At 61.5% G+C, this 458,134-nt stretch carries 436 protein-coding genes, 9 tRNA genes and 4 pseudogenes (2 of these 449 running past the window's edge); 197 read left to right on the forward strand and 252 right to left on the reverse strand.

Annotation, left to right across the window (positions count from 1 at the left end):
* The 5 genes from dapA to FR699_RS01185 all read left to right on the forward strand — a co-directional run.
* On the forward strand, positions 1-64 hold the end of the coding sequence (gene dapA, locus FR699_RS01165; RefSeq protein ID WP_158853490.1) for a 4-hydroxy-tetrahydrodipicolinate synthase. 860 nt of this gene lie to the left of the window's left edge; only the last 64 of its 924 coding nucleotides appear in the window; the start codon falls outside the window, past its left edge; it ends in the stop codon at positions 62-64.
* Positions 65-95: 31 nt separating this feature from the next.
* The gene (gene dapB / locus FR699_RS01170; protein ID WP_158853492.1) at positions 96-854 is read left to right on the forward strand and encodes a 4-hydroxy-tetrahydrodipicolinate reductase; all 759 of its coding nucleotides are present in this window, start codon (positions 96-98) and stop codon (positions 852-854) included.
* A gap of 1 nt (position 855) precedes the next feature.
* Positions 856-1,683: a 2,3,4,5-tetrahydropyridine-2,6-dicarboxylate N-succinyltransferase gene (locus FR699_RS01175; RefSeq protein ID WP_158853494.1), complete on the forward strand. Its 828-nt coding sequence runs from the start codon at positions 856-858 to the stop codon at positions 1,681-1,683.
* 62 nt (positions 1,684-1,745) lie between these two features.
* Entirely contained in the window at positions 1,746-3,005 is a 1,260-nt protein-coding gene (gene lysA / locus FR699_RS01180; protein WP_158853496.1) for a diaminopimelate decarboxylase, read from the forward strand.
* Positions 3,005-4,078 (forward strand): M20 family metallopeptidase, encoded by a 1,074-nt coding sequence (locus tag FR699_RS01185; RefSeq protein WP_158853498.1) that lies wholly within the window; start codon positions 3,005-3,007, stop codon positions 4,076-4,078. Before lysA ends, FR699_RS01185 begins: the two co-directional genes overlap by 1 nt.
* A gap of 155 nt (positions 4,079-4,233) precedes the next feature.
* Here FR699_RS01185 and proS read toward each other — a convergent pair whose 3' ends face one another.
* A complete protein-coding gene (proS, locus tag FR699_RS01190) occupies positions 4,234-5,685 on the reverse strand; it encodes a proline--tRNA ligase (RefSeq protein WP_158853500.1) in 1,452 nt (483 codons plus the stop codon).
* 210 nt (positions 5,686-5,895) lie between these two features.
* Positions 5,896-6,714, reverse strand: coding sequence for a succinylglutamate desuccinylase/aspartoacylase family protein (locus tag FR699_RS01195; protein ID WP_154552171.1), 819 nt, complete (start codon positions 6,712-6,714; stop codon positions 5,896-5,898).
* 354 nt (positions 6,715-7,068) lie between these two features.
* Between FR699_RS01195 and FR699_RS01200 the strand changes: the two genes are divergently transcribed.
* The 3 genes from FR699_RS01200 to FR699_RS01210 all read left to right on the forward strand — a co-directional run bounded on the left by FR699_RS01200 (position 7,069) and on the right by FR699_RS01210 (position 10,593).
* A complete protein-coding gene (locus tag FR699_RS01200; protein WP_154552170.1) occupies positions 7,069-8,988 on the forward strand; it encodes a beta-CASP ribonuclease aCPSF1 in 1,920 nt (639 codons plus the stop codon).
* A 61-nt stretch (positions 8,989-9,049) separates the two neighbouring features.
* Positions 9,050-9,508 (forward strand): disulfide bond formation protein B, encoded by a 459-nt coding sequence (locus tag FR699_RS01205; RefSeq protein ID WP_154552169.1) that lies wholly within the window; start codon positions 9,050-9,052, stop codon positions 9,506-9,508.
* 110 nt (positions 9,509-9,618) lie between these two features.
* Positions 9,619-10,593: an aldo/keto reductase gene (locus tag FR699_RS01210; RefSeq protein ID WP_154552168.1), complete on the forward strand. Its 975-nt coding sequence runs from the start codon at positions 9,619-9,621 to the stop codon at positions 10,591-10,593.
* A gap of 12 nt (positions 10,594-10,605) precedes the next feature.
* Here the strand turns inward: FR699_RS01210 and FR699_RS01215 are convergent, their stop codons facing one another.
* The 6 genes from FR699_RS01215 to FR699_RS01240 all read right to left on the reverse strand — a co-directional run bounded on the left by FR699_RS01215 (position 10,606) and on the right by FR699_RS01240 (position 17,047).
* Positions 10,606-11,310, reverse strand: a complete 705-nt coding sequence (locus tag FR699_RS01215; RefSeq protein WP_158853502.1) for a DUF6602 domain-containing protein — start codon at positions 11,308-11,310, stop codon at positions 10,606-10,608.
* A gap of 55 nt (positions 11,311-11,365) precedes the next feature.
* On the reverse strand, positions 11,366-12,235 hold the full coding sequence (gene nth, locus FR699_RS01220; protein WP_158853504.1) for an endonuclease III: 870 nt from the start codon (positions 12,233-12,235) through the stop codon (positions 11,366-11,368).
* A 106-nt stretch (positions 12,236-12,341) separates the two neighbouring features.
* Positions 12,342-12,755 (reverse strand): DUF371 domain-containing protein, encoded by a 414-nt coding sequence (locus FR699_RS01225; RefSeq protein WP_158853506.1) that lies wholly within the window; start codon positions 12,753-12,755, stop codon positions 12,342-12,344.
* A 38-nt stretch (positions 12,756-12,793) separates the two neighbouring features.
* Entirely contained in the window at positions 12,794-13,936 is a 1,143-nt protein-coding gene (locus FR699_RS01230; protein WP_158853508.1) for a DUF373 family protein, read from the reverse strand.
* Positions 13,937-14,023: 87 nt separating this feature from the next.
* Positions 14,024-14,914: a coiled-coil protein gene (locus FR699_RS01235; RefSeq protein ID WP_154552163.1), complete on the reverse strand. Its 891-nt coding sequence runs from the start codon at positions 14,912-14,914 to the stop codon at positions 14,024-14,026.
* Between the two features lie 246 nt (positions 14,915-15,160).
* Positions 15,161-17,047, reverse strand: a complete 1,887-nt coding sequence (locus tag FR699_RS01240) for a hydrolase (protein WP_158853510.1) — start codon at positions 17,045-17,047, stop codon at positions 15,161-15,163.
* A 315-nt stretch (positions 17,048-17,362) separates the two neighbouring features.
* On the opposite strand from FR699_RS01240, the gene FR699_RS01245 reads away from it, so the two are divergent.
* Complete coding sequence (locus tag FR699_RS01245; protein ID WP_158853512.1) at positions 17,363-18,082, forward strand: diphthine--ammonia ligase; 720 nt, start codon at positions 17,363-17,365, stop codon at positions 18,080-18,082.
* Between the two features lie 48 nt (positions 18,083-18,130).
* Here the strand turns inward: FR699_RS01245 and FR699_RS01250 are convergent, their stop codons facing one another.
* Complete coding sequence (locus FR699_RS01250; protein ID WP_154552160.1) at positions 18,131-19,099, reverse strand: sugar phosphate nucleotidyltransferase; 969 nt, start codon at positions 19,097-19,099, stop codon at positions 18,131-18,133.
* 188 nt (positions 19,100-19,287) lie between these two features.
* Here FR699_RS01250 and FR699_RS01255 point away from each other — a divergent pair, with 188 nt between their 5' ends.
* From FR699_RS01255 to FR699_RS01265, 3 genes are all read left to right on the forward strand, one after another.
* Positions 19,288-19,926 (forward strand): helix-turn-helix domain-containing protein, encoded by a 639-nt coding sequence (locus tag FR699_RS01255; protein WP_154552159.1) that lies wholly within the window; start codon positions 19,288-19,290, stop codon positions 19,924-19,926.
* 122 nt (positions 19,927-20,048) lie between these two features.
* Positions 20,049-20,963 (forward strand): cysteine synthase A, encoded by a 915-nt coding sequence (cysK, locus tag FR699_RS01260; RefSeq protein ID WP_158853514.1) that lies wholly within the window; start codon positions 20,049-20,051, stop codon positions 20,961-20,963.
* Between the two features lie 194 nt (positions 20,964-21,157).
* Positions 21,158-22,729 (forward strand): DUF1508 domain-containing protein, encoded by a 1,572-nt coding sequence (locus tag FR699_RS01265; RefSeq protein WP_158853515.1) that lies wholly within the window; start codon positions 21,158-21,160, stop codon positions 22,727-22,729.
* A gap of 65 nt (positions 22,730-22,794) precedes the next feature.
* Here FR699_RS01265 and FR699_RS01270 read toward each other — a convergent pair whose 3' ends face one another.
* From FR699_RS01270 to FR699_RS01280, 3 genes are read right to left on the reverse strand one after another with little or no spacing between them, the layout of a single operon-like run.
* A complete protein-coding gene (locus FR699_RS01270) occupies positions 22,795-23,247 on the reverse strand; it encodes a CopD family protein (RefSeq protein WP_154552156.1) in 453 nt (150 codons plus the stop codon).
* A gap of 26 nt (positions 23,248-23,273) precedes the next feature.
* Entirely contained in the window at positions 23,274-23,930 is a 657-nt protein-coding gene (locus tag FR699_RS01275; RefSeq protein WP_233263353.1) for a chemotaxis protein CheC, read from the reverse strand.
* Positions 23,931-23,986: 56 nt separating this feature from the next.
* Complete coding sequence (locus FR699_RS01280) at positions 23,987-24,184, reverse strand: DUF5800 family protein (RefSeq protein ID WP_158853517.1); 198 nt, start codon at positions 24,182-24,184, stop codon at positions 23,987-23,989.
* A gap of 99 nt (positions 24,185-24,283) precedes the next feature.
* Here FR699_RS01280 and FR699_RS01285 point away from each other — a divergent pair, with 99 nt between their 5' ends.
* Positions 24,284-25,300: a polymer-forming cytoskeletal protein gene (locus tag FR699_RS01285; RefSeq protein WP_154552153.1), complete on the forward strand. Its 1,017-nt coding sequence runs from the start codon at positions 24,284-24,286 to the stop codon at positions 25,298-25,300.
* Between the two features lie 131 nt (positions 25,301-25,431).
* On the opposite strand, the gene FR699_RS01290 is transcribed toward FR699_RS01285, so the two are convergent.
* The 5 genes from FR699_RS01290 to FR699_RS01310 form a co-directional block, all read right to left on the reverse strand.
* Complete coding sequence (locus FR699_RS01290) at positions 25,432-26,901, reverse strand: methyl-accepting chemotaxis protein (protein WP_154552152.1); 1,470 nt, start codon at positions 26,899-26,901, stop codon at positions 25,432-25,434.
* Between the two features lie 177 nt (positions 26,902-27,078).
* Positions 27,079-28,035, reverse strand: coding sequence for a thiamine pyrophosphate-dependent enzyme (locus FR699_RS01295; protein WP_154552151.1), 957 nt, complete (start codon positions 28,033-28,035; stop codon positions 27,079-27,081).
* Positions 28,035-29,261, reverse strand: coding sequence for a pyruvate ferredoxin oxidoreductase (locus FR699_RS01300; RefSeq protein ID WP_154552150.1), 1,227 nt, complete (start codon positions 29,259-29,261; stop codon positions 28,035-28,037). The genes FR699_RS01295 and FR699_RS01300 overlap by 1 nt, the downstream gene beginning before the upstream one ends.
* Position 29,262: 1 nt before the next feature.
* Positions 29,263-29,556, reverse strand: coding sequence for a 4Fe-4S binding protein (locus FR699_RS01305; RefSeq protein ID WP_154552149.1), 294 nt, complete (start codon positions 29,554-29,556; stop codon positions 29,263-29,265).
* On the reverse strand, positions 29,553-30,092 hold the full coding sequence (locus tag FR699_RS01310; protein ID WP_154552148.1) for a pyruvate ferredoxin oxidoreductase subunit gamma: 540 nt from the start codon (positions 30,090-30,092) through the stop codon (positions 29,553-29,555). Before FR699_RS01310 ends, FR699_RS01305 begins: the two co-directional genes overlap by 4 nt.
* Positions 30,093-30,664: 572 nt before the next feature.
* Between FR699_RS01310 and ppc the strand changes: the two genes are divergently transcribed.
* Together ppc and FR699_RS01320 are read left to right on the forward strand one after the other, a co-directional pair.
* Positions 30,665-33,361: a phosphoenolpyruvate carboxylase gene (ppc, locus tag FR699_RS01315; protein WP_154552147.1), complete on the forward strand. Its 2,697-nt coding sequence runs from the start codon at positions 30,665-30,667 to the stop codon at positions 33,359-33,361.
* A gap of 77 nt (positions 33,362-33,438) precedes the next feature.
* The gene (locus tag FR699_RS01320; protein WP_154552146.1) at positions 33,439-33,888 is read left to right on the forward strand and encodes a universal stress protein; all 450 of its coding nucleotides are present in this window, start codon (positions 33,439-33,441) and stop codon (positions 33,886-33,888) included.
* 68 nt (positions 33,889-33,956) lie between these two features.
* Here the strand turns inward: FR699_RS01320 and FR699_RS01325 are convergent, their stop codons facing one another.
* From FR699_RS01325 to glpA, 3 genes are read right to left on the reverse strand one after another with little or no spacing between them, the layout of a single operon-like run.
* Positions 33,957-35,273 (reverse strand): anaerobic glycerol-3-phosphate dehydrogenase subunit C, encoded by a 1,317-nt coding sequence (locus FR699_RS01325; RefSeq protein WP_158853519.1) that lies wholly within the window; start codon positions 35,271-35,273, stop codon positions 33,957-33,959.
* Between the two features lie 3 nt (positions 35,274-35,276).
* On the reverse strand, positions 35,277-36,554 hold the full coding sequence (gene glpB / locus FR699_RS01330) for a glycerol-3-phosphate dehydrogenase subunit GlpB (protein ID WP_154552144.1): 1,278 nt from the start codon (positions 36,552-36,554) through the stop codon (positions 35,277-35,279).
* Positions 36,544-38,289, reverse strand: coding sequence for an anaerobic glycerol-3-phosphate dehydrogenase subunit GlpA (gene glpA / locus FR699_RS01335; RefSeq protein WP_158853521.1), 1,746 nt, complete (start codon positions 38,287-38,289; stop codon positions 36,544-36,546). The genes glpB and glpA overlap by 11 nt, the downstream gene beginning before the upstream one ends.
* A gap of 214 nt (positions 38,290-38,503) precedes the next feature.
* Here glpA and glpK point away from each other — a divergent pair, with 214 nt between their 5' ends.
* Together glpK and FR699_RS01345 are read left to right on the forward strand one after the other, a co-directional pair.
* Entirely contained in the window at positions 38,504-40,042 is a 1,539-nt protein-coding gene (gene glpK / locus FR699_RS01340) for a glycerol kinase GlpK (RefSeq protein WP_154552142.1), read from the forward strand.
* A gap of 2 nt (positions 40,043-40,044) precedes the next feature.
* Positions 40,045-41,127: a hypothetical protein gene (locus FR699_RS01345; protein ID WP_158853523.1), complete on the forward strand. Its 1,083-nt coding sequence runs from the start codon at positions 40,045-40,047 to the stop codon at positions 41,125-41,127.
* Between the two features lie 143 nt (positions 41,128-41,270).
* On the opposite strand, the gene FR699_RS01350 is transcribed toward FR699_RS01345, so the two are convergent.
* Both FR699_RS01350 and pyk read right to left on the reverse strand, forming a co-directional pair.
* Positions 41,271-42,245, reverse strand: coding sequence for an ROK family protein (locus tag FR699_RS01350; protein ID WP_154552140.1), 975 nt, complete (start codon positions 42,243-42,245; stop codon positions 41,271-41,273).
* Positions 42,246-42,370: 125 nt separating this feature from the next.
* Positions 42,371-44,125: a pyruvate kinase gene (gene pyk, locus FR699_RS01355; RefSeq protein WP_158853525.1), complete on the reverse strand. Its 1,755-nt coding sequence runs from the start codon at positions 44,123-44,125 to the stop codon at positions 42,371-42,373.
* A 641-nt stretch (positions 44,126-44,766) separates the two neighbouring features.
* On the opposite strand from pyk, the gene FR699_RS01360 reads away from it, so the two are divergent.
* Positions 44,767-45,819 (forward strand): NAD(P)/FAD-dependent oxidoreductase, encoded by a 1,053-nt coding sequence (locus FR699_RS01360; protein WP_154552138.1) that lies wholly within the window; start codon positions 44,767-44,769, stop codon positions 45,817-45,819.
* Between the two features lie 83 nt (positions 45,820-45,902).
* On the forward strand, positions 45,903-46,430 hold the full coding sequence (gene msrA, locus FR699_RS01365) for a peptide-methionine (S)-S-oxide reductase MsrA (RefSeq protein WP_154552137.1): 528 nt from the start codon (positions 45,903-45,905) through the stop codon (positions 46,428-46,430).
* Between the two features lie 181 nt (positions 46,431-46,611).
* Here the strand turns inward: msrA and FR699_RS01370 are convergent, their stop codons facing one another.
* From FR699_RS01370 to FR699_RS01400, 7 genes are all read right to left on the reverse strand, one after another.
* Positions 46,612-48,360, reverse strand: a complete 1,749-nt coding sequence (locus FR699_RS01370; RefSeq protein WP_158853527.1) for a glutamate--tRNA ligase — start codon at positions 48,358-48,360, stop codon at positions 46,612-46,614.
* 65 nt (positions 48,361-48,425) lie between these two features.
* Complete coding sequence (gene idsA3, locus FR699_RS01375) at positions 48,426-49,466, reverse strand: geranylfarnesyl diphosphate synthase (RefSeq protein ID WP_154553217.1); 1,041 nt, start codon at positions 49,464-49,466, stop codon at positions 48,426-48,428.
* 10 nt (positions 49,467-49,476) lie between these two features.
* Positions 49,477-50,820, reverse strand: coding sequence for a ribonuclease J (locus FR699_RS01380; protein WP_154552133.1), 1,344 nt, complete (start codon positions 50,818-50,820; stop codon positions 49,477-49,479).
* 304 nt (positions 50,821-51,124) lie between these two features.
* Complete coding sequence (locus tag FR699_RS01385) at positions 51,125-52,198, reverse strand: hypothetical protein (protein ID WP_158853529.1); 1,074 nt, start codon at positions 52,196-52,198, stop codon at positions 51,125-51,127.
* Between the two features lie 49 nt (positions 52,199-52,247).
* Complete coding sequence (locus FR699_RS01390; RefSeq protein WP_158853531.1) at positions 52,248-52,991, reverse strand: isopentenyl phosphate kinase; 744 nt, start codon at positions 52,989-52,991, stop codon at positions 52,248-52,250.
* 25 nt (positions 52,992-53,016) lie between these two features.
* Positions 53,017-54,009: a mevalonate kinase gene (gene mvk, locus FR699_RS01395; RefSeq protein ID WP_154552130.1), complete on the reverse strand. Its 993-nt coding sequence runs from the start codon at positions 54,007-54,009 to the stop codon at positions 53,017-53,019.
* Positions 54,010-54,056: 47 nt separating this feature from the next.
* A complete protein-coding gene (locus FR699_RS01400) occupies positions 54,057-54,431 on the reverse strand; it encodes a DUF5518 domain-containing protein (RefSeq protein ID WP_154552129.1) in 375 nt (124 codons plus the stop codon).
* A gap of 313 nt (positions 54,432-54,744) precedes the next feature.
* On the opposite strand from FR699_RS01400, the gene FR699_RS01405 reads away from it, so the two are divergent.
* Entirely contained in the window at positions 54,745-55,974 is a 1,230-nt protein-coding gene (locus FR699_RS01405; protein ID WP_154552128.1) for an aldo/keto reductase, read from the forward strand.
* Between the two features lie 8 nt (positions 55,975-55,982).
* Here the strand turns inward: FR699_RS01405 and FR699_RS01410 are convergent, their stop codons facing one another.
* A complete protein-coding gene (locus FR699_RS01410) occupies positions 55,983-57,572 on the reverse strand; it encodes a molybdopterin-dependent oxidoreductase (protein ID WP_158853533.1) in 1,590 nt (529 codons plus the stop codon).
* Positions 57,573-58,548: 976 nt separating this feature from the next.
* Here FR699_RS01410 and FR699_RS01415 point away from each other — a divergent pair.
* The 3 genes and pseudogenes from FR699_RS01415 (at position 58,549) to FR699_RS01425 (ending at position 60,678) form a co-directional block, all read left to right on the forward strand.
* Positions 58,549-59,423 (forward strand): annotated as a pseudogene (locus FR699_RS01415) (IS5 family transposase).
* Positions 59,424-59,476: 53 nt separating this feature from the next.
* Positions 59,477-59,842, forward strand: coding sequence for a hypothetical protein (locus FR699_RS01420; RefSeq protein WP_158853535.1), 366 nt, complete (start codon positions 59,477-59,479; stop codon positions 59,840-59,842).
* Complete coding sequence (locus FR699_RS01425) at positions 59,842-60,678, forward strand: hypothetical protein (RefSeq protein WP_154552125.1); 837 nt, start codon at positions 59,842-59,844, stop codon at positions 60,676-60,678. Before FR699_RS01420 ends, FR699_RS01425 begins: the two co-directional genes overlap by 1 nt.
* Before the next feature lie 413 nt (positions 60,679-61,091).
* Here FR699_RS01425 and rpsB read toward each other — a convergent pair whose 3' ends face one another.
* The 13 genes from rpsB to FR699_RS01490 form a co-directional block, all read right to left on the reverse strand.
* Positions 61,092-61,898, reverse strand: coding sequence for a 30S ribosomal protein S2 (rpsB, locus tag FR699_RS01430; protein ID WP_154552124.1), 807 nt, complete (start codon positions 61,896-61,898; stop codon positions 61,092-61,094).
* Entirely contained in the window at positions 61,895-63,100 is a 1,206-nt protein-coding gene (gene eno, locus FR699_RS01435) for a phosphopyruvate hydratase (protein ID WP_154552123.1), read from the reverse strand. The genes rpsB and eno overlap by 4 nt, the downstream gene beginning before the upstream one ends.
* 2 nt (positions 63,101-63,102) lie before the next feature.
* On the reverse strand, positions 63,103-63,282 hold the full coding sequence (locus FR699_RS01440) for a DNA-directed RNA polymerase subunit K (RefSeq protein WP_154552122.1): 180 nt from the start codon (positions 63,280-63,282) through the stop codon (positions 63,103-63,105).
* On the reverse strand, positions 63,279-63,473 hold the full coding sequence (locus tag FR699_RS01445) for a DNA-directed RNA polymerase subunit N (protein ID WP_154552121.1): 195 nt from the start codon (positions 63,471-63,473) through the stop codon (positions 63,279-63,281). Before FR699_RS01445 ends, FR699_RS01440 begins: the two co-directional genes overlap by 4 nt.
* A gap of 14 nt (positions 63,474-63,487) precedes the next feature.
* Positions 63,488-63,886, reverse strand: coding sequence for a 30S ribosomal protein S9 (locus FR699_RS01450; protein WP_154552120.1), 399 nt, complete (start codon positions 63,884-63,886; stop codon positions 63,488-63,490).
* Complete coding sequence (locus tag FR699_RS01455) at positions 63,880-64,317, reverse strand: 50S ribosomal protein L13 (RefSeq protein WP_154552119.1); 438 nt, start codon at positions 64,315-64,317, stop codon at positions 63,880-63,882. The genes FR699_RS01450 and FR699_RS01455 overlap by 7 nt, the downstream gene beginning before the upstream one ends.
* Positions 64,314-64,664: a 50S ribosomal protein L18e gene (locus FR699_RS01460; RefSeq protein ID WP_154552118.1), complete on the reverse strand. Its 351-nt coding sequence runs from the start codon at positions 64,662-64,664 to the stop codon at positions 64,314-64,316. Before FR699_RS01460 ends, FR699_RS01455 begins: the two co-directional genes overlap by 4 nt.
* Positions 64,665-64,682: 18 nt before the next feature.
* Positions 64,683-64,767: transfer RNA gene (locus FR699_RS01465), tRNA-Leu, on the reverse strand.
* A 117-nt stretch (positions 64,768-64,884) separates the two neighbouring features.
* Positions 64,885-65,628, reverse strand: a complete 744-nt coding sequence (locus FR699_RS01470; RefSeq protein WP_154552117.1) for a DNA-directed RNA polymerase subunit D — start codon at positions 65,626-65,628, stop codon at positions 64,885-64,887.
* Between the two features lies 1 nt (position 65,629).
* A complete protein-coding gene (locus tag FR699_RS01475) occupies positions 65,630-66,016 on the reverse strand; it encodes a 30S ribosomal protein S11 (protein ID WP_154552116.1) in 387 nt (128 codons plus the stop codon).
* 1 nt (position 66,017) lies between these two features.
* Positions 66,018-66,527, reverse strand: a complete 510-nt coding sequence (locus FR699_RS01480; protein WP_154552115.1) for a 30S ribosomal protein S4 — start codon at positions 66,525-66,527, stop codon at positions 66,018-66,020.
* The gene (locus FR699_RS01485) at positions 66,527-67,048 is read right to left on the reverse strand and encodes a 30S ribosomal protein S13 (protein ID WP_154552114.1); all 522 of its coding nucleotides are present in this window, start codon (positions 67,046-67,048) and stop codon (positions 66,527-66,529) included. Before FR699_RS01485 ends, FR699_RS01480 begins: the two co-directional genes overlap by 1 nt.
* Positions 67,049-67,065: 17 nt before the next feature.
* A tRNA-Ser gene (locus FR699_RS01490) sits at positions 67,066-67,148 on the reverse strand.
* Positions 67,149-67,378: 230 nt separating this feature from the next.
* On the opposite strand from FR699_RS01490, the gene FR699_RS01495 reads away from it, so the two are divergent.
* The 7 genes from FR699_RS01495 to FR699_RS01525 all read left to right on the forward strand — a co-directional run bounded on the left by FR699_RS01495 (position 67,379) and on the right by FR699_RS01525 (position 72,982).
* The gene (locus FR699_RS01495; RefSeq protein WP_158853537.1) at positions 67,379-68,221 is read left to right on the forward strand and encodes an SDR family NAD(P)-dependent oxidoreductase; all 843 of its coding nucleotides are present in this window, start codon (positions 67,379-67,381) and stop codon (positions 68,219-68,221) included.
* Entirely contained in the window at positions 68,218-68,940 is a 723-nt protein-coding gene (locus tag FR699_RS01500; RefSeq protein WP_158853539.1) for an acetoacetate decarboxylase family protein, read from the forward strand. The genes FR699_RS01495 and FR699_RS01500 overlap by 4 nt, the downstream gene beginning before the upstream one ends.
* A 66-nt stretch (positions 68,941-69,006) precedes the next feature.
* Positions 69,007-70,050 carry an Mrp/NBP35 family ATP-binding protein gene (locus FR699_RS01505; protein WP_154552111.1) on the forward strand — a complete coding sequence of 348 codons (1,044 nt, stop codon included), beginning with the start codon at positions 69,007-69,009 and terminating at the stop codon, positions 70,048-70,050.
* Positions 70,051-70,119: 69 nt separating this feature from the next.
* Positions 70,120-71,157: a tyrosine--tRNA ligase gene (locus tag FR699_RS01510; protein WP_158853541.1), complete on the forward strand. Its 1,038-nt coding sequence runs from the start codon at positions 70,120-70,122 to the stop codon at positions 71,155-71,157.
* 12 nt (positions 71,158-71,169) lie between these two features.
* The gene (locus FR699_RS01515) at positions 71,170-71,814 is read left to right on the forward strand and encodes a class I SAM-dependent methyltransferase (RefSeq protein WP_154552109.1); all 645 of its coding nucleotides are present in this window, start codon (positions 71,170-71,172) and stop codon (positions 71,812-71,814) included.
* Between the two features lie 140 nt (positions 71,815-71,954).
* Positions 71,955-72,025 (forward strand) — tRNA-Gly (locus FR699_RS01520).
* A 549-nt stretch (positions 72,026-72,574) separates the two neighbouring features.
* Positions 72,575-72,982 carry an SHOCT domain-containing protein gene (locus FR699_RS01525; RefSeq protein ID WP_158853543.1) on the forward strand — a complete coding sequence of 136 codons (408 nt, stop codon included), beginning with the start codon at positions 72,575-72,577 and terminating at the stop codon, positions 72,980-72,982.
* Between the two features lie 21 nt (positions 72,983-73,003).
* On the opposite strand, the gene purD is transcribed toward FR699_RS01525, so the two are convergent.
* Entirely contained in the window at positions 73,004-74,299 is a 1,296-nt protein-coding gene (gene purD / locus FR699_RS01530; protein WP_158853545.1) for a phosphoribosylamine--glycine ligase, read from the reverse strand.
* 100 nt (positions 74,300-74,399) lie between these two features.
* On the opposite strand from purD, the gene FR699_RS01535 reads away from it, so the two are divergent.
* Complete coding sequence (locus tag FR699_RS01535) at positions 74,400-76,604, forward strand: thioredoxin domain-containing protein (RefSeq protein ID WP_158853547.1); 2,205 nt, start codon at positions 74,400-74,402, stop codon at positions 76,602-76,604.
* Between the two features lie 7 nt (positions 76,605-76,611).
* On the opposite strand, the gene FR699_RS01540 is transcribed toward FR699_RS01535, so the two are convergent.
* A complete protein-coding gene (locus tag FR699_RS01540) occupies positions 76,612-76,986 on the reverse strand; it encodes a thioredoxin family protein (RefSeq protein ID WP_154552106.1) in 375 nt (124 codons plus the stop codon).
* Positions 76,987-77,359: 373 nt separating this feature from the next.
* On the opposite strand from FR699_RS01540, the gene FR699_RS01545 reads away from it, so the two are divergent.
* The 3 genes from FR699_RS01545 to FR699_RS01555 all read left to right on the forward strand — a co-directional run bounded on the left by FR699_RS01545 (position 77,360) and on the right by FR699_RS01555 (position 80,963).
* Positions 77,360-78,130 carry a response regulator gene (locus FR699_RS01545; RefSeq protein WP_158853549.1) on the forward strand — a complete coding sequence of 257 codons (771 nt, stop codon included), beginning with the start codon at positions 77,360-77,362 and terminating at the stop codon, positions 78,128-78,130.
* Between the two features lie 158 nt (positions 78,131-78,288).
* Positions 78,289-79,197 (forward strand): PLP-dependent cysteine synthase family protein, encoded by a 909-nt coding sequence (locus tag FR699_RS01550; RefSeq protein ID WP_158853551.1) that lies wholly within the window; start codon positions 78,289-78,291, stop codon positions 79,195-79,197.
* A 116-nt stretch (positions 79,198-79,313) separates the two neighbouring features.
* Complete coding sequence (locus FR699_RS01555; RefSeq protein ID WP_233263354.1) at positions 79,314-80,963, forward strand: response regulator; 1,650 nt, start codon at positions 79,314-79,316, stop codon at positions 80,961-80,963.
* Positions 80,964-81,021: 58 nt separating this feature from the next.
* Here FR699_RS01555 and FR699_RS01560 read toward each other — a convergent pair whose 3' ends face one another.
* From FR699_RS01560 to cyaB, 4 genes are all read right to left on the reverse strand, one after another.
* Positions 81,022-81,522 carry a DUF5804 family protein gene (locus FR699_RS01560; protein ID WP_158853555.1) on the reverse strand — a complete coding sequence of 167 codons (501 nt, stop codon included), beginning with the start codon at positions 81,520-81,522 and terminating at the stop codon, positions 81,022-81,024.
* 100 nt (positions 81,523-81,622) lie between these two features.
* Positions 81,623-82,825: a tRNA sulfurtransferase gene (locus FR699_RS01565; protein ID WP_158853557.1), complete on the reverse strand. Its 1,203-nt coding sequence runs from the start codon at positions 82,823-82,825 to the stop codon at positions 81,623-81,625.
* A gap of 108 nt (positions 82,826-82,933) precedes the next feature.
* Entirely contained in the window at positions 82,934-84,139 is a 1,206-nt protein-coding gene (locus FR699_RS01570) for a methionine adenosyltransferase (RefSeq protein ID WP_154552100.1), read from the reverse strand.
* A gap of 60 nt (positions 84,140-84,199) precedes the next feature.
* Positions 84,200-84,745, reverse strand: coding sequence for a class IV adenylate cyclase (cyaB, locus tag FR699_RS01575; RefSeq protein ID WP_158853559.1), 546 nt, complete (start codon positions 84,743-84,745; stop codon positions 84,200-84,202).
* A 104-nt stretch (positions 84,746-84,849) separates the two neighbouring features.
* Here cyaB and FR699_RS01580 point away from each other — a divergent pair, with 104 nt between their 5' ends.
* A complete protein-coding gene (locus tag FR699_RS01580) occupies positions 84,850-85,797 on the forward strand; it encodes a peptidylprolyl isomerase (protein WP_158853561.1) in 948 nt (315 codons plus the stop codon).
* A gap of 19 nt (positions 85,798-85,816) precedes the next feature.
* On the opposite strand, the gene FR699_RS01585 is transcribed toward FR699_RS01580, so the two are convergent.
* Positions 85,817-86,122 (reverse strand): hypothetical protein, encoded by a 306-nt coding sequence (locus tag FR699_RS01585; RefSeq protein ID WP_158853563.1) that lies wholly within the window; start codon positions 86,120-86,122, stop codon positions 85,817-85,819.
* A 238-nt stretch (positions 86,123-86,360) separates the two neighbouring features.
* On the opposite strand from FR699_RS01585, the gene FR699_RS01590 reads away from it, so the two are divergent.
* The gene (locus FR699_RS01590; protein ID WP_158853565.1) at positions 86,361-86,759 is read left to right on the forward strand and encodes a hypothetical protein; all 399 of its coding nucleotides are present in this window, start codon (positions 86,361-86,363) and stop codon (positions 86,757-86,759) included.
* Positions 86,760-86,917: 158 nt separating this feature from the next.
* Positions 86,918-87,079: a hypothetical protein gene (locus FR699_RS01595; RefSeq protein WP_195837558.1), complete on the forward strand. Its 162-nt coding sequence runs from the start codon at positions 86,918-86,920 to the stop codon at positions 87,077-87,079.
* Positions 87,080-87,315: 236 nt separating this feature from the next.
* On the opposite strand, the gene FR699_RS01600 is transcribed toward FR699_RS01595, so the two are convergent.
* The gene (locus FR699_RS01600; protein WP_154552094.1) at positions 87,316-87,945 is read right to left on the reverse strand and encodes a transcriptional regulator; all 630 of its coding nucleotides are present in this window, start codon (positions 87,943-87,945) and stop codon (positions 87,316-87,318) included.
* 137 nt (positions 87,946-88,082) lie between these two features.
* Between FR699_RS01600 and pyrB the strand changes: the two genes are divergently transcribed.
* Positions 88,083-89,000 carry an aspartate carbamoyltransferase gene (pyrB, locus tag FR699_RS01605; protein ID WP_158853567.1) on the forward strand — a complete coding sequence of 306 codons (918 nt, stop codon included), beginning with the start codon at positions 88,083-88,085 and terminating at the stop codon, positions 88,998-89,000.
* A complete protein-coding gene (gene pyrI / locus FR699_RS01610) occupies positions 88,997-89,455 on the forward strand; it encodes an aspartate carbamoyltransferase regulatory subunit (RefSeq protein WP_154552093.1) in 459 nt (152 codons plus the stop codon). Before pyrB ends, pyrI begins: the two co-directional genes overlap by 4 nt.
* A 328-nt stretch (positions 89,456-89,783) precedes the next feature.
* Here pyrI and FR699_RS01615 read toward each other — a convergent pair whose 3' ends face one another.
* Entirely contained in the window at positions 89,784-90,347 is a 564-nt protein-coding gene (locus FR699_RS01615) for an NUDIX hydrolase (protein WP_154552092.1), read from the reverse strand.
* 175 nt (positions 90,348-90,522) lie between these two features.
* Between FR699_RS01615 and FR699_RS01620 the strand changes: the two genes are divergently transcribed.
* The 3 genes from FR699_RS01620 to FR699_RS01630 are packed head-to-tail and all read left to right on the forward strand — an operon-like array spanning position 90,523 to position 91,899.
* A complete protein-coding gene (locus FR699_RS01620; protein WP_154552091.1) occupies positions 90,523-90,759 on the forward strand; it encodes a DUF1918 domain-containing protein in 237 nt (78 codons plus the stop codon).
* Positions 90,760-90,766: 7 nt separating this feature from the next.
* The gene (locus FR699_RS01625; RefSeq protein WP_154552090.1) at positions 90,767-91,198 is read left to right on the forward strand and encodes an RNA-binding protein; all 432 of its coding nucleotides are present in this window, start codon (positions 90,767-90,769) and stop codon (positions 91,196-91,198) included.
* The gene (locus FR699_RS01630; protein ID WP_154552089.1) at positions 91,198-91,899 is read left to right on the forward strand and encodes an RNase P subunit p30 family protein; all 702 of its coding nucleotides are present in this window, start codon (positions 91,198-91,200) and stop codon (positions 91,897-91,899) included. The genes FR699_RS01625 and FR699_RS01630 overlap by 1 nt, the downstream gene beginning before the upstream one ends.
* 13 nt (positions 91,900-91,912) lie before the next feature.
* Here the strand turns inward: FR699_RS01630 and FR699_RS01635 are convergent, their stop codons facing one another.
* A complete protein-coding gene (locus FR699_RS01635) occupies positions 91,913-92,806 on the reverse strand; it encodes a hypothetical protein (protein ID WP_158853569.1) in 894 nt (297 codons plus the stop codon).
* 130 nt (positions 92,807-92,936) lie between these two features.
* Here FR699_RS01635 and FR699_RS01640 point away from each other — a divergent pair, with 130 nt between their 5' ends.
* The 7 genes from FR699_RS01640 to FR699_RS01670 all read left to right on the forward strand — a co-directional run bounded on the left by FR699_RS01640 (position 92,937) and on the right by FR699_RS01670 (position 98,671).
* Positions 92,937-93,560: a class I SAM-dependent methyltransferase gene (locus tag FR699_RS01640; RefSeq protein ID WP_158853571.1), complete on the forward strand. Its 624-nt coding sequence runs from the start codon at positions 92,937-92,939 to the stop codon at positions 93,558-93,560.
* Positions 93,557-94,036, forward strand: a complete 480-nt coding sequence (locus tag FR699_RS01645) for an Rpp14/Pop5 family protein (protein WP_158853573.1) — start codon at positions 93,557-93,559, stop codon at positions 94,034-94,036. The genes FR699_RS01640 and FR699_RS01645 overlap by 4 nt, the downstream gene beginning before the upstream one ends.
* Positions 94,037-94,038: 2 nt before the next feature.
* The gene (psmA, locus tag FR699_RS01650) at positions 94,039-94,857 is read left to right on the forward strand and encodes an archaeal proteasome endopeptidase complex subunit alpha (RefSeq protein ID WP_154552085.1); all 819 of its coding nucleotides are present in this window, start codon (positions 94,039-94,041) and stop codon (positions 94,855-94,857) included.
* Positions 94,858-94,958: 101 nt separating this feature from the next.
* Positions 94,959-95,684: a ribosome assembly factor SBDS gene (locus tag FR699_RS01655; protein WP_154552084.1), complete on the forward strand. Its 726-nt coding sequence runs from the start codon at positions 94,959-94,961 to the stop codon at positions 95,682-95,684.
* Between the two features lie 80 nt (positions 95,685-95,764).
* The gene (locus FR699_RS01660; protein ID WP_158853575.1) at positions 95,765-96,622 is read left to right on the forward strand and encodes a hypothetical protein; all 858 of its coding nucleotides are present in this window, start codon (positions 95,765-95,767) and stop codon (positions 96,620-96,622) included.
* 92 nt (positions 96,623-96,714) lie between these two features.
* Positions 96,715-97,614, forward strand: a complete 900-nt coding sequence (locus FR699_RS01665) for a S49 family peptidase (protein WP_158853577.1) — start codon at positions 96,715-96,717, stop codon at positions 97,612-97,614.
* Positions 97,607-98,671 carry a DUF4350 domain-containing protein gene (locus FR699_RS01670; protein ID WP_158853579.1) on the forward strand — a complete coding sequence of 355 codons (1,065 nt, stop codon included), beginning with the start codon at positions 97,607-97,609 and terminating at the stop codon, positions 98,669-98,671. Before FR699_RS01665 ends, FR699_RS01670 begins: the two co-directional genes overlap by 8 nt.
* 39 nt (positions 98,672-98,710) lie before the next feature.
* On the opposite strand, the gene FR699_RS01675 is transcribed toward FR699_RS01670, so the two are convergent.
* The 6 genes from FR699_RS01675 to FR699_RS01700 form a co-directional block, all read right to left on the reverse strand.
* Entirely contained in the window at positions 98,711-99,031 is a 321-nt protein-coding gene (locus FR699_RS01675) for an FUN14 domain-containing protein (protein ID WP_154552082.1), read from the reverse strand.
* 129 nt (positions 99,032-99,160) lie between these two features.
* Positions 99,161-100,156, reverse strand: coding sequence for a transcription initiation factor IIB family protein (locus FR699_RS01680; RefSeq protein WP_154552081.1), 996 nt, complete (start codon positions 100,154-100,156; stop codon positions 99,161-99,163).
* Positions 100,157-100,318: 162 nt separating this feature from the next.
* Positions 100,319-100,603 (reverse strand): DUF357 domain-containing protein, encoded by a 285-nt coding sequence (locus tag FR699_RS01685; RefSeq protein WP_154552080.1) that lies wholly within the window; start codon positions 100,601-100,603, stop codon positions 100,319-100,321.
* Positions 100,604-100,629: 26 nt separating this feature from the next.
* The gene (gene amrA, locus FR699_RS01690; protein WP_158853581.1) at positions 100,630-101,274 is read right to left on the reverse strand and encodes an AmmeMemoRadiSam system protein A; all 645 of its coding nucleotides are present in this window, start codon (positions 101,272-101,274) and stop codon (positions 100,630-100,632) included.
* Positions 101,275-101,333: 59 nt separating this feature from the next.
* Complete coding sequence (locus tag FR699_RS01695) at positions 101,334-103,088, reverse strand: DNA mismatch repair protein (protein WP_158853583.1); 1,755 nt, start codon at positions 103,086-103,088, stop codon at positions 101,334-101,336.
* An 82-nt stretch (positions 103,089-103,170) separates the two neighbouring features.
* Positions 103,171-104,301, reverse strand: a complete 1,131-nt coding sequence (locus FR699_RS01700; RefSeq protein ID WP_158853585.1) for a Gfo/Idh/MocA family protein — start codon at positions 104,299-104,301, stop codon at positions 103,171-103,173.
* Between the two features lie 221 nt (positions 104,302-104,522).
* Here FR699_RS01700 and FR699_RS01705 point away from each other — a divergent pair, with 221 nt between their 5' ends.
* Positions 104,523-105,137 (forward strand): hypothetical protein, encoded by a 615-nt coding sequence (locus FR699_RS01705; RefSeq protein WP_154552076.1) that lies wholly within the window; start codon positions 104,523-104,525, stop codon positions 105,135-105,137.
* Positions 105,138-105,179: 42 nt separating this feature from the next.
* Here FR699_RS01705 and FR699_RS01710 read toward each other — a convergent pair whose 3' ends face one another.
* On the reverse strand, positions 105,180-107,999 hold the full coding sequence (locus FR699_RS01710) for a DEAD/DEAH box helicase (protein WP_158853587.1): 2,820 nt from the start codon (positions 107,997-107,999) through the stop codon (positions 105,180-105,182).
* Positions 108,000-108,162: 163 nt separating this feature from the next.
* The gene (locus FR699_RS01715; protein WP_158853589.1) at positions 108,163-109,383 is read right to left on the reverse strand and encodes an FAD-dependent oxidoreductase; all 1,221 of its coding nucleotides are present in this window, start codon (positions 109,381-109,383) and stop codon (positions 108,163-108,165) included.
* A 250-nt stretch (positions 109,384-109,633) separates the two neighbouring features.
* Here FR699_RS01715 and FR699_RS01720 point away from each other — a divergent pair, with 250 nt between their 5' ends.
* A complete protein-coding gene (locus FR699_RS01720) occupies positions 109,634-110,404 on the forward strand; it encodes a creatininase family protein (RefSeq protein ID WP_154552073.1) in 771 nt (256 codons plus the stop codon).
* Between the two features lie 15 nt (positions 110,405-110,419).
* Here the strand turns inward: FR699_RS01720 and FR699_RS01725 are convergent, their stop codons facing one another.
* Entirely contained in the window at positions 110,420-110,836 is a 417-nt protein-coding gene (locus FR699_RS01725; protein WP_154552072.1) for a universal stress protein, read from the reverse strand.
* A gap of 178 nt (positions 110,837-111,014) precedes the next feature.
* Between FR699_RS01725 and FR699_RS01730 the strand changes: the two genes are divergently transcribed.
* A complete protein-coding gene (locus FR699_RS01730) occupies positions 111,015-111,152 on the forward strand; it encodes a hypothetical protein (RefSeq protein ID WP_158853591.1) in 138 nt (45 codons plus the stop codon).
* 193 nt (positions 111,153-111,345) lie between these two features.
* The gene (locus tag FR699_RS01735) at positions 111,346-111,894 is read left to right on the forward strand and encodes a hypothetical protein (protein ID WP_158853593.1); all 549 of its coding nucleotides are present in this window, start codon (positions 111,346-111,348) and stop codon (positions 111,892-111,894) included.
* 35 nt (positions 111,895-111,929) lie between these two features.
* Here FR699_RS01735 and FR699_RS01740 read toward each other — a convergent pair whose 3' ends face one another.
* From FR699_RS01740 to FR699_RS01750, 3 genes are read right to left on the reverse strand one after another with little or no spacing between them, the layout of a single operon-like run.
* The gene (locus tag FR699_RS01740) at positions 111,930-112,685 is read right to left on the reverse strand and encodes a metallophosphoesterase (protein WP_154552070.1); all 756 of its coding nucleotides are present in this window, start codon (positions 112,683-112,685) and stop codon (positions 111,930-111,932) included.
* Positions 112,685-114,343 (reverse strand): hypothetical protein, encoded by a 1,659-nt coding sequence (locus FR699_RS01745; RefSeq protein ID WP_158853595.1) that lies wholly within the window; start codon positions 114,341-114,343, stop codon positions 112,685-112,687. Before FR699_RS01745 ends, FR699_RS01740 begins: the two co-directional genes overlap by 1 nt.
* A complete protein-coding gene (locus tag FR699_RS01750) occupies positions 114,340-115,614 on the reverse strand; it encodes a Single-stranded DNA binding protein (protein ID WP_158853597.1) in 1,275 nt (424 codons plus the stop codon). Before FR699_RS01750 ends, FR699_RS01745 begins: the two co-directional genes overlap by 4 nt.
* A gap of 108 nt (positions 115,615-115,722) precedes the next feature.
* On the opposite strand from FR699_RS01750, the gene FR699_RS01755 reads away from it, so the two are divergent.
* The gene (locus FR699_RS01755; protein ID WP_158853599.1) at positions 115,723-116,385 is read left to right on the forward strand and encodes a 2,5-diamino-6-(ribosylamino)-4(3H)-pyrimidinone 5'-phosphate reductase; all 663 of its coding nucleotides are present in this window, start codon (positions 115,723-115,725) and stop codon (positions 116,383-116,385) included.
* Positions 116,386-116,456: 71 nt separating this feature from the next.
* Positions 116,457-117,962: an Hvo_1808 family surface protein gene (locus tag FR699_RS01760; protein ID WP_158853601.1), complete on the forward strand. Its 1,506-nt coding sequence runs from the start codon at positions 116,457-116,459 to the stop codon at positions 117,960-117,962.
* On the opposite strand, the gene FR699_RS01765 is transcribed toward FR699_RS01760, so the two are convergent.
* Positions 117,956-118,261, reverse strand: coding sequence for a hypothetical protein (locus tag FR699_RS01765; protein ID WP_158853603.1), 306 nt, complete (start codon positions 118,259-118,261; stop codon positions 117,956-117,958). The genes FR699_RS01760 and FR699_RS01765 overlap by 7 nt on opposite strands.
* A 134-nt stretch (positions 118,262-118,395) precedes the next feature.
* Here FR699_RS01765 and FR699_RS01770 point away from each other — a divergent pair, with 134 nt between their 5' ends.
* Together FR699_RS01770 and FR699_RS01775 are read left to right on the forward strand one after the other, a co-directional pair.
* Positions 118,396-118,722, forward strand: coding sequence for a ferredoxin family protein (locus FR699_RS01770; protein ID WP_158853605.1), 327 nt, complete (start codon positions 118,396-118,398; stop codon positions 118,720-118,722).
* 253 nt (positions 118,723-118,975) lie between these two features.
* Positions 118,976-119,407 carry a hypothetical protein gene (locus FR699_RS01775; protein ID WP_158853607.1) on the forward strand — a complete coding sequence of 144 codons (432 nt, stop codon included), beginning with the start codon at positions 118,976-118,978 and terminating at the stop codon, positions 119,405-119,407.
* A 26-nt stretch (positions 119,408-119,433) separates the two neighbouring features.
* On the opposite strand, the gene FR699_RS01780 is transcribed toward FR699_RS01775, so the two are convergent.
* The 3 genes from FR699_RS01780 to FR699_RS01790 form a co-directional block, all read right to left on the reverse strand.
* The gene (locus FR699_RS01780) at positions 119,434-119,931 is read right to left on the reverse strand and encodes a GNAT family N-acetyltransferase (RefSeq protein WP_158853609.1); all 498 of its coding nucleotides are present in this window, start codon (positions 119,929-119,931) and stop codon (positions 119,434-119,436) included.
* Positions 119,928-120,296, reverse strand: a complete 369-nt coding sequence (locus FR699_RS01785) for a universal stress protein (protein ID WP_154552062.1) — start codon at positions 120,294-120,296, stop codon at positions 119,928-119,930. Before FR699_RS01785 ends, FR699_RS01780 begins: the two co-directional genes overlap by 4 nt.
* Before the next feature lie 110 nt (positions 120,297-120,406).
* On the reverse strand, positions 120,407-120,760 hold the full coding sequence (locus tag FR699_RS01790) for a helix-turn-helix domain-containing protein (protein ID WP_154552061.1): 354 nt from the start codon (positions 120,758-120,760) through the stop codon (positions 120,407-120,409).
* A gap of 151 nt (positions 120,761-120,911) precedes the next feature.
* On the opposite strand from FR699_RS01790, the gene FR699_RS01795 reads away from it, so the two are divergent.
* Positions 120,912-121,328: a DoxX family protein gene (locus tag FR699_RS01795; protein ID WP_154552060.1), complete on the forward strand. Its 417-nt coding sequence runs from the start codon at positions 120,912-120,914 to the stop codon at positions 121,326-121,328.
* An 18-nt stretch (positions 121,329-121,346) separates the two neighbouring features.
* Here FR699_RS01795 and FR699_RS01800 read toward each other — a convergent pair whose 3' ends face one another.
* The 3 genes from FR699_RS01800 to FR699_RS01810 all read right to left on the reverse strand — a co-directional run bounded on the left by FR699_RS01800 (position 121,347) and on the right by FR699_RS01810 (position 123,562).
* Positions 121,347-122,282 (reverse strand): ring-cleaving dioxygenase, encoded by a 936-nt coding sequence (locus FR699_RS01800; RefSeq protein ID WP_158853611.1) that lies wholly within the window; start codon positions 122,280-122,282, stop codon positions 121,347-121,349.
* A 137-nt stretch (positions 122,283-122,419) separates the two neighbouring features.
* On the reverse strand, positions 122,420-122,575 hold the full coding sequence (locus FR699_RS01805; RefSeq protein WP_158853613.1) for a rubrerythrin-like domain-containing protein: 156 nt from the start codon (positions 122,573-122,575) through the stop codon (positions 122,420-122,422).
* A 216-nt stretch (positions 122,576-122,791) separates the two neighbouring features.
* A complete protein-coding gene (locus FR699_RS01810) occupies positions 122,792-123,562 on the reverse strand; it encodes a fumarylacetoacetate hydrolase family protein (RefSeq protein WP_158853615.1) in 771 nt (256 codons plus the stop codon).
* Positions 123,563-123,681: 119 nt separating this feature from the next.
* On the opposite strand from FR699_RS01810, the gene FR699_RS01815 reads away from it, so the two are divergent.
* From FR699_RS01815 to surE, 3 genes are read left to right on the forward strand one after another with little or no spacing between them, the layout of a single operon-like run.
* Positions 123,682-124,440, forward strand: a complete 759-nt coding sequence (locus FR699_RS01815; RefSeq protein ID WP_158853617.1) for a prephenate dehydrogenase — start codon at positions 123,682-123,684, stop codon at positions 124,438-124,440.
* The gene (locus FR699_RS01820; protein ID WP_158853619.1) at positions 124,433-125,845 is read left to right on the forward strand and encodes a class I SAM-dependent methyltransferase; all 1,413 of its coding nucleotides are present in this window, start codon (positions 124,433-124,435) and stop codon (positions 125,843-125,845) included. Before FR699_RS01815 ends, FR699_RS01820 begins: the two co-directional genes overlap by 8 nt.
* 59 nt (positions 125,846-125,904) lie before the next feature.
* Positions 125,905-126,723 (forward strand): 5'/3'-nucleotidase SurE, encoded by an 819-nt coding sequence (gene surE, locus FR699_RS01825; RefSeq protein ID WP_158853621.1) that lies wholly within the window; start codon positions 125,905-125,907, stop codon positions 126,721-126,723.
* Positions 126,724-126,739: 16 nt separating this feature from the next.
* Here surE and FR699_RS01830 read toward each other — a convergent pair whose 3' ends face one another.
* The 3 genes from FR699_RS01830 to FR699_RS01840 all read right to left on the reverse strand — a co-directional run bounded on the left by FR699_RS01830 (position 126,740) and on the right by FR699_RS01840 (position 128,377).
* Positions 126,740-126,913 carry a DUF5786 family protein gene (locus FR699_RS01830; protein ID WP_154552053.1) on the reverse strand — a complete coding sequence of 58 codons (174 nt, stop codon included), beginning with the start codon at positions 126,911-126,913 and terminating at the stop codon, positions 126,740-126,742.
* 65 nt (positions 126,914-126,978) lie between these two features.
* Entirely contained in the window at positions 126,979-127,812 is an 834-nt protein-coding gene (locus tag FR699_RS01835; protein WP_158853623.1) for an HD domain-containing protein, read from the reverse strand.
* A gap of 88 nt (positions 127,813-127,900) precedes the next feature.
* On the reverse strand, positions 127,901-128,377 hold the full coding sequence (locus tag FR699_RS01840; RefSeq protein WP_154552051.1) for a redoxin domain-containing protein: 477 nt from the start codon (positions 128,375-128,377) through the stop codon (positions 127,901-127,903).
* A gap of 130 nt (positions 128,378-128,507) precedes the next feature.
* On the opposite strand from FR699_RS01840, the gene FR699_RS01845 reads away from it, so the two are divergent.
* Together FR699_RS01845 and FR699_RS01850 are read left to right on the forward strand one after the other, a co-directional pair.
* Complete coding sequence (locus FR699_RS01845; protein WP_154552050.1) at positions 128,508-128,789, forward strand: twin-arginine translocase TatA/TatE family subunit; 282 nt, start codon at positions 128,508-128,510, stop codon at positions 128,787-128,789.
* 61 nt (positions 128,790-128,850) lie between these two features.
* Positions 128,851-128,923: transfer RNA gene (locus tag FR699_RS01850), tRNA-Arg, on the forward strand.
* A gap of 309 nt (positions 128,924-129,232) precedes the next feature.
* On the opposite strand, the gene FR699_RS01855 is transcribed toward FR699_RS01850, so the two are convergent.
* Positions 129,233-130,786, reverse strand: coding sequence for a hypothetical protein (locus tag FR699_RS01855; RefSeq protein ID WP_158853625.1), 1,554 nt, complete (start codon positions 130,784-130,786; stop codon positions 129,233-129,235).
* A 625-nt stretch (positions 130,787-131,411) separates the two neighbouring features.
* Here FR699_RS01855 and FR699_RS01860 point away from each other — a divergent pair.
* Positions 131,412-132,941, forward strand: coding sequence for a cryptochrome/photolyase family protein (locus tag FR699_RS01860; protein WP_154552048.1), 1,530 nt, complete (start codon positions 131,412-131,414; stop codon positions 132,939-132,941).
* Positions 132,942-132,952: 11 nt separating this feature from the next.
* On the opposite strand, the gene FR699_RS01865 is transcribed toward FR699_RS01860, so the two are convergent.
* Complete coding sequence (locus FR699_RS01865) at positions 132,953-133,990, reverse strand: sulfite exporter TauE/SafE family protein (RefSeq protein WP_158853627.1); 1,038 nt, start codon at positions 133,988-133,990, stop codon at positions 132,953-132,955.
* 3 nt (positions 133,991-133,993) lie between these two features.
* A complete protein-coding gene (locus FR699_RS13065; RefSeq protein WP_195837556.1) occupies positions 133,994-134,143 on the reverse strand; it encodes a hypothetical protein in 150 nt (49 codons plus the stop codon).
* 382 nt (positions 134,144-134,525) lie between these two features.
* On the opposite strand from FR699_RS13065, the gene FR699_RS01870 reads away from it, so the two are divergent.
* Positions 134,526-135,365, forward strand: coding sequence for a universal stress protein (locus tag FR699_RS01870; protein ID WP_158853629.1), 840 nt, complete (start codon positions 134,526-134,528; stop codon positions 135,363-135,365).
* Between the two features lie 74 nt (positions 135,366-135,439).
* Positions 135,440-137,440: a PAS domain S-box protein gene (locus tag FR699_RS01875; protein ID WP_154552045.1), complete on the forward strand. Its 2,001-nt coding sequence runs from the start codon at positions 135,440-135,442 to the stop codon at positions 137,438-137,440.
* Between the two features lie 8 nt (positions 137,441-137,448).
* Here FR699_RS01875 and FR699_RS01880 read toward each other — a convergent pair whose 3' ends face one another.
* The 8 genes from FR699_RS01880 to FR699_RS01915 all read right to left on the reverse strand — a co-directional run bounded on the left by FR699_RS01880 (position 137,449) and on the right by FR699_RS01915 (position 145,248).
* Positions 137,449-138,621, reverse strand: a complete 1,173-nt coding sequence (locus FR699_RS01880; protein WP_158853631.1) for an inorganic phosphate transporter — start codon at positions 138,619-138,621, stop codon at positions 137,449-137,451.
* Positions 138,622-138,646: 25 nt separating this feature from the next.
* Complete coding sequence (locus FR699_RS01885) at positions 138,647-139,096, reverse strand: YeeE/YedE family protein (RefSeq protein WP_154552043.1); 450 nt, start codon at positions 139,094-139,096, stop codon at positions 138,647-138,649.
* Entirely contained in the window at positions 139,096-139,587 is a 492-nt protein-coding gene (locus FR699_RS01890; RefSeq protein WP_154552042.1) for a YeeE/YedE family protein, read from the reverse strand. Before FR699_RS01890 ends, FR699_RS01885 begins: the two co-directional genes overlap by 1 nt.
* A 9-nt stretch (positions 139,588-139,596) precedes the next feature.
* Positions 139,597-140,790 carry an MBL fold metallo-hydrolase gene (locus FR699_RS01895; RefSeq protein ID WP_158853633.1) on the reverse strand — a complete coding sequence of 398 codons (1,194 nt, stop codon included), beginning with the start codon at positions 140,788-140,790 and terminating at the stop codon, positions 139,597-139,599.
* Between the two features lie 254 nt (positions 140,791-141,044).
* Entirely contained in the window at positions 141,045-143,630 is a 2,586-nt protein-coding gene (locus tag FR699_RS01900; RefSeq protein ID WP_370454768.1) for a heavy metal translocating P-type ATPase, read from the reverse strand.
* A gap of 106 nt (positions 143,631-143,736) precedes the next feature.
* Positions 143,737-144,315, reverse strand: coding sequence for a VIT1/CCC1 transporter family protein (locus FR699_RS01905; RefSeq protein ID WP_154552040.1), 579 nt, complete (start codon positions 144,313-144,315; stop codon positions 143,737-143,739).
* A gap of 2 nt (positions 144,316-144,317) precedes the next feature.
* Complete coding sequence (locus tag FR699_RS01910) at positions 144,318-144,605, reverse strand: DUF211 domain-containing protein (RefSeq protein WP_154552039.1); 288 nt, start codon at positions 144,603-144,605, stop codon at positions 144,318-144,320.
* A 52-nt stretch (positions 144,606-144,657) separates the two neighbouring features.
* Entirely contained in the window at positions 144,658-145,248 is a 591-nt protein-coding gene (locus tag FR699_RS01915) for an AsnC family transcriptional regulator (protein WP_158853635.1), read from the reverse strand.
* Between the two features lie 112 nt (positions 145,249-145,360).
* Here FR699_RS01915 and FR699_RS01920 point away from each other — a divergent pair, with 112 nt between their 5' ends.
* Positions 145,361-146,743: a sorbosone dehydrogenase family protein gene (locus FR699_RS01920; protein ID WP_158853637.1), complete on the forward strand. Its 1,383-nt coding sequence runs from the start codon at positions 145,361-145,363 to the stop codon at positions 146,741-146,743.
* Between the two features lie 11 nt (positions 146,744-146,754).
* Here the strand turns inward: FR699_RS01920 and FR699_RS01925 are convergent, their stop codons facing one another.
* The 7 genes from FR699_RS01925 to FR699_RS01955 all read right to left on the reverse strand — a co-directional run bounded on the left by FR699_RS01925 (position 146,755) and on the right by FR699_RS01955 (position 154,232).
* A complete protein-coding gene (locus FR699_RS01925; protein ID WP_154552036.1) occupies positions 146,755-147,348 on the reverse strand; it encodes a DJ-1/PfpI family protein in 594 nt (197 codons plus the stop codon).
* 96 nt (positions 147,349-147,444) lie between these two features.
* A complete protein-coding gene (locus FR699_RS01930; protein ID WP_158853639.1) occupies positions 147,445-148,230 on the reverse strand; it encodes an HAD-IIA family hydrolase in 786 nt (261 codons plus the stop codon).
* Positions 148,231-148,278: 48 nt separating this feature from the next.
* Complete coding sequence (locus FR699_RS01935) at positions 148,279-149,667, reverse strand: response regulator (RefSeq protein ID WP_158853641.1); 1,389 nt, start codon at positions 149,665-149,667, stop codon at positions 148,279-148,281.
* A gap of 116 nt (positions 149,668-149,783) precedes the next feature.
* Positions 149,784-151,163 (reverse strand): hypothetical protein, encoded by a 1,380-nt coding sequence (locus FR699_RS01940; protein WP_233263355.1) that lies wholly within the window; start codon positions 151,161-151,163, stop codon positions 149,784-149,786.
* Positions 151,160-151,945, reverse strand: a complete 786-nt coding sequence (locus FR699_RS01945; RefSeq protein ID WP_158855691.1) for an ABC transporter ATP-binding protein — start codon at positions 151,943-151,945, stop codon at positions 151,160-151,162. The genes FR699_RS01940 and FR699_RS01945 overlap by 4 nt, the downstream gene beginning before the upstream one ends.
* Positions 151,946-152,112: 167 nt before the next feature.
* A complete protein-coding gene (locus FR699_RS01950; protein WP_158853643.1) occupies positions 152,113-153,612 on the reverse strand; it encodes a PH domain-containing protein in 1,500 nt (499 codons plus the stop codon).
* 2 nt (positions 153,613-153,614) lie between these two features.
* Positions 153,615-154,232, reverse strand: a complete 618-nt coding sequence (locus FR699_RS01955; protein ID WP_154552032.1) for a PH domain-containing protein — start codon at positions 154,230-154,232, stop codon at positions 153,615-153,617.
* Positions 154,233-154,484: 252 nt separating this feature from the next.
* On the opposite strand from FR699_RS01955, the gene FR699_RS01960 reads away from it, so the two are divergent.
* The gene (locus FR699_RS01960; RefSeq protein ID WP_158853645.1) at positions 154,485-155,042 is read left to right on the forward strand and encodes an NAD(P)/FAD-dependent oxidoreductase; all 558 of its coding nucleotides are present in this window, start codon (positions 154,485-154,487) and stop codon (positions 155,040-155,042) included.
* A 48-nt stretch (positions 155,043-155,090) separates the two neighbouring features.
* Here FR699_RS01960 and FR699_RS01965 read toward each other — a convergent pair whose 3' ends face one another.
* The 4 genes from FR699_RS01965 to FR699_RS01975 form a co-directional block, all read right to left on the reverse strand.
* Positions 155,091-156,839, reverse strand: coding sequence for a hypothetical protein (locus FR699_RS01965; RefSeq protein ID WP_158853647.1), 1,749 nt, complete (start codon positions 156,837-156,839; stop codon positions 155,091-155,093).
* A gap of 65 nt (positions 156,840-156,904) precedes the next feature.
* Positions 156,905-157,057, reverse strand: coding sequence for a hypothetical protein (locus FR699_RS13070; protein ID WP_199268268.1), 153 nt, complete (start codon positions 157,055-157,057; stop codon positions 156,905-156,907).
* A 59-nt stretch (positions 157,058-157,116) separates the two neighbouring features.
* Positions 157,117-158,094: an aldo/keto reductase gene (locus FR699_RS01970; RefSeq protein WP_158853649.1), complete on the reverse strand. Its 978-nt coding sequence runs from the start codon at positions 158,092-158,094 to the stop codon at positions 157,117-157,119.
* A gap of 117 nt (positions 158,095-158,211) precedes the next feature.
* On the reverse strand, positions 158,212-160,647 hold the full coding sequence (locus tag FR699_RS01975; protein ID WP_158853651.1) for a glycoside hydrolase family 2 protein: 2,436 nt from the start codon (positions 160,645-160,647) through the stop codon (positions 158,212-158,214).
* 877 nt (positions 160,648-161,524) lie between these two features.
* Between FR699_RS01975 and nagZ the strand changes: the two genes are divergently transcribed.
* Entirely contained in the window at positions 161,525-163,096 is a 1,572-nt protein-coding gene (nagZ, locus tag FR699_RS01980; RefSeq protein ID WP_158853653.1) for a beta-N-acetylhexosaminidase, read from the forward strand.
* A 96-nt stretch (positions 163,097-163,192) separates the two neighbouring features.
* Here nagZ and FR699_RS01985 read toward each other — a convergent pair whose 3' ends face one another.
* Positions 163,193-164,320, reverse strand: a complete 1,128-nt coding sequence (locus FR699_RS01985; RefSeq protein ID WP_154552026.1) for an ABC transporter ATP-binding protein — start codon at positions 164,318-164,320, stop codon at positions 163,193-163,195.
* 240 nt (positions 164,321-164,560) lie between these two features.
* On the opposite strand from FR699_RS01985, the gene FR699_RS01990 reads away from it, so the two are divergent.
* Both FR699_RS01990 and FR699_RS01995 read left to right on the forward strand, forming a co-directional pair.
* Positions 164,561-165,571 carry an SIS domain-containing protein gene (locus FR699_RS01990; protein ID WP_158853655.1) on the forward strand — a complete coding sequence of 337 codons (1,011 nt, stop codon included), beginning with the start codon at positions 164,561-164,563 and terminating at the stop codon, positions 165,569-165,571.
* Between the two features lie 219 nt (positions 165,572-165,790).
* Positions 165,791-166,795, forward strand: coding sequence for a BadF/BadG/BcrA/BcrD ATPase family protein (locus tag FR699_RS01995; RefSeq protein ID WP_158853657.1), 1,005 nt, complete (start codon positions 165,791-165,793; stop codon positions 166,793-166,795).
* A gap of 193 nt (positions 166,796-166,988) precedes the next feature.
* Here the strand turns inward: FR699_RS01995 and FR699_RS02000 are convergent, their stop codons facing one another.
* From FR699_RS02000 to FR699_RS02015, 4 genes are all read right to left on the reverse strand, one after another.
* Positions 166,989-167,897 carry a carbohydrate ABC transporter permease gene (locus FR699_RS02000; protein ID WP_158853659.1) on the reverse strand — a complete coding sequence of 303 codons (909 nt, stop codon included), beginning with the start codon at positions 167,895-167,897 and terminating at the stop codon, positions 166,989-166,991.
* Positions 167,898-167,900: 3 nt separating this feature from the next.
* Complete coding sequence (locus tag FR699_RS02005) at positions 167,901-168,878, reverse strand: carbohydrate ABC transporter permease (protein ID WP_199268269.1); 978 nt, start codon at positions 168,876-168,878, stop codon at positions 167,901-167,903.
* A gap of 182 nt (positions 168,879-169,060) precedes the next feature.
* On the reverse strand, positions 169,061-170,380 hold the full coding sequence (locus tag FR699_RS02010; protein WP_233263356.1) for an extracellular solute-binding protein: 1,320 nt from the start codon (positions 170,378-170,380) through the stop codon (positions 169,061-169,063).
* A 778-nt stretch (positions 170,381-171,158) separates the two neighbouring features.
* On the reverse strand, positions 171,159-171,299 hold the full coding sequence (locus FR699_RS02015) for a hypothetical protein (RefSeq protein ID WP_158853663.1): 141 nt from the start codon (positions 171,297-171,299) through the stop codon (positions 171,159-171,161).
* 806 nt (positions 171,300-172,105) lie between these two features.
* Here FR699_RS02015 and FR699_RS02020 point away from each other — a divergent pair.
* Positions 172,106-173,164: a TrmB family transcriptional regulator sugar-binding domain-containing protein gene (locus FR699_RS02020; protein ID WP_154552021.1), complete on the forward strand. Its 1,059-nt coding sequence runs from the start codon at positions 172,106-172,108 to the stop codon at positions 173,162-173,164.
* A gap of 685 nt (positions 173,165-173,849) precedes the next feature.
* Here FR699_RS02020 and FR699_RS02025 read toward each other — a convergent pair.
* Positions 173,850-174,806: an L-lactate dehydrogenase gene (locus FR699_RS02025; RefSeq protein ID WP_154552020.1), complete on the reverse strand. Its 957-nt coding sequence runs from the start codon at positions 174,804-174,806 to the stop codon at positions 173,850-173,852.
* A 320-nt stretch (positions 174,807-175,126) separates the two neighbouring features.
* Here FR699_RS02025 and FR699_RS02030 point away from each other — a divergent pair, with 320 nt between their 5' ends.
* A complete protein-coding gene (locus FR699_RS02030; protein WP_154552019.1) occupies positions 175,127-176,017 on the forward strand; it encodes an NAD(P)H-binding protein in 891 nt (296 codons plus the stop codon).
* Positions 176,014-176,739 (forward strand): hypothetical protein, encoded by a 726-nt coding sequence (locus tag FR699_RS02035; RefSeq protein WP_154552018.1) that lies wholly within the window; start codon positions 176,014-176,016, stop codon positions 176,737-176,739. The genes FR699_RS02030 and FR699_RS02035 overlap by 4 nt, the downstream gene beginning before the upstream one ends.
* Before the next feature lie 229 nt (positions 176,740-176,968).
* On the opposite strand, the gene FR699_RS02040 is transcribed toward FR699_RS02035, so the two are convergent.
* Positions 176,969-177,325, reverse strand: a complete 357-nt coding sequence (locus FR699_RS02040; protein WP_158853665.1) for a co-chaperone YbbN — start codon at positions 177,323-177,325, stop codon at positions 176,969-176,971.
* Between the two features lie 129 nt (positions 177,326-177,454).
* On the opposite strand from FR699_RS02040, the gene mutS reads away from it, so the two are divergent.
* From mutS to FR699_RS02055, 3 genes are all read left to right on the forward strand, one after another.
* Complete coding sequence (gene mutS, locus FR699_RS02045; RefSeq protein ID WP_158853667.1) at positions 177,455-180,052, forward strand: DNA mismatch repair protein MutS; 2,598 nt, start codon at positions 177,455-177,457, stop codon at positions 180,050-180,052.
* Positions 180,053-180,076: 24 nt separating this feature from the next.
* Positions 180,077-180,850: a DICT sensory domain-containing protein gene (locus FR699_RS02050; RefSeq protein ID WP_154552015.1), complete on the forward strand. Its 774-nt coding sequence runs from the start codon at positions 180,077-180,079 to the stop codon at positions 180,848-180,850.
* Positions 180,851-180,938: 88 nt separating this feature from the next.
* A complete protein-coding gene (locus tag FR699_RS02055) occupies positions 180,939-181,373 on the forward strand; it encodes a DUF5788 family protein (RefSeq protein ID WP_158853669.1) in 435 nt (144 codons plus the stop codon).
* A 21-nt stretch (positions 181,374-181,394) separates the two neighbouring features.
* Here the strand turns inward: FR699_RS02055 and FR699_RS02060 are convergent, their stop codons facing one another.
* Entirely contained in the window at positions 181,395-183,833 is a 2,439-nt protein-coding gene (locus FR699_RS02060) for an RND family transporter (RefSeq protein ID WP_154552013.1), read from the reverse strand.
* A gap of 34 nt (positions 183,834-183,867) precedes the next feature.
* On the reverse strand, positions 183,868-187,047 hold the full coding sequence (locus tag FR699_RS02065; protein ID WP_158853671.1) for a COG1361 S-layer family protein: 3,180 nt from the start codon (positions 187,045-187,047) through the stop codon (positions 183,868-183,870).
* A 187-nt stretch (positions 187,048-187,234) separates the two neighbouring features.
* On the opposite strand from FR699_RS02065, the gene FR699_RS02070 reads away from it, so the two are divergent.
* The gene (locus FR699_RS02070; RefSeq protein ID WP_158853672.1) at positions 187,235-187,888 is read left to right on the forward strand and encodes a TrmB family transcriptional regulator; all 654 of its coding nucleotides are present in this window, start codon (positions 187,235-187,237) and stop codon (positions 187,886-187,888) included.
* A gap of 23 nt (positions 187,889-187,911) precedes the next feature.
* Here FR699_RS02070 and FR699_RS02075 read toward each other — a convergent pair whose 3' ends face one another.
* Both FR699_RS02075 and FR699_RS02080 read right to left on the reverse strand, forming a co-directional pair.
* A complete protein-coding gene (locus FR699_RS02075) occupies positions 187,912-188,568 on the reverse strand; it encodes a hypothetical protein (protein ID WP_158855693.1) in 657 nt (218 codons plus the stop codon).
* 13 nt (positions 188,569-188,581) lie between these two features.
* A complete protein-coding gene (locus FR699_RS02080) occupies positions 188,582-189,166 on the reverse strand; it encodes a response regulator transcription factor (protein ID WP_154552010.1) in 585 nt (194 codons plus the stop codon).
* 171 nt (positions 189,167-189,337) lie between these two features.
* On the opposite strand from FR699_RS02080, the gene FR699_RS02085 reads away from it, so the two are divergent.
* Positions 189,338-189,913, forward strand: a complete 576-nt coding sequence (locus FR699_RS02085; protein WP_158853673.1) for an MBL fold metallo-hydrolase — start codon at positions 189,338-189,340, stop codon at positions 189,911-189,913.
* Positions 189,914-189,932: 19 nt separating this feature from the next.
* Here FR699_RS02085 and FR699_RS02090 read toward each other — a convergent pair whose 3' ends face one another.
* From FR699_RS02090 to FR699_RS02120, 7 genes are all read right to left on the reverse strand, one after another.
* On the reverse strand, positions 189,933-190,736 hold the full coding sequence (locus FR699_RS02090; protein ID WP_158853675.1) for an ATPase: 804 nt from the start codon (positions 190,734-190,736) through the stop codon (positions 189,933-189,935).
* On the reverse strand, positions 190,733-191,005 hold the full coding sequence (locus FR699_RS02095) for a DUF5827 family protein (RefSeq protein ID WP_154552007.1): 273 nt from the start codon (positions 191,003-191,005) through the stop codon (positions 190,733-190,735). Before FR699_RS02095 ends, FR699_RS02090 begins: the two co-directional genes overlap by 4 nt.
* 168 nt (positions 191,006-191,173) lie before the next feature.
* Positions 191,174-191,785, reverse strand: a complete 612-nt coding sequence (gene sod, locus FR699_RS02100) for a superoxide dismutase (RefSeq protein ID WP_154552006.1) — start codon at positions 191,783-191,785, stop codon at positions 191,174-191,176.
* A 103-nt stretch (positions 191,786-191,888) separates the two neighbouring features.
* Complete coding sequence (locus FR699_RS02105; RefSeq protein WP_154552005.1) at positions 191,889-192,704, reverse strand: polymer-forming cytoskeletal protein; 816 nt, start codon at positions 192,702-192,704, stop codon at positions 191,889-191,891.
* On the reverse strand, positions 192,701-193,645 hold the full coding sequence (locus FR699_RS02110; protein ID WP_158853677.1) for a hypothetical protein: 945 nt from the start codon (positions 193,643-193,645) through the stop codon (positions 192,701-192,703). Before FR699_RS02110 ends, FR699_RS02105 begins: the two co-directional genes overlap by 4 nt.
* A 2-nt stretch (positions 193,646-193,647) precedes the next feature.
* Complete coding sequence (locus FR699_RS02115) at positions 193,648-195,282, reverse strand: hypothetical protein (protein WP_154552003.1); 1,635 nt, start codon at positions 195,280-195,282, stop codon at positions 193,648-193,650.
* Between the two features lie 167 nt (positions 195,283-195,449).
* A complete protein-coding gene (locus FR699_RS02120; RefSeq protein WP_154552002.1) occupies positions 195,450-196,859 on the reverse strand; it encodes a deoxyribodipyrimidine photo-lyase in 1,410 nt (469 codons plus the stop codon).
* A gap of 123 nt (positions 196,860-196,982) precedes the next feature.
* Here FR699_RS02120 and FR699_RS02125 point away from each other — a divergent pair, with 123 nt between their 5' ends.
* Positions 196,983-197,741, forward strand: a complete 759-nt coding sequence (locus tag FR699_RS02125) for an enoyl-CoA hydratase/isomerase family protein (protein WP_158853679.1) — start codon at positions 196,983-196,985, stop codon at positions 197,739-197,741.
* Positions 197,742-197,762: 21 nt separating this feature from the next.
* Here the strand turns inward: FR699_RS02125 and FR699_RS02130 are convergent, their stop codons facing one another.
* Positions 197,763-198,041, reverse strand: coding sequence for a UPF0058 family protein (locus FR699_RS02130; RefSeq protein WP_158853681.1), 279 nt, complete (start codon positions 198,039-198,041; stop codon positions 197,763-197,765).
* Positions 198,042-198,105: 64 nt separating this feature from the next.
* Positions 198,106-198,321, reverse strand: coding sequence for a ribbon-helix-helix domain-containing protein (locus FR699_RS02135; protein ID WP_154551999.1), 216 nt, complete (start codon positions 198,319-198,321; stop codon positions 198,106-198,108).
* Between the two features lie 274 nt (positions 198,322-198,595).
* On the opposite strand from FR699_RS02135, the gene FR699_RS02140 reads away from it, so the two are divergent.
* Both FR699_RS02140 and menD read left to right on the forward strand, forming a co-directional pair.
* Positions 198,596-199,954 carry an isochorismate synthase MenF gene (locus FR699_RS02140; protein WP_154551998.1) on the forward strand — a complete coding sequence of 453 codons (1,359 nt, stop codon included), beginning with the start codon at positions 198,596-198,598 and terminating at the stop codon, positions 199,952-199,954.
* On the forward strand, positions 199,951-201,741 hold the full coding sequence (gene menD / locus FR699_RS02145) for a 2-succinyl-5-enolpyruvyl-6-hydroxy-3-cyclohexene-1-carboxylic-acid synthase (protein WP_158853683.1): 1,791 nt from the start codon (positions 199,951-199,953) through the stop codon (positions 201,739-201,741). Before FR699_RS02140 ends, menD begins: the two co-directional genes overlap by 4 nt.
* Here the strand turns inward: menD and FR699_RS02150 are convergent.
* A complete protein-coding gene (locus tag FR699_RS02150; RefSeq protein ID WP_158853685.1) occupies positions 201,709-202,548 on the reverse strand; it encodes a J domain-containing protein in 840 nt (279 codons plus the stop codon). The two genes, menD and FR699_RS02150, sit on opposite strands and share 33 nt — an antisense overlap.
* Positions 202,549-202,642: 94 nt before the next feature.
* Positions 202,643-203,014 (reverse strand): helix-turn-helix domain-containing protein, encoded by a 372-nt coding sequence (locus FR699_RS02155; protein WP_154551996.1) that lies wholly within the window; start codon positions 203,012-203,014, stop codon positions 202,643-202,645.
* A 230-nt stretch (positions 203,015-203,244) separates the two neighbouring features.
* Here FR699_RS02155 and trxA point away from each other — a divergent pair, with 230 nt between their 5' ends.
* Complete coding sequence (gene trxA, locus FR699_RS02160) at positions 203,245-203,655, forward strand: thioredoxin (RefSeq protein ID WP_158853687.1); 411 nt, start codon at positions 203,245-203,247, stop codon at positions 203,653-203,655.
* Between the two features lie 197 nt (positions 203,656-203,852).
* Positions 203,853-204,032: a hypothetical protein gene (locus tag FR699_RS02165; RefSeq protein ID WP_154551994.1), complete on the forward strand. Its 180-nt coding sequence runs from the start codon at positions 203,853-203,855 to the stop codon at positions 204,030-204,032.
* A gap of 4 nt (positions 204,033-204,036) precedes the next feature.
* Here FR699_RS02165 and FR699_RS02170 read toward each other — a convergent pair whose 3' ends face one another.
* Entirely contained in the window at positions 204,037-204,441 is a 405-nt protein-coding gene (locus FR699_RS02170) for a translation initiation factor IF-2 subunit beta (RefSeq protein ID WP_154551993.1), read from the reverse strand.
* A gap of 217 nt (positions 204,442-204,658) precedes the next feature.
* Between FR699_RS02170 and FR699_RS02175 the strand changes: the two genes are divergently transcribed.
* Entirely contained in the window at positions 204,659-204,895 is a 237-nt protein-coding gene (locus FR699_RS02175) for a UPF0058 family protein (RefSeq protein WP_154551992.1), read from the forward strand.
* A gap of 281 nt (positions 204,896-205,176) precedes the next feature.
* On the opposite strand, the gene FR699_RS02180 is transcribed toward FR699_RS02175, so the two are convergent.
* Positions 205,177-205,671 carry a DUF555 domain-containing protein gene (locus FR699_RS02180; RefSeq protein ID WP_158853689.1) on the reverse strand — a complete coding sequence of 165 codons (495 nt, stop codon included), beginning with the start codon at positions 205,669-205,671 and terminating at the stop codon, positions 205,177-205,179.
* An 88-nt stretch (positions 205,672-205,759) separates the two neighbouring features.
* On the opposite strand from FR699_RS02180, the gene FR699_RS02185 reads away from it, so the two are divergent.
* Positions 205,760-206,689, forward strand: a complete 930-nt coding sequence (locus FR699_RS02185; protein WP_154551990.1) for a DNA-3-methyladenine glycosylase — start codon at positions 205,760-205,762, stop codon at positions 206,687-206,689.
* 62 nt (positions 206,690-206,751) lie between these two features.
* Entirely contained in the window at positions 206,752-207,030 is a 279-nt protein-coding gene (locus FR699_RS02190) for an acylphosphatase (RefSeq protein WP_154551989.1), read from the forward strand.
* Positions 207,031-207,041: 11 nt separating this feature from the next.
* Here FR699_RS02190 and FR699_RS13075 read toward each other — a convergent pair whose 3' ends face one another.
* Positions 207,042-207,203 (reverse strand): hypothetical protein, encoded by a 162-nt coding sequence (locus FR699_RS13075; RefSeq protein ID WP_199268270.1) that lies wholly within the window; start codon positions 207,201-207,203, stop codon positions 207,042-207,044.
* A 98-nt stretch (positions 207,204-207,301) separates the two neighbouring features.
* On the opposite strand from FR699_RS13075, the gene FR699_RS02195 reads away from it, so the two are divergent.
* On the forward strand, positions 207,302-208,756 hold the full coding sequence (locus FR699_RS02195; protein WP_154551988.1) for an NAD(P)H-hydrate dehydratase: 1,455 nt from the start codon (positions 207,302-207,304) through the stop codon (positions 208,754-208,756).
* Between the two features lie 70 nt (positions 208,757-208,826).
* Positions 208,827-209,273 carry an acyl-CoA thioesterase gene (locus tag FR699_RS02200; protein WP_154551987.1) on the forward strand — a complete coding sequence of 149 codons (447 nt, stop codon included), beginning with the start codon at positions 208,827-208,829 and terminating at the stop codon, positions 209,271-209,273.
* Positions 209,274-209,308: 35 nt separating this feature from the next.
* On the opposite strand, the gene hflX is transcribed toward FR699_RS02200, so the two are convergent.
* The 3 genes from hflX to FR699_RS02215 all read right to left on the reverse strand — a co-directional run bounded on the left by hflX (position 209,309) and on the right by FR699_RS02215 (position 214,056).
* The gene (hflX, locus tag FR699_RS02205) at positions 209,309-210,622 is read right to left on the reverse strand and encodes a GTPase HflX (protein ID WP_154551986.1); all 1,314 of its coding nucleotides are present in this window, start codon (positions 210,620-210,622) and stop codon (positions 209,309-209,311) included.
* Between the two features lie 200 nt (positions 210,623-210,822).
* Positions 210,823-211,899, reverse strand: coding sequence for a phosphotransacetylase family protein (locus FR699_RS02210; RefSeq protein WP_154551985.1), 1,077 nt, complete (start codon positions 211,897-211,899; stop codon positions 210,823-210,825).
* A gap of 63 nt (positions 211,900-211,962) precedes the next feature.
* Positions 211,963-214,056 (reverse strand): acetate--CoA ligase family protein, encoded by a 2,094-nt coding sequence (locus tag FR699_RS02215; protein WP_158853691.1) that lies wholly within the window; start codon positions 214,054-214,056, stop codon positions 211,963-211,965.
* A 255-nt stretch (positions 214,057-214,311) separates the two neighbouring features.
* Here FR699_RS02215 and FR699_RS02220 point away from each other — a divergent pair, with 255 nt between their 5' ends.
* From FR699_RS02220 to FR699_RS02235, 4 genes are all read left to right on the forward strand, one after another.
* Complete coding sequence (locus FR699_RS02220; RefSeq protein WP_154551983.1) at positions 214,312-214,845, forward strand: hypothetical protein; 534 nt, start codon at positions 214,312-214,314, stop codon at positions 214,843-214,845.
* A 65-nt stretch (positions 214,846-214,910) separates the two neighbouring features.
* The gene (gene gfcR / locus FR699_RS02225; RefSeq protein WP_158853693.1) at positions 214,911-215,534 is read left to right on the forward strand and encodes a transcriptional regulator GfcR; all 624 of its coding nucleotides are present in this window, start codon (positions 214,911-214,913) and stop codon (positions 215,532-215,534) included.
* A gap of 123 nt (positions 215,535-215,657) precedes the next feature.
* Positions 215,658-216,839 (forward strand): redox-regulated ATPase YchF, encoded by a 1,182-nt coding sequence (locus tag FR699_RS02230; protein WP_154551981.1) that lies wholly within the window; start codon positions 215,658-215,660, stop codon positions 216,837-216,839.
* A 12-nt stretch (positions 216,840-216,851) separates the two neighbouring features.
* Positions 216,852-217,238, forward strand: coding sequence for a histone acetyltransferase (locus FR699_RS02235; RefSeq protein ID WP_158853695.1), 387 nt, complete (start codon positions 216,852-216,854; stop codon positions 217,236-217,238).
* A gap of 33 nt (positions 217,239-217,271) precedes the next feature.
* Here FR699_RS02235 and FR699_RS02240 read toward each other — a convergent pair whose 3' ends face one another.
* The 3 genes from FR699_RS02240 to FR699_RS02250 form a co-directional block, all read right to left on the reverse strand.
* Complete coding sequence (locus tag FR699_RS02240) at positions 217,272-218,393, reverse strand: pyridoxal phosphate-dependent aminotransferase (RefSeq protein ID WP_154551979.1); 1,122 nt, start codon at positions 218,391-218,393, stop codon at positions 217,272-217,274.
* 89 nt (positions 218,394-218,482) lie between these two features.
* Positions 218,483-219,487, reverse strand: coding sequence for a hypothetical protein (locus tag FR699_RS02245; RefSeq protein WP_158853697.1), 1,005 nt, complete (start codon positions 219,485-219,487; stop codon positions 218,483-218,485).
* A 122-nt stretch (positions 219,488-219,609) separates the two neighbouring features.
* Positions 219,610-220,248 (reverse strand): helix-turn-helix domain-containing protein, encoded by a 639-nt coding sequence (locus FR699_RS02250; RefSeq protein WP_158853699.1) that lies wholly within the window; start codon positions 220,246-220,248, stop codon positions 219,610-219,612.
* Positions 220,249-220,411: 163 nt separating this feature from the next.
* Here FR699_RS02250 and FR699_RS02255 point away from each other — a divergent pair, with 163 nt between their 5' ends.
* From FR699_RS02255 to FR699_RS02270, 4 genes are all read left to right on the forward strand, one after another.
* Positions 220,412-221,536, forward strand: coding sequence for a citrate/2-methylcitrate synthase (locus FR699_RS02255; RefSeq protein WP_154551976.1), 1,125 nt, complete (start codon positions 220,412-220,414; stop codon positions 221,534-221,536).
* Between the two features lie 89 nt (positions 221,537-221,625).
* Complete coding sequence (locus FR699_RS02260) at positions 221,626-222,021, forward strand: YlbF family regulator (protein ID WP_154551975.1); 396 nt, start codon at positions 221,626-221,628, stop codon at positions 222,019-222,021.
* A 300-nt stretch (positions 222,022-222,321) separates the two neighbouring features.
* The gene (locus tag FR699_RS02265) at positions 222,322-223,425 is read left to right on the forward strand and encodes a hypothetical protein (protein ID WP_158853701.1); all 1,104 of its coding nucleotides are present in this window, start codon (positions 222,322-222,324) and stop codon (positions 223,423-223,425) included.
* A 67-nt stretch (positions 223,426-223,492) separates the two neighbouring features.
* Positions 223,493-224,392, forward strand: coding sequence for a hypothetical protein (locus tag FR699_RS02270; RefSeq protein WP_158853703.1), 900 nt, complete (start codon positions 223,493-223,495; stop codon positions 224,390-224,392).
* A 1-nt stretch (position 224,393) separates the two neighbouring features.
* Here FR699_RS02270 and FR699_RS02275 read toward each other — a convergent pair whose 3' ends face one another.
* On the reverse strand, positions 224,394-224,741 hold the full coding sequence (locus FR699_RS02275) for a helix-turn-helix domain-containing protein (RefSeq protein WP_154551972.1): 348 nt from the start codon (positions 224,739-224,741) through the stop codon (positions 224,394-224,396).
* Between the two features lie 110 nt (positions 224,742-224,851).
* Here FR699_RS02275 and FR699_RS02280 point away from each other — a divergent pair, with 110 nt between their 5' ends.
* The gene (locus FR699_RS02280; protein WP_158853705.1) at positions 224,852-225,490 is read left to right on the forward strand and encodes a helix-turn-helix domain-containing protein; all 639 of its coding nucleotides are present in this window, start codon (positions 224,852-224,854) and stop codon (positions 225,488-225,490) included.
* A gap of 25 nt (positions 225,491-225,515) precedes the next feature.
* Here FR699_RS02280 and FR699_RS02285 read toward each other — a convergent pair whose 3' ends face one another.
* Genes FR699_RS02285 through FR699_RS02300 form a run of 4 tightly spaced genes read right to left on the reverse strand, consistent with a single transcriptional unit; the run spans position 225,516 to position 229,147 of the window.
* A complete protein-coding gene (locus FR699_RS02285) occupies positions 225,516-226,031 on the reverse strand; it encodes a hypothetical protein (RefSeq protein ID WP_158853707.1) in 516 nt (171 codons plus the stop codon).
* Between the two features lie 41 nt (positions 226,032-226,072).
* A complete protein-coding gene (locus FR699_RS02290; RefSeq protein WP_154551969.1) occupies positions 226,073-227,758 on the reverse strand; it encodes a b(o/a)3-type cytochrome-c oxidase subunit 1 in 1,686 nt (561 codons plus the stop codon).
* Complete coding sequence (locus FR699_RS02295) at positions 227,759-228,280, reverse strand: cytochrome c oxidase subunit II (RefSeq protein ID WP_154551968.1); 522 nt, start codon at positions 228,278-228,280, stop codon at positions 227,759-227,761.
* A 12-nt stretch (positions 228,281-228,292) separates the two neighbouring features.
* Positions 228,293-229,147 (reverse strand): halocyanin domain-containing protein, encoded by an 855-nt coding sequence (locus FR699_RS02300; RefSeq protein ID WP_154551967.1) that lies wholly within the window; start codon positions 229,145-229,147, stop codon positions 228,293-228,295.
* A 219-nt stretch (positions 229,148-229,366) separates the two neighbouring features.
* On the opposite strand from FR699_RS02300, the gene FR699_RS02305 reads away from it, so the two are divergent.
* The 3 genes from FR699_RS02305 (at position 229,367) to FR699_RS02315 (ending at position 232,711) form a co-directional block, all read left to right on the forward strand.
* Positions 229,367-229,549, forward strand: a complete 183-nt coding sequence (locus FR699_RS02305; protein ID WP_158853709.1) for a hypothetical protein — start codon at positions 229,367-229,369, stop codon at positions 229,547-229,549.
* Between the two features lie 70 nt (positions 229,550-229,619).
* Complete coding sequence (locus tag FR699_RS02310; protein WP_154551965.1) at positions 229,620-230,381, forward strand: sulfite exporter TauE/SafE family protein; 762 nt, start codon at positions 229,620-229,622, stop codon at positions 230,379-230,381.
* A 2-nt stretch (positions 230,382-230,383) separates the two neighbouring features.
* Positions 230,384-232,711: a cation-translocating P-type ATPase gene (locus FR699_RS02315; protein WP_158853711.1), complete on the forward strand. Its 2,328-nt coding sequence runs from the start codon at positions 230,384-230,386 to the stop codon at positions 232,709-232,711.
* Here FR699_RS02315 and FR699_RS02320 read toward each other — a convergent pair whose 3' ends face one another.
* The gene (locus FR699_RS02320; RefSeq protein ID WP_158853714.1) at positions 232,712-233,146 is read right to left on the reverse strand and encodes a universal stress protein; all 435 of its coding nucleotides are present in this window, start codon (positions 233,144-233,146) and stop codon (positions 232,712-232,714) included.
* Between the two features lie 98 nt (positions 233,147-233,244).
* Between FR699_RS02320 and FR699_RS02325 the strand changes: the two genes are divergently transcribed.
* Complete coding sequence (locus tag FR699_RS02325) at positions 233,245-234,378, forward strand: TrmB family transcriptional regulator (protein WP_154551962.1); 1,134 nt, start codon at positions 233,245-233,247, stop codon at positions 234,376-234,378.
* Positions 234,379-234,453: 75 nt separating this feature from the next.
* On the opposite strand, the gene FR699_RS02330 is transcribed toward FR699_RS02325, so the two are convergent.
* Complete coding sequence (locus FR699_RS02330) at positions 234,454-234,873, reverse strand: universal stress protein (protein ID WP_154551961.1); 420 nt, start codon at positions 234,871-234,873, stop codon at positions 234,454-234,456.
* A 108-nt stretch (positions 234,874-234,981) separates the two neighbouring features.
* On the opposite strand from FR699_RS02330, the gene FR699_RS02335 reads away from it, so the two are divergent.
* Together FR699_RS02335 and FR699_RS02340 are read left to right on the forward strand one after the other, a co-directional pair.
* The gene (locus FR699_RS02335) at positions 234,982-236,133 is read left to right on the forward strand and encodes an inorganic phosphate transporter (RefSeq protein ID WP_154551960.1); all 1,152 of its coding nucleotides are present in this window, start codon (positions 234,982-234,984) and stop codon (positions 236,131-236,133) included.
* A 98-nt stretch (positions 236,134-236,231) separates the two neighbouring features.
* Entirely contained in the window at positions 236,232-237,047 is an 816-nt protein-coding gene (locus tag FR699_RS02340) for an inositol monophosphatase (protein WP_199268271.1), read from the forward strand.
* 45 nt (positions 237,048-237,092) lie between these two features.
* On the opposite strand, the gene FR699_RS02345 is transcribed toward FR699_RS02340, so the two are convergent.
* The gene (locus FR699_RS02345) at positions 237,093-237,749 is read right to left on the reverse strand and encodes a helix-turn-helix domain-containing protein (RefSeq protein WP_154553210.1); all 657 of its coding nucleotides are present in this window, start codon (positions 237,747-237,749) and stop codon (positions 237,093-237,095) included.
* 121 nt (positions 237,750-237,870) lie between these two features.
* Between FR699_RS02345 and FR699_RS02350 the strand changes: the two genes are divergently transcribed.
* On the forward strand, positions 237,871-238,284 hold the full coding sequence (locus FR699_RS02350) for an SRPBCC family protein (RefSeq protein ID WP_154551959.1): 414 nt from the start codon (positions 237,871-237,873) through the stop codon (positions 238,282-238,284).
* Between the two features lie 13 nt (positions 238,285-238,297).
* Here the strand turns inward: FR699_RS02350 and FR699_RS02355 are convergent, their stop codons facing one another.
* Positions 238,298-238,879 (reverse strand): DUF2391 domain-containing protein, encoded by a 582-nt coding sequence (locus FR699_RS02355; protein ID WP_154551958.1) that lies wholly within the window; start codon positions 238,877-238,879, stop codon positions 238,298-238,300.
* 49 nt (positions 238,880-238,928) lie between these two features.
* Entirely contained in the window at positions 238,929-240,215 is a 1,287-nt protein-coding gene (aroA, locus tag FR699_RS02360) for a 3-phosphoshikimate 1-carboxyvinyltransferase (protein WP_158853716.1), read from the reverse strand.
* 152 nt (positions 240,216-240,367) lie between these two features.
* Between aroA and FR699_RS02365 the strand changes: the two genes are divergently transcribed.
* On the forward strand, positions 240,368-243,094 hold the full coding sequence (locus tag FR699_RS02365; RefSeq protein ID WP_158853718.1) for a response regulator: 2,727 nt from the start codon (positions 240,368-240,370) through the stop codon (positions 243,092-243,094).
* Positions 243,095-243,106: 12 nt separating this feature from the next.
* Here FR699_RS02365 and FR699_RS02370 read toward each other — a convergent pair whose 3' ends face one another.
* Together FR699_RS02370 and FR699_RS02375 are read right to left on the reverse strand one after the other, a co-directional pair.
* Positions 243,107-243,967: an ABC transporter permease gene (locus FR699_RS02370; protein WP_154551955.1), complete on the reverse strand. Its 861-nt coding sequence runs from the start codon at positions 243,965-243,967 to the stop codon at positions 243,107-243,109.
* Positions 243,964-245,028, reverse strand: a complete 1,065-nt coding sequence (locus FR699_RS02375; protein ID WP_158853720.1) for an ATP-binding cassette domain-containing protein — start codon at positions 245,026-245,028, stop codon at positions 243,964-243,966. Before FR699_RS02375 ends, FR699_RS02370 begins: the two co-directional genes overlap by 4 nt.
* 328 nt (positions 245,029-245,356) lie before the next feature.
* Between FR699_RS02375 and FR699_RS02380 the strand changes: the two genes are divergently transcribed.
* From FR699_RS02380 to FR699_RS02395, 4 genes are all read left to right on the forward strand, one after another.
* A complete protein-coding gene (locus tag FR699_RS02380; RefSeq protein ID WP_154551953.1) occupies positions 245,357-245,962 on the forward strand; it encodes a TetR/AcrR family transcriptional regulator in 606 nt (201 codons plus the stop codon).
* Between the two features lie 75 nt (positions 245,963-246,037).
* On the forward strand, positions 246,038-247,213 hold the full coding sequence (locus FR699_RS02385; RefSeq protein ID WP_154551952.1) for a Xaa-Pro peptidase family protein: 1,176 nt from the start codon (positions 246,038-246,040) through the stop codon (positions 247,211-247,213).
* A gap of 140 nt (positions 247,214-247,353) precedes the next feature.
* Positions 247,354-247,560: a hypothetical protein gene (locus tag FR699_RS02390; protein WP_154551951.1), complete on the forward strand. Its 207-nt coding sequence runs from the start codon at positions 247,354-247,356 to the stop codon at positions 247,558-247,560.
* Between the two features lie 66 nt (positions 247,561-247,626).
* Positions 247,627-247,836, forward strand: a complete 210-nt coding sequence (locus FR699_RS02395; RefSeq protein WP_154551950.1) for a ribbon-helix-helix domain-containing protein — start codon at positions 247,627-247,629, stop codon at positions 247,834-247,836.
* Between the two features lie 50 nt (positions 247,837-247,886).
* On the opposite strand, the gene FR699_RS02400 is transcribed toward FR699_RS02395, so the two are convergent.
* The 5 genes from FR699_RS02400 to FR699_RS02420 all read right to left on the reverse strand — a co-directional run bounded on the left by FR699_RS02400 (position 247,887) and on the right by FR699_RS02420 (position 252,943).
* Positions 247,887-248,312, reverse strand: coding sequence for a hypothetical protein (locus FR699_RS02400; protein WP_158853723.1), 426 nt, complete (start codon positions 248,310-248,312; stop codon positions 247,887-247,889).
* A gap of 3 nt (positions 248,313-248,315) precedes the next feature.
* Positions 248,316-248,990, reverse strand: coding sequence for a hypothetical protein (locus tag FR699_RS02405; protein WP_195837644.1), 675 nt, complete (start codon positions 248,988-248,990; stop codon positions 248,316-248,318).
* 97 nt (positions 248,991-249,087) lie between these two features.
* A complete protein-coding gene (locus FR699_RS02410; protein ID WP_154551948.1) occupies positions 249,088-249,378 on the reverse strand; it encodes a DUF5779 family protein in 291 nt (96 codons plus the stop codon).
* Between the two features lie 124 nt (positions 249,379-249,502).
* Entirely contained in the window at positions 249,503-251,827 is a 2,325-nt protein-coding gene (locus FR699_RS02415) for a methyl-accepting chemotaxis protein (protein WP_158853725.1), read from the reverse strand.
* Between the two features lie 6 nt (positions 251,828-251,833).
* The gene (locus tag FR699_RS02420; protein ID WP_158853727.1) at positions 251,834-252,943 is read right to left on the reverse strand and encodes a BMP family protein; all 1,110 of its coding nucleotides are present in this window, start codon (positions 252,941-252,943) and stop codon (positions 251,834-251,836) included.
* Positions 252,944-253,254: 311 nt separating this feature from the next.
* Here FR699_RS02420 and FR699_RS02425 point away from each other — a divergent pair, with 311 nt between their 5' ends.
* The 6 genes from FR699_RS02425 (at position 253,255) to leuD (ending at position 260,420) form a co-directional block, all read left to right on the forward strand.
* Positions 253,255-254,457 (forward strand): LeuA family protein, encoded by a 1,203-nt coding sequence (locus FR699_RS02425; protein ID WP_199268273.1) that lies wholly within the window; start codon positions 253,255-253,257, stop codon positions 254,455-254,457.
* A 354-nt stretch (positions 254,458-254,811) separates the two neighbouring features.
* Complete coding sequence (gene ilvB / locus FR699_RS02430; protein ID WP_158853729.1) at positions 254,812-256,587, forward strand: biosynthetic-type acetolactate synthase large subunit; 1,776 nt, start codon at positions 254,812-254,814, stop codon at positions 256,585-256,587.
* 2 nt (positions 256,588-256,589) lie between these two features.
* On the forward strand, positions 256,590-257,207 hold the full coding sequence (gene ilvN, locus FR699_RS02435; RefSeq protein ID WP_158853732.1) for an acetolactate synthase small subunit: 618 nt from the start codon (positions 256,590-256,592) through the stop codon (positions 257,205-257,207).
* Positions 257,208-257,277: 70 nt separating this feature from the next.
* Positions 257,278-258,288, forward strand: coding sequence for a ketol-acid reductoisomerase (ilvC, locus tag FR699_RS02440; protein ID WP_154551942.1), 1,011 nt, complete (start codon positions 257,278-257,280; stop codon positions 258,286-258,288).
* A gap of 54 nt (positions 258,289-258,342) precedes the next feature.
* A complete protein-coding gene (gene leuC / locus FR699_RS02445; RefSeq protein WP_158853735.1) occupies positions 258,343-259,764 on the forward strand; it encodes a 3-isopropylmalate dehydratase large subunit in 1,422 nt (473 codons plus the stop codon).
* Positions 259,761-260,420, forward strand: a complete 660-nt coding sequence (gene leuD, locus FR699_RS02450) for a 3-isopropylmalate dehydratase small subunit (RefSeq protein ID WP_158853738.1) — start codon at positions 259,761-259,763, stop codon at positions 260,418-260,420. Before leuC ends, leuD begins: the two co-directional genes overlap by 4 nt.
* A gap of 52 nt (positions 260,421-260,472) precedes the next feature.
* Here the strand turns inward: leuD and FR699_RS02455 are convergent, their stop codons facing one another.
* Entirely contained in the window at positions 260,473-261,003 is a 531-nt protein-coding gene (locus FR699_RS02455) for a hypothetical protein (RefSeq protein WP_158853740.1), read from the reverse strand.
* Positions 261,004-261,092: 89 nt separating this feature from the next.
* Positions 261,093-261,683 (reverse strand): hypothetical protein, encoded by a 591-nt coding sequence (locus tag FR699_RS02460; protein ID WP_158853743.1) that lies wholly within the window; start codon positions 261,681-261,683, stop codon positions 261,093-261,095.
* Positions 261,684-261,936: 253 nt separating this feature from the next.
* Between FR699_RS02460 and FR699_RS13080 the strand changes: the two genes are divergently transcribed.
* Entirely contained in the window at positions 261,937-262,077 is a 141-nt protein-coding gene (locus tag FR699_RS13080) for a hypothetical protein (RefSeq protein ID WP_195837643.1), read from the forward strand.
* Here the strand turns inward: FR699_RS13080 and FR699_RS02465 are convergent.
* Positions 262,074-264,203: a hypothetical protein gene (locus tag FR699_RS02465; RefSeq protein WP_158853746.1), complete on the reverse strand. Its 2,130-nt coding sequence runs from the start codon at positions 264,201-264,203 to the stop codon at positions 262,074-262,076. The two genes, FR699_RS13080 and FR699_RS02465, sit on opposite strands and share 4 nt — an antisense overlap.
* Positions 264,204-264,550: 347 nt before the next feature.
* On the opposite strand from FR699_RS02465, the gene FR699_RS02470 reads away from it, so the two are divergent.
* The 5 genes from FR699_RS02470 (at position 264,551) to FR699_RS02490 (ending at position 273,605) form a co-directional block, all read left to right on the forward strand.
* Positions 264,551-265,015 carry a GNAT family N-acetyltransferase gene (locus FR699_RS02470; protein ID WP_158853749.1) on the forward strand — a complete coding sequence of 155 codons (465 nt, stop codon included), beginning with the start codon at positions 264,551-264,553 and terminating at the stop codon, positions 265,013-265,015.
* A 213-nt stretch (positions 265,016-265,228) separates the two neighbouring features.
* On the forward strand, positions 265,229-269,761 hold the full coding sequence (gltB, locus tag FR699_RS02475; protein WP_158853751.1) for a glutamate synthase large subunit: 4,533 nt from the start codon (positions 265,229-265,231) through the stop codon (positions 269,759-269,761).
* Positions 269,761-271,242, forward strand: a complete 1,482-nt coding sequence (locus tag FR699_RS02480) for a glutamate synthase subunit beta (protein ID WP_158853753.1) — start codon at positions 269,761-269,763, stop codon at positions 271,240-271,242. Before gltB ends, FR699_RS02480 begins: the two co-directional genes overlap by 1 nt.
* A 75-nt stretch (positions 271,243-271,317) precedes the next feature.
* Positions 271,318-272,298, forward strand: a complete 981-nt coding sequence (locus FR699_RS02485; protein ID WP_158853755.1) for an NAD-dependent epimerase/dehydratase family protein — start codon at positions 271,318-271,320, stop codon at positions 272,296-272,298.
* 248 nt (positions 272,299-272,546) lie between these two features.
* Entirely contained in the window at positions 272,547-273,605 is a 1,059-nt protein-coding gene (locus tag FR699_RS02490; RefSeq protein ID WP_154551933.1) for an NAD(P)-dependent glycerol-1-phosphate dehydrogenase, read from the forward strand.
* Positions 273,606-273,647: 42 nt separating this feature from the next.
* On the opposite strand, the gene FR699_RS02495 is transcribed toward FR699_RS02490, so the two are convergent.
* Both FR699_RS02495 and FR699_RS02500 read right to left on the reverse strand, forming a co-directional pair.
* Positions 273,648-274,490, reverse strand: a complete 843-nt coding sequence (locus tag FR699_RS02495; RefSeq protein ID WP_154551932.1) for an ABC transporter permease subunit — start codon at positions 274,488-274,490, stop codon at positions 273,648-273,650.
* A complete protein-coding gene (locus tag FR699_RS02500) occupies positions 274,487-275,461 on the reverse strand; it encodes an ABC transporter ATP-binding protein (protein ID WP_154551931.1) in 975 nt (324 codons plus the stop codon). Before FR699_RS02500 ends, FR699_RS02495 begins: the two co-directional genes overlap by 4 nt.
* 147 nt (positions 275,462-275,608) lie before the next feature.
* Here FR699_RS02500 and FR699_RS02505 point away from each other — a divergent pair, with 147 nt between their 5' ends.
* Positions 275,609-276,667, forward strand: coding sequence for a glycosyltransferase family 4 protein (locus FR699_RS02505; protein ID WP_158853758.1), 1,059 nt, complete (start codon positions 275,609-275,611; stop codon positions 276,665-276,667).
* A 22-nt stretch (positions 276,668-276,689) separates the two neighbouring features.
* Here the strand turns inward: FR699_RS02505 and folP are convergent, their stop codons facing one another.
* The 5 genes from folP to purH form a co-directional block, all read right to left on the reverse strand.
* Entirely contained in the window at positions 276,690-279,128 is a 2,439-nt protein-coding gene (folP, locus tag FR699_RS02510) for a dihydropteroate synthase (RefSeq protein WP_158853761.1), read from the reverse strand.
* 80 nt (positions 279,129-279,208) lie between these two features.
* Positions 279,209-280,450 (reverse strand): hypothetical protein, encoded by a 1,242-nt coding sequence (locus FR699_RS02515; RefSeq protein ID WP_158853763.1) that lies wholly within the window; start codon positions 280,448-280,450, stop codon positions 279,209-279,211.
* 127 nt (positions 280,451-280,577) lie between these two features.
* Entirely contained in the window at positions 280,578-281,408 is an 831-nt protein-coding gene (locus FR699_RS02520) for a hypothetical protein (RefSeq protein ID WP_158853766.1), read from the reverse strand.
* Between the two features lie 126 nt (positions 281,409-281,534).
* Positions 281,535-282,356, reverse strand: a complete 822-nt coding sequence (locus FR699_RS02525) for a DUF6612 family protein (RefSeq protein ID WP_158853769.1) — start codon at positions 282,354-282,356, stop codon at positions 281,535-281,537.
* 116 nt (positions 282,357-282,472) lie between these two features.
* Positions 282,473-284,053, reverse strand: a complete 1,581-nt coding sequence (gene purH / locus FR699_RS02530) for a bifunctional phosphoribosylaminoimidazolecarboxamide formyltransferase/IMP cyclohydrolase (protein WP_158853771.1) — start codon at positions 284,051-284,053, stop codon at positions 282,473-282,475.
* 91 nt (positions 284,054-284,144) lie between these two features.
* On the opposite strand from purH, the gene FR699_RS02535 reads away from it, so the two are divergent.
* Positions 284,145-285,473 (forward strand): metallophosphoesterase, encoded by a 1,329-nt coding sequence (locus FR699_RS02535; RefSeq protein WP_154551924.1) that lies wholly within the window; start codon positions 284,145-284,147, stop codon positions 285,471-285,473.
* On the opposite strand, the gene FR699_RS02540 is transcribed toward FR699_RS02535, so the two are convergent.
* The 5 genes from FR699_RS02540 to FR699_RS02555 all read right to left on the reverse strand — a co-directional run bounded on the left by FR699_RS02540 (position 285,474) and on the right by FR699_RS02555 (position 288,247).
* Positions 285,474-286,685, reverse strand: a complete 1,212-nt coding sequence (locus FR699_RS02540; protein WP_233263357.1) for an MFS transporter — start codon at positions 286,683-286,685, stop codon at positions 285,474-285,476. It abuts the gene before it with no gap.
* Positions 286,682-287,125, reverse strand: coding sequence for a MarR family winged helix-turn-helix transcriptional regulator (locus FR699_RS02545; RefSeq protein WP_154551923.1), 444 nt, complete (start codon positions 287,123-287,125; stop codon positions 286,682-286,684). Before FR699_RS02545 ends, FR699_RS02540 begins: the two co-directional genes overlap by 4 nt.
* 157 nt (positions 287,126-287,282) lie before the next feature.
* Positions 287,283-287,477: a cold-shock protein gene (locus tag FR699_RS02550; protein ID WP_154551922.1), complete on the reverse strand. Its 195-nt coding sequence runs from the start codon at positions 287,475-287,477 to the stop codon at positions 287,283-287,285.
* Positions 287,478-287,559: 82 nt separating this feature from the next.
* Positions 287,560-287,712, reverse strand: coding sequence for a hypothetical protein (locus tag FR699_RS13085; protein ID WP_195837642.1), 153 nt, complete (start codon positions 287,710-287,712; stop codon positions 287,560-287,562).
* A 451-nt stretch (positions 287,713-288,163) separates the two neighbouring features.
* A tRNA-Ser gene (locus FR699_RS02555) sits at positions 288,164-288,247 on the reverse strand.
* 93 nt (positions 288,248-288,340) lie between these two features.
* Here FR699_RS02555 and purB point away from each other — a divergent pair.
* The 4 genes from purB to fba all read left to right on the forward strand — a co-directional run bounded on the left by purB (position 288,341) and on the right by fba (position 292,983).
* Positions 288,341-289,720, forward strand: coding sequence for an adenylosuccinate lyase (purB, locus tag FR699_RS02560; protein ID WP_154551921.1), 1,380 nt, complete (start codon positions 288,341-288,343; stop codon positions 289,718-289,720).
* Positions 289,721-289,857: 137 nt separating this feature from the next.
* On the forward strand, positions 289,858-290,838 hold the full coding sequence (locus tag FR699_RS02565; RefSeq protein ID WP_154551920.1) for an isocitrate/isopropylmalate dehydrogenase family protein: 981 nt from the start codon (positions 289,858-289,860) through the stop codon (positions 290,836-290,838).
* A 144-nt stretch (positions 290,839-290,982) separates the two neighbouring features.
* Complete coding sequence (gene pfkB, locus FR699_RS02570; RefSeq protein ID WP_154551919.1) at positions 290,983-291,894, forward strand: 1-phosphofructokinase; 912 nt, start codon at positions 290,983-290,985, stop codon at positions 291,892-291,894.
* A 96-nt stretch (positions 291,895-291,990) separates the two neighbouring features.
* Positions 291,991-292,983 (forward strand): class II fructose-bisphosphate aldolase, encoded by a 993-nt coding sequence (gene fba, locus FR699_RS02575; protein ID WP_158853774.1) that lies wholly within the window; start codon positions 291,991-291,993, stop codon positions 292,981-292,983.
* Between the two features lie 25 nt (positions 292,984-293,008).
* Here fba and FR699_RS02580 read toward each other — a convergent pair whose 3' ends face one another.
* Positions 293,009-293,665, reverse strand: coding sequence for an alpha/beta hydrolase (locus tag FR699_RS02580; protein WP_158853777.1), 657 nt, complete (start codon positions 293,663-293,665; stop codon positions 293,009-293,011).
* Positions 293,666-293,782: 117 nt separating this feature from the next.
* On the opposite strand from FR699_RS02580, the gene FR699_RS13090 reads away from it, so the two are divergent.
* Entirely contained in the window at positions 293,783-293,932 is a 150-nt protein-coding gene (locus FR699_RS13090; RefSeq protein WP_199268275.1) for a hypothetical protein, read from the forward strand.
* Here FR699_RS13090 and FR699_RS02585 read toward each other — a convergent pair.
* Positions 293,929-294,378 carry a DUF5799 family protein gene (locus FR699_RS02585; RefSeq protein WP_154551916.1) on the reverse strand — a complete coding sequence of 150 codons (450 nt, stop codon included), beginning with the start codon at positions 294,376-294,378 and terminating at the stop codon, positions 293,929-293,931. The two genes, FR699_RS13090 and FR699_RS02585, sit on opposite strands and share 4 nt — an antisense overlap.
* Positions 294,379-294,469: 91 nt before the next feature.
* On the opposite strand from FR699_RS02585, the gene FR699_RS02590 reads away from it, so the two are divergent.
* On the forward strand, positions 294,470-295,369 hold the full coding sequence (locus FR699_RS02590; RefSeq protein ID WP_158853788.1) for an NAD(P)-dependent oxidoreductase: 900 nt from the start codon (positions 294,470-294,472) through the stop codon (positions 295,367-295,369).
* 34 nt (positions 295,370-295,403) lie between these two features.
* On the opposite strand, the gene FR699_RS02595 is transcribed toward FR699_RS02590, so the two are convergent.
* Positions 295,404-295,679, reverse strand: a complete 276-nt coding sequence (locus FR699_RS02595) for a C2H2-type zinc finger protein (protein ID WP_199268276.1) — start codon at positions 295,677-295,679, stop codon at positions 295,404-295,406.
* Between the two features lie 2 nt (positions 295,680-295,681).
* Entirely contained in the window at positions 295,682-297,106 is a 1,425-nt protein-coding gene (locus FR699_RS02600; RefSeq protein WP_233263358.1) for a hypothetical protein, read from the reverse strand.
* Positions 297,107-297,238: 132 nt separating this feature from the next.
* Here FR699_RS02600 and FR699_RS02605 point away from each other — a divergent pair, with 132 nt between their 5' ends.
* Together FR699_RS02605 and FR699_RS02610 are read left to right on the forward strand one after the other, a co-directional pair.
* Positions 297,239-298,090 (forward strand): heme-copper oxidase subunit III, encoded by an 852-nt coding sequence (locus FR699_RS02605; protein WP_154551913.1) that lies wholly within the window; start codon positions 297,239-297,241, stop codon positions 298,088-298,090.
* Positions 298,091-298,130: 40 nt separating this feature from the next.
* Positions 298,131-298,373, forward strand: coding sequence for a flagella cluster protein (locus FR699_RS02610; protein WP_154551912.1), 243 nt, complete (start codon positions 298,131-298,133; stop codon positions 298,371-298,373).
* Between the two features lie 59 nt (positions 298,374-298,432).
* Here the strand turns inward: FR699_RS02610 and FR699_RS02615 are convergent, their stop codons facing one another.
* Positions 298,433-298,738: a helix-turn-helix domain-containing protein gene (locus FR699_RS02615; protein ID WP_154551911.1), complete on the reverse strand. Its 306-nt coding sequence runs from the start codon at positions 298,736-298,738 to the stop codon at positions 298,433-298,435.
* Positions 298,739-299,149: 411 nt separating this feature from the next.
* On the opposite strand from FR699_RS02615, the gene hmgA reads away from it, so the two are divergent.
* Entirely contained in the window at positions 299,150-300,361 is a 1,212-nt protein-coding gene (gene hmgA / locus FR699_RS02620) for a hydroxymethylglutaryl-CoA reductase (NADPH) (RefSeq protein WP_154551910.1), read from the forward strand.
* Here hmgA and FR699_RS02625 read toward each other — a convergent pair whose 3' ends face one another.
* The 5 genes and pseudogenes from FR699_RS02625 to FR699_RS02645 form a co-directional block, all read right to left on the reverse strand.
* The gene (locus FR699_RS02625; RefSeq protein ID WP_158853791.1) at positions 300,362-300,793 is read right to left on the reverse strand and encodes a hypothetical protein; all 432 of its coding nucleotides are present in this window, start codon (positions 300,791-300,793) and stop codon (positions 300,362-300,364) included.
* A gap of 159 nt (positions 300,794-300,952) precedes the next feature.
* Positions 300,953-301,477: a DUF5817 domain-containing protein gene (locus tag FR699_RS02630; protein ID WP_154551909.1), complete on the reverse strand. Its 525-nt coding sequence runs from the start codon at positions 301,475-301,477 to the stop codon at positions 300,953-300,955.
* Between the two features lie 37 nt (positions 301,478-301,514).
* The gene (locus FR699_RS02635; RefSeq protein ID WP_154551908.1) at positions 301,515-301,952 is read right to left on the reverse strand and encodes a GNAT family N-acetyltransferase; all 438 of its coding nucleotides are present in this window, start codon (positions 301,950-301,952) and stop codon (positions 301,515-301,517) included.
* Between the two features lie 84 nt (positions 301,953-302,036).
* Positions 302,037-303,314, reverse strand: a complete 1,278-nt coding sequence (icd, locus tag FR699_RS02640) for an NADP-dependent isocitrate dehydrogenase (protein WP_154551907.1) — start codon at positions 303,312-303,314, stop codon at positions 302,037-302,039.
* Positions 303,315-303,611: 297 nt separating this feature from the next.
* Positions 303,612-303,944, reverse strand: a pseudogene (locus tag FR699_RS02645) (DUF309 domain-containing protein); the annotation flags it as partial.
* A gap of 73 nt (positions 303,945-304,017) precedes the next feature.
* Between FR699_RS02645 and FR699_RS02650 the strand changes: the two are divergent.
* Positions 304,018-305,301, forward strand: a complete 1,284-nt coding sequence (locus tag FR699_RS02650; protein ID WP_233263360.1) for a site-specific integrase — start codon at positions 304,018-304,020, stop codon at positions 305,299-305,301.
* A gap of 49 nt (positions 305,302-305,350) precedes the next feature.
* On the opposite strand, the gene FR699_RS02655 is transcribed toward FR699_RS02650, so the two are convergent.
* From FR699_RS02655 to FR699_RS02680, 6 genes are all read right to left on the reverse strand, one after another.
* Positions 305,351-305,515 (reverse strand): hypothetical protein, encoded by a 165-nt coding sequence (locus tag FR699_RS02655; protein WP_158853796.1) that lies wholly within the window; start codon positions 305,513-305,515, stop codon positions 305,351-305,353.
* A 56-nt stretch (positions 305,516-305,571) separates the two neighbouring features.
* Positions 305,572-305,742, reverse strand: coding sequence for a hypothetical protein (locus FR699_RS02660; RefSeq protein WP_158853799.1), 171 nt, complete (start codon positions 305,740-305,742; stop codon positions 305,572-305,574).
* Positions 305,739-306,005: a hypothetical protein gene (locus FR699_RS02665; RefSeq protein ID WP_158853802.1), complete on the reverse strand. Its 267-nt coding sequence runs from the start codon at positions 306,003-306,005 to the stop codon at positions 305,739-305,741. The genes FR699_RS02660 and FR699_RS02665 overlap by 4 nt, the downstream gene beginning before the upstream one ends.
* Before the next feature lie 225 nt (positions 306,006-306,230).
* Positions 306,231-306,401, reverse strand: a complete 171-nt coding sequence (locus tag FR699_RS02670; RefSeq protein ID WP_158853805.1) for a hypothetical protein — start codon at positions 306,399-306,401, stop codon at positions 306,231-306,233.
* Positions 306,398-306,907 carry a hypothetical protein gene (locus tag FR699_RS02675; RefSeq protein WP_158853808.1) on the reverse strand — a complete coding sequence of 170 codons (510 nt, stop codon included), beginning with the start codon at positions 306,905-306,907 and terminating at the stop codon, positions 306,398-306,400. The genes FR699_RS02670 and FR699_RS02675 overlap by 4 nt, the downstream gene beginning before the upstream one ends.
* A gap of 293 nt (positions 306,908-307,200) precedes the next feature.
* Complete coding sequence (locus FR699_RS02680; RefSeq protein WP_158853811.1) at positions 307,201-309,567, reverse strand: phage/plasmid primase, P4 family; 2,367 nt, start codon at positions 309,565-309,567, stop codon at positions 307,201-307,203.
* Between the two features lie 960 nt (positions 309,568-310,527).
* Between FR699_RS02680 and FR699_RS02685 the strand changes: the two genes are divergently transcribed.
* Positions 310,528-311,382 carry a hypothetical protein gene (locus FR699_RS02685; protein ID WP_158853814.1) on the forward strand — a complete coding sequence of 285 codons (855 nt, stop codon included), beginning with the start codon at positions 310,528-310,530 and terminating at the stop codon, positions 311,380-311,382.
* An 89-nt stretch (positions 311,383-311,471) separates the two neighbouring features.
* On the opposite strand, the gene FR699_RS02690 is transcribed toward FR699_RS02685, so the two are convergent.
* Together FR699_RS02690 and FR699_RS02695 are read right to left on the reverse strand one after the other, a co-directional pair.
* Positions 311,472-311,966 (reverse strand): DUF309 domain-containing protein, encoded by a 495-nt coding sequence (locus FR699_RS02690; protein ID WP_158853817.1) that lies wholly within the window; start codon positions 311,964-311,966, stop codon positions 311,472-311,474.
* A 294-nt stretch (positions 311,967-312,260) separates the two neighbouring features.
* Complete coding sequence (locus tag FR699_RS02695; RefSeq protein ID WP_158853819.1) at positions 312,261-312,473, reverse strand: hypothetical protein; 213 nt, start codon at positions 312,471-312,473, stop codon at positions 312,261-312,263.
* A gap of 163 nt (positions 312,474-312,636) precedes the next feature.
* On the opposite strand from FR699_RS02695, the gene FR699_RS02700 reads away from it, so the two are divergent.
* Positions 312,637-312,720: transfer RNA gene (locus FR699_RS02700), tRNA-Leu, on the forward strand.
* A gap of 449 nt (positions 312,721-313,169) precedes the next feature.
* Here the strand turns inward: FR699_RS02700 and FR699_RS02705 are convergent.
* Positions 313,170-314,150: a HAMP domain-containing sensor histidine kinase gene (locus tag FR699_RS02705; RefSeq protein ID WP_158853822.1), complete on the reverse strand. Its 981-nt coding sequence runs from the start codon at positions 314,148-314,150 to the stop codon at positions 313,170-313,172.
* A 551-nt stretch (positions 314,151-314,701) separates the two neighbouring features.
* Here FR699_RS02705 and FR699_RS02710 point away from each other — a divergent pair.
* Entirely contained in the window at positions 314,702-315,034 is a 333-nt protein-coding gene (locus tag FR699_RS02710) for a hypothetical protein (protein WP_158853825.1), read from the forward strand.
* Between the two features lie 317 nt (positions 315,035-315,351).
* Here the strand turns inward: FR699_RS02710 and FR699_RS02715 are convergent, their stop codons facing one another.
* Both FR699_RS02715 and FR699_RS02720 read right to left on the reverse strand, forming a co-directional pair.
* The gene (locus FR699_RS02715; protein ID WP_158853828.1) at positions 315,352-315,579 is read right to left on the reverse strand and encodes a hypothetical protein; all 228 of its coding nucleotides are present in this window, start codon (positions 315,577-315,579) and stop codon (positions 315,352-315,354) included.
* A gap of 196 nt (positions 315,580-315,775) precedes the next feature.
* Entirely contained in the window at positions 315,776-316,318 is a 543-nt protein-coding gene (locus FR699_RS02720) for an HD domain-containing protein (protein WP_158853831.1), read from the reverse strand.
* Positions 316,319-316,602: 284 nt separating this feature from the next.
* Between FR699_RS02720 and FR699_RS02725 the strand changes: the two genes are divergently transcribed.
* The 5 genes from FR699_RS02725 (at position 316,603) to FR699_RS02745 (ending at position 322,525) form a co-directional block, all read left to right on the forward strand.
* Positions 316,603-318,828: a beta-glucosidase gene (locus tag FR699_RS02725; RefSeq protein WP_158853834.1), complete on the forward strand. Its 2,226-nt coding sequence runs from the start codon at positions 316,603-316,605 to the stop codon at positions 318,826-318,828.
* 144 nt (positions 318,829-318,972) lie between these two features.
* Complete coding sequence (gene sdhC / locus FR699_RS02730; RefSeq protein WP_154551901.1) at positions 318,973-319,380, forward strand: succinate dehydrogenase, cytochrome b556 subunit; 408 nt, start codon at positions 318,973-318,975, stop codon at positions 319,378-319,380.
* Positions 319,381-319,383: 3 nt separating this feature from the next.
* Positions 319,384-319,752, forward strand: coding sequence for a succinate dehydrogenase hydrophobic membrane anchor subunit (locus tag FR699_RS02735; protein ID WP_154551900.1), 369 nt, complete (start codon positions 319,384-319,386; stop codon positions 319,750-319,752).
* Entirely contained in the window at positions 319,749-320,678 is a 930-nt protein-coding gene (locus tag FR699_RS02740) for a succinate dehydrogenase/fumarate reductase iron-sulfur subunit (protein WP_158853837.1), read from the forward strand. Before FR699_RS02735 ends, FR699_RS02740 begins: the two co-directional genes overlap by 4 nt.
* 5 nt (positions 320,679-320,683) lie before the next feature.
* Positions 320,684-322,525 (forward strand): FAD-binding protein, encoded by a 1,842-nt coding sequence (locus FR699_RS02745; RefSeq protein ID WP_158853840.1) that lies wholly within the window; start codon positions 320,684-320,686, stop codon positions 322,523-322,525.
* A gap of 339 nt (positions 322,526-322,864) precedes the next feature.
* On the opposite strand, the gene FR699_RS02750 is transcribed toward FR699_RS02745, so the two are convergent.
* Complete coding sequence (locus FR699_RS02750) at positions 322,865-323,695, reverse strand: universal stress protein (RefSeq protein WP_158853843.1); 831 nt, start codon at positions 323,693-323,695, stop codon at positions 322,865-322,867.
* Between the two features lie 36 nt (positions 323,696-323,731).
* Positions 323,732-324,829, reverse strand: a complete 1,098-nt coding sequence (locus FR699_RS02755) for an NADH:flavin oxidoreductase/NADH oxidase (protein ID WP_158853846.1) — start codon at positions 324,827-324,829, stop codon at positions 323,732-323,734.
* A gap of 115 nt (positions 324,830-324,944) precedes the next feature.
* Here FR699_RS02755 and FR699_RS02760 point away from each other — a divergent pair, with 115 nt between their 5' ends.
* Positions 324,945-325,568: a ribonuclease H gene (locus tag FR699_RS02760; protein WP_154551894.1), complete on the forward strand. Its 624-nt coding sequence runs from the start codon at positions 324,945-324,947 to the stop codon at positions 325,566-325,568.
* An 18-nt stretch (positions 325,569-325,586) separates the two neighbouring features.
* On the opposite strand, the gene FR699_RS02765 is transcribed toward FR699_RS02760, so the two are convergent.
* Positions 325,587-327,854, reverse strand: a complete 2,268-nt coding sequence (locus tag FR699_RS02765) for an NADP-dependent malic enzyme (protein ID WP_158853849.1) — start codon at positions 327,852-327,854, stop codon at positions 325,587-325,589.
* A gap of 110 nt (positions 327,855-327,964) precedes the next feature.
* Between FR699_RS02765 and FR699_RS02770 the strand changes: the two genes are divergently transcribed.
* Complete coding sequence (locus tag FR699_RS02770) at positions 327,965-328,768, forward strand: COX15/CtaA family protein (RefSeq protein WP_158853851.1); 804 nt, start codon at positions 327,965-327,967, stop codon at positions 328,766-328,768.
* Between the two features lie 105 nt (positions 328,769-328,873).
* Here the strand turns inward: FR699_RS02770 and FR699_RS02775 are convergent, their stop codons facing one another.
* Positions 328,874-330,367, reverse strand: coding sequence for a replication factor C large subunit (locus tag FR699_RS02775; RefSeq protein ID WP_158853853.1), 1,494 nt, complete (start codon positions 330,365-330,367; stop codon positions 328,874-328,876).
* A gap of 136 nt (positions 330,368-330,503) precedes the next feature.
* Between FR699_RS02775 and FR699_RS02780 the strand changes: the two genes are divergently transcribed.
* On the forward strand, positions 330,504-331,475 hold the full coding sequence (locus FR699_RS02780) for an ABC transporter ATP-binding protein (RefSeq protein WP_158853856.1): 972 nt from the start codon (positions 330,504-330,506) through the stop codon (positions 331,473-331,475).
* Positions 331,472-332,704, forward strand: a complete 1,233-nt coding sequence (locus tag FR699_RS02785; protein WP_158853859.1) for an ABC transporter permease — start codon at positions 331,472-331,474, stop codon at positions 332,702-332,704. The genes FR699_RS02780 and FR699_RS02785 overlap by 4 nt, the downstream gene beginning before the upstream one ends.
* A gap of 27 nt (positions 332,705-332,731) precedes the next feature.
* Here the strand turns inward: FR699_RS02785 and FR699_RS02790 are convergent, their stop codons facing one another.
* Positions 332,732-333,409 carry a metal-dependent hydrolase gene (locus tag FR699_RS02790; RefSeq protein WP_154551888.1) on the reverse strand — a complete coding sequence of 226 codons (678 nt, stop codon included), beginning with the start codon at positions 333,407-333,409 and terminating at the stop codon, positions 332,732-332,734.
* Positions 333,410-333,561: 152 nt separating this feature from the next.
* Between FR699_RS02790 and FR699_RS02795 the strand changes: the two genes are divergently transcribed.
* Entirely contained in the window at positions 333,562-334,269 is a 708-nt protein-coding gene (locus FR699_RS02795; RefSeq protein WP_154551887.1) for a helix-turn-helix domain-containing protein, read from the forward strand.
* Positions 334,270-334,385: 116 nt separating this feature from the next.
* Here the strand turns inward: FR699_RS02795 and hmgB are convergent, their stop codons facing one another.
* From hmgB to FR699_RS02815, 4 genes are all read right to left on the reverse strand, one after another.
* Positions 334,386-335,720, reverse strand: a complete 1,335-nt coding sequence (gene hmgB / locus FR699_RS02800) for a hydroxymethylglutaryl-CoA synthase (RefSeq protein ID WP_158853861.1) — start codon at positions 335,718-335,720, stop codon at positions 334,386-334,388.
* Between the two features lie 80 nt (positions 335,721-335,800).
* Positions 335,801-337,339 (reverse strand): LamG-like jellyroll fold domain-containing protein, encoded by a 1,539-nt coding sequence (locus FR699_RS02805; RefSeq protein ID WP_158853864.1) that lies wholly within the window; start codon positions 337,337-337,339, stop codon positions 335,801-335,803.
* 2 nt (positions 337,340-337,341) lie between these two features.
* Positions 337,342-339,429, reverse strand: coding sequence for a hypothetical protein (locus FR699_RS02810; protein WP_158853867.1), 2,088 nt, complete (start codon positions 339,427-339,429; stop codon positions 337,342-337,344).
* A gap of 63 nt (positions 339,430-339,492) precedes the next feature.
* Positions 339,493-340,074 carry a DUF2150 family protein gene (locus FR699_RS02815; RefSeq protein ID WP_154551883.1) on the reverse strand — a complete coding sequence of 194 codons (582 nt, stop codon included), beginning with the start codon at positions 340,072-340,074 and terminating at the stop codon, positions 339,493-339,495.
* A gap of 174 nt (positions 340,075-340,248) precedes the next feature.
* Between FR699_RS02815 and FR699_RS02820 the strand changes: the two genes are divergently transcribed.
* Positions 340,249-340,653, forward strand: coding sequence for a universal stress protein (locus FR699_RS02820; RefSeq protein ID WP_154551882.1), 405 nt, complete (start codon positions 340,249-340,251; stop codon positions 340,651-340,653).
* Here FR699_RS02820 and FR699_RS02825 read toward each other — a convergent pair.
* Entirely contained in the window at positions 340,650-341,675 is a 1,026-nt protein-coding gene (locus tag FR699_RS02825) for a mechanosensitive ion channel family protein (RefSeq protein ID WP_158853870.1), read from the reverse strand. The genes FR699_RS02820 and FR699_RS02825 overlap by 4 nt on opposite strands.
* Positions 341,676-341,822: 147 nt before the next feature.
* Here FR699_RS02825 and FR699_RS02830 point away from each other — a divergent pair, with 147 nt between their 5' ends.
* Positions 341,823-342,266, forward strand: coding sequence for a type IV pilin (locus tag FR699_RS02830; RefSeq protein WP_158853873.1), 444 nt, complete (start codon positions 341,823-341,825; stop codon positions 342,264-342,266).
* Positions 342,267-342,273: 7 nt separating this feature from the next.
* Here the strand turns inward: FR699_RS02830 and FR699_RS02835 are convergent, their stop codons facing one another.
* The 4 genes from FR699_RS02835 to FR699_RS02850 form a co-directional block, all read right to left on the reverse strand.
* Positions 342,274-343,770, reverse strand: a complete 1,497-nt coding sequence (locus tag FR699_RS02835) for an RtcB family protein (RefSeq protein ID WP_158853876.1) — start codon at positions 343,768-343,770, stop codon at positions 342,274-342,276.
* Positions 343,771-343,841: 71 nt separating this feature from the next.
* Positions 343,842-345,986 (reverse strand): catalase/peroxidase HPI, encoded by a 2,145-nt coding sequence (katG, locus tag FR699_RS02840; protein ID WP_154551878.1) that lies wholly within the window; start codon positions 345,984-345,986, stop codon positions 343,842-343,844.
* A gap of 178 nt (positions 345,987-346,164) precedes the next feature.
* On the reverse strand, positions 346,165-346,575 hold the full coding sequence (locus FR699_RS02845; protein WP_154551877.1) for an archease: 411 nt from the start codon (positions 346,573-346,575) through the stop codon (positions 346,165-346,167).
* Positions 346,572-347,342 (reverse strand): DUF502 domain-containing protein, encoded by a 771-nt coding sequence (locus FR699_RS02850; RefSeq protein ID WP_233263361.1) that lies wholly within the window; start codon positions 347,340-347,342, stop codon positions 346,572-346,574. The genes FR699_RS02845 and FR699_RS02850 overlap by 4 nt, the downstream gene beginning before the upstream one ends.
* Before the next feature lie 108 nt (positions 347,343-347,450).
* Here FR699_RS02850 and FR699_RS02855 point away from each other — a divergent pair, with 108 nt between their 5' ends.
* Complete coding sequence (locus tag FR699_RS02855; protein ID WP_154551876.1) at positions 347,451-347,936, forward strand: N-acetyltransferase; 486 nt, start codon at positions 347,451-347,453, stop codon at positions 347,934-347,936.
* A 21-nt stretch (positions 347,937-347,957) separates the two neighbouring features.
* On the opposite strand, the gene FR699_RS02860 is transcribed toward FR699_RS02855, so the two are convergent.
* The 6 genes from FR699_RS02860 to FR699_RS02885 form a co-directional block, all read right to left on the reverse strand.
* Positions 347,958-348,389, reverse strand: coding sequence for a metal-dependent transcriptional regulator (locus tag FR699_RS02860; RefSeq protein ID WP_154551875.1), 432 nt, complete (start codon positions 348,387-348,389; stop codon positions 347,958-347,960).
* Positions 348,390-348,435: 46 nt separating this feature from the next.
* On the reverse strand, positions 348,436-348,915 hold the full coding sequence (locus FR699_RS02865) for a ferritin-like domain-containing protein (RefSeq protein ID WP_154551874.1): 480 nt from the start codon (positions 348,913-348,915) through the stop codon (positions 348,436-348,438).
* Positions 348,916-349,010: 95 nt separating this feature from the next.
* Positions 349,011-350,222: a Fe-S cluster assembly protein SufD gene (gene sufD / locus FR699_RS02870; RefSeq protein WP_158853879.1), complete on the reverse strand. Its 1,212-nt coding sequence runs from the start codon at positions 350,220-350,222 to the stop codon at positions 349,011-349,013.
* Positions 350,219-351,646 carry a Fe-S cluster assembly protein SufB gene (sufB, locus tag FR699_RS02875; protein ID WP_158853882.1) on the reverse strand — a complete coding sequence of 476 codons (1,428 nt, stop codon included), beginning with the start codon at positions 351,644-351,646 and terminating at the stop codon, positions 350,219-350,221. The genes sufD and sufB overlap by 4 nt, the downstream gene beginning before the upstream one ends.
* 12 nt (positions 351,647-351,658) lie before the next feature.
* Positions 351,659-352,570, reverse strand: a complete 912-nt coding sequence (locus FR699_RS02880) for an ABC transporter ATP-binding protein (RefSeq protein WP_154551871.1) — start codon at positions 352,568-352,570, stop codon at positions 351,659-351,661.
* Between the two features lie 119 nt (positions 352,571-352,689).
* Positions 352,690-357,966 (reverse strand): DNA polymerase domain-containing protein, encoded by a 5,277-nt coding sequence (locus FR699_RS02885; protein WP_158853885.1) that lies wholly within the window; start codon positions 357,964-357,966, stop codon positions 352,690-352,692.
* 94 nt (positions 357,967-358,060) lie between these two features.
* Here FR699_RS02885 and FR699_RS02890 point away from each other — a divergent pair, with 94 nt between their 5' ends.
* From FR699_RS02890 to FR699_RS02900, 3 genes are read left to right on the forward strand one after another with little or no spacing between them, the layout of a single operon-like run.
* A complete protein-coding gene (locus FR699_RS02890; protein ID WP_154551869.1) occupies positions 358,061-358,252 on the forward strand; it encodes a hypothetical protein in 192 nt (63 codons plus the stop codon).
* Between the two features lie 60 nt (positions 358,253-358,312).
* Positions 358,313-358,624 carry a hypothetical protein gene (locus FR699_RS02895; RefSeq protein ID WP_154551868.1) on the forward strand — a complete coding sequence of 104 codons (312 nt, stop codon included), beginning with the start codon at positions 358,313-358,315 and terminating at the stop codon, positions 358,622-358,624.
* 53 nt (positions 358,625-358,677) lie between these two features.
* Positions 358,678-359,103: a hypothetical protein gene (locus FR699_RS02900; RefSeq protein ID WP_154551867.1), complete on the forward strand. Its 426-nt coding sequence runs from the start codon at positions 358,678-358,680 to the stop codon at positions 359,101-359,103.
* Between the two features lie 40 nt (positions 359,104-359,143).
* Here FR699_RS02900 and rad50 read toward each other — a convergent pair whose 3' ends face one another.
* From rad50 to FR699_RS02915, 3 genes are all read right to left on the reverse strand, one after another.
* Positions 359,144-361,816 (reverse strand): DNA double-strand break repair ATPase Rad50, encoded by a 2,673-nt coding sequence (rad50, locus tag FR699_RS02905; RefSeq protein ID WP_158853887.1) that lies wholly within the window; start codon positions 361,814-361,816, stop codon positions 359,144-359,146.
* A complete protein-coding gene (mre11, locus tag FR699_RS02910; protein ID WP_158853890.1) occupies positions 361,813-363,198 on the reverse strand; it encodes a DNA double-strand break repair protein Mre11 in 1,386 nt (461 codons plus the stop codon). Before mre11 ends, rad50 begins: the two co-directional genes overlap by 4 nt.
* A 71-nt stretch (positions 363,199-363,269) precedes the next feature.
* Positions 363,270-363,536, reverse strand: a complete 267-nt coding sequence (locus FR699_RS02915; protein WP_154551864.1) for a helix-turn-helix domain-containing protein — start codon at positions 363,534-363,536, stop codon at positions 363,270-363,272.
* Between the two features lie 193 nt (positions 363,537-363,729).
* Here FR699_RS02915 and FR699_RS02920 point away from each other — a divergent pair, with 193 nt between their 5' ends.
* The 4 genes from FR699_RS02920 (at position 363,730) to FR699_RS02935 (ending at position 367,203) form a co-directional block, all read left to right on the forward strand.
* On the forward strand, positions 363,730-364,941 hold the full coding sequence (locus FR699_RS02920) for a proteasome-activating nucleotidase (RefSeq protein ID WP_158853892.1): 1,212 nt from the start codon (positions 363,730-363,732) through the stop codon (positions 364,939-364,941).
* 80 nt (positions 364,942-365,021) lie between these two features.
* Positions 365,022-366,095, forward strand: a complete 1,074-nt coding sequence (gene hisC, locus FR699_RS02925; RefSeq protein ID WP_154551862.1) for a histidinol-phosphate transaminase — start codon at positions 365,022-365,024, stop codon at positions 366,093-366,095.
* Positions 366,092-366,598 (forward strand): adenylate kinase family protein, encoded by a 507-nt coding sequence (locus tag FR699_RS02930; protein ID WP_154551861.1) that lies wholly within the window; start codon positions 366,092-366,094, stop codon positions 366,596-366,598. Before hisC ends, FR699_RS02930 begins: the two co-directional genes overlap by 4 nt.
* Positions 366,595-367,203, forward strand: a complete 609-nt coding sequence (locus tag FR699_RS02935) for a CDP-alcohol phosphatidyltransferase family protein (protein ID WP_154551860.1) — start codon at positions 366,595-366,597, stop codon at positions 367,201-367,203. Before FR699_RS02930 ends, FR699_RS02935 begins: the two co-directional genes overlap by 4 nt.
* A 59-nt stretch (positions 367,204-367,262) precedes the next feature.
* Here FR699_RS02935 and FR699_RS02940 read toward each other — a convergent pair whose 3' ends face one another.
* On the reverse strand, positions 367,263-369,455 hold the full coding sequence (locus FR699_RS02940) for an LUD domain-containing protein (protein ID WP_158853895.1): 2,193 nt from the start codon (positions 369,453-369,455) through the stop codon (positions 367,263-367,265).
* Entirely contained in the window at positions 369,452-369,955 is a 504-nt protein-coding gene (locus FR699_RS02945; RefSeq protein ID WP_154553205.1) for an LUD domain-containing protein, read from the reverse strand. The genes FR699_RS02940 and FR699_RS02945 overlap by 4 nt, the downstream gene beginning before the upstream one ends.
* A 162-nt stretch (positions 369,956-370,117) precedes the next feature.
* Between FR699_RS02945 and FR699_RS02950 the strand changes: the two genes are divergently transcribed.
* A complete protein-coding gene (locus FR699_RS02950) occupies positions 370,118-370,657 on the forward strand; it encodes a multiprotein bridging factor aMBF1 (RefSeq protein ID WP_158853898.1) in 540 nt (179 codons plus the stop codon).
* 13 nt (positions 370,658-370,670) lie between these two features.
* On the opposite strand, the gene FR699_RS02955 is transcribed toward FR699_RS02950, so the two are convergent.
* Positions 370,671-371,228 carry a response regulator transcription factor gene (locus FR699_RS02955; RefSeq protein WP_158853901.1) on the reverse strand — a complete coding sequence of 186 codons (558 nt, stop codon included), beginning with the start codon at positions 371,226-371,228 and terminating at the stop codon, positions 370,671-370,673.
* A 116-nt stretch (positions 371,229-371,344) separates the two neighbouring features.
* On the opposite strand from FR699_RS02955, the gene tpiA reads away from it, so the two are divergent.
* Together tpiA and dinB are read left to right on the forward strand one after the other, a co-directional pair.
* Positions 371,345-371,992: a triose-phosphate isomerase gene (gene tpiA / locus FR699_RS02960; RefSeq protein WP_154551856.1), complete on the forward strand. Its 648-nt coding sequence runs from the start codon at positions 371,345-371,347 to the stop codon at positions 371,990-371,992.
* A 346-nt stretch (positions 371,993-372,338) separates the two neighbouring features.
* Complete coding sequence (gene dinB / locus FR699_RS02965; RefSeq protein ID WP_158853904.1) at positions 372,339-373,655, forward strand: DNA polymerase IV; 1,317 nt, start codon at positions 372,339-372,341, stop codon at positions 373,653-373,655.
* A gap of 38 nt (positions 373,656-373,693) precedes the next feature.
* On the opposite strand, the gene FR699_RS02970 is transcribed toward dinB, so the two are convergent.
* Complete coding sequence (locus tag FR699_RS02970; RefSeq protein ID WP_158853907.1) at positions 373,694-374,047, reverse strand: hypothetical protein; 354 nt, start codon at positions 374,045-374,047, stop codon at positions 373,694-373,696.
* Positions 374,048-374,174: 127 nt separating this feature from the next.
* On the opposite strand from FR699_RS02970, the gene FR699_RS02975 reads away from it, so the two are divergent.
* The 3 genes from FR699_RS02975 (at position 374,175) to FR699_RS02985 (ending at position 377,013) form a co-directional block, all read left to right on the forward strand.
* Entirely contained in the window at positions 374,175-375,845 is a 1,671-nt protein-coding gene (locus tag FR699_RS02975; protein WP_154551853.1) for an ATP-binding protein, read from the forward strand.
* Positions 375,846-376,152: 307 nt separating this feature from the next.
* Complete coding sequence (locus tag FR699_RS02980) at positions 376,153-376,632, forward strand: type IV pilin (RefSeq protein ID WP_158853909.1); 480 nt, start codon at positions 376,153-376,155, stop codon at positions 376,630-376,632.
* Positions 376,633-376,824: 192 nt separating this feature from the next.
* Positions 376,825-377,013, forward strand: coding sequence for a hypothetical protein (locus FR699_RS02985; RefSeq protein ID WP_158853912.1), 189 nt, complete (start codon positions 376,825-376,827; stop codon positions 377,011-377,013).
* Positions 377,014-377,185: 172 nt separating this feature from the next.
* Here FR699_RS02985 and FR699_RS02990 read toward each other — a convergent pair.
* From FR699_RS02990 to FR699_RS03000, 3 genes are all read right to left on the reverse strand, one after another.
* Positions 377,186-377,362 (reverse strand) — tRNA-Trp (locus tag FR699_RS02990).
* A 41-nt stretch (positions 377,363-377,403) separates the two neighbouring features.
* On the reverse strand, positions 377,404-377,631 hold the full coding sequence (locus FR699_RS02995; RefSeq protein ID WP_154551850.1) for a DUF5795 family protein: 228 nt from the start codon (positions 377,629-377,631) through the stop codon (positions 377,404-377,406).
* Between the two features lie 75 nt (positions 377,632-377,706).
* On the reverse strand, positions 377,707-378,600 hold the full coding sequence (locus tag FR699_RS03000; protein WP_154551849.1) for a DUF5794 domain-containing protein: 894 nt from the start codon (positions 378,598-378,600) through the stop codon (positions 377,707-377,709).
* A gap of 460 nt (positions 378,601-379,060) precedes the next feature.
* Between FR699_RS03000 and guaB the strand changes: the two genes are divergently transcribed.
* Entirely contained in the window at positions 379,061-380,551 is a 1,491-nt protein-coding gene (gene guaB, locus FR699_RS03005; protein ID WP_158853915.1) for an IMP dehydrogenase, read from the forward strand.
* A 209-nt stretch (positions 380,552-380,760) separates the two neighbouring features.
* On the opposite strand, the gene FR699_RS03010 is transcribed toward guaB, so the two are convergent.
* On the reverse strand, positions 380,761-381,768 hold the full coding sequence (locus tag FR699_RS03010; protein WP_158853918.1) for an NAD(P)/FAD-dependent oxidoreductase: 1,008 nt from the start codon (positions 381,766-381,768) through the stop codon (positions 380,761-380,763).
* Positions 381,769-382,030: 262 nt separating this feature from the next.
* Between FR699_RS03010 and FR699_RS03015 the strand changes: the two genes are divergently transcribed.
* Positions 382,031-382,243, forward strand: a complete 213-nt coding sequence (locus FR699_RS03015) for a hypothetical protein (protein ID WP_154551845.1) — start codon at positions 382,031-382,033, stop codon at positions 382,241-382,243.
* A 199-nt stretch (positions 382,244-382,442) separates the two neighbouring features.
* Positions 382,443-382,832 carry a response regulator gene (locus tag FR699_RS03020; protein WP_154551844.1) on the forward strand — a complete coding sequence of 130 codons (390 nt, stop codon included), beginning with the start codon at positions 382,443-382,445 and terminating at the stop codon, positions 382,830-382,832.
* 113 nt (positions 382,833-382,945) lie between these two features.
* On the opposite strand, the pseudogene FR699_RS13280 reads toward FR699_RS03020, so the two are convergent.
* Positions 382,946-384,891 (reverse strand): annotated as a pseudogene (locus FR699_RS13280) (3-hydroxyacyl-CoA dehydrogenase NAD-binding domain-containing protein).
* A 203-nt stretch (positions 384,892-385,094) separates the two neighbouring features.
* Between FR699_RS13280 and epsC the strand changes: the two are divergent.
* From epsC to FR699_RS03040, 3 genes and pseudogenes are all read left to right on the forward strand, one after another.
* Positions 385,095-385,649 (forward strand): annotated as a pseudogene (gene epsC / locus FR699_RS03030) (serine O-acetyltransferase EpsC).
* Positions 385,650-385,675: 26 nt separating this feature from the next.
* On the forward strand, positions 385,676-386,248 hold the full coding sequence (locus tag FR699_RS03035) for a DNA-3-methyladenine glycosylase (protein ID WP_154551843.1): 573 nt from the start codon (positions 385,676-385,678) through the stop codon (positions 386,246-386,248).
* 232 nt (positions 386,249-386,480) lie between these two features.
* A complete protein-coding gene (locus FR699_RS03040; RefSeq protein WP_233263362.1) occupies positions 386,481-388,739 on the forward strand; it encodes a beta-glucosidase in 2,259 nt (752 codons plus the stop codon).
* A 60-nt stretch (positions 388,740-388,799) separates the two neighbouring features.
* Here the strand turns inward: FR699_RS03040 and dnaJ are convergent, their stop codons facing one another.
* From dnaJ to FR699_RS03075, 7 genes are all read right to left on the reverse strand, one after another.
* Entirely contained in the window at positions 388,800-389,969 is a 1,170-nt protein-coding gene (gene dnaJ, locus FR699_RS03045) for a molecular chaperone DnaJ (RefSeq protein WP_154551842.1), read from the reverse strand.
* 281 nt (positions 389,970-390,250) lie between these two features.
* Complete coding sequence (locus FR699_RS03050) at positions 390,251-390,949, reverse strand: molybdopterin-binding protein (protein WP_154551841.1); 699 nt, start codon at positions 390,947-390,949, stop codon at positions 390,251-390,253.
* Positions 390,950-391,009: 60 nt separating this feature from the next.
* Complete coding sequence (locus FR699_RS03055) at positions 391,010-391,768, reverse strand: DUF5803 family protein (protein ID WP_158853920.1); 759 nt, start codon at positions 391,766-391,768, stop codon at positions 391,010-391,012.
* Positions 391,765-392,451 (reverse strand): DUF2110 family protein, encoded by a 687-nt coding sequence (locus FR699_RS03060; protein WP_154551839.1) that lies wholly within the window; start codon positions 392,449-392,451, stop codon positions 391,765-391,767. The genes FR699_RS03055 and FR699_RS03060 overlap by 4 nt, the downstream gene beginning before the upstream one ends.
* Positions 392,451-392,975, reverse strand: coding sequence for a transcription factor (locus FR699_RS03065; protein WP_154551838.1), 525 nt, complete (start codon positions 392,973-392,975; stop codon positions 392,451-392,453). The genes FR699_RS03060 and FR699_RS03065 overlap by 1 nt, the downstream gene beginning before the upstream one ends.
* Positions 392,976-393,056: 81 nt before the next feature.
* Positions 393,057-393,614 carry a tRNA (cytidine(56)-2'-O)-methyltransferase gene (locus FR699_RS03070; protein WP_154551837.1) on the reverse strand — a complete coding sequence of 186 codons (558 nt, stop codon included), beginning with the start codon at positions 393,612-393,614 and terminating at the stop codon, positions 393,057-393,059.
* Between the two features lie 14 nt (positions 393,615-393,628).
* Positions 393,629-394,357 (reverse strand): DsbA family protein, encoded by a 729-nt coding sequence (locus FR699_RS03075; protein WP_158853923.1) that lies wholly within the window; start codon positions 394,355-394,357, stop codon positions 393,629-393,631.
* Positions 394,358-394,433: 76 nt separating this feature from the next.
* Here FR699_RS03075 and FR699_RS03080 point away from each other — a divergent pair, with 76 nt between their 5' ends.
* The 5 genes from FR699_RS03080 (at position 394,434) to FR699_RS03100 (ending at position 398,336) form a co-directional block, all read left to right on the forward strand.
* The gene (locus FR699_RS03080; protein WP_199268278.1) at positions 394,434-395,231 is read left to right on the forward strand and encodes a DUF2797 domain-containing protein; all 798 of its coding nucleotides are present in this window, start codon (positions 394,434-394,436) and stop codon (positions 395,229-395,231) included.
* A gap of 85 nt (positions 395,232-395,316) precedes the next feature.
* Positions 395,317-396,303 (forward strand): hypothetical protein, encoded by a 987-nt coding sequence (locus FR699_RS03085; protein WP_158853926.1) that lies wholly within the window; start codon positions 395,317-395,319, stop codon positions 396,301-396,303.
* Positions 396,300-396,629, forward strand: coding sequence for a hypothetical protein (locus FR699_RS03090; RefSeq protein ID WP_158853929.1), 330 nt, complete (start codon positions 396,300-396,302; stop codon positions 396,627-396,629). The genes FR699_RS03085 and FR699_RS03090 overlap by 4 nt, the downstream gene beginning before the upstream one ends.
* 43 nt (positions 396,630-396,672) lie before the next feature.
* Positions 396,673-397,077: a hypothetical protein gene (locus FR699_RS03095; RefSeq protein WP_154551833.1), complete on the forward strand. Its 405-nt coding sequence runs from the start codon at positions 396,673-396,675 to the stop codon at positions 397,075-397,077.
* A gap of 104 nt (positions 397,078-397,181) precedes the next feature.
* The gene (locus FR699_RS03100; RefSeq protein WP_233263363.1) at positions 397,182-398,336 is read left to right on the forward strand and encodes an outer membrane lipoprotein carrier protein LolA; all 1,155 of its coding nucleotides are present in this window, start codon (positions 397,182-397,184) and stop codon (positions 398,334-398,336) included.
* Between the two features lie 68 nt (positions 398,337-398,404).
* Here the strand turns inward: FR699_RS03100 and FR699_RS03105 are convergent, their stop codons facing one another.
* From FR699_RS03105 to FR699_RS03125, 5 genes are all read right to left on the reverse strand, one after another.
* Positions 398,405-398,752, reverse strand: coding sequence for a MarR family transcriptional regulator (locus FR699_RS03105; RefSeq protein WP_154551831.1), 348 nt, complete (start codon positions 398,750-398,752; stop codon positions 398,405-398,407).
* A gap of 25 nt (positions 398,753-398,777) precedes the next feature.
* Complete coding sequence (locus tag FR699_RS03110) at positions 398,778-399,518, reverse strand: NRDE family protein (RefSeq protein WP_154551830.1); 741 nt, start codon at positions 399,516-399,518, stop codon at positions 398,778-398,780.
* Between the two features lie 41 nt (positions 399,519-399,559).
* On the reverse strand, positions 399,560-401,056 hold the full coding sequence (menE, locus tag FR699_RS03115) for an o-succinylbenzoate--CoA ligase (protein ID WP_158853935.1): 1,497 nt from the start codon (positions 401,054-401,056) through the stop codon (positions 399,560-399,562).
* A gap of 67 nt (positions 401,057-401,123) precedes the next feature.
* On the reverse strand, positions 401,124-402,143 hold the full coding sequence (locus FR699_RS03120; protein ID WP_154551828.1) for a mandelate racemase/muconate lactonizing enzyme family protein: 1,020 nt from the start codon (positions 402,141-402,143) through the stop codon (positions 401,124-401,126).
* Positions 402,143-403,099: a 1,4-dihydroxy-2-naphthoate polyprenyltransferase gene (locus FR699_RS03125; RefSeq protein ID WP_154551827.1), complete on the reverse strand. Its 957-nt coding sequence runs from the start codon at positions 403,097-403,099 to the stop codon at positions 402,143-402,145. Before FR699_RS03125 ends, FR699_RS03120 begins: the two co-directional genes overlap by 1 nt.
* Positions 403,100-403,421: 322 nt before the next feature.
* Here FR699_RS03125 and FR699_RS03130 point away from each other — a divergent pair, with 322 nt between their 5' ends.
* The gene (locus FR699_RS03130; protein ID WP_158853938.1) at positions 403,422-405,599 is read left to right on the forward strand and encodes a PAS domain-containing protein; all 2,178 of its coding nucleotides are present in this window, start codon (positions 403,422-403,424) and stop codon (positions 405,597-405,599) included.
* A 39-nt stretch (positions 405,600-405,638) separates the two neighbouring features.
* On the opposite strand, the gene FR699_RS03135 is transcribed toward FR699_RS03130, so the two are convergent.
* Positions 405,639-406,529: a 1,4-dihydroxy-2-naphthoyl-CoA synthase gene (locus tag FR699_RS03135; RefSeq protein WP_154551825.1), complete on the reverse strand. Its 891-nt coding sequence runs from the start codon at positions 406,527-406,529 to the stop codon at positions 405,639-405,641.
* A gap of 107 nt (positions 406,530-406,636) precedes the next feature.
* Between FR699_RS03135 and FR699_RS03140 the strand changes: the two genes are divergently transcribed.
* Positions 406,637-406,948, forward strand: coding sequence for a PRC-barrel domain-containing protein (locus tag FR699_RS03140; RefSeq protein ID WP_154551824.1), 312 nt, complete (start codon positions 406,637-406,639; stop codon positions 406,946-406,948).
* Here the strand turns inward: FR699_RS03140 and FR699_RS03145 are convergent.
* Entirely contained in the window at positions 406,945-408,402 is a 1,458-nt protein-coding gene (locus FR699_RS03145) for a DHH family phosphoesterase (protein ID WP_154551823.1), read from the reverse strand. The two genes, FR699_RS03140 and FR699_RS03145, sit on opposite strands and share 4 nt — an antisense overlap.
* A gap of 121 nt (positions 408,403-408,523) precedes the next feature.
* On the opposite strand from FR699_RS03145, the gene FR699_RS03150 reads away from it, so the two are divergent.
* Together FR699_RS03150 and FR699_RS03155 are read left to right on the forward strand one after the other, a co-directional pair.
* A tRNA-Lys gene (locus FR699_RS03150) sits at positions 408,524-408,597 on the forward strand.
* 231 nt (positions 408,598-408,828) lie between these two features.
* Positions 408,829-410,178 carry a DEAD/DEAH box helicase gene (locus tag FR699_RS03155; protein ID WP_158853941.1) on the forward strand — a complete coding sequence of 450 codons (1,350 nt, stop codon included), beginning with the start codon at positions 408,829-408,831 and terminating at the stop codon, positions 410,176-410,178.
* 24 nt (positions 410,179-410,202) lie between these two features.
* Here the strand turns inward: FR699_RS03155 and FR699_RS03160 are convergent, their stop codons facing one another.
* Positions 410,203-410,604 carry a hypothetical protein gene (locus tag FR699_RS03160; RefSeq protein WP_158853944.1) on the reverse strand — a complete coding sequence of 134 codons (402 nt, stop codon included), beginning with the start codon at positions 410,602-410,604 and terminating at the stop codon, positions 410,203-410,205.
* Positions 410,605-410,708: 104 nt separating this feature from the next.
* On the opposite strand from FR699_RS03160, the gene FR699_RS03165 reads away from it, so the two are divergent.
* A complete protein-coding gene (locus tag FR699_RS03165) occupies positions 410,709-412,211 on the forward strand; it encodes a DUF790 family protein (protein WP_158853946.1) in 1,503 nt (500 codons plus the stop codon).
* A gap of 138 nt (positions 412,212-412,349) precedes the next feature.
* Positions 412,350-412,604 carry a hypothetical protein gene (locus tag FR699_RS03170; RefSeq protein WP_158853949.1) on the forward strand — a complete coding sequence of 85 codons (255 nt, stop codon included), beginning with the start codon at positions 412,350-412,352 and terminating at the stop codon, positions 412,602-412,604.
* Between the two features lie 744 nt (positions 412,605-413,348).
* Here FR699_RS03170 and FR699_RS03175 read toward each other — a convergent pair.
* The 3 genes from FR699_RS03175 to FR699_RS03185 form a co-directional block, all read right to left on the reverse strand.
* The gene (locus tag FR699_RS03175; RefSeq protein WP_199268279.1) at positions 413,349-414,362 is read right to left on the reverse strand and encodes a CPBP family intramembrane glutamic endopeptidase; all 1,014 of its coding nucleotides are present in this window, start codon (positions 414,360-414,362) and stop codon (positions 413,349-413,351) included.
* 281 nt (positions 414,363-414,643) lie between these two features.
* Positions 414,644-414,961, reverse strand: coding sequence for a hypothetical protein (locus FR699_RS03180; protein WP_158853952.1), 318 nt, complete (start codon positions 414,959-414,961; stop codon positions 414,644-414,646).
* A gap of 1 nt (position 414,962) precedes the next feature.
* Positions 414,963-415,304: a winged helix-turn-helix domain-containing protein gene (locus FR699_RS03185; RefSeq protein ID WP_229770550.1), complete on the reverse strand. Its 342-nt coding sequence runs from the start codon at positions 415,302-415,304 to the stop codon at positions 414,963-414,965.
* A 123-nt stretch (positions 415,305-415,427) separates the two neighbouring features.
* Here FR699_RS03185 and FR699_RS03190 point away from each other — a divergent pair, with 123 nt between their 5' ends.
* The gene (locus FR699_RS03190; protein ID WP_158853955.1) at positions 415,428-416,351 is read left to right on the forward strand and encodes a glycosyltransferase family 2 protein; all 924 of its coding nucleotides are present in this window, start codon (positions 415,428-415,430) and stop codon (positions 416,349-416,351) included.
* Positions 416,352-417,227: 876 nt separating this feature from the next.
* Here FR699_RS03190 and FR699_RS03195 read toward each other — a convergent pair.
* A complete protein-coding gene (locus FR699_RS03195; protein WP_158853957.1) occupies positions 417,228-417,836 on the reverse strand; it encodes a PQQ-binding-like beta-propeller repeat protein in 609 nt (202 codons plus the stop codon).
* Between the two features lie 1,223 nt (positions 417,837-419,059).
* Positions 419,060-419,377, reverse strand: a complete 318-nt coding sequence (locus FR699_RS03200) for an RPA12/RPB9/RPC11 RNA polymerase family protein (RefSeq protein WP_158853960.1) — start codon at positions 419,375-419,377, stop codon at positions 419,060-419,062.
* Positions 419,378-419,558: 181 nt separating this feature from the next.
* Here FR699_RS03200 and FR699_RS03205 point away from each other — a divergent pair, with 181 nt between their 5' ends.
* The gene (locus FR699_RS03205; RefSeq protein ID WP_154551814.1) at positions 419,559-419,780 is read left to right on the forward strand and encodes a hypothetical protein; all 222 of its coding nucleotides are present in this window, start codon (positions 419,559-419,561) and stop codon (positions 419,778-419,780) included.
* Between the two features lie 185 nt (positions 419,781-419,965).
* Here the strand turns inward: FR699_RS03205 and FR699_RS03210 are convergent, their stop codons facing one another.
* Positions 419,966-420,508 (reverse strand): hypothetical protein, encoded by a 543-nt coding sequence (locus tag FR699_RS03210; RefSeq protein WP_154551813.1) that lies wholly within the window; start codon positions 420,506-420,508, stop codon positions 419,966-419,968.
* Complete coding sequence (locus FR699_RS03215) at positions 420,505-421,413, reverse strand: RsmB/NOP family class I SAM-dependent RNA methyltransferase (RefSeq protein ID WP_158853963.1); 909 nt, start codon at positions 421,411-421,413, stop codon at positions 420,505-420,507. The genes FR699_RS03210 and FR699_RS03215 overlap by 4 nt, the downstream gene beginning before the upstream one ends.
* Positions 421,414-421,508: 95 nt before the next feature.
* Here FR699_RS03215 and FR699_RS03220 point away from each other — a divergent pair, with 95 nt between their 5' ends.
* Both FR699_RS03220 and FR699_RS03225 read left to right on the forward strand, forming a co-directional pair.
* Entirely contained in the window at positions 421,509-422,246 is a 738-nt protein-coding gene (locus FR699_RS03220; protein ID WP_158853966.1) for a proteasome assembly chaperone family protein, read from the forward strand.
* An 88-nt stretch (positions 422,247-422,334) separates the two neighbouring features.
* Entirely contained in the window at positions 422,335-422,991 is a 657-nt protein-coding gene (locus FR699_RS03225; RefSeq protein WP_154553201.1) for a LysE family translocator, read from the forward strand.
* A gap of 28 nt (positions 422,992-423,019) precedes the next feature.
* On the opposite strand, the gene FR699_RS03230 is transcribed toward FR699_RS03225, so the two are convergent.
* Complete coding sequence (locus FR699_RS03230; protein ID WP_158853968.1) at positions 423,020-423,706, reverse strand: HD domain-containing protein; 687 nt, start codon at positions 423,704-423,706, stop codon at positions 423,020-423,022.
* A gap of 221 nt (positions 423,707-423,927) precedes the next feature.
* Between FR699_RS03230 and FR699_RS03235 the strand changes: the two genes are divergently transcribed.
* From FR699_RS03235 to FR699_RS03250, 5 genes are all read left to right on the forward strand, one after another.
* Positions 423,928-424,683 (forward strand): GNAT family N-acetyltransferase, encoded by a 756-nt coding sequence (locus FR699_RS03235; protein ID WP_158853970.1) that lies wholly within the window; start codon positions 423,928-423,930, stop codon positions 424,681-424,683.
* 211 nt (positions 424,684-424,894) lie between these two features.
* Positions 424,895-425,212 (forward strand): site-specific integrase, encoded by a 318-nt coding sequence (locus tag FR699_RS13285; RefSeq protein WP_233263364.1) that lies wholly within the window; start codon positions 424,895-424,897, stop codon positions 425,210-425,212.
* 10 nt (positions 425,213-425,222) lie between these two features.
* Positions 425,223-425,894, forward strand: coding sequence for a site-specific integrase (locus tag FR699_RS03240; protein WP_233263365.1), 672 nt, complete (start codon positions 425,223-425,225; stop codon positions 425,892-425,894).
* Positions 425,895-425,896: 2 nt separating this feature from the next.
* Positions 425,897-426,508, forward strand: coding sequence for a hypothetical protein (locus FR699_RS03245; protein ID WP_158853973.1), 612 nt, complete (start codon positions 425,897-425,899; stop codon positions 426,506-426,508).
* Positions 426,509-426,737: 229 nt separating this feature from the next.
* Positions 426,738-427,448, forward strand: a complete 711-nt coding sequence (locus FR699_RS03250; RefSeq protein WP_158853975.1) for a rhomboid family intramembrane serine protease — start codon at positions 426,738-426,740, stop codon at positions 427,446-427,448.
* A 114-nt stretch (positions 427,449-427,562) separates the two neighbouring features.
* Here FR699_RS03250 and FR699_RS03255 read toward each other — a convergent pair whose 3' ends face one another.
* Positions 427,563-428,648: a site-specific integrase gene (locus FR699_RS03255; RefSeq protein ID WP_158853978.1), complete on the reverse strand. Its 1,086-nt coding sequence runs from the start codon at positions 428,646-428,648 to the stop codon at positions 427,563-427,565.
* A 390-nt stretch (positions 428,649-429,038) separates the two neighbouring features.
* Here FR699_RS03255 and FR699_RS03260 point away from each other — a divergent pair, with 390 nt between their 5' ends.
* Positions 429,039-430,061, forward strand: coding sequence for a hypothetical protein (locus FR699_RS03260; protein WP_158853980.1), 1,023 nt, complete (start codon positions 429,039-429,041; stop codon positions 430,059-430,061).
* A 472-nt stretch (positions 430,062-430,533) separates the two neighbouring features.
* Complete coding sequence (locus FR699_RS03265; protein WP_158853983.1) at positions 430,534-430,830, forward strand: hypothetical protein; 297 nt, start codon at positions 430,534-430,536, stop codon at positions 430,828-430,830.
* Positions 430,831-430,891: 61 nt separating this feature from the next.
* Here the strand turns inward: FR699_RS03265 and FR699_RS03270 are convergent, their stop codons facing one another.
* Positions 430,892-431,893, reverse strand: a complete 1,002-nt coding sequence (locus tag FR699_RS03270) for a hypothetical protein (protein WP_158853985.1) — start codon at positions 431,891-431,893, stop codon at positions 430,892-430,894.
* Between the two features lie 148 nt (positions 431,894-432,041).
* Between FR699_RS03270 and FR699_RS03275 the strand changes: the two genes are divergently transcribed.
* Positions 432,042-432,746: a hypothetical protein gene (locus FR699_RS03275; RefSeq protein WP_158853988.1), complete on the forward strand. Its 705-nt coding sequence runs from the start codon at positions 432,042-432,044 to the stop codon at positions 432,744-432,746.
* On the opposite strand, the gene FR699_RS03280 is transcribed toward FR699_RS03275, so the two are convergent.
* The 8 genes from FR699_RS03280 to FR699_RS03315 form a co-directional block, all read right to left on the reverse strand.
* Complete coding sequence (locus FR699_RS03280) at positions 432,743-433,909, reverse strand: hypothetical protein (protein ID WP_158853991.1); 1,167 nt, start codon at positions 433,907-433,909, stop codon at positions 432,743-432,745. The two genes, FR699_RS03275 and FR699_RS03280, sit on opposite strands and share 4 nt — an antisense overlap.
* Complete coding sequence (locus FR699_RS03285) at positions 433,902-435,656, reverse strand: DEAD/DEAH box helicase (RefSeq protein WP_158853994.1); 1,755 nt, start codon at positions 435,654-435,656, stop codon at positions 433,902-433,904. The genes FR699_RS03280 and FR699_RS03285 overlap by 8 nt, the downstream gene beginning before the upstream one ends.
* 101 nt (positions 435,657-435,757) lie before the next feature.
* The gene (locus FR699_RS03290) at positions 435,758-437,458 is read right to left on the reverse strand and encodes a potassium channel family protein (RefSeq protein WP_158853997.1); all 1,701 of its coding nucleotides are present in this window, start codon (positions 437,456-437,458) and stop codon (positions 435,758-435,760) included.
* Positions 437,458-440,112 carry a DUF1156 domain-containing protein gene (locus FR699_RS03295; RefSeq protein ID WP_158853999.1) on the reverse strand — a complete coding sequence of 885 codons (2,655 nt, stop codon included), beginning with the start codon at positions 440,110-440,112 and terminating at the stop codon, positions 437,458-437,460. Before FR699_RS03295 ends, FR699_RS03290 begins: the two co-directional genes overlap by 1 nt.
* Before the next feature lie 59 nt (positions 440,113-440,171).
* Complete coding sequence (locus FR699_RS03300; protein ID WP_158854002.1) at positions 440,172-441,500, reverse strand: hypothetical protein; 1,329 nt, start codon at positions 441,498-441,500, stop codon at positions 440,172-440,174.
* Between the two features lie 108 nt (positions 441,501-441,608).
* Positions 441,609-442,271 carry a hypothetical protein gene (locus FR699_RS03305; RefSeq protein ID WP_158854005.1) on the reverse strand — a complete coding sequence of 221 codons (663 nt, stop codon included), beginning with the start codon at positions 442,269-442,271 and terminating at the stop codon, positions 441,609-441,611.
* Positions 442,272-443,201, reverse strand: a complete 930-nt coding sequence (locus tag FR699_RS03310; RefSeq protein WP_158854008.1) for a hypothetical protein — start codon at positions 443,199-443,201, stop codon at positions 442,272-442,274.
* Positions 443,202-443,401: 200 nt separating this feature from the next.
* Entirely contained in the window at positions 443,402-444,286 is an 885-nt protein-coding gene (locus FR699_RS03315) for an IS1595 family transposase (RefSeq protein ID WP_158854010.1), read from the reverse strand.
* Between the two features lie 187 nt (positions 444,287-444,473).
* Between FR699_RS03315 and FR699_RS03320 the strand changes: the two genes are divergently transcribed.
* On the forward strand, positions 444,474-447,734 hold the full coding sequence (locus tag FR699_RS03320) for a DUF499 domain-containing protein (RefSeq protein ID WP_158854013.1): 3,261 nt from the start codon (positions 444,474-444,476) through the stop codon (positions 447,732-447,734).
* Between the two features lie 5 nt (positions 447,735-447,739).
* Here FR699_RS03320 and FR699_RS03325 read toward each other — a convergent pair whose 3' ends face one another.
* Positions 447,740-449,185, reverse strand: coding sequence for a hypothetical protein (locus FR699_RS03325; protein WP_158854015.1), 1,446 nt, complete (start codon positions 449,183-449,185; stop codon positions 447,740-447,742).
* Between the two features lie 106 nt (positions 449,186-449,291).
* On the opposite strand from FR699_RS03325, the gene FR699_RS03330 reads away from it, so the two are divergent.
* The gene (locus FR699_RS03330; RefSeq protein ID WP_158854018.1) at positions 449,292-452,021 is read left to right on the forward strand and encodes a DUF1156 domain-containing protein; all 2,730 of its coding nucleotides are present in this window, start codon (positions 449,292-449,294) and stop codon (positions 452,019-452,021) included.
* Between the two features lie 2 nt (positions 452,022-452,023).
* On the forward strand, positions 452,024-452,410 hold the full coding sequence (locus FR699_RS03335) for a hypothetical protein (RefSeq protein WP_199268281.1): 387 nt from the start codon (positions 452,024-452,026) through the stop codon (positions 452,408-452,410).
* 12 nt (positions 452,411-452,422) lie between these two features.
* On the opposite strand, the gene FR699_RS03340 is transcribed toward FR699_RS03335, so the two are convergent.
* From FR699_RS03340 to FR699_RS03360, 5 genes are all read right to left on the reverse strand, one after another.
* Positions 452,423-454,198, reverse strand: coding sequence for an McrC family protein (locus FR699_RS03340; RefSeq protein ID WP_158854021.1), 1,776 nt, complete (start codon positions 454,196-454,198; stop codon positions 452,423-452,425).
* Positions 454,195-455,442 carry an AAA family ATPase gene (locus FR699_RS03345; RefSeq protein WP_158854024.1) on the reverse strand — a complete coding sequence of 416 codons (1,248 nt, stop codon included), beginning with the start codon at positions 455,440-455,442 and terminating at the stop codon, positions 454,195-454,197. The genes FR699_RS03340 and FR699_RS03345 overlap by 4 nt, the downstream gene beginning before the upstream one ends.
* Positions 455,443-455,851: 409 nt before the next feature.
* Positions 455,852-455,926, reverse strand: a tRNA-Val gene (locus FR699_RS03350).
* 47 nt (positions 455,927-455,973) lie between these two features.
* A complete protein-coding gene (locus FR699_RS03355) occupies positions 455,974-456,237 on the reverse strand; it encodes a hypothetical protein (protein WP_154551808.1) in 264 nt (87 codons plus the stop codon).
* A gap of 47 nt (positions 456,238-456,284) precedes the next feature.
* The gene (locus tag FR699_RS03360; RefSeq protein WP_154551807.1) at positions 456,285-456,821 is read right to left on the reverse strand and encodes a cob(I)yrinic acid a,c-diamide adenosyltransferase; all 537 of its coding nucleotides are present in this window, start codon (positions 456,819-456,821) and stop codon (positions 456,285-456,287) included.
* 394 nt (positions 456,822-457,215) lie between these two features.
* On the opposite strand from FR699_RS03360, the gene grpE reads away from it, so the two are divergent.
* Both grpE and dnaK read left to right on the forward strand, forming a co-directional pair.
* Complete coding sequence (grpE, locus tag FR699_RS03365; protein WP_158854027.1) at positions 457,216-457,914, forward strand: nucleotide exchange factor GrpE; 699 nt, start codon at positions 457,216-457,218, stop codon at positions 457,912-457,914.
* Positions 457,915-458,054: 140 nt separating this feature from the next.
* On the forward strand, positions 458,055-458,134 hold the beginning of the coding sequence (gene dnaK, locus FR699_RS03370; RefSeq protein ID WP_158854029.1) for a molecular chaperone DnaK. The gene runs 1,849 nt beyond the window's last position; the window shows 80 of its 1,929 coding nt (coding positions 1-80); its start codon is at positions 458,055-458,057; its stop codon lies beyond the right edge, outside the window.

The following is a 458,134-nucleotide window of genomic DNA, read 5'->3' on the forward strand; positions in this document are numbered from 1 at the left end:
AGAGACGCTTGGCGCTCTCGAGCCCATCGATGTCGAGACACCAGTCGAGACGACGGACCGATAGTCATTCCGGGACCGAGCACGGAGCGACGGATATGATCCGCATTGGCGTCTCCGGCGCGGCCGGACGCATGGGACGGACGGTTATCGAGACAGCGGCCGATCGGGAGGACGTGGCAGTCGTCGTCGCGATCGACGACGCGGACGCCGAGATGGTTGCCGAGAAACCTGTCCACGACCCCGCGGACGTTCCAGCATTACTGGCGACCCACGAACCCGACGCGATGGTCGACTTTTCGGTCCCGGCCGCGACAGCTTCCCTGGCAGACGCCTGTGGTGAGGCTGGCGTCCCGTTGGTCACTGGCACGACGGGGCTGACCGACGACCAACGTGCCGCCCTCGAAGCGATCAGCGAAGACGTCCCGGTACTGAAAGCAGCGAACTTCGCGCGCGGCATTCAGGCGCTGCTGGAGACGGTACGGGCGGCCGCCAGCGCGCTCCCGGGCTATGACACCGAACTGACCGAGACCCACCATAACGGGAAACAGGACGCGCCAAGCGGCACCGCTGAGACTATCCTCGACGCCCTCGCCGAGGAGCGTGACTTCGAGGAGACCTATGGCCGTGAGGGGATACAACCGCGTGAAGATGGGGAGGTCGGTGTCCACGTCCGACGGGCCGGTGACGTCCGCGGCGAGCACGAGATCATGTTCGCCGGCAACGACGAGGTGCTAACGCTGACCCACCGCGCCGAGGATCGCGGCGTCTTCGCCGCTGGCGCACTCGATGCTGCCGTCTGGATCGATGGCCGCGATCAGGGATTCTATACCTTCGGGGACGTAATCGAGGGCTAACATGAGTCTGCAAGCCGACGTCGAGACGCTCTGGGAGCGATCGGACGACCTCGCCCCAGCGGACCTCACCGAAGACCAGCAGGCCACCCTCGACCGGTTTCTTGAAGCGTTGGAAGCCGGCCAGATTCGAGCCGCCGAGAAACGCGACGGGACCTGGGAAGCAAACGCCTGGGTGAAGCAGGGTATCCTGCTCAACTTCGCTTTGCGCGAGACACAGCCCCGCGAGTACGGCGACGTGACGTATCACGATGTCCTTCCCCTCCGTGAGACGGCCGATCTCGGCGACCGTGGAACGCGAAACACGCCCGACGGGACGGTCATCCGACGCGGTGCCTACGTGGGTAGGGACGCGATCTTGATGAGCCCCGCCTTCGTCAATATCGGCGCCAACGTCGGCGACGGGACCTTGGTCGACTCCAACGACGTGGTCGGCTCGTGTGCCCAGATCGGTTCGGACGTAAAACTCGGTGCCAACACCGTCATCGGCGGCGTCCTCGAACCGGTCGAGGACGCGCCGGTAATCGTCGAGGACGGCGTCGCACTCGGGGCGGGGAGTCGCGTCACCTCGGGGTTCGTCGTCGGTGAGAATTCGGTGGTCGGCGAGAACACGCTGTTGTCGCCCCGCATTCCCGTGTACGATCTCGTCGATGAAGTGATCATCTACGGCGAGCTGCCACCGGAACGGCGAGCGTTCCAGCGCTTCGTCGAGTCTTCGATCGGCGAGCACGATCTGTTCGACGGTGGGGCGTTCAAGCCGGCAGTCGTCGCGACGCACGTCGAGGAAGAGACCCTAGAGGGTGCCGAGCGCGAGGACGCGCTCCGGGAGTAACGATCGTGGGCTAGGTACCCTGAAGCGCAATCCTTGTTATTGCCCTTCCCGTGTCTTCCCCAATGAGTCACTCACCGCCAGTCCGTCGCCTTTCCGAGTGGGATCACGACCGACTCGAAGGGTTGGCTGCCGAGTACGGAACGCCCCTGTACGTCCTCGATCCCGACCGCGTCCAGGCAAACTACCGTCGTTTCGATGCGGCATTCCCCGATGCCGAGGTGATGTACGCCGCCAAGGCCCACACCGGGCGGGCCGTTCTCTCGGCGCTGCTTGACGTCGGTGCCGACGTCGAGTGTGCCGCTCGCGGCGAACTACAGCGGGCGATCGAAGCGGGCGCCGACCCCAACACCCTCCAGTACACGGCGGTCAATCCGCCCGCCGAAGACCTCGATTACGCCGTCGACCTGGCCGAAGACTATCCAGGGCTCACGATCACCGGCGGTGCCGAAGATACGTTCGACCGCCTCGAAGCGCGGGGATACGACGGACGCGTCGCCATCCGGATCAACCCGGGTATCGGGACCGGCCACCACGAGAAGGTCGCGACGGGCAAGGACGCCAAGTTCGGGATCCCCTACGACCGCGTGCCCCAACTCGCCGCTGATCTTCGGGACCGATTCGACCTCGTCGGAATTCATGCCCACGTAGGCAGTGGTGTGCTGACGGACGAGGTTGACGACCACGCACGCGCCCTGGGCACGGTTGCCGATCTGGCCCGCGACGTCGGCGATAGCGATCTGGAGTTCGTCGACTTTGGCGGTGGCTTCGGTGTGCCCTACCGGGAGGACGAACCACCGTTGGCTATCGAAGCGGTCGCCGAGACCGTTCGTGAAGCGATCGGCGATCTGGCGGCGAAAGTGAAGTTCGAGCCTGGTCGGTACGTTGTCGCCGACGCGGCGCTGATCCTCACCACGGTCAATACGATCAAGGAGACTGCGGAGGCGACCGTCGTCGGCGTCGATGCCTCGCTGTCGACGCTCATCCGGCCGGCGATGTTCGATGCCTACCATCCGATCCGGAACATCTCCGGCCCTGATCGTGAGCCAGCGCCCGCTTCGATCGGTGGCCCGTGCTGTACCAGTGCGGATGTCTTCGCGACTGATCGGCCGGTCGCACGGCCCGAACGTGGTGACGTGCTTGCGATCGGCAACGCCGGGGCCTACGGCTACGAACTCGCGAACAATTTCCACTCCCAGCCCCGCCCCGCTGAGGTCGCAATCGACGGTGAGAGCGCACGGGTTGTTCGTCGTCGCGAGACGATGGCCGACGTCACTCGCGTCGAAGACCAGGCCTCGGGCGCGCCAGAGTCGGAGCGTGAGTGATGTCGTTTGATGGTCTCGATTTCCACGAACGGGCGGTCCAGACACCGTCCCACGAGTCGGTGGCTGACATGCAGTCTTTCCTCGTCGAGACGCTCGAATCCGCCGGTGTCAGTGCCCACATCGACGAAGCCGGGAACGTCCTCGCCCACCGGGGCAGTGCTGACGGAACACACCTGCTGTTGAATACCCATCTCGACACGGTACCGCCACACGTGCCGTTCGAACGCGACGGCGAGTTCGTCAGGGGACGCGGTTCGTGTGACGCGAAGGGGCCGTTGGCCGCGATGGTCGGTGCTTTCCTCGACGCCGATCCTGGCGACGGGCGCGTCACGTTGGCAGTGACACCCGACGAAGAGACGACTCAAACTGGCGCAGCCCACCTGGCCGAGACACTCGCCGTCGATGGAGCGATCGTCGGTGAGCCGACTGCTCTGGACGTCTGCTATGCCGCTCGCGGGCAGTTCGAGGGGACGATCACGCTCCGCGGTGAGAGTGCTCATGCGAGCAATCCGGCAGACGGGACCAACGCCCTCCGTGCCGTCGGCCCGACGATCGAGGCGATGGACCGCTTCGACGACGAACACGAGACCGAACCACACGACACGCTTGGGGAACCCACGCTGACGCCGACGATGGTCGAGGGGGGCGAGGCACCGAATCAGGTGCCGGCCGAGTGCACGATTACGTTCGATCGTCGGAGTGTTCCGCCCGAACGGAGCGAGGCGTTTCCGGCGGCCCTGGAGGGACACCTCGTCGAATCCCTCCCTGTCGAGATCGGCGTTGACGTCGAACTGGTTCGTCCCGAGACGCCATTCCCGGAGGCCTTCGAGACGGACACGGGGGCACGGATCGTCGAGGTACTACAGGAAGCCAGCGAGGGCAAGGTTCGCCCGTTCGGTGCAGCGACCGAAGCCGCGCAGTTCGCCGACCTTGCACCGACTGTCGTCTTCGGTCCGGGTGAACTGAGCGACGACGAGGGGCCGGTCGCTCACTCGCCCCGAGAGTACGTCGACCGTCGGGACATCAGCCAGGCCAGGGATATTCTGACCAAGACCGTCAGACGGCTGCTCTAGCGCTCCAAATCGGCACCGGGTGACGGTACTCGTAGCTATCGCTTCGACGCATATCCGCTGTCGAAGCCGTCGCGTGAACGGCTGCTTCAAAGAGGCGGTAGTTTCGGACAAGAATTCGCGCGAGCGAAGACAACCGATGAGCAAAAAGATGGTCTTTAGTACGTCTTCGCGAAGTAGGCAGTCTCTTTGGCCTCCTCGCCACAGATCGCACAGTCGTCGTGGATCGGTTCTTCGTCTCGATCCTTCGGAACCATTACGATCTCGGCAGCAATGGCGTCTTTGATGGGTTCTTCACAGTCTTCGTCACCACACCAGCCACACTTGACGTACCCGCCGTGTTGGCCAATCGTGCCCAGGATCTCCTCGCGGGATTCGGCCTCACGGATCTCACCCTCCAGAGTTTCTTCGGCGCTGGCGTACAGCTTCGCGAAGACCGTCTCCAGGTTGTCCTCGACGGTCTCGGCGACGCCATCGCGGTCGGCCGTGAGCTCCTCGCCGTCGGGACGGTGGACGAGCGTGACTTCCTCGTCTTCGACCTCGTAGGAGCCGATTTCCAGACGGAGCGGGACGCCGTACAGCTCCCACTCGTTGTACTTGAAGCCGGGGTTGCGGTGCTCGCGGTCGTCGAGTTCGACCCGGACGCCAGCGTCATCGAGGTCTTCAGCGACGTCCTCGGCGTATTCGAGTACCTCGTCTTTGGTTTCGTCGTCCCAGATGGGCACGATCGCGACCTGGGGATCCGCGAGCGCGGGTGGGAGGACGAGTCCCTGATCGTCGCTGTGAGTCATGAACAGCGCGCCAAGTGCCCGCCAGGATAGCCCCCAGGAGGTCGTGTGGGCTGTTCGTTCGTCTTCGTCTTCGTCGATGTACGTGACGTCGTAGGCCTCGGCGAAGGAGGTGCCCAGATAGTGGGAGGTCCCGCCCTGAACGGACTTGCCGTCGGGCATCAGCGCCTCGACGGACATCGTGGTGTGTGCCCCCGGGAACTTGTCGTGTTCGGGCTTGCGGCCGGTCAGGACGGGCATCGCCAGCACGTCCTCGTAGAGGCGCTCGTACTGGTCGAGGCGTGTTTCCATCTCCTCCCACGCACCGTCCTGGTCGTGGTGGGCGGTGTGGCCTTCCTGCCAGAGGAATTCCTTGGTGCGAAAGAACGGTTTGGTCTCGGTGGCTTCCCACCGGACGACGCTACACCACTGGTTGATGCGGATCGGGAGATCGCGGTGAGAGCGCGTCCACTGGGAGAGAAATGGGGTAATGATACTCTCGCTGGTCGGTCGGACGGCCAGTTGCTCTTCGAGTTCGTCGTAGCCGCCCTCGGTGACCCACGCCACTTCGGGGTCGAATCCTTCGACGATGTCTTTCTCCTTTTCGAGGTATGACTCCGGGATGAACATCGGGAAGTAGGCGTTCTGTACGCCAGTCTCTTTGAACCAGCCGTCGAGGTGGTTCTGGAGGCGCTCCCAGATGGCGTACCCGCGCGGGCGGGTAACGATGAACCCGCCCATCGGGGCGTAATCGGCCAGTTTGGCCTTCTGGACCAGTTCTGCGTACCACTCGCCTGTTTCGTGTTCTTTGCTCGTCGTGATACCGAGTTCTTGTTCGGACATTTGTCGTAACTTGGTTCGAATCGGCCTGATTGTTTCGAGCGAGCGTTTATCCGTGATACGGCATCATTCCCCGATGCCGGTCGGTGCCCCAGTTACAGATGGACACCTCTGTGATCGAAGCCTGCTCGCCGCTCATACCTGTGTGTCCGCGAGCGACGGCATAAACCCGCCGTGTTCGGGACGCAAGGTGTACCGACCGGAAACCGCCCTTCAGTCGGCCGTCAGCGTCGCGGTCCCGTCCTCGGTGGTTCGGAGCGTCCCCGCGAATGCGCCGCGATATCCGAAGATGTGTTCGTACCCGTACGCCGAAAACAAGATCGGATCGAACCCGTCTTCGGCTGCGATCCCTTCGCCGTCGACCGCTGCGTAGGTCTCCCCGGCGTCGACGTGGACGAAGTTCTCGGCGAAGACCTCGTACTCGTCGGCTGGGGGCTTCTCGACTGGCTTCCCCTGCTCGTAGACTTCCAGATCGTGGGCGATCGTGTCGCCTGCCAGTGCGCCTGTCGTCGTGAGGAACTCCCGGGCGAGCCGATAGGCGTTCTCTGCGGCTTCTTCCGAGCCCTGGTAGCCGGCTTCGACTTCGATGATATCGGCCTCGGCGGCGAACAGCCGCCCTTCGGCGTTGACGCCGGTCTCGACCAGCGCCCGGACCGAGAGATGAGGGACGATTCGGCGGGCGATCTCGTCGAGCCCTGACGTGATCGCGAACGGCTTTGCGGCCGATCGCGTCGAGTGGATCGAGAGGACTGTACAGCCACGGACAGCGTCAGCCAGCTCGCTGGCCAGTTCACGTTCGTGGGCGTCACCCGGTGTTTCCTCGTCGAACGCTCGGTTGAGGTCGGTATCGACGTAGCGAACGTTTTCTTCGAGGGCGCTCTCGTTGGCGACGATTACTCGGACCGGGCGTTCGACGGTCGACTCGTCGGCCACGAGGCGGTCGACTGCGCGGACGCCACAGGGCTCGTCCCCGTGGACCGCTGCGACGATCGCCAGTTCCGGCTCCCCGTCCCCGAGTTGCTCGACACGCATAGGGGCCGGTAGGCCAGCCAGTGCCAAGAGCCATTGGAATCGCGGTCAGTTGTCGGCTGAGACGGCGCACAGACTCGCTGTGATTTGCCATTCCCAGCCAGGTCGTCGGCTCTGTCCTGTCTTTTCCGAAGGTTTTTATAATCCGAGGGGAATATTTTGAGGCGAGATCGGTTTTCCGGGCTCTCTTGGTTACTCAGATGGGTCCGGACTAGCACGATCGCGAGCGCAGCACTATCGCATCATGACACTATTAATCAGTCGCCGTCCCGCATACCGACGGCAGTTGCCTTCCGGGCCGTGGGCATCGTCCTGTCGGCGTATCGGCGGGCAAGGCAGTGCGGACTTTTTGCAGCTATGAGCAACGTAGATCAGCAACTCGAAGACGCCAAGGAGACGATCGAAAGCGAAGTACCGAACAACATCTCGATCACGGACGTCACCTACGAAGGGCCGAAACTGATCGTATACACGCGGGATCCGAAGACGTTCGCGGACAACGGTGATTTGATCCGCCGACTGGCTTCGAAACTCCGCAAACGGATTACTGTTCGGCCCGACCCTGACGTCTTGACCCCGCCACCGGAGGCCAGAGAGGAGATCATGTCGGTGATCCCCGAGGAGGCAACGGTCACCGACCTGGATTTCCACGAGGACACTGGCGAGGTCATCGTCGAAGCCGAGAAGCCAGGCATGGTGATCGGCCGCCACGGCGCGACTCTCCGGGAGATAACCAGAGAGGTCGGCTGGACGCCCGATGTCGTCCGCACGCCGCCCATCGAGTCGTCGACAGTTTCGAACGTCCGGAGCTTCCTCACCCAGGAGCGGGACGAACGACGGGATATCCTCGAACGCGTCGGCCGGCAGATCCACCGCGAAGAGATGTCCGACGACGAGTGGGTTCGGATCACCACGCTTGGCTGTTGTCGAGAGGTCGGTCGTGCTTCGTTTATCCTGTCGACCCCCGAAACGCGCGTGCTGATCGACTGTGGCGACAAACCCGGGGCCGAGGGTGAAGTGCCGTACCTTCAGGTGCCTGAGGCGCTCGGTTCGGGTGCCAGTTCGCTGGATGCGGTCGTCCTCACCCACGCCCACCTCGATCACTCTGCGCTCATCCCGCTCCTGTTCAAATACGGCTACGACGGGCCGATCTATACGACTGAACCGACTCGCGATCTGATGGGCTTGTTGACACTCGACTATCTCGATGTCGCGGCCAAAGAGGGACGCGCGCCGCCCTACGATTCGGAGATGGTTCGGGAGGCGATCAAACACACCATCCCGATCGAGTACGGCGACGTCACTGACATCTCGCCGGACATCAAACTCACCCTGCACAACGCCGGACACATTCTCGGTTCGTCGGTCGCACACTTCCACATCGGTGAGGGACTGTACAACGTCGCCTTCTCGGGGGACATCCACTACGAGGACACCCGGCTGTTCAACGGGGCTGTAAACGAGTTCCCGCGCGTCGAGACGCTGGTGCTGGAGTCGACCTACGGCGGTCGCAACGACTACCAGACTGACCAGGCTGATTCCGAGAAGAAACTCCAACAGGTCATCCAGAACACCTACGACCGAGGTGGGAAAATCCTGATTCCGGCATTCGCCGTCGGTCGCTCCCAGGAACTCATGCTCGTCTTAGAAGAGGCGATGCGTGAAGGCGACATTCCGGAGATGCCAGTCCACCTCGATGGCATGATCTGGGAGGCGACGGCCATTCACAGCACCTATCCGGAGTATCTCCGTGATGACCTTCGGGACCGGATCTTCCACGAGGACGAGAACCCCTTCCTGGCCGACCAGTTCAACCACATCGACGGCGGGGAAGACGAGCGCCAGGACGTCGTCGACGAAGGCCCGTCGATCATTCTCTCGACGTCGGGGATGATGGAAGGCGGTCCGATCATGTCCTGGATCGAGCACCTCGGTCCCGATCCGGACTCGACGCTTGCGTTCGTCGGGTACCAGGCCCAGGGTACCCTGGGGCAGCGTATCCAGAACGGTTGGGACGAGATTCCACTCGGCAACGGAAACGGCCGTGCCAACACTCTGAAACTGAAGATGAACGTCGAAACAGTCGATGGCTTCTCCGGGCACGCAGACCGGCAGGGCTTGGAGAACTTCGTGAAGACGATGAACCCCCGCCCGGAGAAGATTCTCTGTGTCCACGGTGACGAATCGTCCGTCCAGGACCTCTCTTCGGCACTCTACCACGAGTACAACATGCGGACGTTCGCGCCCAAGAATCTCGAAACCTTCCGGTTTGTCTGATTTGGTCCGCCCATGGCTTCGAAGCGGTTGATTTAGGTACGCACCGAAAATTTCGGCTACCATGCACGATGAGACGCCCCGTCTGGCGTCGGCGAGTCGAGCGTGGGTCAGTGAGCGTCCTCGGCCGCTGTTGCTGTTTGCCACGCTGGTTGCCCTCGTCGCAACGACTGGCAGTCTGTATCTCAGTCTCGGGCTCGGATTGGTCCCGTGTCGACTCTGCTGGTATCAACGGATCCTGATGTACCCGCTGGTGGTCGTCCTCGGGATGGCTGTCGTCGACGGGCGCCGTGCAGTCTACCGGACCGTCCTCCCACTGTCGGTGGCCGGTGGCGCGATCGCCGCCTACCACTCTCTGTTGCAACTGTCGGCCGCCACTGGTAGTCAGTGTACGCTGGGCGGCGGTGGCTGCGGGACCGTTCTGTACGAAATATACGGATTCTCGATCCCGAATCTCTCGCTGATCGCGTTCGTGCTCATCACGGTCGCGATGCTCGTTTTGGCCGTTCGACCGGCCCAGTAACGTCCCCTGGCGTTTCGGCATCGCGTTCGGAGCCGCGGTGCCCCGACCGATCGCAGTTGATACGAATTATCACATCAGGGTTAAAAGGGGCGGCGCACTAGCCAATAGATATGGAGTACGTCAGACTCGGCACAACTGGACTCGAGGTATCACCGATCGCCCTGGGGACGTGGCGGTTCGGGATGGAACACGAGGAGACGGGCGTCGTCGAGACGGGCCGGGAGGAAGCCCACGAACTGCTCGACGCTTACGCGGAGTTGGGTGGGAACTTCATCGACACCGCAAACGGCTACGGCGGGGGCGACAGCGAGCGCTGGATCGGCGAGTGGCTCGCAGAGCGCGACCGGGAGGACTTCGTGATCGCCTCGAAGTGCTACTGGTCGGACGTCTCTCGATTCCAGGAGAACCTCTCGGCGAAGAACGTCCGGGCCGAGGTCGAAGGCTCTCTCGAGAAACTCGATACGGACTACCTGGATATCCTGTATCTCCACCGCTTCGACGACGAGACACCAATCGAGAAGACGCTACGAACGATCGACGATCTGATCGGCGAGGGCAAAGTCAACTACGTCGGCCTCTCGACGGCCGACGCCTGGAAACTCACCAAGGGTCTCTGGAAAGCCGACGTCAACAACTACGAAGCCGTCACCGTCACGCAGCCACAGTACTCGGCGGTCCACCGCGAGCCAGTCGCGGAGTACCTGGACGTCTGTGCCGACCAGAACCTGGCAGTCTGCCCGTACTCGCCGCTGCACGGCGGCTTCCTGACTGGCAAGTACGAGCGTGTCGGCGATGGCGAGGTTCGTGCGCCGGACGGTTCGCGCGGGGACATCGACGATCACTTCGCAGACTGGTACCTCCGAGAGGAGGCTTGGGACGTCCTCGAAGAGATCCGGGCCGTCGCCGACGAGACCGATGCCTCGCCGGCACAGATCTCACTGGCCTGGCTGTTGGCTCACGAGGATCTGACGATCGTCCCGATCATCGGTGCTCGTACGCCCGACCAGCTTGAGGAGAATCTTGGCGCTGTCGAGGTCGCACTCACCGACGAGCAGTTCGAACGCATCGACACGGCGATGAACTAACGCCCGGGCCAGTTAGAACTGTTCGGCTTCTGTGCGGTTCATGTACGCCGCGATGAGCGGCCGGCGTCGCCAGTAGTTTGTGGAGACGGCCCCAGCCAGGTTGACGAACCCCACCATCAGACTGTCTTGCTCGGTCTGGAGGAAGGTCAGTCCCGGATCTTGGCCGCGGTAGGTGGTGAGCATCACGTACTCGCCGAGGACACAAATCAGGTCCGCGCAACTGCTGAGGCCAGTTCGGTTGGCGTAGTGTTTGAGGACGGCCGCTTTGAAGACGTCCGGGTCTGGACCGTCGTAGGCAACGACGGCGGTGAAGTGGTGGTCTCGCTGTTCGAGGTCTCTATCGATGGGCATCCGATCGGTGTCGAGTCGCTTGATCGAGTCGACCTTGCTCAGTGCGTGATCGATTTCGCCAAAGAGGTCTGCCTTGACGTCGATATGTGCGTGGACGCCGGCACTCAAATACCGATCGTGGCCGCTGACGGACAGAACCGGGAGGTGTTGATCGTAGAGGACAATCCCGGCCCGGTTGCTCTGCTTACCGCTCGCGTCGACGATTTCGCCGCCTTCGTTGATGTACGCTGTTGGATAGACCGCTTCGAGGAACGTCTCGAGGAACGCAGCTCTGGCATCCCGTTGGTGTTCGAAACCGTCGGCCGCCCCGTAGGCATCGACCAATTCTGTCGAGACGGCACGAAAATACTCGTCGAACGGCGCCATGCCGTAGTCTACGATTAATACTAATAAAAAATTAGGGTCGTTGGCTGGCCGGCAGTTACTGGTTGGCCTCGGCTGGGTCGACGACCTCGCTCGCAGCTGGATCGACTCCGACCCTATCACACAGGTCGTACAGCGGGCAGGCTTCGGGCCCGTCGAGACAGGCAGGCTTGCGCGCCGAGCAGTACTCGCGACCGAACTGGATGCTCGCCGTATGGCCGAACCCACAGTGCTGGTCGGGCACGTCACGTTCGAGGATTTCACGGACCCGTTCGTGGTCGGCCCCAGCTGGGGCGATCCCCAGGCGGCGATAGATCCGGTGGACGTGTGTATCGACGGGAAAGACCCCATCCCGGCCGCCCGCAAACAGCAACACGCAATCAGCGGTTTTCGGCCCGACGCCGGTCATATCGAGTAGCGTCTCTCTGACTGATTCGGCCGGCTCGCCTCTGAGGAACGCGTCGAACGCGGCCTCCCCACCATATTCCGATCGGATCCGCTGGGCGATATCGATGATCCGAGCCGATTTCTGATTGTGGAGTCCGGCCCCGGAGATCGTCTCTGCGAGAGACGCCTGGTCGGCGTCGGCGAGTGCCGCTACCAGATCGGTCCCGTCGTCTCGGGACCCACTCCGTTGGGCGTTCGATGCTTCTGTGAGGCGTGGCGCTTCGCTGTCACCGTATCGTTCCAGCAGGGCGTCGTGGGCGGGCTGGCTCGCCGCGTCACTGGTGTTCTGACTCAGGATCGTCCGAACGAGACACTCGAAGGCATCCCGCCCGCCGTAGGTCTTCTCCCAGTAGCGGTCCCCGAGCCGATCGACGACCGCTGCCCCACGGGTATCCGTACGTTCGCCGCTACACGATACTTCCGCGCCGCCGCCAGCGGCGCCCCCGCTGATGTTTCGATCCGGTTCCGGGTCCTTACTCATATGCCGGTTTTCGGATCGCACTTCCAAAAACGGCCGGAACGCTTCTCACTGCTATCGCCTTCAGGGCACGTCGTCCAACGGGCTCTACACCAGTCGAGTAATCAATTTATTCGACACTGAGTGTTAGCGTTACTGACGCGCCTTCCGACAGTGCGTCGATCAGGTCACGATCGACGTCGGTAGCAGCGCCGTCGGCCCCGACCATGACTGTCCGGTCGTCGACGTAGTCGCTGGTGCGGATCACCATGCTTCGCTCGTTCTCGAAGTGGAGGTCCGGGTGTCCGCTCCCCTCGATGACGTGCCGGTACTCGTCCGTTTCGATCGTTGCCGTGATCGTCGCTTCAGGGTCCCGGCAGGCGGCGACGAATTCCGGGTCGAAATCGGTTGGGACACGATCGGCCTCGATACCGAGAATACAGTCTCCTGCAGGCGTCAAGTAGTCGTCGCTGGTGAACTCTAGGGTACTCTGATGGGTCGCCGTGACGTGTTCGTGCCCGTGTGCGTGAACGATTTCGTCCATGCACGTCCGTTCGGGTCCGCTCACTTGAGAACCGTGTTTCAGGGCTGGCCCTCGTTGGCGAGTTCCTCTTCAACGCCTGCACCGCTGACGTAGGCTGCAAACCGGACGCCGACGAGGCTAACGAAGATCCCGGCCAGCAGGAACATCGCGAGGCGAGCGCTCGGTGAGAGGGTGAATCCCTCGACGACTATCGGCCCGAGGTCGAACGACGAGATCGTCACTGAGGCAAAGACGGCTGCTCGCTCGAGGAAGTACCCGGTCACGCCCCTGACGACGAGGCCGACAGCGACGACGCCAAAGGGGAGGTTCAGGTACGCACTCCGGACGCCTTCGTGGCGGATCAGTTCGTCGAGCAACCGACCAGTACTGGCTGCCAGCGCTGCGGCTGTCAGCCACGGGACACTGTCGAATCCGAACCGCATCGCCAAGATCACTTCGGCGTCGGAAGCGGTGGCCGACACGCCAAGCGCACCGACGAATATCCCGATCAGCCCCAGCCCCGCCGCGACGACGTAGGTCACTAACGATACCTGTCCCGAATACAGGGCGTTGTGTACCTGACGCGGGACGTTGGCGACGTACTCGTCGATGCCAAGCCCCTTATACAGCAACAGCAGGCCGACCGCCGCCGCGATCGCTCCGACAGTCATCGTGACGCTGTTGAGAACGACTAGCAAGATTGGCAACGCCAACAGTGCAGCACCGACCGGCACGAGAACCGTCTCGCGGAGCTCTTCGTCGGCCAGAAACTGCTTGAGCAGGTAATACGTCGATTCGATGTCCCGTGCCTGTCGGACGACAACCCGATCGACGGCATCGACGGTCACTCGGCTTTCGATGATCGGGACCAGTCGCTGATCTTCGGCACTGTCGGTCACGACGATCGCCGAGTCTGGATCGTACGTCTCCAGCAGTTCGTCCGTCTGTCGAGCGACCGTCCGATCCAGGCCCACGGCGTCGGGGCCGGCGGAGACGACCGCGACGGTCGCCTCCTCGCCGTCGTCTTCTAGTCGTTGGACAACCCGGAGCCCTTCGAGCAGACAGTTCACTCGACTGTCTTCCGGGTCCTCGACACCGAACTCAGTGACTAACGATTCGACAGCTTCGTACCCGACGACGGGCGGTTCGGTGGCTGTCGCGAGGTCCCCACCGCGGTCCAGACACACCACCAGGGTGCTCACAATCGAGTGGTGGCTGCGATTCCATAAAAATCCTCGTCACTCGCTCCCTCACAGACGCCGGCCGCAGAACTATCGTCTCTGACGCGATTACAGCAGGCCGGTCTTCTGGAGTTTCATCAGGTCTTCGGTCTCCAGGGTTTCGCCGTCCTTGAACTGCTGGTAGATCTCCTCGGCTTCTTCGCGGGCAGCTTCTTTCTCTTCTTCGCGGCGCGACCGTTCCTCTTCTTCCTCCTTCTCGTCGAGTTCGCGCAGGCGCTTTTGGACACGAACGAAGTCCTCGTGGTGCTGGTCGGCAGCTTCCTGGGCCTCGACGAACTTCTCGTGCATCTCGTCGGCCTCGTCGCGGACCTCGTCGGCCTCGCGATAGGCCTCGATCATCTGATTGTGGTGTTCCTGGGCCTCATCAGCCAGTTCGGTCACCTTCTGGTGGTGCTGGCTGGCCTCAGAGCGGATCTCCTGGGCCTCGGCTTTGATCTCATCGACGTCACCAGTCTGGTCGAGTTTTTCCTTCCGGTCGGCGAGCTGCTCCCGCTTTTCCTCGATCTTCTCGATCAGCTCGCGCTCGTCTTCGGTACTGAGTACTTCCGTCTGCTGTTTGAATTCGAGATCCTCGATTTCCTCTTCGAGTTGGTCGACGCTTTTGCCCTCGTCGAGCTCGAGGTCCTCTTTTTTCTGCTCGACTTCGTCGAACAGCTCGTTTGCCTTGGCGTTGAGCTCGTTGCGGCTTTCCTTGTGCTCTTGGACCTGCTCGTTGAGCTCGTCGCGCTTCTCGCGATGTTCCTGGGCCTCGTCGACTTTCTCGCGGGTCTTTGCGTTGAGGTCGTCACGCTCGGAGGCCCGCTCGGAGGCCATCTGGTTGAGATCGTTCCGCCGATCCCGTAGCTGTCCAGCGAGCTTGATGAGCTCGCCTTTCGACTTGTTCTGGAGTTCCTCGTCTGTTACTGATACGTTCTTGGATTGGTCTATCGAATCTGTCATAGTTAACTCTCTGTGCCGTTCCCGCTTCGGCGTTCGACAGTCTCGCGACTCCAGGCGTGCTGACTCCTGATAAGTAGGTTCCCTGTCATTCTGGGCGTCGCACGGTACTGCCGAACGCTTGAAGCGTTCAGGTAACTGCTACTACAAGAGGCCAGGGTTTAAAGATTCCGGTCACTTTGGGGCATGCCGGGGCATATCATAGCCTTGGCCCTCGTACTCACGGATGTGAAACAGTACCATAGTTTTTTATAAGTGGTACGTGTTCGACACGGATCGCTCAGGGGTAGCCAGAGAGGTTTCGATACGGGCTGCGTCCGCCGGAACCGTGATCGATTCGACGACCGTCATCTCGTTTCCTTCGACGGCAAATTCTTCCTCACCGCTAACGTCGCCTGTCTCCCAGGCTACCCGGCCCGAGACATCTTCGGGGAGGTCGTTACGAACGACTAGCTCTGTCTCGGTGCCTGCCGTCGGCGCGTCCACGATCGCTTGCACCGGCTCGAATGCCGTTTCGAGGGTATCGTATCCAGCTTTTGGTTCTCCCTCGTCAGTGATGACGCCCATCCCGGCACCAGCGAGATCCCGCAACCCGCTAGCGATCAACAAGTCTGCATCGTGGAGGCGGAGCGATTCGGTGACGGTCTTGAGCACGTCCCGTTGGTATGTGTGGGAAGCGTCTCGATCACCGTCCACCCGCTGATCGTGGCGCTCGTGGTCGAATCCAGGGACGTCTTTGGCAGACTCCGCGCTACCGAGCGAGCCGGCCCCGTAATCGGCAACGACGTCACCGATCGCCGGATACCGATCCAGCAACCGGTCGATGTCCGCCGCTGTGCCGTATTCCCAACCGGGGAACAGAGCCGTCGCGTCTGCGTCGATCCCCGGCTGGCCGATCACGGGTATCGTCACCAGCCAGTCAGGGACTGCGCTGGCGACGGCATCTGCCGCCTCGCGGTCGTATTCGGCACGCCACAGCCGCCAGCGAAGCCGCAGTCGATCGACGATCCCCGACCCGAGGCCATCCTCGGCCAGCGAGACGGGGTCGTCGTGGACGCCGAGGGCGGCCAGACTCGGATGGTGGTCGTTTGCAGCAACGAGTCCTCTCGCCAGATCTCGGCCTCGTTCGACGTCGAACGGCCCCGGCCCGGTCAAGGGCAGGTCCTGCCAGACCAACACGCCGGCGTCGTCGGCTGCTTCGTAGACTGCTGGGCTGGGGACGTGTGCCTGGGCGCGAACGACTGTGGCATTGAGGTCGACCGCTCGCTGTACGTCTGCGGGATCGGCAGCCAGCAGGTTGATTCCGCGGGCACTCACCGGCACGCCGTTGACTTTCAGGCCGGCCTCCTCGTCGTACTCCACCGAACAGAGTCCCGTCGTGACTGTGCGCTCGTCGTCGTCGAGTTTCGCCCGGAGAACGTACCGAGACTGGTCGCCCAATTCGTGGGGCCACCACAGGGCCGGATCGCGAATCTCGATCGTGTGTTCGACGGTCGTTCGCTCGCCGGGTGCAGCCGTGACTCCAGTCCGTTGCATCATCCCGCGCCCCCGGCGACTGCCTTCCGGCTTGACCGAGAACGTCACGCTGTCTTCGAGTGCCGTTTCGGCCAGGACCGTCGTCCGGACTTCGAAGCGAGCGCCCTCTTCGTCGACCCGCGGGCGTGCCGAGAGGTCCAGAATTCGGCTGTCGCCGTAGGTCTCGATGTCTGCGTTCCACCAGATGCCAGGGACGGACTCGGCATCCGGAACACGGTCGCTCTCGTAGCTCCCGCCAAACCGGTCGTCCGGTCGCCGACACTCGACGATCAGTTCGTTTTCAGCCTGGAGGTCCGCATCGAGCCGGAGCCGACAGGGTTCGAAGTAGGCGTCGTGTTCGCCCAGAAACGCGTCGTTGAGCCATACTCGGGCGTGTGCGTAGACGCCTTCGAGCACCAACAGTGCGTGCTCGCCCTCGTCTCCACGGGGATCTGGAAACGTCGTCTGGTAGGCTACTGCGTCAGCGCCGGCGAATTCGCTAGGCTTCCCCGGAACATCGACGGCGGGCCAGTCGTCCGCCTCGGGCTTCTCGCCGCCCGGCTCGACCGTCCCAGCACGCCACTCTCGCAACATATTATTGACCGCGAACGCCGCGGGCATAGCCTTTACGTCCCCGGCGTCTGCGAGAACTGCCCATCTCTCGGCGATCCACTGCAGGCCCGCACGTTCACTTTCGGTGCGAGGTTAGCTCGCCTTACTGGTGGCTGCCAATCGAGCAGTTGGGACGATCGAATCACGTGTACCGACCTGTGAGGCAAGCGGGTGCGCACAGTCTCTCGACGCTGCCCACCGGCGGCCGGTGTACGAATCGCTTGGCGGCACTCGGCACGTTTCGGCGTGTGGCGCGGTGACGATCACGGTCTACCGCTCGTCCCGACCGGCAAGTCTAAACCCGGTCGCGCGCGACGCTGGTGTATGACTGACGGCGCGTGGCTTAGCCTCTTTTCCGGCGGCAAAGACTCTTCGTGGGCACTCTATCAGGCCCTACAGCAGGATCTACCCGTCGAGCGACTCGTAACGGTCCACCCGCAGGGCGACTCTTACATGTATCACGTTCCAGCGACGGAGCTGGCTACGCTGGCTGCGGACAGCGTCGGCATTCCGCTCGTCGATGTCCACCCGGACGCTTTCGAAGCCGAGGATGCCACCGACGCCACAGCGCAAGGCGATGCCGAACTCGAACCACTGGAAGCGGCCGTCCGTGAACTCGACGCCGAACTCCCGGGTGGCGTGGGCGGAGTCGTCGCCGGGGCGGTCGAAAGCGAGTTCCAGACCTCCCGTATCGAAGGCCTGTGTGAGCGACTCGATGCCGATCTCTTTGCTCCTCTCTGGAAGCGCGAGCCCGAGACGCTCGCCAGGGAGATGCTCGACGCTGGCTTCGAAATCCGCATCATTCAGGTCGCCGCCGCCGGCCTGGACGACTCGTGGCTCGGTCGACAACTCGATGCGGCTGCACTCGATGAGTTGCTCGCACGCAACGACGAGTACGGCGTCCACGTCCTGGGCGAAGGCGGCGAGTTCGAAACGCTGGTGACCGATGGGCCACACATGGATCGGCCGATCGAACTCGACGCCGAGACTGTCTGGGACGGGACCCGGGGACACCTTCGGATCGACGACGCCTGGTTAGCCTAGCCAGTCGCCATCGACTCCTAAACCGCATCGATCCCACGCGGGAGACTCTCAGGCGCCGTTGGTGATCTGGGTGTGAGCACCGATGAGCGCGCCAGCCAGATCGAGGTGCTCGACGTGGGTCCCCCGATCGATGATCGTGTCGTGGATCTCACAGTCTTTGACAGTGGCATCAGAGAAGATGATCGACTCCGAGACCGTCGAATCTTCGACGGTCGCGCCGGGAAGGACGTGGACGTTGTCACCGATCGTCGAGTCGACGACTGTCGCGCTGTCGGCGATGACGCTGTCACCTTCCAGCGTCCAGCGGATCGCTTCGAGATAGCTTTCGGGCGTGCCGATGTCGAACCAGGCCCCATCGAACGCAAACGAGTAGACCTCACCACGGTCGACCAGCCACTCGATGAACCAGCCGGGCTCGTCCGGATTGTTGCCTCCTTCGAGGTACTCCTCGAACCTGACGTCTTCTGCGGGGAAGGCATAACACGCGATCGAGACGAGCGTACTGTCGGGGTCGTCCGGCTTTTCCTGGAAGTCGACGACGCGGTCGTCTTCGACGTTGATCAGTCCGTAGGATTTGGCTCGCTCCCGGGAGCCAACGTCGTAGGCTGCAAGCGTCGGCTGTTCGCGCTGCTCGAACGTATCGAGGAAGTCACTCAGATCGAAGCTGATCAGGTTGTCTCCGGCGACAACCAGGAGATCTTCGCCCTCTAGGCCTTCCCGCTCGACCAACTGGGCGAGCGCGCCGATCACACCGAATTTTTCGTCCTCTTCGACTGTTTGTTCGACCGACAACGTCGGTTTCTGGAGGTCTGTGTCCGCGATGTGGTCGAGGAAATCGTCCGCAAAGCGCTCGTTGGTACTGACGAACACGTCGTCGATCCGGTCGTCGGACTCCAGTTCGTCGAGAATCCGGTCGATGACGGTCGTCTCCCCGATCGGGAGCAACATTTTTGGTCGATTTCGGGTCACCGGCCACAATCGCGTCGCATACCCGCCGGCGAGTACGACGGCTTTCATACCCTGGGCATCGCAGTCCCCGTGCCAAGTTCTTTTCCATTTGGCTACCTGTCTCGACCGCCCGACACCGAGGGGCCGAAACAGAACAATCGGTCGATATTGCCCCTTTAGGGGTCCATGATACCGTTTTCAGTCGATGGGAATGGCCCGTTCGGTTATGCCCTGTCCGGCCAGAGTTGTACGTACTGATGCCGGGAATGCGCGCCGAAGTCGAAGTTCTCTCACCGGAGACCTGTCCGGTCGCCGAGTTTTCCGAGCGAGCGGAGGGTCCACTTACATCGGTCTCACGGGCGGGCCAGGACGGGGACGCGATTACCGAAGAATTCACTGCGAGCGGTGAGACGGCACTGGCTGACGATCGGCTCTCGCAACTGTTCGAGTATCGGTCGGCCAGTGTCTATCGGTTCCGCCACGAACCGCTCGATTGTGTCTGTGAATTCGTCGAAGAGAGCAGCCATCCGATTTCCGAGATCCGCGCCCAGGATGGCTCGCTCGTGCTCTCGTTGCATCTTACGGCGATCCAAGACCTGCGAGACCTCGTTACAGACCTTCGTGAGCGGTACGGCTCAGTACGAATCCGCTACCTCCTGCAAGTCGAGAGCGACGAGGAGGGGAGTGCTGATGTCGTTCCGATCAACCGCAACCGGCTGACCGACCGCCAGCAAGAGGTCCTCGAAACGGCCTATCGGATGGGCTATTTCTCGTACCCACGCGAGGCAAACGCGACGGACGTTGCCGACGAACTGGGCATCGACTCTTCGACGTTCACCGAACACCTCGCAGCTGCCCAGTCGAAGTTGATGGACGAATTAGTCGCCGAACTGTGACTGTCGGCGGTGAGTAGATCGGTCACGGCAGGTCTCTCGATACGCACATTCCCGACTAGTATTCCCGTTTGCTGGGAGTTTCGGACGGCCTTAAATATTGATCTGCAAAACTAACGACTACGATGGACGTCGTAGACGATATCACTGCACTGATCGGCGAGACGCCGTTACTGAGACTCGACGACGGGACGGGAACGACGGTCCTCGCAAAGGTCGAATCGTTCAATCCGTATTCGATCAAAGATCGGATCGGTCGAGCGATGATTGAAGCCGCCGAGGAAGCCGGTGAGGTTACCGACGATACCGTTATCATCGAGCCCACCAGCGGCAATACCGGGATCGGGCTTGCCAGCGTCTGTGCGGCCAAGGGGTACGATCTCGTCCTCGCCATGCCTGAATCGATGAGCGAGGAGCGTCGGCAACTGCTGGCTGGTCTCGGAGCGGATCTCGAACTGACCGACGCCGACGGTGGCATGAACGGTGCTATCGAACGGGCCGAGGAACTCGCTGCGGAATACGACGACACCTTCATTCCCCAGCAGTTCCAGAACCCGGCCAATCCGGGCGCTCACCGCGAGACGACGGGACCGGAACTGTGGGCGGATACCGATGGCGAACTCGACGCCTTCGTGGCCGGAATCGGCACTGGTGGGACGATTACGGGCGTCGCCGAGTACCTCACCGAAGATGTCGAGGCCGACGTAGACATCGTCGGGGTCGAGCCCGCTGATTCGGCCGTCCTCTCCGGTGGCGAGCCGGGGAGTCACGGGATCCAGGGCATCGGGGCCGGATTCGTCCCCGAAATTCTCCGGACCGACCTTCTCGATGAAGTCGTGACTGTCGAACGCGAGGATTCGCTCGCCGAGGCACGCCGCCTCGCCAGTGCGGAAGGGCTTGCCGTCGGTATCTCCGCCGGGGCCGCTGCCTACGCAGCGAAACACGTCGCCGAGGACTATCCCGACGACGCAGTCGTCGCGACGGTCCTCCCGGACACCGGCGAGCGGTATCTCTCGACTGACCTCTTCGAAGCCACCTGACGCCGTTCGTGGACCCTCAACTCGCTCAGTGCCCCACCTGCGTTGCGATCTGACTCGGCGCACCTCGTCCGTGCACTGGGCGTGTCTATCGAGAAGTTCCTCTTCGGCTGTGATCGTCGCCCCGAATCGGTATTAATAATGGTTCTGCACCAATCTATAAGTATTGTCTGTCTGTATGAGTGAACGAACATACTATGGCAACTGATTCATCGAGCAACGAGCTGCTCGTCACGTGGTATCGCGAGCGGATCGGTGACCCAGCCACCGAAGACGAAGTGATGGGCTATTGGATATTCGTTCTCGGGGCATTGCTCGGCGTTCTCGGCATCCTGCTGTTGATCCCGAGCGAACCAGCCAGCTCGATCCGGGGTTGGGCAATCGTCATCGCCGCACTGGGGCTGTCACTGTTGCTCGCCGGATCGATCGTCCGGCTGCCGCTGCGAGAGTACAGCTCCCTGCTGGTGCTTGCCGGTGTTTTGGTGACTGTTGGGGGAATTATTTGGTTTCTCGTCGCGTATCCGGACAACTGGCGACCACAGTCGAGTCCGATCATCGTCGTCTATGCACTGGGCTTGCTCTTGATGACGGTCGGTGGCGTCTTCGCGCCGTTGCTCACCACTCGCGCGGAGGAAGATGTCTCGAAACTCCAGGATCAACTCGACGACACGATTGCCGACGAGTCCGATCTGGCATCAGTCATCGACGACTTGCGTGGTCACATTGCGGATGCCGAAGCTGACGAGGAAGACCTCGCTCGCGAACTGGAGACACTCCGGGCCGAGCTTTCGGCCACCTCAGCCGACGAGGCGGACCTGGCTGCACAACTCCGAACGCTTCGTGAGAGTCAGGCCCGGTTCGAACTCTACGAGGACGCCGGCGGTGAGTGGCGCTGGCGGCTTCGCCACTGTAACGGCAACATTACCGCAACCTCGGGCGAGGGGTACACACAAAAGCATAACGCCCAGAATGGTCTCGCCAGTATCCGTCGGGACGCACTCGGAGCGACTGTCACGCTCATCGAAGAGGAAGCACAACTCCCGGCCGAAGACGACCCCTTCGAGCCGCCCGAAGACCGCGAAAGTCAGGCCACTTTCGAGGCATACGAGGACAACGCCTCCGAATATCGCTGGCGGCTTCGACACGACAACGGACACATCCTGGCCGACGGCGGTGAGGGGTATGACTCACGGGCAAACCTTGCCCGGGCAATCGACAGCGTTAGGGAGTACGTCGGGCCGGCCCAGTATCTCCGGTTCGATCCGACTGCCTTCGAGATCTACCAGGACAACGCCGGCGAATATCGCTGGCGACTGGTTCATCGCAACGGCAACATCCTCGCCGACGGTGGCGAGGGCTACTCGCGATACCACGACGCCCGCCGTGCGGTCGATCGCATCCAGGAAGATCTCGACAGCCTCGACTTCGAGATTTACGAGGACAACGCCGCCGAGTATCGCTGGCGACTCTCATCGACAAACGACCGGATCGTCGCCGACAGCGGCGAGGGCTACACCGAGCGCAGTGAGGCCGCGGATGCCGTCGAGCGCGTCGAGAACTACGCGCCGGATGCGGATGTCCTTGACGTGACGCCCGCCGCGTTCGAAGTCTACGAGGATGCGGGCGGTGAGTGGCGCTGGCGGCTTCGCCACCGTAACGGGAACATCATCGCCGACAGTGGCGAAGGATATGCCGACCGCTCGGGAGCCTGGAACGCTATCGACGGGGTCAAACGCAACGCACCGGCGGCCCCGACAGAAGACATCTGAGAGCGAGGGCCGCTCTTCGTGTGGCCCCGTCTGCTGTGATCGGTCGTCTCTTGTCTCCGTCTCGGTCACCACGGCGCGCCCAGTGCGCCGGCATCGAGCAAGAGGAGGATAGCGACGAGCGAGGCGGCGAGGAAGAACGGGCGTGCCTGTGTGGCCGGCGTCCGGACTTTCCGTTGTTGGGTTCCGTTGGTCAACTTTGCTGCACCGACCTCAGAGAGGCCAGCGAGTACCAGCCAGAGCACGACCATTGTCACGACCAGGTGCCCGCGAGGCGAGGACAGCAGACTGTCGACAGTGTAGCCCGTTGTGGCCTGGTGGGCACCAGTCAGCAACGTCACGAGCACGCTCGCTCGCGTAATCAGTTTGAACCGATCGGTGATCGCCGAGAGTGGTTGGCTATCGATTCGACCGTCCAGTGCGGTTGGCACGACGGCGAACGTGACGAACAGCACGCTCCCCGTCCACAGTCCAGCGAACGTGACGTGTAATCCGGCGACCAGCGCGTCTGTCAGTGCCATAGGCACGAATCGGGGGTGGCGACCTTTCAAAACACTGGATCGGCTTCCGTATCGTCGTCGTCGATCTCACCGACCGAGAGGTGATCGAGTAGATTGACGAATGCGCCGGGGTCGGGAATCAAGAAGAGGCGGATCTTGAACTCCTCGGCCTGGTCAGTGACGTCGACGATACTGTCGAGGACGATCGAGACCGAATCGACGCGAACGTGAGAGAGCATCTCATCGGCGAGTTCGTCACCACAGGCCTGCTTCAGTGTCGGCGTACTCATGTCGATGGTCGTCCCGAGGGTGTTTGCGATCCCGTCGACGAACCCGGAGGTGAGGATGTTACAGACTTCTTGGAGAGCACTCTGTTGTAACTGGTTGAACTCGCCGTCGACGGTTGTCCCAGTCAGCAACGTGGCCATTTCGGCAGCCGTCTCCTCGTAGAAGGTCATCAGGAAGATGCCGTAAGGTGGCTCTTTGAGCCGAATACTGGCGCTGTAGACGGTTTCAGTGCCGATTTGGGCGCCGATGTCCGGTGGCTCGACGAACGAGAGGCTCTTGATCTCGACGGTGGCGTCGACACCTGCCAGCGAACCGAGGGATGTCGCCGCATTTTCTGCCCCCGCTTTGATCAGTTGGTTGATCACTCGCAGCTTCCTGATATCGATGAGCAACGGCATCTCTTCGTCGTAAATCACTCGCAACTGCTACTTAGTGGTTTGGTCCGTGATGGGCGCAGATTCTCTCATCTCCGTTAGTCGATAATCTCGGCGATACGCTGTGGCTCACCCGAAAGTGCCGGTTCCGGATCGACGAGTTGCAACACTTCGTGGTCGGTCACGTCAGGGTAGGCTTTGCCGACGGCGTCTTCGATCAGGGCTTTCTCTAGACGAAAGTCGGTCCCCTCGTAGACGACGTCGACGCCGTGCTCGTCGAAAGACAGGGCGGTCATGGTCGACTCTACGTGTTCGTGGATAAAAGCATCGCGGAGTACCCCTCGACTCTCGTTGTCTCCGTCAGACGACCGTCAGACGCGGGCTTGGGGTTTAAGATGCCTGATTTCTCTTCTAGATGTGTGCTTCGATCGACGCCGCTCGAAGAACTCGCGATCCCCGACGGGACGACCGTCGAGGAGCACGATCTCGTCACCGACGGCGACGTGATCGTCGGCGGCCAGAGTACGGTCGAGTTCGGCGTTCGCGGCGAGACGGTCGTCGCTGGCGAGCGTGTCCGGTTTGGCGGCCACATCGAGGCCGCAAGTGACTGCCGACTCGACGTGTGGTCTGACGTCGAGGCAGATGTCCTGGTCGGTGGGGACGCCTATCTCGGCGAGCGGGTGCATATCGGTGGCGAGTTGAAAGTTGCCGGTGATCTGGATATCGGCGACGACGTCGAGATCGAAGACGGCTTCGAGGCAAACGGCTGGATCGTCATCCGGAACCCGATGCCGACGATCGTCTTCCTGTTTGTCTACCTCTCGCATTTGCTCCGGATGGGTGAACAGGAGGCTGCCCAAGAGACCCTCGAATCAGTCGTCGGTTCCGACTCCGAACACGACCCGCTGATCGTTCCGCGAAACGCCCACGTCAGCGACGACGCCTGGCGGGTTTCGGCACCCGCCTTGATCGGTGACGACTGTCGATTGCACGGCAATCTCCGCGCTGAGTCGCTCACGGTCGGCCGGGACACGACCGTCTTTGGCAGCCTCCGGGCGCGCGAGGACGTGACCGTTGGTCGGGCAACCGAAATCAAAGGTGACGTCACGACCCGCAGCGGGACGGTCCGGATCGGCCCTGGTGTCCACATCTGGGGAGACATTGCAGCCGAGAACGTCGAACTTCACGAGAATGCCACCGTCGAAGGGACGATCCGTGCTCGTGGCGAAATGGAACTGCACGCCACAGACGTGCTCGATGACGTCGACCAGACTGCCCAGGCGATGGCCAGCGCAGCCGAACGCTTAGCGGCCGAGGAGACTCTCCCGGCGGACGCACAGTCTCCCGATACCGCTGGCCCTACGCCGAGCGACGTCGAAGACACTGCCCCTGAATCGTCGCCGACCGAGTGACGATGGCGATAGGTATCCACGCCCCTGGCGTGTGAACACTCCGCACATATTACTGCAACTCTATTAGCAGCTAGCCGGTGATGAGTGATTCCGACCAAGACAAAGAAGCGATCCTCCCGGGAAGCCCGTCGTTACTCGGTGGTGTAGCGCTCGAACAGCGCCGAGAGCTGCTGGGCTCGCATGGTCAGCATCTTTGCGTTGACGTACATCTCGCCGAGGGCGAGGGTCTGCTCTTGGGCGATGGCAGCGACGTTCTCGGCTTCCTGCATGTTCTCGCGACTGACTTCGGCCGCACTGTCGGCGATACTGGCGACTTCTTCGGAGGAGGCTGCCTGATCGTCAGTGGCACTCGAAATCTCTTTGACCCCGCTGGAGGTGTCTTGGACGTAGTCGAGAATCGATTCTAGCGCTTGGAGGCCCTCGTCCATCGTCTCTTGGCCCTCCCCGACCGTCTCACGCATCGTCTGGATTTCCTCGACTGCCTGGGTGGTCTGGGCCTGGATGTCGTTGATGAGATCTTCGATCTCGTTGGTCGCGTCTTTGGTCTCTTCGGCGAGGCTCTTGACCTCGTCGGCAACGACCGTGAATCCGTTGTTATCGCCGCTCGATGCGTGGGCGGCCTCGATCGAGGCGTTCAGCGCAAGGATGTTCGTCTGTTCGGCGATATCGTCGATCAAGTCGACGATCTGTCCGACTTCACCCATCTGATCGTCGAGCGTCTCGACGGTCCCGACGACGGATTCGGTCTGCTCGTCGACCTCGTCCATCGCATCGCTGACGTCGCGGGCGGCCTCGATTCCTTCGACGGTTCGCTGTTCGGTCTGGTCTGCCTTCTCGGCGACTTCGTCTGATGAGGCCGCAATCTCTTCGATCGTCGCGGACATCTCGCTCATCTCGTCGGAGATCTGGTTGATCTGTCCGTGCTGCTCGTGGAAAGCGTCGGCGAGTTGCTGGACGCTGTCGGCCATGCTTTCGCTGGCCTCCCGGACGGCCTCTGTCGCCGTCGTCACCTGTTCGCTCGATCCCGAGACATCACCACTGAAGTCCCCCGCTGTTTCGATCGTTTGCTCGAAGGCGGCCGCCATCGCGTTGAACTCGGTTGCGAGTTCGTTGAGTGCCTCCGAAGGCGTCTCGGCGTCGAGCCGAACCGTGAGATCTCCATCGCTGGCCGCTTTGGCCGTTGTTGCACTCTGGGATAGGTACTCGTCGATATCCTCGATGGAGTCGACGCTCGTGGCGGCGACGCCACCATCCGGGGTCAGCGCCGTGACTCCAGACTGGGGTCCCCGCTCGCCTCTCGAACGAAGCGCTTCGAGTTCCGTCCGGGCATCGGCGAGTTGCTCTTCGAGGCTCGTCCGCTCGTCTTCGAGTTCTGTTACTCGCGAGCGTAACGTCTCGCGTGTCTTCGAGAGCGATTCGATCCGTCGCCGCTGGTCGAGAAACGCATAGCCGAGTACCATACTCGCGAGGACGAACCCACCACCGGCCAGGATTGGGTACAGTGACGGCGGGGCAACCACGGGAAGTACAGCCTGCCAAATCACGTGCAGGAGCTGGAATGAAACCACAGCACGAAGCTTCCGCGTGTGAGCATCAACCATACACGTATCTTAAAAGATGATGCATATATATTCTTCTACCACCGTTTCACATACTGATAGTGGCAGGCGCCCGTCCGTGCCGGTGGAGCCGTGGTGGCCAGCGCGATACACGAGTGGGTCGGGACGCTCTCCGGAGACGACAAAAAGGAAAATAGACGCGACTGATTGGGGGTCAGCTCAGGCGTCGAGACCGAGGTCTTCGGCCCGACCGTCGATCCACTCTTGCAGTGCTTCGATCGTTTCCTCTCCCTCTTCGCCTTCGAAGAGGTGCTTGAAGCGACCCTGGGTTTCGAGCCACTCCCGGACGGGCTTGCGGTCGCTGATCTTGTTGACGTTAGTGATCTCGCCGTTCTCCATCTCGAAGACCGGGAACAGCCCCGTTTCGACGGCTAGCTCGGCGAGTTCGACCGTCTTCGAGGACTCGTAGCTCCACCCGACCGGACACGGCGAGTAGACGTGCAGGAACTTCGGCCCGTCGATCTCGAGGGCCTTCTCGACTTTCTGCTTGAAGTCGTGGGGGTTCGAAATCGAGGCCGTCGCGACGTACTCGACGCCGTGGTCGGCCGCGATCGAAGCCATGTCCTTCTTGTTGGTGTCGTTCCCGATGCTCTCTGTCCCCGCCGGCGAGGTCGTCGTCGACGCGCCCAGTGGCGTCTGACTGGAGCGCTGGACGCCCGTGTTCATGTACGCCTCGTTGTCGTACATGATGTAGGTGACGTCGTGCCCACGTTCCATCATGCCAGACAGGGCACGGAAGCCAATGTCGGCCGTGGCACCGTCGCCACCGATCGCGATGATGTTGAGGTCGTCCTCGTCGCTGACATCGAGGTGATCGGGATCCCGGCGGTCGAACGACTGGTAGGCGGCCTCGACGCCGGCGGCCACCGAGGCAGCGTTTTCGAAGATGTTGTGGATGTAGCTCGTCCCCCAGGAACTCTCGGGGAACGGCGTCGAGACGACCTCCATACACCCCGTGGCGTTCGTGACGATCGTATTCGGTCCGGCCGCCTCGGTGATGTATTTCATCGCCAGGGCGGGACCACACCCGGCACAGGCGCGATGGCCCGGGTTCCACAGTTCTTCGCCGTGTTCCACCTCGTCGGTGAAGTCCTGATCTTGCAGGTCTGAACTCATTACTGATCGCCTCCGTTGAGGATTTCCTCACGCAGCTGGGGCCACGATTCCTGCTCTTCGAAGGTCATCGGGGCCGATGCTTCCATGGTCTCCTCGATCATCGTCCCGATCTCCGGGGCGTTGACGTCTCGGCCAGCCATGCCGATGACGAAGCTCTTGATCGGGGGCTGGTTCTCGGCGTGATACAGCGTGCCCTTGATCTCGCCGGCCAGCGCACTCTCGTAGCCGGGCGACATCTCCTTGGTCAGGACGCCGACGGCCTCGGCGTCGCCCAAGGCTTCTCGAAGCTCTTCGGTTGGGAACGGCCGGTGGACGCGTGGTCGGACGAGGCCGACGTCGACACCCTCGGCGCGGTACTCGTCGATGACACCGCGGATCGTCCCGCAGATCGAGCCCAGCGCCACGAGCAGGTAATCAGCATCGCCGTGGTAGGTGTCGAGCATCCCGTTGTACTCGGTGTAGTCCCGGCCAAAGACTTCCTTGAACTCCTGGACGGTCTGGGCCCAGACGTCTTTCGACTCCATCATCGCTTCCTGGATCGCGTACCGTGTTTCCGTCCAGTGTTCGGGCCGGGCGAAAGCACCCATCGTCTTCGGATCCGACGGGTCGAGGGTGAACTCGGGGTCACGCGGGGGCAGGAACTCGCTGACCTCCTCTTCGCTGGGGATGTCCGCGGGTTCCTGAACGTGGGTCAGGATGAACCCGTCGAAGTTCGAGAGGACGGGCAGGTTGACCTGCTCGGCGACCCGAAAGCCCATCAGCACGTGGTCGATGGCTTCCTGGACGTCCTCGGCGTGGAACTGCAGCATGCCGCCGTCCCGCTCGGCGAAGGCGTCGGTGTGGTCGGCCCAGATCGACAGCGGGGCCGACAGCGACCGGTTGGCGACCGCCATCACGATCGGCAGGCGCATGCCAGCCGCCGTAAACAGCGGTTCGCTCATCAGCTTCAGGCCCTGGCTGGACGTCGCCGAGAAGGCTCGTGCGCCAGCGGCCGACGCGCCAATACACGTCGAAGCGGCGTTGAATTCGCTGTCGACCTTGATGAACTCGCTGTCGAGTTGGCCGTCGGCAACCAGTTCCGAGAGCTTCTCGACGACCCCTGTCTGGGGCGTGATCGGGTACGCCGAGACGACGTCGGGGTCTGCGGCCATGACACCTTTCGCCACGGCCGAGGTACCCTTCATGACCTCCTGCTCGTCAGAGGGGTTCTGTTCTGCTTTGGCCATCTCACTTCACCTCCCGAACCATCTCGATGGCGTCAGTCGGGCAGACTTCCTCACAGATCCCACAGCCCTTGCAGTAATCGAGGTCGAATCCGTAGTAGTCCTCGCCTTCGACCGGCTTTGCCGCCTGGTCGGGACAGTACGTATCACACTGTCCGCAGGCGATACAGGCGTCGACATCGATGACGGGCTTGAACTGCCGCCACGAGCCCGTCTTGTTCACTCGGGAGGTGTTCGGTTCGACGACGGCACCGGTCGTGATCGTGAGGTTCTCGTATGGGTCGTCTGATTGGCTCATGCTGATACCTCCGTGAAGGCGTCGTTGGTCGCGGCGACGTTCTGCTCGCCGATCTCGCCGCCGAATTTCCGCGTAATGACTGCTTCGAGACTATCCTGGGACAGCAGGCCGGTCGCTCCGGCGAACGCGCCAAGCAGCGCGGTGTTCATGATCGGCTTGCCGAGGTGCTCTAAGGCGATCTCCGTCGCGTCGACCGTCACGACCTCGGCGTCAGTCTCGATGTCGACGTCCTCGGGGTCGTCGCTGGTGTTGATCAACACCAGACCGCCATCCGCGAGCCCCTCGGTGACGTCGACGTACTCCAGCAGACTCGTGTCCTGGACGATCACGTAGTCCGGCTCGTCGACCTGACTCCGGTCCGTGATCTTTTCTTCGTCGAAGCGAGTGAACGCCTCGACGGGTGCCCCTCGGCGTTCGACACCGAACGCCGGGAACGCCTGTGCCCACGTCCCCTCTTCGTGAGCTGCCTGTGCCAACAGTTGCGCCAGCGTTACCGAACCCTGGCCGCCACGTCCGTGAATCCGTATTTCATCCATCGTAATCACCTAAGTGCGCATTCAGTTCGCGGTGGGCTCCTGGCTGACCCCCTTTGTCGCGTCCAATTGCGTCATCGGTCATCAGAGAGTCCACCTACTTCTGTAGTATGTAACAAACAATAACTAAACCCTACCCCCATAATTCGGGGTGTTTAAGGGGGCGAGAATTGGTTTTTCACGATTTTATCGCAACGAATGTAACGAAGTCGGGGGTTTTCAAACGAACAATCATTACAGTAAATATCTGCATTCCTGCCGCCCTCTGTGGGTTTTGCGATATTTTCACGACAATCGCCGTACTGGCCTTTGCCAATCGTCGATCCCGCGATATAGGGGGTATGCCGTGTGGCTACGGCGTCGGTACCTCCCTGTCTCAGATCACTCCTTACCACCAGCGTGGCGGCATGAATATTCGGACGACAAATATATTTTTCTATATATGAACCTCATAGATCGTGGTAAATCTGGTAGTCAAATCGCAAGAAAGGGGCTTCACGAATCATTAATCAGGCCCTATCTTACATTCTTCCAATTCCGCTAGTGTTATACCGCTCGGACTATCACGGGGTGGTATGACTTTGCACGCCAGAGACCTCAACCAGGACGTCCGTGAACTGGGGGAACTTCTGGGAACTGTCATCGAAAGTCAAAGCTCGAGTGACGCATTCGATGTCGTCGAGACGATCCGGAACAACGCCATCGGGTACCGGCGTGGGGAGGCTGAGTCCCGTGAGCCAATCCACGACGAACTCGATCGGTTGTCTCCGGAGATGCAAGATGTCGTCGCCCGAGCGTTCACGACTTACTTCGAACTGGTCAACTTGGCCGAGGAGCGCGAACGCGTCCGCGAGGTCAGAGAGGGCGTCCAGAACGGCGAGCTCTCGGATACGGTCGGGAAAGCTGTCGAACAGTTGGCGGCCGAGGACGTCGATCCCGACACTGTCGAGGAAATTCTCGACGACGTCATCATCGAGCCGACGTTCACCGCCCATCCGACCGAAGCGCGTCGTAAGACGATCAAAGCCAAGCTCTGGTCGGTCGGGAAGATCATCCAGGACTTGGACGAGATCAGTTTCACGGAGCGGGAACAGCGACGGATCAAACGGGAACTCAGCGCCGAAGTGACGAGTCTCTGGCAGACGCCCCAGGTTCGTGATCGACGTCCCGACGTCACTGACGAGACGCTGAACATTCAGTGGTATCTCGAAAACAGCCTCTTCGACGTCATCAGTGAGGTCTACGACGAACTCGAACATGCTTTGGCAGAAACCTACGACGGCGAGGTCGACGTGCCAAAACTGTACGAGTTCCGGTCGTGGGCCGGCAGTGACCGTGACGGGAACCCATTCGTCACGCCCGAGGTCACGAAGGAGACGCTCGACCGCCAGCGCAGCGTCGTACTCGATCTGTATCGGGACGACCTCAAAAGCCTCTCCGGTGTGTTGAGCCAGGACGTCGAGAACCTGGAGATGAGCGAAGCCTTCGAGGAGAGTCTGGAGACCCACAAAGAACACCTCCCGGGCGTCGCCGACGAGATCGACGAGCGCTACCCGGACGAGCCCTACCGCCAGAAACTGAAGCTCATGCGCGAGAGTGTGCTTCGGGTCGATGACGTTCGGTCCGGCGAGTACGACGCCGATGGCCAACTCATCCGCGATCTAGAACTCATCGCCGAGAGCCTTCGGGCAAACAACGCCGAGGATATCGTCGAGGCGCACGTCGAGCCGCTGATCCGGAAGGTCGAGACCTTCGGGTTCACGCTTGCGAGTCTCGACCTGCGTGATCACCGCGGGAAACACACGAACGCGCTGAGTGAGACCCTCGATCGGGAGGGAATCGACTACGAGTCGATGGACGAAGACGAGCGTGTCGAGTTCCTAACTGAGGCAATTTTGCAGGACGATCAGGTTATCGACATCGAAGACACCGACGGCCTCTCCGAGGAGTCTGAAAAAGTCCTGACGCTGTTCTCCGAGGCGGCCGACTGGCAGCGGGAATACGGCGTCGACGCGATCGATACCTACGCGATCAGCTGGTTCGAAGAAGCCTCTCACGCCCTCGAAGTCCTCTTCCTGGGCGATCAGGCCGGCATCGTCGACCTGCCAGGGTACTGTGGGTTCGATATCGTGCCGCTGTTCGAAAGCGAGTACGCGCTGACGCGAGTCCGGGAGATGCTGAGCACGCTCTTCGAGAACGAGGCCTACAGCCAGGCCCTCGACGCTCGGGACAACATTCAGGAGATTCTGCTGGGGTACTCAGATTCCTCGAAGGAGAACGGCTACCTGGCTGCCAACTGGGAGCTGTACCGTAACCAAAAGCGGATGGCAGACATCTGTGACGATTTCGACGTCGACCTGCGGTTGTTCCACGGTCGTGGCGGTTCGATCTCTCGTGGCGGCGTGCCGATGCACGAAGCGATGCTCGCGTTGCCCAACGAGACAGTCAACGGCCAGATCAAGTTCACCGAGCAGGGCGAGGCCATCGCCGAGAAGTACGGGAATCCGGAGGTCGCCGAACGCAACCTCGAACAGATGCTCAACGCCCAGATCCTGGCCCGACACAACGCCATGGAGAACCCTGTCGAGGACATTCCGGACGAATGGATCGACGCCTTCCAGACGGCAGCTGACTACGCTAGCACGGAGTATCGCGATCTCTTAGAGACCGACGGCTTCGTCGAGTACTTCGAGCAGGCGACCCCGATCACGGTCATCGAAAACCTCAACATGGGATCGCGGCCGGCCTCCCGGAGCGAAGATCGTTCAGTCGAAGACCTCCGGGCCATCCCGTGGGTGTTCTCCTGGACGCAGGCTCGCTGTATCGTTCCCGGCTGGTACTCCGTTGCCACGGGCATCCAGGGATACCTCGACGACGGCGGCGACATGGAGACGCTCCAGCAAATGTACGAGGAGTGGCCGTACTTCGGGACGATCATCGACCACGCCGGGATGGCCTTGGCCAAGTCCGACATGGAGATTGCGACCGAGTACGCCAACCTGGCTGACGACGATATCCGTGAGCGCATCTTCCCCCGTATCCGCCAGGAATACGAGGAGTCAGTCTCACTCATTCAGGAGATCTCCGGCCAGCAAACGCTGCTCAACCGAAGTTGGCTCCAAGAGAACCTCGAGCGCCGTAATCCCTATGTCGACCCGCTGAATCTCCTTCAGATCCGTTTGCTCGCCCAGTCGCACTTAACTGAGACCGAGCGCCGTACGCTACGTTTGACCGTCCACGGTATCGCTGCCGGCATGAAGAACACCGGGTAGTCCTGTCTCGGTACTCGTTCTGGGTGGGTTGTCACGAGAACACGTAGTTTCTTATCATCCGGCTCGTATCTATAGCCATGACGCTCGAAACCGTTCTACTGGCCGTCGGGCCGAAAGATAGCGATCGTGCCGATGAACTCGCCGAAGCCGTCGTCGAAGTCGCCGGGCCGAGTGATGCGACCGTCGACCTCGTTCACGTGTTCACGCCGAGTGAGTTCGACGACGTGGTCGATCGGCTCGACTTCGATGAGCAAGCGACGGCCGACCCCTCCGAGGTCGCCCGTCGCCACGGAACGATAAAAGAACTGACAAACGTCCTCGACTCGGCGGGCATCGAGTACGATATCCGCGGCCGAAAGGGCGATCACGCGACCGAGATTGTCGACCACGCGGCCGAGATCGGGGCCGATCGGATCGTCGTCGGCGGAAGCAAACGCTCGCCCAGTGGGAAAGCAGTGTTTGGCAGCGTCGCTCAGGACATCATGCTCGATGCGTCCTGTCCGGTCACGTTCGTCAAAGGCGAGTAAGCGGCGGGTTTCCCGTCGATTCTACTGCGGTGTGGCCCGCTCGGCCAGACCGTCAGTGTTCGATTTGCTCACTGGAGGGCCGCATCGAGCACTTCGATCGGGTGTTTGATGTCGTAGCCGGTCCCGTGTTCCATCTGCATCGCACAGGTCGGACACTCGGTCATGCCGTGTTCGGCGTCGGCGTCCTCCATGTGTTCGAACATTTCCTCGCCGATCTCCATCGACGTCTCGTACTTTTCGCTCTTCCAGCCATAGGTGCCCGAGATCCCCGAACAGGAGTCGCCGACGTCGGTCACCTCGATGCCATCGACCGACTCGAACAACTCCAGTGCTTGTCGAGCCAGGCCCTGGTTACGTGAGTGACAGGGGGCGTGGTAGGCGACGTCCGGGAAGCCCTCGACGCTCGCGTCTTCGAGTTTCGAATCGAGATCTTCGTGGATGCGGAGGTACTCCAGGGCGTCGTAGGTGTGGGCAGCCACTTCGTGAATGCCGTCCAGATCGAACAGTTCTGGGTACTCCTGCCGGAGCGCTAGCGAACACGACGAACACGTACAGACGATGTCGTAGCCCTCCTCGATCGCGTTCCCGAGGTGCTCGACGTTGACTTTCGCGTGGCGTCGGGCGTCGTCCAGTCGGCCATTGGCGAACATCGGCGTCCCCGAACACTTCTGTTTCGGGACGGTGATCTCGTAGCCCAGAGACTCGTAGGTCCGGACCATTGCCTTTGCGACCTGGGTGGTGTTGTAATTCGAGTAACAGCCGTGGAAGTACGCCACCCGCTTGTCTTCGTTGTGAACCGTTGGGCCGCCTCGCTTGTCCCACCACTCTCTGAAGGTCTCGGTCGCAAAGGCGGGAAACTCCCGCTCGCTCGGAATCTTCAGGGCTTTCTCCATCACCCAGCGGACGGGGCCGAAGTTCATCATGAAGTTCGACGTTCTGGGTAGTTTCGAGGCCAGCCAGGCCGAGGTTCGGTAGTTGGCGAGGATGCGGTTGCGGATCTTCTTGATCGAGAGGGACTGGTCTTCCTGGACGTACTTGCCGCGGGCGGTGTTGTGCATCTGTCCCAGCGGGACGCCCGACGGACAGCCAGTGTCACACCGGAGGCAGTTGGAACACTTCGTCAGCGAGTCGTCGAGTTCGGTGTCGCCTTTCGTAGCGAGACGCCACTGTTCGGGCCCCTGGAACTGTGGTCCAGCGAAGTCGTCGTCGACTTCTGCGACGGGGCACTCGGCGTCGCAGGCGCCGACTTTCGTGCAGTTGTCTGCCCCGGAGCGTAGATCCATCTCCTCGCTACGCGGGAAGACCTCGGTCGGTTCGTACTCGCCGCGGTCGTCTGTCGATTCGATCGGCGCTGTCCCGTCGTCGGGTTGTTCTGCATCACTCATGGATTAGACCTCCGTTGCCGCACGTCGACCGGCCTCGTAGCCCGTTGCGATCGAGACGCCGCTGCCGGACTTCTCGGCCGCGTAATCGTACCCCTCGATCACCGCGCCAGCGGCCCGCAGATTCGGAAACTCCGCTGTCCCGTCGGCGTCGGTTGGGCGAAGCTGCTCGTCGACGGCGACGCCAAACCGGGCGAAGGGGTGATCGCCGAACGCTGCTTCGTCGAACCACTCGTAGCGATCTGTCGGGTGCGGGACGTGACAGCCAAACAGCGGCTCGGCGACCGCTTCACGGTCGGCTTCGATCCCCTGGCCGGCGACCCCTCCGGTCGCGAGGACGAACTGCTCGGCCGCGTAGGGGATCTTCTGTCCGGAGCGGTCCAGGAAGACCGAAGAGACTACGCCGTCGTCGGTCTCGGCGTCTACCACCGGACTGCCGATCTCGAAGTGGCCACCGGCTTCGTCCAGGGCGCCATACAGTCGCGATTCGAGGCGCTTTCCCAGGAGGCTCGGCGGCCCCATCGGGAGTTCGAACACGCGAGTATCCAGACGCTCGGTCAATTCTCGTCGTACTGCGTTAGGGTGGTCCTCACCCAGCACGGCCGGGAAGCCGACCCGCTCGACGCTCTCACAGTGTGGTTTGACCGCCTCGGCCACTGCCTCGCGAACTGTTACAGTTCGTCCTTCGTGGGTGAGTTCGGGGTTCTCGTCGAGAAGATGGGCGTAACGCGTCACTTTCGCGTCATCTCTGACGATTACGGGGAACTCGACCGTCGCCGCGCTCGTTTCGGCCGGAAGGCCCGTGTTATCGAGGTGGGCCGCGGCCGTGGCTGCGTCGAAGGCGGTCACCCGCTCGAACCCGACCAGCAGCATCGCCCGATCGTCGCTGGCCAGCCCCGGCGCGACGCTGTCCGGATACCGGGCCGTCGGTTTGATCGTGCCGCCGTAGGTCGGGACGAGGGCGTTGTCGTCAGTATGCTCGCCCCGGTACGTCTCACCCAGGATGTCGTCGACCATCGCCAGCCCGTCACGGACCGCTGACTCGCCGACGGTCGCGTACGGATGCCGGGCCGGCAATTCCCCTATCGCGTCGAACGGATCGACGAGCGGTCCGTCGCCGTCCGGTGTGTATCCCATGACGTCGAGGAGTCCGCTGGCGTGTCTGAGGGTGGTTTCGGACTCGCTGAGCAGGCGGACGTCGGCCCCCTCACGGGCCGCCCCGAGGGCCGTCGAGAGGCCGGCAATGCCGCCGCCGATGACGAGGACGTCTTGCTCAATCGCCACAGTGATCACCTCCGCCGTCGGTGGCGACCTCACCTGGCCCGGCGTCGTCGGCGTCACCCGGCACGCCGGGGCCAGTGTCGAACGCTCCGAAATCCAGGGCCTGGTCTTCACTCGCCGGGTCGTGGTCGCGGTTCATGGTGGTCGCGTGCATGGCGTAGGTGATCATCGCCTGGCCGAGTTGCTCACCCCAGAGGGCGTGGCGTTGACCCTTCCAGCGTTCCTGGTAGAGCTCGTCCAGGGCCGTCCGGGCCTGTCGTTCGTCGTATTCATCGTAGAGTTCGTTCGCCAGTCGGTGGGCACAGAACCCGCCCTGGCAGTTCCCCATCGAGGCCCGGGTTCGGATTCGGACCGCGTTGAGGTTACTTCCGGACTCGTCGATTGCGTCCCGTACCTCGGCGCGCGTCACGGCCTCACAGCCACAGACGATCGGGTTCGGGTCGTCGGTGTCCAGCACCTCCTCAGTCCGGGAGCCGAGGCGTTCGGCGCTGCGCTTGCCGACCGGCGACCGCAGGCCGAACTCGTTCATCGCGGCCTCGATGGCACCCGCGTCTTCGCTTCCGGGAAGTGGCTCTTGGGCTGTCCGGCAGGCCGTGTCCACCCCACATTTCTCGGCGAGGTGGTCGACCAGTTGCTCGGCCATGAGGCGGTAGGTCGTCAGCTTTCCACCGACGATGGTCGTCAGCCCCGGTCGACCGTCGCGCTCGTCGTGATCGAGCAGGAAGAACTGGCGAGTGATGTCCGTCGGGTCGTCGGTACCGGTGTCGGGCGGTTCGTACAACGGTCGCACCCCCCAGAACGACCGGATGGTTCGTGCCTCTTCGAGGATCGGGACGAGTTTCCCGAGTTCTTCGATCATCAGGTCGACTTCCCACTGCTCTTCGGGGTACTGGGCGGGATCGCTGACTTCCTCGTCGGTCGTCCCGAGGATCGCCGTCGTCTCGTGGGGGACGACAATATCGGCATCGCCCTTGGGCTTACACCGGTTGATCACGGTGTCGACCTGCCGGACGTTCATGATCGTCATGACGCCTTTCGAGGGCCGGACTTCCACGTCCAGATCCGCCATGGCCGCGAGATCGCCCGTCCAGGCCCCAGCCGCGTTGACGACGTGATCGGCTCGGATTTCCTCGACGGTCCCTTCGACCCCGTGGACGTGCTTGCCTGTGCCACTCTCGTGGGTGACTTCGACGCCGACGACTTCGCCGTCCTCGACTAGCAGGTCGGTTACTTCCGAGAATGTCTCGATGCGGGCGCCGTGGTTCTGAGCACTCTTGGCGTTGGCCACACAGAGTCGGAACGGATCGATCGCGGCGTCGGGTACCTCGATCGCCTTCTCGATGTCTTTCGCGAGATACGGTTCCTGTGCCCGTGCTTCGGCCGCCGTCAGTTCCGTCGCCGGGATCGAACACTCCCGTAAGCCCTCGAGTTTCTCTCGATAGTACTCCTCGGTGTCTTCGGGGCGTTTGACGAACAGGCCGCCGGTATCTTCGACGCAGTGGGTCGCGATGTCCCGGAGGATCATGTTCTCCTCGATACACTCGCGTGCGCTCTCCTGATCGGAGACAGCGTATCGGCCACCGCTGTGCAACAACCCGTGCATCCGGCCGGTCGTGCCGTGGGTGAGGTTGCCCTTCTCGAGGAGAGTTACGTCGAACCCACGCATCGCCGCGTCGCGGGCGATCCCGACACCTGTCGAACCGCCACCGACGACGACCACGTGTGGCGTAGATGTCATACGATATCCCAACCCACGGACCGAGATCACTTTACTGTTCTCACGTGACTGGGTGTCTGGTCGACAGTAGATATATTCGATAAACATTGGAAAGACTCCGTAAATACTGGATATCCGGCAACCTGCCACGTCACCCCAATGATTTATAATCATATAATGAGAACGCTACTGGTACGGTATCGTGTTGAAATAACCTCACATAAGTTGGCAACTCATGACAGAAACGTACATCGGCGCGATCGATCAGGGAACGACCGGGACCCGGTTCATGGTCTTCGACCACAGTGGTGCGGTTGTTTCCAACGCGTACCAGACGCACGAACAGCTATATCCCGAACCTGGCTGGGTCGAACACGATCCACTCGAGATTTGGGAGAATACCAAGGATGTCGTCTTGGACGGGCTTGCGGACGCAGACATCTCGCCCGAGCAACTCGAGGGCATCGGGATTACCAACCAGCGTGAAACGACTATCGTCTGGGACGAGGCATCGGGCCGGCCAATCCACAACGCGATCGTTTGGCAGGACCGACGGACAACCGATCGCATAGAGGAACTACAGGAGGCCGAGAAAGTCGAGTGGATCCGTTCGAAGACAGGTCTCGAAGCCGACGCGTACTTCTCGGCGACGAAGACCGAATGGCTTCTCGACAACGCCGAGCCGCTCAAACTACAGAGTACGCGCGCAGAGGACGTTCGAGACCGGGCAGCAGCCGGTGAACTACTGATGGGCACGCCCGATTCGTGGCTCATCTACAATCTCACTGGCAATCACATTACCGACGTGACCAACGCGTCCCGGACGATGCTTTTCAACATCCACGACCTCGAGTGGGATACGGAACTCCTCGAGGAGTTTGGCGTCCCCGAGCCGATGTTGCCCGAGGTACGCCCCTCTTCGGACGAGAACTACTACGGGCACACGGATCCGGACGGCTTCCTCGGTGAGGCAATCCCCGTGGCGGGCGCGCTGGGCGACCAGCAGGCGGCCCTGTTCGGCCAGACTTGCTTCGACGAAGGCGACGCCAAGAACACCTACGGAACGGGCTCGTTCTACCTGATGAACACGGGTTCCGAAGCCGTCGAGTCCGAACATGGGCTCCTCACCACGATCGGTTTCCAGATGTCCGGCGAACCCGTCCAGTACGCACTGGAGGGGTCGATCTTCGTCACCGGCGCGGCCATCGAGTGGCTGGAGGATGTCGATCTGATCAATAACGCCGCCCAGACCGCCGAGCTTGCCAGCTCGGTCGACTCGACCGATGGCGTGTACATGGTCCCGGCCTTCACCGGCCTGGGAGCCCCCCACTGGGACGGGCGGGCTCGCGGGACGATCGTGGGGATGACCCGCGGGACGCGCAAGGAACACATTGTCCGGGCGACGCTGGAATCTATCGGCTACCTCACGCGGGACGTCGCCGAGGCGATGGAGGCGGACTCCGGCGTCGAGACCACGACGCTCCGGGTCGATGGCGGCGCGGTCAAGAACAACTTCCTTTGTCAACTCCAGAGCGACATCATCCAGACGGAGATCGCACGCCCCGAGGTCGACGAGACGACTGCGCTGGGCTCAGCCTACGCCGCCGGACTCGCCGTCGGCTACTGGGAGACACAAGAGGAACTCCGTGACAACTGGCAGGTCGACCGTGAGTTCTCCCCAGAGGTCGATACCGACGAGTCCGACCAGATGTACGATCGATGGGATGACGCCATCGAGCGCTCGCTCGGATGGGCACGAGACGAGGAGGAATAGCCGTGTTTGACATTGCCCTCGCGGTCCCGGTGATCGGCGGCTCCTGGGAGGATTTCGCTCTCCTGTTTATCACGGCGCTTGCCGGCGGTGCGTTCGGTGCCGCACTCGGCGCACTTCCCGCGTTCATCTTTACCGGCTTCGTGGTCTTCCTCGGTGAAGGGATCCGCATCGTCACTCGCGTCTTTGGCCTCGACGCCGTCCCGGGAACCGCCTTCACGGGTGACGTGACTGGCGTGATCGGGTTCGGTGCGATCACCGGACCACACATCGCCTTCGCGGGTGGCGTCGCAGCGACCGCCTACGCAGCCAAGCAGTATCCCGAGATGGAACCGGACGGCTGGGACTATCACTTCGGGAAAAACATCCTGTACGCCTTCGGGACGAAACCCGACATCCTCGCGGTGGGCGCTATCTTCGGCGCGATCGGGATGCTGATCACTGAAGTCGGGTACGCGGTCGTCGTCGTCGATGGGACCGCAGTTACCGACTTCATCGCGGTTTCGGTCTTTGCGACGGCGTTTCTCGCCCGCCCGGTCTTTGGCTATCCGATAATCGGCACGTCGAGTGGGTCCGACCATCTCGACATGTCGCCGTTCGAGCGAGAAGACCCACATCCGAAGGCTGACGACGGCGCCGTCGAACACGATGGGCGAGTAGCGACCGAACCGTGGCTTCCCCACCAGTACAAGTGGACTGGGGTCACGGCAATCGGAATCGTTGGTGGGTTGCTCGGCGGCTTCATCTACATCAAGACCGGCAGTGTGTTCATGGGATACGCCATCTCGGCGATGAGTCTCCTCTTTTTGAACCTGGGTGTCGAGAAAATCCCGGTCACTCACCACATCACGCTCCTTGGCTCGGTCGGTGCAGCCGTAATCGTCCCCGAGTTTAGCCCTGTCGTTGCACTGCTCGCGGCCGGCGTCTTCGGTGCCGTTACTGGGCTGTTCGGTGAACTGACCCAACGGCTGTTTTACGCCCACTCAGGCACGCACGTCGATCCGCCAGCAATGGCCATTGCGATTGTCATGGCTATCGTCGCTGTCCTCTCGATCGCCGGGATCCTGCCCAACGCCGCATATCTCTAACTGAGACGTCATCGATTTTTGGGCGGTCGGATAATCGGCGTCCCACTCGACGTATCTGGGCTGATCGATGAACGGTGTAGACTCGACTGTTTTGTGCCAGAAGAACGTTCGCTGTCTCTTATCGCCGAGACAACCCTAGCGATTTACTCGGGGAGTTGATTTCGGTCGCCGGTGCCCTCGGTGAGTGCGCTGGCGAGTGCCCCCTCCAGGACGACGTCGTCGCCTAGGGTCGTGAGCTTGATCTCGGGGATGTTTCCGAATACCATCTCGGGTAACTGCTGGCGAATCTTGTCGACGACCAGCTCGGGGTTGTTCTCGGCGACGCCACCGCCGATGTAGATGACAAGCGGGGCGTAGGCCTGGACGATATTGGCGACACCCATCGCGTTGAACCGGGCCAGGCGATCGATAAATGCATCGGCGAACTCGTCTTCGCCCGCGTACGCAAAGAGATCCGGGGCGGTGAAATCAGCGTCCATGACAGGCATGTCCGTTTCCCAGTCGCCGGACTCGTAGTACTCTCGGGCGTACCGGGGGATGTTCTGTCCGGAGGCGTAGGCTTCCCAGTGGCCGTCCTGGCCACAGCCACAGCCCATCCGACCCTCGGTGTCCAGGGTCATGTGGCCGACTTCGCCAGCGTTGCCATCCCAGCCGCTGAGGATGTGTCCGTCACAGGCGATCCCGGCGCCGATCCCCGTCGAGATCGTCAGGTAGACCATGTCGTCGGGATTGCGCTCGCTGTGGAAGCGCTCGCCGATCACGCCGGCGATCGCGTCGTTGTGTAGGTAGACGGCCTCGGTTTCGGCGAGGTTACTGATCGGTCCGGTCAGCGGGATCCGATCGATCGTATCCGGCAGGTTCGCCGGATTCTCGATTTCCCCTTCTGCGAGATTCAGTGGACCGATCGTCCCCATGCCGACCGCTTCGAGGGCCGAAGGCTCGACGCCGGCGTCCCCGCAGGCGTCTTTGAGAGTCTCCAGGACCGCTTCCGTGACAGCGATGCCTGTCGGCCCCTGCGGTGTTTCCCGTTTGTGTTTTCCGAGTTCGTCGCCAGTTTCGTCGCCGACGACGGCACGGACGTAACTTGCACCGAGGTCGATCCCTGCATACGCGGCCATATGCGCACATAGATGGTACTCCGACACTTAATTGCACATATTTCCGGCCGACAGTACTCGCCGAACTTCCGATGACTGAGTAGCGCTAAAAACGCGGTATAGTCGTCGGTTCGTTCGGTGTCGCCTCAGTTTTCGTCTTTGAGCGTCCCCAGCGGACCCTTATACAGGACGCCGCGCTCGGCGTCGAGCGTGACCGTCGATCCGTCTTCCAGATCGTCCGGGACAGTCATGTGGCTGACCGTCGGGAGGTCGAGTTCGCGCCCGACGACAGCCGCGTGGCCGCGCCGGTCGTCGCTGCCGTCGATAATGCCGCTGAGTTTGCCAGGATCGCCTGCGAATTCGCCATCGAAGGACTCAGACAGTGCCAGAATCGCTCCCTCGGGGACCTCACTGAGATCGCCGTCGGTGGATTTGACCACTTCACCGGTGACGAGTCCGTCGACGATCGACTCACCGGAAGAGACGGTCTCGGCTGCGACGTGGACCTTCAGCATGTTCGACGTGTCGACACCGTCCAGTTCGGTCATCATCCCCGAGATGACGACGACAGTATCGCCGTTCTCTGCGATGCCAGTTTCGAGTGCTGACTGGACCGCGTTCTGGATGATCGCGTCGGCTCCTTCGGTGGTGTACGGTGCGGTTGTCGGGTACACGCCACGCGAGAGCGCGAGCTGTCTCCGGACCCGCTCGCTGGGCGTCGAGGCGATAATCGGGATCGGTGGCCTGAACTTCGCGACCCGAAGGGCCGTGTAGCCGGATTCGCTGGCTGCCACGATCGCCTCGGCGTCGATGTCCTCAGAGAGCGTTCGGGCGGCGTGTGCCAGCGCATCGGTCCGCGTCTCGTCGGATGTCGGGACGCGCTGTTGGCGGAGTTGGGCGAACTCCCCACTCTGCTCGACTTCTTCGACAATATTGCTCATCGTCCTGACGACGCGGGGCGGGTGGTCGCCGATCGCTGTCTCGCCCGAGAGCATGACTGCGTCGGTCCCGTCGAAAATCGCGTTGGCAACGTCGGAGGCTTCTGCTCGCGTCGGACGTCGGGAATCTTTCATCGAATCGAGCATCTCCGTCGCCGTGATGACCGGGACGCCCGCTTCGTTGCACTTTCGGATGATTCGCTTCTGGTACAGCGGGACTTCTTCGAGGGGGAGCTCGACACCCAGGTCCCCGCGGGCGACCATCACGCCGTAGGACGCCTCGATAATGCTATCCAGGTTTTCGACGGCGCCTTTCCGTTCGATCTTCGAGATGACTGGCACTTCCGTGCCCTGCTGTTCGAGGTACTCGCTGATCTTCCTGACGTCGTCGCCATCTCGGACGAAACTCGCTGCCACCAGATCGACTTCTTCCTCGGCGGCAACCTGCAGTTCGGTCCGGTCTTTCTCGGTCGGGAACGGCAAGCTGAGTTCGACACCGGGGACGTTGACGCCTTTGCGTGCACCGAGCTCGCCGCCGTTCTCGACGTGGGCGTAGACGTCGCCGTCCTCGACTTTCTCGACGGTCGTCTCGATGCGGCCGTCGTCCAGCAGCACGTTGTCTCCCGGTTCGACGACCGAAATATCGACCGACAGCCCGACTTCTTCGGGTGTGGCTTCCTCGCCTTTGTAGAATCGAACTGTCGTTCCGCCCTCCAGTTCGATCGGTTCCCGGATCGGGGCGGTCCTGACCTCCGGCCCTGGGATGTCGTGCATGACGGCGACGGACTTATCGAGCTCCGCGTCGACCTCGCGGATCCGTTCGACCATCGTCCGTCGGTGTTCGGGTGAGCCGTGGCTGGCATTGAGCCGGGCGACGGACATGCCGGCCTCGGCCAGGTCCTTGATGTCTTCTTTCGACTCCGATGCTGGTCCGAGCGTACAGACGATTTTGGCGTTTCGCATTTGTTAGTACCCCCTGGTGGAGGGTGACGGCCGCCGTCCGCTGACGGTGCTCGCCATACCTAGGGACCTCTGTCCCCTGGGGATATGAAACTTATCAGAGCGATCTGATACGGCAAAATATACCACGAACGGCCGTGGTATGTGTACTCGAACCGCAATCATCGACGGCTGAATGTCAGGATCGTTATCTGATTTAATTCCTTCGTGAATATGTGTGCTGTTCTCCCTTTTCGTGCGTATTTTTGATTTCTCCAACCGGCACAGATCGGCCCACTCTTCTCGGGGCATTGCATCGGGCTCTTCGGAGAGCCGGTTGTCGGAGACAAGGTGTTCGGGGAGCGATCGTCCGTGAGTTCAGTCACTGCGAAGCGTCGACACCGGCTCCGATCATCGTCGAGCGAAACGTCGCCAGACGTCTCGCCTCGTTTGTGTCGGATCTACTAGCTTAGTCATGCATCTGTCTGTCGCCACTATCCTCGATACGATGGACTCTCTGCCGCCGCAATTCAGTCAACACACTCTCGATATGGCTGTCGAGGGGCGCACGAAAAACGGGCACTTGCGGGATCTACGCGCCTTGACGCGCCGAGCGGGAGGCCGCGTGCGCAAGCTACAAACGCCGGCCTCCTGTACAAATTGGTATGTCTGAGAAAGCTGCACACCGCCGGTTGATCATCGCCGGCTCGGGTATCGCCGGTATGACGGCGGCCGTCTATGCCAGCCGCGCGAACAACGATCCATTGGTCTTGGAGGGTGACGAACCGGGTGGCCAGTTGACGCTGACGACCGACGTCGCCAACTACCCCGGCTTCCCCGACGGGATCAACGGTACCGAGCTAGTCAACCGCATGAAAGAACAGGCGACGAACTTCGGGGCCGACGTCGAGAACGGCATCGTCGAGTCGATCGACGACGATGCCCGCCCGTTCCGCGTCGAACTGACGGACGGCACTGTCTACACCTGTGACGCCTTTATCGCCGCCAGCGGTGCGAGCGCGCGCACGCTTGGCATCCCCGGCGAGGACGAACTCATGGGCTATGGCGTTTCGACGTGTGCGACCTGCGACGGCGCGTTCTTCCGCGACGAGGACATGCTCGTCGTCGGCGGCGGGGACGCCGCCATGGAAGAGGCTTCCTTCCTCACGAAGTTCGCCGACACGGTGTACTTGGCTCACCGTCGCGAGGAGTTCCGCGCCGAGGATTACTGGGTCGACCGCATCATGGAACACGTCGATGCTGGTGACGTCGAGATCATGCGCAACACGGAAGCCGTCGAGATCCACGGGTCCCGTGAGGACGGCATCGACGGCGTCTCGCTGGTCCGCCACCCCGACGGGCATCCAAAAGACAAACTCGATTCCGACCGCGCCGACGAGGTCGAACACTTCGAGCAAGATGTCGGTGCTGTCTTCCTTGCCATCGGGCACACGCCAAACACCGACTACCTAGCAGACACCGACGTCGAACTCGACGAGACGGGCTACATCCACACACAAGGTGGCCGCGACGGTGGCCAGACCGAGACGGCCGTCCCGGGCATCTTCGGCGCAGGCGATGTCGTCGATCATCACTATCAGCAGGCGATCACCGCCGGCGGGATGGGCTCGAAGGCTGCCCTCGATGCCGACGACTATCTCGATGACGAAGCCGAAGCCGCCGCTGCTGAGGCCAGCGTGGCCGAAACTGACGACTGATTCTCGGTTGCGGGCTGCAAACAGCTGACTCCAAATTCGCCGCCCTCGTCACCCTGATACGCCTCGCGGTCCTACAGCTGGCCATGGCAACAGCGACGTTCGGTGGCGGGTGTTTCTGGTGTACTGAAGCCGCGATGAAAGAACTGGACGGCATCGAGTCGGTCACGTCGGGCTATGCCGGCGGCCACGTCGAGAACCCGACCTACCGGGAAGTCTGTTCCGGTGACACCGGCCACGCCGAAGTTGTCCAGGTCGAATACGATTCTGCCGTGATCAGCTACGACGAGTTGCTGGAGGTGTTTTTCGCTACCCACGACCCCACGCAACTGAACCGGCAAGGGCCCGACGTGGGGACACAGTACCGCTCGATCGTCCTCTATCACGACGACGACCAACGGGAGCTGGCCGCCGCCTACATCGAGGCCTTAGACGCGGAATACGACGAGGAGGTCGTGACGGAACTTACCGAGTTGGACGAGTTCTATCGTGCAGAGGAGAAACACCAGGACTACTTCGAGAAGAACCCGACCGACGCCTACTGTCAGATGCACGCTGCACCGAAAGTCGAGAAGGTACGCGAACGATTCCAAGCGCTGGTCGCAGACGCCTGAGTGCGGTCGATCGAGGGGAGACGCCGATGCTGGAACGCAGACTGAAACTCACGGTCTGTCGCCGTCGACACGGCGTATAAAATAGCCGCACTATTCGCCCGATCATTTGTCACAATCACCGTCGAGAGCATCACTCGACGCCCCGCGTTTGCTTCGACCGAGACGGTGCCTTCCCTGTGAGTTACGGGTGCGCGAAGTACGCGACCAGTTCGTCGTCCTCGCTCACGTCCGTTGGTTCGGTCGCTTCGGGCACGGTATCGAGACGGGCGAAGCCGACCCGGACGAACTGGACCATCTCGTCTTCGCCGTAGCCGAGCAGTCCCGGCTCGACGTGACCGGTCACGTCCCCGTCAGGTGTCCGGAGTCGCGCGGGAACGCTCGTCGTCGCCGGTACCCAGTGGATTACGTCCACATCGCCCTCGCGAACGACGTCAATATCGTCGTCGGTGTACTCAAAGGCCCCCTCGTCGGTTCGGCGGACACAGCCATATCCTTTCAGCCAGACGCGTTCGCCTTCGCGTGGCAGGTCCTCATCTTCGATCAGGACCGCCGAACCGACCGGGATCGTCCGCTTGCCTCGCTCCTCGTGGTTTGGATGCATCGGCGGCTGACCGCGTTCCGGGCCGCCGGAAAGAGCCACTTCGACGCCGTCACGGACGAAAAAGGCCCGGTCGCTGTCGTCGTCGATCATCTCGCGATTGTTGGCGTAGACCGAGGACAGCGCCAGATCGACGTTGCTGGTCGAAGTCCCGAGTTCGGTCATCGCGTCGACGATGGCCTCGCCTCGGATGCCGCGTCGACGGAGACTGGCGATCGTCGGCGCACGCGGGTCGTCCCAGCCGTCTAACTCGCCGTCTGCGATCAGTTCCTTGATCGTCGAGGTGCTCATCGGCACGTCGAAGTCATCGACCTGCACGTGGCCCCAGTGGATCACCTCGGGGTACTCCCAGTTGAAGTACTCGTAGACGAACTGCTGGCGCTTTGCCGAATCCTGGAGGTCGATCCCCCGGATGATGTGTGTCACGCCCGTGAGGTGATCGTCGATCCCGCTCTGGAAATCGAGCATCGGCCAGCAGCGATACTCGGCGGCTTCCTCGCGAGGGTGGGGCGTATCGATAAGCCGGAAGGCAACCCAGTCTCGCAGGGCTGGATTCTTGTGCTCGATGTCGGTCTTGATCCGTAGCACCATCTCGCCAGGCTCGTAGAGCCCATCGATCATGCCCTGGAACTCGTCGCGCACTGTCGCCGGGTCTTTCTCGCGGTGGGGACAGGACTCACCGTTGTTTTTCAGCGCGGAGAAGTCCTCAGCCGGACACGAGCAAGTGTAGGCTCCGCCCAGATCGATGAGGTCGCGCGCATAAGCGTAGTACGTCTCCAGACGGTCGCTGGCCTTCAGCACGCGATTGGGGCTGAATCCCAGGTACTCGATGGCGTCGCGGATCTCGTCGTAGGCATCCAAGTCCGGGCGCTTGGTCTCTGGATCGGTATCGTCGAACCGACAGAGGAAGTACCCATCGTAGCGGTCCTTGTAGGTGCCCACGACCGCAGCCATCCGTGCGTGGCCGATGTGCCACGGGCCGTTCGGGTTGGGTGCGACGCGCATCCGGACTTCCTCGTACTCCTCGGTGTTGGGCAGGTCCGGAAGGGCGTGTTCTTGGCCTTCGTCTTCCGCATCGAGTTCTTCGAGGCGCTCGGGTGCCAGTTCCGCAAGGCGCTCGCGTTTTTCCTCTGTCGAAAGCCCGTTGACGCGTTCGACGACCGGTGCGAGGACGCCCGGGATCTGGTCGCCGTACTCTCGGAACTCCGGATTCTCGCCCATCAGCGGCCCCATGATGGCCCCGACCTGGGCGTCGCTATCGTGTTTCAACGCGTTGAACAGCGCGTCGGCCTCGGCGGCCGCCTCGACGCGCTCGCGAATATCGTCGTCCATGCCCGCTCCTAACCGGCCTGGGGGATAAAACTCGGCCGATTGCGGCTCAATTCCGCTTTGCCATCTCAGTATTCGCGTTCGATCAGGAAGTCCGCGATCCCTTCGAGTAAGTTCCGTGCCTCGTTGTCTGGCAGCACGTCGAGGTTGTCTTTGCCGTCTTGAATGAGCCCCTCGGCCGTCTCACGCGCGAAGTCGATGCTGCCGGCGGCCTCCAGTTCCGCGACGGCGGCTTCGATAGTCTCCTCCTCGACCGCTTCCACGTCGTCTTCGGGGACGAGCCCGTCCACGTCGACGCCCTGCTGGCGGGCGTGGACAGTGATGATCGTCCGTTTTCCCTCCACGAGGTCGCTGCCCCGCTGTTTGCCCAGTTTTTCGGATGGCGTCGTCAGATCGAGCAGGTCGTCCTGGATCTGAAAGCCCCGTCCGATGTTCAGCCCATACTGGTAGAGCGCGTCGATTTTGTCCTCTTGGCCCATCAGGATTGCGGGGATCGAGGCCGCGGCGGCATAGAGGACCGCCGTCTTGAGTTCGACCATCTCCAGGTACTCGTCGGTCGTCACCGCGTCGTAAGATTCGAACTCGATGTCCAGTGACTGGCCTTCGCAGATCTGCGTGCAGGTGGTGGCCAGTTCAGACAACGCGCGGACCGACCGATCCCCGGTCGCCCCGGTTTCGAGCATGTTCTCGAAGGCCTTCGCGTAGAGCGTATCGCCCGCGAGAATCGCCGTCGAGAGATCGTACGCTTCGTGGACGGCTGGGACGCCACGGCGCATGGCGTCGTCGTCCATGATGTCGTCGTGGATGAGCGTAAACGACTGGATGATCTCGATGCTCACTGCCGCGGACATCATGTCGAGGTTGTCGCCGGCCGTCGGAAAGTTGCGATAGGGCTGACTCCGTGGGGACACGTCGGCGAGTGATTCCGCTGCGAGCAGCAGGATCGTCGGCCGGAGGCGTTTGCCGCCGGCGTCGAGCAGATACCGTGAAGCCTCGTAGAGTTTCGTTGGCTCGACGACCGGGAGATTCTCCGGAATGGCCTCGTTGACCTGCCCGCGACGCCACTCGATGGCCTCCATCACCGCGGCCGAGTCGTCGGTATCCGTCATCGCCATCTGATTATTCGACCAGCGTGATCACGTTACCGTTTCGGGTCACGTGCAGGTCCTCGCCCATCTCGTAGCCCTCGCCCTCGGCGAGGTCGACGTACGGCGCGAACCCTTCCATGTCTTGGTGGGCCGGGATGAGATTCTCGGGCTGGAGGGCATCGAGCATCTCGTAGTGGCCTTCGCGGTTGAGGTGGCCCGAGACGTGGACCTCGTCGTAGATGCGGGCCCCCTGCATCCGGAGGAGCGTCTCGCTTTGGTAGCGCTGGCCCTCGTTGGTCGGCTCGGGGATGACGCGGGCCGAGAAGATGACCTTGTCGCCTTCTTCGAGCTCGTAGGGCGTGTCGCCACGACCCATCCGGGTCAGCATCGCGCGCGGTTCGCCCTGGTGGCCGGTGACGATCGGCAGGAAGTTCTCTTTGCCTTCGCTCATAATTCGCTTGAACGTCCGGTCGACGGATTTCCGGTGGCCGTACATCCCCAGATCGTCCGGGAATTCCACGAAGTCGAGCCGTTCGGCCGTTCCGGAGTATTTCTCCATCGATCGGCCCAGCAGAACTGGTTTGCGGCCGATGTCTTCGGCGAACTCGACGAGACTCTTTACGCGTGCGATGTGGCTGGAGAACGTCGTCGCGACGATCCCACCGTCGTAGTCCTCCATGCTGTAGATGACGTCTTTGAGGTGTCGGCGCGCGACGGATTCACTCGGCGTCCGCCCTTTCTTCTGGGCGTTGGTACAGTCCTCGATATAACAGAGGACGCCTTCCTCGCCGATCTCCCGGAACCGATCCATGTCGATCGGGTCGCCGACGACCGGATCGTGGTCCATGCGCTTGTCCAGCCCGTAGACGACTGCGCCCTCGGGCGTGTGGAGGACCGGGTTGATCGCGTCGATGATCGAGTGGGTGACGTTGACGAATTCGAGTTCGACACCGTCGTCGCCGATCGACGTGGTCGCGCCGGCGTCCATCTTCACGAGGTCGTTCTCGACACCGAACTTCTCTTCGCCCTGGATCTGCTGTTTGACGAGCTCGATCGTAAAGGGCGTCGCCATGATCGGGGCGTCGTAGCGGTGGGCCAGCTTGCTGATCGCGCCGATGTGGTCGAGGTGACCGTGGGTCGGCACGATGGCCTTGACGTCGCCTTCGATCTCGCTCATGACGCGATCGTCGGGGATCGCGCCCATATCGATCAGATCCAAGCTGTGCATCCGCTCGGTCTCGACGTTGTCGTGGATCAGGACCTTCGAGAGGTTCAGGCCCATGTCGAAAATCACGACGTCCTCGCCCGCTCGCACCGCAGTCATCTGTCGTCCCACTGCTTCGTAGCCGCCGATGGTGGCAATCTCGATTTCCATAGTTGCTCCTCCGAGTGGGGCCACCCGACGGAAGCCGCAACAGCCGACAGCACCGCACTGTCGATCGCGTCTGTAAGCGGTGTCGATCGCCGTCCGGTCGATCGGACCGATCGGACCGCGAGCCACCGTTCTTCGATGGCCCGCAGTCGAGGCGATGACGTGGGCAAGGAGTGCCCGACGCCGCCGCGACGATCGCGCTGACGTCCATCCGTCGGCCGCCGGTTCCGATCGGGCGGCCGAACGCTCGGTTGTATCGGTCTATGTGTCGGGGCGATAAAAACCGTGCGGGTTCGACCGGCGACCGCTATCGTGGTTCTTGGGTGTCTTCGTCGTCCTCGTTCTCCGTTTTATCCGTCTCGGGGAACGAGTCTGACGGCGTTGTTTGTTGGGGGTCGATCTCGTCTGGGGCGAGGGGGTCGTCTGACGATTCGTCGCCTGTGTCGGCTGCCTCCTCGTCGCTCGAAAAGAGGTCGCTCGCGTCTCTGGGCTTTTCTGGCGCGTCAGTCGCCGGCGTCTCTGTAGAGTGCCCATCGTCCGTTGCCTCCGCAACCGAGTCAGCCGATTGCTCGCTGTCTTCGGTGGATGGGTGCTCTCCCCGGACTGTCTCGGCACTGACCCACTCGTCGGTATCCTCCTCTCCAGCATCCGTACTATCGGCTGGTATGTCCGTCTCCGGGTCGTCTTCGGCGGACCGATCGCCACCTTCCGTTTCCGCCGGTAATTCGTCGGCCTCGTAGTCTGGTTCTGTCGGGGCGGTTCGGGTGACTGATTCGCCTGCATCCGCCCGTTCCTGCATGTCGGGCTGGCTCGTTGCTCGCGAGCTACTGTCGTCAGCTGTCGTCTGTTCCGGACGCGGGGCGCTTCGTTCGGCCGTCACTCCCTCGCTTTCGGTCTGGAGCTTGCGCTCGACTTCTCGCTTCCAGGCTTCGTCGTCTTCCGGACTGGATCGTGGCTGGGACGAGGGTGCTCGCGCTCGACCGTCGCGGGCGCGGGGGGCCGACGTGGACTCTCCCGGAGCAAACTCCACCGTTTTGGCGTCGTCTGTCGCTGGCTCGTTCCCTGTCTCGGCGTCGCTTGCAGCCGTCTCAGCTGGGTTACCTGCCGCTTCGACACCGGCCCGGACGCCGTCGGCGACGACGTTGAGCACAATCGTCAAGAAACCAGCCAGCACCAGGAGGGTGCCGAGGGTCGTGAGGACACCACCGGCTGCCAGTTCTGTGCCGATGTCGACGGCTGGACCGCCGGGGAATGCTTCAGCCTCGTCGAGCAGATAGATACCGCCGCCCGTGAGGCCGCCACCGGTCACCGCGAGGACTAGGAAGTACCCGAACAGCCGTGCCCAGTAGCGGGCACTCGCCTTCGGATCGATCGCTGTCATACCCTGGCAAACGGAAACCGCAGGGAAGTAAATTACGGGCGTCGCCCCGTCACTCGCCGCCGCCGATCAGCGTCCCCGGGCGTTCGCCACCCAGAAACGCCGACAGCGCATCGGGACCAAAGATCGAAGCCGGGGTGGATACGTCCAGCAACGCCTGGACTTTCCCGGCCATGCCGCCGGTGACGTCGGTCGCCTCGCTGTTGCCGACGGCCGCGGCGACGGCCCCAAATTCGTCGATACGGTCGATCACCGTCCCTGAGTCGTCGAGCACACCCGGCACGCTCGAACAAAGGCCGATCCGGTCGGCCGAAAGCGAGCGGGCGAGCATGACGGCGATCTCGTCGCCGCTCAGGATCGTTGCCCCCACGCCGGTTTGGACGACTACGTCACCGAACAACACCGGGACGAACCCCTCGCCACGAATGCGTTCGATGCCGTCCGTGGGGAGCGTCGTCTTCCCGTCCTCGTCCCGGGAGGCGACCGAGAACGGGTCGACCGGGACCGCCGGGACGCCGGCCGACTGCAGCGCCGCGACGACCGCGTCGTCGAGTCGTCGCATGGCGTCGTGGATCGCGTAGACGCCCGCCGCGTCGCTGGTCCCGCTTGTGGCACTTACACCGTAGCGGTTGGCGTGATGGTGACCGAAGCTCCCGCCGCCGTGGACGATCACGAGGTCTTCGACGCCGCTGTCGGCGATGGCATCGGTCGCCCCTGTCAGGGCCGCTTCGTCGACGGTCTCGGGGGTGTCCTTCTCCGTGATGACGCTCCCGCCGAGCTTGAGAATGGTCGTCACGCGTGGCTCCCCCGCACTCTTCGACTCATTGGTCTTCCACCCGGACACCGTCGGTGTCCAGTTCCGCCCGGAATGCCTCCTCACACCCAGGCGTGTAATCGAGTGCCCGTTTCGTCGCCTCCGTCTCGTCCAGTGCGACGATACAGCCACCGCCGCCAGCCCCGGTGAGTTTCGCCCCCAGCGCGCCCGCCTCGCGGGCTGCCCAGACCATCGAATCCAGCGAGCGGGCCGAGACACCGAGTGCCGAGAGGAGCCCGTGGTTGACGTCCATGAGGCGGCCGAGTTCCGCCAGATCCCCTGTGGCGATTGCAGCCTCTCCCTGACGAACGAGGTCCCCGATCGCGCCCACTGTGTCTGTGGCGAAGTCGTACTTTTGGCGCAGCGCGCGGACATCCGAAACGAGCGCGCCGGTGTCACCCGATCCACCGTCGTAGCCGATTACAAACGGTAGATTCGGGACGTCTGTGAGCTGTCGGCAGTCGTCACCTTCGACCCGGACGGCTCCGCCCATCGCCGAACAGAAGGTGTCCGCACGCGACGCCTCGCCGTCTTGGACCGCGAGCTCGACCTGATAGGCACGATCGGCGATGTCTTCGGCTGCAAGTTGGGTGCCAAGTTCCCGAGTAGCGGCGTCGATCGCCGCGACGACGACTGCCGCTGACGAACCCAACCCGGCACCGAGTGGGATTGCACTATCGATCGTGACGTCGAAGCCGGCTTCGGGGTGCCCGGCGGCGTCCCGTGCTTGCTCGATCGCTTCGTTGATGTAGCCCATTGCGGCGTCCAGCAAGGGTTGTTCGACGTCGATGTCTGGCCGCCCGGCCGCGTCGCCGCTGTACTCGACGGTGAATCCGTCCAGGGTTAGATCCCCTGCGTAGACCCGTAACGCGTCGTCGTCTCGTTCGGTCGCCGTCACCGAGGCTCGGCGCTCGATCGCACAGGGGACGGCAGGTTCGCCGTAGACGACGGCGTGCTCGCCGAATAGATACACCTTCCCCGGCGCGCTCGCTGTAACCATGTTCGAGGTTTTCCGGGGGACGGTAATGGGCGTTGTGAACCGGTGGCTTAGATCTCGACGTCAGTTTCGGTGGCGACGTATCGGCCGAGGAGACCACCGAGTGCGCTCATCCCCACCGAATAGGCGAGCAAGGCGAAGACAGCCAGAAGCGCGAAGATACCGAGCAGGGCTGATATCGACCCGGGAACGCCGAACGACGGGAGAAACGGGATGATCGAGCCCAGCACCACGAAGACGAACACGAGCGGAATCGCCGCGAACAACCCAGCTAGAGCTCCGACTGTTATCGCGCTGGACTGGTCGCCGCCTTGCAGATAGCCCGCGACGGCACCACCCAGCAACGGCGAGAACGGAACGAACGCCAAGATCGTCGTCGCGACTGCCCCGAGCAACGCATTGAGGAAGGTGTTTCCTTCGGCCATAGTGAGTTAACGCCGGCTCCCTGGAAGAAGATTGCCCTGGTCAGTTTTCGCGATATTCTCACCGAGCCGGCGGCCAAACTGGTAGCCCCATATCGTCACGTACAGCACCACGCTCGCGAGGCCGCGAGGACGGTAGCCCCGGATAGCGGGAGCTTCGCGATCGAAGCCTTCGCAGCGAAGCCCAGCAGGACCGACCCACCGCGAGCATCACTTTCTAGGCTTGTATCCTCGCCCGCTTGCCTACTCGTCGCCTATCGCTTGTCGCCTTCCTGTCGGGACGTGGCTCTTTACTGCTGGCACACGTAGCTCCCCTATGCAACCGACGCTCGTCTACGACGACGATTGTGGGTTCTGTACCCGCTCGGCCCGCTTTGTCGCTCGACACGGCACTGTCACGATCGTCGGCTTCTCCGCGCTATCGCCCGCACAGCGCGAGCGCCTCCCTGCGGACTACCGGGAGTGTGCACACCTGCTGACCGACGACGCCGTCTACTCTTGTGGGAAAGCTGTCGAACGCGCGTTCGCCGAGACCGACCTCGCCCCTGCTGCACTGTTCGACGCGCTGGGACGGGTGCCCGGCTACCCGGCGACGCGGGAACGCGTCTATCGATGGGTCGCTACGAACCGCGGGACCGTTGGCCGTCTGTTGCCCTGCGGCCGTAGTCGGACAGTCACGCTACCACGTCGGCCGGACGTTCATAACGATCGCCGCCCTACCGAATCTATGGAGTACGTCACTGTCTCAGACACGGAGGTCCCCGCGATCGGCGTCGGCACCTGGCAGATGGAGACCGGTACCGCCTACAACGCGGTCAGCAACGCCCTCGACAGCGGGTATCGACACGTCGATACCGCCCAGATCTACGAGAACGAGTCCGGCGTCGGTCGCGCCATCGCGGAGGCCGATGTCGATCGCGAAGACGTCTTCCTCACTACCAAGGTCAACCCGACCCATCGTTCCGTCGAGTCGATTGTCACCTCAGTCGAAGACAGTCTCGAAGAACTGGGGACCGACTACGTCGACTTGCTGTTGATTCACTGGCCACACCCGCTCGCCGACCTCGAAGACGTCATGACCGGACTGAACGAGGCTGTCGACCGTAGCATGACCCGGAACATCGGCGTCAGCAATTTCGGGAAAGACCGCTTGGACCGCGCCAGGGAACTTTCGGACGCGCCCATTCTGACCGACCAGGTGCTCTTTCACCCGTGGTGGCCCCAGCGGGAACTCCTCTCCTACTGCCAAGACAACGATGTCATGCTGACGGCCTACAGCCCGCTGGCGAACGGTGCGCTGATCGGTGACGAGCTGCTGGCGAACCTCGGTGATCGCTACGGGAAGACCGGGCCACAGGTCGCGATCCGCTGGGCGACCCAACACGAGAACGTTGCGACGATTCCGATGTCGACGTCCCGGAATCACCTCGCGGAGAACATCGACGTCTTCGACTTCAAGCTCACCCGCGAGGAACACGACCGCGTCACTCGCCCCTCCTACGCCCGGACCGGAATCGCGCTCGCTCGCGGTATGATCGGTGTCTGAACCGACAACTACAGCGAGAGCGTCACAGAATGCCAGCCGGTCGACCCGCCGGGGTGTGGGTTAGATCGTCCGCGGCGCTGTCGGTTTCCGTCGCCGTCCGTTGCTCTGACGCGGACATCCAGTGCTTCCGGATTTGGCTGTGTGAATTCGTAGCGCCACCGGTTCCAGGCAGAGGCCGATGGCGCCGACTCCAGGGTAGCCTCGGCCCACGTCTCACCGCCGTCGAGACTCACGTCGACGCCTTCGACTCCCCGAATCCCGGCGTAGGCGATCCCACCGACGGCGATCTGTGCACCTCGGCGCTGGATCGCGCGCACGTACGACAGCGTGTTGATCACCGCACGCTCGTCCCACCCGCGTTTTTCCCAGTAGGCCTCGTGATCGCTTGCCGAGACCTCAAGGCCCGTCACCCACTTGGTCGACTTCATCCCATATCGACCGGGGATGAGCAACCGGGCCGGGAACCCGTGGCGTTTGGGTAACGTTTTCCCGTCCATGCCAAACGCCAGGAGGATGTCCTCGCGTTCGGACACGACCGACCAGGGCAGAGCTTCCGAGTAGCCGTCGGCCGCGTGCGTGACAATGTCGATGGCGTCTTCGTCGACACCCGTCTCTTCGAGGAGTGTCTGCATTGGGATGCCGGTCCAGTCGGTCGTGCTGATCAGGTCACCACCGACCGTATTCGAGATACAGACCATCGTCAGCGTCAGTTCGCGGGCGGCCGGATGCTCGGTCAACTCCTCGTAACTGAGTGCCCGGGGTTCCTCGACGGCCCCGTCGATCGTCAACTCCCACTGGTCGGTGGTGACCGTCGGGGCCGAGATGTTCTTGTCCACGACGTAGTGGTCTTCGATCGTCCCGACGCGATCCGGCATCCCCTCGAAGTCGAACCCGAATGTGGCGTCGCTCGCTGCCTCGGACACGACGACGCCGTTGGTCTTACTCCGTGATTCGAGTGCCTCCCCACCAGGTGTGCCCGTCGGTGCTGGCGTCGTCCTTCCAGTCCCCGTCTTCTCGTCTACTGGATCGAGATCAGCGCCGGGCTGGACGCCACCCACGGATGGCGACTCGCCGAGGACGCGGGCGAGGGCACCGCCCGCGAGCACTGTCCCGGCGGCCCCACTCATCCGTCGCATGGCGCGCCGCCGTCCGACCGCCGCTCGCGGCCCGACCTGGGCCCACCAGACCGCGCCCGGCGGGACGATCGCGAGGATTGTCGCGAGTAGCCAGCGACTCGAAATCCCGCCATCAGCCACGTAGAAGCCGCTGGCCGTGACGGCGAACACGCCCAGCGCAATTGCATAGGATAGCTGCAGTCGCCGTCGGAAGCCGAGGCCACCCCGATCGAGCGCGACGCCGATCGTTGCCCCAGCGCCGACGATTCCGAACGATACCCCCACGACCAGCAGCCACTGGGCGTATTTGCCGAACGTTTCGATCGCCCACGTCGCGATCGACCCAGGTGCGGCCTCGATCAGCGTCTGGGCGACGACCAGCGTCGGATCGCCACCTACCAACGGCCGCGCGGCGACCATCCCGAGGACCCACGCCAGGGCTCCACCTCCCCAAAAGAGGGCCGTCGTCCGAGTGCGTGCCATACTGTCACACAGTCCGGTTCGGTGTAATGTCTTTGGTAACCGGAGAGATCGGCACTGAGGCAGTTGTTTGTGGGTTCGAACGTATCGAAGCGTCGGTCGTCAAGACTGAGTTCGAAATCTGGACGTGCCCCTGCGATACGGGGGAGTTATCGAAAATCCTCGCACTGAGGTCATGGCTCTCCTGGGATCGTTTCATGTTCGTCATTTTTGATGGCAGTGACGAGAGGGGGCCGGCATCAGACCGAAGAACGATAGCGGGGTCGTTCTTTATTACAATTGCTTCCAGTCAATCAAATCATAACAGCCTCATTTATTCTGGATGGACCCTCACTTTTGGTGCTGGTATAGACTCTTTGTAGGGTTAATTGGTAACCATGTTCCTCCGTGAAGCACGATTAGTTTGTACCTATAGAACCTCTTGCAATGTCTTAACAGTCAGAGGTGACTGATCGGAGATACCCCTACTATCCATAGTCAAGAATAGCACACTCCTCTACTATTCTTAGCACCCATTTCAAGGGTACTTTCTGGTTTTCAACCAAGGTATGAACTGTATGATGTATACATAGTAACAGAGTAAATGATTGACTAAAATCCGGTATATTTATTATTATTGGATAGTCAACTTGATTGTGATATCTGACAATCAAATTGGTGGCCGACTTCCGTTCAGTAGGCGTTCCGTTTTAAAACAGATGAGTGGTTCGGTGGGTGCTGGACTTGTTGGATTATCGGGTATTGGCACTGTAGCCGCTGATTCGAAGAGAAAGTTTGTCGGGGTAACGTATGACACACGCACCCATCAAGTACAGCGACCAGCACATGCCCAGATCCAACACCATGGAGAGGGCGAGATCTCTGGAAAGTTGCAGCTTGGAGGATTCAATATCAAATTGGGGGCTCTGGTGAATCGATGGACAGCGTCGGCTTCGACCGTTAGAACTAGGGAGTTGAAGCGGGAAATCGACGATGATCCATGTCGAAGATCTCCCGCTTCACGAAGAAAGCGGTCCAGTTAGCTAAAAATGCTGTCGGTGGCCGAGGCGAAGTCGCCGCCCCCGAAGGGGGTGGCGGCTTCGCCGACTACGCTGTTGTGTCGCTGCATTGTCTGCGGGTTTACCTGGAGAAATCCTACCGAGAAGCACTAGATTTGCTGAGCGAGATGCCACAAATTCTCGGGGAGATCGGCCTCGAAGCGGCCGATCTCCCTGATCATTCGACGTTAGTGAAGTGGTTTGACAGAATCAAGACGGCACTTTGGCGAGTGCTGCTGCGCCTATCGGCGCAGCTGCACGATCCGAGCGGTCACGCCGCCATCGACGCGACGTTCTTCGACCGCGAAAACGCGAGCAAACACTACTGCCGGCGGACGAATTACCGCGTTCAGACGCTCAAAGCGACTGCTCTCGTCGATACAGAAAGCCAAGCGATTCTGGACGTTCACTGTACGACCGAGAAACGTCACGATACACAGCTCGGCTGGCAGGTCGCCCGCCGCAACGCGGGCGACCTCACCAGCCTCGCTGCGGACAAAGGCTACGACTGGATGGAGTTACGTGAAAAGCTCCGGGAAGAGGGCGTCAGACCGCTGATCAAACATCGTGAGTTCCGGCCCATCGATCACGCGCATAACGCGCGGATCGATGGGCCTCGTTACCGTCAACGAGCGATGTCTGAAACCGTCTTCTCGACGATTAAGCGCACGCTCGGCGACAGAGAGGGAGCGAAGCTCCCTCAGGCAGTCGGACGTAGTCCGACGACGCCGTGCGTGCGCGATCCTGGTACGGCGAATTTCGAGAACTCGTTCTGATGTGTGCGGTTCACAACATCAACCAAGCAGTGAAACAGTGAAATCAAGCTACGTCTGGCGATTCACCACGGCCAAATTGGGTGATTCGGGAACATTGAGTCCCTACAAAAAAGCCGGACCGCTCTGGCAGTATTATATTGAACTTACCGAACCGCAATACACTCGCGATGGAGAGAAATTGATTTGCAAATTGGAGTTTGACGGTCACCATATTGTGGGAATCGTAACCCGTCCAAGTGACCGATTTGCAGACCTTAGCTACACAATGAACGCGAAAGAAAACGGCGCGTCTGTCGGCAAAATAAGAAAAATGCTCTCACCAGAAGAAGAGGCCAAAAAGTTCGATGAAGTCCCGGACATTTCTGAGAAAGGGGTTCCAACCAGCACGTCATTGAAAAATCTGAAACCAAAGGGTAAGAAGAAACGAAAAAAGAAGGGCAAAAAGGGGGGTGAGAAGTAATGTCTGAAGAATATGATGTGACATATGTCGATGAGGACAAAGCGACCCCAAGCTATTCCTTCGATACTAGAGACTATGATACAGATAACTGGGACGTATGCCTAAACGATACACAGGACAGCACCAGCGTTGACTTCAGATCGTCAATGACGTTGCGGGGGGACCATACTTCGCCGCCTGTGATTTCGGAAGGTTCGTTCGAGAAGATAACTCTTGAATGCTATTTTGAAGAACTTCCTGGTACTTTACTTGGAGAATGTGAGTCGGACTTCCAAGATATGTATGGGAAATATGTGGACCCAGTGGTGAAAAAATTTGAATTCATGGCTCATACAAATAACGAGTCGAAGACACCACTTGCTGATCCACGACCCAGAGCTGACGGGAGTACAAAATCTGAGTCGTTTGTGGATGAAGCGATCGCAATAGGCCTCACTATCGTGGGTGCATTCACTTCCCCTCCAAGTGGTCTTGCGCTTGGATTTGCTTCGTTTCTGATTGACCAATGGGATAACGGTAATCCAGAAGATCTCATAGAAGTCGATCACCAAACACCCAGCAGCGAGGATGGTGAAGAACGGTATATCTGGACGTATAATGTTGATCCTAATCTTGGAAAAGATAGTTTCCCCACTGCTTCGGACGATAGACTTGGTATCACGGTAAATGTCCTAAATGATAATCTGACTGGGAATGAGATGGACGTGGTAACAGGGACAGTCAGCACTACGTATCGTATCCCTGATCTGGGCGGATATTGTCCTTGTGAAGATTACGGGTACGTCAATCACATTGCGGAGACGGAAAATTATCTAGTCTATGCAGAAAGTAAATAAGGTTCACTGGCATTAAGTAGTATCAATCTACATTTTAGATATGGTTGATCCATCACACATATTTTTTGGATTTATCTTCCTTCTTTTTGGCTTCTTATGCACTGCTAAGCCCCGAAGCCTTGCACGATACCGGAACCGACATGCAGCCGACCCAGAGCCAGACCGATTTCAAGTTATCACCACACGATATGTACTGGCCCAATGTTCATCGGTTTGGGACTGATCGTAATCTGGTTTGGCTAGTTTTCACGATGACCTTATAGCGTCGCTCAGACTGTACTCACGGTAGTCCGGAGGCCAATCTTCATCCGTCGTTGCTGACTGCGATGACGAGACAAAGATACAGCTACGAGGTGGTACTGCTCTTGTAAAACGGAAATACCGCCGAATCCGAGACTGCGAAACGATCGACCTTACAGTTCGCTCTCGAAGTCGTCGAGGCTGTAGGCCGGTTTGGCACCGCGACGGTCCAGCGTCTCGTTGGCCAGCAGCCAGTAGACGACCGACAGCGCGCGCCGCCCCTTGTTGTTGGTCGGGACGACCAGATCGACGTTGCTGGTCGTGTTGTTGGAGTCACACATCGCGATCACGGGGATGCCGACCGTGATCGCCTCCTTGACGGCCTGGGCGTCACCGATCGGGTCCGTGACGACCACGACGTCGGGCTCGATGTAGCCCTCGTAGTCGGGGTTGGTCAGCGTCCCAGGGATGAACCGGCCGGTCCGGGCGCGAGCGCCGACGGCGTCGGCGAACTTCTCGGCCGGGAAGCGACCGTACTGCCGGGAGGAGGCCACCAGAATCTGCTCTGGCTCGTAGTTGGCCAGGAAGTCCGCGGCTTTGCGGATGCGCGTATCGGTCATGCTGACGTCCAGCACGTACAGACCGTCGGTCCGGACGCGGTGGATGAACCGGTCCATGTCCGTGGTCTTCTGCTGGGTCCCGATGTGAACCCCGGCAGAGAGGTAGTCATCGACCGGGATCAGCAGATCTGCCTCGGCCTGCTCGTCGGGCATGACGTTCTCGTCCTGGCTGGGTACCTCTTGGGCTTTGTCGTCTGCCGGCTGTTCGTCTGCCTGTTCCCCGACCTCGTCGTCGCCCGACGGCTCGCTCGCTTCCGCCTCGGGCGTGGTTTCCTCGGCGACCGCACCGGCCTCTCCGGCGGGTTCCGAGGCGGCCTCGGGTTCGTCTGCTTCGGTGTCTGTCTCGTCGTCGTCGCTCATGCGTTCTCTTCGATCCTGATGAGTTCGTTCAGCTTGGCCGTCCGCTCGCCGGCCACCGTCCCCGTCTTGATGTAGGGAGCGGCCGCGCCGACGGCCAGATGGGCAATCGTCGTGTCCTCGGTCTCGCCCGAGCGGTGGGAGACGACCGACTCGATGCCGTTCTTCGAACCGAGTTCGATCGCGTCAACGGCGTCGGTCAGCGTCCCGATCTGGTTGGGCTTGATGAGGATTGAGTTCGACGAGCCCAGGTCGATACCTTCCTGGAGGCGCTCGACGTTCGTCACGTACAGGTCGTCGCCACAGATGAGCGTCTGGTCACCCACACGCTCGGTCAACTCGGCGAAGGCCTCGAAGTCGTTCTCGTCGAGCGGGTCCTCGACGTAGGCCAGGTCGTACTCCTCGACCATCTCGACGACGTAGTCGATCTGCTCTTGCGTCGAGCGGTTGGGTTCGCCCTCGTAGACGTACTCTTCTGCCTCGGCGTCGTACATCTCTGCGGCGGCCATGTCCAGCCCGAAGCTGATCTCGAAGCCGCGCTCCTCGCTGACACGGTCGGTCGCTTCCGCGACAACCTCGAAGGCTTCGTCGTCGCCGATCGGCGGCGCCCACGCGCCCTCGTCGCCCTTGTTGACGGGCACGCCACGCGATTCGAGGATGTTGCTGATCTCGGCGTGGACCTCTGCGTTGGCGAAGACGGCCTCCGTCACGGAAGGCGCGCCGACAGGAGCCGAGAGGTACTCCTGAATGTTCGTCGCTTCCTCGGCGTGTTCGCCACCGCCGACGACGTTACCGAGCGGAGTCGGGAACTGATCGCCACGGAAGGTCCCACCGAGATGCTGGTACAGCGGTGCGCCCAGCACGTCGGCGCCGGCCTTCGCAGCGGCCATCGAGATGGAGACCGCGGAGTTGGCCCCAATCTCCGAGAAGTCGTCGGTCCCGTCGGCAGCGTGGAGTGCGGCGTCGACTTCCCGCTGGTTGCCGGCGTAGACTTCGCCTTCCAGTCGCGGAACGGCCAGATCGCGTGCGTTCGCGATTGCTTCACTCGGCGGGAGTTCGATCGCTTCGTGTTCGCCCGTGCTTGCGCCACTCGGTGCGGCCGCACGACCGAAGCCACCACTCTCGGTAGTGACGTCGGCTTCGACAGTCGGGTTGCCTCGCGAGTCCAGTACGCGTCGGAGTGTTACGTTGGTGATAAGCGTCATTGTTAGTTACCTCGATTGATTGTAAACGGCAATACCCCAGCGTCGTACTCCTCGGCCGCGATGAGGATCGGCTGGGTCTGTTCGGTGTCGATCAGTACCGGCGCCCCGTATGCTACCTGCAGCGCCCGTGCGCCCAGGACGCGAGCTTTCTCGTAGCGGTTGTAGTCTTGGTCGCCAGTCATTGGTAGGGTGCCACGACGTCAACCAGATCCTCGTGGGAGACGAGCATCCGGCGACAGCAGTGCCGTTCGACGCCGAGTTCGTCTAGCACGGCCTCGGGATCCTCGTCGCCCTCCCTGGCGCGCTCTTTGAATTCTTCCCAGTGTCCGGCGATTACGGTGCCACAGGTGAAACATCGGACCGGTATCATCATGACGTGCGCTCACCTCAGCGGTAAGATTTTTGGTATCGGGCGCGGGCACCCGGGCCGCCCCACTTTTTGGGTTCGCTCTGGCGAACGTCGTTGACCAGTAGCGACCGGTCAAATGCCATATAGGCATCCCGAAGTTCCGCATCGTTGGTGTGTTCAACCAGCCCGCGAGCGATCGCCGTCCGTGCGGCGTCGGCCTGTCCCATGACGCCGCCACCTTCGACGGTCACGTCGACATCGACAGCCGCTCGGAGCCCGTCTTCGGCGATTCGGAACGGCTCCAGCATCTTCAGTTGCGCCAGCTCCGGGTCGAATAGTTCGACGGGCTGGGAGTTGATTCGAACCTTGCCCTCGCCTTCCGAGACGGTTGCGCGGGCAACGGCAGTCTTCTTCTTGCCTGACGTGTTCGTTACCATGTTACCTTGGCTCCCAGTCGTGCCGAGAGATCGCCCAGTTGGACGAATCTGATGTTCGACAGTCGATTCAGTGACGTCCCTTCGAGGACCTGCGGGTCCTCGTCGTACGGGTTGCCCATGTAGACGCGGACGTTCTCGAAGGCCTCGCGACCACGCTGTTTCTTGTGGGGCACCATCCCGCGAATCGCCCGCTTGAGGATGCCATCCGGGCGCTTGGGGTACGCTCGGCCCTGCTCGTTGCCGACATCCGTCCGCTTCTTGTACGTCTCGAAGACGTCCTGGTCGTCGCCGGTGATCACGGCGTGTTCGGCGTTGACCACGGCGATGGTCTCGCCATCCATGGCACGCTCGGCGACCTGGCTGGCGACCCGACCCATGATACAGTCGCGGGCATCGACGACGATATCCGCGTCGATCGTTGCAATACTCATCGAATCACCCGGACGTTCGAGCCGTTGGGAAATTGTTCGAGTGCCTGTTCTAGCTGTAGCGTTTCGCCAACCTGGTCGATCTTCCGCTCGGCCGTCGACGAGAAGTCGACGGCGGCGACGGTAACGTCTTTCTGCAAGACGCCGCTGCCAAGCACTTTCCCGGGCACGATCACGGTTTCGTCTTCCTGGGCGTACCGCTCGATGCGGCCCAGGTTGACTTCCGCGTGGGTGCGCCGCGGTTTTTCTAAGCGCTCGGCGACGTCGCTCCAGACGTCTCCGTCGCCCTTGCGGGCGGCCGACTTCAGGTCGGCGATGAGACTACGCAGTCTCGGATTACTTTTACTCATAACGTTCCTCCTGAAAAGTGCAGGGAGCAGGATTTGAACCTGCGGACCCCTACGGGACAGCGCCCTGAACGCTGCGCCGTTGGCCAGACTTGGCTATCCCTGCACGCATAATTCGATTTTTCCTGCCCCTTCAAACCGCTTTCGATACGGACGGTCGCGCCGCTCGCACCACGAGGGGCAGCGGGCGCCGTCGATTTCGGTTTTTGGGGGCGAATCATCGTTACAGTGCAACCGCGTCGGTCAGTGCCTCAGCCCGTGACCGGAGCGTGTCTGTCGCCTCGGTCACGAGTGTGTCGACGTCGAACGAACCGTCCGTTTCGACGTGGAAGACGAACGCTTCCGGGACATCTTCGACCGCAACTTCGGTGTTGGGGTAGCGGTTCGTCAGATCGTTGTCGAAGTCCTCGGTGGGAATCAAGTCGCCGTCGTCTTCGATGACACCGCGAACGATGTGGGACTCGTCGTCGGCGAACTCGTCGCGTTCGCCGCCCTCTTCGATGCGCTGGAGGTGTCGATAGGAGACTGCCACGCCGCCCTGATGTTTGGCGTGGTCACGACCCGTTTCGAGAACGGCATCGGCTTCGAGTTCGAGTCGCTGATCCTCCTTGAGCTCGATGATCGGGATGTCTGTATCGGCGGCTTCGACCATCTCGTCGTTTGCCACCAGATCGCCGGAGTATGCCGTTCCGGGACCTTCGACGTCCAGTGCGAGGGTCACTTCGTCACCGATTTCGAAGTCACCGAGTGGCGTCGTCAACGGAACGAGCCCGAGTCGAAGGCCGATCTGCTCGTCGAACATCACGCTCGAGTTCTCGATAACGCGGACAGTGTCGACACTGAACGTCGGCACGTCTGCGATCATCGCCCGCCGGATGCCGTTGGCGAACGCGGGGGTGACACCCCGGATTAGGAACCGGGCTTCGCGTTCCTCGCGTTCGATGAACGTGACGTCGTACTCGGCCATGTTAGAATCCACTCGACTTTGGACTGCGGGTACCGTCGTGCGGGATCGGAGTCACGTCCTCGATCCGGCCGATTTCGAGACCCGCGCGAGCCAGCGCCCGGATGGTCGCCTGCGCGCCCGGTCCGGGGTTTTGCTGCTGGTTCCCACCGGGGCCGCGAACACGAACGTGCACGCCGTCGATGCCCCGTTGTTGTACTTGTTCGGCGACCGTTTCGGCCATCTGCATCGCGGCATACGGCGAGGCCTCGTCGCGGTTTTGTTTGACGACCGTCCCGCCCGAGCTCTTCGCCAGCGTCTCGGCGCCGGTCTGGTCGGTGATCGTGATGATCGTGTTGTTGAACGATGCGTGCACGTGGGCAATGCCCCACTTGCCGTCGTCTTCTGCCATATTATCGTTCCTCCGCGCGTTCTGGGTGGAGATCGTCGGCGAGCGGACTCGTCTCGTCGAACTCGATGCTCGGCTCCTCGGCGACGGCCACCATCTTCGAGGGGATCGAGACGCGCCGACCCTCGACCAGAATGTGGCCGTGCGTGATGAACTGCCGGGCCTGATCGACCGTGTTGGCCAACCCTTTCCGGTAAACGACCGTCTGGAGCCGCCGTTCGAGGACGTCCGTCACTTCCAGGGACAGCACGTCGTCGAGGCGGTCCTCGTCACCGAGAATGCCGAGTCGTTTGAGGCGACCGAGGAACTCTTCGGCCTCGCGTTCGTCGGCGTCCCGACCGAGCAACCGCCGAGCCTCCCGGCGGTACCCTCGCAGTTCCGATTGGGCACGCCAGAGCTCTTCTTTGTTTTTGAGGCCGTACTGCCCGATGAGGCCCATTTCGTCGGCGATACGTTCGCCCTGGAAGGGATGGTTCGGCGTCTCGTAGAACTTGGTGTTGGATCCGAGCGCCATTATTCGTCATCCTCCGTGGCTTCTTCTTCACGCTCTTCTTTGATCGCCTCGACGTTGACGCCGATGGTGCCTTCGGTTCGACCAGTCGACTTCGTTCGCTGGCCGCGGACCTTCTGGCCACGCTTGTGGCGAACGCCTTTGTAGGCGTTGATCATCTTCATCCGGTTGATATCCTGTCGACGGGTGAGGTTGAGATCGTTTCCGATCTCGTGGGTCGTCTCGCCGTCGAAGAAGTCGTTGCGGTGGTTCGCCAGCCACTCGGGCACTTCTTCGGCGAACCCTTCGACGCGCTCGACGATCGCCTCGATCTGCTCGTCTTCGAGCCGGCCGAACGTCTCTCGGCGGTCGATGTCGACGTCGCTGGCGATGATGCGGGCCGCGCGCTGGCCGATACCGTTCAAGTCTGTCAGGGCTCGTTCGACGGACTTCGTGCCGTCGAGGTCTGCCTGGCCGATGCGGACGAAGTACCGAAGGTCTTCGTCGTCCTCCGGTGCGTCCGCGTCTGGGTCTTCTGCGCTCATATGTTGGGATCGTGAAACGTCGTGGCGGGGATTCGAACCCCGGAGGCTTTACGCCACATGGTTAGCAACCATGCGCCTTGGGCCGCTTGGCTACCACGACTCGCTGTCACGTACTTGCGCCCTTGCGGACTCGGGGCCAAAGCCCCTACACGATGCGTACCCTTCGATATCCGTCGTCGGTATATAAACGCAACGAAAGGGCTGTCTCCGGGCGCGAAAGTCACGGTACCGTGGCACATGGAAATCACCACTGGCAATCGTCATCGCTATCGCCGTGAGCCGCTCCCGTCAGCGCAACCCTTTCAGTACCAGCAGTCGACGATACGTTCCATGAAAACAGTGCTCGTGACGGGCGCTGCCTCCGGGATTGGCCGGGCGACAGCCCACCAGTTCGCGACTCGTGGTTGGAACGTTTACGCGAGTGACGTCGATCCCGACGGACTGGCGACGCTCACAGGCTGTCACACGGCGACGGTTGACGTGACCGACCAGGACGATCTGGACCGTATTTTCGAGCGGATTCACCAGGATGCTGGCGGACTCGATGCGGTGGTCGCCAACGCCGGCTACTGTCAGCCCGGCCCGCTCGAAGACCTCCCGCCCGATTGGATCGATCGGCAGTTTGCGGTCAACGTCCACGGGACCTTGCGGACGATTAGGACCGCGCTGCCGCTGTTGGGCCAGCAGGGTGGGACGGCCATCGCAGTCTCCAGTACGCACGGGCGCGCAACGACTCCCGGGATGGGCGCGTATGCAGCCTCCAAGCACGCAGTCGAGGGGCTGCTCGATACGCTTCGCGTGGAGCTTTCGAATCAGGACGTGGCCGTGGTCCTGGTCGAACCCGCCTGGGTCGACACTGACCTCGCCGCCACGTCAGACCGCCACCTCGACGGATTCGATCGCTCGGACAGATACGCGACGATCTACGAGGCCCTCGATGGTGATGCGCTGCTGGGTGGCGGGCCACTCGCCGTCTCACCCGAGCGGGTCGCGGCGACGATCTACGACGCCGCGACGACTGAGACGCCGGCCGCCCGCTATCCCGTTGGCTTGCCAGCGAAGCTGATCCTGGCGACCCGATGGTTGCCACAGCCGATCCAGGATTTCGGGCACCGGGTGACCATCGCCGCGCTTGCGGCTCTGAGCCGATTCCGGAGGTCGATTGTCGAATGAGCGAGACCGTCACTGTCTCGACGGGCCACACGTTCGAACTCCCGGTCAGTCTCTCTGCGACGATCGTGGGCGCCGTCTTTCCCGCAGATCGAGGCGACGTGCGGAACCTCCTCCCGGACGGACTGCAACCCGTGGGAACGCGTGCTGACCGCGCCACGCTAACCGTACTCGTCGTCCGGTACGACCGTGTCGGCGAGGGGACGATCCCGCCATACGACGAGGTAGGTGTGCTGATTCCCGCGGTCGAAGCGGGGGCACGAACGGTGCCGTATCTCTCGCTGCTGCGGCGCCCTGTCAGTGGCTACGTCTACACGCTCCCCGTGACGACGGAACCCGCCCGCGCGTTCGGTGTCGATATCTGGGGTTATCCCAAACTCGTCGCCGACATCGACGTGACCGACGAGGGCCGGACGCGGACGGCGACAGTCACTGCCGACGGGGCGGAATTGCTCACCGCGTCGATCCAGCGACCGCCGACCGTGCCACTCCGGCTGTCGGGGTACAATTTCACGGAGACGGACGGCGAGTTGCTTCGGGAGCCGACCGCGTTGCGGGGGCGGGCCGGCGTCTGGCCGGCGAGCCCCCGGGCGTCGATCTCGTTTGGAGACCATCCGATCGCGCGGCAACTCCGCGACGTCGATCTCGGTGATCGGGCCGTGCTCAGACTGGCAGCGGACTGTGCGTTCACGATCGGTCCGGGCGAGCCCGTGACTCGCTGACCGTCGAGGACGGCCCACGGTGCGGGGTCACAAGCCTTTTCGCTCGCTCGGGGCCTATCGGACCCCATGGACGAAGCCGAGCTGCTGGAACTGCTGGAATCGGTCGAGGATCCGGATCTGAGTGACGACATCGTTTCGCTTGGGCTGGTCAACGACGTCGAGATCGACAACGGGACTGCGCGGATCGACCTCGCGCTGGGTGCACCGTTCTCGCCGAACGAGACGGTTATCGCCGACCGCGTGCGCGAGGTAGTCGGTGATGCCGCGCCCGATCTGGCCGTGGAGCTTTCGGCGACGGTCGAACGCGAGGCCGACGGCGAGGTCCTGCCTGGGGTAAAGAACGTCATCGCCGTCGCCTCGGGGAAAGGCGGCGTCGGAAAGAGTACAGTCTCCGTCAATCTCGCTGCGGGACTCGCCGACCGAGGCGCCCGCGTCGGGCTGTTCGACGCCGACATCTATGGGCCGAACGTCCCGCGGATGCTCGACGCCCACGAACGTCCCGAGGCCACCGAGGACGAGCGCATCATCCCGCCGGAGAAACACGGGATGAAACTCATGAGTATGGACTTCCTGCTGGGTGAAGACGATCCCGTCATCTGGCGTGGCCCGATGGTCCACCAGACACTGACCCAACTGTTCGAAGACGTCGAGTGGGGCAACCTCGATTACCTCGTCGTCGACCTCCCGCCGGGGACTGGCGACACACAACTCACGATGCTCCAGACAGTCCCCGTCACCGGCGCGGTCATCGTCACGACACCCCAAGGTGTCGCCTTAGACGACGCCCGCAAGGGCCTGGAGATGTTCGGCCGTCACGAGACGCCTGTCCTGGGTATCGTCGAGAACATGAGTTCCTTCAAGTGCCCGGACTGTGGTAGCGATCATGCCATCTTCGGGGAAGGCGGCGGCGAGGAGTTCGCCGCCGACGTCGACATGCCGTTCCTCGGATCGATCCCGCTGGACCCGGAGATCCGCGAACGTGGCGACGAGGGTCGACCCGCCGTGCTAGCTGATCTGGATGTCGGCGATGCGTTCCGGAACTTCGTCGCTAACGCGGCGAACAACCAGGGGATCGTTCACCGGCGGCGGGTTGCCGATCGCGAGGAGTAACGACCGGATTGCCGGATCGTCCGGACCGGGAAACGAATTGTTTTAGGCACCGACTCCGGACCAACGGATATGGACACGGCCGAGCGAGTCGAACTGGCGACCCGCAACACGGCGGAGGTCGTCACCGAGGACGAACTCCGGGAGCTGTTCGAACAGCGCGAGGACCCGTCGGTGTACATCGGGTACGCGCCGACCGGCGAGATGCACATCGGACACTTCACGACGATCCGCAAGCTGGCGGACTTCCTGCAGGCCGGGATGGACGTGACGGTTCTGATCGCGGACTTGCACGCTCATCTCGACGACGCAAAGAGCCCCTTCGACCTGCTCGAAGCGCGCTCTGAGTATTACGAAGAGACGATCCGGGCGATGGTCGAGGCCGCCGGTGCCGATCCGGGACAAATCACGTTCGTGCGCGGGCGCGAGTTCGAACTCGACCGCGAGTACACCCTCGAACTGCTGCGGATGACTGCCGAGACGACGATCGCCCGCACCCAGCGTGCTGCAAGCGAGGTCGTCCGGGAATCGGATTCGCCCAATCTGGGCGGGCTCGTCTATCCCCTGATGCAGACGTTGGACGTCGACGCACTGGACGCTGACGTCGCATACGGCGGGATCGACCAGCGCGGGATCTACATGCTCTCTCGGGAAGTCCTGCCCGAACACGGCGGCCAAGCCCCGACGTGCGTCTTCGCACCGTTGCTCTCCGGGTTGACGGGCGGAAAGATGAGTGCCTCCGAGGAGTCCTCGAAGGTCGAACTGACAGACGACCCCGAGACGGTCGCCGAGAAGATCGGCGACGCCTACTGTCCGATGGGCGAGGTCGAGGGCAATGGCGTCCTGGAGTATGTCCGGTACCTCGTGTTCCCGATCCTCGAGGAGCGCGAGGCGGCCTTTGTAGTCGAACGGCCCGAGCAGTACGGCGGGAACCTCACCTACGACACCTACGAGGAGCTAGAGGCGGACTTCGTGAGCGAGGAACTCCACCCACAGGATCTCAAAAACGCCGCCGGAGAGTACATCGGCGAAATCGTCGATCCGATCCGGGAACGTCTCGAATCGCAGCCCGATCTGCTGGCCGAGGCCTACCCGGAAAAGTACGACTGATCGAGGCACCCAATGGACCGCTCCCGCGTGGACGTGCGTGACACGTACGATCGTATCGCCGAGCACTTCTCGAAGACGCGGGAATACGCCTGGCCGGAAGTCGAGACCTTCGTCGAGAACGCCGAGAGCGTCGAACGCGCGCTCGATATCGGCTGTGGCAACGGCCGCCACGTCGAAACCCTCCACCAGCGAGCCGACCGAGTACTCGGAGTGGATGTGAGCCGCTCGCTCTTGGACGCTGCCGGCGAGCGGGTTCCGGACGCGGGAGTGTTGCTCGGGGACGCCTCGCGGTTGCCAATCGTGAGCGAGCGCGTCGATCTGGCTGTCTACGTCGCGACGCTGCATCACCTTCCGTCCCGAGAGGCACGGATCGCTAGCCTGGACGAACTCGCGCGGGTGCTGCACTCCGACGGCAAGGCGCTGGTCAGCGCCTGGAGTACCGCCCACGACCGCTTCGACGTACCCGCCGACGCAGAGGAGGGATTCGATACGACCGTCGAGTGGACATTGCCCGGCGGCGAGGCCGTGGCGCGCTTCTATCATATCTATGCGCCCGCGGAGTTTCGAGCGGACGTTGAAGCGAGTGAGCTCGCGCTGGTCGAGTGCGAGATTTCCAGCGGGAACTGCTATGGGACAGTCCGGCCGGCGTCGCACTGAAAGGAAACACCCTTAACGTGGGCTGAGTTACGTTCGGATGCGAACGCGGGGCTGGTCATCCACAGTGGGCAGTTCCGTTGAACGAGCGCGCCGGTGTTGAGACGGACGGAGTCCGTCGATGCTCGGCGCGAACGAAGTGAGCGCCGGTGGTCTAGTGGTATGACAAGAGCCTTCCAAGCTCTCGACCCGGGTTCAATTCCCGGCCGGCGCATCTCTCGGCCCGAACAATTCGTGAGAGCCGTGTATGCGAAATCCAGGAATTGAACCCTGGGAGTCGCAGCCCCGGAATGGTCGAGCGGAGCGAGACCACATGCCCGGAACGTCTCCCTCCGGTTCAATTCCCGGCCGGCGCACTTCCTCTTTTTAGGCGTTCGGGTGTCCTCGCTCACTGCGTTCGCTGTGGGTACCACTCACGCCCAAAAACGCGGAGAAAAACACCCTCGGCGCTCACGTGGTTCGCGCCGAGTGAACCGCGCTCGCATTGCTCGCGCGGATAAAGAAACGCCGGTGCCGAGTCGCGTGAAGCGCGACGAGGGCTCGAAAGGCGAGCGAAGCGAGTCTTTCGGTGCACTCCCTGTGGTCGTGTGTCGCCCGTAGCTCGCAAACGCTGTGCGTTTGCTCACTCCCGGCCGATACTCTCGACTGTCCGACACTGGCGGAGTGGACAACTCTGGGTGGTAACTATCGAGGCGGACGGACAACTGGCAGTTCGAGACAGTGCGTCGACACTGTAAAGACAGTTTCTACAGAACAACCGGACATGGACGATGCTGGACCGATCGAGCGACTGTGCGAAAACGCGACGGGCGTCGTTTCGATCCTCGTGACGGGCATTTTCCTCGGCGCGTTGTTTACCGGCCAAGACTGGTGGCTGCCGTTCATGCTCGTTGGATACGTTATGATCGTCCCGATCGTCGCGTTACTGTTCGGTGACGAGGAAGATATCGAAGAGTGGTGGGACGACGAGACGATCACTGAACCCGAGCACACACAGAACCAGGAAACAGACGAACAAGCACTCGAAACACTCAGAGACCGGTATGCGCGCGGCGAACTCACCGACGACCAGTTCGAACGCAAAGTCCAACGCTTGCTTGAGACCGAGTCCCTCGAGGATCTGGAAGACCGACAGGACAGCGAACGAGAGCCAATTTTCGATCCCGAATGAGGCCGTTCGCCGAGGCTCGCTTTACTCGCTGCTGTGTAGTTCGTCCATGTGGTCGATCCGGGACTGAACCAGTTCAGCTTGGCCGATGTCCCAGCGGACGCGCAGGCCTTCGGTTCCAGCGCTGTTGAGTGCCCCCGTTGTAATTTCTTCGGCGTCCGTGATCCCATCGGCCACACCAACGACCGCAAAAGAGCGGGACGTCGTCGTATAGATCCCATCCTCACGTTCGTCGACGCTGGCGTAGTACAACAGCGCGTCGCCGGCATTTTCGGGCGAGATCTGGACCTTCGCGCCGGCGTCCGGGTCAGTCGGATAGCCGTCGGGCACTGCGTACTTACAGACCGTCGCCTGGGGCTGGAACTGGAGTTTGGGGAGCGATTCGCCCTCGCGGGCGGCAACGAGGACATCGAGCAGGTCTGTCTCCATGACGGGCAAAGTGTTCATCGCCTCGGGGTCGCCAAAGCGGGCGTTGAACTCGACGACTTTTGGCCCCTCGGCGGTGAGCATGAACTGGCCGTAGAGAACGCCCTTGTACCCCTCAAGGGCGTCGACGGTCGCTTCGAGAATGTCCACCGCTTCCAGGTAGTCGTCTCGATCCATGAACGGCAGTTCGAGGCCCGCGTCGCTGTAAGACCCCATTCCGCCGGTGTTGGGGCCGTCATCGCCCTCGTAGGCGCGTTTGTGGTCCTGGACGGCGGGCGTAACCCGGAGTTCGCCGTTTGCGACCAGCGCCTGGATAGTGAACTCTTCGCCGACTAGTCGCTCTTCGAGGACGATCCGGTCGTGGCTAGATTCGCGAATGTACGTCTTTGCTTGTTCGGCGGTCACCTGATCGCCGATGACACGAACGCCTTTCCCGCCGGTGAGACCGGCCGGTTTGACGACCAGATCGCCGTCGTATTCCTCGATGTGTTCACAGGCAGCTTCGTTGTCGGTGAACTCCTCGTAGTCGGGACAGCCGGGAATGTCGTGACGATCCATGAACCGACGCTGAAAGCCCTTGTTCGTCTCGATACGGGCCTGCTCGGCCTGGGGGCCAAAGGCGTAGATGCCGGCCTCGTCTAAGGCGTCGGCGACGCCTGCCTCCAGGGGCGCTTCCGGGCCGACGACCGCCAGCGAGGCGTCAACCTTGTTTGCGTAGGTCGTCACGGCCTGGGGGTTAGTCGTCTCCAGCGTCTCGAAGCCATCGGCCAGGCTGGCGATCCCCGGATTACGGTTGCCGCCGGCGGCATACAGCGTACAGTCCGACTCGGCGAGCGCGCGGGCGATCGCGTGCTCCCGGCCGCCGCCCCCGATCAACAGCACCGTTTCTGTCATGGCAGAAGGGCCACACCAGGGGAGTGTAAAGGTTGCTCTTGGCGGTGCGAGCCTCGCCGGCGACGCCACGGGTTTACCCGTTGGACTCTGACAGATAGCTATGCCCACGCCCACCGAGCGCAACCGCCTCGATGAAGAGGCGAGTCCGTATTTGACCCAACACGCCGACAACCCGGTCAACTGGCAGCCCTGGGACGACCAGGCGCTCTCGACCGCCACGGAGACGAACACGCCGATCTTCCTCTCGATTGGCTACTCGTCGTGTCACTGGTGTCACGTCATGGAAGAAGAGAGCTTCTCGGATCCTGTCGTTGCCGAGACGCTGAACGAACACTTCGTCCCCATCAAGGTCGATCGCGAAGAACGGCCGGACGTCGACCGTATTTACCAGACCCTCGCACAGCTTCTCGGTCAGCAGGGCGGGTGGCCCCTCTCGGTGTGGCTGACGCCCGATCGGCGGCCCTTCTACGTGGGAACGTACTTCCCACGCGAGCCCCAGGGCGGCCGGCCGGGATTCGAGCAACTCCTCGGTGATCTGGCCGAGACCTGGGAGAACGACCGGGAGAACGTCCAACAACGGGCCGACCAGTGGGCCGACGCGATCGCCGGACAACTGGAGGGCACGCCCGAGACGCCGACCGAAATGGACGCCGGCACAGGCGGAGTCCTCCTCGAAGACGCCGCCCAGTCAGCGCTCCGCCAGGCCGACCGTGAACACGGAGGGTTCGGACGTGGCGGACCGAAGTTCCCACAGCCGGCGCGACTCCAGCTCTTGTTGCGGGCCGACGCTCGACTCGACGGCGACAGTGGCTCCACCGCCGACGTTGATCTGGAGGGAATCGGCGGCAGTGACGTCGGAGACACCGAACGGACGGAGGCCAGTGGCGAGGACTATCGCGCCGTTCTGACGGAGACGCTCGACGCGATGGCGACGGGCGGCCTCTACGATCACGTCGGCGGTGGCTTCCACCGCTATGCGACCGATCGGTCCTGGACCGTTCCGCACTTCGAGAAGATGCTCTACGACAACGCGGAGATCCCGCGGGCGTTCATCGAGGGCTACCGTGCGACCGGAAAGCGGCGCTATGCCCGCGTGGCTCGGGAGACCTTCGCCTTCCTCGATCGGGAACTGTCTCACCCTGCTGGTGGCTTTTACAGCACGCTCGATGCCCGTAGCGAGGGCGAGGAGGGCCGGTTCTACGTCTGGACGCCCGAGCAGGTTCGGGCGGCGGTCGACGACGAGACGGACGCCTCGCTGGCGTTGGAGCGGTTCGGGATCACCGAAGACGGTAACTTCGAGGAGAGACAGACGGTGCTGACGATCAGTGCCGAGCACGAGGAACTGGCAGCGCAGTCAGGACTCGACGTTGCGGACGTTCGAGATCGCCTCGCACGGGCTCGTGAGCAGTTGTTCGACGCCCGGTCGGAGCGGACCCGCCCGGCCAGAGACGAAAAGATCCTGGCCGGCTGGAACGGGCTGGCGATCTCGGCCCTTTCGGAGGGTGCCCTCACACTCGATGCCGACCTGGCCGATCGGGCCAGCGAAGCACTCGCGTTCGTTCGTGAGCATCTCTGGGACGATGCAGAGGGGCTGTTGAAACGCCGCTATGCGGACGGCGACGTCCAGATCGACGGGTATCTGGCGGACTACGCCTTTCTCGCTCGCGGGGCGTTCGACTGCTATCAGGCGACCGGCGACCCCGACCACCTCGGGTTCGCGCTCGCACTCGCTCGCGGGATCGAGTCGCGCTTCTGGGACGACGAGGACGGAACGCTGTACTTCACCGAGGCCGGCGGAACGGCGTTACTCGCGCGTCCCCAGGAGGTCACAGACCGCTCGACGCCCTCGAGCGCCGGTGTCGCGGTCGACGTGCTCTGTTCGCTGTCGGCGTTCGTGCCACACGACCGCTTCGACGACGTGGCTCGATCGGTCTTGTCGACCCACCACGACGCGATCGCAGCCGACCCGCTCCAGCATGCCTCGCTGGTGCTTGCGGCCGACCACGCGACCAGTGGGGCCAGCGAACTGACGGTGGCCGCCGATTCCATTCCCGAGTCATGGCGTGAACGGATCGGGGAAACCCCCTTGCCGAACCGAATTCTCGCCCGGCGACCGCCGACCGAGAACGGGCTGGTGCGGTGGCTCGACCAGTTCGGTCTAGAGAAGGCCCCGCCGATATTTGCCGAGCGAGCGGCCCGCAACGACGAGTCGACCATCTACGCCTGCCGTGATTTCACCTGCTCGCGGCCACTCGATGACGTCGAGGCGGCGCTTGCGTGGTTCGACGGTGACCGAGCGCAATAATTTCGATTCAGGCCGACGTCTCGGCCGATTCGAGTTGGGTCGCCAGATGGGAGGCGATCGGTTGGCCCTCGTCCTCGACGAAGCGAGCGAGTTCTTCGCCGTCGCGTTCGACGACGACTGTCGGAATGTACTCGATGCCGTACTCTTCGACCCCCTCGCCGTCTTTCTGTTGGTCGACGGGATGGTGTACGACGTGCTCGTCGGGGATGTCGGCGGCCGCGAGTGCGGCACCGAACTCCGGAAGCAAGGATCGGCAGTCGCCACACCAGTCTCCACCCCAGATGTGGTAGGTCACGTCGTCGAGGGCTGCCAGCGTTTCGACAGTCTCTTCGTGGGCGTCAGCGTTCCAGACCGGGTTCGGTTCTAGCGTATCCAGTGGCATAGACCACGATACGATAGCGAGCCCTATAACCGTCGCGTCGTTGGCGACACTATCCGGTCTCGGCGTGTTCGATCGACCGATCGAACCTGCCACAGATCGAACTAGCCCCACAGCGATGGCATACCTTCCCGATCTCCCTGCGGGTAGCCCCACTCTGGGAAGGGGTTCGCTGTCGCTCTGTTGGGTATATGCCAAACTTGTCAGCTCGGCATACAGCGAGCCATTCCCAGTCCGAGATGGTAGCCTTCGAAGGAAATCCATCGCCGGCGGTGGGGCCGAGCTGTCGATGGTGACCTCCAGCGCCTACACAGTGCCCGGTTACGGACTGTGCGTTCACCCTACACTTATGCGAACGCCCACCCACACTAGTGACATGTCGGGGGACAACGCTGTCACTGTACTCTGTGTCGACGACGATCCGGACTTTCTCACGTTGAGTGAAACTGTCCTCCAGCGTAGCGCAGAGCGCTTCGAGATCATCACAGAAACGGACCCCACTGCGGTCCTCGGTCGACTGTCGAGCAACGCCGTCGACTGTGTGGTCAGCGATTACGACATGCCCGGCATGGACGGCCTCGAATTACTCGAAGCGATCCGAGCCGACCATCCCAAACTCCCGTTCATTCTCTTTACCGGCAAGGGGAGCGAGGAAGTCGCCAGTGAAGCGATCGCACGCGGCGTCACTGACTATCTACAGAAGGGGGGCGGCCGGGAGCGATACGCGTTGCTGGCCAATCGGATCGAACACGCTGTCGCCCAGCGACGGCGCGATCGGGAGCTAAAGCGCTACGAAACGCTGTTCGACGTCGCCCCGATCGGGATCTTTCGCACAGCCTCGGACGGCACGGTCTACGAGGTCAACGAAGCGATGGCTGCCCTCGTCGGCTACGACACACCGTCGGCTGCCATCGATGCGTACAACGATCTCGCCCAGGAACTGTACCGGTCTCCGGGGCGACGCGAGACGTTTATCGACCGACTGGCCACCGAGGGGACCGTCACGAACTTCCAGTACGAGGCTCGCACGAAGTCGGGCGAAACACGAACGTTTCGTATGAACGCAACGGTACTGGACGAGTCCGATACTCGGCCCTTCGAAATCGTCGGCTACACCTGGCGTGTCCCGGAGTCCGAACGGGAGTGACACTTCAGGTGGGCGTGTCGGCTCGTCGTCGCTGGTCAGTCGCCCCAATCGCCGAACCCCGTACAAAAACAGCCCATCCAGTGGATCGCGTCCTCGGCCACGGTAGATCCTGCCGGTGTCCGGGAGAGATTTACGTCCCACAGCGCTAGCCAGTCCAAATGGATACGTCGATTCTGGAGACGATCGGCTCGCCGCTGGTCGAGCTATCCTCGCCGCCAGGGGCGACCATTGCCGCGAAGGTAGAGTCGTTCAATCCGGGCGGGTCGGCGAAGGACCGCCCAGCCTTGCGTATGATCGAGGCCGCAGAGCAGGCGGGTAAACTCGAAGCCGGCGACAGTATCGTCGAGCCGACGAGCGGGAACACGGGCATCGGACTCGCGCTTGTGGGAGCGGCAAAGGGCTACGATGTGACTCTCGTCATGCCCGAAGACATGTCCGTCGAGCGCCGTCGTCTCATGCAGGCATACGGGGCCGACCTCGAACTCGTCGAGGGTGACATGACTACTGCCCGCAAGCGGGCGGACGAACTCGAAGCCGAGGCAGGCACGTTCCAGCCCCGCCAGTTCGAGAACCCGGCCAATCCGCAGGCCCATTACGAGACGACGGCCCGCGAAATCCTCGATCAGATCGGCGATCGGACGATCGACGCGTTCGTCGCCGGCGTCGGGACGGGCGGCACGATCAGTGGAAACGCACGACGACTCACGGAGGCGTTCCCCGGGGTCGACGTCATCGCCGTCGAGCCCGAGTCCAACGCCGTCCTCTCGACTGGCGAGTCCGGATCTGACAATTTCCAGGGGATGGGGCCGGGGTTCGTCAGTGACAACCTGGATCGCGAGTTGCTCGACGAGGTACGAACCGTCGCTCTGGACGATGCCAAAGCGGAGTGTCGTCGTCTGGCCCAGGAGGAAGGCATCCTCGTCGGCCAGTCGAGCGGCGCGATGGGGGTTATCGCTCGGGAAGTTGCCGAAGAGCGCGCCGACCCGGAGGCTTCGGACACACCGCTGGTGGTGACGGTGTTCTGGGACAGCGGCGAGCGGTATCTCTCGACAGGGCTGTTCGATTGAGGAACGCGTTCGAGCAGACTATTCGACTGACGGACACTTCTTGGCCCTGCCTCTGCGGGCGGGTTTCAGAACAATTTTCCACCATCATTATAATGGCAGAGTGTGTCGCCCCGCTCATGTCAGGGCAGGCCGTCACGGTGCTTTGTGTCGACGACGAGGAAGATCTGGTCGCGCTGACGGCCTCGTACCTCGAGCGGGCTGACGAGGCCATCGAGACGATCACTGTGACGGATCCTTCTCAGGTGCTGGATCGCCTCGATACATCAGCCGCCGACTGTGTAGTCAGCGACTACGACATGCCGGGGATGGACGGTATCGAATTGCTCGATACCGTCCGGGCATCGTATCCCGATCTCCCCTTTATTCTGTTTACTGGTAAGGGGAGCGAGGAGGTCGCAAGCGAGGCCATCGCAAGTGGTGTCACCGATTATCTCCAGAAAGACACCGGCAGCGAGCAGTACGAACTCCTCGCCAACCGGGCACGCAATGCTGTCGAGCAGTATCGGGCCAGCCAGCGGGCCAGCAGCCTCGATCGCATCCGGACTATCCTCGGGGACGTCAATCAGGCGCTGGTGCGGTCACACGATCGGGCGACGATCGAGCACCACGTCTGTGAGATCGTCGCCGGCGCCGAGCCGTATCGGATCGCCTGTATCGCCGAGCCCCAATCCGCTGGTGACTCACTGACCATCAGGGCGAATGCTGTTTGTGACGATGCCGATCTCGACGGCGAGAAACTGCTTGCAGACTCGGCTGAGGGGGCGGCCTGCCCCGTCTGGGACGCCCTGGAGGCGGGCACCATTACAACGGCACGGGTCGACGAGACAAACCAGTGGCCGGCGACGGCCACAGAGCGTGGCTACCGCGCGGCGGCAGCCCTCCCGATCGTCTACGAGGGGGACCGCTACGGCGTCCTCTGTCTGTACGCCGAGGCGGCCGATGCCTTCGACTGGCGCGAACGGGAACTTCTGGCCGAGATCGGCGACGACCTGGCCCACGCGATCTACCGGATCGAACTGCACGAACGCCAGCAGCGATACGAGCGTATTATCTCGAACATTCCCGAAGGCGTCTATCGGAACTCGCCGCTGCCCGACGGGACGCTGATCGAGGTCAATCCCGCGCTGGTCGACCTGTTTGGAGCCGCCGATGCATCGGATCTCGTCGGGCGCCCCTTCGAGGAACTGTACGCCGATCCCGCCGACCGCGAGCAGTTCATCAGGGCCCTCGAACGGGAAGGCATCGTCCGGGATATGGAGCTTCGACTGCAGCGACTTTCCGGAGCGGAATTCTGGGCGTCAGTGACCGGTATTATGACCGAAGAGAGCGGCGAGCGGTACTTCGACGGTGTCGTCCGAGACGTGACCGAACAGCGAACCCGCGACCGCGAGTTGAAACAATACGAGACGCTGTTCGACCTCGCACCGTTCGGTATGTTCCGGACTGACACCGACGGTGAGGTACACAAGGTCAACGAGTGGCTGGCGTCACTGCTGGGGTATGAATCACCGGCGGCTGCCATCGAGAGTGGCGACGATCTGGCGACGGACGTATACGCCAACCCGGAGCGACGGGAAACACTTCTCGATCGACTCGTGACGGCCGGATCGATCTCCGAGTTCGACATCGATGCGTACGACAGCGACGGGGAGCTGATCGAGCTCTCGGTCCACGCAACGGTTCTGGAGGATGGCCACCCCGCTGCTTTCGATATTATCGGGTTCGTCGAACCGATTCCGCCTTCACCCGAGCGATCACCTGCTTAGTCGTCGGCTGAGAGACACTGTTGTTGTCGGTAAGCGATTGTTCGCCATCGAGGGCCATTCAGCTACTGAATTCCGATTCGGTCACGCGAACGACGACAGTGTCGGTCACGTCGCGTAGGTCGTAGGTCGGGATCGAGCCGTCCGTTCGGGTCACGTACATCGGTTCGACGAGCCGCCGAGCCGTATTCGCCTCGTCGCTCGTCTCCTCGCTATCGCTGTCGTCCGGGTCGATGACGCCGTAGACTTTGAGATAGCGATCCGATTCGTCCGGATCGATGCGGCCGTCGCGGATGTCCGTCGCCAGCTCGCGGGATAGCCACTCGGTCTCGCTGACGCTCGGTTCTCTGAGGAGCGTGTCCGCGACGTAGCGGACGAGATACCAGTTGAGATCATTCAGCAGGGAGATCGCGGCCCCGAGACTCACGGTTTCTACCTCGACGGCGTTCCGGTATGGATCCGTCAGGTCGTAGGTCCACAATGCGTCGCGAGCGGTCTCGTGGGAGCGCAGCGTCTGCCGGAGGGCGACGTCGTCGGTCCCGAGCAGGCAGACGCGAGTCATCGGTTGGCCTTGTGTCCCCGCGTTCCAAAGGCGTTCCGTCTTGCTTTGTGTCGGCGGTGAGTGCGCTCGTTTCGACCGCTCGTTGTCGCTGGTCGCATCGTCACTCGACCTGGGCCGGCGGGTCAACGACCGCGGGATTCGAGCCCGCGCTGTCCGCCAGTTCCAGCAGGTCATCAGGCTCGGCACCTTCGACCGCTGCTGGATCGGCGTGTGTCTCGGGCTTGTCGGGTGCGACCCGGTTGCAGCCAGCGGGGACGGTCGCGTCGTCGTACGTGCCCAGGTCCCGGGCCTGGGCGATGATATCGGTCTTGTCGGCCGACACCAGCGGGCGATGAATCGGCAGGTCCGTCACGGCGTCTGTGACCGCGATGTTGGCCGTCGTCTGACTCGACTTCTGGCCGATGGACTCGCCCGTGACGATTCCGACCGCGCCGACGTCGCGGGCGATGCGTTCGGCGGCCCGATACATGAACCGTCGGAGCGAGAGCATCCGCGTGTCTTCGACGTCGGTCATCAACCGCTCGACGGCCTCGCCACCGTCGACGACGGACAGCTGCAGATCGAAGTTCGGCGCACGCCTTGCCAGCGCACCCGCGGCTGCCTCCGCTCGGGCGCGATGGTCGACGCCGCCGTAGGCTCCCAGGTCGACGTACACCGGAACGACCGGCGCGCCGCGAGTCATCGCTTGCCAGGCCGCGACGGGCGAGTCGATGCCACCGCTGAGGAGGGCAACGAGGGGTTTCTGGGTCCCCAGGGGGAGCCCACCCGGCCCCGATCGTTTTTCCAGGAAGACGAACGCTTCGTCGGGGCGTGCTTCGACGAAGACGGTAAATCCGGGATCGTCGAGGTCGACCTCGGGTGTCTTCCCCATCGATTCGATCGCGTCCCAGATGGCTTGGCCACCTTCGTTCTCGATGTCCCGACTCGAAAAGTCGTGGACGTCGTCACCGCCGGCACGCCGCGCTACCACAGCGAAGGGGCCACCGTCGTAGCAGGCGGTCGTCGTGTCGGCGAGGGCGTCCGTTATCGCGTCCATCGTCGGCGCGACGGTCAGTGCGGGACTGGCCGAGACAACGCCCGGCGCCTCGGTGGCTGCCGCAGTCGCGGCCTCGACAGCGTCCTCTGTGGTCCGGACGTAGAGGCGATTGCGTTCACAGCCCGTATCGCCCGGCAGGCCCCGATCGGAAAGCAGTGCGTTGAGGTTCTCCTGGAGCTGGAACTCCATTTTCATCCGCACCTGATCGCTCTTGACGCCGACCTCGCCGTGACGAACGACGACGGTGTCGGCCCCCGGTGGATGCATAGCCGAGCGTATTCGATGCGGGAGTAAACAGGCTTCGACAGCGATCGGCAAAGAAACCGTTTGGCGATCGCCCCCGATCGCTTGCCGGTCGGGTCCGGATTCGGTTACTCAGAACGTCGAGAGATCGCCTTCGATGACCCGTTCGGTGATGTCGGTGATGTCGGCGAGTTCTTCGTCGATGATGGCCGAGACGTCGTCCTTGACGTCGGCGACCGCAACACCGTCCTCGGTGATGATCGAAGCATCGGCGACGTGTGGATCGTCGATCGGCGAGCCGATCTGGCTGAGTAGCCGGACTTGCAACTGTCTGATCCCGTCGACTTCCGCGACGACCGACTGGGCGATCTCGGTGCTCAGCAGGTTGTAGATCTTCCCGATGTGGTTGACGGGATTTTTCCCGCTCGTGGCTTCCATACTCATCGGCCGGTTGGGCGTGATGAGCCCGTTGGCGCGGTTACCCCGGCCGACCGAGCCATCGTCGCCCTGCTCGGCGCTGGTGCCGGTCGTCGTCAGGTAGATCGCGCCTTCTTCGTAGTCGTCGGCCGTGTTCACGTCGACGTTGATCGACCGGTCGGTGTACTCGCCGGCGAGGTCGGTCACGTACTCCCGGACGCCCTCGACGGCGTCGCGGTACTCGTGGATGTTCTCGACGTGGGCATCGACCGTCGCGGCGGCGACGGTCACGTCGATGTGGTCACCTTCACGCTTGCCCATCACCTTGATGTCCTGGCCGATCGCCGGGTTCTCGACGGCGTACTCCCCGTTGAGGCGGCGCTCGGTGTTCAGGACGATCTGTTCGGTCTCGGTCAGCGGGGCGTGGCCGACACCGTAGGAGGTGTCGTTGGCCATCGGCACGGCCGCGCCGTCTTCGCCGAACACTTCCTGGAGGTCACCGCTTCCCTCGCCCAGCCGGACGTCGACGATCACGTCCGAGCCAACGTCGAGGTGCGGGAAGGCCTCGTCGAGATACTCGCGGGCAGCCTCCAGGGCGATCGTATCCGTCGGGATGCGCTGGCCCTGAAACTCCTTGGTCGCTCGGCCGACGAGCAACAGGTAGATCGGCTCGATCACTTCGCCGCCACCAAAGGCCGGGGCGGACGTGCCGGCGACGAGTTGTGTCTCGTCGGTGTTGTAGTGCAGCACCTTGCCGACACGATCCAAGTACGCTTGGGCCAGCGCCTGTGAGACGCGCTCGGCGACGCCGTCACAGATCGAGTCTGGATGACCCAGGCCCTTGCGCTCGACGACTTCGACCCGCTGGTCCTCGACGGCCAACCCGCTGGCTGGCGTGACGCGAATGTTTCGGTCAGTCATTACTACCAGCTTACCTGCCGCACTGTCTATAACTTACGGAAACTTTCGGACCGCGATCAATTACTTGGAGTTATCCAAGAGCAAGCCGAGGTAGGACCGCCGGATGCTTTCGGCGGGATCCAGTCCGAGGTCCGCCAGCTTCCCCTGGAGGGATTCTCGCGCCCCTTCGACTGCACTCTCGTCGTCGACTTCGGTTTCGATTTCGACGAACTCCCCGAGATCGCTTACGTCGTCGAGCGTGACGATGTACCCGCTGAGTGCGTATCGATGTCGTTCTTTCTCGACGGTTGCGGCGGGTTCGAATCCGAGTCCGCGGACGATAGCGTTGGCCGTCTCGCCGTCTCCGACCGTCGTCTCGGCTTCCTTGCGGCTCTTCGATTCGCTGTCGATCTTTGGCCCCTTGTAGGTGAGCTTCGCCGTCGTCTCGCCGTGACGGTGTTCCCGGCGGACCCGCAACGCTTCGTCAGTCGCCGCGAAGTCCCGGTGGGGGGCGTCGTAGTACGTATCGACCTGCCGGATCGTCCCGAGCGGGTCGGCCCCAGCGTCCAGCAGTGCCTGCCGGACCGTCTCGTGGTCTGCCCGCACTTTCATCTCTACCTCGTACATGAGCGAGCACAGCGGTCTACAGGCCAAAAACCGCACGCATCTCCGATCACGGTCGATAGCCCCGAAACGTTGTCCTTAAGAGTGCAACGGGACTCCTTTTCGGTATGACCGACGATTCCGCGGACGAGACGGCCGAGGAACAAACGCAAAGCGACGAGGCGACCGGTCTGGCGGAGGGTGACTTCGTTACGGTAGAATACACCGCACGGACCGTCGAGGATGGTAACCTCGTGGATACGACCAGTCAGGAAATCGCCGACGAGGAAGGCGTCGGTGAGGACGAAGAGTTCGAACCCCGGACGATCGTTCTGGGCGAAGGCCACCTCTTCGAACCCGTCGAGGAGGCCGTCATCGGCGAGGAAGTCGGCGAGGAAGGATCGGTCGTCGTCGCGGCCGACGACGCCTTTGGCGCCTACGACGAGGAAGAAGTCCGGACCGTCAGCGCCAACAAGATCCCCGAGGACGACCGCTATCCCGGCGCTCACGTCGACGTCGACGGCGAGCACGGCCACGTCGAGACGATCATCGGCGGGCGCGCTCGCGTCGACTTCAACCACCCACTCGCCGGTGAGGACATCGAGTACGAGTACGAGATCGTCGACACTGTCGAGGACCGCGAGGCCAAGGCCGAGAGTCTGCTCGAAACCATGCTCAGCATGGAACTCGACGTCTGGTTCGAGACCGACGTCGTGGAAGAAGAGGAAGTCGTCGACGACCCCGAAGAGCTCGAAGATGCCGACGACGACGAGGACGGCCCGGTCACCGAGACCGTCGAAGTCGAGAAGGACACGCTGTACATCGAGGCTACGCCTCAGCTGTCGATGAACCAGCAGTGGATGTTCCAGAAACAGCAGATCGCCCAGCAGTTCGTCGAACTGCTCGGTGTCGATCGCGTCATCGTCCAGGAGACGCTGGGCGATGGTGGCGGCATGATGGGCGGCATGATGCCCGGCATGGGCGGGGCCGGCGGTGGCGACCTCGAAGAAGCGCTCGAAGACGCAGACGTCGACGCCGACGAACTCGCCGAGGAACTGGACGTCGACGAGGAGTAAGGCTCCAACCCTGGGCGAGCTATCGCCAGGGAATCAGCCGATCGATCAACGGTGCAGTTCGATTTTCCCGTCCCAATCGGCGCGGTATCGATTGTCCGCGAGCTTTTAGTAGCGGCGTGTCGGTGCCCGATCGCTCGTACTCGTCGACGGCGGCCACCAGATTACCCACGGCTTCGATCCGGACGTCACCGATCGCCAGACAGCCGCTTTGTTGATCTTCGGCCACCCAGACTGGGTGGTCGACCCGTGTCGTCTCGGGCTCTCTGTACTCGATCCACGCCCGCTGACGGATGGTCTCTGCGTCGACGGACGTCTGCTGGTCCATACCGGAGCTATGGGCGCCGTTGACTAAACGATACCTCGGACACCCTGTCTGGTCCGGCGAGCGAAGCGAGAATGCTGCACTATCTCTGGAAAGCGAGCCGGTTCGTCCTGCGCCCGGCAAACCAGCTTTCGATGGTTTCGCCAGCACGTTATCGACGATACTGACCGACGATAGCCACGACTTCGCTGCCACTGGTGTTGTGGCAGAAACTATTTATTTCGCACTCAAAACTGTAGCCGTGCAATTCAAGCCCCTCCTCATCTGTTGCTGTCTCGTCCTCGCTGGATGTAGCGGGGCTCCTGACACGGCAACGGACTCGCCGGAACAGCGCTTCGATGGCGACGCCAACGCCGAGGTCACGGTGTACAATCCGACGAATGGGACGTGGAACGTGTCCTATCGAGTTGAACGCGGTGGCGTGGCCGTGTTGAACGCGACGCGATCCGTTCAACCCGGAACCGAGTGGGACGTGACCACAATCGACCGACCCGGAAACTATACGTTCACCATTTCGACTGTCGAGTGGATGGATTCCGCTTCAGTCCGACTGCCGCGTGCGGTTGGCGACCGCGAGAGCTATATCGAAGTCGCTGAAACAAACGGTGAATTCGGGCTCCGACTCCGCTGGGAGCAGTGACAGATCTGTTCGTGTGCTGGCCACATTTCCAGACAGGTCTGGCTCCTGCTATGGTCGGTTAGTGGCCGCAGTCGGCACCGGGATTGTGGAAAGAGTATTAGTGAGATGCAGCCGAACGATCGGGAGTGTCAGAACAGCCCTCCTCACAGTCGAATGGTTTGGTTCGCACAGAAACCAAGATTACCGCATTTTTCGTCGTCGTCGCTCTCGTATCGGTGTATGGGACAACAGCCGTCACCGACCGCCAATGGGTTCACTTCGCCGTGCTGCTCGGCGTTGGCGTTATCGTCCCGACACTCATCAACGAATGGCGCAACTGATCGGCTACTGCACCCGATACACTGTTTGACCACCGAGCGAAGCGGTCTGTGAACCCCTCCGTTCCATGGTGGCTTCGCTTCATCAATGGGGGCTGTAGATCTCTCGAAGTGTCCGCGTCGAACGAAGTGAGACGCGGTTCTCTCCGAACGCGCCGGCCGGCGCGTTCGGAGGAGTTTTTGGTCCAGCTTTTTGCGAGGGGGGTTCACTCTGCGAACCCACCGCAGTAAAAAGGTGGTCAGGCGATATCGCGGCTGGTGTCGATGCTGACCTCTTCGACCAGATCGAGTTTGATGACGCTGGTCGGGGCACGGCCGCCGCGGAACTTGGGGATCGCCAGCCGGTTCTCGACCTCGTCGTTGGCGATCGTGGTGTGGAGGTCGAAGACGACGTCGGCGAAGTGTTCGGTCGTGTCCCGCAGCGGTGGGACACCTCGGCCGTCCAGGCAGTGCAGGACGGCGAGACTCCCCGTGTTGAAGATGTGATTCTGGAGGTCGTTCATGAAACTCCGGAACCGGGAGGGTGGCTCCTGTGCTTCGAGGACGTCTAAGGGGTCGATGATGAGGTTGGACGTCTCCGGGAGCGCACTGACGAGTTTGCCGGCGTTGTCGAGTGGGGCCTCACCGGAGACGTGTCTGACCGTCGGCTGGCCGGTAGCCGTCGGGGACTGTTCGAGACTGTCCTTGATCGCCTGTTCGGACCGATCCAGTGAGAGATACAGCGTGCCGCGTGTCGCCGTCAGCTCGTAGAGAAACAACTCTGCCTGGCTGGCTGGCGTCGCGTTCAGCACGACGATAGAACCGGCCGGGAGCCCACCATCGAGTTTCCGGTCGAGGACGTCGATCCCGGTCCGGAGCCGATCGGCCATGTGTCATCTATAACAATAGATAGCCACGCGATTAAAGATTCCGGATTGAGGGGTCGTGGTGACTGCTTGGGCCGTTTTCTCGCGCACTTCGGGGCGTGTCGGGGGATTCAAGAACCAGGCGAGCGGGGATGTGATCGATGCGTCACGACCACATCATCAGCGCCAAACAACTCTCGCGGGCCGATATCGAGGAGGTGTTGGATCGGGCGGCCGAGATGGACGACGATCCGGCGGCGTTCACCCAGCGCCACCCCGGCGCGCTGCTTGGCCTGCTCTTTTTCGAGCCGAGCACGCGCACGAAAATGAGTTTCACGGCGGCGATCAAGCGCCTGGGCGGAGACATCGTGGACATGGGGCCAGTGGAGTACTCCAGCGTCGAGAAGGGAGAGAGCCTCGCAGATACGGTCCGTGTCGTCGAAGGGTACGCCGACGCCCTCGTTATGCGCCATCCCAGCGAGGGTTCAGCCAAGATGGCCAGCGAGTTCGTCGACGTCCCGCTCATCAACGCGGGCGATGGAGCCGGCCAGCATCCGACCCAGACGCTGCTTGATCTCTATACGATCCGAGAAAACGCCGGTCTGGATGACCTCACGATCGGCATTATGGGCGACCTGAAGTACGGTCGCACCGTCCATTCGCTGGCCCACGCGCTGACGAACTTCGATGCGACCCAACACTTCATCAGCCCGGAGAGTCTCAAACTCCCGCGGTCGGTTCGCTACGACCTCCACGAGGAGGGGGCGACGATCAGAGAACACACCCAACTCGAACCCATTCTCGACAGTCTGGACGTCCTGTACGTGACCCGCATTCAGAAAGAGCGCTTCCCGGACGAGAGTGAGTATCGGGCTGTCGCCGGCGAGTACCAGATCGACGCTGAGACCGTAGCGGGGGCTGGCGACGAGCTGACCGTCCTGCATCCGCTCCCGCGAGTCGACGAAATTGACCACGACGTCGATCGTACAGACCACGCACAGTTCTTCGAGCAGGCCCACAACGGGGTGCCCGTTCGGATGGCACTCCTCGATCTGCTGTTGGAGGGTGAGTCGGCATGAGTACCGACGAGCAACTCCGCGTCAGCAAGATCCCGCGTGGGACGGTCATCGATCATATCACTGGTGGGGAAGCGATGCACGTCCTCTCGATTCTCGGTATCGAGGGCGGGGACGGCGACACCGTAAGTATCGTCATGAACGCCCCGAGCGACCGCCTCGGAGCCAAAGATATCGTCAAAGTCGAGGACCGGGAGCTAAGCCAGGCCGAACTCGACGTCCTCTCGCTGATTGCACCCGCGGCGACGATCAACATTATCCGGGACTTCGAGGTTATCGAGAAACACCGCGTCTCCCGGCCCGCAGAAGTCGTTGGGGTCCTCTCGTGCCCGAACCACAATTGCATCACGACCGGGAACGAGCCGGTCGACTCACGCTTCGATGTCCTCGATGAGGGCGTGCGCTGTGCGTACTGTGAGACGATCGTTCGTGACGATATCGCCGACCTGATCGACTGACAGGCGGCCTGTCCGTCGTCGATTGGGTCGTCTGTCGATCCAGTGTCGGGGCGTTTCACTGGAGATGGCAGGATTGGCTGGCCTTCCAGAAACGTTTTTAGGCCACTGGGTGGACAGTTTAGGTGATGTCGAAAAAGAAACTACTGGTCGCCCTGGTCGTTGTCGCCTTCGTAGTCGCTATGGTGAAGAAATCGAAGGGAGACTGAGGTATCGTCGGGGGTGATCCGCCATCGGTGTGGGAGTGACGTTCCGTGTCGGATCATCCTCCTCCGGATCGTTACGACTGGTAGTGGCAACTATCGCTGGGCGTGATACTGTTGGATTCGTCTTACCCGTCTCTCTTCCGTGTTTCGAGCCAGCGCGTGAGGACATCTCTATCACGCGCGTCCCTCGGTAGCGTCTCGAACCACTCGGCGTCAGTGATCTCGGCGTCGGGGTCTTCGACCGTTAGCGTCGTCGTTTCGGCTCGGGCTTCGTAGATCGGGAGGACCCCCCACGTTTCGTACTCGTCACAGTAGAATTCGACACGACCCAGTAGCTCGAGCCCGCAATAGGAGCCGTCGATACCTGCTTCTTCGCGCAGCTCGCGCCTGGCGGCCGCCCGAAACGATTCGTCGCCACTGATCTCACCGCCTGGCAGGACCCACTTGCCAACGGCCTCGTGTCGGACGAGCAATAGCGCGTCGTCGTTGGTCGCGACGGTGTGGGCCCCGTACGGGAGGCCATTGTCCTGGATCCGGGCCGTGATCGTCTCAAAGCGGGGCCGAGAGACGTGTCGCGTCCGGGTAAACTCCATGACGTCGGTAGCTCCCTCACGGAGCCCATGATACGTCTGTTCGGCCTGCTGGGCGGCTTCCTCGGCACGGTACCACAGGTTGTCGACGACCGTCATCCGCCCGAACGTCCGCGCTCGTCTGTCCTCAGCCCGCGATCCGATCGCTTGCTACCGAACGTCCGAACAGTCATAGCTCGAACTTGGACGGTCACTGGCTTAAGTGTTCGACACCGCGAACCGGCGTGTGAGCCGAATCAGTCCCTTTTTAGTCGCCACTCCAATACCGATGGGTATGGCATTCGAAGAAGACGATCACGTCACCTTGCATGACGAACACAGTGAGTTCGACGGCGAAACCGGGACCGTCACCCAGATCATGGAGACGATGTTCGGCGACGCGACCTACACGGTCGAGTTCGCGGAAGGCCGCGAGCAGGGTGTCCCGGAAGACGCCCTCGAAGCAGCCCCCGAGGCCGAAGACGAACCCGAGGACGAGGACGCGGAACCAACCGACGAGTCGGACGCCTGATCGCTCGATGTCGACGGTCCCGTTCCACTACGTCGATCTGCGGACGTTCTGCTATGCGACCGAAGACGACGCGCGCATCGAGGACGCGTTGGGGACGTTCCTGCCCGAGGACGCGCCCATCGAGCGCGCCGAGACCGAGGGCCACCACGGCGATCGCATCCTCATTCTCTCGACGCGGCTGGAACGGGCCGACGAGATCAGACACGTCCTCTCACAGGTCGACTCGTTGTCCGAGACTGAACGGGGGCAGTTTCTCGACCAACTCGAGGATCGGATCGACGAGAACTGTTCGTTTTTCCTGACGCTGGACAAGCAGGCGGCTTACAACGGGACCGTCAAGCGTGGGGATGGTATCACGCTCCGGGGTAAAGTCGAGGCCTATCCGGCCGAGAAAGACCGGGCCGTCGCGAACGTCCGTGAGGCCTTCGAGGGGTCGTGATGTACGAGGCGGTCCACGCCAGGCCGGACGGCGAAGCCACCGTTGCCCGGTTTGTCTCGACCGCTGCCGAATACGGGTTCGACGGGATCGTCGTTCGCAATCACGGCGACGCATTGCCCGCGTACGATCGGGCGTCGATCGCAGACACCTATGGTATCGATGTCGTCTCGGGCGTGGAGATCCACGCCGAGGATCGCTCCCGTGCAAGCGGATTCATCGGCAACCATCGCGAGTCACGGACGATCGTAGCAGTCCACGGTGGTGACCTCGACATGAATCGCTTCGCCGTCGAACAGCCGGCGGTCGACGTCCTCGCTCATCCGATGGCAGGGGACGGCGACGTCGATCACGTCGTCGTCAAAACGGCCGCCGAAAACGGTGTCCATCTGGAGTACTCTCTCAGGCACGTACTACGGGCCGAGGGCGGTCAACGCGTTGCTGCCCTCCGTGATCTGCAGAAATTGCAAGACCTCATCGAGGAGTACGATGCCCCCTACGTCGTCAGTGCCGACCCCCGGACTCATCTCCAGTTGCGCGCGCCACGAGACCTGGCGGCGGTCGGCGAGGCACTCGATTGTTCGGCTGCCTGGATCGAGGCAGGCCTGGCGGCTTGGGGTGCACTCGCGACGCGTAACCGCGAGCGCGCGAGCGACAATTTCGTCGAACCGGGTATCCGTCTGGCGGACACAGACGATCGCTGATCGGCAGCGTCGATCAGCGATTGTCGGGACGGCCCTGGCCAGGGCCACTGTAAAGACGGGTGAGCACCATGCTTGCGTGGGACGCCAGTAGTTCAAGCAGTTGCTCGTCTTCCGTCGATATCGGCTCGGCCGTGTCCCTGATCGCGACGAGCACCCCCGTCGTCGCGGCCGTGTTTTCCAGTCGGACTGTCAGTACCGAGGCGACATCTGCGGGCACGCTCTCGCCTTCGTGAACGGCCACGACGGCCTCGTCTTCGGCCGCGTGACGGGCGATCGACCGGAGCTGGGATTCGAAGCTGTTCGAGACCGTACTGGAGGTGATCGGCGTGTCTTCGGGGCCGACTTCGACGAAGGCGGTCTCTGAGAGGCTTAGCAGCGAGGAGAGTCCCTCGATACAGTAGGCGCTGACTTCTTCGACGGTCGTCGCCTGGGCGAGTGCGCGCCCGTAGTTGTTGAGGTCGGCCGCTTTGCGGGCGAACGCTTCGGTTCGGTCACGTTCTGCCTCCAGTTTCTGCCGGTGTTGCTGGCTCTGTGCGTCGTAGAGCCCGACGACGGTGCCCGCGACGGCACCGACTGTGATGCTATCTGCGGTAATGTATGTGGCTCGCTGGAGGGTTCCCGTCGCGACGCGCTGGCTGAACAACGTTAGCGCAGCCACCGACGCCAACAGGAGGGTTCCGCCGACGGCCCAGGCGGCGATCCGCGGCAGATATTCCTCGAATTGTTCGCTACTGGCCAGCCAGTAGCCCGCAAAGGACAGTGACAGTCCAAGCAGCGCGAACGGGGCACCGTCGACGACGATCGCGATCGGTACCGCAGTTTGTTCGGTTGCGTGTAGCAACTGGACGCCCGCGAGCAGGACGCCGACGATGCCGAACGTCGCCCCGTAGAGGTGGCGCCGATCCATGCCATCGACCACGTAGACCGGGCAATTTAGCCTTCCGGTGGTTCAAACCGTTGGCCCTGGCACAAGATTGCAGCCACGATGACGGCGGCTGTCCCGTGGCGTTGAAAGCCTTCGATCCGCAACTAACGGTATGAAACGCTCCATCGAGGACCACGCCGCCCGCTTCGACAAGGCCGCTGCTACGTACGACAGCGAGGGGAGCCCGGAGTATCGGGCGGCCGCCGATCTCGTGACCGACCACGCCGCACCCGAACCGAACGATGTCGTGCTCGATCTGGGAACTGGCACGGGAGCGATCGCCCTCGCGCTTTCCGAGACGGCCGGCGAGGTAATCGGCCGAGACATCAGCGAGGGGATGCTCGATCAGGCCAGCGAGAAAGCCACCGATGCCGGTCTCGACAACATCTCCTTTGGCACGGGCCGGTTCCGCGAGCCGAACGTGCCGGCCGACGCCGCCGTCGATATCGTGGTCTCGAACTTCGCGATGCACCATCTCGACGACGCAGCGAAAGGCGAGGCAATCGAGACGATCGCGGCGCTTGGCCCGCGGCGATTCGTCCTCGGTGACGTCATGCTGTTTGGCGAGGCCGATCCGTCCGAACCCTTTTACTCGCCCGAGGTCGACGACCCGGCGACAGTCGGAACGTTGGCGGATGCCCTGACCTCGGCCGGGTTCGCCCTGTCGGCCGTCGAACGCGTCCACGATCAGGTTGGCGTACTGGTCGCTGAACGGGCGGTGGGGGACGACTCGTGAATCCGCTGCCGAAACACGTCCGCCAGCGCTGGCGATATTTGGCCGTTGAGTTTGAGGGGTGGCCGGACCTCGCGATCGATCGGCGGACGCTCCAGCGGGAATTGTGGTTCGCCGCACAGAATTTGCTCGGTGACGTTGGCTCGGCCCGGGTCGATCTCACTGTCGAACAGTTCACCTTCGAAGACGGGACGGGCAACGCCATCGTCCGGACGCGCCGCGGGGCGGTCTCGGACGCTCGCGCTGTTTTGACTTGTCTCGATACCGTTGATGACGAGCCAGTCGGCGTCCGCGTCAGCGGCGTCAGCGGCACGGTGCGTGCGTGTGAAGAAAAGTATTTAGGAAGTCGCCCGGAAGCCACCGAGCACAGCGACGTCGCCTTCGCGGGTGCTGACCGCTCCGCCGTCGTCCGGAACGGCTGTGTCGACGTGCAGATCGGCGAGGAGTTCCTCGGGGCGACGCAACGCGATCTCGAGTAACTATGCAGGGACAATCCCAACAGCAGGCCTACGACCGCGGAATCACGATCTTCTCACCGGACGGTCGCCTCTACCAGGTCGAGTACGCCCGGGAAGCCGTCAAGCGCGGGACGGCGAGCATCGGCGTCAGGACGGCCGATGGCGTCGTTCTCGCCGTCGACAAGCGTATCCGATCACCGTTGATGGAGCGATCCTCCGTCGAGAAAATCCACAAGGCAGACGACCACATCGGCATCGCCTCGGCTGGCCACGTCGCCGACGCCCGCCAGCTCATCGACTTCGCTCGCCGGCAGACACAGGTCAATCAGCTTCGGTACGGCGAAGCGATCGGCGTCGAGACACTCACCAAGCAAGTCACCGATCACATCCAGCAGTACACCCAGATCGGCGGTGCGCGGCCCTTCGGCGTCGCCTTGATCATCGCCGGCGTCAGTGACGGCGAGCCCCGACTGTACGAGACTGATCCGTCCGGGACGCCCTACGAGTGGAAGGCACTCGCGATCGGGGCCGACCGTGGCGATATCCGGGAGTACCTCGAAGCGAACTACGACGAGGAGATGGATCTCGACGCGGGTGTCGGGCTCGCACTCGAAGCGATGGCTGCGGTCAACGACGGCGAACTCGCGCCCGAAGGAATCGGCGTCGCGACGATCAGTGTCGAGGACGCCCAGTTCAGCGAACTCACTGACGACCAGAAACAAGCCCATCTCGACGATCTCGGATTGCTTCCTGCAGCCGACGAGGCCCCAGGCGATGAGGCCGAGGACACAGACGAGGAAGCGACCGACGAGTCGGACGCTGACGAGACCGACGACGAGTAACGGGCCATCGCGTTCAGTGTCTCGGGCTGGATTTTCTCGTGGCCGTTTCGTCGCGGGGTCGTTCGGAAACACCTTTGTCGGGGGATTGTGTAGGTCTCGGTATGATATCGCTTGACGAGGCAGTGACGGCTCGACTCGAGTCACATGGCCAGCGCTTCGAGGTACTCGTCGACCCGGACGCGGCCCTGGCTATCAAGCGCGACGAGTTCGACGACGAACTCGAGGACGTCATCGCCGCCGAAGACGTCTTCGAGGATGCCTCGCGTGGCGACCGCCCGCCCGAGGAGTCGCTCGAAGAAGTCTTCGAGACGACCGATCCCCTGGCCATTATCCCACAGGTTATCACAGACGGTGAGATCCAGATTACTGCCGACCAGCGCCGCGAGATGCAACAGCGCAAACACCGGGAACTCGTCCAGCGCATCACCCGCAACGCCGTCAACCCGCAGATGGATGACGCGCCACACCCGCCAGACCGTATCGAGTCCGCCCTCGAAGAGGCAGGCTTCCAGGTCGATCCGATGGAACCAGTCGAAAACCAGGTTGAGGACGCCTTAGAGCAACTACGACCGATCATTCCGATCCGCTTCGACGAGGTTACCGTCGCGGTCCAGCTGCCGGCCGATTACGCGGGCAGCGGCCAAGCGAAGATTCGGGAATTTGGCGACCTCGAACGCGAGGAGTGGCAGGCCGATGGCTCTTGGGTCGGCGTGGTGACCTTCCCGGCGGGGCTGCAAAACGACTTCTACGAACTCGCAAACGAAGTGTCCAGTGGCGAAGCTGAGACACAGATTCTCAAAGACGAGGACGACATCAAGACGCGGTAGCGTCGCGTTGTCTCACTTGTGGCCCTTTGGTGGGATACCGACCGAATGGCTATTGTCGCTCCGTCATCAACCGTCGATCGATGGCCCGCCACTCAGTTTTCGATCGGTACCGACGGCCGGCGTACACCGGCGACAACCGGTGTCTCCCGTGTACCGTCACGAACACGCTCATCGCCGTCTTGGGTGGCCAACTGGTGGCCGGGGGACTGCTCGTAGCCGGTCAGTCGCTGCCGATCGCCGCCGCCGTCGGGGGACTGGCGATACTTTTCGGACTCGCTCAGATCTGGCTTCGGGGCTACCTCGTCCCGGGGACACCGACGTTGACGAAGCGGTACTTTCCACCGTGGCTGTTGCAGCTGTTTGGCAAAGAATCGGCCCCCAACGCACAGGCGATGCTCGACGCCGAGCAGCAACGTGACGTCGAAGACATCCTCGTAGACGCCAACGCCCTCCAGTTCGACGAGACGGGCGAGGATTTCGAACTGGTTGATACCTTCGCGACGGCGTGGCAGGCTGCTATCGACGACGTTGCCGAGGCAGACGATCTTCCGGGACACATCGAGACGGCCTTCGGTGTCGAGGGCGCGATCCAGGTCGAGGAGACCGAGCGGGCGACGATCGTCCGTCTCGACAACCGCATCATGGGCCGGTGGGAATCCCGGGCTGCCATGATTGCCGACGTCGCAAGCTGTGCGATCCTGGCCGACCGCTATGAGGGCTGGGCGGACCTCCCGCCCGCCCAGCGGGGGCACCTCGCCGGCGGCCTGCGGCTGTACATCGAGCAGTGTCCGGCTTGTGGCGGCCCGACGTCGTTCGACACTGAGACGACGACCTCCTGCTGTTCGGAGCACGAAGTCGCTACTGTTTCTTGTGTGTCCTGTGGCGTTCGGCTGTTCGAAATTCCTGTCGAGTCGGCGGCGATTGAACCAGCAGTGTGACGTGCCGTTGCTGGCACTTTCATATTGCCACAGCGTACATTCTCGAATAGAAACGTTAATCCCGTCTGCGCTGGGCAGGTTCCCATGCCAGCATGGCAACTAATTCAGACGCGACGGGTCGATCCCTGGCGACCTACGGGATCGTCGTCGTCGCGGCCGTCCTGATTGGCACCGCTCTTGCGCCGCAAGTGTGGGGCGTGGTCGCCGATGACGGAGAGAGCGATGCTGTCGCCGTGGTCGAGGTCAGCGGCTCGATCACCGGCGATAGTGTCGATTCGCTCCGCGAGACGCTCCGTAACGTGCGCGCAAACGAATCGATCAAAGCAGTCGTTTTGGAAGTCGATAGCCCCGGTGGCTCGGCAGCTGCAAGCGAGTCGCTGTATCTCGCTGTCAACGAGACGGCCAGTGAGATGCCCGTCGTCGCGTCCGTCCAGAGTACGGCGGCATCGGGGGCGTACTACGGGATGGCGCCCAGCGAGAAGATCTACGCCTTGCCGTCCTCGACGATCGGCAGTATCGGTGTCTACGCGACGAAACCCTCGACCGTTCCTGACCAGTACGTCCGGTCTGGGCCAGACAAAGGGACGCGTGGGACGACCGAGGACGTCCGCGAGACTGTCGAACAGCTACAGCGGGCCTTCCTCGAAACAGTCATGGTCCACCGTGAGGCCCAGCTCGATCTCACTCGCGGACAGATCGCTCACGGGAACGTCTACACTGGTGCCGAGAGCGTCTCCAACGGGCTGGCAGACGAAATCGGCACTCTCGACAGTGCGATCGGCGCTGCTGCCCAACGGGCGGATCTCGACACGTACGACATCGTTCACCGTGAACTCGACCAACGTCAGATTGTCTTGTTCTCGCAGGCCAACGAGACGACTGCCGTGTCTGTCAGTGACGACCAGTTCGGCTACGAGGGCGTCGACACGACCCAATATCTCATGCTCTGGGGCCACCTGGAGAACGTCGAGGGGGTGAGTGCCGATGAGTAGTCTCGGCCGATACGTGGCTGCGTTCGTCGTCGTTCTTGGGGCCGTCCTCGCGATCGCCGCTGTCGGGCCAGCGATCGTCCCGTCCTCGGCTGGGACGAACGTCACCGGCCAGTCACCGGCCCACTACCAGCCTTCGAATCTAGCCCTGGACACCATCGAGAAGACCGGGACTGTTGCCGTCGACGACGTCTCGGAGACAAAAACTGTCGTGATCGATCTGGCACACAGCAATTCGATCACTCGCGAGGATGTGACCCCACTCATCTCCGCGCTCGTCGAGTCCGGTCACGAGGTACAGTTTGCCGGGGGAAGCGAACGATCCTACGCCAGAGAGTCGAAGTTCAACGCGACACTTCAGGACGCCGACGCGTACGTCGTCGCTGCCCCAAGTAGGCAGTTTACTCCTGACCATGTGAGTGCTGTCGGGGCGTACGCCGAGGCAGGCGGACGGGTTCTGTTGCTCGAAGAGAGTCCAAGTGCCGGTAGCGTCAGTTCGATGGGCCTGTTCGTTTCGATCGATCGGGGGGGTATCGAGGGTCAACTCGGGCCGCTCGGGAGCCGGTTCGATCTCGCGTTCGGGACCAGTTACCTCTACAACGCGAGCCACGAGAGTGTGAACTTCAAAGCCGTCTTCGCCGAGCCCACGGGCGAGGATCCACTCCTCGATGGCGTCGAGGAAGTCGTCTTCCGTGACGCCGTACCGGTCGTGCGTGGTACCGACGCCACTGCATTGCTACGCACTGACGATGGGACGCGTCTCGAATCTACACGCGAATCGAGCGCATATACCGTTCTCGCGCGGAACGGCAATGTGACCGCTGTCGGGGACACCACCTTCCTCACGCCTCGGTCGGTTCAGGAGGGTGATAACGAGGTGCTCGTCGGCAATCTGGCTACCTTCCTCGTGGACGGACAGAAAGATCCGTGCGTCCCGACGACCGAAGCAGCGTCGAGCGAATACCCCTCGAGTCCGCCAGTGACAGTCGAAGCGCCGTCGGAGAATACGACTGGCGGTTCGGGATCCGGTGGCGTCGCCGGGTCGAGCCAGCAGTGTTGAGACTGTCGGGTTGAGTGGTCAAAAACGGAGTTTCGCCACCTACGCTTTTTTGAAGCCGAGCATGAAGCCACCGGCGAAACTCGCGCCGATCCCGGCCGTCGAGACGAACGTCTCGATGACGGTTTGGCCGGCTTGGGCAGCTTGTTCGGAGGCGTTTGCCGAGGCGTTCGTGAGGCGTTCCCAGTTCACTGAGAGTACGCCCCGCGATTCGAGGAATTTGAACAGCATCAACTCTAGCCCGATGATGATTGCGATGATTTTGGCGATCTTCTTTGCAGCAAAGCCGATTACGGCACCGACGATGGCGCTGCCCCCCATTTGCGCGCCTAATTGCGTCGGGTCGATATTCTCCAGTACCATGACCGAGAAGTCACTGTCGATCAATAAGTCTCTTGTGCCCGATGGCGGCCGTGGTAATCGCGATCGCGTCCGTCGAAACGTGACAGGGAAGCGCCACGCTGTCCGTGGTGGTGACGACTGTGGCCCAGCTTAGAGGCCGTCGAGCGATTCTTCGCTTTCGAGCAGTTCCTTGTAGCGGTTGCGGATCGTGACTTCGGAAATGTTTGCGACCTCGCTGATCTCACTCTGTGTGATCCGCTCGTTGCACAGCAAGGCCGCCGCATAGATCGATGCCGCGGCCAGTCCGACGGGGCTCTTTCCGCTGAGGACACCGGCTTCCCGCGCCGAGGAGAGCAGATCACGCGCTCGATTGGTCACTTCCTCGGGAAGGTCCAGATCCGAGATGAACCGGGGGACGTAACTCTCGGGGTCGGCTGGCTTGATCTCTAGATTCAGCTCTCGGACGACGTATCGGTAGGTCCGGGTCAATTCCATGCGTTCGACCCGAGAGACCCGCGTGAATTCGTCGAGACTCCGTGGAACGCCCGCCTGACGGGCAGCGGCGTACAGCGAGGCGGTAGCGACACCTTCGATGGAGCGACCGGGCAGGAGGTCTTCGTCCAAGGCCCGGCGATAGATGACAGAAGCGGTTTCGCGGACGTTCTCGGGGAGGCCGAGCGCGCTCGCCATCCGGTCGATCTCACCGAGAGCCTGCTTGAGGTTCCGTTCTTTGGAGTCCCTGGTGCGGAAGCGTTCGTTCCAGGTCCGGAGGCGCTGCATCTTCTCGCGTTGGCGACTGGACAGCGAGTTGCCGTAGGCGTCTTTGTCTTGCCAGCCGATGTTCGTCGAGAGGCCCTTATCGTGCATCATGTTCGTCGTCGGCGCGCCGACGCGGGACTTCTCGTCTTTCTCTTTGGCGTCGAAGGCACGCCATTCCGGGCCGGGATCGATCTCGTCTTCCTCGACGACCAGTCCACACTCGCTACACACCGTCTCACCGCGTTCGGCGTCGCTCGTCAACGAACCACCACACTCCGGACAGTGTTCCTGCTCGCTCTGGGTTTCTTCATCAGCTCGTTCGCGCTGCTCGGTCGGTCGCTCACTCGTTTCGTCTCGGGTGTACAGGGGTGTCGTCGTTTCACTCATGATGGGTGGACGCGGGCAACCGCAGAGGAAAATATTAGTACTCTCGGTTGCCGTTGGTAATCTATAGTAAGTCCGAAAAGTATATAAATCTTTCCCAAACCCTTATCGCCACACGGCAACTAGGTACTCGGTCACACCCGCATCGACCGACCGCTGCCAAACTCACACGGTAAAAAGGTGTCCCTCTTCGGGAACGTCGAACAGCCCGATCCGGGCCCCGGCATCGAGCCAGGCGTGGCCGTAGGAGAACGCCGCCAGCGCATTGACCAGGTCGTCTTCGGCCCGGAAGTGGCGGCCGTCTTCGAGGTACGACCGGGCCATCTCCAAGCAGTCGGTCGCTGCGTCGCCGAGTGGCGTCGTCTCGGGCGCCAGCACCGTCGCTTCTTCGAGGGCCCTCGCCAACAATCGCTCGTAGCGGTCGGTCTTTTCGGTGAGATCGGCAGGCATGGCCCGCTCTATTCGGGGTCGCCCCCTCAATCTGTCGACCGCTCGCCCGCGGCCGACTGGCCTGCCGAGCGCGTATACTCATCGACGGTGACAGGGCCGTTCGGTGACTCCTCGGCGAAGACCTGTGCCGAAAAGCGCTTGACGGTCGTCTCGGCTTCCCGCCAGGCAGCCTCTGGAAGGCCGGCTTTCCGGGCTGTCTGGGCGAGAAACTGTTGGGCCGACCACTCCTGCTCGACCGCGACCTGTGGCAACAGCAGGCCGGTCTGTCGCCCCTTCGAGACGATCAAGCCGTCTCGGCCGATCTCGATCGAGGAAGGCACCTCCCCCGAAACAGTCACCGGTGGCGTCAGGACGCTCACCGAGACGGTAACGGCGTCGAGTTCGTCGGCCGAAAGCGGCGGGAATCGCGGATCGTCGCTGGATGCGCCGACGGCTGCAGCCTGCAATCCGTCCGAAAGGGGCTGTGCCGGTCGCGGCCGACCGATACAGCCCCGCAACTGGCCGTCCAATTGCAGCGTCACGAAGACGCCACGCTCCTCGTCGAGGACGTCGAGATCCGGAGCTGCCGGCGCCGATCCGTCGGTCGCGGCCGCGGTCACGACTGCCCGGGCATGTTCGACCAGGCGCTGGCCGGTCCCGCTGTCGAGGCGCGCCGCGTCCCCAGGTGACATCGCTACCTCCCGATAGGGCTGCCAGCTCCGTACCGAGCGACCCCCAACACGTGGGGTCTTTAGGCGGACCACTCGGCGTCCGACAGCGTGCGCTGGACCGCTTGCTCGCCGACCGCCTCGGCGAGGGTCCGGAACCCGGAGCGTTCAGTCCGGTCCTCGGCGTCGGCGACGAGCCGCGAGACGATGAACTCCGGCGTCGAGCGGCCAACGGTCTCGAAGCGGGGCTGATAGTCGACTTCCAGTTCGAGGTCGGTCGTCAGTCCCTCGGCGAAGATCCCGTCGGTCCGGGCCGTCTGTGGTAACGGCTCCAGATCGTCGGCCAGGTGGGTGACGAACACGCCAAGGGCTGCCCGATCGACGGTCAACGTCACCAGACCGTGCAGGAGGTCGGCGGCGCTACCCGGTTCGGTGATCGCCTCGAACTCGTCGACGAGCATCAACGTCCGGCCTTCGTCGGTCAGTGGCGGGACGACCGACCGAAGCGTCGATTCGAGCACGCCCGCGTTGAAACTCGCGTGCCGGCGGTGGAAGACGATCACATCGACGATCCCCACTTCTGCGGTCTCGGCAGGGACGGGCAGGCCCATCTGGGCGAGCAACTGGACTTGACAGAGTGTCTCAAGCAGCGTCGTCTTCCCACCGCTGTTTGCTCCCGTCAGGACGGCAACGCGGTCCCCGTCCGGCGGCACCCGTGCCCGATCGACCGAGAGGGTGTGATCGCCGACGGCGTAGGTGATCGGCTGGACGTCCGCCTCAGCTCCCAGTAGCGACAGGTTGTCGGCGTTCTCGACGGCGATGACGTCCCGATCCTCGACGTAGGTCGGGGCCGTGAGGTCGAACGCGATCGCGAAGCGAGCCAGCGAGACGGCGAGTGCGATCTCGTCGACGGCCGCGACGGCCCGGTCGATCTCCTCGCGAGCAGCCGAAAGGGTCGTCTCCAGCTGGTCGCTGACTTCCTGTTCTCGCTCGGTCACGGCGTCCCGGCGGTCGGTGGCGAGGGTTCGCAACGCTTCGGCGACGAAATCGGTCGCGTTGGCGGCCTCGCGGGGCGTCGCGTCCCGGACCGCCTCGACGTCGACACCGGCTTCCTCGACGACGTGGCGGACGAACGTCTCGCGGAAGGCATCACCGCCCCCGACGCCGGCCTCGCGGACGGCCTCGATGACGCTTTCGGGGTTTGCGGCCATGTCCTCGACCGCCCCACGCTGGCTCCGGAGGTCGTCGAGGCGCTCGTCGGCGCCCTCGGCGACCCCGCCCGCCGACAGTGCGTCTAGGGCCTGGGCCCCGACCTCGAGGCGCTCTGTGTCGAGATCAGCGAGCGTCTCGAAGGGGCCGGTGGTCATTCCGGCCGCCTTCAGTGCCAGCGCGGCCCGGACGCCGGCCAGATCGCCGCCCTCGACGCTGTCGTAGGCTTCGAAAGCCTCGGTGACGCGTTCTCGATCGCTCTCAGAGAGCCCCGTCCAGGCGTCTCTGGCCTCGATGACGGTTTCGAGGTGGGCTTCCATCTCGGTCCGGCTGGCTTTCGGTGTCAGTAGTCGGATGCTATCGGCTGCGTGTTGGGTGACGGCGAACTCGGCGGCCAGATCCAGGACCGACTTGTAGACGTCCCGAGCGTCCCGGGTCGCCAGTACGTCCATCGCGGCCCCGTCAGTCCGCCGGAGGATCCGCGTCGCCCGCCCGCGGCTCAGTCCGGCTTCGGTCAGCGTTCGGAGGTCACCGCTCTCGATCGCTGCGATGGCGGCCTCGACGCCGAGGTTCTCGGCCAGCAACTCGCGGGTCTTTGGCCCGACGCCCCAGTAGTCCTCCAGGTCCATACGGCCACCCTCAGGGGCTGGCGACAAGTCGTTTCCCCTCTCTGGAACGGCCCGACCACGGTGATGGACACGCCCACCCTGATCAAACCGTCACCCACGATTCCGACGCGTCGCTCTTTTCGATGGCCGCCAGCACACGCTGGACCGCCAGGCCGTCCGAAAAGTCCGGGGCGTAGCCATCTCCCGACGCGACGGCGCTGAGGAACTCGTCGTTTTCGTGGACGAACGTGTGTTCCCAGCCCAGGACGTGACCGGCCGGCCACCAGCGGTCGCCGTACGGGTCGTCCTCTTCGGTCACCAGAACCGTCTCGAAGCCGCGGCCGTCCGGCCGTCTGACGTCCAGCTCGTTGAGCCGTTCGAGGTCGAACCGAAGGGACCCCTTCGAGCCGTTGACTTCGATCACGTTGCTGTTGTCGTGGCCCGTCGCCATCCGCGAGGCCTCGAAGGTCCCCATCGCGCCGCCCGCGAAAGTCGCCTGGGCGCTGAAAGCATCGTCGACGGTGACCGGGCGTGTCTCGGTCCCGCCCTCGTCACCGCTGATTCCGCCCGCTCCCTCTGGGACCGGCCGCTCGTCGACGAACGTTCGCAGATGGCCCGAGACGCGTTCGATGCGATCGCCGAGCAAGAACTGCGCGAGGTCGATCGAGTGGGCACCGAGGTCCCCGAGCGCGCCCGAGCCGGCGACCGACTCGTCGTTGCGCCAGCTCCAGGCCGCCTCGGGATCGGCCAGCCCGTCCTGTAGGTACCGAGTGCGAACGTGATAGATCTCGCCCAGTTCGCCCCGGTCGATCAACTCGCGAGCGAGCTGGATCGCCGGGACGAACCGGTAGTTGAACGCGATCCCCGTCGTCGCGTTGCTCGCTCGGGCGGCCGCCGCCATCTCCTCGGCCGCGTCGAGGGTGTGAGCGAGTGGTTTCTCACAGAAGACGTCGACGTCCTCTTCGAGGGCAGCGATCGAGGGCGCGGCGTGGAGGTTGTTCGGACCGAGGTTGTACAGCACGTCGATCTCGTCGATCGCCGCCGCCCAGTCGGTGACGTATCGGTCGAAGCCCAGCTGATCGACCGCCTCGGACAGTCCATCCTCGTCGCGGCCGATCAGGACGCTCCGTTCGACCGCGGGCGCTTCCGGGAAGAACAGCGGCAGCCGAGCGAGTGCATTCGCGTGTGCCCGGCCCATGAACCGGTAGCCGAGGAACCCGACGCGGACGGTCATGCCCGATCTGCCTCCTGGGGGACGCTGGCCCACCCGGGCGCTACCGTGTCGATCCGCAAGTTGGCAACCGACGAGCGTACATCTCCGAGCACGGGAGTGAGAACTCTCGTATCCATAGCTTGAGCCACGAGCGTTGGGTACAAATAACACACTGGCGGCTGTGATAGCGCGACGCGACGTTGCGGCCAAACGTCAAATACCCGGCCGACCAACTCCGGCCAATGAGCGACTCGGCAGCGAATCGTTGTCCGTCCTGTGGGGCTGGCCTGGATGGGAGCCGCATCTGTCCGGGTTGTGGCCTCGAAATCCGCACGGACGAGGGCGACCTCTCCTCGGCAGCGACCGATGCGATCGTCGATAGCGCGCTGTCTACCGCCGAGGAGAGTCACACAGCCCGCGGCCGGACGTTGCCGTATCCACTCCGACTCGCGACTGCTCTGGCGATCTCGGTCCCCTTCGCGCCGCTGTCGGGATTCATGTTGGCGAGTGTGCTCCCGGCGACCCCTCTCGGGCTGGTACTGGTCGGCATGAGTGCGTGGATGGCTCCCGCCGGGCTGCTGGCCAGAACGCACGTGCCCTCGTTGATCGTCGGCCGTGGTCTCACCGTTCTGGGCGGCCTGGTCGGGGTTACGCCGCTTTTGCTTGCCCTCGGGCGTAGCGTTCTCGGTGACGCTGCCGTAGCGAACCCGCCAATCAGTAGCTCCCGGGCGGTCGTCGGGTCGTTTCTGGCCTTTGGCCTGTTGATTCTCGTGTTCGGACTGGTCGTCTCACGGGTCGCCGTTCGCAAACGCGCCGCGTGGCACGAGGACGAGACCGGGACGCTTCGGAGTGACTGACCTGCGCGTTGCCCCGTCTCGTCGGTGCCGACTCGACGACACTCACTCCCAGAACGACCGCGTTCGGGCGTACTCGCGCTCGCGTTCGAGAATATCCCGGTAGAATTCGGCCTCGTTTTCCCGGAGTTTGTTGATGATGCGGGCGGCGTTGGTCGGCCCGACGCCGCGTCCGGCCAGGGCGATCACCGCCTGTTTGCCGTGGCTCTGGACCAGATCGGCCGCCTGATAGCCGCGTTTGGTCCGCTTTTCCTGTTCGTCGTCCTTGTCCGTTGCCCGCACCGCCGCGATGGTCTCCTCGTCCCAGGGATTGAGTGCGGCGATCCGTGTCGAGTCACACTCCGGACAGTGCGGTTGGTCGCGGACGCGTTTGACGGGTTTGGTCCGCCGATAGGACTCACAGTGGACACAAAAGAGGATCACGCGATCGTCCTGGATGCGGTCTTTCAGGGTCTCGATGACGCTGGCGTCGGCGTTCTCGGGGGCGAGCAGTTCGGTGCCACCCGAGCGACCGCCCAGCCCGATCGCCGTTCGGCCGCCGACGGTCTCGACGTCGATATCGCCTTTCTGGATCGCGGCGAGGACGTCACCCGTCCGCTCGATCGCGAGTTTCTCGTGGATCAACTCCCGGAGGGCCTCGTCGTACATCGGTGTGTCTTCGAGGGCATCGAGCAGGCGGTCGCGACCGAACCGCTGGCTGCCCCGTCCGCGCCAGCGTTTGAGCGAGCCGAACTTCGCCGCGACCTGTGCGAGCCGGAATTTCAGGGCGTCGGCGTTCTTCAGGCTGAGTTCGATCAACCCCTCGACGTGTTCGGGCGCAGTCGATTCCAGAATGTCGACCGCATCGCCGGCGGTGACGTTCCGGGGCACTTCCAGGCTGATCCGAGAGGGATCGACGTCGAGGCCGACGGACGATCCCGTCCGCTGGCCCAGGAGTGCCGACAGTAGCCGCCCCAGCGTCTCGTTGACCTTGTGGCCGAATGGTGCGTTGACCACGACGTCTCGGCCCTCGAACTCGACGACGATTCGGTTTGGTCCCGGCACCGGCCCTTCGTGATCGTCGACTTGCTTGAGGGCGGCTTCGAGGGTCTCGCTGTCGGCGTCGTATCGCCCGGCGAGGTGGCGCGCTACCGACGCCCGATCGCCGCCGGCCCGGAGTTGCTCGGCCGCGACCGTCCGGATTTCGGCGACTTCCTGGGCGACATCGTAGGGGACGGGGATCTCCTGGCCGGTCCATGCGGGGACCTCGCCGGTGGGATCCTCGATGGGCGTGACGTTGACGACGTCTTCCTCCTCGTCGATCTCGGTGATGCGCCACATCTCGCCGCGCTGGACGAACACTTCTCCCGGCGCGGCGAAGTTGACGACGAACCGTTCGTCAAGCGTCCCGACTTGCTTGCCGCTGGCTCCGTCTTCGACGTCGTAGGTCGCCTCGTCGGGGATCATCGAGAGGTTGTGATAGAAGTACTGCCAGGTGCCCCGTCGTTTCGAGAGTTCGTCGTCGTCCGCTTCGAGCCAGACGACCCGATTCTCCGCGAGTTCGCGGACGATCTCCCGGAACACTGGTTCGGAAATGTCGGCGAAGGGGTAGGCCCGCGTGACGATCTCGTAGGCGCGTCTGGCGTCGACCTCCCCGAGATCCATGACGATCCCGGCGATCTGGTTGGCCACCGCATCGCGGCTCCCGTGGTGGATCTGGGCGGGTTCGACCTCGCCGGCCTGGGCCTGGCGGGCGATCGCCAGCGCCTCGAAGGTCTCGTCCGGGCCAGTCGTGACGACCGTCCCCTTCGAGGTTCGATCCCGGCGGTGGCCCGCCCGTCCCACCCGCTGGAGCAGGCGGGAGACCTGTCGGGGGCTGTTGTACTGGACGACGTGATCGACCCGGCCCACGTCGATGCCCAGCTCCATCGAGGAGGTACAGAGCAGCCCGTCCAACTCGCCGGCCTTGAACTGGTCTTCGACCTCGACGCGGGCGTCAGTCGCGAGCGAGCCGTGGTGGATACCCAGGTCGGTGCCGTACTCCTTGAGTCGCGATCCCAGCGCCTCGGCAGTCTGTCGCGTGTTGACGAACACCAGCGTCGAGTCGTGGGTTGCGATCAGTTCGTCGATCGTCCGGACGTGACTCGCGACATCGGGGTCGGTGACGAGTTGGCCGGCGATCTCCTCGTCGCCGTCTTTGACGGTCGGCTGGACGACGTCGATTTCGAGGGTACTCCCGGCCGCTACCTCGACGATCTCACAGCCCCGATCGCCGGTGAGAAACCGGCCGACTTCCTCGGGATCGCCGACCGTCGCCGAGAGGCCGATCCGCTGGAACGGGCCAGCCAGTTCCCGGAGGCGTTCGAGGCCGATGGCCAACTGCGCCCCGCGTTTTGCGGCGGCGAGTTCGTGCACCTCGTCGATGACGACGTGGCCGACGGATTCGAGCGCGAGCCGGAGTTTCTCCCCCGTGAGGATTGCCTGCAGCGTCTCGGGGGTCGTCACGAGCACGTCCGGTGGATTCTCGGCTTGCTGTTGGCGGCGGTAGTCGGAGGTGTCGCCGTGACGGATGTCGACTTCTATCTCAAGGGTCTCGCCCCACCACTCTAAGCGATCGCGCATGTCGCGATTCAGTGCGCGCAGCGGTGTCACGTACAGTGCGCCGATCCCTTCGGGTGGATCCGCCGCGAGTGCGTCGAAGACCGGCAACATCGCGGTCTCGGTCTTGCCACTCCCGGTCGGGGCGATCACCAGCGCGTCCTCGCCGGCCGCCAGGGGCGGAATCGCGCGGCGCTGTGGCTCGGTCGGCGTCGTGAATCCCCGTGCAGAGAGCGCCTCCCGGACGGCCTCGCCGAGGTGGGTGAACGCGGCCTCGCCCTCGCTCATCGGCTACGTATAGCGGTTTCAGCCGATTAAACGCATCGGGGGAGGGGTGAAAACAGACACCATGGCCGTTCCGTGGTCGCCCCACAGCACGACGATCGGTCGCGGGGCCGACAGCACCGGCATCGAACGCACTACCTTCCCGGAGTTCTGCGAGCAGCCGCCTTCATTGCGCGATGACATCCTTGTCGGTCGGTCCCTGTCCGTCGTAGCGGTCGACCAGCTCGTCCAGTCGGTCGGCGTCGTCTGCGCCCGGCAGCTTGCGTGTCGCGGTCTCGCAGTCGGCATCGACGCCGAGGCTCTCACAGACGTGATCGGCGGTCGTCTCGGCCATCTGCCGGTAGGTCGTCAGCTTTCCGCCCACGATGCTGGTGACGTTCTCAACCCCGTCATCGGCGTGATCTAGCACGAAGTAGCCCCGCGAGATCCCGCGGCGGTCTCCCTCGGCTTCGTCGGGGGCATACAGTGGCCTGACGCCCCACCACTCGCGCACGGTCGGTGCGTCGGCGACCGGCGGCAACAGCTTCGCACACTCCTCGATCGACGTCTCGACTTCCCAGGCGGCTTTCTCGTAGTCGTCGGGGTCCGAGACCGGGACACTCGTCGTCCCGAGCACCGCCTCATCAGCGTGGGGGACGACGATGTCGCCGTCGGCGGGGTCCCGACAGCGGTTCAACACTGGGTCCAGTTCGTCGTAGGCCACAGACACCATCACGCCCCGAGACGGAGCCATGGTGACTTCGACGCCCGCGAGTGCAGCCACCTGTCCGGCCCACGCACCAGCCGCGTTGACGACGTGTTCCGGTTCGATCGTCCGCTCGACCGTGCCGCCGAGTGTCGCTTCGGTTATCCGGCCGTCGACGACACTCACCGCTTCCAGCGGCGCGTGCGGGTAGATCGTCCCACCGTGTTCTTCGGCATCAGCGGCGTTGGCTGCCCCGAGCCGCGAGGGATAGATCGCGCCGTCGGGGACCCACATTGCCCGCTCGACGTCCGGTGTGAGATCGGGCACGCGTTCCCGGGCCTCATCGGCATCGAGCAACGCCGTCTCGATCCCGATAGCCTCACAGGCCGCGCGTTTCTCCTCGAAGTACTCCGGATCGTCTTCCTCGAGTTGGACGAACAGCCCACCGGTGTCCCGGATGCACTCACCGGCGATCGAACGGAGCACGGTGTTCTCCTCGATACACTCCTCGGCACCGACCCGATCGGACTCGGCGTACCGTGCGCCGCTGTGGAGGAGTCCGTGTGAGCGTCCCGAAGTCCCACTGGAGAGGCCGTCCCGGTCGACGAGCGTCACGTCGACACCTCGAAGCGAGAGGTCCCGCGCGATGCCTGTGCCGGTCGCTCCACCCCCGACGACGAGTACCGTGGTCGATTCTATCATCATTTTCTGTTGGTTTGTGTGCTTATATGACTAGCGCCGCTCAAGAGACCCCGTCTTTGGTTTGGGCGCTCTGGGACTTACAGCTGCCAGACTGTCTCTCTGGCCCCGCTGCAATCGCCTTACGTACTCGTCGGCCGACCGTGGCTGCGGATACAGTCGCTTGGCCTCACTACGCCGCCTATCTGAACGACCCGCCGGTCACTCGACAGCGTGGGACACGTTCATGGGTACGCATCCCCGAGACTGGAGCATGTACCTGCCAGACGAGGCCTGGCCGGACCTCGAATCGTACTTCGAGTCGGAATCGCTGGCGCTGGTGCCGCTGGGCTCGACCGAGCAGCACGGTCCACATCTCCCTGAAGGAACGGATCATCTCATCGCCGAAGCGTTCGCCCGCGAGGCCGCCGATCGGACCGGCTTTCTCTGCACGCCGACGATCAAGATCGGCGTCTCCGATCATCACCTGCAGTTCCCCGGGACGGTCTCGGCCGACCCGTCGGCGTTCCGGGAGTACGTCGAGACCATTACCCGGAGTCTGACTCAGCACGGCATCGACCGCGTGATCTACGTCAACGCCCACGGCGGGAACGTCACGCACCTTCGCGAAGTGGGTCGTCGGCTTCGCAACGACGAGATCGCCTACGCCATCGAGTGGATGTGGGACGAGAGTATTCCGGAACGGATCGACGAGGCCTTCGAACACAACGGCCCCCACGGTGGCCCGAAAGAAACGGCACTCATCCAGCATCTCCACCCCGAACTCGTCCACGAGGATCGGCTGGAAGACGCACGCGACGGTGGGCTCGTCGAGGTCGGCGAGAGAATCGGTCGCGTCCACGGCTCACGAACGTTCTACGACTCGATCGACAACAGTGCAAACGGTGTCTTTGGCGACCAGACGGATGCCACCGCCGAGATCGGTGCAGAACTGTTCGATGCTGCCAGCGGTGAACTCGTCGCGCTGGCCGAGTGGCTTGCCGAGCAGGACTTCCCCGACCTCATGCCGAAAACACACCCCTGAGCCACGACGGCCCGATCAGCGCACGACGGTGACCGAGACCGGCGAGCGACGGACGATCTTTTCGGCGACACTGCCAAGCAGGATCCGCGAGACGCCGTCCCGGCCGTGACTGCCCATGACGATCCGATCGATATCGTGGTCCTCGGCGTAGCGGACGATCTCCCTGGCGGGTTTCCCGGCGGTCGTCTCGACAACGTAGTCGCCGTCCGTCGCTTCGAGGACCGACAGTACCTCGTCGGCAACGTCTGCCGCGAGTTCTTCCGGGTCGTCTTCGAGGCTGTCCCGGATGAGATTGAACCCGGCTTCGAAGGTATCGTCGGCGACTTCGATCACGCGAAGGAGAACGATCCGCTCGTCACCGTACTCGCTGACTGCTTCTTCGAGGGCGTCTCTGGCCGGCTCTGAACTATCGTACGGCACCAGTACTGCCATACGATAACTCGAAGGCGAGGGACTATAAATCTCGATTCGACGGGCGCTACCCGCTCTCGACAGTTCAGGCTCATCTTTGTCGCCCTTCCGGTACCCCGGCTTGCTCGAACGACGCTCTTTAGGGCCTCAGCCCGCAGCTCGTCTGGCTGCTGGGCGTCTTCGCCAGGGGCTTGGCTTCGTGGCCTCCGTCCTGAGCCGGATCCTCGGCCTGGAACGAGCCATTCCGTTCACGGGGTTCGTCGTCGCGCTCGTCTCCTCGACTGCGACGACCGGCTTGGCACCCTCCTCACGACTGGCCTGGATCTCGTCGTCGTGAGTGGCATCTTCGTGTTGGTCGTTTGATCGTCGCTGATCGACCCGCACTCACGATGCCCGATCGACCTGATTCCGATGCCGATTCAGATATCGATCGTCTGGTCAGTTCCCCGCCATGTTTGGGGTATCCCGGAACCTGTCGCTGTCCGAAATACATCAATGGATATTTACCTAGGTGGGCTGAGCATTCAGCTATGACCGAACGTGTCGATTCACAAATGGATGGGGAGAGCGTTTCGAGACGCGCCGTCCTCGGCGGGGTCGCTGTGGGTGGGAGTGCCCTTCTCGCTGGTTGTAGCGGTGTCAGTGGGATGTTTTCCGACAGCGATGGTGGGGACCAATCTGACCGTCCCGAGGCACAGCTTTTCCCAGTTGCGACCGACGCAGCAGACGACGCTTGCCAACCGGCCTCGGGCGAGTCCAAGTCGGCGACGGGGCCGGGCGCAGCCGAGTGGTTCGCATACGGTGGCTGTGGTAGCTACAAGACCTACTCGGTCGTCCCCGAGGAAACGTACTGGATACTGTCCCGGACTGACAGCGCTCTGTTGACCGATGGGTCCTACGAAATTCACGAGCAAGTCGGGACTTCCTGGGAATCACAACAAACCGTTTCCGGGCCACAGGGTGAGCAAAAAGAGCGCATGAGCAAGTACGTTCCGGCAACCGAGCAGTTCCGCATCGTCAACGTCGGCGCTGGATTCTACGTCGAAGTGTACGGCCCGAACCCGTCTTCGACGGTGTGATCGGCCCTCGAGGCCCGGATTGCATCGCACTCGGCTTACACGCTCTGGTAGGGGCCCAGCCGCGTTCCATCGAGGAGATACGCGTCACCGTCGGCGAGCCCCGCAGGCAGGAACGGCGAGAGAAACGACTGCCCGGCGACGTTACTCCAGGTGCCTCCCGAGAGATCGTTGAACGCTGGGCAGACGACGAGTTCGCCGTCGATCGTCGGACAGTCCTCGCCGTAGTGGGACTCGAAGGGGACTGAATCGAGCGTGCCCCGCAGCCACACGCGCTCTTTGCGCGTCCCGCCGACGTCGTCTTCCAGTCTCACGACCGGATGCTCGTGGCCGATACAGACCGTTTTAGCCCTGAGGACGTCCGGTGCCGGCCAGGTGTGTCCGTGCACGAAGCCGACCTCGCCCAGCCGAGTGCCGTCCCCGCCGGTGATCGTCACACCGTCCCGATCGGCCAGCACCGATTCGATCTCGCCGTCGTGATTGCCCTTCGTGAGCGTCAGTGGAACCCGATCGGTAATTGTCTCGACGATCCCCGTTATCTCCGCACGCTCCGGGCGGTCGGGGCTGCCGATAGTGTGACCGAGGTCTCCCAGAAGTACGACCCGATCCGGCACTGTCCGGTCCAGTAACGCCTCGATCGTCTCGCGGCGGGTATCGGCCTGTGACGGCACTTCGACGCCGTCCCGGCGGAGACCAGCCTCGATCCCGGCGTGGACGTCCGCGAGCAACAGGGCTCGTCCTTCGGGCACGTCGGCGACTGCGGCGGGCGCGTCGGGAACCGGCTCGACAACCATCAGATTGGCTTCAGCGTGCCCTCGCCGGGTTCGTAACACTGCCCGTTCATCAGTGCGTCCTGAATGGCATCTTCGACGGCCGACTCGGGGACGCCTTCACTGTCGACAACGTGATCGATCACGGCCTCCCGGTTGGCCCCATCGCCGTCGTCCAGTTCAGTCATCGCGTCCATGACAGCATCTTCGAGGTCGAGTTCTGCTGTGTCATCGTCGTCCTCGTCGGCGTCAGGCATTCCTTGCCCGGCTGAGTCTCCCCTAGCGGTATCGGTAGGTGCGCCTGACGTGGCGGCTTCGCTTGGCTCTGCTGTCGTCGTTGCCGTCGCTGCATGCTCGTCGGTCTCGGCGCCCTCCTGTTCGGCTAGGTCCTCTGGATCCGGCGTCTCGATGTCGGCCTCGCCGGGCTCCTCGACGTCTGTCCCCGCGGTAAACTCCGTGCCGAACTCGGTTTTGATCTCTTCGCGCTCCTCGTCGTCGAGTTCGAACTCGCCGTCGAAGTCGCCCAGTCCCGCCGATTCGTCGTCTGTCGCGACCGTCGAGCCCTCGTCCGTCGTGGTCTCTCCCGACTCGTCACCGGCCTCGGTCGCGGCCGTCTCCCCCTCAGCCGCGGTCGTCTCGGTCTCCCCGAGTGTCGTCGACTGCTCGGGGGTAGTTGTCTCCGCCGAATCGTCCGGCTTGGCGACCGTCTCGTTCGGTTCTGTGGCCGAGTCGACCATCTCGTCCGGTGTCGTAGTCGCCTCGGTGGTCTCGCTTGTCTCTGTGGTCACTTCGCTCGTCTTTGCAGCCGGCTCGCTCGTGGGTTCGTCGGCCGCCTCGGTCGTTGCTTCGCTCGCCTCGGGTGTCGCCTTGGCGTCCGTTGTCTCGGTTGTCTCCGTCGTGTCACCGACAGCTGTATCACTCGCTTTTGGATCTTCGAGGGCTGCCGTCTCGGCCAGCGCCGCGAGGTCGGCCTCGCCACCCTCGTCGGGCGCGATCGCCAGCTCTTTGACTTCCTCGCGCTCGCCCGCGACGAGTTCGGCGGCCGACAGCGCCAGCTCCCGTACGGCCCCGAGGTAGCCCGGCGTCGTCCCGTAATGGTCGATCGCGAGGGGGATGCCTGCGGCCAGTCCGCCCGGAACGCCTCGTTCGCCCAGGGTCGCGGCGAGTGTGTCTCCCTCGGCGTCCAGTTGCATCGCTGTCGCCATCGTTCCGACACGCTCTAGGGTTTGGCGGGCGGTCTGGACCGTCCAGCGATCACGCGTCCCCTCGTCGACCTCGTTGAGGCTCTCGGGTCGGATCGAGGTGTAGACGACCTCACTGTCGTCTGGCTGGAACGTCCGGGCCTTTCCGGTGACGGCGACGTAGGCCGGCGGCTCGGCGTGTTCCAGAAACGCCTGGGCATCGGGCTGGTACTGGCCAGCGTAGACGACGAACGTCCCCGTCGGGTCGGCGATCCGCGCCCGGAGCACGTCCTCGCCGGCGGGCTGAACCTCCGTCAACACACCGACGGCGAACAGCCGATTGACACGCCCACCGGTCGGCGTGATCACGTAGTTCGGGGCGCGTTCCTCGTCGCTCTCGGAGTAACCGAAGTCGGCGTCGTCGAACTCCCCGGCGAAAACGCGGTAAGCGACTTCCCGTCGTCCTGGACTCCCGTCGTCGCCGTCCTCGTCGGCGCTCATCGGCCCACCTCCGCGAGCAGCTCGCGGGCACGATTGGCGGCATCGTCAGCGCTCGATTCGAAGGTGCTCGCGTTCAGCGTTGCCCCGTAGTCGTCGACACTCAACGAACCGCGAACACGGAATTCCTGGCCGACGATCGCCTCACGGATCGCGTCTGTGACGACCTCTTTGTCCATGGCGTCTCGAGCGTGTTCGCGAGCATCGTCCAAGTCACCGCCGTAGATCTCGGCGGTTAGCTCCTCGTCCAGAACCGCCGTGACAGTCCCCGTGCCGTCGTCGATGATGGCTTTCGTCCGCAGGTCGTCCTCGCCCTCGACGGCACCGTGACTCCGGCACTGTCCGTTCTGGACGACGCGGCCACACTCCGGACAGCGCTCGATCAGCCCCGAGCCGTCACGGACCGCAATGGCAGTGCCGACGACTGCGACGTCGAACTGGCCGCCGCTATCGACGGCTTTCCGTATCGACAACTGCGGGGCGTCGTCGGTCACCTCGACCGGCCGGTCGAGGGGCGTGACCGTCGAGAACTCCGAGACGTTCACCGATGGCGCACCGCGGAACTCCCGGACGAAGGCGTCCTCGATCCGGACTGCAGCGCCGGTTTCGATCGAATCGTGGGGGTCCCAGTCGGTGAAGGGGAGCCGTCCCGACTCGTCGCCGAACACACCGCTGAGGATCTCCGTCTCCCCGTCGCGGCCGTCGATGTGCTTCTGTTCGACTTCAAGCACCTGGATATCGACGTTGACGCCACGATCGCCGGGGGCGAGGTCGGCGAGTGCGCGATCGCCACCGACCTGAGAGGGCACGTCGATCGATTCGTCGCTGAGGGCGATCGTCGTCCGCTCGCCGAGATTGAGTTCCGGCTTCCCCTCCCACTCGCGGATGCCCGCGTTCTCGATCGTCACCACGTCGCCGGGTTCGATTCCGAAGTCTTCCCAGGCTGTATAGGATATCTTGCCCGTCTCGTCGGCGAATTCACCTTCGTGGATGACGTGATCCGAACCCTGATACCGGATCGAGCGTGTGCCGGCCGTCAGCACCACACCAGTCACGCTCACGCTGTCGTCGTCGGTGGTGATTTCGACGATATCTTTTTGCGGGATTGACTCCGCTCCGTCGTTTCCCCCGTCGCCGTACTTGCGTCGCACACTCTGGACCGCTTCGTCCAGGGGAACGCTGTAGGAGACGAGGTTCTCCAGGTCGTCTTTGACCTCCTCTTTGGTGACACCGAGGTCGGAGGCGAGTTCCTCGGCTTTGTCTTCGACGTCCATGCCCATCGATTCGACCGGCGCGAATAAAAAGACAGTCCTCGGTCCGCTTGTTCGTCACCGCTTGGGGGAGCCGAAAGTCGTTTTCGGGGGGCGAGAGAAACACGGACGATGCACGTCGTCGTCAACGCGGCAACGAGTGTAGACGGCAAGCTCTCGACCCGCGAGCGCGAACAGGTCGCCATCAGCGGCCCGGCGGACTTCGATCGCGTCGATCAGGTCCGGGCCGACAGCGACGCCGTCATGGTCGGGGTCGGGACTGTCCTCGCCGACGATCCATCGCTGACAGTCGACGACGAGGAACAGATCCCCTCACGCCGTGGGCGTGGCGACACGCCCCACCCGGCCCGCGTCGTGGCCGACTCCCGCGGTCGAACGCCGCCTGACGCAGCGATTCTCGACGACGACGCCGAGACCGTCGTGCTCGTCAGCGAGGCCGCATCCGCGGACGCAATCGACCGTCTCGAAGCGACGGGCGCGACGGTGATCGTCGCCGGCGAGGGGCGGGTAGACCTCGAGGCGGCCCTGGCCGAGTTGGAAGCCCACGGGATCGAACGACTCATGGTCGAAGGCGGGGGTGAACTCATCTTTTCGCTGTTCGAGGCCAGTCTCGTCGACGAACTGTCCGTGTTCGTCGGCCCACAGATCATCGGCGGCCGGGGCGCACCCACGCTGGCTGATGGGGACGGGTTCCTCACGGACTTTCCCGACCTCGAACTCCAGGCAGTCGATCGGCTCGACGACGGCGTCCTGTTGGAGTGGGCTGTCGTGTGAACGCGGTCGACGGGTTTCCGGACCGGTCGCAGGCAGAACGGCTTTAGGTGCTTGCCGACAGCCACTCGATAATGACGCGCCTGGTCTCCGCTTCGGTCGCGCTTGGCGTGATTGCTGTCGTCCTCGTCGGTGCTGGCACGATCGTCGCCGGCCCCGCCGTGGCCCAGGACGGCCCGAACAACGACACCGCACCGGCCGATCCCGAGAGCGACGTGATCGGCTGGGAGCACGGCTACTGGTACAACGAGACGATCGACATCGACCAGACAGACGGGCTCACACCGGCCGAACGCGAGCACGTCCTCGCCCGCACGATGGCCCGCGTCGAACACCTCCGTGGCCTGGAGTTCACCGCGAACACGTCTATGGAATTCGTCTCGCGGGATGGTGTCGAACGGTACGTCGATCGCAACGTGACCCAGCTTCGAGGTGACAATCCAACCTGGGAAGCGCTGTTCGTCGTCGGCGAAGACACAGACGCCAGACGAGCCGTCCGCGGGACGATTCTGGCCAGCGTCGGCGGGATGGCGGCCGAGGAGGGCGTCGATCACGTCGTGCTCGTAACCTCCGATCCCGACCGCCCGAAGGTCTCGGAGTACGTCCTCGCTCACGAACTCGTCCACGTCCTCCAAGACCAGCACTTCGATCTCTCGGCCCCGCGCTACCAGCGGACGACGTTGGACGGGGAACTCGCCAAAGACGGACTCGTCGAGGGGGAGGCCTCACTCGTCGATGGTCGCTATCGGCGCCAGTGTGCCAGCGGCGAGTGGGACTGTCTGACCGGTGGTCTGGCACCGCCAGCAGGGGATATCACGCCCGCGATCGCCCGGCTGATGGGCGTGCCTTACCAGGCGGGCGCGACCTACGTCCAGGCCCTACGGGATCGTGGTGGCTGGGACGCCGTTTCGGAGACCCACCAGTCCCCGCCCCGGACGATGAAGTCTGTAATTCACCCCGAGCGCAACGTCGAGTCTACCGCGTCGATCGAGTCCGAGGATCGATCGGGCCCGGCCTGGCAGCCGACGGGGACGGATCAGCGGATCGGTGCGGTCGGCATCCGCCTCCTCTTCGAACAGCAAAACCGGACGCGAGACGTGGCGATGCCGGTCCCGAACGCCTCGTTTTCGGGCGGGTACGCGAGTGTGCCCGCCGACGGCTGGGAAAACGACACACTTCGTGCGTACACGAACGGTAGCCACGCCGGCTACGTCTGGGAGACGACCTGGGACACGGAAAGCGACGCTCGCGAGTTTGGGACTGCCTATCGACGCGTACTCGCAAGTTACGACGCCACGCGCGTCGGTGCCGATCGCTACGTTATCCCGAGTGGCCCGTACGCCGACGCCTTCGCCGTCGTCACCGATGGATCGAACGTAACAGTACTCAACGCCCCGGAGAAGGCAGCGCTACCAGAGATAGACCAGTCCTTCGAGCCGATCGTCTCCGAGGGAGGAACAACGACACCTTCGAAAACGGGGGTGACGACCACGAGCGGTCCCGGCTTCGGGTCGGCGCCAGGAATAGCGTCACTCCTCGTGATCGCGGTGATTACCCGAGTACGGCGCGTCGATCAGTGACTGTGGTCGAGCAGCTCTTCGAAACTCGAACCAAAGCGCTCCTCGAAGCGCTCGTCGGTCGCGGCCTCGATGTCCTCGATGTCCGCGTCGATGTCCGCGCTCGGGTCGCCCTGGCTGTGATGGACGGCCGTGTGCACGCGCTGGGCGAGGCCGAACATCGCGATGTCCGCGACGACGGTCGGGATGTCTTCCTCGCCCTCGGTCAATAGCTCGATCAGCGCGAGTGGGACTTCCATGTCGTCGCTTGCGTCGTCTGTCGATACCGTTACGGTCGTCGTTTCGAGGTCTTTGGCTGCCATGGTCGGCTTTCGCCGAGGGTCCTTATCCCTCTGTTGGACGACTGTCGAGTTATCGCCGTTCCCCGGAAACGAAACCGGGGATCACCGCCCGCTAACGTAGTTTTAAGCCCTCCCACGTCGGAGGCTGACCTACAGTGCCCATCGATCCCGATTTCGAGTCAACGCGTGAGGTTATCGACGACCACGACGGCCACGACGTCTGGGGGCCTGTCGAAAAACCCGAATCGCTGGGGATTCACGGGACCCACGTCGCCGTCGACTTCGACATCTGTCTGGCCGACGGCGCGTGTCTGGAAGACTGCCCCGTCGACGTCTTCGAGTGGGTTGAGACGCCCGGTCACTCCGTCAGCGACCGCAAAGCTGACCCGGCCCGTGAGTCCCAATGTATCGACTGCATGCTCTGTGTCGACGTCTGTCCGGTCGATGCGATCGACGTCGATCCGACTCGCCGCGACGGGTAATCCCGGGTCGCAGTGCCGATTCCGGAAATCCCGGCGGGTATTCATCATGGAATAATATGTAGGATTCGTGTATCCCGATAGATAGCTATGATGCCTGGAAACGTATGGCTGCCGACTGCGATCGCATCCGTCTGGGTGGCCCTGCGCCTGGCCGCGCTGGGACGACCGATCGTCACTGCCAGCAGCGACTCCGTGAAGCCCGCGTCCGGCCGGCGGCCACAGGCAGCAACGTGGTCCGGAGCCCGGTGAGTCGATGTCGTCCGCCTACCGCGTCCGCGTGCAGGCACTCGCCGAACGAGCGCGACGGGCGAGAGGGAGTTTTCTGCCCCCGACGGAGCCACCGGACCGCGACCGCGCTCGTGACTATCTCCGGGACGGCGTCGGACCGGCCGTGGCACTGTACCAGGAAGCTACGATGGGAGCGCACGAATCGCCGCTTTCGGCAGACGTCTCCCGTGCCTTAGAGCGGACGCTCGCCGAGTGGCTGGAGTTGTATGCAGCGTGTTACGGCGTCTACACGAATGTCGATATCTCTGTCGCCGAGGCTGTCGAGGTCCGTGCCGAGACGGAGTCTCTTCGGGAACTCGCCGTTCGATTGACGGGCGTCCCCGACCCAACGGTCGAAGCCATGCAGGACCACTCCGGTGTAGTAGTCGGTGACAATGGACGGTCGGATTGCCAGTGACCCAGTTGCCATGGTGGGTCGTGCCGTTACTCTTGCAGTGTGAGCGTCATTTCGAGGTCGCTCCCGCGTTCCTCAGCCCGCTCGAAGCCGACCGATTCATACAGCGAGACGGCAATCGTATTGCTCGGCCGGACACACAGCCACACCGTTTCGACACCTTGTGCGTACCCGTAGGCCAGAAGCGACCTGATGAGTCGTGAGCCGGTGCCCGACAGCCGGTAGTTCTGGTGAACGAAGATCATCAACTCGTGATCGTCCGCGCCGCCGAGCAACGCCGAGTGCCCCACAGCGCGATCGCCGTGCCAGGCGACGACGTTCAGTCCCTCGGAGACGGTGTCGAGCCACTCTTCGATCCGCGCCTGGCCCACTGGCGGCAGTCCCTGGGCGCGGTGGTGTGGCGCGTAGGATTCGTACATTCCAACGAGGGCCGCCCGGTCGTCGATCCCGCGTTCGATACGGATCGACCGGCCAGCCTCGTCGGCGAACGACCGCGGCGGCGGTGTCCAGGGCGAGCGGTCAGTCATCGAACGAGTTTGACGGTGACGTGGGAGTTAAACAGGACGAATTGGGCGATGCTGTCTAGCTGTATCTTGCCCATCGGCGTCCGGTTGCCGTCCCCCAACACGAGTTGGTCGAACTCGCCGTTCTCGGCGACCTGTACTAATTGTGATCCCGGATCGCCGTCGATGTCCTGCAGTTTTACATCCCGGTCGTACTCTTCGAGAATTGTCGAAATCCGATCCCGTACTTGCTCTCTTGTCAGTGTAGCCGATGGATCGTCGAAAACTGCCACTGCTACTTCGTCGCCGGCCTGCCTGGCACGCTCGAGGGCTCCCTCTAAGGCCCCAAACGAACGTTCTGTGCCGCCAACCCCCACCAAGACCTGCATGATCGATAATCCACATCCATGGCTCAAAATACTTAGCCTCGCGGAAGGATCATCGACTCCACGCCGGTGTGGTGTAGAGAATTCCCCAAAATCACGGCGTGACAGGCCCTTCACCCCTCGATTCCGTCTACCCACTCGTCGGCCCACTCCTCTAGGTCCGTAAAGATCGGACACAGCGCCTGTCCTTTCTCGGTCAGCGAGTAGTAGGTCGCGATCGGCCGATCCTCGACACGGCGATCGACCAGGTTCGCGTCTTCTAGGTCGTCGAGCACCCGCGAGAGGGTCCGGGAACTCGCCCCGGTCGAGCGCTTGAGCTCGTTGAACCGCTGTTCGCTGTCAACGAGGTCGTGCAAGACGATCAGTCGCCACTCCGAGCCGATCTGTTCGACTGCTTCGACGATCGGACAGGCCGCGGCGTTTCGCTCCTCGACGGACTGCTCCTGGCTCGTGGCGGTGGGTGACATCGGTGTTATCTGATCGCATTCTTGTCGCCGAGCGCATAAATAGGTTCGCAAACGAACCAACTAACGGAATGATATCAGTAACTGACGACGCCAATCGCGTATCGACCACCACGAGTGTGAGTAGCCCCGCGGAAGTGGAGGTGCGTGCCTGATGGCGATCGAAGGCACAGCGGGGGTCATCTTGCTGGCCGGTCGCCTGCTGTTCGGCGTCGTGCTGGCGTTTATGGGGCTCAATCACTTCCAGCAGCGCGAGGCGATGACCGGCTACGCCCAGCACAAGGGCCTCCCAGCGCCCGGGTTCTCGGTTGTCGCATCCGGCGTCGTCCTCGTGGCCGCTGGCCTCAGTATCGCGGTGGGACTCTATCCGGCTGTCGGGGCGGCAGCGCTCGCTGCATTCCTGTTCGTTTCGGCGCTGACGATGCACGACTTTTGGGCGGTCCCCGAGGACCAAAAACAGGACGAGTTGACACAGTTCCTGAAGAATGTCGGTATGGCCGGCGGGGCACTCGTCCTCGTTGCTGTGGCGAGCCAATCCTGGGCCTATAGCGTCGGTCTCGGCTTGTTCTAATCGCACTCGGCGGGACGGCTACTCGCTCGTCTCGACTGATAGCGACGGCAGTCCCTGTTCGATCTCCTCGCGGCGATCGTCGAGCCACTCCGGCAAGACGAGTCGTTCACCCAGCGTTTCGAGATCCTCGTCGACCGTATAGCCTGGTCCTTCGGTCGCGTACTCGAAGAGCACACCGCCGGGCGTTCGGGTGTACACCGACTCGAACCACTTGCGGTCGATGATTGCCGTCGGTCGGAGGCCGAGACTTTGAAGCTCCTCACGCCAGTCGGCCTGGTCGTCGCTCGTGACACGGAACGCCACGTGGTGGATCGTGCCCGCTCCCGGCCGACCCTGGGGTAGGTCTGGATCGGCCAGCAGTTCGACGACGTACCCCAGGTCGCCGTCACTCTCGTAACGGACCCGGGTGCCGTCACTGTCCGTTTCCTCGTAGCCCATCGTTTCGAGGACGCGTGCGGTGGCATCGATATCGGACAGTGCAAGGGTCACGCCGTAGAACCCGCAGATTGCGTGTTCGGCGGGGACCGGTCCGTCCGGTGGATCGCCCGCAGGGGCATCCGCGACGGCAACCAGTTCCAGCGGGAGCCCGTCGGGATCGGAAACAGGAATGACCGTCTCGCCAAAGCGCTCGTGGCGCTCGCCGATGTCGACCTCGGCCGCTTCGAGGCGCTCGACCCAGTAGTCGACGGCGGTGGCGGGAATCAGAAACTGCGTCGTGCTGACCTGGCCAGTGCCGACCTGGCCCGCCCGTGCGCCGGGGTAGGGGAAGAACGTCATGCTGGTGCCCGGCGATCCCGAGCGGTCGCCATAGAAGAGGTGATAAACCGAGGCGTCGTCCTGGTTGACGCTTCGTTTGACCAGCCGGAGGCCGAGGGTTTCGGTGTAAAATTGCCGATTCTCGCCAGGGTCGCTTCCGATCGCCGTTACGTGGTGGATACCGGGTATCTCCTGCATACCCCGAATTGGGTCGACGCCGGGAAAGCCGTTCTGGCAGGGGTGATTTCCTCACCCGGCCCGAACGAGGCGCTTGGGGTCAACAACGGCTGTTCGGGCTGTACTGGACGTAATCGGAGAACGGTTGCCGTCCGGAACTATTCGAGGGACTTTGCGCGGTTGTGGAACTCTCCACCACACTCACAGGCGCCGGGATGTGTCTCCGACTCAACGATCGTGCCACATTGGAGACACTCGTACGTGGAGGAACTTGCCGGATCGTTCTTGTGTTCGACATCTTGCCCGTGGGGCATAGCCCCTCGTTCGAGGCCGATTGTTAAGTATTAATCGTAAGGGGAATATAAGGACATACGATTGGTATTATACCACCCTGGCATTCGTATCTCGGCCGTCCAGCGATCGTTTCGACCGCCTGTACGGGAGGGGTTTACGGGGAATACACGCCGAAAAAGTCACAGGGGGACCCTCGATTTACTATCCTCCTATCGTAGGGCATTTCCGCCGTTCGGTCAGGGAATGTGGACGTCGTGTTCCAGCGTCCCGACCCCCTCGATCTCGACTTCGACGGTGTCGCCGTCTTCGAGTGGCCCCACCCCTTCGGGCGTTCCGGTCGCGATCACGTCGCCAGGCTCTAGGGTCATGTACGTCGTGATCTCTTCGATCAGTTCCGGGACGGAAAAGACCAGATTCTCGCGGGTGCTGGATTGTTTCGTCTCGCCGTTGACGCGACACTCGATGGTCGCATCTGCTGGCACTTCGTCGGGTGTCGCCAGCACCGGTCCCATCGGTGCGGCGTTGTCGAAGGCCTTCCCGCGGACCCAGTTGGTCTCGACGCGCTGGTCGTCCCGGTTGGAGATATCGTTGAAACAGGTATAGCCTGCGATCACGTCCTCGGCTTCCCCGGCGTCGACGTTGTGGCAGGTCTCGCCGATGATCACCGCGAGTTCGGCCTCGTAATCGAGTCGCTCTTTATCGGGTAGTAGCGAGACCGTCGAGCCGTGACTGGCGACCGTGTTCGGGGGCTTCAAAAAGAGGAGCGGTCGGTCCGGGACTTCGGCGTTCTGTTCGTCGGCGTGGTCAGCGAAGTTGCGCCCGATCGCGATGATTTTCGTCGGCTCGGCTGGCGGGAGTACGTCGACGGCCTCGGCCGGGTACGTCTTGCCGGGGGCGTCATCGTCCGGCTCACCCAGTGCCGTCGTCACGGACGCCTGGCCCTCGTCGTCGAGCCAGCGACCGCCGCGAATCGTTCCCGTCGGGTCCCGAAAGCGGACGCGTTTCATGCCAGCCCGTACCCGTCCGCGACTGTTAGCGCTTTCGACATCCTGCGGGACACCGGAAAATCGACCCACAGAGCCTGCAAGGCGAACGCCTTTTGATCCGCAAAGCGGTATCCGAACCCATGCACGTACTCGTCGTCGGCGCCGGGGAGATGGGCCGGTGGTTCGCCCGGACGCTTGAGGAACACCTCGACGATTCGCCCACCATCGCGTTTACCGACGCCGATCCCGCGATCGCACGCGCCGCTGCCGAACGCATCGGTGATCGAGCTGTCCCTCTCGAAACCGACGAACGCTTCGACCTCGTCTGTCTCGCGGTCCCGATTCCGGCGACGGCCGAGGCGATCGCAACGCACGCGCCAAACGCCGAGCGCGCGATCTGTGACCTGGCGGGCATCATGGACGAGCCGATCGCGGCGATGGCCGAACACGCCCCCGACTGTGAGCGGGTGAGCCTCCACCCGCTCTTTGCTCCCGCGAACGCGCCCGGGAACGTGCCACTGGTGGTCGATGAGTCTGGCCCCGTGACCGAGCAGGTCCGGGCGGCGCTCGGGGCGGCCGGCAACGACCTCTTCGAGACGACACCCGAGGAACACGACACGGCGATGGAGACTGTCCAGGCCCGGACCCACGCCGCGATCCTGGCGTTTGGGCTTGCTGCCCAGCCAGTACCAGAGCGATTCCAGACGCCGATCTCGGCGGCCCTGTTCGAGTTACTCGAAGAAGTCACCGGCGGCCACGCCCGCGTCTACGCCGACATCCAGGCGGCCTTCGAGGGGAGCGAGGCCGTCGCCGAGACGGCCAGCGAACTCGCCGCCGCCGACGCGACAGCCTTCCAGCAACTCTACGACCAGGCACGACCCGAGGATAGCGATGAGTGACGAGCGTCGCGAGGCAATTCTGAACAACGCGAAGTATCTCAGGGAGGTCCGCCCGATCGATCCCGACGAAATCTGTGAATACGTTCCGGACCAGCCCCACCCGGGTGTCGTCAAGCAAACCCTTCGGGAGGCGGCCGTCGATCTCGGCCTTCGTGAACGTGAGGACGGCACGTTCGTTCCTGCCCCTGTGGGACCACTCGACGCGACTGTCGAGCGTGCCGAGCCGTTCCCCGAGCGGTACACGAGAGCACTCGAAGACCGTCTCATCGCCGAATTCGGCCCCGGCTGGCCTGAGGGCGAGTCGGGCGACCGACTCCGGGAGCGAATTCGCACCGTCAAGGAGGCGTATCTCAACGACGACGCCGTCACCTACGATCGACTGACTGCACTGGCGTACGCCATCTACCACCTCCCCGATTACTACGCCGTCGGCCAGTACGCCCTCGAACCGCTCCTCGCCGAGGACCGACTGCCGGCACAGCTACGCGTCCTCGATATCGGGGCCGGCGTCGGCGGTCCGGCACTTGGCCTGTGCGATCTCGTCGTCGAAGCCGGGGGAATCGTCGAGTATCACGCCGTCGAACCCGGCGATGGTGCAGCCGAAGTTCTCACGGAACTGCTCGGGGCGACGGGTCCGAACGTCCACACGACTGTCCACCGCGAGCGGGCCGAAGCCTTCGAGCCGGGAGCGGAATTCGACTTGATCGTCTTCGGGAACGTCTTGAGCGAACTGGCCGATCCAGCGGCGGTGCTGGGCCGGTACGCTGACGCGCTTGCACCCGATGGCTCGGTCCTCGCGATCGCGCCCGCCGACAAACAGACGGCCAAGGGGATTCGGACGACCGAGCGAGCCCTCGAGGACACGTACACGATCTACGCGCCGACAGTTCGACTCTGGCCAGGAGAGCGGCCCGCAGGCGACTGCTGGTCGTTCACGCGCAAGCCAGACGTGGACGTGCCGCCGTTTCAGGGTCGGCTGGACGACGCCGCGGGGGCCGAGACGGACGGCGAATTCGTCAACGTCGACGTCCAGTATGCCTATTCGATCCTCCGGCGTGACGATGCCCGAGCGATCGAGTACCGTCCCGACCAATCCCGGGTGGCGAAAATGGCCGATGCCGAGGGATACGTTACCGACCGAATCGATCTCGTGGGGATCAAACTGAGTCCGGACCTCCGGGACGAGGCCGATGGAAACCCCGTCTTCCTCGTCGCCGACGGCAGCGAACAGGTCGATCACTTCGCCGTCCTGACCAAAGAGTCGATTCTCAACGGCGACCTACGCGACAGCGAGTACGGTGATCTACTCGCCTTCGAGAACGTATTGGCGCTGTGGAACGACGACGAGAGAGCGTACAATCTCGTCGTCGACGGCGAGACGGTCGTCGAGCGCGTGCCCGTGTGAGTGGCCTGCGGTCCAACCGACGGAGACAGGTTTTTCCCCGCCACCCACCGATTGCGCCCATGGATGCCGGTGAGCCGCAGATTCTTTTGACGAACGACGACGGAATCGATAGCGTCGGCTTGGGCGCGCTGTACGACGAACTCTCGACGGTCGCCGACGTGACAGTCGTTGCCCCCGCCGAGGACCGGAGCGCAGTCGGGCGCTCGATCTCCCCACACGTCGGTGTCAGCGAGCACGAACTGGGCTACGTCATCGACGGGACGCCGGCCGATTGTGTCGTCGCCGGGCTAGAGGCACTCGTTCCCGAGACCGACATGGTTGTCGCCGGCTGCAACGACGGGGCGAACCTCGGGGCGTACGTCCTCGGGCGCTCGGGAACCGTCAGCGCGGCCGTCGAGGCCACCTTCTTCGAGGTGCCAGCTATCGCTGTCTCGATGTACGTCCCCGTCAGAGACGACGACAAGTGGGAGCCACTGACCGAGGAACCCGAGTCGTATGCCAACGCGACGGCAGCGGCGCGGTATCTCGCCGAGGAGGCACCCGATGCCGGCGTATTCGAGCAGGCCGATTACCTCAACGTCAACGCCCCGCTGGCCGAAGACGGCACGGCGAGTGCGTCAATCGAAATAACGTCGCCCTCACGCGTCTACGAGATGGGCGCGATCAAAGACGGCGACGAGATCGAACTCCACGACCGGATCTGGGAGTGGATGGCCGACGGCACGATTCCCGATCCGGACGGGACTGATCGACGGGCCGTCGTCGAGGGCCGAGTCAGCGTCTCGCCGTTGACTGCCCCACACACCACCGAGCATCACGCGGCGCTGGACGAGCTGGCTGCAACGTACGAATCACGAACCGGCGATCAACCGCAATAGAGAGAACGGCCCGCAGTCAGTCTTTCATGTCCTGGAGTTTGTCCAGGAGCTCGTCTTGGGAGGCGTCGGCTTCGAAGTTGACTTCGCCATCGTGGTTGGTCGCATCGACGTCGACGCTCTCGCTGTCGTCGATATCTGCCCCACTGGCCTGGTTCTCCTGTTCGGATTCATCGTAGCTACCAAAGCCCATAACAGTGAAATAGAGTAACTCGACCCTCTAAAACCGTCCGGTGTGGAATCCGGTATGGCTCCCGTTCACAATTCGATCCGCTCGACGATCCGATCGGCGTCCTGCCGGGAGTTGATGGCGACGATCCGGAGATGCTCTTCGAGCCCCGAGTCCCGGAGCTTGGCTTTCAGGAGATTGTCCACCTGGTAGACGCCTGCAGCGTTCGTCATCTCGATTTCGATTAGCACGGGCGTGCCCTCGCCCGGCCGGAGATTCACTGCCTCGATGGCCTGACTGGAGACCGTGTTGATCCCGCGCCCGCCCTGTTCGTACGGGAATCGCGAGCGACCACTCTCCATGTCGAGGGCGTCGGCAACCCTGACGACCCCTGCCTCCAGGGTCAGTGGCTGTTCGTCGGTGTCGTGACAAAGGATCGCGTGCAGGACCTCGCTTTTGACACGGACCGCCTCGGCGACGTCGTAAAACGGCAGGTCTTCGAGGATCCGGTCGAGGAGACTCCCAGCCAACGGGATCGAATAATACGGATGGTCGTCTCGGTGGACGACGTGGCCGATGTCGTGTAACGTCGCCGCCAGCGCGATGATGACTGGCTCGTCTGCCTCGCCGAGACCCTGTTCGCGCGCACCGTTGAACACGACGCCGCCACGCTTCAGTAGGTCATAGAGACAGAGCGCCCGGTGGCGGACGATCTCGATGTGTTTCTGGCCGTGGTCGTTGTACTGCTTTCGCGCCACCGGGTTGACGTTCTGGGCAGTGAGATACGCTTGAATCTCCTCGTCGTCGGCCACGTATGCCAGGACCTCGTTGAGTCGCGCGTCCGGAAACGCGTGTTCAGCCCCCGGTTCGTAGATCCGCCCATCGCCGTCACCTGTCTCTGTCGTCTCCGTCGACTCGCTCATACTCGATACAAGAGCTACCACGAGAAAAAGGCCGCGCGTGTATTTACTCTCGCTCTCGTTGGCCGTCCACAGTGTGGGGGCCGTCGCCTCAGGCGGCGTCGGTCACTGCGTCGATAACTTCGTCGTAGTCGGGTTCGACGCCTGGATCGTCACTGACCCACGCATAAGACACCTCGCCGTCGCTGTCGACGACGAATACCGAGCGCTTGGCGACGTCGTAGACGCCCAGTTCGTCGAAGTCCATGGTGAGATCGTAGGTGTCGACGACCTCCTTTTCGGCGTCACTGAGCAGGCCAAAGGGGAGTTCGAGTTTGTCGCGGAACTCGTTGAGTGCGAACGGTGAATCGACGCTGATCCCATACAGCGTCCCGCCCACATCTTCGATATCGTCGCTGCGGTCGCGGAACTCGGTCATCTCGTGGCTGCAGACGCTGGTGAACGCGCCGGGGAAAAACGCCAAGACGATCGGGGCCTCGTCGAGACGTTCAGAGAGGGTAAACGAGTCGATGTCGCCGTTTGCGAGCGGTGCAGTAAAGTCGGGGGCGCTGTCGCCTTCAGCAACCATTGCACCCCGAGTAGGAATGGTGGCCCAAAAGATGTGCCGTTCACGACAATTGCCGGTCCGCACCGCTGGGATGATGTACACCTGGCTAGCAAAAAGCCTATATTACACAGTTAGCAAGAATCACGTAGCGATGATCGATGGATTGATCCTACAACTCGGTGGCATCCCGGGCGGACCCGAACTACTGTTGATCGTGCTGTTGGCAGTGTTGCTGTTCGGCGCAAACAAGATCCCCAAGCTCGCTCGCTCGACCGGGCAGGCGATGGGTGAATTCCAGAAAGGCCGCCAGCAAGTCGAAGAGGAACTCGAAGAGATGAAAGACGGGGCCGAATCGCCGGAGTCGGCGAGTGCCGACTCGACGACTCAGTCTTCGAGCGACTCCGACACCGACACCGAAACCCAATCGAACTAAGGGTTCTCAGGCGGCGGTCGAACGCAATCGTTTTTTCTCTCGCCACGCCAACCACTGGTCGGGACGCGTGGCCTAGCGGATAGGGCGAGGGGTTCCTAACCCCTCGATCGCGGGTTCGAATCCCGCCGCGTCCGTAACGACGAACGCAGTGAGGAGTGGAAGACCAAGGGATTCGAACCCGGGGAGTCGTAGCGACCGAGCGGAGCGAGGTCGACCGTCTCCACTCGGTTCGAATCCCGCCGCGTCCGCTTCGTTCCTCACTGTGTTCCTCACTCAGCGGCCGCGGCGTAGATCGCGAACGCTTCGCGTTCGCTCACTTCCGATAGACTCACTCCGTTCGTCTATCGATGTTCGCCTCGTGATACTCGGCTCACTCCCGCCGCGTCCGTGCAGCGACCGGAGAGAGTAAACCGACCCGGACAATTGGATCCTGGTACTCATACTCACGAGAGAGACCAGTCAGTAAGTTGTCCTGATAAGAACGTCTCTGCCTGTCGTTCTAGATATGCCCGTTGGGTATCGACGATTGCCTGTCTCAGATCTGCCCCGTCGGAGACACGGGTAGACGCCATCTGCTGTTTCCACTGGGCTGGTGTCCGCCGAGTCCGAACACGATCTCGAAGCGGTGAGATGTACTGTCGAACCTGTTCATCTCCGAGCCCCTGGGCTTGCAATCCCCCTTCCGCCGCACTGAACAGTTCCTCGTAAATGGCTTCTAGATCCGTCGTGAGTCGTCCGTTGGCGGTCATCCAGGTGAGGTCCGCATCCAGGCCGTCACGCATTGCGGCATAGAAGTTGTCTCTGGCGGTCTCCCATTTCAACCGGCGGACCGGATGCTGTGCGGAGTGGAAGTGTTCGAGCGCGCCAGCGAACACCGCCTGAAACGCGATCGTGTCGCGTAGTGTCGGTTGGCCAGCTAACGGTCGAAACTCGATCCGGGCGTTCGCACTCGACCGCTTTGCACCACCGAACACTGGCCGAATCCACCGCCAGTAGGTGCCGTGTTTCCGTCTGAAGTGTGCGAACTCGTCGTCGAATCGATCGCCGCGCTCGACAGGCATCGGCACGATCGTCTCATCGGCGGCGATGTTGTCGATCGCCTCTTCGACCGTCTCGAACTCTTCGGGGAACCTGACCTTCCGGACCTGGTCGGTGTTGAGCGAGGTTTCGAACACCTTGATCCGGTTGCCCATCCACGCGTCCTCGATGACTGTCTCTGGGGCCACACCGTCGTCGTAGAGACTCGGTGGGAAAAACGGGGAGTTGACGCCAAGCGCGAGGAGTGGTCCTGCAAGCCGAATCGCGTAGCTGAAATACGACGGGAGCGCTTCGGCGTTGGGGACCTGATAATGGGGCTGGATCGACGTGATGAGGCTCTCGGGCATGATGGTCTCTGTCTCCATCGAGACGTGTGGGGCATCGAGACGCCCGCCCGTGGGTGTCTCGGTGTTTCCCATCGCGTGATAGCGGATCGAGTCGCTCATGTTGGTCGCAATCGTCAGCCCATCGTCGTCGATGAAGTCGGTGAGATACTCGTGTGCCGTTTCGCCACTCGGTGGAATCGTCCACAGGCCGTCGCTGGCCAGACGCATGTTATTGGCGTGAATCGGCTCCCGCGCCGCAGCCAACCGAGCCTTGATCTCGGCCTGTTGGGCCTCGATCCCGTGCTCGTTGAGTGGCTGTGGCGTCGTACTCATCTCCGCGTTATGCAATCCCAGTTCCTTCTCGAAGCCGGTAAACGAAAGCGTCCGGCGAGGAATTCGCCGGAGCGTTCTTAGTTCGGAATCGCTTTGCTCTCTGTTCCCGTTGGTTGTGGCCTCGTCGGTTGTCGCGTAGAACTCACACTCTAATCCAACCAGTCCCTGCGGATTATCGAACGTTCCCTTTTCGACTTCGGCTTTGATGACTGCTGCATCCTGTTCGACTCGGGCCTGAAACTCGCTTTGAGAGATCTCCAGGACATCTTCTATCTCTGCTCCGAGTTCCGTCTGAGTCATGGCCGGCCGTCGCTGCCACGGGCTGAAAAAGCGCATGGTATCGGACTCGTCAACGTGACTTCTGTGTGGCGCACACGTACGCAATTTGTACCCGTATTGTGGGGTCGTTCGGCGTCATATCCCTACATGAGGCGTCGTCGTACTGATACCACACTATCGAACCCACGGACGCAGCGCAAGCCCCTGGGGGCTACTCGAGCATGATCGCATCGCCACACGCAGGACAGGTCGGTCCGGACGGCCCCTTCTCGAGTTCAGACTGTTTTCCCGTCCATCCACACGTCGGGCACTGGCTTAGTTCAGGTCCAGACACTGGGTTGTGATATCGTGGCGCCAGGTCAAAAAGCGTGGTGTCAGCTGACATCGCAGGGGCAACGAAGGCGTCTCTCTTCTCTGGCCCCTGCAACTGGCCGTTCCGTTGTGGCTGTCGGCGAATAGATTTACACGACGGCTGTGGCGACCGTTGTGAACGTTCTGTACCCATTCAGCTTCGACAGACAGTTCCTGTCGATATTGGCGCCCCTTCGCTCACCCTCACGTGCGAACCAGCCCCCAATTGAATCGGGGCTGGTTTTACCGTCTCCTCTCGCGTAGAATGTCACATGCGAATGCAGAGGGCCGCCCAATGACCGTCTGGGTCCTGGGCGATCAACTCACGACAGACGATGGACCAGTCGCCGAGCGATCGGACGAGCCAATTTTGTTGATCGAATCCCGGTCGTTTGCCGAACGGTTGCCGTACCATCCCCACAAGCTCGCCGTGGTGTTCAGTGCGATGCGTCACTTCCGGGATCGCTGTCGACGGGCCGGCCGGCAAGTCTACTATCACCGGGTCGAGACCTTCCGTGAGGGCCTTGAGGCACATTTCGACGCCCACCCGGACGACGAATTGACGCTCATGCGGCCCGCCGGGGGTGTGGACCGACTTCGCTCGCTGGTGGACGACTGCGGAGGCCGTCTTGAAATCGTCGCGAACGATCTGTTTTGCTGTTCGCGCGAGCAGTTCGATGACTGGGCGGATGGACGGAGTAGTGACAGCTACCGCCACGAGGACTTCTATCGGTTCATGCGCCGCGAGACTGGCTATCTGCTGGACGAGGGAGATCCCGTCGGTGGTGAGTGGAACTACGACGAGGACAACCGCGAGACCCCGCCCGACGACTGGGAGGCGCCCGCACCGCCAGCGTTCGAACCCGACGAGACGACCCACGATGTCCTCGCGTGGGTCGACGCCCAGTTCGATGGCGGCTACGACGAGCCACCGTACGGCGGCGCGTGGGCCGACCCGGAACCGTTCCGGTGGCCAGTCACGCGCGAGCAGGCCTTGGGCGCTCTCGAAGACTTCTGTACGAACCGCCTCGAAACGTTCGGGACGTATCAAGACGCGATGGTCCGGGACTCCTGGGCGATGAGTCACTCGTTGCTATCGAGCAGTCTGAACCTGGGTCTGCTCCACCCAGCGGAAGTCATCGAGCGAGCGATCGAAGCCTATCGAGCCGGCGACGCACCGCTCAACAGCGTCGAGGGGTTCGTCCGGCAAGTGCTGGGCTGGCGGGAGTTTCTGCGTCACGTCTACCGTCGCGAGCGTGAGGCACTCGCCGAGGCGAACCAACTTGCGGCGACCGAGCCACTGCCCGAATTCTTCTGGACGGGTGAGACGGAGATGGCTTGTCTCGCCGACGTCATCGCGGGCGTCCGTCGTCGGGGATACGCCCACCACATCGAGCGCCTGATGGTGCTTTCGAACTTCGCGACGACGTTCGGCGTCGATCCACACGCGCTCAACCGCTGGTTTCACGCCACCTTCGTCGACGCCCACCACTGGGTGACGACGCCCAACGTCGTCGGGATGGGCACGTTCGCAACCGACGTACTCTCGACGAAACCCTACGTGGCATCCAGCAATTACGTCGACCGCATGAGCGACTACTGTGGCAGTTGTCCCTATTACAAGACCAAGACGGTCGGCGAGAACGCCTGCCCGTTCAACGCCCTCTACTGGGACTTCTTGGGCCGAAACGAAGATCGCCTTCGGTCGAATCACCGGATGGGACTGGTCTACAGTCACTGGGACGACAAAGACGAGGCCGAGCGCGAGGCCATCGGTCAGCGAGCGGCGACCATCCGGCAGGCAGCCCACCACGGCAACCTTTGAGCAGCGGGCTATCAATCCGCCGGAGAGACCTCAGTCGTTCTCGTGTCGTCTCGGATCGCTCGCACGGCACTGTAGATGACGGCGCTCCCGACAGCCAGGGCGGCGAGCATGATCAGCCCGAAACTGATCACCTGAAGGATCTCGACTTCGACGGCGTTGCCGAGCTGGCGGAGCGCGACGGCCACCGCACCGCCGAGCAACATGAGCCCGAAGTAGATCTTGATCTCGCTCTCCTCGACGAGGCTGGTCGCGGTCGAACCGATCCGGGCACCGAGTGCGCTCCCGGCCAAAAGCGGCGCGACGATCGAGAGATCGACGCCGCCTTCCAGCCCGTAGAGGAAGGATCCGAGGCCGCCCGAGAAGACGATCTCGAAGAGGTCGGTCCCGACGGCGATCGGGACGGGCACGCCGATCAGGTAGAACATCGCCGGCATCCGGATGAAACCACCGCCGACGCCGAGGAACCCAGAGAGCAAGCCCGTCGCGAAGGCGACGCCGAGGATCATCCACAGCGAGACCCTGATCCCGCCACTGATCGACAGCATCGGCGGGACGGTGTAGGATTGGATTTGCTTTGCAATATCCGGAATCGCGTCGGGGTCGATCTCCGCGTCTGGGTCGTGGTGATCGCCACCGCCATCGTCCCCGTCGTTTTTGAGCGCATTGCGCGTGACAAAGAGTCCCACGCCTCCCAGGAGGACGACGTACGTCACGCCGACGACAAGCTCGGCCAGTCCCTGGTCTTGCAGGAAGTACAGCCCGATCCGACCGACCTCGATGCCGGCAGTGGTACCGACGATCATCAACCCGCCGAGTTTGTAGTCCACCTGGCCGAGGTCCCGGTGTTTGAGCGTCGCGATGACGGCTGTCCCGAAGACGAAGGCCATCCCACTCCCGACGGCCGTGGTCGTCTCGAAGCCCATGATCATCAACGCGGGGGTCACGAGGAACGACCCGCCCATCCCGAAGAAGCCAAACAGGACGCCGACCATGAAGCCAAAGCCGACGAACAGGCCGATCATGCTCGCGGCGAGTCCGAACAGTTCCATTGGTCAGAGCGTGCGAATGCGTTCGACGAGTGGTTCTCCGAGGACGTTCGACAGGGCGCCGTATCCCAGATAGAGCACGATCGCTTCGAGCAACACCGCACCGACGAGCGTAGCCGCCTCTCCCATCTGGGCGCCCGATCCGAGCCCGATCATGTGTCTCCCCCCGTCGTCGATAGTCGTGTGCGGATCATGGTTTCCTCTTCAATACCCCTTATTCCACGGGTGGGTAAAACGTTTTTGAACGGCCTACACAATATTACAGACGTGTATCTGCCACGTAACTGACGTCGATATTTGCATAGGTTATCTATATATGCGTTCGAACCTTCCTCTCGTCAACAAAACTTAGACCCAAAAACCTGGATTATACCGCACTTACGGCGAATATAGGTGCGTTTTGACGTGGGGCGCGTCAGACCGGTACGCCGGTGGTTGCCTGACTCGTGACACGAGTTCGTTTCGTGATTGTTCGATCCGCTCACTATTGTATTGGACAATCGAAGCAATATTATAACGCCGGCTGCTACAGATCGGTATGAGGGCCGTCTACGCGACAGATCTCTCTGCGGCGAGCGAGGCTACGATCGCCAACGAGACGTGCCTGGAGTGTCTCGATCGGATCGGCATCGAGGAGTTTCACCTCGTGACGGTCGTCCCGTCGAACGTCCACTCCGGGATGCCGGGGATGGACTTCGAGGAGCGTCGCCGACAAGCGCTGAACCGCTACCGTGAGACTTTCGAAAACGCCGGATTCGGAGTCGAAACCCACGTCGTCCGCGGGACCCCCCATCGCCGCATCAACGGGATCGCCGAGTCGGTCGGCGCGAGCCTTTCGATCGTCGGTTCGCGCGGGTCGAGTCCACTGGAGAACCGATTCATCGGTTCGACGGCCCGGAACCTCGCACGAACGTCGGTGACACCACTGTTGGTCAACCGGATCCAGCGGGCAACCGACGACCCGGACGTGCTCGCCGAACATCTGTTTCAGCGCATTCTCTATGCGACTGATTTCTCCGAGAACGCCCAGGACGCTTTCGAGGCGTTCTCGTATCTCCGGCACGCGACCGAGGAGGCGACGCTGGTCCACGTCGAGACGCCAGCGGATCCGGACATCGACGAGGAACCCCGGGACCAACTCGCTGAACTCACAGCCCAACTCGAGGCCTGGGATATCGAGACCCACCTCGACGTCCGGCAGGGTGATCCCGTCGAGGAGATTCTCGCCGTCGAGGACGAGCACGACCCGGCGACGACGCTCGTCGGGTCCCGGGGGCACAGCCGGCTGCGGCGACTACTGCTGGGCAGCGTCTCCGAGGATATTGTCGCCAAAGCCGACGGTAACGTGCTGCTCGTCCCGCCAAAGCGCGTGGCTTGATTGGCCGACTGGCCACAGCTCCGTCTTCGAGACAGCGCCGAACCGATTAAGTGCGGCCGGTGGGAGAATCCGTCATGGAAGAGACGATCCGCGTCCTCTACGTCGGAAGCGAATCGGACGCGGCCGCGTCTGTCGCGACTACCCTGGAATGCGAGGACGACCGTCTCGCCGTCGAGAGCGTCGTCGGCGCGAGCGCGGCCCTCACGTCTCTCGACGATAGTGGGTTCGAGTGTGTCGTTTCGGCGTTCGATCTACCCGACGCGACCGGGATCGAGCTGCTCGAAACCGTCCGGGAGCGCCATCTGGAACTGCCGTTCGTGCTATTCACGGCAATGGAGTCGCCAGTCGTCGCCAGCGATGCCGTCTCGGCGGGCGTGACTGAGCTCCTCTTTCGCGAGGCACGGCCAGCTCCATTCAGCAGGCTTGCAAAGCGTATTGTCGATATCGTCTCGGGGGATCGAGACCGCCGCGATAGCAGGTCCGGCAAGCAGTCCTCGCCAGCCCCCGAAGCGATGTCCCAATCCTCGGCCCAACTGGCGACGCGCCTGCGGGAACTCGAGCGCGTCGAGGCGCGTTTCGAGGCGTTGACCCAGCAGACGACACTCGGTGTGCTGACGATCGACGAGGACAGCGTTATCCAGTACGCGAACGATGCGGTCACTGGTCTGTTCGGCTACGAACCGGCGGAACTGATCGGCGAGCCGTTGTATACGATCATGCCCGAGCGGTTCCACGACGACCACATGGCAGCCGTCGCTCGCTACCTCGAGGCTGGCCAGCGACAACTCGACTGGGACTGGATCGAACTGCCGGGTCGCCACCGTGACGGGACGGAGATTCCGCTGGGGATCTCTTTTGGCGAGACCACGATCGACGGTGAGCACCGATTCACTGGGATCATCCGGGATATCTCTACACGCAAACGACAGCAGCGAAAGCGACAGGACACACTCGATACCCTCCAGCGGCTGTACGCCGTGACGGCCGATCCCGACGACTCGTTCGAGGACAAAATCGAGCGCTTGCTCGAACTGGGCTGTGAGCACTTCGAGTTGCCCTACGGGTTTCTCTCTCGGATCGAAACGGGGCCAGACGGCGATCTTTCGACCGGCACTCAGCGAATCGTTCACGCACACGGCGATCACGAACTCCTCCAGCCGGGGGAGACGTGTCCACTCTCGGAAGCCTATTGCCGCAAGACGATCCAGGCCGACGATCTGCTGGTGATCGCTGATGCGGTCGCGGCCGGCTGGGATGACGACCCTGCCTACGAGGTGTTCGATCTGGGGAGTTACGTCGGCGGAAAAGTCGTCGCCAACGGCGAGCTGTACGGGACGCTCTGCTTTGCTTCGACCGAGCCACGCGACGAGGCTTTTTCGGACGCCGAGCAGACGATCGTCCGGTTGATGAGCAAGTGGGTGAGCTACGAACTCGAACAGGGACTTGTTACGACTGAACTCGAACGCCAGAACGAGCGTCTCGACGAGTTCGCGAGTGTCCTCGCCCACGATCTGCGAAATCCCTTGAACGTCGCCGTCGGGCGTGTCGACGTCCTCCAGTCCGAGACCGACAGTGACCATCTCGAGGACGTTGCGGATGCCCTCGATCGGATGGACGCCCTGATCGACGACGTGTTAACCCTCGCACAGGGTGGCCAGTCGGTCACCGACACGACGGCCGTGGATCTCTCGACCATCGCCGAGGCATCTTGGGAGACCGTCGCGACAGAACACGCGTCGTTGCACGTCGACAGTACCGTGACGATCCAGGCCGATCGAAGCCGTCTCCAACAGCTGTTCGAGAACCTGTTTCGGAACGCAGTCGAGCACACCGGACAGGCTGTCACGGTCACCGTCGGCGCCCTCGAGAACGGGTTTTTCGTTGCCGATGACGGGCCGGGAATTCCGGTCGACGAACGGCAGACGGTCTTCGAGAGTGGCTACACGACTGCCGAGGACGGGACGGGCTTTGGCCTCGCAATCGTCCGGGAGATCGTCCAGGCCCACGACTGGACGATCAGCGTCACCGAGAGCGACGATGGTGGCGCGCGGTTCGAGATCATGACCGGCGGGTGAGGGCGGGGTCACCCAACTGGTCCAATCGTTGCAACGCCATAGCCAAGCCCAAGGGCCAACCCGAGGGACCCGATCCACGCGAGCACCGTCACGAGGAGTTTCCGTCGACTGACGTCGGCCCCACCGACGGCCAGGCCACTGCCGACGATCCCGCTGACGATAATCTCGTTGAACGAGACTGGCACGCCGAGCAAGACTGCAATCTGAGCGATCAGGAACGAGGGGACGAGCGTGGCAATCGAGCGCCGTGGCCCCAGTGAGGCGTACTCCTGGGAGAGGGCTGTGATCATCCGCGGTGCGCCGGTCCAGGAGCCGACCAGCATCCCGAACCCGCCGCCAAGCAGCAATGTGACCGTCGGGACGGTCGATTGCTCCGCAAAGAGCGGCAGCAGGGGACCGACCGCGAGGCCGACCTGACTCGCGCCCGCCGAGAACGCCACGAGCGATCCGAGCGCGAGGAGAAAGCGCCGGAGGCCGCCGGTCAGGTCTCGGTTGATATCCCAGCGGACGAGGGCCGCACTGCCGACGCCCGCCAGCACGGTCACCAGCGGGACGGACAGCCCGTCACTCACCGGTAGCAAGCGCCCGCCGACCCCAGCGACCGTCCCGCCCATTCCTTCGAGAAGGGCAAACTCCAGGGTGACCACCACAGCCCCGACGAGGGCGGCGAGGATGGGGACGCTCACGTCTTCGGGCACGTCGGGACGTGGAAGCGTGCGTGCGATGGCAAACGCGACTGCACCGCCGCCGATCGGCGTGAGTAGCCACACGGCCCCGACCTCTCGGTACTTCCCCCAGGCTGGATCGCCACCCAGGGCCAATCCGACGCCGATCACTGCCCCCGTTACGGTGAACGCCGTCGCGATCGGGTAGCCCGTCTTGATGCCGACCGCCATCAGTCCCGCGCCGATCAAGAGGACGGCGATGACGCCCGTCGGCGGGAGCGAGACGCCCTCGATGAGCCCGCTCCCGACGGCTTCGGAGACGTTCCCGCCCTGGGTTACCGCGCCCAGAAAGCCCAGCACGCCGACGACCAGTGCCGCCCGGAGCGTCGAGATGGCGTTGGCACCGACCGCTGGGGCAAACGGCGTTGCGCCGCTGGAACCGGCCCCGATGACCCACGCCATGAACAGACTCGCCACGCTTGCGATTGCGAACAGGCCGATCGTCGCTAGATCCATACAATGAGAGAACGGGGGACTGCGGTCAGTTCGGCCACGATCGCCAGATGCCCTGCAGGTACGCGCCGAGGAACATTCCGCCGATTGCGAGCAAGATCGGCCAGTTGCCGATCCCCAGGCTCGCATACCCCGATCCGGGACAGACTCCGGAGATGCCCCAGCCGACGCCGAAGATGGCCCCGCCGATCAGCACGTTTCGATCGAAGGATTTCAGCCGGCGCTCGTAGATGTCACCGGTCAGCGGCGCACGCTGACGAAGCTGTGGGATGATCGCGAAGGCCAGCCCCGAGACGACTGCCGCACCGAACATCACGAATAGCAAGCCCAGATCGACCAGTTGGAGGAAGTCCAAGACGACTTCTGGACGGGCCATGTGACTGGCAGCGAGGCCGAACCCGAACAGCAACCCGCCAAGCAGGATCACCGGCATGAACAGCGGCTGACGGCCGCCGTCTGGCGCTGACGAGCCAGCCATTACGGGCTCACCCCCAGTGCCGTGACGATCTGTGCTGTCGCGATGGCGACGGCCAGGAAGCTCACGACGCCGACGAGAGACGTCTTCGAGCGCGACCCGATACCACAGACGCCGTGCCCGGACGTACAGCCCTTCCCGATCCGCGTTCCGATGCCGACGAGGATCCCGCCGGCCAGCAGTCGCCACCACTGGACGTCAGTGGTCCAGACTTCTCCTTGCCAGATCGCGGCGTAGACGGCTGCCCCGAGAACGATGCCCAGCGTGAAGACGATCCGCCAGTCACGGGAGGCGCGATACTGCTGGAAGCGCGATCGATCGGAGACGTAGGTGAGCGTCGATTCGAGGAACGAACTCGCGCCGGGAGCGATAGCCGTCGCGGCGTAGATGACGGCGGTACCGAGCCCGACGAACAGGCCCCCGATAGCATAGCGGGCAATGCCTTCCGGAAACAGCGTCTCGAATACCGACAGCACGATCGGGTCTGGGAGCATATCGATCGATCAGTCTCCGGCGAGTGAGTCCTGGCTGGCCGCACAGTTGTTCGGCCCCAGTTCGAGTGTGAACGCTTCCGCGTCGTCGATTGCGTTCTGGCCGAGGTTGGTTGCGATGATCGCCTCGTAGTTGGCCGGCCGGGGCGGCATATCAGCAAGCACCGCCTGGACGAACTCACTCTCGGACATCGAGAGGGCGTCCATTTCCTCGCGCAACTCGCCAAGCGGTGCCGTGTAGGTGCCGTCGGGGGCGGTGTCGGCGGCCTCGCTCGTGTGCCCACCGGCGATCAACACGTCGTCGGCAAGCGGCAAGATCCGCTCTTGAAGGGTCTCGTAGAGCTGCTTGGCGGCGTCTTCGGCCCCTTCATCACCGGCTTCCAGGTCAGGGCGGGCGACGCTCTCGACGAACAGGCCGTCGCCGGTCGCGAGCAGACGCTCGCCCACCAGGTAGGAGGTCATCCCGGTCGTGTGGCCGGGGGTGTGGATCGCTTCGATCTCGACGTCGCCGACGGTGAACACGTCGCCGTCCGATCCGGCGGTCAGTTTCTCGGCGTCTTCGACGCCGCGGTCGATCGCTGCGGCGGGCAGGACAGCCTCGACGCCTGCCTCGGCGAGGGCACGAATCCCAGAGACGTGATCGGCGTGGACGTGGGTGTCCAGTGCGTAGACGAGCTCGGCGTCGTGAGCCTGGGCATCGTCGAGATAACGGTCGGTGAACGCCCGCAACGGATCGATCACCGCCGCCTCGTCGCCGTCGACGACGAGATAGCCCAGACAGCCACTGGAGGGGCGCTGGTACTGGAAGACGGTCCCTGCTCCGTCGTAGCCCTCGAGTTCGACAGCCTCGTAAATCGACGCCCAGCCGTTCATGCCGTCGGCGACGTTGACGGCGTCGTAGCCTTCTTTCGCTAATACACCGGCGATATACTCGCTTGCTTTCCCCTTTGCACAGACCACAGTAATCTGCTCGTCTTCGGGGAGCGATTCGAAGACATCCTCGCCGATGTCCTCGTCCAGGAACTCGTAGTACGGCACATTGGTCGTCTCGACGGACTCGCCATCGATGTGCCACTCGTCGTATTCACCGCTCATTCGGACGTCGAGGATCGTGACGGCATCCCCGTCGTCGATCCGGGTCTTCAACGTCGCAGGCTCGATCGTCTCGGGCATCACGTCCGGTTCTGGGAAGTCAACGTCGGCCATGTGTATCGATTGTGGGTATCAGCCGCGCCCACAAAAGGGTTTTCAAAGTATTGCAAACTCTCCACAATACCTCCCGAAACTCTCACGTTGCTACAGTCGTCAACTCGTCTCTTTTGCCAGTATATAGGATCAACTAGTGTCCCTGTAATTTGGGGTCTTTACAAGTAAGCACAACAAAAGCCGTCCCGCAAACGATAGCGCAGACTTGTACGAAGTGAAAATACTGGTGGTGAACGAGGCCGGAAGCCCGGGATTCAGCGGCCAAACAGTCCCAGGAGCTTGTACTCGGCTTCGGGATCGTACCGGCGGAAGAGCAGACTGTTCGTCAGCACCGAGACGCTGGAGATCGCCATCGCCGCGGCCGCGAGCACCGGCTGGAGCAGTCCGATAGAGGCAAGCGGGATCATCGCCGTGTTGTACCCCAGTGCCCAGAAGAGGTTCTGCTTGATCTTCGAGAGCGTCCCCGCGGAAATTCTGATCGCTTTGAGAACGTCCAGCGGGTCCGAACGCATCAGCGTCACGTCGGCGGCCTCGATGGCCACGTCGGTGCCAGAGCCGATGGCCGTCCCGACGAACGACGCCGCCAGTGCCGGGGCGTCGTTGACACCGTCCCCGACCATCATCGCGCGCCGGCCGTCGGCCTGGATCTCCTCGATCGCGTCGGCCTTCTCGTCTGGCAGGACCGCTGCCTTGACGTTCTCCGGGTCGATCCCCACCTGATCCGCGACGGCGCGTGCGGTGCGTTCGTTGTCGCCGGTGATCATCCAGACGTCGGTGCCACGATCCGTAATCGCACTCACTGCCTCGGCCGCCGAGTCTTTGACTGTATCCGCGTCGGCGACGACCCCGACCAGCCGCCCGTCGACGGCGACCAGCATGGCCGTCTTGCCCGCCGATTCGAGCCGTTCCATGGCTTTGGCGGCCGGTTCGGGATCGATCCCGTTGTCGGCCATCAGCTTTCGGTTGCCGACCAGCACCTCGCCGTGGTCGGTCTCGGCACGCACCCCGTGGCCGGGCACGTTCTCGAACTCGTCGGGCTCGGCTGGTTCGAGCCCGCGCTCGCGAGCGCCAGCGACGATCGCGTGGGCGAGTGGGTGTTCACTCCCTCGCTCGGCGCTGGCAGCGGCTTCCAAGACGAACGATTCGGTCACGCTCTGCTCGGCTTCCAGCGTCCCGCCGTCCGCCGCGGTTCGGTCTGCCTCTGGGAGGGCGATCACGTCGGTGAGTTCCATCTCACCTTCGGTCAGCGTCCCGGTCTTGTCGAAGACCACCGTATCCACGTCACGGACGCGTTCGAGGACGTCCCCGCCCTTGAACAGGACGCCGTTTTGGGCACCGATGGTCGTGCCGACCATCGTCGCTGCGGGCGTCGCCAGCCCCAGCGCACAGGGACAGGCGATCAGCACGGCCGAGGCGAAGACGACGACGGCGAACTCGCCGATCCCGACTGCCGTCGGCCCGCCAGCGGCCAGGCCCCACAACGGCAGCGCGTCGACGAACCCGGCCAGCGCGTCGGGGAACAGGAACCACAGGAGTCCCCAGAGCACGGCGTTGCCGATGACGGCGGGGACGAAGACGGCGCTGATCCGGTCGGCGACGTTCTGGATCTCGGGCTGGCGGGACTGGGCTTCCTTGACGCGCGTGACGATCTGCTGGATCGCCGTCTCCTCGCCGACCCTGGTGGCCTCGATTTCGAGGACGCCGTTCTCGTTGACCGTCGAACCGATCACTTCCTCGCCCTCGCTTTTCTCGACGGGCACGGACTCGCCGGTGACCATCGACTCGTCGACCGCACTTGTTCCATCCACCACCACGCCGTCGGTCGGAATCTTCTCGCCGGGTCGAACCTTCAACCGGTCGCCGACGGCGACGTCTTCGAGCGGAATCTCTGCTTCCGTTCCGTCCTCGCGGATCACCGTCGCGGTGTCGGCCTCCAGTTGGAGCAACTCCCTGATCGCGTCACTCGCCTGGCCTTTCGAGCGCGCTTCGAGGTAGTTGCCCAGCGTGATGAACACGAGGATCAGCGCCGCGGTGTCGAAGTAGTAGCCGCTGCCGGGGAACCCGAGCAGACGGGCGACGCTATAGAGGTACGCCGTCGAAGAGCCAAGCGCGATCAAGACGTCCATGTTCGCCGTCCGGTTGTTGACCAGGGCGTTGTAGGAATTCTCGTAGAATTCCTTGCCCAACAGCACCTGGACGGGCGTCGCCAGCGCGAACGCGATCCAGGGCGTCCCGACCGGCCCGACCGATTCGGGAAGCACCCCGAGCCCGAAGACGTGATCGACGAGCATGACCAGCAGCGGGACCGACAGCGCCCCACCCAGCAGCGTCAGCCGGCGGAGTCGCCGTATTTCGGCGGTCCGGGCGAGGTCCTGCCGTTCCTGATCGGAGACGTCCTCGTCGTCATCTTCCTCGATAGGCGTGTACCCGGCAGCCTCGATGGCGTCGTAGAGGTCGGCCAGCGAGGCGTCGGCGGGGTTGTAGCGCACCTGGGCCTCGTCGGTCGCGTAGTTGACGTCGGCCCCGATCACACCGGGCGTGTCTTCGAGTGACGTCTCGTTTGCCTCGGCACAGTTCGCACACGACATGTCCGTGATACCAACTGTCACTGTCTCTGTGGCCGCCCCGTAGCCCGCCTCGTCGATGGTGTCGTAAATCTCGGCCAACGACGTCTCCTCGGCGTCGTAGGTCACTGTTCCCTCCTCGGTGGCGAAGTTCGCATCGACTGACTCGACGCCCCCGAGTTCGCCGACCCGCTCCTCGACGGTGCCGGCGCAATTGGCACAACTCAACCCCGAAAGTTCCAGTCTGGTCGTTCGTCGGGCTGTCATTGTCTCCATTTAGGGTCTCCTCGTTCATTCGGCTTTCCCCTCATATTCTCGCCACTATCTGGGGATGGAATTTCGAATGTAAAGTGGGGACACCGCCAAAGCTGTGAGAATCGGGCTATCCCGGGAGGCCGATATTGATCGCACCGACGACGAGGCCAACGAGTCCCGTCCGCAGGCCGGCGATTACCCAGTTTTGCTCCGAGAGATTGCCCATGTACGCCCCGAAGACGAACAGGAGCCCGACGCCGACGAGGACACCGATCACCGTCGCCCACAGCATCGAGAGGGCGACGCCGACGAAGAAGTACGGCACGATCGGCAACAACATCCCGATCGTCGGGCCGAGTCCGCTCATGGCCGCGTTGACCTTCCGGGCGTCGGCCTTGTGATCGTGCAGGCGTGTCTCTTCGAGGTCGGTGAGCATCTGTGCCTCGACGCGCTTGAGCTCGGCCAGTTTCTCGGCGCGTTCGATCTCCCAGACGCTCCAGACGCCCGAGGCCGCCAGGCCGACCGTCCCGCCGGCGACGATCCGGATGACTTCCATATTGGTGCTGCCGCCCAGGAACGAGCCGACGATGATGCCGATGCTGGTCAAGGTTCCGTCGAACCCGTTGGAGATGAAGTACCGCCGGGAGATCGACCGGACGTCCTCGTCTTCGAGCAGTTCCCGGAGCGTGGCGAGTCTGGAAGACACGGTTAGTCCTGATGGGTTTCGCTTTCCTCGACGAGGCGGCTCCCGCAGGCCACCTCGTCGGTAGAGTGGATCGTGCCACTCAACTGTTCGACCGTCTCCGCGACGGTGGTCTCGTCGATATCCTGGCCCTCGATCGTGATCTTGAGATTCTGGACTTCCTTGTCGGATTCCAGCAGCGAGACGTTTACGCCGTCGACACCCTCCAATCCGGCGAGTTTGCGGGCGAAGGTGACGTTTTCGACGTCGTTTGGCTTCAGCAAGTCCAGCACGAGTCGCTTGATCGAACTCATCGTAGGCGGGTTTCGAAGAGGGGCCCGTTAACGGTGCCGCTGTCCGGCCGCGTCACTCCGCCCCGGCGGCCAGTTCCTCGTAGCGATCGACGAACTTGCTCTGACAGGAGGGACAGCAAAAGTGATAGACGTCGCCGTCAAGTGTCGCAGTTTCTCCCTCGCTGGTGACCGTATTCCCACATTCGGCACAGGCCGGCGCGAGTTCGCCCGCACCAAGCTGGGGCGTCCACTGGCTGTCGGCGAGCATCCGGACGTCGATGGCGTCGATCGCCGTCAGATCGAGTTGCTCGCCCAGGAACCCCCGGACGTTGCGACGGTCGACGTGGGCGACGACCAACACTGTCCCGTCGGCCGTCCGGAAGACGTGTTCGACGGCCGCGGCCCCAGCTAGGTTCCCCGAGATGCCGGTCGCCTCGGGTTGGGGCGTCAATTCGATCAGTACCGGGGTGCCCTCTCGAAGCATCGATCGATCGACGTCGAGGGTAAACCGCTCGATGAGTCCCATCTCTCGGAGGCGATCGACCCGATCGGAGACGGCTGGGGCCGAGAGGTCGACTTGCTCGGCAATGTCGCTGTAGGGTCGCCGGGCGTCTTCGAGCAACAGGTGAAGGATCTCTCGATCAGTGTCGTCGAGTCCACGCATGGCCGTCACTGTGTGGCCCGCATCTATACGTGTTTGGCTCTCCTGACAGTCGGTTTCGGCACCGGTCTGGCCGGACCGAACGGTTAACTCCGCGTGGCCCGACAAAAATGGTATGTCTTTACGTCCCACTCGACGGACACTCCTCGCGTCGGGCGTGGCCGCGATCGTGGGCGGACTGGCCGGCTGTGTGGGGGAGCCGACCGACGATGGGACGCCCAACTCGCCGTCCGCAGCGACACAACCAGACGCCACGTCCCACACACCGTCCACAGAGACGGCCACTGGAGAACTGCCCTCGGCCGTGGGTGTCGAGCGCTTGGCCGACGGATTCACCGCCCCGATCGGCGTCGAGTTTTTGCCCGATGGGACGGCACTTGTCGCCGATCAAGCCGGGACAGTCCAGGCCATCGCGGACGCCCAAACCCGCCAACGACCAGTCCTCGATATCCGCGATCGGATGGTCTCGCTGTCGGGCTACGAAGAACGGGGGCTGCTCGGGATCGCCGTCCACCCGGACTATCCGGCCGATCCGCGGCTGTTCGTGCGATACAGTGCCCCACCACGCGAGGCAACGCCGGACAGCCACTCACACACGTTCGTGCTCGCGTCGTTCAGACTGGACGCAGAGACACCCGTCGCCGATCCCGACAGCGAGCGGGCGATCTTAGAGATTCCCGAACCCCAGGGCAACCACAACGCCGGAGCGATCGCCTTTGGCCCCGACGGGTATCTCTACGTCGGCGTCGGTGACGGCGGTGGCGGTAACGACGTCGGCACCGGCCACGTCGCCGACTGGTACGACGCCAATGCGGGCGGGAACGGACAGGACGTGACGGCGAACCTGCTGGGCAGCATCCTCCGGATCGACGTGACCGACACGGGCGAGGACCCGTACAGCGTTCCCGAGGCCAATCCACTTCTCGGCCGTGAGGGCCTAGACGAGCACTTCGCCTGGGGCTTGCGGAACCCGTGGGGGATGTCGTTTCACGACGGCGAACTCTACGCTGCCGACGTCGGGCAGAATCGATTCGAGGAGATCAACCACGTCCGGGCTGGCGGCAACTACGGGTGGAACGTCCGGGAAGGCCGCCACTGCTTCAGCACCGAGTCTCCGGGGTCGTCACCCGACTCCTGTCCCGCGGACACCCCCGACGGCGAGCCACTGATCGATCCGGTCGTCGAATACCCCCACAGCGGCCAGCCGGTCAGTGGCGTCGCGGTCGTCGGCGGATACGTCTACGCTGGCGAGGCGATGCCCGGCCTGTCCGGACGATACGTCTTCGCCGATTGGCAGGCTGACGGTCAGTTGTTCGTCGCGACACCGACCGAGGACGGTCCCTGGCAGACCGCTGCGGTTCCGATCGAATCCGAGGCCGTCGGGTCCCAGGTGCTTGGCTTTGGACGCGACGCTACCGGAGCGGTGTACGTCTGTACGAGCGAGCGGGGCCAGGTGACGGGTTCGACCGGTGCCGTCTACCGGCTCACCCCTGCCTGAGCTGGATCGATCTAGTCGTCGGCTGCCGCGACCGCACCGTGTTCGATGTCGGTCCCGAGCAGATCGAGAAACGCCGCGAGCCACTCGGGGTGGTCCGGCCAGGCCTGGCCCGTCACCAGGTTTCGGTCGCGGGCGACGCCCTCGACCCACGAGCAGCCAGCGGCCTCGACTTCCGCTTGGACGGCGGGATAGGCTGTCATCTCGTAGCCGTCGAGAACGTCCGCGGCCGCGAGGATCTGCGGACCGTGACAGATCGCCGCGACGGGCTTGTCGGCCTCGAAGAAATGCTGGACTGCCTCGATCACCTCGTCGTAGCCACGGAGGTACTCGGGTGCTCGCCCGCCCGGAACGACCAGGCCGTCGTACTCGGTCGGATCGATCTCGCTCATCGTCGCCGTCAGTTCGAAGTTGTGGCCACGCGTTTCGAGATACGTCTGGTCGCCACGGAAGTCGTGGATCGCCGTCTTGATCGTCTCTCCGGCCTCCCTTTCCGGACAGACAGCATCGACCTCGTGGCCGGCCATCTGTAAGGCCTGGAACGGTACCATGATCTCGTAGTCTTCGCCGAAGTCTCCGACAATCATCAACAGTCGTTTCCCATCCATGTGAATCACTGCGCGTGTTGCGCAGCTATCATACTGGTCGATAGTGATATAAGCTTTTGCCGGCGGTCGCGCTCGACGGTCGCTTGGGCGGGGTCCCTACAGATCCGCCAGAACCGTCTCGATGTCGCCCAGCGAGTCGATCACGTAATCCGGCGAGATATCGCCGTCGGGGTCCGGCCCGTCGTCGATCCCAGTCCGGACGAGGACGGTCGTCATTCCGGCTCGCTCACCGAGTGCGATATCAGTTCCGAGGCGATCACCGATCACGAGAGACGATTCGGTCGGTCCCGCCAATCGCTGCCCCACGGCGTCGACCATCAGTGCCGATGGCTTGCCGAAGATTCGGTCCGGATCGCGCCCGACCGTCCCAGCGATCGCGCGGACGATCGACCCCGATCCTGGCAGGGGCTTGCCGTCAGCGCCGGGGAACGTGCGGTCCGGATCAGTCCCGTAGAACGGGACCGGCCGTTCGAGGATGCGAAGAGCATCTACCATGTCGTCGTAGTCGAAGGCTGTCGTGTAGGAGGCCACGAGGACGTCGGCCTCGGCCGGGTCCTCACTGCAGGTGATGCCGGCCACGCGCAACTGCTCGCCGAGTCCGTCGTCACCGATCAGAAAGACGGTGTCGTCGGGGTGTTCGTCGACGAGAAACTCGGCCGTGACGACCCCGGAAGAGAGAACTTGCTCCGGGCTGGTCTCGACGCCGATGGTTGCGAGTCGATCGACGTAGGATTCGGGGCTGTGGACGGGACTGTTCGAGACGAAGAGGACATCTCTGCCCGCCGCGCGCAGGCGATCGATCCCGTCGCTTGCGCCGTCGATCGCCTCGCCATCCCGGTAGACTGTGCCGTCGAGGTCGACTACTGCACCGGCGAGTGTCATCGTGACGACTAGGGTAGTGGCAGGCAAAACCGCGACGGTTCGGCGAGATCACGCGCTGTCTGTCTCGCGGACATCGACGCCCGTGATCTCGAACCGTGCGCCGCCGCTGTCCGCTGCCGTGACGCCGATCGACCAGTCGTGACTGGCGGCGATCTGTTCGACGATCGACAGTCCCATCCCCGTCCCTTTCTGACTGGTCGAGAACCCGAGGTCGAACACGTGCTCACGATCGTCCGCCGGGATGCCCTCGCCGTCGTCGGCTACGTAGAACCCGTCCTCGAGTGCTCCCACTTCGACGGCGACAGTCGAACCACCGTGGTTGCTTGCGTTCTCGAACAGGTGTTCGAGTAACTCCTGGAGACGGCCGGGATCGGCCGCAAGCGTTAGTCCGGTGTCGACTGAGACGGTCGCCCCGTCGCTGGCGACGTTCTCCCAGGCGCGATCGGTAACCGTCGAGAGCGATACCGGTTCCGGGTCGTGATCGGCCCGGCCCTGTCGTGCAAGCGCCAGCACGTCGTCGATGATGTGCTCCATTTTCGTCAGCGATCGGTCCACCCGATCGGCGATCGCCGGGTCGACGTCACAGTCGCGTTCGATCAGTTCGAGGGAACTCAACGCGACGGTCAGGGGATTGCGAAGATCGTGGCTGACGACGCTGGCAAACGTTTCGAGTCGCTCGCTCTGGTGGCGGACCTCGCGCTCGTGTTCGACTCGCTCGGTGACATCTCGGGAGATCATCTGGAACGATCGGCGATCCTCACGCACGTCGACCGGGACGAACAGGTTGTGATAGCGACGCTCTCCGTAGACGTCTTCGCTCCCCTCTGTCGCGTCGTTTTCGAGGGCTTGGCGACCCGTTTCGAGCCTGGATCGGCCCACCTCGCCCAGTACCGACTGGAGGCGCTGTCCCGCAAGGCTAGCTGGGTCGGCATCGACGATGGCCGCCAGGGCGGGATTGACCGTCAGTAACTCCCCGTCGGCAGCGACCTGGGCGATGGCGTCGGGCGAGTTCTCGACGAGTAACTCGTGTTTCCGCTGGGCGCGCTGTTGGGAGACTACCTTGCTGATTCGATTTGCCAGTCGACCGTACTGCTGGTCCTCGACGACTTCGAGCTTGAGCAGGTAGTCCGCGACCCCTCTCGCGATGGCCTCGCTGGCGATCGTCTCGTCACCGCGGCCAGTCAGGAGAATAAACGGGATATCCCCGAACTGCTCGCGGACGGATTCTAGAAAATCCAGGCCGTCGCGATCAGGCATCTCGTAGTCACTGACGATGCAGTCGATCGGCTCGTCGTCGAGCAATGCTAACGCGTCCTCGACGGATGTCTCCGCGACCGTATCGATCTCGTGATCGGCCCGCAACGTTTCGGCGGTCATCTCCGCGAAGAACTCGCTATCGTCGACGACGAGTGTTCGAATCGGTATCGTGTTAGCCATCGTTGTCAGCTCCTGTTCGGTCTCGCCCCGGATTCCGGGTACCCACCGAGTCGTATGCGTATTTCGATGCCCAGCAGAAAATGGTTCTGTTTACTGTGTGATCGATTCGGGTCGGCCTAGCCTCGTGTCCGATCTCGCCAGCGTGGCCCGGCCCGATCCGCAACTGCGATCCCCACGACGCCTGCCAGCAGGGCGATCCCGACCGCCAGGGGCGGTGCAATCGTCGGATACCGTCCCGCGACGAGCGCCAGGACAACGAGTGGGACTGCAACCATCGCTATCCCCACGCCAAAGAGAGAAAACCGGGCCACGTCGAACAGCAGGGCCGTCGGTGACAGCCCGGCGAGCAGTGCCGAGACGCCAAAGACGTACACTGCAACCGCCGGGAAGACGAACACGCCCACCAGCAAGTCCTGGGGCCGAAACCACAGGCTGGCCGCCCCGAGCACGACCAGCCCACTCGGGACTGCCAGGGCGAGAAACGCGAGCAATTTGCCACCCAACAGTCGCCTCGCTGGGAGTGGGTAGCGACGGTATTCTCCGGGTGTGTCGAACTGCATCACCCAGGCATAGGTCGTGAACGTTCCCAGCCCCAGTAGCGTCCCGAAGGCGATACCGGGAGCAATTTCAAGCCCTGCGGCGTCGGCAACGACGACCAGCAACCAGCCCGTCACCGCCCCGAACACCGACAGTGAGAACAGGACTTTCCAGACAGACCCACCCGAGCGGGCGACCTCCCTGAGCGTTCGGCCGGCGACACCATAGCCCACCGGCAAGGCCGGGACCCAGCTTGCGGGTCGCTGTCCGGACTCGACCGGTTCGAACAACACAACTGCGACGAGGCCACTCACGACCAGTGGCGTCGCCCCGCGAAGGCCAGTCGCGAGCGTGGGGTCTCCGTAAAAGGCAGCCGGCGTAAACGCAAGGAACTCGATGTCAGTGCCGAAGATCGCCACAGCGAACAGGCCGATCACGGCCACCAGCGCGAGCCGACTCCGTGTGCCGATGGCGACCGCTGCGAGACTCACCGTGACCCCAAGCGCGAACGCTCCGGCCAGCGTCACCCACAACAAGAGGACCTCTCCCAGGGACGTCCCCGCGACGATCGCTCGAACGGCGTCAGCGATCGCCAGTGGCCCGACGACGAGTCCCGAGTAGTACAGCAGGTCTTTGAGGACGAACGTCGCCAGGAGTCGGCGCCAGGATATCGGGAGCGTCCGGTAACTGCTGACGAGCAACGTCAGTTCGCCAAACACGGCTTCCATCGCGTCCCGTCCGATCAGGCCGATCGTCCCAACTTGCAGCCCCAGAAACGCCACGAGGACGTGCAGGCCACCGACGACGGTCCCACGACCCACGCCGAGATCGGAGAGGAGTGAGAGCCCGACGGCAGCGAGAGCGAACACCGCAAGCGGGAACGCGCCGAACCGGCGACCACCAAACAGTTGTGTGTGCAGTCGCCACTCCTCGCGAATCATTTCGCCGAGGAGACTCACGTGTCTGTGGCCCCCGCTTGGCTGCTATCGTCGGCGCCGGTGGCCGATCCACGCGACCCACGTGCCGTCGATCCCGCACTCTTCTCGACAGTTTCGACGAAGTACTCACGAAGGTCGTCGGTGTCGAGGGCCGTCGTGTCCCTCGTCGATTGGAGGTGTCCGCCGTCGAGGATCCCGACGCGATCACAGAGGTCGGCGGCGACATCGACGAAGTGCGTCGACAGAAAGACCGTGTTCCCGGCCTCACGATAGGCGCGCAATTCTTCTTTGACCCGTTCTTGGAGGATCGGGTCGAGATTGACCAGCGGCTCGTCGATGAACACGAGGTCGGGGTCGTGGACGAACGCCTGGGCGAGCATCACGCGCTGGCGCTGGCCTTCCGAGAGGGCCGCCGCGGTGGTGTCGAGGGCCGCCGTGAACTCCAGGCGCTGTGCCCACTCTCCGATCCGATCGTCGATGTCGTCTCGGTCCCGAACATCACCGACAAACCGGAGGTACTCCCGCGGCGTCAGGAAACTCGGTGGGTCCTCCCGCTCGGGAAGAATGCCCACCGCTTCCCGGACGTCGAGCGGACTCGCGACGGGATCGATTCCCAGGACGCGTACGCTGCCCGCGTCCGGTTGGTGCTGGCCTGTCAACAGGCCGATCGTCGTGGTCTTGCCCGATCCGTTCGGGCCGAGCAGCCCGAACAACGACCCCTGCTCGACGGACAGCGAGAGCGAAGACAGCGCCCGCAGGTCACCGTAGCGTTTGGTGAGGCCGTCGGTTTCGATCGCCGGCACGATCAGCTCACCACCCAGGTCCATCCCAACTGTTTCGGGGCCGCCACGCTTCGCAACCGACTCAGCACCGAGTCTTGCATACTTCCGGTGGGTCGGGCGATTCCCTTAGCTGTTTGGCCGGCTGGTGACGTCTCGATCCGGGACGACTCGCCGACTCTCAGGTGTCCTCAAGCAGACGCTGGCTCGGACTGCTCGTTGGTTTCGGATCGACGCGTGGTCAGTGCTGTTTGCAGTCGATCGCCGACAGCCTCTCGAAGTTCTGTCGCGACGGCATCGTCGATGTCTGCGGCGACGGCATCGTCACCGCGCAGACTACTCGACCCTGCCGTGTCGATAACTACCGACGCCAGTCGACGACGCCGCTGGAAGATCGACCGGGAACTGACGACCGTCTGGACGCGATAGGCGGGAACGATCGTGATCCGCTGGCTCCAGAAACCATTGCGCGTGATGACGTACTCCTCGCCGAGGTAGTACCCACGATGGCGCCACTTGAGATGGGCGGCGATGGGGACTCCGACGGCGAGCAGGGCGGTCAGGTACCACGGACCGGCTACGTCGGGATGGAGCGTTATCGCGTAGGCCCCCGCGACCAGCACACCGACGACGAGCAGGTACCGGGCCGCATATCGCTGTCGCGCCCGTTTGGGCGGCCGTTCGAACGTGAACTCCTCGATCGGCTCGATCGAGCGAGCCAGTTCTAGCACCCGGTCGCGTTCGGCAATCGGGATCGCCGCCTGTGACCGTGCACCGCTGCCCTGTTCGGGCGAATACCCGGCCGTCTCGATCGTCAGGCTGGCGTACCCCAGCCACCGTGCGAGGACGTTCTCACGGATCGACAACGTTTGGACCTTCTCGACGGGGATCGACCCACTGAATCGCTGGAGGAGACCCCGCTCGTAGCGGTATTCCTCTCCGCGCCGATATAACTGGAAGTCGTAATAGCGCAACACCGAGATGATGCCGCTCAATACTGCCGTGGCGACGATCGCCCCGACCCCGACGATCGGGCCGACGAGGAACAGCTGCTCGGTGTCGGGGACGATCTCGGCGATCATCGTCGGCCCGAAAATCGAGAGTGCCCCGAGCAACAGCGGGACGAGCCGCAGGTCCATCGAGACGATGCCCAGGATCCCCAGTTCTCGGGGCGTGATCGCGAACAGTGTTCGCCCGGAAGCGGCCGCTGGCTGCTGTTGGCCGTCGACATCCTCGCTGTCGTCGCTGCCTCGACGGCGTGGGACTTCTTCTTGGAGTCGGCTCGCTTCTTCCCGGTTGACGTACTGCAACTGGGCCTCCGTCTGGCCGCCACCGGCTGTTTCCAGGCGGACTTCGGCGATCCCGAGCAGGCGCTGGATCACGTTTTGACGGAGGTCGACGTTCTGGATGCGGTGATAGGGGATCTCCCGGTCGCGTTTCGAGAGCACGCCAGAGTGAATGTCGAAGGTATCGCCCGTGAGTTCGTAGCGAAAGCGTCGGTGGTAGGCAACCTCCCAGCCCGCGACCAGCGCGACGCCGATGGCAGCGAGGCCGACAAAGATCACCGCACCTTGCAAGAAGCTCCCACCGGACCCACCGGACCCCGCCACGCCGGCGAGGACGATCGCGCCGCCAATTCGAACACTGTTCTCGGCGATTCGGTAGGGGATCGAGAGGGGATCGAGTCGCATAGTCAGACGGCATCCTCGTCTGCGGTGTCCTTTGCGAGCACTTTCAGCCGATCTTGTAGCTCCTCGGCCTCGGCCGGTGTCAGTCCCGGAATCGTCACGTCGGCTCCGCGTGACCCAGCTGTATAGACCACCAGCGAGGACAGCGAGAGGGCACGTTCGACCGGCCCGCGGCTCGTATCGATGTGTTGGATCCGCACGAACGGGATCACGCTCGTGACGTGCGTGACCACGCCGCGTTCGAGATACAGCGCGTCCTCCCGCACTTGATACTCCCAGGAGCGATACAAGACGACGACGTAGAGGCCACCGAGGACGGCAACGAGGACGAAGGCACCGACACCGGGCAGCGGTCCCCACTCGAAGCCAAAGACACTGAGCGCCCCGATCACGATGCCGACGACGGCGGCGGCCAAGACAGCACTCAACAGCCACTTCCAGCGCACCCGTGCTTCGACCGTCCGGGTATCGGTCTGGAGCGGTGCCCGATCGACCGTCGCGGCGGTGTCGCTCTTCTCGGTGGCGTCCGGCCGTGAGCGCTCTTGGTGTTTGGCCCCGCTCCGCCCAGACTCGGGACCCTCGGCCTCGTTGGCTGATCCAGTCGTCGGGTCGGTGTCTGTCATTACCCGCCCCTCCGTTCGGCCATCGCTTAACGGTGGTGGGACACTGCTGGCTCTGCAAGCCGCGATATGTGGCCCGCTCGCGTCGGGTACCCGGCGTTCAGCGTGCTTAAACGCGGACTCGCCCACGGTATCGGCCGACGCTGCCAGTCTCCCCGGAAGGTGACGTCGTTCGGTCCCGCTCTGGTCGTGCATCGAGCGGTTTGTATCGTCGTCGAACCAACGCTTATCTGGGCGGCGATACTGTCTTCTCGTATGGCAGATGTCATCGTCGTCGGCGGCGGTCCCGCCGGCCTGAGTGCGGCACTGTTCACTGCAAAAAACGGCCTGGAGACGACGGTTTTTGACACCGACGAGACCTGGATGCACAAAGCTCACCTGTTCAACTACCTCGGCATCGAGTCGATAGACGGCAGCGAGTTCATGGACGTCTCTCGGGAGCAAGTCGAGGCGTTCGGCGTCAACCGCTCCCAAGACGAACCAGTCACGGCTGTCACAGAGACAGACGAGGGATTCACTGTCGAAACCGAGGACAGCGAGTACACAGCCGAGTACGTCGTTCTGGCGACCGGTGCTGACCGCTCGCTGGCCGAGGAGTTGGGCTGTGCGACCACCGACGAGGGTGTCGTCGACGTCTCCGTCCAGATGGAGACCAGCGTCGCGGATGCCTACGCGACGGGCGCGATGGTCCGGGCCGAAGAGTGGCAGGCCATCATTTCGGCGGGCGACGGCGCGGCAGCCGCGCTACACATCCTGAGCAAGGAGAACGGCGAACACTTCCACGACTTCGACGTGCCTGCAGACGCCGAGTAGGGAACGCGGCTGGACTATTTTCGAACGATCGGTGTCCCGACTGCCCCGTCAGTTTGCCGTCTCGTTGTCGGTCGCGCGTTCGTCCCCTGGCGCGACGATCTGGGTATCCTGGCCCGCTTTGACGGGGATCCGATCGACGACTTCACCGTTGTCATTCGTGATCAGGACGTAGTAGAGTACGTCCTCGCCGTCCGGTGCCGGCTGGACATCCGTGCCGTTCTCGCCGGCGGTGAGTTCGTCTTCGTCGATGTCACCCCGGATGAACTCCCGGATTGCGGTGTCGTCGCTGAGTTCGATCGCGTTGTTCGCATCAGCGTTGACGAAGACGTTCCGCGTCACGTCGGTGTAGTCGGTCGGTGCGACCTTGATGTGCCACCAGAGGTCACCGTCGACTATCACCGGGACTGGCTCGGTGACGACGAAGTTGTCGCCCCAGCCAGTCTGGGAGTCTTCGTTTCGAGCGATCCCCATCGCCCGTTCGGGACCAGTCAGCGTCTCCTCGTCAGTCCCGAAGAAGGTGTATTCGCCCGTCTCTGCGTCGGCGAGCCACACTTCGTCCAGCCCACGCGTATCTTCGCCGTACGGTTCCATCGCCGTGACGTAGGACATCCGCTCGCCTTCGAGGTCGATTACGAACGGCTGTTCGTTGTTGGCTCCCTCCGGGAGGGCTGCGACTTCGATTTGCCCCTCGTGAGCGCCGACGACGGGCAACTGGTTGATGATCCCCTCACGGTACCCGAGCGACCCCATCTCGGATCGGGTCAACGTCATCGGATAGAGCCGCTGGCCGTCGAGAATTTCGTTTTCCTGTGCTTGCTCTGGCGTGAGGTGCTCGATCGTCCCGTCTGGGTGGACCAAGGCCCCACCGTTCCACTTCGGTGTCGTGTGTGGCAACGGGAGCAGGTGCCACTCGTGGCCAGTCTTCGGGTAATAGAGGTAGGGCTGTCCGTCGTGGCTGAACTCGACGGCTTCGTCGTTGTACTTCGAGAGATACCCGCCGAGCTTGACGTTCCACCGGGCCGAGCGGTGGAGCCACATGCCTTCACCGTGTGTGAAATCGGCCTCGTAGACGGTGATTTGTTGTTCGTCCATCGAGGTCATGTTGGCGACGAGGACGCCCCGCTGATTTTCAAGCAGCTTGTTTCTGGCCCCGTCGGGTTCGATCGGATACGACCACGCCAGCGAGCCGTCTTCCTGTCTGGCGATGTCGCTCGCCCCGAGACGGTGTGTCCGATAGGAGACCGACCCGCGGGTCGTCACGTCAGAGACTTCGCGTGGCACCACGCGCGGGTTGTTCGCGTTCGCCTGCGGGAACTCATCCAATTCAGTCGCATCGGCCATCGTCTGCTGGGCAAGTGTCCGCTGTTCGAGTGCCCCCGCTGGGATTCCGACGAGAACCGAGAGGACGAACAGCACAGTCACGATCCCGCCGAAGATGCGAAGTTTCCGCATCGCTGACCCGCTACTTGCGAGGACGTCTCCGGCTGGTGACTCGTCGTCTTCGAACAGCACTGACACCATACTGCGTCGCTTCTCGTCACGTTCGAGCCGCCAGGGCGGGAGGAACCACAGGACGAGTGCCGTGACGGCGGTACCACCGAACAGTACCAGTCCGGATGGCGTGTACAGTGTTGCATAGACGATCCCGTGGATCAGCGGCCGCACGAGATACAGCACACCGACCACGATTGCGAGGATCACTAACCGCGTCCCCAGGAAGGAGGGCAGCCGTGATCCCGATGCAGACACGTTTACGTCCGGGTCATCGTCGTCCCCGGAGATATCGATCTCTGCCATGGGTTGGCTGTCGGTCCGTCGGCCTATATACTACGGGTTTGGCTGTGACTCGCTGCTCGATCCCGTCACCGTTGTGGCGGCCCGTGATCGTCGGAGAGAAAGATACTGTCGGCTTCGGGGTCGAAGTACACCTCGAGTGCTCTGAGCGCCCCGGCGTCGGCCGAGATCATGATGAACGCGAACAGCAACACGGCCGGCAGGACGATCTGGAGGACCATATACCCGGCGTCGAACGCGACTGCAAGAAGCGTTTCGACCGGCGAACACGGCCGCCGTCTCACTCGTGACCGGACACTGGTACGGGTTCGTACGGCTCTTTAAGGTACCGCTGGTCGGACTCGCTGAGACCGATCTCCAGGGCCTCGACGGCATCTTCCAAGTGCTCGACGCTGGTGGTGCCGACGATCGGTGCGTCGACGGCGTCCTGGTGGAGGAGCCATGCCAGGGCAATCTGGGCCATCGTTACGCCCTTCTGGTCGGCCAGTTCCGCGACGCGGTCGTTGATTTCCCGGCCACCCCCCTCGAAGTAGAGGTGTTTGCGAGCGTGGCCGTCAGTCTCGCCACGGGTCGTCGCGTCGAATTCTTCGTGTGGTCGAGTCAGATAGCCACGAGCCAGCGGACTCCACGGGATGACGCCGATCCCCTCGCGTTCACAGAGTGGCAGCATCTCGCGTTCTTCCTCGCGATACAGCAGGTTGTAGTGGTTTTGCATCGTCTGGAACCGTTCCAGGTTCAGTCGCTCGCTGGTCGCGAGTGCGTCGGCGAACTGGTAGGCCCACATCGACGAGGTGCCGACGTATCGTGTCTGCCCACGCCGAACGGCATCGTCCAGTGCTCGGAGCGTCTCTTCGATCGGTGTGTCGTCATCCCAGCGATGGGTCTGATAGAGGTCGACCGTCTCCATGCCGAGGCGGTCGAGGCTGGCCTGGAGTTCTTGTTCGATCGCCTTCCGGGAGAGCCCGCCCGAGTTGGGATTGTCCTCGTCCATCTCGAAAAAGCCCTTCGTGGCGACGACTTGCTCCTCGCGGTCGTACTCGGTGAGGACGTTCCCGAGGACGCGTTCGGACTCCCCGAGGGAATACATGTTTGCGGTGTCGAAGAAGTTGATCCCGAGGTCGATCGCGCGTTCGATAATCTCCCGGGATTCGGGTTCTTCGAGTACCCACTCACGCCAGTCACTCGTCCCGAAGCTCATACAGCCCAGGCAGATCCGACTGACCTCCATGCCAGTCTCGCCAAGCGTCGTATACTCCATGGAGTCTCTGTGGATTGGCGAGTGTAAAAACGTATTTCGTCCCGAGATCACACTCGTGCCTCTCCCGTCTTTCGAGTGAGAGCTGCCCGTCGGTACTCCCAGAAGATCGGCGGGCGATCAGTACGTGTCTTCGAGGTGAGTCACCCCGAGTGTCGATGCGAGTTCGTCGCCGTCTGCCTCTCCAGTGAACGAAACCGTCCGGGTTTCGCCCGGCGTGAGATGGACGTAATTGTCCGAGAAGTGCCCGGCCAGTGCGGGGGCCGATAGCGCCACGAACAGCGCCGCGTCGTCGCTCTCGAGGGTAACGGTGTCGCCCTCGACGGTGACGTCGACGTCCGCCCCAGGTAGGTCCAAGTGCTTGAACGGCTCGAAGAATGCGGTATTCCGGCCGGTGTAGTCGTCGGCCGATAGCGTCGCTCGGAGCAGGTACGATTCCGTGGGGACATCTGCGAACGCCGGGCTCACGGTCGCGACCCGCTTGCTTTCGAGTTCGTCGAGAGTGACGTCGATACTCCGACTCGCCAGTACGCCGCCGTCGAACGCGATCGCGTCGAGTTCGACCGTCCCCTCGATCGAGTCGGTCACGTCGCTAGTCACCCACAGTTCGAGACTCTCCTCGTCCGGGTCGTCGTGGAACGACACCAGTACGTCCTCGAAGAACCGCTTGGCCATGTACTGGAGTGCCTTCCAGCCACCGCCGTATTCGATCGATGACCACGACGCGACCGGCCAGAGGTCGTTGAGTTGCCAGAAGATCGCGCCCATCGAGTACGGCTTCAGGCGCCGCCAGTGCTCGACGGCGGTCTTGATCGCAAACCCCTGTTGGAGCTGACTCAGATACACGAAGTCCGCGAAGTCGAACGGGATCCGGAAGTGATCAGCCATCCGGGCGAGGATGAGGCCGTTGCCATCCGGGTGGCGCTGGTGGTGCTCCATCAGCGGGTCGGTCGGGTTGAGCGATTCCTCGGGAACCACCGTCTCCAGCAACTCGATCGAGGGGAACGACTGGTAGCCGAACTCCGAGACGAATCGCGGTTCGACCGTCAGGTAGTCGGCGAACGGCTTCCCACCGTGCCAGACGTCCCAGTAGTGGATGTCGCCTTTCGCGGGATTCTGAGGATTGGTTGCCTCGATACCGCTGGACGGCGAGGACGGCCAGTAGCGTCGGGTGGGATCTTCCTCGGCGACAACATCCGCGAGTGCCGACTCGAAGAGGCGGTCGTACTCATCGAAAAGGACCTCACTGTCTGTCCTGTCGCCGTACCAGCCGTGTTCGAGCCCCCATTCGTTCTCGTTGTTGCCACACCACAGCGCGATCGAGGGGTGGCTGGCCAGCCGACGGACCTGATCGCGAACCTCCCCGGTCACGTTCTCGACGAAGGTGTCGTCGGCCGGGTACAACGAGCAGGCGAACATGAAGTCCTGCCAGACGAGCAAGCCCAGTTCGTCACACCGCTCGTAAAAGTAGTCGTTCTCGTAGTACCCGCCGCCCCAGATCCGGATCGTGTTCATGTTGGCCTCGGCGGCGCTTTCGAGCAACTGGTCGTAGCGATCCGTGCTGACGCCGCCGTACATCGCGTCTATCGGGATCCAGTTTGCGCCCTTGGCGAAGACGGCCACGCCATTGACCTCGAAGGAGAAGCTCTCAGCGTTCTCGCCATCGACCTCGCGGACGACCGAAATATCGCGGAAGCCGACCCGTGTCGTTGCGCTGTCTGCCCCGTCGATCGCGACGGTACAGTCGTACAGCGGCTGGTCGCCGTATCCTCGCGGCCACCACCGGTCCGGATCGTCGACGGTCACGCTGACGGCGAGTTCAGACTCGCCGGCCGCGATCTCTCGCCGCTCGGTCGTCTCACTCCCGGCGATCGAGACCGTTACAGCGTACTCACCGTTGGTCGGTGAGTCGACGCCGACGACGGCCGTGAGTTCGACGCCGTTGCCGTCGTGGTCCTGCTGTGGTTTGACGTAGGTAATTCGCGGCTCTGCGTGACCGATCAGTTCGATGTCGCGATAGATACCGACCGTCGGGAGGCACGGGCCCCAGTCCCAGCCGTAGTGACACTGGGCTTTCCGGATGAAGTTCCGTGCCGGCTGTTCGACGGGATACTGCGTCACTGGCACCTCGTGTGAGTAGGCGTCGCGCTGTTCGATGGCGTACTCGACGGGTGAATCGAACACCACACTGATCTCGTTCGTCCCGATCTCGAGGGCGTCAGTGACGTCGAACTCGTAAATCCGGTGCATGTTCGACGTCTCGCCGATGTCCGTCTCGTTGATGCGGATTGTCGCTACTGTGTCGACGCCCTCACAGCGAAGCGTCACTCGGTCCTGCTCTACCAGTGTTTCGTCGATCTCGAACTCGCGTCGGTACTCCCAGTCGGTCTTGCCGACCCACTGGAGGTCGAGTTCGTTGTCTTCGTCGTAGGGGTCCGGAATCTCACCCGCGGCAACCAAATCCGTGTAGACGCCACCTGGTACTGTGCCCTCGAACCAGTCGCCGTGAGGCCGTTGACGGCACTGCCAGGAACCGTTTAGGCTGTGCGTCTTCATGATCGGTACTCACAGCAGTCCTAAATAGTTGTTGTGATTTTTCGTCTTTCCTAATGCAGGTGTGCAATTCGCCGTTTGGTATCGCTCTCGGACGCAGCTGGGCGTGACTCCTGACGGTCGACAGCGACGACTGAGACCGGAGTCCTTAGAGTGTTGAGACAACCGTCTGTACTATGCCACTGGCCGTTAGTGCACTGCGGAGAAATCTACAATAGTAATATATCAGACTATTCTATAGACGTATCAAAAATCTATACTGGGGCGACACTGCCGTTACTATCTCTGTATACTACTATTTAAACCATTATCTTTAGAATATATTTGCTATTTCCTGCGAAAAATTTGAATAAATTTGTCTTTTCAGGATCTTATATTTTTTCTGTATTCTACGACGGGCTACTGGGCGACCGTTCCGTGCGCTTGCGAAGGTGCTTTGAGCGGGTCAAGTGCTTGTATGCAGTTCCATCCGCGAATTTTACCGTACTGCGGATCCGGATTCGGGCAGCGACGACCCGATTATCGATCTTTCGTCGTCAATTTGCGGATATAAATATACATTACATAACTACTTATATATAAAATAATATTTGTCATAACTTCCCATGAGCGGCCGCGGACCCCCGTCGATCCGTCCGGTCGCTCCGTCGTTGCACTCATCTGGTGACTCGAAACTCACCGGTAGGGTCGGCACGATGGCGGGACTATTGGCCCTTATTGGCACTGGTCAGCCGGGAGAGCAGACATTCAGGGGCTGGGGCCGATGGTGGCCTTGGCGACTGGGCACTCGCCGAGTCGCGCGACTGTGTTGCCATTGATGGGGTCTTAGCGTCCCGGCGAGCCCGTAGTTTTATTTGAGTGGAAAGCATTCGCGGCTTGTATGTCCGCCCAAAACGTCGGAGAACTGTCTCTTAGGGAGAAAGTCGGCCAACTGTTCATGGTCGGTTTCGACGGCACCGAACCAACCGATGACGTCTGCGCACTCATCGAGGAGTACAACCTCGGCGGCGTCATCTACTTTTCGCGAAACATCGAGTCGCCGTCACAAGTCGCGTCACTCTCCCGGACACTGCAGGAGCTGGCCCAATCGACCGGCGCGGGCTCACCCCTCCTGATCGCGACCGACCAAGAGGGCGGAGTCGTCTCCCGGCTCGACTGGGGCTCGCAGCTGCCGAGTCACATGCTGTTCGGTGCGTGTGGTGATCCACACGTCACACGCAAGGCGGGCCAGGCAGTCGGTCGCGAACTCCGTTCGCTCGGTATCACGATGAATCTCGCCCCTGTCCTCGACGTCAACAACAACCCCGACAACCCGGTCATCGGCGTCAGGTCGTTCGGGGAGTCCCCAGAACTGGTCGCGGACCTCGGCGTCGAGATGGCGACCGGGATGCAGTCGGCCGACGTCTTGGCGTGTGGCAAACACTTCCCGGGTCACGGTGATACGGCGACCGATTCCCACGTCGGCCTCCCCGTCGTCGATCACGACATCGATCGCCTCGACCGCGTGGAGTTCTTCCCGTTCAAACGAGCGATCGCGGCCGGAATCGACGCCATCATGACGACCCACGTGTCGTTCCCGTCGATCACCGACGACGAGGACCGCCCCGCGACGATCTCACCGGCCGTCCAGACTGGAATCCTCCGGGAGCGACTCGATTTCGATGGACTGGTCGTCACAGACTGCCTCGAGATGCACGCGATCGCCGACGGTGTCGGAACGACCGATGGGGCGGTCGAAGCCATCGAAGCCGGCTGTGATATCGCCATGGTCTCGCATACGCCAGACCGACAGCGAAACGCCATCGAGGCTGTCGTCGAGGCCGTCGAATCCGGTCGTCTGTCCGAAGCCAGCATCGACGAATCGGTGCGGCGAATCCAGCGGCTCAAACAGGAACGGAACGTCGCAGAGCCGCCGGCACAATCGTGGGAGGAGTCTGCGACAACATCCACGTCGATCGCCCGCTCGGTCGCCGAGTGTGGCCTCACCCTCGTTCGGGACGAGCGCGGCGTGATCCCGTTCGATGTCGACCGCCCCCTACACGCGATCGGCTTCACCGGCGACCGCGGCTCGAACGCGGAAGACGATCGATACGAGCCAGCTGTCGTCTTCGACGCCCTCGAGGAGCGTGGCGTCGACGTTCGCCGAGAAACGGTGTCCGATCCAGCATCGTTCGACTACCCCACTGACGGGACGGCACAGATCCTGGTTGTGACCTACGACGCGCGGTCGAACCCCGGACAGGCGACGGCACTTCGTCGGCTCTGTGCCCAGTCCGACGACGTCGCCGTACTGGCAGTGCGAACCCCGTACGATCTCACTGTGTGTCCGGACGACGTGCCGTTCCTGACATCCTACGGCTACTCACCGGGAGCCGTCGACGCTGCCGCCAGTGTCCTCGTCGGGGACAGCACTCCGAAGGGGACGCTCCCGGTCACGATGCCCGACGACTAATCGACGATCGTGTGACGGGACCGAGCAGCTGTGTCACGGGCCGCCTGCGATGGATGGGGCCTGTGTCGAACTGTCTGGAGACGGTCTCAGGCTTTCTCAGGCGGGTATCGCGGCGTCTTCTTCTTCGATGGTCGCCTTGCTGTTGCGCAGTGCCTCGCCGGTCTTGGCGTCAAAGAGGTTCAACCGATCTTCCGGGAACTGCAAGGACAGGTCGTCACCACGGCCGAACTGGCGGCTGCCGTCGATCGTCGCCGTGTACTGGTCACCGGCCAGTTCGACTGTGACGTGAGAGAGGTCCCCGAGTGGTTCGACCACGTCGACGGTGGCCGGGACGCCGTTATCCTCGCCACGTTTGACCGTGATGTCTTCGGGCCGAACGCCGAGGATGAGACGGTCCTTGGACGTGACTTTTCTCGCCGTCTCGGCGCTGAGCTCGTACTCGAAGGCATCGTGGACCAGGGTCCCGTCTTCGACGGCCACTTCGAGAAAGTTCATCGAGGGTTCGCCGATGAACCCTGCGACGAACTGGTTGTTGGGACGGTGATAACACTCGAGTGGCGTCCCGATCTGCTGGAGTTCCCCGTCGTTGAGGATGGCGATCCGATCGCCCATCGTCATCGCCTCGATCTGGTTGTGCGTCACGTAGATCGTCGTGACTCCGAGGTCCTCTTGGAGGGACTTCAACTCGGTTCGCATCTGGGAGCGAAGCTTTGCGTCGAGATTCGAGAGCGGCTCGTCCATCAGGAACGCCGCTGGATCCCGGACGATCGCCCGTCCGAGTGCCACCCGCTGTTGTTGCCCGCCGGACAACTCTGCAGGTTCGTCTTCGAGCAAGTCGGTAATCCCCATCATCTGGGCGGCGTCGTTGACGCGCTCGTCGATCTCGTCTTCGTCGAGGTCCGTACTCATCTTCAGCCCGAAGGACATGTTCTCTCGGGCCGTCATGTGGGGGTACAGCGCGTAATTCTGGAAGACCATCGCGATATCACGATCACGTGGCTCCTGATCGACGACTGACTGGCCCTCGATACGGACGTCACCGCTGGTCGGAATCTCCAGTCCGGAGACCATCCGGAGCGTGGTCGACTTGCCACACCCCGAGGGGCCGACGAGGACCAGAAATTCTTCATCGCGCAATGTGATGGACAGGTCGTCCACCGCGGTGATGTCGCCACTGTCGTCTGAGAACACTTTCGTGAGTGAATCTATCTCTAACTCGGCCATGCGTATAGCCGACTATACTCGTCGTAATACAAAGAATTTATGACTCAATTTTGTCTCGTTCCCCGCACAGGCATCGATCTGGCCCCAAACTGCCGGTAAAGTGTAGAAAATATAACTATTTTTGCCGGCGTTGCCGTGCGTCGTCCCGGGGAACCCGTCTCTCTTGGCACCACGCAGCCGGTTCGCTCACCCGCCGGGACCCCCCAAACTTATAGCCTAGAAGATACCACTCCAAACGTGATGGTTGGAGAGCACGCGCATCGAGAGATTAGAGACGGTTGTGACGTGATCGAAACGGTTGTATCGAACACAGACCCGATCGAACGGGTCGCGGAACCACTTCTCAGTGCCGACCGGGTGACGTTTCTCGGGTGTGGGTCCTCGTACTGGTCCGGCGTCGTTGGCCGCGCACTGCTCCGGAACGCAGGTGTCGACGCGCACGTGGAGTACGCTCCGGAATTCCTCTATGAGTCACCGCCGATCGGCGAGACTGACGTCGCCGTGGGACTGTCCCAATCCGGTGAGACGACCGAGACGATCCGAGCGCTCGAGACTGCCGCTGACAACGGTGCCACGACGGTCGCGATCACGAACACTGACGGGTCGACTCTGGCCGAGATGGCCCATCACACGATTGTGACTCCGGCCGGCGATGAACGGGCCGTCATGGCGACGAAATCCGTCGACGCGGTCGTCACGACGTTGTACCTGTTGGCCGACCGCATCGGTGGGTCCGGGTGGCAGACGGCACTGGCTGGCGCTACCGATCGGGTCGAGGCCGTCATCGAGTCGGACGTCTCCGAGGTCGTCTCCGTCTTGACGGACGCCGAGTGCGCCTACACCCTCGGAACTGGAGGCGCCTACGGCTTGGCTGGTGAAGCAGCGACCAAGCTTGGCGAAGCGATGCTGTTGCATACGACGGCACTGCCGACGCTGGAAATCAATCACGGGCCGATCGCGAACGTCGCTGGCGACGTGGTGATCTGGTACGCCCTCGACAACGCCGGGGCACCCGTCTCGGATCACGTTCTCGACGGGTTGCGCGACGCCGGTGCACGAACCGTCGTCGTTCATCCCCACGGGACGAGCTACGACGCGACGGCGACGATCGAATTGCCCGCATCGGCGGAGACGCTGCTCCCCGCGCTGAAACTCACCCAACGGGTCGCCTACGCGGGTGCGATGGAACTGGGATACGATCCGGACAGCCCGCCACAGCTGTCGAAACACGTCGAAATCGAGGGGATCTGACGGCATGGTCGCTGTGGTTCGACCGCGCAGTTACCCGAAGCGGAGACACGGACGAACGCTTCCGAGGAGAAACAGCATCGGCTGTACGCAGTCGTTTCCGTTCGGCACTGCCCGACGGTCTCGTGACCGCTGGATCGGCCCTTCCACTGGGCGGGTCACGCCAGACCGACTGATCGCTACCCGAAAAATACAAACCAAAATTCGACGAATACCATACCGATGATCATTGTAAGCGTCGACGCCGGTGGCTCGACTACCGATTGCATCGCCGTCGATTCGACACTGGACTTACTCGGTGTTGCGCAGGGTGGCCCCGGCAACTATCTCGCTGTGGGGGCAGAGACCGCCAGGGATAACGTCGCGGCAACGATCGAACGTGCACTTTCGCCGACCGACCCGATTGAGGAACCCGTCGTCGGTGGGTTCGGGTTCGCAGGGATGCAACTCGCTGAGCAAGAGGCTGTCGTCCGCGAGTTCCTCGCCGACATCGACGTCCTCGAATCGTTCGAGATTGTCTCTGACGTCGCGCTGTCTCATTACGCGCTGACGGCCGGTGATCCGGGTATTGCCGTCGTCGCAGGCACTGGCGCGACGGCGTACGGTCGTGACGAGAGTGGGGCCGACGTCCGAACGAGCGGGTGGGGCTGGCTTCTGGGAGACGAAGGAAGCGGCTTCTCTCTTGCCCGGCGCGGGCTGCAAACGGCCGCTCGTGGCTTCGACGGCCGTGGTCCCGAAACGGAACTCACCGATCGTGCAACCCAGCACTTTGATGTCGACTCGTTTCTCGAAATCATCAAACCCGTCTACGAACACGCCGAGCCGCCGGGTAACATCGCGTCGTTCGCCGAGGAAGTCACCGCAGCGGCACAGGCGGGCGATGCGGTTGCACTCGACCTGCTACGCGAAGCCGGCGAGGAACTCGCCCTTGCCGCCAAAGCGGTCGACGACGAACTCGACTTGGCCGACCCGGTGTCGGTCGGCGGCGTCGGTGGCCTCTTAGAGTCGACGCTCGTTCGCGAGCAGTTCGTCTCGGCCGTCACCGAACAGTTCCAGGCGCCCGACGTGCTGGAGCCGATCCAACACCCGGTCGTCGGCGGCGTGGCTCTTGCCGCCGACAATCACGCGTTCTCGATCGACGTCGACCAACTGCAAGCACTCGACACTCGGATCGAGCGCGCAGGCATCGACGCGACCGAGCCACAACTGCAGCCGTCACGAGACTGATTTTCCCCGATTGGATCTGCCCGCTTCGCTCTCGTCGTGACCGAGCTGGACTGTGGACCCGAAAATTGTCCTCGACGCCTTCGCGCCCGACTGTGCCGGGACGTGTTGCTCTGACTCGTGAGTCACTGACTTCTGGCCGGAAAAGGAGTGGCGAGAGCCGTTCCCTCGATCGCAAAATGCCGTCGCGAGCGCCTTACTGCTTGACGCTCCCGGCGGTGAGGCCGGAGACGATCTGCCGGTTGAACGCGACGAAGATGATCAGTAGTGGGAGCGAGGCCGTCGTCGATGCAGCCATCAGTGGGCCCAGTTGCGTCGAGTAGGCCTCCATGAAGTCGTAGATACCGATGGCAAATGGCGTGACTTTGTTGGGGGCCATCACCGAGGCGAACAGGACTTCGTTGAACGCAAGCAGGAAGACGAACATCCCGGTCGCAGCGAAGCCCGGCAGTGCCAGCGGGAGGACGATCCGGTAGAGGGCTTCGAGTCGGCTACACCCGTCGATCCGAGCGGCTTCTTCGAGTGCCGCCGGAATCGTATCGATGTACCCGCGCAACATCCAGATGGCGAAGGGGACGGTAAAGGTGGTGTAGAGGAAGATCATACCCCAGTACGTGTCTTTCATCGGGATGCCGCTTTGCCCGAGAAACGTGAACAACAGGAACATCGGAATCAGGATGAGGATGCCCGGAATCATCTGCGTCGCCAGCGCACTGACTTCGAACGTCGACTTGCCCGGGAACTCGTAGCGGGAGAACGCGTAGGCCGCCAGGCCGGCGATGGTGAGACTGAGCACGGTCGTCACACTCGCGATGAGCAGGCTGTTGAAGTAGTAGTTAACCAGCGGAATCACATCCCACATCTGCAGGTAGTGCTCGATCGTCCACGCCTGGGGGATCGGGTGAAAGCCCGCGAGTGCGATCTCTGATCGGGGTTTCAACGACGTCTGGAGCATCATCCAGAACGGAAACAGTGCGAAGATCAACAGCAACACCAACGTCACGCGCACCAACAGGCTGAACAACGTCTCTCTGGCCGACGACTCCAGACGAAGCTCGTCGGCGAACAATCCACTGTCTTGGTCGGTTCTGAATCGTTCGAACATCGGTTAGATGGCACCTCCTTGGTATTCGCCCTGCACAGTGCGCTTGTAGTACACGTACGCGAAGATCATCGCGATGATGAACAGTAGGAAGCTGATTGCCGCTCCAGCCCCGTACTGGGATTGGCTGAAGCCGGCATTGTAGGCGAGTACTATCAGCACGTTCGCGGACTCACTGGGCTGTGATCCGAGAAGGATGTACGGGATGGTGAAGTTGACGAGCGTCCAGAGGATCATCAACAGGAGGATGACCGTCGAGACGGGCATCAATTGTGGAAGCGTCACGTGCCGGAACTTACCCCACCGACTGGCTCCATCGATATCAGCCGCCTCGTAGAGCTGCTGGGGGATCGACTGGAGCCCGGCGTACAACATGATCGCCGCCCACGGGAACTGTCGCCAGATGTTCGTGATGATGATCGTCAAGAGTGAATTGGGCCCCAGGAGCCACTGTGGGAGTGACTGGACTGAATCGAAGAACGGCGTCATCAACAACAGGCCGTTGATCGAACCGTCGAAAGCCAGCATCATCCGCCAGGTCAACAGCATCGGCACGATGGGGACGACCCACGGAACCAGAATCGCGGTCCTGGCTGCGAGCTTCCCTCTGAAATCGTGATTGAGCGCGAGCGCCGCGATCATCCCGAGCGTGAACACGCCGGTCACACATCCCACGGTGTAGATGAGCGTCGCCTTCATCGAGCCGACGATCTGTGATCCGATGAACGTCTCCGGCTCGAAGATGTCGATGTAGTGTGTCAACGCGACGAACGTCTCCGGTCTGAACCATTCAGCGATGTCCAGGGACGGAAACTTATAGAAGCTCATCACGAAGCCCATGACGATCGGGAAGCCGTGGACGATCGCCATGAGCGTAAACGCCGGTAGGATGAGCTTCAATCCGAATTTTTGATCTTTCGTCAACGAGGCCCATCTGCCCTCGGACGAATGGCCGTCGGTACGTTCCTCTACGGTCTGGGACATAGATCGAAGTGTTCACCTCCACACTAATATTTGTTTGTGTTCTTTGCTCCCTCGACCAGTCAAAAAAATCAAAACAAGTTACACGATCGGCTACTGACCGACGCAATCGACGGCCAAGACGGGATGTCGAATCGTGGCGGCGGCGCGTCTGGTGGACGAACCCTTGGTTGGGGCGCGAGTCTTCAGAGGGCGTCGTTGGCCTGCGTGACCGCTGCGTCGAGACGCTTTTTCGTGTCTCCTTGCGACCAGTTGCCAGTCGATTCTTTGGTCAGGATATCGACGATAGCACCCTTCAGCGAGTTGGCAACCCCACCCCAGCCGACGACCTGTGGCGCGGTTTTGGCGTTGGTATCCTCGAGCAGCGTGTTGAACTCCTGGAACAACGAGTTGTTCTGGATTGCGGGTGCCTGGAAGCTCTCTTTGACCGACGGGAGAAAGCCCCGGCGCTTGGCGAGATCCGCGTTCACGTCCGCTCGCGTGAGGTACTCGACGAATTTCGCGGCGGCCCGCTGTTTGTCCGTCCACGGGTGAATGCCGATCAGGTTCACGCCGAAGAACGTCGACGGATCACCGTTTGGCCCGGCCGGTGGCGCCCCTGCGGTCAGATTCTTCTGGGGGTTGCTGATGTTGCTCTTCATCGTGATACCGGCCCAGGTACTGGCGATCTGTTTCGAGATGAAGGCGTTGTTCCGCGCGGTGCCGTTCCACTCGATGGACGACCGGGGCGAAATATTGTTCGCGCCAGCCAGGTCCTTATAGAAGTTCATCGCTTGGACGGCTTTGTCGCTGTTGAAGACGGCCTTGTTGTTGTCGTCGAGCATCTGGCCGCCGTTCTGCCAGAGGAGCATCATGTAGTACTGGGTGACCGCCCAGTTGTTCGCGCCGGGGATGCCAAAGAGGGACTTTTGCTGGAAGCCACTGCTTGCTTGCTTCTCGGCCCACCCGTTGAACGTTTTCGCGTCTTCGATCATCTCGTCCCAGGTGCTTGGCGCGCCGTCGATACCGGCACTTTCCATCATTCCATCGTAGTACAGGTGCGCGCGCGGACCCCAGAACCACGGGAAGCCAGCGGTCACACCATCGAACTTACCGATCTCCATCGGCGAGTCGTAGATCTTGTCTTCGGGCAGATCGACACCGGCTTCTCCCATATCCATCCACCCGTTCGAGTTGATCTGCTTGGGCATCCACGTCGAGGCAATCTCCTCGACGTCGGGACCGGACCCACTCGTAATGCTGTTGTTCTGGACTTTTTTCGCGTTGCTCCAGCCCATCGTCTCGTAGTCAACCTCGACACCGATCTCCTCCCGCATCTTGGGGTTGTGGTCGTTGATAAACTTCTCTTTGGCGCTGTTGGCGAACATCCGCAACGAGAGGGTCGTGACGTTCTGGGACGCCGTCCCGGTCGTCGTCCCTTCGTTGGTCTCCGTCGGCGTCGAACCGCTTCCCTCTCCTTCCGTCGTCGTGTCGCCGCCACCACAGCCAGCGAGCGCTGTCACCATCGCAGCTCCCGCTCCCTTGATGAACTTACGTCTCCGTCCACTCCTCACAGGTTTGTCTGACATGGACAATCGGAATGATTGATCCCTACGTATATATTAGTACCGGTAGCCCACATCATAGCTTATATATCTTGGCATGGGGTCCGGGGTGTTTCGTCGTTTCTCCACCGCGATCTGGGCTTCCCGGTGCAGTTGCGGCGTATGTCTCACTGAAGGGATTGTCAGCGTGTACTGTCTCTGTAGATCTTCGATACGGACGATCTCCGCCGTCACTGGCTACAGCGCGTCGATTCTTGCCCAGATTGACGCAGCTGTTCTCGACCGATTACCCGCCGTGGTCTGTTTCTCGACTCGTATCGATACGTTCCACCGGCAACGGACTAGACTCTCTCGCGATCTTGTGCGTCCGACGTTGCAATTTATATCATGGTCTTCAATGCTGAATCGGATTTGTAAAATCCAATTACATCGTGCCGGTTGTGCGGTAACGACTCTCACAACCCCGATCTCACAGCACTGTTGGCGAGTATTTTGAATATATCCATCTATAGAGATATTATCCAAATATATTCTCGGTAATAATCGTAAAACTGTCTTATCGTCTGTGAAATTAGATGTAACAGATTTTCTCGATCTGTGGATCGACAGCCGCTGTGGGATCTATCCTGTCACTCGTCACTCGATGGGCTGTCAGAGAGTGTCACACGGACTGTGCCGAATGAGAATAACAATAGTACACCCGTTATTTTTCGCCTGACGACTGGAACGGACTCTCTCATCACCACTTGACAATTGGTGGCCCATCGACGAACAGACTGTCCGCGCCCCACCCTTCACCTGCGGGGGCGTGTCCGTCTGGATCGGCCCGTAAGCTGGTGAGACGCTCGTCGATCCGTACACCGCCTGTCTGTCGTGTCATCCCTTGGACTTCGCTCATCGGCGTCTCAATCTGACGGCACCAGTAACGAAGACTGACCGCGCCGTTGTGTATCCGTCTTTACTCGGTGCTTGCTCTGAACGCTTGGGCCTGGGCCAGCGCACCCGGAGTCACTTTGAACTGTTTTACCAAATCTGGAGCATAATACAAAATATGGTTGTTCGTCTTCGTATACAATTCGACAGCCGATAGTTCTGTGCCGGCCACTCACGCCGTGATCTTGCCAGAGAACCTTCTTTTTCGTCCCCTGCGTGAGGAGTGACACTGACAGCGGCTACAGAACGATATGGCGTCTTCCTCTCGCCCGCTGTCCCTGGTATTTGGCCCAATGGAGTCGCGTCCATTTTGGACCGACTGTCGGCTTTTTCGGCTCGCTGTTCACTCTTTTCTCCCATCACTGCTGGTTTCCATCGATCGCCAGTGAGCCCCACTCACCTCACTCACGCTACGCCACGGAGAGGGACCCAGCCGAACGAAAGATTACCCTCGGGAATTCGGGCGTGCTGGCCGGGTCATCGAGTCGCCTATCTTGTCTCCCGTCCACGATTTCGGCGGACGCCGATATAATTCGTTGTTTTGTCAGTTTTTAAGTTATGAATTTCATCTAGTACTATTTCGAGACATGGAGCCCATCGTCTACTGACACTAGCGGCCAGTATCCACTGATCGTCCCCCAACGAAGACGCGCGAATGGTGGCCGTCTGTGAACACCATCGTTTGGGCACGCGACTGCGTTTCCGCATGGCTTCCCATACTATTTATCGCACCGCGCGTCCTTCGTGTATACGATGGCCGAGCAACTCTCGGAGTTGATCCGGTCGTTTGGATTTACTGCCAAGGAGACCGAGGCGTTCATCACGATATTACACGACGGGCCGATGACCGTCCAAGAGGTCGTCGACGCGTCCAATATCTCACGTCGACACGCCTACAACGCGATCGACAAGCTAGAAGCGTTCAACTTCGTTGTCGTCAACGACTATATCACCCCGACCACGGTCGAACCGGCCCCTCCCGACGAAGTTCGCGAGCAGCTTCAAACGATGGTCGACCAGCTGTACAACCGACTGGAGGAACGATACCACCGAGACCACTACAGTACGGAGACCGTCAAGATCCTGAAGTCCAGGTCGACGGTCATCGCGACGATGAAGGAGATGATCTCCTCGGCCCAACGCCGTGTTGGGATTTCGATCCCAGCACAGTTGTTTTCGACAGTGCAGGAGACACTCGTCGATGCTATCGACAACGACGTCGCGACCATGCTGTTGCTTACGGATTACGACGAAGAGACCGAGTTGGAATCCGACCCACCGATGGAAGAAACGGCCGACGTCATCCGGTATTCTGCGGATCCGGGGCTTATTCTGCTTGCAGTGGACCGTGACTTCGGGTTGGTCGCTCCGACAAAGATCACGTCTGACTCATCGAGCCATCGAAATGCGCTGTACTCTTCGCAACCGCACCTCGTCAGTGTCGTCTTCACGACGCTTATGGAATACCAGTGGCAAATCGGACAAGAATACTACGTCACAGCGCCACAGAGTCTTCCGACCACCTATTCGAACATCCGGAAAGCCGTTATCGATGCGACCCTGCAGCTGAAAGACGGTGTCGACATCGCTGCAGAGATAGATGCTCGGCCAGTCGACGAGCCGGAAGCAGCGGTCACGATCAGCGGCGAGGTCGTAGAGGTCGGCCAGCGGTTGATCGAACCGATCACGGCGACGATCCCCCACCAGTCGTGTCTGTATATCGACAACGGCGGGGAAACTGTCACCGTGGGTGGGACCAATGCTTACCTCGAAGATTACCGGGCTCGCTCGATTCGGATCACTCGCCTCTAGGGCCGTGTTGCGGGTCTGCACTTTCCACCCCCAGTAGATCGAGCCTGGACACGGCAATCCATCGACCCGTGAATTATTCTCCCTGTGCCGAGAAGTCGGGTGTACCGGCTTTCGATCCGCTCTCTCCTCGGCTGTGAAGAAATTGACGAGCATATTAGAACTCACCCGTCACCTAACTAGTCTGTTGCTTATCTTTCCGGGACTCCTGCACTCAACTGCCCATTTCCGATTTGCTTGGTGGCGTCGCGGGTGGGTGTGGCGGAGGAAAGACCGATCCGGCTGCTCGAGTGATCGCCTTCGTGTTGCTGTCGTGTCTACGGCGATGCATGCATCGCCGCTTGTGTTGCGTACAGGATCTCGCCTTCTGTGCTTTCTATAGACAATTTAGGCAGTCGTTGGTACCCAACAGTATCGATCCGTCGTTCGAGCCGGTTTCCTCTTGTTCGTTTGATCATATGCGATAGTCACTGTCGGTGCGTGCGGACGCTGTAGGTCGTCCTCATCCGATAGCCCTCTATGCTTCGCTATTGCTCTGTTTACATGTCGAATTTCAATATATGACAGAATACGATACCAGTCGGCAACTATCGGTAGTTCGCCTCGTTTTCGCGTCCCAGAAACGGTGGCAGTCTGTTCGATCGTGCGGTTCCGCCTGTCCGCACCCATCCATGCCCCAACAGTTGTGCTAGATGTCCAGCTTGTCCAACTCGGAGCGCAGCATCTCGCCCGATTCGACGAACTGCTCGCGTTCGTGATCGTCCAGATCGAGGTCGACTACATGACGGACACCACCACGGTTGAGCACTGCGGGCATGCTCAGATAGACGTCTTCGAGACCCTGGTGGCCGTCCATCAGTGTCGAAACGGTGTGGATCGAGTTTTCGTCCCGGACGATACTTTCGATGATGTCGGTCGCAGCCAACGCGATAGCGTAGTACGTCGCGCCCTTCCGGTCGATGATCTCGTAGGCCGCTCCACGGACCTCTTCGGCGACTTGTTCGCGCTGCTGTAACCCACAGTCCATCTCACAGACCGGACAGTAGTCGTCGAAGGGGACGCCGGCCATGTGAGTCGCACTCCAGACGAGGACTTCGCTGTCGCCGTGTTCGCCGATGACGTAGGCGTGAATGTTCCGTGCGTCGACGTTACAGTTCTTACTGAGGACGTTTCGGAACCGCGAGGTATCGAGAACAGTCCCAGTCCCGATGACACGTTCCCAGGGCAGATCCGAGATCTGCCAGGTGACATACGAGAGAATGTCGACAGGGTTTGCAACCACGAGGACCACCGAATCGTCGTTCAGCCCCTCCGTAATTCGGGGGACCATATCCTCGAAGATCTCGACGTTCCGTTCTAACAATTCCAGGCGCGTCTCGCCCGGTTTCTGGCTCGCCCCGGCGGTGATGACGACGACGTCGGCATCCCAGGCGTCTTCGTAGTCGCCGGCGTAGATGTTTACTGGTTTGACGAACGCTGCGCCGTGGCGCAGATCCATCGCCTCACCTTCGGCCTTCTCGTGATCGATGTCTATCAGGGCCATCTCCGAGACCGAGCCGCTTTGCATCAGCGCGTATGCAGTTGTCGCGCCAACGTCTCCAGCTCCGATGATCGCTACTTTCCCTTTGACTGGTCGCTCTGGCATGGTTCTGTACCATCGCTTAACTAACAGACAGGGATAAACATTCGGAGGTCGGTCGGCATCGTCTCGGCTGGATAGTCGCGTTGAGGTCCCTTCTGTCCCACTGTTCGTGTAGTGTGTCGACACAACGACGGGACTCTGTATGTACTGGCTACGGGCTGGGAGGTCCGCACCGCCACAGACGCTCACGGTGAGTGCCCAACTGAGCCGATTTGAACGATTCTCCCTCCTCGGACGACTATGCTATCGAGCGGGACGAACACATCAGCACTATCCCCGGAGTGACGCCCGGTGTTTTTCCCAACGCGGCCCGGAGTACCAGTATGAAGGTTCTGGTCACTGGGGCGACTGGATTCGTCGGTAGTTCGCTCGTCCCTGCCCTACAAGCGGCGGGCCACGACGTCGTCGCGATGACGCGGGACGCAAGTGCCTACGATCCGCCCAGCGGGGTCGCAGTCACCGAGGGCGACTTGCTCGATCCGGCCACGCTTTCCCTCTCCGAAGACTTCGATGCGGCGTACTACCTCGTCCATTCGCTGGGGACCGGCGAGACCTTCGCCGAACGCGACCGGATCGCTGCCGAAAACTTCCGGGCTGTCGCTGACAGTGCCGGCATCGATCGCGTGGTCTATCTCGGCGGGCTGGGTGAGGCCGGCGACGACCTCTCTGAGCATCTCCGCTCGCGTCAGGAAGTCGAATCGATCCTCGCTGAGGGGGACTCCGATCTGACGACGCTCAGAGCGGCGATCATCGTCGGCGAGGGCAGTGCCAGTTTCCGGATGGTTCGTCAACTCGTCGAGCGGCTGCCGGTCATGATCGCGCCACGGTGGCTCTACACCGAGTGCCAGCCGATCGCCATTTCTGACGTGATCACGTATCTGGTCGGCGTCCTCGATCATCCAGCGACTGCCGGCGAGACATACCAGATCGGTGGCCCCGAAATTTTGACCTACCACGAGATGTTGACCCGAACCGCCGACATTCTGGGCAAGCGGCGCTATATCGTCCCGGTCCCAGTGCTCACCCCTCGCCTGTCCGCCTACTGGGTCGAGTTCGTGACCGACGTGCCGGCGGCCGTCTCGCGGCCGCTGATCCTCGGGCTGAAAAATCCTGTCGTCGTCACGGACGATAGCGTCGAAGACGTCATCACCGTCGAGAAGACGCCCTTCGACGAGGCCGTCGCACGTGCGTTTGGAGGCGACGCCGAACCATGACCGGTATCGCTCCTGACGAAGAGTCGCCGGATCGAAACCCCGAGCGCTGGGTCTACGAGAGCATCGCCGGGTCGATCCCGGGTGTCGAGTTGACGCGGACGGTCGCGTTGCTCGTCCAGTTGCTTCTCTTCGAGACGGGTGTGATCGTTCTCGCGGTCGGCTACAACCGCTGGGAGGGGCTGCTCGCTGGAACCACGGCGGTCGTGATCGCCTCTGCGGGCAGCGTCTTCCTGTTGACGATCGGGCGGCGCATTCGCCGCCTCGACGTCTCGACTCGGTACACCGAGGTCTTGTTCGGCTCCGGTATCGAGATCGTCCTGGGCCTGGGGTCGTTCATCGCGTTGCTCACGTACCTGTTCGTGATCGATCCGCGGGCAGGCGGGACGACGCTACTCGCCGACTTGCTTGGCGACCCACTGCCCGTCCCGGCCGTGTTCTTTACGTTGCTCGTCCTGTGGGACGTCTGTTACCGGATCGGAACCGGGTGGTGGGCGAGTCTCGTCGGCCTCTGGCGGAGCGTGGCTCTGGGGGAAACCATCGACGCCACGACTGCTGAAGCGTTCGTTCGCATCGACGCAATCACGATCGCTTTCGCCTGGACGCAACTGGCACTAGTTCCGTTTGTCACCGATCACATCCTCCTCGCTGTGGCGCTTCTCGGCCACGTCGTTGCTGTGACACTCGTCTCGGGCAGTTCGATTCTCGTCCTCCGACGATCCTGAGTGGAGTGTGAGTCTTTCCTTTCTAGTGAATCGGCCGACGGCTGGCCCGATAGAGACGGGATCGTGACTGCACGCACGAGCCAGGGTACGGTCAGTGAGGTGGAGGGCTATGTCGAGGAAGCCGTCGCAACGGCACGCCGCGCCCGTCGACGACTTCTCAATAGAAGGGCTGGCGCTCGCTGTTGCCGACGGCCAGGGACTGACCGACCGGATGGCTACCGTCTTGTAGTCAGGCTTCGGTTTCAATCAGTTCCAGTACCTCTTCGGCTGGCTGGAAGCCGTCGGCGACGCGTTCGACGGGTTCACCGTCTCGGAACACGACCAGTAGCGGGACGCTTTGGACGTCGAAGCGATCGACCAGCGGCGGATCGTCTCGCGGGTTGATCGTCCCGATCACGGCGTCGCTCTCCTGGGCGACGATCCCCAGAACGGGTTCCATCGACGCACAGACCCCACAGCCGTCCGTGTAGAACTCGACGAGAACGGTCTCGTCGGTCTCGACGAGCGCGTCGAGATCGGCTTCGTCTTCGAGGGCGACCGGCCGCTCGGGTGACGCCGCTTGATCGTCGCGTGAGGGTGCCGTCATTACTTTCACTCGGTGCCCAAAATTTAAATACTAGTCGATATTGTCCGAGTGGAACAATTCTAATAGACGCACGGCAATAGCGCGTTGGGACCAACGGGTATTTGTCCGCCGGGGCGTACTCACTCGGGCATGGATGGGGCACTGGGACCGCCGGCCAAGATGGCCGAGCGGCGCGAGGAACTGACGCCGATGTTGAGTCAGTACGTCGAGTTGACCGATCGGTACGACGACGCGCTGGTCCTGTTCCAGTCGGGGGACTTTTATAAGGCGTTCTGTGACGCTGCCGACGTACTCGCGCGAGTCTGTGAGGTCACGCTGACCGAGCGGGAGGATTCGACTGGCACCTACGCCATGACCGGCGTCCCGATCGACAACGCCGAATCCTACGTCGAAAAGCTACTGGATGCAGGTTATCGCGTCGCGATCGCCGAGCAAGTCGAGGACCCGGACGCAGTCAGTGGCGTCGTCGACCGTGCTGTCACGCGGATCATCACGCCGGGGACGCTCACCGAGGACGAACTGCTGGGCGGGGCCCAGAACAACTACGTCGCCGCGCTCGCGGCGGCCGATGGGCGCGTCGGTGTGGCCGTCCTCGACGTCTCGACCGGGGACTTCTACGCGACGAGTACTGACGACCGCGAGACCGCCCGTGACGAACTCACCCGCTTCGGTCCGGCAGAGGGCATTGTCGGCCCTGACGCACCGGACCTCTTCGACGGCGCGTGTGCCGTCACCCCCGTCGTGGCGGAGTACTTCGCCGACGAGCACGCCCGCGAACACGTCACCGACTACTTTGGCCCGCCGGATCGACTGCTGGCGACCGACGCCGAGATCCGTGCCTGTGGCGCGCTGCTTGCCTACGCCGAGTACGCCCGCGGCGGCCAGGACGGCCGTCTGGACTATCTCAACCACCTTACGCGATACGACCCGCGGGAGTACATGGTACTCGACGCGGTGGCCCTGGACAGTCTGGAGATCTTCGAACGCCGGACAGTCACGGGTCGCACCGATCTGACGCTCGTCGACGTGATGGACGAGACAGCCTGTGCGCTGGGCCGTCGCCGACTGACCGAGTGGCTCCGCCGGCCGTTGCTCGACCGTGACCGGATCGAGGCCCGCCATGGGGCTGTCGAGGAACTCGTCTCGGCCCTGCAAACCCGGGAACGACTGCAAGCACTGCTCGCCGACGTCTACGACATCGAGCGACTCATCTCCCGGGTTTCCCGATCACGGGCCGACGCTCGCGATCTCCGCTCGCTGAAAGACACGCTCGACGTGATTCCGGAGCTCCGGGCGACTTTAGCCGATGCTGAGGCTCCCCTGCTCGCGGACCTTCAGGATCGACTCGACGAGTTAGACGACCTCCGTGGGCTGATCGACGACGCGATCGCTGTCGACCCGCCGACCGAGATCACCGAGGGCGGGATCATCAGTGACGGGTATCACGACCGACTCGACGAATTGCGCGCGACCGAGCGGGCGGGCAAAGACTGGATTACCGACCTAGAGGCAAGCGAGCGCGAACGGACCGGCATCGACTCGCTGAAAGTCGGCCACAACGCTGTCCACGGCTACTACATCGAAGTGACCGACGCGAATCTCGATCGTGTTCCCGAGGACTACCAGCGACGCCAAACGCTGAAAAACGCCGAGCGGTACTACACGCCCGAACTCAAGGAACGCGAAGACGAGATTCTGCGGGCAGCGAGCCAGGCTGAGGACCTCGAATACGACCTGTTCGTCGCGGTTCGCGAGCAGGTCGCCGCCCACTCAGAGCGCGTCCAGGCGGTGGCCGACGCCGTGGCGACTCTGGACGTGCTCGTCTCGTTTGGGACCGTCGCGGCCGAACGCGATTACTGTCGGCCAACCTTCGACGGCGACGCTATCCACGTCGAGGGCGGTCGCCACCCGGTCGTCGAACGCGCCGAGGAGCAGTTCGTGCCCAACGACGTCCACCTCGACGACGATTCGTTCCTCGCGGTAATTACCGGGCCGAACATGAGCGGGAAGTCGACGTACATGCGCCAGGTTGGGCTGCTCACCGTCCTCGCCCAGGCCGGGAGTTTCGTGCCGGCAGCGTCCGCCAGCTTGCGGATCGTCGATCGGGTCTTCACCCGGGTCGGGGCCAGCGACGATATCGCTGGCGGCCGCTCGACGTTCATGGTCGAGATGAGTGAACTCGCGACGATCCTGGCTCAGGCTAGCCCGGACTCGCTGGTCTTGCTCGACGAGGTTGGCCGCGGAACCAGCACCTCGGACGGCCTGGCGATCGCTCGGGCCGTGACCGAACACATCCACGACGAGATCGGTGCGACCACGCTGTTTGCTACCCATCATCACGAGCTGACCGACGTCGCTACGAGCCTCCCGCAGGCGACGAATCTGCACTTCCGGACCGACCGCGACAGCGACGATGTCGCGTTCCCGTACGAGATCGCTCCCGGCCCCGCAGAGGCGTCCTACGGCGTGGAGGTCGCCGCGGTCGCGGGCGTGCCTGGGCCAGTCGTCGACCGGTCTCGGGAGCTGCTCGCTACGACGGACCGTCTCGACGAACCAGTGCCCCGTGAGGCGACCACTAGCGACCCCCCGGAACGAGAGACTGCAGCCGAGACGTTGTCCGCCGAGTTGCAATCGCTCACCGTCGCCGAATTGACGCCGCTCGAAGCACTCAACACGCTCGCGGACTTGCAGCGGCTGGCTGGCGAGGGCGCGGACGGAGATTTATAATAGCACCGTCCGTAGCCACAGTCGATGGATATCCATGGCTGCATCGAGGCGATCAACAACCACGAGAAAGAGCTGGTCCTGTTCAACGTGGGCAACGAGGACCGTCTAGGCGAGCACCTGGCTGATTTCTTCGAGACCCAGAACGTCCGGATTTCGACAGCCCGGACGGCCTCCGGACGCCCGGCCGAGGTTGCGGTCCTCAGTGCTGTCGATGGTGTGTTGGCGGTTCTCGATGGATCACTCCTCCGGCAACTGGTGACGGAAACGAACGTGGGTGCCAACGGCGTCGGCTTCGCAGATACAGAATACGAGGCCATCCTCAAACACCTCAAAGAGACCACGTTCACGTCCACCGACCGATCCCAGTTGCATCACGCGTCCAGAGAGATCGAAGACCGGGCCCGGCGTGTCGGCTCTGGCACTTTGTATGCCGGCTTCCAGCGCTTTTCGCTCATGGCAGATCAATCGTCTATCTACGCCGATATCGCCCGCCGCGGGGTAACCGTCCACGCCTTCGGCGTGCCCGACGATCCGGCCCCTGATCTGGGTGGTGCCCAGGTTCATGCAGTCGAGACCGACGAGATTGCCACCACGTGGTTCGTCATCTTCGATGGCGGGGACGAGACGGCCCAAGAGACCGCCCTGCTGGCCGAACAGCGCGGTCCAGAGCAGTTCTACGGTGCCTGGACCTACGATGCGATGCTCGTCGATCGCGTCCGGGCCCATCTCGAAACCGAGTACGTGTGCGATAGTGATATCTCCACGTCAGGCCCACAGTCGAACGAGCCTGGTACCTGATGCATTCGTGGCGACTGTGTCGTTCTGTCTCGCCACGGGGCAGTGCCGAACCGAAAGACTCCCGGCGGTTGGGCTGTGAGGCAGTTACATGGGGAAGACGGGAGACGAGAGCCAACTCGACGATCGACGACGCGAGGAGTTACTCGAGCGTGTGACGCGCAAGTCGGCGACTGTTGGCCAACAGATCCCGACGGCGGTCCAAATCCAGGGCACGGAGATGAACCTCAAGGAATTCGTCTGGGAGACCAAACGCCAGGGCACGGTTCCTCCGGAGTTGCGCGACCGCGTCCGCGAGGTTCGGCGTAAACTCACCGCCGAGCGCGCGGCACGAAAGGAGCGGCTCGAATCGGCCACATTGACCGAATCCGAAGCCGAGGCACTGGCCGATTCGATCGTCGGGATCGATCGCGCCCTCGCAGCCCTACAGAATCTCCACGAACCGGATCTCGCCGAGCGTGCCCGCAAACAAGACGTCGAGAGCAACCGGCGGTGGGTGTCGTTCCTCGACACTATTTTGGAGTGAGGACGGCTCTCCCGTCACGTTCTAGCCGAACACGCGCGCCCAGCCACGGAGCGTCAGCGGCAACACCGTCACCGCCGTCAGATACGAGAGGAACGTACTGACACCGGTTAGCAGGCCGAACTGCCCCAAAATCGGGTTGACGGCGACGGTCATACAGACGACACTTCCCGAGGTCGTCAGCATGCTCGCGGTGATCCCGCCCCCAGTCCCGCTGAGCGTCACGAGCAGCGATTCGTGGACGTCCCCGTTGTCGTCGTATTCGTCGATGAACCGGTGGCTGACGTGGACGGCGTAGGCCACTCCGAGACCGATCGTGATCGCGAGGATCGTCGCCGTCAGCGCGTTGAACGTGATGCCGAGGATGGGCATCGACCCGACTAGCAACACGATCGCGACCGTGACCGGCGCCATCGTCGCCAGCCCAAGCGACCACCGCCCTTCGAGCAGGCCGAAGATCACGACCAGGAACGCCGCTGTCAGCAAGAACGCGACGGCGAAACTGATGATCGCAGAGCTCATCAGCGCCTCAGTCAGTGCCCGGAAGACGATGATGTCGCCCGTCACAACGGCGTCGAACCGGGCGTCGGCGGCGAGCGTGCGCGCGTCCTCGGTGACTTCCTTCTGGCTGGCGCTGGCTTGGACCTGGTAGACGACTTTCGTCGCCCGGCGATCCGCGGTCAGGTACTGGCGGGCCTGGTCCCCGTACTCAGAGGACAGCAACGCCTGATAGATCGCATCGAGGTTCCGATCGGGGACGCCGTTCTCCGAGAGGTCGTTGCGGTCGAGTAGGTCCGCAAACTCCCTGTCCTGTCGGGCAGCCCTCTCCATGACGTCCACGATGCTCTGTGAAACGGCGTGGCCGTCTTTGCGGACGAACGAGTCCGGTGGGTCCGAGCCGACGCGGGAGACGGCTTCGAGGGCGTGATCCCGCCGCAGCGGTCCCTCGACGTACAACGTCACCTGTTCGGTGTTGGTCGTCTCGAACGTGTCGGTGATGTAATTCGACGTGGCCGTGATTTCGAACTCGGAGGGGGCAATCTGGTCGGGAATCGCATCGAGCTGTGGCGGGTGATCGGCGTACGGCAGGAAGTCCTCGGTCTCGAACTTCGATTCGACGTTCGTCGCGGACTGGGCGGCGGCTCCAGTTACCAGGAGGATGATCGCAAGCAGAATCAGCGGGTGACGTTTGGCGACGATTGCACTCGATCGGAGGATGTCGCCAAGCCGCGATTCCTCGCCACCGAGTGGCGTGATCGAAAACTGTCTGATGCCCCTCGAGTGCCGCCAGCGATCGACGACGACCTTCAGCGCGGGCAGAAAGACACCGAAGACGGCAAGCGTAAACACCATCCCGACCGCGACGACGAGCCCGAATTCCCGGACAGGTTCGAGGGCACTCGTCACGTTCGCCGAGAACCCGATGACGTTCGTCACCGAGACGATGAAAAAAGCCACCAGCAACTGCCGGTTGGCGATCGACATACTGTCCTCGACTGACTTCCCGGCGACTCGCTCCTCGCGATATCGGTTGACGGCGTGGATCCCGAAGTCGATCCCGACGCCCAGCAACAGGACCGGGACCGCGACCATCATGAGGTTGAAACTGATCCCGGCATAGCCCATGAAGCCGAACGTCCAGACGATAGCCAACAATAGACTCACGAGCGCCAGCACCAGATCGATCGGGTCCCGATAGGCGACGATCAGGAACACGAGAATCAGGACGGTCACCATCGGGACGATCAACGACAGTGACTCGAAGATCGCCCGATCGAAGCCAGCATCCTGGATCGCCGTCCCGAAGACACGAACGTCGCCGTGGCCCGTCTCGGCGACCTGCTTGACCCGCTCTTGGACGGTCTCTAAGGTCGAATCGTCCCCCTCCGGAATCGCGTGTGACACGAGCACGATCGTCGCTGAGGCGTGGGGCTCGGCCAGATTCTGGTCTTCACTCAGTAGCTGGGCGACCTGGGGCCGCCGATCGAGCAGCGTGTGGCTGGCCGCTCGAATCTCCGTTGGCGTTGCCGTCTCGATCGCCTGCCGCTGTGCTGTTGTCGTCGTCGCCAACGGGTCTAGGACTCTGGCGACCCCAGAGGCGAGTCCGGTTACGTCGCCCACCCGGAGCGACGGATCGGCTTCGAGGTCTTCTTGCAGTTCGAGCATCCGGAGCAAGGCTCGCTTCGAGAAGACGTTCTCGTCGCTGACGACGACTTGTGTCGAGTCCTCGCCCGCGTCGAACGTCGCGCCGAACTGGTCGTCGATGAACTGTTGGGTGTGATGCTCGGGGACACTCTCGAAGAACCGCTGGGTGCCGGCGTCGATACTCACGCCCGCCATGCCTCCGGCGAAGATACCACTCAACAGCAGGAAGACGATGATGACTCGGACGGAGTGGTCGACGATCTCTCTGTCGACCGCTCGGACGATATCTTCGTGGTCGATCGAAGGGAGCGGAGTCATTTCTAGAGGTCTGGCAGGGTCTCTCAGTGTGCTGTTACTCTTGGACGTCGGCGGGCCCGGCGCTGTCTGTCCGCCACTCGCCGATCCGATCTCGGAGGCGGTCGACAGCTCCGAACCGCCAGCCGGCGATGCCAACCACGATCACAACGCCGAGGCCACCGATGAGGACGGGCAGTCCCATGCCTGACTCGGGCTGTGCGACGACGACGGGTACGCGGTAGGTATCCGAGAGCGTACTCTCGCCGCGTGCGTTGTCGTAGCGGAAATCCATCGACGCCGAGTAGGTTTTCGCACTGGCCCCGCCGCCGACCGAGAGGTCGAGAGTGACCGTCGTCGATTCGCCCGGCGCGAGTTCCGGAACGAACGCCGAGTCGTCTTCACTGTCGAGCGGGTCGTCGGTGAATAGCTTCGCTTGTACGTTCGAGAGCGTTTCGTTCCGGCGGTTCGTTACGGTCACGTCCAACGTTCCACTGGCACCTGGCTCGAAGGTCGCGTCGGTGTCGAGTCCGAACGCGTCCCGGTCCCGACCGAACGCGACGGTGAGGTCACGCGAGTCCGTCGTCTGGATGTCGCCCTGAGAGTCCCGATAGCGGGCCGAGACTTCGAACAACCGCGGTCCGTGCTCGGCTTCGTTCGTGATGCCGACCCGGTGTCGGAAACGCTCGGATTCGCCGGGTTCGAGCTCCCCAACGGCGTAGCGAGCGTTGTAGAAGTTGACGGTCTCGCGCTGTGTCTCGGCGGTGACGACCACGCCCTCGACTGACCGGTTCCCGACGTTCTCGATCTCGCCGACCAGATTACCCTCTTCGCCGACGTGGAGGTCACTTTCTACAGCTGCAAAGTCGAACAGCTGCTCGGCCAGCGGCTCGATCCCGACCATCTTCGTGCGGTCGGGCATGTCGTCGCCGTTTTCGTTCTCGTAACTGACCGAAAGCTCGGCGGCGTAGCGCCGGGTGATCGCGTTCTCGTCGAAGCCGACCCGGAAGGAGACGGTTTTGGTCTCGCCGACCGACCAGTTGCCGACGTAGCTCTGGGCCGTCGGCGTTCCAGTTCGGGGTGGTTCGAGGACGACCCCCTGGGCCTCGATCGGCTCGGGAGTCCCACCCGCGCCGAAGTACACCGCGTCCGTGTTGGAACCGATCGTCAGCGTCGTCCCACTGGCATTGACCGGTCCCTCGTTTCGTACGGTTAGCGTGACCTGGCCCGTGCTCCCGATCGGCACCTCGTGATCGATCGACTGGACGGTAAACTGCGGTTCGGACCGGGGCCGAAACTCGATGTCGTCGGTGTACTGGTTGTTGTTATCGGCCGCGTCGCTGTATTCGAACTCCAGATCGAGCGGGTAGGACCGATTCACTGCGTTGGCGCTGGTCCCGACCTGGAAGGTGATCGAACGAGCCTGGCCGGCCGCCCACTCACTCACCGTTGCGGTGCCCGACCGTGAGGATTCAGAGCCGATGTACACCTCTGAGTCCGGCGTCGACGCTGTCACCGAGAGATCCGAGAAATTCCGGTCTGCGGTGTTGTTCGCCAGGATCGTGACCTGGCCGACGCCGTCGATGGGGACGTTGTGTTCGACAGCGTGGATCGAGAGATGCTCTTTCGCTTGCGGGCGGATCTCGACTTGCTTGTTCCGGGAGTTTTGGTTGTCCGTCTCGTCGGTGTACTCGAAGGACAACGCAATCGGGTAGGTCCGATTGAGGGCGTCCTCGGTCGTCCCGACACGGAAGCGAAGTTGCCGTTGCTCGGTATTGTTCCACCGCTCGATGATGGCCGTCGACGAGCGGGAGGATTCGGCCCCGAAATAGACGGCCGAATCCGACGTCGAGGCCGTCACGGCGACGTCGCTGATCTGTTTGTTTGCGACTTGGGTGACGTTGACTGCCAGTACCCCTTCGCCGTCACGAGGCACGTTGTGGTCGACTGACCCGATCTGGAACTGATTGCGGATGCCGGGCCTGATCTCGACGGTCTCGGTCCGGGCATTGTCGTTGTCAGCATCGTCTGTATACTCGAATTGCACGTCGATCGGATAGGACCGATTCACTGCATTTTCGGTCGTCCCAACACGGAACGTGAACGTTCGCTCCTTTTCGGCCTCCCACTCGCTGACCACTGCCGTCGCCGAGCGTGAGGATTCGGAGCCGAAATACAGCTCTGACTCCCCCGTCGAAGCCGTCACTGATACGTCAGCGATGTCTTTATCGGCTGTGTGCTCGATCGTGAACGTCACTGTCCCTTCACCGTTTAATGGGACATCGTGGTTCGTTTCCGCGACCGTGAATTCCGTCCGGTCAGTTGGCGTAATGCCGAGTTGTTCAGTGGCCGACGTCTGCGCCCCGTCACTGTCCGTGTAACTGACCGACAGATCGATCGGATACTCACGCTTGACGGCACTCTCGACGGTCCCAGCACGGAACTCGAACTGTTTGGTCTCGCCGGCATCCCAATCGCCGACGTTTGCCTCGGACGTTGCCGTCCCCGAGCCAAAGTAGAAGTTCGAATCGCTCGAGGTCACTGAGACTGCCGTCTCGGTCACGTCTTCGTCACCGGTGTTGGAAATCTCCATGGTGACCGTCCCCTCACCGCCCAGAGGGACGTCGTGGTCGACACTGTCCACCTCGAAGCGGGCTTCTGGCTCGATCACCACTGTGATCGTATCTGTTTCCGTTCGGGTCACGACCGTCTCGTTGTACGCGTACTCGCCGTCCGCAACTTCTTCGTAGGTGACTTGTTCGGCGTGGCGATATTCGGTCGTCACCTCCATCTCGTAGGTCCCGGCCGCGGCGTCCTCGTCGACGACGACGTTGAACGAATGGGGGCCACTGGACTCGCCGTCCTGGACGGTGCCGATCGACTGTGAGCCAGTCTCGACCGACAACGGTGCCCCTCTCGTATCGGAGATGTCCAGGCTCACCGACCGCGCTTCACCCGCGCGTGAGCGCGCTTCCGACGGGTGGGTCGCGTTGTTGTCGTCGTAGGTCGCATCGTTCGTGATCGTGATCCCGACGGCCCCGTTCTGGCCGGGATTGAGCCGCGCGTCGGGTGCTGAGGCGTTCAACTGCGGTGTCCCTTCGATCGTCGACGAATTGGCCGCACTGACGACGCCGATTCCGCCTGGGAGGACGCCAGTGAGGCTACTGAGGACGACTAGCGTGGCGATACTGACTGCCCCTAGTTTCCGTCTCGGTCCGGCCCGGTCAGAACGGTCCATATTCTTACGTAGGCCCGCTTGCCCGGATAACGGTTGGCAAACTTAGAACAACTACTTATTTGTTTCTTTATATTATTGTGTCTGCATATACGGAAAAATACGGCGCATGGGGGGAGAAATATCGACTGGCGATCGGGATAAACAAACTCACCGAAGTGTATTTCTATTCTCATCCCCAACGACGATCATGACAGATTTGCGTGATCTCGGTCTGTCCAGTTACGAAGACCGCGCCTATCGGAGTATGCTTGGGCTCGGCCCGGTTTCGGCGATGGAACTGGCCGAGGCCAGCGGCGTCCCGGAGGGGCGGATTTACGATGTCCTCGATAGTCTGGAAACGCGTGGCCTCGTGCGTGCTCAGACTCACAGCCGACCGAAACAGTATCTCGCTGTCGAACCGGCGGTCGCCATCGACCGACTGGTCGAGACTCGCAGCCGCGAATTGCGTGCGGAAATCGATCGGTACGAAGTTCTTGGCGACCAGCTCGTCGAGGAATTGTCGGCTGAAACGACCGTCGACGAGCGGTTCCTGACGACGGCGATCGGGACCGCAGACGCGACCGAGTTACTGCTCGAACGGATCGAGATGGCCGACGAAGAAGTAGTGATGGTCGCGGACGTGTTCACCTCGGAGTTCGACGTGGCAGAGATGGGACCGAACGTCCTCGATCACGTCGAGCTGTGTTTCGAGGTGACCAACCCGATGGAGCCAGACGCTGTCGTCGGACTGCTCAACGTCAAAGATCCCTCGTTTGCTCTGGAGCTCGAATCACAGTTCCGGAAACACTGGGAGCAAGCCGAACGGTACGATCCAGGCGACGACCCCTCCGGCAGCCACTGACGCGTTCGAGGGGCCGTGTCCCCTTACAGACTGGTCCAATCGCTGGGGTCGGCTGTGAGCCCCCGAACCTGTGCCTCCCGGGTCCCGTCGCGTTCCCGGATGTCGATCAGTCCATCGAAAGCCTGTTTGATGACCTGCAGGGTTTGCTCGTCGTGGGCACTGGCATCGATCGTGAACAGACCGAGGTACTCGGCAGCATCGAGCCGCGACGAGAGGACGTGACAGAACTTGAAGACTGTCTTCCGGTCAGTGTAGGTCAGCATCGTCGACAGCGAGGACAGAGCGAGCCGTCCACTATCGACCCCCTGATCGTGGAGTGCCTCCAAGGCTTCGGTGAAGCCGATCCCGATCCCGGTCAGATCGCCCGGTGAGGCGACGTGGTGGACGAAGATACCGTCTTGGGGTCGTGACTCGGCACTACTTTGATCGCCAGCACAGTCGACGATTCCCAGGTTGTATGCTTCGCCACTGACACGCTCGTCGAACGTCTCGATGACTGTTTCGGCTCGGTCTCCCGTCGAGACGATCACCGCGCCCTGGCCGGCAGCGGCACCGTCCGCGAGAATATCGTAGGCCAACGCCTCCTTTCCGGTCATCGCCGGCCCCGAGACGAGGATACTGGTCCCTGGACGGACAGCTTCGAGTGCCTCCACGTCCAGTACTGATGAGAGGTCGTACATGGTCTCTGGGCTGTCAGTGTTCGTCGCCATTGCTCAACTCCCGCAATGTCGCGATGAAGTCTTCGTCGTTCTCGACGCCACCGAGCGTCTGTGAGAGGTCTCCCCGCAGATCTTCGACGCGCTCGGTCAGCGTCGCGTATTGTTCACTTTCGGCGAGTTCGGCGCTGCTCTTGGTCGCTTCTAGGGTTGCCTGCTTCTCGACGAGAGAGTAGTATTCCTGGAGGAGATCGTCGTATTCGGAGCGTTCGAGCAGGTTCGAGACCGTCTCGTGGAGTTCGTCACTCCGGATCGGCTTGGTCAGATACGAGTCGAATCCCATCTCCAGAATATCGAAATCGGGTTCGACCGCCGTCACCATCGCGACGCGACAGTCACTGTCACTGTCTCTGATGCGCTCTAAGACCTCGTCACCGGAGAGTCCCGGCATCATCCGGTCGAGCAAGACGACCGCAACGTCGTCGTCTAACAGTTCCAGTGCTTCGCTCCCGTCGCCGGCCATACGCACCTCGTATTGGTCCTGTAACCAGAGATTATACGTTTCGGCCACGTCCGGTTCATCTTCGACGATGAGGACGGCTGGCGGTTCGGAATCAGACATCGGCCATCTACCGTGAGACAACTACCTCCTGCTACATATCACTGTGGGTCTGGTCGACTTCGACGCCCGCGGGGAGCCGGCCAAACCAGGGGCCGCCTTGCTGTTCAGGTCGGCACGGGACCGCGAGCGAACCCGACACTACAAAAGGTGGTCGCCACCTACTGTCCGACCATGATCGACAATCTCGCAACTGGTGTCGAGGGATTCACGAGTAACACGTTCCTGGTTCAGGGCGACCGTACCGTCTTGATCGACGCCGGCAACGGCTTCGACGTTGTCGATGCCATCAGCGCACACACTGACGATTTGGACGCCGTAGTGTTGACTCACACCCACCCCGATCACGTGGGCAACCTCGCGGCGGTCACGGACGCCTTCGACGTCGACGTCTGGGGATTCGATCCGACTGTCGAGGGCGTCGATCGGGAACTGGCCGACGAAGCGACGGTCACACTCGGTGACCACGAGTATACCGCCTTCCACACGCCGGGCCACAAGAACGACCACATCTGTTTGTACGGGGCTGACCCTGGCATCTTGTTCGCTGGTGACCTCGTCTTCGAGAACGGTGGCTTCGGGCGGACGGATCTCGAAGAGGGGGATCGCGACCTGCTGATCGAGAGTATCGATCGGGTCCTGGATGTCGTCTCTGCCGATCTCGGGCAACTCCACGTCGGGCACGGCCCGAGCGTGACAACTGATCCCTACGAGAGTATCAAACTCGCTTACCGAGCCGCCCGGATGTGAGGCGCTGTTTTCTCGGCTGTCACTCCAGTGCCGCGGCCACCAGCGCGTCGTAGGCTGGCTCGTAGGCGTCGGCGACGGCCGCCGGATCAGCGCGCTGGTCGCTGGTCAGGGCCGGCAGCGTCACCGAAGCGAGCGGGTCGACGAGATCGACAACTGAGGGTACACGTTCTTCGAGACGCCCATGTGCGGCCGAACCCGAGGCAACCGTACAGGCCTTCGTATATCGTCGTCCCGGATAGATCCGTGCCCGCCGGGGCTCGACGACGGCGACGGCGTCGGGCTCGAAGTCAGTGAGTGGGCGTGCAACGTCCCCGTAGGACTCGACGACCGCGCGGTCGGCAGCCGCGATCGTCTCGGTAATTTCCGTCAGTGCTTGGAGGTGTCGTCGCTCGGTTGCCCCATCGAGTTCGTCGACTGACTTGACGACGGTTGCATCCTCGAGAGGGAGGTGCTCGCGGGCCGATTCGGGCACGTCGACGGTCCCATTCCGGAGGTACTGCCCACCGACTCGATCGAGCAGGAACTGTCGGTCCGGCCGCCCAACCAGCCCGGAACCACCCCCTGGGTCGGGTCGCCACAGCCGGTGGATCGGATTGATCGACTCGGGGCGACGATCGCCAGGGCTAGCTGTGGCTAGTCGCTTCGCGTCTTTCCCATAGAGGCGTCCGGCCTCGATCGCTCGTCGATAGTCGTCCTGATCGAACCAGTAGTCGTTGCCCGCCCGCGGTTTGAACCCGGCCGCACCCGTTCGTTCGATCAATCCGACCGAGAACGTCGTCTTGCCGGCGTCGACGCGATCGCCACCGGCCACCAGGAGCTTCATTCTTCAGCGGCCAGCCCGTAGTGACCCGGCTCCGCGTCGCTGTCTGGCTCCGCGAAGACGAACTCGTCGGCGTACTTCAGCATCCAGGGGATTGCCCAGTCGAGCAGGACGTTTTCGGTATCGACGTCGAGTTCGGCATCCGGGTCGACACCCTGGAGGAGACGCGCGACCTCGTAGATGGTGTACATCCGGTCTGAGTCCAGTACGTCCGCCGGTTCGCGAAAGGCAAGCGGCCGCAGATCGTCGAAGTCCGCTTTCGGTCGTGGCATAGCCATGCGTACCCACTCTCACGGGGTAAGTCCCTCGAAACGCTCGCCTGCATCGAGCCAAGCGAGTCGACGGATCCAGCGAACGACTCGCTAAAACTTTCCTGTCTGTGAGAGTGACGCGATCTACGTCGAGATTGCCCCGACCGTCAGAAAACTGCTCGCGCGTCGCTACTCGAAGTGCTCGACGGACTTCTGGTACTCTTCGGCGACTTTCTCCCAGTTGACGACCTCGAAGAAGGCATCGATAAAGCTCCCGCGATCGGGGCCGTAGTCGTAGTAGTAAGAGTGCTCCCAGACGTCAAGGGCCATGATCGGATGGGAGCCCCACAGCGCACCGTTGTCGTGTTTGTCGACCGCGACGTTGCGGAGTTGCTTGGCGACAGGATCGTATACGAGTAGTGCCCAGCCACCGGCAGCGCCCGCAGCGGCCTCGAATTCGGCTTTCCAGGCGTCGTAGGAGCCAAAGTCCTCCTCGATACGTGCCCGGAGGTCGCCGTCGGGCTCGCCGCCGCCGTTCGGGGACATGTTCTCCCAGAACAGCGTGTGTAGGTAGTGGCCCGAGCCGTTGTGCGTGACGTTACTCAGCGCACCACCAGTCGTCGAATGATCGCCTGCGGCGCGGTTCTCTTCGAGGGTCGCCTCGGCACTGTCGAGGCCGTTGACGTAGCCTTGATGGTGGGTATCGTGGTGCCACTCGAGGACCTGCTCTGAAATGTGGGGCTCGAGGGCATCGTACTCGTAGGGCAGGGGCGGCAATTCGGGATTGGAACGTTCTGGCATGTGATATTCCTCCAAATTTGATGACGGTCGGATGTCTGTTAAAGCTTGAGGAACCATTCGGTAACGTACCACATAGAGGCAAAGACGGCGATACGATTGTCGCTCAGGTGGGTGTCGAGAAGTCCAACGCTTCGGCAGTCACGTCAAAAGCATCGAGCACCCATTCGCTCTCGGCAGGCGGATCGACCGTGGTCCCGGCGTCTTGGGCGAGTGCGACCGCCCTGAGGAACGATTCCAGCTGGTCGATCCGCGTCTCGACGGCTTCGACATCAAGCAACCGGGGGACCAGCGTGAGATACGTGGTTCCATCTACCGTCCGCGCATCGTCTTCGGTCAGGATTGGCACAGCCTCGTTGTCGTCGACGAACTGGTCTTTCCGCCGGATGGATCGGACCTCTATCGGTGACTCCACCGAGAACGACCCGTCGACAATCGCTTGCGGGAGCAGCACGTTGACATCTTCGAACGTGCTGTCGATGTAGGACTTGAACGTATAGCAGGTCGTCGATTCCATCCGGAGGCGCTGTTCGCCGACGACCGTCCCGATTACCGTACAGTTTTCGAGGATGGCTTCGCTCGCGACGACGTTCCCGACGACCGTTGTATCCACCAACCGCAGCCGAGATCCCATCACCGTCCCGCTGACGACCCCTGACTCGATCGAGACACTTCCGGGCGTTCCCACGTCGCCGTTGACGGACCCATCGTCGACTTCGACGCCTTCCTTTGCCATGACCGGACCGTCAATAGTCGCGCCGGGTTCGATGGTCACCGCCTGGCCATAGACACCATCTGTGACGGTCGCGTCTTCGTGGATCGTGACCGGCCGCTCAATCTCGGCCTGGCCAGTCGGAATCACCGCCCCTTCATATGTCTCTGCCTCGTCGACGATGGCTCGGGTTTCTTCGATTTTGCTCACGTCTGATCACCACCTTCGACAGCAATCGGGATGCTTTCACCGAGTGTGTCCTCAAGCGTATCAGCGAAGTCGATCTGCCCTGCGACGTCGCCCGTCGCGTACTGGCGAACAGTTGCCCCGATCGCGTCGCTCCGGATTGTCTTCGATGTCGTCTCAGCGTCCGAGGCGTCCGCGACTGTCCGAACCAGTGGGGCAAGGCCCTCTCGCTCACGCAGGCCGACTGGATACCACGCGTCGCTTTGACGGGTCAGATCTGCCGGCGCGTAGACATGCTGGTAGCGTTCCCCGTCTTGTTCGACGGTAACTGTCCAGAATGGTACTTGCACTCGATACGGCGACTCGACATGCTCGCCTGCCGGGACACGACTCTGCCGGATCTCCGTGAGGAACCGGTCGCGTCGCTCTAGCAGGTCGTCGATCGACTCATGGGTCGCGTCCAGTTCACTCTCTAAGGCCTCGATGTGCTCTTTTCCGATCTCGGCGTTGTCTCGTCGCATTTGGCGCCAGGTCTCGGTCACGTGCTCGTGGAACGGCTGTTCGATCTGGTCTTCGTACTCGTCTTCCTGAATCTCGAAGATATGGTCGCCGAGTTCTCGGATGCGGTCGTCGGCTTTCTCGTTGAGTTCTTGATGGCGCTGTGCGTACCGATCGTCGATGCGGTCGAGTTTCTCTTCGAGTTCTTTCTTTTCGGCCTCGACTTGCTCGCGCTCTGCCTCGATATGGGCCGGGATTGACCTGATGCTCGCGACTTTGTCCATCAGTTTCAGTTCCGCCTGGGCCTGAATGTTGTCGTTGATCGCCTCTAGAACCTTGTCGACGCCGTCCTGGATCGTTTCCTGCACCCCTTCGATCTTACCGATGATCGTCTTGAGGTCCTCACGGACACTGACGATCTTTCGCTGGATGTCCCGCAAGAGCGGGTGTAGGTCGTCGTTTGCCATTGTCAGTCCTCCTTCGAATAGCCGAACAGCTTCCCTTTCGCGAGGTGATACTTGTTGACTAGCCCGGATGCGCTCGTTCCCCCACGGGTCTCGAGAAGGACCTCGCGCTGGTGAACTTCCTCCTCGTGGTCGAGCCGTTCCTGGCTTACTTCTTCGATGCTTTCGAGTTTGGCCATCTTCTCTTGGTGCCGTTTGCGCTCCTCGGCTCTGATCACTTCGGCGCGCTCTTGGGCCTCCTCCTGGGCCTCTTCGATTTTCTCTTCCTCGTAATTGCGCATCTCGTCGATCGCCTCCTCCGTGGCGGTCTCGATCTCCGTCAGAGCCGCTTCTACGTCCGCCTCGAACGCTTCCCGTCGCTCGGCGGCGAGCCGATCGTATTTGGTCATGACGGCGCCGATCTCCGTGATCGCTCCTCGTTCGGCCTTGGCTTCCGTTTCGAGATCGCGAATCTTCGATCGGACTTCCTTGATCCGATCCCAGGCTGTCCGGATGGCCTCCTGTCGTTGTTCGAATTCACGTTCGGTGAGATCGGACTTCTGGTCCTCGATGTTCTCGTAGATCCGCCGTCGTTCGTCGTCCTTTTCGATCCACAGGCGGTCCCAAATCTCCTCGACGAGTTCGTCTTTCATGCGGTGTTTGGGCACCGGCTCGTCGTCGGCATCGAACCGTCCACGGCACGTCTCACAGAACCAGGTTGGTTCGCCCCCGTCGAATTCTACATCTAGCTCGGCGTACACGTCATCCTCGATGCAGTCCGGACAATAGAAGTTATAACTCGTCATCGAGGTGATGTCACTGGCGACATCGACGTGGTCATTCAGTCGCCTGATTGCGTCCGCTTTGGCCGTCGTGAGCGACTCGACGACGGTTTCACTTTCGTCTTTGACCGCTTGCAACGTTTCGTCAGGGTCAGTCTCGAAGGCCATCGTTTCCATTGTCTGCATTTGCTCGGCCTGCTCGGTCGCCGTTTCGAGCTCGAACTCCACAGCAGTAGATGGCACATCCGTCCCGATCCCTTCGTCCGGAATCGCCGTGACATTCTCGAGGACCGAACCAGATGTATCGGCGAGTGGGGCCTCGAAACTGACGGTCTCGGCGGCTTCGACTCGTGACCGCATCGTCTCGAGTCGCTGCTGGACCGTATTTTCGACGTCGTGGTTCGTATCCTGGACGATCGGGAACTCGGTATTTGCCCCGAAGGACGCGGTACTCGATTCGAGTCCGGCGAGGTCCTCGAACTGTTCGACTTCAAGTTCAGTTGGCACGACTGATCCGGTCGCGTCGTAGACCAGCGCACCGTCAGGCTGTGGGACCACGTGCCCGGTCCAGTAACGTTTCTCGGCCTGAACGACCGAGACGTTGGGCTCGGATTCGATAGAGAGATACGCGTATCCTGCCCCAACACCGACGCCGACGATACCCACAGCGATACCTGCGAGCAGTTCGATCGCGTAGGCGACGCCGAGTGCGAGAACGACACTCATCCCCGCGCCGAGGGCCGCGTACCGTACCCGGGTCCGTACGTCGTCCAGGTGCTCACGTATCGGATCGGCGACGGCGTCCGCGACGACGAGCGCTCCCTCCCGCTGTTCGTTGATCGGTGATCCGTCTGCGAAGATACCAGTTCGGATTCTCACACGTCTGTGCACCGTGTCCAGCAGTATAAAACCGCTTTCCACGGTATCAATTACCAAAAGTCGGTGAGGCTCTCCCTTATCAATCGCCAAGCAGACACTGGATACGGATCGACACTCCCTAGAAGCTTGGTGAGGTGGCCGGCTAACGTGTTTCCCTGACGACTCGGCTATTCTTCTCCCCGTGCCCGCTCGAACATCGCGAGTGCTTGCTCGCGGCGCTCGCTGTGATCGACGATCGGAGCGGGATACTCGGGCGCGTGCATCTCCCTGGCTCCTTGATCGAGTTCGTGCCAGCTGTGAATGACATCCGCCGGGACCCCCTCCAGTTCCGGCACGTACTCGCGGATGTACTCGCCGTCTGGATCGTAGCGTTCGCCCTGGGTCATCGGGTTGAAGATCCGGAAGTACGGTTGGGCGTCGGTCCCGGTCGAGGCCGCCCACTGCCAGCCGCCGTTGTCGTTTGCCGTGTCGTGATCGACCAGGCGCTGCCGGAACCACTCATAACCCTCTCGCCAGTCGATCAGCAGATCTTTTGTCAGGAACGCAGCGACGATCATCCGCACGCGATTGTGCATGTACGCCTCCGCTTGGAGCTGGCGCATTCCAGCGTCGACGATCGGATAGCCGGTCTCGCCTGCTTTCCAGGCAGCAAGTGCCGCCGGGTCCGCCCGCCATTCGATCGGCTGCTCGTAGGATTTGTAGTTCTCTTCGACGACCTCAGGGTTGAACCACAGTACTTGGGCGTAAAATTCACGCCAGGCGAGTTGCGATTGGAACTCTTCGACAGACTCGCGTTCGGCGTCTGTGGTGGCCGCCTCCAGTGCCCGTTCGGTCGCTTCGTAGACCGTCCGGATGCCGATCGTTCCCCACTTCAGGTGCGCTGAGAGCCGTGATGTACAGTCATCGGCAGGGTAGTCCCGACGCTCCTCGTACCGGTAGATGTCCGCCTCGCAGAACGCTTCGAGCCGGTCGTGGGCGGCCGTGGTACTCGCTTCCGGGATCGTCGCGGTCGGCTGTTCGATGTCGAGGTCGGCCAGTGTCGGGATCGACGAGTCGGTCTCGATACTGACGAGATCGTCACTCGTGGGCGGGTCGACCGGCTCGTCTTTCGGGCGGTCGTGCCACTTGCGCCCGAAGTACGTAAACACCGAGTAGGGGTCGCCGTCGTTGGTGCGGATCGAGCCCGGCTCCTGAAGGACTGCCCCGTGGTCGGCGTCTCGGTCGATTCCGGCGTCTTCCAGTGCCTGCCTGACGGCGGTGTCCCGTTCGCGAGCCAACCCGGAGTAATCACGGTTCCAGGTGACCGTGGTCGCGTCCCGCTTTGTCGCGATTTCGGGGAGCGTCTCGACTGGATTGCCCTGGACGACGAGCAGATCACTGTCGAGCGAGCGGTAGGCCGACCGGAGGGCCTCGAGTGCCTCCAGCATGAACGCCACGCGGGGCGGTCCAGCGTGCTCGAGGACGGCCGAATCGAGCACGAACACCGGTAGTACTGGCTCTGTTGTGTCGGCGCCGCCCGAAGCCAGGGCCGGGTTGTCCTCGATCCGGAGGTCGCGTCGATGCCAGTGGATGCGCATAAGCCCACTCTCGTCTGGGAGCTACGTCAATGCACGGGCTCGGCCGCGCCGCGGTGTCATGGTGACCCGACTGGCCGTCCGGCTCCTCAATCCTTTTGGGGTCGACGGACCCACCTATCTTCAATGGCCACACCGGTACGCTCGGAGTTTGCCGACGACATTGCGACGGTGACGATCGACGCGGAAGCGACCCGCAACGTCTTGAACCCCGCTGTCGTCGCCGGCCTCGAAGACGCCCTGGATGACATCTCCGGAGCGCGCTGTCTCGTCGTCCAAGGAGCCGGTGAGACGTTCTGTGCGGGTGGGGACGTGACTGGCGTCATCAGGGAGGCGACCGGAGATCTTTCGGCAGATGCACTTCTGGACCGACTGGCGGCGATCGACGACATCATTCGTCGGATCGCCCACTTCCCAGCGCCAACGATCGCGGCGGTCGACGGGCCTGCCTTCGGGACAGGGGCGTCGCTCGCGCTGGCCTGTGATCTGATCGTCGCCAGCACGGCCGGCAAGATCGGATTCGGCTTCCGGCGACTCGGCCTCGCTCCGGCCGGCGGCGCGACGTATCTCCTTCCCGAGGCCGTCGGACTGGCGACCGCAAAGGAGTTGCTCTTTACCGGGGCGTTACTCGACGCCACGCAGGCCGACCAGTACGGCCTGTTCGATCGCGTGTTCGGGGTCGAGGAGTTCCACCGCGGCCTCGCCCAACTCGTGGGTCGACTCGTCGATGCTCCCCGACCCGTTCAGGCAGCGACCAAGCGCGCACTCGGAGCTGATCGAGAACAGCTCGTGGCAGCCATGGCTGCGGAACGAGCGACACAGCGACACCTCCTCGAGACAGCTGCCCACCGTGAGTGTGTCCAGACCTTTCTCGACGGTGCCTAGCGTGTCGATACCGACTGACAGCTATAGCTTCGATTCGGCGTCTTCGGCGAGTTCTTTCATCCGCTTGCTCACGCGACCGGCATCGGAGAACTCGTCTTCGCTCATCGCGTTGGCCAGTGCGTTGCCCAGGACGAACACCGCATGTTTGTGTTCACTTTTTGACATGTGGACGTCCGCCGGGGTCACGTCGAGTTCTTCGTAGGGCTCGAAGAGGCTGTCATCGACAGCCTCCTGCTTGCGGAAGTAGTCTTTGATCGTCAACATCTGCTCGTGTAATTCGAGCAACTCGTCTTTGTGCATCCTTGTCTGAACTTACGGAGAATCCGGCTTAAGGATTGCCCGAGAAGCCCTACCAGACGATCGATCAGAAGACGTACTCGTCTTCGTGACCCATCATGCCGTCGTCCTCTAAGCCTGGTTCCTCCTCGTCGTCGATCGGCCCGCTTGTCTTGTAGGCCTTCAGGCCGGTCGAAAGGAGATCCTCGATCGCTTCCTCGCGGTTGAGAAACTCTCCTTCTTCGACCATCTGAGCGATCTGCATCTCGAGATGTTCCGGTACTGTGATCTCTACTTTCGCCATCGAGTCGTTGGGGGTTGCACGGAGGGGCATTTAAGCCTGACGGGCAGCATGCCACTCGTGGCACGATTCGTTCGTCGACTGAGAAATTTCTTTCCGGAAACTGGTCGGAAACGTTCACGTTCGGCCATCTCACGGCATATTTTGCGGTGTCCGCTTCCTCGCTCGTAATCGCCGATTTTGACGCGTCTGGCCCCTCTGTGCGTCCTGATTTCGAAATCTTCGCCGAGACAGGCTACCGTCAGCCCTTAATGGATTGTGCCCTAAGGCGTGGTGAATGGAGTCAGCGCGTGCCAACGCGGTCGAATACGCTGGTGGAGACGGTTCGCTGGTCGTCGCTGGTCGGCCGATCGAGGCGTCGTCACTATCGCTGCTGGCTGATGGACGTGACGACGATCGGCCGTGGGTCGTCTGGCACGGTCCGGGTGAGCGAGTGACCGGTCTCGGCAGTGCGGCGACGATCACGGCGACTGGACCGGACCGCTTCGAGACAGTTCGCCACCGCGCACGCGAGTTGTTCGCCAATCGGACTGTCTCGGAGGCACTCCCGGCGTTCGCCACACCTCGGCTGTTCGGTGGCTTTGCCTTCCACGACGGCGGAGACGAGTCCCACGGTGAGCCAGACTGGGGCGGGTATCCCGATGCCAGGTTCGTGCTTCCATCGGTCGCAGTGATCGAACGTGACGGCGAGCAGTGGCTGACCGCCGCTGCCGTCGGTCCCGAGGCCGATGCCGACGTTGAACGGACACTCGACCGCTGGCAGACGACACTCGAGGCTGCCGAACCGCCGACAGCGACCGGGTCACCCGGTATCCTGGCCCGGACCCAACTCCCGGACCGGGGTGCCTGGACGAAACAAGTCAGGTCGGCGGTCGAGCGCGTTGCCCGCGGCGATCTCAGGAAAGTCGTCCTCGCGGGCGCACAGTCGGTCCAATTGGCCGATACCCTGTCGGTGCCGGACGCGATTGATCGACTCGGATCGACGTATCCGGACTGTTATCGCTTTGCGCTCAGACCCGACGATTCCGATGCCGGGACGTTCTTCGGCGCGACACCGGAACGGCTGGTCGCTCGCCGCGGGCGGACCGTCGAGACGGCGGCATTGGCCGGGTCGACGGGCCGCGGCGAGACCAACGCCGAAGACGAGTGGCTGGCCGAGCAACTCCACGACAGCGAGAAAGACAGCCACGAGCACGCACTGGTCGTCGAAGCGATCCGCGAGCAACTCGACGGTGTCGCCGAGACCGTCGCGACGGGCGAGCGGTCGATCCGCCAGCTCGCAACCGTCCAGCACCTCCGGACCCCGATCCAGGCCACCCTCGCCGAGGACATCCACGTCCTCTCACTGGTCGCCCAACTCCACCCGACGCCGGCTGTCGGAGGGCTGCCGCCGAACGCGGCCCTCTCTGCGATCCGAGACGCCGAAGCCTTCGATCGTGGCTGGTATGCAGCCCCGATCGGGTGGTTCGACGCCGCGGGCGATGGGACCTTCGCCGTGGGCATCCGATCCGCCCTGGCGCGGGACCAGCAGGCGACGCTGTTTGCGGGCGCGGGGATCGTCGCCGATAGCGATCCAGACGAGGAGTGGGACGAGATACAACTGAAATACCAGCCGATCATCGACGCCTTACGATGACTGCGCCCAATCGGAGTGTCCTTTGGGCACAGACACTCGTCGCCGAACTAGCGGCCGCCGGGGTCAATCGAGCTGTCCTCGCACCAGGAAGCCGTTCGACGCCGCTGACGGTCGCATTCGCTGCCCACGAGGACGTCGAGGCCGTGTCGTTGCTCGACGAACGGTCGGCTGGGTTCTACGCGCTGGGCCAGGCGGCACAGACCGGCGAGCCGACCGCAATCGTCACTACGTCAGGGACAGCGACGGCGAACCTGCACCCGGCCGTCATCGAAGCCGACGCTGCCCGCGTCCCGCTCGTGGTTCTGACGGCGGATCGGCCCCCAGAACTCCACGACAGCGGTGCGAACCAGACGATCGATCAACAGCGGCTGTACGGCTCGGCCGTCCGACAGTCCCGGACACTGCCCGAACCAGCCCCTCGATCGCGGGCACTCCGCTCGCTCCGTGTGACGGCCGCCCGTGCGGTCCAATCGGCGACGGGCACGCCACCTGGACCCGTACATCTCAACGTGCCCTTCCGTAAACCGCTGGAGCCGACGCCGGTCGAAGGTGATGTGCCCGCCGATCTCGCCGATCGAGCACCGCTTGCCGTCGAGGGGCGCGAGGGGCCGTTCGTCGACGTCAGCACTGGCCGACCAACCCTCTCGGACGCGGCCCGCGACGACGTTGTCGACGCTATCGAGGACGCCGACCGCGGCTTGATCGTCGCTGGGCCGGCCAACCAGCCCTCACCGACGAGACCGGCACTCGCTGCCCTGGCCGAGGCGACCGGCTTTCCGGTGCTGGCTGATCCGCTCTCGGGACATCGGTTCGGCCACGACGGGGATGGCCCAGTCGTCTGTGGTGGCTACGATTCCTACCTTGGGGCCGCCGAGGCGTGGGACTGGCCCGACCCAGAGGTCGTCGTTCGGTTCGGTCGCTCGCCTACGTCGAAAGTCTGCCGACACTACTTACGGGACGCCCAGGCCCGCCAGTTCGTCGTCGACCCGGCCGGCCGATGGCCCGAAGCCGAATTCACGGCCACCGATCTGTTGGTCGCCGAGCCGACGGACCTCGCCGATGACCTGGCCACGCAGGTTTCGACACCCGGGAGCGAGGCGTGGCGAGCACGGTTCGCCGAGACCGAGCGCGCCTACTGGGCACTGATCGAACAGCGCCGAGAGACAGCCGACTTCGAAGGGGCGATTCTGTCTCACATCGCGGCCGATGCCCCGGCTGGGGCGACGCTGGTCGTCTCGAATAGCATGCCGGTCCGTGATCTCGACCGGTTCGGCAAGCCCCGGGAGGCGTCCATCCGGGTCCTGGGCAATCGCGGGGCCAGTGGCATCGACGGTGTGACGAGTACGGCACTGGGGGCCGGGAGCGTCACCGACGGCCCGCTGGTCCTTGCGATCGGCGACCTGGCGTTCTATCACGACCTCACTGGCCTGTTGGCACTGGATCGTGGCGACGTCGAGGCGACGATCGTGCTGGTGAACAACGACGGCGGCGGCATTTTCCACATGCTGCCGATCGAAGCGTTCGACCCGCCCTTTAGGGACTTTTTCGAAACCCCTCACGGTCTCGATTTCTCGCCGGTCGCCGATCTCTTCGGCGCGACGTTCCTCAGCGTGGAGACGCCTGGTGCGTTTGCGGATCTCTATCGGGAGTCGTTGGCGTCCTCGGGGACCCAGATCATCGAGGTTCAGACGAATGCGACAGACAGCCACCGGACTCGCGAGGCGCTCGCCGACGACCTCGCTACGAGACTCTCATCACGGTCGGACGAGCGCGAACACGGCCAGTGAGAGGCCAAACGGGACCCACGTGACTGTCAACGTGAGGACCCCGGCCAACGTGAACGGATCGAGGCTTCCAAGCCCAACGGCTCCGGCCGTGACAAGACTCCAGAAACCGAACGCGAGTGCCCCGACCTCGGGGATGGAGACGAAATAGATCACGATGACGAGCGTACAGGCGCCGACGACGAGATTGACGATCAACGAGAACGGCGGGTAGACACTCGATACGACGAGCATCGGATAGCAGATGAACGCTGCGAGCAAGAGCACGGCCGACTGACTGCCCGGAAACAGCCGGCTCCAGTTGAGCTCGTTCGAAGCGGTCGGTTGGCGGACGGCGTAGCCGGACCCGTTTGTCCAGCCGACGCCCTCGCCGTCGGCCTCGGCGACGTGTTCCCCGACAGTCCGGTCACTCGTTGTTTTCTGGCTCTCTGGCGGTTTGTCGGCGGGCTCTTCCCACCAGTCAGCTTCGGCTCTTCGGGTGTCTCTCGTCCACTCGCCGCGATTACGGCCTGTCGAAACAGTCTCTTCGCGGTTGTCGGGCGCTTGGTCGGCGGTGTTGTTGGCGTCTGTGGGCTCGTGTGCCGTCTGTTGGACGTAGGCTTCGTGGCCAAGCCGATCGTATTTGGCCCGTTCAGCCTCGTCCGCGAGGACGTCTCGCGCTTCGATGACGCGCTGGACGGTTTCGTGGGCGTCTTCCTCGTCGGTGACGTCCGGATGGGTCTCCTTGACACGCTCTCGGTACGCTGACTCGATTTCGTCGACGGTGGCGGATTCGGGGACGCCCAAGACGTCGTAGAACGTGCGGGCCATGTTCGCGGGGACTTTGGTGGACCCAGACAGTCACTGATAAAACATATACCGGTCTGTCCCTGGCCCCCCATCCCGGGTGGAAATATTGCGGCTGTCAGTCGTATTTCTCGCGGAATTCCCCGATCAACTGCCCCATCTTCGCGTACCAATCGTTGAGTGTCCGCTGCATCTCGTCGGCGATCTCGTCTGGGTCTGTTGGATGGTAGACGTGATAGTACCCACCCTGTTCGTAGTTGACTTGCTCTTTCTGGATGAACCCGGATTGCAATAGCCGCTGGACCGACCGGTAGGCCGTCGAGCGCTCACGATCGACCGCGGCTGCGATCTCGTCGATCGTCTTTGGCTCCTCGGCGTCGGTCAAGGTGACGAACACTTCCCTGTCGAGGTCCTTGAGTCCGTGTACACACTCCAACAGTCCCTCACACTGCATGTCTTGATTGAGATATTCGACCATCGACGCTGACATTCTGTCTCAGTATTAGGCAGTTCCGTTCAAAAGTGTTGTGAGAGTTGTGCATCACTACCTTCGTGATTGGCGCTTTCGGCGTGGGCGGCACTTTCCGGTTGCTGACGTGGCTGTCATCGACGTGCGAATTCTGCCGGTTTCGATGACAGAGATCGTGACAGCCCCTCCGGAACAGTATTGTTTTGTTCGTTCAAAATACTTAACTTCGTACGGGGCGTACTCGTCGTCGAATGAGCGACGCAGAAGACATCGAACAGATCAAAGCCCAGAAAAAAGAAGAGTTGCTGACGGACGAATCAACTGACGACACGACTGTCTCGCCCGACGAACCGGTTCACGTCGGCGGCGTCGGGGAGTTCGAGTCCGCAGTCGAGGAGTACGATACCGTCCTGGTCGACTTTTATGCGGACTGGTGTGGACCGTGCAAGATGCTCGAACCCGTTGTCGAGGAACTGGCGGCAGAGACCGACGCGGCAGTCCTGAAAGTCGATGTCGACGCCCATCAGGAACTCGCGAGCCAGCATCAGGTACGTGGTGTGCCGACAGTCGTCCTCTTTGCAGGCGGCGAGGTTGCCGAGCAGGTCGTCGGTGTTCGTGACAAGAGTCACTACGCCTCGTTGATCGAGCGCCACGGGGCCTGATTGTCGGCGCTGGTCACTGCTGAGACCATTCTCATCGTTGGCTGGCTAGCAGAGAGTTCCCGGATCAAGCCGCTTTTCGGCGGCCGATTTTCGGCCACGACGTGCCTTGTAGGTCCCGATAGGTGGAGCCCGGCCACCGAACGGCGGAAAGATGGTGACAAGGCTTATCATGGCTCGCCTGTCATGATAGCGCATAGATGGAAGAAGCGTACGTCCGTCTGTTGTGTCCCGACTGTGGCAAAGACTGGGAATCGACGCCTCGTGACCTTCCCGCGCCCGACGAGACGTTCGCCTGTCCGGCGTGTGACGAACAGCGACGCCTCTCTGAGTTCATGCGCACCGAGCACGACCTCGAAACCGTACGCGAGTTACAGTAAGGGACTACCCGCTGGTCGCTGACCGCGCGCCGCAGGCTTCACAGCGGAGCAACATGGCTCCTTGCTCGTTGACCAATCGTGTGTCCGGGAGGCCACACTCCGAGCAGAAGACGAACTCTTCGGTATAGGCGTCGATCGCGTTTGCAATCCGGCGCTCGCGGAACTCGCCAGTGAGGCGAGCGCGCCCGCTTTCGTCGATGTGACCACTGGTCCCCAACTCGTTTTGCAGGAACTTCATCACGTGATCGTCGTCCCGAGAGAGACGCCGCGTCGTCGCTTGGAAGTTCTCGTAGACTGTGACGTTGCCCTCCTGGCGGACGTCTGGATCGGGGACGTCGAACCGCTCGGAACTGGCGTCGATCTCGGGCGTCTCTTCGATGGCCCGATCGAGCATGTCGTCGTAGTCCATACTCCTTGGTTGCTAACCGGCGAGTAAAAACCTTTCAACCCACGTCGGTACTTCCTGGATGGTGCAGCCAATCCTCTCAGTTTAATGAATGGATTGGGCCGATTCGCAGAGATAAATATGGCAAATCAACCGTTAGGGACGCCGTGCTTTCCGGAGACGTTTGGTAACAGTACTCAGAGTAGTACTATAACCCTCGAATCATTACAGGCAAGTGACCATGAAAAAGCAGGAGCTCATTCATCTCCATGGGCTGCTCGCGCAGGTACGTGACCACTACGAAGAGAACAAAGGCGAGGAGGTCACCCACGAGCGATACACTGACCTCGGCGTCAAGCCGACATCGATCCACAAGTCCAAAACAGACCACAAGGCGGCTGTGTTTGCACTTGCCGACGGCATCACTGACGAACTCGAGGCGACAGACGCCGAGCGCGTCTCCGCTGCTGCGGACTGAACACGACTTTTCGGCTGCGGTAGACTGGCCACCAGCGGTAGGGCTGTGGCCTGATCGGATCCGTCTCCCGCCGTCGCTGGCCACTACAGTCTGTCGTGGCGATAGCACGCTCGCAGACCTAGCAGTCGAGACCCACGGCGGGCTCTACACAATCCCCGAACGCAGACCCGCTACTGCAAGCGGTTCGTCTAGGTAATCCCGCTACGAAAACGTACTGGCGGCAAGTCCACCAGCTGACCTTCCGTCGATGCCCGTCTCACTGGACCGACAGCGGTGGCCGGCTATTCGTCGATGAGTTCCTCGAACTCCGGGAGTACGTCGTCCTCACGTGAGTCGTCCGTTTGGTCGTCGGTCGTCGCCGTGGTTGTCTCCGCGTCGACATCATCGCTGGTGTCGTCTGAGGTCTCACTTTCGGCTTGGTCTTCATCGTCGTCTTCATCCTCGATTTCTTCGATTTCGAGGACATCCAGTGGGATGTTCTCTAAGCGCTGGCCGATCTCTTTGCGGGCGATGCGGGCGGCGTGTTCGTCGCGCTCGACGTTGAAGACCGTCATCTCCAGTTCCAGGGCGACCAGACTCTCGTCGGCAGCGAGAAACGCCGGTTCGAGGTCGTCGCCACAATGCGGACACCGGCGTTCGCCCATGTTGATCTCGACGTAATTGAGATCGGGATTCAGCATCTCGCCCGTTTTCGAGATCGCGATGCGGACCGCCTCGTCCGGTGTTTCGACGTCGTAGACGGGCACAGCCGCTTCGACGACAACTCGACAGTTCATACGAATTTGTTCTATCGCCTCCGATAAGAAGGTTAGCCCCTCGCGAGACACGAAACCGACAAAGGGGTCCGATTCCGAGAGTAATCGAATGCACGAGGGGACGCTGTCGGAGGCTGCTGTCGGCCCGTTCGACCTACAAGCGACCGTCGAGAGTGGCCAGTCGTATCTCTGGGATCGGGACGACGACCGGATGTACGAGGGCGAGGATCCCGACGGCGGTGAGGCCTGGTACGTCACCGTCGTCCGGCCCGAAACGGAACCGACACTCGATGACGCTCACTCCGGTCCCGAAGTCGTTCGCGTCCGCCAAACAGGGGGCGCTCTACAGTGGCAAGGGACCTTCGACGCAGACGCGACGCTTCGACATCGCCTGCGACTGGACGACGATCTTGCGGCGATCCGGGCGGCGACGCCGAACGAATCGCCCCTTACGGCTGCTTTCGATCGCTACTGGGGGATGCGGCTGGTCCGTGATCCTCCCTTCGAGACGCTGATCTCGTTTATCTGTTCGGCCCAGATGCGTGTGGGTCGGATCTTCGAGATGCAACGCGCGCTGGCCGACGCGTTCGGCGAGTCGGTCACCTTCGACGGCGACACGTATCACGCATATCCGACTCCAGAAGCGTTAGCGGGCGCCAGCGAAGCGGAACTACGGGACCTAGGTCTTGGGTATCGTGCCCCGTACGTCAAGCGAAGCGCGGAGATGGTCGCCGGCGGCGAAGCTCACCCGGCCGACGCGAGCGAGCGCCCCTACGAAGACGCCCGTGACTCACTCACACAGTTCGTCGGTGTCGGGGAGAAGGTCGCAGACTGTGTGGCGCTGTTCTCGCTTGGCTTCCTCGAAGCGGTACCCCTGGATACCTGGATCCAGACGACCATCGAGGAGTACTTCCCGGACTGTGACCGGGGCTCGTACGCCGAGACGTCCCGGGCGATTCGGCAACGGCTCGGGGGTGAGTACGCCGGGTACGCCCAGACGTACCTGTTTCATCATCTCCGGAACGGCGGCGGAACCTAGTGCTGTTTGGCGACTTCGAATCGACAGGAGCGTTTTTCCGATCGTCGCCCCAACAGCCGTCCATGAGCCAACGAGCGCGCGCACACGTTCTGGTTTCCGGCCGCGTTCAGGGCGTGTTCTTCCGGGCGACGACCCAGCAAACTGCCCGAGAACGGGGCGTCGACGGGTGGGTGACGAACCTCGCTGACGGGCGCGTCGAGGCTGTCTTCGAAGGCCCCCAAGCCGATGTCGAGGCGATGGTCGACTTCTGTCACGATGGGAGTCCCCAGGCCGCTGTCGAGGACGTGACTGTCGAATACGAGTCGCCAGTGGGACTGGACGGCTTCGAGATCAAACGCTGAGAACAGGGCGATCAGATCTCGGCAACCGAATCGTATTCCGCCCAACACTCACACTCCAGATCGTCCATCGAGGTCACTTCGTCCGGGAGATCAGACACGGGCATCCACCCGCTGTCCTGTTTCTCGCAGTCGTCGTCGTGAATAGAGAAGTCGTCGTCCGCCATCAGCGGCATGGTAACGGACGTTGGGTATCGATGCCCAAAAGCGGACGGTCCTGGTTTCAATATTTGAAAGCTGAACAGTTAACCCGACTGCGAGTCAACGACGGCCCATGAGTTTCGGGACTGTCATCACCGGCGCGGAAATGGGTGTTATCGACGCCAACGCCACCGCCTTGGGGGTGTCACGAAAGCAGTTGATGGAATCGAGCGGCAACGCCGTCGCTGCGGCCGTGACGGACGTCGCAACACCGGACGATCGCGTCGAGATCGTCGCCGGACGTGGAAACAACGGTGGTGACGCGTTCGTCGCCGCTCGCTTTCTCGAGGCCTTTCCCGTTCGCGTCACGTTGCTGGGTCGTCCTGAATCGATCACGACTGACATCGCTCGCGAGAACTGGACGGCACTCGAACGGACCGACATCGAGACGCGCACTGTCACCGACTCGACGGCGTTCGATCTCGACGACCCCGACGTGATCGTCGATGCGATGCTCGGCACCGGTATCGCCGGCCCGGTACGTGAACCCGTCGCGACTGCGAGCGCGGCGATCAACGATGCCGAGGCAACCGTCGTCAGCGTCGATGTCCCGTCTGGACTCGACGCTGCCTCGGGGACGCTTGCCGAAAATGCCGTCGACCCGGATCACATCGTCACGTTTCACAAGCCCAAGCCCGGGCTTGCAGACGTAGACGCACCAGTTGAGGTCGCGGACATCGGTATCCCCGACGCTGCCGAGCGCGTCGTCGAACGTGGTGATCTCCGCCGCCTCTCCCGGCCGGCCAATAGCCACAAGGGTGCGTTCGGCGAGGTACTGATCGTCGGTGGCGGTCCCTACACCGGTGGGCCGGCTCTCGCGGCACAGTCGGCCCTCCGTGCGGGCGCTGATCTCGTCCGGGTGGCCTGTCCCGAGACGATCGCCCCGGAGATCCAGGGCTACAGCGAGAACCTGATCGTCCGCTCGTTCGACGGCGACCGACTCTCCCCCGAGAACGTCACGCGCGTTCTCGACCTGGCAGCCGACCACGATAGCGTCGTCGTTGGCCCCGGTCTCGGGCGAGCCGACGAAACGTTGCAAGCGGCCCGCGCGTTCCTCGAAGAGTACGAGGGACGGGCGATCGTCGACGCCGACCCGCTCGCGATCGTCTCGGCTGTCGAGACGGACGCCACACTGATCTGTACCCCACACGCCAGTGAGTTCGAGCGTATGGGCGGGCGCTCGATGGACGACCTGGCGGCACGGACGACAGCCGTCGCGGACCTGGCTGGCGATCTCGATGGAACAATCCTCCTGAAAGGACCCGACGATATCATCTCGGACGGCACGCAGACGCGCATCAACCGCACTGGGAACCCCGGCATGACCGTCGGCGGCACCGGCGACGTGCTGGCGGGGGTTACGGGAGCACTCGCGGCCACACTCGATCCTCACCCCGCCGCATCGCTCGGTGCGTTCGTCACCGGGCGGGCCGGTGATCTAGTCGTCGACGAGCAGGGCTACGGGCTCGTCGCGACGGATCTCCCGGATGCGGTGTCGCGTGTACTGTGGCGTGATCGGATCGAGTGAGCTCGACCGGGTGCAGTGCGTTCACGACGCGGCCGGTACAATCACAAGTACACGGGGCAATACCCGAACGATGCCGACGATCAGTGAGACGTATTTGGAGAACCGCTGGCGGGTCCAGCCCAACCACGCCAACAACTACGGCACCGTCCACGGTGGCAACGTCATGAAGTGGATGGACGAACTCGGCGCGATGTCGGCGATGCGGGCCTCGGGCGAGCCCTGCGTCACGGCTTCGATCGACGAGATGAACTTTCACCGTCCGGTGCCGACTGGCGATATCGTCGTCATCGAGTCTTATGCCTACGCGACCGGTCGCACGAGCGTCAAAGTCGCTCTGGAGGCTGCCCGCGAGGACCCAGCCACGGGTGATCGAGAAGTGACCACCGGATCCAGATTCGTCTTCGTGGCTATCGACGAGGACGGCTCGCCGATCAGCGTCCCTGACCTGACCGCTGAGGGCGATCGCTGTAAACAGTTACGTGAACGGGCGCTCGAACGGGAACGGGACGACGACTGATCGGCGCTGGCTCGCCGGCGGCTGGCACGCACTCCTCAGGCTGTGGCTTCGCCGAGGTTGCCTGCTTTCGACCGTGATTGCTCGATGATCGCCGGTCGGCCTTCGAACTCGACGACGATCTGCTCGCCGTACTCGACGCTTTCGACGTGCGCGTGGTCGTGAATCCAGGAGACGACGCTCATCGCATCGTTCGACATCGGCAAGACGAGTCGTTCGCGTTCGAGTGCTGGCAGTTCCGCGTCGATACGGTCCCGGAGCCCATCGACGTTCTCGCCCGTTCGCGCGCTGACGGCGACTGGGTTCGGGGCCAACGCGGAGAGTTGCTCGCGTTTGTGCTGTAGTTCGTCTGCCTCGACCGTATCGATCTTGTTGAGGACCGTGAGGATCGGGGCCTCGTTGCGTTCATACAGCGTGTCGTGAGACGTGACGAGTTTCTCACGGATCTGTTCGATCGGTTCGCTGACGTCGACGACCAGCAAGACGAGATCGGCCCGGTAGACCGAATCCAGCGTCGACTTGAACGATTCGACCAGCCAGTGGGGCAGATCCGAGATGAACCCGACGGTGTCGGTCACGAGCACGTCCCGTCGGTCGATATCTGCTCGCCGGGTCGTCGTGCCCAGTGTCGTAAACAGTCGATCCTCGGACTCGGCTGTCGGGTCCAAGTCCGGGTGGACGTCTTCGTTTTCCCCGACGTCGAGATCGGCAGCGAGTCGGCGCAACAGCGTCGACTTTCCGGCGTTCGTGTACCCTGCCAGCGCGACGAGATCGAAGCCCGATTCCCGGCGTTGTTCGCGACGATGCTGGTCGGTCTGTTCGATCTGTTCGAGTTCGTCTCGGATCCGCGAAATCTGGGCTTTGATGTCCTCTTCGCGGCTCTCGTCGTACTCGCCAAGACCCATAAACCCCGGTCGCTCGTCGCGTTTGGCCAAGCTGGCTTTTGCCTCGGCCCGCGGGAGTTCGTAGCGTAACTCCGCGAGTTCGACCTGGAGTTGGGCTTTGCGTGTCTGGGCACGCTGGCCGAAGATTTCCAGAATGAGTCGGAACCGATCGAGCAGCCGGACGCTCTCGGGGAGTTCGGTCCCGAGATTGAACGTCTGATACGGCCCGAGCTGGTTGTCGAAGATCACGAGACTCGCGTCGGCTTCTCGGACGCGCTCGGCGACCTCGCTGGCTTTGCCTTTCCCGATGTGGTAGGCCGGATCTTCGGTTCTGGTCTGTGTCACGACTCCGGCGACGCGATAGCCGGCAGCAGCAGTCAACCGCTCGATTTCGTCGGTGTTGGCACTCCCGTCTTCGACACGCTTGACGATGATCGCTGCGTCGGTATCTTCGGTTGTCCCAGTCACTCAACGGGGCCTACGTCGTGGGTGTTATTCAAGCCTCGGTCGGTGCGCTCGACGGACCGATTGCAAAGGGGAACGAAGGGGGCAGTGCCCCCTGCGTGTGACAATACGGAGCCGGTTGGCTCCACGCTGGTGTACGTTCTAGAACAGCATAAGTCCTGAGACCGTTATCAGACACTGAAAGGACAGGCCGACCCGTGGTTTCAGTCCTCGCCTGCCGGGTCGTCGAGGAGTGGGCTGACGTCGGCGTGGTCGTCGAGGAGTTCCTGCATCCGCTCGACGGTCCCCGGACTGCGCGTCGGCCCGGTCTTGAGGAAGTCCTCGGTGCGATCGATCACCATTCGGGTATCCGATTGCAAGAGGAGAACCGGTACCCCTTCCTCTTCGGCCCGCCCGACGATGGCACTCGACGGTCGGAACCCGCCACCGAGGACGATACACTTGATACCGGACGCTTCCAGGGCCGCCGTGATGATTTCCGGCCGATCGCCGCTGGTGATCATCACCGCGTTTTGCATCCGGCGGAACTGCGTCAGTGCTGACTCACCGGACATCGCGCCGACGGTAAACCGTTCGACGAACAGATCCGTACCGGCGTTTTCAGTCAGTACTTCGGCACCGAGCCGTTCAGCCAAGTCGTCGACCGTCAGCCCGGCCAGTTCCTGGACGCGTGGGACGACGCCCAGCACCGGGATGTCACGATTTTCGAGGAACGGTACGACATCGGTCGTCAACTGATCGAACACCGAGTCGGGGACGGCGTTGAACAGGACGCCGGCCAGTGAATCACCGAGCGTCTCGGCGGCGGCCAGGATGTCGTCGACGTCTTCTGGTTCGTCGTATCGTGAGAGCAGCACAACCTTGGCATCGAGCATCTCGGCGATGTCGTTGTCCGTCAGATCGACGATACCGCCAGTGACGAGCCGGTCGGTGCCTTCGATGACCATCATGTCACGGTCGCTGGCCATCTTCTCGTAGTTCTCTAAGACTCGATCGCGCAGTTCCGCAGGCTTTTCCCGACCCTGGATGGCTTCCTGGACGAAGGTGGGCGTGTAGACGATCGGTTCCAGTTCGTGCATCTCGGCGTCCAGCCCCAGCAGTTGCCGCGCGAGCATCGGGTCCTCGTCTCTGGTTTTCCCGGTTGCACTCTGGAGGCGGGTGCCTTTCGGCTTCATGTAGCCGACGCTATGGCCGGCTGCGTCGCCGAGCTTTGCAATCGCCAGAGAAACAGCGGTTTTCCCGGTCGCTTCTTCGGTTGAGGTAACCAGTATCGGGTCCATGTGAACCCTTACGATGCCGACTGATTTAAAGCTCCTCCCGATCGCCGTCCAGTCCGGGGGGACTTACAGCTCTTCCTGGTCGACTGTCAGGCGGATGTCGACTGCCGAGACACCGTCCGGTGTCGCGACGAGTGGGTTGATGTCGAGCTCGAGGATCGACGGGAAGTCGGTAACGAGCTGTGAGATGCGCTGGATGGTCTCGACGACAGCGGCTTCGTCCACTGGCTCCCGGCCACGCGCGCCACGAAGTAGTGGCGCGGACTCGATTTCGTCGATCATCTCTTCGGCTTCGGGTTCACTGACTGGTGCGACCCGGAACGTGGCGTCTTCGAGCACTTCCACGAAGATCCCGCCCAGTCCGAACATCACGAGTGGACCGAACTGCGGGTCGCGGTTGATGCCGACGATGGTTTCGGTACCGTCGTCGAGATCGGCCATCTCCTGAAGCTGGACGCCCAGAATCGTCGCGTCGGGCTGGTAGTTTCGTGCCCGGGCAATGAGATCGTCGTAGGTGTCGGCGACCTCGTCGTCGGGGACGCCGACTTCGACGCCGCCGATGTCTGATTTGTGGAGGATATCCGGGCTGACGATCTTCATCACGACGTTGCCGTCGATCTCGCCGGCCGCCTGGACAGCTTCGGTCTTGTTCGTCGCGATGGCACTGTCGGGCATCGGGATACCGTAGGCCTCGAGCAGTTCCATGGCTTCGACGCCGAGTTTGTTGGTGTCTCGCTCTTTGGTCCGTTCGAGGATCTCACGGGCACGCTCGCGGTCGACGTCGAAGTCGGTCGAGGCGACGTACTCGTGGGTCTGGATTTCGGCGTACTCCCAGAGGGCGTCCAGACTGTTGACACCACGTGCTGGATCGAAATACGAGGGGATCCCGGCCTTACCGAGCATCTCGGCTGGTTTTTCGGCAGTTTCGCCGCCCATCAGGCTGGCTGCCATCGGGACGCCGTATTCCTCGTGTTTGTCGATCATGACGTCTGCGAGTGCCTCGAAGTCGATCGACTGGGGCGAGGAGACGACGATGACCGAGCCGACGTTCGGATCGTCGAGGACGATATCGAGTGCCTGTTCGTAGGTTTCCGCGGAGGCGTCCCCGAGCACGTCGACCGGATTGAAGATGTTTGCTTCCTCGGGCATCGCTTCCTCGAGGCCTTCCAGGGTCTCGTCGGTGAACGATGCCATTTCGAGGCTCGAATCACCGATCGCGTCAGTGGCCATCACGCCGGGTCCGCCGGCGTTGGTGACGATCGCGATGTTGTTGCTCTCGGGCAGGGGCTGGTCGCCCAGAATCGTCGCGAAGTCGAACAGTTCTTGGACGCTGTTGGCCCGGATCACACCCGCCTGTTCGAGGCCGGCCTCGTAGGCACGCTCGCTGCCGGCGATCGCCCCGGTGTGAGAGGCCGCAGCGGAGGCACCGGCTTCCGTGCGACCGGACTTGACTGCGACGATCGGCGTCTCTTTGGTGACCTCTCTGGCGGTCTCGATGAACTCTCGACCGTTTTCGATGTCTTCGAGGTAGCCGAGGATCACGTCGGTATCGGGATCGTCGCCCCAGTAGTCGATGAACGACCCTTCGTCGAGGACAGCTTTGTTGCCAAGTGAGACGATGTCGTTGAACCCGACGTTGTGGTCGCCGGCCCAGTCGAGGACAGCCGAGATGAACGCCCCGGACTGGCTCATAAAGGAGATGTTGCCCTCTATGGCCGACTTCTCGGTGAACGTGGCGTTCATGCCGAGTGACGTCGAGATGACCCCCAGGCAGTTGGGGCCGACGAGGTTGATATCGTACTCGGTGGCGATCTCTCGCATCTCTTGTTCGCGCTTGACGCCCTCACTGCCGGACTCGCCGAACCCGGCTGTAATGACCGCGACGTCCTGGATCCCGGCTTCTCCGGCATCCTGCAGCACGCTGTTGACGATCTGTGGTGGGACGACCACGACGGCGAGATCGATACCGTCGACGTCGGTGAGAGTGTCGTAACACTCCAGTCCGAATACGTCCTCGGAACTGGGATTGATCGGCACGACGTCTCCGACGTAGCCGTCCAGAAGGTTCTCCATGATAGCCCGCCCGACGGAGCCGTCGCTTTCGGTGGCTCCGACCACTGCAACTCGCTCGGGCGCGAATAAGGTATCTAATTGGCCCATCGTATCCCTTGGAAGTCGGGCATCGCGGGGGAAATATTTACCTGAATCGTTGCCGTCTGGTACAGATTGACGTGCACATTCTTCGACCGGAGGGGCGTGAAAACGCCGGATTTCGAAAGCGGGGTGTGATACCGACTGTCGATTATTGTACTGATATTTCTACCTGTGGCCGGGGTTCGTGGCCCACCGCATCGACTGGCCTCGAAGCTCGCCTCGTCACTCGGATCTTTAAGGCTCGCTTTCGAAATACGGCTGATGAGTGACCAATCAGTGGATCCCGCGCCCCGGGAACTGGTGGCCGAACTCCTCGGCACGCTCCAGGAGCTACAGCGGACGGTCGGGGCCGGGTCACAGCACCGTCGTGGCCTCGACCGCCTGCGACGATTTACGACCGAGGTGACGATCCCGGCGACGATTCTGGTCCTCCAGACGAACATCAAGCTACTCCAATTGCTACAGCGAGCGCTCGAACTGGCCGACGATACTGACCGACCGGTCGAGGAGTCGACGGCCCCGGCAGTTGGCCGGTCCGTCGTCGATCGAATCGACGAGGCTCTTTCGGAGGTCCAGTCCAGAATCGATACCGAATCAGCCGACGAACGGACGACCGAACTGCTCTCGGACGCCCAGCGGCTCAACCGACGGCTCGAAGAGCAACTGCCCGAAAAGGCCCAAGACGACGCGGTGGCCGTCGACGTCGACGCGGAACTGGCCTCCCTCAAAGCGCAGTACGACGCCGGTCCCACAGACGGGCCAGACACCGACGAGCGAAACGGCGACGGCGAGTGATGGCCGCTGAGAGCGGGGTGGGCGAAATCAATCGTTTTCCGTTTCAGGCTCGATAGTTCCTGTCGATGAAGTCACTGGACGATCTCATCGACGGTGCCAAGGAACTCACTGGACTGGGCCTCTCGAAAGGCGAAATCGCGGACGAGTTGAACGTTTCCCGGGAGACTGCAAGCTGGCTGGTCGAGCAGACCGACGGTGGCGACGCCGCCGACAGCACTACCGAGAAACCCCACGACATCCACGTCGACTGGAGTGCAGTGGGCCGAGACAGCCAACGACTGTCCTACGTCGGTCGCGCGATGGCGGATCTCCTCTCGAAAGAAGGCGAAGCGGTCGACTTGACGATCGGGATCGGCAAATCTGGCGGACCGCTGGCGACGACCGTCGCGCGCGATCTCGAAACGGACCTGAGCGTCTATACGCCGAGCAAGCACCGCTGGGACGACGACGAACAGGAGGATGTTGGGTCGTTCTCGCGGAACTTCGCGTCGATCCGTGATCGGGACTGCTATATCGTCGACGACAACATCGACACGGGCAAGACGATGACAGAGACCATCCAGGTTGTCCGTGAACGCGGTGGTAATCCAGTCGCCGGTGTCGTTCTCACGGATAAACACGGCGACGATACGGTCGAAGGCGTGCCGATCTACTCGCTCATTCAGATCGTCCAGATGACCGACGCTTGAACGGTCGGCGACGCCATTCGTCGTTCATTGCCAACAGCTACGGCCGGGCATTCGGTGTCTCGTCTGAAGCGCTCATCAGAGCTAACCGAAAGTGGGAAACTGTTCGCTTCGGTATGGCGGAGCATGCTCTCACTCGCGCTTGCCGGCAAGCCAAACGCCGGCAAGTCCACCTTCTATCGCGCGGCGACGATGGCTGACGTCGACGTCGCTAACTACCCGTTTACGACGATCGACGCGAATCGCGGAGTGAGCCACGTCCGCACCGACTGTCCGTGTCTCGACCGCGAGCAGCGCTGTGACAGCGATCATTGTCACGACGGGAAACGGTACGTTCCCGTCGAGTTGCTCGATGTCGCCGGGTTAGTCCCAGGTGCCCACGAGGGGCGAGGACTGGGTAACCAGTTCCTCGACGAGTTGACCGACGCCGACGCGATCTTGCACGTCGTCGACGCGGCCGGGGCGACCGACGAAGAAGGCGAACCGGTCGGGGTCGGCGAACACGATCCCGTCGAGGATCTGGATTTCATCGAAGAAGAGATGGACCTCTGGCTGGCGAGCGTCGTCGAACGCAACTGGGAGACCGTCGAGCGCCAGTCCCGCTCGCCGGATTTCGATCTCGACGAGGCACTGACGGAGTTTCTGACGGGCGTGGGCGCGACGGAACTCGACGTCGCCCGGACGCTCCGGAGTGTGGAGTATCCCGCGGACCCGATCGCCTGGACCGACGATCACCGCGAGGCTCTGGCCCGGGAGATTCGCGAGCGGACCAAACCCATCGTCGTCGTCGCGAACAAGGCCGACGCCGCCAGCTCCGAGAACGTCCAGCGGCTCAAAGAGCGCAACGAGGCGACGATCCCGTCGACGGCCGATGGCGAACTCGCCCTCCGTCGGGCGAGCGAGGCAGACGCCCTCGCGTACGACCCGGGCGACGAGGATTTCGAGATCCACGGGGAGGTCAGCGACGACCAACGGCAGGGACTCGAACAGATCCGCGAGGTAATGGCCGATCACGGTGGGACGGGCGTCCAGACCGCACTGGACGAGGCGGCATACGACGTCCTCGATCACATCACTGTCTACCCGGTCCAAGACGAAACCCACTGGACCGACGGCCAGGGGAACATGCTACCCGACGCGTTCCTCCTCCCAGACGGATCGACGCCGCTGGATCTGGCCTACGCCGTCCACTCGGACATCGGTGACGGGTACCTCCACGCCGTCGACGCCCGCGAGAACAGACGGATCGCCGAGGACACGGAACTCGAAGAGGGAGACGTCATCAAGATCGTCTCGACAGCGAACTGACCGGCGAACACAATGACAGCAGATACCGTTCCAGTCGAGGCCCTCCGACCGACCCAGTGTTACCTCAACGCCTCAAAAGTAGCAGCTGTCACCGATCGAATCGAGGGGGCCGTCTTCGAACCAGGTCCGCTCCCCGTCTACGAGTTCGACGGGGACTGGTACTTGACGGACGGACACACCCGGGCGTTCGTCGCGTTTCTCACCGGTTGCGATCGGATATCGGTCGTCGCGGACGAGGATCTCGAATCAGAGTACGATCTTTCGGTCTACCGGGCGTGCATCGAATGGTGTGCACAGGAGGGCATCGAGCGCGTCCCGGATCTGGCCGGCCGCGTCGTCGGACCGGAGACGTTCCAGACCGAGTGGATCGACCGCTGTCAGGCCATCGCGGACGGCTAGGTGGGCGCCAGCGATCTGCTCGGCGACGAGTAGTCACGCCACGGCGTTGCTCGCCTCGTGCATGACCTCGATCGCTTCTTTCAACTGCTCGAGGTCGGTCGCATAGGAGATCCGGGCGTACCCGTCACCCCCGTCGCCGAAGGCGTCGCCGGGGACGACCACGACGCCGCGGTCGATCACTTCCTCGACCCAGCCCTCGGGAACCGACGGCATCGCGTAGAACGCGCCACGTGGCTTTGGGGTTTCCAGGCCCATATCTTCGAGGCCGTCAAGCAACACGTCCCGGCGCTGCTGGAAGGCCGCGACCATCTCGGTGACGCGGTCCTGTGGCCCTGTGAGGGCGGCTTCGGCGGCGAACTGGGCGGGTGCGCTGGCGCAGGCCTGGCTGTACTGGTGGACGCGCAACATGCGCTCGATGCGCTCCTCGCTGCCGGTGACCCAGCCCAGTCGCCACCCGGTCATCGAGTAGGTTTTCGAGCAGGCGTTGACCACGACAACGTTGTCGCCGTCGGTGAACTCGGCCGGCGAGCGGTGTTCGCCCTCGAAGACGATGTGTTCGTACACCTCGTCGGAAATACAGAGCACATCGTGTTCGTCGGCGATGCGGGCGAACTCGCGCATGTCTTCTGGTGACTGAACTGCACCTGTCGGGTTGGCGGGACTGTTGACGACGAACGCCGCGGTGTCGTCGGTGAGTGCGGCCTCGACGGCGGCGGGATCGAGTGTCAGATCGTCCCGAAGGCCGATCGGTTTGGGCGTCCCGCCGGCGAGATGGGTCAACGCTTCGTAGGAGACAAAGCCCGGGTCAGGGTAGAGGACTTCCTCGCCTGCGTCGACGTGTGCCTCCAGGGCGAGATGCAGCGCTTCGCTGCCGCCAGACGTGGCGACTATGTGCTCGGGGTCGACCGCGAGGTCGTTGTCGCGGGCGTGCTTGTGGGCGATCGCTTCCCGCAACTCGCGCGTTCCCTTGTTCGAGGTGTAGGCATCAGCGTCGCCCGCTCGGATGGCCTCGACGGCTGCCTCGCGGGCGTGTTCCGGGGCCGGAAAGTCCGGCTGGCCGAGGCCTAAATTGATCGCGTCCTCGCCGGCCGCTTCGAAGACCTCGCGGATACCCGAGATCGACACTTGCTCGACGCGCTGTGAAAACCCAGTCATACTCGCTTGGCGGTTCGCGGGGGCGATAATCCTTGCTATGGCCCGCGGCTGGGCCGCACCGAGACGAGACTGCGATCACGCGAGCCGGCCTACGACGATGACTCGTTGTGGGCGGTCGGTTGGGTCTCGCCAGGACAGGCCATCAGTGTCGAGACCGTCGTCTTTTCGAGATGTCCGTCTGCATCGACCTCCACTTGCGTTGTGGAGACGTTACAGTCAAAGTCTGCGGCGGTAAGGCGGATCGTCTCCGTGGTGCCGGTTTCGAGCACGCGCACGCCGATATCGTAGGTCCCACTCTCGGTGAGGGTCAGTCGACTCTCCCCGTCAGGCTCGATCGTGTAGATACCATCGAGCTGGGGGGCCGTCTCGGAGGCGAGTATCACTCGGACCGTCCAGGCCTCGCCGGTCGGATTCCCTACCACGACGTTGTGGGCCGCGTCTCCACCCGCTGCTGGCGGGTCTTCATCGCCGAACGTCTTCGAGACGGTGCTCTCGGCTGGGACGGCTTCCGTGATCACTCCCGGACAGGCCATGCGTGTCGACAGACTCGTCGACTCGAAGGTCCCCTCGGCCGTGAACGCGATCGAGGTGCGGGTGACGTTGCAGGTGAACTGGGATGGTTCGATCGACAGCGACTCGGTTGCGTCTGCCTCCAGTCCCGTCGCCTGGACAGTGTACGTATCCAGATCGGTCAGCGCTATCGAGACCGTGGCCGACGGTTCGAGTACGTACTGGCCGTCGAAGGATGCCGTCTCGGTTCCCTGAACGGACAGCGAGACTGGTTGTGCTTCGTCGGTCTGGTTCGTCAGTGCGACCCGATGGGGCCTGCGAAGTCCTTCCTCTGTGAGCGAGCCGTCTCCGAGCACCTGGTCGCTCGAGCCACCGCGCTCGATACGAGTCCGTTCGTCTCCGGGCGTGCTCGTGTCCGTGGGGGTTGATTCGCCGGCACCGCTCGTGGTCCGTTGGCTGTCTTCATCGCCCTTAGAGCCGCTGGTCGCCGTCGAGGGCTTGCCTGACTGTGCCTTTGAGTTACAGCCCGCGACCGCCGTTGTGATGCCGACGCCAACCGTCGTGAGGAACGTTCTACGCCTCATACACTCACACACGGGGTAGATAAGTAAGGCACTGTGCCAGATTCAAAGACGCCTTTGAGTCCCGGGAAATCACGCGTGAGTGGCGACGAACACGCCTCCAGACGCTCCCGCTATCAGGACGGTCAAGCGTGCTCTCTGGCCGGCCGGTATCGGTGCCAGTACCACCGAACGGCGACCACCGCGATCAACACCAGCCCAGCCCCAAGAAGCACGCCGCCCGGCCCAGTGAGAAATTGCACAATCGATTCCTGGAGGGTCGGGTCCGCTGGTTGGGCGCCGATCGGCGCGACTCGCCGAGCCGGAGCGAACGGTCCGGATCGTGCCCATTGCAGATGGACGATCACGCTTACAGCCCCCAGGATACCGATTCCGCCGACAGTCCGCCCCAACGCGCGTTTCAGTGAGGGCGTGGTCGTCTCGGCACCGGCATAGAGGACGAGACCGCCGTTGGTCGGTCCGTAGACGTCCATCTCGCGACCCTGGGCCGAGTACCACGTATCGACGACTTCCACGAGGTCGGCGTCTTCGAGTCGTTCGAGATGATAGCTGACGTTCTGGACCGACGAGTCGAGTGCGGTCGCGATCTCGGATGTGGGACGGGGCTCGTCGTACAGGACATCGAGGATCCGCCGTGCGGTCATCGACGAGATCGCCGCGAGGATCTCGTCGGCTTGCTCCTCTGTGAGACCGAGAAGTTCCGGATCGAGATCCCGGTCTGCAGACGGGTCCGTCCCGGACTTCAACGGCAGCAGCGACGTCATACGTTCCCATTCTCGTCGCACAGTAAAACACATCGGGACACTCAAACGGGCCTTTTAGTCCCTAGTTTGTGCCTGGACGCGTCGTGAGGCGACACGAATCGCCAGTCGCTTTTCCGTCCCGAGTCGCCCACTGTTTTACCCGCTGAGCCAGTAGCCACGTTCGATGACTGACGACGAGGTCCACGAGGGGTTGGCGGACGTGACCGTCGCCCAGACGCGGTTGAGCGACATCGACGGCGAGGCCGGCCAGCTGTGGATCGCGGGCTATCCCGTCGCCGAGTTGGCAGCCAAGGCCACCTACCCCGAGACGGTGTTCCTGTTGTTGCACGATCGGCTACCCGATGCTGAGGAGCTCGAAGCGTTCGAGGATCGGCTCTGCTCGTATCGGACGCTTCCCGAACCGTGTCACGACGCCGTCGTGGCGGCCGCCCAGCGCGGCGCTGGGCCGATGGCCGCCCTCCGGATGGGGGCGGCGACTGCGACCGCTGTCGAACCGAACGATCCCGAGGCCGATGCGCTCCGGTTGATCGCCCGGCTCCCGACGATCACAGCCACCTACTGGCGTGTCCTCTCGGGCAAGGAACCGATCGAACCGCGCCTCGACCTCTCTCACGCGGCGAACTACCTCTATATGCTGACGGGCGAGGAGCCGACCGACGCTGCCGTTTCCGGGCTAGAGACGTACCTGACGACAGTTGTCGACCACGGTTTCAACGCCTCGACGTTTACCGCCCGGACGATCGTCTCGACTGAATCGGAACTCGTTTCGGCGATCACGGGTGCGATCGGTGCGCTTCGGGGTGATCTCCACGGCGGTGCGCCCGATCTTGTCTTGGAGATGCTCGAAGACCTCGAAGCGACCGACGACGTGCGGGCCGAACTCCAACGCCGTCTGGAACGTGGTGACCGCCTGATGGGCTTTGGCCACCGGGTCTACGAGGCGCGCGATCCGCGTGCCGCCGTGCTTGAAGACGCTGCGGCGGCGTTCTACGCGGGTGAGGATGACTTCTTCGCGGCGGCAAAGGAGATCGAGGGCGTCGCGACCGAGCTCCTGACCGAGTATCGGCCCGCGCTCGATCTCGAAACGAACGTCGAATTTTACACTGCTGTCCTCCTCCATGGGGTCGGCATCCCGCCGGAGTTGTTCACGCCGACGTTCGCGATCTCGCGGGTCGCCGGCTGGACGGCCCACTGTCTCGAACAGCGCGAGAACAATCGATTGATCCGCCCCCGAAGCACGTTCGTCGGCGACCGCGGGCGTGCGTGGACGCCGATCGACGAGCGGTGACCTGCACGGCCCCGATCTGACGCCCCGGACAACCGGCTGAACCTGCTTCATTCGGACTGGTTTTACTCGTCGTGGCCAAATCGGTCGGTATGAGTGTCGACACTGACAGTGGCGAGACAGCGATCGAGACGGTCGACCGACTCGCAAGCGAGTTGGGTGAGGCGATCGCCGATCTCCCGGAACACGAGGAGTTCCGGCAGGCAAAGGCTGCCGTCGAAGCCGACGAGGACGTCCAAGAACAGATTGCTACTTTCGAACGCAAACGCGAGGACTTCCAGCGCGCCAAACAACGTGGCGAGGCCACCGAACTCGATCGCCGCGAACTCGAAGCCGCCCATCAGGAACTGCAATCACTCCCGGTAATGGAAACGTACCTCCAGGCCCAAAGCGCCCTGGAACGACGCCTCGGGCGTGTCGACACGGCGATCTCGGCGGAGCTTGCGGTCGACTTCGGCGAGAAGGCCGGTGGCTGCTGTCAGCACTAACCTGACGCCGTCTCCGGAGGCCGATCTCGGCGACGGGCTGCTCTCGGTCGGACTCTCCGGCGATATCGACGTCGTGGCTCGCATAGCAACTGGGGAAGGCAGGCGTGAGATACTGCCTCCGGGCTGTCAGGACACGCGCGAGACCACACAGCCGATCCGACAGTGCTGGCCCGTCACTTTCGGTCGTTCCCGCACCCACAGCGGCTCGCCGTCGTCGAAATCGGTGTCCACATCGACTTGCACTGAACCCGGGGGCCGCCGGAAGTAACTTTAATACCGTTCGTTCACCGACGTATGTCCATGAGCAACACGCAGACATACGAGCCGGTGAACGTCTCCGCGGACGGCATCACCGTCGTCAAGCGCTTCGAGGCCGACGAGTTCCCGGTGCCTGCGATCGCGTTCAACATCACGTCCCAGCGGACCGAACCGGTGACGGTCACGCTCACTGACGAGGTGCCGGGCGACGTTACCGTCGAAGATCTCGGCTTTCACCCGGAATACGGCAGCGAACACTGGACGATCGACGAGGACACGATCAGCTTCGAGCGGGAGATCGATGCGGATTCGGAGTACACGACCGTCTATGGAATTCGCGCGACGGGGACCGACGACGTCGAGAAATTCTTGACCGAGCCGACGATCGAATCCGTCGATCCGCCCATGGAAGCCGAAGAGGATCTGGTCGAGGACGCGAGTAGTGACGTGGTTCGGGATGTCATCGCTGGCGAGAGCGACAGTGTTCCCGGGTTGGATGACGCTGACGACGAGGAGATCGAAACACTCGACCTGGCCGACCCCAACACCGATCGAGCGGGCAGTGAGGGTGCTGAAAGCGATGGAGACGGCACGATCGATGGCGTCCAGCCGGGCTCGGTCGCCAAGACTCTCGCCGCGGAAATCCGCCAAGACGCCGTCGACGACGCTACCTTGGCGGTACTCGAAGACGAACTCGACCTTGGTGGAGCGGGTGGCTCTGCGGGTAATACCAGCGGGGCCGTCGACGCGCGGATCCAGCAGCTCCAGAACGACGTCAGTGATCTCACCGCCTACACGTCTGCACTCGAGGAGTTCCTCGACGAGAACGGGCAAGGCGAAGAACTGATCGCGGATTTCCGTGACCGTCTCGAATCGTTCGAGGGCAATCTTTCCAGCGTCCAGAACGAACTCGAAGCCATCGAGGGCGAAGTCGGCTCGGTCCAGGAGACTGTCTCCTCTCACAGTGAGACTGTCGACGATCTCGAATCGACGGTCGCTGACCTCGAGAGCGAGATCGAAGCTGTCTCCGAGCAGGTCGGCGATACCGGCGAGATCGACGACCGGCTCGAAGATATCGAAGCGACGATCCAGGATCTCGAAGCCTGGCGCGAACAGCTCTCGTCGGTTATCGGCGGCGCGGAGTGACTGGAGCGGCCGTGGTGGCTGTTTTGTAATCGAGTTCGTTTTACGCACGAGCCGCGAGTACCACGCAATGACAGTCGTGCGGATCGCCGTGCCCCGGAAAGGTCGGCCACTCGAAGCCGTCTTAGAGCGGATCGCGGCGAGGGCCAACCGGACGGCCCTCGCTGATGACATCGTCTCGACGCTTCGCTACGAAAAAGCCATCGCGAAAGGCGAGCAAGAAGCCGACCGCTCCGTCTACGAACGCCTGGCTCGCTACAGTGAGACGGCTGACCCGACCCACCCCGAATACACGCTCTTGCGTGACGATCGGGAGTCGATGCCCCGCCGGATCGTCTTCGATAGCGTGACGATCCCGACCGAGACCGTCGATCTGCACCTCGTGGGTCGGGAAGAACCGTTCCGAGCGTTGCGGAAACACGAGTTTGCCCTGGGGTTCGACAGTGCGGATCTCGTCTTAGAGGAGGTCGTGGGACTGAACCCGGATCCGCTGGCCGAGCTCTCGACAGTCAACGAACGTATCGATCCACGCGACACTGACGTGCGTCTCCAGGCTGGACTGGGCGATACAGTGTATCACACACTGCTCGCGACACCGGACACTGCGAACACGATCGACCGACCGCTCGATCGATCGTTCGTCGACGCCTACGAAGGCGACCTCTGTGTCTCCCCCCGGTACGAACGCTTAGTCGAGGCCGTGTTGGGGACGACTGCAACTGAAAACGTTACGTTTCGACATCCCGACTGCGGCCAGACCGAGGAAGCGGCGATCGCGGCGACCGGACTGGGTGTCTACCTCACTGTCTCGGGGTCGACGGCCCGCGAGAACGGGCTCGTCGTGGGCCAACAGCTGTTCCCGAGTGAAACTGTCTTCCTCGAGAACGTCGCCGAACGGACGGCTGTGACTGACCGAGCCGCTACCGTCTTAGACGAGGTCGGTGTCGAGACGTCACTTCCCACGCAGTGAGCTAGACTCCCTCGCCTTCACAGTCGACGGCGACGCCGTTGTCCCCGAGATCGACGTGGATCTCTTCGATCCCGGCCGTATATTGCTGTGGGTGCTTGCCATCGTCTCTGACCCGCGTGCGTGGTTCCAAGAGTCCGGCATCGGTCAGCGTATCGACCTTCCGGTAGACGGTCGAAATCGGGATCTCACAGGCGTCTGCGATCTCCTGTGCTGTCAGTGGTTCCGTGCCGACGACCCGTAGGATGGCTCGACAGTCGCTGTCTTCGAGCGCACCGAACAAGGCCTCGACGGGTGGCCGATCCTCGCCCCGGGCGTTCGCGGCCGGCGGCCGGCTCGATTGGGCTGTCATTGCCCGTAGGTGTGGCTCCCGAATAACAGACAGTGACCCACAATATTGAGGGTCTTTTATTACAAATTCCGGTACTCTTTAGGAGTCGCCGTTGGCACGTCCTGTCACTGATGGGAGCCGGTGTCCGGGCTGCACTCCGCGTCGAGGCGAGCGAGCACTGCCCGGTGGCACGTGCCTCGGCGACGACCGGCGCAGTGATCGAAACCGTCGATCGTATCCGCTCGCCGGACGGTCGCTTGGTCGCGGAGTTTACGTCGAGCGAACCGCCGGCGACACTGCCCGATGCGTTTCAGATAGTCTTCGAGTCCGGGTCCCGTCGTGTCTATCGTGCTGGACACGATCCAGCGTCAGCCTGTCCGTCTACCGTTCTGGACCGACACGACTGCCCGCCCCACGACCTCGTTGCACGCGATGGGTGGTTACAACTGGTTTTTCACGCCCGCTCGACGGATCGCGTCCAGTCGATCGTGACGGCGCTTCGAGACACCTTCGAGCGCGTCGAGATCCTTCGCCTGGTCCGTTCTCATCTCGACGTTACCGAGGAGGATTTCGTCGTCGTCGACCGGGCGGCGCTGACTGACCGCCAGCGGGAGTGTCTCCGGACAGCGTGCCGGATGGGCTACTTCGAGTACCCGCGGAACGCAAACGCGAGTGAAGTGGCCGCAGAGCTGGATATTTCGGCGGCGACGTTCGTGGAACACCTCGCTGGGGCCCAAGGACGGCTGTTTCAATCGATTCTCGACCCCTAACGTGGGTCGCGGTGGGGGTGTGGCGCTATCGCTGGACGGGAAAGCCACCGATTTGGACGGTTCCATCGGCGGTGGTCGTCTCGTTTCCGTATCGGGTTCTGGTCACGGTAAGCGACTGCGGTGTCTCCCCAGTCGGGAGCGACCACTGTACGAACACCGTCGTCGATCCGGCCGGCGCGATCTCGCCGCTCTCGGCGACGGTCGCCCCTACTGTCCCGTCGCCGGTCGTGAGTGGCCCGACACTGACGGCGACCGACTGGTTGCCACTGTTTCGGACTGCGACCTCTAGGGTGAACAACCAGGCGTCGCCGGTCGCCTGAATCGAGCCGTTTTCGATCGTCGCCGTCACGTTTTCTCCTCCGAAGTCCGTCAGGAGATCGTCGCCAACCGAGAGCGTCTCGGGGGCCGGCGTCTCCGTCCCGGCCGTGTCTTCACTCCCGAGGTGTTGATTGAAGAGACTGAGGAAGGTTGCACCCTCGATTACGAGCGGAATCCCGATCGCGACGACGAGCAGCACTTTCACGAGCGTCGCACGTTCCATCGGGTCGAGATTCACTTGCCGGCTACTTGGATGTGGCCCCGTCAGACGGGGAAGCCGGGACTGCCCGGATTCAAGATACCGTCACCGATCATGCTCGCGAGCGGTGGCCCGTAGGCGATCAGGATGAGGACGATCGCGATGGCCGTCCACAGGCGGAGATTATCCAGTACGCGCGGGGAGTGTTCGGGACCGGAGAGGGGGGCCGGAAGGTGGCTGTTGACCGATAGCGTCCCGCGGCCGCGCTCGGCGAGCCAGGTTCCCGTCATGACGACGAGGAACAGCCCGAGCCCGAGTAACAGCAACACACTCCCGAGCGCGATCTGGAGTTGCATCTCGCCCATGCCACCGAGTACTTCGGGGAACGTCGCGTCGACGACGTTGTACTCCGGCTCGGCCGTCCGTCGCGGCACACCGGCCAGTCCGGCACGGTGCATCGCGTTCGACATCAGCGTCATGCCGACGAACCAGACGTACGGCTGGACGATCGCAAGATTGCGATGTTGGAGTCGCTTGCCCGTGATCTGGGGCACCAGCCAGTAGGAGACGGCCATGAACGTCAACGCTGCTGCGGTCCCGACGGTGAGGTGGAAGTGGCCCGGCACCCACAGCGTGTTGTGGATGAGGTAGTTGATGTTCATGCCGGCGTTGATCATCCCGGAGAACCCACCGGCGGCGAACATGATGCCTGCGAGGGCGCTGCCGGCGAAAGCAGGGTTATCCCAGGGCAGATCCCACAGCCAGGAGAGATACCCCGTCCCGCCGCGTTGGCGAGCGCCGTGTTCCATGCTCGCGACGACCGTGAAGGCGGTTAGCAGACTCGGCAACAGCAAGAACATCGTGTTCGTCATCGCGATGAACTTGAAGCCCTCGGGGATGCCGGGATCGAGATACTGGTGGTGGAACCCGACGGGCGTCGAGAGGATGACGAACAGGACGAAGACGATCCGGGCCAGGGCGTCGCTGACGAGGCGACCGCCGGCCAACTTGGGCAAGATCGTATACCAGATGAAGTACGCTGGCATGAGCCAGAAGTAGACGACTGGGTGGCCGAAGTACCAGAACAGCGTCCGCGTCAGCAGCGGATCGACCTCGCTGATCAGGCCAAGCGACCACGGGATCAGGAAGACGACGACCTCGACGGCGACGCCGACCGTCGAGACGTACCACATGATCATCGTCGTCAGGACCATGAACGTCTGTAGGGGGATGCGCTCGTCGGGATTGTCTTTCCGCCAGGCCCAGAAGGTCCGGAACCAGTCGAACCCGGCGATCCAGGAGCCGACGATCAACAACGCCGCGCCGATATAGAAGACCGGACTGGCCTGCAGCGGCGGGTAGAACGTAAAGAGAACGTCCGCACTGAGCGGCAGTTCCGGGAAGAACCCGCCGACGATCGCGACCGCCGCCAGAACCGTCCCGACGAGCATCGTCCCGAACCACGCCCACGTGAGTCGTGGGTTCGGTAGTGACCGTTCTAAGCTGCTGGTGACGCCCCAGGTGAACAGCCCGGCGATGAAGAACGTCGTAAAGACCAGTGCCAACAGGACGCCGTGGCCAGTCAGGACCGTATAGTAGTCCGTCGAGTTGATCAGGCCACGGAAGACGCCGGTCCGGTGGAGGGCCTGGATCAGGCCGAACAGGCCACCGATCGCCAGCGCGGTAAAGGCCACGCCGAAGTTTGCGCGCACTACTTGCGCTGCGTCAGGATAGTCGTCGACGAATGCCATTCAGGCTCCCTCCGTGCTGTTGTATGCCGACTGGGGGAGGACTTCGAGCCGGCCTTCCATCGTGTGATGGCCGCCACCGCAGTACTCGTTACAGACGATGCCATACGAACCAGGTTCCTCGAAGTTGACGGTCAACTCGGCGACTTGGCCGGGAATGACCATCGTATTGACGTTCGTCCCGGCGATGTTGAACCCGTGGGTCACGTCGGTCGCCGTCACGTAGAAGGTGACCGTCGAGCCGGCCGGTAGTTCGATCGGTTGGCTGGTGCCGGGCACGAACTGGAACTGCTGGGCCTTCACGTAGACCTCGTACTCGTTCGGTCCCGTCTTGGTGACGCCCGGATCGTCGAAGCCAGTCCCCGACGTGCCAGCCTGGACCTCCCCGGCGTCGATGGTCCCGCCGGAGTTGTCGATCATCTTCACGCCCGGTCCCAGAGACCCGTAGGCGACCGTCGAAATGAACCCGATGATCAACAACAGTGCAATCCCGATCCACAGTTTTTCGAAGCGATGGATGTCCATACCTGTGTCCTCCTACCCGATCACCGTCGGGCCACGACCCAGGAACTCCACGAAGTACATGAACACCCACAGCGTGACCACCAGCACCAGGTAGCCGATGACCAGCGAGAGCGTTCCCCAAGGGTCGTACTCCTCGTGTTCGATCTTCCGCTTTGGTTCCTCGACGGGCGCCTCTTCGGCCACGGGCGGCCCATCGTGTTCCGCGACGCGCTGGAGTTGCTTTCGGGTCTCCTCCGATGGCCCGACTGCCTCCTCACTGCCGCGGAATCGGAGGAACGCCGCAAACAGGATCGGCGACGCGACGGCCAGCCCGAAGCTCCCGGCCAGCAACCACCCTTCCTGGCTGAGTTCGAGGCCACCGTCACTACCGCCGCCGTCGCCGCCTGCGCTGGCACCCATGTCGCCGACGACGATCGCCCCCTTCATACCGACGGCGAGGTGGGGGTCACAGTAGTACTTCGAGATGCCCGTCTCCTCGAAGGTCTGTTCGAACGTCGTGCCGGCTTGATCGACTGCCTCTCCGGAGGAGTAGCCGTCGTCGTTCTCGGCGACGACGTTGTGAGCTCCGCCTTTGCCGTTCCACTCCCAGACGACAGTCGTCCCGGGATCGACCCTGACTGCCGCAGGGCCAAAGCCCCAGTTGCTGCCGTTGGCTTGGACGCCGACGGTCACGGTCACCTCGTCTTGCCCGCGCCGGTCGACGATCCCGTCGTAGTTCGAGACATCCGAAAACCAGCCGTCGAAGTCCACGCCCGCCTGCGCCGTGGCGCTGCCAGTTGTCGCCAGGCCGGCGGCGGCCGTGCCGGCGGCCGCTCCAGCGCGGAGTAGGTCCCGTCGAGTTCGCCCGTCCGTCGACGGTCCGCTCACGCTCGATCACCGCCCGTTCGAACGGTCCTGCCCGGTGCTGTCACGGCGGCGGATCGCGTGGCCCACGTCGCCCCAGACGCGACTCGGGAGCGTCCGCGCCGTGAGTGGCGCTGTACCATGCCCACAAGCTTTCCCTTCAGGCCTAAAAAACCAGCCATCTCTTGTAATCCCATGCAATGAGGGGTTGGTTTTTAAGCACTCGAACCCGAAGCGCCGCGCATGGAACTCGACGTTCGGGCGTACCCGTTGCTCGCGTTGCTCGCACTCCTCCCAGGCGTCGCGTTCGCCAGCGGTCGCTCGCTGCTGGCTATCCTCTCGCTGGTCAGCGTCCTGCTGATCGCCGGCTCGCTGTATCTCATGTTCGGCATCCACGAATCCAGGGAGGGCGACTCGACAGCGTGACGCCGCTTGCACGCCCCGCCCCCGTCGCGATAGCGTCTGTCGCGCCACGCTTACCGGCCCCGGGGCGACGATGAGCGCGGTACTTACCGACCCGAGTCTCGCCGTGCTGTTTGCCGTTGGGCTGTTCGGTGGCGCCCACTGTCTGGGGATGTGTGGCCCGCTGGTGACGCTGTACGGCGATCGGATGGCCGGCAAAGAGGCCCGTGGCCCGAGTTTCCACGCCCTCCGCCAGCACGGCCTGTTCAATCTCGGGCGGACGATCAGTTACACCGCGATCGGCGGCCTGCTGGGTGCGCTGGGCGCACTCGCGACCGGTGCCGTTGGCGGACTGCCGGTAGCAACGACGTTGCGTGGTGGGACTGGTGTCTTGGTCGGCGGAGCCATCGTCGTGCTCGGCCTGGGCTACGTCTTTACCGGCACGAGTCCGACCGGCAGGTCGCTGCCGCTGGTCGGCGGCGTCTTTCAGCGCGTGACCGGCGCGCTGACGGCCCGGGTCGATCGCTACGTCGACGGCCCGGGAATCCTCGCTCTCGGTGCTGTCCACGGACTGCTTCCCTGTCCGCTACTGTACCCGGCCTATCTGTACGCGCTGTCGTCCGGGTCGGCCCTGACTGGCGCACTTGCACTCGGCGTGCTCGGGATCGGGACGATTCCGGCGCTGTTCGCCTACGGGACGGCCTTCCAGTCGCTTTCGGTCGCCGCCCGTCGGCGGATCCACCGTGCCCTCGGCGTGGCCTTTGTCGTCCTCGGGACGATTCCACTCGCGAAGGGACTGTCACTGTTTGGCGTTGCCGTTCCCCATCTACCGCTGCCGATGCCGCCTGCCCTCTGAGTATGTCCGGCGCCTGTACACTCTGTGACCTGCCGACGCCCGATCCGCCCGTGACCGACGAGGATGTCCCGGGGACGTTCTGCTGTCAAGGGTGTCTCGAAGTCGCTCGCCAGGTCGAAGACGTCGATGCTACCGATGCGGAAGCCGCCCGCGAGTCAGTCCAGACTGGCGACGTCGAGGCGGCCGACGGCGAGACGGCCTATCTCTCGGTCGAGGGGATGCACTGTGCGACCTGCGAGGCGTTCGTCGAGTCCCAGGCGGTCGGTGACGGCGGCGTCCAGGCGGCCCAGGCCAGCTATCCCGCGAGCACGGTGAAAGTCGTCTACGATCCCGACCGGACCGAACCCGATGCCATCGCCGAAACGATCTCCGGCCTGGGATACGACGCGAGCGAACGCGAGCAGGGCGATCGTGACACAGCGACGATCCAGCAGGGCCGCCTGCTGATCGGCGGCTTCTTCGGCATGATGACGATGGTCTGGTACGTCCTCTTTCTGTACCCGACGTATCTGGGATTCGAGGGCGCAGCCCTGCTGAACGTCGACGGACCGGCCGGGGCCTATCTGTTGGCGAACGTCTGGGTCATGGCTACGATCGTCCTCGGATACACGGGCTTTCCGATCCTCCGGGGGGCGTACGTCAGCCTCCGGGCCGGCTACCCGAACATGGATCTGTTGGTGGCACTGGCGGCCTCGACGGCCTATCTCTACAGTGCGATCGCCTTCTTGCTGGGCCACACCGAGCTGTACTTCGACATCACTGTCGTGGTCGTTGTGGTCGTCTCACTCGGCAACTACTACGAACAGCGGATCAAACGCCGTGCGGCCGCGGGGTTGAGCGAGCTCACCGCCAGGCAAGTCGATCGCGCCCGTCGCCGCGGCCCCGACGGTATCGAAGACGTCAGCGTCGAGGCACTCGCCCCCGACGACGAGGTGATCGTCGAGAGCGGCGAGCGCGTCCCCGTCGACGGCACTGTCGTCGAAGGCAGCGCGGCCGTCGACGAGTCCCTGGTGACCGGCGAGTCTTTGCCCGAGCGGAAAGCGCCCGGCGATTCGGTCATCGGTGGCTCGATGGTGACCGACGGCGGCCTGGTCGTTTCGGTCGCGGCCGAGGCCACGAGCACGTTGGATCGACTCGTCGATCACCTCTGGGCTATTCAGAGTTCCCGGCCTGGCGTCCAGCGACTGGCCGACCGGATCGCCGCCGTGTTCGTCCCAGGCGTCGTCGCACTCGCGATCGCTGCGTTCGTCGTTCACCTCGCACTCGGGGCCGCGCCGACGGCTGCGCTTCTGACGGGACTGGCGGTGTTGATCGTCTCCTGTCCGTGTGCGCTCGGCCTGGCAACGCCGCTTGCGGTCGCCTCGGGAATCCGCGCGGCGCTCGATCGGGGGATCGTCGTCACGGACGGCGCAGCCTTCGAACGCGCGGAGGCGGCTGACGTCGTCGTCTTCGACAAGACGGGGACGCTGACGACGGGTGAGCTTTCGCTGCTGGAGACACCCGATGAGGCCGCCTTGCGGCGAGCCGCGGCGCTCGAACAGTTCGCCGACCACCCCATCGCTTCCGCGATCGTCGACGCGGCGGCCGACCCGCTGCCCGAAGTCAGCGACGTCCAGACTCATCCAGGGCGAGGCGTCTCGGGGACAGTCGACGGCGAGGCCGTTCTCGTCGGTTCTGTCGCACTGTTCGAGGCCCGGGAGGCGTCGATCCCAATGGCGTTGCGCGATCGGGTTGAAGCGGCCCGCGAACGGGGAACGATCCCGGCACTGATCGGCTGGGACGGCCAGGCTCGCGGGTTCGTCGTCGCCGGCGATCAGCCCCGGCCCGGGTGGGAAGCGACCGTCGAGCAACTCGCGACCGATCACGAAATCGTCGTCCTCACCGGCGACAGCGAGCGAGCGGCCGCCCGGTTCCGCGACCACTCCGCGGTCGATTCTGTGTTTGCGGGCGTCCCGCCGGAAGGCAAGGCCGCAACCATTCGGCAGCTTGGGGTCGACCGGACCGTGGCCATGGTGGGCGACGGGAGTAACGACGCGCCCGCACTGGCCGAAGCGGATCTGGGTATCGCGATGGCGACGGGGACCGAACTCGCCGCCGATGCCGCCGACGCCGTGGTGACGTACGACGATCTCTCCCTGGTCCCGGACGTCTTCAGGCTGCTGACTGCTGCGCGTCGCCGTATCAGACAGAATCTCGGGTGGGCGTTTCTCTACAACGCCGTTGCGCTCCCGGTCGCGGTCGCCGGCTTGTTGAATCCCCTCGTGGCTGCGGTGGCGATGGCGACCAGCAGTCTGCTGGTCGTCGCCAACTCCGCGCGGTCGCTGTCTTGATCAGCGAACGACCGTCACCGGGACACTCGACCGCCGCAGGACGCGCTCGGTGACGCTGCCCAAAATGTATCGAGACAGTCCTTGCCGGCCGTGGGTCCCCATCACGATGAGGTGTATGTCGTGTTCCTCGCCGTATTCGACGATACGCGTGGCTGGACGCCCCACCAGGAGCTCGCGTTCGGCGACAGTCAGGCCAGCCCGCTGGGCGGCTTCCTCTGCGTCGTCGAGAATGGCCCGGCCACGGTCGGTCGCTTCCTGTGACCCGTTGTCCCAGTATCCAGGCAGTGACGTCCAATCGAACTCGTAGCTCGCTTCGACGTGATCGAGCACGTAGAGGAGATGGACTGCCGTCTCGGGGTGTTCCCGACCGACGTACTCGAGGGCTCGTTCGGACATCTGGGAGCCGTCGAACGGGATGAGGACCGTCTCGACCATACTACATGTGATAGTGACTCACACATGAACGTTCGGGCATTCCGGTGGCTGGTGGCGACCGGAATAATCATTATCCGTCCAACCGGTCACTATCCCATATGGAACCCGACGAGTTACAGGCGGCCTTGGAGAACGCTGGCCTCACCGCCTATCAGGCCGAGGCGTATCTCACTGTCTTGGATCTCGGTATGACCCCTGCCGTCAAGGTCGCCCAGAACTCATCGATTCCAACGTCACAGATTTACAAGATTCTCCGCGACCTCGAACGCCAAGGGTACGTCGAGACGATCGACCGCGATCAGCTACACGTCCGGCCAACTGAACCCGAAGTCGTGCTCGACCAGCTACGGTCCCAGGGCCGGCGGCTTCAGGATGCAGCGGATGATATCGAGGATCGCTGGGAACGGCCCCACCTCACCGAGCACGGGATGAGCGTCGTCAAACATCAGGAGACGATCATCGAACGGGCCAGAGAAACGTTCGCAGACAGTGAGAGCTTGATCGAAGCCGTGCTGACCGGCAAACAGTTCGAGTCGCTGCTACCGGCCCTTCGAGAAGCCAAGTCTTCGGGTGTCGTCGTCCGCGCCAGTGTCTATGCCGATCCCGAAAGCAAGGCAGCCGTCGAAGAGCTACCTTACGAGGATGCGGTGACGGAACTACGTTGGTCGTACATCCCGGGGCCGTCTCTGGCTGTCGTCGACCGTCGCCACTGCTATTTTGCACCGAACACGCGTGCACCGGAGCAGTACGGCATCATGATCGACGACGACATTCTTTCGTTTATCTTCCACTGGTACTTCTATACGTGCAACTGGTCACTGAACGAACGGGCGTACGTCGACACGGACGAGGGCTGGTCGTTTGTCACCTTAGAGGAGTTCATCCAGGATTTCAGTCTACTGTTCGACGAACCCGTCGATGTCTCGATTGTCGCCACTGGATACGACAACCAGACGCACCAAGTCGAAACCGTCTCTGGCCAGGTCATCGACACCTTCTATCAGGACGATTTCCGGATCGAGGATCCGCCTTCGATCGATCAGCTTGCTTCGGGGCTTACCGTGACCATCGACAACGATGGGACGCCGTACACGATCGGGAGTTGGGGCTCAGTCTTCGAAGATATGGAGGCCTACCGGATTCATATCGACGAGATTTCGCTCGCTCCGCCATCCCAGACCCGACCGTCCAGGCTCAGTGACTTCCTCATCGACGATCCATCCCCCGAGTGACTGTCGGTCGCCACGACTGCCGTCCGTAGCGCGGAGATGGTGCGTCCAAGAGTGGGCTCTCCCAGGCCTGCTTCGTTATCGGACGACAGTCACCGGCACGGGCGAACGGCGAAAGACCTTCTCTGCGACGTTTCCAACGAGTAACCGATCGACGAGCGACCCGCTGTGGGTACCGATCACGACGTGATCGAAGTCCGTGGCGCGATCGACGATCGCTCTTGCTGGGCTCCCCATCCCGATGTCGGTTCGGATCTCGCGACCGTTTTCGGCCCCGATCGCTTTGGCTGTCTCGAGAACGGACTCGGCATGGTCTCTCTTTGCGGTCTCGAGATCGTCGTCGATCGCGAGGCTCATGGCCGCGCCCATCCACGGCGAGGGTTCGCCGACGACGTGGAACGCCGTCACCTCGGCGTCCGGAAAGGCATCGAGGGCGTACCGAAGTGTCTGTGCGGCCATCTCCGAGTCGTCCATGGCAACGAGCAGGCGATCGACCATGTGTCTCGGTACGCGACCAGCCATGATAAGTGATGACACGACTGGCTAGGCGGCCACAGTCTTCACTGACATCATCACATATACGTTGCTGCTGGGCGACGCTGATGTATGATCAGTCTCTTGCTGGCACTTGGGGTTCTCGTTGCGACGTTCGTCGGCTTCAATATCGGTGGTTCTTCGACGGGTGTCGCCTGGGGGCCGGCCGTCGGTGCCGAAGTTGTCAACAAGACGGCTGCGGCCGGGTTGATGACGGTGTTCGTCTTCGTGGGTGGGTGGACGCTGGGCCGGAACGTCATCGATACGCTCGGTGGCGACCTCGTCCCGGGATTCTCCTTGACGGCTGCGACGGTCATCCTCTCGTTCATCGGGCTGGGCATGCTGGTCGCCAACATCTACGGTGTCCCCGTCTCCACGTCGATGACTGCCGTGGGTGCGATCTCCGGGTACGGCTTCGCGACGAATACGCTCGATCGGGCTGCTCTCGGTGGGATCGTCGTCTGGTGGCTTATCGCACCGATCGTCGGGTTCTGGCTGGGCAGTCTCATCGGCCGGTACATCTACCCGTATCTCGAGCAGCGCGTCTCGATTCCCGAGTCCGAGGGACCGCTTCTCACGTATCGCTGGGTGGCGATCGTTCCAATGCCACAACTCGGCCCCGGAACCACGAGCCGTGAACTGTACAGTGCCATTCTCGTGTTGCTCATCGCCTGCTACATGTCTTTCAGTGCCGGCGCGAGCAACGTGGCAAACGCCGTTGCACCGCTGGTCGGCGGCGGAAGTCTCGATATCGGAGTCGCTGTCCTCCTCGGGACCATAGCGATCGGCATTGGGGCCTTTACGATCGCCCGGCGGACGATGGAGTCGGTCGGCAACGACATTACCGACCTGCCGATGCTGGCCGCGATGGTTGTCATGGTCGTTGCCTCGACGATCACGACGTTCCTGTCCTGGATCGGAATCCCGATGAGCCTGGCCATGGCGACGATCATGACGATCGTCGGCCTCGGATGGGGCCGGGCGACGCGGACCGCGACTGTCCCGGAGCTCGTCACGGGCGAGGCAGAGACCAACATCTCCGTCGATACGCTCGCGGCTGAGACCGACGACGGTCCCGCCCCCATCGGCGAGGAAGACCCCGAAGATATCACGACGGCCACCCAGCTGTTCAATCCGGGGACGGTCGTCAGATTCGTCTCGTTTTGGATCCTCGGCCCCAGCATGGCGACGCTCCTGTCGTTTTCGTTTTTCACTGTCTTCTGAGCAATCCGTCCACAGTGGACGGGGCCTGACTCGACGGTCGATCGAGTCCGACCACTGAAGCGACTGGAAGCCATACGGGATCATCCCGAGGCATCGACGTGGGACGAACTGACAATTTGACGGCCGACGCATCGCTCGCAATTGCTCGTGAGGCCACCGAAGCCGGCGCTAAAATCGCCTGTCGATATTTCCGTGCGGGGATCGACAACGAGTTCAAGCGCGACCGGATGGATCCGGTTTCCAAAGCTGATCAGGAGGCTCAAGCGCGGATTATCGACGTGCTCGACGAGCGCGACCCGGCAGCTGCGATCGTCGGCGAAGAGAACGACGCCCGCAAGACCGTTCCCGAGTCGGGGGCGGCCTGGATCATCGATCCGATCGACGGGACGAACAACTTCGTCCGGGGCAATCGACTCTGGAGTGTCTCCCTCGCCCGGACAGTCGATGGCGAACCCGTCGCCGCCGCGACGACGTTGCCAGCCACTGACGATACCTACGCGGCCGGTGGGGGCGTCGTCGAGCGCAACGGCGTCGACCACTCGGTCAGCGACCGGACCGATCCCGCCTCGCTGATCGTCGCGCCTATCTTCGGGCTGAAGCAGCGTGATCGAGACGAGTACGACCACGTGACGAGTTACATCCACCACGAATTGGGTGACTTGCGCCGACTGGGCAGCGGCCAGACCTCGCTTGCCATGGTCGCCTGCGGTGAGATCGACGCCGCGATCTCGACGGTCCACATGACGGCCTGGGATACCGTCGCCGGGGCGCACATGGTTCGGGCTGGCGGTGGCCGAGTCACTGACCTGTCCGGGGATCGCTGGCGACACGACAGCGACTCGTTGATCGCGACCAACGGGGCGGTTCACGAGGACGTAGTGGCTTCCCTTCGGGAACGTCTCGATCGCGAGTGATCGATCGGACCCGCAGATTTCGTTCGTTCCGATCCAGCCGACGACTCAGATTGTTCGCCGCGCGCTCGCGGTCGGTTCGTCCTCGAAGAACTGCTTGACGATCTTCTCTTCGGCGCGGTGGAGCGTCTCGCTGCAGGTCGATTTCGCCATGTCCATGTTCTCGGCGAGTTCGGTCAGCGTACACTCCCGCGGGGTGTCGTAGTAGCCGCGATCGATCGCTTCCCGGACGATCGTCGTCTGGCGATCGGTCAGTACTTGTTCGGGCTCGACGTGCTGGCGGAGTTGTTCGACCGTAAAGGAGATCCCAAGTGTCTCCAGTTGCTCGCCGAGTTCCGAGAGGCGATCTTGAGAGGCGGTCAACTCCCAGCGGGCTTGCCCATCGCGGATGTCGAATGGCAGCTCTAAGGGGATGCCCGAGCCGACGATCGGAAACAGCAACAGTGGGTCGGTCGTCTCGAATTGGACTAAGGCCTGGTCGTCGTGACGGCCCAACACTGCCAGATCCGTGACGGTCTCCTCGTCGTCGATCGCTCGCACGACTGCGGGGACATCCGGGCCGTCGACTTCCACGAGCCCGACGCCCGACTCGTCGCCTTTCGGAAACGCAGAGAGGACGCGAATTCGAGACTCCGGGTGATCCATCGAGAGCGCACCGATCCAGATTCGACGCGGGATCGACAACGTCAACGTCGCGTGTACCATGTCCTGCCCATGTTCGGCCCCATCCACGGTAGTTGTTTCGAACATGTTCGAACCGTCGGCCGATTCACCGACGAACGTGTTCGTCGGCAGGTTGTTCAGGCAGGGGGTCTACCTCCGGAGTATGCAAACAGTCACTGTCTCGCGGGACGTTCCCGCAGCTCCCGACGCGGTCAGCAACGGGTTCGACGACGTGGGGGCGTTCATGCGTGCAGCCGGCTTCGATTCGGTCACGGTCGAGGGCGATACCGTGACTGTCGGGCGGACGATCGGTCTGGCGGAGCTCGAACTGACACTCGAACTCGTCGAACGTGACGTGGATCTGGCGTACGAACAGGTCGAGGGGATGTTCGACGAAATGACGACGAGCTACCGGGTCGACGGCGACGGAGACGGAACGAGCGTCACAGCGACCACGGAGTTCGAACTCGGTGGGATGATCGGCTCGGCACTGGACGCGACGCTGATCAAACGCCAGCGGACACAGGAACTGCAAGACCAACTCGCCTATCTCGAAGAAGTCGCCACCACGGAGTAACCTTCTCACTCGGTCAGGAACCGGGCAAGATATCTCCGAGCGCGCCGCCAACGGCCATCGGCAGGATCGCGGTGGCGAGTTCCCCGGCTACGACTAACGGTTCGGACCACGTTAGGCGACCCCACAGCGTCATCAACACCAGTGCTGTCACGGATGCGATCACCAGGACGCCGGCGAACCGCTGGGGGATGAATCCGAAGTACGGGTCGACCACGCGAACGTCCTGAATCTCGGCGACGTAGAGGATCCCGGCCACGAGTGCGAACGTACATCCGACTGTTCCAACCAGAAAGTACGGGTGGGCCGCGAGATAGTTACCGACTTCGCTCGTCCCGCCTTCGACGAACATCGGGATGCCAAAGAGGACGCTGCCAAGTAGTGCTTCCGAGGCGTCCGCGCGGTCGAACCCGGAGATCACCCGGCCGAAGGGGCCACTGCTGCTGACCGAGAGTGCAGTTTCCCGCACGGACTCGACGCGCTCGCGTTCCTCCGGAGAGTCGACCGTTGCCTCGAGCTCGTCCAGTTCGTCGAGCAGATCGGCGACGTTGGGCTGGTCGGGTGGCCCGTCCGATGCCGGTCCGTCGAAGCTTCCCATACCTCACGTACCGAGCGCCCGGCACATGAACGTGACCCGCCTGGCCCACTCACTCCTGGCGGACGCGCCCGCCCATCGAGTCCAGAACGTCGAAGAAATTCGGGAACGACACGTCGACGTGTTCGCCACCCCGGACGGTCGTCTCGCCGTTGGCAACCAGCCCGGCGATCGCCAGGGACATCACGATCCGGTGGTCGGCCCGTCCGTCTACGTTCGCACCCGAGAGTTCGGTGTCGCCGCCGTGGATCGTCAGCACGTCCTGCTGTTCGGTGACGTTCGCCCCCATCGCACCGAGTTCCTCGGCCATCGCGCGAACGCGGTCGGTCTCCTTGAAGCGGACGTGTTCGCAGTCGACGATCCGTGTGTCGCCCTCGGCAACTGCACCGAGGACCGCGATCGTCGGCAGGAGGTCGGGCGTGTCCGCGACGCTGACTTCGATGCCCGTCAGATCGGACTGCTCGACGGTAATCTCGCCTGCCTCACGGTCCCACTCGATGTCGGCCCCCATGCGTTCGAGCACGTCCACGATCGCTGAGTCACCCTGTGCGCTCGGGTGGGCGCTCGTGACCGTCAGCCCGTCCGGTGCGGCGAGGGCGCCCGCTGCCAAGAGATAAGACATCGAGGAGAAGTCCCCCGGGACGGCGTACTCCCCGCCCGCAGGATCGTACGTCTGACCGCCCTCGACTTCGAATCCCTCAGCCGTCGATACTGTCTCGACGCCGAACGCCGCCAGAACCTCGATCGTGATGTCGACGTACGGTGCGGATTTCAATTCGGTCTCCAGGTCGATCTCGATGCCGTCGTCGGTGACGGCACCGGCCATCAGCAGCGCAGTGATGTACTGCGAGGAGACGTCCCCGGGGATCGACACTTCCCCGCCGTCGACAGGCCCCTTCACGACGAGTGGGGCCTGGCCGTTCCCACGCGTGCTCTCTGCGCGCCCATCGAGCTGTTCGATCCCGTCCAGTAGCGGCCCCTGCGGGCGCGATCTGAGCGAGTCATCCCCCGTCAGGACCGTGATCCCGTCGGCGAGGGCGGCCGTGGCTGTCACCAGGCGCATCGTCGTGCCGCTGTTTGCACACGTGACGATATCATCGGGTACCGACGGTTTCCCATCGAAACCGGTGATTTCGAGGGTGCCGTCACCGCGATCGACGCTGCCGCCGTAGGCCTCGACAGCCCCCATCGTCGCCTCCGTGTCGGCGCTGACGAGCGGATCTCGAACGGTTGCACCGTCGGCGTACCCCGCGGCGAGGATTGCACGGTGCGTGTAACTCTTCGACGGCGGTGCCTGTACTGTCCCGTCGACCGTCGACTGGGAAACGTGGACATCCATGCGCGAGTGATCGGGAGGGGGCGACATGAGGGTACCGGTGCACCCCAGCCAGATCGTGGCCATCTGTCCGGAGATGTGCTTGACGACCCCGTGCCGTTTGACGTGTGACATTTCACCATACATTTTTCCGCTGAACCGTTCGATATCAGCACATGCGTGAGTCGATTCGGGTGCTTCACGTCGACGACGACCCGGACTTTCTCGAGCTGACCGCGACCATGCTCGATGCCGAGAGCGATCGACTCATCGTCGAGACCGCATCACGTGGGTCGAACGCGCTTGCGATGCTTCGGGACCAACAATTCGAATGTGTCGTGAGTGATTACGAAATGCCCGGACGAGACGGGCTCGAACTCCTCGATGCGGTCCGCAGCGAGTATCCGGACCTCCCATTTATCCTCTATACTGCTCGAGGATCGGAAGACGTTGCCAGCGAGGCCATCTCGGCGGGTGTGACTGATTATCTGGAGAAATCCGGGGGCCTGGCACAGTATACCGTTCTTCGCAACCGGATCGAGAACGCCGTCGAGCAGTATCGGGCCAGCAAGCGCGCGGCCACGCTCGATCGCATCCGCAAGACTGTCCGTGACGTCAATCAGGAGTTGGTCCGCTCGCGAACCCGTTCGGATCTCGAACAGCGAGTGTGTGCGGTCGTCGCCAGCGGGGCACCCTACGAGTTCGCCTGGATCGGCCAGCGGGATACAGACGAGGGCATCGTTCGGCCACGAGCGAGCGCGGGAGACGGCCAGAACTACACATCGGAGATCACGATTACGCTCGAAGACGGGGCGAGTGCAGGTGGGCCGACCGTCCAGGCGCTCCGGGAAAACGACCTCGTTGTGACCCAATCGATCGCCGACGACGAGGCGTTTGCCCCTTGGCGGGAGGCAGCCCTCGACCGTGGGTTTCGATCGAGTGCGGCCGTGCCACTGTCCTTCGAGGACGAGCAGTACGGCGTGTTGAACGTCTACAGCACCGACCCGACCCCCTTCGACGAGACGGAGATGGACTTATTGGGCGAACTCGGCGGGGATATCGGACACGCGCTCCATCGTATCGAACGAGAGCGTCGCTATCGGCAGCTCTTCGAGGAGTCCATCAACGCGATCGCCGTCCACGAACTCCGGACCGACGAGAACGGCCAGCCGGTCGATTACGTCTTTCTGGACGTCAACGAGGCCTTCGAGCACACGACCGGGCTCGAACGAGCGGCGATCGTCGGCGAGCGTGCCACAGACGTCTTACCGGGCCTCGATCCGACGTTCATCGACCGCTACGCGCAGGTCGTCCGCGAGGGCGAACCGGTCCGATTCGATCACTACGCGGAATCGCTTGAGGCACACTACGCAATTTCGGCGTTCCCACTCGATGGAGACCGTTTTGTCACGACATTCAACGATATTACGACGGTCGTCGAGCGCGACCAGGAGTTACTCGAGACCAACAGGCTCCTCTCGACGTTACTCGAGAACCTCCCGTTTGGCATCCTCGTCGAGGACCCTGACCGGGAGATCATGGCCGCGAACCCGAAACTCTGTGAGATCTTCGATTTCTCTGCCGACTGTGAGGAACTCGTCGGTACCGACTGTATGGCGCTCGCGGCCGACGTCAGTGACGATATCGCGGACGCGGACGGATTCCGCGACCGTCTCGAGGAGATTTTGGCTAGAAGACAACCGGTACTGAACGAACACGTCGAAATGGCAGACGGTCGAACCCTCTCTCGGAGCTACGTCCCGTTCTCGTTGCCAGACGGCGTGGGGAATCTCTGGCTCTATCGGGACGTCACCGACACGATCGAACGCGAACGCGAGCTACAGCGAACCAACGACCGACTCCAGTCAGTACGCGAGCAACTCGAACTCGCCTTGGAGACGACAAACGCCTATACGTTCGACTGGCACCCCGAAGACGAGGCGATCCGGCGCTACCCGACCTTCGAGGACGTCTTTGGGATCGACTCGACGACGGTCAAGCCGGTGTTCGATACTTTCTTCGAGATCATTCCGCCGGGCCACCGCGAGCGGGTCAAAGACACCATCCAGCGTGCGATCGACGAGGAAGCTAGCTACGATCTCACGTACCCGGTCGAACCGGACGACGAACGGATCTGGGTCCGCGAGCAGGCCGAAGTGTTGGACGACGGAGATGCACCGCGTGTCGTCGGGACGGTCACCGACGTCACCGTCTTACGAGAGTACGAACAGGAACTGGAACGTCACAACGAACGCTTAGACGAGTTTGCGGAAGTCGTCGCCCACGATCTTCGGAACCCGCTGAACGTCGCGACCGGACGGGCAACGCTGCTCGATGAGGCGTGTGAGAGCGAACACACCCGTCCGTTGATCGACGCTCTCGAACGCATGGGTGATATCGTCGACAACACGCTGACTCTCGCCCGGCAAGGCGACACTGTCGGGGAAACTGAAGCCGTGGCCGTGCCGGCTGTCGCCCAGCAGTGTGCGGAGATGATCGATACCGAGGCGGTGTCGATCGATATTGCCGAGGAGTTTCGGATCCGGGGCGACCCCGATCGCGTTCGCCACGTTTTCGAGAATCTCTTTGGCAACGCGGTCGAGCACGCAACCGGAGAGCGGACGGTTTCGACCGCCGACGAATCGGCGCCACCAGCGGATGTGACGATCGCTATCGGACGAATCGGTGATCGCGGGTTTTACGTCGCCGACGATGGCCCTGGTATCCCCGAAGACGAACGGACAGCTGTCTTCGAGCCAGGGTACACCACGACAGCGGAGGGGACCGGATTCGGGCTGACGATCGTCGAACGGATCGCCGACGCCCACGACTGGGCTGTCACCGTGACCGAAAGCGAAGACGGCGGCGCGCGCTTCGAGTTTACCGACGTCGATCTCGTCTAGGCCGCCTCGAGATCACTGGACGCTCGCACTGGAGGCCCGATTGATCATGTAGACGGCGATTGCGCCCAGAATCACGTCGAGGACGACCAGCACCGCCAGTGCGGGGACGATCGTGTTCCAGATTCCACCGAAGGCAGTGATATCGAGCACTTCCATGACGTCGGCGTCGAGCATGAGTGCCCGTGCGGCGTCGACGCCGTAGGTGATCGGGTTGTACGTCGCGACCGTCTGGACCCACCCCGGCATCGAACTCACCGGGAGGAAGGCACTGGAGACGAACAACAGCGGCAACTGAACCATGTTGGCGGCGATGATCGTCGACTCCTGGTCGCGCGTGATGAGCGCGACGACGTTCGAAAACGCCAGGAACCACAGTGCAAAGAGGATCGCAATCCCGATGATCGCCAGCGCCCCGGGCAGGCCGGTGGCGACCTCCGCGCCCAGAATGACGCCCAACACCAGGATGATGACGACCTGGATGACGATCCGGATCAGTTCAGAGAGGGTCTTCCCGAGGAAGATGGCGACCCGGTTCATCGGCGTGACCAGCGTCTTCTGGAAGACGCCGCTCTCGATGTCGTCGACGAGCCCGATTCCCGACGAGGAGGCCACGATGAGTGCGATCTGGACGGCGATGGCCGGAACGAGATAGGACTCGTAACTGATTCCGCCAGGTAGCGTTCCCGTGACGACGTTCCCGAAGATCTGGGTAAAGAGGACGAGGAAGATGATCGGCTGGACGAGCGAGGAGACTACCACGAAGGGGTTGCGGATCGCGTTGATATTCCAGCGCATGAAGTTCGTCCAGATGTCCCGCAGAAACGTATTCGACGTCCGGACGACTTCTTCGTCGCCGACCGTATCAGTACTCATTGGCCACCCCCGTCGGTGGCAGTCGACTGGTCGGCCGCCGACGTGACGCGCTCGTCGTCCGTCGCGGCCTCGGCTTCGACGTGCTCGCCGGTAATCGCGAGGAAAACGTCGTCAAGCGTCGGCGAGCGGACGTTGAATCCCGTCACGGTGATCGCTGCGTCCCGGAGTGCAACCAGCAGATCCGGGCCGCGCTTTCGAGCCTCCCGCGAAGTCACCGAGATCCCGTCGTCGGTGACGTCGACGTTGGGATCGTCGCCAAAGAGATCGTCCGACTGGACGATTTCGGCGGCCCGCTCGCGCTCCTCGGCCCCGTCGTCGAGTTCGACGTCTAATATCTCCCCGCCAACCTCTCGCTTGAGTGTCTCGGGCGAGCCGTCCGCGACGATTTCGCCGTCGAGAATGACCGAGAGCCGGTCACAGAGGTAGTCGGCCTCCTCCAGATACTGGGTCGTCAGAAAGATGGTCGTCCCGCGGTCGTTGATCTCCTCGAAGTAGTCCCACAGGCGGTTGCGTGCTTTCGGATCCAGGCCGGTGGTCGGTTCGTCCAGAAAGACCAGCGGTGGGCGATGGACGAGTGCCATCGCGGCATCGAGTCGCTTTTTCATCCCACCCGAGAAATCTTGGGCCTGCTTATCGGCGACGTCGGCCAGGTCGACGAGATCGAGTAGTTCGTCGATACGGCCACCTCGATCGCCGCGTGGTACGCCGTATGCGTCACAGGCAAATCGGAGGTTCTCCCGGGCGGTCATCTCGTTGATGACGCTGGTCTCTTGGGCCATGTAGCCGATCGACTCACGAACCTTCTGGGCCTCACGCTCGACATCGAAGCCGTTGACACGCACCGAGCCGCCAGTGGGGGCCAGCAACGTGGCCAGGACTTTGATCGTCGTCGTCTTCCCCGCACCGTTGGGGCCGAGAAAGCCGAAAAACTCCCCCTCAGGGACCGCAAGGGACACACCCGAGACTGCCTCTGTCCCGTCGGCGTAGGTGAGCTCTAGCCCGTCGGCTTCGATCGCCTGCCCAGCATCGGATCCGCCGGCGTCGTTGCTACTTGTACTCATCGCTCTGATCGTCGCAGCGACGCAGACTAAAATTTGTTGATTGAACATTCACTCAATACCGTTTTGGTCCTTCGGCTCTTTCGCGGTCGTATGCATAGCGACGGCAACCAGAGGGTCCCACGTAGGGCCACGGTGACAGCCGATTCAGGCGTCGACAAAACACCGCTCGACCGGGTGGTCACGGTCCAGTGGGACACACGTAGCCAAGATGGCGAGGCGGTCTCGGCTGCCGAGAGAACAGTCGGAATTTTCGCCCGCTTGCCCGCGGCTGTGCCCACACCGAACCGTGACGTCTTCGAGGGTGGAGTGTCAGGGTGGAACTAACGGAATGGCACCCGATCATCTCTTTCCGGACGCGCCCGAGGAGACTCGTATCGAGATCTTGCAAGCGACCTACGGGGCGCTGCGCGAACACGGATACGCGGACGTGACGATCGAACGCATCGGTGAACACTTCCCCAAGAGTACGTCGCTGGTCTACCATCACTACGACGGCAAGGACGAACTCCTGTTGGACTTTCTGTCCTACCTCCTCGAACACGCCGAGGCTGACCTCGGGATCGACAGTGATCTCGGTCCCGAGGCCCGCTTGCAGGTACTCTTCGACCGCGTATTCTCGCCCGACGACGACCCGGAGGCCGCCGCGTTCCGGCGGACGATGCTGGGATTGCGCGCTCAGGCGACGACCGACCCTGCCTATCAGGAACAGTTCAGCGAACACGACGCGTTCTTCCGGGATCGGCTCGCTGCGATCGTTCGCGAGGGGGTCGAGGATGGGACCTTTCGGGACGTCGATCCAGAGGCCGTGGCGACGATGTTGCACGCGACGATCACCGGCGCGATGACCCACCGGTCGACGGCCGCTGTCGATCTCTCGACACTGCGAGCAGAAGCCGAGGCCTACGTCGAATCTCGACTGCTTGCCGAAGGGTAGCCTGCCGGCTGCCGTCGCACGCCGTTGGCCACCGCAGTCGGTACGCCTTTGGCCACCGCAGTCGGACGCGGTGGCATGGAGAAAGACTTCTCCCAACTGGAGGCCCGACTCGCCGAGTTGGAGGCCGACGGGTATCTGCTAGACGCCGATGGCACCGACCCGAACCAGCAGTACCTCTCGGGATTCGGTGCTCCCGACCCGTTTGTGACGCTGTATGCCGGTGACGTCCATCTGTTTTTCCCCCGGAGTCTCGAATACGGACGAGCCAAACGGGAATCCGACGCCGCAACCGTCGAGCGATACGTCGACTACGACTACGATCGATTGCGCGAGGAGTACGACCGGCGCGAGGCTGTCGATCGCGTCCGTGCGGCCTTCCTCGCCGAGCACGGCGTCGAATCCCTCGCTGTCCCACCGCGGTTCCCGACCGGGGCGGCCGATGGCCTCCGCGAGCAGGGCGTTACCGTCACCGTCGACTACGACAACGTGATCGAATCTGTCCGGGCGAGGAAGGCCGAGACGGAGATCGAACACGTCAGGACCGCCCAGCGGGCCAACGAGCAGGCGATGGCTGCCGCCGAGGAACTCATTCGCGGGGCGTCAGTCGACGACGAGGGACGCCTCCTGGTCGACGGCGACGTGCTGACGAGCGAACGCGTCAGCGAGGAAATCGAAGTCACGTTGCTCCGGAACGGCTGTGCGCTCGACGAGACGATCGTCGCCTGTGGCGAGGATGCCGCCGACCCACACGATCGTGGGAGTGGACCACTCCGGGCCGACGAGCCGATCATCGTCGATATCTTCCCCCAGGACAAGGCGACCCAGTACCACGCCGACATGACGCGGACGTTCCTCGTCGGTGAGCCAAGTGAGACGATCCGGGAGTGGTTCGACCTGACTGACGAGGCCAGACAGGCGGCTATCGATGCAGTCGAACCGGGTGTCACCGGCGAGGACGTCCACGACGTCGTGTGTGATATCTACGAGGACGCGGGCCTGCCGACGCTCCGCAGCGACGGGAGCACCGAGACCGGCTTCATTCACACGACCGGTCACGGCGTCGGCCTCGCCGTCCACGAACAGCCGACTATCGGTCCGGGCGGCGGCGAACTCGAACCCGGCCACGTCATCACGATCGAACCGGGGCTGTACGACCCCGATGTGGGCGGTGTCCGTATCGAAGACTTTCTCGTCGTGACCGAGGACGGGGCCGAAAACCTGACCGAGTATCCAGTTTCACTCGCCGAGTAGAATCTATCATTTACAATCGTTATATTTATTAGCCCGGCTCACATCGGGTGCGATACGATGATCGAACTTCGTGTACGTGGCGCACCGTTCCGTTGAGTCCGGCCAGTACCGCTCGCCGACTACCTGCGATCCACGTCCCGATGAGTTCCAATCCGAACCACCGCCCGACCGAGACCGCGTATCGACCACCGACAACCCAACAGCCGGCGATCCCCGAGCGTGACCGCCTGTCCGACCCGGATTCGCCCGATGGCAATCCCTCGTCGGCACCGAGTATCTTCGCTCCGACCGAACGAGCGAGTCTGCCCGACATGTTCGAGACGGAGGCGGAGTATCACGAGCGGTAGTCCCAACTGACCACGCGACTCCCACGCGGACGCAACGCCTTTTTCGTCCGGTCACGACCATAGCGTATGACCGAGTACACAACCGTTTCAATTCCGAAGGACCTCGCCGATCGGGTCGAGGACACGATCGAAGGGACGAGTTTCTCATCGACCAGCGACCTCGTTCGCTTCTTGCTCCGGAGTATCGTGATCCAGCACCAGCAATCGGAGGCACTCACCGAAGCGGAGTTCGACGAGATTACGTCCCAACTTCAGGATCTGGGCTACTTGGAGTAACTGTCACGGGCCACTGCCGGCTATCGGTCGTGCCACGTGGTCACTCGTCGTCACTCTTCGAACACTTCTTCGGGCGGTTCGACGTCCAGCAGCCGTAGCTCCCGGCGCGTGTTGTCTCGATCGAACGCCACGATCGATTGCCGGTCCCACGGCGGGACGGCGACGAACAGCACCTCGTGAAAGTCGTCGGCCTGGGTTGGTTCGAGCGGCCCCTCGGGGTGGGAGACGAATCGGCCCTGGGTCTGGCCGACTGGCGTCCCGAGATCGACGCCGAAGACGAAGTTGACCGCGTTCCCGGCGTTGGGTAGATAAAAGTGTGTGAACACCGGCGTGTCCCCGTCTATGTCTAATTCCTTGCACTCGGCCGCTCGTGTGACCGACACCGAGATCGTCGTTGGATCGGGTGCTTGCTCTCCAGCGCGTGCTAAGAGTACGTCGATGAGTCCTGTCGTCGCGTAGACTGGCTCTGTGGCCATCTGCTACCCGAACACGAAGTCCCGAAGGGACTCGGCGTACAGTCGCGGCGCCCGACGACGAGCCCCAGCCAGAGCGTCCTCGATCGTGGCTGCCACGTCTGTCGTTACCGGTGCCCCGTGACCGACGAGCAGCCGCTCGGGGTCGAACTGGCCGAGTCGGCGGGGTGGGCGGTGTCGGCGCATCGGGTGGACGCCGAGGTGTCGATCGCCCGTTGTGAAATACGACACTGTCCCGAGGGACTCCGCGACGACCAGCGTGCCGCTATCCTCGTCGTACAGTGCGGCTTCTTGCCAAAAGCGTGAGTCGACGATCGGGTAGACCCGATACGTGTCTGCCAGCGTCGTCCCGAAGCGCTCGATATCGGCGCCGATCTCGCTGGCGACCCCATCCATCCACTCCGGTACGTACACCGGAACATCGTGGCGCGTGGCGATCGCCCCGGCGTCGCGTTTGTGGCGGTCCAGCAGTATGACGACGCCGGCAACCTCTCCCAGGTCGGCCAGATGCTCGTCTAGCCCGTCGACGTCGACTGGATCGACGAGCCAGACCTCGCCGTCGATCCCGAGGGCGTGACTCGCCCGCTGCATCGTCTCGTCTGGCTGTGCGATCCACGTCGAGCCGTTCTCGCGGCCGTCGACCGGCTCGAACGTACCGGTGCCGGTTCCCTTCATTGGCATACCTCAGCCTACGATCCGGACTGGCATAAACCATCAGTCGACGGCTGATCTTGAGGGGGCGACGCCGATCACGTCCGGCCGTGTGCTCGACTGTCGCTCATTCGAGGCGATCGGTATCGATCTCTACGCGTGGGGGTGTCACGATCAGAAACCCACGAAAGTGAACGAGGCTCCCGCCGTTGTCCCGCACGTCGCGAGCGAACCCACCGGCCTGCTCGTTGACGTCTCCCTGGACGTCTAATACCAACACAGCCCCGTCTGTGGCGAGTTGCACCCACTCCTCGTCGGGGGTCGTCCCGTCGAGGATACCCAGAACGACGCGGTGGTCCCCCTCGTCGCCTTCTAGCTGGGACTCGACGGCCTGCAGATCCAGATCGAACTCGGACATACCCGCAATTGCGTTCGGTGAGATAAAAATCTACGCGACGCGTCCCGAATCAGTCCGGCTGTTGCCCGTCCCGCGGTCGGACCGGCACCCGGTACAGCCCCGCGACGGCAGGGACACAGTGGGGTTACCGTTCGTCGTGATCGGATTTCGACGCCGAGAGGTTCGCCGTTGATTTTCGCTGGTCGTCGACAGTGAACGCATCGAGCGTAGCGGCCAGCTCCGTCGCCCGGTCTTTGAGTTCGGTTGCGTTGTTTGCAATTTCCGTGACGGAGGCCGTTTGTTCCTCGGCGGCAGCCGACACCTGCTCGGCGTCTTCGGTGACGTTCTGGCTGATGTCGGAGACTTCATCGACACGGCTGACGACACGCTGTGTCGATTCGGCTTGCTCGTCGGTCGTCGTATTGATGTCTTGAATGCCCTGATTGGTGTCTTCGACAGAGTCGACGATTTCGTCGAGTGCGTTCGAGACTTCTCTGACTGTTTCGACACCGGTGGTGATCTGCTCGCTCGTCGTGCGGATGTCCGAAACTGTCTCGTCGGTCGCTGCCTGGAGTTGTTCGATCTGGGTTTCGATCTGTTCGGCCGACGTTCTGGTCTCCTCGGCGAGGTTCTTGACCTCGTTTGCGACGACGTCGAACCCATCGCCGCTGTCGTCGGCGTGGGCCGCTTCGATGTTCGCGTTGAGGGCGAGTAGGTTCGTCTGTTCGGCGATGTCGGTAATGAAGTCGACGACCTCCCCGATTTCGTCCATCTGGGATTGCAGTTCGAGGATCTGTTCGACGGCCGTCTCCGAGCGCGTTTCGATTTCGGCCATGTCGTCGATGGCAGATTGGGCCGCCTGCCGTCCTTCCCGGCCACGTTCGGCTGTTTCGTTTGCCGTCTCGGCGACTGATGCGGACGCAGACGCGATCTCTTCGATGCTCGCCGAGAGATCGTTCATCTCGCCTGCGGTTTCTTGCAGTGTCTCGTTTTGCTGGAGTGCACCGTCGGAGATCTGCTGGACGCGGGTCGCAACCGTCTGGCTCGTCGTCTCGATCTCGCCAGCACCGGATGCGACTTCTTCACTTGCCGTGGCGACCGATTCGGCGAAGGCCATCACGCCGCCGACAGTCTCTTCGAGTTGGTCGATCATCGCATTGAACTCGCGTGCGATCTCGGCCATCGCTTCCTGGTCGGCGTCGGGATCCATCCGTCGGGTGAGGTCGCCTTCGGCAACGGCACGCATGACGTCGCTGTAAGCCCCAGCACGCTGTTTGAGCTGTCTGCTGACCGCTTCAGCCTCTTGTTTTGCCGCTTCAGCTTCGCTTCGGGCGTTCTCTGCGTCTTCGAGGGCCTCTTCGGCCTCGGTGATGCGTTCCCGCAAGGAATTGCGCATCGCGTCGAAACTGTCGTACAGGCGCCCGATCTCGTCTTCGCGTTTGGTTTCTAAGTCCACGTCGAGTTCCCCCGCCTCCATCTGCTCGGCCCGTGACCGGAGCCGTGTCAAGGGCCTGATCGTCCGTTGGCCCAGGACGAGCCCGACGATGACGAGCGAGACCAGTCCGAGCACCACCAACAACAGCACTGACTGGGCGACGTCGTCACGGACAGCAAAGGCCGTCGACTTCTCGATATCGGTCATGGCCACCCAGTCGGTCCCCGGCACCGACGCGTAGGCAAAGACCTGATCGGCCCCGATCCGGGAGGTCGTTCCGTTTGCTGAGCCGTTACGGATGGTGTCGAACTGTGTGGCGTGGGTCGTCGCCGAGACCGTTCGATCGATATCGAGGACTGTCTCGCCGGCGTCGTTGACGATGGTCGTCCGCTGGTCAGTGTTTTCCCCTTGGACGCGCTCGAGTTGTGGCTGGATCCGACTCACGACCACGAGATAGGAGTTTGCCCGCTGTGGGACAGAACTGGCAAAGGCCATGACCGGCCGGTCGTTCAAAACCGGCGAGCGATAGGATCGCGAGGACTGCCAGACGCGGCTGTTCTCTCCGGGACCTTCCGGCACCTCGGCGTCCGTCCAGGGGGCTGAGAGTTCATCGAGCGATCGCCCCTCGATCGGGAGTTCGGTACTCGCGATGACCTCGTTTTGGCTCGTGTTGACATAGTGCATGCTCACGATGTCTTCAGAGAGCAGCTGATCCTGGAGGAGAATATGTGCGGCGGCTGTGCGATCGGTCTGGAGTCCGTCACCGCTAGAGACCGATCTGGTACTCGTCCGCATCTCTTTGACCCACGAGCCAATCGACTGGCCCTGCAGGTTGCTGGTTTCCTCTAACTGCTGGGTCGTACTCGACTCGACGGTTTGCCCTGCCTGTACGTAGGTGAGGGCTCCGACACCCGCGATCACGAGGACGACGGCGAGAAACGCGATTGCGAACTGTGCGGCGTACCGCTGGCGGACGAAATCGGGGACGATGCGACGCCCGAACCGTGCGAGTCGCGTCCTGAGACTATCGGCCATCCGTGGTCACCCCTCGACCTCCGTCGGGACCGTAATATCTCCCGCGATGATGGCCTCTCTGGACGTCTGGATTGCTGTCTTGACGTCGTTCGGTATCGCTGGTTCGAGTGACGTCCCGTAGACCACATCGACGCCGTCCGCTTCAAGGCCGAGTGGGACGACGCTCCCACCCTGGAACCCTCCCTCGACGACGTTGCTGGTAGCGCTGTAGATAGCGTTGTCGACACGCTTGACCATACTTGCGAGGATGACGTCCGCGTATCGTGGATTACTTCGAGACTGGTCCGCGTCGACGCCGATCGCGTACCGATTTGCCGCCTGGGCCGCTTGAAAGACGCCCAGCCCGGCCCCGCCGGCTGCGTGATAGACGATATCCGCCCCGTCGTCGTACATTTCCTGTGCCATATCGAACGCCGTCTGCACGTCCGCGAAGTTTCCGACGTACGACGAACGGACGGTCACCTCGGAATCGGCGTACTTCACTCCTGCCCGATACCCCGCCTCGAACCGTTTGATCAGGTCGTTTTCGACGCCACCAACGAACCCGACGATTCGTTCATCGGGGTTGGTTGTCCCGGTTCCAAGCGTAATCTCTCTACTGGTCAACTCACCCGCGAGATGGCCCGCCTGGAACGAGCCTTCGTGCTCCTTGAAGACGTAACTGGCGACGTTCTCGGCATCGACAGTCGCATCGACGATCATGAACTGCTGCTCCGGGTATTCGGACGCGATCTGTCCAAGTGAGTCCTGCTGGACGAAGCCGATACAACAGAGCAGATCGTACGTCGGTGTCTCACTGCGTGCAAGCTCTCGTTGTAGCCTCTCGATGTCTTTGGCCGCGTCCGGCTCGTGGTTCGAGAACGAAATGCCGTAGTCGAGTCGTGCTCGCTGGATCCCCCTGTTGGCCGCATCGTTGAACGACCGATCGTCGAGGCCGGCGAGGGCGTAGATCATGCCGACCTGCGTCGCGTCTTCGCCTGTCTGCTCGCCCGTCGAGGGGTCTGTTTCGGTTTCGGTGTCTGTACTGTCATCGCCGAGACAACCGGCGAGTCCAGCAATGCTGATGCCAGCAGTGGCACCGAGCAACTCCCGTCTACTGTATCGTTGTGGGCGCATTGATGGGTAGCTATCCGATACAGGTAGACTCGAAAGTATAAGCCTGTACCTCCTGATATCAGTAGTGATAATATTCACATCCAACACAATAAAAGAGGTCACTCTCGGTGAGTGGGCCGCCTGGGTTCGCCCGTCGAGAGGAGACAGAGTCCCGTTTGGCACCGCTCACGCCCAATTAGGCAACAATCGCGGGACTTTGGACGCCAGACTGGGCGATGACTTGACGTTTGCCCGATCTGGGCTGTGGCTTCGAGAAGATTTAAATACGCCGACGCCGTGCCTCCGAACGCAAATGTCTAACACATCCGAGGTTGCGTCGGAATCCCCGGCGGATCGAGTTCTTCCAGGGCACACTCGATAGTACGTCCGAAATCACGGACGCACGGATTTTCGATACGACGCTTCGCGACGGGGAACAGACGCCGCGCACCTCGTTTTCTTACGAAGACAAACGAGAGATAGCGGCGCTACTCGACGAAATGGGCACCCACGTCATCGAGGCTGGGTTCCCCGTCAACTCCGACGCGGAGTTCGAGGCGGTTCGGGATATCGCCGAAAGTACCACGACGACCACCTGTGGACTCGCTCGCGTCGTCGACGCAGATATCGAAGCCGCCCTCGAGTCGGGCGTCGAACTCGTCCACGTGTTCGTCTCGACCAGTGACGTCCAACTGTCTGACTCGATGCATGCGACCCGTGAGGACGCCAAACGACGGGCTGTCGAGTCAGTCCAGCGCGTCACAGAGGCCGGTGTCGAGTGCATGTTCTCGCCCATGGACGCCACCCGGACCGACGAGGCGTTCCTGTTGGACGTCGTCGAGGCCGTTACCGGGGCCGGAGCCGACTGGATCAACATTCCCGACACGACGGGCGTTGCGACGCCCGGCCGCTTCCGGGAGATGGTTGCGAAAGTCGACGCTCACACGGACGCTCGCGTCGACGTGCACACGCACGACGACTTCGGGCTGGCGACGGCCAACGCCTTAGCGGGCTACGAGGCCGGCGGTGCTCAGGCCCAGGTATCGGTCAACGGCATCGGGGAGCGGGCCGGCAACGCCGCCTACGAGGAAGTTGTCATGGCCGCCGAGAGTCTGTACGACGTCGATACGGGTATCGATACGACTCGTATCACCGAGCTGTCCCGGCTAATCGAGGACAAAAGTGGTGTCGATACCCCGGGTAACAAGCCCGTCGTCGGCGAGAACGCCTTCTCCCACGAATCGGGCATCCACGCCGCCGGCGTCATCGAGAACAGCGAGACGTTCGAGCCTGGCGTCATGACTCCCGAGATGGTCGGTGCCGAGCGCGAACTGGTGCTTGGCAAACACACTGGCCAGCACTCGGTCCGCGAGCGACTCCGCGATGCCGGCTTCGCGCCGTCAGATTCGGAGGTACGGGAGGTCACCCGCCGGGTCAAGGCGTTCGGTGCCGAGGACAACCGCGTCACGATGGACGTCCTCGAACGGTTTGCCCGCGACGTGGGCGTCGAGGCACGTGAGGAGGTCAGTGCTTGAGATGACGTCCACGTCGCCCGCTCAGCCCGGCCAGCGACCGCTGTCTGCTGTCTTGGCAGCCGTTCGTGGATCCATCTCACGGAACGTTTATAATGAACGACGACGACGTTCCGGTACCGATGTGCCCGCTGGTCTCGTCTGGAGTGCGATCCGGTGCCAGCGGCGCGTCCGACCTGCTTCTGAGCGGTATTGTAGGGGCACTATAGCCCCGATAGTACCACACTTCTCACGACGATCGTACGGCGCGTTGACTACCAGCGAGCAGACGCCAGCCATGACACATCAGCATTCACCGACGCCGCATCCGCGGGCAGCCAGTCCGCGAGCGGCACCCACAGCACGGAGGTATCGCCCATGAGCGAACGCGCGTTCCATCAAGATCCAGAGCCCGAACCGCCAGCTGACGACGAAGCGCAAGCCACCGACGATGCCCGTGAAGTGACGACGGGCGCGGAAGCCGCGATTATCGCCTTAGAGGAGGCCGGCGTCGACATGGCCTTTGGCGTCCAGGGCGGGGCGATCATGCCCGTCTACGACGCCCTCTACGACTCGGACATCGAGCACATCACGATGGCCCACGAGCAGGGTGCCGCCCACGCTGCCGACGCCTACGGCATCGTCTCGGGTGATCCCGGTGTCGCGATGGCGACCTCCGGGCCGGGCGCGACGAATCTCGTGACGGGCATCGCCGACGCCTCGATGGACTCGGATCCGATGATCGCGCTGACGGGCCAGGTCGCGACGGATTTCGTCGGCAACGACGCCTTTCAGGAGGTCGATACCGTCGGCATTACCCAACCGATCACCAAACAGAACTACTTCGCCGGCGACCCGGATACCCTCGGCGAGGACGTCAGCGAGGCGTTCGCACTGGCTGACGCCGGCCGGCAAGGGCCGACCTTGGTCGACCTGCCCAAAGACGCCAGCAAAGCCGAGACCGACGTCCAGCCGGTCTCCCCCGAAACGCCAGAGACTTACCATCCGCCCGAGACCGCAGACGAGGTAGTCATCGAGGCGGCCGCCGAAGCCTTGGAAGCGGCCGACCGGCCGGCCATTCTCTCGGGTGGCGGCGTCATCAAGGGCGAAGCGAACGACGAACTGCGGGCGTTCGCCCGCGAGTACGAGATCCCGGTGATCACGACGATGCCTGGACTGGGCACGTTCCCCGAGACTGACGCCCTCTCGCTTGGCATGGCCGGGATGCACGGCACCGGCGCGGCCAATATGGCGATCACCAACTGCGACGTGTTGTTGGGTGTCGGGACGCGTTTCGACGACCGCCTGACTGGCGGCGTCGACACCTTCGCGCCCGACGCCGAGGTCATCCACGTCGAGATCGACCCCGCCGAGATCAACAAGAACATCTACGCCGATTACCCGTTGTTGGGCGACGCAGAGCGCGTCCTCGAACAGCTCGACGACGAACTGACGGACGCACCAGAGGCCGAGACGTGGCGCCAACAGTGCCAGACCTGGAAATCGGAATATCCGCTGGACTACGAGACGCCCGAGGACGAGCCGCTGAAACCGCAGTACGTCGTCGAACGCTTCGCCGAACTGGCAGACGACGATGCGATCGTCACCACCGGCGTCGGCCAACACCAGATGTGGGCCTGCCAGTTCTGGACGTACACCGAGCCCCGCACGTGGGTTTCCAGCAACGGGCTGGGAACGATGGGCTACGGCGTCCCGTCGGCCATCGGCGCGAAGCTGGGTGCGCCAGATCGGGAGGTCGTCACCTTCGACGGCGACGGGTCGTTCCTGATGACGATGCAGGAACTCTCGGTCGCGGTCAGGGAAGATCTGGACATCACGTACGTCATCCTCAACAACGAGGCGATCGGGATGGTCCGCCAGTGGCAGGACGGGTTCTACGAGGGTCGGCGGATGGCAAGCGAGTACCCGTGGATCCCCGAGTTCGACCTGCTGGCGGAATCCTTTGGCGCGCGTGGCTTCCGGCTCGAAGAGTACGACGAGGTCGACGACGTGATTCAGGAGGCTCGCGAGTACGACGGGCCGGCCGTCATCGACGCGATCATCGACCCCGGCGAGAACGTCTACCCGATGGTTCCCAGTGGCGGCGACAACGGACAGTTCGCCCTCTCGGAAGACCAACTGGACTCCCTCTAACAATGAGCAGTGGAGAACTCCCTGGGCCAGCCCCCGAGGAACGGATTCGACCCGAGGGCCGGCGCAACGAGCAAGGCATTCGTATCGACCCGAAAGCGGAAGCGACCCACCAGCCCCGCCACGCGGTGCTGTCGGCGCTGGTCAAACACGAGCCCGGCGTCCTCGCTGAAGTGTCCGGGCTCTTTAGCCGCCGGCAGTTCAACATCGAGAGCCTCACTGTCGGGCCGACGACCGACGACGGCGTTGCCCGGATGACGATCGTCATCGAGGAACCCGAGCCTGGCGTCGAGCAGGCCAAAAAACAGCTCCGGAAACTCATTCCGACGATCGCCGTCGAGGAACTCGAACCCGAGGCGATGCGCCGGGAACTCGCCCTCGTGAAGGTTCGGGGCCAAAAGCCCGACGACGTCCAGTCGGTCGCGGAGATGTACAACGGCCAGGCGGTCGACGCCTCGCCCAACGCCGTGACCGTCGAGATCACGGGCAGCAAGCAGAAGATCGACGCCGCCGTCGAGGCCTTCGAACAGTTCGAGGTCGAGGAAGTCGTCCGCACTGGTGCAGCAGCCCTCGAACGCGGCGCGGAGACGATGGACGCAAACGGGTTCGACACTGGCGAGTAGTACCCCTTCTCGCCTGCCTGACGACACGATAGATTGACACCCACGCAACCCAGACACGGAGACGACACCAATGACCGAGGAATTCAACGCGACAGTATACTACGACGACGACGCAGACGAATCGTATCTCGCAGACACGACGGTAGCGGTCCTTGGCTTTGGCAGCCAGGGCCACGCTCACGCCCAGAACCTCGACGACAGCGGCGTCGACGTGGTCGTTGGCCTGCCGGAGGGCAACGAGGATCGCCCGGTCGCCGAAGACGCCGGTCTGACGGTCAAGACGCCGGCTGACGCCGCAGCAGACGGCGACATCGTCGTGATGCTCGTCCCCGATACGGTCCAGCCGGCCGTCTACGACGACATCGAGGACAGCCTGGAGCCGGGGGACACCCTCCAGTTCGCTCACGGCTTTAACATCCACTACGGCCAGATCGAACCGCCGGAGGGCGTCGACGTGACGATGGTCGCCCCCAAGTCACCCGGCCACCTGGTTCGGCGGACCTACCAGCGCGGGGAAGGCACACCGGGCCTGGTCGCGGTCTACCAGGACGAGAGCGGCCAGGCCAAGGAGGCGGCCCTCGCGTACGCGAAGGCGATCGGCTGTACGCGAGCTGGCGTCATCGAGACGACCTTCCGCGAGGAAACCGAGACCGACCTCTTTGGCGAGCAGGCCGTCCTCTGTGGCGGCGTCACCGAGATGATGAAGGTCGGCTACGAAACGCTGGTCGACGCCGGATACAGCCCGGAGATGGCCTACTTCGAGGTCATGAACGAGATGAAGCTGATCGTCGATCTGATCTACGAGGGCGGGCTGATGGAGATGTGGAACTCCGTCTCCGATACCGCCGAGTACGGTGGCCTCACCCGCGGGGAGTACGTCATCGACGATTCGGCCCGCGAGGGGATGGAGCAGATCCTCGAAGAGGTCCAGAACGGCGAGTTCGCCAAGGAGTGGATCGCCGAGAACCAGACCAACCGGCCGAGCTACAAGCAGTTGCGAGACGCAGAACAGAATCACGACATCGAAAACGTCGGCGAGTCCCTGCGGGACCTGTTCTCCTGGGACGAGCAGGCGGAGTGATCGACGCGACACAATGAACGCACGCTATCGAACGCAGACAACGGACGGACGAGTATGAGTCAGGGAACGCTGTACGACAAGGTGTGGGATCGCCACAAGGTAACGACCCTACCCAACGGGCAGGATCAGCTATTCGTCGGACTCCACCTCATCCACGAGGTTACCAGCCCACAGGCCTTCGGCATGCTTCGCGAGCGCGATATCGAGGTTGCCCGACCGGATCTGACTCACGCGACCGTCGATCACATCGTCCCGACGAGCGATCAGTCCCGGCCCTACAGCGACGACGCGGCCGAGGAAATGATGGGTGAGTTGGAGGCAAACGTCCGCGATGCGGGTATCGACTTTTCGGACCCGACGACGGGCGATCAGGGTATCGTCCACGTCATCGGCCCGGAGCAGGGCATCACCCAGCCCGGGAAGACGATCGTCTGTGGCGACAGCCACACCTCGACCCACGGCGCCTTCGGCGCACTGGCCTTCGGCATCGGCACCTCCCAGATTCGGGACGTGCTGGCGACCCAGTGCATCGCCATGGAGAAACAGAAGGTCCGCAAAATCGAAGTCGACGGTGAACTGGGTCCGGGCGTCGAGGCCAAGGACATCATCTTAGAGATCATCCGCCGACTGGGCACCGACGGCGGCGTCGGCTACGTCTACGAGTACGCCGGCGAGGCCATCGAGAACCTGGACATGGAAGGCCGGATGAGCATCTGTAACATGTCCATCGAGGGTGGCGCTCGCGCGGGCTACGTCAACCCCGATGAGACCACCTACGAATGGCTGAAAGAGACGGACTACTTCCAGGAGAATCCCGAGGCCTTCGACGAACTGAAACCCTACTGGGAGTCCATCCGGAGCGACGAGACGGCCGAGTACGACGACGTGGTTCACATCGACGCGAGCGAACTCGAACCGGTCGTCACCTGGGGCACGACCCCCGGTCAGGGCATCGGCATCACCGATCCGATTCCTGCGCCCGAGGACCTGAAAGAAGACAAGCAGGAGACCGCCCGGCGCGCCCAGGAACACATGCGCGTCGAGCCCGGCGAGACGATGGCGGGCTACGACATCGATGTCGTCTTCCTGGGCTCGTGTACGAACGCGCGCCTGCCCGACCTGCGTCGAGCCGCAGACATCGTCGAGGGCCGGGAAGTCGACGACAGCGTCCGGGCGATGGTCGTCCCCGGGAGCCAGCGGGTCCAGCAGGCCGCCGAGGAGGAAGGCCTGGCCGAGACCTTCCGGGAGGCCGGCTTCGAGTGGCGCAACGCCGGCTGTTCGATGTGTCTGGGCATGAACGAGGATCAGCTGGAGGGTGACGAGGCCTCCGCATCCTCCTCGAACCGGAACTTCGTCGGCCGGCAGGGCAGCAAAGACGGGCGGACGGTGCTGATGAATCCCCAGATGGTCGCCGCCGCGGCGATCACCGGGGAAGTGACTGACGTGCGCGAACTGCCGGAGGTGACCCCCGCATGAGCGACTTCGACGCCGACATCCCCGAAGTCCGGGCAGTGAACGGCACCGGCGTGCCGATCCGGGGCAACGACATCGACACCGACCAGATCATCCCCGCGCGGTTCATGAAGGTCGTCACCTTCGATGGCCTGGGGCAGTTCGCCTTTTTCGACGTTCGGTACGACAGCGCGACTCCAGCTGAGTCGCGAGACGGAGACGGCGGAGCCGTCGAAGTGGACAACCAGAAAGAGCACCCGATGAACGAGGACCAGTTCCGGGACGCCTCAGTCATGGTCGTCAACGACAACTTCGGGTGTGGCTCCTCGCGTGAACACGCTCCCCAGGCGTTGATGCGCTGGGGGATCGACGCGTTCATCGGCGAGTCCTTCGCCGAAATCTTCGCGGGCAACTGCCTCGCGCTGGGCATGCCCACCGTGACGGCCGACCACGAGACGATCGCCGACTTACAGGAGTGGGTCGAGGAGAACCCCGACGGCGATATCGACATCGACGTTGCAAGCGAGACCGTTACCTACGGCGATCAGACCGTCGAGGTCAGCGTCGATGACGCCCAGCGACAGGCGTTAGTCGAGGGTATCTGGGACACCACCGCGTTGATGAGTGCAAACGAAAACGAGATTGCGGCGACGGCCGACACGTTGCCATACCTGGAATAAGGGGCCCCGTCGTCGCAGTCGGATTCGGGCCGTTTGACTTCTCAACGACTGGTTACTCGTCGAGTGCCACGTCGAACGCCTCGACGTCGTTTAACTCCGCTGTGAGTTCGTCCAGGTCGCGCTGTACCGATTCGAGTTCACGATCGCACGCCGCGATATCTTCCGCCGACGCCGACTCATCCGCTTTCGCTTCGCTTCGCGCACGGGACAATTCGTAACACGTCGTGAGCAGTCGATCGTACCGCGCGCGTCGATGGAGTCGAGCGACGGTCTGTCGAAGCGCATCCGCTGAAACATCGTCAGCAAGCACGTTGCCGCCGCTGGCTGGGACCTCGGCCTCGCTGCTGGCGAGCCACAGTAATTGTATGTGATCGCACTCGCTGGGGCTGTTCGTGCGGGGGTCTTCGATACTGGTGCCGTCGGTCCCGACGACCACGGCGATCGTCTCGTCGAGACTGCTGGCGGCTGCCTCTGGCGTTGTGGCAGTTCGGACCGACCAGCGGTCTCGAAGGGCCGTCGTGATCGATCGACGCTTCGTCTCGTCGGGTGCGTATACCAACACGACGTCGGGCGGCGCGGCCATCGTACCGAAGCATACCCTGGCGAGGACAAAAATGATCGGGCACTTCGATCTGCGTGCGTGTGACAGAAACGTCCTCTCTTGACTGTGACTTACAGCGATTCGTTTCCCTGGATTGTGGTGTCGAACAGCGGCGTCAGCGTCTCGATCGTCGCGGTGGGGTGGCCTTCTGAATCGATATGGTAGTGGGCGATCGCGTCGGCCTCTCCAACCCGCGTCGTGATGACGTTGAGGAAGCGATGGATCGTCTGCTCGGATCCGAACTGTAACAGATCCGTCAGCGAGTCCAGACAGAGCACCACCGGCTCGGTTGTTGCTTCATCGAGCTGCGTTGTGATCTGGGTCCCGAGCTGCTGGAGGTCAACGCTGTCGATTTCGACCATGTTGACCATCGCGCCGTGCTGGCCGCCAAATCCGTCAGCCGACATGGCGGCCGACCGGCCGCCATCGGAGACGTTGATAAACGAGAGGTCGGTTTGCACGGGATCGATCACGCCACTCCACTCACTCATGCGCTCCCCGGGTGAGGAGGCGATCGTCACGCCAAGAATTGTCCCTGGCTGTCCGGACCGCGTCAGCAAGTCCCGGCAGTGATCGGATTTCGCGTTCCCGATGGCTGGGCACGCACAGAGCACATTTGCTGCCGTCCCGTCGCCACCCTTCGGCGCGTGATCGTCGCTCACGTGTGCCCCTCTCGTCTTCGAATTGCGCGTTTTTCGGTCATCCCTGGTCCTTGCGATCGATTACATTACTAACAATTAAGAACCTTTCGGCACCCCCCATTTCGCTCTTATATAATTGAAAATAGTAGGGATACTGTCACATTGGGTGGATTAGCTGGATATCCTATACGAATCTTGCATTTATATTAATTATATTAGTATTAAATACCTTTAGAAATACACTATGGCTTTTGGAAAAAACCCGTAGGCGGCCATGAGCCAATCAGAATCGGCGGAAACGGCCTTCCTGGCAAAGCACCCGCGACTAATCGGCGTCCTGTTCATGCTGCTCGTGTTGTTGACACAGATGGGCGCGGCCTCGGCCGACTTCGCAGATGTTACTTTAGGCCCTTAAATTCGACCGTTTAGGAACTCGGTACTCCACACCAATTCACTGTCAAAAATTAGTGGAGAATCATTTTTTTCGCAGATACGTCTAAATTTCTCTTTTGTAATCTCAATATCCGTAATATACATCGGGCTGATACAATTTCCAACGGGGAGATCAACATTCCAGGTTCTTAATCCACCCACCGAGTGGTTGGGAGATGGAAACCCCCTGATATCGTAATTGATCGTTTCATCCGATGTTGCAGTAATCTGCATAAGAACAGGACTTCCAATCTTACTCTTCACGATATTCGCATTTCCGTCACCTATTACTAAATATCGTTTTGCTAACTTTTCATCTTCTCCCAGTACTGAACGCGCATTCGCGATCGAGAACCCAGTATTCAACAACCGCGCCAGGTTCTTTCCGATCTCGGTGGCCGTGGGGTTGGGCACGTTCGCCAGCGTGACGATGCCGCCGAGCGCGCCGGCGTCGACGAGCGCCCGTCCCTGGTCGTAGGACCTGCAGGCGTTGAGCAGGAACGCCCCGACGTCTATGTCGGACAGCGTTTCCGCATCCAAGTGGCCGTCCGCACAGCGAAAGCCCTCGTCCTTGACGTGACCGATGTAGTGGAAGAAGTCCGTCTCGGTTTCGAGGACCTTGGTGAGTTCCGCTTTCGTCAGTTCCGTGTGGACAGAAATGTCGAAGTCGATCCACTCGCGGGTCCCGTAAACGTCAGAGACGGCCGACTCCTCGCTCATCGCTGTCTCGTTGTTCACGACGTCGATCTGGATCCGCCCAGGTTCGGCTGGTTCGTACGCCAGCCGTCGGCGAAACGCCGTGGGGGTCATCTTCGTCGCGCCCACCGGGATCCCCTCACCGACGAACGTCTGCATCAGGCTGTCGGTGGGCTCCGGGTGGAACACCCGATCCGAGATTGACGCGCTATCTGTCGTACTGGCCGTACGGTCGACGCTTGCTTGTTCGCGGACGAGGACTGGATCGTCCCGGAAGAACGTCTCGACGTCCGGTGACGTGTCTTCGATGGTGCGAGATTCGATGTCGTCGCTTTCTGGCACTCGGATAACGGCGAGATCAGAGGCCAGGAACGGCAATACCGGGATATTGTCTGGATCGGGCTCGACATCGGCTGTCAGTTTCCACTCGGGGACTGCCGGTGCAACGACGTCGAAGGGAACGTCCATGTACGCCGAGATTCGGTCGGCGATCGGGGCGTCGTACAGTTCGGCAAAGTCGAGGGTAACCCGGTCTTCGATGAGTGAGCGTTCGTGCAACTCGACGTCGTACAGACCTTCGGTGCGCGTGATACAATCGAGCGCGAAGACGTGTTTGAGAATGGCTTCGACGCGTTGTTCGAATCCCGCCGGACCACTGAGGGGAAACGTCTCGCCATCGACAACCAGTCGCGGCTCCCGGCCGGGAACTACTGCCCCATCCAAATAATACGCCAGCGACGTGACGGGCAATATGCGATCCCATCTGACTGGTACTTCGATAAAGGCCGATGGCTCCGAGAGGGCCGAACCGGCCGGGATGGATAGTTCTTCGCCGAGTTCGAGCAACGGTGGGTGCCCACGTAAGGTCGGGAACGAACGTTCGGGACTCGTGGTCAGCAACGACGCACGAAATTGCGAGATCGCGTGCATCAGGTCACACGGATCCGTTGTCGTCGTGATCGTACGGGCTGGCTGCTCGTGATACGAGCGAACGCCCAGAACCACCTCAGACGCCTGCTCGAACGAAAACGTCACTGCCTCGCCGGTCGCATCGATCTCGAAGGGACCCTCGACCCCGAGATACACCTTCAACTGGACGGCCGAGAACTCGACGATATACTCCCCGTGCTCCAGGGAAACGGTCTCACCACCCGTACACTGATCGACGAGCGTAAACTCACTGTCCCGAACCCAGACGCCGACGAGATACGGCGTCTGAAGCGTCGGTGTACCGATCTCGATGGCTGTGTCGATCGGTATCGGGAGGGCGTCCGTCGATCGCTCGACTGGCTCACACGGCGCTTGGGTAAACAGTGAGAACTGGCCGCCATCGATCGGATCGACGAATCGGATACCCGGGGGTCCGTCGAGCAATTCGTATCGCGGCTGTGGCAACGATGCGTCGGCGTCCATGCTTTCTGGAGGGCACAACTGGCTTCGAGGGCCGTAATTTGGAACACTGTTCGACAAGAGCAATCAAAAGCGTTCCCTTACTCTTCGCACGGCTGAACGCAGCGACGGTGAGTCTCGTCGATCGGCACGGTCTCAGAACGAAGGGAAGGGGAGCGTGTGACGTTTCGGGTGCCCCCGTCACATCGTCGCTGTGGACTGCATATAAATCACCGTCAGACTTGGGTCGGACAATCGGCAGACTGGAGACGAATGTCCGGCGGTGAGTCGTCTCCCTCGTGGCCACGGGCGGGTCGTCGCTGCCGGCATGGTGATTTTACGTTTCGGGTGGCTACTGGTGGGACAGACGAATGGATGTCACCGTACGAGCGGCCGAGCGTGGGGACGTGCCCGGACTTCGGATCCTTCGCAGTCAGGCAATCGAGGCCAGCTGTAGCGACGTCTACGATCGTGACGTCTACGCTGATTTAGTCGTTGGGACCGACGACCCCCTCGAGGCCTGGATCGACGAAGACGCGACGACAGTGCTCGTCGCTGAGACGCCCATCACGCCAGTGAGCTACGCCGTCTTCTCCGCCGATGTGGGGGTCGTTCGGGGGATCTTCACGAGCCCCGAGTACGAGCGCGAAGGCTTCGGGACCGTCCTCCTGCAGCGGGTCGAAGCGCAGATGGGGCAGGCAGGCGCCCAGTCCGTTCGGGCTGCAGTACCGACGATTGCCTTCGAGTTCTTCGAAGCGAACGGCTACGAACACTCATCGGCCACGGAGTGGCGCGGCCTGCCTGCCGAGACGATGACGAAATCACTGGACCGTTGAGTGGCCGAGTGTTGGGGATTTTCCCGGTTGATAATGCTGTTTTCTCCGCAGCGAGAATGTTTCTGGACAATCCAGCGAGAGCCACGATCGAAACGGGACGATCGGTGAACTCCCGACGAGAAACTAGGGCACACGTCCGAGTACGTGAGATGGGCGCGCAATTCCTGCACGCAACCCGATTGTTTATGCGTATATCCACGAACTAGGTCCACAATGAGCGATCCAAACGCATCTGTCTCCGAGCGGGGGCTTGCCGACGCCACCACCCAGAAGGCAAACTGTGGCGTCGGCGTCCTCCTCAACCTCTCAGGTGAGAAAGAACACGAAATCATCTCGGATGGCCTCTCGCTACTGGAGAACCTCGACCACCGGGGCGCACGGGGGGCAGAGGAAAACACCGGTGACGGGGCCGGGATCATGATTCAAAAGCCACATGGCTTCTTCGCTGAGGAGATCGATGGGCTCGGCGACTTCGACGACTACGGTGTCGGGCAGGTGTTCTTTCCCAAGGACCGTTCGACCGACGAGCTCCGAGCGACCATCGAGGCGGCCATCGTCGACGAGGGGTTCGAGGTCGTCGCCTGGCGCTCGGTGCCGACCGACAACGAAGGACTCGGGGAAACAGCGCTGGACAGTGAACCAGACGTCCAGCAGTTTTTCGTTCGACCGCAAGCGAATCTCTCCTCTGAGGAACTCGATACGGCGCTGTACGTGCTCCGGAACGTCATCGAGAACCGGGTCGAATCGACCGAACCTGCCGGCCACGACCGGTTCTATATCTGCTCGCTCGATCGCCAGAAGCTCGTCTACAAGGGGCTGTTGACCAACGCGCAGGTTCGGACCTACTACGAAGATCTCTCCGATGAGCGCGTCGAGACCAGTCTCGTCTTCGTCCACTCGCGGTTCTCGACGAACACCCTGGGTGCCTGGGAACTCGCCCATCCCTATCGGAACATCATCCACAACGGCGAGATCAACACCCTTCGCGGGAACCTCAACTGGATGCAGGCCCGGGAAGCCGATCTGGAAAGCCCGGTGTTTGGCGACGACATCGAGAAGCTCAAACCGATTACTGAAGAGGGCCAGAGTGACACGGCCGTCCTCGACAACGTTCTCGAATTGCTCGTCGAAGGTGGCCGGTCGCTGCCCCACGCCTTGCGGATGCTCGTACCCGAGGCCTGGGAGGAGTCGCCGACACTCGCGGCCGACCGCGAAGACTTCTATCAGTATCACTCGACCATCAACGAGCCCTGGGACGGCCCCGCGCTCGTGGCCGTTACCGACGGGCAAAACGTCGGTGCGATTCTCGATCGGAACGGCCTGCGTCCCTGTCGGTACCTCGTCACCGAGGACGATCGGCTGGTTATGTCCAGCGAGACCGGTGCGATCGAGGTCGACCCCTCGCGGGTCGAGCGCAAAGATCGCCTCGAACCGGGTCAGATGTTCTACGCCGACACCGAAGAAGGGCGGATCGTCCCCGACGACGAGATCTTCGATCGCTTGACCGACGACCGATACGGCGACTGGCTCGAAGCGAACCGCGTCACGCTCGCGGACGTCGACCCCGGCGACGTCGAGCCGCCAAGCTACGTCGAAGAAGACATTACCACCTACCAGCGTGCCTTCGGGTACACGCTCGATCACGTCGAGCGCTTGATCGAGCCGATGGCTGCCGAAGGCAAAGACCCGATCGGCGCGATGGGTAACGACACCCCGCTGTCGGTCCTTTCGAGTCGGAACAAGACCCTCTTTACGTACTTCAAGCAACTGTTCGCCCAGGTGTCGAACCCGCCGATCGACTACATCCGCGAGGAGACGGTCACCTCGCTCCAACAACACATTGGCCGCCAGAACAACCTGCTCGCCGAGACACCCGAGCACTGCCGGCAGCTGGCGTTGGATTCGCCGATTCTCTCACGGGACGAACACGCCAAAATCGCCGACATCGAGGCAAACGGTATCCGGTCCGAATCGGTCGACATCACCTACGATCCCGACGAGACTGACTTGCAAGCGGCCGTCGAAGATGTCCGCACCGCCGCTCGCGAGGCGATCGAAGACGGGGCCGAAATCGTCATCCTCTCGGACGCAGCGACCGGCCCGGATCGGGTCCCGATCCCGAGCCTGCTCGCGGTCGGCGGCGTCCACCACCACCTGGTCCGTGAGGGGCTCCGAACGCACGCTGGCATCGTCCTCGAAAGCGGCCAACCAAACGTTGTCCACCACTTTGCGACGCTGGTGGGATACGGTGCCGACGCCGTGACGCCGTACCTGGCCTACGAATCGATCGCGGAACTCGTCTACGACGGCACGCTCGAGGTCGACCGAGAGACGGCCTTAGCGCAGTACCGCCACGCCATCGAAGACGGTATCCAGAAGGTCATGGCCAAGATGGGCATTTCGACCCTGGAGAGTTACAAGGGTGCCCAAATCTTCGAAGCTGTCGGCCTGGACAGCGATTTCGTCGCCGAATACTTCGAGGGAACGGAAAATCGGACCGACGGTATCGGCCTCGAACAACTGGAAGCAGACGTCCTCGAACGCCACCAGAACGGCTTCGAGGCGTCGGTGGCTGGCAATCTCGAACTCGAGCAGGGTGGGGAACTGTACTGGCGACGGGACGGGGAGTTCCACCAGTGGAACCCCAACACGATCGGCAAACTCCAGTACGCCACCAATCACGGCGACTACGAGGCCTACCAGGAGTTTGCGGGGATGATCAACGAGCAAAACGAGCGCCTCCAGACCCTGCGGGGCTTGCTCGACTTCGATACCGACCACCGGGAGTCGATCCCGATCGAAGACGTCGAACCCGTCGAGGAGATCACCCAACGGTTTTTCAGTTCCTCGATGTCCTTCGGGTCGATCAGCCCGGAGGCCCACGAGACCCTCGCCGCGGGCATGAACCGCGTCGGCGGGTTTGCCTCCACGGGCGAGGGCGGGGAACCGACCGACCGGTTCGGGACCGAACGCGAGTGTGCGGACAAGCAAGTCGCTTCCGGCCGCTTTGGTGTCGACTCGAACTACCTCGTCAACGCCGAGCACTTAGAGATCAAGATGGCCCAGGGCTCAAAGCCCGGCGAGGGCGGCCACCTACCCGGCGAGAAGGTCAGCGAGTTGATCGCCGAGACACGCTCGACGACGCCCGGCGTCCCGCTCATCTCGCCGCCGCCCCATCACGATATCTACTCGATCGAAGATCTCGCCCAGCTCATCCACGACCTGAAGTGCGCGAATCGCGACGCGGACGTCCACGTCAAGCTCGTCAGTGAGGCCGGTGTGGGGATCATCGCCGCGGGCGTCGCCAAAGGCAAGGCTGACGCCGTTCTGATTTCGGGCCAGTCGGGCGGGACCGGGGCTTCGCCAAAGACCTCGATCAAGAACGCCGGCCTCCCCTGGGAACTTGGCATCGCCGAGGCCAACCAGATCCTGCTGGACAACGACCTTCGGTCGCGTATCCGCGTCCGGGTCGACGGCGGGCTCAAGACCGGCCGCGATGTCGCGATTGCGGCACTGCTCGGGGCCGAGGAGTACGGCTTCGGGACGGCACCGCTGATCACCTGTGGCTGTGTGATGCTCCGGAAGTGCCACTGCAACACCTGCTCGGTCGGCGTCGCGACCCAGGACGAGGAGCTGCGAGACAACTTCCCGGGTGACCCCGAATTCGTCGCCAACTACATGCGCTTTATCGCCCGCGAAGTGCGGGAGATCATGGCCGAACTCGGCGTCGAGACGATGGACGAACTGATCGGCCACACCGAGTTCCTCGAACAGAAGGACGTCGATCACCCGCGGGCAAAGCACGTCGACCTCTCGGAACTGCTCTGGCGACCCGACAGCGAGGACGACCGCCGGAAGACGCGGGGGCAAAATCACAAGCTCGCCGACAAGATCGACAATGACTTCATCGCCCAGGCACAGCCGGCCGTCAAGCGTGGCGACGACGTCGACATCGAGGCGCGTGTCACCAACGAGGATCGCACCGTCGGTACGATGTTGAGTGCCGAACTCTCGAAGGCCCACGGCGAAGACGGACTGGAAGACGATACCGTCAGGCTCGATCTCGACGGCACCGGCGGCCAATCGTTCGGCGCGTTCTTGGCCCCCGGCGTGACGATCGATATGACGGGAGACGTCAACGACTACGCCGGGAAGGGGCTCTCTGGCGGGAAACTGATCGTCGAGACGCCGGCCGAAGCCGGCTACGCGGCCAGTGAGAACATTCTCGCCGGCAACGTTGCGCTGTACGGCGCAACCGACGGCGAGGCTTACTTCAACGGCCAGGCCGGCGAGCGCTTTGCCGTCCGCAACTCCGGCGTCAAGACCGTCGTCGAGGGTGTCGGCGATCACGGTTGTGAGTACATGACCGGCGGCGTCGCCGTGATTCTCGGCGAGACGGGCAAGAACTTCGGGGCCGGGATGTCCGGCGGCGAGGCTTACGTCTTAGACGAGGCTGGTGACTTCGACCAACGCGTCAATCACGATATGGTCCACCTTGCGGAACTAGACGAGCGCGACCGCCAGATGGTTCGGCGGCTGGTCGAAAATCACGCCCGCTACACCGACAGCGAGCGCGCCGAGGAGATCTTGGCCGACTGGGACACCTACGTCTCCCAGTTCGTGAAGGTAATGCCCGACGCCTTCGCCGCCGTCGTCGAGGAACAGCTCGAAGACGGCGAGGACGTGCGGGCGTCGCCGCCGCCGAAACCATCGACCCCTTCGTTCCCAACGGAGGGTGATGACTGATGGCCGAACGCCATCCCGGCGGGTACCGTCGCCACCGTCGCCAACCGATCGGCAAGCGCGACCCCGAGGAACGCAAGCAGGACTACGAGGAAGTGTGGGAATCGGAGTGGGACGAAGAGCACCTCAAAGAGCAGGGCGAACGCTGCATGGACTGCGGGACGCCGACCTGTATGAGTGGCTGTCCGATCGGGAACATCATTCCCGACTGGAACGACCTCGTCCACCGCTCGGATTGGAAGGAAGCACTCGAACGCCTGCACGCGACCAACAACTTCCCGGAGTTTACGGGCTACAACTGTCCGGCACCGTGTGAGAACTCCTGCGTGCTCGCGTACAACGACGACCCGGTGACGATCAAGTCCATCGAGCGGGCGATCGTCGATCGAGGCTGGGAGGAAGGCTGGATCGAACCCGAACCGCCCCAGACTCGGAGCGACTACGCGGTCGCGGTCGTGGGGAGCGGTCCGGCCGGTCTCTCGGCCGCCCAGCAACTCAACCGTGCGGGCCATCACGTGACGGTCTTCGAGCGTGCCGACGAAGTCGGTGGGTTGATGCGCTACGGTATCCCCGACCAGAAGTTCGAAAAACACCGCGTACAGCGCCGTGTCGACCAACTTCGTGCGGAAGGGATCACCTTCGAGACGAACGCCGAGGTCGGCGGGAACGTGCCGGTCGAGCGTTTGGAAGACGACTTCGACGCTTCGGTCGTCGCCGTCGGCTCTCAGAAACCGATCGATCTCGACTTGCCGGGCCGGGATCTGGACGGGATCCACTTCGCGATGGACTACTTGACCCAGCAGAACCGCCGCAACGCCCGGAAAGACGTGCCGGGTCCGGACATCGATGCCGAGGGGAAAAACGTCGTCGTGCTCGGCGGTGGCGACACTGGTGCCGACTGTGTTGCGACCGCCCACCGACAGGGTGCCAAGCAGGTTGTCCAGATCGAACTGCTGCCCAAACCGCCAGTCGAGCGGCCGCCTGACAACCCCTGGCCGGACCAGCCCCAGACCTACAAGAAGACCTACGCCCAACAAGAGGGTGCCGTCGAAGAGTACTGCGTCGATACCAACGAGTTCGTCGATCAGGACGGCGATGGAAGCGTCGATGCGATCCTCGCCGACCGCATCATGTGGGAAGAAGGCGGGGCCGGCCCGCCACAGAAGACCGTCACGCAGTCAAACGTCCAGATCGACGCCGATCTCGTCGTGCTGGCAGTCGGGTTCGAAGCCCCCGAATCTAGCCCGTTCGAACCGCTCGGCGTGGCTATCAACGACGACGGCACGCTCGCAACTGACGAGACGATGATGACCAACGTCGATGGTGTCTTCGCGGCCGGTGACGCCGAGATGGGCCCATCCCTGATCGTCTGGGCGATCGGCAGCGGGCGAGACGTCGCCCGCCACGTCGACCTGCATCTGACCGGTGAGACCGACTTGCCTCCGAGTCTGGAGACATCGAACGAACCCATCGTCTCGATGTGAGGGCAGTGGTCAAATCGCGGTCCCGCTGGTGAGGGGAACGACACGGGTTTGTCTGGCCCGGCCCAGCAGTGAGCCATGGACGACGTACTCGTCATCGGTGGCACGCGATTTATCGGCCGCCATACCGTCACGGAATTTCTCGATCACGATTACGACGTGACGCTGTTCAACCGGGGGAGCCACGCGAACCCCTTCGAGGGGGACGATCGCGTCAGGCACGTCCAGGGCGATCGGACCGACGCCGCCGCCCTCGAAGCCGCCCGAGAACAGGTCGATCCCGACGTCGTCATCGACTGCGTGGCCTACCACCCGCGAGACGTCCGCGTCGCGACCGACGTCTTCGCCGACGCCAAAGCCTACGTCTACGTCTCCAGTGGGTCGGCCTACGGCCAAGAGAGGGTCCCGAAACGGGAAGCCGAGACGCCCCTTTCGCCGTGTACCGACGAGCAGGCGACCGACGACTCCGCACGCACCTACGGCAACCGCAAAGCCGAGGGCGACCGTGCGGTTTTCGCTGCCGCCGAGGATGGCGTCAGGGCACTGAGCGTCCGCCCGACGGTCGTCTACGGGCCGTACGATTATACCGAGCGATTCGACTACTGGTTGCATCGCGTCGATTCCTACGATCGGGTCGCCGTGCCGGGCGATGGCCTCAGTCTCTGGCAGTTCGCCTACGTCGAGGACGTCGCAAGCGCACTCCGGATCGTCGCCGAACGCGGCGAGGCGGGCGAGGCTTACAACGTCGGTGATCGCCACGCTCCGACGCTGGGTCAGTGGGTCGAGTTGATCGCCGATGCGATGGACCGCAACGCCCGCCCGGTCGGCGTGAGCGGGAACGAACTCGCCGCGGGAATGGTCGCCCCCGAGGACTTCCCACTGTATCGCGACCAGCCACATCTGCTCTCGACGGCAAAACTTCAGGCTCTGGGGTGGGAGTCGACGCCACACGAGCAGGCGCTTGCGGCGACCGTCGCCGAGCACCGCGAGAGCGATCGAACGGGACAGGCCGAGGGTCCGGATCGCGAATCCGTCGAGATGGTCATCGGCTCTCGATGAGTGATCGCGAGCGACCGAAAACCCGTCCACGCGACGGACGCCCCGTGATAGCATAAGGTACGTCGGCTGGCTTTCGTCCTCCAGTCTCCCGGAGACGTGCATGGCCGATCGTGGGTTCGCCTGGGATGACTGGGCGCAGAGAGCGCTCGACACGATGACCGAGCGGGCCGACGTGGCCAAGTGACAGTCCGGGCCGGATCGTCTCGTGACGGCAAAGGATTATGAGCACCGGCGGCGACGGTCGGGACATGTTCGAGAAGTCGATCTGGATTCGCCTGCCCCGGAACGTCCTCGTGGGTCACGACGTCCTCGGACGGACCGCAGAAGCTGTCGAGGAGCTTCACCTCTCCGGTCGGCCGCTGATCGTGACCGGCGAGATTCCCAACGAAGTCGCCGGTCAGACGGTCCGCAAACAGTTCGAACAGCGAGGTCACGACCCCGCAGTGACGATCATCGAGGAGGCGAGTTTCGAGGCCGTCCAGCGAGTCATCGACGCTGCCGAAGACGCCGAGGCCGATTACCTGATCGGCGTCGGCGGGGGCAAGCCGATCGACATCACGAAGATGGCTGCCGACGAACTCGGAACGGGCTTCGTTTCAGTGCCCACTGCAGCCAGCCACGATGGCATCGTCAGCGGCCGCGCCTCGGTTCCGGAAGATGGGACGCGCCACAGTGTCGCAGCGAATCCCCCAGTCGCTGTCGTGGCTGATACCGGTATTCTCGCGGATGCCCCCTGGCGTCTCACGACGGCCGGCTGTGCCGACATCATCTCTAATTACACGGCCGTCAAGGACTGGCAACTCGCCCAACGCCTCCAGAACGTAACCTATTCGGAGTACTCCGGTGCTCTCTCCCGGATGACTGCCGAGCTACTGGTCGATCAAGCCGGTTCGATCAAACAGGGTCTCGAAGAATCCGCCTGGGTGGTCCTCAAGGCCTTAGTCTCCTCAGGGGTTGCGATGTCCATCGCGGGTAGCTCCCGGCCGGCATCGGGGGCCGAACACCTGTTCTCTCACCAGCTTGACCGACTCGTTCCAGACGCGGCCCTGCACGGCCATCAGGTCGGCGTCGGCTCGATCATGGTCGAATACCTCCACAGCGGCGAGCATGGAGAATGGCGGGACATTCGGGATGCACTGGTCCACATCGGTGCGCCGACGACTGCCGCAGAATTGGGTATCGACGACGCGACGGTCATCGAGGCGTTGACCACCGCCCACGAGATCCGTGACCGCTATACGATCCTCGGGAACGGGATGAGCGAGCCCGCTGCACGGGAAGCCGCCGAAGTGACCGGCGTTATCTGAACGGAGCGCCAGTCTGTCCGGGCTCCGATCTCGGCCCCGAAACTACCCGAGCTGAGCCCTCGAAAACCGCCAGTTGGCCAGTACGAGGGGGACGACGATCCAGGCGGCCAGAATGACGACCATGAACCAGCCCTGGATGTAAAACGGCGGGTCACTGAGTACGACGTTGCCGACCCCTTCGAGGAACCGGTTTGGCATGTAGAGCTTGGTCGCGTTCAGGTAGGCCCCGGTCGGGCTGAGGCTGAAGACCAGTTCGAGCACTTCCTCGGGTGCCGTCATCCCGAACTGATCGAGGACGAACTCGATCATCTGCATCGGGTTGACCGGGAGGAAGTTCCAGCCGATGTTGAACACGAAGAAGAACCCGATCCCGGCGGCCATCGCCCGCGATCGACTGGCTGTGACCGCCGAGATTCCGACGGCCACCGAGACGTACGCCAGCGCGTACGCGAGTGTCATGGCTGCAAAGACCAGATAATCGCCGTATTCGATCGTCATCTCGGGAACGAAGACCATCGCGATCGGCACGACCAGCGCCAGCGAGACAGCGAGCCCGAGCAAGACGACGGCCCCACGGGCCAGCAGCTTCCCCCCGATGACCGCCGTCCGACTGACGGGCACGCCGAGCGTGAACTTGATCCGCCCGGACTCCCGTTCCCCAGCGATCGAGAGGTACGCGGCGACCAGCGCGATCAATGGCACGAGCAGGACGCCACCGAGACCGACGAGGCCCCAGATAATCGGATAAAAGTCCGGGTCAGCGGAGGTACTCTGGCCCCAGAAGAACAGCAGCATGAACGCGGTGTACAGCGCGACCGGGGCCCAGACGAGTTTGGCCCGTCGGACGTCAAGGAAGTCCCGTCGCGCGACGGCGAGGAGACTCATTGGCTTGCCCCCGTGGCCTCGGCCGGCGTCTCCGGCGTCTTTGCTGGCTGCTCGTTCGTGGGATCCTCCCCGGTATACCGGTGGAAGAGTTCTTCCAGAGACGTGTCCTCGGAGATGATGTCCGTCACCGTTGTCCGTTCGTCCAGCCAGCGCACGACGTCGACTTTGGCTGTCGTGTCCGCACAGACTGCGATCACGGTGTCCCCATCGGTGTTGACGCGCTGTACGCCGTCGAACTCGTCTATCCCTTCCGTCTCCGGGACCGTTTCGACCGTCACTTCGATCGTTTCGACGCCGCTGTCACGCTCTTGGAGGGCTTCGATCGTATCCAGAGCGACGAGTTCGCCCTGATTGAGGATGCCGACGCGATCACAGACTGCCTCGACTTCGGCGAGGATGTGACTCGAGAAGAAGACGGTCGTCCCCTGCTCTGCGAGGTCGAGGATGATATTCCGAACGTCTTGCATCCCCGTCGGATCCAGCCCCGAGGACGGTTCGTCCAGAATTAGCAAATCTGGATCGCCGACCAGTGCCATCCCGAGGGCCAGCCGCTGGCCCATGCCCTTCGAGAAGCCACCGGCCTGCCGATCGACAGCATCGCTGAGCCCGACCGTTTCGAGAATTGCGTCGGCGTCGTCCTCGACACCCTTGGCGTCCATCACCCACTCCAGATGTTCCCGAGCCGTGAGCCGGTCGAACACCTCGAATCCCTCCGGCAGGACGCCGGTCTTCGATCGAACGGCCATGGACTCCTCGCCGACGTCGTGGCCGAAGACGGTCGCCGTTCCGTCCGTCGCATCGATGAAGTGCAGCAGAATGTTGATGGTCGTGGACTTTCCAGCCCCGTTCGGGCCGAGAAAGCCAAACACTTCGCCTTCCCGGACGGTGAGGTCCAGTCCGTCCAGTGCTTGGACGGCATCGGGTTCCGATCCATACCGTTTCGTGAGATTTTCAATTTCGATGGCGGTCATACCGGAAACTCTCCGTCGAGATGAAAAATACTTCCCCTCGATGTTCACAGTGTGAAACTGACCAGTGTGTCCTCTCCAGTGGCCTGACAGCGCCTCGCCCGTGGGGAAGACGGGGGGTTTTTGAGAGCCGGCGTTCTCACGGCGAGTATGCGGGTCGCTTTCGTGTCGATGACGACGACCCGTCATCGGGACACCGAGGGAACACGTCGCCTCGAGCGCGTCGCTCACCAGCTGGCCGATCGCGGCCACGACGTCACCGTCTATTGTGCCGCCTGGTGGGACGAGTACGACGACCAGCGGACGATCGACGGCGTGACCTATCACGGGGTGACGGTCTCGCCGGCCCGGACGTCGTTTGCGGCCCGGCTCCCAGTATTGCTGGCTCGGCATCGCCCGGACGTGATCCACGTCGCCCCGCGCCCGCCAGCAGCGGTCTTCGGGGCCTCGACCGGTGGGACGCTCGCCCGTGCGCCGCTGATCGTCGAGTGGTACGGCGACGAGGGGCTGGCCGACTCACGGACCGTCACTCAGTCACTCCGGGAAGCGGCAGCGGTGATCACGCCATCGGAACTCGTCCGGACCCAGGTCCGTGAGCGCGGGATCGACGACGGCCGGACCGAACAGATCCCCAACGGGATCGACCTCTCGCTGGTGCAATCGGTCGACCCAGCCGAGCCAGTCGAAGTCGCCTTCGCCCATCGGCTCGACGAGAGTGCCAACGTCGACAGTCTCTTGTTGGCCTTAGCGGAGTTGCGCGACCGGGACTGGTCGGCAACGATCGTCGGCGACGGGCCGCTCCGGGACGACTACGAGCGCCAGGCCGCAGACCTGCGGATCGACGACCGGATCACCTTCGTCGGGGAGGTCTCTCGGGAGGAACGCGTCGCGATCTATCGAGGAGCCCACACCTTCGTCCACACTGCTTACCGGGAGTACTTCGCCACCGAGTTGCTCTGGGCGCTTGGGGCCGGGTCCGTTGGCATCGTCGAGTACCAGGCCAACTCCAGCGCCCACGAACTCATCGAGAACCACCACCGCAGCTTCCGGGTGACCGACCCACAGGAACTGGCCGACGCGATCGTCGAGTCGGGGAGTCTCGAACGCTGGTCGTTCGACGACTCGTTTGCATCCTACGACCACGCGGCTGTCGTCGACGCGTATCTCGACGTCTACCGCGACGTCATCGCCGCACACGGCTTGTTTTGAGCGCCGACGGAGAGGGCGCTTTTCACTCCGAAAACGCGTCGGGATCGGCCGCAGCCTCGACGACGTCGACGGCAGCAACCCCGGCTGCTGGGTCGTGGACACGGATCACGTCCGCGCCACGCTCGGTTGCGACGGCCGTCCCAGCGACTGTCGGATCGTACCGCTCGTCGGCGTCCCGGCCGACGAGGCCGAACATCGACTTATGAGAGTGCCCGACTAGGATCGGACAGCCCAGGGCCTCGAGTTCTCCCAGCCGATCGAGGATTTCGAAGTCCTCGGCGGGCGTCTTGCCGAACCCGAGCCCGGGATCGACGAGGATCTGGGATCGATCCAGACCCGCCCTCTCGGCTTGGAGGATGCGTTCGGTCACTTCGTCGATCACATCCTCGACTACGTCGTCGTAATGGACCTCGTGGTCCGGATCGACCGGCGTATCGATACTGTGCATCACGACCACCGGCGCGTCGTGTTCGGCAGCCAGCTCGGCCATGCCAGGATCGTCCAGCCCGGAGACGTCGTTGAGGATGTCGGCCCCCGCTTCGAGGGCAGCCGCTGCGACGTCGACTTTCCGGGTATCGACCGAGACGGTCACGTCCCGTTCGGCGAGCGCCTCGATCACGGGGACGACGCGATCGCGCTCGGTCTCGACGGCGACCGGCTCGGCCCCTGGACGCGTACTCTCACCGCCCACGTCGACGATATCGACGCCTGCCTCGATCATCTCCTCGGCGCGGGCCAGTGCGTCCTCGACGGCGTTGTACTCCCCGCCGTCGTGGAAGCTGTCCGGCGTGACGTTGAGAATCCCCATGACTGCCGTCCCGTCACTCCATGGATACTCGGCGGTGTCGTCCGCGGGGCCGAACCCGAGCGTGTCCCGGAGCTGGTCGGCAAGCGGCCCGAGCCCGTCGGGCTGGTCGGCCAGCCTCGCCGTCAGTCGCTGGAACTGTTCGAGTGTGCCCATCATCACAACGTCTGCACGCTCTTGCTCCTGCTCGGCCAGGCCGGAAATCGCACACTCCCCGCCCACGGCCAGTAGCGCTTCCTTGAGAGACTGGGCCTGTCGGGGCTGGACCCGCGTCTTGAGCACTCGATGGGCTGCCTTCCCGCGCATGTGACGGACGCCTGCCTCGGTGACATGGGCGTCTTCGAGGGTCTTTGCCCCTGCCGAAAGCGATTCGACCCGCTTTGGGATCGTCGAGCGCGTCCAGCGAGTCCGTGCCTCCCTGACGGCGTACAGCGAGCCGACGACGAGGACGGCGTCGTCGGGGTCGGCCCCCTCGATGGCGTCGTCGAGCGCTCCAGCCACGTCAGACCGGGTCCGGACGGTCGCGTCTGTCTGCTCACTGAAGGCCCGCGCAAGGACAGCCTCGTCTTCCGCACGATCGATCGCGGGTTCACAGGCCGTCACCTGATCGGCGGCTGGGAGCGCGGTGGCCATTCCACGGTGGTCTTTCTCACACATCGCGCCGACGACGAGGTGCAGATCGTCGTACTCGAAGTCCTCGAGGGTTTCAGCGACGCGTTCACACCCGCCGGGATTGTGTGCGCCGTCGAGGACGACCAGCGGTTCCTGGCCGAGTACTTCGAAGCGACCGGGCCAGGTGGCACGGCCGAGCCCAGCGGCCAACGCTGTCTCTGTCACGTCGGCAACCTGGCGGGCGAGCGTTGCGGCGACACCGGCGTTTTGGGCCTGATGGGTACCCAGCAGTGGGAGACGCGTCTCGACCGACCAGTCCGGTCCCGACAGGGAGACGACGCTTCGGAGTCCCTCACGACCATCGTACTCGACTGTGATCGCTGCGTCGTCGTCCCTGCCGACGCGACACACGTCGTCGACCTTGGTTTCGATCGTCGCCAGTGCCTCGCCGGTGGCGGCCGTCACGAGGGCCGCATCGTCCGGGGCGACGGCGGCCTTGTCCCGGGCGATCTCGGGAATGGTCTCGCCCAAGAAGTCAGTGTGTTCGAGCGTGACGCTGGTGAGGGCACTCCCGACGGGATCGACGACGCTGGTGGCGTCGTGACGCCCGCCGATACCGACCTCTAAGATGGCAACGTCGACGTCCCGGCGGCTAAACTCCCACACCGCCAGGGCTGTCATCGTCTCGAAGAACGTCGGTGCGTCGCCGGACGCCGCGTGTTCGGTCACGTACGGCTCGACGGCTTCGACGAACGTACTGATCGCTGCCGTCGAGATCTTTCGTCCGTTGACCGTGATCCGCTCACGAACGTCTTCGAGGTGTGGCGACGTGTAGAGCCCCACGTCGAGGCCAGCTTCGCGCAGGATCGATTCGAGCATCCGGGCAGTAGAGCCTTTCCCGTTCGAGCCAGCAATCTGGACGGCAGTCAGCGACTCCTGGGGGTCACCCAGGTGGGCGAGCAACTCCCGAGTCGCTTCGGTCCCCGGCCGCGGCGAGAACCGGCGAAGGTCGAAAAGAAAGTTCGCCGCTTCGTGATAGGGCATGCTTGTTGGCATCGGCCGGGCGCGCTTTAGCCTATCGGAGTCGTCTCTCGGCCGTCGCGTGGGTCCGTCGGATTGTCCGCTCACTGACTGGCTTCCCCATCAACGCTCGGTTTCTCCGGGAGGCCGATGTGCACCTGGCCCTGTCCTGTCGCGGTACTCTCCGTTTCGGATACGAGAGACCGGTTCCCGAACAGGAGGACCGTCGTCCGATCGGTCGGTTCTCGGACGGATGCGAAGGTGTTGGCGAGCTTCCAGCCCGTTTCGTGCCTGTCGGCGCGTTCCTCGAAATACACCTCGACCGTGCGCTCGAACGCACTGGCATTGGCCGCGTCGTCCCACCGGAAGGTCCAAGCGTAGGACGTATTGCCGCCGCTCGCGGGCCTGAGATAGTACAACCGATCGACGCCCCACCCGGCCGCGGCATCGGCCGCCCGTTGGCTGTCCACGCCGTTCTCTAAGGCGTACCGGACGAAGGCTTCGCCAAGGCGATCGGTCCCACTGACGCCCCATGTCTCAGTCGCTTCGACTGTCACGTTCAATTCTGCGGGCGGTTCCTCGCCGGGAGCATACCCGTGTAGCAGTTGTTCGCTGGTCGTGGGCGGCTGTTCGAAGACGTTATCGAGTCCACTCGGGTCCTCGACCCGACTCGACACGTATCGATAGCCGTGGACGTACTTGCTGAGACCGAATCGGGCATACTCTCCGGCCGGAAGGGTCCCGATAAGTCGTTCGTACATTGGCGCTGTCGGCTCGGTACGGTTGCCGTACCGCTGTAGGTACGTGTCCGTCGTGAAGACGGTCGCCCCTTCTCTGATTGCCCCGGCGACGTAAGCTTCGTCCGTCGAGGACCCCAGTTTGCCACCGAGATCGGTGACGCGACCGAGTTGTAGATTGACGTAATGGCCGAACTCGTGGGCCAGGACCCACTCGGTGCTCGCGGGATCGCCATCCGGTGCTGGGAGGATGTAGATCAGTCCCGTATTATAGGTTGCGCCGTTTTCCATGCGATCGAGGGTCGAGCCATCGGGGACCGTTGAGTTGTGAAAGCCAACTAGCTCGTAGAACGGAGGGAGACTTCCGGCACCGAACCCCGGCAGTGATCGAAACGCCGACGCGTTCGGGAGGACATCGATGCGTTCCGGCGGGGAGACGTCGGCGTCCGCGACCGTGCGAACCCCGGCATAGACCGATTCGGGTGACACTGAGATGTTCTCACCTTCGACGGCGATCGATCCATCCAGTTGTGGCTCGGCCATCGGCGCCTGGCAACCGGCCACTGCGAGGACCGCGAGGAGGGCGACAACGAGTCGAATGCGTGTCATCGGTGGGTGTCCGCTGGAACCGTCCCCGCGCTCATAAAATCAGGCGCTTTGCTGGGCTGTGGTGGGCAGTAATGCACGAACGCCGTAGGTGGGCACGATTCAGCCCTCACATACTGCGAACTGCCGGTCACTGGTCACCGACTGACTGGGCATCCTCGGCGGCATCAGGAAGCGACACGGACACGTTACCGTACGTGACCTTTGTCGTCACGTCCCGCGTGACCTGCACTGTCGTTCCGTCGTTCGTTCGCGTTTCTTCGAGCGTTCGCTCGACCTGGACTGGGCGATAAGTTTCCGAATCGATCCAGAACCTCGCCGTGAGACTCACGTTGCCCTCCGAGGCCAGCGAGATCCCTGGTGGGAGATCGAGCGACTCCCTGAGGGCGGTGTTCAGCTCTTCCGTGTCGACGTCGGCTGTGACGACGTACGTCTCGACACCATCGACGGTCGCCGTGGTGACGTTCGAGAGCGTGGCGTTGCCCAGTGTGAACTGGTATCGCCAGAGCTGATCCGAAAGCTGCCAGTACCGCGTGGGGTTTTCCGAGAGGTCGCGACTGATCCAGGTCGTGCCGTACTCCTCGGTGAACGTCTCGCTGTGCTGGTAGAGTGTTTCCTCAACCAGATAGCGAGTGACGTTCACCGTTCCGTCGGGGCCAGTCGTCGACCGATTTGAAATCAGCGCTCGCTCGCTCCGGTTGACGGCGTAGCTGACCGATACGGTCGTCGTCCGATTACGGTCGTCCGTTTGCCGGACGATCGTCGTGGTCTGGTTGGCTGTGTACCCATCGACGCCGCTCATCGCCGAGAGGGTCGCCGCCTGTAGATCTGCCGCCGCGGGGACTGTTCCGTTCTCGGCGATGTCCGGTGGTCCCTCGGTCGTCGTCGCGGAGTTTCCAGTACACCCCGAGAGGACGAGCAGCAGTGCCAGGGCGATGCCCACCCATCGTGACTTCGTCATCGTGGTGATTGTCACAGCCACGCCAATAAAAACGCGGCTGTTCGCAGGTAACTCTGAGTTACCCTCGCTGTGGACGTACTCCGTTCGAAAAACACCCGCTCGATTCCAGTCGCTGATCGCGGTCAGCTACTGATTGGCGATGTCGACTGCGTCCTCGGCCTCGTCCGGGAGCGAAATCGAGACGGCGTCGTACTGTATCATCGTCTCGACCTCACGTTCGAACTCGATCGTCTGGCCCTGTACAGTCTGCGTACCAGACACCGCCCGCTCGACTTTGACTGGCCGGTGGGTTTCGGTATCGATCCAGAACGTGGCTGAAATGGTTGTGTTTCCGCTCGTCGTTTGGGAGGCATTCTCGGGCAGATTCAGCTGTTCGTTCAGGGCCGCGTTGAACTCCTCCATGTTCACGTCAGCGGTGACGACGTACGTCTCGCTGCCGTCGACAGTGTCTGTCGTGACGTTCGAGAGTGACGCGTTCCCGAGCATGAACTTGTATCGCCAGAGCTGATCGCTCAAATGCCACTGTCGGGTGAAGTTATCGGAGAGATCGTTTTTCACCCACTCGGACCCATACACCGACGCGAATTGTTCACTGCGCTGGTAGAGTGTCTTCTCGACGATATATCGATCGACGACGACTTCCCGGCCACTCTGGACAGCGGTCCGATGCGACTCGAGTGAGCGAGCCGTTCGATCGACCTGGTAGTCGATGTCCAGCGTCGACGACCGATTGAGATTGTTCGCCTGCTGGCGGATCGTGGCGTTTTGCTGGGCGTGATACGCCGCAACGTCGCTGATCGCCGTGATCGCCTGCTGCTGGAGTTGCGATGCTGTCGGTTCGTCCGTCGGTTGGTCTGGACTCGTTGCGGTCGTGGTCCCCCCACCGCTGCACCCGGCGAGGACCAGTATCCCGGCGAGAGCAACCAGGGCGAGTGTACTTCGTCGCATGCGTTCGTGTTGCCGTTACGGTGACTGATATTAAAGGGTCCTCATTCGGATGGTGGGAGCGTCAAGCACCAAACTGCTGAAAACCGTGTATAGCCGCGGCGATTGAGGTCCGGGACTCAATCGTGACGGAACGCGCGCGACCCGGTGAACACCATCGCGATGTCGAGTTCGTCGGCCCGTTCGATCACGTCGTCATCGTTGACGCTCCCGCCTGGCTGGATGACTGCCTCGATGCCCGCCTCGTCGGCCGCGTCGATCCCGTCGGGGAATGGGAAGAACGCGTCACTCGCCATCACGGCACCCTCGGCGTCCTTGCCCTCGGCGTCGCTGTCTGCTTTCATCTTCGCGATCTCGACGGCATCGACCCGCGAGACCTGGCCCGCGCCGACGCCGACCGTTTCCGTCCCTTTCGCGAAGAGGATCGCGTTCGATTTGACGTGCTTGATCGTCTGCCAGGCAAAGCGGAGCGACTCGATCTGCTCGTCGGTCGGCTCGCGCTCGGTCACGACTTCCAGATCGTCCGCGGTGACCGTCTGCAGGTCCCGATCCTGGACGAGTCGCCCACCGACGATCGGCTTCTCGGTCAGCGTCTCGGTCGGATCGAACTGCTCTGTGACGTCCAGGACTCGGAGGTTGTCCTTCTCGAAGAGTACGTCCAGCGCATCGTCGGTGTAGCCCGGTGCAACGACGACTTCCTTGAACGAGTCGATGATCTGTTCGGCCGTCGCGGCGTCACACTCGCGGTTGAGGGCGACGATACCGCCGAAGGCGCTCTTGGGGTCGGTCGAAAGGGCGTCGGCGTAGGCGTCGCTGATCGAGTCGGCGACCGCACAACCCGCCGGGTTGGTGTGTTTGATGACCGCACAGGCCGGCTCGTCGAACTCCTTGACGATGTTCAGCGCGGCGTCGGCGTCGTTGTAGTTGTTATAGCCCATGCCCTTGGCGCCCTCGTTGCGCTGGGGGGCGTGGACGACACTGGCCTCGTCGCAGGTCCGATCGGCATAGAGCGCGGCGTCCTGGTGTGGGTTCTCGCCGTACCGGAGCTGACGGACGCGGTCGTCGCTATCGAGCCGCCGTGTGGGATAGGCCCCGCCGTCGTCGCCCTCGACGGCGACCGTGCCTGCATCCCAGTCGATCTCGACGCGATCCTCGGCGAACCACTCGATCACGCGCGGATAGGCTTTGAACTCGGCCTCATAGAGGACTCGGTTCTTGAGATCGTCGACGGAGTCGCCCTCGTGGACGGGCACGGGTTCCTGGGTGACGATTGGGCCATCGTCGACAGAATCGTCCACAACGTGGACGGTACAGCCGGTCGTCTTGACGCCCGCATCGAGGACGTCCTCGTGCGGACTCATGCCCTTGAATGCCGGCAAGAGTGCGGGGTGGACGTTCAACGTCGTCGGCGCGCCCTCAAGGAATGTCTCGCTGAGGATGCGCATGTAGCCGTCCAGGGCCACAAGATCGAACTCGTAGTCGGCCAGCGCATCCAGAACGCGCTGTTCGTGGTCCGCCCGACTTTCGTCCTCGCCCTGTTCGACGACTTCGGTCGGGATACCACGGTCGGCGGCTTCCTCCAGGACCGGCGCGTCGGCATCGTTGGTCAGGATGACGGCGAACTCCGCCCCACCCGGCGCGCAGTCGGCGATATTCAGCAGGTTGCGCCCCCTGTTCGAGGCCATTCCGGCGAGCTTCATGTGCGATGGGGCGCGGGCCGCCAGCAAAGTAGTTGCGAATCGCCAAGGCCACTCCCGAGACGTTTTGTGGCTGGGCGCGCACGCTCAGACGATGGCCGACGCCGAACCGGTCTACTATGCGATCAGCGACCTCCATATCGGTGGCGACGAACAGTTAGAACACGTCGAGTTTCTCGACGAGCTGCTCGCCTTCCTCGAACGCTTAGAAGAGACCGACGAGAACGCCGAATTACTCATCAACGGGGACGCCTTCGGGCTCTGGGAGTTCACCACGATCGAGGGTATCGAGAAGTTCGACGCCCTGGTCGAGCGGTATCCGGAGCTGTTCGAACAACTGCGCGCGACGGGCGAAAACATTCAAATCACGCTCCTGCCGGGCAACCACGATCACGAACTCGCCGCTTACGACGCCTACGTCGAGCGATTTGCCGCCTACAACGTCGATCTCGCCCAGGACCAGTCCCTCACGCGCTCGATCGATGACCGCCTGCTATACTTCGAACACGGGAATCAACGCGACCCGAACAATCGCTTCGAGGACTTTGGCAACCCCCACGAGAAGCCCCTTGGTTATTATTACAATACGCTGGTGACAAGTCGTGCCGGGCAGGTGTCCGACCGCGGACGAGGCAACTGGCTGAAAGATATCCAGGCGGTGACCCCGACCGAGCGCGTCCCGGTCTGGTTCCTCTCGAAGTACTTCTACAACGAGATGCATCCCCTCCTCCGGTACGCTGCTGTCCCCTTTCTCTTGTTGTTCAACTTGAGCGCGCTGGTCGCGATCGCCGCCGGCCTCGATCTGGTCGGCGTCTGGTCGCTACCGACCCAGACGATCGAGGGTACCTTCGGCCGCTTGGGGTCGGCCGGAACGCTCGCACTCGCCGTGCTGGCCATCAACGTGGCTATCGTGGGCGTGTTGGTTCTCGTTTGGATTCCCTCGCGGTTCATCCTTCAGGACTTCAAGCGGACGATCGACCGGTTTGGCCTCGTCGAGACGGAGTTCACCGTCGACCCGAGCGAGCCCTACGTCGACGCGGCGACTGACCTTTTCGAGGCAAACCCGGAGATCGCGGTCTTCTGCTACGGGCACACCCATCGACCCTCGGTCGAGACGGTCGACGGCCGGGCGATCGTCAACACTGGTTCGTGGCTCAAACGCTTCCATCGCCGTCCCGTCATTGCGGGGCTGCTCCCGCCGGTGTTTCACCCGTCGTTCCGGTTGAGTATCGCTCGCTTCGCTTCGACCGAGGAGGGGATAGCTGTCGAGTACGAGACGATGGAGAAACCAGACCCCGCAAAGGCAGATCTGACCCTCACCGAGCGATTGCTGACCGTCGGCCGCGAGCCCGATCCCGACATCCCTGATCGAGTCGTTGTCGGTGAGTCCTCGACGGACAACGGGCCAGCGAACGACACTTGATCAGGCTAGATACCAGACGGCCGTTCCGACAAGAAGCGTGGCGACCACGCCGGCAGCCACGCCGAAGACCGCAGCGACTCCAAAACCGGCGGCGACGGGACCGAACAGTACCGGCGAGAGGAACTGTCCCACGTAGCCGAACATGGCGATGTAGGAGCTGAACTGCCCCTTCCGGTCGGGTGGGACCAGTTCTTCAACCCAGAGCATCGCCGTCGGAAAGACCAGTCCCTGGCCGAGTCCGAACAGGACGACCGGGAGAATAGCGACGAGTGGTGATTCCGCGATCGGCACGATCGCAAAGCCGATCGTCCAGAGGACCAGCGCGATTCGCGCCAATTGCCCGTATGAGAACCGTTGCCGGACCCGATCGTACAGCGCGGCACTGACGCCGCCAGCGATGCCCATCGCCGAGAGATACAGGCTGATCTGGAACGACGACTCGATGCCGAAGGTTTCCAGGACGCCCGGATAGAACACGATGATCGAATATAGCAGGACGTTCGCCAGAAAGTACAGCAAGTACACGAAAACGAGCAGCGGTGTCCCCGTGATCACGTCCACGAGCGCTCCGAGACTACTGCTTGACTCGTCCGTTTCCGAACTGGTCGACGCCATCGCCGGCTCGGGGACGAAGAGGAACGCTAACACGCCGAGTGGCAGGCCGATGAGATAGACGCCGAAGGGTACTTGCCAGGAGAGCGTCCCGAGGATCCCGCCGACGAGCGGCCAGACCGACGCGCCGACGCTGTTGGCACTCGCGCGAAGCCCCATCGCGCGGTCTTTCCGTCTCCCCTCGTAGAGATTGTAGATGAGAACGGTCACGCCCGTGTAGACGAAGGCGACGGCGACGCCCAAGGCTGCCCGCGTGACGAGCAAGACAGGGAACGATGTGACGACGAGTCCGGCACCGCCGGCGACGGCGTAGACGATCAGCCCGAGGATGTACGGTTTTCGCGGACCGTATCGATCGATGAGGACGCCGGCGATCGGACTCGTGAGGACGATAAACAGCCCGTGGGTCGTGATGATGAGCCCGGCCAGGGACTGACTGACGCCAAGCCCGGACTGGATTTGGTTGACCACCGGGCCGAGGATCGCCCCCGCCATCACCGTCAGCGTCCCCGAGGCGACGATCACCCAGAGCGCAGCGCCTGCCGAGGGCGACAGCGGGATGCGGTCCCGGAGACGACGCCGTATGGATTTCGTGGTCACGATTCATCCTCCGGCAACGCTACGTCCAGATTCCGACACACCGTCCGCAGGTACTCGACGAGCCTGGTTTCTTCAGTCGGCGACAGCCCGTCGGTTAGCTGCGAGTCGACGCGATCCTTCACCGCCGTGACCTCCTCGCGAAGATCACGGCCGGCTTCTGTCAGGTAGAGTCGCTTTCGGCGACGATCCTCGGGGTCCGGCCGTGTCTCGACGTAGCCCTTCGACTCGAGTTGGGCGACGACCCGGGCGATCGAACTCTTCTCCAGATGGTGTTTCTCGACGAGATCTGTCTGCGTAACTCCCTCGCGCTCGGTGAGCGCGAACAGGACGCGGTACTCGCCGCGGCCCAGATCGTATGCCGACAGTTCGTCTTCGATCGTCCGGCTGAGGGCTCGCCCCGCCAGGGACACGTGCCAGGCGATGAACTCACGATCGGACATGGCCAAAATAGTTGTATACACAACTTAATTGTCACGGAAGCGTCCACTGATCGGTTGCCGTCTCAACATCCCACCACGAGGCTGTCGCTCGCTACGTAGTCTTTCTGAAGTAATGGATCGCAATCACAGTGCTGCCATCAGGCAGCGGCGTGATGAGTTATGCGCGGACGACGTTCGTCGCGCGGGGCCCTTTGGGGGCCTGTTCGATATCGAACTCAATCGATTGTCCTTCTTCGAGGTCCGGGCCGCCAACGTCCTCCATGTGGAAGAAAACGTCATCCTCGGCGTCCTCAGTCGTAATGAAACCGTAACCGCCAGTGTCGTGGAAGAAATCCACCTTTCCGTCTGCCATTGCAAACAATTGTAGGGCTGATAGGCGGATAACCCTTCCGAGAGCCGTGATACCACGACCACTGGGTGTACAATCAAGAAATTCAGGCTACCAGGGGCGCGACATCTTCCTCGTAACAGGACTGACAGACGTAGTAATCGATCGCTCCCCCCTCGTCGTGAGTATGGACGAGCAGATGTACCGTGCTGTCGAACGGGACTGTCCCGCCACAGACGGCACAGGTTTCGGGAGACATCCCTAACTCATGGTGTTTGTTCACGCACTACAAAGTTCTTGCTATCGTTGACTCGGTTGCTGTCTGTGGCACTCCGGGTCAGCTCACGTCAAAAACGGCATCTTGCCGAGCATAGCGAGGCAATCGTCGAGCGACGAGAGTAACAAGTCGATCAAGACTTGAACCCGATGGCAAACGTGCTCACTTCGTTAGGCGCGTCTGCCGTACTTCAAATCCCAGTTGACGGATTTGACGCTCGCGGATTGCTCGCGTCAAAATACGGTGTCCTGGCGAGCCTTGCGAGGCAGGACTCGTCAGACGACGAGAGCAGTCTGACGGTGGGGCTGGGATTTGAACCGGAGCCAGACGTTCCGGGCATGCGGCCTCGCGTTGCTCGGCCGTTCCGGGACTGCGACTGGCAGGGCGCAACCCCAGTTGCACCGCTGTTCAGTCACGTTCGTTGCCTCACAAGCGGTGGGGCTGGGATTTGAACCCAGGAATCCGTGAGGATACCTGCTTTCAAGGCAGGCGCAATAGGCCGCTCTGCCACCCCACCGGGCATCAGGTCGTTTTCAGTGGGTGCAGTAAATCCTGTCGATCGAAACTCCGGACCGGCAACCTTAATCGCCCACTGGCCACACCCTGAGCTATGACCGACCGCGACCCCCTCTCGGCCGTCTCGCCACTCGATGGCCGGTATGCACGCTACACGGAACCGTTGGTTCCCTACGCCAGCGAGTCCGCGCTCATCCGCGCTCGCGTCCGCGTCGAAGTCGAGTACCTGATCGCCCTCGCGGACCTGGACGCAACGCCACTCGAAATCGACGCCGACCAGCGCGAGGCGCTCCGGGCCATCTACGAGGATTTCAACGATGAGGATGCAGCGTTCGTCAAACAGATCGAGACGGCGGGCACCGAAACCTACGACGCCACCAATCACGACGTCAAGGCCGTCGAGTACTTCCTTCGAGAACGCCAGCCGGCGGGCCTCGAGGCCGATCAGTGGCTGCATTTCGGTCTCACCAGCGAGGACGTGAACAATCTCGCCCACCGATTGCTCCTCAAACCGGCCGTCGAGGCGGTCCTCTTGCCCGCATTGCGGGACGTCCGGGACGCACTGGTCGAGCTCGCACAGGAGTACCGCGAGACGCCAATGCTGGCTCGCACGCACGGCCAACCGGCCACGCCGACCACCTTTGGCAAGGAGATGGCCGTCTACGCGTCTCGATTGGGGCGTGCGATCGGCCGGATCGAAGCCAGTGACGACCTCGCGGGCAAACTCGCCGGCGCGTCCGGCACGTACGCAGCCCACCACGTTGCCTACCCCGATGTCGATTGGCCGAGCTTCGCCGAGTCGTTCGTCAAGTCGCTGGGCCTCGAACACGAACCCCTCACGACGCAGGTTAACCCGTGTGACGACCTCGCGGCGCTGTTCGACGCCCTACAGGGAGCCAATCGTGTCCTGCTCGACCTCGACCTGGACGCCTGGCTGTACGTCTCCGATCGCTACCTTGGCCAGCAATCGGCCGATGGCGAGACGGGCTCTTCGACGATGCCCCACAAAGTCAACCCGATCGACTTCGAAAACAGCGAGGGCAACCTCTCGAAGGCCAACAGCGACCTCGACTTCCTGGCCGGCTACGTCACCAACTCCCGGCTCCAGCGGGACCTCTCGGACTCGACGGTCAAGCGGAACATGGGCGTCGCCCTGGCCCACTGCCTGATCGGCTATCGCAAACTCGAAAGCGGCCTGGGCAAGGTCGTTCCCAACGAGCAGGTGATGCGAGACGAACTCGAGGCAACGCCGGCAGTCATCGGCGAGGCCGTCCAGACGATCCTCCGTCGGGAGGGCCACGGTGACGCCTACGAACAGGTCAAGGCGCTCACTCGCGGCGAGGACGTCACGCTCGCGGACTTCCGGGCGTTGTTCGCGGAGTTGGATATCGATCCCGCTGTTGCAGAAGAACTGGCCGCGCTGACGCCGGCCGCCTACACGGGGCTGGGTGCGGAGTTGGCCGACGAAACCTGATTGCCCAACCACGCAACGACGGAACGCTCGATGAGCGTCCTGTGCTCGGGTCCTGATTTTGCGGCTCGTGTAGTTCTCCCGGGCGGATCGTGCGACGGATCGACACCCTCTTTTCGTCCCCACTGAGAGGTATCGCCATGACGAAAGAGATCGCTGCCATCCCTGGCGACGGCATCGGACAGGAAGTGCTGCCGGCCGCATTGGACGTTCTGAAGGCGCTCGATCGAGACTTCGAGTTCGTGGAAGGTCGGGCCGGCAACGCAGTCTACGAACGAGAGGGGACGCCCCTGCCCGAGGAGACACGCGAACTGGCCCGCGAGGCCGACGCGACACTGTTCGGCGCGGCGGGCGAACTCGCTGCCGACATCATCCTCCCCTTGCGCGAGGATGTCGGCTCGTTCGCGAACGTTCGTCCCGCCCGGGCCTACCCTGGCGTCGACGCCGTCAAGCCCGAAACCGACCTCGTGTTCATCCGGGAAAACACTCAGGGTGTCTACGCCGGTATCGAATCGGATCTCACCGACGACGTGGCGACGCTGACCCGCCTCATCACGGAAGACGCCTCGGAAAAGATCGCCGAGTATGGCTTCGAGTATGCCGACGAACACGATGCCGATCACGTGACGCTCGCCCACAAAGCAAACGTCATGCGCAAGACCGACGGGCTGTTCGTCGACACTGCCACAGAGGTTGCCGAGGAGATGGACGCCGAGTACGACGAGGCACTCATCGACGCCCTGGCGATGCACTTGGTGATGCACCCCGAGGACTACGACGTGATCATCACGCCGAACCTCGCCGGCGACGTGCTCTCGGATCTCGCTGCCGGCCTCGTCGGTGGGCTTGGCATGCTCCCAAGCGCCAACATTGGCGAGGACAACGCGCTGTTCGAACCGGTCCACGGCTCGGCACCGGACATCGCTGGCGAGGGCGTCGCCAACCCCAGCGCGATGATCCTCTCTGCGGCAATGATGCTGGAGTACTTCGAGTACGACGCCGACGCGGCTCGGGTCCGACAGGCAGTGCTGGAGACACTCGAAGGCGGGCCACGAACCGCTGATCTCGGCGGGGAGGCCTCGACGACGGAATTCACCGAGGCTGTACTCGATCGGCTGTAAGCTGTCTCGATCAGTTTCTCTCCCGCGTTCGTCGGACGGTTCTGGGGCGCTCGGAAAGACCGACTGCCTTAAGGGACAGTAGCGTAATTTTTCGAGGGACAGGAAACGTCGGGCCGAGACCGACGTTTCGGAGACGAACGAACCATGATACTGACAGTTACACCGAATCCGGCGGTCGACCAGACGATCGTTATCGACGAAGCACTCGAAGCGAACACGGTACAACGCTCGAGTGATGCCCAGTTCGACTCGGGGGGCAACGGCATCAACGTTTCACAGTTCCTCCGGGCACTGGACTCCGAGACGGTCGCGACGGGTATCGTCGGTGGATTCACCGGTTATTTCATCGAACAGGACCTCGAGACCTACGACGTCCCGACGGACTTCGTCGACGTCGAGGATCCGACCCGGATGAACACGACGGTTCTCCCGCCCGAGAACGAGTACAAGCTCAACCAGTCCGGGCCGGAAGTCCCAGAAGCGAAAGTCGACGAGTTGATCGAAACACTCAAAGAACACGATCCGTCGCTGATCAACGTCGGTGGGAGTCTGCCGCCAGGCATGGATGCCGAAGACGTCGATCGACTCGCCGAAGCCGGCGACTGGGAGACAGCCTTAGACATCCACGGCGAGTTGATGCCCGAGCTGGAACACACCTACGAATACTGTAAGCCAAACCGGGAGGAGCTGGCAAACGCGACCGGCATCGAGATCGAGACGATCGACGACTGTGCGGAAGCCGCCCAGGAACTCCAGTCGTGGGGCTACGAGCGCGTGCTCGCATCGATGGGGGCCGAAGGGGCCGTCCTCGTCACGCCCGAGGAGACGCTGTATGCGCCCTCCTTAGACGTCGATGTCGTCGATACGGTCGGAGCTGGGGACTCGATGTTCGCCGGTGCGCTGTGGGCCTACGAACAGGGCTGGGACGACGAAGATGCCCTGCGTTCGGGCGTCGCAACCTCTGCCCACCTCGTGCAAGTCAAGGGGCCGAGTATCCGGGAACTCGATCCGGAAGCACTGATGGACGACGTTCGCGTGTGGTCGATGCGCGGGTAACTCCTGTCTCACGCACCCCGATTTGAACCCACGGTCGCGGCGATTTTCGCATATGTTTTAACGCCGGCAGCGAAAGGTCTCGATGGTGACCTACTGATGGCGTTTTACGGCGGAGACGAACTCGCGGACGTGTACGACGAGGCCCTAGACGGAGGGTTCGGACTCGTAGCAAGTAACGTCGCGGAACCGAACACGATGATGGGGCTCATGGAGGGGGCCGAACAGGCCGACTCCGATCTCCTCATCCAGATGAGCGCCGGCGCGTGCCGGTTTGCCGGCAACGGCGACGCCGAGGCGGGGCTACGCGCGATGGGGAACTACATCGACGTCATCGCCGAACAGTACGACGTCGGCGTGTTCCTCAACATGGACCACCAGACGGACATGGACTTCATCGACATGCAAGTCGAGACGGCCATTCCGTCCTCGATCATGATCGACGCCTCCCACGAGGACTTCGAGGAGAACATCGCCCGCTCGAAAGCAGTCGTCGAAAAGACCGAGCAGGCCGACGAAGAGATCCTCGTCGAGGCCGAACTCGGCCAGATCAAAGGCGTCGAAGACGAGATCGTCGCCGAGGAAGCCTTCTATACCGATCCCGAGCAGGCCGTCGAGTTCGTCGACCGGACCGGCACGGACCTGCTGGCGATCTCCGTGGGCACCCAGCACGGCGTCGCCAAGGGCAAAGACCTCGATCTCAAGCCCGACCTCGCGACCGAGATCCACGAGACACTCGCCGATCACGGTCTTGAGACGCCGCTGGTCCTGCACGGTTCCTCGGGTCTCCAGCCCGACCAGCTGTCGGACTTCATGAACCGTGGCATCTGTAAGGTGAACAAGGACACACGCTACCAGTACGAGTACACGCGAACGCTGTTCGACCTCTACCGGGAGGAAGCGAACGATATTGTCCCGCCGGAAGGCGTCGAAGACCAGCGCGATTCGTTCTTCAACGACGTCGAGTGGTCGCCGAACAAGGACCGCTTCGACCCGCGCGTCGGCGGTCGTGACGTCCGCGAGCGCATCGCCGAGGTCTACGCCGGCCTGGCTGACGTCGCCGGCAGTGCCGGACAGAGCCTTTATAAGTAACGACCGTCGCCTTTTCGTCGGTCGGTTACGTTTCCCGTTCGTTGCCTGCGGATAGTTCGGCAATCATGTCGGCGACGAACGCCCGTTCGTCTTCGTTGATTCCGTGGCCCATGCCCTCGTAGAGCCGCTTGGTCACGTCACCATCCAGTCGTTCAAAGACCGTCGCCGTCTCGTGGACGCGCTCGGCGGGGATGTGTGGATCGACGTCACTACAGCCCAGAAAGACCGGCGTCCCATCTAGATCGCCCTCGTAGCTTTCGGGCTCGATGGTTTCGCCGATGAGCCCGCCGCTGAGTGCCGCGAGGCCCCCGTACCGTCGTGGTTCGCGTGCGACGAATTCACTGGCGAGACACGCCCCCTGTGAGAAGCCCACGAGAGCGATCGCGCTCCGTGAGATCTCCGCGTTTCCAGCCCTGTCGATCGCTGCTCGGATCGCTTGCAGGCCCGAGGTCCGTCCCGGCTCGTTAGTATCGACCGGCGCGGTGAACGGGTTGGGATACCAGGTGCTTCGGGCCGCTTGTGGGGCGAGATACGCCACACCGTCGGTCGGCAACTCGGTGGTCATTTGCAAGATGCTCCCCGCTGTCGCGCCCCGGCCGTGGACGAGGACGACCGCGGCAGCCGCCGCATCGATAGACGTCCCGGCGGTTTCGAGTGGCTGTCCCTGGTGTGGACCGGTCACCAGCGGTCACCCCGGCTCGTTCTCTGCTGTCGTACGCGTCCCTCGCTACTTGTTGCCATTCAGCACGTTCGTACTGCTCCCTCGCTTAAGACGATTGCCGTCAAAAATACGACCTGTGTGCCAACCGTCGAACTCGACGAGGAGCCCATCGCGCGTCTCGACGGGCTCCGGGTAGACGGGGAGTCTTCCGACGGACTGGTCACCGAGTTGCTTACTATTTACGAGGCCGAGGAGCTACCCTTGTTTCACGCTGGAGACGAGGGTTAAGATTCTTGGGCCTGCTCACAGACCTCTGCCCATCGCCCGCGCTCATCGAGACGTGACTGTAACCGGTCGGTGTACTTTCCGACCAACTCCTCGGCTGCCGCCTGAAGTGCGTCGGATTGGCCGCCTCCGAGCCCGAGAGCACCTTTGATACCGTCGAGCAGCCCGCCGCTACTGGCCGCTGTGCCAGCGTTGTCGGCCGAAATCCCGCCGCCCCCACGATCTTCCATTCGCCGGAGTTCCGGCATTACGCTCGAGAGTTTCCCCGTGTCGGCAACGAGTTGGGCTGTCTCTGGTTGTGCCGCCCCATCGATCTGAAACTCGACAGCAGTCATGACGAGGCCCCACTGCTGGCTGGACAGTGGCGATGTTGCCACTTCTTCCGTGAATTCCTGGTCGGTTTGCATCCGTTCGGCGGCAATCTGGTCGACCCAAGCGTTCTCGCTCATGTGGCCCCGTTCTCACCCGACCACTATCAGCGTTGTCGCTCGACACCTCCTTCGTTACGTTTCTATCGCTGGGACAGCAACCGTCATCAGCATGACCCAAACAGTCGGAGTCATCGGTCTCGGTGCGATGGGCGCGCCGATGGCCCAGAACGTTAGCGACGCTGGCTATCCGCTGTGCGTGTACAATCGGACGCGCGAGCGGACCGAACCGTTCGCCGATGCCGGCCACGACGTGGCTGATTCCCCCGCCGAAGTCGCCCAACGAGCCGACGTCGTGATCGTGATGGTTACTGACGACGAGGCCTTAGAGGCCGTTCTGGAGGGAGAAGACGGCGTTCTCGACGGCTTAACAGATGGAACGATCGTCCTCCAGATGAGTACCGTTACCCCGGCAGCGACTGCAGCCGCGGCCGAAGCTGTCCACAACGTCGGCGGCCGCTACGTCGACGCACCGGTTTCGGGGACGGTCGGCCCGGCCAAAGAAGGGACGCTTACCGTCCTCGCTGCCGGTCCTGATACCCTCATCGCGGAGGTCGAGGGTATTCTCTCAGCTATCGGCGAGCCTGTCGTCGACTGTGGCGCGGTCGGAGACGGAACCCGTATGAAACTGTTCGTCAATCTCCTGCTCGGGGACATGATGAGTGCGTTCGCGGAAGCCCTGGCCTTTGGGACTGCCCAGGGACTCGCGTACGACGACATGCTGACCGTCGTCGAAGCAGGTGCCGTCGATTCGCCGCTGTTCTCGATCAAGGGTGAAAACATCGCTGCGGACGATTTCGAGCCCCGGTTCCCGATCGACCTCCAGTTCAAAGATCTCCGATACGCCGTCGAGGAAGCCAACGAGAGTGGTGTTCCCCTGCCACAGACCGCTGCCGCCCGCGAAACGTTCAGCGCCGCGAGCGGGATGGGCCACGGCGGCCAAGACATGGCTGCGGTCGTGAAGTTCTTCGAGCAGGTGGCCGGGGTGTCGATCGGCGATCGCGACCAATAACGAGTGGTCGGTCACCGAGCTGTCCCGCGGTCGGTCAAACCAGCGCGTAGGTCATCAACAACAGGAAGTAGAGGACGATCAGCGCGAGCAAGGCCTTGAGACGGAAGACCGCAAGCTGGTCGTTCTCGGATTCGTAGGCTTCCTCGAAGGCCGCTGTTGCTGTTTCTTCCAGAGCGTCTGGATGCTCGTAGCCGCGATGGAGGGCCAACAACTCCTCGCGGACGAACGGGCGGCCACACTCTGGACACCGGTGGGCCTCAGCGTCTTCGGGCACGTCGAACGCTATCTCGTCGATATTGGTGGTGGACATGATCAGAGGAACGGCGGCTGGATGGACGGTTGGGTGACGATCCAGAGGCTGGTCATCGTATACAGCACCATCACCGCGATGAAGGGGTACTGGCTTCGGATCGCCTGCAAGCGGCCCGGGAATAACTCGAAGGCGGTCGCGTGGGCGATCCAGATCGCAAGCAGGTGGCCCGCAAGGACGCTCGCGACCGGGACCGCGCCGAACCACCCCGGCAGCGAGAGGACGGGCACGGTCGCGGGGGCCGATAGCGGCGAACCGAGGACCGTCACCAGCACGGGCACCAGTGAGAGGAAGTAGCCCAGGTAGTGGGCGAGATGGTACCCGGCCGCGATCGCGACCAGCGGCGGAGCAAATCGCCTGGCAAGAGTTCGCGCGGACGTGTACGTCTCGCCGGTCTGCCGGGCGTATTGGGCGGCGAGGCGGTAGATTGCAAGGAAGAACACGAACCCTGCGACGAGGACGAGCGGATACAAGAGGTGAGCCGGGATACCCACCTCGACCAGTGGACGCGCCATCGCCCGCCAGGCGGGCGTCGTCACGAACCCGTCGTAGGTCGTCGACCACAGTAGCGCGACGACGAAGGCGACCTCACTGGTGTCCCCGACCAGGTTGGCTCGCGTCAGCCCGATGCCTGGCCCCCGGACCGAGAGCCGGCCCCCCTCAAGGGTCGCTCGATCAGTGGCCGTTGCCGTCTGCCCGGTCGCGATCGGCGCGACGTGGCCGTAGTAGTGGAACACGCGGGTCACCGGGTCGACACGCTCGAACCACGTTTCAGAGCTAAAGACGACAGCCCCGCCAAGTGTCACGGCGGAGTATCCCAAGACCACGGTCGAGAGCAACGCGGGCGCGTCCGCAAGCGGACTCACTACTTCGATCCAGATGAGCGTGAGGAGGCCGACGACGCTCGGCCAGGCCCCCACGTTCGGCAGCGATCGATCGAGGGACGGCAGCCAGGTCGCGATCGTCCGCCAGGGGTTGAGAACGTGCCAGGTGCCACCCAGCAGGTATGTCGTGGCCGTATAGCCCGCCCACCAGCCGACCCAGACGGCGAGGACGGCGAGATTACCCAGTCCCTGGGTCGGTCCCAGGTAGCCGATCGCCACGATGCAAACGAGGCCCAGGACGCCCACGATGCGGACCAGGGCAATGGGCAAGCCTGAGCGGGGAACCGGGATCGCCACTTGCCAGTCGTGCAGCGCATCGATCAGGCGTCGGTCGGTGACGAACGAGGCCAACAAGAACGACGCCCCGACGGCCGCCCCGCCGGTGAGCAAAAACAGCCACGTCGGGACGGTGACTGACTCCCGTGCGGCCGCCCCCAGGCTGCCGCCGTGAGCGCGCCCCGATCCAGTGACGACGAGGAACGCGACGACCCACCCACCTGCCGAAGCTGATCGGGCCAGCACACGTCCAGGGCGCCAGTCCATTGCCAGCGCCTACGGCGGTCGGGGACCTGTAAGTTCCGAACGGTGGCGTCCGGGAGCGCCCTCACAGGCCGGACGCCGGCAAAAGGGTCCCCCGAAGGTGGCTTTTTAGCCGTCGGTTGGGTAGCAGTTCCCATGAGCATCGTAGAGGATTCAGACGGACACGACGGCCATCACCTCCCCGCCGAGGAGGACTGGCCCCGCGGGTTCGGCGAGGCCAGCTGGTGGCCCTTCATCACCGCTGTCGGCGGGGCGGGCTTCTACGTCGGGGTCGCGTTGTGGGTACTCGGCATGGGCGAAGACGCGCTGGTTGGCTCGATCGTCGGGCCGGCGACGATCGCAGGCAGCGTCCTGCTGTTGTTGGTCGGGATGTACGGCTGGTTGTATCACGCCTTCGTCGCCGACTTCTGGGAGCGAGGGACCGCGACGCGTTCATCCAGTGCGCTCCGGTTTGGGATGTTGCTGTTCCTGGGTTCGGAGATCGCCACCTTCGGCGCCGGGTTCGTCTATTACTTTTTCATTCGGGCTGGCGCGTGGCCGCCCCAGGAACTGCCCCACCTGCTTGGCAGTCTCGTCTTGATCAACACTACAATCCTGATCGCCAGCAGTGTGACGCTACACTTCGCCCACGTCTATCTCCGCCGAGGGAATCGCAAACGCTTCATGCAGTTGCTCGGCGTGACGTTGGCCCTGGGAGTCGTATTCATCGCCGGCCAAGCCTACGAGTACTACGAGTTCATCATCGGCGAGGGCTTTTCGATCACTGAAGGGACGTTCGGGAGCGCCTTCTACGGGTTGACAGGCCTCCACGGTGCCCACGTGACGCTCGGGGCCATTCTGTTGGGAATTATCTACGCTCGCGGCCTCGCTGGCCAGTACACCGAGCACCGTCACACGTCCGTGAGCACAGTCTCGATGTACTGGCACTTCGTCGATGCCGTCTGGATCTTCTTGGTCGTCGCGCTGTACGTCGGCGCGGCAGCCTGAGGACGACTGGATTGAAGGCGCTCGTTTTCCTACAGCACGTATGGAACAGCTGGACGTGAACGGCGGCTTCGACGTCCACGAGTATCGACACGGACTGAAACTGCTGAGCGAGGACCGAGAAACCATGTATCTGGCCAACCGCGAAGGGTTTGCTTGCCCGGCCTGTTCGAAGCCCTTCGAGAAACTCCTCATCTCTGAGAAACAGACACACACGTTCAACTCGCCGCCAGGTCCGTTTTGCCTCGTCAGGGCTGACGACAAACTACTCGTATTGACTCACTGAAACACACTCGACGGCCATTCTGATCACGTTGGTTGCCCGGGCAGTCGGCCGCCAAACCCTCAAAAATCGAGTGACTGCCACTCTTCGACGTGCGTGTTTGTCTCTCCACCACGGTCGACGGTGACTTCGATAACGTCGTCGTCGAGTTGGACTTCGATCGCTTCGAAATCCGGCTCGTAGACGCTGTGATGGTGTCCGTCTTGGTCGATCCGGATCTCCTTTTCGAGCAAGTCATATTCGGACAGAATATCGAGACGGCGATAGATCGAGGAGAGACTTCCATCGCAGATATCGGAGATATCTTGGGCCGATCGTTGGGCGTCGTTGGTCGCGACGAGGATCTGACGCGCACGATCATCTGACAACACCTCGTATATATTAGCCGGTTGCCATTCATTCGACATCTATCAACATCCCATTACCACATATCAGATTCTGTATCCTCGCCAAAACCCATCGCATTAACACACTTTTGGTGTATATCCGTCGAAAATTTAGTAGATGATATCTTTCCAGCATATACTGGAATTCTCGCCACCATTATGATGGGAGTCTCTACATTTCCCGGGCTTGCCGTTCCAGGGCCACTGTTGATGTCCCGGGCGCGATTGGAGGCGACTTCCAGTCCGCTAGATGGCAGTCTACTCGTTTGAGCTTATTCCGTCGGGAATTGGCACGATAGGATCCTTCAAGCTACTGGTTTCCGGATTCGAGGCGCTTCGGTATTGCCGTCCGGAACGCAAACTGTTAGGAGGCCAGCCGTCGAGTGTACGCGTATGGCTGACGCGACTGACCTCCTCGAGCGTCTCCGGAGCGGTGAACTTCGTCTGCACGAACTCGACGAGTACGCGCCTGCCGACGAGGCAGCGAGTGCACGTAGAGCCTACATCGAATCCGAGACGGAGGCGGATTTGGAGACGGTCGGCTCGTATTCGATCGATGCTGCCGACGCCGAGCCCAATATCGAGAACATGATCGGCGCGATCCAGGTACCACTCGGCGTTGCGGGACCGCTCCCGGTCGATGGCGACGTAGCCGACGACGACTATCGGGTCCCGTTGGCGACGACCGAAGGTGCGCTCGTGGCGAGTGTCAACCGTGGTATGACTGCGATCCGAGAGGCGGGTGGTGCGACGACGTCGATCGCGAAGTCGGGAATTACCCGCGCGCCGGTATTTACCGTCGACAACGTTGCCGAGGCTACCGCGGTCGCTGACTGGGTCCGCGACCACGAGGCCGAGATCGAATCCGTCGCCGAGGAGACCGACCCCCACATTGCCTTCGAGGACGTGACGCCGTACGTCGTCGGTGACTCGGTGTTTCTCCGATTCCGCTACGATACGGGTGACGCGATGGGGATGAACATGGTCACGATCGCGAGCCGCGCAGCGAGTGAACTCGTCGAAGACGAGACACCGGCAGAGCTAGTGGCGCTGTCGGGCAACCTCTGTTCGGACAAGAAACCCGCGGCTATCAATGCTGTCGAGGGCCGGGGATACACGGTCGGTGCGGACGTCTTCATTCCGGACGCGGTCGTCGCGGACCGCTTCCACGCGACCAGCGAAGATATCGCGGCGGTCAACACCCGGAAAAACCTCGTTGGGAGTGCCAAAGCCGGCAGTCTGGGCTTTAACGCCCACGTGGCGAACATCGTCGGGGCCGCGTTCCTCGCGCTGGGCCAAGACGAAGCGCAAGTAGTCGAGGGATCGAACGCGATCACGAGTCTGGAAGCCCGTGAGGACGGGTTGTACGCCAGCGTGACGCTGGCGTCGCTCGAAGTGGGGACCGTCGGTGGTGGGACCGCACTGCCAACCCAGTCCGAAGCGTTGTCGATCCTCGGCGTCGCGGGTGGTGGCGATCCGGTCGGTTCGAACGCCGACGAACTTGCCGAGGTCATTGCCGCCGCGTCGCTTGCGGGTGAACTGTCTCTGCTGGGTGCACTCGCCTCCCGACACCTTTCGAGCGCCCACGAAGAACTCGGCCGCTAATCAGGCGTCCATCTCTGACTCTTGGGCTGTACTCGCTTCACCATCTTCGTCATCGTCGACCGCGACGAGTTCGTATCCAAGCCCTTCCGCGATCATAAACAGTCCACTGAGAACCAGTATCATGGCGCCAGTCCCGACGAACAGGGGGCCAGAGCGGGCCTGTGGAGCCAGAAAGACCATCGCCATGCCCGCCGACCCCGACAGTGCGCCCACACCCCGTCTGTAGGCTCCCCGAGTCGCAGCGAGTAAGCCCCAGACACCGAGACCGACTGCCAGTGTGCCTGCTGTGAGGGCGATCACGTCGTAGCCGCTGATTCGAACGGTCACGCCGGCAGCCGTCCGGCCGGCAAAGACGACGCTGGTCGCCACGAGACCGAGGCCAGCGACGATCGGCACCGAGACGGTCGAATCGTCGAGGTCTCCTTGGGTCACGCTTCCAGAGTTTGCTCTCGTCCCCCTTCAAACTGTGCGATACACGGGACGGCTATGCCGGGATCGCTCACGGCACTTTCACTCAGCCCGCGCTGTGGCCGGAGTGTTCGTGTGGTGACAGCCGTGCGATTGTGGGCAGCCGGACTCGCCTGTCCGCCGTCACAGTAGCCGGTACGTCCCGCGTTCTTCGGTCACCTGGCCCGACCTGACCAGCGACTGGAGTGCCTGTCGCACGTACGATTCTGACACGCCGTGCTCGCTCGCGTACCGACACACCCTATCTTCGTCCGGTTCGTCGAGACGTTCGAGCGCTTCCACGACGACCTCCCGGCGGCTTGGGCCCGTCGTCGCTCCCGCACTCGCCCGGTCGGCAGCCGCGTTCACCTGCTCGCTATCGACCCCTTTCGATTCGAGATACGTCTCGTCGTCGATCACGTCCTCGTGGACGCGGTCGTCCATCTCCGCGTACGAATCCAGTCCATCGAAGGCATCACCCAGGTCCTGGCGCTCGGCGAGCATCGCCGCCCTGACCTCTCTGGCTGCATCGGCCTCTGCTGTCTCGACGAACTTCTTGAGCCTGTCGAATTGCCGTCGTTTCCCACAGCGCGGACACTGTGTCGTCTCGGGGCGTCCTTCGACCACCCACAGTGCACTGCAAGCCGAACACCCGACGACCGCGTACATACACGCCCCTGTCTTGGGAGCGACTTGAACGCTCTGGCTACGCCTCGAGTGACTTCGTCATCTCGACGTGGGGAATCCCGGCCTCCATGAACTCCTCACTGGCGCGCTCGTAGCCCAGATACTCGTAGAATTCGGCGACACGCAATTGGCCATGGAGGGTCAGCGTCGTGAGGGCACGATCACGGGCCTCGCGCTCGACGGCGTTCATGAGGGCTTTGCCCAGTCCGTTCCCCCGATGGGATTGCAGGACGGCAAGGCGTTCGACCTTCCCGACGCCGGCCTCGGGTTCACGCAGTCGGGCGGCCCCGACAGGCTCGTCGTCCGCGTAGGCCACGAAGTGGATCGCCTCGTCTTCGTGCTCGTCGACCTCGATATCGGGGTCGACGCCCTGCTCCTCGACGAAGACCGCAAAGCGAACCTCGTAGGCGTCCTCGCGGTCGCCGCTACCTTCGATGCGATAGTCGGAATCGTCCATCGTCGTGACTGGCGAGAATTCTCGATCGACAGCAAAGGGCGTTGCGTTTACACGAGTGCGAAAAAATCGAATAAACTGTCCGTCTTACGCGAGTTCCTCGATATTCGCGACGATTTCCTCGGCGTACTCCTCGGTGCCGAGCTTCTCGGCGTCCTCCAGTTGGCGTTCGAGGTCGTAGGTGACCTTGCCCGCGGAGATCGTTTCCTCGACGGCGTCACGCACGAGGTCAGCGGCCTCGTCCCAGCCCATGTAATCGAACATGAGGCGACCGGAGAGAATCATCGCGGTCGGATTGGCCATGTTCTGGCCAGCGCGTTTGGGCGCGGACCCGTGGACCGGCTCTGCCAGGACGCGAGCATCGCCGAAGTTCGCACCCGGCGCGATGCCGAGCCCGCCGATCTGAGCCCCGGCGGCATCTGAGAGGTAGTCGCCGTTGAGGTTCGGCATCGCAAGGACGTCGAACTCGTCGGTGCGCAGTTGCATCCACTGCAACATTGCGTCGGCCAGCCGTTCTTCGACCATGACGGCATCCTCGGGGATGTCGACCTCGTCCTGGGTCTCCCACAGCGAGTCCGGCGCGGCGAAGACTTCCTCGTCGGGGTACTCCTCCTCGGCGACCTCCATGCCCCACTCGCCGAACTGCCCTTCGGTGAACTTCATGATGTTGCCCTTGTGGACGAGCGTGACCTTCTCGCGGTCGTGTTCGAGGGCGTAGTCGATGGCCTTCCGGACGAGTCGCTTCGAGCCGTGCTCGGTGATGGGCTTGATGCCAATGCCGATCGGGCCGTCGTGCATCGTCTCGTCGTAGCCCATCTCGCTCTCGACGAACTCCCGGACTTGCTCGACTTCCTCGGTGCCTTCCTCCCACTCGATGCCGGCGTAGACGTCCTCGGTGTTCTCCCGGAAGGTCACCATGTCCATCTCCTCGGGGGCTTTCATCGGCGAGGGAACGCCGTCGAGATAGTAGGTCGGCCGAACGTTCGCATAGAAGTCGAGCGTCTGTCGGAGCGCGACGTTCAGCGACCGGAAGCCCGCGCCAACGGGCGTCGTCAGCGGCCCCTTGATCGCGACGCGGAATTCGTCGATCGCGTTGACGGTGTCGTCGGGCAGGTTCTCGTCGTAGCGTTCGCGGCCGGACTCGCCGGCGTAGACGCGCATCCAGGCGATCTCGCGGCCGGTGGCCTCGGCGGCAGCGTCCAGGACTTTCTGGGCGGCCGGGCCGACGTCTTTCCCGATCCCGTCACCGTGAATGATCGGCACGATCGGATTTTCCGGAATGTCGAGTTCGTCTGCTTCTTCGTCGAGGACTTCGATGGGCTGTCCCTCCTCGGGGACTGAAACCGTGTCGTAACTGTCAGCCATGTTCCGATCCTCGCCCGTGGCCCACAAAGGCCTGCCGCTTTCCGCGAAAGGTGCCTGCTGACTGCCTCGTTGGGCCTTTGAGACCTCGACGTCTGGGTTTCTTTTCCGAACGAACCCTTCCGCCACTCAGGTGTCGCCTCGCCGATCGACCACACGGCAGTCTTCCCATCCACGCCGTAGTGGACACACCCGGCGGCAAAGAGAGCCAACGCAGATTTTCCTGACTTCGAGGAGCACTCTCTACCGCGTGTCTTTTTCGAATGGGCTGACACTCGATGACGGTGTTGGGCTGGGCGTTTACTCCAGTGACTCGGCAAATCGGTAATCGGCCTCGCTCGCAGTTGGTTGCCCGCCATCGAGAGAGATCGCCCATCCGTCCAGCGATGCTGGCGCATCCAGCGCCTGCGTGAGTACGGTCCGAACTGCAAGGACGTCCACGCCGTAGTAGTCTCGTGGGACATCGCTGAGATACTGCAGGGCCGTTTCGAAGAGGCTCGCCATCCCCGCGTCGTTGTCGAAGTCGTGATACTTGTACGCCCCGGCAGCGACTTGCACCATCCCGTGGAGGAACGCACTCTCGGTCGAGCCACGTCCGTAATTGTACCACTCGTCTTCGAAGGTTTCGTGCGTGAGTGTAAACAATGCGTATTCTATAAGTGGGTGGAGTTTGACGTACAATATAGAGTCACAGATGGCTAAATCGATGCGAGAGCGGTACGAAACGGCCCGCGAGCGGATCCGGAATGACGACGAGATTAGTGACGATGAACGAACCCGTATCCTCGAATTTCTGGATGCAAACGATCCACAACGGAACACTTACCAAATGCCGGACGGGGCCACCAAGAGCGACGGAACCCTTGCCCGGTATGCCCGTGAAATCCGACGAGTCGCGGCTGATGCCGAGTTTGACCTAACCGAAGCCACGGAATACAATATTAACCGCTTGATGGATGCATACCTGAATGGTCGGGTTGACCGTGTGAAAGACGAAGGACTCTCCAATGGGACGGTTCGGAACAAGCAGGGTCCGATCCGCCGGTTCTATCTATACCATGACGACCTAGGGGTTGACCGCGAAGAGATCCACTTTGCCGACCAAGAGGATTCTCCGGTTGATGAACGCGATATGTTCACGGCCGACGAGGTGCAAGCGATTCGTGACGAGGCAAAACGGCGTGGCACCCGTGACGCCTGTCTAGTTGACTTACTCCTCTATACGGGCCAGCGACGTAGTGCTATCCTTAATCTTCGCCTCAAAGACGTGAATGTCGAAGAGGGTACATTCTACCTCAATGAGGATGACGGTGATTTGAAAGGTGCGTCAGGGAAACGCCCGCTGTTAGGCGCACAGAAAGCCGTTCGGGAGTGGAAACGTCAGCATCCTACTGGGGAACCCGAAGACTACCTAATCACCCACAAGCACAAGCAAACGAACCGCGATAATGTCCGGGCCGGTGACAAGCTCAATCCCAGTACTGTCTATCGCCAGCTACAACGTATCGGTGACGCTGTTGGAGTGGACAAACCAGTCAATGCCCACAACTTCCGCCACTATTTCGTTACTGTCTGTAAGCGGGACTACGGCATGGATAATGACACGATCAAACACCTCATCGGCCATGAACCCGACAGTAAGGTGATGGAGCGGACCTATGCTCACTTGACTGACGAGGATTATATCAAAGACGCTGAGATCGCTCGCGGGCACAGAGAACCCGACGAGGAGAGTCCGCTAACCCCGCCTGTCTGTGATAACTGTGGCGAACCGCTTGACGGGGACTGGAAATCATGCCCGTACTGTGGGATGACTTATTCGCCTGACGCCCGCGAAGTTGAAGAGCAAGTCGATGACGACATGAAGCAGGATTACGCCGAAACCGAACCCGGAAGTGACGACCAAGACCTAGTCAAGCAATTCGAGGAGAAAATGGACGAAAACCCCGAATTGAAAGTGTTACTCCAAGATATTGTCGGAGAGGATTGAACCGATCTATCGTGAGCGGATTCACACGTTTGGCGTCTGACTATTTTTCTTACCCGTCCTTGAATCCGTCACTGATAGCCGCCCTACACTCCGGCGGGAAATAGTATATTTGCCCCGTCTCTTTCCGGCGGACTAACTGCTCACCCTCTTCCACAGTCTCCCAGTCATAGCCCAACAGTTCGGCCAGCGTATCTAAGACGGGATATTCATCCACCGGATCCGGGTCCAACTCGTCTAACCTCTGCTCAATCTCGCGCTTACTCTTTCGCGTCATTCTTGCGGTTCGAGGGCTTCGGCCCACGCTTCGCCTAGTTCATCGTTTGGCGGGTCCGCATATTCGTCTGAGAAATACTGTTCAATTGGTCCCACGTCGTCGGGAGTTTCTGTCTGTTCAATCTCCTCTAACGTGTTCTCAATCTCGCGCCGTGATTTGCGGGTCATGGTTGTTCTTGCTCTTCGAGGGCTTCGAGGCGTTCGGATAACTCCTCAAGGTCCCTGTCGTTCTGCATTTGCCGATGAACGTTCGCGGCGTAGGCCAACGCGCGGATCCACTTGATGCGGACTTTCTCATTCTCCGCGTCGTACACTCTGCCTTCTTTGACTTTCCTGTGGGCTTCCCTGATGCCGTCCTCCAGCAGGTCAAGAATCTCGTCTCTGTTTGGCAACTCTCCCGCGCCCGCGCTCGCGTTATCGGCTTCAGACATGGCAACCACCGGGGGGTAGACCGCTAATATTGGTGTTCGTCGGTGTTTCAAAGCGATACATGACGTTCGGCAAGCGAATTGGTGTGTGCTTAGTCACGAATTGCCTCCTGTTGTTTCCCGGTCAAACCGCTACCGGGGTACGAAAAAATTGAAACTGTGGCCGGAAACCGAAGGAAACTATGTCTGACATAGGTGCCTCGCCTTTAGGGTCATCGGCAGATTGAGTTACGCGATCCCCAGGTCCTCCTCTAAGGCTTCAATCTCTGCCTGCGACCGTTCCGGGAACGTATAGGATTGAAGCCGGTCCTTGTCGTCTTTGAGGGCTTCGAGGCGGGCCGCCTTCTCGTCGGCCGAGAGGGCTTCCCACTCGTCGCTAAAGTCGTACTCGTCGCTCATAGGTCGAACTCCTCCCGGACGTAGTCGGCAAACTCCTCCTGGTAGTTGAGGTTTCCGAGGAGCCGGAGGTAACGGGCCTCGTCGGTGTAGCCCTCGCTCTGGAGCCGGTCGTACATCTTGACGGCCTTCATACGCGGGCCGTTGTAGGCGTCGTCAGTTTCAGGGTCGAACCCCTTGCTCACGTCGAGGACCTGCTCCCCGAGGGGCGTAGGCTGGCCCTTGGCAAAGGCGAGGATATGATCCGGGACGGTTTCCATCTCGAGCGCGTCTTTCTGTGCCTTCTTGACCGCCTTTGCACTAGGGGCCTTGGACGCGAAGCTGAACTGACCGCTACTGTCCACAATATACTTCGCGCTATCGGGACGTTCAACCTCAATAGTCCCGCCACGTTCATCCTCGTAACTGTTGATTTCGTGCCGCTCGCCAGTCACGGGGTCCTCAATACTTCCCGCGCCAACTTTGGTTTCAATTTGATACGACTTGTCGCTGTTGAGAATTGTACTCATGGTTAGATCTAACCGTGATTGACCGCTAATCCACAGTCCTCGCCGGACTTAGCCGGGTCATCGGCCGCAACTACTTTCGCTAGTTCACCACAGAAATGTCAGTGTATCTGTGGGACACTCTCCTGAATCTATCGTGAGCGCGGGCGCACGCACACGTACGGACGCGATTAATGCAACCACACTGTCCCATAAACTCAGTTACATGGGGCCGTTAGCCTGTGAGACTGGCGAGAATACCGTAGTGTCAAGTATATTGTGGGACACATTGTAACCGTTCACATGGTGTACTGGGATTATTCACCGTAGTTTCCAAGGCCAGTGTCCCGGCTTTCGTCTGAGTCGTCGGTGAGATAACTTTCACCCCGGTCCGTGAGCGTCACCCCGACAAAGACGCGCTGGCGTTCCCCGTCGATATAGGTTCGCCCGTCCGCGATACCTTCGCTCTTCAATCGACGGGTCATTTTGTGTTGTGTCTCTGCCGGCAGATTCTCACTCTCACAGTAAGCATGGTACGCCTGATATGCCGTCTGCTTGGGTAGATCTTCGCTTTCGTCTTTGGTGAGGCAGGTTTCCCGGAAGCGGTCAACCGTGTTCCCCCATTTCTCCCAGGTCCGTTGTGTCTCTCCAGGCGTCCGGTCCGCTGTAAACTGTCCCTGTTGCATCAACCGTTGGAGTCCTTCGAGCATCCAATTCAACACACCCGATAGTTCCGACTGAAGTTTCTCGTCTAGGTGTGGATCGCGGTCATCCTTGGGGACTGTCGACGGGAACGGAACCAAAAGAACCCGGCGATAAAACGCTTCGTCCTCCGTCTCGGCGTCCGGAAGTTGATTTGCCGAGAAGAGGTGTTTCGCGTTCGGCTCGAACCGGAACGGGTCTTTGAATTTCTGTTCTGCCTTGATGCTATCGCCAGCGGTGATTTCCTTGAACGCGCCTGTATCCTCAATCAGCGAACTTGGAATATCGTTCCGAAAGTTCGCCCATGACTGGAATAGTTCCGCGCCGGCGAACCGCTCGCCAGTAAGTTCCTGTGGCGTGAGTGAAACCACAGTATCGGACCCAAGGACCGCCCGAATTGTATCAAGGAATGTTGATTTCCCCGACGCGGTCGGCCCAACCAAGAAGAGGGCTTTGTGATACGGCAGGCTCCAATGCATCAAGGTGTATCCAGCGTACTCTTGGAGTTTCTTTCGTTGGGCTTCGGCTTGGACCACGTCGTTTAGGAACTCCCGGGACTGGGGACACTCGGCGTCCGGATCGTACGCTGTTGCCACGGACCCTAGGAACCGGTATTCTGGAGCATGGTCTTTCAACTCTATACCCTTGGTTTGAACCTCCAGAACACCATTCCGGACGGGTACATGATTCGACGGCCCGCCCATGTCCTCTTGACTGACGGTATGCCGTCCGCGAAGTTGATCTAGAATCTCATTTTTCTCATTCTTGGCGTATTGCTCTTGGAGATGTTCGACCAACAGCTGACGGACCTTTTTTTCGCCAGTTGGGTTGTAGATCCCACGATCCGAATCATAGGCATACAATACGTCGTTCTCTTCGAGGTTCGCCCAGTGGTGGGACTCAGATAGTAATTCCGTAGCCTTGAACCGTGCTGGCTTCCGTTCATCGGCTTCGGATGCGCCAGCATAGTTGCGATACACTGCATCCCATGAGAGGCTATCTGTGTCCGTCTGAGGGGCGTCAGTCGCCTGTGTGTCGGCTACTGTCCCCCCGTCAGTCGTGGGGAGTGATTCACTGTCGGCGTCGTTACCGACTTTTCGTTTAGCCTTGTCCCAGGTCCGTTGCCAGTAATCACTTGAGGCGTCGGTACTGTCGACCTTGGTTCGGGGGTTGTTCGCCAGTAGCCGGTAGGCTTCGGACTCACCCACCCCATGCTCAATCATGCGACAACAGACATGGAAATCCATCTCACTCCGGTCGTCACTCCCATATAGAAGGTAGTCCTTGATGTTCTGGTAGTGTTCTGCGACCGCACGCGCTTGTGAGTCGTCGCCGTCAGTAGTTGGGGTATCTCTGTCCGTATCCACAGGGTCCGCGTTCTGTGGGGTATTCTCGTCGCTCTCGTCGGCCCTAATCACCTTGAACAACTCCGGAAGCGTAAGTTCGGCTATCGGGGCGTCGTTGGCGATCTCGTAGTGGCCGCCGTTCGGCTTCTTACACTCGTCGCACCACTCCTTATCGCACTCGTCAAGTTGGGAACCGGGGCCGACGACATACTGATTGTGAACGCGGATCTCTCCCCAACTTGGGCCGGGATTCTTAGCACCTGCGACGGTTTCAATGCTCTTGTGAACGTCCTTGCCGTCAATATAGTAGTACCTGTGGCCGCCCGTATCGCCGTCAGTGTGCGGACTGGCAACTGTGAACGTCTCCGGTAGACTTGTAACGGCTTCGAGCGCGTCACTATCGGCGTCGTCCGCATAGTCGTCAATATCCACGTCAATCAGCCAGCGGTCGCTTGCCGGGTTCGCTCCAGCATACACACCGTAGTTACCGGAGAGACTGGCGAAACTACTCTCGCGGGTACTGGCGTCGTTGTGACGCACCTCTGATGCCTTGGACCCGTCCGCGACGGGGATTAATCGATCCTCAATCAATCCCACATCAGTAAGTCGCCGGGCAAGAGTTTCGCGGTCACTCATTCAATCACCCCGTGGGCGCGAGCATGGCTTTCACAGACTGGGGTTCCGTCAACACGGGTGAACGCAGGATTCCAGCACCCGTCACAATATTGGATTCCGTAACGTCTTTGTGATAGTGGTGCGTAACCCGACCTGACGCCTCCAAGCGTCCCGGTTTCTTCCTCTCTCTTCATTCCTCGGCCACCTCCAGCAATTGCTCGGCGTATTTTGAACACCGAAGTTCAGTGTTTGCTAACTCCTCGAAAAAGTCTCTGTCCTGTTTGACCGTATCAATGCCTCTTTCGATAGGTTGCGATTGACTCATAGGTTAGAAGGCCAACTCAGCAAAATGCGGGGGTCACTCCCGCTAGTTGAATCCGCGCCGTCAATCGGGTGACTGCTCCCAAGGCAATTGCACCCGGACGGCGTTTCTCGATACGTCACTCGTCAAGAATCCGGTCTACCACGTCGTTGAACGCTTCTCCGGGCTCCTCTTTTCGTGCATTTAGCCGCTTCCAATTCTCTTGACTGATCTTAATCGTAGTATCTTGTTTCGCACTCATGGTTACGGAATGTCGTTATTCAATTGCCGATACAACAGCCAACTTCCGTTCTCCTCGATGGATTCACGGCTATCTTCAACTAGGGTCTTAGAGCGGCCTACGGTCGCCACGCCGTGCTTACTAAGCTCAGTTTGTGTTGAGCTTGCAGGGGTAGCATCAAGCGGACCCAGTTTGGTCAGGTTTCTCGGTTTGCTCTTGCACCGACACCCCCAACCAATCCGAACGACGCCTAACCGCACGTAGGGAGGCAAGAGTGCTGCCACGGAGCCGGGTTCCCGGATACTTGCGCATTGCCGGTCGGCCCAATTTGCCGGGGGCGTGCTCTCGCCCGGACTTTCGCCCCGGACCTTCCGGGACTCCTCGTAACTGGGAATACGTACGACAGCATTATATGGCCAGCGTCAGAATATACGGACACATGGTTACCCCTCCCCACGGCGACGAGCGGAGTGGTGGATTTTTGCAGAACCAAGAGCGACAGTATCTCGCGCAAACGGTTGCTTCCAAAGCCTACGCGGCTGATTGGGAGTCTGTTGAACCGTTAAGTCCGGAGCAACAGCGGAAAGCGCGTCACAGAATCAAGCGGGAAGTTGCTACGGTCGAAGGAATGCGCAAGGTGCTCCACGACTATACCACGGATCTGAATGCTCTTGTGCTGTTCATGATCCGATCTGAGCATACGGACTGGGTGAAGTTTGCAAACGGGAGTGTGGAAAGTGTGGAACCTGAACTTTGCCACCTCAAGTCTGCTATTGAAAACCTAATCGAGGTTGCGAATGACCATGAGGTATCGCCGGGGAAGGAGGAACTTGATAAGGCGACCAACACGCTGTATCCGAATGCCGACCGTGCAACTGATGGATTCGCACATGAAGGCGAGGACCTCTCATTTATGGACCGTTTCGAGGAGCGAAATCGCAGGCAGGACGCCCTTTTGACACTCGTGGAGAAGCAGGGGTTCGCCAAGGTTTTAGACTGGGTTGAAGATTCGGACGGGTCCGATATTCCCAACCACCGCATTCAGTCGGGTCAGACGTGGGGATCTGTCGCGTATGAGCTTTCGCAGAAGGGTGTATTAGAAGAGAATGAGAACGGCGGCTATGAGCTTACTTCTCGGGGGGAGGACGTTCATACTACCTACGAACGGCTGCTTGAAACCGGTCGGGTCAAGACGGAACTGAATGTTGGCACAGATGTTACCCCGCGTGAGGCGGTCGAAAGTGCCATGAAGGCAGAGTTTGACTTAGAGGGAGATCTCCCTCACCGATTTTAATATCCTATTCGCTTAGTTTCTCTAGAAGCGCGGCTTTCACGTCCGGATCGTCTAACAGTTCATCCAGTTTGTCCACTTTCTCTTGGGTGTCACTCCAATTGTTCCGCATATCGAAGGTCCGCTTCTGTGGCTTCAGGGTAACGGCTATCTAATTCAATCCGCCAGCCATGCAACACTGTAGGGTCCTCTAGCGCGTCTCTGAGTGTCGCCCGTACATCATCCACAGCAACGCCGTAGTAATCACATGGAACGTCTTGGAGGTACTGTAACGCCGTTCTAAACAGGCTTCTCATGCCGTCATCGTTCTCGAAGTCAAAGTGCTTGTAAGCGCCAGCCGCGACTTGAACCATTCCATGCAGGAACGCGCTTTCTGTGGTTCCGCTCCCATAGTTATACCACTCTGCTTCAAAACAATCGTGCGATTCGTGATACTCCCCAGAATTATAGAGTCGTACTCCATGAACCACAGCCGCGCGAAGGCTTCCGTGTTCCCACCCGTTCGATTCACCGCGATCCTCGCTCCAGCCGGTTGGGTCCCCTGAAATCGGTGGGCCTACATTGCGGTCCCGCGTATGGTCAGTCATTGATTGTTCACCGGGCCGGTTGACCGATACGCATTGTTTACACTGGAGCAAACGTTTTCGAAGCAGTCGTGAGACTCGTGATACGCTCCCGAATTGTACAGGGCGACGCCGTGACAGACCGATCGCCGAAGGGTCGCGTGCGTCCACTGGTCCCCATTGGGATCCCAGCCCGCGGGTGTGCCGTGTTGGGGCGGCTCGACCGAGTTATCGCGGGTGTGCTCGTCCATCACGCCCAGAAAGGAGACCAGGCCGGGTAAGTCCACGGTGGCGGGTGACTATTGCCGCCGCCGGTCGCTACCTTGCGGATTGTTGGGGTGCTGTGACTGGTGCGGTTGCTGTCTCTGGTGGTGGGATCGCTGGTTTGGGTGGGCTTGCCGCCGCTGGTTCCCACCTCCCGTTCCCCCAGCAGGGGTCGCTGTAGGCCCCGCCACCGGCCTGGGTCTTGATGCCACATCCGACGACCATGATGGTCCCGCCGACCACCAACACGCCGAGGATAGAGCCCATCAATCGGAATCCGTACGTGATGCCGTCGAAGATAGTGACTGCGGTCCGGGGTTTTTGCTCCCAGGGGCCACAAAAGTAGCTGGCGGTCGGTGCGACGTTTGCCTCTCGCCGCCGATCGAAACCGCGTGATTTAACCCCACGAACGAAGTTCTCTCCTATGCGTGCGAGGGTAGCCAAGCCTGGAAACGGCGGCGGACTCAAGATCCGCTCCCGTAGGGGTCCATGCGTTCAAATCGCATCCCTCGCACTGCTGGGCCCACGCGGCCCGCCCAAACAGTGCAGGAAGATTCTCCCTTTGGGGGCATCTTCCCTCGCAATATCTTACCCAAACTTCCATTAGAGCCATCGCTGATATTCTGTAATCATTCGACACAGGAGACCAGATTAGATCGATGTCTTGCCCGCTCGATGCATTGATTTTAGAACGGGTCATACTTGAGGCTCTTTCCTAATCTGGCGAAACAACTGTTCGGTATGTGGGATAAGATGATACTGGCTGCTGAATATAGAGGAGACAGTCAACAGTTGGCTATCGTTGATTTCGCACCGTTACGCATGAATCAGCTAATCAGCAGCGATGTGGACCGACCACTGAATAGTCATCAGACAAAAGTACTTTTGTCTATACCGTGCAAAATAGAGGGAGCGAATCCGTGAGACCCATTTCTTGAGTCACCCGTGGATACAACTGGTCTGTTACTCCGCGAACTCAACGTCCGTGATTTCGAATCGTGCGCCTCCCTGATGTCCGTCGGTCACGCGGAGAGTCCATCCATGTGCATCAACCACTTGGTTGACGATACTCAACCCAAACCCGGTTCCATCCGTAGCCGTGGAATACCCCATCGAGAAAATTTCATCGTGATTCTGCTCGGGAATACCGGGGCCGTCATCTTCGATATAGAACCCATCATCCAGGTCACCGACAGTAACACTGACGTCATCACCGCCGTGCTCAACGGCGTTCCGAAACAGGTTCTCCAGCAGTTGTTGCACCCGACTTGGATCGGCGCGGAGTGTGTGACTCATCCTCACCTGGAGCGTCGCGTCGGACGTTGCAACATTCGCCCAACACGAATCACTGAGGCTTGCGATATCAGTCGCCGTGAACTCGCTTACTTGGTCACCTTGCCGGGCGAGAGTGAGTAGATCTTCGATCAGTTCTTCCATCCGGATGAGAGATCTATCGATTGGATCAATATGTTCGCTGTCAGACTCTTCTCGGAAGAGTTCCACCCGCGCTTGTGCAACATTTAATGGATTACGGAGATCATGGGAGACAACACTCGCAAATTGCTCTAGTTGTTCGTTTTGTCGCTGGAGTCTCTGCTCGCGCTCTTCGAGTTGGTCAGTGTACTCTTCGAGTTTTTTCGTTTGTGTAACGAGTTGCTCTGTCTGCATTGTCGCTCTGGTTTCTTGAATTCCAATTAAGAGTCCGCCAATTGATCCAATCGTCAGAGCGAGCGCTTGGGTCCCAATTGACCACTCAACGGTGACACCGGGATGGAGGTCACGCAGAAAAATGAACCCGAACATGACGATGACACCACCGAGTAACCACGCGATGAGTCGAGGATAATACTGAGAATCCATTGCAGAATCAGCCACCCAAAACCCGGCATACAACAGCACAACTCCAGGGGTGCTAAGTAATATGAAATCGATGAACAGTTCCAAGAGATTGCTACCGATACGGAGGGAATGAATCATTTGGACACTCGCAAGGAGAATCATTACTCCACCAGCAAGAGTAATAAGCTGTGGTAAAAGACGAATCTCAGCGAAGCGTGTTTGAATTGCCGACACCCGTGATGTAGGCATAACTGCCATACTAACGTGGCACAGACACTAGCCCCTTTGCATTGACTTGGCGTAGAACAGCCCAATCGAAGTAACGGCTAGCGATTGCAAAACAGATTTTCTCTATTCAGTTCACCAATCCGGATTTATGTCTGTACGACAGGCACCTCATCAGTCACTGTATCCCGCCTACTGACCATGTAAAATAACTCTGAACGGACTGAGCTGTGGTACAAGATACGCGGTGTATCTCGCGCAGTTCTCATTGATTTAATCAAATCTTGTTAGTAACGTCGTGACGATACAGAGCGTGCAGTCAGCACAAGGGCTTCGTTATTTTCTCCAAAGGAAGCTTGAATTAGCCGATGGAATGTGTCTGTGTACCAACCGCCGAGAGTTATATTCGGCTGGGTCTGCTATTGTTATCTATGCCGGATGATAGACAAGGCCGAGAGAACCAAGCGGATCGTGAAGAGAATCGCCAGCGTGAGCGAGAACTAGAGGAGGCTGAAGCCCGCGGCGATGAAAAGGAACCGCTGTTCGATGACGAAAGCGTGCGGCTTGGCGATCTTGATGAAGCGCTCAAATCGCACGACTATCCAACCACGACAACTGAATTGGTTGCGGCCTATGGCGATTATGAACTGGAAATACAGGGCAACAAGAAACCCCTCGCGGACGTACTCTCTTCAACCGATGACCAAACGTATGACGCAGCCGAAGACGTTCGCCGACGGATACTGGGACTCATCGGCCGATAGCACACTCCCCCCAGACACTCATCTCACAAATCAGACCGCCTGTGTTGACCGATCCAATCTGGTCGAATCAGGAAATGAGTCTGTGCGAGATACGCGCCCCCAACTTAGTACGAAGCGTTCTATCCCTTCTCAAATAGGAGAGCTTCACTGAGTTCTGCAAGAGCCTTACGTTCAGAGTAGTCCACCGTCAAATATTCCGCCACTGTTACCCAGATCGTCGGGATCGTTACCGTAGTTGTCTTTCTCTTTGTGGACGAAGGCCACTGTACTACCCTGATCTAGCCCAACCATACCCTGATTGCCTTCGTACTTGTTCTTCAATTTCCGCCATTGGGATGAACCTTAATCCCACAGGCACAGACAATTCCGAAGGGATAGTTCTCTAAATTGTCTTCAATCTGCCCCCTGAGCTTTTTGGCCTGACTGTTCGAGAGATCGCGCTTCATCTCGATTCCAACAGTGTCGTCGACAGCAACGTCAGCCCTTGACTGGCTGTGCTCCCGGTCAACGACATCATCCCGATTCGGGTCTAGTTCTCCTCCCATTGGCCCTCGCTGTCGTTTCATTCCCCATCTACGCACTGCTGGGCCCACGCGGCCCGCCCAAACAGTGTAAGAGGATTCTCCCTTTGGGGGCATCTGCCCTCGCAAAACTTCTGAGAGAACGTAGCCGAGCATCACAGCCGTACACAGCTCGCACCTTCGTTCATCTATCTGGCGATGAAATCAATATTGCCTTGAGTCACTCATCTACGCTGTCACACGCAGCTACCACCGCGGCATAGCTGTCCTGTAGCTCCTCGTGAAGGCGTTCCTCGCCAATATAAGGCTCGGACCGATCGATGAAAGACGCCAGCTTCTCGACGAGATTCGCTCTCAATTCCTTCGAGTCGGCGAGGTGGTAGTAGGAACTATTATCGAGGGTATCCGCCGCTTTCACGAGTACTGGTGGGCGCCCCATCTCGACGCACCTGTCGAACGTGTCTCGGTATCTCTCTGTGTAGTCCTCGATCGCTCTGTCGAAGCTCGTTGCGGCTACGATCGCTGCGACTTCCGCCCCGAAATGGGCCGCAATATCGTCTCTCGTCACGTCGGTGTCTTCGATCAGATCGTGGAGGAAGCCAGCGATCACGATCTGTTTTTCGTACCCCCGGTTGTAGAGATCCATGCCAACGCGAACGCTGTGCAGGACAACGGGCTTTGGATTCGCTCCAGACGCTTCGAAAGACGTGACCAGATAGACGATTGCCCGCTCAATATCCGTGTCTTCTTGCCGGTCTCTCATTTACGAGTTCGATGGCTGGTGCGGTCTTAAATGTATTAATTCGACAGCTTCAGTGCGGTGGACACCGCAGTACAGCAGTACCGTGATCGAGGCAATTTGTGACCGTGCATCTGCGTACCCGTGTTGTGCTAAATACTAGAAGAACGATTTCACTAATTACTAAGGTCCCGGAGAGTGAAGCAGACACACGAAGGGGCGTCAGCCTGATCGCCAGTGGTCGTTGCGATTCCAGCACGGTCACGCTATTTCGGTGGGCCGGCCCGACGTCCGACCAGAGCTCATCCATGACTGAAACGGATTCACCCGACGGCCGGATCGCTTCGCTGATCGAGAAGCTCACTCTACAGGAGAAAATCGACCTCGTGCACGGCGACCGCGACCCGGCCGAGTTGGCGACGGGCTACCTGCCAGCCAACGATCGCGTCGGGATTCCGTCGCTCTCGTTGGTCGACGGCCCGATGGGCGTCCGGGCGGTCACCGCGACGGCGTTCCCCGCCTCGATCGCACTGGCAGCTGCCTGGGATACCGATCTGGCTCGCGAGCAGGGCGAGACCCTCGGCACGGAAGTCCGCGGGGCCGATCAGGACGTCCTGTTGGCTCCCGGGTGCAACATCATCCGGGTTCCCGAGTGCGGTCGTGCCTTCGAGTACTACAGTGAGGACCCACACCTTTCGAGTCGACTCGCTGTCGCGACCATCGAGAGCGTCCAGTCGGCCGGCGCGATGGCGACGGCGAAACACTACGTGGCCAACAATCAGGAACGTCAGCGACACGCTGTCAGCGCCGAGATCGACGAGCGGACGCTGCGAGAGATCTATCTCCCGGCTTTCGAAGCCGCAGTCAAAGAAGCCGACGTCGCCTCGGTGATGGCGTCGTACAACCGGATCAACGGTACCTACGCCACCGAACACGAACGATTACTCACGGATATCCTCAAAGACGAGTGGGGCTTCGACGGTTTCGTCGTCTCGGACTGGTGGGCGACGACCGACGCCGTGGCGGCTGCTCACGGCGGACTGGATCTGGACATGCCCGGCGTGCCGGTCCACGAGTGGCAGGAAAGCGAGAGTCGGATCCACGAGGCGATCGGTGCGTTGCCGGATGCCGCACCGAAAGGGACACTCGCCGAACTCGCTGCGAAACCGTGGCTGCCCGACGGGGCAAACCCGAATCTCTTCGAGGGCAGCGTCTTCGAGGACCCGCTCCGAGAAGCCATCGAGGGCGGCAAAGTCCCCGAAACCGCCATAGACGAGAAGATCGCCCGCACGCTCTCCCAGATGGACCGCTTTGGTATGTTCGACGACGAGCAACCAGCGGGCTCGGTCAACGACCCTGCCCACGAGACGGTCGCTCGTCGCGTCGCCCAGCGTGGGACAGTCCTCCTCCAGAACGACGGCGTCCTGCCTCTGGACGAGGACCTCGATTCGATCGCTGTCCTCGGACCGAACGCCGAGGCGGCCAAGATCGGTGGCGGCGGGAGCTCCGAGGTCGATCCCACTGCTGCCATCAGCCCGCTCGATGGGATCCGTGAGCGCACCGACAGCGGGACGACCGTCACCTTCGAACGTGGCGTCGAACGGATCGAGGAGCCCCACGACGAAGACGACGGGGCCCTCGGGTTTTCGGTTCCGGACGCGATCGACGATGCACTGTCGGGCGACGACGAGGAGCCGTCGATCGACGCGGCGGCTCGCGCTGCTGGGTCTGCCGACGTCGCCGTGGTCGTCGTCCAGGACAACGCTTCCGAAAGCGAGGACCGCTCGCTGTGGCTCCCAAACGAGCAAGATCGACTAGTGGCCGCTGTGGCCGACGTGGCCGAGAAGACGGTCGTCGTCTGCAACACGGCTGGCCCGGTCCGGATGCCCTGGGCCGGTGCGGTCGACGCGATCGTCGAGACCTGGTACCCCGGCCAGGAGGACGGCCACGTCACGGCCTCGGTCTTGTTCGGCGACGTCGATCCCAGCGGCCGCCTGCCGGTCACCTTCGCCCGCCGGACCGACCACTACCCAGCGAGCACGGAGGCTCAGTACCCTGGCATCGATCTGGAAGCGGAGTACTCCGAAGGCGTGTTCGTCGGTTACCGACACTTCGACAACGCGGATATCGAGCCGCTGTTTCCGTTCGGCCACGGTTTGAGTTACACCGACTTCGAATACACGGACGTGTCCGTCGAGTCGGGCGATGGCCCCGCAGCGACCGTCGAGGTGACCGTCGAGAACGTCGGCGGTCGGGACGGCTACGAGGTCGTCCAGGCGTATCTCGGCCAGGACGATCCCTCCGTCGAGCGGCCGCCCGAGGAACTCGCGGCCTTCGAGTCGGTCGAACTCGCCGCTGGCGAAGAAACGACTGTCACGCTGTCCATCGAGGAACGGGACTTCGCTTACTACGACGAAGACGGCGCGGCCTGGACGGTCGACGATGGCGAGTACACGGTATCTGTCGGTCGCTCCTCACGAAATATCGTCGCCACCGAGACGATCACTGTCGCGGACTCGACGATCGTCGAATAATCGCTCCTGGGACGAGCGGCTTTTGCCCCCATTCCGAACTCCTGGCCAAGAAACGGACGAAATGGAACGCTGTCTGTGCCTGAGAACCGGCGAAGCGTTACCTGGGGACAACAACTATCATGGTCCGGTCCGTCGCTTGTGCGTATGGCACAAACGTACGACCGTGGGGCCGTCGAGGACGTCGGTCGCTGGCGGGAGTTTTCCGCCGGGATGTGGGCGTGGGTCCTCCACAAGTTCACCGGCTGGGTGCTCGTCGGCTACCTGTTTACACACATCGCCGTGTTGAGTACTGCTATCGGCGCTGACCCGGCTGCCGCGCCCCAGGATCTGTACACCACGACGCTCTCGGGGCTCGAAGACCTCTTGATCGTGCGACTGCTCGAAGTCGGGTTGCTCGCTGTTGCGGTCTTTCACATGCTCAACGGCATTCGACTCTTGTTCATCGACTTGGGGCTCGGACTCGAGCGCCAGGATCTGAGCTTCTACGTCTCGTTGATCGTCACGGGTGCAATCGCCGTCGCCAGTGTCCCAACGTTCCTCGCGGGGGTGTGATCGATGGCGGAATACTACTCTTCGTTCGAATCCGGTGGGTGGAGTTGGTTCCTCCAACGGATCACGGCTGTCGTCTTGATCGGCACGCTTGCCTTTCACTTCTTCCTGTTGCACTTCGTCAACCACGCTGCCGAGATCACGCTTGCAGGTACCCAAGCCCGGATGAGTCAGTTCGGGTACTTCCTGACGATGATCGTGTTTCTCATCACTGCGACGTTCCACGGCGTCAACGGCGTGTACAACGCGCTGGTCAACCAGGGCATCTCGGGAACACAAAAGCGCGTCGCCCGCTTTGGCCTCTCGCTTGCTGGTCTGCTGTTGATCGTCCAGGGATTCCGCGTGGCAATCGCAATGGCGGGGATTAGCCTATGAGTACCGACAGTGACGCCGAACCGGACCCACAAGCAGCGGCCGACGTAGAGACAGAGACGCCACCGGCCACCGATACCAACCCGGAACCGTCGGTGCCAGACACGGGAGAAGAATCTCACCAGGAGCGACGGCTCCGAGAGAAGGGCCAACGGGCGACCGCCCGCGAGGAGCAAGCGGCGGACGCGGCGGCCGAAGATGTCGAGACGGTCGAGATCCTGGTCTACCGGTACGATCCAGAGGTCGAAGGCAAGACGACGCCACGCTTTGATGCTTTCCACGTGCCTCTCGAAGAAGGCATGACGGTGCTCGATGCGTTGATCTACGCCCGCGACGAGTTCGATTCGAGTCTCACCTTCCGTCACTCCTGTCGGCAGGGTGTCTGTGGATCGGACGCGCTGTTCGTCAACGGCTCCCAACGGCTCGGGTGTCAGACCCAGATTTCCGACCTCGATGTGCCGGTCCAGATCGAACCGCTGCCCCATCAGGAAGTCGTCAAGGACCTCGTGGTTGACATGCAGCACTTCTACGAGCAGATGGACGCTGTCGAGCCGTATTTCGACCCCGACGAGGAACCCGAAGACGCCCTCGACGAACAGCGACAGACCAGAGAGAACCGCGAGAAGATCAAACTCTCGACACGGTGTATCCAGTGTGGTGCGTGTACCTCGTCGTGTAACGTCGCTGCGGGCGACAACCAGTATCTCGGCCCGGCGGCGATCAACAAGGCCTACCGGTTCGTCATGGACAACCGCGAGGGCGAGGACCGACGCAAAGAGCGACTCGAGATCGTCGAACAGGAACACGGCGTCTGGCGGTGTCAGACCCAGTTCTCCTGTACGGAGGTCTGTCCGAAGGACATCCCCCTGACCGAGCACATTCAGGAACTGAAACGCGAAGCGATCAAAGAAGATATCAAATTCTGGTGATTACAATGCATGAACACGACGTCATCGTCGTCGGTGCGGGCGGCGCGGGGTTACGAGCAGCGATCGCGGCCAGAGAGGAAGGGGCTGACGTAGCCATCGTGACGAAACTCCACCCAGTCCGCAGCCACACAGGCGCGGCCGAGGGTGGGATCAACGCCGCCCTTCAGGAAGGAGATTCCTGGCAGGACCACGCTTACGACACCATGAAAGGGTCTGACTTCCTGGGGGACGCCCCGGCGATCGAGACCCTGACGAAAGACGCCCGGGAGGACGTGATCCAACTCGAACACTGGGGGATGCCCTTTTCCCGCGAGGAGGATGGGACGGTCTCACAGCGTCCGTTCGGTGGCCTCTCGTATCCACGGACGACCTACGCCGGTGCGGAGACGGGCCATCACCTGCTGCACACGATGTACGAGCAGGTGGTAAAGCGCGGGATCGAGGTCTACGAGGAGTGGTACGTCACCGATCTCGCGGTGACTGACGAAGACGATCCCGAGGACCGGACCTGTCACGGTGTCGCCGCCTACGATATCAAGACCGGCGCAGTCGAGGGATTCCGTGCTCGCGATGGCGTCATCCTGGCGACCGGTGGACTCGGGCAAGTGTTCGATCACACGACCAACGCGGTCGCCAACACCGGCGACGGCCAGGCGATGGCCTACCGTGCCGGCGTGCCCTTAGAAGACATGGAATTCGTGCAGTTCCATCCCACATCTCTCCCGTCGACGGGCGTCCTCATCTCCGAGGCCGTCCGCGGGGAGGGTGGGATCCTCTACAATTCGGAGGGTGAACGATTCATGTTCGAGCGCGGTTACGCCAACAACGAGGGTGAACTCGCCTCGCGTGACGTGGTTTCGCGGGCAGAACTCACCGAGATCAACGAGGGTCGCGGTGTCGAGGACGAATACGTCCACCTCGACATGCGCCATCTGGGTGAAGAGCGGATCATGGATCGCTTAGAGAACATCCTCCACCTCGCGGCGGACTTCGAGGGCGTCGATGGTTTAGAAGAGCCCATGCCGGTCAAACCCGGCCAGCACTACCAGATGGGCGGCATCGAGACCGACGAGAACGGCGAGACGTGCATCGACGGGCTGTACGCCGCCGGTGAGTGTGCCTGCGTCTCGGTTCACGGTGCGAATCGGTTAGGTGGCAACGCCCTGCCCGAACTGTTCGTCTTCGGGAAGCGCGCGGGCTATCACGCCGCCGGCCGAGACATGAAGACGGCAGAGATCCCGACCGGCCACTCGGCCCGGAGCGAGGCCGGTGACGTGAGTCCAGCGGTCGAGCCTGGTGCAGTCGACACGCCGATCGACGGGGCCGACGAGGACGCGGTTGCCGATGGCGGTTCGCTCGCCGATCCGACGGCTGTCGTCGAGCACGAAGTCAAGACCCAACGCGAGCGGATCGAGGCCCTGCTCGAAGACGATGGGACAAACCACGCCGATATCCGGGCAGCGGTCCAAGAGACGATGACAGCAAACGTCAACGTCTTCCGGACCGAAGAGGGCCTCGAAACGGCCCTCGAAGACTTACAGGATGCCCGGCGGGACTACCAAGACGTGGCTGTCGAGGATCCGTCCCGGACGTTCAACACCGACCTCATTCACACCTTAGAGACGCGCAATATCATCGACCTCGCCGAGACGATCGCGCTGGGAGCACTCGCTCGAACTGAGTTCCGCGGGGCTCATTGGCGGGCCGAACACCAGACCCGCAAAGACGACGAGTGGCTCAAACACACGATGATCGCCTGGAACGACGGCGACCTGGATCTGTATTACGTGCCGGTTATCCTCGACGGTGAGAGCAAATCCTACGAACCGGTCGATCGAAGTTACTGACCCGAGGTACTGCTGACCGGCGCTGTTTGGTTCGTTCTCCGCTGAGCCGGACACTGAGCGACTGGTCTGGCTCTGACAGACTACCAGCCCAGTCAGTACAGAGCGAGCGGAAAGTAAAGTGGGGTGGGGGGTGGGGGTGGGGGGAAAGTGGGCACCTTGCGGTGCCACATATCCATCGTGGGTGATTTCGGTAAAAAGGTTGTCGGCCAGATTATCACGAGTGATTTTGCGCGCGTGATCGACAGACAGTACCGGGATCGCACAGCCCCAGATTCGATAGGGCACCGCGTCGATATCTCGACATGGCGGTCGATTTGGAAGGCCCACTGACACGCATAGTCAGCCACTCCACTTGTCTGGCGGACGCACAGTCATCACTGGAACCGTCGCTGTGCGGACCAGTGCCTCTGTGGTACTCCCGAAGAGATATCGGTCCAATCCGGTCCGACCGTGGGTGCCAAGCACGACCAGATCACTGTGTTGGTCTGAGACGTACGACCGGATCGTCTCGGGGATCGACCGGCCCGTTACGACGGCTGTCGAGATGTCCGAAACGCCTGCGGATCGTGCCGTCTCCGTCGCTTCTTTGACGGCTGTTCGCGAGCGATCTTCCATGTGCTCGCGACTCGTCGTCGAACGAACGGTGGCTCCGAGCTGTGTCTGTTCGACGACCGACAGCACTGCCAACGGGACAGCCGCGACGCGAGCGAGTGTCGCCCCCACTTCGACCGCTGCTTGGGCGGCCTGGCTTCCGTCGGTCGGGACGAGAATCCGTCGGTACGGGTAGCGCAGTTCCGCATCCGGCGTCGCCGTCAGCACCGGGATGTCCGCGAGACGCATGATCCGGGCCGTGACGCTGCCGAGCAACAGTCGTTCGAGTCCCGATCGGCCGTGGGTCGGCATCACGATCGCGTCGACGGCTGCCTCTTGTGCATACGCGAGAATTTCTTGATAGACTTCTCCCTCTCGACGAACTGTTTCGGGATCGAGTCCACGTTCCCGCGCGCGGTCGCCGGCGAGGGCAAGTAGTTCCGCAGAGTCGAATCCCGACTCGTCGACGGTCAACAGGTGGACGCTCGCCTCGTGGTCGGTTGCGAGGTCGAGGGCGTGTTCGAGCACTGCCATCGCCCCCGCGCTGCCATCCGTCGGAAACAAGATCCGGTCGACCATGCCGGCGATGATGACCGCCGTTGGCAAAAGACTATCTCAGAACGCCCGGTCGTACTGCGGTGGCACCCTGACGCGATCGAGGGCATCGAGTTCGTCGGCGGCCCGAATGGTGAAATACGGATCGCGGAGGTGCTCACGCCCGACGATCGCCAGGTCGGCCCGTCCGTTCTCGATCAACTGGGTGGCTTGTTGTGGCGTCGTAATTGCGCCGACGGCACCGACTACCAGGGACTCGGGTGTCCCCTCGTCGATGCGCTCGGCAAAGCTGACTTGATAGCCGGGGCCGGCGTCGTCGGGGTGAGACGCCGGCGCGATGCCGCCGGAACTCACGTCGATAAGATCGACGCCGCGATCGGCGAGGTCGCCCGCCAGTCGAACGGACTGATCGACTGTCCAAGAGTCCCGATCCGAGAGCCAGTCGGTCGCCGAAATGCGCACGAAGATAGGGTTTTCCTCCGGCCAGACGTCACGGACAGCCGTGACGACCTCTCTGAGCAGTCGCGTCCGGGACTCGAAGTCACCGCCGTACGCGTCGTCGCGGTCGTTGGTGACTGGTGAGAGAAATTCGTGGAGTAGATAGCCGTGGGCGGCGTGCACCTCGGCGATCTCGAAGCCGGCTTCGAGAGCGTTTTCGGCACCCGTCCGGAACCCATCGATCACGTCCTCGATGGCTGCTTGGTCCAGCCGCTGATGTGGCGGGGCTTTCTGGTCGTACGGCCAAGCTTGTCCGCTCGGCCCGATCGTCTCCCAGCCGCCGTCCGCGGGCTGGACTGGTTCGCTGCCGTCCCACGGACGGCTCTTCGAGGCCTTCCGACCGGCGTGGGCGAGTTGGATCGCCGGGACGGACCCCTGTTCGGTGATGAAGTCGGTGATCGGTCGCCACGCCTCGATCTGTTCGGCCGACCAGATGCCGGTGTCTTCAGGTGAGATCCGCCCGCGGGGCTCGACACCCGTCGCTTCGGACATGACGATGCCGGCACCGCCGACAGCTCGACTCCCGAGGTGAGTTTGGTGCCAGTCGGTTGGGACCCCATCGCGGTCCTCACACGAGTACTGGCACATCGGCGAGACCATCACGCGGTTAGAAGCCGTCACGTCACGCAGTTCGAGCGGTGAGAAGAGATCTGCTGTCATCCCGATTGCTTTCGGTCGGCGGACTCAAGAACGTCTCGACTACTGTTGAGCACTTTGTTTGTCAACAGTTAGCATCCAAGGAAGATTTACAAGGGCTCGACCGTGACCGATAGACATGGCCGCATATGGCCGGCCGACACTCCGTGACCTGTTCGACGATTCTCCGACGCCACATATCGCCCACCCGCCACGGACCCATCACCGGGACTTCTACCTCGCGACCGATGGGTCGTTTCGCGAGTCCGAAGGTGGCCTCGGTGTCGTGATCGAAACGCGAGACGGCGAGTGTGTCGCTCGCCTCTCGGTGCCGGACGTGGTGCCGGACAACAACGTCGCGGAGTATCGAGCCCTCCATTTGGGCCTCGATGTCCTCGCAGCCAGGGCACCGAACCGAGCACAGATCGGTGTTCTCATCGATCACGACGACCTCGCCGGCAACGTCAACGCCGCGATGCTCGCCTTCGAGGATCCGGTCGCCGAGTCCCCACACACGCTGTCGATCCCGCCGGCCTCTCGACACCACTGGCGCGGTATCCGGGCACGAATGCGCGAGTTCGATTCCCTCCGGGCCGCCCGTATCGCCTCGGACGTCAATCCGGCCCACCCGCTTGCCAACGCGCCCGAGGAGTACGCCCACGTCAACGACGAGCGTGAGCGCTGTCTGCGTCCGGAACCGCCCACGGCAACCGACCAGCGTGTCCCTCCCCCCTCACGATCTGACCGGGCGGCTGACGATTGATTCGGGTTCCGGTGGCCGTCACTTCTGTCGGTGCTTGGCTGCCTGTGCGTCGACGACGGCGACGCCAGCCAGGTTCACGATATCCTCGACGTCGTCACCACGCTGGACGACGTGGACTGGCCGATTCATGCCTGCAAGCATCGGCCCCACGGTGCCCGCACCGCCGAGCGTCTGCAGGAGTTTGTAGGCGATATTGCCAGCCTCCAAATTCGGGAAGAGCAACACGTTGGCCGGATCGTCGAGAGCGGAGAATTCGTACGTTCCTGTGAGGATTTCCCTGAGGATGGCCGTATCCGCCTGCATCTCGCCGTCGACGGGGAACTGGACTTCCGGGTCAGCCCTGAGCCGGCGGGCGGCCTCCCGCGGGGCGTGTGTGCGTTCGTCATCGACACTCCCGAAGTCGCTGTAGGAGAGTAGTGCGGCGCGCGGATCGACGTTGAACCGCCGGGCGAGTGTGGCAGTGTGGCGCGTAATCTCTGTCAGCACCTTGGCGTCTGGGTCCGGATTAACAGTTGTATCGGCCAGGAACAGCACCTGATTGCGGAACGTGAGCATGTAGACGCCTGCGGCGTACTCGGCGTCGGGTGCCGTGCCGATGACTTCCAGTGGCGGCCGAAGGGCCGACGGATAGTGGTTGGTCGCGCCAGTCAGCATCGCGTCGGCGTCGCCCACTTCGACCATGACGCTGGCGAGGTAGTCGCCATTGGCGAGCAAATCACGGGCTTCCCGGCGTGTCACCCCCTTTCGCTTGCGGAGCTCGTAGAGCCGATCGGCGTATCGCTCGACGTCTTCGTCGTCGAGATCGACCACCTCCGGGGTAAACGAGAGCCCGAGCCGTTCGGCGCTCGATCGGATCCACTCTCGGTCTCCGACCAGCACTGGGTCGGCGATCGAGCGGTCCGCCAGTTGGTAGGCCGCCCGGAGCATCGCGTCGTCGTTGCCCTCCGCGAGGACGACCCGCTTTGGATCGCTCTTGGCTTTGTTGAGGACGACCCGCATCATCTCGCGGGATTTCCCGAGACGAGCTTCCAGCCCCTCGACGTAAGTGTCCAGATCTGGCTGTTGTCGCGCCGTGCCGGACTCGATGGCTGCTCGTGCCACGGCGGGGGCGACCTCGAAGAGCACGCGTGGATCCAGCGGCTTCGGAATGACGTACTCCGGGCCGAACTGGATCGCCTCGCCGCCGTAGGCTTTCACGACCGCATCCGGGACGTCTTCGCGGGCGAGGGCGGCAAGGGCCTGGGCGGCGGCGACTTTCATCTCCTCGTTGATCGTCCTGGCCCGTGCATCGAGTGCCCCACGGAAGATGAAGGGAAAGCCCAGGACGTTGTTGACCTGGTTGGGATAGTCAGACCGGCCCGTTGCGACGATCGTAGTCCCCTCGCCGGCCGCCTTGGCCGCGGGATAGTCGATCTCGGGGTCGGGGTTGGCCATCGGGAAGACGATCGGGTCTTCGGCCATCGCGGCCACCATCTCCGGATCGACGATGCCGCCGACCGACAGGCCAACGAAGACGTCCGCCCCGACCATCGCCTCGGCCAGGTCCCCGGCCGGTCGATCGCTCGCGAATTCGGCCTTGTACTCGTTGACGTCCCCGGCTGCCGCTCGATCCGCGGTGACGATCCCGCCCGAGTCGACCATCGTGATTCCGGACGCGGGAACACCGAGTGACTCGAAAAATCGAGCTGTGGCGATCGCACTCGCCCCGGCACCCGAAAACACGACTTCGAGGTCGTCGATGGCTTTGCCGAGGATATCTGTGGCGTTCAGCAGTGCCGCCCCGCTGATGATCGCGGTCCCGTGCTGGTCGTCGTGGAAGACGGGGATCGACAGCGACTCCTTGAGGTGTTCTTCGACCCGGAAACACGCCGGGGCAGCGATGTCTTCGAGGTTCACGCCGCCGAAGGTCGGTTCCAGTGCCTCGACGACGCCGATCATCTCCTCGGCGGAGCCGACGTCGACTTCCAGATCGAAGACGTCGATATCGGCGAATCGCTTGAACAACACGCCCTTGCCTTCCATGACCGGCTTCGAGGCGAGTGGCCCGATGTCCCCCAGTCCGAGCGTGGCGCTGCCATCGGAGACGACAGCGACGAGGTTCCCTTTCGAGGTGTACTCGAAGGCATCGGTCGGATCGGCGTCGATCTCCCGGCAGGGACCGGCAACGCCCGGCGAGTACGCCAGGCTGAGATCCCGCTGGGTGTTGGTCGGCTTGGTCGTGGCGATCTCGAGTTTCCCGGGCGGGTCGCGCCGGTGATATTCCAGGGCGTCGTCTTCGAGTCCCATGCGAGATGCCTGTTACCCAGTACCAAAAAGGATTGCCTGCCGGCCAGTGTCGAACCGACCGATCGGCCGGAATGCGGGAGGCTAAGTGGGACCCGACCGAACGGTCGCGCATGGACCGGCGGTTTCGCTCTCTCGTTGCTGTCACGACAGCGTTCGTCTTCGCGACGATCCTTCTCGGAGTCGCAACGAAGTCCTACGGCGCTGGGCTGGCCTGTCAGGCGCGCTGGCCGGTCTGTGACGGCGGCATCCTGAACCTCTTTCCCGAATCGTTCCCGAGTTTCTTCGAGTGGATCCACCGGGTCGTCGCTGGCGTCGGTGGCCTGTTCATCGTCGGGACGGCACTCGAAGCCTGGCGACGAGACGTGGCACCGAAGATCCGGAACGCGTTGATCGTCGGGGCGCTGTTGACGCCGCTGCAAGTCCTGCTCGGCCAGCAGACAGTCGTCAACTTCACGTTTCCAATCTTGACGGCGCACTTCTGGACGGCCTTTACGATCTTTGGGGCCTTTGCCTTCGCGCTGGTCGCGTCCTGGGCTGATGCAATCCACACTCCGCAGCTGAAAGGTGCTGCCGTCCTCGCTCTCCTGCTTTTTCCCGTGCAAGTCCTGTTGACGCCGCCGTTCATCAGCAGTTACACGCCAGTCCTCCAGACGCTGCAGTACGCTGTCCTGCTCGTGTTGGTACTCTCGGTGATCGCCCTGGTGGTCGTCGATCGCCGGGCGTTTCCGGCGGCCTACCGGACTGCGCCCGTCGTCGCGATCGTCGCGCTGGTGCCGACGGTTTATCTGGGCCGGCACCTGCTTGCCGGGTCGACCATCCATCGGATCGTCTATCTGCTCGCTGGACTCGTCGTCTTCGGCGCACTCGTCGGGAGTGCGATCGGGACCTGGCGGAGTGCGGATCCGGCACACTAGGCTCCGCTCTTAGCACGTTCAGAAGGGTAGCGACAATGAAATCGTCCAGCCATCAGCTACTCGAACCACCGGAGCTGTTCCGGATCGGCCGGGCAACGTTCAGCCTCAGACGAAATCGCCGAGGCCGGTCTGCTGGTCGTCTTCGCTCTCCTGGGCTTCTCCCTGGCTAGGATCGCTCGCCTCGTCACGCTCGATGCTCGCCGATGTATCGCCGTCGTCCGCGGCTGTCACTCTGGCGTCTCCCTCGGCGGCACTCTCGGCCTCGTCGCTTGGATCGCCTTCATCTGAACCAGGCTCGAACGCCCCTTCAGAGCCCTCGACGGCAGCTTCCTCGCGCAATTGGTGGGCGTCTTCGACGATCGACTGGACCTTGTTCGTGTCTTCGCCGCTCCCGGTGACGAAAGCCACGTGTTCGGCCGACAGATCGTAGGCGGCGGCCATCGCGACCGTCGCCTCGCGGTTCTTGCAGTGATGCGTGATGACTTCCAGATGTGGAAGGATCTTCCGGCGGGCCGTACTCATGCTGACGCCGCTGGTTTGGGCGATTGCCCGCGCCACGTCGTCGCGGGTCCCGCGTGCCCCCTTTGTCCGGCCGAGTTTCGACCAGTAACTCGGTGGCCCATAGCGTGTCCACCCGCTCTTTTTCCCGTCACGGGCGGCCGCCACGCCGGCTGTCATGTTGTCGGCGGCATATCGCCAAAAGGAGTAGTTCTGGGTGGCCCGAACCCGGCCGAGCCAGCGGTCCGCGCTCGACAGCGATCGATAGGCAGCCGCCAGTTCCGTCCCCTCGTACTCTTTTGGCATGTTGTCCTCGATCCAGGAGATGAGGTCGTCTGGCGTCTCGTCGACGTCGTAGGATCCCTCCAGGGCTTGCTGGGCATCGGCTTCCTTGAGAACGGCGTCCAGATAGTCGAAGATACCCGTCGTCCGGTCACGATCGCCAGTGACGACGCCCTCGGCAGTTATCGTCTCCCGACCGTCCGCGGCCGCCTGTAAGTCCTTGATCGCTCCCCGGAGGTCGCCGTCGTTGGCCTCGGCGATCTTCTGCAGGGCGTCGTCCTCGAAGCCGACATCTTCCTGGCGACAGATATCCCGCAACACAGGGACGATCGAGCGTGTCGAAACGTCCCGAAATTCGATGTCGCGGCAGGCGTTCCGGAGGCCATTTGACATCTCGTAGAACTCGTTTGCGATCAGCACCATCGGCTGGCTGGCTTCGTTGACCACGCCGGTGATCGCCCGCGCCCCTCCGCGATCGGCGTTCCCATGGAGGTTGTCCGCCTCGTCGAGGATGAGGAGGCGTCGACCAGCCCCGCCTTCGGTCAGCGTCCCGCTTTTGGCCGCTTCGCCGGCGACGCGCTCGATGACGGCTTTCGTCCGGGCGTCGCTTGCGTTCAACTCGATGGTCGGCCAGTCTAAATCGGCCGCAAGGGCGTGGGCTGCAGAGGTCTTTCCGACGCCCGGCGAGCCATGGAGAATGACGGCTTCGCGGTGGTCGGGCCAGGTTTCGGCCCACTCGGCGAGTGCGTCGCGGGCCTTGTCGTTGCCCCGCACCTCCGCGAGCGTCGATGGGCGGTGTTTCTCCGTCCAGTCAGTCATTGCCGAACCCTGGAGCGAACGGCGGTTAGATGTTGCGGAGCGGATCTCCTCGGAACCGGTCTGCATCTGTTTTAAGGTTTACCGGCAATAGTGACAGACGATTACGGATGTCAGCGTGCCAAGAGCGTGCGATCCAATGACTGTACCAGAGAGTCCAACCGCTGGGGCGGTCATCACCGTCACAGACTTACAGAAAACATACGGAGAGACAACGGCCGTCGACGGTGTTAGCTTCGAGGTCCGCGAGGAGGAGATTTTCGCCCTCGTCGGACCCAACGGCGCGGGCAAGACGACGACCGTCGAGATGCTCGAATGTCTCCGGACGCCAAGCGGTGGATCGGCCACGGTCTTGGGGAACGACGTTGGAACTGCTGGCCGTGCGATCAAAGCCGAGATCGGCGTCGTCCCCCAGTCGTTTCACACCTTCGAGCGACTGACGGTCCGGGAGAACGTCGCACTCATCGCGCAACTGTACACCGACAGTCTCGCTGTCGAGACAGTCCTCTCCGAACTCGATTTGGCGGAGTGGGCCGACCGTCGATTCGAGGCCCTCTCTGGCGGGCTACAGCGTCGGACGGGAATCGCGATGGCGCTCGTCGGGGACCCGTCCGTGCTGTTCCTCGACGAACCGACGACCGGCCTGGATCCGGACGCGCGCCGCCAGACCTGGGACCGGATCGAGGCGCTGGCCGACCGCGGGACGACGGTCGTTCTGACGACTCACTACATGGAGGAAGTCGAACAACTCGCCGACCGGGCTGCCCTGTTGCTCGAAGGCACGATCGAGGCTGTCGACACCGTTCCGCACCTGATCGAACGCTACGGCGGTGCGATCAAAGTCGTCGTCAGGGCCGACAGTCGCCGAGACGAACCGACTGACGACGACACGATCGAGGAGATCCTCGCGGCGGATGCAACCGACACGTACCGGACTGACGAGGGCGACGTGGTTGGCCTCTTCGAGGACCGCGAGCGAGCACAGGAGACGTTCAGTCGCCTCCATCGTGAAGGCGACGACCGGGCGATCGATCTGGTGAGTGCGGGCATGGAGGACGTGTTCTTGCGATTGGCCGGTTCGACGCCGGAGCCAGGCGGTGAGCTGTCGTGACACGCATTTTCGCCCTCTTGATCGCACTCCTGAAAGACTGGTCGCGTTCCCGGGAGACTGTCTTCTTCGTCGTCCTCTTTCCCATTATCCTGTTGGTGATATTCAGCAGCGTCTTCGCTGCCAGCGCGCCCGCGTTCGGCATCGCCGTGCACAATCAGGATCTCGGTCCCGACGGCGAACCGACGAACCTTTCGGCGCGGTTCGCCGAGAGCATAGGGAGCGTCGATCCGTTGTCAGTCACGCATGTCAACGCGTCCCAAAATGTTACTGAGAGTGACGACACTCGTCGCGTGCTGGTGATTCCTGATGGCTTTGGCGAGGATGTCCGCGAGCAGGCCGGGCGTGCCCGGATGGTGATTGTCAGAGACACCGTTGCAGCCGTCCAGGGACAGTTGAACGCGAGTCAGCGACAGTCGATTCAACGCGGCCTCGCGACGGCCGGAGAACAGATGAATGGGACCAACGCGACCGGTGCCACGGTGCAATTGTACGCGCCGCCTGACGATGAATCGGCACCTGTCGTCCGAGGAATCCTCGCACAGGTCGTCGCGGAGTTCAATCAGGCGGCGATCGGAGTCGAGGAGCCGCCCGTCACGATGGCCTCGGCCACGAGGGGACCGGGTGGGCTGGATGCCGTCGAGTACTACCTGCCGGCGTTTATCGCCACGCTAGTGTTGATCAACGGCGTGATGACTGTCCCGAGTATGATCGCGGGCTTCACCGACGACGGTACGCTCAAACGACTCGCCGCGACGCCGTTACGGAAGCGCGACTGGATCCTCGCGAACGTTATCCAGCAGTCGCTTTTGGCCCTCGTCCTGACGGGGGTGATGCTGGTCGTCGCGGCGGTCGTCTTCGGCGTCACGGTCGTGCCAGGGCCGCTTTCGATCGCGCTCTTGCTGGTCGGGGCCGTTGGCTTCTCGGCGCTCGGGATGGCCCTGGGGAGTCTCCTGCCGGATCCCGATGCCGCGACGAGCCTGGGCGGGATCGTCGCGTTCCCGATGATGTTCCTCTCGGGGGTCTTCTGGGAGCTGGACATCATGCCCGAGACGCTGCAAACGATCGGCCGATTGTTGCCACTCTATCAGTTCCACCGCGGGTTGCGCCGGCTCATGATCGACGGGACGACTGAGGACGTCTGGCCGGCATTTCTCTCCCTTGGCGCCCTGGCCGTGGTCTTTCTCGCCGTGGCGATTGGGCTGACTCGCTGGCGGGACTTCGCCGAGTAGCCGTCCCGTCCGCTCGGTCACCGTCGTTCACCGCTCGCCGGCGACGCGTTGCTCGATCAGCCGGCCACCGACGACTACCGCGCTCGTCACAACGAGCAGGAGTTGCTGGCCCGACCGGACGACGGGGACAGTCCGTTCGACGTTCGCCGGCTCCTCCCCTTCCCAGGGATCGACGCCCGAACTGTAGAACGTCTCGTCCGTCGAGCCGACGGCGACCTCGCCGCCGCTCCCGCCGCCACTGCTGGCACCGTCGGCCGTCGATTGTGAAAGGTCGACGAACGTCTGGACGATCCCGTCGTGGGTCGAGAGCAGTATTTCGCCGTCGAGCTGGTAGAACTGGTCGTGGACCGGGTAGAAGACGTTGACCCCGTTGGTAAACATGTCTAGCCCGATGCCTGCGATCGCAAGCGAGAGGAGACTCACCCAGGCGACACGAACGCCTGTGTGGTCCCAGCGGGCCCGGACGAACGACGTCTCCCGGTAGCGAGTATCGTACCAGAGGACGAGCCCGATTGCCATCGGTAACAGGAACGTGTGCAGGACGGCACGGTGTGCACTCTCGACCACGAGGCTTGCGAACGCGTCGAGGTCGGGAATCGCCGCCGCCACGAATACGACGGCAAGCGCCCGGAGATCGAACGCTGCCCCGAGCAGTCCTGCCGCGAGCAAGCCTGCAAGTGCGAGATGGACCACCGTCGAGGGCATGGTGTTTGGTACTGAGTGACGGATAGGCAAGTTTTTTCGGGGCGATCGTCGGACATCTGCCCAGACGAGTGGTTCCGTCCAGAGGGGTGGTTCGACGGGAGTCGAGTAACGATTCGACAGGAGTTATATCCGCAGGTCACCGACGACAACCCATGAGTCAGGGCGAACGTGCACAGCTGGCCGAACGCATCGCCGGCGAAATTGCCTGTAGCGAGCGCTCAGGGGAGACGATCCGGAAATGGCGGACCGACTTCGAAGTCTCCCAGACCGAACTCGCAGACCGACTGGACGTCTCGCCGTCCGTCGTCTCCGATTACGAGAGCGGCCGGCGGGACAATCCGGGGATCGCGGTCGTCAGACGCACGGTCGAGGCACTGCTCGATATCGACGAAGGGCGCGGCGGGAGACACATCCGCCAGCACGCACGGGTCATCTCTGCAGGCTACGACAGAGACAGTGTGCTCGACCTCCGGGAGTTCTCGGCTGCGGTCCCTATCGAGCGCTATTTCGATGCGATCGATGCAACCCAACTGGCGGCTGGGACTCAGGAGACCGTCGTCGGCCAGACGGTTATCGACTCTATTGCGGCGATCAGACGCCTCTCTAGTGAGGAATTCTATCGCCTGTACGGCCAGAGTTCCAACCGGGTGCTCGTGTTCACGAACGTCTCTCGGGGCGAGTCACCGCTCGTGGCGATGCGCGTGGTCAATCCCACCCCGAACGCGGTTGTCCTCCACGGGATCGAGAACGCGGACGTCTGGGAGCACGCAGCCGATCTGGCACGCGTCGATGGCTTCGCGCTTGCGACGACGACGACCGAGCTTTCGGCCGTACTCGACGCTGGTGACGAACAGTTTTGAGAAAGACGGCGAGGGGATGCGGCCGCGATACGATGGGCCAGGGCGACCACATCCCGGTCCCGCCGTCCGGGCGGTAGACCCCAACCGGCGGCGTCCCGGCGTGAAAATCGACGACGTTACTCGACGTAGGTGTACTTGCGCTCGCCCATTCGACCCCAACCGTCGAAGACGAACTCTTCTTCGGGCGTGGTGAAGGCGTCGATATCGGTGCTTTCGTCGTAATTGTGGACGTCGTGGATCTGCTCGTACTCGGTGAAGCTCAGATCGTAGCGCTCGCGCAGTTGCTCCTCGACGTTGAGCTGGGCGATCTCTTCTTCCCAACCAGGCTGGACGGTCTCGATGTGGACCTCGGCCTGTGCACCACTGCCATACGAACAGACGAGCATCTGCTGTTCGTCCAGGTCGCGGCCGTTCTCGCGGGCGTCCCGGAGCGCGGCGGCCCGTGCGAGATGGACCGAGCCGGTGTACCAGTTGCCAACGTATCGGGAGATCCCAAGCGTCGGTTCCACCGTCAGATCGTACCACTCCTGGTAGCGATCGGTCTCGGTCAAGTCGTCGGTGTATTCTGAGAGTGCATCCCGGAACGCCTCGTCGTCCTCGAAGTCGTCGGGTCGGGGCTGTGGTCCGATTTCCTCTGCCAGCGCATCCTCGACGTCCGTCCCGCGCGAAATGTGGCGATAGCCGAGTGCGGCGCCTTTCCGGACCATCCCGGGGAAGGGGATGTGGAAGGGTACGACGGCGAAGTCATCAGGATGCAGATCCTGTTGTTCCTCGAGATCGCGAAGCGCCTCGCGCATCCGGGCAAGATAGACCTGCATCGATCGTTTGCCGTCGACGCTGGGGAACTGCTGGTTGGGTTTGAGGAAGTCCGTCTCGTCGGCACTGCCAAAGCCCTGGAGGGGTTCGACCACTGTGAGATCGGGATCCTCGTCGATCAGCATGGCGACCGCACCAGCGCCCTGGGTGGCCTCACCGGAGTCGCCGCGCTCGTACAGTGCCGTGTCCGTCGCGATGACGAGTGCGGCCCGACCACGGTTCTTCCCGGATGTGACCCAGTTGACGGCGTCGTCGATCGCCTGGGTCCCGGCCAGACAGGCGAACTTCCGCTCGCCCTTGTTCGCGTGGTGGAAGTCGTCCTCGAAGACGTCCTCCAGGCAGCCGGCGATGTACGTCGACACCGGTTTGGAGTGGTCGAACGCGCTCTCGGTGGCGACATCGATCCGGCCGATGTCCTCGGGAGTGAGTCCCTTTCGATCCATCAGCCGCTTGGCTGCGTTTGCCCCCATCGTGACGATATCCTCGTAGGCGTCGGGGAACGAACTGGCGTGCAACCCCAGCCCCTTCGTGTACTTTGCGGGGTCCTCGTCTTTGACGGGCGCAAACGTCTCAGCGAGGTCGAGTTTCAGATTGCCGGTACGGATTTCCACGGCGTCGATGCCGGCGGTAGTCATGGTTCAGTTTCACTGACGGCGAAGTGACTTATGTTTCTGTCGATCAATACTTCGTCGATTGTCGAAAAATCTGACGACCGTCAGTCGCCTTCGAGAGTGCCACCACCGAATCGGGGTCCGGTCGTCAGCGAATCTGTTGCCAGAGTGACGACGAGTCGATAGTGACGACTCGGGGTTGACAGGCCCGTCACGTCGTAGGAATCACTCCCGTCGAGACTGATCACGTCACTCTGGGTGAACGACCCGTTGTCGCCGGGGTCGGATTCGACGGTCACGGTGACAGTGGTTCCCGTTGGAATCGTCGCCTCGACGTCTGTCAGCGATAGGTTCGATGGATCGACGTTCCGCTCGAACCGTTTGACGCCGCTGGTCAGGTTCCCCTGCCAGACCTCTGACGCTGCCGGCGAGGTGCCGTTGTAGAGCCGGGCCACCTCCGTCGCGGTGAGCTGCTGGTCGTAGACCCGGAGCTCCTCGATGGAGCCGTCCCAGCGGTCGTCCTTCGTGCCCTGGCCGACCAGGAGCTGGGTGACAGCGCTGGTGGTGCCCGTCGGGAAGCCGCTGTCGTAGGCGTTCTCGTTGCCATCGCCGTCGCCGAGGTAGCTGAGTCCGTCCTCGCTGCCGTTCAGGTAGAGGCGCGGGCGCTCCCCGCTCTCCCACGTCAGCACGACGTGCTGCCAGTCCGTGGTCTGGACGTTGCTCGAACTCTCGAACTGGACCACTCGGCCATCGACCGAAACGGCCCCCTTTATTAGGTCGTCTCCACCCCCAGCCCACCCATCTTCGTCGTACCGCAGTCCAAGGTAGTCGTCGGTGTCATCGGGTGCGGCCGTGGTCAGGATACCGTGGTCAGTACCCGTGACGTTCGATCGCACCCAGACAGAGATCGTGACCGCGGACCGCCCGTTGAGGTATTCGTCGGCGTTTTGATCTTCGAGCTGGTCCGTGGTGCCGTCGAACTGCACGGCAGAGGTGTTCAACAGCCCCGGCCGGTCGAGCGCCGGGTCGCCGGTGACGGTGAGGTCCCGATCGTTCCCCGCGGCGTTGGCGATTGGGTCGGTCGGATCGTCCAGCGGCCAGTACGCGATCAGGGCATCATCAGTCGCCGGCGTGCCGAGGTCAATGCGGTCGGCGCTGTGATCGCCGAAGTCCGCATGGACCACCCCGCCCTCGCTGACAGCCCTATCCCAGTCGCCGGCACTTGCCCAGACGAGCGGGCCACCTGAGTCGGGCAGATCGAAGGCCTCGTCGTAGAGAACGGTGTTCGACGGGTCGTGGACGACGAGCACGCGAACGCTGTCGGTGAGTCCGTGCGTGTAGAAGAGTTGTTCGCCAGGGCTAAACGAATCGCCTCCGTCGCCGCCCGTGAACGATGTTAAGGTGAGTCGCTGTGTGCTCCCGTCTCGGAGGACGATCGAGATGTCCCCACGCGCGAACGAGGTCCCCCCGAGGTGACTGATCGTCAGTTCGGTTCCATTGACGTCGACTCCCAGATTCGCTGCCGGATTGTCTGTCGTATCGACAGTACCCAAGGTTACGACGCCGACGAGGACCGAGAGAATGACGATGACGGCTGTGAGGAGGATGACGCCGATGACATCGGATTGTGCGCGGTGGGCCATCACTAGGCCGTGAGTGTGAATTCCTCGGTAGCTTGCATGCCATTAACGGTGTACGTAATTGTAATATTCAGTTCCTCACCATTCATATCGTGGTTCTTGCGGTTTCCGGAGCTACCGGTGGTAGAGTAAAACTCGTAAAAGGAGATCGTCGCGGAATTACCTGCGTTAATCACTGGCTTGTTTCCACTGTTGTACAGTCCATCTTCCCCAACTGTCGTTGTCAATCCACTGGCCGGAATCGTTGCGCCGCCTCCGTAGTCCGTAAATGCGCTGATATCAGCATCAACGTATATTTCCACGTTATCCGGATCCGGTTGATTGAAGAGCTCATCACTGAGTTCCACTATATCATCGTTCACCGGATCAACCGTTATGGAATCAATCGTTACGTCTGAGCTGTACTCGTTTGTCACGCTGAATTCTACACCCCCTGCCGTGTCTTTGCCCTGTGGATCATCTTGCCCGTCCTGTGCCAGTGCATCGTTATTGTAAATGAGGCTGACTGCATTGATCACCTCCAAGACCAACGTATCGCCGCTCGAGCCACTCGACGTGTACACGTTGACAAATCCATCGTCCAGTGCGACGACTTCCGTGGAGTTTTCGCCATTCGCGTCTGTCGTTCCGGTCGTGCGAGACAACGAAACGATCGACGTGTCGTTGAGTGCGTACTCGACGGTTGCCTCTTGGGCGATTGAAGAGGTCCCCATCGTTAGTGTCTCCCTCAAAGATTGACTCGCATCGAACGTACAGACCTCCTCGGGGCCGCTCGGGCAGTCGATTGCTGCCTGGCCGCTCGGATCGAGCCACTCGACCGTGTACGCGCCGGTTCCGTTTCCACCTCCCGTGTCTAGTCCACTCCGGTCCGTGTTCTGGACCGTCACGGCCATCGAGACGTTCTCAGACCCCTGTGGATCGAACGCGCTGGTTGGTTGCCCATCGAGGCTGACGTTGATCCGGACCGTTCGGCTGGCTTGGCCCGTAATATCGTCGGCCAGATACTCAAACTCGGCGCGGCCGTCGGCGCCAGTAACCACCGTCGAATTGACGAGACTCCCGTTTTCGGGGCCTGCCTCGACGCTTGCAGACAGTTCGACGCCCGAGACCGGATTGTTGAACTGATCGCGGGTCTCGACGATCAGCGACCGTCCACTCTCTTCTTCGATCGAAGCTCCGTCACCGGCAACGTCTGTGATATATCGGGCCGATTCCGACTCGGTGTTCGTTCCGACACCCACCTTCGCCATCCGAAGCGTGTACGTCTCCGATTGCTCGAATGCGATCGAGACCAGATCGAACGATTCCTCAGGAAGCGAAGTTCCATCGACGCTGACGACATATCCGCTCTGGTCGGTAAATTGCCCGGAGTCACGCAACAGTGACCGCCAGTCGCTCGCGTTGCGCATCGACGCAAACTCGATCGTGACGTTCTCACCTGTTTCGTTCGTGACCGCGACGTCAGTCTGGGAGGCACTGAGGGCTTCGAGATCGAGCGAAATCGATTGACTCGACCGCCGGTCGTAGGACCCCTCGATCGCCACGAGCGTTATCTCACGGCCATCGACGAGCGTCTGTCCCGACGACCACAAGCTTGCGTCGTCGAACTGCCTGAACAGTGCTGTGGTATCGTAGCCGATCGTGGGTGGATCGATAAATTCGCTGTAGTCCGGCGTATAGGCGATCGCTCCCGAATTCCGGGTCTGGTTCGTCCCGGTCCAGAAATCGTCCGTTTCCTCGTCGGTTGCGCGTGCATTCGCGACTGTCACGTTGATCGTGTCGTCGTTCGTCCCGACTGTATGCAGGCGACCGCCCGGCGGCGGCGGATTCAACGCGACTAGTCGTGCCGGATAACTCGTACCCAGGGCGATCCCGACCGATCGTCCCTCCCCCGTCCTCGGGATAGAGATGATCCCATTCCGCAGGTCCTGCATGTCGCCTGCGACTGTCTGTAAGTGATTTGCTTCGACCTGCTGGTTTTGATTTGGGACGACAAACGCCTGAAACAGCGAGAAGGCAATCACCAGTACGGCAAACAGTAAGACGGCTCCGATCTGGATCGCTTGGGCGCGGTCATCGTCCCGGAACGGCATTAAGTGACCTTTCGTCGTCGTCGATAAAAATGTGTGTGCCGCTTGCCGGACGGCGTCCGACGATCAGTCTTCGTCTTCTTCGACGACTTCCGGATCGCTCAGTGCCGTCTGGAGGCTGTCGAGGCCGTTGACCCACTCGGCGACGAGTCCGAATTCGAGTTCGTCGACGACATCCATCGACAATTCGTCTTCGTCAGCGAAGATTCGCGTCCCGGCCTGGACACAGTAGCCGAGCGCGGCGTCCATATCTTCGCTCGCTTCGGCGTCGCCCGCTGCCTCGATGAGATCGTCGATCGATGCTTCGGCGACATCACCGGCGACATACTCCTCGGCTGCATAGAAGACACAGACCAGCGACGTCTGGACGCCGTCGACGACCATCAGTTTCTCCTCGTCGTCCATCTCGACTTCTTTGAGCACGATGTCGCGGACGGACCCGATTTCTTCCAGGGCCGTCTCGGTGTCGAGTTCGCCGTCCTCGTAATCGGTGACGATCTTGGCGACGGCGATCGCGGCATCGTCCTGGAGGTTCAACAACAGACGGGCCGAATCTTCTTCTTCGGGATCGATACTTTCGGCTTCGATTCGTTCGATCCAGTTTTTCCAGCGTTCCTCTGTGTAGTATTCTCCCGGTGGTGCGCTCATACCACTCCGTTCGTGCCTCCGGGGTTATGGCTTTCGCTCGGCTACGATACCGCCAGGTGCTCGGCCCTGCTGGATTGTCTGTACGCTGGGACAGCTCACGACCGAATTCCGAGACAGCTGACTCTACTCCGGGAAGCGAAACGTTGAGGATCGGTGACGAACTACCTCCCGGTGATGTCGACCGTCCTGGCTCCTGTTCGCTATCCTCTCTCCGATCACTCCCGGGCGACACTTTCACGGGCAATCGAAGTCGCCCACGAGGAAGATGCTGACCTGGCCGTATTACACGTCAACCTCCACCAGACCAACGGTCACATAGCGCGACCGGAACTCAAGTCTGCGGTGGAAGAGACCTTCGGGAAGCTGCCAAAGACGCGGTACGTCGTCCGGTCGGGCTTGCTCGTCGAGGAGACGATCCTCGAAGAAGTGGCGGCTATGGATGCTGACGTCGTCGTTATCGGTCGGAAACAAGTCAGCCGCTGGCGGGAGATGGTTCGCCGACTCGCCGACGATCCGGATATCGCTACCTATCTCGACGGGGAACTAGATTGTCGTGTCGTCACGGCCTCGGTCGATTAGTCTGACGACGAGTCAGCCGGTGACTCTCGGTTCGTATCGGGTCGCATCGATTCTGTGTCGGCTCGACGTTCGCTGTGTCTCTCTTGCCGGACCGGTAACTCGCCGCTAGTTTCGTCGAAGACGAGATGGGAGTGTGGGTAGGCGATCTCGACGTCGATGTCTTCGAGTGCCTCCCAGATCGCCGTCTGGACGCGTGATCGCGTCGCCAGGAGTTTGTACGGTTCCTTGATCCAGAATCGCAGGGTCAATGTAATCCCGTGATCGCCGAACTCGTTGATATAACAGGTCGGCCCGGCCGGGTATCGGGCGGCGCCGACGCGAATATCTGGTCCGCCACCGATAACGCCGTCGACGGAGCGGGCCGCTCGTTCGAAGCGATCCCGGGCGGTGTCGAGATCTCCTTCGTAGGTGACGACGATATCGATTGACTGTCGGGTTCGTGGGTCCTCGGCCGAATAGTTCACGACGTCGCGGTCGCGGATGGCTCCGTTCGGGATGACCAAAAACGTATTATCGAGCGTGAAAATCTTCGTGTACCGGAGCGTAATATCTTCGACGAACCCTCGGCGATTCGTATCGGCGAGTTCCACCATATCGCCGATTTCGTAGGGCTGGTCGGCCAGCAAGAAGATCCCGCTGATGACGCTGCCGACGATCGGTGCGAGGACGACACCGACCACGGCCGAGAAGACGGTCACTGAGAGCGCAATATCACCCAGTTTCAAGCCAAAGATTCGCAGGATCACCAGCAACGCGAGGACAGACACACCGGCCCGAATCCCGCTGAGAAACGTCCGGGTGAGGCTCGGTCGGCGAAAGTGTCTGGCAATGCGTCGGCCAAAAAGGGTCACCAGCCCCCGAGAAAGGAGCCAGGCACCAACCAACACGACTACCACGGCGACGAGATCGATCGCCCAGCTCGGGACCCAGGTCGGTACCACTTCAGCGGCGCGTGTCACGCCCGACCCCTCGGTGGGTGGCGTCGCAAAAACCGACGAGGGGGCAACGACGGGCGACTGCATGCAAGCAGGGACACTCCCGGTAGAAAAAAGGGTTGTGACCGCCCACCGCAACTCCAGTCGGTCCCGTCTCGTCTGTGATTCGATTGTCCCATCTCGGGAGCGTGAAAGGGCGTGTAATCTTTTAGTGACGCAGCCAAATCCACTCGTATGGGCGCGCCCGAATCCGATGACCGTGCGATATCCGAGATGCTGGCCGTCGTCACGCTCGTCGGGATGGCATTGTTACTCGTTGTCGGGATCGGTCTGAACGTCCTTTTGCTCGCGCCCAGCGATTCCAGTGGTCCCAGTGCTAACTTCACGTTCCGGTACGTCGAGCAGAACAGCGCGTTGATCGTGACACACGAAGAGGGCGACGCCCTTCCGGCCGGAGACGTCTACGTCGACGGTCAAGAGGGGAACGTAACGTGGGCGGCCCTCGCCGGATGGGAGGACTCGAGACTGATCGAAGAAGGCGACATCGTCCAGGTCGCCGAGGGCGGGGCCTACGGCGAGCCGGTCCGGCAAAGCGATCAGCTCAGTATCGTCTGGTGGAACGCCTCGGCGAACGGAACCGCGGAACTGGACCGTTGGACGGGCACAGACGGTGTGTGACGACATCTCAGCCCTTAATGTTACAGACCGGGAACGTTCGGGCGACCCGATCTCCGATGCCGAGTTCGTCCGAGATCCGAACCACCTCGTCGACATCCTTGTAGACGCCTGGGGCCTCTTCGGCAACGGTCGCACCGCTCTGGGCTCTGACGTAGATCTGCTGGTGGTCCTGTAGCTCGTCTTGGACGTCTTCGCCCCAGTAGGTGTCTTTCGCTTCCGTCCGGGACATCAGCCGGCCCGCTCCGTGAGCTGTCGAGCCGAACGTCTCCTCCATGGAATTCTGGCCACCACGGAGGACGTAACTTCCCGATCCCATGCTTCCCGGAATGATGATCGGCTGACCGACGTCGCGATACGCGGCCGGCACTTCGGGATGGCCGGCCGGGAACGCCCGTGTCGCCCCCTTGCGGTGGACGAACAGCTCACGCTCTGTGCTTTCGACGGCGCCACCGCTGTTTTCTGGGTCGCCCCTGTCGACGCTGTGGGTCTCCTTTTTGGCGATGTTGTGGGCGACGTCGTACAGTAATTCCATCTCCATGTCTCGCCAGTCCCGATCGAAGACATCCGCAAAGACCTCCCGCGTCCGATGCATGATGAGCTGGCGGTTGACCCACGCGAAGTTGATCGCCGCGTTCATCGCGGCGTAGTACTCCTCGGCGAGGTGACTCCCGGCGGGGGCGGCCGCGAGTTCCTTGTTCGGCAGTTGCTCTAGCAAGCCCTGGTGGGTCTGTTCGATCTCTCGCAGGTAGTCGGTACAGATCTGGTGGCCCAGTCCCCGCGAGCCACAGTGGATCAGCACTACGATCTGGTCGTCTTCGAGTCCGAAGCTCTCGGCGACATCTGCACGGTAGACGTCCGTGACGCGCTGGACTTCGAGGAAGTGGTTCCCGCTGCCCAGACTCCCGAGTTGTTGTCGCCCCCTGTCTTTGGCCTTCTTCGAAACCGCCTCGGCGTCTGCCTCCGGCCGGACGCCCTCGTCTTCACAGTGGGCCAGATCGCCTTCGACGGCGTAACCCTCTTGCAGTGCCCAGTCGACGCCGCGTTCGAGCACTGCTTCGAGCGTGTCGACGTCAGTCTGGACGACGCCGCCGCCGCCGAGACCGGTCGGAATCGCCTCGAACAGCGCGTCGACGAGTGCCTCCTCGCGACCCTGAACGTCGCTGTAGGTGAGATTCGTTTTCAACATTCTCACCCCGCAGTTGATGTCGTAGCCGACCGCTCCGGGCGAAATCACCCCGTTTTCGGCATCGATGCCAGCGACACCGCCGACGGGGAAGCCATAGCCCTGGTGTGCGTCCGGCATCGCCAAGGCATACTCCTGAATTCCTGGGAGGTGGGCCGTCTGCTGCAGCTGTTTGAGCGAACGGTCATCGCTGATTTCATCGAGGAGGTCCTCGCTGGCGAGCACACGCGCCGGGACACGCATGTCGCCTTCCTGGGGAATCTCCCAGACGTACTCCCGGACTTTCTCTAAGGTGAACTCGCCGGCGTCGTAGGTAGTCATACCCGACACTTCGCACCCGGAGACAAAGTAAGGTTCGAACTGCGAGACGACGTCCGCACGCGGTTCGACGATTAGTTCGAGTGGGTCAGGTCGAAGCGGTCGAGTCGCATGACTTTGCTCCAGGCCTCGACGAAGTCGGAGACGAACTTCTCCTCGCCATCGTCGGCCCCGTAGACCTGGGAGACAGCGCGAAGGCGAGCGTTCGAACCGAAGATGAGATCGACGCGCGAGCCAGTCCACTCGACGGCACCCGTCTCGCGGTCCCGGATCTCGTAGCCGTTCCCGTCGTCGGCTTTCGCCCACTCGTAGTCCATATCCAGCAGGTTCTCGAAGAAGTCATTCGAGAGCGTTCCGGGCTCGTCGGTGAACACTCCCCGCTCGGTCTCGCCATAGGTCGCCCCGAGCTGGCGCATTCCGCCGACGAGCACCGTCAGCTCTGGGACGGTCAGATTCAGTAACTCGGCCTGATCGAGGAGAATCTCCTCGGGTTTGCGTTCGGCCTCCTCGCCGACGTAGTTGCGAAAGCCATCGGCCGCGGGCTTCAGCGCCTGGAAGGACTCGACGTCGGTCTGTTCGGCTGTGGCATCCGTCCGGCCAGGCTCGAAGGGGACTGTCACGTCGTAGCCGGCGTCAGCCGCCGCCTGTTCGACTGCCGCGTTGCCGCCAAGGACGATCAAATCAGCCAGCGAGACGCGCACATCGTCGGACCGGGCGTCGTTGAACGCGGCCTGAATATCCTCGTAGGTGTCCAGTACCGCCTCCAGTTCCGCGGGTTCGTTGACTTCCCAGCTCCGCTGGGGCTCTAGCCGGATCCGAGCGCCGTTGGCGCCGCCCCGTTTGTCGCTGTCGCGGTAGGTCGAGGCCGACGCCCAGGCAGTCTTGACCAGCTGTGAGCGGGACAGCTCGGCGTCGAGGATCTGCTCTTTGAGGGCCGCGACGTCGGTATCGTCGATCAGGTCATAATCGGCAGCTGGCAGCGGATCCTGCCAGATCATGTCTTCTTCTGGTACTTCCGGGCCGAGGAACCGCTCTGGCGGTCCCATATCGCGGTGGATCAGCTTGTACCAGGCTTTCGCGAAGTTGATCCCGAACGCCATCATGTTGTCCTGATAGCGTTCGAGGATCTCTCGGTAGTCCGGATCCCGTTTGAGGGCGATGTCCGTCGTGAGCATCATCACGTCCTCTTTCTCCTCGGGATCCTCGACACCGGGCGCGGATTCGTCGAGTTCACCGTTCTGGGTCGTCCACTGCCACGCGCCGCCGGGACCCTTCTCGGGCCACCACTGGTACTCCAGCAGGTTGTCGATGTAACCCATGTCCCACTCGGTCGGCGTCGTGTTCCATGGACCCTCGATCCCGCTGGTGATCGTGTCTTTGCCTTTGCCCGAGCCGTGCTCGTTGTCCCAGCCAAGGCCCTGCTGTTCGAGCGGGGCCTCGGCAGGCTCGGGACCCAGGTTGTCGTCGGTGTCGGCACCGTGAACTTTTCCAAACGTGTGACCGCCGGCGATGAGGGCGACCGTTTCCTCGTCGTTCATCGCCATCCGGCTGAACGACTCGCGGATGTTCTCCGCCGATTCTTCGGGAGCCGGCTCGCCGTCCGGGCCTTCCGGATTCACGTAGATCAGGCCCATGACAGTGGCACCGAGCGGGTTTTCGAGGTCTCCATCCTCACCGAAGCGTTCGGAAGACTCCATCTCCATTTCCGGCCCCCAGTCGACAGCTTCGTCGGGGGCAAAGTCGTCTTCCCGTCCACCGGCAAAGCCGAAGGTTTCGAAGCCCATCGACTCCATGGCGACGTTACCGGCCAAGACGATCAGATCGGCCCAGGAGAGCTTGCGGCCGTACTTCTGTTTGATCGGCCAAAGGAGGCGTCGTGCCTTATCGAGGTTCGCGTTGTCCGGCCAACTGTCAAGCGGCGGCAAGCGCTGGGTACCGCCTGCGGCCCCGCCCCGGCCGTCCGTGGTTCGATACGTCCCGGCGCTGTGCCAGGCCATCCGGATAAACAGCGGTCCGTAGTGCCCGTAGTCCGCCGGCCACCAGTCTTTCGAATCGGTCATCAGCTCTTCGAGATCGGCCTTCACGGCGTCGAGATCGAGCTTTCGGAACTCCGCAGCATAATCGAAATCGTCTCCGTAGGGATTGTCGTCCCGGGCATTCTGGTCGAGAATCCCGAGATCCAACTGGTTTGGCCACCAGTTTTGGTTGCGTTCTCGCATCACCAGAGGAAGGGCCCATTCACACATTAATTTTGCCTTCGGGGAAATCGTCTTCGCCGAGTGCCAAAGTAGACATACGGATCAGACAACTACAGACAGTAGCCGGGTCGCCACTCTCCGGAAACGCTGCTCCGCTGAGGGCCGGTGTTTCGACGTCTTGGGTTCGATTCGGCGTCGCTCAGACATCGACGACGACGTACGTGTACCAGCCCTCCGGGACTTCTTCGACGACCATCTCTGAATACGTCACCGCCTTGACCTCACGGGCCGTGATCGAGGCAAGGGGGACACCGCGTGTACTGCCATCGAGCTGCCATTCGCCTGCAGACTGGCTGACAGTCGCGCGATTATCGACTGGTAAGACACCCCGCACGTCTCGCTGGTAGATGAGCTCGTCGAGATAATCGAACAGGAGTGCATCTCGACTTTCGGCAGTGACGGTACAACGAAACCGGTCGCCAGTTGTCGGGACCGTCTCACACATCGCTGCAGCCATGCCGTCGGCTGTCGCTGCAAATGCGTCTCCGAGTGTCTCTCCCGTCGCCTCGACAGCCACGTCTGCCGTGTGCTCTCGCAGTTCGAAGCTCACTGGCTGTCACCCGTCGTCGAGTCGTCATCTTCGTCGGTCATCGGCAAGTCGACGGGGAAATCCTCGGCGTCGGGGAGCACGGTTTCGACCTCCTCGGCTGTCGTTCCCTCACCGATCGAGACGCCGCTGGTCATAATCGACTTGATCCCTGCTTCGACGCTCATATCGACGTCCACACAGCGGTCTTTCGGGACATAGATGACGTAGCCACCCATGACGGGGTTCGGCGACATCGGCACGTACAGGGTCAGCATCTCGCCGTCGTCGATCCGTTCTTCGAAGCGAGTTGGCGTCTCCGCAGTGACGAATCCCAACGCATAGGAGTTCGGCGTCGGGAACTCGACGAGTTTCACTTCCTTGAAACTGGCCGTATCGGCATCCATGACCATCTCGCTCATCTCGTCGAACGTCCGATAGACGGTTCCGACGCCGGGAATGTTCCCCATTGCTCGGTCGAACCGGGCTTCGAGATGGCCGTCTCCTTGCCGGCTCTCGGCGGCAAATCCGATCAGAAAGATCACGAATAAGATGAGGACGATCGCCAGTAGCTCCAGGAGGATCCGGGGCGTTCCGTTCTCTTCGCCCGCGATGTCTTCGAGCACCCCGACCAGTGGATCCAGTTGGCCGAAGACGAACCCGGCGACGAGACTGAGCACGACCAGCGTGATCAACAGCGGCACAGTGATAGCAAGTCCGGTAAACAGCGACTGTTTGATGCGCTCGCGCAGCTCGGTGGCGCGATCCCGGGATCGATCGGACAACGACATACAGACACTGTTTGGCGGCACTCCCGAAAGCATTGTGGGACGATCCACTGCCCGGCAAATCCTCCGTCGGGCGGTGGAATTATAGGCTGGAACGTACTATGGTCGATAGTGAGCGTCACCGTCGAGTCAACGTGCGTCGAACGTGGCGACGACGATTTCGTCGAGGCCGCGTGGCAGCTCAAAGAACGCATCCGTGAGGCAGATGGCGTTCTCCGCCAGCGACGTCGATTCTTCGAAAACGCCTATCGCCGATCGACCGTTTACGTCTACTATGATGGCGGGCGGCGCTCGACGCTGCTCGGATTCGCGGCGGTCCGTCGAGACGGCTACATGCTCTTTTTGGCAGTCGATCCGGACTACCGTGGCCAGGGCCTCGGGCAGCGCCTCGTCGCCCGGGTCGTCGAAGACTACCGGAACGTCTCCTGTCACGCCCGGACGACCAACCGCGAAGCGATGCAGTTCTACCAGCACATCGGTTTCGAAATCGTCCGTCGCATCGACGGCTATTACGAGGACGGTGGCGACGCTTACTACCTCAAACTCGGCGACGACGAGAGTATCTTCGATCGACTCCAGTCGCTGCTTCGCCGATAACATCTACCAGATCGGAGCCGCTCAATCTGAGGCTCCCGTCGCGACGTCCAAGCACTCACAGACGTCGTTTTCGGCGTCGAAGCAGTCCGGACACTCCGATTTGCGTTCGACGATCGTATCGAGGCGTTCGGCGACCGTCTCGTCGATGACGCTCTCTAGTTGCCGGGCTTCGGTCCGGAATTCTTCGACTTCGAGAACCTGAAAGAGGAACCGTTCGATGATACAATACGTCTCGAGCGCGTCTCTGGCCTGGATGATGCCCTCGTCAGTCAACGTTACGCCGTTGTACTTCTCGTGATCGGCCAGCCCGCGGTCCTCGAGTTTGCCGACCATTTCGTTGGCGCTGGCTGGACTCACACCCAGTCGATCCGCGATCCGGCCGGTCGAGGCCGGTTCGTCTGTCTGTTGTTGGACGAGGTAGATGGCCTTGAGATATTGGTCTGCAGTGTTCACGTCGCTCCCCTCCGTCTCGTGTTTCCGATCGTGGCTGCCCCAGTGTTCATGCTCGTTCCTCCATGACGTCCGTTACTGCCTCGACGCCCCGGGCTTCGGCCTCGCGTAGGTCCTCGAGCGTCCGTCCTAGGTCGTCGCTATCGATCCCAACGGTCGCCTCGCTTTCGGCGAGTGCATCGAGGAGGTCGTCGAAGAACTTGTAGGCCGTTTCGGCGTTACAGAGCTGGTCGTACACGATATCGTCGAAGTCTTGGTCGGCCTGATACTGGGCTTCGACCAGTGGTTCGATGTCCTCGTAAGCCACACTGTCTGCGTCGAGATCGCCGATCAGTGTCTCCAAGCGTTGCCGATGGGCATTCGCCTGCTCGATCGCGTCTTCGAGGAGCCCGTGCAGTTCTCCATCGAGGTCGTCGTTCGACTCGATATGCTTGCTCGACCTGGCTTCGATGACTTCCTGTAAGACGACGCCGATCTGTAAGAGGCGAGCGAGCTGGTGGTCCGAGGCGATGGGCTCTCTGAGGCTCACTGGCTCACCTCCGGTATGCGATTGGGGCCACGAGTCATGCGTGGGGATCCGTGTGGCACGCCCTTAAACTCGTTCCCGGATCCCACTCTCCGAAGTTACGCGTCCAGGCGTTCGAGGACCAGCGCATCCAGGTCCTCACGAAGTTCGTCGACTTCGACTTCTTCTAATACCGGCACGAAGAAGCCCTCGACGAGCATGTTCGTCGCTCGCTCTTCGTCGACGCCACGGGAGGTCATGTAGAACAGGTCTTCCTGATCGACCTGTCCGACCGTCGCGGAGTGGCTGGCTTCGGTGTCGTGATTGTTGATGATCAGCTTCGGCGAGGCGTCGGCCTCACTGTCGTCGCTCAACAGTAGTGTGTTTTCCCGCTGGTAGGAGTTGGTATCCCACGCATCCTCGCCGACGTCTTGGACACCCTCGTAGACCGACCGAGCGGTGTCATCGAGGACGCCTCGCGTGACGAGATCGGCCGTCGTGTGTTCGGCCTCGTGCCAGACGCGGGAGGCAAGATCGAAGTGCTGGTCGCCGTGACCGAAGAAGGCCCCGACGATCTTCGACTCCGAGCCGTCGCCGAGCAAGCGAGTCTCGACGCTGGTCTTCGTGAGTCGCGAACCGAGATTCCCTTCGATCCAGTTGATCGTGCCGTAGGTATCGGCGTGGCCACGCTTGACCGAGAAGTTGTACGTGTCCTCGGCGAGGTTCTGTAACGCCCCGTACTGGACGGTGGCGTTCTCGCCGGCAGTGACTTCGACGACGCCCGAATAGTACTGATCGCCTTCGACGTGTTCGCCCGTGCGCTGGCGTTCCAGGATCGTCACCGACGACGACTCCTCGGCGACGACCAGGGTGTAGTTGAACAGCGACCGAGAGTGCATGGTCGTTCGGATCTTGACGTCCTCGGCGTCGACGCCCTCGGGAACGTAGACGACTGTCCCGGCACTGAACAGTGCCGTCGACAGCGCCGTCAGATAGTCCCGCTGGGGATCGACGACGTTCCCGAAGTGCTCCTCGATGAGGTCGCCGTGGTCTTCTAAGGCTTCTGCCCAAGAGAGCACTTCGACGCCTTCGGCTTCGACGCGGTCTTTCTCTTCGGCCCACTCCAGGGGGTCGACGAGTGCCTCGTAGTCCAGTGCATCGAGGTTCGTCCAGTCGCGGCCGGGCGTACGGATGACTGACGGCATCGGCAGGTCTTCGAGTGCCTCGAAGGCTTCGAGGCGTGTCTCTGTCAGCCAGTCCGGTTCGCCCAGCTCCGCGGAGATCTGCTCGACGTCCGCTTCGGTGACGGTTGCGTGTACCTGCGTGCTCATCCGAGACTCCCCTCCATCTCCAGTTCGATGAGACGGTTGAGTTCGACTGCGTACTCGATGGGCAGTTCTTCCGTGATCGGCTCGATGAAGCCGGCGACGATCATCTGCTTTGCGTCGTCGTCGTCCAGGCCGCGCGATTGGAGGTAGAAGATGTCCTCGTCGCCGATCTTGCCGACCGTCGCCTCGTGGGCGACGTCGACTTCGTTCTCCTGGATCTCCATGTACGGCATGGTGTCGCTCGTCGACTCGTTGTCGAACATCAGCGCGTCACACTCGACGTTCGTCTGGGACCCCTTCGCGCCGTTGGCGATGTGGACCAGGCCGCGATAGTTCGTCCGCCCACCGTCTTTGGCGATGGACTTCGATTCGATGGTTGACTTCGTGTTCGGCGCGTTGTGGTAGACCTTCGCGCCGGTGTCGATGTCTTGGCCCTCGCCCGCGAAGGCGATGGTGATGTGATTGTCGCTTGCGCCGGGGCCTTTGAGGATGGAACTCGGGTACAGCATGGTGGCCTTCGAGCCCATCGATCCGGAGATCCACTCCATGCGGCCGTCGGCTTCGACGATGGCGCGCTTGGTGTTGAGGTTGTAGGTGTTCTTCGACCAGTTTTGGACGGTCGAGTACTGGACGTGAGCGCCTTCCTTGACGAAGACCTCGACGCCACCACTGTGGAGGTTGTGGCGGGCGTATTGGGGGGCCGAACACCCTTCGATGTAGTGGACTTCCGAGTTCTCCTCGGCGATGATGAGGGTGTGTTCGAACTGGCCCATGCCTTCCGAATTCATCCGGAAATAGGCCTGGATGGGCATCTGGACGGTGACGCCCTCGGGGATGTAGACGAAGCTCCCGCCCGACCAGACTGCGCCGTGCAGCGCGGCGAACTTGTTGTCGCTCGGGGGGACGGCTTTCGTCATGAAGTACTCTCGGACGAGGTCGGGGTGTTCCTGGACGGCCTTGTCCATGTCCATGAACACGACGCCCTTCTCCTCCCACTGCTCTTGCATGTTCTGGTAGACGATCTCCGATTCGTACTGGGCACCGACACCCGAAAGCGCCTGCTGTTCGGCCTCGGGGATACCCAGCTTGTCGAAGGTGTCTTGAATCTCGTCGGGGAGGTCGTCCCAGTCGTCCTCGCCGCCGCGGGTCTCGATGTCCGGGCGGATGTAGGGTACGATCTCGTCGATGTTGACCTCCGAAAGGTCCGGTTGGCCGGGCCAGTCGGTCGGCATCGGCATCTCCTTGTACTGCTCTAAGGCGCGGAGACGCCGTTCGAGCATCCACTCGGGCTCGTCTTTGTCCTCGCTGATCTTCCGGACAGTCTCCTCTGTGAGGCCTACCTCAGCTTCGTAGGCCGACTTCTGTTCTTTCTTGAATTCGAATCGAGCCTCCGTGTCGGTCGATTCGAGGTCGTTGTCTGAACTCATGTGATGGTCACCTCAGGCCGCCTCGTAGACCTGCTCGCGAACCCAATCGTAGCCTTCGTCTTCGAGCTTCTCGGCGAGTTCCGGCCCGCCGCTCTTGGCGATTTTCCCGTCGAGCATCACGTGGACGTGATCGGGCTCGACGTAATCGAGGATACGCTGGTAGTGGGTAATCTGGAGGACACCCGTCCCCTGGTCGTCTCGTAGGGAGTTGATCCCCTTCGAAACGTCCTGGAGGCGGTCGATGTCCAGCCCGGAGTCGATCTCGTCGAGGACGGCGATCTCGGGCTCGAGGATCGCTGCTTGCAGAACCTCGTTCTGTTTTTTCTCTCCCCCGGAGAACCCGACGTTGAGATACCGCTCGGCGAAAGACTCGGCCATGTCCAGTTGCTCCATTTTCTCTTTGAGGAGCTGCTGGAACTCGGCGACGCTGACCTCGCCCTCGTCTGCGGGGCCTTCCATCGGCGAGGTTTCGTAGCCGGCCTCTTCGTTGTCTTCCTCAGCATCTGCTTTCTCCTCGTCTTCGAAGAGTTCCTCGCGCTCTTCGAGCTTGGCGTTCAATGCCGTCCGGAGGAAGTTCACCATCGTGACGCCCTCGATTTCTGCAGGATACTGGAAGCCGAGGAAGATCCCGAGGGCTGCTCGCTCGTTCGGTTCCAAATCGAGTAGATCCCACGTCTGTAAGTCCTCGGGAATCTCCTCGTCGTATTCGTCTCCGTCGAGATGCAACAGTACGTCACCGTCGGTTACCTCGTAGGCAGGGTGCCCGGCGATGATCTTCGCCGTCGTCGACTTCCCACTGCCGTTGGGTCCCATCAGTGCGTGAATCTCGCCGGACTCGACCGTCAACTCGACCCCTTCGAGAATCCGCTCGCCACCCTCTTCAGCTACCTTCGCGTGGAGATTGTTGATTTCGAGTGTTGCCATGTTCTAGGTCAACCGAAAACAGGAGTGTGTCGTTCATGAAGCTTTCGCACTCGGCAGAATCGGATTTAGAATATGCAAAAATTAGTTTGTATTTTGCGGACTTCCCCGGCCGACGGGCGCTACATGAAACTCTCGAGGCCCGTCTGCTCTTGGCCGCTTTTGACCTCTTGCCAGGTGACGTCGAGTGCCTCGATGACCCGGGCGATCGGGCCTTTGAGCGTCTTTGCCAGCATCTTCTCCCAATCGACCTCGAACTCTGCGGGGATTTGTTCGGCGACGTCGAAGCAGATGACGTCCGGATCGCGTTTGAACTCACCATAGATGAGGTCTCGGGAAGGATCGAGACCGCGTTCGTCTTCGATCCGTCGGAAGTAGTCCGGATGCACCTTCTTCAAATACAGGCGCTTGGGCTTGCTCCCGCGATCGAAGTTCGTCCCGAGCAACTCGTTTGCGTACTTCGCCCCGCGGACGTGAGCGGTGTCGGTGTCGTAGTTATCCAATCGCTTGCCGATGCCACCAGGGATGCCCACGTCTTCTATATTGACGTTGCCAGCCTGGAAGTCTTCGATCACGTCGTGGAGGTACTCCGTCACGGCGTCGACGTCGCCCTCGGTGACGATCAGATCGAGGACCTCTTTCTGGACGCGCTTGGTGATCGGTGCGATGTCCGAGCGCTGGTACTCGAAGCCCGTGATGTCGATGTCGTCGACGTCTTTGCCCTCCTTCCAGACGATGTGGCCCGCGTAGCGCTTCTTCTTGCCCGCCTGGAAAAAACGCCGGTAGAGTTTCTCGAACTCGATCTGGAAACGGTGTTCGTCGGCCTGCAGCGTCTCCCGGGCGAACTCGTCGTAGGAGGCGTTGATCGCCTCCTCGATCTCGAAGGAACGGTCGATGGCGTCCTCGATCGACATATCCGTTCCCATGCTGATCATCACGCTGTCAGTATTGTGGAGGACGATCCCGCCGACTGCGTCGACGAAGTTGTCGTTTTCGGCGACGCTCAGGTCGTAGACGTACCCATCGTGGGATTGCTCTTCGAGAACGGGATCTCGACCGGATCGGTAGTACTGACACGTCCGGATCGTGTAGGAGCCCTTCTCGTCGCGGTACTTGAGTGAATGTTTCTGCTCGCGCTGGGTGAGCAGTAACGAGAGTCCGGCCGCGAGTTCGCGGCTGGTCGTCTCGTAATCGAAGTTCTCGCGTGCGTACTCCTCACTGTACCGCGGGAACTCTTGGGAGCCATCTCCTTCGACAAGCACATCGACGAAGAGCTGTTGCTCCGCATCAGGCAGGCGATAGACGAACGAGGGAATCCGCTTTCCATGGGATGTCTGGCCGGCGAACTCGCGGAAGAACACTGCCGCGAGTTCGTTCATCATCTGGAGTTTCTTCGTCGTGTCGTCGTAGGTGGCCACTCCATCACTCGACTGGGTTTCGTACGCGACGGTTCGCTGATCGGATCGATCCGAATCGATGATCGAGGCCTTCGCTCCGTTGAACAGTCGATGATAGTCGTCCTGGAGCCGTTCGAGCCATTCACGACGTGATTCAGAAATGCTCGTACCGAAGCGGCTGTTCGTCGTTTCGACCGTCGATGCACTTCCCTCAGCGATGTAGGCCGCAAGCAATCGAATCAACGCCCGTCCATCCTCGCTTTCGATATCGACGTGCCGTTTGACCGTGACCGTCTTCTCGAGGTCGTCGTGGTGTTCGTGACCGAACCAGACCCGGTCGTCGTCAGCGTGTACCCGCTTTGTCTTCGTTCGAGCGTATTCCTCACCCACACTTCGACCGTCTTCGTACGTCCGTGTGTAACCGTTCAAAACCTCGTAAATATCAATTTCTTCGATTCGCTGTTCGACCGGCATCCCGGAAATCCGGAGCGGTTCAGTGACGTCAGCCGGAGCCCTCTCGACGTACTCGCTGTCTTCCTCGACGACGTAGGAGTGATCACGAGTCGTCCGCGACTCGCCGAACTTGTGCTGGAGTCGGACGACATCTTCATCCGTTTCGTGTCGGATCACGGCCTCGATCGGTTGCCACTCGGCTTGGCCGTCTTCACTGAGCGAAAGCGCATCCCAACCGTCGAGCTCTCGGCGGTCTTTTTCGGGTTCGATCGAGACACGGTCCCCGCCGTCCGCGGTGACGTGAACGCTTCCGTTCGACCGTGCTGTCGCTTTCTCGAAAATGTCCTCGATCGGGCGAATCCGAATCGTGTCCGAGGAATCGCGAACGACGACCGGACGGTCGCCAGTGACGCTGTCCCCATATGTCACGTCGTAGCCGAGATCGTTGACGGCCGATTCGGTGTACTCGATCACCGACCGCCCCGTCGCGGTCACGGCCGCCGCATTGTCCTTGTCGTAGAGCCGGAATCGATCCCATCCCGAAACGCCGTATAGGGACTGACCGACCCACTGGAACTTGCCGTTTCGACCCGCAAGGACAGTGTGATTGTCCGCGACAGTGACCGAATAGACGCCGTTTTCGGCAGTACTGGACGAGCCACTTCGATGCATCCGAACGGTGTTTTTCGCGTTTTCGGTCACGTAGATCCGGTAGGTATCGCTATCCTCGTTGTAACTTGCGGTCAGCCCGAGGTGCGCACAGAGCCGCAGAACGTCATCTCTGAGTCGCTCGCTGGCGGTGCTGTATCGCCAGGAGTTGGGCTGGCGGTCCCCGTCACCGTCGATGAGTGTCTCCAGGAACTGCCGTTTCTGGGCCCTGCTCGCATCGAAAACGAACTCCGGAATCCGCTTTTCGAAACTGTTCTCGCCGGCGATCTCCTCCAGTAGCGAGCCGAGTAACCGCGAGGTGAACTGGAATCCCTGCCCATCAACGTAGTAGTCAAGTCCCATCCGGTCAAGCAGAGAACCGATAGCGGCGTGGTCGCTCTCCCCGCCATCAGCGAGTGGGGCGTCCTGGGCGATCTGGATCGTCGTTGCCGACCCGCGGAAGTTGTCCCCGAACTGTTTGTCCTCCGATGTGTAGACCGATCCCTCCGTGACGTACCAGGCCAGCAATTCGAGGAAATCGTCACCGTCGTACCGGCGCGGGATCCACTTCCGGTTCGGTTCGGTGTGGATGTAGAAAGCCGAACAGACCTCCTCCAGGTATTCCCTGTGTTCTTCGAACGTCTCAGGATCAAAGACGTATCCAGTCGTGTTTTCGTCGGCTTTCTGTACCTTGTCGGGATAGAACCCGACTTCGGCAGCGAGCGTATGCCCATGAACCTCGTTGTCCGCCCAGACCTCGTATTCGCCGCTGCTGTAGAGATCCGTGAGATCCACCTCGTCGATCCGCTCGCCGTCCGGACCGTCCCAGTCGTGCGGGAGTTGGTAGTTCGTCGCGTCGTCGAGATCGCCAGCCTCGATGAATCTATAGTCGTCTTCGTCCCACGAGATCCCGTTCGTCTCGTCCTTTCGGACGAGCATCCGGTGGTTCGGCGTCACGCTGAAGTCGATCTTGCTCGTTTCGATGTCGACGAGTTCCCCATCGTAGTCCGGATACTCCCACGTATCGGTGACCGGCTTGACTTCCATCTCCAGCGTGTCCGGATCGATCGAGTACACGTCGTCGCCAACTTCCACGTCCCGGATGTTTCGAACGCCACCGGGCGTCAGCACGTCCGTATCCGGCGTGAAACAGTTCATAATAACCTTTACAGCTCCTTGCTGGCGGTCATAGAGCTCGTACGGCTCCGTTCCGGGTTCGTGATCGTTCCGGAGGGCTTTCTTCTCTTCTCGTTCCGACAGCAATTCTTCGACCATCTCCCGGACAATCCCGTCGGGTTCCTTCCGGAAGTGCTGGCCGCTGGGGTCCGGTGCACGGAACGTCTCCCCGTCGAAGGTATCGGGGTCGACCTTCGTCTCCGGGGATGCGTTAATTGTTACCATGCACATAGGGTAGAGAGATTTCAAATCTTGGACGCTTACCATCTCCTTGATGCCGCTGATCGGCTCGAAGACGGCCCCGCCCTCGAACTCCTCGCCGGACTCGACGGTGCCTTTCGACGGCAGGACGAAGTTCCCGAAGGCCTTGTGGAGGACGTACATGTCGACGGCGTCGCCGGGCGTCGGGGCGTCTTCGAGCTTGCAGCCGACGAAAGAGGCTACCTCCTCGAAGAACGCGATGATGTCTTGTTTACGATCGAGTTCGACGCACAACTCGACGTCACGAAGGTTGTACTCGAGTAAGCGCTCGGGATCTTCCTCCCAGAGTGTCCCGATGTCACCGGTATAGGTCTCCTTGCCAGCCCCGAGTTCGGCCTGGCCGACGTCTTCCAGCCGGTAGGAATCGAGTTCGGTGAACTGTGTCCGCTTGTAGGCCCGCAGGAGGTCGAAAACGACCCGGCCCTTGATGTCCGGCCCCTGCCAGTCCGATCGCCAGACTTCGTTGACGCGGGACAGTCGGTTCATGTCTAGGTTCTCTTCGGCGTGGCCGTCCAACACGTCCAGGCGGTCGATGAAGTAGGGCGCATCGAAGTCCCCGAAGTTCCAGCCCGTCAGAACGTCCGGATCTGTCTCCTCGATATACTCCAGAAAGGCCCCGAGCATCGCTTCTTCTTCCTCGAAAACCCGCACGTCTGCCTCGAAGTCGTCTTCGAGTGGCTCGTACTGATCGAGGGCCTCGGGCGGGTCGATCCCGACCGGTGAATCGTACAGCCAGACGACGTACTCGTCGCGATAGGAGTCGTGGCTGGTGAGACAGATGATCGGCTCTTCGCCCTCTTCGGGAAACCCGGAGCGGTCGTCGACTTCGATGTCAAAGGTGTTGACTCGGGCCTCGGCGTCGTAATCGATTGCCTCGATCTCGTCGTGTGGGATGCGAATCGAGCCATCGTCAGTCCGCCGCGCGGGGACGCGGACGCCGCTGGTGATGTCCTTGTCGATGAGCAATCGATTCGGAAAGAGAATGTCGGCCTCGTAGTGATCGAACTCGTCACGGATCTGCCCGACGTCACGCGGTGTCCGGCCGAAGATTTTCAGCAACGCTTGGCCACGAATCGACTCGTAGGGCTCGTCGCTGTCGTCGGTGCTCTCCCAGCCAGTGATCGCGTCGTAACTTGCGAGTCGCTCCTCGTCGACGGCCGCTGCTGGCGCATAGAAGTACGGTTTGAACTCGTAGACGCGGATATGTTCTAGCTCGTGGTCGCTGGTGCGGCCAAAGACGTGCAAGACCGGATACTCGTCGTCACCACTGCCCTCGATCGTATAGTCGACCTGCGTAACGAAGATCTCGACAGTCCCGTCGGCCTCGGGATACCGCCACTCGCTGGTCTCGACGACGCCAGCGTGGTGGCCGCCGTTGCCGGCGACGGCATGGGCCTCTTCGTCCGGTCTGTCGACCCCGCCGTCGAAATCGTCTAGGCCGATCTGTTCCCCGGAATCTACCATTGGCGTAGCGTTCGCCTGGCCGTCCTAAAACTCCCCGGTCGGCTGCCGAGGAACAATGCTTATGTCATGCCATGCCATACCAGGTATCGTTGCCATGTCGAATCCTGCCGATGGAAGCCGGAGCGATGGCGTGCCAAGCGGGGAGCACCAGCTCCCTGAACCGTCCGAGACGGCACCGATCGTCGAGTTCTACGAGACTGACGACGAAACTGTACTCTACGATGCGGACAATCCCTTAGCGTGGGTGTGCAGCGACGACGCCATCGAGCTCTCTGCGTACCGATAGCCTCATCGCGTGCACGCCTATCCCGAAGCCGATATGACGGCGCGGCCCCGAATCCAGAGCGTGTCTGATCGCGACCCGGTCGACGATCTCGTCGGCGAAAACGACGACCAGGCTGCCGATCTCGTGCCAACAGTCGACGTACCCGAACCGGAACCTGGCGAAGACGATCTTGACTCGGCGGTCGCCGCGCTGTTTTGGCGCCTCGTCCTGTTGTTCAACGTGGCGCTGTTGGGCGTCACTGTCGGGCCGATGGTGCTCTATTTCGAGGGCAATATCCGGGCGGGGGCTGCGTTGCTGGTAATCGGACTCCTGGCTGGCGGGGTCGGACTTGCTCGATACGTGGCGTTCAAACGCCAGCGGCGTGCGGACTAGCGGCCTCCGGTAGCCGTCACAAGTGCTATGGCGATGGGAGCGAAAGGGCGCCCATGCGGACGGTTCGTGACGAGCATGGACGGACGTATCTCCTCGAGAAGCGCTCGGGATCGGAGTGGCTCGTCCGCGATCCCGAGACCGGCCAGGAAACGTATCGACCCGAATCGGCTCTCGAACCGGTCGAGGCGTCCCCACTGGAAGCGGTCGCAACAGCTGTTTCCGATCCCGTCCGGACGGTTCTGACCGCGGTCCGGACCGAGCAGGCACTCGGCTTACTCCTCGAGATCGACCGCGACGGGCCGGTTGCTGTCACGACGTTGCTCGATCGCTACGAATATTGTGAGAGCGACTTGCACGGCCAACTGGCCGAGTTCCGGGCCGCCGAGTTGATCGCGGAAGCGTCGGTTGCCGGACAACGGGGCTACGAAACGACAGCCGTAGCGACGGACGCGCTTGCGACGATTCTCGACGCGGATTGAACCAATCTTCCGTCCGTCTGTGACGCTGCCGAAGGAACAATCAATCCATCGGCAGGGCAGTCGCCTCGCGGCGGCTCACAGTCGAGCGGTTGGTCGTGGCGTCCTTGCTGACGTGGACGAGGTCGTCGGCCGCATCCACGAGTTCCTCGTCGTGGCTGACGACGACGATCTGTTCGACACCGATTTCCTCGCGCATGTACGCGACGAGTTCGAGCAGTTGTGAGACGTGCCCCGAGTCCAGGAAGACGGTCGGCTCGTCAAGAATTAGTGGCGGGGTCGGTGCCGTCCCCTCGATCCCTTCGGCTAAGAGCCGATAGATCGCGGCCCGGAGACTCAGGTTGAACAGTGCTCGCTCCCCGCCCGAGAGCTGTTCGGGATCGAGGGCCTGTCCGTCTTTCTGGTAGATCGTCAGGTGGTAGTCTTCGTCGAGCTCGATCCGAGCGTAGGAGTCGTTCCGGTAAACGAGATCGAACGTGTCGTTGAGCATCCGCTCTAACGTTTCGACGTTTCGCTGCCGGAGGTCCGCCCGGAGTTGGCCGTACATCTCCTGTAGCTGCTCGGCCTCCTCGTAGAGGGTGTCGAGCCGGTCGACCGTCGCGGCGAGGTCCTCGCGACGGTCCCTGAGTGACTGTAACTCCTCGATCTCGTTTTCGATGGCACCCTTCTTTGCCTGCAGGTCGTCGCGGCGGCTTTCGAGGCGCTCGATTTCCTCGCTGACTTCTTCGAGATACGTCTCCGCTCGGTCCTTGTCTTCCCGGGCTTCTTCGAGGCGCTCCTCGTCGATCGCTGCTTCGAGTTCGGCGCGTCGCTCCCGGAGCGCCGTCAGTCGCTCGCGTCGCTCGTCGTTCATCTCGGCCAGTTGCTCGCGTCGCTCCCGTCGTTGCTCGATCGCGTCCTCGACGTCGTCGCGTTCGTCCAGCCACTCCAAAATCTCCTCGATGGTGTCGATCCGATCCGACAGCGCCGCGCGGCGCTCGTTGCACTCCGCGATCGCTTGCCGGGCTTGCTCGGCGGCAGCTGTTGCCTCCTCGGCCTGTTCACGCTGTTTTTCGGCCTGTTCGTCCAGTTGGGCGGCTTCGTCCCGAAGCGTCTCGATTCGCTCGTTCGTTTCCTCGATCGTCGTCTCCCGATCGCCGATCAATTCGGCGAGTGTCTCCCGTTTCTCGTTGAGGCGGTCGTACTCGCTCTCCCGATCGTGGAGCTCGTTGGCGCGTTCGAGCTCGTCTTCGAGCGTCGCCCGCTCGTCTTCGAGGGCTTCGCGTTCGGATTGCAGCTCTTGGCGTCGCTCGCGATCGTCTTCGAGGGTGTCGACACGCGGCGCGCCCTCGATTGACTGGCCACATTCCGGGCACTTGCCAGCCTCAAGCAGTTCTTCTGCCTCCTCAATCGTCGCTTCCAGGCGCTCGATTTCTGCACGAACCGACATGAGGTCGTCGTCGATGTCGTCTAGGTTCGCCTGGACCTCTTTGCGGAACGTATCTGCCTCGCCGCGGGCGACCGGCGCGTCCTCGAACGTCACCTCGATCGCAGCGATCTGGTCGTCGATGTCCGAAAGTGTCTCGCGTCGGTCGGCCAGATCCTCCCGTGTGTCTTCGAGGTCGGATTCGAGTTCGTCGGCGCGTTCGCGTTGCTCGGCGGCCCGCGTCTCGCACTCGTCGGCTTCTTCGCGGTGTGATTCGGCCTCGTCGCGGTGGCGTTGGGCAGCGAGTCTGTGACTCTCGATGTCGTCGCGGAGGTCCTCGTCCTGTGATCGCAGTGCTTCGCGATGATTTTCCAGCGTCTCGCGGTCGGCATCCCCAGCCAGTTCCGTCGCCTCGACCGCGGCTTCGATGGTTTCCTGTAACTCATCGCGGCGCTCGCGGTGCTCGCGGATCTCCGTCTGTAGCTGCTCGCGTTTCGATGCTGTCGTTTCGACTGTCTCGGTCAGGTCGTCGATCTCGGCTGTGACGTCCTGGAGGTCCTCGCGTCGCTGTTCGCCTTCCTCTAAGACCGATTCGGCGTCAGCGAGTGTCTCCCTTGCAGTTTCGCGTTGCTGTTCGTAGTTTTCGAGTTCCTCGCTGACGAACGTAAGGTCCGTCTCGGTGGCGTTGAGCTGCTCGTGGAGGTCTTTGGCTTCCTTTTCGTCGATTTGTTCTGCAAGCTGTGAGAGCGAGCCGTCCTTGTCCTGCAGGACGCGGCCGACCCCGACGCGCGCGTCACTGGCCCGTTGGCGGTACTCTTCCAGACGACCCAACTGGAGGAGGTCGTCGATCATGTCCTGGCGTTCCCTCGGCGTCGCGTTGATGAGCTTGTTGACCTCGCCCTGACGGACGTACGCACAGTTGACGAACGCGGCGTGATCCATCCGCAACAGCGTCGCGACCCGCTCGCGGACGTCGCGTGCACCTTCGACCGTCCCGTCAGGTTCGTCGAGGACACATTCGACTGTCGTCGCCCGATCGTCCCGAACCCGGAGGCGTCGCTTGATGTGGTAGGACTCGCCGCCGTGGGCGAACCACAGCTCGATCGTCGCTTCTTCGGCCCCGATCGTCACCAGGTCTTCGAGCGTCCGGTCGAGCGCTCGCGCCCCGTACAGGGCGAAAAAGGCGGCTTCGAGCAACGATGACTTTCCGCTGCCGTTGACGCCGTGAATGACCGTCACGCCGCGATCCAGTCGCAGATCGGCGTCGGCGTAGCACTTGAAGTTCTCCAGATGGATCCGCTCGAACCTCATAGGTACTCCCCCATCGTGGCCTGATCCTCGCCGTCTGCCTCCGGCTGGGGCTGTTCCCCATCGGTGTCGTCCTCGTCAGTGCCGGACGACTCGTCGCTTACTTCAGCGTCGTCGGCTTCCTCGTGAGGGTGCGTCTCGGAATCTTCCGTAGCCACGCCAGCTGCGTCGACGGCGCTCTCGTCGGCCACGTCTGATGCGTCGGCCTCACTCTCGTCGTTGTCGTCCGGGGAGTCGTCTGTCTGTTGCTCGTCCGAATCAGTCTCGGGCGGGGCTGGTTCGAAGGCGTCCTCGTCGGCCTCGGCGACCAGTTCGCGAACGCGATCCTCGACGGAATCGTCGACGTTCGAGTCGGCAACCTTGCTCGCCCGGACAACTTCGTCGAGTTCCTGGGCGGCGGGGCTGAGGCCGAGTTGCTGGATACGCTCGTGAACCGCGTCGTCGGGATCGGCGAAACTCACCTCGTAGGCGGATTCCTCGTCGATCTCGCGGCGATCGTTGACGCGGGCGATCAGGGCCCCGCGATCGCGGGCGAACTCCTCGATCCTTGCTGGGGGCACTGGCTCGCCCGCCCCTTCGATCGTGACGATGACGACCGCCTCGGTAAGATCGTGCTGGCCGACTCGTTCGCGCACTCGTGTTGGGCCTTCTCCTTCGGCGAGTTCGACGTCGACGAAGACGAACTCGCGAGTCTCGATCGAGCGTCGCCGGATGTCCACCTCGTCTTCGAAGGTGACGATGTTGTATCCCCGTGCCTCGCGTTCGTCCGCACTCGCCCGCTCGGTCGAGCCACAGTAGGTGAGCCAGGTGCCCTCGACCTCGCGCTTTGCCGGGGTGTGATCGTCACCGAGTAGCATGGCGTCGAAGGTCACATCAGACTCACTGAGAATTTCGCGGGCGTCCCAGTCGCCGTGCTCGAACGGTTCGAACAGACCGTGTGAGACGAGCCCAGCGTGAGCAGCGTCGTGAGGTTCGAAGTCGTATTCGTAGGCGTCTCGCTGGGCACGCCCAACGAAGTCCAGGCCGTAGAAGGCGGTATCGCCGATCACGGTCGGTGTCTCGTCCAGTCGTGTCGCCAGATCGAGTGACTCGAACAGATCGAGCCACTGGGCGTCGCGTTTGCCTTCGTGGTTGCCGACGACGGCCAAGAACGGAATTGCAGCCTCTGCAAGCTCACGAAGGATCGACATCGCCCCCATGATGTCTTGCAGCCTGGGGCGACGGTCGTGAAACAGATCGCCGGCGTGCACGACTGCGTCGACGTCCGCCTCGATGGCGTCGGTCACGACGTTGTCAAACCCATCCAAGAAGTCAGACTGGCGCTGGGCGGAATGATATTGCCGATAGCCCAGGTGGGTGTCGCCGGTGTGTATCACCTGCGTCATTGCCGGCGGCTACGCGACCGGATCCTAAAGTCGTTCCGCGAGCGCGGTGAACGTGATCGGGTAGCTCGCGATCACTCGATCGACAACGTGTAGACGCGCTTGCGGGCGTCGGCAAACGAGAACCGCGAGTCGACGACGCCGACGTCTTCGAGCCGGTTCAGCGCGTACCGGACCGTCCGTGCCGGCAGCAGCGTCTCGTCGGCGAGTTGGCTCTGTGTGAGACTGTCGTTGTATTCCAGCGACTTGGCAACGAGTTTCGCACTCGGTGGCAACTCTTCGACGGCTTCCCAGCCGGGCTCCTGTGCTGGCTCGACCTGTGGTGAGTCCGTGACGCTCATCGTATCCCGTCGTAACGCATACGGGGTAATAATATTTTCTATTCCTATTAATAACTCAAAGTTATCTCTCGGTCCACCGTCTCGCCTCGTCGGCCTGGCTGGAGAGCGGTCAGGATTTGCCTCAACTGCCGGATTGGGCGAGTTTTCGTCGTGACCCGAAGCCTCTTACTGGCAGATCCCTTAGGCGGGTTCAATGACGGATACGGTGGACGACGTCGAGCAACCGTACGACGAAGACGCGTCCCAGCAAGAGAAACTGGAAGCGCTCGAAGAACAGCTCGAAATCCTCGAAGACCAAAACGAGGAGATGCGAGACAAATTGCTGGACGCCAACGCCGAGAACAACAAGTACCAGCAGAAACTCGAACGGCTCACCCACGAGAACAAGAAACTCAAGCAGTCGCCGCTGTTCGTGGCGACGGTCCAAGAGCTGACCGAGGAGGGCGTCATCATCAAACAGCACGGTAACAATCAGGAAGCCCTCACCGAGGTCACCGACGAGATGCGCGAGGAGATCGAACCCGACGAACGCGTCGCGGTCAACAACTCCTTGTCGATCGTCAAAACCTTAGACGACGAGACGGACGTCCGTGCTCGCGTGATGCAGGTCGATCAGAGCCCGCAGGTGACCTACCAGGATATCGGTGGCCTCGACGACCAGGTGTCGGAGGTCCGCGAGACCGTCGAGATGCCCCTGAAGAATCCGGGAATGTTCGACGAGGTCGGGATCGATCCGCCCAGTGGCGTTCTCTTGCACGGCCCGCCGGGAACCGGGAAGACGATGCTGGCCAAAGCAGTCGCCAACGAGACCGACGCTACCTTCATCAAGATGGCCGGCTCGGAACTGGTCCACAAATTCATCGGCGAGGGCGCGAAGCTCGTCCGTGATCTGTTCGAACTCGCCCGCCAGCACGAACCCGCGGTCATCTTCATCGACGAGATCGACGCCATCGCCTCGAAGCGAACGGACTCGAAGACCTCCGGAGACGCCGAAGTCCAGCGGACGATGATGCAACTCCTCAGCGAGATGGATGGCTTTGACGACCGCGGGGAGATCCGCATCATCGCCGCCACCAATCGCTTCGACATGCTCGATCGCGCCATCCTCCGGCCCGGTCGCTTCGACCGTCTCATCGAAGTGCCAAAACCGGAAATCCAGGGTCGCGAGCAGATCTTCGAGATCCACACCCGCGAGATGAACCTCGCCGAAGACGTCGACTTCGCTCGCCTGGCCGAAGAAGCGACCGAAGCCAGCGGGGCCGACGTCAAGGCGATCTGTACCGAGGCAGGGATGTTGGCCATCCGCGACGACCGTACCGAGGTCACCGAAGCCGACTTCGTCGACGCCTGGGAGAAGATCCAGGCCGAAGAGGAAGACGACGAAGTCTCGAAGACGTTCGCCTGAGTGGGGTCTGTTTTCTCGATTCGAAGCCCCGTAGCGACAGGTATGCACGCTTAAGAGTACCCGCCTCCCACCCTTCGGGTATGAACCCACGGGACCTCTCGGCCCACACTGTCTATCGTGCCGGGCGCGGGATCGAAGAGACTGCCCGCGAACTCGGCGTCGATCCCGACGATCTGATCAAACTCTCCTCGAACGAGAACGCCATCGGCCCGAGTCCGGATGCCGTCGCGGCGATCCGCGAGCACGCCGAACGGATTCACGCCTATCCGAAAGCCTCTCGGGCCGATCTCGTCGACCGGCTCGCCGAGCGCTGGGGCGTCGAACCGGCCCAGATCTGGCCGGCAAACGGCGGCGACGGCGCGATGGATGCGCTGGCTCGCGCACTGCTCGAGCCCGGCCAGGCCGCGCTGGTCCCCGACCCGGACTTTACCTATCACTCGATGAGCGTCCGGTACCACCACGGTGAGATCCACACCTATCCCTTGGAGGAGGCCGACGGCTTCAGCCAATCTCCCGATCGCGTCCTCGATGGCTACGATGGCGAGCGAATGGTCTACTTGACGAGTCCACACAACCCCACCGGATCGCAGGTCTCCCTCGACGAGATCGAGGCGATTGCCGAACGGACCGACGAGGAGACGCTCGTGGTCGTCGACGAGGCCTACAACGAGTTCGCCGACCGACCGAGTGCCGTTCGGTTGCTCGATGATCGTGACGACGTGGCTATCATCCGAACCTTCTCGAAAGCATACGGTCTCGCGGGGCTCCGACTCGGCTACGCGATCACACCCGTGGAGTGGGCCGACGCCTACGATCGAATCAACACGCCCTTTTCGGCGAGTGAGATCGCGTGCCGGGCCGGACTGGCCGCACTGGACGACGAGGGGCACGTCCAGCAGATCCGCGAGCTCGTCGAGTGGAGTCGAGAGTACTATCACGACAATCTCGCGGCCAAAACCTACGAAAGCGGCGGGAACTTCGTCCTCGCGGCGGTCGGTGACGCGACACGCCTCGCCCAGGCGAGCAAAGAGAACGGCGTGATCATCCGGGACTGTTCGAGCTTCGGCTTGCCCGAACACGTCCGGATCACCTGCGGGACCCGCGAGGAAACGAAGACGGCTGTCGAGACCATCAACGAGGTGCTCGAATCGTGAGAGTCGCGGTGACCGGAACGCCCGGCACTGGCAAAACGAGCGCCACCGAACACCTGGAGTCAGACTTCGACGTCGTTCACCTCAACGAGGTCATCACACAGGAGGGACTTTCACAGGGTACCGACGACGAACGTGACTCCACGATCGCCGATCTCGATGCCATCAGAGAGTGGTTCGATGGCCGCGACGACGATCTCGTCGAGTCTCACCTCGCCCACCACCTCTCAGTCGATCGTGTCGTCGTGCTTCGCTGTCACCCAGAGACAATCGAACAGCGCCTGGACGACCGTGGCGAAAGCGAAGCCAGCGCACAGGAAAACGCCGAGAGCGAGGCCCTGGACGTCATCCTCGTCGAGGCCATCGAGGAACACGGCGAGGAGTCCGTCTACGAGATCGAGACCACGGACCGCTCGCCCGAGGCAGTCGCCACGGAGATCGAAGCCGTCCTCGAAGGCGAACGCGAACCTGGGGCCGGAGCAGTCTCGTATATCGACTACCTATGACACTCGATCGACTGCGGCCACTGACGGATCGACTCCTGGAGCCGTTCGTGACGGCAAGTGTCCGACTCGGGCTGACGCCAAACAGCGTTAGCGTGCTGGCGTTGCTCGTCGCCGGTGGGGCGGCCGGCGCGTTCTCGATCGGTCCATCGACGCCGGTCTGGTATCTTGCGGGTGCGTTCCTCGTGTTTCTCAACGGCCTCCTCGACCTGCTCGACGGCGCGATCGCGCGGGAACTGGGGACCGAATCGGCGGCGGGTGATCTCCTCGATCACGTCTTCGATCGCTATGCCGACCTACTGTTGCTCGTCGGACTCGCCGGCGGTATCGACCGCTGGGACCTCGGCGTTGCGGCGATCACGGGCGTGTTGATGACTTCCTATCTGGGCACTCAGGCCCAGGCAGTCGGGCTGGATCGGGTCTATGGCGGACTCCTCGGCCGGGCCGACCGACTCGCCTTGACCGGTGTCGCCGGTGTTGCCGTGTTCGTCTACACCGAGCCGATCCGGGGCCTCACCGTGATCGGCTGGTTGCTGGTCTTCTTTGCCGTCGTCGGCCATTTCACGGCGATCCAGCGACTCGTCAGCTCGCTTCGGAATCTGGATTGAGTCCTCTCAGACAGTTCGAAGGCCTTGGCGACGTGCCACGAAACAATGGGCCGTGACCGTTAGTTCTCGGGTGCGACCAACTCGACCGGGTGAGTTGCCGGTCGGTCGAGTAGATCGGTCAGTTGATCGTGACAGGAGGTTCCGCTTGCCACGACCCGACGATCCGCGGTCTCGGGGGTCGTAAACTGCTCGGCCAGGTCGTCGCCGACGGCCATGCTGACGTCGTAATACTGCTGTTTGAAGCCAAAGGAGCCGGCCATCCCACAGCACTCGACCTCCGAGGTCACCATGTCGTAGCCCACTTCGTCGAGGATCGCTTCAGTGTGGGCCGCCAACCCGAGGGTTCGTTGCTGGCAGTGGCTGTGGTACGCGATTTCTTCGCCCTCGCCGTCGGCCAGGGCATCGATGTCGGCCCCGTTTTCGAGGAGGCCATAGACGTACTCCAAGATCTCGTAACTGTTCGTCGAGAGACGATCGAACGTTTCCTCGGGGAGCAGCCGGCGGTAATCGTCCCGGAGCATCGCGAGGTCGGACGGCTCAACCATGACGACGTCTCGCCCAGCGTCGAGGTGGGGCTCCAGGGCGTCGGCCACATCTTCGGCGTGGTCACGAGCCGTCTCGACCATCCCCTGAGAGAGGGCTGCCCGGCCGCTTTCGGTCACGTCTGCGACGTGGACGTCCACGTCGAGGGCTTCGAGCGTCCGGATCGCGGCCTTACCCCGCTCGACGTGCATGTAGTTGGTGTAGGTGTCTGCAAGCAAGACGACTTCCCGTTCGGGATCTGCCGGTGACTCTCGGCCCTTGGCCCACTTGCGGAGGGTCCCGCGCGTGAATGTCGGCATCTCACGGCGGCGATCGACCCCGAGCAGTTTCTCAGCGATCCACCGGGATGGCGGGGCCGCGGCGGCCCAGTTCGACACCGGTGTGAACGCGCTGCCGAGTTTTGCGACGGTCGCGAAGTTCCCGAAGAAACGCTTCTGGAGGTCCAGGCCCGCCGGCTCCTCGTCTGGCGTCAATCCGGTGACGAGGTGATCGAACGCGCCCGGATCATCCCCACGGTTGAGTCGATCTCGGACGACGGTGTTGATCCACGGGATATCGATTTTGACGGGACACGCCTCGGTACAGCGACTGCAGCCGGTACAGAGGTCGTTGAACTCGTCGGCAGCCTCCTCGCCGCCGATGCCGGCCTCCCAACCGGTGGCGATCCCGCCAGTGTAGGTCTCCCCGCCGAAAGCGTGGCCGCCGACCTGTTGGAAGTTCGCACACGAGTTCGCACACGCCGAACACCGGATGCAGTACAGCGTCTCCCGGAGGTCGTCGTCCTCGCGCATCGCCATGCGGCCGTTGTCGACGAGGACGAGGTGGAACTCCCGGTCGTCTGGATCGCCCAAGTGGTCGCCGTCGAAGGTGGGTGCGTCGATGGGCGGTGTCAACAGCGAAATGTAGGACGTGATGTCCTGGCCGGTTCCAGAGCGTCCGATCAACTCGACGAACGGCTGGAGGTCCTCGACGCTGGGGAGTATCTTCTCGACACCTGCGACCGCGATGTGGGTATCCGCGCTGGCGACGGTCTTGCGAGCGTTGCCTTCGCTGGTCACGAGCGCCATCGTCCCCGAGTCGGCCGTCAGGAAGTTCGCACCCGTCATGCCGACGTCGGCGGCGGCGATCTGATCGGCCAGTTGCTCGCGGGCGAAGTTCGTGAGGTCCTCGGCCGTCTCCAAGGGGACGTCGGGGTCGAAGTGGTCCTCGAACAGTTCAGCGATTTCCGCCCGTGACTTGTGGATCGCGGGGGCGACGAGGTGGGACGGGGCCTCCTCGGCCACCTGCAACACCCACTCGCCCAGGTCGGTTTCGACGACGTCGACACCAGCGCGTTCGAGGTGTTCGTTGACGCCGAGTTCCTCGGTCGTCATCGACTTGCTCTTTGCCACGTTGTCGGCGTCTGCGTCGTCGAGGAGCGATTCGATGTGCGCGTTTGCGTCTGCGGCGTCGTCGGCCAGATAGACTGTGCCGCCGTTTTCCTCGATTGTGGCCGTGAGTTCGTCGATCAACTCGGGTAGTCGCTCGATGGCGTCTTCCTTGATCGTGCGTGCCTCGTCTTTCAGGGCCTCGTAATTCTCTAAGTCGGCGACGGACTCGTAGCGACCGTCGTTGAACCCCTGGGTGTTTGACTCGATGGCGGCACCCTCAGTGTCGAGGACGTCGCGGATTTTGGCCGCTTTGGCACGTTTCGAGGTTTTCCCGCTCATGATTCGACGATGACGACGTGGACATCTTTCGGCCCGTGGACGCCACGGACGAGTGCACCCATATCAGACGTTGCGCTGGCTCCCGTCGCCACGATGGCGTCGCCGCGATCCTCACGCAACCGCGGGCCGAGCTCCCCGAAGGCGTCGGCCATCGATCCAACGATATCCGACTGCTCGAGGACGACGATGTGCGTTCCCGAAAAGAGACTCAGCAGCTCGGAGCCGTCGGGATCGGATTCGAGGACGACGCTGCCGTACTCGGCAATAGCGAGGCTCGCCGGAGTGATCCCGGTCGCGGCCGTTCGGATCGTCTCCGGATCCGGCTCAGTTTCGACAACCTCCGGGAGTGTCGCGCCGTCGATCGACATGTCGACGCCGACTGCTGGCGACTCGATACGTCCCGTAAGTGTCGATTCGAGGCTGTCTGGGCCGGTCGTCGTCCAGTCGGCCTCGATCTCTCCCAGCGAGGTGGTAAACTGGTCGAGTGGCGACTTATTCATCGACTGTGACATTGCTCAGCTTCAGTCCTAAATTGCCATGAGGATACGGAAACCGGCAGGATCCGCGGGCACTCGATGGGTCGAGTGTGTCACTTTCGCTGGAATCCCCTCGCCACCCAGGTAGGCGTACGATTTATGCCCCGGCGAAGGCAAGGGGACCACATGGTACAGTGTGAGATGTGCGGGGCGGAGACCCAGTCGCCTAACACGATCAAAGTGGAGGGTGCGGAACTGGACGTCTGTGATGAGTGTACTGACTTCGGGACTGAAGTCACGACTGCGGACTCGGGGTCGGCGTCGACGAAGTACTCGACGGGAAGTTCTTCGAGTTCGAGCGCCTCGGACTCTGGCGGCTCGGCAACGTCGAGTTCGTCGAGTCAATCCAGCGGCGGCCGTCGACAGGATATGTTCGACGAGATGGACGAGCTCGTCCAAGACTTCGACGATCGTATCCGGTCTGCCCGCGAATCAGCTGGACTCAGCCAGAGCGACCTTGCCGACCAGCTCAACGAGAAAGCGAGTCTCATCCGGAAGCTCGAACACGGTGATCACCTGCCCAGCGACGACGTTCAGGGAAAACTCGAACACGCGCTCGATATCACGCTGACTGAGAGCGGTGATGAGAGTGACACTGACTGGGATAGCGGCTCAGATGTCGGCGAATACACGCTTGGCGACGTTGTCGAGCGCAAGGATTCCTGAAACGGCGGGGCGATCAACTGCCCCGCGTAACCTGGCGGTCTTCGAGTGACTCGGCGAGTTCTTCGACGTCAGCTTCAATCCGTTCGATTTCGTCTTCGAGCTCAGAAAACCGTTCGCTGTCTGCCAGTTCGGGGCGTGTCTTCTCCACTTCGAGGACGTTCCGTTTGAGCGTCTTGGCTGTGAGCTTGCGGCGCTGCTCGTTGTATTGTGAAATCGTCTCCAGGCGGTCGACGATGTCACGAAGAGTGCCCTTACTGACTGGCTTGACGACGTAATCGTCGACACCCAAGTCGATGATGTCGAAGTCGGGATCGACAGCCGTCACCATCGCCACCTGGACGTCCAGTCCGCGCTGTTCGATAGTTGCCAGTACTTCGTTCCCCGAGACGACGGGCATCCGACGATCGAGGAGGACCACATCGACTGTCGCATCGAGTGTGTCGATCGCTTGCTGGCCACCGTAGGCTGTCCGAACGTCGTATTGATCGGTGAGATACTCCGCGTATAGGTCTGCCAGGTGCTGTTCGTCTTCGACGATGAGGACAGTTGTCGCCTCGCTCCGGTCGGTCACGGCGTACGATTGCGCCGAGTGTGCCTTAACCGTCACTGTTTGGCTGTGCCCCGGTGCTGTCACGGACGCGGCGGTTCGAAACCTATTTTCGCCCGGTCGACACAATTGGAAACGCAATGTTCGTTCTCGTCAACCTCAAGACCTACCCCTGTGACCCGGTCGCAGTCGCCGAGGCCGCACGGGACGTAAGCGACGAATCGGGCGTCCGTATCGGCGTCGCCGCACAGGCAGCCGACCTCAAAGCAGTCGCCGACACTGGCGTCGAAACCTGGGCCCAACACGTCGACCCGATCGAGTATGGTTCGAACACTGGCCACACGCTCGCAGAAAGTGTCGCTGATGCCGGTGCCGTGGGAACGCTCATCAACCACTCCGAGCACCGACTCAAGCTCTCGGACATCGATGGATCGGTTGGGGCTGCCAAACGAGCCGGACTGGAAACCTGCGTCTGTGCAAACAATCCTGCACAGATCGGTGCCGTAACCGCCCTACAACCGGACTCCGTCGCTGTCGAACCGCCGGAACTCATCGGTGGCGACGTCTCCGTGGCGAGTGCCGACCCCGACATCGTCACTGATGCTGTCGAGGCCGCTGGGGCTGTCGACGCCGACGTCGACGTCTACTGTGGGGCCGGGATCTCGACCGGCGAAGACGTCGAGTCTGCCGGTGACCTCGGTGCGACCGGTGTCCTCCTGGCAAGTGGTGTTGCGAAAGCCGACGATCCGCGCGCTGCCCTCGAAGACCTCGTCGAACCGCTTTCCTGATCACGTCGCCAGCGATCGATCCGGCGGCTGCTCCCATTTTGCGCCCCGACTGTCTCAGTCGTGTCTCCGCCCTCCCGCCAGAGTGGTCCGTCGGTGTCTCAGTGTCGGACAGGCGGGGAAACCGTTAAGTGTGTCACTGTGTAACATCAACATGGAACCTCGCTGTGGGTTCCCGACGGGAACCACCGTCGTGAACGTCCGGGAGACGAACCGTGCGCAAGCGACGCCTCGACCGCCGGCACGCGACCCCGGCGGGTTTTTGCGTATTTCACTGGCCAGCCATGCGGTGGCCTGGCATCCGTGCCGGAGCAGCAACTTCCTTATCGGCGCGGGCGAACCAGTGTGTATGGCGCGGCCGAGCACGCTCCCTATCGATGCGCCCACTGACGAGCAGATCGTCTGCCACGTCGATGCGGACTGCTTTTATGTCGCCTGCGAGCGGTTGCGCGAACCGACACTGCGGGGTGAGCCAGTCATCGTTGGCATGGGCTACGAAGCAGGGGAGTCACACGGGGCCGTCGCGACGGCGAGTTACGAGGCCCGCGAGCACGGTGTCCAGAGCGCCCAGTCGATCGAGGCAGCACTGGAAACGCTGCCTCGCCGAGGTGACGCTGACACCGACGAGCCTACGGCCTACTATCGGCCAGTCGATATGGACTTCTATGAGTCAGTGAGCGACGACATCCGAACTGTCCTCGAGGCGTCCGCTGACGTGGTGCGTCCGGTGAGCATCGACGAGGCGTATCTGGACGTCACTGACCGAACGGACTGGGAGACTGTGGCGTCGTTCGGCGCCGAGCTCAAGGCCACGATTCGAGAGCGTGCGGGGATCGTCGTCAGCGTGGGTATCGCCCCGACGATGAGTGCCGCCAAGATCGCCAGTGATGCCCAAAAGCCGGACGGACTGACGCTCGTCGAGCCCGGTGAGGTCCGATCGTTCCTCGCCCCGCTGGATGTCGAAGCGATTCACAACGTCGGCCCGGCGACTGCACGGAAACTCCGGGGACTGGGTATCGAAACGGCGGCGGATCTCGCGAGTGCAGATCCCGACCGACTCACAGCGCAGTTCGGCGAGCGCGGCCGGGCGATCTATCGGTATGCTCGCGGTGAGGACGGACGCGACGTGACGCCCAGAGACGACCCCAAGAGCTTCTCGCGGGAATCTGCCTTTTCCCAACCAGTCGCTGATCACGACCAACTCAAAGAGCGTGTCCAGACACTCGCGTCGGCTGTCGCTGACCGGGCCGCTCGAAACGGAGCGCTCTATCAGACCATCGGCATCAAAGTCGTCGAACCGCCCTACGATGTCCACACCCGCGCCCGCTCGCTGTCAGGTCCGGTCGCCGATCCAGCGCTCCTCGAAGACGTTGCCCGTGACTTGCTCACCGAGTTCGAAGGGACACGCGTCCGGAAAGTTGGCGTCCGCGTCTCGAAGCTGTCGTTCACCGACCGCGAGCAGGTTGCCCTCAGCGGGTTCGACACGGGGGCGGGGAGCGACGATACGGAAACGACGGCAACCGAGAGAACCCCACCCGGCGAGCACAGCGACGGCGTCGCCGCGACCGAGGCCACGCCTGCCGACGCCGACGAGGGCGCGACCTCGCCGGAGCCCACGGACAGCCCGCATTTGAGCGGACAGACGACGTTGTCCGATTTCGGCTAGAGTGGCTGTGGTCTCGGGCTTGCCGAAACTACCCGTTCTCAATCGAGACCACTGTCGAGGTTCTCCAGTAGTTTCCCGGCAAACAGACCCAGACGAGGCGCGATCGCGTCGGGATCGCCACCAGGTGGATCGGCCGGCTGGGCGGCGAGTGCGGTGACGAATTGCTCGCCGTGGGTCATCGCTTGCATCATGTCGACGACGTCGACAGTGAGGCCCTCGTCGGCGGTATCCAGTTCCGGATGGCGGGTTTTCTCTTCGTCAGTGTACCGAATCATCCAGGACGGCCCGCCGACTACTGCAAGCACGTCTTGGACAGTCCCGATTTCGAGTCGATCTGCATCGCTGGCCACGTAGACCGTTCCGTCTTCGACGATCGTCTCGTATCGTGGCATTGTCTCGGCGACTGCTATAAGTGTCTTCACACGGCCGTGCGATATATACCCACGGGCACCTGCCGCGTCGGACCACTGTCTGACGGAGAGTTATGGGCGTTGGGCTCTATGTGTCCACAAGAGACGCATGGGCGAAGACGACACGCGGACGATCACGGTCGCCGAAACCTCCGACGGCCACGGAGGGACGACCGAACCGGGCCAGTCGGTTTCGCTACCAGTCGTCGAACTGCTGACCGGACGCGGATTTATCACTGGCAAGAGCGGGAGTGGGAAGAGTAACTCCGCGTCCGTGATCGCCGAAAAATTGCTGGACGAAGGATTTGGTCTCCTCATCGTCGACATCGACGGCGAATACTACGGTCTCAAAGAAGAATACGAGATACTCCACGCCGGCGGCGACGAGGAGTGTGACATCCAGGTCACGACCGATCACGCCGAGAAACTCGCATCGCTTGCCTTAGAGCAGAACGTCCCGATCATTCTGGACGTTTCGAGCTTTCTCGACGAGACGACGGCCCAGGAGTTGCTGACGGCCGTTTCCCGCCAACTGTTCGCAAAAGCCAAAAAGTGCAAACAGCCGTTCCTCATGCTCGTCGAGGAAATCCACGAGTACATCCCCGAGAAAGGGGGCGTCGACGAGTGTGGGCAAATGCTCATCAAGATCGGCAAACGGGGGCGCAAACACGGTCTCGGGATCGCGGGAATCAGCCAGCGGCCCGCCGACGTCAAAAAGGACTTTATCACGCAGTGTGACTGGCTCGTCTGGCACCGCCTCACCTGGAACAACGACACGAAAGTCGTCCGCCGGATTCTCGATGCCGGCTACGCCGACGCCGTCGAATCGCTCGATGACGGCGAAGCGTTCATGATGAACGACTGGAACGAACGCGTCCAGCGCGTTCAGTTTCACCGCAAGCAGACGTTCGACGCCGGGGCGACGCCCGGTCTCGACGACTTCGAGCGGCCCGATCTCAAGTCAGTCAGCGACGATCTGGTCTCGGAACTCCAGTCGATCAGCGACCACCAGCAAGAGACCGAAGACCGCATCGCGGAGCTGAAAGAACAACTCGACCGCAAAAACTCTCGGATCGCCGAACTCGAACGCGAGCTACAGGACGCCCGGGACATGAGTCGGATGGCAGACCAGTTCGTCGATGCACTCGTCGATCACGTCGACGGGGCAAATCCCGGACGGACTGAACAACAGAAGCTACGCGCCAGCCACTCACGGACAACCGAAAGTGACGCCGGCGAGGACCCGGTTCAACGGGAACTGGTGGCCGACGGCGACGCGACAACCGCGGATTCGAACGGTGCCGATTCAGCGGACGTGGTGGCCGATGCAATCGAATCCTTCGAGGAATTCGACCCTGCAAGCGCTGGTGGCGCTGAAACAGACTCCGACGGGTCAGAGACCGTTACTGCGTCCCAAGCCCCCAGCGATCACACGACACCGTCGATCGAGGAACTGCCGGAGTTTGTCGGCCGCGTCCGGGCCGAGATTCGCACACTCGAACCGAAGACACAGAAGATGCTCGATTACTACCGCGAACAGGGACCGGCCTCGCCGCTGGACGCCCACTTTGTTGCCGGGGGCTCGGGCGACCGGACCCACGCCTACGCCCGGAATCGAACGCTCCGGACGAAAGACCTCATCGAGCACGTCGGCCAGGGCGCTTACGATTACCGGTTAGAAACGCTGTTGGAAAAACGGGGTCCCGAAGACCTCGATCCCGACGACCTCGAAACGTACGTCCGCGCCGTCGAGGACTCCTTCGTCGAGGCGAGTGAGTGAGTGCTCGACGCGGGCTCGAACCGTCGACGTAGTGCCAGTAGTCAGTACCTGCCTTCAGCGGTTGGCGTTCACCACAATCGGGTCTGGTCCAACTCGATTTGCTTCTCTTGTTGGGTGGTCTGTGAGAGCGCCCAGTCATTCGACACGGGACAGTCAAACACCCGGTCTACATGTCACGCTGCGATTGAAACGGATTCATTCGAGCAAATCGCCCCCAAGCGAAGCTTTTTCTGACTGTGAAAAGACCATTCAGGCCTGAACTGTCCGCAATCATTAAAGTGTACTCTCACAATGAATCGATTGCAGCATGGATCTGAAACGACTATTCGACGCGGACGATCGAGGCGTTTCGCCGGTCATCGGGGTTATCCTGATGGTCGCGATTACAGTAATTCTGGCTGCCGTCATTGCAACCTTCGTGATGAACATGGGGCCGCCCGAGGATCAGGCACCTCAGGCCAGCTGGTCGATCGACTACGAGAACGACAACGTGACCATTTCGCACGATAACGGGGAGGCGGTTCAGGCAAAAGAACTGAGTGTCAAACTCGCAGTGAATGGTTCTGTTGTGGACACATACGAGTACTCAAATAGCTCTGATCTCCCCTTCGCTGAAGATGCTGAAATTTCAGCATCGTCGACGGACTTCTCGATCGGTAATGGCGATGCTGTGACTTCCAAGAACAAAACCGTCTCCGAAGATATGGGCAACGTCACCTCGGTCGAACTCATCTGGGAGTCCAGCAGCGCGGACAAGTCCAGTACGCTGAAGAAGTGGGAAAACTAACGTAGCGACGAGACGACGACTCGCGTTTTTCGTTTCTCGATCGGTACCCGACAGCGCCAGTTGAACGAACGGGTGAGATTAGCCCACGATTTCTCTGCAGTCAGGCCACACTCGTCGAAGAGATGGTGATGCTCACGCGAATCGGCAGCGTTCAAGTACAACTCCACACGAGAGTTCCGTAGTCACGTCACGGTGGCAGATCCGCGCGTCGTCTGTGGGGCTTCGATCGACGTGGACGGATTAGTCAAGGTCTCGCCATCCCTCACGCGGACGGTGATGAACGGCGGTTGTCTCCAAGAAAACATCGTACGGGGCAGGGCCACGAGCGATCGCACACAACTGGTGGCCGCAAACGGTCTCGTCGTCGCCGTCGAACCGTGAACGTGTGTCTGCCGACCCGTGACCAGTGAAGCCCACCGAGGGAACGTCTCGGTGGCACGTGCGGGTGATCATATCGACCTTCCCCCAGAAAAATAAGATTTCTTCGACATTCCTGAAAGCACCGAAAACCGGTCGCTCAATACTCGAACGTAAAGAAAATTGGAGGTTAGTATGGGGTCGGAGGGATTTGAACCCCCGATCGACTGATATCTCCGGTTGCGCCTCGGAACTCCAGAGGGTCATCAAAGCGCCGGTGATCAGCCGGTCGCTCAGTATATCAGTCTGGAGTGTCGTCCCGGGCGCGATAGCCTCTGGAGTCAGTCGCCATGCCGGACTTGGCCACGACCCCGCGCTCCGGCGTAGGACGATTCGCCGTAAATGGATTTCGATTCAGTCTCTGTCGGTCGCTTGCCAGGCACACTCCTGGCACTTATACCCAGTGACGAATTCGGTGACTGAGGGCATGTATCCGACTTCCAGAACGTCACCGCCACAATCGGGGCAGTCTCGGTCGGCATCGGCTATCGATTCGGCGTCCATGACGTCCTCGCCTTCGACAATTTCGGCCAGACTGACAGCGGTAACCATCCGGCCCTCGACGACGCGGTTTTCAGCCATACGAACGCCTGGAGGTCGATGATCCTAAACCTTCTCGTCAGCGCCGACCAGCAGTGGTCTCGTTTGTGCGTTCGATCACAGCCACGGGGCCTGTCGAGAACGCGATTCATCGTCATCAGAGACGTCCGGGACTCCCGGCGACGAATCGGCCGCGGGCGGTTTCGAGTCGCCTTCATCGTCTCTGTGGACCGTCGGCTGACCGCCGTCAGTGGCTGGCTCGGACCGGCGTGGTTCCGGATCCGAACCGGGGTCCAGGGACAGGAGGACAGCGATCACCAGTACTGCAAGCGGGAGGGGGGCGTCCGTCGGGATCAGCCCGTAGATCGACAGTACCAGCACGCCCAGTGCGACGGCGCTACCGAATCGGAAGCGGTCGATGTCGATGGTCGTTCGCAGCCACGGGCCGAATATCGCGACCAACAGGGCGAACCCGACGCCAACACCCGCCGCGGCCGTCCCGCGCGCGATCAGCCCTATGTCGGTCGTGACGGCCAGTTGTGCCCCGGAGAGATCGAGGCTCGCTACCAATCCAAGGGCAACGACGACTCCCGGCCGGGGGAGCCAGTCACCGATGCGGGCACTCGCGGTTTTGGCGGCAATCGCGAGGATGACCAGTCCGGCAAATCGCTCGAAGATCGCCAGATCGAGCATACTCTTGATCGCTGGGGCGAGGGCGGCTTCGATCGCCGCGACGGGAAGTACGATCGCCCCGACACCTAGAACGGTCAAGACTTGTTCACGGGGCGTTCCATCGAAATCCGCGAGGATGACGGCCACGGTCGCACTGCCGCCAAAGACGAGCAAGCCGACTTCGAGAATGCCGGCCGCGTTGCTCACAGCACCGGCAAGTATCAGTGCCGGGAAGACGCCGTCAACCAGAGGGAGACACATGACAGTCGCGAGTAATCGACCGGCGCCACCGACCCGTCGCTCGATGGCCAGCGCGATCGGATGTCTGGAGCTACTCATCACCTAGGGGCGGCCGTCTCCCGTGGCCCGTGGGTGATAGCGCCTGCCCCGATAGCGTCGCCGGTCGGGGTGGGCATGCTCCGCCTCGCGTCCGGATCGGGGGACGTGCCAGTGTCCTGTATTTGTTTTGTCCCCGCGTGTGAACGCATTCCCCATCGATTTCGAAAATGTATTCTGTCGGGAAGAGTCGCCGCGCAGCTTGCAGGCGGTCCGCGTTCGGATGGGGATGGCGGAAGCCATGTGCGAAACAATGAAGGATGGGGGTAAAAACGTTGCGTGAGAAGCGCCCGCAAAGATATCGATTCCCAAGACAATTCCGGGACAGCTCGCCCGGACTGTTCGTCTCACTCCGCAAATCCCACTCATTCGTCTACTTTCTTCGAGGCTCTGTGACGAAGTAGCAAGGCGCGATTCCATCGTGACTCGCAACGTTTTTGGTGTGAGTGTTCCGACGGTTTACATGGCGAACAACGAGCGACAGTTTTCGGCGAAACTGGACGAACCGGAAGCGTTGACTTTCGACGACGTACTTTTGCGACCCAAAGAGAGTCGCGTCGAGCCCGACGACGCGGCGACGGAGACGCGGGTCTCGAAAACCGTCTCACTGAACGTCCCGGTCCTCTCGGCGGCGATGGATACCGTCACCACGGGCGATATGGCGATTGCGATGGCACGCCATGGGGGCCTGGGCGTTATCCACCGGAATATGGATGTCGACCGGATGGCCGCCGAAATCGAGCGTGTCAAGCAGGCTGACGAGCTGATCATCCGGGATGTCGTGACGGCTAGCCCGGACCAGACAGTTCGGGAGGTCGACGCGCTGATGGATCAGAGGGGTGTCAGTGGCGCACCTGTTATCGACGACGACGACGAAGTGCTGGGCATCATTTCGGCGACTGACATCCGACCGTACCTGGAAGTCGGCGAATCGGATGCGGTCCGTGAGGCGATGACCGGCGAGGTTATCACTGCGAGCGAGGACATCACGCCCCGAGATGCCCTCGAACTGATGTACGATCACAAGATCGAGCGCGTGCCGATCGTCGACGACGAGGAGCGCCTCATCGGCCTCGTGACGATGCAGGGGATCCTCCAGCGCCGCGAGTACGATCAGGCTGCCCGGGACGAAAACGGCCGCCTTCTCTGTGGGGTCGCGGTCGGACCCTTCGAACAGGACCGTGCTGTCGCCGCCGACGAGGCCGGCGCGGACGTTCTCTTCATCGACTGTGCCCACGCGCACAACTTGGATGTCGTCGAGAGCGCTCGGGAGATCAAATCCCAGGTCGAAGCCGACGTCGTGGTCGGCAACATCGGGACGCGGGAGGCCGCCGAGGATCTCGTCGACTTCGCCGACGGGCTCAAGGTCGGTATTGGCCCGGGCAGCATCTGTACGACCCGAATCGTCTCGGGTGCAGGGATGCCACAGCTGACGGCGACCGCCGAGGTCGCAGATGTGGCTGCCGATCACGATGTGCCGGTGATCGCCGACGGTGGGATTCGATACTCCGGTGACGCGATCAAGGCCATCGCCGCCGGTGCCGACGCGGTGATGCTCGGGTCCTATTTCGCGGGGACCGACGAGGCACCCGGCCGCGTCATCACGATGAACGGCAAGAAGTACAAACAGTACCGCGGGATGGGCTCTGTCGGTGCGATGAAATCCGGCGGCGGCGACCGCTACCTGAAAGACGTCGAGGAGGGACAAGACGACGAGGAGTACGTCCCGGAAGGCGTCGAGGCCGCGACGCCCTACAAAGGACCCGTCGAGGAGGAACTCCACCAGCTCGTCGGCGGCATGAAGTCCGGCATGGGTTATGTCGGTGCCGATTCGATTCCGGACTTCAAGGAGCGGGCGGAGTTCGTCCGGGTCTCCGGGGCGGGTCAACAGGAGAATCACCCCCACGACGTCGTCATTACCGACGAAGCGCCCAATTACCGGCCCGACGAGTAATCGATACTGCGCCCCTTGTTCTGTCGGTCACGGTTCAGCTATCGCGTGTTTGGCACGCGGGACTGCAATAGCCCTCTTGGGCAGCCTTCGAATCAGCGTGTGCCTCGAACGATTCGCCACAGCCGTTGCAGGTGTGGGTCTCGAAGTTCGCCATACCATTCGATGGGTGACGGCCCAGACACCAAGATTGTTATGGACGGATCAGTTCCTCACTGGAGCGCGCGACCGGCTTCGAGGCCGCTCCGGAGTGCGGCTCGCGTCCGTCCGATCCCTTCCACCCAGTCCCCAGCGAGTGCGAGGTCTGCTTCGAGGGCGTCCTCGATCACCGATTCGTCCGGCCCGCGCGTCGGGACCGCGGCCCCCCAGCGTTGATACTCCCACCAGGTCGGCTCTTCGAGTCGGTCGTCATCGAGCAGTTCCACGGCCCGCTGGGTCGCCGCCTCGGCAGCGGCCGCCGGTGACGTCTGGGGATGGGTTACTGCCCACCCCGGGCCGAACTGGACGATGACTATTCCTTCGCCGTCCGGCACGTGACCCGGTTTGTGCCCTTCGTTCGAGATCCACGCGACGTCGTAGACGCCCTCCTCGCTGACGAGCCCGAAGAACTCGGTCTCGATTTCGAAGGGATAGTGCAGCGCGACGGTGTCCATCGTCCGGTACGGAATCTCGTCTGCGGTCGTGGCCAATCGCTCCCGGAGCGGATCGTCCCAGTCAGCCGTCTCGAACAGCACTGACGCCGATGCGCCGGGGACTGCCAACACGACCGAATCGAAGTCTTCCTGTCCCTCGTCGGTCGTCACTCGCCAGCCATCGGCGAGTCGTTCGAGACGGGTGACACCAACGCCGACTTCGAGAGTGGCGTCACTCGCTTCGATCATGCCACGGACGATCCCATCGAGGCCCTCACGGGTCGTCCACCGGGGATTTTGCGGCGTCTGTCCGGGTGCCACCTCGCCGTCGGCGTCGAAGCGCCAGACTGGGGTCTCGATCTCGACGAGGACGTCGCTTGCTGCGGTCTCGATGACGGCCTGTAAGTCCTCGTCACCGACTTCGAGGTAGTTGGCACCGAAGTCGAAGATACAGCCGCTCCGGCGCCGACTCGCCATGCGACCTCCAACAGTGTCCATCTCGTAGACTGTCGTGTCGGCGTCATCGAGTGCGTGGGCCGCTCCAGCCCCGGCGATGCCGCCGCCGACGATACAGATGCGTTCGGTCATGCCAGCCCTTCGGCGGGCGGCACCTAAAGAGCCGCCTTGGAGGCAGGTTCTGTAACAACTTCCCAAGCGGTCTCGCATGGGCAGGTGAGCGCCGTGGTCCCAGTTGGAATTACCCCGCCTGTCTGCCGGTCCCGGTCATCTCAGTCCTCGCATCTTCTGTGGGTCCCGATACAGGCTTGGTGGTGCCGCCGGGAGTTCCCAGTCAGTTCCGTAATTATATCTAATTACTTTTTTCCGTCTCCGGTGTCGAGGTGGCCAGTACATGCCGCCGCTCGAACGACTGTGGTCGAGACTCCGGGCGGGCACGCGAACGGATGCCGTGCTCGTCGGGTTGCCCCTCGCGTTTATCGGGATATTTGCCGTTTCAAACGGCGTGTGGGTGTCGAACGATCGTGCGCTCATACTGGCGTCGATCGCTTGCGCGGTACTCATCGCCGACCGCCTGTTCGTCCATCCGCCGACCGAATCGGAGTGAGCCTGCCGTGTCGGTCCTTGTGGCTTGCGTGGATAGATCGACCGGACAACTGCGGTTCGCATTGACGAATCATCGTCAGTAATGGGCGATTGTGCCGACGAATGATTCGGTACCGTGGTGTTGTGACGTGGAGTGTCCAGCGATGACTAAAACTAACTCAACGTTCAAGGGAGAGAAGGCCTAATCTCTACGTATTCAAATGACGGAGACGATCACAGTCATGTTGGTCGACGAGGATCAGGATATCCTCGATATTACCTCGACGTTTCTCGAACGGGAAGACGACGCGTTGGACGTACTGACGGTGACCGAGACGGCAACGGCCCTCGAAACCATCCAAGCGGAGCCGGCGGCTGTCGATTGTGTAATCAGTGATTACAGCATGCCGGAGATGACCGGCGTCGAGTTTTTCCACGCTGTCCGTGACGTTGCTCCTACCGTTCCGTTTTTCTTTTTCACCGGTCGTGACCGCCAACAGATCGACGCCGAACTCGGCGAGCAGTCAGTCACCGGCTACGTCCAGAAGGGGACCGGTACCGACCGGTATGCCGACCTGGCGACGGAGATCCGTGACGCGGTCGAAGCCTGAGCAGACAGACAGACGTGGAGTCCGTTCGCACTCTTGATGCCCGTCGGTGTGGGTGAGCCAGCGAAAAATAAACACCGGCTGTTCTAAAACCCGGTCGGTGCGCTCTCTACAGTTTAGGTGCCGTCGAACGTGGGCGTGCGATCGTCCTGGAACGCGTCGATTCCTTCCATGAGGTCGTCTGTGTCTCGGAGCAACCCGAACGCGCGCGATTCGATTTCCAGCCCCGCTTCGATGTCGTCTTGGCCCTTGTGCATCGCTCGCTTGGTCAGGCCCTGAGCGATCGGTGGTCCGGCAGCGAGGTCGGTCGCGAGTTCCTCGACGCGCTCGTCGAATTCCTCGGGATCGAGGACCTCGTTGACGAATCCGTACTCGGCCATCGATTCGGCATCGAAGTGATCGGCCGTGAAGATGATCTCTTTGGCCCGCCCTTCGCCGACGATTCGCTGGAGACGTTGGGTTCCGCCCCAGCCAGGCATGAGGCCCAGATTGTGCTCGGTCTGTCCGAACACGGCGTCACTCGTCGCAATTCGGAGGTCAGCGTGGGTCGCCAGTTCCATGCCGCCCCCGAGACAGAAGCCGTCGATGGCCGCGACGACCGGCATCGAACACGCTTTGACCGCGCCGAAGGTTTCCTGTCCCGTCTGGGAGAGTTCCGCGACGTCGACCGCATTCCCGTCGGTGATCGACGAGAGGTCCGCGCCTGCCGAGAACGCTCGATCGCCCGCTCCCCTGAGGACGACCACGCGAACTGCGTCGGCAGCGTCGAGCGTTTCGAACACGTCGGCCAGTTCTTCGAGGAACGTCGGGCTAATCGCGTTCATCCGCTCTGGCCGGTCGATCGTGACGTGAGCGATGCCGTCCTCGCGATCGACGAGTAGCGTCTCGTAATCACTCATACGTCGCCGAACCCCCCGGCGTCGGCTGCAGTCCGCAGATAGTCAGCCACGTTGTACCGCTCTGTATCAGACGCCTCGTCGGCTGTATCGAGTGTCTCGACGAGTGTTTCCAGGCCGGCCGCATCCGCCAGGGCGACGGCCCCCTCGGGGAACCCGGCTCCGAGTTGCATCGCCTGGTCGATCGCCTCGACCGTGGCGACGTCCTCGGCACGTAGCTTCGCCGTTTCGTTCGCTATCACACCCAGCAGACGGTGTTCGACTTCGGTGCTGACGTCGGCCCCCTCGTAGTCCGTGCCGCCGTCGTCGTAGTCGTAGAAGCCCTCGCCGGTCTTGCGGCCGAGGCGGTCCTCGTCGACGACTGTCTCGAGGAGGGGTGCCGGTTCGTACGCATCGCCCAGCACCTCGTGGAGGTACTCCATGATGTGTAGCGTGACGTCGTTGCCGATCTGGTCGCTCAACTCGAAGGCCCCCATTGGCAGGCCGATCGATTCCGTCGTGGTTGCGTCGACTTCTTCGACGGTTGCAACCTCCTCGTCGACCAGCCAGGCGGCCTCGTTGAGCATCGGGATAAGGATCCGGTTGACGATGAAGCCCGGACTATCCTTCTGTACTCGGACGGGCGTTTTCCCGAGATCTTCGGCGAGTGCTTCGACCGTCTCGAGGGTCTCCTCGTCAGTGTGAGCCCCGCGAATGACCTCGACGAGGTCCATCCGGGTCGGCGGGTTGAAAAAGTGCATCCCACAGAACTGGCCGGGACGCTCGGTCAACTCTGAGAGATCGGTAATCGAGAGGCTGGAGGTGTTCGTCCCGTATATCGCCTGTTCGGGGGCGTGTTGGTCGACTTCAGTGTAGACGTCTTCTTTGATGGCCATGTCCTCCGGGACGGCCTCGATAACGACATCGGCACCAGTCACGGCGTCCTCGACCGGGACGACCGGATCGATCCGGTCGCGGGCGGCGTCGGCCTCGTCCTCGGTGATGTACCCTCGCTCGGCGGTCTTCCCCAGGCTCGCGTCGATCTGGTCGTAGCCCTCAGCGACGAGTTCCTCGTTGATGTCGCGTAATCGAACCTCGTAGCCCGACAGGGCCGCGACTTGGGCGATGCCGTGGCCCATCGTTCCCGCTCCCAGTACTGCGATCGTATCGATAGCGTCAACGGTCATGTGTTCGTCCGGGGAGACGACTGGAAGGCAGTTTAAACTTCGCTTCCGACAACAATTCGTCAACTCACTCGGCTGTCTCTCGGTAGCGGTGTTCGCACGGGTTTAAAGACGAAACTCGCTTAGTCGACGTATTCACGGTCAACCGTCCGTCCGGTGGCTATGGCTGCCCGACCAGTAGGACGGTGGCCCGCTTTGGCCGATCCATGATTGTCCACATTCGCGAGGACGTTCACACAGCGAAAGCAAAAGATCCGGCAGCCCAATCCACACTGGCGGTAGTTCTCACTGACCCAGGGCTGCACGCAATCTGGCTGTATCGCCTGGCGCATGTCCGCTGGGTGGGTGGGTATCGACTCACGGCCCGTCTTCTCTCTTAGGTGAGTCGGTTACTGACCGCCATCGAAATACGTCCGGTTGCTGACATCGGCGACCGGCTGTGTATCCACCACGGCATGGGTGTCGTCATCGGTGAGACGGCCGATATCGGTGACGACGTGATGATGTATCACGGCGAGACGCTCGGCGGCAACTCCATGCGGCGGAGCAAGCGCCATCCGACAGTCGAAGACGGCACGACAGTGGGCGTCAATGCGACACTGATCGGCACTGTTACGATCGGCGAAAACGCTACCGTGGGTGCAGGCGCGCCGATCATCGACGACGTGCCCGCAGGTGAGACGGTCGCTGGCGTCCCTGCCGAACCGATCAACGGAACGACACCGATGGCAGCCCCAGTCGCCGGGAACGACGGCGACTAACGAGTCTCGACGACCCCCGACACACGATGACTGACGCATACAACCACCTCCGGACCGATCCCCGATTGGCATCGCTGATAGACGAACACGGCGAATTGACCGTCGAACCCGCCGAAAACTGCTTTGCACGACTGGTCGTCTCGATCGTTCGCCAACAGCTCTCGATCGAATCAGCTTCGGTGATTCGTCAGCGGCTGTTCGACCACTTCGAAGTCACCCCGACGAACTTACAGCACGTCCCCGCCGCAGACCTCGCCGATGTGGGGCTGTCCCGCCAGAAAGCCGAGACCATCACTCGTGTCGCCACTGTGTTCGACGAACGCGACTATTCGGTCTCCTCTTTCGACGCCATGGACGACGAGCAGGTGCTCGAAGAACTGACCAAGATATCCGGCATCGGCCCGTGGACCGCCAAAATGTTCTTGCTGTACGCCCTCGGTCGTGAGGACGTGTTTCCGGTCGAAGACCTCGGCATCCGCCGCGGGATGCAGGCCCTCTACGACACTGATATGACCCGCACAGAGATGGTCGACCACGCCGAGTCGTGGCGTCCCTATCGGTCGATCGCGTCGCTGTACCTCTGGCGGGTCGTCGACTGAGCCAGCCTGCTTGCGGGCGAGGCTCTCCACTTCGTTGAAATATATGATGCATCTTTTCAGCAACGGTTATTACGGTAGCGGGTGACGGTCGGATCGAGGCTGGCCTGCACGTGAAGATTGGCTGCCCGTCACAGGTTGTATCGTCCGGCCGGCGCGGCCGTTCGGTACCCGCCGGGGATCGGTTCGACGGGTACCCGTGACGTGGGGTCCAGCAACGATTGAGGGATCTATCATGACATCCGAACAGATGACGACTGACTCGGGCACTGACGTGGCCAGTGATCGAGTCGACGGTCTGGTGAATCGGCTGACGCTCGAAGAGAAGATCGATCTCGTCCACGGAGACGTGGATCCGGACGGGATCGCGACGGGGTACGTCCCGCCGAACGAACGACTCGACATTCCGTCACTGTCGCTGATCGACGGCCCGCTTGGCGTCCGTGCCGGCGACGGGACGCCGGCGACGGGGTTCCCCGCATCGATCGCCCTGGCAGCGGCCTGGGATCCGGAGCTCGCCCGGGACATGGGCGAGACGATGGCAGCCGAGGCGCGTGCATTGGATCAGGATGTCCTGTTGGCCCCCGGGTTCAACATCGTGCGGGTGCCCCAGTGTGGTCGACTCTTCGAATACTACTCCGAAGACCCGCACCTGAACAGTCGGATCGCGGTCGGCTCCGTCGAGGGGATCCAGGCGGGCGATGTCGCTGCCTGTGCGAAACACTACGTGGCGAACAACCAGGAGACGGCCCGGATGGAGATGAACGCCAACGTCGGCGACCGGGCGCTCCGGGAGCTGTATCTGCGCGCCTTCGAGGCCGTCGTCGAAGAGGCCGACGTCGCCTCGATCATGGCTGCCTACAATCACGTCAACGGAACACACGCAACCGAGAACCGGCGACTCCTCACTGACATTCTCAAAGACGAGTTCGGGTTCGATGGCTTTGTCGTCTCGGACTGGTGGGCGACCACGGACGGTCCCGCAGCTGCCAGGGCAGGACTCGATCTCGATATGCCGGGCGCGACGCTCCCTGAGATGGCTCCCGAGACGAACGTCCTCTATCGAACGATCGACACCCTCTCGACGTTCGAGTGGTTATCACCGGACGACGCGACGGAACTGGTCACTTCGATCGTCGGCCTGGAATCGAGCGAGTGCCGCGTCCATCGCTCCGAGAAGTTCGACGACGATCTTTTGCAAGCGGTCGAAGACGGTCGAGTCGACGAGTCGGTCCTCGACGAGAAGGTTCGCCGCATCCTCGGGCAGATGGACCGGTTCGGGCTGCTCGAGGGCGAACAGCCCGACGGCGAGATCGACGTCCCGGCCCACCACGAACGATCCCGCCATATCGCCCAGCGCGGGACTGTCCTCCTGCAAAACGAGGACGACGTCTTACCGCTCTCGACCGAGGACCTCGATTCGATGGCGCTGGTCGGTCCCCACGCCGACGAACCGAAAGTCGGTGGCGGCGGGAGTTCGGAGGTCGATCCCTCTTCGAAGATCGGTCCGCTCGACGGCATCAAGTACCGCGTCGATGGGGACGTCGACGTGTCCTTCGAGCGCGGTGGCCCGCCCGTCCAGGGTGGCGACGACCGGGATGTCACCGTCTGGAATCTCTCCGCGGAGACCGTCGCCGATTCGGTGTTCGGTGACGACGACGACCCAGCAGACGTCTCCGTCGCCCCGGCCGTCGAGGCCGCCGAGGACGCAGATGTCGCCGTCGTTGTGGTTCAAGACGCCGCAACCGAGGACTTCGACCGGCCGCTTTCGCTGCCCAACAATCAGGACGAACTCGTCTCGGCGGTCGCCGAGGTCGCCGAGGAAACCGTCGTCGTCCTGCGGACGGCTGGCCCCGTCGAAATGCCCTGGGCCGACGAGGTCGAGGCCATCGTCGAGGCCTGGTATCCCGGCCAAGAGGACGGACGCGTCGTCGCGTCGATCCTATTCGGCGACGCCGAGCCCTCGGGTCGACTGCCGGTCACGTTCGGCGAGCGCCCCGGCGATTACTCCGTGAACACCCGCCGACAACACCCCGGCATCGACTTCGAGGCGGAGTACTCCGAAGGCGTGTTCGTCGGTTACCGACACTTCGACAACGCGGATATCGAGCCGCTGTTCCCGTTCGGCCACGGCCTGAGTTACACCGACTTCGAATACACGGACGTGTCCGTCGAGTCGGGCGATGGCCCCACAGCGACCGTCCAGGTGACCGTCGAGAACGTCGGCGATCGGGACGGCTACGAGGTCGTCCAGGCGTATCTCGGCCAGGACGATCCCTCCGTCGAACGGCCGCCCAAGGAACTCGCGGCCTTCGAGTCGGTCGAACTCGCCGCTGGCGAAGAAACGACTATCACGCTGTCCATCGAGGAACGGGACTTCGCTTACTACGACGAAGACGGCGCGGCCTGGACGGTCGACGATGGCGAGTACACGGTATCTGTCGGTCGCTCCTCACGAAATATCGTCGCCACCGAGACGATCACTGTCGAGTAAGTCTCGCTGGTTTGTGCTCGGAGATTGGATTTTGTCGCCGTCGTGGCACCGACGTCGCCGTTACAGCGAACTTTTCAGCCGATCGAAAAAGCCCTGCTCGACGTCGATTTCTTCGCCGCTGGCTTCGGCGAACTGTTCGAGTGCGTCGCGCTGTTCGTCAGAGAGTGATTCGGGCGTATAGACCTGCACTGTCACGAGCAAGTCGCCGTGGCCGCGACGGCGGAGTCGTGGCATGCCTTTGCCCTGCAGGCGGAACGTCTCGCCGCTTTGGGTGCCTGCTGGGACATCGAGTTCGACCGGCCCGTCCAGGGTCGGGACTTCGATCGTATCCCCGAGTGCAGCCTGTGGGAACGTGATCGGAGCCGTGTGGTGCAGGTCCGCGCCATCGCGTTCGAACTCGTCGTGGTCGTCGATCTCGATTTCGATCAGCAGATCGCCGTTCGGGCCACCGTTCTCGCCGGGCGCGCCTTCCCGTTCCATGCGGAGGGTCTGGCCAGTCTGGATTCCGGCCGGCACCTCGACGGACAGTGTTGCTTCGTTGCGAACCTGGCCGTCGCCGTTACAGGTCGAGCACGTTTCGGTGTGAAGTGAGCCTTCGCCGTCACAGCGCGGACAGGTCGTCGTCTGCTGGACCCGGCCCATCGGCGTCCGCTGGACGCGGGTCACCTGGCCACGTCCCTCACATTCGGGACATTGCCGGCTGTCCGCACTCGGCGGGTGCCCGTTGCCGCCACAGTCCGAACACGTCTCCGGTCGCGTGACGCTGAACTGTTTTTCGACCCCTTCGTGGGCTTCCTCGAGGTCGATCGCCAATCGGGTCTTGAGATCCTGGCCCTGCTGTGGGCGGTCAGCCCGCTGGCGGCCACCGCCACCGAAGAACTGGTCGAAAATATCGCCCATGTCGCCGAAGGGACCGCCACCGCCGAAGGGATTACCGCCGGCGCGTCCGCCCCGCCCGGCCCGGCCCCCGCCACGGCCGCTGTCGTCGAAGCCACCTCGCTTTTCGGCCTGCTCGAAGCGGTCGTGGCCCAGGCGATCGTAGGCCTGCCGTTTCTCGTCGTCGGTCAGGACCTCTTTTGCCTTTTTGACCTGCTTGAACTTCTCTTCGGCGTCCGGATCGTCGCTGACGTCGGGATGGTACTCGCGTGCCTTCTCGCGATAGGCTTCCTGGATCTCCTCCTCGCCCGCGTCCCGAGAGACCCCCAGTACGTCGTAGAAATCCTCGCTCATTCGTTATCGGGAGGTAGGCGATTGAGACACTTCAAAAGCCCGGGTCGACGACGGCCGCCAGTAACTGCCTTCTCCCACCATCCACACTGTGGTGGCCCCACTCCGTTCTGCGGGACGATGATTTAAGCCCGATGGCACCGATCAAAGACGTATGCTCATTCCACTGGCAGCCGGCGTCAACACGGCAGTGATCAACGCGGCCGGTGCCGTCGTGACTATCGGCAGTATCGTCCTCGCGGTGGCCTGGTGGCTGCACCTCGCACGCTGAGTCTCGGTGTCGGTCACTCTTTGGCTTCCGGGCGGTCGACGCGCTCGCGAAGCCACGCTGCGGCCGCCTCGACTTCCCCAGCATTCGAACCGGAGAGTTTGAGTCGGACAGTCTCGCCGGGATAACTCCCGATCGTCACGTCGAATTGTGTGCCCACCGCTTCGATACGATCGAGGAGTGCACTCTCGGGCTCGGCCGCGTGAATCGTCTCGACGTGGATGGTCTCGCCGGTGAACGCCGCCTTGACTTCCCCAAACATTGCTTTCATCTCTGCGGGCACCCCCGGCAGGACGTAGACGTTCGCCAGCACGCACCCCGGGGCGACCCCCTCGTGGTTCGGGATCATCCGCGCCCCCTCGGGGATCTTTGCGGTTCCTTCCGTGAGATCGTCACGGGCGTACCCGTGGTGAGTCTCGATCCATTCGAGGGCGTCCTGGCTCTCTTCGAGTTCGACATCGAAGGCTTCAGCCACGGCGTCCATCGTCATGTCGTCGTGGGTCGGACCGACGCCCCCGGTCGTGATCACGGCATCGTAGCGTCTGCGGTAGTCGTCGACAACAGTGGCGATTTCATCGATCCGGTCGTGAATGACCGTCACCCGTTCGAGCCGAACGCCACGGTCGGCCAACTGGCGGCCGAGCCAGGCGGCGTTCGTGTTGACCGTCTCCCCGGCCAGCAACTCGTCGCCGATCGTGACCAGCGCGACGCGCATACGCGTCCTCGGGTCTTGATAGACATAGCAGTGACGCACTCGGCGGGACGTGCCCTCGGGCTAACCCATCCCTGGGGGCGGGCCACGATCACGAGGATCGTCGTCCTCGGTATCGACGTCGAGGCCCAGTTGCTCCCGCTGGGCTTCGAGCCTCGAAATCTGCCGGCGATAGTACGCCAGACCGACCAGCCCGATCGCCACCACGACCCCGGCCAAGCCACCGAACAGCAACACGTCTCGATTCCGGTAGAACGACAGGAGGATCGTCTCCCGTTCGACCGATCCCCACCTGACGACGACGCGGTCGTCTACCGTTTGCGTGGTATAATTTCCGGGGACGGCACGCGAGATGAACGGGAGGGAGATCGCTCGTCCGGGTGGCAGGTGCACCTCGTGGGACCCGGACACGACGACGGGCGTCCGGAAATCAGGGCCCGAGCGCGCGACCGTAAACGCCGCAGTGCCGTTTCGTGCCGGCGGTTCGAGCGTCACCTTCGATCGACCTGTCTCGACCGAGAAGGCCGTATTGTTGACGACGGTTCCGTTCGGATAGCGAAACTGCAACGCGGAGATGGGCAACGCCTGGTTCGAGCCGAAGGCGTCTTCGAGGAACAACTCGATCGACGAGCGGTTGTTCACGTCCAGTACCGCCGTGTAGTTGTTCGTATACAGGGTGTAGCTCGCTGAGGCGTTTGATTCCCAGTTGTAGGTTGCATTCTCCTTCAGGTCGGCGTCGCTGACTGGCGAAAGACACCCCGAAATCGCCAGCAGCGCGAACAGACCGGCAACCGCGAGTGCGAGACGTCGCCGCCCGGTCATGGCACGACGGCTAGTAGCTCTGATGGGAGATACTGCCCGATACTGGCGAGTAACCCCGGCGGATCTGTCGCTTCCCGGCAGACGATACTCTGTTCGAGCAGCCCCAGTCGCTCGACGGTCACGATATCTTCGGCGTGACCGGCGCGGTTGACCGTCGCGCGCACTTCCGCCCGCGTCGCGCTGTTGACGTTCACACGCCCCTCGCCTCGCGTCCACTCGTAGAGGCGGTCGCGCTCTCCGTCCGCCAGCCGGCCTGTTGCGGTGCCGTCCTCAGCGTCGCCTTCGTAGACGAACGCGATGGGTAAGTGCTGGACGAGGCCGAACCGCGTCCGGAGCTGTCCTGGAGTTCCCTGTCCGAGCCCAATAGAGTCGGCCGGAATCCGAACTTGCCGGCCGGCATCGAGGACGAACCCCTCGCCGTCCCAGGCTTCGAGCGTCCCCACGTACTCATCACCGGCTTCGAGGTGTGGGGTGATTGTCCCCCAGCGATCGGCCAGCACGTTCCGGGCGACCGTGGCGTCATCGCCGCTGATCGTCACCGAGGGAAAGTCGTCGTCGCGGACGCCGACATCGTACGTGACGTCGAGTTCACCGAGGGCGTCCGCCAGCAGCGATGCGAGGGAATCGAGCGTTCGCTCGCGGGCCTCACCGTCGACGTAGCACTTGGTAGCGAGAACGACCATTAGGCGTCGACGTCGATGTTGAGTTCGTCTTCGAGCGCGTCGATGCGGTCGTCCATCGCATCGACCAGCGCCGTGTTCTCCATGGACTCGAGTTGTGACCCACAGTCGGGACACTCGAAGCCAAAGTCCATCGCCTCCTCGAACTCGAAGCGGATACCACAGGTCTCACACAGGTAGAACTGGTGATCGAGTTCGTACTCGCGGCGATCGACCAGTCCCTCGTAGAGTTCGTACATTTCGCCTTCGAGTTGTTCGGGGATGTTGTCGTACTCGAACGTCCAGAGGTAGGTCAGCCAGCCCGAATCCTCGTCACGGAGCCGGCGATAACTCGCCAGGTCGTTCTCGTAGAGAATGAACAGCGCCCGGCGGACGTCGTTGAGTTCCAACCCGAGTTCCTCGGCGAGTTCCTCGTCGGTCACCTCGCCATCCGGCGGCGCAGCGGCGACGGGCATGCCTTTCGGTCCCACCAGTTCGTGGAGGTATTTCTGGATGACGGGGTCCTCGAGGTATTCCTCAAAAGCCATTATCTACCTTTGGGGCGGTGAGTCGTTTAAATTCACCGAACGATGCTCGGGGGACCGCCGGGCAGCACTCGGCGGCCGCCGTCAGTCTTCGGCGGCATCGGCATCGTCACCGTCGACGACGCGCTTGCCCGTCTCCTGTGGGACGACACGTTGTGTTGCGTTCTCGAAGTCGCGATCGAGTTCGGCCCCGTCGAAGAGCCGATCGAGAAATACTGCGAGCGCGGCGATCTCGGAGTGGGGCTGGTTGGTCACGCCCACGTTCCAGTCGGCGTGTTCGTAGACCTCGAAGGGGACCTTCTCGGCCCCGACGACGACCAGCAGTGGCTCCTGACGATGCCGGGCCTGGATCTCTTCGCCGACGGCTTGGACTGGCTCGCCGTACATCGTAAGGTGGGCAATCGCCCCATCCCAGGCGCGGATCTGGCCGAGTGGCCCGTCCGTTACCGTCACCTCGAAGGGGCCACCAAAACGGTCGGTGATATCCTCGACTGTCCCTCGGCGGCCTTCTGCGACGTCTTCGAGGATGAGTCGGTCCGCACCCAGGGCACGGGCCGTCAACCCGACGTGCGTGGTCGTCCGTTCGTCCCGGCCCGGTCGATGTCCGAGGCGTAACACGGCGACTTCAGCGTACTCGTGCATCGCTACTCACCTGGTCAGGCGTTGGCCTCGGGTTTGGCGTCCTCGATTGCCGCCGAAACCGTCTCGAAGTCGTATCCGTCCGTCACTGTGTCCACAACGAAGGCCGTCGGCGTCGCGTCCACGCCGAGTTCCTCGGCGAAGGCGACGTCCGCGCTCACTGCCGCTTCGTAGCGGCGGTTGGCCGCGGCACTTCGGGCGTCGTCCGGGTCGGCACCGACCTGTTTGGCCAACCGTGCGTACGTCTCTGGTCCCAGTGTGTCCTGGTTGGCGAACAACTTCTGAGAGTACTCCCAGAAGGCAGTGTGGCCTGCGTCCTCCCAGACGGCCCGGGCGGCGTGTGGAGCGCGTCTGGACGCTTCCCACCCGTCTCTGGAAAACGGCAGGTCGTGCATGGCATATCGTATCGTTCCAGTTTCGATATATTCCTCGCGAATGGCCGGAAAGTGGTTCAGCGAGTATCTGGCACAGTGCCCACATTGGTAGTTCTCGAACACCCGGACCGTTATGTCGGCGTCTAGATCGCCAATGATCGGCGTCCGACGGTCGCCGTCGAGTTCGACGGCTGTCTCCGGGAACCCGTTCTGGCTCGCTGTCTCGGTCAACGTGCCGATGGCCGAGGGTGAGACGCTACTCGTCGTTGTCTCTCCCGAGCTACACCCCGCAACCCCGGAGACGGCCGCGACCGATCCGGCAGCCAGCAATCGGCGCCGCGTCAGCGCCGTCGTCTGTCTATTATCATCCATGAAGGGTGTTGGCGGGTCGACGTTCATAAACCGTCGGTTCCGACGCTGACAGCGCCCCGACCCGGGGTCCCGGACGATGCTAACGGTAAAGATCCTCTCGATCGAAGACCCGCCCGTGCAGATTGTCGGCTACAGTACCCGCGCTGGCGAATCCGACCCAGCGCTGTTGCTCGCCCGAGACGGCCAGATCGATCGCGAAGGGCTCACTCCCGGAACGGAGGTGACCTACACGCTTGAGGCCCGCCACTGTGCTGGGACGATCGACGACGGTCGTCACCTGGCTTGCAACGCGCCAGAAGCGCCATCCTGTCCACAACACACCGATCGCTGGCCCTGTGCCCGCTGTCGGGGTGACTGTGACCTCCCACGCGAGAGTTGCCGCGAGGAACACGCGATCTATCTGGCGGCCTTTGCCCCCGACATCTTCAAAGTCGGTGTGACGCGATCCTGGCGGCTGGACACCCGGCTTCGCGAGCAGGGGGCCGATCGGGCGGCACACGTTCGGACCGTCGAGAACGGCCGGATCGCCCGCCAGATCGAAGCAGAGATCGCCGAGACAGTCGGCGATCGCGTTCGCGTCGATCGCAAGCGAGCTGGGCTCCATCGCAGCGTCGATCGGGATGCCTGGGAGCGGCTTCTGGCTGATTTCGACGTCCGCGAGCAATTCGCCTTCGATTACGGCCTGGAACTGACAGGCCAACCCATCGCGGAGACGCTGTTGACGGGCTCCGTTCGTGGGACGAAGGGGCGAGTGCTTGTCCTTCAACGCCACGGCACCGTCTACGCCGTCGACATGCGCGATCTCGTGGGCTATGAGGTCACTTCGACGGAACCGGACCGGGAGGTCCAGGCGAGTCTCGGGTCGTTCGACTGAGAGTTGTCGAGTGAATTCATCACATAATACAATTATGTAAATCCATACCAAAAAACACTTAGCAGTCACCGACGCGCCAGACAGTATGCGACGCGAAGGGTATCTCGCTGCCGCGACCGCGCTCCTGTGTGTCCTCGCTGTGGCCACGTTCCTCCTCGTCCCGGGTGCCGTTGCCACACACGACACTGACGCGCCCAGTCATCTCGATATCGACGAGGTGACTGTCGCTCCGGGGTCAGTGACCGGCAACGCCGTGACCGTTCAGTTTGGGGTGGCCCTCGATCATCGGGGTGGGCCAGCCGACAACGTCTCGCTCACGATTCGGGCCGTCGATGCCGAGTCCGGGCTGGTCGCCGCCGAAACGTCGACCCAAGTCGCCGAGATCGCCGGCGATCGCGAACACCGGTCGAGGACGAATCTGACGGTTGCTCGCGAGGGTGGCTACGATCTCGTGGCGATTCTCTACAGCGATGGGGAACGAATCGATGTCGAACGCGGCTCGATCCACGGCGTCGCCGGACTCTCCCCGACGACGATCGAATTCAAGCGTTTCGAGACGGCGATCCCGACTATCGACTATACGATCGAAGCGGCTGGAGACGAGCAGGCCACCCTGGCCGTCCGGACACACCTCTGGAATGCGGGTGTCGACCCTGCCGAGGGCGCGACGCTGGAGTTGGTCGCTCGGCAGTCTGACTCGAATGTCGTCGCGGACCGGACGACGATCGACGTCGATCGACTCGACTCCGGACAGGCTGTCGCGCCGGACGCACAGTTGACAGTCCCCAGCGGCTACGGGTATCATCTGGATGCAATCTTGAAACACGACGGCGTGATCGTCAGTTCCGCGTCTTCGATCGCGGATCTGGACCCGGATAGAGAGATCGAGGCCGATACCACCTTCGAGAGCGTGCCTTTCGAGGCCGAGGACTTCACGGAGGCCGAGGACGTGGGCGAGACGGACGGCCCGACGCGTCCCACGGCGACATCCGGCCCTGGACTGGGAGTTATTTCTGCCCTGCTTGCCCTCGCTGGGATCGGTCTCGTCTCGCGGTTAGGAGGTCGACAATGACAACGGACTCAACAGGCGAATCCAACGGCACCGACGGCGAAGCTGAGCGAGCGACTGACAGCGACGCGGCCGACGATCCTGGCCGGGCGGTCACTGATGATCGCGCTGGCAAGATCGTCGAGTATCTCGAACTCGGCGCGGTCGCGGTCCTTGCACTGCTCAGTATCATCGCCGTCTTTGGGGCGTACACGAGCGCGATGGGCGCGATCGATACCTGGGTGGCCAGAGAATACGAGTCGATCTTCAGGGCGGTCTTTAACCTCGTCGTGCTCGGGCTGGTCGCGATCGGGCTCTCTGTACTCGTCCGTCGTCGATTCGAATCCTGAATTGTTCGGAACGCTTTTCCACCGCGCGACGTTTCTCGGCCACATGGCAGACGACAACGAAAGCGAGCACGGCGAGCCATCGACAGACGCTGAGAACGGCGACGACGAGGAACAATCGTTCCGCGAGCGCGTCGAGGAGATCCGACAGGAACGCGCCGAAGAGGGCGAGGATCGGGATATGGAGGATCGCCGCGAGCGTATGGAAGAAGCCATGGGTGGCGGCCCAGGAATGGGTGGCGGTGGCAACCCCTTCGCCCAGATGATGAGTGGGATGATGGGCGGCGGCCCGGGCGGACCGGGTGGTCGCGGTCCCGGACAGATGGGTCCCGAAGGCGAGGAAAGCGACAGCGGCAACGAGGAACTCACCCGCGAGATGCGAAAGCTTCGTGACGAAGTTCACGACGTGCGACGCGAACTCGAACGGATCGCCGACGCTCTCGAACAGTAAGTTCGGATCGAATCCCGGCGTGTTGTGGGGCGACCGAAACACCTATCATCGTCTCAATGGTTTTCCCGCACAGTTGGATGGATCGACTGCGTTCGAGGCCCACGGTGCAGATCGTTGCGGTGGTCAGCGTGGTCTTTCTCGCGAGTCTCGCGGTCGGCGTCTGGGTCGCTGCCGAGCCACCCGACGCCGTCCCAGCGTTCGACGACGTCGACGAACAGCGGGCTAGCCTCGATGGGCTCGTCGGTCTCAGAAAGACGGTCTACGAGCGGGGCAACACGACGAGTGAGTCGGTCGAACGCGTCTGGGTACGCCCAGGTACCGGTCAGTATCGCATCGAGGATCTCCACGACGACCCGCAGTGGCCTGAACGGAAAGTGGCAAACGGGACCGAGCTTTGGCTGTACGACGACGATGCCCAAACGGCAATCCAGATCGATATTTCCCAGACGGACCACTCGTCGAGCGGCGATCGGATTAGCCGGCTCCTTGCCGTCGTGAGAGCGGCAGATGGCCCAGCGACCGCAGGGAGTGTCGATCCACTTCCCGTCGTCCCTGTCGCCAGCGAGCGTGATGGGACCACTAGCGGAATCGCCGGGCAAATCACTGTCGCGTACAATGGTACGGCGACTGTCGCTGGCCGGGAGACGTACGTCCTCTCCCTTCGGTCGACGACGAACGCGACCGGGGTCGTCTCGGACTTCTCACAGCGTGTCTGGCTCGACCAAGAGTGGTACGTGCCGCTGAAACGAACGACTACGTACAACCGTGATGGGACACCTGTCACGATAACGGTCAACTACGAGAACGTTACGTTTAATCCCGGACTGTCGTCCGAGCGGTTCCAATTCGATCCGCCGGCGGAGGCGACTATCAAAACGGATGAGTCGCCGACACAGAGCCACTTCGTCGATATCGCACAGCTACAGGCTGTCGCAAACTACTCCGTTCCGGAGCCGACGCTCCCGGATTCGTTCGACCTTCGCGAGGCGACTCGAACAGTCGGGAACGTCCGGAGTATCGGCCTGCGCTACGCAAACGAGACGGCGACCGTGGCCGTCTCGAAGAGCAACCTCACCTGGTACCAGCCCCGTACGGAGGGCCGGAACGTAACTCTCGGATCGGAAACCGCAACCCTTCGGAATATCGGTACCGAACTCCGCATCTCTTGGACGTGTGCGGACGCTCGCTACTCCGTCGCTGCAACTGGCCTCTCTGCGGCTCCGTTGATCGAGATCGCCCGGTCAGTCGCGTGCCGCTGATCGGCGATTCGAAGAGATGCCGCTCCCGATAGCTGATTGCTTGTTTACTCCCAGTTGCGGGTCGACGGTTACTCTTCGTAGGCGAGGTTCATCAACCACTGCGTGAACTGGTCGCTGTGCACGTTGACTTCCTCGTCGCCGACGAACGGCGAGAGCATGTCGCCGGCCATCAGCAACGAGAAATCGAGATCTTTCGCAGTCGGTGTCAGCAGGTACGTGTTGTGCCCCTCGTAGACGGCCTCATCACGATTGATGAGGTCTTGTTCGGCCAGGGAGTCGACGATGCGCGATCCCTTGCGTGAACTCACGTCCAGTTCTTTCCAGAAGTCACTCTGATGGATGCCGCCCGACTCTCGGACGAGTTCGAGGCCCCGGCGTTCGTCCTCCGAGAGATCCGGCTCCGACTCGGCGCTCATACAATCACTTCGGGCAGGTTGCCGCTTAAACTTGACCTTCGACGCGTTCGTACTCGGTCTCGCAGGGTGGGCCATCGGCATACCAGTACGCCCGGTCGTCGTCACCGAACCGAACCAGTGACGACGACTGGGTACCAAAGCCGTCTCCGTGCACGCAGGCGCCGTACTCGTGATCGGCGATGGTCCTTGCTGCCCGATCGAGCCAATCGTCACCGGACTCGCCGGGGCCTGGTTGCAGTGTGGTTCGTAGCTGCGTCGCCGTTTCGGCCTGTTCAGGCCCAACGGTCGACCGAGACGTCGGTATTCGATAGCGACCGTCGGCCCCGACGTTGACGACGACGTGGACGCCGGGTTCAAGAGACCTGACCGAGAGCGTCCCGTCCCATTCGAGCAGTAGCGCCGCCTGCTCGTCGGCGACGACGAGGTTGAACCCAGCGTGGCTGGTTCGATCGACGGCGGTCTCGACTGTTCTGGCCGCTTTCTGCGCGGTCTCGGCGTCGAGCGCTGCCCTGACAACCAGCCCACGCGAACGGTCGGCTGCCGGCGGATCGTCGAGCCACCGGTTCGTAATCGCTACGAGAACGCCACACTCGTTGTATCCAATCCACGTCCCGCCTGCAGACTCGTCTCGCGGTGCGAGGATCGCTGGGTCGCTGTTCCAGACGGTGGGTGCCCGAGAGGGCCGATCAGTGGCTTCGTCGCGGTTCGCGGCGACTGCAACTGGCACGTCGGCAAAGACTTGCCAGGCCAGGATCAGAGTACACACGGATTCGAATTCGGACGCGATCGGCCTAAACTCTCGGCCATTCAGCTGTTCTGTATGGTTTCGATGACGGCTGCCCGGTCGACGGTTCCCGAGACCGTTCGCGGGATAGACTCACCAATCTCGATCGACTTGGGAACTTTGTAGGGCGCCAACTCGTCACGACAGGCCGCTTCGATCCGCTCGGCAGACAGCTCTGTGGTCCCGTTTGGCACGACCAGCGCGGCCACGCGCTCGCCCCAGTCGTCGTCCGGGACTCCGACGACCACGGCCTCTGCGACGTCAGGGCACGACTCGATCGCGTCGACGACCTCTCCTGGCTCGACGTTTTCACCGCCGGTGACGATGCGATCGTCTTGCCGTCCGACAACGTACAAGCGGCCGTCGGCGTCGCGATAGCCCAGGTCGCCGGTATGTAGGCCCCGCTGATCGAACACCGCCTCGGTTTCCTCCTCGTCGAGGTACCCCGGTGTGACTGTCGGCCCCTCGATGACGATCTCGCCGGTCTCTCCGGGTGGGACTGACTCCCCGTCGTCGATGACGGCCACCTGCGTAAAGAGGAGTGGCTGACCGACCGTCCCCGGGTTGTCGAAGGCCTGGCTTGGGGTCGCGGTGGCGACCTGTGAGGCCGTTTCGGTCATGCCGTAGGTCGGGTAGACGGGAACGTTCTCTCGCTGACAGCGGTCGATGAGATCCCGGGATGCAGATGCGCCGCCCAGCAACACGAACCGAAGCGCGTCCGGCCGGTCCCAGCCAGCATCGAGGAGGCGTGATAACATCGTCGGGACAAACGAAACCCCGGTCACGTCGTAGTCAGCCATCGCCGCGGCGGCCCGGGCCGGTTCGAAATCCTGTTGGAGGATCACTGTCGTGCCGTAGAGCGTCGACCTGACGAGGGGCGCAAAGCCGCCCATGTGTGCCATCGGAATCGAGACCAGCCAGCGGTCGGAACGGGTGACCCCGAGTCGGAATGCAGATGCAATCGCACTCGCAAACAGATTCGTCAACGTCAGTTGCACGCCCGCCGGCTCACCTGTCGATCCGGAGGTAAACATCACGAGATGTGTCTCTGATGGGTACCGGGCTCTGGGTGTGATGCCGCCGGTCGCCGAGGGTAGCGTCGGCACTGTCTCGGTGGGGGACGTGTCGACGCTGAACAGCGCCCGGTCGCCGAGATCGCTGACTGGCCCTGCCGTCTGTTCGGTACAGAGGATGACATCGACCTCGGCTTTGGTGGCGAGCGTTTCTAGTTGGTCGGTCGGCTCGCGGACGTCGAGTGGGACGACCGCTGCTCCCAGTCGCCAGGCAGCGTGGGTCGCCCGGACGAAGTCGATGCTCGTCTCCATAGCGATTCCGACTCGCTGGGGGCGTCCATCACAGGCCGCCTGGAGACGCCCGGCGAGTCGATCGGCCTCGTCGAATAGCGCTTCGTACGTCCAGCTAGCCCCCGTTTCCGCCTCGACGACCGCCGTGCTGTCGGGCGTCGAACTCGCTCTGGCGGTCAGCGGATCGATCTGGGGCCAGGCGTCGAGTGTTCGCATTGGGGAAAATTCGGTCCGGCCCCTACTTGAGTGGCCCCCCGATTCTCACCAACTTGCAGGCCCCCAATCACGGCCTTTCGAGGGCTACACCGATCCCTGAAGCGTCCGGGACCGTCATGTACCCGTCTCGGACCGGCGCGGGATCGCCAGCTAGATCCTCGGCCAGTCGGTCAGCGGTCGCCAACCCGCAGGCCCGATCGATCCCGAGGCTCGCGGCGAGGTGCAGCGCGGCCGTTCGGGCAACGACGCCATCGATCGTCGTCGTCACGATCGGCTCCATCCCGTGTTGACGTGCTGTTCGGGCCAGGGCCGCTGCTCGGTCGAGGCCGCCGAGTACCATCGGCTTGAGCACGACCACATCCGCCGTGTCGGCGCTTTTGATGGCGTCGATTCCGTGCTCCCTGAGTGACTCGTCGAGGGCGATGTCGACGCCACGACCTTGCAGTTGTTCGTGCCCGTCTAGATCGTCCGGAGGTAACGGTTGTTCGATGAGGGTGACGTTCAGGTCGGAAATTTCCTTCAGGGCGTCTTCAGCGACTGTGCGAGTCCAACTGCCGTTGGCATCGAGGCGGATCGTCACGTCACGTTCCTCGCGCCGGATCGCTCGCAGTCGGTCGAGGTCGGCCCCGAGCGGCCTGGCACCGACTTTGACTTTGAGACACCGGAATCCTGCTTCGACAGCCGCTGTTGCCGCTCGCGCAGTCGCATCCGGATCGGCGTCACCGATCGTCGCGTTCACCGGAACCGAACCGGCGGTGTCCGCGGTGTCGGCCGCGAGCCACTGCGCAAGGGGAACGCCGGCTGCTCGGGCAGTCGCGTCGGCTTCAGCCAGCGTGAGTCCGTGTCTGGCTGCCGGCCTCTCGGCTGGGTCGACCGACGCGGGCGGTCGCTCGCCAGCGGCGACGGCACGGAGCACCGCCCGACACGCATCGAGTGATTCCGTCCAGCCCGGCAGCGGGGTCGCCTCGCCGACGCCACGGACGCCATCGCGTTCGACGACGATCAGAGCGCCCTCGCGGGACTCGATCCGGTCGGTGGCCGTCCCGAGTGGCGAGGCGAGTGGCAAACTGAACGGTTCGATCTCCATCAGAGCACCGCCGGGAGCGCCAGCCCGATTGTAAACAGCAGTCCGTGAGCACCCATCAGTTTGCCAGTGCGTTCCAGTGCCGGGTTCAACGCCGCGCCGCTCTGTTCGGTGAGAACCGTCCGCGTCACCGAGATAGCAAGCGGGATCGTCACCAGCGGCAACAGGACGAACAGGCCGAACTCGTCCATCCGCCACAGCACGACTGGGACGAGATACGCGAGCGCAACGAGGGCTACGTACTCGGCGCGACTCCACCGGTAGCCCAGCATGACAGCCAGCGTTCGCTTACCGGCTTCGCGGTCGCTCTCGATGTCCCGAATATTGTTCACGACGAGGATGGCTGTCGAGAGCCCTGCCGCGGCCAGACTGGCGATAACGACCGCGCTCGGAACGGTTCCCGCTGGCACCCACGTCGGAAACAGGCCACCGTCGAGGGTAGCAACGGCCTGGACGTAGTAGGTCCCGGTCACTGCGATCACGCCGAAGTAGACGAACACGAACAGGTCACCCAGGCCGTAGTAGCCATAGGGGTACGGCCCGCCCGTGTAGAGCAATCCGGCGACGATACTCGAGAGGCCGATGACGAGGATCGGGACGCCGCCGATCGCCACGAGATAGAGGCCCACGACGAGCGCGAGCGTGTAGGTTCCTGCCATCGCTGCCTTGACCTGCCTCGGTGGGATCAATCCGCCGGCAGTGACGCGCGTGAATCCTTCGCGATCGGCGTCGTCGGTCCCTTTCATCGCGTCGAAATAATCGTTAGCGAAGTTCGTCCCGATCTGAATGAGGAGTGCGCCAACGAAGGCTGCAAGCGCTGGGAGTACCGCGAGAACGCCGTCGTGGACTGCCAGGCCGACGCCGACGATCACTGGGGCCGAGCCAGCCGGAAGCGTCTGTGGCCGTGCGGCCATCACCCAGGCTTTCGTCTTTGAAACGTCCGCTGCTGCCGAACTCATTAGGATCTGTTCGGGGCCGGATCCGTGTTAAGCTACCGGAGCAAGGCAGCCGGGACAGCGATCGATCGTATAGCCGACACTCGTGTCCACCGCCAGGGACACGATACCTGGCCGGTAGCTTCCGATCTACGAGGCGGGGTGACCACTCATGCTTTTGAAGCTACCTCACCAACGTTGACGAACAGTGACTGTCGTCAGACCGCCTCCCATCGCGAAAGTGAGTCCCTGCTTTCGTGAGCGCAGTTGTTCTCTCTCCGCGAGGGAATCTCGCCCTGCTGTGGGGAAAAGCGGCACACAGTTTGCCACTGGGAGATGATCTAGCATGGGACGAGACGAGGCGATACAGATTCTCGCCGTGACGCCACAACCAGACAGTGACGACCTTCTGGCTCCGCTCCTGGGCCGGGACGAGCTACGAGTAGTAACGGCACAGACTGTCCAAGCGGCGGCCCAACACGTCCGGACGGCGACTGTCGACTGTCTCGTCTGTGATGCCGAGATGCCGGATTTCGACGGGATTGCGTTTCTCGAAGCGCTCCGTGCCCGAGACCCTTTTCTCCCGGTGATCGTGCGCGCTGTTGATCGAAACGCCGAGACGATCGACCGGGCAAGTGCGGCCCGGGTAACGGACATCCTCACGCCCGGAGAGACGGACGAAAGCGTCGCAGCGCTCATCGAAACTGTCGCTCGACGCTATCGGTCTCGGTCCGGTCCACGACCGGACCCGAAAGCGGTTCTGGACGGTACTCTGGACCCGATTTTCGTCTTACGGGACGGGGAGCTTGCGTGGGCCAACGGCGCTGCTGTGAGTCAGTTTGACCCAGAAGGGACCGACGGGCTGACCGAAGCCGCGTTCCTCACCAGGGTTGGGTTGGACGCTGGTGACCTTGCAGCGTGGACGGAACGATTTGCGACCGGTGAGTGTACCTTCGATTTCGGTACTGCGTCGATCACGATGGGAAACGCTCGGGAGTGGACCGGCCAGTACATCGCCACCAGCAGCAACTGGCAAGACGACGTTGCGGTGGCACTCGTCCTAACGGAGGGTCACCTTGAGCAATCGGGGACACCACACACAGCTACCGGAGAGAGCCAGCGCGACGGCGGAGTACTTGACGATTCGGCGTATCGACGGCTATTCCGGGATGCGATCAACGGCATCGCGATCCAACGGATCGTCACCGACGAGCACGGACGAGCCGTAGACTACGTGTTCGAGGACGTGAACGAGGCCTTCGAGCGAATTACCGGGCTTGAGGCCGAGGAAATCCAGGGCAAGCGAGGCAGTACAGTCTTCGACCTGCCGGACGATCCGACTGACGATCCGTTCATCTCTCGGTACGGCGATGTCGCGCTGAAGGGAAACCGAATCGAGTTCGAAGCCTATTCCGAGCCGCTAGATCAGCACCACCGCGTGACCGCCTATCCCCTGGATGGCGATCGGATCGCTGCGGTGTTCATCGATATCACCGATCGTGTCGAAGCGACCGACGAACTTGCAACCTACGAGCAGATCGTTCAGCGAGTCGACGATCCCATCATGTTTCAGGATCGTGACGGGGCGTTTCAGGTCGTCAACGATGCACTCGTCGAGTACGCCGGAGTTCCCCGTTCGGAGCTGCTCGGCACAGACGAGTTTGCGTTCATGGACGAGCCAACGGCCACACGCGTCCAGGAGAAGAAAGCGTTGGTTCTCGAGCACGCAGAGCCGATCAGCTACACGATCTCGCCGTCATTGCGGGGACGCGGCGACCGCTCTTTCGCAACGACACGGTACCCGCACTACGACGAGACGGGAACGATCGTGGGATCGATCGCTATCTGTCGGGATATCACTGATCTCAAAGATAGAGAACGGCAGCTACAGGTTCTCAGCCGGGTCCTGCGCCACAACCTCCGAAACGATCTCAACGTCATTACCGGCAGCGCCGAGGTGCTTCGAGAACAGACCCAAGAGCCACTGGCGAGTGCTGCCGATCGGATTCTCTCGACCGGGACCGACATGATCGAACTCGTCGACACCGAACGTCAAATCGTCGAGCTACTCACTGGGAACGCACGCACGACGAGCGTCTCGATCGCGCCGCTGCTCTCGGCGGCTGTCGAAACCGCCCGAGCGTCCTTTCCCGATGGGGAAATCACACTCCACTGTCCGATCGACGCCCGGATCGAGGCAGTCCCGGTTCTGGAGAATGCCTTCGCCGAACTCATCGAAAACGGCATCGAACACAACGACAACGACCCGCCACGCGTGAGTGTCGAAGCGACTCGCGATGGCGACGTGCTACGGATCGACATTCAGGATAACGGGCCAGGGATTCCAGCCGAAGAGCAGGCCGTGTTGCGCCCCCAGGCTGACCGCTCTCCACTCTTGCACGGAACCGGGCTCGGGCTCTGGCTCGCACGGTACAGTATTACCCACGTCGGCGGCAGCCTGCGGTTTGTTGACGCCGACCGAGGGACTCACATCGTCGTCACAGTTCCACTGACCACCGACTGACTGGAGCGCCCGGAGCGATCCTCCGTCGCACGCGCTCGCTCAGTAGTGCCAGGGGTAGTCGTCGAAATCCGGCTCCCGTCCCTCGGTAAAGGCATCTCGGCCTTCGTGAGCTTCGTCGGTCATGTAGGCCAGACGAGTCGCTTCCCCGGAGAAGACCTGCTGGCCGACCATGCCGTCTTCGGGGAGATTGAACGCGTATTTGAGCATTCGCATCGCAGTCGGGGATTTGTCGTTGATGCGTTCGGCCCACTCTAAGGCCGTCTGTTCAAGTTGCTCGTGAGGGACAGCTTCGTTGACCATCCCCATGTCTGTGGCTTCCTCGGCATCGTAGGTTTTCCCGAGGAAGAACACTTCGCGGGCCTTCTTCTGGCCGATCTGGCGGGCGAGATACGCCGAGCCAAAGCCACCGTCGAAACTCCCGACATCGGGGTCGGTCTGGAGGAACTTCGCATGCTCTTGGCTGGCGAGGGTCAGATCACAGATCACGTGCAGTGAGTGGCCGCCGCCGACGGCCCATCCGGGGACGACCGCGATGACGGGCTTTGGCATGTGGCGGATCTGGCGCTGGACTTCCAGGATGTGGAGTCGCGGGCCTTCTCCTTGGTCGTCCTCGTCTTCGCTTTCGTACTCGTAGCCGGCATCGCCGCGGATCGACTGGTCGCCCCCGGCCGAAAAGGCCCAGCCGCCGTCTTTCGAGGACGGGCCGTTCCCAGTCAAGAGGACACAGCCGACGTCCGTCTGGCGCTTGGCGTGATCGAGTGCGGCCGAAAGCTCGTCGACCGTTTCCGGTCGGAAGGCGTTGCGAACGTCGGGCCGGTCGATAGCGATCCGGACGGCCCCGACGTCCGTTGCTCGGTGATACGTGACATCCGCGAAGTCGACTGATTCGATCGGTTCCCAGCGCTCAGCATCGAAAACCTCTGAAACCATACTGGTGGTCCGGCCGCCCGGTAGAAAAATATCTCGCAGTCGGTGGGCCACAGCGAACGTCTGACGCTCTGCCAAGAATTAAGGCGACCCCTCTCCAGGGATCCAGTATGGCAATTGATCGTGACGCGAGCCCCCAGGAAATCACGTCACTGGTGGGTCGGGAAGTGTACTCGAACAACGGTGTCTACGTTGGTGAAGTCGAAGATCTGCGGCTCAATCTCGATGCTGAGGGCGTGACCGGCCTGGCGCTTCACCAACTCAACACGGAACTGTTCGACGCCGAGACGGCCAGTGCACGCGGTGTTATCGTCCCGTATCGATGGGTCCAGGCCGTCGGTGATATCGTGCTCATCAACGATATCGTCGAGCGTCTACACGAGGACAACGGCGAGGTCACAGAAGACGACGTTGTGGCTTAACTGCCGTTGCTGTCGGAATTCTCGACGCCCATCGCTGTGAACAACTTCGAGCGAACGGCTTCTTCGGTCAATTCGAGCAGCGTATCGCGGTTGTCATCGCTCGTCTCGATGCCGGTGAAGATGCCGAGTGGAATCTCGACGCTGGCGTCCGTCGAGTGGCCGGCCGTCTCGCCGATCCCTCCGAAGGCTTCTTCGAGGACGTTGCCGATGTTCATCCGGATGTCTTTCGACCGGGCTGCCAGATAGATCGTATCGTCGGCGATCGCAAACACAGCCGTCGTGGTGATACCTTCGAGATTGAGCAATTGTTGGGCTGCCTGGGCCAGGGCGTCCCGGTCGCGGATGAACCCTGCATTCGAGACGAGGTGGCTGCCCCGGACCTGGCGGTTACGGATCGCCTCGGCGAGGACATCCAGCGTCTCGGGGCTCATACTCGGCGACTCGACCTGTTCGAGCGTGTCGTGATCCGCGAACGGATAGAGATAGGCTGCAGCCGTGAGATCGGCGGGTGTCGTATCCCGCTTGAAGTCGAGCGTTTCCGCCCGGATTCCATAGAGGAGTGCAGTCGCAACCTCGTGATCGAGGCTGAGATCCAGTTCCTGGATGTACTTCGTCAGGATCGTCGAAGTCGCCGAGACGTTCGGTCTGACGTCGGTGAACTCCGCCTCCGAGCCCATCTCGACCTCGTAGTGATCGATGACGATATCGATGCGGTCTTCGACGTCTTCGGCCGGTGGCCCGCCGCTCTTGGCGAAGTCGACCAGCGCGAACGTATCGTAGTCGTCCAGGTCGACTGCAGACCGGGACGTCAATTCGAGGCCGAGAAGGTTGACGAACGCGCGATTCTCGTGGTGACCGATGTCCCCCTCGTAGATGATGTCCGCGTCGATATCGCGACTGTCGGCGATCGCCCGGAGTGCCGCGGCACTGGCGATCGAGTCGGGGTCGGGTCCACGGTGAATGAGAATCGCCAGTCGCTCGTCGGTCCCGTCGACGACGGCGGCAAGCTGATTGGCCTTGTGCTCGAGTTCGCCAGTTTCGAGCGCCCGAAGCGCCGAATCGGCGATGACGGCGGAGGGGTTGATCACGACGTTCGCCCCGAGTTCGGAGAGCTCGTCCGCTGAAACGGGATCGGATGCGCGCGCGACGATGAACTGATCTTCGTCGCGATCCCGAAGGTGTTCGACGGCGGCGGCATTGGCCTCGACATCCGGCGAGAGGATCAAGACGACGTCCCGGTCGTCGAGTTCAGCGGCGACGGATTCTTCGCGGATATCCGCCGTTCGCGCATTGAGGTCTTGATCCCGTAAGGCCTCGACGCGTCCTTCGTCCTTGTCGAGGATGAGCACGTCTTTGTCTTCCTCGACGAGTGCCTCTGCGACGGCATGGCCCACGCTTCCACACCCCAAAATAGCGTACGTAGACATCGAGGCCATCGTGATGTCGCTGCTCATAGTGTCGACAACGTTGGCGCGCCAACCCTTATAACATCGCGGTTGTTGCCAGGGACTGAACAGACGGCTCGCGATCGAAAGGAAACGTATTTGAATCGCCCGACGTAACTACAGATCGCGTGGGCCGGTAGCTCAGTCCGGCAGAGCGTCTGACTCTTAATCAGACGGTCAGGGGTTCAAATCCCTTCCGGCCCGTGCAGTGAACCGGTGAGCGACGCGAACCGGTGAACGAACCGGACGGAAGGTTTGAATCAGGAAAGTCGCAGGACCGAGCGAAGCGAGGTCATCGTCTTTCCGTGGTTCAAATCCCTTCCGGCCCGTGGCATTTTGCTGCGAGCAAGCCGCGAGCGCCTGCTGTGTGCCGGACTGTCGTCGAACTAGCCGTTCCCGGCAGACTTTTTCCGGGGGACAGCCGAAATCGACCCAGTGGCTCCGGTCACGCTGACCTACGCGGACGGGACCGTTCGCATCGAGGGCGACCTCCCCGAGCGAGTCGCGGGTCTCTCGTACGTCGAGCGTGACGAGCGGACGAAGACGTGGCGGATGCCGGCATATCAGTACGATGCGTTCCGGCGAGCACTGGCCGAATCGACAGTCACTTTCGACGATCGTGTGCTTGACGCCCCGACGACCGACGTGACCTCGACGTATCGGCTTCGAGACTACCAGCGAGAGGCACTCGACGCCTGGCAGGACGCAGGCGAGCGCGGTGTCCTCGAACTCCCGACCGGCAGCGGCAAAACCGTACTCGGGATCGCCGCTATCGAGACTCTGGAGACGGCGACGCTGGTCGTCGTCCCGACGATCGACCTCCTCGAACAGTGGCGAGGCGAACTCCAGACGGAGTTCGGCGTGCCGATCGGGCAACTCGGCGGGGGCACACAGCGCATCGAGGCGATCACCGTCTCGACGTACGACTCGGCCTACTTGCGGGCCGAGGAGATCGGGAACCGCTTTGGCCTCGTGATATTCGACGAGTGTCACCACCTCGGCGGAGAGGGGTATCGGGACATCGCTCGCTTGCTCGCCGCGCCGGCCCGCTTGGGCTTGACAGCGACGTTCGAACGCCCGGACGACGCTCACGAGGCCGTCTCGGAACTGGTGGGCGATCCAGTGTATCGACTCGGCCCCGACGACCTGGCTGGCGAGTATCTCGCGGCCTACGATATCAAGCGCCTCGACGTCGATCTCACGGCCGAAGAGCGGGCCGAATACGAGCACAACCAAGAGACGTTCACGGAGTATCTGGCGACCTCGGATCTCCGTCTCACTAGCGGAGCCGACTACCAGAAGTTGGTCATCCGCTCGGGGTCTGATCCGCGAGCCCGCGACGCCTTACTCGCGAAAGAGCGTGCCCGCGAGATCGTCCGCACGGCTGACCGAAAGGTCGAGACTCTCGCCACGTTGCTCGAGCGCCACGCGGCCGACCGCGTCATCGTCTTCGCCGCGACGACGGAGTTCGTCTATCGCCTCTCCGAGCGGTTCCTTTGCCCGGCGATCACCCACGAGACAGGGGCTGCCCAACGGCGAGAGATCCTGCGTGGCTTCCGGTCGGGCACCTACTCGACTGTCATGACGGCGAACGTCCTCGATGAGGGCATCGACGTTCCCGACGCCAACGTGGCGGTCGTCCTCGCCGGCAGCGGGAGCGAGCGCGAGTTCACCCAGCGATTGGGTCGCATCTTGCGACCAAGCAACGATGGGGGCCGAGCGTTACTCTACGAGGTCGTCTGCACCGATACGGCCGAACAAGGCGTCGCTCGACGGCGACGATAACGAGGCTGGCACGGGGGGCTGTGATCAAGTCGCCGTCTCGAAGTCGATCCCCTGCAGATTCCGGTCCGCATAGGCAATCGGGAGCTTCACGCGGACCGTCGTCTCGTCTTTTCCCTGTAGGTCGATCGATTCGGTGACGGATTTCGTCGTGCCGTCATCGGCATAGCGGACGACCATCTCGCCCTGCTGGGGGTCGTCCCGGGTGTTCTCGACGGTTGCGACGAGCACTGCATCGCCATCCGTCCCTTCCTCGAACGCGAATTCCGGGACCACAAAGACGTCTTCGGGCGTTGTCGTCGTCTCGGTTTGGGCCTGGTCGGTCGTGTCTCCGGGTGGTGTCTGGGGGCCAGACTCGTACTCTCCACAACCTGCGATTGCGACGAGTCCAACGGCCCCGAGTCGACGTAGTAGCGCCCGACGGTGCATGGTAGAGGCCTTCGGCCCCCGCGTCAAGAATCTTCCCGTCGCTACCCGTTTGTCTCTCAACTTCGCCCCGCAGTTTTTCGGTTCTCCGGTGTTGAGAGACGACTGTGCTGAAGAAGGACCTGCTGCGCGTCTCGCGGGCTGGCGGTGGCTACCAGCCACAGTTCACTGACGACCGGGACCGCGAAACGGCAGCCAGGGTGATCGGTGTCTACCAGGGCCACGTCGGTGAATCTCGCGAGTCACTACAGGGGGCACTGTCCGATCTCGAACGGGCAGCCTCGGATTTCAAGCTCGTGCGCGGGTTCGCAAAGCTGCTCGACCGCGACGCGACGTTCGAGACACACGCCCCGCTGCCACCAGCCCGTACTCGTCGAGTTGCCTTCGAGGCGGCTGAGGCTGTCGGCGTGGTCACGACGGCCGATCGACAGCAGGCGATCGAGCAGGCGGCCGATCGACTTGGTGCCGACCCGGAGGCAGTCGAGACGTCGCTGTACGCAGACCTGGATGACCGGCAGGTGCTGGCGAGTCTCGACCGGCGATGGACGCCTTCGGAACTGCTCGTACAGTACGATCTGTCGCTGGCCCAGACTGCACTGTTCGACGCGACGGAAGTCCGCGTTCGATCGAGCGATCCGCGGCGACTGATCGATGCGGTCAAGCGACTCCGGTTGCTCTATGAAGTCGTTCACACAGACCCAGGGCGAGAACTCGTCGTCACCGGACCGGACGCGCTCTTCGAGAACACGCGCCGCTACGGCACGCGATTTGCCCGCCTGCTCCGAGCCGTTGCCGGAACGGAATCTTGGCAGGTGACGGCCACGATCGACGACGACGGCACGGAGCGAACGATGACGCTCTCGGACGTGGACCTCTCGGTACCTGACGCCGAGCCTGTCGTCGAGATGTCCTTCGACAGCGGCGTCGAAGCCGACTTTGCGACGCGCTTGCAGTCGCTCGATCTCCCGTGGGCGTTAGTGCGTGAACCGGAACCGCTCGAAGCCGGGACAAGCGTCGCGATCCCGGATTTTGCCTTCGACTATCGCTACGCGGAGTTTCGGGTGTTCTTCGAGATAATGGGCTTTTGGACGCCGGAATACGTCCAGAAGAAACTCGACCAGTTCGAAGCCATCGACGATGCCGAATTGCTCGTCGCCTACGACGAAAGTCTGGGCGTGGGGGACGCCATCGAAGCGCGCAACCAGCGAGCGATCCCCTACTCAAAGACAGTGAGCCTCAAAGCCGTCCGGGACGCACTCAGACGGTACGAAGCCGATCTGGTCAACGAGGCGGCTACCGCTCTCCCCGACGAACTCACACCACAATCTGACGTCATTACACTGACAGCACTGGCCGACGACCACGCTGTCAGCGAAGCCGCTATCGAGCGGGCAACGTTCCCCGACCACGAGCGCGTTGGACGCACACTCATCAGGCCAGCCGTTCTCGAGGCCCTGGAGCAGGAAATCGCGGACGGCATAGCACTCGACGACGCGGAAGCGGCCTTCGCAGCGTACGGGATCGACGACGCGAGTGCTGTCCTCTCGCGACTGGGCTATCGCGTCGAGTGGGACGGACTCAGCGGCGGCACAGTTCGCAAGACGGCATAACCCCTGTCCGCGGCCCCCTGATCAACGCCGGCAAACGGGTCCCTAGCCCATCGTCAGCAAATGAGTACGCACCACACGACAACACGGAGATGTGGGGACGCAACGCTCAAGTGGTGTCAGAAGAAATTAATTAGCTACATGGCAGAGAAAACGCGGTTCGATAAGGCGTTCGACGACCATCTCCTCCTCCGGGATGTGGTACTCGTCGTGTTCTTGGTCCTTGGGTTCGGAGTTCCGATGGGGTATTTCCTGGAGTTTGGCGTCTTCCAGGCCATCGCCTCGGGTATTGCCTTCGCTGGGCCCTATCTCGCTGTCATGGAACTCATCGCTCGCCGAAACGGCGACTCGATGTTTCGGTATCTTTTGGGCGGAGATTCGCTGGCAGTAGAGTAGATCACCGGTCTCTCTCATGGTGGACGCTGATTCAAGGCGACAGAGCCGGGACGACTCTCTGTTCACCAGGTCAGCGTGGCACAGAATCCGTCATAGCCGATTCACTGCAGCGCAACCGGCGAGAAAGTCTTGAGTGAACCATCGTTACAGACGGTAGTACAAGATACAGCGGGTCTGTGCCACAGAGGAGGGCAGTTTATGGCTCTTGTCTACCCGTAAGTCAGCCGATAGGATGTACCTGCACAGCCAATTCTATCAATAATATCGCTCTGGCTGACGTTTATATGACAGCAAAATGCTGAAGGCCAGCAATTAACAGAATTGCACCAACCAGTACGAGTTTCATGACCCAAGATGGAACATCTTTCCGGATCCGAAATCCCCAGTCCATACGTCCCACTTACTTGTCGTCGTACTACAATCACCTAGCAGGACTTCTGGGTTCGAAACAGGCGTGAATCATCTGCTCCGTGATTATTTCTGAATGGTGGGTGGGCCTCTTTCGTTGTCCGAGAATCCTGCATCGATCAATTATATTTCTCCGATCGATGAATTCTTCTTCGTGAGATACGCGCCATACATCATTTACGGAGTGTTTTCTCGATCCTTCGGCCGGTACTATGTCACTGCGTTCGGTAAGAGGAAATTTCAATATCAATCCCCACGCAGCGGCCTCAAAGCCCACAGACGGAGACTCACGGCAGTTGCGATCACCCACCGCTCGGCTGTGGGAGGTTGTTCAGGTCACTCTCGCTGTCGGTATGCCGCCGACAGCCGTGACCCGAAGTCACCGTTCCGGAGAGCAACGTATCCGACAGTGAGCACAGCGACACAGAGCACCGCCGCGCCGTTGACTAGCCCGTACACCCCTACGAACTGTGCCGGACCGGTGAACGTCGGTCGGATCAGCATCGCTGTTTCCGTAGCCTCAAGAAAGTTCGACAGGCCGTAGATGTTGTTCATCGCGAAGTTGACCAGAAAGTGAAGGCCGATCGGCAGCGCCAGTGAGTCGGTCCACACGTACGCGGCACCGAGGAGGAGCCCTAAAGCTAGCCGGAATCCAAACGTTCCTAGCGTACCCGGGAAGTGCCCGAGAGTGAATATCAGCGAGGACGCCACCACTCCTGTCACGATCGCGCCACGGTCGGACAGCCACCGGCTCCGGAGTCCTTCGACGGCGTTCGTCAGAATGAGGCCCCGAAAGACCAGTTCTTCCCAGACGGCTGTAAACGCCCACTGGATGGTGTACACTCCAAACGCGGCGGCGAACGGTAACACGTTCGTGCCAACGCCACCCGAGAACACCTCGGAGACGGTCGCCCACCCAGCGAGCAGACTCGCGGGGAGTGCCACACCCATCCCCGCCAGGGCCGCGACGCTGCCAGCACCAAAGTCCCTCAGGAACGACGGGCCGAACGCGAGTCCGTAGTCGGCTATCGGGCGACGGTCGACGTACTTCGCGACGGCAATCGCCAGGACGAACCCAACGAGCGCACCGATCAGGCTGGTCGCGGCTCCGTTGACAGACGGTGGGAGTTCGGTCCCCGCGAGTGCCAGCGCCGGGAGTACGAAAATCCCCACGAGCGCGGCGACGTACACGCCAAGGATCCGCCAGAGAGCGCGCGGGCGATCTTCGGCTCGATTCCACAGCACGGAGACGACGCGTCCCGTGATTCCACCGCGATTGGCTCCCCGGTCGTCATCGGCCAACTGGGATGGGGTTCGTTCGAAGTTGGTGTCGGCATCTGCTTCGGTCATCTCATGTGTACCAATAGGCCGGTGTCAAAAGGCCGATTTTCCTGGCTTCACTCGCTGAAGCTAACGTCGTAGTGAGCCTGTCGGACGTATTCCCCAAGCATTTCGACACCCACCAGATGGGGAAATCTACACGAATCCGGTATGAACTCAAGGCCAGCGTTGATGTCGCTGCCGTCTCCTGGTCTGCTCGCGCCTCGACCGGGCTACACACGAGGATGTATCCGAGAGAATCGCGATCAGTGTTCGTTCGGCTGGCATGGACACCGATGTGAGCCGCCGAGTCAGTCCCGACGCGGCACCCACAGCCCGTAGAGGATCAGTCCCAGACCGACGAACTCGGGGATCTGAACAATGGTGTTGAGAACCGGCGTTGGAAAATCCAACAGATAGAGCAGTATCAGGCTCAGCGGAAGCTGAACAAACAGTACCAAGACGAATCCAACGGCAATGTACAGCATCGGACGGCTCTGGTTTTGCCGGTATGCAGTATAGGCGAAGTAACTGATTGCCAATCCGAGGAGCATGGGGATCACCTCGCTCACCTGCCGAACGATTCGTAACGTGTCGAGATCGATCAATTGGAGCGGTGTATCGAGCATGTTAGGTACCCTCTACGAACTGTGTGAAGCGGTCGGCTATCCGTTCCCGACGTGAGACCGTGATCTCGAAGCCGTCTTCGCCGAGATCGAGTTCGATACCGTCGAGTTCTGTCCGATAGAGCTTGTAATTCTTTCCGTCGGTGACTGGCTGGATGTCTTCGGTAACCAAATCGTACTCACGGAGGCGTTCGAGTCGACGGTAGACCGTCGGCTCCGAGACCCCGGCGCAGTCGCTGAGTTCTGCCGCCGAGCGGGGCTCTTTTTTCGCCTCGACGAGAATCGTACGCGCACACTCGTCACCGAGTAGGTCTGCGAGTGCTTCAGGATCTCGCACGTCGGACACTGTAAACGGACCGTCTCCTGGTTCGTCAATATAGGTTGTGCCGTTGTGGGCGTTCTGTCTGACTTCAGTCAGAGAAGTCACGAGAAACTATCATCCATATCTACGCTCATCTCTCGCGTACGGATGTCGAACAGACAGACACACACGCCAACGAGCGTCCTCCTCCCGACGGTGTCTTGGACGGCCGCCTGCGACGACGTCGCTACACAGTTGGGGCCTGAAGACGAACTGCTCATCATCCACGACAGCGAGGACGACCCGGTTGCGGACCGAAAACCGCTCCCCGAGAACGTCCGGTTGCTCCCCGCCGGCGACCCTCTCGGGTGTTCCGGGAAAGCAAACGCAATCGCAGCTGGGATGGAAGCCGCCAGTCACGACCGTCTCGTCTGGACCGACGATGACTTTCATCATCCCTCGGGTTGGCTCGACCGCCTCCACGAGGACTACGCCGAATACGGTCCGACAACGGAGCTACCGGCGTTCGTCGGCCAAGATCCGCTTGCAGTCCTGCTAGAGCCTGTTTATGCCCTTGGGGGCACGCTCGGGACATACGTGGGCGACCACGCCTGGGGCGGGGCTGTCATATTCGACAGAAGTGATCTCGACGAGGCACGGTTCCGTTCGGAGCTCCGCCAGACTATCAGCGACGATGGTCTCCTCGGAGAACACGTCGATGTGACGTCAGTTCGACGCGTACGCCGGGTACCGATGGGTGGAAGTCTCCGGCAGACGCTTGAACGACATATCCGGTTTAACAAGATTTTCACAACACACGATCCGACGGTAGCGAAACTCTCGTTTGGTGTGTTGGTCGCCGTTCTCATTGGCTGTGTCCGTTTTCCGCCCCTCGCGGTGGCACTAACAGTACTGACAGCCGGCGTCAGCGCCAGCTTCGGGGTCCGACGAATCTCGCTACTGCTCACGGTACCAGCACTTACGGCCGCTGTCCCCCTGGGGCTGTATGCTTTTGCCCGGGACACATTTGTTTGGGGGGGACGACGGTACCGTTGGCACTCGAAGTTTGACGTTACGGTACTGCATGAGTAGCGTTCGTTGAGCCACTGTCTGCGTACTGTGGGACCAAATCAGCCCGACCGCGTGAGAGCCCAATTCCACCCTTTGATTTACCATCGCACAGCCATATTCGCTTCGTATGCCCGGAGCAGGTCGTTCAGATTCATCAGCGATGAGAACAGTCGGGGCTATTGTCGCGTTGATTGCTGTCGTCGGTTACCTGACTTTCGGCTGGTCGTTCAACGGCTCTGCGAACACCATCCCGACAGTTATTGGCATTATCGTCGCGGTTTCGGCTATTGGATGGACGTTATACCGCCGCGTCTATTCAGAGAGGGGACCGTGATAATGACTGCGTTGCGTAGTGATGAGATCGTAAGCATCGTAGTCATCGGCATTACCGTCGCCGTGTTCGCTTGGTATCGAACCGACTTGACCGGAATACCGCGATGGACGAATACGAGTCTTGTAGTAGTCGTAAGTATCTGTGTGGCAACGGCTACGACGATTGTGCTGAAAAAGTGGAATCCTATCTGGTATCGTTCGTCGTAGAAAGAGCGCTTCTGTCGGATCCCTCAGAACTTGAAAGCAATCCTGTGCTGCATACGGGGGTTCCATACAGTACGAAGGCTTACACATTCGTGTAGGTACACCCGACACATACAATTTCAGCGTCGGTAGGGCACATATACTCTCCACCGATTCGTAACCCGGACGAGGGAGTCCAAAATGCGGTGTAACCATCATCAGTGTCCTCGCTACTAGCACTCTCGTGGCTCATACCGCGGTCACGTAATCTGGTCCAATAGTCGATAAAATTCTACCCTGTTCGGACACAAGTTGTGGTTACGGACGATAAAATGAATCATCTCCACACGACCAGTACCAGCCGTCTAACTTGGCTCTACCCTACGTATCGGTCTTCATTTTGTGGGTGAGATAGCCTCCACCACCAGCGATACCAGCAAGAGCAGAGCGGATACCGAAGCCAGGACCGTCAGCACTGGTTCTACTGCCACTACCGACACTGTTGGCTTTTCCGTCTGTAGTTTGCGTTGTCGCTGGCGATTGTGACGGGGACCGGGCAGACTGTGACTCACCATGATGGCCCAGCGTCCTGAGAATCACCCGTGAGCCCTCGCTTGACCCTGAAACGCCCGCAGCCAGCGCGTACAGGTTTCCGTCGCCACTTCCGATAAAGACCGTCCCATTCACCACCGTCGGCGACGAGGTGACGCCAGCCATCATGGCAGACTGCCAATCGATAGCTTCGAATCGCCACTGTTCGGTCCCATCACCCGCATCCAGCGCAAACACGTTGTTGTCCCAACTCCCGACGAAAACCGTGCTGTCCACCACCGTCGGCGACGAGCTGACATGGCCGCTTGTTGCGAAGTGCCAGATCTCGCCGCCACCGGCGGCCTGTGCGACCCCAACACCAGCCACGGAGACAACCCCCACACCGGCCGCCTGAATATACTGCCGGCGAGAGAGCCGTGGGCCACGCTTGTCAGTCATCGATTCCCCTCGGAGCCGGCACTCGCGCTGACTGAACACTCCCGCCCGTCAACGTTCCCTGGGTGATATAATTCATACCTTCAAATGTGAATATAATATATGAATAAAACTTTCATTTGACACGGCCGTTCAGGACTCTCTTGAGGGTATGCAGACACTGATTGTCAGTATTCATTATTTTCTGTCAAGAATACTGTGATCGGCTCAGAGGGGTAATGCAGCACGAGACTGGTGTGTATCTTGGGTTTCGTTGCGTACTTCCTTCTTCCGCCCTTGTGTAGGGCATTGTGGATAGAAAACTGTCTTGCGATTTTGTCCTCGGTAGCTTTCGGACGTTTCCGTCCCAGAGTGGGAAAGTGAGCGGCTGCAAGGAGATGCTGATGGCACGTTTCCCAGTTTCGGCGTTTTAGCAACAATCTGTTTCACAAGAGCGACGGAGAAAGCGCCGGGTGAACGTGCCACCGTTCCCGACTGGATGCTTGGGTTTGCAGTCCCCAAAGAAGGCGAAATCGTTGGGGTGACAGAAAACGAAGTGGACAACGAGTTCTTAGTCGAGGTTGCGACCTGTTCCTCAGACTGTTAAACGGGGCGGCTACAAACGATCCATCGGATCGAAATAAGTCCTCACCTATTTCCGATCAACCGGTTCCGTCTAAATGTTATGTCGTTTAAATTTACGAGCAAAACGCTCTCGTGATTCGCTCCCCCTGCTTGTCCGGGTTGAGCGATATCCGCCTTTTGACCTCCGATAAAGATATCGACAACGGGGCACTGTATCGCCATCTGTGCGGCCAGCGCTGTTGTTTTTCGCCTCTATCAACACTATGGCGCGTGGTATACAATTGATTCCAACTAGCATACTCCGTAGCTTCTTGCTTAATCAGCCGTCGAAATTCGAGGTTTGCTTGCTTGAGACATAAAATGCAGCAGTCAAAGTTACTGCGCAGAGAGTTTGAGACGCATTCTATGACACGTTGCGTTGGGTTAGCTCCCACTGTTCCTGTTATCGTCGCTTACGCGCTTGCTCGTCGGTGGTCATAACCGATACGCGCCCTGTCTCTTGCACTTGGTCTGCTACGCTCGCCAGGCAGTAACACGATCAGCGCAGTATCGATCCATTCAGAGCCGACGTGGGGCAGTGCAACCCGAGAACGAGCGGGGTCCCATGGATCGGGCGTCTGCTGTCTGTGGTGCTGTCAGCCCAAAGTGGACAAGATGTAGGGTCAGGATTCGCGCCACTTGTGGCCACACTCGACGCAGGTGAACAGCCGCACTTCGTAGGAGCCACCCGGTTTTGGCAGCATTTCGTAGTAGGCCTGGTCGCTGTCACAGTCCTCGGCCGGACAGGACTCTTCCATTGTCTCGGCTGAGTCCTGGGTCGCGTCGGCCACGTCGGGTGTACCATCGTCTCGCTGTCCGTCCTGGGTCGTCATCGCCGCTTCTGCCTTTGAGTCCCGCGGCGCCTCGTTTTCACAGGAGCGACACACCCACGTTTCTCCGTCCGTGTGCATCATCGAACCGCACTCGTCACAAAATTGCATATTGCGTAGGACTACACGGGTGTGGGTATATGTGTTAACTTCTGCTCGATGCGTGGTTACAGGTACCTGCGTACGCTGATTGTCTTGTGGTATCGAAGCGCCAACGGACAGCGTTTGATCTCGCTCGACAGTCATCGTATCTGACGAAACGTTTTCCGGGGCGCACCTCTTTACGGTCGATATGGCCACGACTGTATCGACGCCGACAACGGATGAAGTCTGTGCGTACTGTGAATCGCGGATCTTCGAACACGACCCAATCTGTGTTCGTGACTGTGACGACGACTGTGGATCTCCCGAGTACTTCTGTAACTACGCGTGTCTCTCGGCACATATCGACGAACACAACCTGACGACGGGGAATGCGTGTGCGTGGAATCCCGAGGGAAACGACTGCTGTTAATCGACCTTCTCGAGACGAGAGACTATTCCCGAGGTCCACTACATCGTGTAGCTTACTAGATCGCGACCTATCTCCCTATCCGCTCCCCCAGTTGCATTGCAGTAAATCGGCTGTCCAAGCTTCTATCAGCCACTCACACGATATTATCGTCCGACCAAGAGAGTGAAAACGCCAGTCCCGAACCGTCACTCCCGGAGGTCCCGCCGCCGGCCCTTTGGGACCTGTGAACGGAGTTCACCGTAGACGTACAGGCCGACGCCGAGCGGTTCGCGTCTCCCGGCCAGTTCGTGCGTGACGATCAGATACCCCCAGTCGCCGTCCCACGCCAGTTCCTGATCTTCGCCGGCGAGAAACGTCTGGGCTTGCTCGCGGGTGAGATCGAGCACGTTCTCACTCGCCCGGTCACCGAACCGCTGGACGGCCGACAGCGTTGGCTTCCAGTGTTCCTGGCGCGTCCGTAGGAACGTCAGCCCCAGCGCTTCGATCTCGACCGGCGAAGGCAACTCGCCGCGGAACGCCCAGATCTTTCCCGACCCTCGCTCCCAGAACGTGTAGTCCGCGAACGTTTCCGGCGGGACGCCAAAGCGGTCCGTCCAGAACTCGAGGACGGCTTCCCGGCTCGGTCGATCAGCCACCTCGCGATCGGCCGCTGTCGCCGGGAGGCGGCCGAACCGCTGGCCGTCGTTGTCCCGGTGGGTCTCATCACTGTTGGTAGGCTGGTCCGTCATGCCGTCACCTCCAGTTTCGCGACGAAAAAGCCGCCAGTGTCGTTGACGTGTGGATAGATCCGCCTGGCCTTCCGGACACTGGGATCGAATGAGTCGCCCTCCCACTCCGTGATACCGGGCCGACTGTCGAGGGGCAAGTCGACCTCAACCAGCCGGGCAGTTGTCTCTTCGATCGCGTAATCGAGGATCGCCTCGTTCTCTTCCGGGGCGAACGTACACGTCGAGTAGACGACAGTGCCACCCTCACGGGTCGCCTCGATCGCGCGCCGAAGGATGCTCTTCTGGACGCCGGCGACCCCCTGGACGTGTTCGAAAGTCCACTCTGCCAGGGCATCCGGGTTCTTCCGGATCGTCCCCTCACACGAGCAGGGGACGTCGACCAGTGCCCGATCGTATTCCGCCCCGTCGAAGGGTTTCAGTGAGTGGTTGCGTGCGTCCTCGTTGGTCACTGCAAGATTCGTCACGCCGAGCCGTTCGGCGTTCGACCGGAGTGCGGACAGTCGCCCCAGATTGTTGTCCGTCGCCACGAGCAGTCCCTCGTCGTCCATGAGTGCCGCCAGTTGTGTCGTCTTGCTGCCCGGTGCAGCAGCCGCGTCCCAGACACGCTCGCCGGGCTGGGGGTCGAGGACGAGCGGCGGCAGTGCCGAGACTTCTTCCTGGCCGTGCAGCCAGCCCTGGACGTACGGCCAGTTCGATCCGGGATCGCCATCGGGCAGCGCCAGCAACCCGTCGTGCCAGCCGACCGGCTCGTATGCAATCCCTGCCTCGTCGAGGGCCTGCGTTGCCCGACTGACCGACGTTTTGAGCGTATTCACGCGAACGACCGACGGTAGTGGGCGCTCACATGCCGCAACGAACGCCTCGAAGTCGTCGACGATCGATTCGTACCGGTCTAGAACCTCCATTGGCCCCGGATTCGCGAGACAGGGCTTTGTCGGTTTCGAACGGCTGCGCCGGGGGCGGCCCGCACGCTTATTGTGGTAGCATGTCACGGTCACGTATGGCACATATTGCAGTTCACGATGCGGAGCTGACGCTCGAGGACCCGATGCTCGTCGAGGGATTCCCGGGTGCCGGCCTCGTCGGGAAAATCGCTGCCGATCACCTGGTCGATAGCTACGAGATGACTCACTACGCGACCTGCCATTGTGAGGGCCTGCCCGAAGTTGCGGTCTACCACGAGAACGAGACCTCGATCGCCGGGCCGGTCAGGATCTACGCCGACGAGGCACGTGAGTTGCTCGTCCTCCAGAGCGACGTGCCCGTCTCTCCAGAAGCTGCCGAGGAGTTCGCCGGCTGTGTGACGGCCTGGCTCGACGAGCAAGACGCCTTGCCGATCTACCTCAGTGGCATCCCTGTCGATCCGGACGGCAATCGTGAGCTGTATGGTGTTGCAACCGGGCGAGCTGAGGCCCAACTGCGCGATCACGACATTGCCACGCCCGACGAACGCGGCGCGATCAGCGGGCCAACGGGGGCGCTCCTGTACGAAGCCACTCGCGAGGACCTCGACAGCATCGGGCTGCTCGTCGAGGCGTCTTCGCAGTTTCCAGATCCAGCCGCCGCCAAGATCTTACTTGAGAAGGGAATCGCCACACTTGCCCAGATCGACGTCACGACCGAGACGCTCGTCGAACAGGCCGAGGAAATCCGCATCGCGCGCAAGAAACTGGCAAAGCAGATGCAACAGGCAAGCGACGAGAGCTCGAAGGCCGAGCCAGTCGGGATGTACCAGTAGCAGCGTCTCGACACGTTTTTCGCAGGCTGACGGCTAATCGTATTCGATGGCCATTGTCGACGTTCTCGTCACCGGACTGGCCGGTGGGCTGTTTGGGCTCGCGCTTGCAGCGCCGCCAGGACCGATGAACGCCGTCATTGCCGAAGAGAGTGTCGTCGGCGGGTTTCGGGCGGGCGCCATCGCCGGCTGTGGCGCGATGGTGGCCGATGTGACCTTTTTGCTCCTTGCGGCCCTCGGCGCGGTGTCTGTCGTCAAACAAATGGCGTACGTACAGGGGGCGATGGTCGCCATCGGCGGTCTCCTCATGCTGTATTTCGCTGTCGACGCCGTTCGGGAGTTAGATCAGGGATTCACCGAGTTCGAGTCCGGTAGGACGCGGACGGACGCCCGGGGATTCCGTCGAGCCTTTCTCCTGGCGCTGACCAACCCCTACCAGATCATCTTCTGGTTGACGGTCGGCGTCGGGTTGTTGAGCCCGGGGACTGTCGATGTTCTCTCACACACGCCGTATTTTGGGGAGAACCTGGCTGGACTGATCGTCGTCCATACGGGAGGTCCGTCGCTGATCGTCGGCCTGTTCGGTGGAATCGTCGTCTGGGTCGTCGGCTTTCCGGCGCTGCTCGTCGGGGCCGGTCGGCGAATCGACCGGTTTGCTCCCGCCGTCGCGGTCACGAGTGCGCTCTTTTTGGCCGGATTCGGCGTCCTCTTTCTCACGGACGCCCTCACGACGTTCGGGGTGCTCTAGTCCGTTGTCGCGCGAAGGAATCGGTCGGTTACTCCGTCGGCTCGGGATCGATGGCCGCGATTTCTTCCTGTAGCCACTCTTTGAACCAGCGGACACGTTTGAGTCGCCGGTGAAGGTGGCTCTCAGCCGTCTCAGAGGCGATCCGCTCCCGTGCGTCTTCGCCCCGCTCGATCACGCGCTCGACCATTTCACCGGCATCCGTATGATCGCGTGATTCATAGCCCATTCGTAACAACAGCAGCGCCGTGCCGTTGGCCCCAACCTTGTCGAGGACGTCCGCTTCGATGAGACATTGTGTCTCCAGCGGGAGGTCCGTCACGTCACCTTGATAGGAGTGGTCGCGGATCGACCCGATGACAGCATCGACGAACGATTGGGGGAAGTCCCCATGCGTCGTCAGGTACTCTTTGGCGATTCGAGCCCCGGCCTCGGCGTGTTCGTCCTGTTCGGCTTCGAGTTTGGCGACGTCGTGAAACACTGCTGCGACACGAGTGACTTCGACGTCAGCACCCTCCTTGCGGGCTATCTCGGAGGCGAGTTCGACTACGTTCAGGATGTGGTTGTACCGGTACTCAGCCGAGTGCCAAGGGTACCACCGCATTCGGCCGCCTGCTTCCTCGTTTTCGACGCTGGCACTCAGGTAGTCGTGCACGAACCGCTTCATCTCCGCGAATTCCGCGTCGGAAACCGGCGACTCCTGGATCTCAACACCCACAGAACCACCTCCGAAACTGATGCGTAACGTTCATCTTGTCCGGAAAGACGTGGTTTCGACTCTTTAGCGTTACGACACCGACAGGAGCGTGCGAACACTCCTGTCGTCACTTCGGTCCCAACGCCACTCTGGTCTGATAGTTGATGGTTCGCTGTGAGCCGATCTATCTCGTGTCTTGTCGCGCCGGTTGGCTTAAGAGGGAACGTCCCACAAGGACTACCATGGAGATACGTACCGCGAGAGAAGCTGACAAACCAGCGATCCGAGACGTCGCACGCCGATCGTTGCAAGCGTCGTATTCGTTGAGTCCCCAGACGATCACGAGTGGCATCGAGGAGTGGTACGACGAAGCCCAATTAACCACGAGCATCACGTCTGACGAGCGACTGTTGTTGGTCGCCGACCGAGATGGTCAGATCGTCGGGTTTTCCGAGAGCACGTTGACTGCTGACCGGCCCTGGGTCACGAACAAGGAAGATCACGGCCGTGACGCGCTGTTGCTCTGGCTACACGTCGATCCGGAGTACCGGGGAGAAGGCATCGGCTCTGGGCTGTTCGAAACGACGCTCGATCGCCTCGATGCAGCCGACGCCGCCAGTGTTCAGGGGCGCGTGCTGGCGAACAACCAGGACGGGACGCAGTTTTTCGAATCACACGGGTTCGAACGAGTCGGCCGAACCGAAATCGAGATCGGGGGCCGCAGTCACGTCGAATACCGGTACGTCGCCGAGGCAACTGGCCTGGAACCGCTCGAATCCGGCGAGCAGACGGTCTACGTCGATCACGACGAATCGGAAGGCGGTTCGGAAGCACCGTTCCACATCGTCTACTCCGATCCAGATCGGTCGGCCCGATACGGCTACTACTGCGACAACTGTGGTCGCCTCGCCAACGCGATGGACGCGATGGGGCGCATCGAGTGTGAGGCCTGTGGGAATACACGAAAACCGACCCGGTGGGACGCAGCCTACCTTTGAGTGCCCTCAGTAGTGTTGGGACGGAGTTGAACCGCCTGAACGTCACTCGCGACGCTCGCTCCGTAGTTCAAATCCGTATCACCGCAGTTACCACTCACAGATATGTTCGCCAGAAAAGTGGGTTGGGGCGGTATTCGACCCCTCTTCGTGAGTTCCCTTCGGTGGCGAATTCGAGCGGTATGAGGCTTCTCACAGGACTCTGTGAGAACACATGACCGCCAAAGAAAGTGAACTCGAACCGATAGATCCGCAGAGCGCGCGCGAGCTCTTTCTCGACCACAAGGAGCTCGACTGTAGTGAAGCAACAATCCGCAACTACCGATACCGCCTGAAGCCCTTCCTCAAATGGTGCGAGGAGAACGACATCGACAACCTGAACGACATTTCCGGGCGCGACCTCCAGACTTACCGGCTCTGGCGGCGCGAGACCGGTGACCTCAAGCCCGTGACGATGCGGATGCAGATGGCGTCGTTCCGGGTGTTCATCAAGTGGGCCGGCGATCGAGGCCGTTCCCCAGAATCTCTATGACAAGGTAGTCGTGCCCGACATTTCCCAAGAACAACGGACGAGAGACGAGACACTCTCCGCTGAACGCGCCCAGCGAATCCTTGCCCACCTCTCCAAATTCCAGTACGCGTCCAACGAGCACGTCTTGCTGGCGCTGCTGTGGGAGACAGGCATTCGAATTGGCTCGGCGAACTCGATCGACCTTACCGATGTCGACTTCGAGAATGGCCACATCGAGCTCGTCCATCGTCCGGACCGAGGAACGACGCTAAAGAACCAACAAGGCGGCGAGCGTCTCATCGCCCTCACGTCCGATCTGGCGATGGTGCTAGGCGATTATATCGACGCGACGCGCAACCCCATCGAAGACGAATACGGCCGCAACCCCTTGTTGACGACGCGAAAAGCGCGAATGTCACGCGCGACGATGCGACGGCTCATCTATCGCATCACTGCGCCGTGCTTTTTCGACGAACCCTGTCAGGACTGCTCGGAAGGCGAGGATCGTCGCTGTGGTGATTCCGTGAGCCCGCACTCGGTTCGTCGTGGGAGCATTACCAACTATCTAACGAAGGACGTGCCTGTCGATGTCGTTAGCGATCGGATGAACGTCAGCCGGAAGACGCTGAAAAAGCACTACGACAAGCGGACTGAGGAAGTGAAAGTCGAGCAGCGACGTGAGCACATTGAGGATGTGAAGTGACCATGGAGACGCATACCCTCACTCGACAAGAGCGGGGAAAACTAGCGGAATCCATAGCTAGGGGACTCCATCGAGCCCCTCTCGACGAGGTCACAGACGCTGTGAGAGCGCACGCAAAAGAACGTTATCCTGATCTCATTGGTGACGGTGGCGTTAGCGTCAGGCCAGCCGAAGTCAATAGCTATCGGTGGACTGATCTTGTTCCGATGTCCGTTCCGGGGGATATCGGATGGAGACCGGATTTCTTCCTCAAAGTCCTCGTCGTACGTCGTTTCGTCGAGCGATCACCCAGAAAGGCCGATTTCTGGGAGCAAGATATGCCTCCGGTCAAATATAGAGTCCGTCGAATCAGAAAGGGATTCGACTTCGAGAAGAGATTGGTCTGCACCTTCACAGTGTACTATCCGATCGAAGTCAAATCGGGGAGAAAGAAAACACTGACCGAACAGCAGGCCAAAGCGATTCCTCAGGTTGTTGATCACGTCGATCATGTCCACCCATTTATTGCATCTGTTGACATCGACGATTTGCCCCGTAGCTATGATATTGAAGTCGAGGAGTTCGCCACATCAGACTGGAGTGACTCCGGAAAATCGAGTCGATACCGTTCCTAAAGTCCAGTCATTGGGTCGGTAATTTCTCATTTTCGCTTTTCTGTAAGGGCTAATGCTTGAATCTCTGGGCACTCGGATCTGTTGATGGCTTCTTCCCTTGCCCAGAGAGGTTGAAAGAAAACGCGTGATGAATACATCGCGTAAAGTCAGCAAGTAACTTCTTCAATTCTTGTGCTCTCCTCAATACATCCTTTAATAGATTCGTGAACAATCAGCTTCAAAGGGAAAGATGACCGGCAATTCTGATGGGTCCAGTTCATGGCTTACCTCGAAATTGTTAAGCATATCGTCGCAGATTTTAGGCTCTGCGAGCTGCTTCCGTAGCCGGGTCATCGGAACGATTTCTCTTACCTTCCTTCTTGTCGTGATCTTCCAAGTTGAAGTCCTTGTAGCCCACTTTTTGGGATACCCCTCATCGCAAGCACTACTTGACTCCTTTTCCAGAGAAATCAAAATGTTGATCGCAGCCACGATCGGCCCATTCATTCACCAAGGACCTCAACACATTACAGACAACCTCGGGGTTCTGATTGTAGCTGGTTCCTACCTTGAACACCAATACGACCGCAGATCTCTCTACATCTTCTACGTTGCGACCGGATACATCGCCGCCTGGGTTCCGTTGGCAATGGGATCGGTTGGATCTGTCGGCGCAAGCGGCGTAACTTTTGGACTCACAACATGGCTACTCGTCCATTCCATCAGTCGAGTATTTGAGATGGCATACAAGGGTACTATTGACCTAAGAATAGTCCATTTCGCTGTCGTCATCGTCGGACTCTGGAAGGCTTTGGAAGTAATTTCTATTCTTAGCAGTATAGACGGGGCCGACGATGTCACCCATCTCTGTGGAGCACTGATCGGTCTGTTCCTTGGATTAACATTTGCGCTGGACTACCACGATATCAGCTTACCAACCCGTCTGTCGATCTTGGAGTAAACAGCGAATTTGAAGCTTTCAATTGATCAGCGTTCTGCGAAGCGTGCCCGACAATCCGTTGTATCGGTAACTATGCCATATGCCGAGGACATCCCATATAACTGCGTGAATCAGTTATTCATCTCCATCTTCGATATGCTGACCGCCATCCGCCATTGCGTATTCAGTTAGGTTTGCTTCGAGGACTTCCCGACGGCGTCTGGACTTCTTTGCTTTGGTCCGCTGGTCGTAATGCTTGTCCAACACAGGCGTCGACACGTCCACACGATCGCTCAGGAGTTCTTTGGGTACGCCTTCATTAAGTTGCCGCATGATCGCCCATTTCCGGAGCGGATGGGTACTGAAACGTGAGGGGCAGTCAGCCGCGTTAGCGTTCTGTGCGGCATCGCAGTCGGTAATATCTCGATCGTGGGGACAGCTGTTTGCGTAGGTGCACGGGCGAGAAAGCTTGTAGAAGTCTCGGCGAATCGTTGCCGTTGAAGGGCGGCCGCTGGACGTCGTGAACAAGGGTTTACGGTCGAATTTATCGCGCACGTCAGTCCTCTTTTGGTCGATATAGGCGACGATGTAATCCCGCAATCGGTCAGAGAGGTTGACGATCCGCTCACCGTCAGGTCCGTTCTTCAGCGGTGTACCGTACTCATCAGTGCTCTCCGGCCGGTGACGAAGGTGGATGACCTTCTCGTCAGGGTCGAAGTCGTCCATATCAATCGCCCGGACAGCACCGAGTCGCACGCCGATTTCGGCGATAAGTTCGAATTCGACGTGCCGGCGAGACGTGTACTCGAAGCGTCGACAGTACGTTTGAATCTCTCGAACCTCCTCGTCACTCGGGACTTCGTAGTTGACTTCTTCCTCCGGTGGAACGTTCGGCAGCGGGACGCGATCCGCGACGCCATCGGCGATCGCGTCGATGTTCTCGCAAAAGCGGAGAAACCGCTGCAGAATAGCGAGATTGCCGTTCAAACTGACCGTCACTAGGTCGGTTTCGGTCTTTCGCCAGGTTTTGAACTCCATCAGCTGGCGACCACCGATGTCGTTCATGTTCTCGATACCGGCTTCGTCCGTCCAGTCGACGAACGTCCCCAGGGCCGAACGATGCTTTCGCCGGGTCGACGTCCGAAGGTCGTCTCGGCGATGCTCAAGATACCAGTCGAGGATGTCTTGCGGCGCGATCGGTTCCAGATCGTCCTCCGTCATTACGTGCCCCGATAATCTCCAGACATATATACTGGCCAATTAATTGGGGTTGGTAGAAATTGGTGAATTGGCAACTCTCTTCGGAGAATTGGTGAACTCGAAAGTGAGTCACGTAGGTTTTCGCTCAAATAACTCCATTCTGGGTGTCTCCTCGTCTCGCGCGCACTGTGGAGTTGGGCGATATTCGTGATATCTTTTGTAGGAGCGTATCACAGAAGCCCCGCCCACTCTATCTGTCAGATGGGTATTCGGACTCGCGTGCAAGATACAGGGCGCGAATGTGGTTTACCGCTAATAGCTAACAGATAGTAAATTCTATTAACAGGGCTATGATTATCAAGAAAAAGTACTGACTGGAACACAACAAAAATGTATGGTGAATCGTAATATATGAAAGGAAAAACGATTTTCACCACAACCGATCTCAAACAAGCACTTCGAACTCTCTTACCACCTTTAGTGATCTCGGTAACCCTTCCAGCTGCAGGACTGATTTATATAATGCTTATATTCTCAATACCTCTCTTACGATCACCTTTCTGGATTCCAGATTTTATCATACCGATATGCATTGGCTTGTACACAGGTTCAATTCCTGCCATTTTCTACTATTTAGTGAAACAAAAGAGACTCCCAAAACTATGGTATGATTACATTTCCGAACTGATATCCTCAATACTTCTACTCACGGTATCGGTATTCCTCATACTAACTCAGACTGGTACAGAACCTTTTGAACAAACAGGCGGCTCCTCCGTACAGATCACCAGCAGCATGGTTGGAACACTGCTTCTCATCATGTTCAGTACTCTCGGTATTTTCTTTGCCAACATCCATTTTCTCTATCCGAAAATCCAGTCAACTCTCAAAAACACTGTCTCTCACCTGAAGTCTACTTTTCTCCCCCCTTTCGACGCTCCAAAAACCACTACCCAATCTTTCAATCAACCTGAAATCAGTCAGAACAAGAGCCTACACGCTTTCTTCGTCGGAGGAATCTGCATATTCTCAATCTGGGTGCTGCCCGTGTTGGCGCAACGGAGGGGGGAATTAAAGGATTTAATTGAGGGGCACGCCACTCTGATTTGGTATCTTCGAGATATTCTCTCCGGAGATCCTGAGAAAGCAATTGATGGATGGGTTGGACCAGTTGAAGAGATTGTAGCCATTCTTGACCCTGTTGTAATCGGGATTTACCTTGTCATACTTGGTTTGACACTATCCTTTGCAATATCTTGGATCTACTTTGTGAGGTTCCTGCAAGAGAGGATCAGAAGAAGCTCTGGATTATCTCGAATGGGTATTACCGCAATATCAACCAGTATTTCTATACCATTATTGGGTATCAGTTGGGCAATTGCTGATTCATTAGTAAGGAACGCTTGGGCGATTATCACTCTCGTGTTCGCATAGACTTCAATCAACACAGGAAATCGGATCAAGTTTACTTATCGACGGTTCACCAAGTCAGTTTGAAACAAACGGAGTCTCCTGCTGATTATAACTTCTTCATCTTGCACTGCTACCCATAATGATTCCTATATAGATAGTTCGCCTCAAGGGACAACTCAGCAAATCGACTGTGAATGTTTCTACGACACGCTGTTTGTAGGATAGCTTAGGATACACACTATATCGAGATTTATCTCATTTTGATATTGCCCACTCGCCAACGAAGGGGACCACGGATAGTCCGAAATTGGCGATCGCCGTTACCTCCAATTGGCGATCCGGGATTGACGGAATTGGTAATCACTGAATGCGGGAACCAGGAATCACCGAATGGGGGAAATTAGTAATCCCGGGATTGCCGTGAACTCGAATCCCGGGAACACTGGTATTGGTGATCCGTAGATATATGGGATATCGAATCACACTCTGAATCGTGAATCGGGACTTAGAGTTGCGTATCAAGGGGCATCTCTACGAAATCGGTGAAGTAAACGACGAGGTTATCGATTCAGACCAAGGATTCCCGAACGCAGAGACGGGATATCGGCGAACACTTGAAAGCGTCGCCGAGTGTGCCGATACCAATTTGGTTGACTTGGTGGCTGAAGATATTAAGGAGCAGATCCGAGCGAAGGGGGAACGACCAAGTAATAATTCCGTACGCCGCAATGCTCGGATACTCGTCTCTGAGGAAGGATTCGTTCCGGATAACTATCTCAACAGAGCGTAGTTCTACAAATCATTCCCTTGTCTGATCCGCTCCTGTCGGGCATCATACTGCCCGGTATAGTCTATTCCATCAACTCCAAATCTGACGGGGAATATGAATATTGCTTCAACTGCTGTTCTTCGCAATATGAGGCCAGTTCCTGCGGTGGCTGCTGTACATCTCCGAGTTGGCCGGCATAGACAACGGACACCGATTCGCCCCGGTCGACGACGATTGCCTCGTCCGGGTCATCGTGGTTCGTATTCAAGACACGGTCACCCGGCACAAACGGGTTCTCAGCGAAGTCCAGATTCGTGTGTTTGTAGGTATATAGTTTGATGTCCTGGTCATCACAATACGAGGAGAGTAGAGCAGCGTCGATGTCTCGCCAATCGCCGGGGCCATTATCGAGCGTCGTTGGGAATGCAACGCGAACAGCCTCCCCATCCATCGACTGTCCGTAGATCCCGACGTCCTTCTCGGGTGGAAGAACCTCAACGACGACCGCCACCGAAGCGTCTGAGTCATTTGGTTTGATAACTCGATCTCCCGGTGAGAACGGGTTTTGCGGCTTTTGGTTCATGTGCGCCGTGTTTGGGCCGAGATCCATCAGCTCATTCATCGGTCGAGCAGAAAGGTGATCCAACTTCTCCGGCTCTGCTCCTGAGTACGCTTCTTGGGTGGTCACTTTCGATTTGAGAGTTTCAACACGTTCCCAGCCGAGAAGAATGAGCCCGTCTTCGTTGTCCCGGTGCCAGACCATTACGATAATCTCATCGTCTGGGTCTTGTTCGAGCAGTTTGTTGGGACGAAATGCCGACACGTCCCGGGATGTCTTGACGTCGATTTCGTATCCAAATACCTCGAAATCATAGGAGGAGTAGCTTTCAGGGTTACACTTCCGCAGAGATTCTTCGTTTTCCCATCCCCACATCTCGACGGGTAGATATTCACGACAGAATTGCTCGAATGCAAGTTCACCGAGGTTACCGCGACGTTTGGTTGGGACGTCGTCAGCGTCTTGTTTCACTGCTTGGTGATGAGCACGTTTCCGGTCGACCTTGTCGGGGGTATACAGATACACTCGTTTGACATCTAAGAGAAACGGGATGAATCTTGCTACACGAACAGCGTATCATTGAATGAATCACGTTCTTCTGAATCGATTGCATCCGTGAATGGGGTGAGATGGAGAGCCGAATTTAACAAGAGTCCCCTAGAACGGTTGAGTAATGAGTGCCGGAAATGACCAGCTTCGGACAGAACTCAGCAGAAAATTTCAGCCTCCAATCGACGTACTACTTGACCCATCACTGCTAGTAGCCAAACGTTCTTTTGAACGATTGGCGGACTCGACAGTTTTCGAATCACAGAGACAAGCCACTCTTGGTCGGACGATTACTGAACCACGGCTTGGTGACCTGTACGTACCAGGTGGCTTTCAGAGGTCCATCTCAAATACCGGGCAATCTCCTGAAGAAAACACTAACGTATGGGATTTCTATCGGGGGAAGGCGGATGCAATCTCACGAGACGATATTGTCGATCTAATTGACCAAAACAACGTTGACCAGTTCTCGAACGGGGGAGTATCGATCGATCCAAACTGGAAGCACGCTATCGACGACCCGGATCGACACGAACGGTTACGAACTATCCTTGAAGAGGAACTCTCATTTCTCCAGTCTGGCGGGATCATACTTGCGAGAACCTCCTCGGTCTTCGAAGTATTGCGTGACGCCGGGGTGTTAACTATCGATATTGGAGACGCAGATTTGGATCCGGACTTACAGGAGACCCTGTTTGACATCGGCTATACTGACCCGGCACAGGTCTGTGCGTTCGGTATTTCGACTGCCGGTTCAACAGCAGATGCACTCTCAGACTATGTTCTAAAATCTAACACCGACCTGATCATCTATCGCATAGGGAATTAGGGTTGGCCGCCACAGCACTTTGTTCCAATCGCCTGATTCCCGTCCACTGTAAGAACGTTTTCCGCTGTAAGTCGCTGCCCACATCGTTCGCAAGTCACGTCTTCCATAATACCCGCGCCAACACCGTACCCATATGATCTCGTTATCGGCTTCTCGCCCTTTCGAAGAGTGAGTTCAAGATCGCCCCGTTCGTATGCAACTACTGTCGCGGCTACTGGCCGCAGTCGAACGGTAAGTCCGTGTCTCTCTCGGATCTCCCGGCGCTTTTCCGGGAAGTCAGTCTCGATTTGAGTCGTCAAGTCGTCTAACTCGTCACGGAGACCGTCCAACTCTGCTTGGAATTCCTTCCGCTTCCTGAGTGCCTCGACCCGCTCTTCCTGCTTGGATGCGGTATCGATCGTTTCCGTCACATCTTCAATCCGCGTCGTCAGACTATCGATCTCGTCGGCCAGTTCTTCACGCCGTTGGCGCACATATTGTCGATACTCGTCGAGTTCAACTTCGGCCGCACGTGTTGCCCGCTCGCGAGTGTCTCGTACTGTCGACGATAGCTCGTTTTCGAGAGTGGTGTGTGCAATATTGAGCGCGTCCATCAACTCCTGCTCATCAATACCCTTCCCCTCGTCGAGTTCCGGTTGTTCATCGTCGGTTAACTCAAGATACGTGTCTGCAAGCCCGGGGCGCTCCTCGTGATCGTTGAGATCGATCGCCACGGCGTGAAGGTCTTCCCGCTGATATTCGCTGACGGTCTCAATTCCAACGTGGAAGAGAGCGCAAATTGCCTGCCGGTCGTAGTACGGCGTGAACGTCTGATCTAAAACGTCGACCGAGCCATCAACCAGCCACGGCGGGAGCTGGATGTCTACTCGCTCACCAGTTAACGCCAGTGAACCAGTGGGAGTGTGATCGGCTGCCTCGTCGAGCATCCGCTCTACGAAGGGGCTCTCTGGGGTGATAGCGAGGGTATCCTCGCCCACACCATTCGGATCATCGGTAATCTCCAGCACCGCCCCATCCAGTTCCAGATCTGTGGGAGCATCCTCGGGGAGGCTGACCGTCCACCGGCGTCCCTCCTTCGCAATCTCGGCTCCGAGAGACTTGAGGTAGGCCTCGGTGAATCGCTCGACAGCCCGCTCTGTGACCGCAAGAGCGGCGTCAGTCATCGCTGGCCCCCAAGTCGAACCCCTCGAAGACGCCGCTATTGAAGTCCTCGACCTTGTCGGCGAGGTCGCGCTGTTCCTGCAGATCGACAGCCATCGCGTCGAAGTCGTTCTCGAGCTCGACCTCTGAGCCCGCTTCGACCAGCCGTTCGAACACCTCGTCTTCGAAGTTACGGCCGGTCTCCTCCAGCCGGGTCAGAATCTCGCTCAGCTCGCCGACGGACTGCTGGAAGAGATCGATCTTGTGGTAGAGCCGTTCCAGCACGTACTCCTCGATAGTGTCCTCTAGGGCGATATTGAACACGTAAACCTCGCGATCCTGCCCGATGCGGTGGATGCGCCCGATTCGTTGCTCGACCTTCATTGGGTTCCACGGCAAGTCAAAATTGACCATCACATTGCAGAACTGGAGGTTTCTCCCCTCATTCATCGCATCTGTCGAGACGAGTACCCCTCCCTCTTCCTCGAATCGCTCGACTATTTCTTCCTTTTTGTCGCTGGAGTGCCCACCATGGAACGGATGTGTCGTGTACCCTTTCTCGTCAAGCGTCTCCAGCAGTTGCTGCTGTGTGGCTCGGAACTGGGTGAAGACGATCACGCGGCCCTTGTCAACGCGTTCTCGAGCCTCACGGGTAATTCGCTGGACGTGTTCGATCTTGGTCGGGGTTTCAACGGCTTCTACCCGTTCCAGAATCTGCTGGAGTGGACCGACATGCTCGGGTTGTACATCGCCACCTTCCAGCTGACGCTCAACGGTCTGTCCGAGTGCCGCGGGGCTACTGACGACTTCCTTCTGGAGAGTCATCAGGACCAGTTTCTGTCCTTGACTTTCGCGGTACGCCGACCGGACATAGTCAGTGACTGCCTCGTAGAGGTCGCGCTCTTCTGGCGAGGGCGCGAAGGTACGCGTGGTGACGTTGCGCGGGGTGAAGTCGATGTCCGTTTCCTCGCGTCGATTTCGAATCATCACCTCCCGCAATCGGTTCTGGAGTTCGTCCCGGTTGACCAGCGTCTCTTGAGAAGTGTTGACGAAGTAGTTGTGGAATGCCTCGCGTGTCCCGAAGAGGCCGGGGCGAAGTAGGGAAATGACGTTGTACAGATCGGTGACGTCATTCTGGATTGGGGTTGCGGTGAGGAAGAACGCGTAGTCGTAGGAGAGCTTCTCGAGGAGGGCATAGCGGTCGGTGTCCTCGTTCTTGACGTAGTGGGCCTCGTCCAGCACGAGGACGTCCCAGTCGCGGGCGAGGACGGTCGACCGATGCCGGTCGCTTTTGGCGGTATCGATGCTGGCGATGATATGGTCGTGAGCGTCGAAGCCCCTGAAATCGCCGTCGTAGTTGCAGGTAAAGTCAAGGCCGAACTTCTCCAGCATCTCGGCCTGCCACTGTTGGGCGAGTTGCGCTGGCGTGAGGATGAGCACCGCGTCGTCGGTGCCGCGGTAGTGCATCTCCTTGAGGACCATCCCAACCTCGATGGTCTTGCCGAGGCCGACCTCGTCGGCGAGGAGTGCCTTCCCATCCATCTCGAAGAGGGCGCGGTGAGCGGCGTCGACTTGGTGTTCAAGAAGCTTGACGTTCTCTTCGTCAAGGTGGGAGAGCGAGCGGAGTTCCGAGTCCGGCTGGCCGGCTTGGAGGCGGTTGGCCTGCACAGTAAGAAGATGCTCAGCTAATGACCCACTGCTGGACAGGTTTCTTTTGAAACGGGGCTCTTCGTGCCTTATTTCGACTTCTACTAGAGAATCATTGGACATTGTGTAATTGGTAGTGTGCTTTTCAGACTATTGTCTTTATCTCAGTAGGTTGGTCCAAGTGAAGGATGCAAGCTTCGTAGAGATACATCAGATGGCACATATCATCTACTCACCTGCCGACCAAGGGTAAACACGAACAATGCGATAAACAAGGCTCCCAAAAAGGCTTGAATCATCGCCATGAGTTGCGCTAGTATTCCGACCGGGCCGTTCCCTCCAAAAGAAAGTGACGCAAACGTGATTCCACTGAAAAAGAGACTCTCTCCGAATATGCTCAGCAACTCGATCAATCCGAGGCAGTCGGAAGTACAACTACCGACAATAATTGATCCACTTTGAGTTGTGCCCCCCACGAATGGATATAATAATCCAAATATTACGACGATCGAGACTGACCAATATATTGGATAACTTGCTTTTTCTCCGTACCCACAACTATATTTCAGTCCTTTGTACTTTAGTTTCTTAACCCATATCGAAAAATTCGTGCAGATATCACTATACAGTTGACCTCGGTATCTAACGAGCTTATTGAAGCGTTCGGGGACAAATTCTCGGTCAATCTCGAATTCCTGTAGAGTCTCTTCAGAGAGTGTCAGATCGTCTTTCATGCGAAGTAGTTCTGCCTCCTTTTGATTAAAAAAGAATTCAGAAGCAAAGCGGCTCGCACCCATGTTTTGTGCTTGGATTTTCGCCCGGGCGTAGGTTTCTTCTTGATCTTTTAGTTTCCCTTTGTCCGATCCGTCAACCTCTCTTTGACTACTGATTTGAGGATAGTCATTAATTTCGTGATTGTCGGTTTCGTTGTAAGGGAAATCAAATATGTGTAGCTGGAAATCCTCGGCTTCAAGCTGTGTACGATATGGGAAAAAGTCAAAACCATCGAATCGCGTGTCTTCGAAGTAATAGTTCGCGAGGTCATCCACACCTGTCGATAGATGAATGTTTCCTATAGTTGTCAATGAAAGGTCGTAATATACTGATTCGGATTCGAGGACTAGAAGACGCCCAGAATGTAATGTCGTTCCCTTTCGAAAGTCCACCAGCGAGGGATAGCCATCTTCTGGATTGCACTTTATTGAATTAATATTGCAATCCGATATTATATTAACAGCGGGTAGATCTACATCAGTTAGCTTGAAATCCTCTTTGAGATCCACATCATCAATTAACAGATCATCATCGACTGATCCATCTTCAAATCGGAATTCACCATTAAATTTGGCATTCCAGATGGCGGCACCTTTCTCAAGTGAACAACAATGGAATGAGACAGATCCACCATAATTTCCGCTCATAAGTAGCGGTGTGGTGAAGTGCGAGTTATTAAATAGTATATCAGCACTCGTCTCTGCAGGGTTTATCACAAATTCGTCCTGAAACCAACAGCTATCGAACTCTAGGTACGAAGTGCTGATAGTCTCTCTTTCCTTGTACCGGTAAATATCACAGCAGTTGAATGTGAGCTGTATATTAAGCGTTGCAGCTTCTATTCTCAATGAGTTGTGTATCACTACGTTTTTCAACTCTACCCACTCTCGATCAACACCTTCCAAATCGCCTGCCCGAATCTTCACATCTTGGAATTTCGCTCCAAATATATCTTCTTCCTCAGATAATAGATCAAGAAAAACCTCATCATCCGATTTACCGTTTTGTCTACGGTCGGCTGTTTCAGCATGGTACTTACAGAATTTTGACCCGGGGATTGTGGGACGGCTACAGGGTCTATCATCTGTCGGTACAGCAGCCGCGTCATAACGTTCCTCCCATACATCGGGGTGGAAGGTATAATCGCACATCAGTAATCGCTCAGTCGCGACTCTAGAATGTTCCGGTAGGTGTCGTCACCGGTCGCATCGGCGAGCCCCTCACACAGTTCGCGCAGGTCGTCAGTAATCTCCCACTTGCCGAGGTACTCGGAGACGGACTTGCCGAGTTCCCACCGATAGCGGAGGAACTGTGCTTTGTCAAGGTCGGTGAGTTCTTCGTCGCTGCCGACGCGTGACTGGATGTAGGCGATGCGTTTCTCGTCTTCCCACGTCCCGAGTTTGAAGCCGTCGTCCATCCGGTAGAGGCGCATATCCTCCATACGCTCGGGTGTGGCGTTCGTCCCACGGGAGAGTTTGTTGAGGTCATCGTAGGACGCGTCTGGCGTCTCTAGCAGGTCGAGGAAGACGTCAATCTCGCCGATGTCGCTGCCGTGCTGGATTACGCCGTAAATTTCGTCAACGACCTCCTTAGCGGTCATCGTCTCACCAGCCCGTTCGACCTTGCCATGGTGTTTTGAGTACTCGTGGAAACACCGACCCATCTCAACGACACCGATGTCCCCACGGGAGAGTTCGCGGTTTTCTTCGAGACGCTGGCGAGTGGTTTGAGCAGTCCGATAGATATTCCGACGAAGACTGTTCCATGAGATGGGTTCCCTCTCTGTCGCGGGACGTGCAACGATGACAATATCGAACGTTACTGCTTCTCCACCGATGAATTTGTTCTCATCAGCGTTGATTGGATACGTCGCTGTTACTTCGAAGTCCTGTTGACAGAGTGCCTGTAGAAGTTCACCCCATGATTCGACCCCAGCATGGTGATAGGTGAAAACGACAGCACCATCCTGTTTAAGCATCCGATGAATGTTACCGAACGCTTCACCTAACTCGGACTCGAATTCTTCAGCACCTTTATCCTGTGCTGGATTTGCCACGATGCTTTCAGCACGCGGTGTCTGAGTTGGTTCGAACTGCTCGTATTCGTCAGCCAAGAGAATCCGTTGCCAGACGTAGAAGAAGTCCGAGATCTCGGAATAAATGATATTGTCGTAGTAGGGAGGGTCAGTAAGTACAACGTCGAACTCATCCCCCATCTCCAGCGTTCGTGCGTCTGAACAATGAAGCTCAAAGTCCCCACCAATCGGTTGGGCAAACTCTGGAGTCTCTACTGTTTCGCCGTCCTCCACATAACGTTCTGTCGGGGCTTCCGCATACTCAACCCCTCTCTTAACCATATCCCACATTGAACGGAATGTGCCCCTGCCAAATTCTGCACCCCAAGGGTTCCCTTCAGCTGGTTCATGAGGGACATCAAAAGAATTGGATTTGAATACGTGTTGGATTTTGTTATATGAATAATCGTACCCCGTCATAAGCGTGTTAGTACATAATGCGTTCGAGAAAGTCATCAAGAGATACTCACGCGCTTCCTTGTCTTCGAGTTGGTCAATCCCCCTGAGAATTTTACTCAGTGCGAGCAGCTGGCGGTCGTTGAATAGATCCGACCATTGATCGAATCCGTGGTCAAGAAGATTGTGGCCTCCGCCAATCCCCCCTTCGAATGCGGAACTATCGGTCATTATCCCCAGAGGGATGTCTACATTAGGAACGTACTCGTGTAGCTCTGGAGAATTTTCCCACTCTTTAGAGGCCTCCTCGAATCTCTCAAGATCATCTTCCGAGGGCGCCTTGTAGTCCTTTACTTCGCCTTTTGAGTGTCCGCTCTCGTCACAGTGTTCACAGTAGTACTCAATGGCATAGGGACGAAGATCAAATCCATCCTGTTCTTGGACAGCATCCGCGATCCCGTATTGTTGGCCACATTCCGGGCAGGAATAATCCCCGCTCGTTACATTACCTTCCGAGGGGTCGAACGTCTCGCCAGTAGCCGGAGAAACTTGCTCTGACTGCCAATCGTCCACACGGAGGACTGACCCATCTGTCGGGTCACGAATCGTATATTTGTCATCGTGATCGTACCGACCTTTCCCAACCCGATAATCTCGGAAAAGAGGGACAGAATGGCCACAGGAAACACAGTCGACCTCTTTTACCCAGAGGACGTACATAATGTCGGCATCGTGATCACCGTTTGGACACTTCGTTCGATAGTACTGAAGGACATCCTCGGCGACGTTTTCTCTTAGTGTTTCGTACGCATCTTCCAGATCCTCAACATCGATCTCGCTCGCCTCCATCTGCTTCTTCGTGACGAACCAAGCTACGGGATTCAGGTCATTACCGACAGTCTTGGCTCCAAATCGTGAGGCTTCTCCGATAGATGTCCCTCCACCCATGAAAGGGTCAAGCACTTTTTTATTCTTCACGCGGACATCCTTAGAATACAGTTTCCAGAGGGAATCTGGATCCGTCAAATCGACCTCGTCTATCAAATTCTGGATGCCGATGTCATCTGCCGTATAGTCTGAAAGTGAGCCGTTCTCACCCGGCTCATAAACATCGACTTGGTCAGGATCATCAACTAATGTATAGAGAGAGATAGCACGGAAAACACAACCGAGCCGCCTAGCCCACCATTTATGCATCGTGTAGATTGGACGATACCACTGCTTTGCACGGCCCTCCTTCGCTGCGATCTCATTCACCTTCTCGATTGGGAACCCCTTCTCAATCGGCAGCGTCTTTCGCTTCCTCTCCTCAGACTGCCCGATCTCCTGAGACATTGATTGTCTCTTACCTTCCCCGGAAGGGTTGTATTGTTTCTGGTCTGCTGGCTGGTGGATTACGAGACGGAGAACCCGCTATCGTCCTGCCGCCATTCTGGAACGATATTCTCCAACTCTTCGGATTGAATCTCGCCCGGCCGGTTCCCGAACACCCACTCCATGTCGTCGAGGTTCAGGTACGGTTCTTCCAGCCGCATTCGGAGCAGTTCTTGGAGGACTTTTGCCTTGAGCAGGACGATGTTGTCAATGTCGGTGTTCGTCCGCAGATCACGCAACGTCGACTCTTCGGTATCTCGGAACGAACTTGAGACGATGGCAAAGTAGATGTGCTGCTTTCCCTGATCGCGGAGACGACGCGTGTGTGCCTCGATGTACTCTCGGATAGTCCGGTCATCCCGACCGATTCGATACCCGTCCTGTCGCTTCTTGGCGTCGTAGATGACCGCATAGTCATTCCGAGCTGCGACGGCGATTCCATCTGGATTGCGGCCAGATCCTTGACCCAAAAGCTCGGTATCGAACCCGAGCATCTCGAACAGAGTACCACACTTCTGCTCGAAGACAACGGCGAGATCCGTGTCGACCGGTGCATACCGGTTCACAGCCCCTTCCGTACCGGCTGCGACTTCATCCAAATCAGCGACGACAGGCGGGAGGTACGGTTTATCCACATCGACAAATGTGTCTCTCGCCTCCGTTCCACCGCTTGTCTCTTCTCCCTTAGTCGCGGATTCGTCCCACTCCTCGTGCCAGTAAACCGCATTCGCGATGTCCCGATATTCGACAGTGCTCTCTAGCTGCGTTTCGGCTTCCGCCTGTAATTCGTCGAGCGTTTCCACGAAGTTCGCATAGCGAGTTCCATACGGTGCGTCGGTGTCAAGCAGTCCTTCATCGCCGAGATATTGCTCCGAGGTCGGATAGAAAATCGGCCACTCTGTGGGCTCCTGGATGTGCCAAAAGTAACTGAGGAGGAAGATAGTCGACTTCGGAAACGGATCGGAATCGATGTCGTTGTCCTTGAGTCGCTGCGTGTATTCTGCGAAGGAATCGATCTTTTCCCCGGCTTCCGCTATCGATCCGGGTGTCTGGATCGCCTTCCGAAGACGGTCGCCGAACTTCGACTCATCCGGGGCCGCGTTCAGCAACTTGTTGAAATGCATTTGGCCAATAAATCCGTCGAACCCCCAGAGTTGGTTACGCTTGTTGAGCCCGTCGATCCGACTCTTGAATTCGACGACGTCTACGTCATCGTTCTGGAACTCGTTAATAAGAGGTTGGAGTTCCTCCTCGGCGACCTCATCCCGCTTGGCGTTGTGCTCTCTATAGTGCTTTTGTGCCCCTTCACTATCCGCGAACTCTTGGAATACGTCCTCTGGAGAGACCATCTTAGCTGAAAGAACTCTCCGATGTCCGTTAAAACTTGACGTGCCAAGTTTCGGGTAGACTCGCAGTCAGGAACAAGCACGAAATCGCGATATTAGGTTTGAGCCGAGTTACGATCGATTCGCTAGTGACACCACGTCTTCAAGAGATGTCCTCTCCAAGATTAGCTGCCGATATCCGTTATCGACCAGATCAGTCGGATTCGTGGTCGCTAACTCTGTACGGTGGTCCGTTACCACGGCGACATCGTGGGCATCGAGACAGATCCGTCGATCATCCCACGGAATCTCCGAAAGTCCGTCGTTGATATCTGTGTAGTCTTCAGTTCGTTGCCAAACATCAGCTTGCTCCATGAGGGACTCCCTATTCTCAATGGCAGTCTGTTCGATGTCCCGGGCGAGATTGCGAAGGCGACCAATCATGTCGTCTAACTGGATGAAGTTCGGCACTTCCTCCTGATAGAACGAATGGAGTGTCGTCCCGGCAGCGTTGTTCCCTGCGATCAGTTGCTGTCGTATTTGAGATGTATCCATCGAATCCAGTTGTCCCTCGAAGTCCGAGTCTCGGAGACGGTTGATATGATCGAAAATTCCGTCCGCGATTTCCTCTGCGAGATCCGGTTCCCGATGCAGATACTCCGACACGACATGGTCGGAAACGAATACTGCGAAGTCATGGTTGTCAAGATACTGTCGACAGCGATAGTGATGAGAGTCGTCCCGAAAACAAAACCCGAGGATTACACCAGTATCGAGGAACGACGCGTCCGTCATCTATTCCTGAGCGAGAAGCTGTTCGATCTGCTCTTCGACATTCTGAGAGTATGCATCCGAAACCCGATCCAGTTCTGTACTTCGTGATCGGGTACGAAGGTTCTTCGACCGTATGTCTTTGAGTTGGGTCGCAAATTGGGCTTTCTCTTCGGCGGCATCTTCTTCCCAGTCTGCGAGCCGTTCATCGGAGATATGTTGGTTATACGTAAACCGGAGGACGACTTTACTAAGTGTCTGTATGAAGTCATCCAAGAATTCGGCGATCCGACTGTATTCGACAGCCTGATCGACCATCAGACGAACCGTATCGTCCCAGCGGAAGTAGAGCCGTTTCATATCCTCGTAACGTCCGTTATCCTCAGGATATGCGTCCATCATCTCGTCGAGTTGGCGCTTGAGATATTCCTCGTTCGACTCTCCGCCGCTACCGTAATTCTGCAGTCGCTCTTGTTTTCCTAGATCAATCGTACTCAACAGCCATCGGAGTTCGCTGTATTTCCGAATGAACTCGTTTTCGGCGTGTTCCTCGTACTGATGTTGCTTGATCTCATCGACGTTCTTGCGGCCGAACTCACGCACGGTCCACCGCACCGCTTGTGGGATCAGTTCGAGACCCTCTTCAGAGACATCGAACGCCTCGACGTGCAGATCTTTGGGAATGTACTGTTGACCGTCCCAGCCGATAGCACGTGGAGCATTATAGAACCGGCCTGAGAACTCGTGTTCGTTTGCGAGTTCCCCATACATGTACCAATAACGAGGAAGACCAACACTGTACTCGTGTGTCTCGTGAAGGCGACGATCGGCGATACAACAGAGCTTCAGGAATTTCGATCGAGATATCTGATCGTCACTCTGTTCTTTCAGTAGCGTCAACAGCACCCACCCCAAAAATTCCGGCTCACCAAACTCCGGATCCTCTTGGGGCATTGTCTCTTTTATGGATCGGGCCGAGAACGTCTTAACTTTTCCCTCTTAATCAGAAACTGGTGACGTCAGAACTGAAGCGTATGGCGAGATGAGTTCACGGACACGTTCAATGGATTATTTGAGCATAAAGATTATCCAGGAGATGAGATCAAAGCACCGATTAAGTTCTTTCGCTCTTGGGTAAGCGATTGTTGGTGGCGTCATAGTGCGGTTTCGAGGATGATTTTGAGTGCTTCGTCGCCGGGTTTGCGGCGGACACGTTTTCGAAGCTGCAACGCTCTGAGGTAGGGTGTGAGTTTGTCTTTGGAGATTCCTCGATGCGGCGAGAGCCACCGTCGCGCCAGCGACGCGTGGCTCTCGCACGTGTTGACGTGCACGTCTCCATCAGCGTATTCACCCTCACCGTGGACGACGTATTCGCGGTCGAATGCGTCGTCCTCGTCGAGTGGCTCGTACGCTCGAAAGCCGTCAGTATAGACGATTAGCGACTCCTGCTGGCGGCTACCGAGCAGGAGTCGAATCGTCGATTCCTCGGCGGCTTTCGCCGGGTGAACGTACGTCTCGCCACTACCGCGGTCGGCGAGGATAAACACGGGTGGCTTGTCCTCGTGATACGTTCCACGACCGCGCGTGGATAAGCCACGCGAGCGCGACGGCCGGTCGCGCTCGCGGCCTTTCTTCCCAGCGTTAACGTACAGTTCATCGATCTCGACTGGGCCTTCGAGCTGTGGCCGAGGCGCGTCCAGCGCCCGCAGGAAGCGCTGGACGCGCCGGTAGACAGTCTTGTACGAAACAGCGAGCTCAGCGTCCAGTTGCCGAATACTCGTATTCAGCCGGATGTAGGTGTAGACGGCGAGATACCACTTTTTGAGCGGTATCGCAGAGTGTTCGAAGACTGTTCCAGTCTTGTCGTTGAACGTCCGGCCGCAATCCTTACACAGATACCGTTGAAACTCTCGATAGCTGCCGTGCCGAATCCGTGATTCGGTACGGCAGCGCGGGCAATAGACGCCGTCACGCCAGCGAATCTGTGCCAGCAGATTCGCGGCCCGACGCTCCGAGACGAACACACTGATTGGCATCATCGTTCGTCGGGTGGCGCGGTCGCGCCACCCTTGCCTGCTGTGAACTCCAGCTACTGCTGAGAACTGACCAACAATCCTCTACACAAGAGCGAGTTCTTTTATGATCAGTTCGGGATGCTGTGGAAATGCGTGGCTCGATGTTCACCACAGTACTTAAGCGATTCACATACGGTGTCTATGATATCAAATGGCCAGTACGGAATCTCTCTCACAAACGATCGCGGACACAATCACGATAAGCCGAGAACTTCGCGAGGAAGGCGAGATCGATGGGCAAGTCAAACTCTACAACGTCGACGATACTAATGAGTTCGAGGCAGATGCGTCCACGTTTTTCGAGCGAACCCTGATGACACAGGGGCTTCAGGAGGGATTTGTCGACCTCCGGAACACTCTTCGTGGTGATGATAACCGCGGGACGCATATCCTGTACGGGTCGTACGGGAGTGGGAAATCTCACCAGATGGTCGCAATGTACCACTGTTTCACTTCGCCGAAACAAGCCGGCCAGTTCGGTGACCGACATATCGAGGGGTTTTCTGAATCACTTCCCGACGCCGATCAGACAGAGGCGATCACGGTCTCACTCCAAGATCGCCAGCCGGATTACTTGTGGGAGCCGTTCTTTGAGGCCCTTGATTACGATCCCGGCTCGTTCGACAGTGGGGGGTACCCTGACCGACAAACGATCCTCGATGCGGTCGGAGACCAAGCAGTCGCATTCCTCCTTGATGAGCTTGAGGACTGGTGGATAACACTCTCGGAAGAACGTGAAGCCGCAAATAGAGGTTTCCTCCAGTCATATCTTGAGGCAAGCGAAGATCCAGATTCCGACGTGTTCGCGTTTGTGTCCGTCCTTCGCGAAGGATCGACGGTACACAAAATCCTCGAGCGTGAGACCGAGAACACCTCGGAGCACAATATGAATAGTAAAGTGAGCAAGAAGGATGTGATCCGTCACCGATTAATCGACGACATTGACGAGGGGGCAGTGGAGGATATCGTTGATGGATACGTCCAGGCGTACGTCGAGAACGATCATGTCCCTGATTCGGAGATACCAAGCGATCTTAAGCGGGATCTCCTCGATGCATATCCGTTTCATCCCGTATTGCTCAAGGCACTTGAAACACGATATTACGCAGACGAGGGGAACCAGAACACGCGGGGGATGATTTATCTTTTCTCAAAGATACTCACGACACCTGCCACCTCAGGGACGGACTCCGATAACGCTCCTAAACTAATCGAGCAAACCGATCTCATTTCGCACGGAGACATCGACGCTGTGCTCTTCGAGGACGAACTCTCGCGGATTAACGTTGCCCGCCCTAATGTCTGCATCGACGATATTCGCAACCGTGTTGATCTTGATGCAGTCCCCCACGGACGACGTATCCTCAATACGATCCTCCTGTACAGCCTAAAACCAGACGAGGGCGAAGGCGCAAGCAAGGCTGAAATCGTGATGGGGACATATCGGACCGGTGATCTTGTCTCTGATATCGTTCTCAATCTCGAACAGCTATATGGTGTCGCATGGTATCTCCACAAGCTCAATGGGAAGTACGCCGTCCGGGATCGACAGAATCCGAACGCGCTCATCCAGAATGAAGCCAGTGACGTCGATGAGGGGGTTGCTCTTGAGCAGATTGCTGATACGGTTAACGAAGTTTTCGGGAATAATACCTATCCAGTCGGATTTCTCGATGGTGATCTCAAGGATGTTCCGGACACTCGTGAACTCAAGATCGTCGTCAAAGCAAATGATTGGACACCCGAAGGGATCAAGACGGTAATCAAAAACGCAGATGGTAGTCCGGGACGGGAATGGCGAAACACGCTCGCGTTCGTCCAGCCCAGCGGCGACAGATCGATCCAATCTGGATCGGGATTTATCGAGAAAGCCCGCTATATCGAGGGTGCGAGGCAAGTCCTGCGCGACGAGTCGCTTGACGATGAGATTCGGCGATCTGTCAAGAGTCAGCGCGAAGACGAACAACGGGAGCTCAGAGACAGAGTCGAACTTGCATATGGGGAAATTATCGACGGTAACGACCTTCTAAACGACTTCGAGTTCGCCGCGCAAATGGATTTGGACGTGTTTGTTGAGGATGGCGATCCATTGAGTGCCCCAGACATCGCTGATTCTGTCGCAGCTGAGGGGATCGATCTTCAGAACCATGTTTGGGATGCAACCTCCGACCTCCTCGATCGACGTGGATCAGCAACCGTCGAAGAGGTGTATGAGCAATTTCTCCGGCAGCCAACGTATCCGATCCCGGGAGATTCAAGTGCAGTCGTCGAGGCCGTAATGGAAGCGCTTGAAGGAAAGCCTGTTGTCACCCATGGGCCCAACGGGTTCTCGTCAGAGCTGACTGGGCTCTCCATGGACACTACCATCCTCTCAGAGGAGACCGTCGAGCGATGGGGTGTCGACGGTGTCGTGCAAGAACTCCGAACTCGGTTCGGAAATGAAAAATCTTCAATCGACATCGGAAACTTCGAGCTAGATTTACTTGAGGACACGGAGATATGGCTTGAAGGAGACGGTCACGACACGGTGATGACTGCCGTCGGGCGACTTGCCCGTGACGACAAGTACGTACTCTACAGCGGCACGGGAGTTGTCGATAAGGCTCAGTCGGATGCGACGATACGGGACATCTCGAACGCTGAAGTGATAGATAAGGCGGATGTAGAGGGCCGGATCCAAGAGGCACTTGACTCCAACGGTCGCGCAAACACGAACCGGATCTTAGAGGAAATACGCCGCGACGAGACCGTCTACCTTCCTGAGGACAGGACCGAACAGGCGTTCCGCGAACCCGTGATCGCTCTTTTGGGCGGGGACTACGTAATCGATCAGGATCGTGAGTATTATGACTCACTCGACCAACGTGACCCGACCGACGTGACTATCGTCCCGACGGTGAGCGATGAGATCGAAGATGACATACTTGCGTACATCGACGGGCTCGAGGGAGATGAGGAATTCACCGTTGGCAGTATCGCCGGGCAGTTTGATGACAGCGTGACCGAGGAAGCTGTCCAGACGTTCTTACTGCAGAACCTCGGTAGAGCAACGGAACCGGAATACGTAATTGCAATCGACGACTCGGGCGACCCCACGCGGTGGTCACCTGGGTACCAGTTCCGTGTCCCGAGCGGCGGATGGCACTTCAAGTTTAACGGAGACGATACTGCCGAATTACGTCGTGAATGGCGGGATCAAGAGCAATCTGGAGAAGTGACGTATGGAGAGGTCGCGTTTACCCTGGCCGACCGGACAGCGGTTCCCGGTCCACTCATGGGGACTGCAAATGTCGAAAAAACCCGGACTAAACTCACGCTAGCAAGTGGCGGCAATTTCACCGATGTCCGGGATATGTTTGAGCGGATGCCCGACGAGGCGTCGAACATCTCCGTGGAGATCAACTTCGAGTAAACAAATCAGATTATTTCTCTAAGGTACTCCTCTAGTGAGTACTCACGGTGGCCGAACCCGAGATGAGAGGCCAATAAATCCGCTATCTCTTCCTCAGATTTCGAGCTGCCTGTGACGACTCGTTCCACGATATCTGAGATAGATATTTCATCTGAAACATGTGATACTTGGTATATGAAACGGTCTAATTGCACTGCCACCCCATCTTCGATTTCTGGATCTCGAGGAGCTGGGGAATTCTCAAAGGCCACCTCCAAACAATCAATTGCACCTTCTAATCGTAATGCACGTTCCTCTAGGCCAGCACAATCGATAAGATATTCTCGATAGAAATCGTGGCATTTGTAAGCTGGATTAATCGGATATTCACCGCTCAACCGCATGAGTTTCCCTTGCTCCGTAAGCTCATCAAGTTCTTGCCTGGTCACCAATTGTGCTAACCCAGTTCGTTCATAACAAAGATCCACAGTGATGACTGGGAATACACTAGTATTTCCCAGAATTTCCTGTTGATTCTCTGTCAATCCACGAACAAATTCTTGTTGAATATCGTTTTTAAAATCTATATAATTAGAGGGGGTGTTCTCTAACTCCTCCCGTAATGAGAAGGCTCTGGGCTCTTCACAAATTGCAGCGATAAGAAGTGGAACACCATTCGTTCGATCATGGAGTGCTATTAAATCTGACTCTTCGTAATCAAATCCGGCTTCTTCTACAAGAGCTCTTGTGGCTTCGTATCCCTGTTCTGGGGACGTTTCTACGGGCTCAAACGGCTGGCTATCTTCAGGATACGAAGCCCCGGGATTCGGCACTAAGTCTTGGTCAAATGGTTCTAATTGGATACAGTCTAACCGCTCTCCACCTTGAACTTCTGTCCTCGCTGTGACGAACCAAACGACCGAGTCGTCAAGATGGTACGCAATATCACGAAAAGTAGATTCAAGTGTTCGCTCGCTTTCCTGAATTCTGGCGTCATATTGATCAATAATGACCACAGCTGGACTCTCAGCACTCCCTCTTCGTTTCATCACATCAGCAACTAGCTGTACTGGATCAGGGAAATCCACCCCTGCTTCTGTCGCGCCTGATATCGCCCGTTGCAACCCATCAATAGCTAAGCCACTTGCTGGGTCAGGGACAACACTACTAACAATACTCAAAAGGTCTTCTACTGAATCTGAAGACGAGATATACTCTCTAAGTTGCGTAACCGTTGATTCAGGATACTTGTCAAACCATGCAGCAAGGAGACGTTGCAAGAATATCTGTTCATTTCGTGGATCTTTGACTGGGTAAAATAGCGTTGGATATCCATCTTCTTCACAAGTTTCTTCAAATTCTCTCGCAAGATCTGATTTTCCGATTCCTGACTGACCACAAATAAAGTGGACCCGAGTCTCAGATTGATCTCTCTTATTTTTTAGATATGTGAGTTCTTCGTGCCGGTTCACGAACGGCACATCCGGGTACATCTATTTGGGTGTGTTTACTCAACAGGTATATAAGAACTCTGTGTGACGATATGGTTGAGAACGGTTCGACGGTGTCTACAAATTCATGTCTGGTCAAGATCACAAACAGGAGCGCACGCAACTCCCAATCGAACGCAGCTTCCCCATCGAACGGGTAAACGAGATCGCCGCCAAGGAGGGTCGGGCGAAGATGCACTATCGCCCCATCTACACCATGCACAAGTGGTGGGCACGCCGTCTGGGCTGTGTCTTTCGAACGATCTGTCTCTATAGTCTCCTTGATAATCCTGAGTCTGTCGAGGTGTTCGAACCCGGCGAAGAGAAAACGACACTGGGTGACTTCGGGGAAGGGATCGACGTCGCTACACTCCTCGAAAAGGTTGACTTGGAGGATCCGGAATCGCTCTGGGAGCTCTACCCGAAAGACGTGCGTGTCGATGATAAGAAGATCCTTGACCCGTTCATGGGCGGTGGGACTTCACTTGTCGAGGCTTCACGTTTCGGCGTCGAGTCGGTCGGCTATGACCTCAACCCCGTCGCTTGGTTCGTCACGAAGAAGCAATTAGAGGCGGGCCAAACGGATGTCGAGGAACTCGAAGCAGCCTTCGAGCAGGTCGAGAATGATGTCGCCGATGAGATCACGCGTTACTACCGGACACCGTGTCCGAATGCGGAAACCCACGAGGACGAATCGCTCGACGATGAGGATCCCCTCGAGCTTGACGCCGACTTCGATTATGAGGTTCCGGAGGATCTACGCGGCGACCTCTCCGCGCACGATCACTATGCGGATGTGATGTACAACTTCTGGGTGAAGGAACTCGACTGCGTGGATTGTGGGGCGACGGTTCCGCTATTCGGTGATTACCGTGTTGCGAAAGGTCGCTACGAAAATGACGATAAGTACAATGTCCTTTGTCCCGAGTGCGAGTCGGTCGTGCTCGTCGATGATTGGCAGTCAGAATCGACCTGCTCGGAGTGTAGCCACGAGTGGACGCCAAAGGAAGGGACGGTTTCAGGATCGCAATACGCCTGCCCTGATTGTGGCGCACAGTACGGGATCACTGACGCGATACAAGAACAAGGTGGATTCGACCTACGGCTCTATGCGGTCGAGTATTACTGTCCAACGTGTGACGAGCGCGGCGAAGAACGTAGCGCAGTGAAGGGGTATAAAACAGCTGAAGCGTTCGATCAGGCACTCTACGAAGCGGCTGAACAAGAATGGGATCAGCGAGAGGATTTGGACGAGTATGTGCCCGATGAAAAGATTCCAGAGGGGCACATGACGTCGGAACGGAATCCGATTTTTGACCATGGGTATGGAAAGTGGGTAGATATGTTTAATACTCGCCAATTATTTTCAATATCTATGTTATTATCGCGCTTCGATGAATTTAATGACCAAAATATACGAGAGATGTTTTTATTGGCTTTGTCGAATAGTTTACCAACGCAGAATATGATGACTGGTTACGATTATTCCTATAACAAGATACAGCATCTTTTCAAATCAAATTCATTTGATCCACCTCAATCACCTTGCGAAGGCAATGTCTGGGGTGCAGAATATGGCAGAGGAACCTTCCGCTCAATTTGGGATATGATAACTGATGGAATTGAATATGCTTCTAACCCCACAGAGCGCTATGTTTCTGATGGAGAAACAATTGAGACGGAACCTTTCGCCCAACCGATTGGCGAGGACGCTACCGTCCACCAAGGCGATATGAGAAACATAGACGCAAAAGACGAGTATGACGCAGTGATCACTGACCCGCCTTACTACGACAATATTATCTATTCGGAGGTTTCGGACTACTTCTACGTCTGGCAAAAGATCCTGCTCGAAGACGAGTACGAGTGCTTCCAGTACGAGAAGACACCTCGGGCAGAGTCCATCGTCACCAACCCCTTCTACGACAAAACAGAGGAGGACTTCCAATCTGAACTCCACGAGGCCTTCACTGTCGTCCACCGGGCGCTCAAAGAGAACGGCGTCCTGACGTTCACCTACCACCATAGTGACTCCGACTCATGGGGTGAGCTTCTCAAAGCTCTCTGTGACGTGGGATTCGAGGTGACGGCAACCTATCCCATCTCGGCCGACGAGAACAAGTTCATCGGTGGGGACGCTGTCTCCTTCGACATCATTATCGTCGCTCGACCGGCGGGCAACCGTGAGCCGATTTCGTGGCGGCAACTCAGACAGCAAATCTACAAGACAGCTCGACGGACCCGCCAGCGACTGGAAGAAAGTCGCGACCTTGCACGTGGCGACATCGGCGTTGTTGAGATGGGCCGGTGTTTCCACGAATATTCGAAACATCACGGGAAAGTGCGACGCGACGGCGAAACGATGACTGCCAAGGAGGTTGTTGACGAGATCTATGGCATCATTCAGGACGCCAGCCAGGTGGGAATCGTGGATGTGTTTGTTGACCTCCTCGAAACCGATGATCCCGACGCCAGTGAGGTGAACAAGCTCTGCCGGAGCGCGAGTACGACCCCTGAAGAGCTGGAGGAAGCCCAGCTCTATGGGCTTGATAGCGGAGAATTCTGGATCGGAACGTGGGACGACGAACGCCGCCTAGCACACATCAAAGAGCGTGTGGAGGCCGGCGGGAAACTGTCGCCGCTCGACAAGGTGCAGTTCCTGCGGCACCGCTACGAACACGGACAAACGGTAAGCGAGTATGTCGACCAATGGGACGAAATTGACGACGTGCGCGAGCTTGCAGAACGCCTCGCGGACGCGACCGGCGACGATGTCTATCGCCGGGTCTTAGGCGACCGCGACCTGACGAGTTACTAACCATGGCTGAACCTGGACAACTGGCAGGGGTGTACAACCTCGTCGTTGCCGACGCGTACGATCTCTTCGACCACCGCGTCCCAGTATCGGAGTTCGAATCAATGCTCCAGGAGCGGGATGTCCCCAACGAAATCTGCGTGGTCGGACTTGCGGAGATCTTCGAGGACAACGAGGCAGTTCAGAGCCTCAGCCGCAAAATGAACGATGCCGCGGACGGATTGGAGAATCAAAGCCCCTTGCCGACAATTCAGTTTGCGGTCGAGGGCTCTTTCCAGCGCCGGTCACGGGATTTCGAACTACAAGCCGGGGAGGATCTGTACCGACTGAGTCGCGTGTTCGGTCCACAGATTGAGCGTCGAAACAGTGACTGGCTAACCGTACCGTTTTGAGGTTTCTCAGCCCTAAATAAGTTTGAGGCCCGATTTGACAGTTACCTCCGTTGGAAGGCCATCCGATCCTCGGACCACGAAGTAGAGATCAATCCACTCTTCATTTCGTTCACGACGAAACACCGGTACGCATGTCGTCGTGTCGGATTGATACTCACCGCAGCGCGTTCGGATCTGTTCGCGTGTCCACTCGCCATTCTGCTCCAAATCGGACTTCGTTTGGTAGGTCACTGACAACGTATCTGCGGCGGCATTGATCACGCGGAGCGAGAACTCGTTGACGTTGCTGAAGTCGAACGGGCCATCTGGATCGGTCAAGCGATTTAGCGCGGACGCATCGTGCTGATCGAGACAAAGAGCGTGTTCGGTGACCGCCCGATATACATCGAGGGCCGGATACATGTCAGCAAGTGCCTCATGTAAATAGTGCCGGACGCAGGCGTGGTATCCTTCGAGTGAGAAACGGTTGCTATCGGGCGAGACAACCTGTAGCTCTGCTCCAGTCTGTGCGACTGTACGTATCCGCGGTTCACCCAGCGGCGTCAGGAAACCCATTCTGGGCGTTTCCAGTAGGTATGCGTAGCTGAATAGCCGCGAGCGCGAGCTACCACTCTTTACCGGATCTTTGCCCTCTGCATAGTACTTCGAGTCGAGGACAGCTAGAGTCTCATCTCCCTTCTCGACGGCGTGATCCGGCTGGTGGAACACCTGTCCCTCGTTCTCGAAAGGCTGGAGAGTTGGCGATCGGACTGCCGAGACGTTTTCGGTTTGACCAAGGTAGTCATAGCCTTTGATTGCGTCCAACTCTTCCTCGAGGGCGACCTGCGAGTACTGCTCGAACAACGATTCCATATTCAGCACGTAGTCGACTACCAGCTCACGATTGCCCTCCATCGCTGGCGTTCCAAGCGAGGAAGCCACCACCGCCTTCGCGACCTCGATCGCCTGCTGGTAGTAGTGGCGTTGCTTCGGTAAGTCGTGAAGCGAGAAACGCCGGTACTCGGGTATACGTCGACGTCCGCTCGTCACGTCTAACCCCTCCAAGTGGCGCACCTCTTGATGCACCTGGGAAAAAACGTGGTAGTACGCCTGATGATCGTACTTGTCCTCGTACTGCCGGAAGAGCCGTAGCAGGTGCGTACCCGCGTAGTGTAGCAGCGAGTTGGCCGCGTTATCGTAGTTGACCTCTTTCAGTAGACAGTGCTGCTGGGCACGCCCCTCGGCCTGATTAACCAGCGACTGCTCGATATCGATTACTCCCCGGGGCTGTTCGAGGTCGGCCCGTCGCGTCTCCAGTTGCCGCACGTAGCCGTTACGGTGGATATCCTCCAGCCCGTTGAGATAGTTGATCGCCAATATCAGGAAGACATCCTCCAGATCAACGTCCTCGGTGCGGAACTCGTCGAGGGGAATCCCGTGATACTCGACCGACCGCTTTCGGCCATGGACCGCCAGCAGCATATCGAAGATGTAATCCCAGTCGATCTTCGGCTCGATTCGAAGCTTCGACCGAGGTGTGAGACTGACGATTCCCACATTGTCCCGCGCAGTCACGTGCATTACCGGACCGTCAACCCGCACTTTGACGACCCTGTACTCCTTGTCGCGGTCGTCGAGCGACTCCTGCGTCTTCACGAAGACGTTGTCGCTCTCCTGTTCGAAGGAGGCTCGACGCAGCTGGTCATCGATCGAGGGCGGACACCCCTCGATGCGGATTTCACCGCGCTCGGGTACACTGAATGTCCCGGGCTGGTAGGTGTACGATGCGTCTGGATCGGAGACGCTCATTGCTCGTATGAGCCCATCCGACGACGTTCGGCTTCGAGTTCCCGGCTGGCGAGGTCGGCCGCCGGCGCGAGGTCAAACATTTCGAAATCGTTGTCGAGTGCACGGTAGTGCTCCTCAATCTGCTCGATTTGCGGGAAAGCAGCCGAGTTCAGCAGCCGTGGGACGATGAACGTACGGAACGCTTGCCCGACCGCCTCCTCCGGGGCGTCCATGTACAGGTCCTCGTCCTGGAGAGCCTCGCGTAGGAAGATCGTCACGTCGCGGTAGTGCATCGGACCGAAACGCATGATTGGTCCACGAGACGCCTGCTCCGAACCATTGTTGATGCCATCGTAATCGGCCTCGAAGAGGGCGAGCAGATTGTCATTTTCAACGAGGGGGATGTCTCCAAGATTGTCTTCAAGCCATCCCTGGAACAGTGCTCGCCGGTCGTCGTCCTCGTATTCGTCGAGTTCTATCATCGCGAACCGACGGGTGATGGCGTTGTCCAACTCGTTGACCGTCCGGTCGGACATGTTCATCGTGCAGATGATACTCACGTCTTCATCCAGCTCGATTGTCTCGCCGTCATCAGTCTCGATAAGCGTCTGGTTGCGGTTTTCAATGGCAGTGTACAATGGACCGAAGATCTGCGAGATATCGGCCCGGGTGATTTCATCAAGAATGACTGCATACGGGATATTGAAATCCCGAGCGCGTTTGACGCCCTCCGAGACTGCGCCGAGTTCAGTTTCGTAATCGAGTGATTGGTATCCAGAAGAGCCGGTGAGATTCGGTCCAATGCCGCCGATTATGTCTTTCGCAGTCCACGACGGAGTGGCCGTATGTAGTGAGTATCCGACGGAGTGTTGCAGTGCGAGCTGTTTGGCAAATGTAGTCTTTCCAGTGCCAGTTGGACCGTATAGGACAACTGGCTTCCCGGTCTTTAGTGCAGTCTTCGCGTTACGTTCGACATCATCCGGGACGAGAACCGTCTCGGGCGTGTCGTCCCCTCGCGTGATGACAGTCCGCTTCAGATCCTGCGAAGCTTTTGATGACTCGAGAACCGCTCGCCGAATACGGCCAACGCCTTGATCTCCTTCGTGGAGAAGATCGAACTGTTGTTCTCGAATGAGGTACTCGATGACGTCTCCGCTTTGAGCTCTTTCAATCGCTTCGACAACACGGTCCTCGACTGCACGCAGAATATCGAGCTCGTCCTTCACGTCCTCTAAGGAATATCGATTCCCGGATTCCGAACTCATTGATAGTTGTTGTCTTCATTTGGAGGGTTGAAAAACGTGCCTGTCAATGGATGATTGTTTCATGAGTATCAGGCTCGTCACTTGAACGCCATTCAATTGGTTCAGTATTCTATCCGACCTCTATTATCTGAATCTTACATCTCTGTGTTATCTTGCCTAAATATCAGTCTGTCTCTCAGGAATACATGCCTACGCGTGCAATCCATGTAGCCACGTCACTCCCCGGTACCTTTATTATGGATCACGCAGGTCACTATGCAGAGTCCCAGACGGAAGCCGGGGCCGTTCGAAGGCTGTATGGGTTGCGATGTCAGAATGACGGACTAAACCGAGCCGAAAACGCCAAATCGAGCCCTACAGACTCTCTAACCGAAGAACGCGGACGGGAAGATCCCGTACGAACTACGAATGGGTTGGGGCGGATTCGAACCGCCGACTTCCTCCGTGTGAAGGAGGTATCATAACCGGACTAGATCACCAACCCGCACCCCGGTCTTTTCGAGGCGCGGACTTAAGAATTGCTTTCGGCGCTCAGTCCGTCCGCTCGTCTCGATACGCCGCGATGGTTTCTCGGGCCTCCGTGATCGCTTCTTTGGCTTCCCCTTCGGCAGTCGCCTGAAGCGTCTCGAGATCGTTCCGAACCGCCTGTACGCGACTTGGCTCCGGCTCCGATTCGCCTCCAATCATCTCGTCGAACCGCTCTCGAACCTCGTCGAGTTCCTCCTCGACGCCTTTCTTTGCCGTCTCACCGGCACGCTTGAGATAATACTGTGCATCTTCGAAGTGCTTGTTCATATCTGTCCTTACGAGAACAACGAATATAACCGTTGTGCCGGCACCGATCAGTAGGTCGGTGCAGATTCGGCCACGCCATCCCGGTGGTTGACCAGGCGACCGAGCGTAAACAGCAGGTCTGAGAGGCGATTGAGGTACGTTACCGCCTCGCTACGGACGGGTTGGGGATCCCCAGTCAGTGCCACGGTGCGTCGCTCGGCTCGCCGGCAGATGGTGCGGGCATGATGTAAGGCGCTCCCGGCCGATGACCCGCCGGGCAGGACGAACGACTCGAGCGGTGGCAGTTCGTCGTCGGCTGCATCGATTTCGGTTTCGAGTGCCGTTACGTGCTCGGCTTGGATCGTCGGATCATCGGCCGCAGCCTCGGGGTTTGCGAGTTCAGCCTGGAGGACGTGGAGGTGATTTTGCACGTCAGCGAGCGTCTCGTCGACGTCATCGTAGCCGGTCGGGCGGATGGTGCCAAGGGTCGCGTTGAGCTCGTCGACGGTTCCGTAGGCTTCGATGCGTGGATCGGCCTTCGAGACGCGCTCGCCGGTTTGCAAGTCGGTATCGCCGTCGTCGCCGCGGCCCGTATATAGTGACATGAGAGGAGCCACGAGTCCCGTCGTCATTAACGTCAGGGCGAAGATGGCCGCTGTCAAATCGTCGTGCAGATTAGGGGCCAAAGAGAGGGTCTGCCAGAGGCGGCCGAGCAATGGTGTCCGCGCTGTCGTAGATTCGCTCGTTCCGGCGGGGTCCCATACGGTCGTCGATTTCGGGACCAAGACGAAATGGCGTTGTCAGGACGGTAGCTTCAGCGTCGTGCACATCACGACAGACGACGAATCAGCACGATCGTCTTCGCCCAACCAGTCCCACCAAGGACGAAAATCTGTCCGGTTCAGCGCCCGCCACGGTACTGTCGAGACGACCCCCGAGCGGATCGCTGGGAGGCCGGAATTCTCAACCCTTTTATCCGACGACGGGCACGTCTTTGACATGACTGACAGCGAGCAGGACCAAGACGCAGAGACGACCGAAGGTGCCGAATCCGTCGGTGAGGCAAGCGAGGAGAGCAGCCAGACGGCGGCTGAACAGTCGGTCGCTGCGCTTCGAGAGGAACTGCTCGAGGACGTACAGGACGCGACTGCAGAACAATTGGCAGACGAGCTTGCGGCGTCTCGGCTTACGATCGAAACGCTCCGTGAAGAGAACGACGCGTTGACGGAAACGGTCGAAGAACAGGAGGCAGAGATCGAGGATCTCACCGCACGCCTCAAGCGCAAGCAGGCGGACTTCCAGAACTTCAAGAAGCGCATGGAGCGCAAACGCGAGGAGGAAACACAGCGGGCGACCGAGGATCTCGTCGATCGATTGCTCGACGTTCGTGATAACCTGCAGCGCGCACTCGGCCAAGACGACGCCGAAGCCCTTCGAGACGGCGTCAATTCGACGCTCAAGCAGTTCGAGACCGAACTCGATCGGGAAAACGTCGAACCGATCGAACCCGAACCCGGCGACGAAGTCGACCCCGAACACCACGAAGTGCTGGCCCGGATCGACACAGACTATCCCGAAGGGACGATCGCAGACGTCCATCGGCCCGGGTATCTGATGGCCGAGAAAGTCCTGCGGCCGGCCCAGGTGGCCGTCAGCGATGGGACGGATGACAGCGAGTCTACTGACGGCGGGGAGTAGATCGGCACTTCTGTATAAATTCCTCGACTGTGATTTTGCCGTCGTGATCAAAATCGCCAGACGAGAGTGGATCGAGTGGTGGTGGCGTCTCGGCGCGTCTAGTAATGTTTAACCGGCGCTAACCGGTAACTGTGGATAACATGGCGAGCAACAAGATCCTCGGTATCGACCTGGGGACGACGAACAGTGCGTTCGCAGTGATGGAGGGTGGCGACCCGGA

The organism is Halorhabdus sp. CUG00001, assembly GCF_009797925.1.
Taxonomy (GTDB): domain Archaea; phylum Halobacteriota; class Halobacteria; order Halobacteriales; family Haloarculaceae; genus Halorhabdus.

Bases quoted from the DNA above. Each gene is read 5' to 3' on its own strand.
- pyrB (WP_158853567.1), top strand. From the start codon at position 88,083: ATGCGTCACGACCACATCATCAGCGCCAAACAACTCTCGCGGGCCGAT.
- FR699_RS02470 (WP_158853749.1), top strand. From the start codon at position 264,551: ATGGATGTCACCGTACGAGCGGCCGAGCGTGGGGACGTGCCCGGACTT.
- sod (WP_154552006.1), bottom strand. From the start codon at position 191,785: ATGCCAGAACGTTCCAATCCCGAATTGCCGCCCCTGCCCTACGAGTAC.
- FR699_RS02070 (WP_158853672.1), top strand. From the start codon at position 187,235: ATGACAGATTTGCGTGATCTCGGTCTGTCCAGTTACGAAGACCGCGCC.
- FR699_RS01795 (WP_154552060.1), top strand. From the start codon at position 120,912: ATGGCGATCGAAGGCACAGCGGGGGTCATCTTGCTGGCCGGTCGCCTG.
- FR699_RS02330 (WP_154551961.1), bottom strand. From the start codon at position 234,873: ATGGTCGATCGCCTGCTCGTTGCCATGGACGACTCGGAGATGGCCGCA.
- FR699_RS03135 (WP_154551825.1), bottom strand. From the start codon at position 406,529: ATGGTTTCAGAGGTTTTCGATGCTGAGCGCTGGGAACCGATCGAATCA.
- FR699_RS02480 (WP_158853753.1), top strand. From the start codon at position 269,761: ATGGCCGAACGCCATCCCGGCGGGTACCGTCGCCACCGTCGCCAACCG.
- rpsB (WP_154552124.1), bottom strand. From the start codon at position 61,898: ATGAGCGACGACGACGAGACAGACACCGAAGCAGACGAACCCGAGGCC.
- FR699_RS01865 (WP_158853627.1), bottom strand. From the start codon at position 133,990: ATGGAACTGTTCGGACTCGCCGCGAGCATGATCGGCCTGTTCGTCGGC.
- FR699_RS01350 (WP_154552140.1), bottom strand. From the start codon at position 42,245: ATGGCCGCGTATGCAGGGATCGACCTCGGTGCAAGTTACGTCCGTGCC.
- FR699_RS02690 (WP_158853817.1), bottom strand. From the start codon at position 311,966: ATGACTGACCATACGCGGGACCGCAATGTAGGCCCACCGATTTCAGGG.
- FR699_RS02305 (WP_158853709.1), top strand. From the start codon at position 229,367: ATGGAACTCGACGTTCGGGCGTACCCGTTGCTCGCGTTGCTCGCACTC.
- FR699_RS03360 (WP_154551807.1), bottom strand. From the start codon at position 456,821: ATGTCACTATATACGGGCCGCGGCGACGACGGCGATACCGACTTGCAA.
- idsA3 (WP_154553217.1), bottom strand. From the start codon at position 49,466: ATGACGGATACCGACGACTCGGCCGCGGTGATGGAGGCCATCGAGTGG.
- purH (WP_158853771.1), bottom strand. From the start codon at position 284,053: ATGAAGCTCGCCGGAATGGCCTCGAACAGGGGGCGCAACCTGCTGAAT.
- FR699_RS02240 (WP_154551979.1), bottom strand. From the start codon at position 218,393: ATGACTGGGTTTTCACAGCGCGTCGAGCAAGTGTCGATCTCGGGTATC.
- FR699_RS01325 (WP_158853519.1), bottom strand. From the start codon at position 35,273: ATGAGTGATGCAGAACAACCCGACGACGGGACAGCGCCGATCGAATCG.
- FR699_RS01620 (WP_154552091.1), top strand. From the start codon at position 90,523: ATGGCATTCGAAGAAGACGATCACGTCACCTTGCATGACGAACACAGT.
- FR699_RS02405 (WP_195837644.1), bottom strand. From the start codon at position 248,990: ATGCCAATGAAGGGAACCGGCACCGGTACGTTCGAGCCGGTCGACGGC.
- FR699_RS01200 (WP_154552170.1), top strand. From the start codon at position 7,069: ATGAGCAACGTAGATCAGCAACTCGAAGACGCCAAGGAGACGATCGAA.
- FR699_RS01515 (WP_154552109.1), top strand. From the start codon at position 71,170: ATGGACCGCTCCCGCGTGGACGTGCGTGACACGTACGATCGTATCGCC.
- FR699_RS02255 (WP_154551976.1), top strand. From the start codon at position 220,412: ATGACTGACGACGAGGTCCACGAGGGGTTGGCGGACGTGACCGTCGCC.
- FR699_RS02185 (WP_154551990.1), top strand. From the start codon at position 205,760: ATGCACGAGGGGACGCTGTCGGAGGCTGCTGTCGGCCCGTTCGACCTA.
- FR699_RS01950 (WP_158853643.1), bottom strand. From the start codon at position 153,612: ATGCGACTCGATCCCCTCTCGATCCCCTACCGAATCGCCGAGAACAGT.
- FR699_RS01990 (WP_158853655.1), top strand. From the start codon at position 164,561: ATGGTTGGAGAGCACGCGCATCGAGAGATTAGAGACGGTTGTGACGTG.
- FR699_RS03285 (WP_158853994.1), bottom strand. From the start codon at position 435,656: ATGTCCAATGATTCTCTAGTAGAAGTCGAAATAAGGCACGAAGAGCCC.
- katG (WP_154551878.1), bottom strand. From the start codon at position 345,986: ATGCGAGAACGCAACCAAAACTGGTGGCCAAACCAGTTGGATCTCGGG.
- FR699_RS03065 (WP_154551838.1), bottom strand. From the start codon at position 392,975: ATGGCTTTTGAGGAATACCTCGAGGACCCCGTCATCCAGAAATACCTC.
- FR699_RS02490 (WP_154551933.1), top strand. From the start codon at position 272,547: ATGTTCGAGAAGTCGATCTGGATTCGCCTGCCCCGGAACGTCCTCGTG.
- icd (WP_154551907.1), bottom strand. From the start codon at position 303,314: ATGGCTGACAGTTACGACACGGTTTCAGTCCCCGAGGAGGGACAGCCC.
- FR699_RS02565 (WP_154551920.1), top strand. From the start codon at position 289,858: ATGACGAAAGAGATCGCTGCCATCCCTGGCGACGGCATCGGACAGGAA.
- FR699_RS01845 (WP_154552050.1), top strand. From the start codon at position 128,508: ATGATCGATGGATTGATCCTACAACTCGGTGGCATCCCGGGCGGACCC.
- psmA (WP_154552085.1), top strand. From the start codon at position 94,039: ATGCAGGGACAATCCCAACAGCAGGCCTACGACCGCGGAATCACGATC.
- FR699_RS02095 (WP_154552007.1), bottom strand. From the start codon at position 191,005: ATGCCACGACCGAAAGCGGACTTCGACGATCTGCGGCCGCTTGCCTTT.
- FR699_RS01215 (WP_158853502.1), bottom strand. From the start codon at position 11,310: ATGGCGCCGTTCGACGAGTATTTTCGTGCCGTCTCGACAGAATTGGTC.
- FR699_RS01240 (WP_158853510.1), bottom strand. From the start codon at position 17,047: ATGCCCGCGGCGTTCGCGGTCAATAATATGTTGCGAGAGTGGCGTGCT.
- FR699_RS03180 (WP_158853952.1), bottom strand. From the start codon at position 414,961: ATGCTCGATACACCGCTCCAATTGATCGATCTCGACACGTTACGAATC.
- FR699_RS02025 (WP_154552020.1), bottom strand. From the start codon at position 174,806: ATGCCAGAGCGACCAGTCAAAGGGAAAGTAGCGATCATCGGAGCTGGA.
- FR699_RS02055 (WP_158853669.1), top strand. From the start codon at position 180,939: ATGGGGAAGACGGGAGACGAGAGCCAACTCGACGATCGACGACGCGAG.
- FR699_RS02230 (WP_154551981.1), top strand. From the start codon at position 215,658: ATGCTCTCACTCGCGCTTGCCGGCAAGCCAAACGCCGGCAAGTCCACC.
- FR699_RS02140 (WP_154551998.1), top strand. From the start codon at position 198,596: ATGGAGTCAGCGCGTGCCAACGCGGTCGAATACGCTGGTGGAGACGGT.
- FR699_RS03320 (WP_158854013.1), top strand. From the start codon at position 444,474: ATGGCCAGTACGGAATCTCTCTCACAAACGATCGCGGACACAATCACG.
- FR699_RS02515 (WP_158853763.1), bottom strand. From the start codon at position 280,450: ATGACACGCATTCGACTCGTTGTCGCCCTCCTCGCGGTCCTCGCAGTG.
- FR699_RS02355 (WP_154551958.1), bottom strand. From the start codon at position 238,879: ATGGGAAGCTTCGACGGACCGGCATCGGACGGGCCACCCGACCAGCCC.
- FR699_RS01565 (WP_158853557.1), bottom strand. From the start codon at position 82,825: ATGCATCCACCGGGGGCCGACACCGTCGTCGTTCGTCACGGCGAGGTC.
- FR699_RS01815 (WP_158853617.1), top strand. From the start codon at position 123,682: ATGCACGTACTCGTCGTCGGCGCCGGGGAGATGGGCCGGTGGTTCGCC.
- FR699_RS02125 (WP_158853679.1), top strand. From the start codon at position 196,983: ATGGCCACACCGGTACGCTCGGAGTTTGCCGACGACATTGCGACGGTG.
- FR699_RS02485 (WP_158853755.1), top strand. From the start codon at position 271,318: ATGGACGACGTACTCGTCATCGGTGGCACGCGATTTATCGGCCGCCAT.
- FR699_RS02665 (WP_158853802.1), bottom strand. From the start codon at position 306,005: ATGTCTGAAGCCGATAACGCGAGCGCGGGCGCGGGAGAGTTGCCAAAC.
- FR699_RS02110 (WP_158853677.1), bottom strand. From the start codon at position 193,645: ATGGCAAACGACGACCTACACCCGCTCTTGCGGGACATCCAGCGAAAG.
- FR699_RS02685 (WP_158853814.1), top strand. From the start codon at position 310,528: ATGGTTACCCCTCCCCACGGCGACGAGCGGAGTGGTGGATTTTTGCAG.
- FR699_RS01805 (WP_158853613.1), bottom strand. From the start codon at position 122,575: ATGCCCCACGGGCAAGATGTCGAACACAAGAACGATCCGGCAAGTTCC.
- FR699_RS01635 (WP_158853569.1), bottom strand. From the start codon at position 92,806: ATGGATCGGCGCCACCTCTACGGGGCGACGTTCGGCATCGTCGGCGTC.
- FR699_RS03175 (WP_199268279.1), bottom strand. From the start codon at position 414,362: ATGACCGAAGCAGATGCCGACACCAACTTCGAACGAACCCCATCCCAG.
- gfcR (WP_158853693.1), top strand. From the start codon at position 214,911: ATGAAGTCACTGGACGATCTCATCGACGGTGCCAAGGAACTCACTGGA.
- FR699_RS01480 (WP_154552115.1), bottom strand. From the start codon at position 66,527: ATGGCGCTCGGATCCAACACCAAGTTCTACGAGACGCCGAACCATCCC.
- folP (WP_158853761.1), bottom strand. From the start codon at position 279,128: ATGCCCTATCACGAAGCGGCGAACTTTCTTTTCGACCTTCGCCGGTTC.
- FR699_RS01360 (WP_154552138.1), top strand. From the start codon at position 44,767: ATGTCTGAGAAAGCTGCACACCGCCGGTTGATCATCGCCGGCTCGGGT.
- FR699_RS01285 (WP_154552153.1), top strand. From the start codon at position 24,284: ATGCCTGATTTCTCTTCTAGATGTGTGCTTCGATCGACGCCGCTCGAA.
- FR699_RS02030 (WP_154552019.1), top strand. From the start codon at position 175,127: ATGAAGGTTCTGGTCACTGGGGCGACTGGATTCGTCGGTAGTTCGCTC.
- FR699_RS01680 (WP_154552081.1), bottom strand. From the start codon at position 100,156: ATGAGTGAAACGACGACACCCCTGTACACCCGAGACGAAACGAGTGAG.
- FR699_RS02080 (WP_154552010.1), bottom strand. From the start codon at position 189,166: ATGTCTGATTCCGAACCGCCAGCCGTCCTCATCGTCGAAGATGAACCG.
- FR699_RS02835 (WP_158853876.1), bottom strand. From the start codon at position 343,770: ATGACTACCTACGACGCCGGCGAGTTCACCTTAGAGAAAGTCCGGGAG.
- pyrI (WP_154552093.1), top strand. From the start codon at position 88,997: ATGAGTACCGACGAGCAACTCCGCGTCAGCAAGATCCCGCGTGGGACG.
- FR699_RS01910 (WP_154552039.1), bottom strand. From the start codon at position 144,605: ATGAGTTCGATCAAGCGACTCGTGCTGGACTTGCTGAAGCCAAACGAC.
- FR699_RS01735 (WP_158853593.1), top strand. From the start codon at position 111,346: ATGACCGAACGTGTCGATTCACAAATGGATGGGGAGAGCGTTTCGAGA.
- FR699_RS01470 (WP_154552117.1), bottom strand. From the start codon at position 65,628: ATGGCCGAGTACGACGTCACGTTCATCGAACGCGAGGAACGCGAAGCC.
- FR699_RS01270 (WP_154552156.1), bottom strand. From the start codon at position 23,247: ATGGCACTGACAGACGCGCTGGTCGCCGGATTACACGTCACGTTCGCT.
- FR699_RS02790 (WP_154551888.1), bottom strand. From the start codon at position 333,409: ATGCCCTCGACGGTGGTCCATCTCGCACTTGCAGGCTTGCTCGCGGCA.
- FR699_RS02050 (WP_154552015.1), top strand. From the start codon at position 180,077: ATGGATATCCATGGCTGCATCGAGGCGATCAACAACCACGAGAAAGAG.
- FR699_RS02015 (WP_158853663.1), bottom strand. From the start codon at position 171,299: ATGACACGACAGACAGGCGGTGTACGGATCGACGAGCGTCTCACCAGC.
- FR699_RS01875 (WP_154552045.1), top strand. From the start codon at position 135,440: ATGGAAGAGACGATCCGCGTCCTCTACGTCGGAAGCGAATCGGACGCG.
- FR699_RS02220 (WP_154551983.1), top strand. From the start codon at position 214,312: ATGAGTGACCAATCAGTGGATCCCGCGCCCCGGGAACTGGTGGCCGAA.
- FR699_RS02325 (WP_154551962.1), top strand. From the start codon at position 233,245: ATGGAACCCGACGAGTTACAGGCGGCCTTGGAGAACGCTGGCCTCACC.
- FR699_RS02310 (WP_154551965.1), top strand. From the start codon at position 229,620: ATGAGCGCGGTACTTACCGACCCGAGTCTCGCCGTGCTGTTTGCCGTT.
- FR699_RS03095 (WP_154551833.1), top strand. From the start codon at position 396,673: ATGGCAGACGACAACGAAAGCGAGCACGGCGAGCCATCGACAGACGCT.
- FR699_RS02850 (WP_233263361.1), bottom strand. From the start codon at position 347,342: ATGTCGTTGTCCGATCGATCCCGGGATCGCGCCACCGAGCTGCGCGAG.
- FR699_RS02170 (WP_154551993.1), bottom strand. From the start codon at position 204,441: ATGGACTACGACGACATGCTCGATCGGGCCATCGAAGAGACGCCCGAG.
- FR699_RS02245 (WP_158853697.1), bottom strand. From the start codon at position 219,487: ATGAGGCGTAGAACGTTCCTCACGACGGTTGGCGTCGGCATCACAACG.
- FR699_RS03215 (WP_158853963.1), bottom strand. From the start codon at position 421,413: ATGGAGGTTCTAGACCGGTACGAATCGATCGTCGACGACTTCGAGGCG.
- FR699_RS02315 (WP_158853711.1), top strand. From the start codon at position 230,384: ATGTCCGGCGCCTGTACACTCTGTGACCTGCCGACGCCCGATCCGCCC.
- FR699_RS02710 (WP_158853825.1), top strand. From the start codon at position 314,702: ATGCCGGATGATAGACAAGGCCGAGAGAACCAAGCGGATCGTGAAGAG.
- FR699_RS01720 (WP_154552073.1), top strand. From the start codon at position 109,634: ATGTACCTGCCAGACGAGGCCTGGCCGGACCTCGAATCGTACTTCGAG.
- FR699_RS01890 (WP_154552042.1), bottom strand. From the start codon at position 139,587: ATGCTCCCAGACCCGATCGTGCTGTCGGTATTCGAGACGCTGTTTCCG.
- leuC (WP_158853735.1), top strand. From the start codon at position 258,343: ATGAGTCAGGGAACGCTGTACGACAAGGTGTGGGATCGCCACAAGGTA.
- FR699_RS01310 (WP_154552148.1), bottom strand. From the start codon at position 30,092: ATGGATGAAATACGGATTCACGGACGTGGCGGCCAGGGTTCGGTAACG.
- FR699_RS02830 (WP_158853873.1), top strand. From the start codon at position 341,823: ATGGGCGCGCCCGAATCCGATGACCGTGCGATATCCGAGATGCTGGCC.
- FR699_RS01740 (WP_154552070.1), bottom strand. From the start codon at position 112,685: ATGGTTGTCGAGCCGGTTCCCGACGCGCCCGCCGCAGTCGCCGACGTG.
- FR699_RS02130 (WP_158853681.1), bottom strand. From the start codon at position 198,041: ATGCACAAAGACGAGTTGCTCGAATTACACGAGCAGATGTTGACGATC.
- FR699_RS02410 (WP_154551948.1), bottom strand. From the start codon at position 249,378: ATGTCCGAGTTCGATCTGGATCTGCAGGCCGTCGAGTCCCAGCTAGAA.
- FR699_RS02505 (WP_158853758.1), top strand. From the start codon at position 275,609: ATGCGGGTCGCTTTCGTGTCGATGACGACGACCCGTCATCGGGACACC.
- FR699_RS01410 (WP_158853533.1), bottom strand. From the start codon at position 57,572: ATGGCACGCACTCGGACGACGGCCCTCTTTTGGGGAGGTGGAGCCCTG.
- FR699_RS03195 (WP_158853957.1), bottom strand. From the start codon at position 417,836: ATGACTGACAAGCGTGGCCCACGGCTCTCTCGCCGGCAGTATATTCAG.
- FR699_RS02725 (WP_158853834.1), top strand. From the start codon at position 316,603: ATGACTGAAACGGATTCACCCGACGGCCGGATCGCTTCGCTGATCGAG.
- FR699_RS03125 (WP_154551827.1), bottom strand. From the start codon at position 403,099: ATGAGTTCGGCAGCAGCGGACGTTTCAAAGACGAAAGCCTGGGTGATG.
- FR699_RS03055 (WP_158853920.1), bottom strand. From the start codon at position 391,768: ATGACCGGGCGGCGACGTCTCGCACTCGCGGTTGCCGGTCTGTTCGCG.
- FR699_RS01810 (WP_158853615.1), bottom strand. From the start codon at position 123,562: ATGAAACGCGTCCGCTTTCGGGACCCGACGGGAACGATTCGCGGCGGT.
- FR699_RS02290 (WP_154551969.1), bottom strand. From the start codon at position 227,758: ATGGCATTCGTCGACGACTATCCTGACGCAGCGCAAGTAGTGCGCGCA.
- FR699_RS01960 (WP_158853645.1), top strand. From the start codon at position 154,485: ATGGCAGATGTCATCGTCGTCGGCGGCGGTCCCGCCGGCCTGAGTGCG.
- FR699_RS02320 (WP_158853714.1), bottom strand. From the start codon at position 233,146: ATGGTCGAGACGGTCCTCATCCCGTTCGACGGCTCCCAGATGTCCGAA.
- FR699_RS01250 (WP_154552160.1), bottom strand. From the start codon at position 19,099: ATGAAAGCCGTCGTACTCGCCGGCGGGTATGCGACGCGATTGTGGCCG.
- FR699_RS02250 (WP_158853699.1), bottom strand. From the start codon at position 220,248: ATGACGTCGCTGCTGCCGTTGAAGTCCGGGACGGACCCGTCTGCAGAC.
- FR699_RS02775 (WP_158853853.1), bottom strand. From the start codon at position 330,367: ATGACTGACTGGACGGAGAAACACCGCCCATCGACGCTCGCGGAGGTG.
- FR699_RS01570 (WP_154552100.1), bottom strand. From the start codon at position 84,139: ATGACTGACCGAAACATTCGCGTCACGCCAGCCAGCGGGTTGGCCGTC.
- FR699_RS02455 (WP_158853740.1), bottom strand. From the start codon at position 261,003: ATGGCCGCGCCGCCCGACGTCGTGTTGGTATACGCACCCGACGAGACG.
- FR699_RS02235 (WP_158853695.1), top strand. From the start codon at position 216,852: ATGACAGCAGATACCGTTCCAGTCGAGGCCCTCCGACCGACCCAGTGT.
- FR699_RS02945 (WP_154553205.1), bottom strand. From the start codon at position 369,955: ATGAATAAGTCGCCACTCGACCAGTTTACCACCTCGCTGGGAGAGATC.
- FR699_RS02880 (WP_154551871.1), bottom strand. From the start codon at position 352,570: ATGGCAACACTCGAAATCAACAATCTCCACGCGAAGGTAGCTGAAGAG.
- FR699_RS01225 (WP_158853506.1), bottom strand. From the start codon at position 12,755: ATGGACGAAATCGTTCACGCACACGGGCACGAACACGTCACGGCGACC.
- cyaB (WP_158853559.1), bottom strand. From the start codon at position 84,745: ATGTACGAGGTAGAGATGAAAGTGCGGGCAGACCACGAGACGGTCCGG.
- sdhC (WP_154551901.1), top strand. From the start codon at position 318,973: ATGGCACAAACGTACGACCGTGGGGCCGTCGAGGACGTCGGTCGCTGG.
- FR699_RS02210 (WP_154551985.1), bottom strand. From the start codon at position 211,899: ATGGACCCGATACTGGTTACCTCAACCGAAGAAGCGACCGGGAAAACC.
- FR699_RS03335 (WP_199268281.1), top strand. From the start codon at position 452,024: ATGGCTGAACCTGGACAACTGGCAGGGGTGTACAACCTCGTCGTTGCC.
- FR699_RS02600 (WP_233263358.1), bottom strand. From the start codon at position 297,106: ATGGACTGGCGCCCTGGACGTGTGCTGGCCCGATCAGCTTCGGCAGGT.
- FR699_RS01675 (WP_154552082.1), bottom strand. From the start codon at position 99,031: ATGGTACTGGAGAATATCGACCCGACGCAATTAGGCGCGCAAATGGGG.
- FR699_RS02750 (WP_158853843.1), bottom strand. From the start codon at position 323,695: ATGGTCGACCGGATCTTGTTTCCGACGGATGGCAGCGCGGGGGCGATG.
- FR699_RS02375 (WP_158853720.1), bottom strand. From the start codon at position 245,028: ATGAGTACAAGTAGCAACGACGCCGGCGGATCCGATGCTGGGCAGGCG.
- FR699_RS02635 (WP_154551908.1), bottom strand. From the start codon at position 301,952: ATGGACGATTCCGACTATCGCATCGAAGGTAGCGGCGACCGCGAGGAC.
- FR699_RS02630 (WP_154551909.1), bottom strand. From the start codon at position 301,477: ATGTACGCGGTCGTCGGGTGTTCGGCTTGCAGTGCACTGTGGGTGGTC.
- FR699_RS01625 (WP_154552090.1), top strand. From the start codon at position 90,767: ATGTCGACGGTCCCGTTCCACTACGTCGATCTGCGGACGTTCTGCTAT.
- FR699_RS02760 (WP_154551894.1), top strand. From the start codon at position 324,945: ATGGCCGCATATGGCCGGCCGACACTCCGTGACCTGTTCGACGATTCT.
- FR699_RS03020 (WP_154551844.1), top strand. From the start codon at position 382,443: ATGACGGAGACGATCACAGTCATGTTGGTCGACGAGGATCAGGATATC.
- FR699_RS02890 (WP_154551869.1), top strand. From the start codon at position 358,061: ATGTCGAATCCTGCCGATGGAAGCCGGAGCGATGGCGTGCCAAGCGGG.
- mre11 (WP_158853890.1), bottom strand. From the start codon at position 363,198: ATGACGCAGGTGATACACACCGGCGACACCCACCTGGGCTATCGGCAA.
- FR699_RS02780 (WP_158853856.1), top strand. From the start codon at position 330,504: ATGACTGTACCAGAGAGTCCAACCGCTGGGGCGGTCATCACCGTCACA.
- pfkB (WP_154551919.1), top strand. From the start codon at position 290,983: ATGATACTGACAGTTACACCGAATCCGGCGGTCGACCAGACGATCGTT.
- msrA (WP_154552137.1), top strand. From the start codon at position 45,903: ATGGCAACAGCGACGTTCGGTGGCGGGTGTTTCTGGTGTACTGAAGCC.
- eno (WP_154552123.1), bottom strand. From the start codon at position 63,100: ATGACGCTTATCACCAACGTAACACTCCGACGCGTACTGGACTCGCGA.
- FR699_RS02040 (WP_158853665.1), bottom strand. From the start codon at position 177,325: ATGACGGCACCCTCACGCGACGATCAAGCGGCGTCACCCGAGCGGCCG.
- FR699_RS01695 (WP_158853583.1), bottom strand. From the start codon at position 103,088: ATGGACCTGGAGGACTACTGGGGCGTCGGGCCAAAGACCCGCGAGTTG.
- FR699_RS02495 (WP_154551932.1), bottom strand. From the start codon at position 274,490: ATGAGTCTCCTCGCCGTCGCGCGACGGGACTTCCTTGACGTCCGACGG.
- FR699_RS03315 (WP_158854010.1), bottom strand. From the start codon at position 444,286: ATGATGCCAATCAGTGTGTTCGTCTCGGAGCGTCGGGCCGCGAATCTG.
- FR699_RS01405 (WP_154552128.1), top strand. From the start codon at position 54,745: ATGCAACCGACGCTCGTCTACGACGACGATTGTGGGTTCTGTACCCGC.
- FR699_RS01175 (WP_158853494.1), top strand. From the start codon at position 856: ATGAGTCTGCAAGCCGACGTCGAGACGCTCTGGGAGCGATCGGACGAC.
- FR699_RS01485 (WP_154552114.1), bottom strand. From the start codon at position 67,048: ATGAGCGCAGAAGACCCAGACGCGGACGCACCGGAGGACGACGAAGAC.
- FR699_RS01245 (WP_158853512.1), top strand. From the start codon at position 17,363: ATGACTGACGGCGCGTGGCTTAGCCTCTTTTCCGGCGGCAAAGACTCT.
- FR699_RS01750 (WP_158853597.1), bottom strand. From the start codon at position 115,614: ATGGACGTCGAAGACAAAGCCGAGGAACTCGCCTCCGACCTCGGTGTC.
- FR699_RS02005 (WP_199268269.1), bottom strand. From the start codon at position 168,878: ATGTCCCAGACCGTAGAGGAACGTACCGACGGCCATTCGTCCGAGGGC.
- FR699_RS01450 (WP_154552120.1), bottom strand. From the start codon at position 63,886: ATGGTAACGAACACGTCAGGCAAGAAGAAGACTGCCGTTGCCCGCGCA.
- FR699_RS02695 (WP_158853819.1), bottom strand. From the start codon at position 312,473: ATGGGCTCTATCCTCGGCGTGTTGGTGGTCGGCGGGACCATCATGGTC.
- ilvN (WP_158853732.1), top strand. From the start codon at position 256,590: ATGAGCAGTGGAGAACTCCCTGGGCCAGCCCCCGAGGAACGGATTCGA.
- FR699_RS02500 (WP_154551931.1), bottom strand. From the start codon at position 275,461: ATGACCGCCATCGAAATTGAAAATCTCACGAAACGGTATGGATCGGAA.
- FR699_RS01495 (WP_158853537.1), top strand. From the start codon at position 67,379: ATGAAAACAGTGCTCGTGACGGGCGCTGCCTCCGGGATTGGCCGGGCG.
- FR699_RS02350 (WP_154551959.1), top strand. From the start codon at position 237,871: ATGCAAACAGTCACTGTCTCGCGGGACGTTCCCGCAGCTCCCGACGCG.
- FR699_RS01255 (WP_154552159.1), top strand. From the start codon at position 19,288: ATGCCGGGAATGCGCGCCGAAGTCGAAGTTCTCTCACCGGAGACCTGT.
- FR699_RS01630 (WP_154552089.1), top strand. From the start codon at position 91,198: ATGTACGAGGCGGTCCACGCCAGGCCGGACGGCGAAGCCACCGTTGCC.
- ilvC (WP_154551942.1), top strand. From the start codon at position 257,278: ATGACCGAGGAATTCAACGCGACAGTATACTACGACGACGACGCAGAC.
- FR699_RS01685 (WP_154552080.1), bottom strand. From the start codon at position 100,603: ATGCCTGCCGATCTCACCGAAAAGACCGACCGCTACGAGCGATTGTTG.
- mvk (WP_154552130.1), bottom strand. From the start codon at position 54,009: ATGGTTACAGCGAGCGCGCCGGGGAAGGTGTATCTATTCGGCGAGCAC.
- FR699_RS01380 (WP_154552133.1), bottom strand. From the start codon at position 50,820: ATGGAAATCGAGATTGCCACCATCGGCGGCTACGAAGCAGTGGGACGA.
- FR699_RS02135 (WP_154551999.1), bottom strand. From the start codon at position 198,321: ATGGCGAAAGTAGAGATCACAGTACCGGAACATCTCGAGATGCAGATC.
- proS (WP_158853500.1), bottom strand. From the start codon at position 5,685: ATGTCCGAACAAGAACTCGGTATCACGACGAGCAAAGAACACGAAACA.
- FR699_RS01830 (WP_154552053.1), bottom strand. From the start codon at position 126,913: ATGGGCTTTGGTAGCTACGATGAATCCGAACAGGAGAACCAGGCCAGT.
- FR699_RS01715 (WP_158853589.1), bottom strand. From the start codon at position 109,383: ATGATAGAATCGACCACGGTACTCGTCGTCGGGGGTGGAGCGACCGGC.
- FR699_RS01985 (WP_154552026.1), bottom strand. From the start codon at position 164,320: ATGGCCGAGTTAGAGATAGATTCACTCACGAAAGTGTTCTCAGACGAC.
- FR699_RS01320 (WP_154552146.1), top strand. From the start codon at position 33,439: ATGACGCTCGAAACCGTTCTACTGGCCGTCGGGCCGAAAGATAGCGAT.
- FR699_RS01765 (WP_158853603.1), bottom strand. From the start codon at position 118,261: ATGGCAGCCAAAGACCTCGAAACGACGACCGTAACGGTATCGACAGAC.
- FR699_RS01955 (WP_154552032.1), bottom strand. From the start codon at position 154,232: ATGACAGACACCGACCCGACGACTGGATCAGCCAACGAGGCCGAGGGT.
- FR699_RS01185 (WP_158853498.1), top strand. From the start codon at position 3,005: ATGTCGTTTGATGGTCTCGATTTCCACGAACGGGCGGTCCAGACACCG.
- FR699_RS03000 (WP_154551849.1), bottom strand. From the start codon at position 378,600: ATGAGTAGCTCCAGACATCCGATCGCGCTGGCCATCGAGCGACGGGTC.
- FR699_RS01400 (WP_154552129.1), bottom strand. From the start codon at position 54,431: ATGGCCGAAGGAAACACCTTCCTCAATGCGTTGCTCGGGGCAGTCGCG.
- FR699_RS02120 (WP_154552002.1), bottom strand. From the start codon at position 196,859: ATGCGCATCCACTGGCATCGACGCGACCTCCGGATCGAGGACAACCCG.
- sufB (WP_158853882.1), bottom strand. From the start codon at position 351,646: ATGAGTTCAGACAACGACCTCGAATCGACCGACACGGAGGCTCGATTC.
- FR699_RS03105 (WP_154551831.1), bottom strand. From the start codon at position 398,752: ATGAGCGCCGAGTCGGAGCCGGATCTCTCGGAGGACGAACGCCGGGGC.
- FR699_RS03295 (WP_158853999.1), bottom strand. From the start codon at position 440,112: ATGTCTCAGGAGATCGGGCAGTCTGAGGAGAGGAAGCGAAAGACGCTG.
- FR699_RS02295 (WP_154551968.1), bottom strand. From the start codon at position 228,280: ATGGACATCCATCGCTTCGAAAAACTGTGGATCGGGATTGCACTGTTG.
- FR699_RS03245 (WP_158853973.1), top strand. From the start codon at position 425,897: ATGGAGACGCATACCCTCACTCGACAAGAGCGGGGAAAACTAGCGGAA.
- FR699_RS02090 (WP_158853675.1), bottom strand. From the start codon at position 190,736: ATGAAGCTCCTGGTGGCCGGTGGCGATCGCGTCGACGCCGGCAAGACG.
- FR699_RS02610 (WP_154551912.1), top strand. From the start codon at position 298,131: ATGGAACAGCTGGACGTGAACGGCGGCTTCGACGTCCACGAGTATCGA.
- FR699_RS01235 (WP_154552163.1), bottom strand. From the start codon at position 14,914: ATGACAGATTCGATAGACCAATCCAAGAACGTATCAGTAACAGACGAG.
- FR699_RS03345 (WP_158854024.1), bottom strand. From the start codon at position 455,442: ATGAGTTCGGAATCCGGGAATCGATATTCCTTAGAGGACGTGAAGGAC.
- hisC (WP_154551862.1), top strand. From the start codon at position 365,022: ATGAACCCACGGGACCTCTCGGCCCACACTGTCTATCGTGCCGGGCGC.
- FR699_RS03145 (WP_154551823.1), bottom strand. From the start codon at position 408,402: ATGAGCAGCGACATCACGATGGCCTCGATGTCTACGTACGCTATTTTG.
- FR699_RS03220 (WP_158853966.1), top strand. From the start codon at position 421,509: ATGGCACATATTGCAGTTCACGATGCGGAGCTGACGCTCGAGGACCCG.
- FR699_RS01210 (WP_154552168.1), top strand. From the start codon at position 9,619: ATGGAGTACGTCAGACTCGGCACAACTGGACTCGAGGTATCACCGATC.
- FR699_RS01560 (WP_158853555.1), bottom strand. From the start codon at position 81,522: ATGACTCGCGTCTGCCTGCTCGGGACCGACGACGTCGCCCTCCGGCAG.
- nth (WP_158853504.1), bottom strand. From the start codon at position 12,235: ATGAGTAAGGACCCGGAACCGGATCGAAACATCAGCGGGGGCGCCGCT.
- FR699_RS02680 (WP_158853811.1), bottom strand. From the start codon at position 309,567: ATGAGTGACCGCGAAACTCTTGCCCGGCGACTTACTGATGTGGGATTG.
- FR699_RS02280 (WP_158853705.1), top strand. From the start codon at position 224,852: ATGGGAGCCGGTGTCCGGGCTGCACTCCGCGTCGAGGCGAGCGAGCAC.
- FR699_RS01755 (WP_158853599.1), top strand. From the start codon at position 115,723: ATGCACGTCGTCGTCAACGCGGCAACGAGTGTAGACGGCAAGCTCTCG.
- FR699_RS01660 (WP_158853575.1), top strand. From the start codon at position 95,765: ATGGCCCGCCACTCAGTTTTCGATCGGTACCGACGGCCGGCGTACACC.
- FR699_RS13080 (WP_195837643.1), top strand. From the start codon at position 261,937: ATGAGCCAATCAGAATCGGCGGAAACGGCCTTCCTGGCAAAGCACCCG.
- FR699_RS02060 (WP_154552013.1), bottom strand. From the start codon at position 183,833: ATGACTCCGCTCCCTTCGATCGACCACGAAGATATCGTCCGAGCGGTC.
- FR699_RS02415 (WP_158853725.1), bottom strand. From the start codon at position 251,827: ATGGCCGATAGTCTCAGGACGCGACTCGCACGGTTCGGGCGTCGCATC.
- purB (WP_154551921.1), top strand. From the start codon at position 288,341: ATGACCGACCGCGACCCCCTCTCGGCCGTCTCGCCACTCGATGGCCGG.
- FR699_RS01925 (WP_154552036.1), bottom strand. From the start codon at position 147,348: ATGGATGGGAAACGACTGTTGATGATTGTCGGAGACTTCGGCGAAGAC.
- FR699_RS02275 (WP_154551972.1), bottom strand. From the start codon at position 224,741: ATGACAGCCCAATCGAGCCGGCCGCCGGCCGCGAACGCCCGGGGCGAG.
- FR699_RS01385 (WP_158853529.1), bottom strand. From the start codon at position 52,198: ATGACAGCGATCGATCCGAAGGCGAGTGCCCGCTACTGGGCACGGCTG.
- FR699_RS03015 (WP_154551845.1), top strand. From the start codon at position 382,031: ATGCCGCCGCTCGAACGACTGTGGTCGAGACTCCGGGCGGGCACGCGA.
- FR699_RS01835 (WP_158853623.1), bottom strand. From the start codon at position 127,812: ATGAGCGAGTCGACGGAGACGACAGAGACAGGTGACGGCGATGGGCGG.
- FR699_RS13065 (WP_195837556.1), bottom strand. From the start codon at position 134,143: ATGATCGGGCTCGGATCGGGCGCCCAGATGGGAGAGGCGGCTACGCTC.
- FR699_RS01545 (WP_158853549.1), top strand. From the start codon at position 77,360: ATGTCGGGGGACAACGCTGTCACTGTACTCTGTGTCGACGACGATCCG.
- FR699_RS13070 (WP_199268268.1), bottom strand. From the start codon at position 157,057: ATGGTCCTCCAGATCGTCCTGCCGGCCGTGTTGCTGTTCGCGTTCATC.
- FR699_RS02180 (WP_158853689.1), bottom strand. From the start codon at position 205,671: ATGAACTGTCGAGTTGTCGTCGAAGCGGCTGTGCCCGTCTACGACGTC.
- FR699_RS03040 (WP_233263362.1), top strand. From the start codon at position 386,481: ATGACATCCGAACAGATGACGACTGACTCGGGCACTGACGTGGCCAGT.
- FR699_RS01305 (WP_154552149.1), bottom strand. From the start codon at position 29,556: ATGAGCCAATCAGACGACCCATACGAGAACCTCACGATCACGACCGGT.
- FR699_RS03290 (WP_158853997.1), bottom strand. From the start codon at position 437,458: ATGTGCGATTATACCTTCCACCCCGATGTATGGGAGGAACGTTATGAC.
- FR699_RS02010 (WP_233263356.1), bottom strand. From the start codon at position 170,380: ATGGTGACAGCGCTCGCTGGCTGTGGTGGCGGCGACACGACGACGGAA.
- fba (WP_158853774.1), top strand. From the start codon at position 291,991: ATGGCGTTTTACGGCGGAGACGAACTCGCGGACGTGTACGACGAGGCC.
- FR699_RS01800 (WP_158853611.1), bottom strand. From the start codon at position 122,282: ATGCAGGAGATACCCGGTATCCACCACGTAACGGCGATCGGAAGCGAC.
- FR699_RS03260 (WP_158853980.1), top strand. From the start codon at position 429,039: ATGAAAGGAAAAACGATTTTCACCACAACCGATCTCAAACAAGCACTT.
- FR699_RS02520 (WP_158853766.1), bottom strand. From the start codon at position 281,408: ATGACGAAGTCACGATGGGTGGGCATCGCCCTGGCACTGCTGCTCGTC.
- FR699_RS01975 (WP_158853651.1), bottom strand. From the start codon at position 160,647: ATGAAGACGCACAGCCTAAACGGTTCCTGGCAGTGCCGTCAACGGCCT.
- trxA (WP_158853687.1), top strand. From the start codon at position 203,245: ATGAGCGACGCAGAAGACATCGAACAGATCAAAGCCCAGAAAAAAGAA.
- glpK (WP_154552142.1), top strand. From the start codon at position 38,504: ATGACAGAAACGTACATCGGCGCGATCGATCAGGGAACGACCGGGACC.
- FR699_RS02735 (WP_154551900.1), top strand. From the start codon at position 319,384: ATGGCGGAATACTACTCTTCGTTCGAATCCGGTGGGTGGAGTTGGTTC.
- glpA (WP_158853521.1), bottom strand. From the start codon at position 38,289: ATGACATCTACGCCACACGTGGTCGTCGTCGGTGGCGGTTCGACAGGT.
- sufD (WP_158853879.1), bottom strand. From the start codon at position 350,222: ATGAGCACGCAGGTACACGCAACCGTCACCGAAGCGGACGTCGAGCAG.
- FR699_RS03160 (WP_158853944.1), bottom strand. From the start codon at position 410,604: ATGCACCGTCGGGCGCTACTACGTCGACTCGGGGCCGTTGGACTCGTC.
- FR699_RS02175 (WP_154551992.1), top strand. From the start codon at position 204,659: ATGAAAAAGCAGGAGCTCATTCATCTCCATGGGCTGCTCGCGCAGGTA.
- FR699_RS03035 (WP_154551843.1), top strand. From the start codon at position 385,676: ATGACTGACGCATACAACCACCTCCGGACCGATCCCCGATTGGCATCG.
- FR699_RS02525 (WP_158853769.1), bottom strand. From the start codon at position 282,356: ATGCGACGAAGTACACTCGCCCTGGTTGCTCTCGCCGGGATACTGGTC.
- FR699_RS02970 (WP_158853907.1), bottom strand. From the start codon at position 374,047: ATGCCACGATACGAGACGATCGTCGAAGACGGAACGGTCTACGTGGCC.
- pyk (WP_158853525.1), bottom strand. From the start codon at position 44,125: ATGCGAAACGCCAAAATCGTCTGTACGCTCGGACCAGCATCGGAGTCG.
- FR699_RS02770 (WP_158853851.1), top strand. From the start codon at position 327,965: ATGGACCGGCGGTTTCGCTCTCTCGTTGCTGTCACGACAGCGTTCGTC.
- FR699_RS01725 (WP_154552072.1), bottom strand. From the start codon at position 110,836: ATGGCAGTACTGGTGCCGTACGATAGTTCAGAGCCGGCCAGAGACGCC.
- FR699_RS02165 (WP_154551994.1), top strand. From the start codon at position 203,853: ATGGAAGAAGCGTACGTCCGTCTGTTGTGTCCCGACTGTGGCAAAGAC.
- FR699_RS02980 (WP_158853909.1), top strand. From the start codon at position 376,153: ATGGATCTGAAACGACTATTCGACGCGGACGATCGAGGCGTTTCGCCG.
- FR699_RS02975 (WP_154551853.1), top strand. From the start codon at position 374,175: ATGGGCGAAGACGACACGCGGACGATCACGGTCGCCGAAACCTCCGAC.
- FR699_RS01780 (WP_158853609.1), bottom strand. From the start codon at position 119,931: ATGACTGACCGCTCGCCCTGGACACCGCCGCCGCGGTCGTTCGCCGAC.
- FR699_RS01705 (WP_154552076.1), top strand. From the start codon at position 104,523: ATGAGCGACTCGGCAGCGAATCGTTGTCCGTCCTGTGGGGCTGGCCTG.
- gltB (WP_158853751.1), top strand. From the start codon at position 265,229: ATGAGCGATCCAAACGCATCTGTCTCCGAGCGGGGGCTTGCCGACGCC.
- FR699_RS03140 (WP_154551824.1), top strand. From the start codon at position 406,637: ATGGCAATTGATCGTGACGCGAGCCCCCAGGAAATCACGTCACTGGTG.
- FR699_RS02885 (WP_158853885.1), bottom strand. From the start codon at position 357,966: ATGGTAGATTCCGGGGAACAGATCGGCCTAGACGATTTCGACGGCGGG.
- FR699_RS03200 (WP_158853960.1), bottom strand. From the start codon at position 419,377: ATGCAATTTTGTGACGAGTGCGGTTCGATGATGCACACGGACGGAGAA.
- FR699_RS01935 (WP_158853641.1), bottom strand. From the start codon at position 149,667: ATGGCTAACACGATACCGATTCGAACACTCGTCGTCGACGATAGCGAG.
- FR699_RS03275 (WP_158853988.1), top strand. From the start codon at position 432,042: ATGAGTGCCGGAAATGACCAGCTTCGGACAGAACTCAGCAGAAAATTT.
- FR699_RS01445 (WP_154552121.1), bottom strand. From the start codon at position 63,473: ATGATGATACCGGTCCGATGTTTCACCTGTGGCACCGTAATCGCCGGA.
- FR699_RS02265 (WP_158853701.1), top strand. From the start codon at position 222,322: ATGAGCAACACGCAGACATACGAGCCGGTGAACGTCTCCGCGGACGGC.
- FR699_RS02535 (WP_154551924.1), top strand. From the start codon at position 284,145: ATGGCCGACGCCGAACCGGTCTACTATGCGATCAGCGACCTCCATATC.
- FR699_RS02950 (WP_158853898.1), top strand. From the start codon at position 370,118: ATGGTACAGTGTGAGATGTGCGGGGCGGAGACCCAGTCGCCTAACACG.
- FR699_RS01760 (WP_158853601.1), top strand. From the start codon at position 116,457: ATGACGCGCCTGGTCTCCGCTTCGGTCGCGCTTGGCGTGATTGCTGTC.
- FR699_RS02270 (WP_158853703.1), top strand. From the start codon at position 223,493: ATGACAGTCGTGCGGATCGCCGTGCCCCGGAAAGGTCGGCCACTCGAA.
- FR699_RS03080 (WP_199268278.1), top strand. From the start codon at position 394,434: ATGCTAACGGTAAAGATCCTCTCGATCGAAGACCCGCCCGTGCAGATT.
- aroA (WP_158853716.1), bottom strand. From the start codon at position 240,215: ATGGATGTCCACGTTTCCCAGTCGACGGTCGACGGGACAGTACAGGCA.
- hmgA (WP_154551910.1), top strand. From the start codon at position 299,150: ATGGCTGACGCGACTGACCTCCTCGAGCGTCTCCGGAGCGGTGAACTT.
- FR699_RS01585 (WP_158853563.1), bottom strand. From the start codon at position 86,122: ATGGACCAGCAGACGTCCGTCGACGCAGAGACCATCCGTCAGCGGGCG.
- FR699_RS03280 (WP_158853991.1), bottom strand. From the start codon at position 433,909: ATGACTGACGCCGCTCTTGCGGTCACAGAGCGGGCTGTCGAGCGATTC.
- FR699_RS01280 (WP_158853517.1), bottom strand. From the start codon at position 24,184: ATGACCGCCCTGTCTTTCGACGAGCACGGCGTCGACGTCGTCTACGAG.
- FR699_RS01370 (WP_158853527.1), bottom strand. From the start codon at position 48,360: ATGGACGACGATATTCGCGAGCGCGTCGAGGCGGCCGCCGAGGCCGAC.
- FR699_RS02805 (WP_158853864.1), bottom strand. From the start codon at position 337,339: ATGGCCCACCGCGCACAATCCGATGTCATCGGCGTCATCCTCCTCACA.
- FR699_RS01290 (WP_154552152.1), bottom strand. From the start codon at position 26,901: ATGGTTGATGCTCACACGCGGAAGCTTCGTGCTGTGGTTTCATTCCAG.
- FR699_RS01860 (WP_154552048.1), top strand. From the start codon at position 131,412: ATGACCGTCTGGGTCCTGGGCGATCAACTCACGACAGACGATGGACCA.
- FR699_RS03120 (WP_154551828.1), bottom strand. From the start codon at position 402,143: ATGGAGATCGAACCGTTCAGTTTGCCACTCGCCTCGCCACTCGGGACG.
- FR699_RS02085 (WP_158853673.1), top strand. From the start codon at position 189,338: ATGATCGACAATCTCGCAACTGGTGTCGAGGGATTCACGAGTAACACG.
- FR699_RS01510 (WP_158853541.1), top strand. From the start codon at position 70,120: ATGGACACGGCCGAGCGAGTCGAACTGGCGACCCGCAACACGGCGGAG.
- FR699_RS03070 (WP_154551837.1), bottom strand. From the start codon at position 393,614: ATGCACGAGTACGCTGAAGTCGCCGTGTTACGCCTCGGACATCGACCG.
- FR699_RS01670 (WP_158853579.1), top strand. From the start codon at position 97,607: ATGAGTAGTCTCGGCCGATACGTGGCTGCGTTCGTCGTCGTTCTTGGG.
- FR699_RS02940 (WP_158853895.1), bottom strand. From the start codon at position 369,455: ATGAGCGGGAAAACCTCGAAACGTGCCAAAGCGGCCAAAATCCGCGAC.
- FR699_RS01475 (WP_154552116.1), bottom strand. From the start codon at position 66,016: ATGGCAGAAGACGACGGCAAGTGGGGCATTGCCCACGTGCACGCATCG.
- FR699_RS03060 (WP_154551839.1), bottom strand. From the start codon at position 392,451: ATGGTCGTTCTCGCTACCAAGTGCTACGTCGACGGTGAGGCCCGCGAG.
- menD (WP_158853683.1), top strand. From the start codon at position 199,951: ATGACTGCGCCCAATCGGAGTGTCCTTTGGGCACAGACACTCGTCGCC.
- FR699_RS02075 (WP_158855693.1), bottom strand. From the start codon at position 188,568: ATGTACGACCTCTCATCAGTACTGGACGTGGAGGCACTCGAAGCTGTC.
- FR699_RS02740 (WP_158853837.1), top strand. From the start codon at position 319,749: ATGAGTACCGACAGTGACGCCGAACCGGACCCACAAGCAGCGGCCGAC.
- FR699_RS02215 (WP_158853691.1), bottom strand. From the start codon at position 214,056: ATGGGCCAATTAGATACCTTATTCGCGCCCGAGCGAGTTGCAGTGGTC.
- FR699_RS03305 (WP_158854005.1), bottom strand. From the start codon at position 442,271: ATGACGGACGCGTCGTTCCTCGATACTGGTGTAATCCTCGGGTTTTGT.
- FR699_RS02675 (WP_158853808.1), bottom strand. From the start codon at position 306,907: ATGAGTACAATTCTCAACAGCGACAAGTCGTATCAAATTGAAACCAAA.
- FR699_RS02035 (WP_154552018.1), top strand. From the start codon at position 176,014: ATGACCGGTATCGCTCCTGACGAAGAGTCGCCGGATCGAAACCCCGAG.
- FR699_RS02585 (WP_154551916.1), bottom strand. From the start codon at position 294,378: ATGAGCGAGAACGCTTGGGTCGACCAGATTGCCGCCGAACGGATGCAA.
- FR699_RS01540 (WP_154552106.1), bottom strand. From the start codon at position 76,986: ATGCCACTGGATACGCTAGAACCGAACCCGGTCTGGAACGCTGACGCC.
- FR699_RS02670 (WP_158853805.1), bottom strand. From the start codon at position 306,401: ATGAGCGACGAGTACGACTTTAGCGACGAGTGGGAAGCCCTCTCGGCC.
- FR699_RS03300 (WP_158854002.1), bottom strand. From the start codon at position 441,500: ATGGTCTCTCCAGAGGACGTATTCCAAGAGTTCGCGGATAGTGAAGGG.
- FR699_RS02810 (WP_158853867.1), bottom strand. From the start codon at position 339,429: ATGCCGTTCCGGGACGATGACCGCGCCCAAGCGATCCAGATCGGAGCC.
- nagZ (WP_158853653.1), top strand. From the start codon at position 161,525: ATGTCCGCCCAAAACGTCGGAGAACTGTCTCTTAGGGAGAAAGTCGGC.
- FR699_RS01855 (WP_158853625.1), bottom strand. From the start codon at position 130,786: ATGACTCAGACGGAACTCGGAGCAGAGATAGAAGATGTCCTGGAGATC.
- FR699_RS01965 (WP_158853647.1), bottom strand. From the start codon at position 156,839: ATGGCAGAGATCGATATCTCCGGGGACGACGATGACCCGGACGTAAAC.
- FR699_RS01870 (WP_158853629.1), top strand. From the start codon at position 134,526: ATGAGGGCCGTCTACGCGACAGATCTCTCTGCGGCGAGCGAGGCTACG.
- tpiA (WP_154551856.1), top strand. From the start codon at position 371,345: ATGTTCGTTCTCGTCAACCTCAAGACCTACCCCTGTGACCCGGTCGCA.
- FR699_RS01600 (WP_154552094.1), bottom strand. From the start codon at position 87,945: ATGGCCGATCGGCTCCGGACCGGGATCGACGTCCTCGACCGGAAACTC.
- FR699_RS02900 (WP_154551867.1), top strand. From the start codon at position 358,678: ATGCGGACGGTTCGTGACGAGCATGGACGGACGTATCTCCTCGAGAAG.
- FR699_RS02825 (WP_158853870.1), bottom strand. From the start codon at position 341,675: ATGCAGTCGCCCGTCGTTGCCCCCTCGTCGGTTTTTGCGACGCCACCC.
- lysA (WP_158853496.1), top strand. From the start codon at position 1,746: ATGAGTCACTCACCGCCAGTCCGTCGCCTTTCCGAGTGGGATCACGAC.
- FR699_RS02000 (WP_158853659.1), bottom strand. From the start codon at position 167,897: ATGTTCGAACGATTCAGAACCGACCAAGACAGTGGATTGTTCGCCGAC.
- FR699_RS01295 (WP_154552151.1), bottom strand. From the start codon at position 28,035: ATGAGTTCAGACCTGCAAGATCAGGACTTCACCGACGAGGTGGAACAC.
- FR699_RS02595 (WP_199268276.1), bottom strand. From the start codon at position 295,679: ATGTCCACCACCAATATCGACGAGATAGCGTTCGACGTGCCCGAAGAC.
- FR699_RS02920 (WP_158853892.1), top strand. From the start codon at position 363,730: ATGACGGATACGGTGGACGACGTCGAGCAACCGTACGACGAAGACGCG.
- FR699_RS02815 (WP_154551883.1), bottom strand. From the start codon at position 340,074: ATGAGCGCACCACCGGGAGAATACTACACAGAGGAACGCTGGAAAAAC.
- FR699_RS03340 (WP_158854021.1), bottom strand. From the start codon at position 454,198: ATGAGCGTCTCCGATCCAGACGCATCGTACACCTACCAGCCCGGGACA.
- FR699_RS01885 (WP_154552043.1), bottom strand. From the start codon at position 139,096: ATGGCTGGCTCGTCAGCGCCAGACGGCGGCCGTCAGCCGCTGTTCATG.
- grpE (WP_158854027.1), top strand. From the start codon at position 457,216: ATGACTGACAGCGAGCAGGACCAAGACGCAGAGACGACCGAAGGTGCC.
- FR699_RS03310 (WP_158854008.1), bottom strand. From the start codon at position 443,201: ATGCCCCAAGAGGATCCGGAGTTTGGTGAGCCGGAATTTTTGGGGTGG.
- mutS (WP_158853667.1), top strand. From the start codon at position 177,455: ATGGATGGGGCACTGGGACCGCCGGCCAAGATGGCCGAGCGGCGCGAG.
- FR699_RS01525 (WP_158853543.1), top strand. From the start codon at position 72,575: ATGGACGATGCTGGACCGATCGAGCGACTGTGCGAAAACGCGACGGGC.
- FR699_RS03130 (WP_158853938.1), top strand. From the start codon at position 403,422: ATGGGACGAGACGAGGCGATACAGATTCTCGCCGTGACGCCACAACCA.
- FR699_RS02820 (WP_154551882.1), top strand. From the start codon at position 340,249: ATGTCGACCGTCCTGGCTCCTGTTCGCTATCCTCTCTCCGATCACTCC.
- FR699_RS02765 (WP_158853849.1), bottom strand. From the start codon at position 327,854: ATGGGACTCGAAGACGACGCCCTGGAATATCACCGGCGCGACCCGCCC.
- FR699_RS02260 (WP_154551975.1), top strand. From the start codon at position 221,626: ATGAGTGTCGACACTGACAGTGGCGAGACAGCGATCGAGACGGTCGAC.
- FR699_RS01775 (WP_158853607.1), top strand. From the start codon at position 118,976: ATGTCGTCCGCCTACCGCGTCCGCGTGCAGGCACTCGCCGAACGAGCG.
- hmgB (WP_158853861.1), bottom strand. From the start codon at position 335,720: ATGACTACCGCCGGCATCGACGCCGTGGAAATCCGTACCGGCAATCTG.
- FR699_RS01455 (WP_154552119.1), bottom strand. From the start codon at position 64,317: ATGAGTATTGCAACGATCGACGCGGATATCGTCGTCGATGCCCGCGAC.
- FR699_RS02465 (WP_158853746.1), bottom strand. From the start codon at position 264,203: ATGGACGCCGACGCATCGTTGCCACAGCCGCGATACGAATTGCTCGAC.
- FR699_RS01535 (WP_158853547.1), top strand. From the start codon at position 74,400: ATGCCCACGCCCACCGAGCGCAACCGCCTCGATGAAGAGGCGAGTCCG.
- FR699_RS01790 (WP_154552061.1), bottom strand. From the start codon at position 120,760: ATGTCACCCACCGCCACGAGCCAGGAGCAGTCCGTCGAGGAGCGAAAC.
- FR699_RS03170 (WP_158853949.1), top strand. From the start codon at position 412,350: ATGGCAGAGAAAACGCGGTTCGATAAGGCGTTCGACGACCATCTCCTC.
- guaB (WP_158853915.1), top strand. From the start codon at position 379,061: ATGGCGAACAACGAGCGACAGTTTTCGGCGAAACTGGACGAACCGGAA.
- amrA (WP_158853581.1), bottom strand. From the start codon at position 101,274: ATGTCACCTGGGGACGCGGCGCGCCTCGACAGCGGGACCGGCCAGCGC.
- FR699_RS02395 (WP_154551950.1), top strand. From the start codon at position 247,627: ATGACCGAGTACACAACCGTTTCAATTCCGAAGGACCTCGCCGATCGG.
- FR699_RS03085 (WP_158853926.1), top strand. From the start codon at position 395,317: ATGCGACGCGAAGGGTATCTCGCTGCCGCGACCGCGCTCCTGTGTGTC.
- FR699_RS03090 (WP_158853929.1), top strand. From the start codon at position 396,300: ATGACAACGGACTCAACAGGCGAATCCAACGGCACCGACGGCGAAGCT.
- FR699_RS02545 (WP_154551923.1), bottom strand. From the start codon at position 287,125: ATGTCCGATCGTGAGTTCATCGCCTGGCACGTGTCCCTGGCGGGGCGA.
- FR699_RS01555 (WP_233263354.1), top strand. From the start codon at position 79,314: ATGTCAGGGCAGGCCGTCACGGTGCTTTGTGTCGACGACGAGGAAGAT.
- FR699_RS02935 (WP_154551860.1), top strand. From the start codon at position 366,595: ATGACACTCGATCGACTGCGGCCACTGACGGATCGACTCCTGGAGCCG.
- FR699_RS01425 (WP_154552125.1), top strand. From the start codon at position 59,842: ATGTCTGAAGAATATGATGTGACATATGTCGATGAGGACAAAGCGACC.
- FR699_RS02650 (WP_233263360.1), top strand. From the start codon at position 304,018: ATGCGAGAGCGGTACGAAACGGCCCGCGAGCGGATCCGGAATGACGAC.
- FR699_RS02190 (WP_154551989.1), top strand. From the start codon at position 206,752: ATGAGCCAACGAGCGCGCGCACACGTTCTGGTTTCCGGCCGCGTTCAG.
- FR699_RS01460 (WP_154552118.1), bottom strand. From the start codon at position 64,664: ATGAGTAAAAGTAATCCGAGACTGCGTAGTCTCATCGCCGACCTGAAG.
- dinB (WP_158853904.1), top strand. From the start codon at position 372,339: ATGGCGCGGCCGAGCACGCTCCCTATCGATGCGCCCACTGACGAGCAG.
- FR699_RS01640 (WP_158853571.1), top strand. From the start codon at position 92,937: ATGAAACGCTCCATCGAGGACCACGCCGCCCGCTTCGACAAGGCCGCT.
- FR699_RS01440 (WP_154552122.1), bottom strand. From the start codon at position 63,282: ATGACTGGCGACCAAGACTACAACCGCTACGAGAAAGCTCGCGTCCTG.
- FR699_RS01895 (WP_158853633.1), bottom strand. From the start codon at position 140,790: ATGGCCGACGTTGACTTCCCAGAACCGGACGTGATGCCCGAGACGATC.
- FR699_RS01880 (WP_158853631.1), bottom strand. From the start codon at position 138,621: ATGGATCTAGCGACGATCGGCCTGTTCGCAATCGCAAGCGTGGCGAGT.
- FR699_RS03330 (WP_158854018.1), top strand. From the start codon at position 449,292: ATGTCTGGTCAAGATCACAAACAGGAGCGCACGCAACTCCCAATCGAA.
- FR699_RS01700 (WP_158853585.1), bottom strand. From the start codon at position 104,301: ATGACCGTCCGCGTCGGGTTCCTCGGCTACCGGTTCATGGGCCGGGCA.
- FR699_RS02345 (WP_154553210.1), bottom strand. From the start codon at position 237,749: ATGGTACACGCGACGTTGACGTTGTCGATCCCGCGTCGAATCTGGATC.
- FR699_RS01300 (WP_154552150.1), bottom strand. From the start codon at position 29,261: ATGGCCAAAGCAGAACAGAACCCCTCTGACGAGCAGGAGGTCATGAAG.
- FR699_RS02745 (WP_158853840.1), top strand. From the start codon at position 320,684: ATGCATGAACACGACGTCATCGTCGTCGGTGCGGGCGGCGCGGGGTTA.
- FR699_RS02370 (WP_154551955.1), bottom strand. From the start codon at position 243,967: ATGAGTACTGATACGGTCGGCGACGAAGAAGTCGTCCGGACGTCGAAT.
- FR699_RS02400 (WP_158853723.1), bottom strand. From the start codon at position 248,312: ATGGCCACAGAGCCAGTCTACGCGACGACAGGACTCATCGACGTACTC.
- FR699_RS02915 (WP_154551864.1), bottom strand. From the start codon at position 363,536: ATGAGCGTCACGGACTCACCACAGGTCGAGCCAGCACAGGAGCCCGGC.
- FR699_RS02065 (WP_158853671.1), bottom strand. From the start codon at position 187,047: ATGGACCGTTCTGACCGGGCCGGACCGAGACGGAAACTAGGGGCAGTC.
- FR699_RS01615 (WP_154552092.1), bottom strand. From the start codon at position 90,347: ATGACGGTCGTCGACAACCTGTGGTACCGTGCCGAGGAAGCCGCCCAG.
- FR699_RS02995 (WP_154551850.1), bottom strand. From the start codon at position 377,631: ATGGCTGAAAACCGCGTCGTCGAGGGCCGGATGGTTACCGCTGTCAGT.
- FR699_RS03190 (WP_158853955.1), top strand. From the start codon at position 415,428: ATGTCGAACAGACAGACACACACGCCAACGAGCGTCCTCCTCCCGACG.
- FR699_RS01655 (WP_154552084.1), top strand. From the start codon at position 94,959: ATGATATCGCTTGACGAGGCAGTGACGGCTCGACTCGAGTCACATGGC.
- FR699_RS02795 (WP_154551887.1), top strand. From the start codon at position 333,562: ATGAGTCAGGGCGAACGTGCACAGCTGGCCGAACGCATCGCCGGCGAA.
- FR699_RS02285 (WP_158853707.1), bottom strand. From the start codon at position 226,031: ATGGAACGTGCGACGCTCGTGAAAGTGCTGCTCGTCGTCGCGATCGGG.
- FR699_RS01550 (WP_158853551.1), top strand. From the start codon at position 78,289: ATGGATACGTCGATTCTGGAGACGATCGGCTCGCCGCTGGTCGAGCTA.
- FR699_RS01970 (WP_158853649.1), bottom strand. From the start codon at position 158,094: ATGGAGTATACGACGCTTGGCGAGACTGGCATGGAGGTCAGTCGGATC.
- FR699_RS02200 (WP_154551987.1), top strand. From the start codon at position 208,827: ATGCCGACGATCAGTGAGACGTATTTGGAGAACCGCTGGCGGGTCCAG.
- FR699_RS01745 (WP_158853595.1), bottom strand. From the start codon at position 114,343: ATGAGCGCCGACGAGGACGGCGACGACGGGAGTCCAGGACGACGGGAA.
- surE (WP_158853621.1), top strand. From the start codon at position 125,905: ATGGATGCCGGTGAGCCGCAGATTCTTTTGACGAACGACGACGGAATC.
- menE (WP_158853935.1), bottom strand. From the start codon at position 401,056: ATGCGAACACTCGACGCCTGGCCCCAGATCGATCCGCTGACCGCCAGA.
- FR699_RS02390 (WP_154551951.1), top strand. From the start codon at position 247,354: ATGAGTTCCAATCCGAACCACCGCCCGACCGAGACCGCGTATCGACCA.
- FR699_RS01920 (WP_158853637.1), top strand. From the start codon at position 145,361: ATGTCTTTACGTCCCACTCGACGGACACTCCTCGCGTCGGGCGTGGCC.
- FR699_RS01205 (WP_154552169.1), top strand. From the start codon at position 9,050: ATGCACGATGAGACGCCCCGTCTGGCGTCGGCGAGTCGAGCGTGGGTC.
- FR699_RS01265 (WP_158853515.1), top strand. From the start codon at position 21,158: ATGGCAACTGATTCATCGAGCAACGAGCTGCTCGTCACGTGGTATCGC.
- FR699_RS02755 (WP_158853846.1), bottom strand. From the start codon at position 324,829: ATGACAGCAGATCTCTTCTCACCGCTCGAACTGCGTGACGTGACGGCT.
- FR699_RS01915 (WP_158853635.1), bottom strand. From the start codon at position 145,248: ATGCGTGGACTCGACGACACTGATCGAGAGATCCTTCACCTGTTGCTC.
- FR699_RS13075 (WP_199268270.1), bottom strand. From the start codon at position 207,203: ATGCCGCTGATGGCGGACGACGACTTCTCTATTCACGACGACGACTGC.
- FR699_RS03205 (WP_154551814.1), top strand. From the start codon at position 419,559: ATGGCCACGACTGTATCGACGCCGACAACGGATGAAGTCTGTGCGTAC.
- FR699_RS02420 (WP_158853727.1), bottom strand. From the start codon at position 252,943: ATGCGCCCACAACGATACAGTAGACGGGAGTTGCTCGGTGCCACTGCT.
- FR699_RS03255 (WP_158853978.1), bottom strand. From the start codon at position 428,648: ATGACGGAGGACGATCTGGAACCGATCGCGCCGCAAGACATCCTCGAC.
- FR699_RS02150 (WP_158853685.1), bottom strand. From the start codon at position 202,548: ATGGCCCGCACGTTCTACGACGTCTTGGGCGTCCCCGAATCCGCCACC.
- FR699_RS02660 (WP_158853799.1), bottom strand. From the start codon at position 305,742: ATGACCCGCAAATCACGGCGCGAGATTGAGAACACGTTAGAGGAGATT.
- FR699_RS02020 (WP_154552021.1), top strand. From the start codon at position 172,106: ATGGCCGAGCAACTCTCGGAGTTGATCCGGTCGTTTGGATTTACTGCC.
- FR699_RS01995 (WP_158853657.1), top strand. From the start codon at position 165,791: ATGATCATTGTAAGCGTCGACGCCGGTGGCTCGACTACCGATTGCATC.
- FR699_RS01930 (WP_158853639.1), bottom strand. From the start codon at position 148,230: ATGACACTCGCCGGTGCAGTAGTCGACCTCGACGGCACAGTCTACCGG.
- FR699_RS02715 (WP_158853828.1), bottom strand. From the start codon at position 315,579: ATGGGAGGAGAACTAGACCCGAATCGGGATGATGTCGTTGACCGGGAG.
- FR699_RS03250 (WP_158853975.1), top strand. From the start codon at position 426,738: ATGACCGGCAATTCTGATGGGTCCAGTTCATGGCTTACCTCGAAATTG.
- FR699_RS01785 (WP_154552062.1), bottom strand. From the start codon at position 120,296: ATGCAGGTCTTGGTGGGGGTTGGCGGCACAGAACGTTCGTTTGGGGCC.
- leuD (WP_158853738.1), top strand. From the start codon at position 259,761: ATGAGCGACTTCGACGCCGACATCCCCGAAGTCCGGGCAGTGAACGGC.
- FR699_RS03050 (WP_154551841.1), bottom strand. From the start codon at position 390,949: ATGCGCGTCGCGCTGGTCACGATCGGCGACGAGTTGCTGGCCGGGGAG.
- FR699_RS02385 (WP_154551952.1), top strand. From the start codon at position 246,038: ATGGAGAAAGACTTCTCCCAACTGGAGGCCCGACTCGCCGAGTTGGAG.
- FR699_RS01580 (WP_158853561.1), top strand. From the start codon at position 84,850: ATGACCGACGATTCCGCGGACGAGACGGCCGAGGAACAAACGCAAAGC.
- FR699_RS01900 (WP_370454768.1), bottom strand. From the start codon at position 143,630: ATGGAGACAATGACAGCCCGACGAACGACCAGACTGGAACTTTCGGGG.
- FR699_RS02605 (WP_154551913.1), top strand. From the start codon at position 297,239: ATGAGCATCGTAGAGGATTCAGACGGACACGACGGCCATCACCTCCCC.
- FR699_RS02195 (WP_154551988.1), top strand. From the start codon at position 207,302: ATGAGTTTCGGGACTGTCATCACCGGCGCGGAAATGGGTGTTATCGAC.
- FR699_RS13285 (WP_233263364.1), top strand. From the start codon at position 424,895: ATGACCGCCAAAGAAAGTGAACTCGAACCGATAGATCCGCAGAGCGCG.
- FR699_RS02335 (WP_154551960.1), top strand. From the start codon at position 234,982: ATGATCAGTCTCTTGCTGGCACTTGGGGTTCTCGTTGCGACGTTCGTC.
- ilvB (WP_158853729.1), top strand. From the start codon at position 254,812: ATGAGCGAACGCGCGTTCCATCAAGATCCAGAGCCCGAACCGCCAGCT.
- dapB (WP_158853492.1), top strand. From the start codon at position 96: ATGATCCGCATTGGCGTCTCCGGCGCGGCCGGACGCATGGGACGGACG.
- purD (WP_158853545.1), bottom strand. From the start codon at position 74,299: ATGACAGAAACGGTGCTGTTGATCGGGGGCGGCGGCCGGGAGCACGCG.
- FR699_RS02155 (WP_154551996.1), bottom strand. From the start codon at position 203,014: ATGTCAGCGTCGATGGTCGAATATCTCAATCAAGACATGCAGTGTGAG.
- FR699_RS01505 (WP_154552111.1), top strand. From the start codon at position 69,007: ATGGACGAAGCCGAGCTGCTGGAACTGCTGGAATCGGTCGAGGATCCG.
- ppc (WP_154552147.1), top strand. From the start codon at position 30,665: ATGACTTTGCACGCCAGAGACCTCAACCAGGACGTCCGTGAACTGGGG.
- FR699_RS02550 (WP_154551922.1), bottom strand. From the start codon at position 287,477: ATGGCAGACGGAAAGGTGGATTTCTTCCACGACACTGGCGGTTACGGT.
- FR699_RS01665 (WP_158853577.1), top strand. From the start codon at position 96,715: ATGGCAACTAATTCAGACGCGACGGGTCGATCCCTGGCGACCTACGGG.
- FR699_RS13085 (WP_195837642.1), bottom strand. From the start codon at position 287,712: ATGTCTCCCGAAACCTGTGCCGTCTGTGGCGGGACAGTCCCGTTCGAC.
- FR699_RS01195 (WP_154552171.1), bottom strand. From the start codon at position 6,714: ATGCGTGTCGAGCAACTCGGGGACGGGGAGCCGGAACTGGCGATCGTC.
- FR699_RS01710 (WP_158853587.1), bottom strand. From the start codon at position 107,999: ATGAGCGAGGGCGAGGCCGCGTTCACCCACCTCGGCGAGGCCGTCCGG.
- FR699_RS01500 (WP_158853539.1), top strand. From the start codon at position 68,218: ATGAGCGAGACCGTCACTGTCTCGACGGGCCACACGTTCGAACTCCCG.
- FR699_RS02380 (WP_154551953.1), top strand. From the start codon at position 245,357: ATGGCACCCGATCATCTCTTTCCGGACGCGCCCGAGGAGACTCGTATC.
- FR699_RS02720 (WP_158853831.1), bottom strand. From the start codon at position 316,318: ATGAGAGACCGGCAAGAAGACACGGATATTGAGCGGGCAATCGTCTAT.
- FR699_RS03235 (WP_158853970.1), top strand. From the start codon at position 423,928: ATGGAGATACGTACCGCGAGAGAAGCTGACAAACCAGCGATCCGAGAC.
- FR699_RS03075 (WP_158853923.1), bottom strand. From the start codon at position 394,357: ATGGATGATAATAGACAGACGACGGCGCTGACGCGGCGCCGATTGCTG.
- FR699_RS01840 (WP_154552051.1), bottom strand. From the start codon at position 128,377: ATGGTTGCTGAAGGCGACAGCGCCCCCGACTTTACTGCACCGCTCGCA.
- FR699_RS03210 (WP_154551813.1), bottom strand. From the start codon at position 420,508: ATGACGGACCAGCCTACCAACAGTGATGAGACCCACCGGGACAACGAC.
- FR699_RS02590 (WP_158853788.1), top strand. From the start codon at position 294,470: ATGACCCAAACAGTCGGAGTCATCGGTCTCGGTGCGATGGGCGCGCCG.
- dnaJ (WP_154551842.1), bottom strand. From the start codon at position 389,969: ATGAGCGAGGATTTCTACGACGTACTGGGGGTCTCTCGGGACGCGGGC.
- FR699_RS03010 (WP_158853918.1), bottom strand. From the start codon at position 381,768: ATGACCGAACGCATCTGTATCGTCGGCGGCGGCATCGCCGGGGCTGGA.
- FR699_RS03355 (WP_154551808.1), bottom strand. From the start codon at position 456,237: ATGAACAAGCACTTCGAAGATGCACAGTATTATCTCAAGCGTGCCGGT.
- cysK (WP_158853514.1), top strand. From the start codon at position 20,049: ATGGACGTCGTAGACGATATCACTGCACTGATCGGCGAGACGCCGTTA.
- FR699_RS01820 (WP_158853619.1), top strand. From the start codon at position 124,433: ATGAGTGACGAGCGTCGCGAGGCAATTCTGAACAACGCGAAGTATCTC.
- rad50 (WP_158853887.1), bottom strand. From the start codon at position 361,816: ATGAGGTTCGAGCGGATCCATCTGGAGAACTTCAAGTGCTACGCCGAC.
- FR699_RS02365 (WP_158853718.1), top strand. From the start codon at position 240,368: ATGCGTGAGTCGATTCGGGTGCTTCACGTCGACGACGACCCGGACTTT.